The sequence below is a fragment of the Erythrobacter sp. genome, from assembly GCF_035194505.1.
Lineage (GTDB): Bacteria > Pseudomonadota > Alphaproteobacteria > Sphingomonadales > Sphingomonadaceae > Erythrobacter.
The window spans coordinates 1,641,024-2,088,938 of record NZ_CP136573.1 but is presented as its reverse complement, the minus strand read 5'-3'; the positions used below and the strand labels follow the sequence as shown (position 1 = coordinate 2,088,938).

Annotated in this window: 439 protein-coding genes, 2 tRNA genes and 3 pseudogenes (2 of these 444 running past the window's edge); 240 read left to right on the top strand and 204 right to left on the bottom strand. The window is 65.6% G+C overall.

The window, feature by feature from the left end:
- The 10 genes from RSE14_RS10380 to RSE14_RS10335 form a co-directional block, all read left to right on the top strand.
- Positions 1-12: the 3' end of a PAS domain-containing protein gene (locus tag RSE14_RS10380; protein WP_416379344.1), read on the top strand. 1,818 nt of this gene lie to the left of the window's left edge; 12 of the gene's 1,830 nt are visible here — the last part of the coding sequence; the start codon falls outside the window, past its left edge; its stop codon occupies positions 10-12.
- 74 nt (positions 13-86) lie between these two features.
- Complete coding sequence (locus RSE14_RS10375; protein ID WP_416379343.1) at positions 87-1,454, top strand: M48 family metalloprotease; 1,368 nt, start codon at positions 87-89, stop codon at positions 1,452-1,454.
- Positions 1,455-1,500: 46 nt separating this feature from the next.
- Positions 1,501-2,205, top strand: coding sequence for a DsbA family protein (locus RSE14_RS10370; RefSeq protein ID WP_324073414.1), 705 nt, complete (start codon positions 1,501-1,503; stop codon positions 2,203-2,205).
- Complete coding sequence (locus tag RSE14_RS10365; RefSeq protein ID WP_324073412.1) at positions 2,202-3,197, top strand: M48 family metalloprotease; 996 nt, start codon at positions 2,202-2,204, stop codon at positions 3,195-3,197. Before RSE14_RS10370 ends, RSE14_RS10365 begins: the two co-directional genes overlap by 4 nt.
- Positions 3,198-3,271: 74 nt before the next feature.
- Positions 3,272-4,513, top strand: a complete 1,242-nt coding sequence (locus RSE14_RS10360; RefSeq protein WP_324073410.1) for a sensor histidine kinase — start codon at positions 3,272-3,274, stop codon at positions 4,511-4,513.
- Entirely contained in the window at positions 4,510-5,316 is an 807-nt protein-coding gene (locus RSE14_RS10355; RefSeq protein WP_324073408.1) for a LytR/AlgR family response regulator transcription factor, read from the top strand. Before RSE14_RS10360 ends, RSE14_RS10355 begins: the two co-directional genes overlap by 4 nt.
- A 32-nt stretch (positions 5,317-5,348) precedes the next feature.
- Positions 5,349-5,615: a hypothetical protein gene (locus RSE14_RS10350; RefSeq protein WP_324073407.1), complete on the top strand. Its 267-nt coding sequence runs from the start codon at positions 5,349-5,351 to the stop codon at positions 5,613-5,615.
- 4 nt (positions 5,616-5,619) lie between these two features.
- A complete protein-coding gene (nadC, locus tag RSE14_RS10345) occupies positions 5,620-6,486 on the top strand; it encodes a carboxylating nicotinate-nucleotide diphosphorylase (RefSeq protein WP_324073404.1) in 867 nt (288 codons plus the stop codon).
- Positions 6,483-6,932 (top strand): hypothetical protein, encoded by a 450-nt coding sequence (locus RSE14_RS10340; protein WP_324073402.1) that lies wholly within the window; start codon positions 6,483-6,485, stop codon positions 6,930-6,932. The genes nadC and RSE14_RS10340 overlap by 4 nt, the downstream gene beginning before the upstream one ends.
- Positions 6,910-7,620, top strand: coding sequence for a ribonuclease T2 family protein (locus RSE14_RS10335; RefSeq protein ID WP_324073399.1), 711 nt, complete (start codon positions 6,910-6,912; stop codon positions 7,618-7,620). Before RSE14_RS10340 ends, RSE14_RS10335 begins: the two co-directional genes overlap by 23 nt.
- On the opposite strand, the gene RSE14_RS10330 is transcribed toward RSE14_RS10335, so the two are convergent.
- Complete coding sequence (locus RSE14_RS10330) at positions 7,615-7,845, bottom strand: ribbon-helix-helix domain-containing protein (protein WP_324076894.1); 231 nt, start codon at positions 7,843-7,845, stop codon at positions 7,615-7,617. The two genes, RSE14_RS10335 and RSE14_RS10330, sit on opposite strands and share 6 nt — an antisense overlap.
- Positions 7,846-7,931: 86 nt before the next feature.
- On the opposite strand from RSE14_RS10330, the gene RSE14_RS10325 reads away from it, so the two are divergent.
- A complete protein-coding gene (locus tag RSE14_RS10325; protein WP_324073397.1) occupies positions 7,932-8,690 on the top strand; it encodes a helix-turn-helix domain-containing protein in 759 nt (252 codons plus the stop codon).
- A gap of 12 nt (positions 8,691-8,702) precedes the next feature.
- Here RSE14_RS10325 and RSE14_RS10320 read toward each other — a convergent pair whose 3' ends face one another.
- From RSE14_RS10320 to RSE14_RS10310, 3 genes are all read right to left on the bottom strand, one after another.
- Positions 8,703-9,641, bottom strand: a complete 939-nt coding sequence (locus RSE14_RS10320) for a hypothetical protein (RefSeq protein ID WP_324073395.1) — start codon at positions 9,639-9,641, stop codon at positions 8,703-8,705.
- Between the two features lie 137 nt (positions 9,642-9,778).
- The gene (phbB, locus tag RSE14_RS10315; protein WP_324073393.1) at positions 9,779-10,501 is read right to left on the bottom strand and encodes an acetoacetyl-CoA reductase; all 723 of its coding nucleotides are present in this window, start codon (positions 10,499-10,501) and stop codon (positions 9,779-9,781) included.
- Positions 10,502-10,720: 219 nt separating this feature from the next.
- Positions 10,721-11,491, bottom strand: coding sequence for a hypothetical protein (locus RSE14_RS10310; protein ID WP_324073391.1), 771 nt, complete (start codon positions 11,489-11,491; stop codon positions 10,721-10,723).
- Positions 11,492-11,922: 431 nt separating this feature from the next.
- Here RSE14_RS10310 and RSE14_RS10305 point away from each other — a divergent pair, with 431 nt between their 5' ends.
- From RSE14_RS10305 to RSE14_RS10285, 5 genes are all read left to right on the top strand, one after another.
- On the top strand, positions 11,923-12,315 hold the full coding sequence (locus RSE14_RS10305) for a DUF3576 domain-containing protein (RefSeq protein ID WP_324076893.1): 393 nt from the start codon (positions 11,923-11,925) through the stop codon (positions 12,313-12,315).
- A 26-nt stretch (positions 12,316-12,341) separates the two neighbouring features.
- Positions 12,342-14,861: a leucine--tRNA ligase gene (gene leuS, locus RSE14_RS10300; RefSeq protein WP_324073389.1), complete on the top strand. Its 2,520-nt coding sequence runs from the start codon at positions 12,342-12,344 to the stop codon at positions 14,859-14,861.
- Entirely contained in the window at positions 14,861-15,361 is a 501-nt protein-coding gene (lptE, locus tag RSE14_RS10295) for an LPS assembly lipoprotein LptE (RefSeq protein ID WP_324073388.1), read from the top strand. Before leuS ends, lptE begins: the two co-directional genes overlap by 1 nt.
- The gene (gene holA / locus RSE14_RS10290; protein ID WP_324073386.1) at positions 15,358-16,422 is read left to right on the top strand and encodes a DNA polymerase III subunit delta; all 1,065 of its coding nucleotides are present in this window, start codon (positions 15,358-15,360) and stop codon (positions 16,420-16,422) included. The genes lptE and holA overlap by 4 nt, the downstream gene beginning before the upstream one ends.
- Positions 16,423-16,553: 131 nt before the next feature.
- Positions 16,554-17,948, top strand: coding sequence for an exopolysaccharide biosynthesis polyprenyl glycosylphosphotransferase (locus tag RSE14_RS10285; RefSeq protein WP_324073381.1), 1,395 nt, complete (start codon positions 16,554-16,556; stop codon positions 17,946-17,948).
- A 34-nt stretch (positions 17,949-17,982) separates the two neighbouring features.
- On the opposite strand, the gene RSE14_RS10280 is transcribed toward RSE14_RS10285, so the two are convergent.
- From RSE14_RS10280 to RSE14_RS10270, 3 genes are read right to left on the bottom strand one after another with little or no spacing between them, the layout of a single operon-like run.
- Complete coding sequence (locus tag RSE14_RS10280; RefSeq protein WP_324073379.1) at positions 17,983-18,558, bottom strand: LptA/OstA family protein; 576 nt, start codon at positions 18,556-18,558, stop codon at positions 17,983-17,985.
- Positions 18,558-19,226 (bottom strand): LPS export ABC transporter periplasmic protein LptC, encoded by a 669-nt coding sequence (lptC, locus tag RSE14_RS10275; RefSeq protein WP_324073377.1) that lies wholly within the window; start codon positions 19,224-19,226, stop codon positions 18,558-18,560. Before lptC ends, RSE14_RS10280 begins: the two co-directional genes overlap by 1 nt.
- Positions 19,227-19,241: 15 nt before the next feature.
- A complete protein-coding gene (locus RSE14_RS10270; protein ID WP_324073375.1) occupies positions 19,242-19,862 on the bottom strand; it encodes a ribonuclease D in 621 nt (206 codons plus the stop codon).
- Positions 19,863-19,942: 80 nt separating this feature from the next.
- On the opposite strand from RSE14_RS10270, the gene RSE14_RS10265 reads away from it, so the two are divergent.
- The 3 genes from RSE14_RS10265 to RSE14_RS10255 all read left to right on the top strand — a co-directional run bounded on the left by RSE14_RS10265 (position 19,943) and on the right by RSE14_RS10255 (position 22,020).
- Positions 19,943-20,629, top strand: a complete 687-nt coding sequence (locus tag RSE14_RS10265) for a uracil-DNA glycosylase (RefSeq protein WP_324073374.1) — start codon at positions 19,943-19,945, stop codon at positions 20,627-20,629.
- Between the two features lie 158 nt (positions 20,630-20,787).
- Positions 20,788-21,570 (top strand): enoyl-CoA hydratase, encoded by a 783-nt coding sequence (locus tag RSE14_RS10260; RefSeq protein ID WP_324073371.1) that lies wholly within the window; start codon positions 20,788-20,790, stop codon positions 21,568-21,570.
- Between the two features lie 75 nt (positions 21,571-21,645).
- Entirely contained in the window at positions 21,646-22,020 is a 375-nt protein-coding gene (locus RSE14_RS10255) for a SpoIIAA family protein (RefSeq protein WP_324073369.1), read from the top strand.
- Positions 22,021-22,028: 8 nt separating this feature from the next.
- Here RSE14_RS10255 and tadA read toward each other — a convergent pair whose 3' ends face one another.
- Positions 22,029-22,484, bottom strand: a complete 456-nt coding sequence (tadA, locus tag RSE14_RS10250; RefSeq protein ID WP_324073368.1) for a tRNA adenosine(34) deaminase TadA — start codon at positions 22,482-22,484, stop codon at positions 22,029-22,031.
- A 129-nt stretch (positions 22,485-22,613) separates the two neighbouring features.
- On the opposite strand from tadA, the gene rpmB reads away from it, so the two are divergent.
- Positions 22,614-22,901: a 50S ribosomal protein L28 gene (gene rpmB / locus RSE14_RS10245; protein ID WP_324073366.1), complete on the top strand. Its 288-nt coding sequence runs from the start codon at positions 22,614-22,616 to the stop codon at positions 22,899-22,901.
- A 199-nt stretch (positions 22,902-23,100) separates the two neighbouring features.
- Here the strand turns inward: rpmB and RSE14_RS10240 are convergent, their stop codons facing one another.
- From RSE14_RS10240 to xseA, 3 genes are read right to left on the bottom strand one after another with little or no spacing between them, the layout of a single operon-like run.
- Positions 23,101-24,087 (bottom strand): esterase-like activity of phytase family protein, encoded by a 987-nt coding sequence (locus RSE14_RS10240; RefSeq protein WP_324073364.1) that lies wholly within the window; start codon positions 24,085-24,087, stop codon positions 23,101-23,103.
- An 8-nt stretch (positions 24,088-24,095) separates the two neighbouring features.
- Positions 24,096-24,305 carry a DUF2093 domain-containing protein gene (locus tag RSE14_RS10235; RefSeq protein ID WP_324073362.1) on the bottom strand — a complete coding sequence of 70 codons (210 nt, stop codon included), beginning with the start codon at positions 24,303-24,305 and terminating at the stop codon, positions 24,096-24,098.
- 24 nt (positions 24,306-24,329) lie between these two features.
- Positions 24,330-25,814, bottom strand: a complete 1,485-nt coding sequence (gene xseA / locus RSE14_RS10230; protein ID WP_324073359.1) for an exodeoxyribonuclease VII large subunit — start codon at positions 25,812-25,814, stop codon at positions 24,330-24,332.
- On the opposite strand from xseA, the gene purD reads away from it, so the two are divergent.
- The 3 genes from purD (at position 25,813) to RSE14_RS10215 (ending at position 28,433) form a co-directional block, all read left to right on the top strand.
- Positions 25,813-27,105: a phosphoribosylamine--glycine ligase gene (gene purD, locus RSE14_RS10225; RefSeq protein ID WP_324073357.1), complete on the top strand. Its 1,293-nt coding sequence runs from the start codon at positions 25,813-25,815 to the stop codon at positions 27,103-27,105. The genes xseA and purD overlap by 2 nt on opposite strands.
- 44 nt (positions 27,106-27,149) lie before the next feature.
- Positions 27,150-27,533, top strand: coding sequence for a hypothetical protein (locus tag RSE14_RS10220; protein ID WP_324073355.1), 384 nt, complete (start codon positions 27,150-27,152; stop codon positions 27,531-27,533).
- A gap of 81 nt (positions 27,534-27,614) precedes the next feature.
- Positions 27,615-28,433 carry a hypothetical protein gene (locus RSE14_RS10215; RefSeq protein ID WP_324073354.1) on the top strand — a complete coding sequence of 273 codons (819 nt, stop codon included), beginning with the start codon at positions 27,615-27,617 and terminating at the stop codon, positions 28,431-28,433.
- Between the two features lie 129 nt (positions 28,434-28,562).
- Here RSE14_RS10215 and RSE14_RS10210 read toward each other — a convergent pair whose 3' ends face one another.
- A complete protein-coding gene (locus RSE14_RS10210; RefSeq protein WP_324073352.1) occupies positions 28,563-29,564 on the bottom strand; it encodes an adenosine kinase in 1,002 nt (333 codons plus the stop codon).
- A 104-nt stretch (positions 29,565-29,668) separates the two neighbouring features.
- Between RSE14_RS10210 and RSE14_RS10205 the strand changes: the two genes are divergently transcribed.
- The 4 genes from RSE14_RS10205 to RSE14_RS10190 all read left to right on the top strand — a co-directional run bounded on the left by RSE14_RS10205 (position 29,669) and on the right by RSE14_RS10190 (position 31,763).
- On the top strand, positions 29,669-30,361 hold the full coding sequence (locus tag RSE14_RS10205) for an EI24 domain-containing protein (RefSeq protein WP_324073350.1): 693 nt from the start codon (positions 29,669-29,671) through the stop codon (positions 30,359-30,361).
- Positions 30,361-30,759: a hypothetical protein gene (locus RSE14_RS10200; protein WP_324073348.1), complete on the top strand. Its 399-nt coding sequence runs from the start codon at positions 30,361-30,363 to the stop codon at positions 30,757-30,759. The genes RSE14_RS10205 and RSE14_RS10200 overlap by 1 nt, the downstream gene beginning before the upstream one ends.
- Before the next feature lie 61 nt (positions 30,760-30,820).
- Positions 30,821-31,354, top strand: a complete 534-nt coding sequence (locus RSE14_RS10195; RefSeq protein ID WP_324073346.1) for a hypothetical protein — start codon at positions 30,821-30,823, stop codon at positions 31,352-31,354.
- The gene (locus RSE14_RS10190) at positions 31,341-31,763 is read left to right on the top strand and encodes a hypothetical protein (RefSeq protein WP_324073344.1); all 423 of its coding nucleotides are present in this window, start codon (positions 31,341-31,343) and stop codon (positions 31,761-31,763) included. The genes RSE14_RS10195 and RSE14_RS10190 overlap by 14 nt, the downstream gene beginning before the upstream one ends.
- A 15-nt stretch (positions 31,764-31,778) precedes the next feature.
- Here RSE14_RS10190 and RSE14_RS10185 read toward each other — a convergent pair whose 3' ends face one another.
- The 13 genes from RSE14_RS10185 to RSE14_RS10125 all read right to left on the bottom strand — a co-directional run bounded on the left by RSE14_RS10185 (position 31,779) and on the right by RSE14_RS10125 (position 42,126).
- Positions 31,779-32,150: a HesB/IscA family protein gene (locus RSE14_RS10185; protein WP_324073342.1), complete on the bottom strand. Its 372-nt coding sequence runs from the start codon at positions 32,148-32,150 to the stop codon at positions 31,779-31,781.
- The gene (locus tag RSE14_RS10180) at positions 32,147-32,644 is read right to left on the bottom strand and encodes a GNAT family N-acetyltransferase (protein WP_324073340.1); all 498 of its coding nucleotides are present in this window, start codon (positions 32,642-32,644) and stop codon (positions 32,147-32,149) included. Before RSE14_RS10180 ends, RSE14_RS10185 begins: the two co-directional genes overlap by 4 nt.
- Positions 32,641-33,102: an SUF system Fe-S cluster assembly protein gene (locus RSE14_RS10175; RefSeq protein ID WP_324073338.1), complete on the bottom strand. Its 462-nt coding sequence runs from the start codon at positions 33,100-33,102 to the stop codon at positions 32,641-32,643. The genes RSE14_RS10180 and RSE14_RS10175 overlap by 4 nt, the downstream gene beginning before the upstream one ends.
- 5 nt (positions 33,103-33,107) lie before the next feature.
- Positions 33,108-34,283: a cysteine desulfurase gene (locus tag RSE14_RS10170; RefSeq protein WP_416379380.1), complete on the bottom strand. Its 1,176-nt coding sequence runs from the start codon at positions 34,281-34,283 to the stop codon at positions 33,108-33,110.
- A 113-nt stretch (positions 34,284-34,396) separates the two neighbouring features.
- The gene (locus RSE14_RS10165; RefSeq protein ID WP_324073335.1) at positions 34,397-35,152 is read right to left on the bottom strand and encodes a SufD family Fe-S cluster assembly protein; all 756 of its coding nucleotides are present in this window, start codon (positions 35,150-35,152) and stop codon (positions 34,397-34,399) included.
- Complete coding sequence (sufC, locus tag RSE14_RS10160; RefSeq protein WP_324073334.1) at positions 35,149-35,892, bottom strand: Fe-S cluster assembly ATPase SufC; 744 nt, start codon at positions 35,890-35,892, stop codon at positions 35,149-35,151. Before sufC ends, RSE14_RS10165 begins: the two co-directional genes overlap by 4 nt.
- The gene (locus tag RSE14_RS10155) at positions 35,892-36,416 is read right to left on the bottom strand and encodes an RNA-binding protein (protein ID WP_324073332.1); all 525 of its coding nucleotides are present in this window, start codon (positions 36,414-36,416) and stop codon (positions 35,892-35,894) included. The genes sufC and RSE14_RS10155 overlap by 1 nt, the downstream gene beginning before the upstream one ends.
- Entirely contained in the window at positions 36,413-36,994 is a 582-nt protein-coding gene (locus tag RSE14_RS10150; RefSeq protein ID WP_324073330.1) for a DUF559 domain-containing protein, read from the bottom strand. The genes RSE14_RS10155 and RSE14_RS10150 overlap by 4 nt, the downstream gene beginning before the upstream one ends.
- Complete coding sequence (locus tag RSE14_RS10145) at positions 36,991-37,338, bottom strand: hypothetical protein (protein WP_324073328.1); 348 nt, start codon at positions 37,336-37,338, stop codon at positions 36,991-36,993. The genes RSE14_RS10150 and RSE14_RS10145 overlap by 4 nt, the downstream gene beginning before the upstream one ends.
- Positions 37,335-38,816 (bottom strand): Fe-S cluster assembly protein SufB, encoded by a 1,482-nt coding sequence (gene sufB / locus RSE14_RS10140; protein ID WP_324073326.1) that lies wholly within the window; start codon positions 38,814-38,816, stop codon positions 37,335-37,337. Before sufB ends, RSE14_RS10145 begins: the two co-directional genes overlap by 4 nt.
- Complete coding sequence (locus RSE14_RS10135; RefSeq protein WP_324073324.1) at positions 38,813-39,247, bottom strand: SUF system Fe-S cluster assembly regulator; 435 nt, start codon at positions 39,245-39,247, stop codon at positions 38,813-38,815. Before RSE14_RS10135 ends, sufB begins: the two co-directional genes overlap by 4 nt.
- Positions 39,248-39,378: 131 nt before the next feature.
- Positions 39,379-40,242, bottom strand: coding sequence for a helix-turn-helix domain-containing protein (locus RSE14_RS10130; protein WP_324073322.1), 864 nt, complete (start codon positions 40,240-40,242; stop codon positions 39,379-39,381).
- Between the two features lie 48 nt (positions 40,243-40,290).
- Positions 40,291-42,126 (bottom strand): DUF885 domain-containing protein, encoded by a 1,836-nt coding sequence (locus RSE14_RS10125; RefSeq protein WP_324073321.1) that lies wholly within the window; start codon positions 42,124-42,126, stop codon positions 40,291-40,293.
- A gap of 328 nt (positions 42,127-42,454) precedes the next feature.
- Here RSE14_RS10125 and RSE14_RS10120 point away from each other — a divergent pair, with 328 nt between their 5' ends.
- The 3 genes from RSE14_RS10120 (at position 42,455) to RSE14_RS10110 (ending at position 47,213) form a co-directional block, all read left to right on the top strand.
- Complete coding sequence (locus RSE14_RS10120; protein ID WP_324073320.1) at positions 42,455-43,492, top strand: quinone-dependent dihydroorotate dehydrogenase; 1,038 nt, start codon at positions 42,455-42,457, stop codon at positions 43,490-43,492.
- A gap of 10 nt (positions 43,493-43,502) precedes the next feature.
- The gene (gene ggt / locus RSE14_RS10115; RefSeq protein ID WP_324073318.1) at positions 43,503-45,212 is read left to right on the top strand and encodes a gamma-glutamyltransferase; all 1,710 of its coding nucleotides are present in this window, start codon (positions 43,503-43,505) and stop codon (positions 45,210-45,212) included.
- 174 nt (positions 45,213-45,386) lie between these two features.
- A complete protein-coding gene (locus RSE14_RS10110; protein WP_324073316.1) occupies positions 45,387-47,213 on the top strand; it encodes an AMP-dependent synthetase/ligase in 1,827 nt (608 codons plus the stop codon).
- 23 nt (positions 47,214-47,236) lie between these two features.
- On the opposite strand, the gene RSE14_RS10105 is transcribed toward RSE14_RS10110, so the two are convergent.
- The 4 genes from RSE14_RS10105 to RSE14_RS10090 form a co-directional block, all read right to left on the bottom strand.
- Positions 47,237-47,782 carry a hypothetical protein gene (locus RSE14_RS10105; protein WP_324073315.1) on the bottom strand — a complete coding sequence of 182 codons (546 nt, stop codon included), beginning with the start codon at positions 47,780-47,782 and terminating at the stop codon, positions 47,237-47,239.
- A gap of 43 nt (positions 47,783-47,825) precedes the next feature.
- Complete coding sequence (locus RSE14_RS10100) at positions 47,826-48,338, bottom strand: hypothetical protein (protein ID WP_324073313.1); 513 nt, start codon at positions 48,336-48,338, stop codon at positions 47,826-47,828.
- A 70-nt stretch (positions 48,339-48,408) separates the two neighbouring features.
- Positions 48,409-49,386 (bottom strand): sulfur carrier protein ThiS, encoded by a 978-nt coding sequence (gene thiS / locus RSE14_RS10095; RefSeq protein ID WP_324073311.1) that lies wholly within the window; start codon positions 49,384-49,386, stop codon positions 48,409-48,411.
- A 58-nt stretch (positions 49,387-49,444) separates the two neighbouring features.
- Entirely contained in the window at positions 49,445-49,834 is a 390-nt protein-coding gene (locus RSE14_RS10090; protein WP_324073309.1) for a MerC domain-containing protein, read from the bottom strand.
- A gap of 170 nt (positions 49,835-50,004) precedes the next feature.
- On the opposite strand from RSE14_RS10090, the gene RSE14_RS10085 reads away from it, so the two are divergent.
- The 5 genes from RSE14_RS10085 (at position 50,005) to rpsI (ending at position 53,362) form a co-directional block, all read left to right on the top strand.
- Complete coding sequence (locus RSE14_RS10085) at positions 50,005-51,084, top strand: COX15/CtaA family protein (RefSeq protein WP_324073307.1); 1,080 nt, start codon at positions 50,005-50,007, stop codon at positions 51,082-51,084.
- Positions 51,084-51,425, top strand: a complete 342-nt coding sequence (gene cutA / locus RSE14_RS10080) for a divalent-cation tolerance protein CutA (RefSeq protein ID WP_324073305.1) — start codon at positions 51,084-51,086, stop codon at positions 51,423-51,425. The genes RSE14_RS10085 and cutA overlap by 1 nt, the downstream gene beginning before the upstream one ends.
- 35 nt (positions 51,426-51,460) lie before the next feature.
- Positions 51,461-52,192, top strand: a complete 732-nt coding sequence (locus RSE14_RS10075; protein ID WP_324073303.1) for a hypothetical protein — start codon at positions 51,461-51,463, stop codon at positions 52,190-52,192.
- Positions 52,193-52,367: 175 nt separating this feature from the next.
- Positions 52,368-52,847 carry a 50S ribosomal protein L13 gene (gene rplM / locus RSE14_RS10070; protein WP_324073302.1) on the top strand — a complete coding sequence of 160 codons (480 nt, stop codon included), beginning with the start codon at positions 52,368-52,370 and terminating at the stop codon, positions 52,845-52,847.
- Positions 52,847-53,362, top strand: coding sequence for a 30S ribosomal protein S9 (gene rpsI, locus RSE14_RS10065; protein ID WP_324073299.1), 516 nt, complete (start codon positions 52,847-52,849; stop codon positions 53,360-53,362). The genes rplM and rpsI overlap by 1 nt, the downstream gene beginning before the upstream one ends.
- Before the next feature lie 114 nt (positions 53,363-53,476).
- Here the strand turns inward: rpsI and RSE14_RS10060 are convergent, their stop codons facing one another.
- From RSE14_RS10060 to RSE14_RS10050, 3 genes are all read right to left on the bottom strand, one after another.
- A complete protein-coding gene (locus RSE14_RS10060) occupies positions 53,477-53,674 on the bottom strand; it encodes a hypothetical protein (protein ID WP_324073298.1) in 198 nt (65 codons plus the stop codon).
- 125 nt (positions 53,675-53,799) lie between these two features.
- The gene (locus RSE14_RS10055) at positions 53,800-54,555 is read right to left on the bottom strand and encodes a metallophosphoesterase family protein (protein ID WP_324073296.1); all 756 of its coding nucleotides are present in this window, start codon (positions 54,553-54,555) and stop codon (positions 53,800-53,802) included.
- Between the two features lie 7 nt (positions 54,556-54,562).
- Positions 54,563-54,835, bottom strand: a complete 273-nt coding sequence (locus RSE14_RS10050; protein ID WP_324073294.1) for a hypothetical protein — start codon at positions 54,833-54,835, stop codon at positions 54,563-54,565.
- A gap of 227 nt (positions 54,836-55,062) precedes the next feature.
- Between RSE14_RS10050 and RSE14_RS10045 the strand changes: the two genes are divergently transcribed.
- On the top strand, positions 55,063-55,374 hold the full coding sequence (locus RSE14_RS10045; RefSeq protein WP_324073292.1) for a UrcA family protein: 312 nt from the start codon (positions 55,063-55,065) through the stop codon (positions 55,372-55,374).
- 132 nt (positions 55,375-55,506) lie between these two features.
- Here the strand turns inward: RSE14_RS10045 and RSE14_RS10040 are convergent, their stop codons facing one another.
- The 3 genes from RSE14_RS10040 to fumC form a co-directional block, all read right to left on the bottom strand.
- Complete coding sequence (locus tag RSE14_RS10040; protein ID WP_324073289.1) at positions 55,507-56,262, bottom strand: LytR/AlgR family response regulator transcription factor; 756 nt, start codon at positions 56,260-56,262, stop codon at positions 55,507-55,509.
- Complete coding sequence (locus RSE14_RS10035; RefSeq protein ID WP_324073287.1) at positions 56,252-57,502, bottom strand: sensor histidine kinase; 1,251 nt, start codon at positions 57,500-57,502, stop codon at positions 56,252-56,254. The genes RSE14_RS10040 and RSE14_RS10035 overlap by 11 nt, the downstream gene beginning before the upstream one ends.
- Positions 57,503-57,758: 256 nt before the next feature.
- The gene (gene fumC / locus RSE14_RS10030; RefSeq protein ID WP_416379342.1) at positions 57,759-59,174 is read right to left on the bottom strand and encodes a class II fumarate hydratase; all 1,416 of its coding nucleotides are present in this window, start codon (positions 59,172-59,174) and stop codon (positions 57,759-57,761) included.
- A 206-nt stretch (positions 59,175-59,380) separates the two neighbouring features.
- On the opposite strand from fumC, the gene RSE14_RS10025 reads away from it, so the two are divergent.
- Genes RSE14_RS10025 through RSE14_RS10005 form a run of 5 tightly spaced genes read left to right on the top strand, consistent with a single transcriptional unit; the run spans position 59,381 to position 64,643 of the window.
- Positions 59,381-59,992: a protein-L-isoaspartate O-methyltransferase family protein gene (locus RSE14_RS10025; RefSeq protein WP_324073285.1), complete on the top strand. Its 612-nt coding sequence runs from the start codon at positions 59,381-59,383 to the stop codon at positions 59,990-59,992.
- Between the two features lie 2 nt (positions 59,993-59,994).
- Positions 59,995-61,458, top strand: a complete 1,464-nt coding sequence (locus tag RSE14_RS10020; protein WP_416379379.1) for a TolC family outer membrane protein — start codon at positions 59,995-59,997, stop codon at positions 61,456-61,458.
- Positions 61,459-61,517: 59 nt separating this feature from the next.
- Entirely contained in the window at positions 61,518-62,027 is a 510-nt protein-coding gene (locus RSE14_RS10015) for a DUF2497 domain-containing protein (protein WP_324073280.1), read from the top strand.
- Positions 62,028-62,079: 52 nt separating this feature from the next.
- Entirely contained in the window at positions 62,080-64,236 is a 2,157-nt protein-coding gene (locus RSE14_RS10010; protein ID WP_324073277.1) for a dipeptidyl-peptidase 5, read from the top strand.
- Positions 64,233-64,643: a (2Fe-2S) ferredoxin domain-containing protein gene (locus RSE14_RS10005; protein WP_324073276.1), complete on the top strand. Its 411-nt coding sequence runs from the start codon at positions 64,233-64,235 to the stop codon at positions 64,641-64,643. Before RSE14_RS10010 ends, RSE14_RS10005 begins: the two co-directional genes overlap by 4 nt.
- Here the strand turns inward: RSE14_RS10005 and RSE14_RS10000 are convergent.
- On the bottom strand, positions 64,640-64,951 hold the full coding sequence (locus tag RSE14_RS10000) for a hypothetical protein (protein WP_324073274.1): 312 nt from the start codon (positions 64,949-64,951) through the stop codon (positions 64,640-64,642). The two genes, RSE14_RS10005 and RSE14_RS10000, sit on opposite strands and share 4 nt — an antisense overlap.
- A 148-nt stretch (positions 64,952-65,099) precedes the next feature.
- Between RSE14_RS10000 and RSE14_RS09995 the strand changes: the two genes are divergently transcribed.
- Genes RSE14_RS09995 through xth form a run of 3 tightly spaced genes read left to right on the top strand, consistent with a single transcriptional unit; the run spans position 65,100 to position 66,736 of the window.
- Positions 65,100-65,531 (top strand): CBS domain-containing protein, encoded by a 432-nt coding sequence (locus RSE14_RS09995; RefSeq protein ID WP_324073273.1) that lies wholly within the window; start codon positions 65,100-65,102, stop codon positions 65,529-65,531.
- A gap of 39 nt (positions 65,532-65,570) precedes the next feature.
- On the top strand, positions 65,571-65,903 hold the full coding sequence (locus RSE14_RS09990; protein WP_324073272.1) for a HesB/IscA family protein: 333 nt from the start codon (positions 65,571-65,573) through the stop codon (positions 65,901-65,903).
- A gap of 38 nt (positions 65,904-65,941) precedes the next feature.
- On the top strand, positions 65,942-66,736 hold the full coding sequence (xth, locus tag RSE14_RS09985) for an exodeoxyribonuclease III (protein ID WP_324073271.1): 795 nt from the start codon (positions 65,942-65,944) through the stop codon (positions 66,734-66,736).
- Between the two features lie 114 nt (positions 66,737-66,850).
- Here xth and RSE14_RS09980 read toward each other — a convergent pair whose 3' ends face one another.
- From RSE14_RS09980 to RSE14_RS09935, 10 genes are all read right to left on the bottom strand, one after another.
- Positions 66,851-67,489, bottom strand: coding sequence for a cell wall hydrolase (locus RSE14_RS09980; RefSeq protein ID WP_324073270.1), 639 nt, complete (start codon positions 67,487-67,489; stop codon positions 66,851-66,853).
- Positions 67,490-67,679: 190 nt separating this feature from the next.
- Positions 67,680-68,021, bottom strand: a complete 342-nt coding sequence (locus RSE14_RS09975) for a DUF1491 family protein (RefSeq protein WP_324073269.1) — start codon at positions 68,019-68,021, stop codon at positions 67,680-67,682.
- Between the two features lies 1 nt (position 68,022).
- Positions 68,023-68,502, bottom strand: coding sequence for a PaaI family thioesterase (locus RSE14_RS09970; RefSeq protein WP_324073268.1), 480 nt, complete (start codon positions 68,500-68,502; stop codon positions 68,023-68,025).
- A 22-nt stretch (positions 68,503-68,524) separates the two neighbouring features.
- Positions 68,525-68,986 (bottom strand): PTS sugar transporter subunit IIA, encoded by a 462-nt coding sequence (locus tag RSE14_RS09965; protein ID WP_324073267.1) that lies wholly within the window; start codon positions 68,984-68,986, stop codon positions 68,525-68,527.
- Between the two features lie 159 nt (positions 68,987-69,145).
- Positions 69,146-69,712, bottom strand: coding sequence for a ribosome hibernation-promoting factor, HPF/YfiA family (gene hpf, locus RSE14_RS09960; RefSeq protein WP_324073265.1), 567 nt, complete (start codon positions 69,710-69,712; stop codon positions 69,146-69,148).
- Between the two features lie 77 nt (positions 69,713-69,789).
- Positions 69,790-70,485 (bottom strand): DNA polymerase III subunit epsilon, encoded by a 696-nt coding sequence (gene dnaQ, locus RSE14_RS09955; RefSeq protein ID WP_324073264.1) that lies wholly within the window; start codon positions 70,483-70,485, stop codon positions 69,790-69,792.
- Positions 70,486-70,534: 49 nt separating this feature from the next.
- On the bottom strand, positions 70,535-71,119 hold the full coding sequence (gene coaE, locus RSE14_RS09950; protein WP_324073262.1) for a dephospho-CoA kinase: 585 nt from the start codon (positions 71,117-71,119) through the stop codon (positions 70,535-70,537).
- A complete protein-coding gene (aroE, locus tag RSE14_RS09945; protein ID WP_324073260.1) occupies positions 71,116-71,973 on the bottom strand; it encodes a shikimate dehydrogenase in 858 nt (285 codons plus the stop codon). Before aroE ends, coaE begins: the two co-directional genes overlap by 4 nt.
- Positions 71,970-72,557 carry a Maf family protein gene (locus RSE14_RS09940; RefSeq protein ID WP_324073259.1) on the bottom strand — a complete coding sequence of 196 codons (588 nt, stop codon included), beginning with the start codon at positions 72,555-72,557 and terminating at the stop codon, positions 71,970-71,972. The genes aroE and RSE14_RS09940 overlap by 4 nt, the downstream gene beginning before the upstream one ends.
- The gene (locus tag RSE14_RS09935; RefSeq protein ID WP_324073258.1) at positions 72,554-73,399 is read right to left on the bottom strand and encodes a pyruvate, water dikinase regulatory protein; all 846 of its coding nucleotides are present in this window, start codon (positions 73,397-73,399) and stop codon (positions 72,554-72,556) included. The genes RSE14_RS09940 and RSE14_RS09935 overlap by 4 nt, the downstream gene beginning before the upstream one ends.
- A gap of 335 nt (positions 73,400-73,734) precedes the next feature.
- On the opposite strand from RSE14_RS09935, the gene hemE reads away from it, so the two are divergent.
- From hemE to RSE14_RS09910, 5 genes are all read left to right on the top strand, one after another.
- On the top strand, positions 73,735-74,751 hold the full coding sequence (gene hemE / locus RSE14_RS09930) for a uroporphyrinogen decarboxylase (protein ID WP_324073257.1): 1,017 nt from the start codon (positions 73,735-73,737) through the stop codon (positions 74,749-74,751).
- Between the two features lie 4 nt (positions 74,752-74,755).
- Positions 74,756-75,199 (top strand): CopD family protein, encoded by a 444-nt coding sequence (locus RSE14_RS09925; RefSeq protein WP_324073256.1) that lies wholly within the window; start codon positions 74,756-74,758, stop codon positions 75,197-75,199.
- A gap of 199 nt (positions 75,200-75,398) precedes the next feature.
- Entirely contained in the window at positions 75,399-76,664 is a 1,266-nt protein-coding gene (gene rho / locus RSE14_RS09920; RefSeq protein ID WP_324073254.1) for a transcription termination factor Rho, read from the top strand.
- A gap of 61 nt (positions 76,665-76,725) precedes the next feature.
- Entirely contained in the window at positions 76,726-77,118 is a 393-nt protein-coding gene (locus RSE14_RS09915; protein ID WP_324073252.1) for a BLUF domain-containing protein, read from the top strand.
- 88 nt (positions 77,119-77,206) lie between these two features.
- Positions 77,207-77,665, top strand: coding sequence for a BLUF domain-containing protein (locus tag RSE14_RS09910; protein WP_324073250.1), 459 nt, complete (start codon positions 77,207-77,209; stop codon positions 77,663-77,665).
- On the opposite strand, the gene RSE14_RS09905 is transcribed toward RSE14_RS09910, so the two are convergent.
- Together RSE14_RS09905 and RSE14_RS09900 are read right to left on the bottom strand one after the other, a co-directional pair.
- Entirely contained in the window at positions 77,613-78,014 is a 402-nt protein-coding gene (locus tag RSE14_RS09905; protein WP_324073248.1) for a nuclear transport factor 2 family protein, read from the bottom strand. The two genes, RSE14_RS09910 and RSE14_RS09905, sit on opposite strands and share 53 nt — an antisense overlap.
- Positions 78,011-78,709, bottom strand: coding sequence for a dienelactone hydrolase family protein (locus RSE14_RS09900; protein WP_324073246.1), 699 nt, complete (start codon positions 78,707-78,709; stop codon positions 78,011-78,013). The genes RSE14_RS09905 and RSE14_RS09900 overlap by 4 nt, the downstream gene beginning before the upstream one ends.
- Before the next feature lie 98 nt (positions 78,710-78,807).
- Here RSE14_RS09900 and RSE14_RS09895 point away from each other — a divergent pair, with 98 nt between their 5' ends.
- The 6 genes from RSE14_RS09895 (at position 78,808) to RSE14_RS09870 (ending at position 84,850) form a co-directional block, all read left to right on the top strand.
- Positions 78,808-79,059 (top strand): DUF6489 family protein, encoded by a 252-nt coding sequence (locus RSE14_RS09895; RefSeq protein WP_324073244.1) that lies wholly within the window; start codon positions 78,808-78,810, stop codon positions 79,057-79,059.
- Positions 79,060-79,065: 6 nt separating this feature from the next.
- Positions 79,066-80,352: a tRNA uridine-5-carboxymethylaminomethyl(34) synthesis GTPase MnmE gene (gene mnmE, locus RSE14_RS09890; protein ID WP_324073242.1), complete on the top strand. Its 1,287-nt coding sequence runs from the start codon at positions 79,066-79,068 to the stop codon at positions 80,350-80,352.
- A 211-nt stretch (positions 80,353-80,563) separates the two neighbouring features.
- Positions 80,564-82,429, top strand: coding sequence for a tRNA uridine-5-carboxymethylaminomethyl(34) synthesis enzyme MnmG (mnmG, locus tag RSE14_RS09885; RefSeq protein ID WP_324076887.1), 1,866 nt, complete (start codon positions 80,564-80,566; stop codon positions 82,427-82,429).
- On the top strand, positions 82,426-83,052 hold the full coding sequence (gene rsmG / locus RSE14_RS09880; RefSeq protein WP_324073240.1) for a 16S rRNA (guanine(527)-N(7))-methyltransferase RsmG: 627 nt from the start codon (positions 82,426-82,428) through the stop codon (positions 83,050-83,052). The genes mnmG and rsmG overlap by 4 nt, the downstream gene beginning before the upstream one ends.
- Before the next feature lie 56 nt (positions 83,053-83,108).
- Positions 83,109-83,885 carry a ParA family protein gene (locus RSE14_RS09875; RefSeq protein ID WP_324073237.1) on the top strand — a complete coding sequence of 259 codons (777 nt, stop codon included), beginning with the start codon at positions 83,109-83,111 and terminating at the stop codon, positions 83,883-83,885.
- Positions 83,882-84,850 carry a ParB/RepB/Spo0J family partition protein gene (locus RSE14_RS09870; protein WP_324073236.1) on the top strand — a complete coding sequence of 323 codons (969 nt, stop codon included), beginning with the start codon at positions 83,882-83,884 and terminating at the stop codon, positions 84,848-84,850. The genes RSE14_RS09875 and RSE14_RS09870 overlap by 4 nt, the downstream gene beginning before the upstream one ends.
- 85 nt (positions 84,851-84,935) lie before the next feature.
- Here the strand turns inward: RSE14_RS09870 and RSE14_RS09865 are convergent, their stop codons facing one another.
- Entirely contained in the window at positions 84,936-85,754 is an 819-nt protein-coding gene (locus RSE14_RS09865; RefSeq protein ID WP_324073232.1) for a hypothetical protein, read from the bottom strand.
- Positions 85,755-85,863: 109 nt separating this feature from the next.
- Positions 85,864-86,364, bottom strand: coding sequence for a free L-methionine (R)-S-oxide reductase MsrC (locus RSE14_RS09860; protein WP_324073230.1), 501 nt, complete (start codon positions 86,362-86,364; stop codon positions 85,864-85,866).
- Positions 86,365-86,428: 64 nt separating this feature from the next.
- Between RSE14_RS09860 and RSE14_RS09855 the strand changes: the two genes are divergently transcribed.
- Positions 86,429-87,907 (top strand): PQQ-dependent sugar dehydrogenase, encoded by a 1,479-nt coding sequence (locus tag RSE14_RS09855; RefSeq protein WP_324073228.1) that lies wholly within the window; start codon positions 86,429-86,431, stop codon positions 87,905-87,907.
- Positions 87,908-88,043: 136 nt separating this feature from the next.
- On the opposite strand, the gene RSE14_RS09850 is transcribed toward RSE14_RS09855, so the two are convergent.
- Both RSE14_RS09850 and RSE14_RS09845 read right to left on the bottom strand, forming a co-directional pair.
- Positions 88,044-88,862 (bottom strand): DUF815 domain-containing protein, encoded by an 819-nt coding sequence (locus RSE14_RS09850; protein WP_324073227.1) that lies wholly within the window; start codon positions 88,860-88,862, stop codon positions 88,044-88,046.
- A gap of 1 nt (position 88,863) precedes the next feature.
- Entirely contained in the window at positions 88,864-90,606 is a 1,743-nt protein-coding gene (locus RSE14_RS09845; protein ID WP_324073226.1) for an acyl-CoA dehydrogenase family protein, read from the bottom strand.
- A gap of 74 nt (positions 90,607-90,680) precedes the next feature.
- On the opposite strand from RSE14_RS09845, the gene RSE14_RS09840 reads away from it, so the two are divergent.
- Positions 90,681-91,598 (top strand): L-threonylcarbamoyladenylate synthase, encoded by a 918-nt coding sequence (locus RSE14_RS09840; RefSeq protein ID WP_324073225.1) that lies wholly within the window; start codon positions 90,681-90,683, stop codon positions 91,596-91,598.
- 120 nt (positions 91,599-91,718) lie between these two features.
- Here the strand turns inward: RSE14_RS09840 and RSE14_RS09835 are convergent, their stop codons facing one another.
- The 6 genes from RSE14_RS09835 to RSE14_RS09810 form a co-directional block, all read right to left on the bottom strand.
- Entirely contained in the window at positions 91,719-92,054 is a 336-nt protein-coding gene (locus tag RSE14_RS09835; RefSeq protein WP_324073224.1) for a hypothetical protein, read from the bottom strand.
- Between the two features lie 40 nt (positions 92,055-92,094).
- Positions 92,095-92,892 (bottom strand): GIN domain-containing protein, encoded by a 798-nt coding sequence (locus tag RSE14_RS09830; protein ID WP_324073223.1) that lies wholly within the window; start codon positions 92,890-92,892, stop codon positions 92,095-92,097.
- A gap of 124 nt (positions 92,893-93,016) precedes the next feature.
- A complete protein-coding gene (locus RSE14_RS09825) occupies positions 93,017-93,550 on the bottom strand; it encodes a CarD family transcriptional regulator (protein ID WP_324073222.1) in 534 nt (177 codons plus the stop codon).
- Positions 93,551-93,825: 275 nt separating this feature from the next.
- Positions 93,826-94,164 carry a ferredoxin FdxA gene (gene fdxA, locus RSE14_RS09820; RefSeq protein ID WP_324073219.1) on the bottom strand — a complete coding sequence of 113 codons (339 nt, stop codon included), beginning with the start codon at positions 94,162-94,164 and terminating at the stop codon, positions 93,826-93,828.
- Positions 94,161-94,532: a S4 domain-containing protein gene (locus RSE14_RS09815; protein ID WP_324073215.1), complete on the bottom strand. Its 372-nt coding sequence runs from the start codon at positions 94,530-94,532 to the stop codon at positions 94,161-94,163. The genes fdxA and RSE14_RS09815 overlap by 4 nt, the downstream gene beginning before the upstream one ends.
- Positions 94,529-97,168 (bottom strand): helicase-related protein, encoded by a 2,640-nt coding sequence (locus RSE14_RS09810; RefSeq protein ID WP_324076885.1) that lies wholly within the window; start codon positions 97,166-97,168, stop codon positions 94,529-94,531. Before RSE14_RS09810 ends, RSE14_RS09815 begins: the two co-directional genes overlap by 4 nt.
- A gap of 275 nt (positions 97,169-97,443) precedes the next feature.
- Here RSE14_RS09810 and RSE14_RS09805 point away from each other — a divergent pair, with 275 nt between their 5' ends.
- The 5 genes from RSE14_RS09805 to RSE14_RS09785 are packed head-to-tail and all read left to right on the top strand — an operon-like array spanning position 97,444 to position 101,668.
- A complete protein-coding gene (locus tag RSE14_RS09805; RefSeq protein WP_324073213.1) occupies positions 97,444-99,225 on the top strand; it encodes a M23 family metallopeptidase in 1,782 nt (593 codons plus the stop codon).
- Positions 99,226-99,284: 59 nt separating this feature from the next.
- Positions 99,285-100,280 carry a porphobilinogen synthase gene (gene hemB, locus RSE14_RS09800; RefSeq protein WP_324073212.1) on the top strand — a complete coding sequence of 332 codons (996 nt, stop codon included), beginning with the start codon at positions 99,285-99,287 and terminating at the stop codon, positions 100,278-100,280.
- Complete coding sequence (locus RSE14_RS09795) at positions 100,273-100,821, top strand: GNAT family N-acetyltransferase (protein WP_324073209.1); 549 nt, start codon at positions 100,273-100,275, stop codon at positions 100,819-100,821. The genes hemB and RSE14_RS09795 overlap by 8 nt, the downstream gene beginning before the upstream one ends.
- Positions 100,818-101,387 carry a gamma carbonic anhydrase family protein gene (locus RSE14_RS09790; protein WP_324073207.1) on the top strand — a complete coding sequence of 190 codons (570 nt, stop codon included), beginning with the start codon at positions 100,818-100,820 and terminating at the stop codon, positions 101,385-101,387. The genes RSE14_RS09795 and RSE14_RS09790 overlap by 4 nt, the downstream gene beginning before the upstream one ends.
- A complete protein-coding gene (locus RSE14_RS09785) occupies positions 101,387-101,668 on the top strand; it encodes a DUF167 domain-containing protein (RefSeq protein WP_324073205.1) in 282 nt (93 codons plus the stop codon). The genes RSE14_RS09790 and RSE14_RS09785 overlap by 1 nt, the downstream gene beginning before the upstream one ends.
- On the opposite strand, the gene RSE14_RS09780 is transcribed toward RSE14_RS09785, so the two are convergent.
- The 3 genes from RSE14_RS09780 to RSE14_RS09770 are packed head-to-tail and all read right to left on the bottom strand — an operon-like array spanning position 101,665 to position 104,477.
- Positions 101,665-102,297, bottom strand: coding sequence for a YoaK family protein (locus RSE14_RS09780; protein ID WP_324073203.1), 633 nt, complete (start codon positions 102,295-102,297; stop codon positions 101,665-101,667). The genes RSE14_RS09785 and RSE14_RS09780 overlap by 4 nt on opposite strands.
- A gap of 11 nt (positions 102,298-102,308) precedes the next feature.
- Positions 102,309-102,824: a DUF1993 family protein gene (locus RSE14_RS09775; RefSeq protein WP_324073201.1), complete on the bottom strand. Its 516-nt coding sequence runs from the start codon at positions 102,822-102,824 to the stop codon at positions 102,309-102,311.
- Positions 102,825-102,863: 39 nt separating this feature from the next.
- The gene (locus RSE14_RS09770) at positions 102,864-104,477 is read right to left on the bottom strand and encodes a cisplatin damage response ATP-dependent DNA ligase (RefSeq protein ID WP_324073199.1); all 1,614 of its coding nucleotides are present in this window, start codon (positions 104,475-104,477) and stop codon (positions 102,864-102,866) included.
- A 98-nt stretch (positions 104,478-104,575) separates the two neighbouring features.
- Here RSE14_RS09770 and RSE14_RS09765 point away from each other — a divergent pair, with 98 nt between their 5' ends.
- On the top strand, positions 104,576-104,887 hold the full coding sequence (locus tag RSE14_RS09765) for a hypothetical protein (RefSeq protein ID WP_324073197.1): 312 nt from the start codon (positions 104,576-104,578) through the stop codon (positions 104,885-104,887).
- Positions 104,888-104,915: 28 nt separating this feature from the next.
- Here RSE14_RS09765 and RSE14_RS09760 read toward each other — a convergent pair whose 3' ends face one another.
- The 4 genes from RSE14_RS09760 to RSE14_RS09745 form a co-directional block, all read right to left on the bottom strand.
- Positions 104,916-105,923 (bottom strand): ligase-associated DNA damage response exonuclease, encoded by a 1,008-nt coding sequence (locus RSE14_RS09760; protein ID WP_324073195.1) that lies wholly within the window; start codon positions 105,921-105,923, stop codon positions 104,916-104,918.
- 41 nt (positions 105,924-105,964) lie between these two features.
- On the bottom strand, positions 105,965-106,477 hold the full coding sequence (locus RSE14_RS09755) for a hypothetical protein (protein ID WP_324073192.1): 513 nt from the start codon (positions 106,475-106,477) through the stop codon (positions 105,965-105,967).
- On the bottom strand, positions 106,477-108,837 hold the full coding sequence (gene clpA, locus RSE14_RS09750) for an ATP-dependent Clp protease ATP-binding subunit ClpA (RefSeq protein ID WP_324073190.1): 2,361 nt from the start codon (positions 108,835-108,837) through the stop codon (positions 106,477-106,479). Before clpA ends, RSE14_RS09755 begins: the two co-directional genes overlap by 1 nt.
- 133 nt (positions 108,838-108,970) lie before the next feature.
- Positions 108,971-109,174 (bottom strand): DUF1192 family protein, encoded by a 204-nt coding sequence (locus RSE14_RS09745; protein WP_324073189.1) that lies wholly within the window; start codon positions 109,172-109,174, stop codon positions 108,971-108,973.
- A gap of 98 nt (positions 109,175-109,272) precedes the next feature.
- Between RSE14_RS09745 and RSE14_RS09740 the strand changes: the two genes are divergently transcribed.
- The 6 genes from RSE14_RS09740 (at position 109,273) to RSE14_RS09715 (ending at position 115,856) form a co-directional block, all read left to right on the top strand.
- On the top strand, positions 109,273-110,295 hold the full coding sequence (locus RSE14_RS09740; protein WP_324073187.1) for an NAD(P)H-quinone oxidoreductase: 1,023 nt from the start codon (positions 109,273-109,275) through the stop codon (positions 110,293-110,295).
- Positions 110,288-110,917, top strand: coding sequence for a glutathione S-transferase family protein (locus RSE14_RS09735; RefSeq protein ID WP_324073185.1), 630 nt, complete (start codon positions 110,288-110,290; stop codon positions 110,915-110,917). Before RSE14_RS09740 ends, RSE14_RS09735 begins: the two co-directional genes overlap by 8 nt.
- A gap of 86 nt (positions 110,918-111,003) precedes the next feature.
- Positions 111,004-111,906, top strand: a complete 903-nt coding sequence (locus RSE14_RS09730) for a UDP-2,3-diacylglucosamine diphosphatase (RefSeq protein WP_324073184.1) — start codon at positions 111,004-111,006, stop codon at positions 111,904-111,906.
- Positions 111,903-112,979 carry a glycosyltransferase family 4 protein gene (locus RSE14_RS09725; RefSeq protein ID WP_324073182.1) on the top strand — a complete coding sequence of 359 codons (1,077 nt, stop codon included), beginning with the start codon at positions 111,903-111,905 and terminating at the stop codon, positions 112,977-112,979. Before RSE14_RS09730 ends, RSE14_RS09725 begins: the two co-directional genes overlap by 4 nt.
- A 233-nt stretch (positions 112,980-113,212) precedes the next feature.
- Positions 113,213-113,950, top strand: a complete 738-nt coding sequence (locus tag RSE14_RS09720; RefSeq protein ID WP_324073181.1) for a DUF1013 domain-containing protein — start codon at positions 113,213-113,215, stop codon at positions 113,948-113,950.
- Between the two features lie 244 nt (positions 113,951-114,194).
- The gene (locus RSE14_RS09715; RefSeq protein WP_324073179.1) at positions 114,195-115,856 is read left to right on the top strand and encodes an AMP-binding protein; all 1,662 of its coding nucleotides are present in this window, start codon (positions 114,195-114,197) and stop codon (positions 115,854-115,856) included.
- A 108-nt stretch (positions 115,857-115,964) separates the two neighbouring features.
- On the opposite strand, the gene RSE14_RS09710 is transcribed toward RSE14_RS09715, so the two are convergent.
- Positions 115,965-116,336, bottom strand: coding sequence for a bactofilin family protein (locus RSE14_RS09710; protein ID WP_324073177.1), 372 nt, complete (start codon positions 116,334-116,336; stop codon positions 115,965-115,967).
- A 7-nt stretch (positions 116,337-116,343) separates the two neighbouring features.
- Entirely contained in the window at positions 116,344-117,516 is a 1,173-nt protein-coding gene (locus RSE14_RS09705; RefSeq protein WP_324073175.1) for a M23 family metallopeptidase, read from the bottom strand.
- 257 nt (positions 117,517-117,773) lie between these two features.
- Here RSE14_RS09705 and RSE14_RS09700 point away from each other — a divergent pair, with 257 nt between their 5' ends.
- From RSE14_RS09700 to RSE14_RS09665, 8 genes are all read left to right on the top strand, one after another.
- On the top strand, positions 117,774-119,063 hold the full coding sequence (locus tag RSE14_RS09700) for a glutamate-5-semialdehyde dehydrogenase (RefSeq protein WP_324073173.1): 1,290 nt from the start codon (positions 117,774-117,776) through the stop codon (positions 119,061-119,063).
- Positions 119,064-119,070: 7 nt separating this feature from the next.
- A complete protein-coding gene (locus tag RSE14_RS09695; protein WP_324073171.1) occupies positions 119,071-119,751 on the top strand; it encodes a nicotinate-nucleotide adenylyltransferase in 681 nt (226 codons plus the stop codon).
- A gap of 174 nt (positions 119,752-119,925) precedes the next feature.
- Positions 119,926-120,279: a ribosome silencing factor gene (rsfS, locus tag RSE14_RS09690; protein ID WP_324076882.1), complete on the top strand. Its 354-nt coding sequence runs from the start codon at positions 119,926-119,928 to the stop codon at positions 120,277-120,279.
- Positions 120,280-120,461: 182 nt separating this feature from the next.
- Positions 120,462-120,887: a 23S rRNA (pseudouridine(1915)-N(3))-methyltransferase RlmH gene (locus RSE14_RS09685; protein ID WP_324076881.1), complete on the top strand. Its 426-nt coding sequence runs from the start codon at positions 120,462-120,464 to the stop codon at positions 120,885-120,887.
- Positions 120,888-120,891: 4 nt separating this feature from the next.
- The gene (locus RSE14_RS09680; RefSeq protein WP_324073168.1) at positions 120,892-122,118 is read left to right on the top strand and encodes a murein hydrolase activator EnvC family protein; all 1,227 of its coding nucleotides are present in this window, start codon (positions 120,892-120,894) and stop codon (positions 122,116-122,118) included.
- A 128-nt stretch (positions 122,119-122,246) separates the two neighbouring features.
- A complete protein-coding gene (locus tag RSE14_RS09675) occupies positions 122,247-123,596 on the top strand; it encodes a S41 family peptidase (RefSeq protein ID WP_324073166.1) in 1,350 nt (449 codons plus the stop codon).
- Positions 123,597-123,608: 12 nt separating this feature from the next.
- Positions 123,609-124,061 (top strand): disulfide bond formation protein B, encoded by a 453-nt coding sequence (locus tag RSE14_RS09670; RefSeq protein ID WP_324073165.1) that lies wholly within the window; start codon positions 123,609-123,611, stop codon positions 124,059-124,061.
- A 26-nt stretch (positions 124,062-124,087) separates the two neighbouring features.
- A complete protein-coding gene (locus RSE14_RS09665) occupies positions 124,088-124,609 on the top strand; it encodes a demethoxyubiquinone hydroxylase family protein (RefSeq protein WP_324073163.1) in 522 nt (173 codons plus the stop codon).
- A gap of 126 nt (positions 124,610-124,735) precedes the next feature.
- Here the strand turns inward: RSE14_RS09665 and RSE14_RS09660 are convergent, their stop codons facing one another.
- Positions 124,736-126,025 (bottom strand): nucleotide sugar dehydrogenase, encoded by a 1,290-nt coding sequence (locus RSE14_RS09660; protein ID WP_324073161.1) that lies wholly within the window; start codon positions 126,023-126,025, stop codon positions 124,736-124,738.
- Between the two features lie 157 nt (positions 126,026-126,182).
- Between RSE14_RS09660 and RSE14_RS09655 the strand changes: the two genes are divergently transcribed.
- Positions 126,183-126,728 (top strand): hypothetical protein, encoded by a 546-nt coding sequence (locus RSE14_RS09655; protein ID WP_324073159.1) that lies wholly within the window; start codon positions 126,183-126,185, stop codon positions 126,726-126,728.
- A 3-nt stretch (positions 126,729-126,731) separates the two neighbouring features.
- On the opposite strand, the gene RSE14_RS09650 is transcribed toward RSE14_RS09655, so the two are convergent.
- Positions 126,732-127,745, bottom strand: coding sequence for an NAD-dependent epimerase/dehydratase family protein (locus RSE14_RS09650; RefSeq protein WP_324073157.1), 1,014 nt, complete (start codon positions 127,743-127,745; stop codon positions 126,732-126,734).
- 235 nt (positions 127,746-127,980) lie between these two features.
- Between RSE14_RS09650 and RSE14_RS09645 the strand changes: the two genes are divergently transcribed.
- The 11 genes from RSE14_RS09645 (at position 127,981) to RSE14_RS09595 (ending at position 145,340) form a co-directional block, all read left to right on the top strand.
- A complete protein-coding gene (locus RSE14_RS09645) occupies positions 127,981-129,264 on the top strand; it encodes a TolC family protein (protein WP_324073155.1) in 1,284 nt (427 codons plus the stop codon).
- Between the two features lie 8 nt (positions 129,265-129,272).
- On the top strand, positions 129,273-131,381 hold the full coding sequence (locus tag RSE14_RS09640) for an ATP-binding cassette domain-containing protein (protein WP_324073153.1): 2,109 nt from the start codon (positions 129,273-129,275) through the stop codon (positions 131,379-131,381).
- Positions 131,378-132,532: a beta-barrel domain-containing protein gene (locus RSE14_RS09635; protein WP_324073151.1), complete on the top strand. Its 1,155-nt coding sequence runs from the start codon at positions 131,378-131,380 to the stop codon at positions 132,530-132,532. The genes RSE14_RS09640 and RSE14_RS09635 overlap by 4 nt, the downstream gene beginning before the upstream one ends.
- Before the next feature lie 97 nt (positions 132,533-132,629).
- On the top strand, positions 132,630-137,909 hold the full coding sequence (locus tag RSE14_RS09630) for a beta strand repeat-containing protein (RefSeq protein ID WP_324073150.1): 5,280 nt from the start codon (positions 132,630-132,632) through the stop codon (positions 137,907-137,909).
- Between the two features lie 173 nt (positions 137,910-138,082).
- Positions 138,083-139,267, top strand: coding sequence for a glycosyltransferase family 4 protein (locus RSE14_RS09625; RefSeq protein WP_324073147.1), 1,185 nt, complete (start codon positions 138,083-138,085; stop codon positions 139,265-139,267).
- Entirely contained in the window at positions 139,264-140,355 is a 1,092-nt protein-coding gene (locus RSE14_RS09620; protein ID WP_324073145.1) for a KpsE/RkpR family capsule polysaccharide export protein, read from the top strand. Before RSE14_RS09625 ends, RSE14_RS09620 begins: the two co-directional genes overlap by 4 nt.
- Positions 140,355-141,158 (top strand): ABC transporter permease, encoded by an 804-nt coding sequence (locus RSE14_RS09615; protein WP_324073142.1) that lies wholly within the window; start codon positions 140,355-140,357, stop codon positions 141,156-141,158. The genes RSE14_RS09620 and RSE14_RS09615 overlap by 1 nt, the downstream gene beginning before the upstream one ends.
- A complete protein-coding gene (locus tag RSE14_RS09610) occupies positions 141,155-141,853 on the top strand; it encodes an ABC transporter ATP-binding protein (protein WP_324073140.1) in 699 nt (232 codons plus the stop codon). The genes RSE14_RS09615 and RSE14_RS09610 overlap by 4 nt, the downstream gene beginning before the upstream one ends.
- A 14-nt stretch (positions 141,854-141,867) precedes the next feature.
- Positions 141,868-142,785 carry an SAM-dependent methyltransferase gene (locus RSE14_RS09605; protein WP_324073138.1) on the top strand — a complete coding sequence of 306 codons (918 nt, stop codon included), beginning with the start codon at positions 141,868-141,870 and terminating at the stop codon, positions 142,783-142,785.
- Between the two features lie 13 nt (positions 142,786-142,798).
- Positions 142,799-144,109: a glycosyltransferase family 4 protein gene (locus RSE14_RS09600; protein ID WP_324073136.1), complete on the top strand. Its 1,311-nt coding sequence runs from the start codon at positions 142,799-142,801 to the stop codon at positions 144,107-144,109.
- A gap of 25 nt (positions 144,110-144,134) precedes the next feature.
- Positions 144,135-145,340, top strand: a complete 1,206-nt coding sequence (locus RSE14_RS09595) for a polysaccharide biosynthesis/export family protein (RefSeq protein WP_324073134.1) — start codon at positions 144,135-144,137, stop codon at positions 145,338-145,340.
- Positions 145,341-145,362: 22 nt separating this feature from the next.
- On the opposite strand, the gene RSE14_RS09590 is transcribed toward RSE14_RS09595, so the two are convergent.
- Both RSE14_RS09590 and RSE14_RS09585 read right to left on the bottom strand, forming a co-directional pair.
- Positions 145,363-146,130, bottom strand: a complete 768-nt coding sequence (locus tag RSE14_RS09590; RefSeq protein WP_324073132.1) for a phosphocholine cytidylyltransferase family protein — start codon at positions 146,128-146,130, stop codon at positions 145,363-145,365.
- Positions 146,131-146,209: 79 nt separating this feature from the next.
- Positions 146,210-147,310 carry an inositol-3-phosphate synthase gene (locus RSE14_RS09585; protein WP_324073129.1) on the bottom strand — a complete coding sequence of 367 codons (1,101 nt, stop codon included), beginning with the start codon at positions 147,308-147,310 and terminating at the stop codon, positions 146,210-146,212.
- A 305-nt stretch (positions 147,311-147,615) separates the two neighbouring features.
- Here RSE14_RS09585 and RSE14_RS09580 point away from each other — a divergent pair, with 305 nt between their 5' ends.
- A complete protein-coding gene (locus tag RSE14_RS09580; RefSeq protein WP_324073127.1) occupies positions 147,616-148,770 on the top strand; it encodes a glycosyltransferase family 4 protein in 1,155 nt (384 codons plus the stop codon).
- Here the strand turns inward: RSE14_RS09580 and RSE14_RS09575 are convergent.
- Positions 148,740-149,633, bottom strand: a complete 894-nt coding sequence (locus RSE14_RS09575) for a CDP-alcohol phosphatidyltransferase family protein (protein ID WP_324073125.1) — start codon at positions 149,631-149,633, stop codon at positions 148,740-148,742. The two genes, RSE14_RS09580 and RSE14_RS09575, sit on opposite strands and share 31 nt — an antisense overlap.
- Positions 149,634-149,733: 100 nt before the next feature.
- Here RSE14_RS09575 and RSE14_RS09570 point away from each other — a divergent pair, with 100 nt between their 5' ends.
- Entirely contained in the window at positions 149,734-150,771 is a 1,038-nt protein-coding gene (locus RSE14_RS09570; protein WP_324073123.1) for a CDP-alcohol phosphatidyltransferase family protein, read from the top strand.
- Here the strand turns inward: RSE14_RS09570 and fabI are convergent.
- The 3 genes from fabI to RSE14_RS09555 are packed head-to-tail and all read right to left on the bottom strand — an operon-like array spanning position 150,768 to position 153,460.
- Positions 150,768-151,574 carry an enoyl-ACP reductase FabI gene (gene fabI / locus RSE14_RS09565; RefSeq protein WP_324073121.1) on the bottom strand — a complete coding sequence of 269 codons (807 nt, stop codon included), beginning with the start codon at positions 151,572-151,574 and terminating at the stop codon, positions 150,768-150,770. The genes RSE14_RS09570 and fabI overlap by 4 nt on opposite strands.
- Positions 151,571-152,449, bottom strand: coding sequence for a YihY/virulence factor BrkB family protein (locus tag RSE14_RS09560; RefSeq protein ID WP_324073119.1), 879 nt, complete (start codon positions 152,447-152,449; stop codon positions 151,571-151,573). Before RSE14_RS09560 ends, fabI begins: the two co-directional genes overlap by 4 nt.
- A 24-nt stretch (positions 152,450-152,473) precedes the next feature.
- Positions 152,474-153,460 (bottom strand): DnaJ C-terminal domain-containing protein, encoded by a 987-nt coding sequence (locus tag RSE14_RS09555; RefSeq protein WP_324073117.1) that lies wholly within the window; start codon positions 153,458-153,460, stop codon positions 152,474-152,476.
- Between the two features lie 138 nt (positions 153,461-153,598).
- On the opposite strand from RSE14_RS09555, the gene pdxH reads away from it, so the two are divergent.
- Positions 153,599-154,255 (top strand): pyridoxamine 5'-phosphate oxidase, encoded by a 657-nt coding sequence (gene pdxH, locus RSE14_RS09550; RefSeq protein WP_324073115.1) that lies wholly within the window; start codon positions 153,599-153,601, stop codon positions 154,253-154,255.
- A gap of 11 nt (positions 154,256-154,266) precedes the next feature.
- Positions 154,267-155,070 (top strand): PhzF family protein, encoded by an 804-nt coding sequence (locus RSE14_RS09545; RefSeq protein WP_324073113.1) that lies wholly within the window; start codon positions 154,267-154,269, stop codon positions 155,068-155,070.
- Between the two features lie 6 nt (positions 155,071-155,076).
- Here the strand turns inward: RSE14_RS09545 and RSE14_RS09540 are convergent, their stop codons facing one another.
- Together RSE14_RS09540 and RSE14_RS09535 are read right to left on the bottom strand one after the other, a co-directional pair.
- Positions 155,077-155,532 (bottom strand): hypothetical protein, encoded by a 456-nt coding sequence (locus tag RSE14_RS09540; RefSeq protein ID WP_324073112.1) that lies wholly within the window; start codon positions 155,530-155,532, stop codon positions 155,077-155,079.
- Between the two features lie 57 nt (positions 155,533-155,589).
- Positions 155,590-156,729, bottom strand: a complete 1,140-nt coding sequence (locus RSE14_RS09535; protein WP_324073108.1) for a serine hydrolase domain-containing protein — start codon at positions 156,727-156,729, stop codon at positions 155,590-155,592.
- Between the two features lie 35 nt (positions 156,730-156,764).
- Here RSE14_RS09535 and RSE14_RS09530 point away from each other — a divergent pair, with 35 nt between their 5' ends.
- Positions 156,765-157,115 carry a hypothetical protein gene (locus RSE14_RS09530; protein ID WP_324073106.1) on the top strand — a complete coding sequence of 117 codons (351 nt, stop codon included), beginning with the start codon at positions 156,765-156,767 and terminating at the stop codon, positions 157,113-157,115.
- A gap of 153 nt (positions 157,116-157,268) precedes the next feature.
- Here the strand turns inward: RSE14_RS09530 and mnmA are convergent, their stop codons facing one another.
- On the bottom strand, positions 157,269-158,438 hold the full coding sequence (gene mnmA, locus RSE14_RS09525) for a tRNA 2-thiouridine(34) synthase MnmA (protein ID WP_324073104.1): 1,170 nt from the start codon (positions 158,436-158,438) through the stop codon (positions 157,269-157,271).
- Between the two features lie 171 nt (positions 158,439-158,609).
- Here mnmA and RSE14_RS09520 point away from each other — a divergent pair, with 171 nt between their 5' ends.
- From RSE14_RS09520 to RSE14_RS09495, 6 genes are all read left to right on the top strand, one after another.
- Complete coding sequence (locus RSE14_RS09520; protein ID WP_324073102.1) at positions 158,610-159,065, top strand: hypothetical protein; 456 nt, start codon at positions 158,610-158,612, stop codon at positions 159,063-159,065.
- Complete coding sequence (locus RSE14_RS09515) at positions 159,062-159,361, top strand: CtrA inhibitor SciP (protein WP_324073100.1); 300 nt, start codon at positions 159,062-159,064, stop codon at positions 159,359-159,361. Before RSE14_RS09520 ends, RSE14_RS09515 begins: the two co-directional genes overlap by 4 nt.
- Before the next feature lie 114 nt (positions 159,362-159,475).
- On the top strand, positions 159,476-159,745 hold the full coding sequence (locus tag RSE14_RS09510; RefSeq protein WP_324073098.1) for a GlsB/YeaQ/YmgE family stress response membrane protein: 270 nt from the start codon (positions 159,476-159,478) through the stop codon (positions 159,743-159,745).
- Positions 159,746-159,938: 193 nt separating this feature from the next.
- Positions 159,939-161,129, top strand: coding sequence for an efflux RND transporter periplasmic adaptor subunit (locus tag RSE14_RS09505; protein WP_324073096.1), 1,191 nt, complete (start codon positions 159,939-159,941; stop codon positions 161,127-161,129).
- Positions 161,130-161,207: 78 nt separating this feature from the next.
- Complete coding sequence (locus RSE14_RS09500) at positions 161,208-164,798, top strand: efflux RND transporter permease subunit (protein WP_324073094.1); 3,591 nt, start codon at positions 161,208-161,210, stop codon at positions 164,796-164,798.
- Positions 164,799-164,851: 53 nt separating this feature from the next.
- Positions 164,852-166,156, top strand: a complete 1,305-nt coding sequence (locus tag RSE14_RS09495) for a DUF445 domain-containing protein (protein ID WP_416379378.1) — start codon at positions 164,852-164,854, stop codon at positions 166,154-166,156.
- Here RSE14_RS09495 and RSE14_RS09490 read toward each other — a convergent pair.
- From RSE14_RS09490 to RSE14_RS09480, 3 genes are all read right to left on the bottom strand, one after another.
- Positions 166,153-167,019, bottom strand: coding sequence for an energy transducer TonB (locus RSE14_RS09490; RefSeq protein ID WP_324073091.1), 867 nt, complete (start codon positions 167,017-167,019; stop codon positions 166,153-166,155). The genes RSE14_RS09495 and RSE14_RS09490 overlap by 4 nt on opposite strands.
- A gap of 73 nt (positions 167,020-167,092) precedes the next feature.
- Positions 167,093-168,022 carry an electron transfer flavoprotein subunit alpha/FixB family protein gene (locus RSE14_RS09485; RefSeq protein WP_324073088.1) on the bottom strand — a complete coding sequence of 310 codons (930 nt, stop codon included), beginning with the start codon at positions 168,020-168,022 and terminating at the stop codon, positions 167,093-167,095.
- A 36-nt stretch (positions 168,023-168,058) separates the two neighbouring features.
- Entirely contained in the window at positions 168,059-168,805 is a 747-nt protein-coding gene (locus RSE14_RS09480; RefSeq protein ID WP_324073085.1) for an electron transfer flavoprotein subunit beta/FixA family protein, read from the bottom strand.
- Between the two features lie 214 nt (positions 168,806-169,019).
- On the opposite strand from RSE14_RS09480, the gene RSE14_RS09475 reads away from it, so the two are divergent.
- Positions 169,020-169,541: a DUF6265 family protein gene (locus RSE14_RS09475; RefSeq protein ID WP_324073083.1), complete on the top strand. Its 522-nt coding sequence runs from the start codon at positions 169,020-169,022 to the stop codon at positions 169,539-169,541.
- Between the two features lie 12 nt (positions 169,542-169,553).
- On the opposite strand, the gene RSE14_RS09470 is transcribed toward RSE14_RS09475, so the two are convergent.
- Both RSE14_RS09470 and sucC read right to left on the bottom strand, forming a co-directional pair.
- Positions 169,554-170,255, bottom strand: a complete 702-nt coding sequence (locus RSE14_RS09470; protein ID WP_324073081.1) for a hypothetical protein — start codon at positions 170,253-170,255, stop codon at positions 169,554-169,556.
- Complete coding sequence (gene sucC, locus RSE14_RS09465; protein WP_324073079.1) at positions 170,252-171,451, bottom strand: ADP-forming succinate--CoA ligase subunit beta; 1,200 nt, start codon at positions 171,449-171,451, stop codon at positions 170,252-170,254. Before sucC ends, RSE14_RS09470 begins: the two co-directional genes overlap by 4 nt.
- A 114-nt stretch (positions 171,452-171,565) precedes the next feature.
- On the opposite strand from sucC, the gene RSE14_RS09460 reads away from it, so the two are divergent.
- Positions 171,566-172,342, top strand: coding sequence for a 3'(2'),5'-bisphosphate nucleotidase CysQ (locus RSE14_RS09460; protein ID WP_324073076.1), 777 nt, complete (start codon positions 171,566-171,568; stop codon positions 172,340-172,342).
- Positions 172,343-172,495: 153 nt separating this feature from the next.
- Here the strand turns inward: RSE14_RS09460 and RSE14_RS09455 are convergent, their stop codons facing one another.
- Positions 172,496-173,191: a YiaD family glycine zipper/OmpA-like lipoprotein gene (locus tag RSE14_RS09455; RefSeq protein ID WP_324073074.1), complete on the bottom strand. Its 696-nt coding sequence runs from the start codon at positions 173,189-173,191 to the stop codon at positions 172,496-172,498.
- A 179-nt stretch (positions 173,192-173,370) separates the two neighbouring features.
- On the opposite strand from RSE14_RS09455, the gene RSE14_RS09450 reads away from it, so the two are divergent.
- The gene (locus RSE14_RS09450) at positions 173,371-174,678 is read left to right on the top strand and encodes a hemolysin family protein (RefSeq protein WP_324073072.1); all 1,308 of its coding nucleotides are present in this window, start codon (positions 173,371-173,373) and stop codon (positions 174,676-174,678) included.
- Between the two features lie 153 nt (positions 174,679-174,831).
- Here RSE14_RS09450 and RSE14_RS09445 read toward each other — a convergent pair whose 3' ends face one another.
- The 9 genes from RSE14_RS09445 to RSE14_RS09405 are packed head-to-tail and all read right to left on the bottom strand — an operon-like array spanning position 174,832 to position 182,591.
- Positions 174,832-175,245 carry a DUF3035 domain-containing protein gene (locus tag RSE14_RS09445; RefSeq protein ID WP_324073070.1) on the bottom strand — a complete coding sequence of 138 codons (414 nt, stop codon included), beginning with the start codon at positions 175,243-175,245 and terminating at the stop codon, positions 174,832-174,834.
- A complete protein-coding gene (lspA, locus tag RSE14_RS09440) occupies positions 175,238-175,774 on the bottom strand; it encodes a signal peptidase II (protein ID WP_324073069.1) in 537 nt (178 codons plus the stop codon). The genes RSE14_RS09445 and lspA overlap by 8 nt, the downstream gene beginning before the upstream one ends.
- Positions 175,771-178,725, bottom strand: a complete 2,955-nt coding sequence (locus tag RSE14_RS09435) for an isoleucine--tRNA ligase (RefSeq protein WP_324073066.1) — start codon at positions 178,723-178,725, stop codon at positions 175,771-175,773. Before RSE14_RS09435 ends, lspA begins: the two co-directional genes overlap by 4 nt.
- Positions 178,718-179,659, bottom strand: a complete 942-nt coding sequence (locus RSE14_RS09430) for a bifunctional riboflavin kinase/FAD synthetase (RefSeq protein ID WP_324073064.1) — start codon at positions 179,657-179,659, stop codon at positions 178,718-178,720. Before RSE14_RS09430 ends, RSE14_RS09435 begins: the two co-directional genes overlap by 8 nt.
- Positions 179,659-180,156, bottom strand: coding sequence for a dihydrofolate reductase (locus RSE14_RS09425; RefSeq protein ID WP_324073061.1), 498 nt, complete (start codon positions 180,154-180,156; stop codon positions 179,659-179,661). The genes RSE14_RS09430 and RSE14_RS09425 overlap by 1 nt, the downstream gene beginning before the upstream one ends.
- An 8-nt stretch (positions 180,157-180,164) precedes the next feature.
- Entirely contained in the window at positions 180,165-181,232 is a 1,068-nt protein-coding gene (locus RSE14_RS09420; RefSeq protein ID WP_324073059.1) for a 5-(carboxyamino)imidazole ribonucleotide synthase, read from the bottom strand.
- The gene (gene purE, locus RSE14_RS09415; RefSeq protein WP_324076880.1) at positions 181,232-181,723 is read right to left on the bottom strand and encodes a 5-(carboxyamino)imidazole ribonucleotide mutase; all 492 of its coding nucleotides are present in this window, start codon (positions 181,721-181,723) and stop codon (positions 181,232-181,234) included. Before purE ends, RSE14_RS09420 begins: the two co-directional genes overlap by 1 nt.
- The gene (gpmA, locus tag RSE14_RS09410) at positions 181,723-182,409 is read right to left on the bottom strand and encodes a 2,3-diphosphoglycerate-dependent phosphoglycerate mutase (RefSeq protein ID WP_324073057.1); all 687 of its coding nucleotides are present in this window, start codon (positions 182,407-182,409) and stop codon (positions 181,723-181,725) included. The genes purE and gpmA overlap by 1 nt, the downstream gene beginning before the upstream one ends.
- 32 nt (positions 182,410-182,441) lie before the next feature.
- Positions 182,442-182,591, bottom strand: a complete 150-nt coding sequence (locus RSE14_RS09405; protein ID WP_324073055.1) for a hypothetical protein — start codon at positions 182,589-182,591, stop codon at positions 182,442-182,444.
- 123 nt (positions 182,592-182,714) lie between these two features.
- Between RSE14_RS09405 and RSE14_RS09400 the strand changes: the two genes are divergently transcribed.
- From RSE14_RS09400 to RSE14_RS09370, 7 genes are all read left to right on the top strand, one after another.
- Positions 182,715-182,789, top strand: a tRNA-Thr gene (locus RSE14_RS09400).
- Between the two features lie 465 nt (positions 182,790-183,254).
- The gene (locus RSE14_RS09395; RefSeq protein ID WP_324073053.1) at positions 183,255-186,023 is read left to right on the top strand and encodes a TonB-dependent receptor plug domain-containing protein; all 2,769 of its coding nucleotides are present in this window, start codon (positions 183,255-183,257) and stop codon (positions 186,021-186,023) included.
- Between the two features lie 185 nt (positions 186,024-186,208).
- A complete protein-coding gene (locus RSE14_RS09390; RefSeq protein WP_324073051.1) occupies positions 186,209-186,973 on the top strand; it encodes an SDR family NAD(P)-dependent oxidoreductase in 765 nt (254 codons plus the stop codon).
- Positions 186,974-187,002: 29 nt separating this feature from the next.
- Positions 187,003-187,971: a thiamine pyrophosphate-dependent dehydrogenase E1 component subunit alpha gene (locus RSE14_RS09385; protein WP_324073049.1), complete on the top strand. Its 969-nt coding sequence runs from the start codon at positions 187,003-187,005 to the stop codon at positions 187,969-187,971.
- Positions 187,971-188,957 carry an alpha-ketoacid dehydrogenase subunit beta gene (locus RSE14_RS09380; RefSeq protein WP_324073047.1) on the top strand — a complete coding sequence of 329 codons (987 nt, stop codon included), beginning with the start codon at positions 187,971-187,973 and terminating at the stop codon, positions 188,955-188,957. Before RSE14_RS09385 ends, RSE14_RS09380 begins: the two co-directional genes overlap by 1 nt.
- Positions 188,957-189,190 carry a biotin/lipoyl-containing protein gene (locus tag RSE14_RS09375; protein ID WP_017665057.1) on the top strand — a complete coding sequence of 78 codons (234 nt, stop codon included), beginning with the start codon at positions 188,957-188,959 and terminating at the stop codon, positions 189,188-189,190. Before RSE14_RS09380 ends, RSE14_RS09375 begins: the two co-directional genes overlap by 1 nt.
- Positions 189,187-189,573 (top strand): nuclear transport factor 2 family protein, encoded by a 387-nt coding sequence (locus tag RSE14_RS09370; protein ID WP_324073039.1) that lies wholly within the window; start codon positions 189,187-189,189, stop codon positions 189,571-189,573. Before RSE14_RS09375 ends, RSE14_RS09370 begins: the two co-directional genes overlap by 4 nt.
- A gap of 587 nt (positions 189,574-190,160) precedes the next feature.
- Here the strand turns inward: RSE14_RS09370 and RSE14_RS09365 are convergent.
- The 12 genes from RSE14_RS09365 to RSE14_RS09310 all read right to left on the bottom strand — a co-directional run bounded on the left by RSE14_RS09365 (position 190,161) and on the right by RSE14_RS09310 (position 202,467).
- Positions 190,161-191,075 carry an SDR family oxidoreductase gene (locus RSE14_RS09365; protein WP_324073038.1) on the bottom strand — a complete coding sequence of 305 codons (915 nt, stop codon included), beginning with the start codon at positions 191,073-191,075 and terminating at the stop codon, positions 190,161-190,163.
- Between the two features lie 156 nt (positions 191,076-191,231).
- Positions 191,232-192,440, bottom strand: a complete 1,209-nt coding sequence (locus RSE14_RS09360; protein WP_324073036.1) for an acyl-CoA dehydrogenase family protein — start codon at positions 192,438-192,440, stop codon at positions 191,232-191,234.
- Positions 192,441-192,492: 52 nt separating this feature from the next.
- Positions 192,493-193,248: a ThuA domain-containing protein gene (locus RSE14_RS09355; protein ID WP_324073034.1), complete on the bottom strand. Its 756-nt coding sequence runs from the start codon at positions 193,246-193,248 to the stop codon at positions 192,493-192,495.
- Between the two features lies 1 nt (position 193,249).
- Positions 193,250-194,020, bottom strand: coding sequence for an SDR family NAD(P)-dependent oxidoreductase (locus tag RSE14_RS09350; RefSeq protein WP_324073032.1), 771 nt, complete (start codon positions 194,018-194,020; stop codon positions 193,250-193,252).
- A complete protein-coding gene (locus RSE14_RS09345) occupies positions 194,017-195,183 on the bottom strand; it encodes a thiolase family protein (protein ID WP_324073030.1) in 1,167 nt (388 codons plus the stop codon). The genes RSE14_RS09350 and RSE14_RS09345 overlap by 4 nt, the downstream gene beginning before the upstream one ends.
- Complete coding sequence (locus RSE14_RS09340; protein WP_324073028.1) at positions 195,180-195,605, bottom strand: Zn-ribbon domain-containing OB-fold protein; 426 nt, start codon at positions 195,603-195,605, stop codon at positions 195,180-195,182. Before RSE14_RS09340 ends, RSE14_RS09345 begins: the two co-directional genes overlap by 4 nt.
- Before the next feature lie 26 nt (positions 195,606-195,631).
- A complete protein-coding gene (locus tag RSE14_RS09335; protein ID WP_324073026.1) occupies positions 195,632-196,714 on the bottom strand; it encodes an acyl-CoA dehydrogenase family protein in 1,083 nt (360 codons plus the stop codon).
- A 5-nt stretch (positions 196,715-196,719) separates the two neighbouring features.
- Positions 196,720-197,961 carry a cytochrome P450 gene (locus RSE14_RS09330; RefSeq protein ID WP_324073024.1) on the bottom strand — a complete coding sequence of 414 codons (1,242 nt, stop codon included), beginning with the start codon at positions 197,959-197,961 and terminating at the stop codon, positions 196,720-196,722.
- 100 nt (positions 197,962-198,061) lie between these two features.
- A complete protein-coding gene (locus RSE14_RS09325) occupies positions 198,062-198,439 on the bottom strand; it encodes a limonene-1,2-epoxide hydrolase family protein (protein ID WP_324073022.1) in 378 nt (125 codons plus the stop codon).
- On the bottom strand, positions 198,436-199,203 hold the full coding sequence (locus RSE14_RS09320) for a ThuA domain-containing protein (RefSeq protein ID WP_324073021.1): 768 nt from the start codon (positions 199,201-199,203) through the stop codon (positions 198,436-198,438). Before RSE14_RS09320 ends, RSE14_RS09325 begins: the two co-directional genes overlap by 4 nt.
- Positions 199,203-200,213, bottom strand: coding sequence for an NADP-dependent oxidoreductase (locus tag RSE14_RS09315; protein ID WP_324073018.1), 1,011 nt, complete (start codon positions 200,211-200,213; stop codon positions 199,203-199,205). The genes RSE14_RS09320 and RSE14_RS09315 overlap by 1 nt, the downstream gene beginning before the upstream one ends.
- Positions 200,214-200,328: 115 nt before the next feature.
- Positions 200,329-202,467 (bottom strand): molybdopterin-containing oxidoreductase family protein, encoded by a 2,139-nt coding sequence (locus RSE14_RS09310; RefSeq protein WP_324073017.1) that lies wholly within the window; start codon positions 202,465-202,467, stop codon positions 200,329-200,331.
- 121 nt (positions 202,468-202,588) lie between these two features.
- On the opposite strand from RSE14_RS09310, the gene RSE14_RS09305 reads away from it, so the two are divergent.
- Positions 202,589-203,593, top strand: coding sequence for an NADP-dependent oxidoreductase (locus RSE14_RS09305; protein WP_324073015.1), 1,005 nt, complete (start codon positions 202,589-202,591; stop codon positions 203,591-203,593).
- A gap of 4 nt (positions 203,594-203,597) precedes the next feature.
- Here RSE14_RS09305 and mobA read toward each other — a convergent pair whose 3' ends face one another.
- From mobA to RSE14_RS09290, 3 genes are read right to left on the bottom strand one after another with little or no spacing between them, the layout of a single operon-like run.
- Positions 203,598-204,110 carry a molybdenum cofactor guanylyltransferase gene (gene mobA, locus RSE14_RS09300; RefSeq protein WP_324073014.1) on the bottom strand — a complete coding sequence of 171 codons (513 nt, stop codon included), beginning with the start codon at positions 204,108-204,110 and terminating at the stop codon, positions 203,598-203,600.
- 10 nt (positions 204,111-204,120) lie between these two features.
- Positions 204,121-204,462: a putative quinol monooxygenase gene (locus tag RSE14_RS09295; RefSeq protein ID WP_166545875.1), complete on the bottom strand. Its 342-nt coding sequence runs from the start codon at positions 204,460-204,462 to the stop codon at positions 204,121-204,123.
- Positions 204,463-204,467: 5 nt separating this feature from the next.
- Positions 204,468-204,878: a nuclear transport factor 2 family protein gene (locus RSE14_RS09290; protein WP_324073011.1), complete on the bottom strand. Its 411-nt coding sequence runs from the start codon at positions 204,876-204,878 to the stop codon at positions 204,468-204,470.
- 126 nt (positions 204,879-205,004) lie between these two features.
- Between RSE14_RS09290 and RSE14_RS09285 the strand changes: the two genes are divergently transcribed.
- Positions 205,005-205,814: an SDR family NAD(P)-dependent oxidoreductase gene (locus RSE14_RS09285; protein WP_324073008.1), complete on the top strand. Its 810-nt coding sequence runs from the start codon at positions 205,005-205,007 to the stop codon at positions 205,812-205,814.
- 125 nt (positions 205,815-205,939) lie between these two features.
- On the opposite strand, the gene RSE14_RS09280 is transcribed toward RSE14_RS09285, so the two are convergent.
- Positions 205,940-206,716: an SDR family NAD(P)-dependent oxidoreductase gene (locus tag RSE14_RS09280; protein WP_324073006.1), complete on the bottom strand. Its 777-nt coding sequence runs from the start codon at positions 206,714-206,716 to the stop codon at positions 205,940-205,942.
- Between the two features lie 102 nt (positions 206,717-206,818).
- Between RSE14_RS09280 and RSE14_RS09275 the strand changes: the two genes are divergently transcribed.
- Positions 206,819-208,438, top strand: coding sequence for an FAD-dependent oxidoreductase (locus RSE14_RS09275; protein ID WP_324073005.1), 1,620 nt, complete (start codon positions 206,819-206,821; stop codon positions 208,436-208,438).
- An 84-nt stretch (positions 208,439-208,522) separates the two neighbouring features.
- Here the strand turns inward: RSE14_RS09275 and RSE14_RS09270 are convergent, their stop codons facing one another.
- From RSE14_RS09270 to RSE14_RS09260, 3 genes are read right to left on the bottom strand one after another with little or no spacing between them, the layout of a single operon-like run.
- On the bottom strand, positions 208,523-209,854 hold the full coding sequence (locus RSE14_RS09270) for an aromatic ring-hydroxylating oxygenase subunit alpha (protein WP_324073002.1): 1,332 nt from the start codon (positions 209,852-209,854) through the stop codon (positions 208,523-208,525).
- A 1-nt stretch (position 209,855) separates the two neighbouring features.
- Positions 209,856-211,118, bottom strand: a complete 1,263-nt coding sequence (locus tag RSE14_RS09265; protein WP_324073000.1) for a cytochrome P450 — start codon at positions 211,116-211,118, stop codon at positions 209,856-209,858.
- A complete protein-coding gene (locus tag RSE14_RS09260) occupies positions 211,118-211,705 on the bottom strand; it encodes a carboxymuconolactone decarboxylase family protein (RefSeq protein WP_324072998.1) in 588 nt (195 codons plus the stop codon). Before RSE14_RS09260 ends, RSE14_RS09265 begins: the two co-directional genes overlap by 1 nt.
- 126 nt (positions 211,706-211,831) lie before the next feature.
- Here RSE14_RS09260 and RSE14_RS09255 point away from each other — a divergent pair, with 126 nt between their 5' ends.
- The 3 genes from RSE14_RS09255 to RSE14_RS09245 are packed head-to-tail and all read left to right on the top strand — an operon-like array spanning position 211,832 to position 214,072.
- Complete coding sequence (locus RSE14_RS09255; protein ID WP_324072996.1) at positions 211,832-213,142, top strand: cytochrome P450; 1,311 nt, start codon at positions 211,832-211,834, stop codon at positions 213,140-213,142.
- A 13-nt stretch (positions 213,143-213,155) separates the two neighbouring features.
- Positions 213,156-213,557, top strand: coding sequence for a putative quinol monooxygenase (locus tag RSE14_RS09250; protein WP_324072994.1), 402 nt, complete (start codon positions 213,156-213,158; stop codon positions 213,555-213,557).
- Positions 213,554-214,072: a nuclear transport factor 2 family protein gene (locus RSE14_RS09245; protein WP_324072991.1), complete on the top strand. Its 519-nt coding sequence runs from the start codon at positions 213,554-213,556 to the stop codon at positions 214,070-214,072. The genes RSE14_RS09250 and RSE14_RS09245 overlap by 4 nt, the downstream gene beginning before the upstream one ends.
- 151 nt (positions 214,073-214,223) lie before the next feature.
- Here the strand turns inward: RSE14_RS09245 and RSE14_RS09240 are convergent, their stop codons facing one another.
- A complete protein-coding gene (locus RSE14_RS09240; protein ID WP_324072990.1) occupies positions 214,224-214,577 on the bottom strand; it encodes a nuclear transport factor 2 family protein in 354 nt (117 codons plus the stop codon).
- Positions 214,578-214,702: 125 nt separating this feature from the next.
- Here RSE14_RS09240 and RSE14_RS09235 point away from each other — a divergent pair, with 125 nt between their 5' ends.
- Both RSE14_RS09235 and RSE14_RS09230 read left to right on the top strand, forming a co-directional pair.
- Entirely contained in the window at positions 214,703-215,236 is a 534-nt protein-coding gene (locus RSE14_RS09235) for a carboxymuconolactone decarboxylase family protein (protein ID WP_324072988.1), read from the top strand.
- Positions 215,233-215,601 (top strand): carboxymuconolactone decarboxylase family protein, encoded by a 369-nt coding sequence (locus RSE14_RS09230; protein ID WP_324072986.1) that lies wholly within the window; start codon positions 215,233-215,235, stop codon positions 215,599-215,601. Before RSE14_RS09235 ends, RSE14_RS09230 begins: the two co-directional genes overlap by 4 nt.
- On the opposite strand, the gene RSE14_RS09225 is transcribed toward RSE14_RS09230, so the two are convergent.
- Positions 215,598-216,086, bottom strand: a complete 489-nt coding sequence (locus tag RSE14_RS09225) for a VOC family protein (RefSeq protein ID WP_324072985.1) — start codon at positions 216,084-216,086, stop codon at positions 215,598-215,600. The genes RSE14_RS09230 and RSE14_RS09225 overlap by 4 nt on opposite strands.
- 43 nt (positions 216,087-216,129) lie before the next feature.
- Positions 216,130-217,722, bottom strand: a complete 1,593-nt coding sequence (locus RSE14_RS09220) for a fatty acid--CoA ligase (RefSeq protein ID WP_324072984.1) — start codon at positions 217,720-217,722, stop codon at positions 216,130-216,132.
- An 86-nt stretch (positions 217,723-217,808) separates the two neighbouring features.
- Here RSE14_RS09220 and RSE14_RS09215 point away from each other — a divergent pair, with 86 nt between their 5' ends.
- Complete coding sequence (locus RSE14_RS09215; protein ID WP_324072982.1) at positions 217,809-218,216, top strand: PaaI family thioesterase; 408 nt, start codon at positions 217,809-217,811, stop codon at positions 218,214-218,216.
- Between the two features lie 16 nt (positions 218,217-218,232).
- Here the strand turns inward: RSE14_RS09215 and RSE14_RS09210 are convergent, their stop codons facing one another.
- Together RSE14_RS09210 and RSE14_RS09205 are read right to left on the bottom strand one after the other, a co-directional pair.
- Positions 218,233-218,772 (bottom strand): nuclear transport factor 2 family protein, encoded by a 540-nt coding sequence (locus RSE14_RS09210; RefSeq protein WP_324072980.1) that lies wholly within the window; start codon positions 218,770-218,772, stop codon positions 218,233-218,235.
- Positions 218,769-219,782: an NADP-dependent oxidoreductase gene (locus RSE14_RS09205; protein WP_324072978.1), complete on the bottom strand. Its 1,014-nt coding sequence runs from the start codon at positions 219,780-219,782 to the stop codon at positions 218,769-218,771. Before RSE14_RS09205 ends, RSE14_RS09210 begins: the two co-directional genes overlap by 4 nt.
- A gap of 147 nt (positions 219,783-219,929) precedes the next feature.
- Here RSE14_RS09205 and RSE14_RS09200 point away from each other — a divergent pair, with 147 nt between their 5' ends.
- Together RSE14_RS09200 and RSE14_RS09195 are read left to right on the top strand one after the other, a co-directional pair.
- Positions 219,930-220,877: an SDR family oxidoreductase gene (locus tag RSE14_RS09200; protein ID WP_324072977.1), complete on the top strand. Its 948-nt coding sequence runs from the start codon at positions 219,930-219,932 to the stop codon at positions 220,875-220,877.
- A gap of 4 nt (positions 220,878-220,881) precedes the next feature.
- Complete coding sequence (locus RSE14_RS09195; protein WP_324072975.1) at positions 220,882-221,346, top strand: nuclear transport factor 2 family protein; 465 nt, start codon at positions 220,882-220,884, stop codon at positions 221,344-221,346.
- A 36-nt stretch (positions 221,347-221,382) separates the two neighbouring features.
- On the opposite strand, the gene RSE14_RS09190 is transcribed toward RSE14_RS09195, so the two are convergent.
- The 3 genes from RSE14_RS09190 to RSE14_RS09180 all read right to left on the bottom strand — a co-directional run bounded on the left by RSE14_RS09190 (position 221,383) and on the right by RSE14_RS09180 (position 226,834).
- Positions 221,383-222,612 (bottom strand): aromatic ring-hydroxylating oxygenase subunit alpha, encoded by a 1,230-nt coding sequence (locus RSE14_RS09190; RefSeq protein ID WP_324072973.1) that lies wholly within the window; start codon positions 222,610-222,612, stop codon positions 221,383-221,385.
- 206 nt (positions 222,613-222,818) lie between these two features.
- Positions 222,819-225,332 (bottom strand): TonB-dependent receptor, encoded by a 2,514-nt coding sequence (locus RSE14_RS09185; RefSeq protein WP_324072971.1) that lies wholly within the window; start codon positions 225,330-225,332, stop codon positions 222,819-222,821.
- A 197-nt stretch (positions 225,333-225,529) separates the two neighbouring features.
- On the bottom strand, positions 225,530-226,834 hold the full coding sequence (locus RSE14_RS09180) for an aromatic ring-hydroxylating oxygenase subunit alpha (protein WP_324072969.1): 1,305 nt from the start codon (positions 226,832-226,834) through the stop codon (positions 225,530-225,532).
- A 131-nt stretch (positions 226,835-226,965) separates the two neighbouring features.
- On the opposite strand from RSE14_RS09180, the gene RSE14_RS09175 reads away from it, so the two are divergent.
- Positions 226,966-227,745: an SDR family NAD(P)-dependent oxidoreductase gene (locus RSE14_RS09175; protein WP_324072967.1), complete on the top strand. Its 780-nt coding sequence runs from the start codon at positions 226,966-226,968 to the stop codon at positions 227,743-227,745.
- Entirely contained in the window at positions 227,717-229,030 is a 1,314-nt protein-coding gene (locus RSE14_RS09170) for a spinster family MFS transporter (RefSeq protein WP_324072965.1), read from the top strand. Before RSE14_RS09175 ends, RSE14_RS09170 begins: the two co-directional genes overlap by 29 nt.
- A gap of 88 nt (positions 229,031-229,118) precedes the next feature.
- Here RSE14_RS09170 and RSE14_RS09165 read toward each other — a convergent pair whose 3' ends face one another.
- Together RSE14_RS09165 and RSE14_RS09160 are read right to left on the bottom strand one after the other, a co-directional pair.
- Complete coding sequence (locus RSE14_RS09165; protein ID WP_324072962.1) at positions 229,119-229,898, bottom strand: SDR family NAD(P)-dependent oxidoreductase; 780 nt, start codon at positions 229,896-229,898, stop codon at positions 229,119-229,121.
- Entirely contained in the window at positions 229,898-230,545 is a 648-nt protein-coding gene (locus RSE14_RS09160) for a glutathione S-transferase family protein (protein ID WP_324072961.1), read from the bottom strand. Before RSE14_RS09160 ends, RSE14_RS09165 begins: the two co-directional genes overlap by 1 nt.
- Positions 230,546-230,678: 133 nt before the next feature.
- On the opposite strand from RSE14_RS09160, the gene RSE14_RS09155 reads away from it, so the two are divergent.
- Both RSE14_RS09155 and RSE14_RS09150 read left to right on the top strand, forming a co-directional pair.
- On the top strand, positions 230,679-231,203 hold the full coding sequence (locus tag RSE14_RS09155; RefSeq protein ID WP_324072958.1) for a PH domain-containing protein: 525 nt from the start codon (positions 230,679-230,681) through the stop codon (positions 231,201-231,203).
- On the top strand, positions 231,200-232,780 hold the full coding sequence (locus RSE14_RS09150; RefSeq protein WP_324072956.1) for a PH domain-containing protein: 1,581 nt from the start codon (positions 231,200-231,202) through the stop codon (positions 232,778-232,780). Before RSE14_RS09155 ends, RSE14_RS09150 begins: the two co-directional genes overlap by 4 nt.
- Here the strand turns inward: RSE14_RS09150 and RSE14_RS09145 are convergent.
- Positions 232,726-233,043, bottom strand: coding sequence for a GNAT family N-acetyltransferase (locus tag RSE14_RS09145; protein WP_324072954.1), 318 nt, complete (start codon positions 233,041-233,043; stop codon positions 232,726-232,728). The genes RSE14_RS09150 and RSE14_RS09145 overlap by 55 nt on opposite strands.
- Before the next feature lie 65 nt (positions 233,044-233,108).
- Between RSE14_RS09145 and RSE14_RS09140 the strand changes: the two genes are divergently transcribed.
- Together RSE14_RS09140 and RSE14_RS09135 are read left to right on the top strand one after the other, a co-directional pair.
- On the top strand, positions 233,109-234,128 hold the full coding sequence (locus tag RSE14_RS09140; protein WP_324072952.1) for a threonine aldolase family protein: 1,020 nt from the start codon (positions 233,109-233,111) through the stop codon (positions 234,126-234,128).
- Complete coding sequence (locus RSE14_RS09135) at positions 234,125-235,036, top strand: DMT family transporter (RefSeq protein WP_324072950.1); 912 nt, start codon at positions 234,125-234,127, stop codon at positions 235,034-235,036. Before RSE14_RS09140 ends, RSE14_RS09135 begins: the two co-directional genes overlap by 4 nt.
- A 21-nt stretch (positions 235,037-235,057) precedes the next feature.
- On the opposite strand, the gene RSE14_RS09130 is transcribed toward RSE14_RS09135, so the two are convergent.
- Entirely contained in the window at positions 235,058-235,870 is an 813-nt protein-coding gene (locus RSE14_RS09130; protein ID WP_324072948.1) for a Rossmann-fold NAD(P)-binding domain-containing protein, read from the bottom strand.
- A 92-nt stretch (positions 235,871-235,962) separates the two neighbouring features.
- On the opposite strand from RSE14_RS09130, the gene pepN reads away from it, so the two are divergent.
- The 14 genes from pepN to RSE14_RS09060 all read left to right on the top strand — a co-directional run bounded on the left by pepN (position 235,963) and on the right by RSE14_RS09060 (position 251,537).
- The gene (gene pepN / locus RSE14_RS09125; protein ID WP_324072946.1) at positions 235,963-238,638 is read left to right on the top strand and encodes an aminopeptidase N; all 2,676 of its coding nucleotides are present in this window, start codon (positions 235,963-235,965) and stop codon (positions 238,636-238,638) included.
- Position 238,639: 1 nt separating this feature from the next.
- On the top strand, positions 238,640-239,392 hold the full coding sequence (locus RSE14_RS09120) for a purine nucleoside phosphorylase YfiH/LACC1 family protein (protein ID WP_324072943.1): 753 nt from the start codon (positions 238,640-238,642) through the stop codon (positions 239,390-239,392).
- Positions 239,393-239,624: 232 nt separating this feature from the next.
- Positions 239,625-240,188 carry a ubiquinol-cytochrome c reductase iron-sulfur subunit gene (gene petA, locus RSE14_RS09115; RefSeq protein ID WP_324072942.1) on the top strand — a complete coding sequence of 188 codons (564 nt, stop codon included), beginning with the start codon at positions 239,625-239,627 and terminating at the stop codon, positions 240,186-240,188.
- 66 nt (positions 240,189-240,254) lie between these two features.
- On the top strand, positions 240,255-241,613 hold the full coding sequence (locus tag RSE14_RS09110; protein ID WP_324072940.1) for a cytochrome b: 1,359 nt from the start codon (positions 240,255-240,257) through the stop codon (positions 241,611-241,613).
- 51 nt (positions 241,614-241,664) lie between these two features.
- A complete protein-coding gene (locus RSE14_RS09105) occupies positions 241,665-242,522 on the top strand; it encodes a cytochrome c1 (protein ID WP_324072938.1) in 858 nt (285 codons plus the stop codon).
- Positions 242,523-242,616: 94 nt separating this feature from the next.
- The gene (locus RSE14_RS09100; protein ID WP_324072936.1) at positions 242,617-243,168 is read left to right on the top strand and encodes an adenine phosphoribosyltransferase; all 552 of its coding nucleotides are present in this window, start codon (positions 242,617-242,619) and stop codon (positions 243,166-243,168) included.
- A gap of 114 nt (positions 243,169-243,282) precedes the next feature.
- Positions 243,283-246,147 carry a monovalent cation/H+ antiporter subunit A gene (locus RSE14_RS09095; protein WP_324072934.1) on the top strand — a complete coding sequence of 955 codons (2,865 nt, stop codon included), beginning with the start codon at positions 243,283-243,285 and terminating at the stop codon, positions 246,145-246,147.
- Positions 246,144-246,506: a Na+/H+ antiporter subunit C gene (locus RSE14_RS09090; protein ID WP_324072932.1), complete on the top strand. Its 363-nt coding sequence runs from the start codon at positions 246,144-246,146 to the stop codon at positions 246,504-246,506. Before RSE14_RS09095 ends, RSE14_RS09090 begins: the two co-directional genes overlap by 4 nt.
- Positions 246,503-248,023 carry a monovalent cation/H+ antiporter subunit D gene (locus RSE14_RS09085; RefSeq protein WP_324072930.1) on the top strand — a complete coding sequence of 507 codons (1,521 nt, stop codon included), beginning with the start codon at positions 246,503-246,505 and terminating at the stop codon, positions 248,021-248,023. The genes RSE14_RS09090 and RSE14_RS09085 overlap by 4 nt, the downstream gene beginning before the upstream one ends.
- On the top strand, positions 248,020-248,505 hold the full coding sequence (locus RSE14_RS09080) for a Na+/H+ antiporter subunit E (protein WP_324072928.1): 486 nt from the start codon (positions 248,020-248,022) through the stop codon (positions 248,503-248,505). The genes RSE14_RS09085 and RSE14_RS09080 overlap by 4 nt, the downstream gene beginning before the upstream one ends.
- Positions 248,502-248,771 (top strand): K+/H+ antiporter subunit F, encoded by a 270-nt coding sequence (locus tag RSE14_RS09075; protein WP_324072926.1) that lies wholly within the window; start codon positions 248,502-248,504, stop codon positions 248,769-248,771. The genes RSE14_RS09080 and RSE14_RS09075 overlap by 4 nt, the downstream gene beginning before the upstream one ends.
- A complete protein-coding gene (locus tag RSE14_RS09070) occupies positions 248,768-249,181 on the top strand; it encodes a Na+/H+ antiporter subunit G (protein ID WP_324072924.1) in 414 nt (137 codons plus the stop codon). The genes RSE14_RS09075 and RSE14_RS09070 overlap by 4 nt, the downstream gene beginning before the upstream one ends.
- A 68-nt stretch (positions 249,182-249,249) precedes the next feature.
- Complete coding sequence (locus RSE14_RS09065; RefSeq protein ID WP_324072923.1) at positions 249,250-251,244, top strand: TIR domain-containing protein; 1,995 nt, start codon at positions 249,250-249,252, stop codon at positions 251,242-251,244.
- A gap of 44 nt (positions 251,245-251,288) precedes the next feature.
- Entirely contained in the window at positions 251,289-251,537 is a 249-nt protein-coding gene (locus RSE14_RS09060) for a hypothetical protein (protein ID WP_324072921.1), read from the top strand.
- A 45-nt stretch (positions 251,538-251,582) separates the two neighbouring features.
- Here the strand turns inward: RSE14_RS09060 and RSE14_RS09055 are convergent, their stop codons facing one another.
- On the bottom strand, positions 251,583-253,904 hold the full coding sequence (locus RSE14_RS09055; protein WP_324072919.1) for a trypsin-like serine protease: 2,322 nt from the start codon (positions 253,902-253,904) through the stop codon (positions 251,583-251,585).
- Positions 253,905-253,923: 19 nt separating this feature from the next.
- Entirely contained in the window at positions 253,924-256,227 is a 2,304-nt protein-coding gene (locus RSE14_RS09050) for a trypsin-like serine protease (RefSeq protein ID WP_324072917.1), read from the bottom strand.
- Between the two features lie 154 nt (positions 256,228-256,381).
- Here RSE14_RS09050 and RSE14_RS09045 point away from each other — a divergent pair, with 154 nt between their 5' ends.
- From RSE14_RS09045 to RSE14_RS09030, 4 genes are all read left to right on the top strand, one after another.
- Entirely contained in the window at positions 256,382-258,373 is a 1,992-nt protein-coding gene (locus RSE14_RS09045; RefSeq protein ID WP_324072915.1) for a hypothetical protein, read from the top strand.
- Positions 258,374-258,504: 131 nt separating this feature from the next.
- Positions 258,505-260,343, top strand: coding sequence for a DUF1800 domain-containing protein (locus tag RSE14_RS09040; protein ID WP_324072913.1), 1,839 nt, complete (start codon positions 258,505-258,507; stop codon positions 260,341-260,343).
- Between the two features lie 18 nt (positions 260,344-260,361).
- Positions 260,362-261,819: a DUF1501 domain-containing protein gene (locus RSE14_RS09035; RefSeq protein ID WP_324072911.1), complete on the top strand. Its 1,458-nt coding sequence runs from the start codon at positions 260,362-260,364 to the stop codon at positions 261,817-261,819.
- Between the two features lie 68 nt (positions 261,820-261,887).
- Positions 261,888-262,523 (top strand): hypothetical protein, encoded by a 636-nt coding sequence (locus tag RSE14_RS09030; RefSeq protein WP_324072910.1) that lies wholly within the window; start codon positions 261,888-261,890, stop codon positions 262,521-262,523.
- On the opposite strand, the gene RSE14_RS09025 is transcribed toward RSE14_RS09030, so the two are convergent.
- Complete coding sequence (locus RSE14_RS09025) at positions 262,493-263,941, bottom strand: carotenoid oxygenase family protein (RefSeq protein WP_324072909.1); 1,449 nt, start codon at positions 263,939-263,941, stop codon at positions 262,493-262,495. The genes RSE14_RS09030 and RSE14_RS09025 overlap by 31 nt on opposite strands.
- Before the next feature lie 75 nt (positions 263,942-264,016).
- On the bottom strand, positions 264,017-265,510 hold the full coding sequence (locus RSE14_RS09020; RefSeq protein ID WP_324072908.1) for a carotenoid oxygenase family protein: 1,494 nt from the start codon (positions 265,508-265,510) through the stop codon (positions 264,017-264,019).
- A gap of 283 nt (positions 265,511-265,793) precedes the next feature.
- Here RSE14_RS09020 and RSE14_RS09015 point away from each other — a divergent pair, with 283 nt between their 5' ends.
- Positions 265,794-268,160 (top strand): TonB-dependent receptor, encoded by a 2,367-nt coding sequence (locus tag RSE14_RS09015; RefSeq protein ID WP_324072906.1) that lies wholly within the window; start codon positions 265,794-265,796, stop codon positions 268,158-268,160.
- A gap of 49 nt (positions 268,161-268,209) precedes the next feature.
- Here RSE14_RS09015 and RSE14_RS09010 read toward each other — a convergent pair whose 3' ends face one another.
- On the bottom strand, positions 268,210-269,664 hold the full coding sequence (locus tag RSE14_RS09010) for an NAD-dependent succinate-semialdehyde dehydrogenase (protein WP_416379341.1): 1,455 nt from the start codon (positions 269,662-269,664) through the stop codon (positions 268,210-268,212).
- 123 nt (positions 269,665-269,787) lie between these two features.
- Here RSE14_RS09010 and RSE14_RS09005 point away from each other — a divergent pair, with 123 nt between their 5' ends.
- The 3 genes from RSE14_RS09005 to RSE14_RS08995 all read left to right on the top strand — a co-directional run bounded on the left by RSE14_RS09005 (position 269,788) and on the right by RSE14_RS08995 (position 276,477).
- The gene (locus RSE14_RS09005) at positions 269,788-270,738 is read left to right on the top strand and encodes an alpha/beta hydrolase (RefSeq protein WP_324072904.1); all 951 of its coding nucleotides are present in this window, start codon (positions 269,788-269,790) and stop codon (positions 270,736-270,738) included.
- A gap of 607 nt (positions 270,739-271,345) precedes the next feature.
- On the top strand, positions 271,346-275,794 hold the full coding sequence (locus tag RSE14_RS09000; RefSeq protein ID WP_324072901.1) for an autotransporter domain-containing protein: 4,449 nt from the start codon (positions 271,346-271,348) through the stop codon (positions 275,792-275,794).
- Between the two features lie 104 nt (positions 275,795-275,898).
- A complete protein-coding gene (locus RSE14_RS08995; RefSeq protein ID WP_324072899.1) occupies positions 275,899-276,477 on the top strand; it encodes a CC0125/CC1285 family lipoprotein in 579 nt (192 codons plus the stop codon).
- Between the two features lie 532 nt (positions 276,478-277,009).
- On the opposite strand, the gene RSE14_RS08990 is transcribed toward RSE14_RS08995, so the two are convergent.
- The 7 genes and pseudogenes from RSE14_RS08990 to RSE14_RS08960 form a co-directional block, all read right to left on the bottom strand.
- Positions 277,010-277,210, bottom strand: a complete 201-nt coding sequence (locus RSE14_RS08990) for a hypothetical protein (RefSeq protein WP_324072897.1) — start codon at positions 277,208-277,210, stop codon at positions 277,010-277,012.
- A 26-nt stretch (positions 277,211-277,236) separates the two neighbouring features.
- Positions 277,237-277,476: pseudogene (locus RSE14_RS08985) on the bottom strand (single-stranded DNA-binding protein); the annotation flags it as partial.
- A 20-nt stretch (positions 277,477-277,496) separates the two neighbouring features.
- Positions 277,497-279,029 (bottom strand): DHA2 family efflux MFS transporter permease subunit, encoded by a 1,533-nt coding sequence (locus RSE14_RS08980; RefSeq protein WP_324072895.1) that lies wholly within the window; start codon positions 279,027-279,029, stop codon positions 277,497-277,499.
- Between the two features lie 2 nt (positions 279,030-279,031).
- The gene (locus tag RSE14_RS08975; protein ID WP_324072893.1) at positions 279,032-280,177 is read right to left on the bottom strand and encodes an EmrA/EmrK family multidrug efflux transporter periplasmic adaptor subunit; all 1,146 of its coding nucleotides are present in this window, start codon (positions 280,175-280,177) and stop codon (positions 279,032-279,034) included.
- The gene (locus RSE14_RS08970) at positions 280,174-281,625 is read right to left on the bottom strand and encodes an efflux transporter outer membrane subunit (protein ID WP_324072890.1); all 1,452 of its coding nucleotides are present in this window, start codon (positions 281,623-281,625) and stop codon (positions 280,174-280,176) included. The genes RSE14_RS08975 and RSE14_RS08970 overlap by 4 nt, the downstream gene beginning before the upstream one ends.
- On the bottom strand, positions 281,615-282,028 hold the full coding sequence (locus RSE14_RS08965; protein ID WP_324072888.1) for a hotdog fold thioesterase: 414 nt from the start codon (positions 282,026-282,028) through the stop codon (positions 281,615-281,617). The genes RSE14_RS08970 and RSE14_RS08965 overlap by 11 nt, the downstream gene beginning before the upstream one ends.
- Entirely contained in the window at positions 282,025-282,909 is an 885-nt protein-coding gene (locus RSE14_RS08960) for an alpha/beta fold hydrolase (RefSeq protein WP_324072886.1), read from the bottom strand. The genes RSE14_RS08965 and RSE14_RS08960 overlap by 4 nt, the downstream gene beginning before the upstream one ends.
- 75 nt (positions 282,910-282,984) lie before the next feature.
- Between RSE14_RS08960 and RSE14_RS08955 the strand changes: the two genes are divergently transcribed.
- Entirely contained in the window at positions 282,985-283,437 is a 453-nt protein-coding gene (locus RSE14_RS08955) for a MarR family winged helix-turn-helix transcriptional regulator (RefSeq protein ID WP_324072884.1), read from the top strand.
- Positions 283,438-283,691: 254 nt separating this feature from the next.
- Here the strand turns inward: RSE14_RS08955 and RSE14_RS08950 are convergent, their stop codons facing one another.
- The 4 genes from RSE14_RS08950 to RSE14_RS08935 are packed head-to-tail and all read right to left on the bottom strand — an operon-like array spanning position 283,692 to position 286,854.
- Entirely contained in the window at positions 283,692-284,009 is a 318-nt protein-coding gene (locus tag RSE14_RS08950; RefSeq protein WP_324076878.1) for a type II toxin-antitoxin system RelB family anti-toxin transcriptional regulator, read from the bottom strand.
- A complete protein-coding gene (locus RSE14_RS08945; RefSeq protein ID WP_324072883.1) occupies positions 283,993-284,415 on the bottom strand; it encodes a type II toxin-antitoxin system RelE/ParE family toxin in 423 nt (140 codons plus the stop codon). Before RSE14_RS08945 ends, RSE14_RS08950 begins: the two co-directional genes overlap by 17 nt.
- On the bottom strand, positions 284,384-285,625 hold the full coding sequence (locus RSE14_RS08940; protein WP_324072881.1) for a tyrosine-type recombinase/integrase: 1,242 nt from the start codon (positions 285,623-285,625) through the stop codon (positions 284,384-284,386). Before RSE14_RS08940 ends, RSE14_RS08945 begins: the two co-directional genes overlap by 32 nt.
- Positions 285,622-286,854 carry a tyrosine-type recombinase/integrase gene (locus tag RSE14_RS08935; protein WP_084758344.1) on the bottom strand — a complete coding sequence of 411 codons (1,233 nt, stop codon included), beginning with the start codon at positions 286,852-286,854 and terminating at the stop codon, positions 285,622-285,624. Before RSE14_RS08935 ends, RSE14_RS08940 begins: the two co-directional genes overlap by 4 nt.
- Before the next feature lie 419 nt (positions 286,855-287,273).
- On the opposite strand from RSE14_RS08935, the gene RSE14_RS08930 reads away from it, so the two are divergent.
- The 5 genes from RSE14_RS08930 to RSE14_RS08910 all read left to right on the top strand — a co-directional run bounded on the left by RSE14_RS08930 (position 287,274) and on the right by RSE14_RS08910 (position 292,183).
- Positions 287,274-287,714 carry an RrF2 family transcriptional regulator gene (locus RSE14_RS08930; RefSeq protein ID WP_324072877.1) on the top strand — a complete coding sequence of 147 codons (441 nt, stop codon included), beginning with the start codon at positions 287,274-287,276 and terminating at the stop codon, positions 287,712-287,714.
- A 141-nt stretch (positions 287,715-287,855) separates the two neighbouring features.
- Entirely contained in the window at positions 287,856-288,023 is a 168-nt protein-coding gene (locus RSE14_RS08925) for a YezD family protein (protein WP_324072874.1), read from the top strand.
- 87 nt (positions 288,024-288,110) lie between these two features.
- Positions 288,111-290,549, top strand: a complete 2,439-nt coding sequence (locus tag RSE14_RS08920; RefSeq protein WP_324072873.1) for a TonB-dependent receptor — start codon at positions 288,111-288,113, stop codon at positions 290,547-290,549.
- A 29-nt stretch (positions 290,550-290,578) separates the two neighbouring features.
- Positions 290,579-291,352: a sulfite exporter TauE/SafE family protein gene (locus tag RSE14_RS08915; RefSeq protein ID WP_324072871.1), complete on the top strand. Its 774-nt coding sequence runs from the start codon at positions 290,579-290,581 to the stop codon at positions 291,350-291,352.
- Positions 291,353-291,379: 27 nt separating this feature from the next.
- Positions 291,380-292,183, top strand: a complete 804-nt coding sequence (locus RSE14_RS08910) for a lipid II flippase Amj family protein (protein ID WP_324072869.1) — start codon at positions 291,380-291,382, stop codon at positions 292,181-292,183.
- Here the strand turns inward: RSE14_RS08910 and chrA are convergent.
- The gene (gene chrA / locus RSE14_RS08905) at positions 292,180-293,499 is read right to left on the bottom strand and encodes a chromate efflux transporter (protein WP_324072866.1); all 1,320 of its coding nucleotides are present in this window, start codon (positions 293,497-293,499) and stop codon (positions 292,180-292,182) included. The genes RSE14_RS08910 and chrA overlap by 4 nt on opposite strands.
- Before the next feature lie 388 nt (positions 293,500-293,887).
- On the bottom strand, positions 293,888-294,019 hold the full coding sequence (locus RSE14_RS08900) for a hypothetical protein (protein ID WP_324072864.1): 132 nt from the start codon (positions 294,017-294,019) through the stop codon (positions 293,888-293,890).
- A 499-nt stretch (positions 294,020-294,518) separates the two neighbouring features.
- Here RSE14_RS08900 and RSE14_RS08895 point away from each other — a divergent pair, with 499 nt between their 5' ends.
- Together RSE14_RS08895 and RSE14_RS08890 are read left to right on the top strand one after the other, a co-directional pair.
- A complete protein-coding gene (locus tag RSE14_RS08895; RefSeq protein ID WP_324072862.1) occupies positions 294,519-295,007 on the top strand; it encodes a hypothetical protein in 489 nt (162 codons plus the stop codon).
- A 221-nt stretch (positions 295,008-295,228) separates the two neighbouring features.
- On the top strand, positions 295,229-295,642 hold the full coding sequence (locus RSE14_RS08890) for a hypothetical protein (protein ID WP_324072861.1): 414 nt from the start codon (positions 295,229-295,231) through the stop codon (positions 295,640-295,642).
- 327 nt (positions 295,643-295,969) lie between these two features.
- Here RSE14_RS08890 and RSE14_RS08885 read toward each other — a convergent pair whose 3' ends face one another.
- The 3 genes and pseudogenes from RSE14_RS08885 to RSE14_RS08875 all read right to left on the bottom strand — a co-directional run bounded on the left by RSE14_RS08885 (position 295,970) and on the right by RSE14_RS08875 (position 300,722).
- Positions 295,970-299,527, bottom strand: a complete 3,558-nt coding sequence (locus tag RSE14_RS08885) for a CHAT domain-containing tetratricopeptide repeat protein (protein ID WP_324072859.1) — start codon at positions 299,525-299,527, stop codon at positions 295,970-295,972.
- Between the two features lie 244 nt (positions 299,528-299,771).
- A pseudogene (locus tag RSE14_RS08880) lies at positions 299,772-299,961 on the bottom strand (IS3 family transposase); the annotation flags it as partial.
- 104 nt (positions 299,962-300,065) lie between these two features.
- Positions 300,066-300,722, bottom strand: a complete 657-nt coding sequence (locus RSE14_RS08875) for a TetR/AcrR family transcriptional regulator (RefSeq protein WP_324072857.1) — start codon at positions 300,720-300,722, stop codon at positions 300,066-300,068.
- A gap of 77 nt (positions 300,723-300,799) precedes the next feature.
- On the opposite strand from RSE14_RS08875, the gene RSE14_RS08870 reads away from it, so the two are divergent.
- From RSE14_RS08870 to RSE14_RS08845, 6 genes are all read left to right on the top strand, one after another.
- Positions 300,800-302,008, top strand: a complete 1,209-nt coding sequence (locus tag RSE14_RS08870) for a cytochrome P450 (protein WP_324072854.1) — start codon at positions 300,800-300,802, stop codon at positions 302,006-302,008.
- Positions 302,009-302,010: 2 nt separating this feature from the next.
- Positions 302,011-302,763 (top strand): SDR family NAD(P)-dependent oxidoreductase, encoded by a 753-nt coding sequence (locus tag RSE14_RS08865; protein ID WP_324072852.1) that lies wholly within the window; start codon positions 302,011-302,013, stop codon positions 302,761-302,763.
- A complete protein-coding gene (locus tag RSE14_RS08860; protein WP_324072850.1) occupies positions 302,760-303,764 on the top strand; it encodes an NADP-dependent oxidoreductase in 1,005 nt (334 codons plus the stop codon). Before RSE14_RS08865 ends, RSE14_RS08860 begins: the two co-directional genes overlap by 4 nt.
- Positions 303,764-304,246 carry a nuclear transport factor 2 family protein gene (locus RSE14_RS08855; RefSeq protein ID WP_324072849.1) on the top strand — a complete coding sequence of 161 codons (483 nt, stop codon included), beginning with the start codon at positions 303,764-303,766 and terminating at the stop codon, positions 304,244-304,246. Before RSE14_RS08860 ends, RSE14_RS08855 begins: the two co-directional genes overlap by 1 nt.
- A 1-nt stretch (position 304,247) precedes the next feature.
- On the top strand, positions 304,248-306,212 hold the full coding sequence (locus RSE14_RS08850) for an FAD-dependent oxidoreductase (RefSeq protein WP_324072847.1): 1,965 nt from the start codon (positions 304,248-304,250) through the stop codon (positions 306,210-306,212).
- A 190-nt stretch (positions 306,213-306,402) separates the two neighbouring features.
- Positions 306,403-307,035 (top strand): tyrosine-type recombinase/integrase, encoded by a 633-nt coding sequence (locus RSE14_RS08845; protein ID WP_324072845.1) that lies wholly within the window; start codon positions 306,403-306,405, stop codon positions 307,033-307,035.
- Positions 307,036-307,254: 219 nt separating this feature from the next.
- Here RSE14_RS08845 and RSE14_RS08840 read toward each other — a convergent pair whose 3' ends face one another.
- A complete protein-coding gene (locus RSE14_RS08840) occupies positions 307,255-308,652 on the bottom strand; it encodes a TetR/AcrR family transcriptional regulator (RefSeq protein WP_324072842.1) in 1,398 nt (465 codons plus the stop codon).
- Positions 308,653-308,687: 35 nt separating this feature from the next.
- Here RSE14_RS08840 and RSE14_RS08835 point away from each other — a divergent pair, with 35 nt between their 5' ends.
- From RSE14_RS08835 to RSE14_RS08820, 4 genes are all read left to right on the top strand, one after another.
- Positions 308,688-309,233 carry a TonB-dependent receptor plug domain-containing protein gene (locus RSE14_RS08835; protein ID WP_324072841.1) on the top strand — a complete coding sequence of 182 codons (546 nt, stop codon included), beginning with the start codon at positions 308,688-308,690 and terminating at the stop codon, positions 309,231-309,233.
- On the top strand, positions 309,230-310,948 hold the full coding sequence (locus tag RSE14_RS08830; protein WP_324072839.1) for a TonB-dependent receptor: 1,719 nt from the start codon (positions 309,230-309,232) through the stop codon (positions 310,946-310,948). Before RSE14_RS08835 ends, RSE14_RS08830 begins: the two co-directional genes overlap by 4 nt.
- Positions 310,949-310,952: 4 nt before the next feature.
- A complete protein-coding gene (locus RSE14_RS08825; protein WP_324072836.1) occupies positions 310,953-312,092 on the top strand; it encodes a serine hydrolase domain-containing protein in 1,140 nt (379 codons plus the stop codon).
- A gap of 267 nt (positions 312,093-312,359) precedes the next feature.
- A complete protein-coding gene (locus tag RSE14_RS08820; RefSeq protein WP_324072834.1) occupies positions 312,360-313,589 on the top strand; it encodes a pyridoxal phosphate-dependent decarboxylase family protein in 1,230 nt (409 codons plus the stop codon).
- Positions 313,590-314,153: 564 nt separating this feature from the next.
- Here RSE14_RS08820 and RSE14_RS08815 read toward each other — a convergent pair.
- From RSE14_RS08815 to panC, 3 genes are all read right to left on the bottom strand, one after another.
- Entirely contained in the window at positions 314,154-315,383 is a 1,230-nt protein-coding gene (locus RSE14_RS08815; RefSeq protein ID WP_324072832.1) for a tyrosine-type recombinase/integrase, read from the bottom strand.
- A gap of 201 nt (positions 315,384-315,584) precedes the next feature.
- Positions 315,585-315,658: transfer RNA gene (locus RSE14_RS08810), tRNA-Gly, on the bottom strand.
- 50 nt (positions 315,659-315,708) lie between these two features.
- Positions 315,709-316,569 carry a pantoate--beta-alanine ligase gene (gene panC, locus RSE14_RS08805; protein ID WP_324072831.1) on the bottom strand — a complete coding sequence of 287 codons (861 nt, stop codon included), beginning with the start codon at positions 316,567-316,569 and terminating at the stop codon, positions 315,709-315,711.
- A gap of 114 nt (positions 316,570-316,683) precedes the next feature.
- Between panC and RSE14_RS08800 the strand changes: the two genes are divergently transcribed.
- The 4 genes from RSE14_RS08800 to RSE14_RS08785 all read left to right on the top strand — a co-directional run bounded on the left by RSE14_RS08800 (position 316,684) and on the right by RSE14_RS08785 (position 321,911).
- Positions 316,684-317,520 carry a division plane positioning ATPase MipZ gene (locus tag RSE14_RS08800; RefSeq protein WP_324072828.1) on the top strand — a complete coding sequence of 279 codons (837 nt, stop codon included), beginning with the start codon at positions 316,684-316,686 and terminating at the stop codon, positions 317,518-317,520.
- On the top strand, positions 317,517-317,816 hold the full coding sequence (locus RSE14_RS08795) for a J domain-containing protein (protein ID WP_324072825.1): 300 nt from the start codon (positions 317,517-317,519) through the stop codon (positions 317,814-317,816). Before RSE14_RS08800 ends, RSE14_RS08795 begins: the two co-directional genes overlap by 4 nt.
- Before the next feature lie 191 nt (positions 317,817-318,007).
- Positions 318,008-319,423: a phosphoglucomutase/phosphomannomutase PgmG gene (gene pgmG / locus RSE14_RS08790; RefSeq protein ID WP_324076877.1), complete on the top strand. Its 1,416-nt coding sequence runs from the start codon at positions 318,008-318,010 to the stop codon at positions 319,421-319,423.
- On the top strand, positions 319,371-321,911 hold the full coding sequence (locus tag RSE14_RS08785; RefSeq protein ID WP_416379340.1) for a ligase-associated DNA damage response DEXH box helicase: 2,541 nt from the start codon (positions 319,371-319,373) through the stop codon (positions 321,909-321,911). The genes pgmG and RSE14_RS08785 overlap by 53 nt, the downstream gene beginning before the upstream one ends.
- Positions 321,912-322,179: 268 nt before the next feature.
- Here RSE14_RS08785 and RSE14_RS08780 read toward each other — a convergent pair whose 3' ends face one another.
- The 4 genes from RSE14_RS08780 to RSE14_RS08765 all read right to left on the bottom strand — a co-directional run bounded on the left by RSE14_RS08780 (position 322,180) and on the right by RSE14_RS08765 (position 324,831).
- Positions 322,180-322,611: an ExbD/TolR family protein gene (locus RSE14_RS08780; protein ID WP_324072819.1), complete on the bottom strand. Its 432-nt coding sequence runs from the start codon at positions 322,609-322,611 to the stop codon at positions 322,180-322,182.
- Positions 322,612-322,635: 24 nt separating this feature from the next.
- Positions 322,636-323,166, bottom strand: a complete 531-nt coding sequence (locus tag RSE14_RS08775) for an ExbD/TolR family protein (RefSeq protein WP_324072817.1) — start codon at positions 323,164-323,166, stop codon at positions 322,636-322,638.
- Positions 323,167-323,318: 152 nt separating this feature from the next.
- On the bottom strand, positions 323,319-324,086 hold the full coding sequence (locus tag RSE14_RS08770) for a MotA/TolQ/ExbB proton channel family protein (protein WP_324072815.1): 768 nt from the start codon (positions 324,084-324,086) through the stop codon (positions 323,319-323,321).
- A 73-nt stretch (positions 324,087-324,159) separates the two neighbouring features.
- Complete coding sequence (locus RSE14_RS08765; protein ID WP_324072814.1) at positions 324,160-324,831, bottom strand: energy transducer TonB; 672 nt, start codon at positions 324,829-324,831, stop codon at positions 324,160-324,162.
- Positions 324,832-325,219: 388 nt separating this feature from the next.
- Between RSE14_RS08765 and RSE14_RS08760 the strand changes: the two genes are divergently transcribed.
- Together RSE14_RS08760 and RSE14_RS08755 are read left to right on the top strand one after the other, a co-directional pair.
- Positions 325,220-326,122: a hypothetical protein gene (locus tag RSE14_RS08760; RefSeq protein ID WP_324072812.1), complete on the top strand. Its 903-nt coding sequence runs from the start codon at positions 325,220-325,222 to the stop codon at positions 326,120-326,122.
- 60 nt (positions 326,123-326,182) lie between these two features.
- Positions 326,183-327,502, top strand: a complete 1,320-nt coding sequence (locus RSE14_RS08755) for a homoserine dehydrogenase (RefSeq protein WP_324072809.1) — start codon at positions 326,183-326,185, stop codon at positions 327,500-327,502.
- 137 nt (positions 327,503-327,639) lie between these two features.
- Here RSE14_RS08755 and RSE14_RS08750 read toward each other — a convergent pair whose 3' ends face one another.
- Together RSE14_RS08750 and RSE14_RS08745 are read right to left on the bottom strand one after the other, a co-directional pair.
- Positions 327,640-328,326, bottom strand: a complete 687-nt coding sequence (locus tag RSE14_RS08750; protein WP_324072807.1) for a hypothetical protein — start codon at positions 328,324-328,326, stop codon at positions 327,640-327,642.
- 14 nt (positions 328,327-328,340) lie between these two features.
- On the bottom strand, positions 328,341-328,940 hold the full coding sequence (locus RSE14_RS08745; protein WP_324072804.1) for a hypothetical protein: 600 nt from the start codon (positions 328,938-328,940) through the stop codon (positions 328,341-328,343).
- A 101-nt stretch (positions 328,941-329,041) separates the two neighbouring features.
- Here RSE14_RS08745 and glpX point away from each other — a divergent pair, with 101 nt between their 5' ends.
- The 23 genes from glpX to RSE14_RS08630 all read left to right on the top strand — a co-directional run bounded on the left by glpX (position 329,042) and on the right by RSE14_RS08630 (position 351,742).
- Positions 329,042-330,058, top strand: coding sequence for a class II fructose-bisphosphatase (gene glpX, locus RSE14_RS08740; protein WP_324072802.1), 1,017 nt, complete (start codon positions 329,042-329,044; stop codon positions 330,056-330,058).
- 278 nt (positions 330,059-330,336) lie between these two features.
- Complete coding sequence (locus RSE14_RS08735) at positions 330,337-331,533, top strand: acyl-CoA dehydrogenase family protein (RefSeq protein ID WP_324072800.1); 1,197 nt, start codon at positions 330,337-330,339, stop codon at positions 331,531-331,533.
- 22 nt (positions 331,534-331,555) lie between these two features.
- Complete coding sequence (locus RSE14_RS08730) at positions 331,556-332,686, top strand: acyl-CoA dehydrogenase family protein (protein ID WP_324072798.1); 1,131 nt, start codon at positions 331,556-331,558, stop codon at positions 332,684-332,686.
- A 21-nt stretch (positions 332,687-332,707) separates the two neighbouring features.
- Positions 332,708-333,598, top strand: a complete 891-nt coding sequence (locus tag RSE14_RS08725) for a DUF1295 domain-containing protein (RefSeq protein ID WP_324072796.1) — start codon at positions 332,708-332,710, stop codon at positions 333,596-333,598.
- A gap of 98 nt (positions 333,599-333,696) precedes the next feature.
- Complete coding sequence (locus tag RSE14_RS08720) at positions 333,697-334,632, top strand: ribose-phosphate pyrophosphokinase (protein WP_324072794.1); 936 nt, start codon at positions 333,697-333,699, stop codon at positions 334,630-334,632.
- A 90-nt stretch (positions 334,633-334,722) separates the two neighbouring features.
- On the top strand, positions 334,723-335,493 hold the full coding sequence (gene hisN, locus RSE14_RS08715; protein WP_324072793.1) for a histidinol-phosphatase: 771 nt from the start codon (positions 334,723-334,725) through the stop codon (positions 335,491-335,493).
- A 53-nt stretch (positions 335,494-335,546) separates the two neighbouring features.
- On the top strand, positions 335,547-336,596 hold the full coding sequence (locus tag RSE14_RS08710; RefSeq protein ID WP_324072791.1) for a phosphotransferase: 1,050 nt from the start codon (positions 335,547-335,549) through the stop codon (positions 336,594-336,596).
- A gap of 4 nt (positions 336,597-336,600) precedes the next feature.
- On the top strand, positions 336,601-337,671 hold the full coding sequence (locus RSE14_RS08705; protein WP_324072789.1) for an Rv3169 family protein: 1,071 nt from the start codon (positions 336,601-336,603) through the stop codon (positions 337,669-337,671).
- A 209-nt stretch (positions 337,672-337,880) separates the two neighbouring features.
- Positions 337,881-338,231: an ArsR/SmtB family transcription factor gene (locus tag RSE14_RS08700; protein WP_324072787.1), complete on the top strand. Its 351-nt coding sequence runs from the start codon at positions 337,881-337,883 to the stop codon at positions 338,229-338,231.
- Between the two features lie 8 nt (positions 338,232-338,239).
- Entirely contained in the window at positions 338,240-338,746 is a 507-nt protein-coding gene (locus RSE14_RS08695) for an arsenate reductase ArsC (RefSeq protein ID WP_324072785.1), read from the top strand.
- Positions 338,746-339,504 carry an arsenical resistance protein ArsH gene (gene arsH / locus RSE14_RS08690; protein ID WP_324072782.1) on the top strand — a complete coding sequence of 253 codons (759 nt, stop codon included), beginning with the start codon at positions 338,746-338,748 and terminating at the stop codon, positions 339,502-339,504. Before RSE14_RS08695 ends, arsH begins: the two co-directional genes overlap by 1 nt.
- Positions 339,505-339,656: 152 nt before the next feature.
- Positions 339,657-339,860 (top strand): 50S ribosomal protein L35, encoded by a 204-nt coding sequence (gene rpmI / locus RSE14_RS08685; RefSeq protein ID WP_068865903.1) that lies wholly within the window; start codon positions 339,657-339,659, stop codon positions 339,858-339,860.
- Between the two features lie 49 nt (positions 339,861-339,909).
- Positions 339,910-340,269, top strand: coding sequence for a 50S ribosomal protein L20 (rplT, locus tag RSE14_RS08680; protein WP_324072779.1), 360 nt, complete (start codon positions 339,910-339,912; stop codon positions 340,267-340,269).
- 148 nt (positions 340,270-340,417) lie between these two features.
- Complete coding sequence (locus tag RSE14_RS08675; protein WP_324072777.1) at positions 340,418-341,365, top strand: helix-turn-helix domain-containing protein; 948 nt, start codon at positions 340,418-340,420, stop codon at positions 341,363-341,365.
- Positions 341,366-341,541: 176 nt separating this feature from the next.
- Positions 341,542-342,432, top strand: coding sequence for an AraC family transcriptional regulator (locus tag RSE14_RS08670; protein WP_324072775.1), 891 nt, complete (start codon positions 341,542-341,544; stop codon positions 342,430-342,432).
- A gap of 85 nt (positions 342,433-342,517) precedes the next feature.
- Positions 342,518-343,618: a phenylalanine--tRNA ligase subunit alpha gene (gene pheS / locus RSE14_RS08665; protein ID WP_324072773.1), complete on the top strand. Its 1,101-nt coding sequence runs from the start codon at positions 342,518-342,520 to the stop codon at positions 343,616-343,618.
- The gene (pheT, locus tag RSE14_RS08660; protein ID WP_324072771.1) at positions 343,615-346,005 is read left to right on the top strand and encodes a phenylalanine--tRNA ligase subunit beta; all 2,391 of its coding nucleotides are present in this window, start codon (positions 343,615-343,617) and stop codon (positions 346,003-346,005) included. Before pheS ends, pheT begins: the two co-directional genes overlap by 4 nt.
- Positions 346,002-346,745 carry an SDR family NAD(P)-dependent oxidoreductase gene (locus tag RSE14_RS08655; RefSeq protein WP_324072769.1) on the top strand — a complete coding sequence of 248 codons (744 nt, stop codon included), beginning with the start codon at positions 346,002-346,004 and terminating at the stop codon, positions 346,743-346,745. Before pheT ends, RSE14_RS08655 begins: the two co-directional genes overlap by 4 nt.
- Positions 346,745-348,265 carry a peptide chain release factor 3 gene (locus tag RSE14_RS08650; protein ID WP_324072767.1) on the top strand — a complete coding sequence of 507 codons (1,521 nt, stop codon included), beginning with the start codon at positions 346,745-346,747 and terminating at the stop codon, positions 348,263-348,265. The genes RSE14_RS08655 and RSE14_RS08650 overlap by 1 nt, the downstream gene beginning before the upstream one ends.
- Before the next feature lie 38 nt (positions 348,266-348,303).
- Positions 348,304-349,173: an alpha/beta fold hydrolase gene (locus RSE14_RS08645; protein ID WP_324072765.1), complete on the top strand. Its 870-nt coding sequence runs from the start codon at positions 348,304-348,306 to the stop codon at positions 349,171-349,173.
- A 16-nt stretch (positions 349,174-349,189) separates the two neighbouring features.
- Entirely contained in the window at positions 349,190-349,753 is a 564-nt protein-coding gene (locus tag RSE14_RS08640; protein WP_324072763.1) for a pyridoxamine 5'-phosphate oxidase family protein, read from the top strand.
- A 191-nt stretch (positions 349,754-349,944) separates the two neighbouring features.
- Complete coding sequence (locus RSE14_RS08635; protein ID WP_324072761.1) at positions 349,945-350,283, top strand: P-II family nitrogen regulator; 339 nt, start codon at positions 349,945-349,947, stop codon at positions 350,281-350,283.
- Positions 350,284-350,296: 13 nt separating this feature from the next.
- Positions 350,297-351,742: an ammonium transporter gene (locus tag RSE14_RS08630; protein ID WP_324072760.1), complete on the top strand. Its 1,446-nt coding sequence runs from the start codon at positions 350,297-350,299 to the stop codon at positions 351,740-351,742.
- A 511-nt stretch (positions 351,743-352,253) separates the two neighbouring features.
- Here RSE14_RS08630 and RSE14_RS08625 read toward each other — a convergent pair.
- From RSE14_RS08625 to RSE14_RS08610, 4 genes are read right to left on the bottom strand one after another with little or no spacing between them, the layout of a single operon-like run.
- Complete coding sequence (locus tag RSE14_RS08625; RefSeq protein ID WP_324072757.1) at positions 352,254-353,843, bottom strand: GMC family oxidoreductase; 1,590 nt, start codon at positions 353,841-353,843, stop codon at positions 352,254-352,256.
- Positions 353,844-353,867: 24 nt separating this feature from the next.
- Positions 353,868-354,830: a sterol desaturase family protein gene (locus tag RSE14_RS08620; RefSeq protein WP_324072756.1), complete on the bottom strand. Its 963-nt coding sequence runs from the start codon at positions 354,828-354,830 to the stop codon at positions 353,868-353,870.
- Positions 354,823-355,251: a hypothetical protein gene (locus RSE14_RS08615; protein ID WP_324072755.1), complete on the bottom strand. Its 429-nt coding sequence runs from the start codon at positions 355,249-355,251 to the stop codon at positions 354,823-354,825. Before RSE14_RS08615 ends, RSE14_RS08620 begins: the two co-directional genes overlap by 8 nt.
- An 11-nt stretch (positions 355,252-355,262) precedes the next feature.
- Positions 355,263-355,694, bottom strand: a complete 432-nt coding sequence (locus tag RSE14_RS08610) for a protein tyrosine phosphatase family protein (protein WP_324072754.1) — start codon at positions 355,692-355,694, stop codon at positions 355,263-355,265.
- Between the two features lie 273 nt (positions 355,695-355,967).
- On the opposite strand from RSE14_RS08610, the gene RSE14_RS08605 reads away from it, so the two are divergent.
- The 7 genes from RSE14_RS08605 (at position 355,968) to RSE14_RS08575 (ending at position 362,828) form a co-directional block, all read left to right on the top strand.
- On the top strand, positions 355,968-356,747 hold the full coding sequence (locus RSE14_RS08605) for a cold-shock protein (RefSeq protein ID WP_324072752.1): 780 nt from the start codon (positions 355,968-355,970) through the stop codon (positions 356,745-356,747).
- A 133-nt stretch (positions 356,748-356,880) separates the two neighbouring features.
- Positions 356,881-358,080 carry an aspartate aminotransferase family protein gene (locus RSE14_RS08600; protein WP_324072751.1) on the top strand — a complete coding sequence of 400 codons (1,200 nt, stop codon included), beginning with the start codon at positions 356,881-356,883 and terminating at the stop codon, positions 358,078-358,080.
- Positions 358,077-359,006, top strand: coding sequence for an ornithine carbamoyltransferase (gene argF, locus RSE14_RS08595; RefSeq protein ID WP_324072749.1), 930 nt, complete (start codon positions 358,077-358,079; stop codon positions 359,004-359,006). Before RSE14_RS08600 ends, argF begins: the two co-directional genes overlap by 4 nt.
- Before the next feature lie 67 nt (positions 359,007-359,073).
- A complete protein-coding gene (locus RSE14_RS08590) occupies positions 359,074-359,964 on the top strand; it encodes an Hsp33 family molecular chaperone HslO (RefSeq protein WP_324072747.1) in 891 nt (296 codons plus the stop codon).
- A gap of 86 nt (positions 359,965-360,050) precedes the next feature.
- Entirely contained in the window at positions 360,051-360,470 is a 420-nt protein-coding gene (locus RSE14_RS08585; protein WP_324072745.1) for a hypothetical protein, read from the top strand.
- A 44-nt stretch (positions 360,471-360,514) separates the two neighbouring features.
- Complete coding sequence (gene queC, locus RSE14_RS08580) at positions 360,515-361,213, top strand: 7-cyano-7-deazaguanine synthase QueC (protein WP_324072742.1); 699 nt, start codon at positions 360,515-360,517, stop codon at positions 361,211-361,213.
- 52 nt (positions 361,214-361,265) lie between these two features.
- Positions 361,266-362,828, top strand: a complete 1,563-nt coding sequence (locus RSE14_RS08575) for a spinster family MFS transporter (RefSeq protein ID WP_324072740.1) — start codon at positions 361,266-361,268, stop codon at positions 362,826-362,828.
- 296 nt (positions 362,829-363,124) lie between these two features.
- On the opposite strand, the gene RSE14_RS08570 is transcribed toward RSE14_RS08575, so the two are convergent.
- The 6 genes from RSE14_RS08570 to RSE14_RS08545 form a co-directional block, all read right to left on the bottom strand.
- A complete protein-coding gene (locus RSE14_RS08570) occupies positions 363,125-364,264 on the bottom strand; it encodes an OmpA family protein (RefSeq protein WP_324072738.1) in 1,140 nt (379 codons plus the stop codon).
- A gap of 183 nt (positions 364,265-364,447) precedes the next feature.
- Positions 364,448-364,858 (bottom strand): DUF2793 domain-containing protein, encoded by a 411-nt coding sequence (locus RSE14_RS08565; protein WP_324072735.1) that lies wholly within the window; start codon positions 364,856-364,858, stop codon positions 364,448-364,450.
- Positions 364,800-365,252, bottom strand: a complete 453-nt coding sequence (locus tag RSE14_RS08560) for a terminase large subunit domain-containing protein (RefSeq protein WP_416379339.1) — start codon at positions 365,250-365,252, stop codon at positions 364,800-364,802. Before RSE14_RS08560 ends, RSE14_RS08565 begins: the two co-directional genes overlap by 59 nt.
- Before the next feature lie 47 nt (positions 365,253-365,299).
- Positions 365,300-365,758 (bottom strand): hypothetical protein, encoded by a 459-nt coding sequence (locus tag RSE14_RS08555; RefSeq protein ID WP_324072733.1) that lies wholly within the window; start codon positions 365,756-365,758, stop codon positions 365,300-365,302.
- 247 nt (positions 365,759-366,005) lie between these two features.
- Positions 366,006-367,232: a serine palmitoyltransferase gene (gene spt / locus RSE14_RS08550; RefSeq protein ID WP_324072731.1), complete on the bottom strand. Its 1,227-nt coding sequence runs from the start codon at positions 367,230-367,232 to the stop codon at positions 366,006-366,008.
- A 14-nt stretch (positions 367,233-367,246) separates the two neighbouring features.
- Positions 367,247-367,489 (bottom strand): acyl carrier protein, encoded by a 243-nt coding sequence (locus RSE14_RS08545; protein ID WP_324072730.1) that lies wholly within the window; start codon positions 367,487-367,489, stop codon positions 367,247-367,249.
- A 137-nt stretch (positions 367,490-367,626) separates the two neighbouring features.
- Here RSE14_RS08545 and RSE14_RS08540 point away from each other — a divergent pair, with 137 nt between their 5' ends.
- Complete coding sequence (locus RSE14_RS08540; protein WP_324072728.1) at positions 367,627-368,202, top strand: Pycsar system effector family protein; 576 nt, start codon at positions 367,627-367,629, stop codon at positions 368,200-368,202.
- Between the two features lie 3 nt (positions 368,203-368,205).
- Here RSE14_RS08540 and RSE14_RS08535 read toward each other — a convergent pair whose 3' ends face one another.
- Together RSE14_RS08535 and RSE14_RS08530 are read right to left on the bottom strand one after the other, a co-directional pair.
- On the bottom strand, positions 368,206-369,126 hold the full coding sequence (locus RSE14_RS08535; protein ID WP_324072727.1) for a hypothetical protein: 921 nt from the start codon (positions 369,124-369,126) through the stop codon (positions 368,206-368,208).
- 79 nt (positions 369,127-369,205) lie between these two features.
- Positions 369,206-369,568 carry a response regulator gene (locus RSE14_RS08530; RefSeq protein ID WP_324072725.1) on the bottom strand — a complete coding sequence of 121 codons (363 nt, stop codon included), beginning with the start codon at positions 369,566-369,568 and terminating at the stop codon, positions 369,206-369,208.
- A 107-nt stretch (positions 369,569-369,675) separates the two neighbouring features.
- Here RSE14_RS08530 and RSE14_RS08525 point away from each other — a divergent pair, with 107 nt between their 5' ends.
- Genes RSE14_RS08525 through RSE14_RS08505 form a run of 5 tightly spaced genes read left to right on the top strand, consistent with a single transcriptional unit; the run spans position 369,676 to position 372,845 of the window.
- Entirely contained in the window at positions 369,676-369,912 is a 237-nt protein-coding gene (locus RSE14_RS08525; protein ID WP_324072723.1) for a DUF3572 family protein, read from the top strand.
- On the top strand, positions 369,909-370,529 hold the full coding sequence (locus RSE14_RS08520) for an HAD family hydrolase (protein ID WP_324072721.1): 621 nt from the start codon (positions 369,909-369,911) through the stop codon (positions 370,527-370,529). Before RSE14_RS08525 ends, RSE14_RS08520 begins: the two co-directional genes overlap by 4 nt.
- 2 nt (positions 370,530-370,531) lie before the next feature.
- Positions 370,532-370,987 (top strand): RidA family protein, encoded by a 456-nt coding sequence (locus RSE14_RS08515; protein ID WP_324072719.1) that lies wholly within the window; start codon positions 370,532-370,534, stop codon positions 370,985-370,987.
- On the top strand, positions 370,984-371,712 hold the full coding sequence (locus RSE14_RS08510) for a glycerophosphodiester phosphodiesterase family protein (protein WP_324072718.1): 729 nt from the start codon (positions 370,984-370,986) through the stop codon (positions 371,710-371,712). Before RSE14_RS08515 ends, RSE14_RS08510 begins: the two co-directional genes overlap by 4 nt.
- On the top strand, positions 371,709-372,845 hold the full coding sequence (locus RSE14_RS08505) for a GNAT family N-acetyltransferase (RefSeq protein WP_324072717.1): 1,137 nt from the start codon (positions 371,709-371,711) through the stop codon (positions 372,843-372,845). The genes RSE14_RS08510 and RSE14_RS08505 overlap by 4 nt, the downstream gene beginning before the upstream one ends.
- Here the strand turns inward: RSE14_RS08505 and RSE14_RS08500 are convergent.
- Positions 372,842-373,171: an SEL1-like repeat protein gene (locus RSE14_RS08500; RefSeq protein ID WP_324072716.1), complete on the bottom strand. Its 330-nt coding sequence runs from the start codon at positions 373,169-373,171 to the stop codon at positions 372,842-372,844. The genes RSE14_RS08505 and RSE14_RS08500 overlap by 4 nt on opposite strands.
- A 292-nt stretch (positions 373,172-373,463) precedes the next feature.
- On the opposite strand from RSE14_RS08500, the gene dksA reads away from it, so the two are divergent.
- The 6 genes from dksA to kynU all read left to right on the top strand — a co-directional run bounded on the left by dksA (position 373,464) and on the right by kynU (position 378,532).
- A complete protein-coding gene (dksA, locus tag RSE14_RS08495) occupies positions 373,464-373,922 on the top strand; it encodes an RNA polymerase-binding protein DksA (protein WP_324072715.1) in 459 nt (152 codons plus the stop codon).
- Positions 373,923-374,093: 171 nt separating this feature from the next.
- Positions 374,094-374,471: a PilZ domain-containing protein gene (locus tag RSE14_RS08490; RefSeq protein WP_324072713.1), complete on the top strand. Its 378-nt coding sequence runs from the start codon at positions 374,094-374,096 to the stop codon at positions 374,469-374,471.
- Between the two features lie 112 nt (positions 374,472-374,583).
- Positions 374,584-376,050, top strand: a complete 1,467-nt coding sequence (locus RSE14_RS08485; protein WP_324072711.1) for an ABC transporter substrate-binding protein — start codon at positions 374,584-374,586, stop codon at positions 376,048-376,050.
- Positions 376,051-376,094: 44 nt separating this feature from the next.
- The gene (locus RSE14_RS08480; RefSeq protein WP_324076876.1) at positions 376,095-376,484 is read left to right on the top strand and encodes a DUF4112 domain-containing protein; all 390 of its coding nucleotides are present in this window, start codon (positions 376,095-376,097) and stop codon (positions 376,482-376,484) included.
- Positions 376,485-376,520: 36 nt separating this feature from the next.
- Positions 376,521-377,312, top strand: a complete 792-nt coding sequence (locus RSE14_RS08475) for a tryptophan 2,3-dioxygenase (protein WP_324072709.1) — start codon at positions 376,521-376,523, stop codon at positions 377,310-377,312.
- Positions 377,309-378,532 (top strand): kynureninase, encoded by a 1,224-nt coding sequence (gene kynU / locus RSE14_RS08470; protein WP_324072707.1) that lies wholly within the window; start codon positions 377,309-377,311, stop codon positions 378,530-378,532. The genes RSE14_RS08475 and kynU overlap by 4 nt, the downstream gene beginning before the upstream one ends.
- 5 nt (positions 378,533-378,537) lie before the next feature.
- Here kynU and RSE14_RS08465 read toward each other — a convergent pair whose 3' ends face one another.
- Positions 378,538-380,835, bottom strand: a complete 2,298-nt coding sequence (locus tag RSE14_RS08465) for a DUF305 domain-containing protein (protein ID WP_324072706.1) — start codon at positions 380,833-380,835, stop codon at positions 378,538-378,540.
- A gap of 250 nt (positions 380,836-381,085) precedes the next feature.
- On the opposite strand from RSE14_RS08465, the gene RSE14_RS08460 reads away from it, so the two are divergent.
- Positions 381,086-382,117, top strand: coding sequence for a serine hydrolase (locus tag RSE14_RS08460; RefSeq protein ID WP_324072704.1), 1,032 nt, complete (start codon positions 381,086-381,088; stop codon positions 382,115-382,117).
- A gap of 85 nt (positions 382,118-382,202) precedes the next feature.
- On the opposite strand, the gene RSE14_RS08455 is transcribed toward RSE14_RS08460, so the two are convergent.
- The gene (locus RSE14_RS08455; RefSeq protein ID WP_324072702.1) at positions 382,203-382,490 is read right to left on the bottom strand and encodes a hypothetical protein; all 288 of its coding nucleotides are present in this window, start codon (positions 382,488-382,490) and stop codon (positions 382,203-382,205) included.
- A gap of 251 nt (positions 382,491-382,741) precedes the next feature.
- On the opposite strand from RSE14_RS08455, the gene polA reads away from it, so the two are divergent.
- On the top strand, positions 382,742-385,609 hold the full coding sequence (polA, locus tag RSE14_RS08450; RefSeq protein WP_324072700.1) for a DNA polymerase I: 2,868 nt from the start codon (positions 382,742-382,744) through the stop codon (positions 385,607-385,609).
- 135 nt (positions 385,610-385,744) lie between these two features.
- On the opposite strand, the gene RSE14_RS08445 is transcribed toward polA, so the two are convergent.
- Positions 385,745-388,051, bottom strand: coding sequence for a CDC48 family AAA ATPase (locus RSE14_RS08445; RefSeq protein WP_324072698.1), 2,307 nt, complete (start codon positions 388,049-388,051; stop codon positions 385,745-385,747).
- A 510-nt stretch (positions 388,052-388,561) separates the two neighbouring features.
- Here RSE14_RS08445 and RSE14_RS08440 point away from each other — a divergent pair.
- Genes RSE14_RS08440 through RSE14_RS08420 form a run of 5 tightly spaced genes read left to right on the top strand, consistent with a single transcriptional unit; the run spans position 388,562 to position 393,343 of the window.
- The gene (locus RSE14_RS08440; protein ID WP_324072696.1) at positions 388,562-389,284 is read left to right on the top strand and encodes a CoA transferase subunit A; all 723 of its coding nucleotides are present in this window, start codon (positions 388,562-388,564) and stop codon (positions 389,282-389,284) included.
- Positions 389,281-390,654, top strand: a complete 1,374-nt coding sequence (locus tag RSE14_RS08435) for a hypothetical protein (RefSeq protein WP_324072694.1) — start codon at positions 389,281-389,283, stop codon at positions 390,652-390,654. Before RSE14_RS08440 ends, RSE14_RS08435 begins: the two co-directional genes overlap by 4 nt.
- Positions 390,651-391,301 (top strand): 3-oxoacid CoA-transferase subunit B, encoded by a 651-nt coding sequence (locus RSE14_RS08430; protein WP_324072692.1) that lies wholly within the window; start codon positions 390,651-390,653, stop codon positions 391,299-391,301. Before RSE14_RS08435 ends, RSE14_RS08430 begins: the two co-directional genes overlap by 4 nt.
- Positions 391,302-391,354: 53 nt before the next feature.
- Positions 391,355-392,188 (top strand): alpha/beta hydrolase, encoded by an 834-nt coding sequence (locus RSE14_RS08425; RefSeq protein ID WP_324072689.1) that lies wholly within the window; start codon positions 391,355-391,357, stop codon positions 392,186-392,188.
- A 3-nt stretch (positions 392,189-392,191) separates the two neighbouring features.
- Positions 392,192-393,343, top strand: coding sequence for a CaiB/BaiF CoA transferase family protein (locus tag RSE14_RS08420; RefSeq protein ID WP_324072687.1), 1,152 nt, complete (start codon positions 392,192-392,194; stop codon positions 393,341-393,343).
- Here RSE14_RS08420 and RSE14_RS08415 read toward each other — a convergent pair.
- The 7 genes from RSE14_RS08415 to hisS all read right to left on the bottom strand — a co-directional run bounded on the left by RSE14_RS08415 (position 393,340) and on the right by hisS (position 402,002).
- A complete protein-coding gene (locus tag RSE14_RS08415; protein WP_324072685.1) occupies positions 393,340-394,533 on the bottom strand; it encodes a DUF418 domain-containing protein in 1,194 nt (397 codons plus the stop codon). The two genes, RSE14_RS08420 and RSE14_RS08415, sit on opposite strands and share 4 nt — an antisense overlap.
- A gap of 26 nt (positions 394,534-394,559) precedes the next feature.
- Positions 394,560-395,789 carry a methionine adenosyltransferase gene (gene metK / locus RSE14_RS08410; protein ID WP_324072683.1) on the bottom strand — a complete coding sequence of 410 codons (1,230 nt, stop codon included), beginning with the start codon at positions 395,787-395,789 and terminating at the stop codon, positions 394,560-394,562.
- 96 nt (positions 395,790-395,885) lie between these two features.
- Positions 395,886-397,499, bottom strand: a complete 1,614-nt coding sequence (gene lnt, locus RSE14_RS08405; protein WP_324072680.1) for an apolipoprotein N-acyltransferase — start codon at positions 397,497-397,499, stop codon at positions 395,886-395,888.
- Positions 397,500-397,505: 6 nt separating this feature from the next.
- On the bottom strand, positions 397,506-398,216 hold the full coding sequence (locus RSE14_RS08400; RefSeq protein ID WP_416379338.1) for a DUF4167 domain-containing protein: 711 nt from the start codon (positions 398,214-398,216) through the stop codon (positions 397,506-397,508).
- 517 nt (positions 398,217-398,733) lie between these two features.
- Positions 398,734-399,567 carry a peptide chain release factor N(5)-glutamine methyltransferase gene (gene prmC / locus RSE14_RS08395; RefSeq protein ID WP_324072677.1) on the bottom strand — a complete coding sequence of 278 codons (834 nt, stop codon included), beginning with the start codon at positions 399,565-399,567 and terminating at the stop codon, positions 398,734-398,736.
- The gene (prfA, locus tag RSE14_RS08390) at positions 399,567-400,634 is read right to left on the bottom strand and encodes a peptide chain release factor 1 (protein ID WP_324072675.1); all 1,068 of its coding nucleotides are present in this window, start codon (positions 400,632-400,634) and stop codon (positions 399,567-399,569) included. The genes prmC and prfA overlap by 1 nt, the downstream gene beginning before the upstream one ends.
- Before the next feature lie 12 nt (positions 400,635-400,646).
- The gene (gene hisS / locus RSE14_RS08385) at positions 400,647-402,002 is read right to left on the bottom strand and encodes a histidine--tRNA ligase (protein WP_324072673.1); all 1,356 of its coding nucleotides are present in this window, start codon (positions 402,000-402,002) and stop codon (positions 400,647-400,649) included.
- 104 nt (positions 402,003-402,106) lie between these two features.
- Here hisS and ppa point away from each other — a divergent pair, with 104 nt between their 5' ends.
- Positions 402,107-402,637 (top strand): inorganic diphosphatase, encoded by a 531-nt coding sequence (ppa, locus tag RSE14_RS08380; RefSeq protein ID WP_324072671.1) that lies wholly within the window; start codon positions 402,107-402,109, stop codon positions 402,635-402,637.
- Between the two features lie 240 nt (positions 402,638-402,877).
- On the opposite strand, the gene RSE14_RS08375 is transcribed toward ppa, so the two are convergent.
- Positions 402,878-403,255, bottom strand: coding sequence for a hypothetical protein (locus RSE14_RS08375; protein WP_324072669.1), 378 nt, complete (start codon positions 403,253-403,255; stop codon positions 402,878-402,880).
- A 247-nt stretch (positions 403,256-403,502) separates the two neighbouring features.
- On the opposite strand from RSE14_RS08375, the gene lptB reads away from it, so the two are divergent.
- From lptB to ctrA, 7 genes are all read left to right on the top strand, one after another.
- Positions 403,503-404,285, top strand: a complete 783-nt coding sequence (gene lptB, locus RSE14_RS08370) for an LPS export ABC transporter ATP-binding protein (RefSeq protein ID WP_324072667.1) — start codon at positions 403,503-403,505, stop codon at positions 404,283-404,285.
- A 9-nt stretch (positions 404,286-404,294) separates the two neighbouring features.
- Complete coding sequence (gene rpoN, locus RSE14_RS08365; RefSeq protein ID WP_324072665.1) at positions 404,295-405,788, top strand: RNA polymerase factor sigma-54; 1,494 nt, start codon at positions 404,295-404,297, stop codon at positions 405,786-405,788.
- Between the two features lie 62 nt (positions 405,789-405,850).
- Positions 405,851-406,453, top strand: a complete 603-nt coding sequence (locus RSE14_RS08360) for a hypothetical protein (protein WP_324072663.1) — start codon at positions 405,851-405,853, stop codon at positions 406,451-406,453.
- A gap of 37 nt (positions 406,454-406,490) precedes the next feature.
- Positions 406,491-407,048 carry a hypothetical protein gene (locus RSE14_RS08355; protein ID WP_324072661.1) on the top strand — a complete coding sequence of 186 codons (558 nt, stop codon included), beginning with the start codon at positions 406,491-406,493 and terminating at the stop codon, positions 407,046-407,048.
- Positions 406,985-407,931 (top strand): IS630 family transposase gene (locus RSE14_RS08350; RefSeq protein WP_324072659.1). Its coding sequence is split into 2 segments (ribosomal slippage): positions 406,985-407,321 and positions 407,321-407,931, totalling 948 coding nucleotides; the frame shifts between segments, so codons are not numbered across the junction. The genes RSE14_RS08355 and RSE14_RS08350 overlap by 64 nt, the downstream gene beginning before the upstream one ends.
- Positions 407,932-408,852: a hypothetical protein gene (locus tag RSE14_RS08345; protein WP_324072656.1), complete on the top strand. Its 921-nt coding sequence runs from the start codon at positions 407,932-407,934 to the stop codon at positions 408,850-408,852.
- A gap of 289 nt (positions 408,853-409,141) precedes the next feature.
- A complete protein-coding gene (gene ctrA / locus RSE14_RS08340; protein ID WP_324072654.1) occupies positions 409,142-409,837 on the top strand; it encodes a response regulator transcription factor CtrA in 696 nt (231 codons plus the stop codon).
- 159 nt (positions 409,838-409,996) lie between these two features.
- On the opposite strand, the gene RSE14_RS08335 is transcribed toward ctrA, so the two are convergent.
- Positions 409,997-410,824, bottom strand: a complete 828-nt coding sequence (locus RSE14_RS08335; protein ID WP_324072652.1) for a helix-turn-helix domain-containing protein — start codon at positions 410,822-410,824, stop codon at positions 409,997-409,999.
- A 130-nt stretch (positions 410,825-410,954) separates the two neighbouring features.
- Between RSE14_RS08335 and trmB the strand changes: the two genes are divergently transcribed.
- Positions 410,955-411,656, top strand: coding sequence for a tRNA (guanine(46)-N(7))-methyltransferase TrmB (gene trmB, locus RSE14_RS08330; protein ID WP_324072650.1), 702 nt, complete (start codon positions 410,955-410,957; stop codon positions 411,654-411,656).
- Positions 411,657-411,775: 119 nt separating this feature from the next.
- Here the strand turns inward: trmB and RSE14_RS08325 are convergent, their stop codons facing one another.
- Positions 411,776-412,165 carry a hypothetical protein gene (locus RSE14_RS08325; RefSeq protein ID WP_324072648.1) on the bottom strand — a complete coding sequence of 130 codons (390 nt, stop codon included), beginning with the start codon at positions 412,163-412,165 and terminating at the stop codon, positions 411,776-411,778.
- Positions 412,162-414,435: an NADP-dependent malic enzyme gene (locus RSE14_RS08320; protein WP_324072644.1), complete on the bottom strand. Its 2,274-nt coding sequence runs from the start codon at positions 414,433-414,435 to the stop codon at positions 412,162-412,164. Before RSE14_RS08320 ends, RSE14_RS08325 begins: the two co-directional genes overlap by 4 nt.
- 187 nt (positions 414,436-414,622) lie before the next feature.
- Here RSE14_RS08320 and mutS point away from each other — a divergent pair, with 187 nt between their 5' ends.
- Positions 414,623-417,232, top strand: a complete 2,610-nt coding sequence (mutS, locus tag RSE14_RS08315) for a DNA mismatch repair protein MutS (protein WP_416379377.1) — start codon at positions 414,623-414,625, stop codon at positions 417,230-417,232.
- Between the two features lie 102 nt (positions 417,233-417,334).
- Positions 417,335-417,769: a hypothetical protein gene (locus tag RSE14_RS08310; protein ID WP_324072638.1), complete on the top strand. Its 435-nt coding sequence runs from the start codon at positions 417,335-417,337 to the stop codon at positions 417,767-417,769.
- A gap of 5 nt (positions 417,770-417,774) precedes the next feature.
- On the opposite strand, the gene RSE14_RS08305 is transcribed toward RSE14_RS08310, so the two are convergent.
- The 4 genes from RSE14_RS08305 to gluQRS form a co-directional block, all read right to left on the bottom strand.
- Positions 417,775-418,644: a 3-hydroxyacyl-CoA dehydrogenase NAD-binding domain-containing protein gene (locus RSE14_RS08305; RefSeq protein WP_324072636.1), complete on the bottom strand. Its 870-nt coding sequence runs from the start codon at positions 418,642-418,644 to the stop codon at positions 417,775-417,777.
- 76 nt (positions 418,645-418,720) lie between these two features.
- Positions 418,721-419,296, bottom strand: coding sequence for a cob(I)yrinic acid a,c-diamide adenosyltransferase (locus RSE14_RS08300; RefSeq protein ID WP_324072634.1), 576 nt, complete (start codon positions 419,294-419,296; stop codon positions 418,721-418,723).
- A gap of 12 nt (positions 419,297-419,308) precedes the next feature.
- Entirely contained in the window at positions 419,309-419,539 is a 231-nt protein-coding gene (locus RSE14_RS08295; RefSeq protein ID WP_324072632.1) for a hypothetical protein, read from the bottom strand.
- A 25-nt stretch (positions 419,540-419,564) separates the two neighbouring features.
- A complete protein-coding gene (gene gluQRS / locus RSE14_RS08290) occupies positions 419,565-420,395 on the bottom strand; it encodes a tRNA glutamyl-Q(34) synthetase GluQRS (RefSeq protein WP_324072631.1) in 831 nt (276 codons plus the stop codon).
- 137 nt (positions 420,396-420,532) lie between these two features.
- Between gluQRS and RSE14_RS08285 the strand changes: the two genes are divergently transcribed.
- A complete protein-coding gene (locus RSE14_RS08285) occupies positions 420,533-421,141 on the top strand; it encodes an HNH endonuclease (protein WP_324072629.1) in 609 nt (202 codons plus the stop codon).
- Here the strand turns inward: RSE14_RS08285 and RSE14_RS08280 are convergent.
- The 4 genes from RSE14_RS08280 to groES form a co-directional block, all read right to left on the bottom strand.
- Complete coding sequence (locus RSE14_RS08280) at positions 421,138-421,728, bottom strand: twin-arginine translocation pathway signal protein (protein WP_324072627.1); 591 nt, start codon at positions 421,726-421,728, stop codon at positions 421,138-421,140. The two genes, RSE14_RS08285 and RSE14_RS08280, sit on opposite strands and share 4 nt — an antisense overlap.
- Positions 421,729-421,774: 46 nt before the next feature.
- Positions 421,775-423,187, bottom strand: coding sequence for an FAD-binding protein (locus RSE14_RS08275; RefSeq protein WP_324072625.1), 1,413 nt, complete (start codon positions 423,185-423,187; stop codon positions 421,775-421,777).
- A gap of 214 nt (positions 423,188-423,401) precedes the next feature.
- Positions 423,402-425,033, bottom strand: a complete 1,632-nt coding sequence (groL, locus tag RSE14_RS08270; protein WP_324072623.1) for a chaperonin GroEL — start codon at positions 425,031-425,033, stop codon at positions 423,402-423,404.
- A 53-nt stretch (positions 425,034-425,086) separates the two neighbouring features.
- Complete coding sequence (gene groES / locus RSE14_RS08265; protein ID WP_324072621.1) at positions 425,087-425,374, bottom strand: co-chaperone GroES; 288 nt, start codon at positions 425,372-425,374, stop codon at positions 425,087-425,089.
- A 210-nt stretch (positions 425,375-425,584) separates the two neighbouring features.
- On the opposite strand from groES, the gene RSE14_RS08260 reads away from it, so the two are divergent.
- A complete protein-coding gene (locus tag RSE14_RS08260; RefSeq protein ID WP_324072618.1) occupies positions 425,585-426,448 on the top strand; it encodes a mechanosensitive ion channel family protein in 864 nt (287 codons plus the stop codon).
- Here the strand turns inward: RSE14_RS08260 and RSE14_RS08255 are convergent.
- The 7 genes and pseudogenes from RSE14_RS08255 to RSE14_RS08230 all read right to left on the bottom strand — a co-directional run bounded on the left by RSE14_RS08255 (position 426,445) and on the right by RSE14_RS08230 (position 430,594).
- Positions 426,445-427,839: an MATE family efflux transporter gene (locus RSE14_RS08255; protein ID WP_324072617.1), complete on the bottom strand. Its 1,395-nt coding sequence runs from the start codon at positions 427,837-427,839 to the stop codon at positions 426,445-426,447. The two genes, RSE14_RS08260 and RSE14_RS08255, sit on opposite strands and share 4 nt — an antisense overlap.
- A gap of 79 nt (positions 427,840-427,918) precedes the next feature.
- A pseudogene (locus RSE14_RS14850) lies at positions 427,919-428,110 on the bottom strand (hypothetical protein); the annotation flags it as partial.
- A gap of 263 nt (positions 428,111-428,373) precedes the next feature.
- Complete coding sequence (rplL, locus tag RSE14_RS08250) at positions 428,374-428,745, bottom strand: 50S ribosomal protein L7/L12 (protein WP_324072614.1); 372 nt, start codon at positions 428,743-428,745, stop codon at positions 428,374-428,376.
- A gap of 68 nt (positions 428,746-428,813) precedes the next feature.
- The gene (gene rplJ / locus RSE14_RS08245) at positions 428,814-429,326 is read right to left on the bottom strand and encodes a 50S ribosomal protein L10 (protein ID WP_324072612.1); all 513 of its coding nucleotides are present in this window, start codon (positions 429,324-429,326) and stop codon (positions 428,814-428,816) included.
- A 314-nt stretch (positions 429,327-429,640) separates the two neighbouring features.
- On the bottom strand, positions 429,641-429,883 hold the full coding sequence (locus tag RSE14_RS08240) for a helix-turn-helix domain-containing protein (protein WP_324072610.1): 243 nt from the start codon (positions 429,881-429,883) through the stop codon (positions 429,641-429,643).
- The gene (locus RSE14_RS08235; RefSeq protein ID WP_324072608.1) at positions 429,883-430,437 is read right to left on the bottom strand and encodes a DUF2975 domain-containing protein; all 555 of its coding nucleotides are present in this window, start codon (positions 430,435-430,437) and stop codon (positions 429,883-429,885) included. Before RSE14_RS08235 ends, RSE14_RS08240 begins: the two co-directional genes overlap by 1 nt.
- Before the next feature lie 19 nt (positions 430,438-430,456).
- On the bottom strand, positions 430,457-430,594 hold the full coding sequence (locus RSE14_RS08230; RefSeq protein ID WP_324072606.1) for a hypothetical protein: 138 nt from the start codon (positions 430,592-430,594) through the stop codon (positions 430,457-430,459).
- Between the two features lie 425 nt (positions 430,595-431,019).
- Here RSE14_RS08230 and rpoB point away from each other — a divergent pair, with 425 nt between their 5' ends.
- The 5 genes from rpoB (at position 431,020) to gltX (ending at position 441,931) form a co-directional block, all read left to right on the top strand.
- Entirely contained in the window at positions 431,020-435,210 is a 4,191-nt protein-coding gene (gene rpoB / locus RSE14_RS08225; protein ID WP_324072604.1) for a DNA-directed RNA polymerase subunit beta, read from the top strand.
- Complete coding sequence (locus tag RSE14_RS08220) at positions 435,207-435,608, top strand: hypothetical protein (RefSeq protein WP_324072602.1); 402 nt, start codon at positions 435,207-435,209, stop codon at positions 435,606-435,608. The genes rpoB and RSE14_RS08220 overlap by 4 nt, the downstream gene beginning before the upstream one ends.
- Complete coding sequence (gene rpoC, locus RSE14_RS08215; protein ID WP_324072600.1) at positions 435,608-439,915, top strand: DNA-directed RNA polymerase subunit beta'; 4,308 nt, start codon at positions 435,608-435,610, stop codon at positions 439,913-439,915. The genes RSE14_RS08220 and rpoC overlap by 1 nt, the downstream gene beginning before the upstream one ends.
- Before the next feature lie 162 nt (positions 439,916-440,077).
- Positions 440,078-440,536 carry a DNA-directed RNA polymerase subunit beta' gene (locus RSE14_RS08210; RefSeq protein WP_324072598.1) on the top strand — a complete coding sequence of 153 codons (459 nt, stop codon included), beginning with the start codon at positions 440,078-440,080 and terminating at the stop codon, positions 440,534-440,536.
- 42 nt (positions 440,537-440,578) lie between these two features.
- Positions 440,579-441,931 carry a glutamate--tRNA ligase gene (gene gltX, locus RSE14_RS08205; protein WP_324072596.1) on the top strand — a complete coding sequence of 451 codons (1,353 nt, stop codon included), beginning with the start codon at positions 440,579-440,581 and terminating at the stop codon, positions 441,929-441,931.
- Here gltX and RSE14_RS08200 read toward each other — a convergent pair.
- From RSE14_RS08200 to RSE14_RS08170, 7 genes are all read right to left on the bottom strand, one after another.
- Positions 441,928-442,263: a cytochrome c gene (locus tag RSE14_RS08200; protein ID WP_324072594.1), complete on the bottom strand. Its 336-nt coding sequence runs from the start codon at positions 442,261-442,263 to the stop codon at positions 441,928-441,930. The two genes, gltX and RSE14_RS08200, sit on opposite strands and share 4 nt — an antisense overlap.
- Positions 442,260-443,468: a molybdopterin-dependent oxidoreductase gene (locus RSE14_RS08195; RefSeq protein WP_324072592.1), complete on the bottom strand. Its 1,209-nt coding sequence runs from the start codon at positions 443,466-443,468 to the stop codon at positions 442,260-442,262. The genes RSE14_RS08200 and RSE14_RS08195 overlap by 4 nt, the downstream gene beginning before the upstream one ends.
- A 2-nt stretch (positions 443,469-443,470) precedes the next feature.
- Positions 443,471-444,088: a 3,4-dihydroxy-2-butanone-4-phosphate synthase gene (locus RSE14_RS08190; protein WP_324072590.1), complete on the bottom strand. Its 618-nt coding sequence runs from the start codon at positions 444,086-444,088 to the stop codon at positions 443,471-443,473.
- Positions 444,085-444,657 carry an NADPH-dependent FMN reductase gene (locus RSE14_RS08185; protein ID WP_324072588.1) on the bottom strand — a complete coding sequence of 191 codons (573 nt, stop codon included), beginning with the start codon at positions 444,655-444,657 and terminating at the stop codon, positions 444,085-444,087. The genes RSE14_RS08190 and RSE14_RS08185 overlap by 4 nt, the downstream gene beginning before the upstream one ends.
- Positions 444,654-446,144: a glycerol-3-phosphate dehydrogenase gene (locus tag RSE14_RS08180; RefSeq protein WP_324072585.1), complete on the bottom strand. Its 1,491-nt coding sequence runs from the start codon at positions 446,142-446,144 to the stop codon at positions 444,654-444,656. Before RSE14_RS08180 ends, RSE14_RS08185 begins: the two co-directional genes overlap by 4 nt.
- Entirely contained in the window at positions 446,141-447,226 is a 1,086-nt protein-coding gene (locus RSE14_RS08175) for a YeiH family protein (RefSeq protein ID WP_324072582.1), read from the bottom strand. Before RSE14_RS08175 ends, RSE14_RS08180 begins: the two co-directional genes overlap by 4 nt.
- 124 nt (positions 447,227-447,350) lie before the next feature.
- Positions 447,351-447,915: the final stretch of an MFS transporter gene (locus tag RSE14_RS08170; protein ID WP_324072580.1), read on the bottom strand. The gene runs 698 nt beyond the window's last position; only the last 565 of its 1,263 coding nucleotides appear in the window; the start codon falls outside the window, past its right edge — the gene reads right to left on this strand; the stop codon is at positions 447,351-447,353.

Sequence of the window (447,915 nt, the reverse complement as noted above, 5' to 3'; positions counted from 1 at the left end):
CTGGTGGGGTAATTGGGCGGGGGGCATACGCCTTCCCCCCTTCCCTTCAGTTTGCGTTCAGCCGCGAGTCCGGTAGGAAGTGCGCGATGCGCGCTGCCCGTTCCCTGTTTGCCCGAGGCCTGGCCCTGCTGGCCGGAACGCTGATGGTCGTCCAGCCGGTCGCGGCGCAATCGGTGTTGCGCGATGCCGAAACCGAAGCGCTGCTGAACGATCTGACCAATCCGCTGATCGAGGCGAGCGAGCTGGAGCCCGGCAATGTCGAGCTGGTGCTGATCAATGATGGCTCGATCAACGCCTTCGTCGCGGGCGGGCAGGCGATTTACGTGCACGCCGGACTGATCAACGCCGCCGACACCGCCAACGAGGTGCAGGGCGTGCTCGCTCACGAGTTGGGCCACATCACCGCCGGCCATGTCATCCGCTTCGAAGAGCGCACCAAGGCCTCTACGGGCATCACCATCCTCTCGCTGCTGCTGGGCGTCGGCGCGGCGCTGGCGGGAGCGGGCGATGCGGCGATGGGCGCGCTGATGGCGGGTCAGCAGGCCGCGCTCGCCAGCTTCCTGTCCTACAACCGCGATCAGGAAGCGGCCACCGACCTTGCCGGTGCACGCTATCTCGCGGGCGCAGGCATTTCCGGCCGCGGCATGATCACCTTCTTCGAGAAGCTGCGCAATTATGAGATCCGCCGCGGTTACAGCCAGTCGGACGATAGCGCCTATATGCGCACCCACCCGCTCTCCGGTGACCGCATCCAGACGCTGCGCAATCTGCTTGCCGAAAGCCCGGCGTGGAACGCGCCCGATGATCCCGCGCTGCAGGAACGCTTCCTGCGCGCCAAGGCCAAGCTTTATGGCTATCTCGCCGAGCCGCGCCGCACGTTCGCCTTCTTCCCGGCGAGCGATACCAGCATCCCCGCGCGCTATGCCCGCGCCTATGCCTATCACAAGGAAGCGCGGATGGATCTCGCTCTGGCCGAGACCGACGCGCTGCTCGCGGCCGAGCCGGACAATCCCTATTTCCTCGAATTGAAGGGCCAGGTGCTGCTCGAATCCGGGCGGCCCAAGGAAGCGCTCGATCCGCTGCGCCGCGCGACCGAGCTCTCGCGCGCCCATCCGCTGATCGCCGGCCTGTTCGGCCATGCCCTGATCGCGACCGAGAACACCGCCAACTACCCCGAGGCCGAGCGCGTGCTGCGTGCCGCCGTGTCGAAGGATCGCTACAATCCCTTCGCGTGGTATCAGCTCGGCGTGGTCTATGCCGCCAACGGCGATATTCCCCGCGCGCGCCTTGCCAGCGCCGAACAGCTGGTGATGAACCGCCGCTATCCCGAGGCGCTCCAGAACGCGCAGGCCGCCGAGGCGAACCTGCCCTATGGCTCGGCCGACTGGATCCGCGCGCAGGATGTCGCACTTGAAGCGCGGGCCGAACTGGAACGCATGCGCGACAAGAAATAGACTCGCGGCCCTGCTGCCGATTGCCACGGAAACCACCGAAGCCCTTATGTCATCCTCCGATCAGACCCCGCCGCTCCGCCACACCATCATGACCGCGCTCACCGCGCTGGTGTTCGGCTTTCTGGGGGCAGCGATCTGGTCCTATGCCGGCCTTGCCGACAACCGCACCCGCACCTTCCTGCTCGACAATCCCGACATGCTGCCCAAGATGGTCGAGGCCTACGAGGCGCAGGAGGCCGAAAAGCGGCTGGCGGATATGGGGAACGAGGTCTTCACCCCCTTCCCCGGCGTGGTGCTGGGCAACCCCAAGGGCAAGACCGTGCTGGTCGAGTTCACCGATTATAACTGCCCCTATTGCGAGGCGAGCCTGAAGGACGTGAACCGGCTGGTGGCGGAGAACCCCGATCTGAAGGTGGTGATCCGCGAATGGCCGATCTTCGAGGGCAGCGACGAAGCGTCGCGCATGGCGCTCGCGGCGGGCATGCAGGGCAAGTATGCCGCCTTCCACGAAGCCATGTTCCGGCTCGGCGATGCGCGGGCGGCAGCGGCCGAAGCCGGGCTCGACATGGCGCGGGCCGAGGCGGATGCGGCATCGGACGCGGTCACCGCCGAGATCGCCAGCAATCTCGAACTCGCCCGGGCGCTGGGCTTTACCGGCACCCCGGCATGGATCGCGGGCCGCAAGCCGATTGGCGGCGCGGTCGGCTATGACAAGCTCAAGGCTGCGCTCGCCGGAGACGAGGCGGGATGATCCGCGCCGGATTGGCGGGGGCTGCGATGCTGTGTCTGGCAGCGCCCCTCGCCGCGCAAGCCAGCATCGATTACACCGCCGAGCGCGCCGCCATCGGCCGCTATCAGGACGCCGACCAGCGGCTCCAGAATGTCGGCTGGCGGCTGGCGCGGGGCAATCTCAGCTTCTGCCCCAAGGTCGTGCCCTCGATCGGGCTGCAATTGCAGGACATGGCGAGCTACGGCGCGCCCGATGTCGCCCGCAAGGCGCTGGGCCTGACCCGCGATTTCGCGGTGCAGACCGCCGCCGCAGGATCGCCCGCCGCGCTCTCGGGCACCTTTGTCCGCAACCGCGAGGTCACCGCGCTCGACAAGCTCGACCCCAATGGCTGGCCGGCCAAGCCCGCGATGGACTGGACCCGGCTGGTCTGGGCGCATGATCACGTCGAGGCGCTGCTGGCCGAGCATGGCGGCATCGCGGTCACCTTTGCCGATGGCGAGACGGTGCGGGTGCAGCCGGTGGAGGTCTGCGCCAGCCGGTTCGAACTGATGGGCGAAGGCGGCAAGGCGGTGGCCGATGGCAAGCGGGTGGTGATCGGGATCGATTTCCCCGCCTTCGATTATGGCGAGCCCGAATTCGCCGCGCTGGTGGCGCATGAATTCGCGCATAATGTGCTGGGCCATGATGCCTGGCTCGATCGCAATGGCCGCAGCCGCCGCCACGTGCGCCGCACCGAGCGCGAGGCCGACCGGCTGATGCCGTGGCTTCTCGCCAATGCCGGCTATGATCCGGCCGCCGCCGCGCGGTTCTGGCGGCAGTGGGGAAAGAAGCACGATTCCCAGCTGCTGATGGTGCGCGAGCATGACGGCTGGGACGAGCGCGAGGAATTCGTCGCCGCCGAAGTGCCGATCATCACCCCCTTGATGGCGCGCGAAGGACGGGCCGACTGGCGCGTGCATTTCCGCCGCGAGATCGATCCCGAAGGCGGCCTCGTCCCGCAATCCAAGCGATGATCCGTGCCTGCGACGCGGCGGGGGCAGCAAATTGCCGTGCCGTTTGCGAGGAAATGGGTTAGACCCTTCAGCCTATGTCAGTGCTCCAGATCCAGCCGGCACCGTTCTTCGCCAGCAAGAACCGCGCATTCTGGAACCTCCAGCTGGCGGGCTGGGGCGCGGCCTTCATGCTGCGCGCGGTCTCGGCGCTGGCCAACCAGCAGCCCTTCGATCTGCTCGCGCTGATCCTTGTCACCACCATCACCGGCTTTTCGATCAGCCTGATTCTCTCGGTGATCTATCGCAAGCTGATCCACCAGCAGCCGCTCATCACCTGGGGGGTGACCGCGCTGGTGCTGTTCTTTGCGGTGCTGCTCCACGCCTCGATCGATGCCTGGGTGCAGGGCGTCTATTACGGCGCCGCGCGCGAGACGAGCTTTGCCCAGCGCGTGATCGGCCTGCTCTATCTGCCGCTCACCCTGCTCGGCGGGTGGAGCGCGCTGTATTACGCGATCAACTTCTTCCTGACAGTAGAGCGGCAGGCCGACCGGCTGGAGCGTCTGGAAGCCCAGGCCACCGCCGCGCAGCTCGCCATGCTGCGCTACCAGCTCAATCCGCACTTCCTGTTCAACACCCTGAATTCGATCTCCACGCTGGTGCTGCTCAAACAGACCGAGCCTGCCAACGCCATGCTCACGCGGCTTTCGGGCTTTCTGCGCCACACCCTGATTGCCGAACCCGGCAGCCAGGTGACGCTCGCGCAGGAGATCGAGACGCTCCAGCTCTATCTCGATATCGAACGAATGCGCTTCGAAGAGCGCCTGCGCACCCATTTCGAGATCGAGGACGCCGCGATGGACGCGCAACTGCCCTCGATGCTGCTCCAGCCGCTGGTGGAGAACGCGATCAAATATGCTGTCAGCCCGCAGGAAGAAGGCGCGCGCATCTCGCTCACCGCACGGGTGATCGGCGGGCGGCTGCGGCTGATGGTGGAGGACACCGGCCCGGGCGCAGACGAGCCGCTGCTGTTCGACCGGCTCGATGCCATCGCCGCCCGCGCCGAAATGCGCGCCGGTCACACGCCCGGCCAGCCGGTCTCGACCGGGGTCGGCCTTGCCAATATCCGCAACCGTCTGGCGCAGGCTTACGGCGATACCCATATCTTCGAGACCCGCTCGGAACCGGGCGGCGGCTTTACCGTGCTGATCGAGATCCCCTTCACCAGCGCTGCCGAGCCTGAATTGCATCCCGCGCCCGCCCCTGCCCCCACCCCTTCGGGCAGCGCGGCGGTGATCCCCCTCAATCCCCCGCAACGCACTGCCGGAGGCTCCGCATGACCATCAGAACCATCCTTGTCGATGACGAGAAACTCGCGATCCAGGGCCTGCAACTGCGGCTCCAGCCGTTCGAGGATGTCGAGATCATCGACACCTGCGCCAACGGCCGCGAGGCGATCCGCAAGATCAAGACCGAGAAGCCCGATCTGGTGTTCCTCGACATCCAGATGCCGGGGTTTGACGGCTTTTCGGTGGTCAAGGGCGTGATGGACATCGAACCGCCACTGTTCGTCTTCGTCACCGCTTACGAGGAACACGCGATCCGCGCCTTCGAGGCGAACGCCGTCAACTACCTGATGAAGCCGGTCGACGAACAGAAGCTCGCCGACACCATCAAGCGCGTGCGCCAGCGCCTCGCCGAGAAAAAGTCGTCCGAGGATGCCGGGCAGCTGCTCGAAGTGCTCTCGGAAATCGCTCCCGAGCGCGCGGCGGACTTCGTGGAAACCGCCACGCCCGCAGCCGAAAGTGCCGACCGCTTCGAGAAGCTCATCAACGTCAAGGACCGCGGCCAGATCTTCCGCGTCGAGGTCGACACCGTCGAGCACATCGAGGCCGCGGGCGATTACATGATCATCTCGACCGGCGACAATTCACTGGTGCTGCGCGAGACGATGAAGGACCTCGAGCGACGCCTCGACCCGCGCAAGTTCCAGCGCGTCCACCGGAGCACGATCGTCAACCTCGATCTGGTGCGGCAGGTGAAACCCCACACCAACGGCGAATGCTTCCTGGTGCTGGACAGCGGCGCCGAGGTGAAGGTTTCGCGCTCGTACCGCGACGTGGTGGCGCGCTTCGTGCATTGATTGTGCTGCACAACCTCGGGTAGCGCTGCGCCATGAAGAAAGGTCACGGCCTCAAGCGCGCGCTACCAGTTGTTGCGCGGTCAGAGTTGGAGTTACTTCCAACGGGCGCTCTGCTTGCCCGGCTGAAGCGCTTGCGCTGGTGTGAGGACGGGCCCGAATGCTCCGATCTTCTTCCGCAAGAAATTGCATCGGTGGACAGCCAAATTCTCTTCAAATGTGATCCGCGCTGGCAGACAGCCTATTCGGACGTCAAGGAGGTTCTCGCCACCCGCGACCATGTCGAAAGAAAGATAGGCTAAAAGCGTGACCTTCACCCTCCCCGGCTTCGACCTTGCCGCATTCATCCGCGCAACGCTGGCGGAGGACTTGGGTGAAGGCCTCCCCGGCGGCGGGCGGGATGTGACGTCGGAAAGCGTCATCCCCGCCGATGCGCGCTTTGCCGGGGTGATGGACAGCCGCGATGCCATCGTGGTCGCGGGGCTGCCGCTGGCCGAGGCCTTCTTCCGGCACCTCGATCCCGACTGCCGCATCGAACCGCTGGTGGCGGACGGCGATCAAGTCCCGGCGGGCACCGATCTCATGCGCATCGAGGGCAAGGCGCGCGCGCTGCTCACCGCCGAGCGCAGCGCCTTGAACATCGTCCAGCACCTCTCGGGCATCGCCACGATGACCCGCGCCTATGTCGACGCCATGCGTGAGGGCAGCACCACCTGCACGCTTCTGGATACCCGCAAGACCATCCCCGGCCTCCGCTTCCTCGAGAAATACGCCACCCGCCAGGGCGGCGCGCAGAACCACCGCATGGGGCTGTGGGACGCGGCGATGATCAAGGACAACCACGTCGCAGTCGCCGGCAGCGTTGGTGAGGCGGTGCGCCGCGCGCGCGAGGCGGGGGTCGAAAAAATCATCTGCGAGGTCGACCGCCTCGACCAGATCGAACCCGCATTGCAGGCGGGCGCGCACCACCTGCTGCTCGACAACATGGACCCCGCCACGCTGGCAGAGGCCGTGCGGATCGTCGCAGGCCGGGTGCCGACCGAGGCGAGCGGCGGCGTCAATCTCCAGACCATCGCCGCCAAGGCCGCGAGCGGGGTGGACTTCATCTCGGTCGGCCGCCTCACCCAGAGTGCGCCGGCCGCCGACATCGGGCTGGATTTCAAGCCGCTATGATCGCGCTCTCGCGGCGCAGGCCGGTCAGCATCACACTGTTTGCGGTGCTGTTTTTCGCCGGCGCGCTGATCTCTTTTGCGGAAGGGATGCTGAGCCTTGCAGACCAGCAGATCGGGCTCCAGCAGGCCTATCCGGCGTTCACATGGACGCGCGATGCGGTGATCGTGTGGCAAAGCGCATGGCTCTCGATCGCGCTCATTCCGATTGGGATGGTGTGGCTTTCGGCGGTGCGCTTTGCCCGCTGGATGGTGACGATCATGGCGGTGCCCAAGCTGCTGGGACTCGCGACGCTGGCCGCGCAGGGTTGGGCGGTGATTGCATCGGTCAGTCCCTTATGGCTCACCGCCTCGCTGCTCGGCCCGCTCGCCGTTGCACTGCTGTTCACCCCCGCCAGCCACCGCTGGTTCGCGCACAGGGGAGAGGATGATCCTGCGGTCTTCGCCTAGCCTGCTTGCAGCCCTCGCGCTCGCTGCACCCGCCGCTGCGAGCGCGCAGGCCTATCAGTGCCGCGCGCCGCAGGTGGCGAGCGTGCCGAAGGTCGCCCCCGATGGCCCGCGCCGCACCCTGCCTGTCACCGGCTACACCCTCGCGCTGAGCTGGAGCCCGGAGTTCTGCAAGGGCCGCGCAGCCAAGGGCGCCAACGCGCTGCAATGCGCGGGCACCAATGGCAGCTTCGGCCTCGTCGTCCACGGCTTGTGGCCCGAAAGCAGGGAGAGCTGGCCGCAATGGTGCGCTCCGCAAGCCGCGCTCACCCCCGCCGATATTCGCGGGGCCATGTGCATGATGCCGTCCGACTATCTGGTGGCGCGCAGCTGGGCCAAGCACGGCACCTGCATGGTGAAGCGCCCCGCGAGCTACCTCAAGGTCACGCGCATCCTGTGGCAATCGCTGCGCATCCCCGATTATGATCGCATCGCGCGCGAGGAGGGGCTCACCGCGGGACGCATCCGCGCTGCCTTTGCCGATGCCAATCCCTCGGTTCCCGCAAGCGCGATAGGAGTGAAGCTCAATGCCCGCGGTTGGCTGGAGGAGGTGCGGCTGTGCTACGCCAAGACCTTCCGCCCGGTGCGCTGCACGCCCTCGCGCTTCGGAGCGAAGGACAGCGCCCAGGCGAAAATCTGGCGGGGCTTATAGGCGGTTCGCCACCAGCCACAGCCGCACCGCGCTGGCAAGGCCGGGCGGGGTGGGCGACTTGATCCGCTCGGCATCGATCCGCGCCACCAGCGCCGCCACCGCCAGCCCCTCAGCCTGTGCAGCGGCGCGCAGCATCTCCCAGAACAGCGGTTCGAGGCTGATCGAGGTCTGGTGTCCCGCAATCGAAAGCGAGCGTTTGACCGGCGGGTGATAGGGCGTCGTCACAAGCCCGCGATAGCCGATCACGCGCCTCGGCGGATACGAAAAATTCGGGGTGGAGGGGCGCGCGCCCTCTGCCTAGAACCGCGTTGATGAGCCCGAGCGCCGCCCTCACCGAGAAGGAAAAGCAGACCCTGCGCCTGATCCTGCGCGGGCATGACGCCAAATCGGCGGCGCGCGAGCTTGGCCTCTCGGTGCACACCATCAATGAACGGCTGCGCGATGCGCGGCGCAAGCTCGGCGTCACCAGCAGCCGCGAGGCAGCGCGGCGGCTCTTGGCGGAGGAGGGCCAGAGCCTTGAGGCACCCCCTGAAACCTTGGGGGACAAGGCTTTGGGGGATGCGCTGTCCGGGGTTCCGGCGGCAGGAATTGCGGCATCCGCCACCCGGCGGCCGCTTGTCCTTGCCACCATCGGAGTGCTTGCCATGTCGCTTGTCCTTGCCGCCCTGTTCCTGCCCGCATCACCCCTGTCGCTGCTGGCCCCGGCCCCCGCGATCAGCGCCACCGCTGCCGCCGAGAGTGAGGCCGCCGGAGCCGCCCGCGCGGCGGAAGATTTCCTCGAACTGATCGACGATGGCCGCTGGGCCGAGAGCTATGCCGCCACGGGCGCGGAGTTCCACCGGCTCAACACGCTGGAGCGCTGGAGCGCAGTCTCCGCGCGCCTGCGCCCGCCGCTCGGCAAGCTGGTGACCCGCGATCTGGTCGGCAACGAATGGGTCCCCGCCCCGCCCGCCGGATACCGGTTGATCAAGTTCCGCTCGGCCTATGCGGGCGGAGTGACGCAGACCGAGAGCATCAGCCTCGCGTGGGAGGACGGCGCGTGGAAGGTGGCGGGGATCACGTTTGAGTGAGGGGGGAGGGGGCTACTGCACCTCTGCCGCAGCTTCGATCTCCACGCCCTCGGCCTCGGGATTGGGGTCGGCCATCGGGTCGGCAGTCTCCGCTTCCGCCTCGTCCTCCGCCTGCTGGCGGTCCCATTCGGCGCGCGGCAAGCGGGTGACGGTCTGGCGGGCGCGGGTGGTGCCGTTGGACAGCGAAGCGCCGGCGAGCGTGATTTCCGAGCGATCCTCGCGCCGCCACACCAGCCCTGCCGCGTCAATCTCGAAAGTGACGGTCAGCGTGCCGGAAGCGGTAATCCCGGCGGCCTTGGCTTTCGCATCCTCAAGGGTCAGCGTCTTGCGGGTGATTTCGGCCATCACCAGCGCAGCCCGCGCATCCTTTTCGCGGACGAAGGCGGGATCGACCGGGCCTCTGCCGGTCAACACGGTCCTTCCTTCATGCTCGCCGCTGCGGACGAGCACCACAGGGCCAAGCGCACCTTCGAGCGCGAAGGGCTGGCCCTCGGCGATCCGGCCGGGCTGCATCCCGTTCATTTCGACCGCCTCGATCGCGGCCTCGGGATCGCAGCGGACCTGATAGGCCGTCCAGCTGAACCCCGAGCGCGAGCACACGTCGCGGGTCCACTTTGCCTCGGCCAGCCAGACGGCGTTGCGGGCGAGGATTTCTTCGGTGTTGAGGATGGTCTTGGCGCCATCGGGCGCGATCAGCATGCGCGCGGGGAACATCCAGCGTTCGTTGCCGCGGATCTCCTCGGGATCGAAGGGGAGTGAGTATTCGACCTCGGTGCCTTCGGGCGTGACGGAAATGACCCTTTCGGCCATCGCCTGCCGCCCGCTGGCAGAGCTGGTGGACCCGTCTTCGTCGCCCTTCGTGTCGGTCTCGTATTCGAGCTGGAGGACATAGTCCTGTGCGGCGGCGGGGGCTGCAAGCAGAAGGGCGGTGATGGCGAGGGTGAGGCGCATGGGCCTGAAATAGCAGGGAAAGGGCCTGCGGCAAAGCCGCCGGCAGCCGTCAGACGGGTTCGGCGGGCGGTTGCCCGCCGCCCCGCTGGCCGCGCGGCGCGCTGCCGCCTCGTAGCTGCGCTACTCGGCTGCGCGCCTCAATACATATGTTGCCCACCGTTGATGCTCATGGTCGAACCGGTCATGAAGCCGCCGTTCTCGCTCGTGAGGAACGCCACCCCGCGGGCGATTTCCTCGGCCATGCCGAGCCTTCCGATGGGGATCTTGGCGACGATCTTTTCGAGCACCGGGGCGGGCACGGCGGCGACCATGTCGGTGTCGATATAGCCCGGCGCAATCGCGTTCACCGTCACCCCGAATTTCGCGCCTTCCTGCGCCAAGGCCTTGGTAAAGCCGTGAATTCCGCTCTTGGCCGCAGCGTAGTTGACCTGCCCGTATTGCCCCGCCTGGCCGTTGATCGAGCCGATATTGACGATCCGCCCCCAGCCCCGCTCGCGCATCCCGGGGAAGGTCGCCTTGGCCATGTTGAAGCACCCGCCAAGGTTGATGCGCAGCACCTCGTTCCAGTCCTCGAAGCTCATCTTGTGGAGCGTGCCGTCGCGGGTGATGCCGGCGTTGTTGACCACGATGTCGACGGGGCCGAATTCCGCCTCCACCGCCGCGCATCCGGCGAGGCAGGCCTCGTGATCGCCCACGTCCCAGCGCCTTGCGGGGATGCCGGTTGCGGCGGTGAAGGCCGCGGCCTTCTCGTCGTTTCCGGCGTAGTTGGCGATGACCATGTGGCCCTGTCGCTGGAGCCGCTTGCAGATCGCCTCCCCGATCCCGCGCGTTCCTCCGGTGACGATCGCAACCCGGCCCATGGCAGTCCCTCCCCTTGATGCGTCCAGCAATTGCGCCAACCTAGCGGCGGGGCAGAAACAGGGGAAGGTCGGAATAGCTATGCCGCCCTTAACGCCCGCCAGACGCAGGTCATCGAGGGGCTATTGCGGGGTCAACTCGGGGTCATCAGGGGGTCAAATCGGGGCTAAACCACCCCTGATTTTCGACGAAATCCCGATATTTCAGGGATTTAGCACAAATCAGAACTTGATTTGCGTGCCCACATAGACGGCCTGGCTGTCCTTGACCGAATTGGTCAGCGGATCGAGGCGGTCACGCTCCTTGGAGTAGCGCACGCCGGCCATCACGTTGAGGTTGGGCGAAAGCCGGTAGCTGCCGCCGACGCCCACCGTCTGCTGCCCGATCGAATCGAGCGTATTGGGCGAACGGCCGGCGATCTCGCGATCTTCCAGCTCGATCCGCGGTTGCAGGCGGCTCGGCTTGTCGTCGGCCTGCGGGTTCGACGGCTTGAACTGCGCCAGATCGGGCAGCGCCATGCGCCGCACCTCTGCCGGAAGCTCGAACGGACGGGCAAAGCTCTTGTAACCGCGCGCCGAGCCAAGCTGGAAGCGGCTCGCCTCGGCCCCGCCGATGCCCATGCCGCGACCGGCTGCCGCGTCGATCGCCTTGCGCACCGAAATCGCGCGCGCCGTGTCATTATCGACCCGCACCGCGACCGTCACCGTGCGCTCTCCCGCCACCGGCGTAGCGCCAGCGGGCGTGAAGCGGATGCCGCGTGCCCGCGCCTTGTCAGCCACGCGGGCCGCCAGCGCGGGATCAACCGAAGCGGGGGTGAAAACATCGAGGCCCATCGCGGTGAAGGAGGCCGCCGGCGAAGGCAGGCTCTTGCCGACCAGCGCCATCCCGGCGCTCGGCAAGCCAATCGCCACCGCACCGCACGCGAGCACGTTCAGCGCCAGAAGCGCCAGCTTGCGCTGACCCCGTCCCGTGCTGTCGGCCTTGCGTGCCATGGTTGCCTTCAATCCTTTTCTTCACCCGATCTGGCTGCTGCCAGACCACAAACGACATTAACCGCAGCTGAGTCGTTTGGATAACAGTATCATGTGATAGGGGCCGAAGTCCCCCATGCAATCCTGCGGGATTATACGTAGGCGGATTCGCCCGCCACCTGTGGCTTCCATCACACAGAATCGCACAACCCCGAACCGCAAAACCCGGTTCAGGCACCGGAAAGCCCGCCTGTCCGAAGGCCCGCAGCAGGCCGCCTTCACCCGTGCCGTCCCCCGCTGGCTTGCATCCGTGCTTGCCGCGCGGGGCATGAGGGTTATAGAGCGAGGGCAAGACAGACGATGAGGATTTTCCGGCAGTGACACGCGCCAACTCCGCTCCCTTCCGCCCGGCCCTGAAGCGGGCTGTCACACTGGCCCTCACCGGCGCCGCGATGACGGCACTGGCCGCCTGCGGCGGTTCGGAGCGTCCGCGCACGGAACTGGCCGCCGCCCAGCTCAACACGATCGGCGTCAACGCCTATCTCTGGCGCGCCGCGCTCGACACCGTGGCCTTTGCCCCGCTGCTTCAGGCCGACAGCAATGGCGGCGTGATCGTGACCGACTGGTATGCCAACCCCGCCAACCCCAACGAGCGCGTCAAGCTGACCGTGACGATCCTCGATCAGGATCTGCGCGCCGATGCCCTGCGCGTTGCGGCGAGCCGTCAGGTGGCCGAGGGCGGCAACTGGGTGGAAGCGCCGGTGCAGGCCGCCACGGTGCAGAAGCTTGAGGACATCATCCTCACCAAGGCGCGCGATCTGCGCCGCCAGGCTCTGGCTTCGTAAACACCGCCTCTCACGGATAGGCTTTCATGACTGAAACCCGTTTCGATCCGTCTGTCGCCGACGGACGCTGGCAACGCGCATGGGAAGAAGCGGGCACCTTCACCGCCGATTCCGACAGCCCCAAGCCCAAGAGCTACATCCTCGAGATGTTCCCCTATCCTTCGGGGCGCATCCACATGGGCCATGTGCGCAACTACACGATGGGCGATGTGCTGGCGCGCTACCAGAAGATGCGCGGGTTCGAAGTGCTGCACCCGATGGGCTGGGATGCCTTCGGGATGCCCGCCGAAAACGCCGCGATGGAAAAGGGCGTGCACCCGGGCGGCTGGACGCGGGCCAACATCGCGCAGATGAAAGCGCAGTTGCAGCGCATCGGCTTCGCGCTCGACTGGACGCGCGAGTTCGCCACCTGCGATCCCGAATACTACGGCCACGAACAGGCGCTGTTCGCAGACCTCTACGAGGCGGGGCTGGTCTACCGCAAGGAATCGACCGTCAACTGGGATCCGGTCGACATGACCGTGCTCGCCAACGAGCAGGTGATCGACGGCAAGGGCTGGCGCTCGGGCGCCGAGGTCGAGAAGCGCAAGCTGAACCAGTGGTTCCTCAAGATCACCGACTTTGCCGATGATCTGCTGGCAGGGCTGGGGAGCCTTGAAGACTGGCCCGAGAAGGTGCGCCTGATGCAGGAGAACTGGATCGGGAAGTCGCAGGGGCTGGAATTCAGCTTCGACCTGTCTGACGGCGGCAAGCTGGCGGTTTACTCGACCCGCCCCGACACGATCTTCGGCGCGAGCTTCTGCGCGATTGCCGCCGATCACCCGATTGCCCAGGGGCTGGCGGGTGATCCGGAGGTCGCGGCGTTTATCGACCAGTGCAAGAAGGGCGCGACCACGGCCGCAGCGCTCGAAACGGCGGAAAAGCTGGGCTATCGCACGCCCGTAACCGCCACGCACCCGTTCACCGGGGCGGCGCTGCCGGTCTTCATCGCCAACTTCGTGCTGATGGAATATGGCACGGGCGCGGTGATGGGCGTGCCGGGCCATGACCAGCGCGACTTCGAATTCGCAACCAAATACGCGCTCCCGATCCTGCGCGTGGTCGCCAGCGATCCGGCCCGCGCGGACGAGTCCTTCAAGGGCGAGGCGGAAGCCGGCGACGGGGTGATCGTCAACTCCGATTTCCTCGACGGCATGAGCGTCGAGGATGCCAAGCAGGCGGTGATTTCCCGCGCCGAGGCCGGCGGTTGGGGAGAAGGGCGCACTGTGTGGCGCCTGCGCGACTGGGGTGTGAGCCGCCAGCGTTACTGGGGCACGCCGATCCCCTTCATCCATTGCGATAGCTGCGGCGTGGTGCCGGTGCCCAAGGACCAGCTGCCCGTCACCCTGCCCGAGGATGTCAGCTTCGACATTCCCGGCAATCCGCTGGAACGCCACCCGACGTGGAAGCACGTCGATTGCCCCAAGTGCGGCAAAGCGGCGCGGCGCGAGACCGATACGCTCGACACCTTCGTCGATTCCTCGTGGTATTTCCTGCGCTTTGCGAGCCAGCCCGCCGACCGTCCCTTCGACCCGGAGGAGGTCGCCAAGTGGATGCCGGTGCAGCACTATATCGGCGGGATTGAGCACGCGATTTTGCACCTGCTCTACGCGCGCTTCTGGACGCGGGCACTGGCGCATATCGGCAAGATCGACGTGCGCGAGCCGTTCGCCGCGCTGTTCACGCAAGGGATGGTGACGCACGAGACCTATAGCCGCATCGATGCGAGCCGAGGCGTGCCGGTATTCTTCGGCCCCGAGGATGTGAACCGCACCTCGGATGGCGCGACGCTGCTGGCCGATGGCGGGGCGGTGGAAGTCGGCCGTGTCATCAAGATGTCGAAGTCGAAGAAGAACGTCGTCGACCCGGATGCGATCATCGCCCGCCACGGCGCAGACGCAGTACGCTGGTTCATGCTTTCCGACAGCCCGCCCGAGCGCGATCTGCCGTGGTCGGACGCCGGGATCGAAGGCTGCGCGCGCTTCGTGCAGCGGCTGTGGCGCTTGTTTGCGGCCTATGACGCAGGCGCTGAGGGCGAGGACAAGAGCTTTGATCGCAAGACCCACCAGACCATTGCAGCCGTCGCCTCGGACATCGAAGCGCTGGGCTTCAACAAGGCCGTGGCGCGCATTTACGAACTGACCGGCGCGGTGGAGAAGGCCGCGCCTTCGGCCAGCCGTTCGGCAGCAATCCGCGCGCTGGTGCACCTCGCTGCGCCCATGATGCCGCACCTCGCCGAAGAGGCCTGGCAGGCGATGGGTGAAGGCCTGATCGCTGATGCGCCGTGGCCCGCAGTCGATCCCGCCCTGCTGGTCGATGACGAGGTCACCATCGCCATCCAGCACATGGGCAAGCTGCGCGACACCGTCACCGCGCCCAAGGGTGCCCCCAAGGAGGCGCTGGAGGCACTGGCGCTGGCTTCAGCCAACCTGCAGCGCTCGCTTGATGGCGCGGCGGTGCGCAAGATCATTGTCGTGCCCGACCGATTGGTGAATATCGTCACCTGATGCGCCACGCTCTCGCCCTTGCAGCGCTCATCGCGCTTTCCGCTTGCGGCCTCTCGCCGATGTATGCGGGCGGGAGCAGTGCGACGGTGGCGCAGGGGCTGGCGGCGGTCGATATTCCGGCGATCCAGGGGCAGAGCGGGTGGCTGGTGCGCAATGCGCTGCAGGACCGGCTCGGCGCGGCGGGCAAGACGACACCGGTCTATCGGCTTGACGTTCGGCTGGACGATTCGCTTGAGGCGCTGGGCGTGCTCAATGACGACACGATCAGCCGCGAACGCCGGATTCTGCGCGCGCGCTACCAGCTGATCGAGCTGGCGACGGGCAAGGTCATTCTCGATGCCACCGCCGGATCGGACGCGGGGATCGATGTGGTCTCCAGCGAATATGCCACCATCGCGGCGGAGCAGAAGGCGCTCGAGAACCTTGCGCTGAAGCTCGCCGAACAGATGGCAACCCAGGTCTCGCTGGCGCTGCGGACCCGCGCCGCCGCGGCGCAATGAAGGCGACCCAGAAGGAATTCGCCCGCGGCATTCCGGCAGGGGCCGAACGGCTGGCGATGTTCTTCTTCTGCGGACCGGACGAGGCCGGGGCCACCGCTGCTGCCAATCGCCTTGTCGCAGCCCTCTCTTCGCCCGGCGAACGCGTCGAGCTGACCGGCGCCGAACTGCGCGCCGATCCCGCCAGGCTCGGCGACGAGGCGCGCTCCACCTCGCTGTTCGGCGACACCCGCCACATCTGGGTGCGCGCCAGCGGCGACGAGGCGCATGACGCGCTCCAGATCCTGATCGAGACCGCCGAGGCCGGCTCGGGCGCTGCGGCCCCAGTGATCGTCGTCGCCACCTCCGCCACCGACAAGTCGCGCACCGCCAAGCTGCTCGAAAAGCGCAAGGACGCGCTGGTGGCGATGTTCCACCCGCCCGATCTCTCCCACGTCGCCAGCGCCGTGCGCGGCATGGCCGATGCCGCGGGCCTCAGGCTCGGCGGCGACCTTGCCGAACGCATCGCGCGCGCCGCCGGGCTCGACGTGCGCCTCGCCCAGTCCGAGGTCACCAAGCTCGCGCTCTATTGCGATGCCGATCCGCAGGCCCCCAAATCCGCCACCCCCGACGATCACGCCGCCATCGGCGCGGCGACCGAGGAGGACGGCTTTGCCCCGCTGGTCAACGCGGTGCTGGGCGGGGAGCTGGGCAAGGTCGGCGGCGAGATCCGGCGGATGCGCGAGCTTGGCCTCAATCCCGTCGGCCTCGCGCTGGCGCTGGAACGGCGCGCAGCGCAGCTTGCCAACATCACCGCGCATCTTGGCCCGCGCGGGCAGTTCGACAGCATCGACAAGGGCACGGAAATGCGGCTCGGCATCTTCTTCAAGGAGAAGCGCGACATCCGCCAGCAATATGAGCGCTGGCGCCAGCCCGCCCAGCGCGGCACCAGCGCAACCCGGCTCGATCGCCTGATCCCGCGCCTCGCCCAGCTCCACCGCACCCTGCTCGCCAACAGCCAGGCGGCCGAATTGCTGCTGGCCCAGGAACTCGCGGAAATCGCCCGCTACGCGGCCAAGCGGTAAGAAGTGGGCCCAACGGGTCTCTAAATGTGACAGGCCGCATTTCGCAGTCGCACAAAAGCCGCTTCCCTATGTAAAGTGACATAGGTAGTAAGCACCGGGTTGGTGCTGGGGACACTCTGAACATGAACCGCATGATGCCGAGACTTCTCGAATCGGCCAAACTCGCAAACGTCGAAACGAAAATGGTGCCTTCGCTCGAGCGGCGGCGCCTGCGGACCTATGCCCTCATCCTGCTGCTCGACGGATTTCTGTTCAATCTCGCTTTTGCCCTGGCCGGGCTGATCTGGGAAGGCTTCTGGGCCGAGCAGCGGGCGATGCTCGCCGCGCAGGTGATGCTGCCCGCCTTCTACACGATCGCGCTCTACAACAATTCCTACGGGCTGACCGCGCTCACCGACTGGATGTTCGCCGTGCGCAAGGCGATGGTGGCGCTGCTGGTTTCGGCGGGCCTCGTCAACTTCATCGCCTTCTACACCAAGTCGAACGACGAATTCTCGCGCGCCGGTGTCACCATCGGGCTGGCGCTGACCGCGATCATGATTATCGCGCTGCGCCGCATCATGGCAGCCGTGATCGCCCGCCGCTGGGGCGGCCGCGTCGCCAACCGGCTGGTGATCGCCGATGGCGGATCGACCTTCCCTTATCCCGACGCGGTGTCGGTCTCGGCCGCGGAATACGGGCTTGATCCGGGTAGCCACGATCCCTTCATGCTCGATCGGCTGGGCAAGCTGCTGCGCAATCAGGATCACGTGGTGGTAAGCTGCCCGCGTGACCGGCGCGAGGACTGGGCCTTCCTGCTCAAATCGGCGGGCGTCTATGGCGAGATCGTGAGCGAGCCGGCGCACAGCCTCGGCGCGATCGGCGTGCATCGTTACGACGACCTTGATCGCACCACGCTGGTGGTCTCCACCGGCCCGCTGCGGCTGCGCTCGCGCATCATCAAGCGCAGTTTCGATACGGTGTTGGCAAGCGCGGCGCTGCTGGCGCTCTCCCCGATCCTGATCGCGACGGCAATTGCGATCAAGCTGGAGGACCGCGGCCCGGTGCTGTTCGTCCAGCGGCGCCTCGGGCGCGGCAACCAGTTTTTCGACATGCTCAAGTTCCGCTCGATGCGGCACGAGAAGCTCGATCACGACGGTGCGCGTTCGACCGCGCGCGACGATGACCGCGTGACCCGCATCGGCGCCTTCATCCGCCGCACCAGCATCGACGAGCTGCCGCAGCTCATCAACGTGCTGAAGGGCGAGATGTCGGTGGTCGGCCCGCGTCCGCACGCGATCGGCAGTCAGGCGAACAACAAGTTCTTCTGGGAAGTCGACCGGATGTACTGGCAGCGCCACTGCCTCAAGCCGGGCCTCACGGGCCTTGCGCAGGTGCGCGGCCATCGCGGCGCGACCGAGCGCGAGGAAGACCTGACCGACCGGCTCCAGTCGGATCTAGAATATATCAACGACTGGTCGCTGCTGCGCGATATCGAGATCGTGCTGCGCACCGCGATGGTGCTGATCCACCACAAGGCTTACTAGCGCGCCGCTCTGCGCGGGGGGCTTGCTTAGGCGCTTACTTCTTGTCGCGCTGGGGGACGACGAAGCTGCCGGTCACCCGACCCTTGCCCGAAGATCCCGACACCCCCGGCGCACCGCCCGCCGCGCTGCCGTCAACGCTCGACAACCCGCTTTGAAGGTCGATCACCAGCCGCCCGCCATTGAGCGTATCGCTGCCGCGCCGCAGCCGGACATTGCCGGCCATGGTGATGATCCGGCGATCGAAATCATAGATCGCATTGTCGCCGCTGGCGCGTTCATCGCCGCGCGTGACCTCGACCCCGCCGGTGGCGGTGATGCGCTGGATGCTGAGCGAGCCCGTATCCTCGAAATTGACCAGCGTGCGGGCCGAGCGCACCGTCAGGCCGGCCTGCTCGATCACGACATTGCCCGACAGGATCACGCGGTTCTCGCGGTCCTGCAGCTCGATCCGGTCGGCCGCGTAGTTCACCGGCGCGCTGGAATCGTGGCTGCTGATACCCTGCGCATTGAGCGTCATCCCGCCCGCCAGCGCACAGGTCAGCGCAAAGCCGCCAAGGCCCCAGACGAGAGCGGTGCGGCGCAATCCGCGCGAAGGGGTGGGATTTGTCATCACGGCATCCTCAGCTTGCCAGGGATCATGGTGAGCCGCGCCGCGCCGTCAAGCGTCAGCGTGCGCGCGGACAGATCGGCGCGGATCGCATTGGCCGAGAAGGTGCCGGCCGGGACTTCGCCCGAGACGCCATTGTCCCCGCGCATCAGCCGCGCCTTCAGATCAACCGAAACGCCGTCCGCCACCATGGTGTAGCCATCGCTGGCGGTGAGGCGCACCGGGCCGTCGACCGCGACAGTTTCTGCGTCGATATCATAGGTGCCGCCGCCGGCACTGAGGCGGGCGGGGCCATCGGTCAGCACCATCTGCGCCACCAGATCGCGCATCCGCACCAGTCCCTCGATGCTCGAGCGCTGGACCGCCTCGCCCGCCAGCAGCGAGAAGGGGCGGCCCCGGTTGTCGCGCCCGCGATACATGGCGTTCTCGACCGAGAGGCGCTCGTCGATCAGCGCTACCTTGTTGCGATCGAGCAGGAAGCTCACTTCGCCGCGCGGGCTCAGGGGCGTGATCACCATCAGTGCGGCGACAATCCCCACCAGCATCGGCAACCCGCGTGCGAGAAAGCCGACCAGCTTGTCATGCGAACCGCCCGGCACCGCGAAATGCTGGCGCCGGCTGCGCAGGGCGCGGGCCTCGCTGGTCTCCATCTCGGGGTGGGTGCTGACCATCCTTTGCGCGGCGCCCTATGCGTGGGCGAAGATATCGGTTTCGGGCCAGCCGGCGAGGTCCAGCGCGGCGCGGGTGGGCAAGAAGTCGAAACACGCCTGCGCGATGGCGGTGCGCCCCTCGCGCTCCAGCCGCACGGTGAGTTCGGCCATCAGGCGGTGGAGATAGCGCACATCGCTCGCGGCATAGTCGCGCTGGGCATCGCTCAGCACCGGTCCGCCCCAGTCGCTCGACTGCTGCTGCTTCGACAGGCTCTCGCCCAGCAATTCCTCGACGAGGTTCTTGAGGCCGTGGCGATCGGTGTAGGTGCGGGTCAGGCGGCTGGCGATCTTGGTGCAGAACACCGGTGCTGCCACCACGCCGAGATAGTGCTGGATCGCGGCGAGATCGAAGCGGGCGAAGTGATAGAGCTTGATCCGCGAAGTGTCGGCCAGCAGCGCCTTCAGATTGGGCGCGTCATAGGTGCTGTTCGGGCCGAAGCGCACCAGATGCTCGTTTCCCGAACCATCGGAGAGTTGCACCACGCACAGCCGGTCACGCGCGGTGATCAGCCCCATGGTCTCGGTATCAACCGCAATCGCGCCAGTCCCTGCGAGCACGCCCGCGGGCAGGTCTTCCTCGTGAAAATGTACAGCCATGGGCCACGCCCTACGCCGATTGGGGAAAGAGGGAAAGGGCAGAGTGGCGCGGGGGCGGGAGCGCGGGTAGCCATGGCGGCATGGCAGGCGATACCATTCCCGATAGCTGGCGCAGCGTCCTGGAGCCCGCGCTGGCGAGCGCAGAAGCGCGCAAGCTCGGCGGGTGGCTCAAGGCCGAGGAGGCTGCGGGCAAGCAGGTCTATCCCCCGCGCGGGACACGGCTGGCCGCGCTCGCGCTGACCCCGCTCGATGAGGTGCGCTGCGTGATCCTCGGGCAGGATCCCTATCACGGGCCGGGACAGGCGCATGGCCTTGCCTTTTCGGTGCAGGCAGGCGTGCGGGTGCCGCCGAGCCTCGTGAACATCTACAAGGAGCTGGAGGCGGACCTCGGCCTGCCCCGCGCCGCCAGCGGCGATCTGTCGCGCTGGGCGCGGCAGGGCGTGCTGCTGCTCAACAACACGCTGACAGTCGAGGCAGGCCAGGCGGGCAGCCATGCCGGGCGCGGATGGGATGCGATCACCGATGCCGCCGTCGCCGCCGTTGCGGAGCGCGATGTGCCGACGGTGTTCATCCTGTGGGGCAGCCACGCCAAGAAGAAGGCGAGCCGCATCCCGGCCCTCACCCGAAACACCGCGCATCTGGTGCTGACCTCGGCCCACCCCAGCCCGCTTTCGGCCCATAACGGCTTTTTCGGCTCGCGCCCCTTCAGCCAGACCAATGCCTTCCTTGAGGCCAACGGGCGAGGCGCAATTGATTGGGCGTTATGATTGGCCACCTCCGGTGGCGCAGACCGCCCACCCCGCCTCCCCACCCGGCCACCATAACATAGTGGTACTATTGGTGGCCGGGTGGGGAGGCGGGGTGGCCAAAGGAATGGGAGGTCTGCCGTTCGCGCCAGCGAACGCGCGAAACAAAGGAGTTTGTGATGGAAGACGTGATCCTGCTTGAAGTCGCGGATGGTGTCGCCACCGTTACCCTCAACCGTCCGCAGGCGATGAACGCATTGAACCGCGCCCTCAGGAAGCGCCTTGCCGAGGTGATGCGCGCGGTTGATGCCGACGCAAGCGTGCGCGCCGTCATCCTCACCGGCGCGGGCGAGCGGGCCTTCACCGCGGGCCTCGACCTCAAGGAACTTGGCAGCGAGGAGGGCGCGCTGGGCAGCGCCAACGCCACCGATCCGGCCGACAATCCGGTGAAGGCCATCGAGCTTTGCCGCAAGCCCGTGATCGGCGCGATCAATGGCGTGGCGATCACGGGCGGGTTCGAAGTCGCGCTCGCCTGCGATGTGCTGATCGCCAGCACCAATGCCCGCTTTGCCGATACCCACGCGCGGGTCGGCATCGTGCCGGGCTGGGGCCTGTCGCAGAAACTCTCCCGCATGATAGGCATCAGCCGCGCGAAGGAACTCGCCTTCACTGGCAACTTCCTCGACGCCGCCACCGCGCACAGCTGGGGGCTGGTGAACCACGTTGTTGCAGCCGACGAGCTGCTCCCGCTTGCGCGCAAGCTGGCGGGCGACATGGCGAGTATCGATCCGGCCTTCCTCGGCCTCTACAAGCGGCTGATCGACGATGGCTACGCCCAAAGCTTCGGCGAGGGCCTCGCGCTGGAGGCCGCCCGCTCCAGCGCCGCCAATTCCGCCGTCGCCCCCGATGAGGTCGAAGCCCGCCGCGCCGCCGTGCAGGAGCGTGGCCGCACGCAAGGCTAGCCCGCGTCCGCCCACAGTGGCGCTTGCCTTGAAGGAGGGGTATGCTGGTGCCGCCGGGGGGCAGGAGGACCAGCCATGATCGATATCGAACGCATTGCTCCCGACGCCCACCAGTTCCTCGTCTATGGCGAGATCTCGCGGGACGACATCGCCGCCTTCATCGCCTTCGCCAAGGCGCAGGTCGAGACGGGGGAGCGCAGCCATGCGCTGTTCGACCTCACGTCGCTGGCCGGCACGCCCCCGCTCTCGGCCATCACCCTCGAACTGGCCAACATGGGGACGCTGATGAAGTGGGTCTACCGGCTCGATCGCATCGCGGTGATCTCCGACGAGGCCTGGCTGCGCGCCGCTTCAAGAATCGAAAGCGCGCTACTGCCGGGTGTGAGCTACGCGGTCTATGATGCCGACGCGGCCGACAAGGCGCGCGCCTGGGTGCTGGGCAAGGGCTAGGCCGCCGCCTACCGCCGCTCGCGGAAGAACCCCTTGAGCATCGCCGCCGCCTCGGCCTCGCCGATGCCGGAATAGACTTCGGGGCGGTGGAGGGTCTGGGGCTGTTCGAACACCCTTGCGCCGTGTTCCACTGCGCCGCCCTTGGGGTCGCTGGCGGCGTAATAGAGCCGGGCGATACGGGCGTGGGCAATCGCGCCTGCACACATGGCGCAGGGCTCCAGCGTCACCCACAGCTCGCAGTCGGTCAGGCGTTCATCGCCCAATGCCTGCGCCGCGCGGCGAATCGCCATGATTTCGGCGTGGGCGGTGGGATCATGATCCGTGCGCGGGCTGTTATGCGCCTCGGCAATCACCACCCCGTCCTTGACGATCACCGCGCCAATCGGCACTTCGCCGGCCTCGGCCGCCGCCTGCGCCGCCGCGAGCGCGCGTTGCATCGGCAGGGGGAGCGGCCAGTGGGTCATGTGCGCCGGGCTAGCCGGGGCGGGGCGCACGCGCAACTTGCTTGACGATTCGGCATCGCGCCGTTAAGCGCGCCACTTTCCCTGTCTGGGCCCCTGCCCGGACCGATCTTTTACGAGAAGAGACACACCATGTCGCGCATCTGCGAACTGACCGGCAAGGGCCGCCAGGTCGGCCACAATGTGAGCCACGCCAACAACAAGACCAAGCGCGTCTTTCTGCCCAACCTGCAGAACGTGACGCTGCTGAGCGAGACCCTCGATCGCGGCTTCAAGTTCCGCGTGTCGACCCACGGCCTGCGCTCGGTGGAGCACAATGGCGGTCTCGACAACTGGCTGCTCAAGACCAACGACGAAAAGCTTTCGGCCAACGCGCTGAAGGTGAAGCGCGAGCTGGTGAAGGCCCGCGCCGCCGCATAATTCCCGCCGGTCCTTCGGGGCAGAGGCGAATCGATCAAGCGTCCGGATTTCCGGGCGCTTTTTCGTTTATGCTTTCGTGTCGGGCTGACGCCCGACGCAGACCCCCCGCCCCGCCTCCCCACCCGGCCACCATAGCCTGATGGTATCATTGGTGGCCGGGTGGGGAGGCGGGGCGGGGGGTCTGACAGCGCAAAGCGCGTCACCCCTCCCAATCAAACCGCAGCAGCACGCTCTTCTGGAACACCGAGAAGTTGTCGTCCGCGATCACCCAGATCGCGCCGCGTAAGGGGTGGGCCGCGTCCGGCACAAAGGCGATGCCCTCGAAATTGTCGGCAAACACCCCGCCCGTCATGCGCTGGATCACTTCGCCCTGCCATTCTCCGTCCGGCCGGATCAGACGCGGATCGGCGATTGCGATGGCGGTGTCGAAAGTCGCAGCGGGCAGGGTGTAACGCACCCGCCGCAGCAGGATCAGCACGCGCCCGTCCGGCACCTCAGTCATATCGACCGGATCGTAATTCGCCGGGGCACGGAAGCGGAACCGCTGCGCTGCCACCGGCTCGGCCGGATCGCTCGGGAACAGCAGGCCCTCGTGGACCGTGTCGCTGCCATCCAGCGGCCCTTCGGCAATCATGATGAAGCGCCCGTCCGCAAGCCGCGCCATTGTCTCGGGGCCGCTATTCTCGCTCCAGCGGTCGATTTCGGGGGGCGGGCGGATGGTGCGCGTGCCATCACCCGCCCAGCGGAAGACGACATTCTCGCGCTCGAACCCGCCCCACAGCGTGCCGCTGGCAGGTTCGCGGGCGAGCGATTCGAGATCAAGCACCTCCTCGCGCCCCTGCAAGCGTTCGCCGACGAAGCGGAAACTGCCCGGCACGGCGCGGGGGGTGGGGCCGGTGAGATCGAGATCGAGCAGCCAGCCGCGATCGCTGCCCGCAATCAGATGCCGAGGCCCCGCCGCCGCCAGTGCGGAGAAGCCGCCGAACCAGCCATGGGGCGAGGACAGCTCCCATACGCCCGAAAGGCTGAGCTTGCCCGCCACGCCCGCCCGCTCGGCCAGCGGGGTGACGCGCACCACGGCCACATCCTCGCGCAGGCCGGTGGGGGTGCGCCAGACGAGCCCCGGGGCCAGCCCCAGCGCCACCGCGAACAGCAGCGCGATGCGCCAGAGGTTGGCGCGGCTCACGCGGGAAATCAGGCGGGATCGAGGCCCAGCAGGCGCCGCGTCGCGATCTCGCACGAGGCATAGGCCTCCTGCCGCTCCGCGCTCCAGTAGCGCAGTTCCGCAAGCGGGATCGCTTCGCTCGTCACCGCGCACAGCACATGGGTGCCCGGGCGCAGCACCCGGAAGCTGGAGGGGCCGTAATAGAGCCGGGCGGGATTGTCGGCGGAAGACATCAGCATGGCGGCCCAGATAGCACCGCTGGCCTAACCGAACAAATCATCTTGTTGAACGCCGGACGAAGGGCGTTTGGGGGCGGGGGCGGGGGCGGGGCGCGGTTTGGCCGGAACAGGGGCAGGGGCGCTGCCGGCGGGGACGGCATCCATCGTCCCGTCGCGCCATTGCAGCACCAGCGCCGCCTCGCCCGCCGCCTCGGCGCGGGTAGTGAGCGCCTTGCCCTCGGCCGTGCGGATGATCGCATAGCCGCGTTCCAGCGGCTTTTCGGGGTGTAGCTGGCTCATCACGCGGGTCAGCGCGGCGAGCCGGTCTGCCCCATGCCGCAAGGGCCGTTCGACCAGCGCCGGACTGAGGCGCGCGCGGTCCAGCCGCCGCTGCGCCTCGGCGGCCGAGCGCGTCAGCAACGCGGGCGAGAGCCGGGCCGCCGCACCCGCCAGCCGCTCGCGCCCCTTGGCAGAACGATCGCCGAGAGCACGGCGCAGGCGTTCGCCCAGATCGTCCAGGCGCTGGGTCTGGGGGGCGAGCAGGTTCTCCGGACGCGGCATCAGCCGCACCCGCGCCGCCAGCCGTTCCCGCCCGAGTTCCAGCGGGCGGTAGACCGCACGGCGCTGGCGGGCGGCGAGATCGGACAGGGTAAAGGCCCGATCGGCGCGCACCGGCACCGCCATCTCCGCCGCCGCCGTGGGCGTGGGCGCACGGCGGTCGGCCGCGAAATCGGCGAGCGTGGTGTCGGTCTCGTGGCCCACCGCGCTGATCACGGGGATCGAGCACTCGGCGATGGCGCGCACCACGACTTCCTCGTTGAAGCTCCACAGGTCCTCGATCGAGCCGCCCCCGCGCGCGACGATCACCACATCGGGGCGCGGCACCGGTCCGCCCGGTGCAATCGCGGAGAAACCGCGGACCGCTGCTGCCACCTGCTCTGCCGCGCCCTGCCCCTGCACCAGCACTGGCCAGACGAGCACATGCGAAGGGAAGCGGTCAGCGAGGCGGTGGAGAATGTCGCGGATCACCGCGCCGGTAGGCGAAGTCACCACGCCGATCACCTGCGGCAGGAATGGCAGGCGGCGCTTGCGGCGCTCGTCGAACAACCCCTCGGCCGCCAGCCTAGCGCGGGTCTTCTCCAGCAGCGCCAGCAGCGCGCCCTCGCCCGCCAGCTCCATGGAATCGATCACGATCTGGTACTTGGATCGGCCCGGATAGGTGGTGAGCTTGCCGGTGGCGATCACCTCCAACCCGTCTTCGGCGCGGAAATTGAGGCGCTGGGCATTGCCCTTCCACATCACCCCGTCGATCAGCGCGCCCTCATCCTTCAGCGCGCAGTAGAAATGGCCCGAAGCGGCGCGTTTCACCCCCGAGAGTTCACCCCGCAGCCGCACGAAGCCGAAGCGATCCTCGACCGTGCGTTTGAGCAGCGCGGATATTTCGCTGATGGTGAGGGGCTGCGCATTGTCGCCCTGCCGCTCACGCGCTACCAGCCCGGCATCATTATCGGTGTTGGGCGGAGTAGCCATGAATATCCTGCTTCTGGGTTCGGGAGGCCGCGAACATGCGCTGGCATGGAAGCTGGCGCAATCCCCTGCCTGCACACGCCTTTACGCCGCCCCCGGAAATCCCGGCATTGCCGAGGAGGCGGAATGCGTGGCGCTGGACGTGACGGATCATGCGGCGGTGAGCGCCTTTTGCGCCGAGAAGGACATCGACCTCGTGGTGGTCGGCCCCGAAGCGCCGCTGGTGGACGGGCTGTCGGATGCCTTGCGCGCGGCGGGCGTGCCGGTGTTCGGCCCCTCGCAGGCCGCCGCCCAGCTCGAAGGATCCAAGGGCTTCACCAAGGACCTCTGCGCCCGCGCGGGCATCCCCACCGCTGGCTATGTGCGCACCTCCAGCCTTGAGGAGGCCCGCGCCGCCCTCGCCCGCTTTGCCGCGCCTTACGTGCTCAAGGCCGATGGGCTCGCGGCCGGCAAGGGCGTGGTGATCGCCGAGACCCTCGCTGATGCCGAGGCAACCCTCGCCGACATGTTCGGCGGCGGCTTTGGCGGGGCAGGCGCGCAGGTGGTGATCGAGGAGTTCATGGAAGGCGAGGAGGCAAGCTTCTTCGCCCTCACCGATGGCACCGCGATTGTCCCCTTCGGCTCTGCGCAGGATCACAAGCGCGTGGGCGACGGCGACACCGGCCCCAACACCGGCGGCATGGGCGCCTATTCCCCCGCCCCGGTGCTCACGGCGGAATTGCAGGCCCGCGTGATGGCCGAGATCATCGAGCCCACGGTGCGCACCATGCGCGAAGAGGGGAACCCCTATCAGGGTGTGCTCTTCGCCGGGCTGATGCTGACGGCGCAAGGCCCCAAGTTGATCGAATACAACGCCCGCTTCGGCGATCCTGAATGCCAGGTGCTGATGATGCGATTGGAGAGCGATCTGGTGAGCATCATGCTCGCCTGCGCGACCGGAACGCTGGAAGGCACCGCAGTCGCCCTGCGCGAGGAGACTGCGCTCACCGTGGTAATGGCGGCCAAGGGCTACCCCGGCACGCCGGAAAAGGGCGGCGCGATTGATCTGTCCGGCGTGGCAGCGGGCGCAGCCAAGATCTTCCACGCCGGAACCGCACTGAAGGACGGCGCGCTGGTGGCGAATGGCGGCCGCGTGCTCGCCGTCACCGCGACCGGCGCCAGCGTCACCGAGGCGCAGGCCAAGGCCTATGCCGCGGTCGGCGCGATCCGCTTCCCCTCGGGCTTCTGCCGCCGCGACATCGGCCATAGGGAAATAGCGCGCGAAGTCGCGCGGGAAGCCCAAGCACAAATTTGATCCCGATCAAGGAATGCGGGGCGGATAGAGAGGATAAGACCAGCATGACCCACCGCCTCAAGCTCCTCGCCCCGCTCGCCCTCATGGCGCTTGCCGCCTGCCAGACCGCTGCGCCTGCTGACGCCCCGCCGATGGTGGGCAAGCCGACCTCGCTCTCGGCTGACACCCGTGCGCCCGCCTTTGTCGAGGCGGCCTGCGGGGGGTGCCATGCGGTCGAGCCGCCGTTCCTCTCGCCCAATCCGGCCGTGCCCAGCTTCGCCGCGATCGCCAACCGGCGCGGCCTGTCGGAGAAGTCGCTCGCCGACTGGCTGGCCGAGGCGCACAACTATCCCGAGGACATGGACTTCACCCTGACCCGCCCACAGATCGACCAGATCGCGGCCTATATGGTGACCTTGCGCAAGGCCGGATACGTCCCCGAGCCCTGAGGCGCGCCCCACGCCGATTTGCCGGAGCGCGGCATGGCGTGCTACGCCTGCTCCCGGTCGCATGCGAGAGGGGGGTTCTCGATGCCATATCGTCAGGCACCATATTGGGTGGGCTTCGTGCTGCTGGTCATCATGGCCGGCTTCTGGGCGACCTATTTCGGCGCGAGCGGCCCCGTTCCGCTGGCCTTCCACGTTCACGCGATCTCGTCGATGACGTGGCTGGTGCTGCTGATCGTCCAGCAGGTGACGATCCAGCGCCGCGCCAACGAGCTGCACCGCTGGCTCGGACGGGCGAGCTTCGTGCTGTTCCCCTTCCTGATCTTCGGCTTCGTGATGATCATCAACATCACCGCCGAAAGCTACACGGCGGGCGGCAATCCGGTGGCTAGCCAGATCGGCCCGTCCTTCGGGATCGGCATGGGGATCGCCATCGCGGCCTATCTCACGCTGTTCTATCTGGCGCTGAAGCACCGCCGCAATGTGAGGCTCCACGCGGGCTACATGCTGGCGACGCCGCTGATCCTGTTCGAAAGCCCGTTCAGCCGGGTGATGGACATGTATCTGCCGTGGATGAACGTGATCGGGAGCGAATTTCCCCAAGCGATCCTCGATACGATCACGATCAGCGATGGGATGGTGGCGGTTTTCGCGCTGTGGCTGTGGTCGCGCAATCGCAAGCACGGCGCACCATGGCTGATCGCGGCGGGCTTTGCGGCGCTTCAGGGCGTGGTGATGTGGTTTGCGCCCTTCATCCCCGCGATCACCGCAGGCTTTGCCGCCTATGCGGCCACCCCGCCGGGGGTGACGCTGGCGCTGGGCATCGTCGCCGGCGGCGCGGCAGCATGGTTCGGCTGGCAGGCGGGCAAGCCGGAGCGCAGGGCAGCTGCGCAGCCTGCCTAGTTTGCTTTTCGCTCGCCCCTCCGGGCGAGCGTCCTCGGCGCTGTTTCAAGCCCTGCGGGCTTGAGCACCTGCGGCTCGCGCGCGTGCGCTCGCGGCCCCTGTGGGGCCGAAGACTACCCTCGCAACCGCTTACAACCTCTCTTCCATCAGCTTCAGCATATCGGCTTCAGGACGCGGGCCGTAGTGCGAGATCACTTCCGAGGCGCAGATCGCGCCGCGCTTCAAGCAGCGGGTCAGGGGCTCGCCCTTGACGTAGCCGGACAGGAAGCCGGCGGCGAACTGGTCGCCCGCGCCGGTGGTGTCGACCACCTTGATGACCGGCACGGCGGCGACTTCGGCGCGCTCGCCGTGGGCAATCGCAACCGCGCCCTTCTCGCTGCGGGTGGCGACCAGCACCGGCACCTTGCCTGCCACAGCTGCGAGGCCCGCTTCGAAGTCATCCTCGCCCGTCAGCGTGGCGAGTTCGCTTTCGTTGACGAACAGGATGTCGATCACGCCGTCTTCGATCATGGCGCGGAAATCCTCGCCGTGGCGATCGATCACGAAGCTTTCGGACGCGGTGAAGGCGATCTTGCGACCGGCATCGCGCGCCACTTCGATGGCGCGGCGCATGGCGCGGCGGGGCTCTTCCGGGTCCCACAGATAGCCTTCGAGATAGAGGATCGCGCCGCTCGCGATCAGGCTTTCGTCGAGCGCGGCGGCGGGGAGGAACTGGCCCGCGCCAAGGAAGGTGTTCATCGTGCGCTCGCCATCGGGGGTGACGAAGATCAGCACGCGGCCGGTGGCGGGTTCGCCCTCGCGTCCGGGCGTGTCGAAATCGATGCCGGTGGCGCGCATGTCGTGGCGGAACACCTTGCCGAGCTGGTCTTCGGCGACCTGCCCGATGAAGGCGCATTGCAGGCCCAGCGTGGCCAGCCCCGCCAGCGTGTTCGCCGCCGAACCGCCCGAAAGCTCGCGCGCGGGCGGCATGGCTTCGTAAAGCTCCTCAGCGCGCGCCTCATCGATCAGGGTCATCCCGCCGCGATTGAGCCCCAGCTCCTCGATCAGCTCCTCCTCGCAGGAGGCAATCACGTCGACCACGGCATTACCGATGGCGATCACGTCGTAACGGGGCGGGGTGGTGGCGGTCACGGGAGCAGTTCCTTGGATAATGTTCGCGCGCCGCCTAGCCGCCTGTGTGCAGCGCAGCAAGCCCGCGTTGACTTCGTAGCGGCTGGCCCGCATCGCCTGAGGCCATGTCTGCCGTTCTGCCTGCACTCCTGAAGGCCCTTGGCCAGCTGGGTGACCGCCGCATCCTTGCGGTGGTGGCCAAGAGCGTCGTGCTGACCCTGGCGGTGTTCGTGGTGGCAGGCGCGGGCCTGTTCCTGCTGCTTGAGGAAGCGCGCCAGTGGATCGGCTGGGCACCGATCCACGGGGCGACGGTGATCCTCACCGCGCTGGTGACCCTGCTGGCGGCTTGGCTCTTGTTCCGCGTGGTGGCCATGGCGGTGCTGCAATTCTTCGCCGACGAGGTGGTCGCCGCAGTTGAGGTGCGGCACTATCCGGCGCTTGCCGCCAGCGCGCAGCGCTTGCCGCTGCGCCGCGAGATCGCGATTGCGCTGCGGGGCTTGGTGCGGGCGCTGGGCTATAATCTTCTTGCTGTGCCGGTGGCGGCGGTGACAGCCTTCACCGGCATCGGCCCGGCGCTGGTGTTCCTCGCCGTCAACGCGGTGTTGCTGGGGCGCGAGCTCACTGACATGGCGTGGCTGCGCCATTGCCGGGGGACGGAGCAGGCAACGCCGGTGGGTGCGGGCGAGCGGTTTCTGATGGGTGCCGCGATTGCCGGACTGATGCTGGTGCCGGTCATCGGCCTCATCGCCCCCGTGCTGGGCGCGGCGGCAGGGTCACATCTGGTGCTGCGGCGGATCGAAGCGGAAGGACAGGCGTGATGGGACGGGGGGTTCTGGTGGCGAGCGTGCTGGCGAGCCTGCTGGCGGGCTGCGTAGGCAGCGGCGGAGGCGGCACATCTGCGCCCGCGCGTCCGGCCACGCCTTCGCGCAGCACCATCGTGCGCCTACCCGAGGTGATGGCGCCGCAGGGACTCGAAGGCGTGATCGGCACCGATGCCGCCGCGCTCACCCGCCGCTTCGGCGCCCCGCGCATCGATCTGGCCGAAGGCGACGCGCGCAAGCTGCAATTCACCGGCGCGACCTGCGTGATCGACATCTACCTCTACCCCCAGCGCCCGGGCACCGAACCGCTCGCCGCCCATGTCGTCGCGCGCCAGCGGCAGGGCGGGGCAGAAGTCGATCGCGGCGCCTGCATCCGCGAGGTCGAGAGGCGGTAACCCCGTCTTAAGCCTGTTCGTGCCATGCCCGATCCCGAAACCGGAAGGATTTGAACGGGCCATGACCACGCATTTCATCGAAATCGCCCAGCGCGCGGCCGCCGACGGGCATATCGCAGCGGACGAGCTGCTGGCGCTCCGTCGTCAGGGCTGGGGCGATGGCATCATCACTCGCGCCGAGGCCGAAGCCCTGTTCGCGCTCAACAGCTCGCTCAAGGAGCGCAGCGAGGAGTGGTGCGACTTCTTCGTCGAGGCGGTCGGCGAATTCGTGCTCAACGGCACCGAGCCGCGCCTGCAATGCAATGACGAGGAAGCCCAGTGGCTGATCGACCAGATCGACGCTGACGGCGCGGTCGAAAGCATGGTCGAACTCGAAGCCATGGTGCGCATCATCGAACGCGCCGAAAACACCCCCCGACCGACTCAAGGACTATGTGCTGGCCGCAGTCGAACGCGAAGTGCTGACCGGCACCGGCCCTACGCGCTGCGGCGGCGATCTTTCCGCGACCCACATCACGGCGGCCGAATGCCGGATCGTGCGCCGCGTGATCTTTGCCAGCGGCGGCCATGGCCCGGCAGCCGTGACGCGCTATGATGCCGAGCTGTTGTTCCGCCTCAAGGACGAGACCCTCGCCGAGGAAAACGCGCCCGAGTGGGATGATCTGTTCATCGATGGCGTCGCCAATTTCCTCAAGGGCTTCGTCCTGCCGCACGCGCAGGTGAGCCACGCACGCAAGCGCGAGCTGGAAGCCTTCGTCGCCGACAACAAGGCCAATGTCGGCCGCTTCATGGGCCAGGTCGCCAAGGAAATGCCGCAGGTGCTCAACCACTTCGGCAAGGCTTTCGGCAAGCGCAAGCCCGGCACCGATTTCGCGGCGCTCGCCGCGGCGGGCGAGGAAGTCACGGATTACGAGAACGACTGGCTGGAAGGCATGATCGATGCCGACGGCGAAGTCGACGGGCTCGAAAGCCGTCTGATCGCTCGGCTCGCGTCGGAAGTTTAAGCGGCCGCGTGCCGCTTAGACCATAAAGCTTTCGCCGCAGCCGCAGGCGCCCTTGGCGTTCGGGTTTTCGAACACGAAGCCGGCGGTGAAGTCGTCCTCGCGCCAGTCCATCACGCTGCCCACGAGGTAGAGCACGCTCGCCCCGTCGATGTAGAAGGTGCCGCCGGGCGTTTCGATCTTCTCGTCGAACTTGGCTTCGGTGGTGACGTAGTCGACCGAATAGGCGAGGCCCGAACAGCCGCGCCGCGGGGTCGACAGCTTCACGCCGATCGCGCCTTCGGGGGCCTTGCTCATCAGTTCGGCAATACGCGCCTCGGCAGACGGCGTCAGGATGACGGCGGCCTTGGGGGCGGGCCGAGCAGGCTTGGTGGTGGTCGTCTCGGTCATGTCAGCCTCTTCTGCCAGAACAGCGCCTGTCCGGCCTGCGGATCAAGCTGGTAATCGCCATAGCCATTGGCCGCATAGAGCCGCCGCGCCGGGTGATTGCCGCTCAGCACTTCCAATGTGACCTTCGTTGCCCCGCGCTTCAAGGCCTCGGCCTCGACTGCGGCGAGCAGCGCGCGGCCTATGCCTGCGCTGCGGCGGCCCGCGATCACTGCGAAATCGTGGATGTTGACGAGCGGCGCGGCGGCGAAGGTGGAATAGCCCATGAAGCAATTGGCCAGCCCCACCGACTCGCCATCGAGCCGCGCCAGCAGCGAGAAGGCATGGGGATTGGCCGCCAGATCCTCGGGCAGCCGCGCCTTCACATCCTCGGTCAGCGGAGCGCCGCCGCCCATCGGATCGCGGGCATAGGCATCGAGCAGCGCGACCACATCGGCCGCATGGCGCGGATCGCTGTAATCGGCGACCACGATCTCGAGGGCGTTTGCGAGCGTCACAGCATCCCCAGTTCGAGCCGCGCCTCGTCGCTCATCTTGTGCGGACCCCAGGGCGGATCCCACACGAGGTTCACTTCAGCATCGCGGATCCCCGGCACCGAGGTGACGCGCATTTCGACTTCGCCGGGCATCGATTCGGCCACCGGACAATGCGGGGTGGTGAGAGTCATCGTGACAGTCGCATCGGCGTTCTCGTCAACCTCGACCCCGTAGATCAAGCCGAGATCGTAGATATTGACCGGAATTTCAGGATCATAGATTTCGCGCAGCGCTTCGATCACCGCGGCCTGAAGATCGCTCCCGTCACCGCCCACGGCATCGGCAGCCGGCTTGGCGGCGAGGAACCCGTCGAGATAGTCGCGGGTGCGCGGGCCATCCGGCGCCGCATCGGGATCGATCGCATCGTCCACGCGGGCGCGCGGCGGCTTGTTGGCACTGGTGTCGGTCGAGCTGTCCATGGCTCTCATCCTTTTCCAAAAATCCGGCGGGTGCGGGCGATCCCGGCGATCAACGCATCGACATCGGCCTCGGTCGAGTAGAGGCCGAAACTGGCGCGGGCGGTGGCGGGAACGCCGAGGAAATCCATCAGCGGCTGGGCGCAGTGATGCCCGGCGCGGATCGCGACATTCGCTTCATCAAGAATGGTGCCGAGATCGTGCGGGTGGATGTCGTCCATGGCGAAGCTGACGATGCCGGCGCTGTCGGCCGGGCCAAACAGGGTCACATCATTCATCGCGCCAAGTTCGCGGCGGAGTTTCGCCACCAGCGCGGCCTCGTGGGCATGGATGCGGTCGGTCCCGATGGCGCTGACGTAGTCCACGGCAGCGGCCAGCGCGATCGCTTCGGTGATGGCGGGCGTTCCCGCCTCGAAGCGCTGGGGCGCGGGGGCATAGGTGGTGCGCTCAAAGGTGACGCGGTCGATCATCGCGCCGCCGCCTTGCCACGGAGGCATGGCATCAAGGATTTCGGCGCGCGCCCACAAGGCTCCGATGCCGGTCGGGCCATAGAGCTTGTGCGCGGAAAAGACGTAGAAATCGCAGGCCAGCGCGGCAACATCGACGCCCATGTGCGGCGCGGACTGGCACCCGTCGAGCAGCAGCTTCGCGCCCACGCGGTGGGCTAGCACGGCAGCGCGGGCCGCATCGAGCACCGCGCCCGTCACGTTCGAGACATGGGCGAAGGCGACCAGCTTGTGCGCTTCGGTCAGCATCGCCTCGGCGGCATCGAGATCGATCCGCAGGTCGCTCGTGAGCGGGCAGACATCGATCACCGCACCGGTATCGGCAGCGATCATCTGCCACGGCACGATGTTCGAATGGTGTTCGGCCTGCGAGAGAAGGATGCGGTCGCCCGCCTTGAGGTTCGCGCGGCCCCAGGTCTGGGCGACAAGGTTGATCGCCTCGGTCGCCCCGCGAGTGAAGACCACCTCGTCCTCGTGTCCGCCGATGAAGCCCGCGACTGTGCGCCGCGCTGCCTCGTAGGCGAGCGTCATCTCGGCCGAGCGGGCATAGACCCCGCGGTGGACGGTGGCGTAATCCTCGCCCAGTGCGCGTGCCATGGCGTCAATCACCGCGCGCGGTTTCTGCGCGGTGGCGGCGGTATCGAGATAGTGCCACGGCTTGCCCTCATGCGTGACCATGCCGGGGAAATCGTCTTTGAGCACAACCCCGTTCGCCTCGAGCGCAGTCGAGAGGCCTGTCACACGTGTCTCGACTTCGCTCGACACGAACGGAGGGGTGTTGGTGGGAGCGTTCACAGTCTCGCCCCCTCCAACGCGGCGAGCGCCGCATCGAGCAGGGTCTCGCGTTCGCCCTCGTCCTCCAGCGCGACGAAGGCATCGCCGATGAAGGCCTGCACCAGCAAGCGCTGCGCCGTGGCCGGATCGACCCCGCGCGCCATCATGTAGAAGCGCGCGGCCTCGTCCAGCTCGCCGACGGTGGCGCCGTGGGCGCACTTCACATCGTCGGCGAAGATTTCGAGCTGCGGGACGGCATTGGCGCTGGCGCCTGCCTCCAGCAGCAAGCCCTTGAAATCCTGCGCCGCATCGGTCTTCTGCGCATGGCGCGCGACCTTGATTTCGCCGAGGAAATTGCCCGTCGCCCCGGCCCAGTGGACCGCGCGGACCGTCTGGTTGGAGGTCGCCTCGGGCTCTGCGTGAATGACCTGCGTCACGAATTCACGGGTCACGCCCGCTCCGCCGATGGTGACGCCGCCGAATTCGAAATGCGCACCCCGCGCGAGCCGCACTTCCACTTCGACGCGGGTGTAATCGCTCCCCGCATTGGTGACGAAGAAGGCGGCAGTCGCCCCTTCGCCCAGCGTGACGCGGAAGCGGTGCAATTCGGGCGCGTCCGAGCCGACGACGAGACAGCGCGTGAGGCTTGTCCCGGCGGCAACGTCAATCACCTGCCACTGGTCAAGCGCCGCCACGCCGAGCCGCGCGAGCGCGTCCATATCGGCATAGCGCCATGCCTCGTCACGGCGGGTAGGAAGGGTGGCTGTCGTCACGCCATCACCGCGTCATAGCCCTCGGCCTCGAGCCGCAGCGCGAGTTCCGGCCCGCCGGTCTCGACGATGCGGCCACCGGCGAGGATGCTCACCTTGTCGGGTGCGACGACATCGAGCAGGCGCTGGTAGTGGGTGATGAGCAGCACCGCCTTGTCGGGCGCGCGCATGATCGCGTTGATGCCTGCGCCGACGATCCGCAGCGCGTCGATATCGAGGCCGCTATCGGTCTCGTCCAGCACCGCGAAGGACGGATCGAGAATGCCCATCTGCACCATCTCGGCGCGCTTCTTCTCGCCGCCGGAGAAGCCGACATTGACCTGCCGCTTGAGCATTTCCATGTCCATCTTGAGCAGGCCCGCCTTCTCCTTGGCGAGCTTGAGGAAATCACCGCCCGACAGCGGTTCCTCCCCGCGCGCCTTGCGCTGGGCGTTCAGCGCCTCGCGCAGGAACTGGACGTTGGAGACGCCGGGGATTTCGACCGGATACTGGAAGCCCAGAAACAGGCCCTTGGCGGCGCGCTCATGGGGTTCGAGCGCCAGCAGATCCTCGCCGTTGAAGGTCACGCTGCCGCCGGTCACCTCGTAGCCGGGCTTGCCGCCGAGCACGTTGGAAAGCGTCGACTTGCCCGCGCCGTTGGGGCCCATGATCGCGTGCACCTCGCCCGCAGGCACGTGCAGGCTGAGGCCCTTGAGGATCGGCTTGTCGCCAACCGAGGCGTGGAGATCGGTGATGGTGAGCATTATTCGGGATCCTTTTCCTGTGCAGCAGCGGCAGCGGCCGCGCTCGCATCGGTGCGCGCCTTGACGACGCTGGCATCATGCAGTTCGATCACCAGCCCCTTGGGCCGGTTCGCTTCATAGGCCTGACTGGCAGCTTCTGCCCCGGCGACGCGGGCGTTGAACTGCTTGTCGAGATCGGCGCCGCGCGCGATGTGGATGCGGCCGACATTGGTGAAGAGCTGTTCGACTTCCTCGGGCGTCATCGCGGTCTTGGCGCCCGCCAGCGCGGCGTTGGAATCCGCGACGGCCTTGGCGCGGCGTTCGGCACAGCGCGGCAGATCGGCGGCGTGCTGGGCTTCGAAATCGGCGACACCGGCGATGCGGCGATTGGTGACCGCGAGGCAGCGGCGGTAATCCTGCACGAAGGGCTGGATCAGGCGCGGATATTCGACGCTCCAGGTCTCCGGATTGTCGTTCTTGATCGCGACCGCGGTGGAAGGCGCGCCCTGAAGCGCGAGGAGGGGGGCGAAGATGGCAGCGATCACGGCTTGCGGCTCCGGGGTCTTGCGGTGGAATTGCGGTCGTCGCGCTCGCCATCGCGGCCAGAGCCGGGGGATTTCGGGCGCGAATAGGTCTGCTTGGGATTGGCCGCCTTGTGCGCGCGGGCGGCGGCTTTGCGCTCTTCGATCCGCTCGCGCATGACGAGGGTGAGCTGCTTCAGCACCTCGTCGAGGTTTTCGAGGATGTCCTTCGCCGCGATGCGCATCAGCTTGATGCCGACGCTCTCAAGGCTCTTGTCGCGGCGCTTGGCGAGGGCATCGTTCTGCCCCTCCTCGTCAATCGCCAGCGCGAGGCCGAGGTTGTGGCAGTTGAAATCGACAATCGCCGAGCCGACCACGGCGTGGCGCTTGAAGGTGTAGCGACCCATGTCGGCGGCGGCGAACTTGGCGGCGAGCGCCTTGTGCGCCTCGGACGAATGGCGGCGCAGTTCACGCGCCTGTTCGTGCAGCGCATCGAGCCGCTTGTCCGAAATCTCCCACCCGCGGCCCTTCTTCTTGAGAGCGGGGGCTTCGGCGGTGGAGGCAGCCTCAGGGTTGAGGGCGAGGGTTTTGCGGGTGGTCATTGATGAACGTCGCCCTTCGAGCGGAAGAAATAAAGCGCACCGCCTGCCAAAGCGGCATACAGCAATCCGGTCCACGCTACTGTCGGCTCGTCCTTCAGGTTTCCGCCAAAATGCAGGAGCCCAAGAACAAGCAGTGACCACGCGACAGTTCTCGACCTCTGCGGGCCAGGCACGTTGCTGAAGGGAACACGAAGAAGACATGTGGCGAAGGTGGTAATGAGCGCAATGCCAAAGGCCTCCGCGATGAGAAGGCTATCGTACGGCACATACATCAGAAGCATCGAATAGGCCGCCAAGCCAGTTACAAGCCAAGCTATGCTGAAGGTTTTGAGGAATTCTATCACCCCACGCTCCCCTCGAGCGAAATCGCCAGCAGCTTCTGCGCTTCGACCGCAAACTCCATCGGCAGCTCTTTCAGCACGTCCTTGGCAAAGCCGTTGACGATCAGCGCCACGGCTTCCTCTTCGCCGAGCCCGCGCTGCATTGCGTAGAACAGCTGTTCGTCACTGATCTTGCTGGTGGTCGCCTCGTGCTCGATCTGGGCGCTGGGGTTCTTCACCTCGATATAGGGCACGGTGTGCGCGCCGCATTGATCGCCCAGCAGCAGGCTGTCGCACTGGGTGAAGTTGCGCACGCCGCTCGCGGTCGGGCCGACGCGGACGAGACCGCGATAGGTGTTGTTCGACTTGCCTGCCGAAATCCCCTTGGAGATGATCGTCGAGCGGCTGTTCTTGCCGTTGTGGATCATCTTGGTGCCGGTGTCGGCCTGCTGGTAATTGTTGGTGACCGCGACCGAGTAGAACTCGCCCACGCTATCCTCGCCGTTGAGCACGCAGGAGGGATATTTCCACGTCACCGCAGAGCCGGTTTCGACCTGCGTCCAGCTGACCTTGCTCCGGTCCCCCTGGCACAGGGCGCGCTTGGTGACGAAGTTGTAGATCCCGCCCTTGCCCTCGGCATTGCCGGGGTACCAGTTCTGCACGGTCGAATATTTGATCTCGGCATCGTCCAATGCGACCAGTTCCACCACCGCGGCGTGGAGCTGGTTCTCGTCGCGCATCGGCGCGGTGCAGCCTTCGAGGTAGCTGACATAGGCGCCCTTGTCGGCGATGATCAGCGTGCGTTCGAACTGGCCGGTGTTTTCGGCATTGATGCGGAAATAGGTCGAAAGCTCCATCGGGCAGCGCACGCCTTCGGGCACGTAGACGAAGGTGCCGTCGGAGAAGACCGCGCAGTTCAAGGCCGCGAAGTAGTTGTCGCGCACCGGCACGACGCGCCCCAACCACTGCTTCACCAGCTCGGGATATTCGCGGATCGCCTCGGAGATCGAGAGGAAGATCACGCCCGCGCGCAGCAATTCCTCGCGGAAGCTGGTGGCGACGCTGACAGAATCGAACACCGCATCCACGGCAACCTTCTTCGCGCCCTTCACCCCGGCGAGCACCTCCTGCTCTCCCAGCGGAATGCCGAGCCTGTCGTAGACGCGCTTGATCTCGGGATCGAGCTCGTCGAGCGAATCCAGTTCGATCTTCTTCTTGGGTGCGGCGTAGTAATAGGCGTCCTGATAGTCGATCTTGGGATAGCCGACCTTGGCCCAATCGGGCTCTTCCATCGTCTGCCACAGGCGGAAGGCCTTCAGCCGCCATTCGAGCATCCATTCGGGCTCGTTCTTTTTGGCGCTGATGAAGCGGACGGTGTCTTCGTTCAGGCCCTTGGGCGCGAACTCGGTGTCGATATCGGCCGACCAGCCGTGCTCGTAATCGGCGACCTTGGCCGCGGCCTCGCGCGCCTCGCGGTCTTGAATGTCGATGTCTTCGCTCATGCCAGATGGTCCTCAGAGGTCGCCATATGGGCGACAGGGCCGCGCAGTTGGGCAAGGGTGATCCCCGCCAGCGCCCCGCGCAGCGCGTTGTTGATGATCGGCCAGTGCGGCTTCATGTTGCACCCGCTCTCGAAATCGCAAGGGATGTGATCGACGCAGGCGGTGAGCGCGATGCGGCCCTCGATCGCCTCGACAATGTCCGCCACGGTGATCGCCGCCGCCGGTCGGCCAAGCTGCAAGCCGCCATGCGCGCCGCGCACTGACCGCAGCAGACCCGCCGCCGTCAGTTTCGAGACCAGCTTCTGCACCGTCGGCACCGGCAGGCCGGTCTCGGTCGCCAGTTCAGCCGCGCTCACCCTGCCATTGCCGCAGTGAAGCGCAGCCTGGCACATCGTGATGACGGCATAATCAGCGAGGTTGGACAGGCGCATTGCGAGCGGTTCTCAATTCGGACAGAATCGTTCCGAATTGGCAATTAGGACCACTTTGCTCGCAATTCAATCACAATCGCCCGCACTGGCGCCCGCACCGGCGCCCGCATCGGCGCCCGCAGGCGTGCGGGTCAGCCCGCGTCGGGGCGCATCCGCTCGGCCGCTTCGCCGTGGCCGCTGGGATCGAGCAGCCCGCTGGACAGCGAGCGCGCCCGCAGCTGCGTCGGCGTGCGGCCGGTGTAGCGTCGGATATCGTGGATCAGGTGCGCCTGATCGAAGAAGCTCGCCATCATCTCGTCGCGGAAGGCATCGGGCAGGGCCGGATTGGCCAGCACCATCGCGGCGCGGATTGCCCGGAAGCGCTTGAGCAGCTGCGCGGGCGGCACCCCGAAATAGCGGCGCGACAGCCGCTGCAACTGGCGCGGCGAGATGTCGACCATCTCATGCAGGGCCTCGAGTGGCGGATCGAAGGCACTGCCGAGCCAGCGCATCATCGCCTCGATGACTGCGACATGATCGGCGCGCGGGCTGTGCGGTGCGGCGGCAACCACCCCCGCCATCGCGGCGCTGAGATCGGCCATGCTCTTGCGGCCCTCGGCACATTCGGCAGCGGCGCGCTGGAGCGTGGCGATCTGCACCTCGGAGAAAATTGCCTGCGCCGGCAACACGGTGTCATGCACCTTGTCGGCCGGACGATTGGCCAGCGCCTGCCAGCCGATCTGGGTGAGCGAAGCGCCGAGCAGCAGCGCCGGGCCTTCGAGCAGGCAGGGCGAGGAGCGCATCTGCGGCGCGTTCACCACCACCGATCCGGAGGGCTGCGGCGCATCGGGCGAATGATCCAGCGACAGCCGCCCGCGCACCATCACCACCAGCTGCGCCGAATAGGCCGGAACGATTTCCTCGATCCGGTCCTCTTCGGTCTCGATCACGTAAAACGTGTTGATCCGGCTAGCCAGCTCCGGCGGCGGAGCAATGATTTCAAACCTGAACTGCACTTCGGTTATGTCCGCTTGCGCGGTCCCCCTGCACTTGGGCGCGACCCCTTATTGCTGGCGGCGGGCAGCGATCCACTGCCCGACATTCTCCTCCAAAATCGACAACGGCACAGGGCCGGACGTCAGGATCGTGTCATGAAATGCGCGGATGTCAAACCCGGTTCCCAGCTCTGCCTTGGCCTTTTCGCGCAGCTCCATGATCTTGAGCTTACCGATCATGTAGGCAGTCGCCTGGCCCGGATAGACGACATAGCGTTCGATCGCCTTTTCGATGTCGCCCGGCGGGTTGGGGGTGTTTTCGGTGAGCCAGGCGATCGCCTGCTCGCGGCTCCAGCGCTTGTGGTGGATGCCGGTGTCGACCACCAGCCGCCCGGCGCGCCACAGCTCCATGCCGAGCCGCCCGAAATCGGAGTAGGGATCGGTGTAGAAGCCCATATCCTTGCCCAGTTCCTCGGTATAGAGGCCCCAGCCCTCGGTGTAGGCGGTGACCCCGCCGAACCGGCGGAAGGGCGGCAGATCGCCAAGCTGGGTCTGGATCGATCGTTGCAGGTGATGCCCGGGCAGGCCTTCGTGATAGGCCAGCGCCTCGAGCTCGTTCTTGCTCATGTCGCGCAGATTGTAGAGGTTGACGTAATAGGTGCCCGGGCGCGAGCCATCGGGAGCAGGGCTCTGGTAGAAGGCCTTGCCTGCGCTCTTTTCGCGGAAAGCTTCGACCGGCTTGATCACCAGCGGATCGGGCGGCAGCGTGGCGAAGAATTCGGGCAGCTTGGCGGTCATGCGCGCGAGATGGCCCTCGGCCTCGGCCAGATAGGCCTCGCGGCTGGTGTGGAAGAAGCGCGGATCATCGCGGGTGTAGGCGAAGAATTCCTGCAAGGTGCCGCCAAAGCCGACCTTGGCCATGATCGCGCGCATCTCGCCGTGGATGCGGGCGGTTTCCTTGAGGCCGAGCGCGTGGATTTCATCCGCCGTCAGATCGGTGGTGGTGTAGTTCTTGAGCAGCGCGGCGTAGTACTTGTCGCCATCGGCAAAGCGCCAGATGCCGTCCTCGGTGGGGGCAATCGCCTGCTGGCGCTGCATTTCGGCAAGCAGGCGCTGATAGGCGGGCCGCGCCGACATGATCCATGCACCGATCCCGTCGGCCAGGAGGAAGAGCTGGTCGGCCGTTTCGATCCCGGCCTTGGGGTCTTCGAGCTTCTTGCCGAGATCCTCGTTGATCGGGTTCTTGCCGGGCGCGCCGAGCAGGTTCTCGATGTCCGAGATGACATAGGGATAGACCCATTTGGGCGGCATCACGCCCTTGTCCGCCCGTTCGCGCGATTGCGCGGTGAGCGCGTCGATCAGCCGGCCCATCCCGGCGATCCGCGCGACATAGGCCTCGGCCTCGGACTTGCTGGCGATGCGGTGGGTGTTGATCAGGAAAGCCGGCAATTCGCTCTGCGCGCCGTTCATCTGGTCGAAGACATAGCCATAGTCGCGATAGGGCCGCAGGGACACACGGCGTTCGGCAAGCTGTTCGAACAGGCGGTAGGACAGCGCCTGCTGCGGCGGCAGGCTGGCCGAGGCAAAGCGCGCGCGCATCGCCGCGAGTGTTTCGTCGAGCAGCGCGTCCTCGGCCGCCTCGGCAGCGTCGGAAGGATCGTTCCACTTGCCGTAATCGGCATCGCGCACGCCGCGATAGGTCTTGCCCTGCGGCGACATGGCAAGCCCGGCGGCATCATAGGCGGCGAACAGATCGTCGATCGAAGCCTCTGCCGGAAGCGCGGCGGGTGCAGTGACCGGAGCCACAGCAGCAGGCGCGGTCTCCTGCGCAGCCAGCGGCGTGGCAAGCGCGGCGGCCAGCGCCAGTGCGGAAACCGGAGCGGCGAGCAGGCGGATGAATGTCATGCGGGTCCCTTTATCTGTCGCGCGAGCTTAGCCACGGCGCGGCGCGTGCTGCAAGCGCACGACAGACAAAAAAAGGGGCGGCACTCCCGCAGGGAGCACCGCCCATCTGAGTTGAGGAACTCTAAGCATTGCTGCTCCGAGCCCTTCGGGTTGCAAACCGGCGTATAAAGAGCGAATCGCTGGATTGATTGTATGCAAGCGACAAGCAGTATCCCTTAGTGCATCTGGATAGCAAATATCTGATATTCATGCTGAATTACTTGAACGCAAAGGTTTGCATAACCTGCGCGCTCGACAGCGGAGCCTGGCTGCCATAGGCGCACAGACCATGATCTTCCGCCTGCTCAAGCCCGCCCTGTTCGCACTCGATTCGGAGACCGGACACCGTCTCGCCATCAATGGGCTGAAGGCGCTGCCCCTGCGCGGGCCCATGCCGCAACCGGGCAGGCTGGCGACGCAAGTGGCAGGCCTTGCTTTCCCCAATCCCGTCGGCGTCGCGGCCGGTTTCGACAAGGATGCCGAGGTGCCCGACGCACTGCTGGGCCTTGGTTTCGGCTTTACCGAGGTCGGCTCGATCACGCCGCTCCCGCAGGCAGGCAACCCCAAACCGCGCCTGTTCCGGCTGGTCGAGGATGAGGCTGTCATCAACCGCATGGGGTTCAACAATGGCGGGGCCGAGGTCGCGCTGGCCCGCCTCAAGGCGCGCGTGGGCCGCCCGGGGATTGTCGGGGTGAATATCGGCGCGAACAAGGATTCGGCCGATCGCATCGCCGATTACGCGGTGATGGCGAAGATCATGGCCCCCGTTGCCAGCTACCTGTGCGTCAATGTCTCCAGCCCCAACACCCCGGGCCTGCGGGCATTGCAGGACGAAGGCGCACTGACCGCCCTGATCGACGCGGTGATTGCCGCGCGCGATGAAGCGGGCAGCGTCGCGCCGATCTTTCTCAAGGTCGCCCCCGATCTAGAACCCGCCGATATTGACGCGATCGCCCGGATTGCGCTGGACAAGCAGCTGGGCGCGCTAGTCGTCTCCAACACCACCATCAGCCGCCCGGCGCTGCGCTCGCATCACGCGGGCGAGACCGGCGGGCTGTCGGGCGCGCCCTTGCGGCAGCTTGCCACCCAGCGCCTGCGCGATTTCCGCAAGGCGACCGGCGGCGCGGTGCCGCTGGTGGGCGTCGGCGGGATCGCCAGCGCCGAACACGCGTGGGAGCGCATCCGCGCGGGCGCTTCGCTGGTCCAGCTCTACTCCGCGATGGTCTATGATGGCCCGGGCCTCGGCGCGAAGATCGTGCGCGGGCTCGATGCGCTGATGCAGCGCGACGGGTTCGCCAGCATTGCCGAAGCGGTGGGAAGCGAATAGCACCCCACACATGCGCTTCTCTCTTGCCCTGATCGCCCCGTTGACGCTCGCCCTTGGGGCCTGCGCCGACAATCCCGCCCCCAAGCTTGCCGCACCCGTCACCGCAGGCGCGGTGAGCAGCGCCGATCCGCGCGCCACCGCGGCGGGCGAGGCGATCCTCGCGCAGGGCGGATCGGCCACCGATGCCGCGATTGCCGTGATGCTGGCGCTGACCGTGGTCGAACCGCAGAGCTCCGGCATCGGCGGGGGTGGATTTCTGGTGCGGGCCGACGGCAAGAGCGGCGCGCTGACCACCATCGACGGCCGCGAAACCGCGCCCGCCGCCGCCACGCCGACGCGCTTTCTCGATGCGCAGGGCAAGTTGCTGGGCCGCGATGCCCGCGTGTTCTCGGGCCTCAGCGTCGGAGTGCCGGGCAATGTCGCGCTGGCGGCCAAGGCCCATGCGAAGGACGGCAAGCTGCCTTGGGCGGCGCTGTTCCAGCCGGCGATTGCGCTCGCGCGCGACGGCTTTGTGATGAACCGGCGGCTCTACGAATCGCTCGCCGGCAACAAGGGCCGCGCCGACAAGTCCGCAGGCGCGCGCGGCGTGTTCTTCGGTCCTGATGGCGAGCCCCTGCCGGTTGGCGCGACAGTGAAGGTTCCCGCCCTCGCCGCTACGTTCGAAGCGCTGGCCAAGGATGGGCCGGGAGCGATCTACGGCACCGATCCCGCCGCAGCGCTCGCCACCTATGTCGCCGCCGAAACCCCGCAGGACGGGCGCATGACCGCGGGCGATGTAACGACCTATGTCGCCAAGGACCGCGCCGCTGTCTGCGCGCCCTACCGCGCCTACCGCATCTGCGGGATGGGTCCGCCGTCATCGGGCGGGATCGCGGTGGCACAGATGCTCGGCCAGCTTGAACGATTCGATCTCGCCGCGCTCGGGCCGAACAGCCCGACCTTCTGGCACCTCTTCGTCGAGAGCCAGCGCCTCGCCTATGCCGACCGCGAGCTCTATTCGGGCGATGCCGATTTCGTCAGCGTTCCGGTCAAGGGGATGGTAGACAAGGCCTACCTTTCGAGCCGCTCCGCGCTGATTTCCGCCGAGACAACCATCGCCAAACCCGAAGCAGGCGTGCCCCCCGGCGCGCCGCTCGCGCGCGGCGACGGGCCGGAGGAGCCGGAGAACGGCACCACCCATTTCTCCGTGGTGGACGCATCGGGCAATGCCGTCAGCTACACCTCGACCATCGAGGGCGCTTTCGGATCGGGGCTGCACTGGGGCGGATTCTATCTCAACAACGAGCTGACCGATTTCACTCTCACCCCGGAAGCTGACGGCAAACCGGTCGCCAACCGCGTCGAAGGCGGCAAGCGTCCGCGTTCTTCGATGGCACCGACCATCGTCTTTGATGGACAAGGAAAGGTGGTGCTGGTGATCGGCGCGGCGGGCGGCCCGACCATTCCGGTCACTGTTGCTCGCGCGATCATCGGCGTGCTCGATTTCGGAATGGGCGCGCAGGACGCGCTCGCCATGCCCTTCGCCATGGCTTTCGGCGACAGCCTGCTGATCGAAGACGGCAGCGCGCTGGTGGGGATGAAGGGCGCTCTGGAAGCGCTCGGCCACAAGAGCATCCGCACAGGCCCCGCACCGATCAAGGCCAATGCCCTCGGCCGGCGCGCGGACGGGACATGGGAAGTGGCGACCGAGCCGCGCCTCGTCAGCGTCGTCACGCCCTGAGCGGCAAGCGGGGAACGCGTGCTCCCCGCTTGCCGCTACGGCCCGGAGCCTTTAATCAGGATCGCACACGCGGGTCGCACCTGAACCCGCGAAGGATAAGCTCGAAGGGATCAGGAGCCTTTGCCAGTGCATTCCCCCACTTTGCCCCCCCAAGAAACGAAATGGGCTGCCCGCGTGACCATCAATCCCGCGGATGATCCGCTTCTGCAGGACATCGACGGCGCGCAGAACCTCGTCGAACTGTTCCTGAAGCGCGCCGACGAAAAGGGCGACGCGCCCTTCCTTGGCCACAAGACCGGCGGGCAATGGGTGACGCAGTCCTGGCGTTCGGCCGCCGAGCATGTGTGCCTGCTGGCCGAAAGCCTGCGCCGCATGGGTCTGGAAGATGGCGACCGGGTCGCGCTGGTTGCGGAAAACCGCCCGGAATGGTGCATCGCGGACCTCGCCATCATGGCTGCGGGCTGCATCACCGTGCCGACCTACACCACCAACACCCGCCGCGATCACGCGCATATCCTCGACAATTCGGGCGCGCGTGCGGTGATCGTCTCAACCGAGAAGCTGCTGGCGCCGGTGGTCGGTGCGATCGGGCAGACCGGGATGGTCGAGCATGTCATCGGGATCGACGACTTGAAGCGCCAGCAATCGGGCAGCTTCGAATATCACGATTGGAGCGCGCTGGTGACCGGCGATGCCGCAGCGGCGCGGGCGGCGGTGAATGACCGGATTTCGCGGATCGAACGCTCCGAAACCGCCTGCCTCATCTACACCAGCGGCACCGGCGGCGCCCCGCGCGGGGTGATGCAGCACCACGGCGCGATCTTGTGCAATGTCGCGGGCGCAGCCGAAGTGCTGATCGAGGATTTCGGCATCGCCGACGAACGCTTCCTCTCGTTCCTGCCGCTCTCCCACGCCTATGAACACTCGGGGGGGCAATATCTGCCGATCGGCGTGGGCGCGGAGATCTTCTATTCCGAAGGCCTCGAAAAGCTCGCCTCGAACATCGAGGAAACCCGCCCGACCATCATGGTCGTGGTGCCGCGCCTGTTCGAAGTGCTGCGCACCCGCATCATGAAGCAGATCGAAAAGCAGGGCAAAGTCGCTAACTTCATGATGGACGCGGCGCTGCGCATTTCCGAGCACAGCAAGGAGGGCAAGACCCGCCTGCGCGACAAGCCGCTCGATTTCCTCGTCGAGAAGACCCTTCGTCCGAAGATCCGCGCCAAGTTCGGCGGGCGGATCAAGGCGATGGTCTCGGGCGGCGCGCCGCTCAATCCGGAAGTCGGCAATTTCTTCGACGCGATGGGCCTCACCATGCTGCAAGGCTATGGCCAGACCGAAGCCGGCCCGGTGATCAGCTGCAACCGCCCCAAGGTCGGGCTCAAGATGGACACGGTCGGCCCGGCGCTGCGCGGGGTCGAAGTGAAAATCGCCGAGGATGGCGAGATCCTGGTGCGCGGCGAGCTGGTGATGCACGGCTACTGGCGCAACGACGCCGAAACCGCGCGCACGCTGAAAGACGGCTGGCTGCACACGGGCGACATCGGGCACCTGGATAGCAAGGGCCGGATCGTCATCACCGATCGCAAGAAGGACATGATCGTCAACGACAAGGGCGACAATATCGCGCCCCAGAAGGTTGAAGGCATGCTCACGCTCCAGCCCGAAATCGCGCAGGCGATGGTGAGCGGGGACAAGCGGCCTTACGTGGTCGGCCTGATCGTGCCCGACGCCGAATGGGCGCTGGAATGGGCGCGCGCGAACGGCGAGAAGTTCGACCTCGCGGCGCTCCAGCAGCTGCCCGCCTTCAAGAACGCGGTGCGCGCGGCGGTCGACCGGACCAACACCGATCTCTCGGTGATCGAAAAGGTCCGCCAGTTCGCCTTCGCGGACGAGGCCTTCACCATCGAGAACGAGGAAATGACGCCCTCGATGAAGATCCGCCGCCACAAGATCCGCGAGCGGTATCAGGAGCGGATCGACGGGCTGTATCGGGGCTAGGGCGCAACCGCCCTACCTCGCCCTTACGTCACCCCGGACTTGCCTGCCCCGGCGCAGGCCGGGGATCCGGGGTCGGGCTTCTTCAGCTCCGCCATCGCCACGCTATCCAGCAGAAGATTTCGGATCTGATCTGAGATCGAGCGACCATCATTGCTTGCGACCCGCAGCAGCTCGCGACATTCGGCTTCGGTCCAGAGCTTGTCGGGCGTGACGTCGTAACGATCCAACGGCAGATGGCGCGTGAGGATGAAGCGGTTGCCCGCACTGTCGCGCACAACCATGATCGAGGCATGAGCAAGCAAATGGCGGAGCGGGCGGAGTGAACGCCAGCGCTCGATCCGCTTGAGCAACGTCTGACAGCGCTTGTTGCTGTTGCGCTCCAACCGGTGACACAGATTTTGCAGATTGGAGAGCGGGCCTTTTTCGACCGGCAGCTCCAACGCGAGGCACAGTTGCCCGATAGCACGCTCGGCCGTGGCGAAATTGGCAAGCACGCGGCCAAGCCAGTCGAACGGCTCGATCGGCATAGGCTCCGCCACGGCGGCTGTTACGGTAAGCTGTTCGGTCACAAGTCCCTTATTAGAGACAAAGCTTTAAGCCTTCGTCACTGCCTCACGCCGCCTCGAAATCATCGACATATTCGGGGTAGAACGCCGGCTCGCGTTCCGACCAGCCGGGCGCGGTGGCGGCGGCTTCGCTCAAGGATTGCAGCAGGGTCTTGCGGCGCTCCGGGCGGATCGCGGGGAGGGCGCTGGCGGCACAGAATGCGGCCGGAAGATAGGGCCGCACCGCCGCACCCAGCAGGCGTTCATAGAGGAAGCGGAAGGCCGAGAAGCTCGCGATCCGCTCCTGCTCAAGGTCGAACACGGCGAGGCGCACCAGCTTGCCGAGGAAGCGCTCGATCTCGTTGGGGTTGCCTTCTTCGGGGATCAACGCGCGCAGGGCCTTCAGGTCCTGATAGGCGACATACTGGCGGCGGATCGCGGTGTTTTCGCCCTCGCTGCGGCCCCAGCGCCGGAAGGCGTCGGTGCGGGCGAGGCCGATATCGAGGCTGCGCTTGATGTAGCGCTGCTCAGCAGCGGCGAACCCGGCAAATTCCCGCATCTCGGCAATCGGCATCATCATGGCGCTCGTCTCCTTCAGACAGGGAGAACGTCGCAGCACATGGTTAATTTAGGGTTATGTGGTTTTAACCCTAGATCAGTCCGGCGAGCGGGCTGCTCGGATCGGCATACATCCGGCGCGCCATACGTCCGGCAAGATAAGCCTCGCGCCCGGCTTCTACCGCCAGCTTCATCGCGCGGGCCATGCGGATCGGGTCTTTCGCTTCGGCAATCGCGGTGTTCATCAAGATGCCGTCGCAGCCCAGCTCCATGCCGACCGCCGCATCCGACGCCGTGCCGACGCCCGCATCGACCAGCACCGGCACCTTCGCGCCTTCGACGATCAGACGGATGGTCACGCGGTTCTGGATACCGAGCCCCGAGCCGATCGGCGCGCCCAGCGGCATGATCGCCACCGCGCCCGCATCCTCCAGCTGCTTGGCCGCGATCGGATCATCGGCGCAATAGACCATCGGGAGAAAGCCTTCCTTGGCCAGCACCTCGGTCGCCTTCAACGTCTCGCGCATGTCGGGATAGAGCGTGCGCGCCTCGCCCAGCACTTCGAGCTTCACGAGGTCCCAGCCCCCCGCCTCACGCGCCAGCCGCAGCGTGCGCACAGCCTCGTCTCCGGTGAAGCACCCGGCGGTGTTGGGGAGGTAGGTGATTTTCTTGGGGTCGATGTAATCGGTCAGCATCGGCGCCTTGGGGTCGCTGACATTCACCCGCCGCACCGCCACGGTGACGATCTCCGCCCCGCTCGCGGCAACGGCAGCCGCATTCTGCTCGAAGCTCTTGTACTTGCCGGTGCCCACGATCAGCCGCGAGGTGAAGGTGCGGCCCGCGACGGTCCAGGTGTCAGGCGTATGATCGCCCCCGCCTACGAAGTGCACGATCTCCAGCGTGTCGCCGTCGGCCAGCGGAGCCTCGGTGAGGGTCGAGCGGGGCACGATTTCGCCATTGCGCTCGACCGCGACCTTTTCGGGCACGAGGTCAAGCTCGCGCACCAGATCAGCAATCGTGGTGGCTTCACTGCGATGGGGGGCGCCGTTCAGGGTGATCATCTTGGTCATGGCGCGAGACATAGGCGCTCGCCCACAAGGTGCAACAGCGAGATTGAGAGGAGGGCGCTCAGCGCGCCGCGCGCAGATTGAGGAAATGCGCGAGCGAGACGATCGTGACGCCCAGCAAGGTCAGCAGGAATTCGTTCGCCCCGTGCGGCACCAGCAGCGCCCAGCCCATGAAGCCGAGCCCGGTGCTGGCAATCGCGAAGGGCAGGATGCGGCGATGGCGCAGCATGCCCCAGCCGATGGCGACCGCTGCCACCACCAGCGCGAGGAAAAGGCCGATGCGGTGGATGTTTTCCTGCAAGAGGAAATGCCCGCCCAGGCCCAGCGCCGAAACCAGCACCAGCGTTGCCAGGCAATGCACCGCGCACAGTCCGGCCAGTCCGATCCCCACGTGATCGAGACGGCGGCGCAGCGAAGGCCGACTCGTGGGCGGAAGGGCGTTTTGCGGCATGACGTTCCGGCACATATGTAATGTTGTTACATTCTTCAAGCGATGATGCATCCGATTGCGATGGGTCGCGCGGCACCGGCGTCTTGCGGTCCGGCTTGCATGGGTCGCACGGCCGATTGCGGCAAACGGGCTTGCGCATCGCGCGTGTCGGCGACATGGAAAGCCCCGTCATGGCCACGTCCGCCTCCGTTTCGCGCCTGTTCGAAGTTGCCCCGCGCGGCACATCGCGTCCGCTGGCGATTGCCCGCTGGCTCGAGATCGTTGCGCTTATGGTGATCGGCATCGTCGTGGTCGGCGGGATCACCCGGCTGACCGAGAGCGGGCTGTCGATCACCGAGTGGAACGTCGTCTCGGGCATCCTGCCGCCGCTCACCGAAGCCGCATGGCAGGCCGAATTCGCCAAGTATCAGGCGACCCCCGAATACCGGCTCGAAGCCGCGCTGTCGGGCATGACGCTGGCGGATTTCAAGTTCATCTTCTTCTGGGAATGGGTCCACCGGCTGATCGCGCGGGTGATCGGCATGGTCTATGCTCTGCCGCTGGCGTGGTTCTGGCTGCGCGGGGCGATCCCGCAGGGCTTCAAGCCGCGCCTCCTCGGCCTGCTGGCGCTGGGCGGCTTGCAGGGCCTGTTCGGGTGGTTGATGGTGCAGTCGGGCCTGACCGGCGACATGACCGATGTGAGCCACTTCCGCCTCTCGCTCCACCTGCTCACCGCGCTGACGCTGTTGGCGGGGCTGGTGTGGACCGCGCGCGACATGCGGATGCTGGTGAAGGAGCCGGAGAGCCGTGCCGCCCCGCTCACCGCAGGCGCGGCGATGGTGGCGGGCGTGCTGTTCGTCCAGCTGCTGCTGGGGGCCTGGGTCGCGGGTCTCAATGCCGGGCACGCCGCCTATGACTGGCCGCTGATGAACGGGCGTTTCTTCCCCGAAGCCGACTGGTCGAAGGGGGTGCTGTGGGCGCTCACCCATGATCCCTTCCTGCTGCAATTCATGCACCGCTGGTGGGCGTGGGTGGCTGTGGCCGCGCTGGTGTGGCTTGCGCGCCGCATCCGCAAATCCGATCGTTTCGCCTCGCTCGCGGTCCACACCGCCTTCGGCACCATGGTGCTGCTCGGCATTGCCACAGTGATGAGCGAGGTTTCCCTGTGGATTGCCGCCGCGCACCAGCTGGTCGGCGCACTGACAGTCGCCGCCACCGCCCGCGCGATGCACAGCGACGGACTGGCGCGGCGGAGCGCGAAGGCGGCGTAATGGCTGAGGCTGAGGCGGAAAGCGCGGCGCTCATCTGGTGCCCCTTCCCCGATCGTGACACGGCCCGCAGCGTTATCACGGCGCTGCTCGACGCAAGGCTGGTCGCCTGCGCCAATATCATCGGCGAAGTCGAATCCCATTTCCTGTGGCAAGGGGCGCAAGACCGGGCAACGGAAACCGGCGTGCTGTTCAAGACCACCGCCGCACGGCTCGATGCGGCGGTCGCCCATTTGGGCAAGCTGCACCCATATGATACACCCGCGATTGTCGGATGGGCCGCGGATGCCGCCCTTCCGGAGACAATCGCATGGCTGGCGTCGGTGACCCAGCCGGTCAGGTGAGGCGCACATTGCGCTTCGACGGGGGAAGGGATCAGATGTTCGGGACGACCCGCAGGAGGCTGTTGGCCGGACTGGTCGCCGCAGGGGGTGCAGGGCTTTTCGCTCCGCCGCTGCGGGCCATGTTGGCGGCAGGCGGTCTGGTACTGCCCGAGGGCCCGATGCGGCTCGGGCGGGAGCTGGTGCGCGGGCTTGGCGGCGATGCGGCGATCACCGTGCGGCGCGGGTGGGAGATCGGCTTTGCCCGGCAGGCCCGCGGCATCGTGATCGCCGGCCGGCAGACCAGCGTGGAGGTCGAAGCCCCGCCCAGCCTCGCCGAACTGGCGCGGATCGAGGAACAGCGCTCGACCGACGCGATGTTCCCGATCATGTTGTCGGAAGAAGGGCTGGTGCTGGCCAGCGGCACCGCGCCCACAGCTCCGGCCGACATGGCCGCCGCGCTGCGCGCCGCCGAGGCGATGATCGCGTCCCGTCCTCAAAGTGCAGCCGCGCGGGACAACATGCGTCGCTATCTCGCCGAGATCCACCGCGCCGGATCAGGCCAGTTCGATGCCCTACCCGCCGACCTGTTCTTCCCCAGCGGCACGCCGCAACGCCAGGTCGAGACTGTGAACCTGCCCGAGGGCCTCACCGGGACCTTCGAGCTTTCGTGGGAAACCCGCGCCGCACCCGGCACCGGCTGGCTGGTCGAGGCGCGGCGCGCGATCGTCACCCGCATTGCAGAGCTCGAACGGCGCTCGGTCGAGGTCTGGACGCTGGGGCCGGTCTGAAGCCGCAAATGGCATAGGGTATTATTTTACCCTATCGCGAAACCGCGCTTTTGCTTGACTTTCACGCCCCCGAACGACATTTGCGCCGCCACTTGCCCGTCCGGTCGGCTGATCGGAGGGTGATTCTTCCGGGCCCCGCCCGGACAGCCCGCTAAAACCTAAGGACACCACAGCCATGAAGGCTCTCAGCAAGCAGACCCGGTCGATCAAGCCGGCCGAGGTCGAAAAGAACTGGCACATCATCGATGCCGATGGGCTGGTCGTCGGCCGTCTCGCCGCGATCGTCGCCAACATCCTGCGCGGCAAGCACAAGCCGAGCTTCACCCCGCACGTAGATTGCGGCGATCACGTCGTCATCATCAACGTCGAGAAGGTGAAGTTCACCGGCAACAAGATGGGCGACAAGGTCTATTACAAGCACACCGGCCACCCCGGCGGCATCAAGGAAACCACCCCGGCCAAGGTGCTCGGCGGCCGCTTCCCCGAGCGCGTGCTTGAAAAGGCCGTGGAACGCATGATTCCGCGCGGCCCGCTCGGCCGTCAGCAGATGAAGGCGCTGCACCTCTACACCGGCACCGAACACCCGCATGACGGCCAGAAGCCGCAGGTGCTCGACGTTGCTTCCATGAACCGCAAGAACAAGGTCACCGCATAATGACCGATGAGACCACCACCGTGTCCGATCTCGCCGATCTGAAGGACATCGCCGGCAACGCCCCGCAGGGTGATGCTGCCGAAATCGCCCGCGTCTCGGCGCCGCTGCGTCAGCAGGAGCTCGACAAGCAGGGCCGCGCCTATGCCACCGGTCGCCGCAAGGATGCGGTTGCCCGCGTGTGGGTCAAGCCCGGCACAGGCAAGATCACGATCAACGGCCGCGATCAGGAAGTGTACTTCGCACGTCCGACCCTGCGTCTCGTGATCAACCAGCCCTTCGGCATCACCGATCGCACTGGCCAGTATGACGTGATCGCCACCGTTCGCGGCGGCGGCCTGTCGGGTCAGGCCGGCGCGGTGAAGCACGGCGTTGCCCAGGCCCTGTCGAAGTACGAGCCCGAGTTGCGCGGCGTCGTCAAGGCAGCCGGCTTCCTCACCCGCGACAGCCGCGTGGTCGAGCGCAAGAAGTACGGCAAGGCCAAGGCCCGCCGCAGCTTCCAGTTCTCGAAGCGCTAATCGCGCTTCTGGGGGCAGTTCTCGAAGCGCCAAGCTCCAAGAATTTTCCTCCTGGAAACATCAAGGGCGGCCCCGCAAGGGTGCCGCCCTTTTTGTTTTGCGACGCGAATGCTTTCAGCGCTGAAGCAGCATCAGCGCCCATGACAGGCCGGTGCCCGACAGGAATACCGGCCAGGACCAGTAAACCTGCGCCTCCGCCAGCGAGACCAGCTCGATCGCCAGCGGCCCTGCACTGGTGCCCTGCGACCCGATCACCAGACCGATGGTGGCCGAAAGAATCGCGCCCAGTATGGATGCCTTCAACAATTCCATCCTCGTTCCTCCGGACCAAGTAGAGTGACGAAAAGGGGGCAGAACCGGCCAGCCGGTCTGCGGTCCAAGTTTCACCAATAAAGTCTTAACGCGCCTGCTAGGGAAAAGGTTAAGGCAGCGGGGCCTCAGGTTACCGCCGCCGCGCCTGCGGTGCGCAGTTCGGTGGCAATCACCCCGCCCCGCTCGACAGTGATCACGCGCCACGAAGGCGGCGCCCCGTGCCGCAGCCGGGTCGAGAGCGTGCCTGCGCCGATCATCCGCGCAGAGTGGCCGCCGCGGCTGCGCACCTCGTCGAACGGCACATGGACATGGCCCGACATGATTGCGTGCGCCCCCGCCTCGGCCAGCGCGGCAAAGGCAGCATCGCCGCCGATGGTGGGATTGGGCCCGGTGTCGTCCTTTCCGAGCACCGGGTGATGCGCGGTGACGATGATCGTGCGCGGATCGCCGTCCAGTGCGGCCAGCTGTGCCAGCGTCGCCGCCAGCGCGGGCGGCCTGATCACCCCGTCCGACCACGGAAAGCGGGTCTGCGCGCTCACGGTCGTCAGCAGCGGCACCAGCACCACATCCTCCGACACGAACCCGCCCGGCACTGTCTGCCGCAACCGGTTGTAGCGGCGGAAGGGATCGGTGAAGCGCTCCCACGGGTTGTAATAGGGCATGTCGTGATTGCCCGGCTCGAGCACCACCGGCACGCCGAGCGCGGCAAACCATTCCGCCGCCGCCGCATATTCGGAATGCTTGGCGCGCTGGGTGAGATCGCCGGTACAGACCACCGCATCGGGCCGCTCCTCGGCCACGGCACGCGCTACTTCGGCCAGTGCGGCGCGGTTCTCTACCCCGAAATGCACGTCGCTGATGTGGAACAGGCGGGTGGTCATCGCGGGATCAGATCCTGCGGGCCAGCAGCAGCCATGCGGCCACCGCGTTGAATGCCGAATAGCCGACATAGGCCCAGACGAAATCGGGCCAGCCATTGCTCGCCAGCATCAGCGCGAAGAACAGCACCGCGAATTCGGTCACCAGCGCGGCCCCGCTGCCGAGCTTGCGACTCACCAGCGGCAGCCGTGCGAACAGCGGGTGCCGGCTGTCGAATACGGCGCGATTGAGCGCGAAATTCGCGATGCCCAGAACAAAGATCACGGTGGTCTGCCATGCCATTGGCGCCACTATGGCCTCGCGCCGGTCGATTGGAAACCGCCATTTGTCCGGCACTTCATGCCGTCCGTCCCAGTGCCGCCGCGCCGGTCGAGCGGCGGGCGCGGGTTGATCGACCTGTGGCTGAAGCCCCTTGGAAAGCGGTTTATTTCTGAACTCGGCAGAGCGCCTGGCAACCCCCGGATCGGCACCGCCGCCCGATCACAGGCCACCTGCCGATGGAGATGACCATGAAGACTTTTGCACTCGCCACTGCGGCGCTCGGCCTTGTCTGTTCCGCCGCGACCCCGGTTCTGGCCGAACCGGTCGAAAAGATGAGCATCGAAGTGAAGCTCGATGACATCAATCTTGCGAGCCCCTCGGGCCAGAAGCTGCTCGACCAGCGGATCGAACGCGCGGTGCGCGTCGTGTGCCGCACCGACGAGGTGACCACCGGCTCGCACATCCTGACGCAGGAGCGCCGCGAATGCGTCACCAAGGCCCGCGCCGACGCCCGTCAGCAGGTCGCGGCCATCACCGGAGATCGCCAGCGCGGCGGCTGAACCGCGCAGATGCTTCACGGCAGGCACCAACCCCGCGGTGCCGCCGTCATGGCCCGAACCCTTCCAGTCCCTGGGGTTCGGGCCGTTTTTTTGGGAAGCGGGAGGTCTGCGCCACCGATAGGTGGCCGCAAATCAACGTCCGGCCATCGCCTTGACGCGGGCGAGATAGGTGCGGCCGATGCGCAGCGCCTCGCCGTTCTGCAGCTCCACGGACCATACACCCAGCCCGTCGTGCCTGAGCCCGCGGATATTGTCGCGGCGCAGGATGGTGGAGCGGTGGATGCGGATGAACTGTTCGGGGTCGAGCCGGGATTCGAGGCCCGCGATGGTCTGGAGCAGCAGGTAGAAGCGCGGCGCATCCTCGCCGCCCACGTGCAGCCGCACATAATCGCGCTCGGCATCGATCTGGTGGACCTCGCTCACCGCGATGCGCAGCAGTTCGGAGCGGTGCGGCACCCACAATTCGTCGAGGAAACGGCTGGTCTTCTGGCGGCGCGTTCCGCGGCGGGCGAGCGCACGCTCGATCGCGCGTTCGAGCCGGTCGGCGGCGACGGGCTTCAGGACATAGTCGACCGCGTCACAATCGAAGGCCTCGACCGCGAAGTGATCATGCGCGGTGACGAAGATCACCACCGGCGCCTGTTCCTGCCCGGCGAGATGCCGCGCCACACCCAGCCCGTCGAGCTCGGGCATGGTCATGTCGAGCAGCACCAGATCGGGTTCGAGCTTTTCCGCCAGCCGCAGGGCTGCCGCGCCGTCGCTGGCGGTGCCGACCACCTGCACGCTCGGGATTTCGGCGCAAATGACCTGCACCCGCTCGACCGCGAGCGGTTCGTCATCGACGATCAGGGTGCGAAGGGCGGTGGTTTCGATCTCGCTATCCATCATGGCGGCTCGTCGATCTGGTGAGGGGAATGCGGATTTCGGTGCGGTAGCCGTCCGGAACGGGGGCCGAGGTGAAGCCGATATCGGGGCCGAAACGCGCCTCCAGCCGGTCGCGCACATTGGCAAGCCCGATGCCGAAGCCGTGATGCGCGCCCTGCGGCACGCCCGGCCCATCATCGCTGACGGTGATCACCAGCCGGTCAAACTCCTCGCGTGCGGCAATCGTGATGGTGACCGGACGGGCCACCGCCGAGATCGCGTATTTGACCGAATTCTCGACCAGCGGTTGCAGGATCATGCCGGGCACGCGCGCGTCTTCCAGCCCGGCGGGCAGATCGAACACGCACACCAGTCGTTCGGGGAAACGCACGGCCTCGATATCGAGATAGAGCCGCTGGAGATCGAATTCGTCGCTCAGCGAAACATCCGCCGTCGGCTCGTTGGCGAGCGAATGGCGGTAGAAACGGCTGATCGTCTGGATCATCTTCTCGGCCCTGTCAGCCTTGCCGATCATCACCAGCGCGGAAAGCGAATTGAGGGTGTTGAACAGGAAATGCGGGTTCACCTGATAGCGCAGGGAGCGCAGCTCGGCGGCCTTGGCGGCGGAGCGGAATTGCTGCTCGCGCCGCTCGGCACTGCGTGCCTGCACACCCGCGAGCAGCGCGAAATAGGTCGAAGCCCAGGCCAGGAGCAGGAAGTAGCGCCCGAGCGCGACGTCGAGCAGGCGGCGCCAGAAATCGGCCTGGGTTTCGGCCGGCTCGATAATCACCGACTGGGTCGCCCCCGGTGCACCCTGCCCTGCGGCATCCTTCTGCGCGATCGGCACATCGATCAGCAGGTTGCCGCTTTCGTCGCGGCGCAGATTGAGGTTGTTCTTTTCGGCATAGGCCTGCTCCATCACGGGGGCCATGTCCTTGAAGACGAGATAATTGACCTGCCCGATTGCCAGCGCAGCCGGCATCGCCAGCGCGATCGCGGCGGAGATCTTGAGCCATAGCGGGCGGTTGTCGAACAGCCGCAGCAGCAGCCACATCACGAGCGTGAGCGCGACACCCGCCGCCGTCACCAGCAGACGCCGCCAGCCGAGCTCGAACTGGAGCCCGAAATCCATCACCATCGAGCGCATCGTGGTGAGCGCGAAATAGGTCGCCCACAGCACGATCATCGAAAACAGCACCGTGCGGAACGGCACGGTCGCATCGGACGCGGTCGCGGTCGGTTCAGAGTTTGAAAGTGTCGCCATTATGCCGATCAGCGATACCGCGCCCGCCGGTGGATGACCACCAGGGCGGGCGCGTGTCGTCGGGCAGTGACTCGCATTGGTCGAATGATGAACGGCCGTTCAGCATCGACGAGCGTTGTTTCTGCGTGCCACCTGTGGTGGCACAGACCCCCCGCCCCACCTCCCCGCCCGGCCACCAATGATACCATCAGACTATGGTGGCCGGGCGGGGGGGTGGGGCGGGAGGTCCGCTCGCTTATCAGAACACCAACAACACTTAATCTCTCGGCTTGATCATGTCCGCCGGCACAACCCACTGGGCGAATTGCTCTTCGGTGAGCAGGCCGAGCGCCAGCGCCGATTCCTTCAGCGTCGTGCCTTCGGCATGGGCCTTCTTGGCGATCTTGGCCGCGTTGTCGTAGCCGATGTGGGGGTTCAGCGCCGTCACCAGCATCAAGCTTTCGTTGAGCAGCTGGGTGATGCGGGTGGTGTTGGCCTCGATCCCGACCACGCAATTGTCGGTGAAGGCGTGGCTCGCATCGCCGATCAGCTTGATCGACTGGAGCACGTTGTAGATGATCACCGGCTTGAACACGTTGAGTTCGAGGTGGCCGTGCGATCCCGCCACACTCACCGCCATGTTGTTGCCCATCACCTGCGCGCAGACCATCGTCATCGCCTCGCACTGGGTCGGATTGACCTTGCCCGGCATGATCGAGGAGCCCGGTTCGTTGGCGGGCAGGCTGAGTTCGCCGAGACCCGAGCGCGGGCCGGAGCCGAGCAGGCGGATGTCGTTGGCGATCTTCATCAGGCTGACGGCGAGCACATTGAGCGCGCCCGAAATCTCGACCATCGCATCATGCGCGGCGAGCGCCTCGAACTTGTTCGGCGCAGTGACGAAGGCGTGGCCGGTTTCGGCGGCGACTTCGGCGGCGAAGGCGGTGTCGAAACCGACCTTGGCGTTGATCCCGGTGCCGACGGCGGTGCCGCCCTGCGCCAGCTCCAGCACCCGCGGCAGCGCGGCTTCGACGCGGGCGATGCCGTATTCGATCTGCTTGGCGTAGCCCGAGAACTCCTGCCCCAGCGTCATCGGGGTCGCATCCTGCAGGTGGGTGCGGCCGATCTTGACGAGGTGGGCGAATTCCTGCGCCTTGGCGTCCAGTGCGCCGTGCAGCTTTGTCAGCGCCGGGATCAGGTGATCGCTCGCTTCCACGGCCGCAGCGATGTGCATCGCGGTGGGGAAAGTGTCGTTCGACGACTGGCCCATGTTGCAATGGTCATTGGGGTGGACGGGCGACTTGCCGCCCTTGTTGCCGGTGAGGATTTCGTTTGCGCGGCTCGCGATCACCTCGTTGGCGTTCATGTTGGACTGGGTGCCCGAGCCGGTCTGCCACACCACCAGCGGGAACTGGTCGGCCAGCGTGCCGTCGATCACTTCGCGCGCGGCCTGGACGATCGCCTCGCCGATTCCGGCATCGAGCACGCCGAGCTTCATGTTGGCCTTGGCCGCCGAAAGCTTCTGGATGCCGAGCGCACGCACCAGCGCGGGCGGCATCTTTTCGCCGCCGATCGGGAAGTTCACGATGCTGCGCTGCGTCTGCGCGCCCCAGTGCATGTTGGCCGGAACCGCCACTTCGCCCAGCGAATCGGTCTCGATCCGCACCTCGCCGTCGGCCTTCGTCATGTCACTCATCGAACCCATCCCTGCTTGTATCGAAAAGAAGCCCTTGCGGGCGATGCCTTCCCTAAGCACCGGCTGCGGGCGAGGTCAAAGCCCGAAATTGCGAGCCGGTGGCGGCGCGGTCCAATGGCGCAAAGACCTTGGAACACAGGCCCGCCTTCGTCTAAGGAAGAGTTGACGGGCTGTATTATGCACTTAATACAGCCCTTGGAGCAAGCATGACCGACCTGACCATGACCCGTGAACGCCCGAATGACACCAGCATCGCCCGCCGGGCGATGATCGACAGCCAGCTGCGCACCAGCGGTGTGAACGAGGAATATGTCCTCGCCCGCATGATCGCCGTGCTGCGCGAGGATTTCCTTCCGCAAGACAAGGCCCCGCTCGCCTATATCGACCGTGCGGTGAGTCTTGGCGATGCCGGCCATCTCGCCAGCCCGCTGTTCTACGGCAAGCTGCTGCTCGAAGCCCAGCCCGCCAAGGATGACCGCGTCCTCGTGGTAGAAGGCGGCACCGGCTACCTCGCCGAACTGCTGCGTCCGCTGGTGGCAGAGCTTGCCACCGTCAGCGCCGCCGAGGCTGCGGGTATGACGGGCGAGGGCAATTACACGCTGATCGTGATCGACGGCGCAATCGAGCAACTGCCCGAAGGCCTTGCCGCACAGCTGGCCGAGAACGGGCGGATCGTATCGGGGCTGGTGCTGCGGCAGGTGACGCGGCTTGCCGCGGGCCGCAAGGTGCTCGGCCAGGTGGCGCTCCAGCCGGTCGAGGATATCGGCATCCCGGTGCTCCACGCCTTCGACGCGCCCAAACGCTGGACCTTCGCGTGAGCATTTCCCGTCCTGCCTTTCGTCTTGCCGCTTCGGCAAGCCTGCTGGCGCTCGCCGCGCCGGCGGCGGCCGACAATCTGCGCGAGGCGCTGGCAGAGGCCTATAACACCAACCCGACGCTCCAGTCCGCCCGTGCAAACCAGCGCGCGACCGATGAAGGCGTGGCGATCCAGCGGGCAGCGGGCCTGCCCGATCTCAACCTCACGGCAACCCACACCGAATTCATCCGCCAGTCCGCGAACGCCTTTACCGCGCCCCAGCGCAACCTGGGGGTGGTCGCGCAGTTTCTGGTGCCGGTCTATTCGGGCGGCGCGGTGCGCAATGGTGTCGCCGCCGCACGTGGCCGGGTGGAGGCGGGTCAGGCCGATCTGCGCAACGCCGAAAGCGCGGTCTTCAGCCAGGTCGTCGCCGCCTATATGGACGTGCTGCGCACCGAGGCGCTGGCAACGCTGGCGGCCAACAATGTCGCGGTGCTCAAGACCAACCTTGAAGCCACCAGCGATCGGTTCCAGATCGGCGATCTGACCATCACCGATGTTGCCCAGTCGCGCTCGCGCCTCGCGGTGGCGGAAGGCGATCTGCAACAGGCACAAGCAAGCCTGATCGCCGCGCGCGAGACCTATATCCGCCTTGTCGGACAGGCGCCGGGCCAGCTCGAAGCCCCGCCGCCGCTGCCGGGCCTGCCCGAAAACGTGGGCGAGGCGATTGTCGCGGCGCTCGAAAACAATCCGAACCTCGTTGCCGCCAAGGAGCGTGCGCAGGCTGCGGGCTTCGACACCAAGGTGGCTGGCGCAGGCCGCCTGCCGACCGTCGGCCTGTTCGTCAACGGCCAGTACAGCGACTTCTTCGGCACGCTGGGCGGGCCGATTGCAGCCAATTTCGTGCAGGCGGAAACCACCGCCAATGCCGGCGTGCGAGTCACCATCCCGCTGTTCCAGGGCGGCGATCCGGCAGCCCGCCAGCGGCAGGCAGGCGCGCGCGAAAGCGCTGCGCTGGAAGATGTGATCGCCTCGGAACGCAGCGTGATTGCCGAAACCCGCTCGACCTACACCAACTGGCAGGCCGCCAATGCCGTGATCAAGAGCGCGCAGGCGGCCGTCGAAGCCGCGGAACTCAGCCTTGAAGGCGTGCGTGCGGAGAACTCGATCGGCAACCGCCAGATCCTCGACGTGCTCAATGCCGAGCAGGAACTGCTGCAGGCCCGCGCCCAGCTCGTGACCGCGCGGCGCAATGCCTATGTCGCCGGATTTTCGCTGCTGGCGCTCATGGGCCGGGCCGAAGCGCGCGATCTCAACCTCGATGATGGCGTCGTGATCTATGATCCGGCGGTCAATTTCGAGCGCGTGCATGATCGCATTTTCGACTGGGACCGCGATCCCAAGGCCGAAGCCAAATCCACCAGAACCGTTGACATTCCGGCACCTGACGCAACAATCGGCCCGCAACTGCTGCCTGGCGAAAAGTGACGTCCCGATTCGGGACAGGAAAAAGCGCGGATCGTCCGGCAGCCCGGAAAGGGCGGAAAATGGGACACGAGGGCGAAGCTTCGGTCGAGGAAATCCTCGAATCGATCAAGAAAGTGATTGCGCGCGACAACCGCGCCGTCGCGCTTGAAGCACGTCGTCGCCGCGAGGATGCGCCCTTGCCGCCGGTCGAGATCACCCCGCTGCCGATGCCCGATCACCCGCGTGCACATCAGGTGCGCGACGAGAAAGGGATCCTCGATCTGGCGGACATGGAATTCGCGCCCGAGGGCGTAACCAGCGCCCTGCCGCTGGCCGCGTCGCAGGAAGAATCGCCGCTGATCGCCGATCAGGTGCTGGGTGCGATGCAGGAAAACCTCGCCGCGCTTGCCATGCTGGCGGAGCCGCCCGCGCGTCCGCAGATCGTGCGTTCGGGCGAAACCTCGCTCGAAGGTCTGACCCGCGAACTGCTGCGCCCGATGCTCGCCGAATGGCTCGAAGCGAACCTGCCCGCAATGGTCGAACAGATGGTGCAGGCCGAAATCGCCCGGATCGTCGGCAAGCGCCCCTGAGATTGCCCTCGCATCTGGCGCGAGGGCGCGCGGCAGGCTAATCCTGCCGCCCATGTATCGCACCATCGCTTCGGGCGCTCTCGTCGCCGCCGTCACCCTTCTCGCCGCGCCGCTGGCCGCCGAGAATCCCGCCTCCATCCCCGGCCTCACCGCCCCGCCAATGAGCGCGAAGGATCTGGTCACCCTGCCGCGCCTCGGTGCGCCGGTGGTGAACAGGGAAGGCACGCTGGCGGTCTATCCCGTCACCACCACCGATCCCGAAACCCTCAAGCGCACGCCGACGCATTACATGCTCGATCTGACCACCCCGGGCGCGAAGCCGGTGGCGGTCACCTTCCCGATCCGCGCTTCTTCCCCCGCTTTCGGCGCGGACGGGCAGCTTTATTTCCTCTCCAGCGAACATCCGCAGGGTGACGGGGTGGAGCCGCGCGGGCGGGTGTGGCGCGTGACGCTGGCGAAGGACGGCACCACAAGCATGCCGCAGCTCGTCGCAGGCTATCCCGATGCCGATCTCGCAGGCTTCAAGCTTGCTCCGGGTGACAAGGCCATCGCCCTGTGGGCCGAAGTGCCGCGTGATTGCCAGAAGCTCGGCTGCGGCGCGGCCCAGCCGCAGCACCTGCCCGGCCCCGGCACCGGCAAGCTCTATGACGGCGCGGACGGGTTCTACCGCCACTGGGACCGCTGGGCGACCCCGGGCCGCCCCAACCGCGTCTTCGTCTTCCCGCTCGCAGGCGGGCAAGCGCAGGGCGATGGCGTTCCGGTTGACGGTCGCGATCCCGCCACCGGCATCACTGCCGATACGCCGACCATGCCCTTCGGCGGCGGCGAGGACATCGCCTTTTCGCCCGATGGCAGCCGCGCCTACTTCGTCGCGCGCCTGTCGGACGGGAACGAGCCGGGCTCGACCAATCTCGATATCTACGCCTCCGACCTGTCAGGCGCCGCGCCGACCCTGCTGACCGGCAGCAACGCCGCCACCGATACCGCCCCCACCCCTTCGCCCGATGGCAGGTATCTCGCGTGGCTGGCGATGGACCGGCCGACCTACGAGGCCGATCGCCTCTCGGTGCGGCTGATGGATTTGAAGACCGGTCAGGTGCGCAATCTCACCGAGACGATCGACCTCAGCTTCGGCAGCATCACATGGGACGCCGACGGCAAGGGCCTGATCGCCACGGCTGAACAGGTGCTCGATACGCCCGCGTTCCGCATCGATGTGGCCAGCGGGAAGGTCGAACGGCTCGATCTGATGGCCGGGAACGAGGCGCATATCGCCAATGTCACGCCCATGCCGGGCGGCCGCCTGCTGTTCACCCGCGATTCGCTTGGCAATCCGTCCGAACTCTATCTGTCCGATGCGATGGGGCAGGCCCGTCCGCTGACCGATGTGGCCACCACCCGCATGGGCACCCTCGCCAGCATCGTCACCCGCCGCTTCAGCTTTGCCGGAGCCAATGGCGAGACCGTGTGGGGCCAGATCACCCGCCTTGCCGATCAGACCGGGCCGATCCCGGCGCTGCTCTATATCCACGGCGGGCCCCAAGGCTCCTTCAACGACAGCTGGTCAAACCGCTGGAACCCGCGCGTCACTGCCTCGCAGGGCTATGCGGTGATCTCGGTCGATTTCCACGGGAGCACCGGATACGGGCAGGCCTTTACCGATGCCATCAACCAGAACTGGGGCGGATGGCCGCTCGAAGATTTGCAGAAGGGCCTTGAGGCCGCATTGGGGCTCGACCCCCAGATCGACGGCAGCCGCGCTTGCGCGATGGGGGCGAGCTACGGCGGCTACATGGTCAACTGGATCGCGGGCAACTGGCCTGAGCGGTTCAAGTGCATCGTTCAGCACGACGGCATCTTCGATATGCGCTCGATGTATTATTCGACCGAGGAACTGTGGTTCCCGCGCTGGGACTTCGGTGGTTCGTACGAGCAGGCGAAGGACGTCTACGAGAAGTGGAACCCGGCAAACCACGTGAGCAAGTGGCAGACGCCGATGCTGGTGGTGACCGGCCAGCTCGATTACCGCGTGCCCTATAGCCAGGGACTGATGAGCTTCACCGCCCTGCAGGAACGCGGCATCCCTTCGCAATTGCTGGTCTTCCCGGACGAGAACCACTGGGTGCTGGGCGCGAAGAACTCGCTGCAATGGCACAACACCGTGTTCGCGTGGCTCGACCGCTGGCTGAAGCAGGACAAGCCGAAGTGAGCCGACAGGAGCTGCTCTCGGCGCAGACCGCGCTCGCCAAGCATTACGGCGATGCGGGCAAGGGAAGCGCGATTGCCCGGCACATCATGCTGTGCGCGGTGTCGGAGAAACAGAAATGCTGCTCGCGCGAGGCGGGGATGGAGAGCTGGCAGTTCCTCAAGGAACGGCTGAAGGAGCTCGGCCTGGTCGGCCCGCAGCGTGACGCGGACAGCCCGCGCGGAGCCGGCGGCGGGGTGCAGCGCACCAAGGCGGACTGCTTCCAGGTCTGCGCCGCAGGGCCGATCGCGGTCGTGTGGCCGGACGGGGTTTGGTATCATTCGTGCAGCCCGCAGGTGCTCGAACGGATCATCCAGGAGCATCTGGTGGGCGGGGCGCCGGTGGAGGAATACCGCCTTACCCCCCCTTAATCCTCCGGCGGGCTCCAGAACTCGTCGCGGCTCGGCATCTGGTTGTCGACCGATTCGTCGTGGCCCGTGCCGTTGGAGAGGAAGACGAGACCCATCAAGCCGCCGCCGAGCAGCATTGTCAAGCTGATCCCCAGCGCCACCGCGATGTAGAAATGCACGGAAATCATGCCATTATAGGCAAACAGCAGCCCCATCGCCACCGCCACGACCAGCACCGTGGCGGCCAGCAGCAGCTTCATGATCTGGCGATAGCGCGCCCAGGCGTAAGCAGCGTTCACGGGATCATCGAGCGGGGACTTGCGCGTCATGGGCCTGCCATGGCGTGCGCCCACGCGCTTGGCAACGCGAGAAAGATGCAAGCGACGGTTCGTCCGGTGCAAGCTCGCCCTTGCAGGCCGGATTCGCCTTTTCCCGCGAAAGATGGCATTTTTCGCAGGTGGAGAGAGGGAGTCTGCCATGACCATAGCCAGAATCATCGCCCAACGCGGCCCGTCGGACATCATCGCCTGTGATGTCAGCACGTTGGTCTCCGAAGCCGTCAGCATCCTTGCGACCAAGCGCATCGGCGCCCTGCCGGTGCTGCGTGGCGGCAAGGTGGCCGGCATCGTGTCCGAGCGTGACGTGATCTACCGCCTTGCCGATCAAGGCGGCGCGTGCCTTGATCTGCCGGTCGAAGAGATCATGACCTCGCCCGCGATCACAGTCGAACCCGGCACCCTGATCGATGATGCGCTGGCGATGATGACCCGCCGCCGGTTTCGCCATTTTCCGGTGGTTGAGAATGGCGAGCTGATCGGCTTCATCTCGATCGGCGACCTCGTGAAATACAAGATGGATGAGGTCCAGCACGAGGCCGAAGCGCTGCGCAGCTATATCCAGGCCGGTTGAAGGCTTGAGGATCGCGTCCACGCGCCCTAGATTGGGGTCATGAGCGCAGAGCCCCTGATCCTCACCCCTGCCGCCGCCAAGCGGGTAGCCTTCATCGCCAGCAAGCAGGCGCGTCCGGCGATCCTGCGCCTTGCAGTCGAGGGCGGGGGGTGCTCGGGCTTCCAGTACAAGTTCGATCTGGCCGATGCGCCGGATAGCGACGACAGCATCAGCGAGACCGACGGGGTCAAGCTGGTGGTCGACCCCATGAGCCTCGATCTGATCGCGGGCAGCACGGTCGATTTCGTCGAATCGCTCGGCGGGGCGGCCTTCAAGGTCGAAAATCCGCAGGCCGCGGCCGGCTGTGGCTGCGGAGCGAGCTTCGGGATTTAGGTTAGACCCGCGCAAGGCTTTCGGGCATCAGGGCGCGCATGAAAATCGCCACCTTCAACATCAACGGCATCAAGGCGCGCGGCCCGCGTCTGCTAGAATGGCTCGCCGAAACGCGGCCTGCGGTCGCCTGCCTGCAGGAAATCAAGACGCAGGACGATGGCTTTCCCGCCGCCGATTTCGAAGCGCTGGGATACAGCGCGATCTGGCACGGGCAGAAGAGCTTCAACGGAGTGGCGATCCTCGTCGACACACAGGCCGGCTACACCCTCACCGAAGTGCGGCGCGGGCTCGGCATTCCCGGCCCGAATGAGGGTGACGAGGAACAGGCGCGCTATCTCGAAGCCGATGTCTCGGGCGTGCGGATCGCCTGTCTGTACCTGCCCAACGGCAATCCCCATCCGGGGCCGAAATTCACCTACAAGCTGGCGTGGATGGAAAAACTGCGCGCGCGCATGGGGGAAATCTGGGCCGAGGAAGTGCCGGCCGTGGTGCTCGGCGATTTCAACGTCATCCCTGAAGATGATGACGTCTGGTCGGTGAAGGCCATGGCCGACGATGCACTGATGCAGCCGGAAAGCCGCGCGGCCTTTTCCCGCCTGCTGGCCGATGGCTGGGTGGACGCGGTGCGCACCCACAATCCGCGCGGCGGGGTGTGGACCTATTGGGACTATCAGGCCGGTGCCTGGCAGCGCGATCACGGCTTCCGCATCGATCACATCCTGCTCTCGCCCGAATGTGCCGACCGGCTAGAAGCCGTGGGTGTCGACAAGACCTATCGCGGACGCGAAAAGGCCAGCGACCACACGCCTGTTTGGGTCAGGCTTTCGACCTAACCGAACTCGGTGAGCGCCGCCGCAAGGGCGACAGTCCTCAAGTAGCGAAGCGATAGGACCAAAAAGCGCCGCCCGCAGCGGCGTGGGGGCTTGCCCCCACATTACCCGCGAGGATTATCTATAGAAAATATGCGTGTCGATCTGGGCGAGGCGCGTCTTGCGATGGCTCCAGCCCGGGCTGACGTGGCGGGCGTGGAAGAAGGTCGCATCGCCGGCTTCGCTCTCCCACAGGCCCTGATGGGCGATCTGGGCAATCGCCACCGCGCGGTCCCATGCGGCCGAGCCGGCGGGAGCCTTCGGCATGGCGTTGCCGCGCATGAAGGAAAACTGGCCCTTCTGACGCACCACGCCGCAATAGGACTTGGGGAAACGGCCGTCCTCGGTGCGGTTGATAATGACCTGTGCGACCGCCAGCTGGCCATCGAGTGCCTCGCCGCGCGCTTCGAAATAGACCGCACCGGCAAGGCAGTGCAGCTCTGCATCGAGCGGGGTGTCGGTATCGACCATGCCCACCAGCTCGGCAAGCGAGCCTGCTTCGGTCAGCACCGGCGCGCCGTCGTCAGCCGGCAGCGGCTGCACCACGGGGTTCGAAATGAATTCGGGGGTCTGGGGAACCAGCTCGGCCACATCGGTCTCGATCAGCTGGTCATTGGCAACCTGGGCCAGAGCCGCGGCGCCATCGACGCCGGGGACTGTCACGCTTGCCATCGTCATCGCGGCAATCGCGACAAGGGAGAAAGTCTTGCGACTCATTCACTCTACAAAACGGGCGGTGAGCGGGCTCTGGCGCAGGTGGAACGCCTGTATCCGTTGCCGGATACGTGGGGCATTCAAGAGAGGACCTGCCGGCCGCCCCCCGTCTGCGTGTTGATCAAGGGGCCGGATTGCCGCCTGTCAGCCTGCGCTGGGAAGTGGGGCGCCCCTACGCGGCAGGGGCCGAAGGTCAAGTTAACGCGTCGATTTGCGCGACGAAGCGTTCGGAATTGGCGATATCCACCTCGATCAGCCAGATATCGGGGTCCTGACGGCGGCGGCGCGCTAGATATTCGGAAAAATCTGCCGGATTTTCAGGATTTTCCGCCTTTGTCGCAACAAAAGAACGCGATCCGTCGAGCGCAGGCATCCTTTCGTAAAGCCGCGAGGGCTCGTCACGATAGACGGTTACCAGCAGGATTGTGCCAGCGTCCCGCTCGCCCTTGGCCAGCACCGTCGCAAAGCCGCCCTGCGATTCGGCGAGGCGCAGGATCGCGCTCACCTCGAGACGCGCAGGCAGCCGGTCGCGCAACTCAGCCCGCCGCTGCCGCGTAGCCGGGCAGGCTGGAGAGCGCGATGCGCGAGCGCATGAAGGTGCCGGTGCCCCGGCCGATTTCCTCGCCCTCCTCGTCCACCAGCCGCGCCTCGGCCACGAACACGCGTCGCCGCCCGCTGACCCAGCGGCCCTCGGCCGTGACGGTGCCGGCGCGCACCGGCTTGGTGAAGTGGAGGTTGAAGCTGGTGGTCAGCAGGAAGCGGTCCGTCGCCAGGGTGTTGGCCGCGTAGAAGGCGGCATCGTCGAGCATCTTGAAATAGATCGTCCCATGCGCCGCGCCTGCCGCGTGATAATCCTCGCGCGTGACAGTGAAGGTCAGCCGCGAGACGCCTTCGCGCGGGATATGCAGCGAGGAGGCGAACTTGCGGTTGATCGGCGCGGAGGCATAGAGCCGCTCCAGCGCGCGGTAATGTCCCTCGGCCCCGGTGATCGGGACGGCATGATCGGAAAGACTCATGGCCGGGTGCGTAGCAGGGCCGTCAGGCGGCGTCCCGCTCGAACTGGTGGGTCAGCAGCGCATAGGCCGCCTCGGTCGTCGGTGCATCGGCGAGCATCTGGAGCTTCGCCTCGTCCCGCGTCAGCCGCGAGATCGCGGCGAGTGCGTGGAGGTGGGTCGCCCCGGCGTTCTCGGGCGAAACCAGCCCGCACACCAGCGCAACAGGGCGCGAGTCTGCGGCGGCGAAATCGATCGGCTGTTCAAGCCGGATCAGCGCGAGGCTGGGGCGGCGCACATCCTTGCTGCGGCAATGCGGGATCGCCACCCCGCGCCCGAACCCGGTGCTGCCCAGCGCTTCCCGCGCTTCGAGGTTTTCGAGCACCTCGATCCGGTCGAGCCCGTAGGCACCGGCCAGCAGATCGGCGAGTGCGGCCAGCACCTTCGGCTTGCTGTCGATACGATCGAACAGAATCGCCTGCGGGGAGACTGCGAGGTTGACGTCCATCTTGCGAAAATCCCGAAATAAAAGCCCGCGTACAGAGCAGATCCGGAAAGTCAGGGTCTGATGAAAGACCCTGCCAACCGGGGCGTTGCGCCCCTCCTGCTGCTGCCGCGTGAGCCCGTTGCCTGCATGAAATCCCACCCGATAAGGCAGGCGCGGGCTCTATCGCGGTTCGACCCATCCAATCGAACCATCGGCGCGTCTGTAGACCATATTATGGCTTCCGGTGCCAGCATTTTTGAAAAACAGCGCCGTGGTGTTCCTGAGGTCGAGCATCATCACCGCGTCCGCGACGGTCGCGGTCGGAATGTCCACCCGGGTCTCGGCGATCACCAACGGAGCATCGGCGGTGACCACTTCCTCTTCCTCGTCCTCGACTGCGAAGATGGTGTAGGCCGCCTCTTCCTCGCCGCGCGCGTGATCGGCCTGTTCGTGGCGATCGGTCAGGCGGCGCTTGTAGCGGCGCAGCTGCTTGTCGATCTTCTCGACCGCATTGTCGAAGGCGAGGTGAACGTCATGGGCGCTGCCCTGCGCCTTGAGGATCAGGCCCTGCATGACATGGGTGACGATGTCGCAGGTGAATGCTCCTGCGGGAGCCTTGCCGAAGGTTACGTGAGAGGACAGCGCCCGGTCGAAATACTTGTCGACGATTGCGCCGAGGCGGTCAGCGGCATGTTCCTGCAAAGCCGCGCCAGTGGCCATCTGATGGCCCGAAATGCGAATATCCATAAGTTGTCAGCCCTCCCGTCAAAGATGCCGATCCCGGTTGGTAGTCCGTGTGGCGTTGTGCCTTTCGCGCGTCCTCCTCAGCGTGCCCAGATGGCGTTTTCGATTCCGGCGATGAACGCAGCGTGGCGTTCAAGCTCCTCTTCGCTGGCCGCGTGCGGCCGGGCGGCGCGGGCGGGGCGATCGGCCCGCGCTGCCCCGATGGTGGTGATATTGGTCTGGACCTCGACAGTCACTTCTTCGGCAACCAGGCCAAGCCCGATCTGGCGGCCACCGGTCAGCTCGACATAGACCTGCGCGAGCAATTCGGCATCGAGCAGCGCGCCGTGCTTCACGCGGTGGCTCCGGTCGATCCCGTAGCGGGTGCAAAGCGCATCGAGGCTGAGCTTGGAGCCGGGGTGCTTCTTGCGCGCGAGCTGCACCGTATCGACCATCCGGTCCATGCTGATCGGCGCGCGGCCGATCTTCTCGAGCTCGTTGTTGAGGAAGCCGAAGTCGAACCCGGCATTATGCGCCACCAGCGGAGCATCGCCGAGAAATTCGAGCAGCTCGTCCGCCGTATCGGCAAAGCGCGGCTTGGTGGCGAGGAAGGCGGCGCTGAGGCCATGGACCCGCTCCGCCTCGATCGGCATGTCACGATCGGGATTGAAATAGGCGTGGAAGGTGCGGCCGGTTTCAACCCGGCCGATCATTTCGACGCAGCCGATTTCCACCATGCGGTCCCCGGTCTTGGGATCGAGCCCGGTGGTTTCGGTGTCGAAAATGACCTCACGCATTTGCAGGACTATCTGCCCATGCGGTGAGTCTTGCAAGCGGTCCTTGCAATCAAAATGAAGCAATCAGCGCTGCCACCTGTGCGCGGGTTTCTTCAAGGCTGGTTCCGGTGTCGATCACGTGATGGGCGCGGGCGCGTTTTTCCGAATCGTGCAGTTGCAGCCCGTAGATGTGCTCGAACTTCTCCACCGTCATGCCACTGCGGGCGAGCACGCGGGCGCGCTGCACCGCCTCGGGCGCGGAGACGACCACGATCATGTCGACGGCCTCGTGCCCGCCGCGTTCGAACAAGAGTGGAATGTCGAACACCACGGCGGGCTTGGCGGCATTGGCTTCAAGGAAAGCGGCGCGCTTGGCGGCGACGGCGGGGTGGACGATGGCCTCGAGTCGCGCCAGCGCGGATTTGTCGGCGAAGACCTGATGGCCCAGCCGGTCGCGGTCGACGCCCTCGGGGCCGGTCGATCCGGGGAAGGCAGCTTCGATGGCGGGGACAAGCGCGCCGCCGGGGCCCTGCATCGCGCGCACTTCGGTGTCGGCGCAGAACACCGGGATTCCGGCATCGGCAAACATGCCTGCGACAGTCGACTTGCCCATGCCGATGGAGCCGGTGAGGCCGATGATTTTGGGACGGGTCATTGGGTCAGAATCTCGCGCAATTCGGCGTCATGCTGGCGCGGGGCGGGCTGGCCGAAGAATTTTGCGAAGGCGACTGCCGCCTGCCCGATCAGCATGGAAAGCCCGTCGATGGTGCGATGCCCCTTGGCACGCGCTTCTTGAAGGAAGGTGGTGTCCAGCGGCGCGGTGACAATGTCATAGGCGACGGCGCCCGGCGGCGCGTGGCTCCAGTCGAAGGTGAGCGGCGACTGGCCGGTCATGCCGAGGCTCGAGGCGTTGATGACGAGATCGCAGCAGCCTTCGCGGTCGTCGAAGGGAAAGTCGGTCGCATCGGCAAAATGCGCAAGGTCAATCGCGTGATGTTCACCCTTGGGTGCGAGTTCATCGAGCAACGCGTGGGCCTTGGCCGGATCGCGTCCGGCGACCACCAGCGTGAAGCCTTGGCCCGCAAGCGCAGCAATGATCGCCCGCGCCGCGCCGCCGGTGCCGAGGATGCGGGCCATGCGGAAATAATGGGTGCGGGCGAGGTCTTTCGCCAGCGGTTCGAGGAAGCCGGCGGCATCGGTGTTGGTGCCGGCCAGCCGCCCGTCCCCCAGCGGCAGGATTGTGTTGACCGCACCGATGGCATCCGCGGGCGGGTCGATCCGGTCCAGCTGCGGCATCACCGCCTGCTTGTGCGGCATGGTGACATTGCACCCGCGCCAGTCGGGGTCCGCGCGGCGAGCGGCGAGGTAGTCAGCCAGTTCGTCAGGGCGGACATGGCAAGCGCGATATTCGGCATCGATCCCCAGCTTTCCGAGCCAGAAATTGTGAATCGCGGGTGACTTGGACTGCGCGATCGGATCGCCGATCACCTCGGCATAGCGACGCGTCATGCCAGCAGCACCCCTTCCTCGCGCAGCGCGCCGAGCAAGGGCAGAAGCGGCATGCCGAGCACGGTGAACTGGTCGCCCTCTATCTCCGAGAACAGCTGCACCCCCGGCCCTTCAATGCGGAAAGCGCCGACCGTGTGGCTGATCGCGGGCCATTCGAGCGCGAGATAATGGGCGATGAAATCCTCGGAGAGCTCTCGCACATGGAGGCGCGCGATGCTGGCGTGGCTCCATTCGCACCCGCTATCGCGCACCAGCGCGGCAGCGGAGTGCAATTCCATCACCTTGCCGGAGAAAAATCGCAGATGCTCGGCCGCTTCCTCTGCCGAGCGCGGCTTGTCGAAGCGGCGGCCGGCGCACACCACCAGCGAATCCGAACCCAGCACCAACGCCCCCGGGTAGAGCGCGGCGACAGCGGCAGCCTTCGCCACCGCCAGTGCCTCGGCGATGTCAGGCGGGACGGCACCGGCCAGCCCGGCTTCCACCGCGCGCTCGTCGATATCGGCGGGGATGCTTGTGTAAGCCACGCCCGCCGCATCGAGCATCGCCCGGCGCGAGGCGCTTTTGCTGGCGAGGATGAATGTCATATCGGCTGGCCCACGCCGCCTTCGCCCGCCGGCTTGCGCCCGCGTTCCTGCGCGAGGCGGATGATCGCGGCGGCGGTCTCCTCGATCGAGCGGCGGGTGACGTCGATCACCGGCCAGCCATTGTCGCCGAACATCCTGCGCGCGAATTGCAGCTCGGCCTTCACGCGGTCATTGTCGACATAGGCGGTCTCGGTCGCCTCGTTCAGCGACAGCAGGCGGTTGCGGCGGATCTGCACCAGCCGTTCGGGCGAGGTGGTGAGGCCGACGATCAGTGGATGGCGCAGCCCGAACAGCGCGGAGGGCGGGGGGCTTTCCACCACCAGCGGGATATTCGCGGTCTTGAACCCGCGGTTGGCGAGATAGATGCTGGTGGGTGTCTTGGACGAGCGCGACACGCCGACCAGCACGATGTCGGCTTCCTCCCAATCCTCGTAAGCAATGCCGTCATCATGGGCGATGGTGTACTGGATCGCCTCGACCCGCTTGAAATAGTCCTCGTCCATCGTGTGCTGGCGGCCCGGACGGCCATGCGCTTCCTGCCCCAACTGGGCTTCCAGGGAGGCCGTTACCTGATCGAGCACCGCGACGGCGGGCAGGCCCAAGTGGCGGCAATGCTCCTCCAGCCGCTTGCGGGTGTCGGGATTGACGAGGGTGTAGAGCACCAGGCCCGGATGCGCGGCGAGATCGGGCACGATCCGGTCGAGATGCTGAAGCGAGCGCACCATCGGCCAGAAATGGCGGCTGACATCGGGATTGTCGAACTGCGCGAGCGCCGCCTTGGCGATCATTTCCAGCGTCTCGCCGGTCGAATCCGATACAAGATGCAGGTTCAGTCGACTCATCGTGCTGCTTCGCTCGTTCGGCCGCCCGGGGGCTGTGGACAGATCGCCGCATAAACCACGGGAGGCAGTTGCGGACAAGCTGGGGAGCAATTTTCATGCCCGCTACCGGGCTTTTCCTCGGGGGATTTGCCCACACGGGACAAGTTTTGTCGACAGGCTGGGAATAGTGGGGATAAAGCTGGCTTGACGTCCAATCCGTGCGGATTCGCTGGGGGGTGATTGGCCGGTGGCAGCTTGGGGATGATCCGGCAGAGTCCGGTAATTCCCGCTTTCCACAGGGCCAACAGACTCCATCAATCCTTTTATAATTTGAATTGTTTTGTCTAAGGAACCCTATGCCCGGTCCGCTTCTCGATACGCTCAAAGGTGTCCGCCAACCTGTTCCTCCGGTCTGGCTCATGCGTCAGGCCGGGCGCTATCTGCCGGAATATCGCGAATTGCGGGCCGAGAAGGGCGGATTCCTCGAGCTGGTCTATGACAGCGAGGCCGCGGCCGAGATCACCGTGCAGCCGCTGCGGCGCTTCGGGTTCGACGGCGCGATCCTGTTTTCCGACATCCTGATCGTCCCCCACGCGATGGGGCAGGGCTTGCAGTTCCTCGCCGGAGAAGGGCCGCACCTCTCGCCCACGCTGCTGGAAGTGGGACTCGACAGCTTCACCCCCGCCTTCGAGCGGTTCGAGCCGGTTTACGAGACCGTGCGCCGCACCCGCGCGATGATCGGCCCCGAAGTGACGATGCTCGGCTTTGCGGGGAGCCCCTGGACGGTCGCGACCTACATGATCGCGGGCGAGGGTTCCAAGGATCAGGGCCCGGCGCGTCTGCTGGCCTATCGCGATCCGGCCCATCTTCAGGCGATCATCGACGCGATTGTCGATGTCTCGGTCACCTATCTGCGCGGCCAGATTGATGCCGGCGCGGAAGCGGTCCAGCTGTTCGACAGCTGGGCGGGGAGCCTTGCGCCCGATCAGTTCGAAAAGTGGGTGGTGGCGCCCAATGCCGCGATCACCGCGAAGCTCAAGGAAACGCATCCCGATACGCCGATCATCGGCTTTCCCAAGGGCGCCGGCGCAAAGCTGCCGGCCTATGCGCGCGAGACGGGTGTGGACGCTGTCGGCCTCGACGAAACGCTCGATCCCGCCTGGGCCCATGCCAGCCTGCCGCAGGGCATGCCGGTGCAGGGCAATTTTGATCCCCTGCTGCTCGAAGCAGGCGGGCCGGCGGTCGCGGCGCGGGCGAAAACCATTATCGCCGCCTTCGAGGATCGCCCGCATGTCTTCAATCTCGGCCACGGGATCGGTCAGCACACCCCGATTTCCCATGTCGAGGATCTGCTGGCGGCGCTGAGAGGCTGAAGTCATGCAGGAGACGCTGGCGTCGATTTATCTCTTCCTCAAATCGGGGCACGTGATCTTCATGGTGTTCTGGATGGCAGGGCTGTTCATGCTGCCGCGCCAGTGCATCTACATGCTCGATCATGCACCGGGATCGGAGGGCGAGGCCAAGTGGGCCACCCGCATGGGCAAGCTGCGCAAAATCATCCTTACCCCCAGCCTGATCATTGTCTGGTTGCTGGGGCTGAGCATGGCCTATGCGATGGGCTTTTTCACCGAGGGCTGGTTCCACGCCAAGCTCACCTTCGTCCTTGCGATGACGGGCTTCCATGGCTGGCTGGTGGCGCAGACGAAGAAGATGGCGCGGGGCGAACGGCCGCTCACTGAAAAGCAGCTGCGCATGATCGGCGAATTGCCGGGTCTGCTGCTCGTGCTGATCGTCACGCTGGTCTATCTGAAGCCCTTCTGAGGATCACCCCCGGCGGGTTTTCGCGTTGACCGCAAGGGCGCGCGCTTCTATCGCTGCAATCACCTATCCGGTGCCGGGAGCGCGAATGGCTCCTCGCAGGTCTGCTTTCTCCAAGCCCTGCCCCGCTCTTTCGGGGCGCTGCCTTTTCGCAAGGCGGTACTGACCATCCGGCCACTCCTGCTGTTCTGGATTACACGAAATGCACCTCAAAGACTTGAAGCGACAGACCCCGGCCGAGCTGGTGGCGATGGCGGAAGAGCTGGGCGTCGAAGGCGCCTCGACCATGCGGCGGCAGGATCTGCTGTTCAGCATTCTGCGCGAACTCGCCGAGGACGAGGAATACGAAGAAAAGATCATGGGTATCGGCACCATCGAGGTGCTGCAGGATGGCTTCGGCTTCCTGCGCTCGCCCGAAGCGAACTATCTCGCCGGGCCGGACGATATCTATGTCTCGCCCAACCAGGTGCGCCGCTGGGGCCTGCGTACGGGTGACACCGTGGAAGGCGAAATCCGCGCCCCGCGCGATGGTGAGCGCTATTTTGCGCTGACGACGCTCTCCAAGGTCAATTTCGACGATCCCGACGCGGTCCGCCTGCGTACCAATTTCGACAACCTCACACCGCTCTATCCGGATTCGAAGCTCACGCTCGACAGCCTTGATCCGACCGTGAAGGACAAGAGCGCGCGGGTGATCGACATCATCGCACCGCAGGGCAAGGGCCAGCGCGCGCTGATCGTGGCGCCGCCGCGCACCGGTAAGACGGTGCTGCTCCAGAACATCGCCAAGGCGATCACCGACAATCACCCCGAGGTGTTCCTGATCGTGCTGCTCGTGGACGAGCGGCCCGAGGAAGTCACCGACATGCAGCGCAGTGTGAAGGGCGAGGTTGTCTCCTCGACTTTCGACGAGCCGGCGCAGCGCCACGTGCAGGTTGCCGAAATGGTGATCGAGAAGGCCAAGCGCCTCGTCGAGCACAAGCATGACGTGGTGATCCTGCTCGATTCGATCACGCGCCTCGGCCGTGCCTACAACACCGTGGTTCCGTCCTCGGGCAAGGTGCTGACCGGCGGTGTGGATGCCAACGCATTGCAGCGCCCGAAGCGCTTCTTCGGCGCGGCGCGTAACATCGAGGAAGGCGGCAGCCTCTCGATCATCGCTACCGCGCTGATAGATACCGGCAGCCGTATGGACGAAGTGATCTTCGAAGAATTCAAGGGCACGGGTAACAGCGAAATCGTGCTCGATCGCAAGGTCGCCGACAAGCGCATCTTCCCCGCGCTGGATGTCGGCAAGTCCGGCACCCGCAAGGAAGAGCTGCTGGTGGCCAAGGACAACCTCTCCAAGATGTGGGTCCTGCGCCGCATCCTGATGCAGATGGGCACCGTAGATGCGATGGAGTTCCTGCTCGACAAGATGAAGGATTCCAAGACCAATGAAGACTTCTTCAACACGATGAATCAATAGCTTGGTTGATCCTCCGGGCCATGGGGTCGGCCCGGAAAAGACAGACGCAAGGGACGGGAACGTGCTTAGCCAGTATCTCTACATCAGCACCGCACCGACCTTGCCGCGCGAGGAAGTCGACGCGATTCTGGCCACCAGCGCGCGCAACAATCCGGCCCGCGGGATCACCGGGCTGCTCTTGTTCAACGGGCGCAATTTCCTCCAGTTGCTCGAAGGTGATGAGGCGGAGGTCGCGGACCTGATGGACAAGATCACGGCCGATCCGCGTCACGCCGGCGTCTCGGTTCTCGACAAGCGGGCGATTGCGATGCGCGCCTGCCCCGACTGGGCAATGAAGCGGGTCCTCATCGCCGAGAGTATCGCCAGCCGCCGCGAGATGCTGGAGCGTGATCTGCCGCAGGGGCTCGACCCTGAAGTGCGCAAGATGATCGTCAATTTCGCGGTGCTGAACTAGGCATTTAAGGGAAATCCCTAGTGCGCGCGAAACCCTGTTTCAGCGCCGCTGACCCCATGTCCTGCCCCGCGAATAACGGGGACACGCGATGCGCCGCATCATCTATTACAGCATGGCCGCGCCCGGGCTTGATCGGGCGGAGATGTTTCATCTGCTCTATCAGGCGCGTGTGGCCAATGAAGCGCGGGGTCTTAGCGGCATCCTGCTGCGCGCCGAGGATCACTTGCTTCAGGTGCTGGAGGGGCCGACCTGGAAGCTGTGTGCGGCCTTCGATGCGATCCGCCGCGATGTTCGCCACACCGGGGTAACGGTGATCGAGGAGCGGGCAATTGCCGAGCAGACCTTCCCGGCCTGGCCGATGCGCTATTTCGACGATCGCGATTTCGGCAAGGCGCTGCGCACCATGAGCGCGGAGTTGGGCGGCGATGTGCCTGCGGCGATCGATCAGGCTGTGCGCGACTTCTTCGTGCAGGCCTTTGCGGCCCACACGAGCGTCACCCCTTCGCCTTCGCCAACTGCGCGCCCATCATCTCCCACACTGTGTTGATCGCCTTCAAGGGGCGCACCATCACCTTGAAATCATGTATCTTCCCGTCGTCGCCGAAGCGGATGATGTCGATCCCGTTGACGCTGATCCCGTTCAGTTCGGTGACGAATTCGAGCATCATCTCGTCCCCGTCCACCAGCTCGCGGACATAGTGGAAGCTGTCATTGCCCAGCACTTCGGCTGCGGCGAGGAGGTAGGCCATGACGATCGGCTTGCCCGATTGCGGCGTGTGGACCACGGGCGAGTGGAACACGCAATCATCGGCAATCAGCGCGGAGAGGAGGGCCGGATCGCCCTCGCTCTCCATATAGGCGTGCCAGCGCGCGAGTCCGTAGTGCCCGGCGCTCATGCAAGGGCGTCCGCAAAGAAGGCGGCGGTGCGGCTGTCGGCGAGGGTGGCGGCTTCCTCGTGACGGCGCAGTCCGGTTTCTGTGGCAAAGCCGTGATCGAGCCCCTCGTAATCATGCAGGGTCACCCTGGGGTGATCGTCGAGCGCGGTATGCATCGCGGCCTGGGTCTCGGGCGGGACAAAGCCGTCGGCGGTGGGAATGTGCAGCATCAGCGGATGGGCGATCGCGTGCTTCTCGCCTAGCAGTCCGTCAATGCCGACCCCGTAATAGCCGACAGAGGCGTCGATATCGGTGCGCGCGGCGGTCATGAAGGCGAGCCGCCCGCCGAGGCAGTAGCCGACGCAGCCGACCTTGGCGACGCCGAGGGTGCGGCGGATGTAGTGGATCGTCGCCTCAATATCGCGGATGCCCGTGTCCTGTTCAAATTGTCCCATCCAATCAAGTGCTTGAGTGAACTCAGCCTGGACATCGGGATCCAGCTCGATCCCCGGCTGCAAGCGCCAGAACAGATCGGGTGCGACCGCCAGCCAGCCCTCGGCGGCGAGCTTGTCGCACTTCTGGCGGATCCCGGGATTCACGCCGAAGATCTCCTGGATGACGATGATCGCACCGCGTGCAGATCCGGCAGGTTGCGCGACATAGGCGCCGAAGCTGGCATCACCGTCCAGCGTGGGGATCGTGGCATTGAGGCTCATGGGTCTCTCCTGAAGGGGTTGATGCTTGGTCTATCCCTTGCCTTGCGGCCCTGCCAAGCGCAAATGAGAGGGGTGACAGGGAGAGGAGACCGGCGCTCATGAAGATCACCATCGAAGTGGATTGCACGCCCGAAGAGGCCCGCAGCTTTCTCGGGCTGCCCGATGTCAGCGCGGCCAATGATCTCTATGTCGAGAACATCACCAAGGCGATGCGCGGGGTCTCCAATCCGGTGCAGTTGCAGGAATATGCCTCGGCGCTGGCGCCGATGGGGCAGGTGGGGCTGAAGATGTTCCAGAGCTTTGTCGAAAGCGGGATGAAGGCGGCGACGGGCAAGAAAAGCGCCGACTGACCACGGATGAGCGAGACCCCGACGATCTTCGCGCTATCGAGCGGCGCACCGCCGGCTGGCATCGGGGTTATCCGTATCTCCGGCCCGCAGGCAGGCGCTGCGCTGGTGGCGCTGGCCGGTCGGGTGCCGGAGCCGCGCAGGGCCTCGCTGGCGCGTTTGCGCGATGCTTCGGGGGCGCTGCTCGACGAGGCGCTGGCACTGTGGTTTCCCGGGCCCAACACCGCGACGGGCGAGGATCTGGCCGAACTCCATTGCCACGGGGGAAGGGCGGTGATCGCGGCCATCGAGGGCGCGCTCGCAGCGCTCCCGGGTCTGCGCAAGGCCGAGCCGGGTGAATTCACCCGCCGCGCCTTTGCCAATGGCCGGATCGATCTGGCCGAGGCCGAAGGGCTGGCCGATCTCCTCTCCGCTGAGACCGAGCTGCAACGGGCGGCGGCGCTGGCCAACGCGGGCGGGGCGCTGTCGCGGCAGGTAGAGGCGTGGCGCGAGACCGTGCTGGGGCTTTCGGCGGAGGTCGAAGGCGTGCTCGATTTCTCGGACGAGGAAGACTCCGCCGATCTTCCGGAATGTTTCACGTGGAACATTGGCGCATTGGGGCAGGAGATTGCTGACTGGCTTTCCCGCCCGCGTTCGGAACGGCTGGGCGAGGGCTATCGCGTGGTCCTTGCCGGGCCGCCCAATGCGGGAAAGTCGACCTTGTTCAACGCCCTCATCGAAAGCGAGGCGGCGATCACCTCCCCGATTGCGGGGACGACGCGTGATGTGATCGAGCGCTCGGTTGCGATTGGCGGGGTGCCCTTCACTTTCGTCGATACGGCGGGCCTGCGTGACGGGGCACTGGCGGATGAAATCGAAGCCATCGGGATCGACCGTGCTCTGGGCGAACTTGACCGCGCCGATCTGGTGCTGTGGCTCGGACCGGAAGGAGAGGGGCCGCAGGGTGCCTGGGAGATTGCGGCCCAGGCGGATCGCGAGGGCTTTGCGCCCAAGGCTGCGGCGCGATTTACAGTGTCGGCGGCGACGGGTGAGGGGCTTGTTGCGCTCAAGACCGCGCTGGTGGATGACGCCCGCATGGCGCTGCCAAAGCCGGGTCAAGCGGCGCTCAACGCGCGCCAGCACGCGCGGCTTGGTGAGGCCGCAGAAGCACTGGGCGGAGCGCGTGGCCTGTCAGACCCGCTGTTGGTGGCCGAGGAACTGCGCCGCGCACGCCTCGCCTTCGACCGGCTGATCGGCCGCGCCACCACCGAAGACATGCTCGACACCCTTTTCGGACGCTTCTGCATCGGCAAGTGAGCCGCATTTTGCGCGCAATGTTTCACGTGAAACATTGCCTGCAAAAATGTCCGCGAATGTTTCACGTGAAACATTGCCCGCAAATTTGGTCTCAAATGTTCCACGTGGAAGCGCAGCTGGGCGCAGCACAAACATTTCGAATGAGCCGCGCAGGGTAACCCCCAAGGAATCCGCTTTGACTGTCCGCCCCGCGGGGCCTATCTGCGCGCCCATGCACCAGTACGATGTCATCGTCATCGGCGGCGGGCACGCCGGGGTCGAAGCCGCTTGCGCTTCGGCGCGGATGGGTGCGCGCACGGCGCTGGTCTCCTTCGATCTCGACGCCATCGGCGCGATGAGCTGCAATCCTGCGATCGGGGGCCTCGGCAAGGGGCATCTGGTGCGGGAAGTCGATGCGCTCGACGGCGTGCTCGGCCGCGCAGCCGATGCAGGTGCGATCCACTATCGGATGCTCAACCGTTCCAAGGGCAGCGCCGTGTGGGGCCCGCGGGTGCAGGCTGACCGGGTGCGCTTCAAGGCGGCAGTGCAGGCCATCGTGCGCGAGCAGGCCTATCTGACGCTGGTTCAGGGCGAAGCCGCCGCGCTGATGCTCGAAGGCGGGCACGTTGCCGGACTTGAACTGGCGGACGGCACCATCCTCGAAGCCTCGCGCGTGGTGCTGTGCACCGGCACCTTCCTCGGCGGCGTGCTGTTCCGTGGCGAAGAGCGCTTCGAGGGCGGGCGTATCGGGGAGAATGCTGCCAAGCGGCTCGCCCAGCAGTTGCGCGGGGCCGATCTACCCATGGCGCGCCTCAAGACCGGTACACCCCCGCGCCTAGACGGGCGGACGATCAACTGGGCGGTGCTCGAAGAACAGCCCTCTGACGGCGAGCGTTGGACCATGTCCGACCTTACCCCCGCCCGCGTCAATCCGCAGGTCTTCTGTGCGATTACCCGCACCACCCAGGCGGGGCACGAGGCAATCCGCGCCAATCTCCACCGCTCCCCACTGTTCTCCGGCGCGATTGCGGCGGCGGGGCCGCGCTATTGTCCCTCGATCGAGGACAAGATCCACCGCTTCGGCGATCGCGAAGGCCATCAGGTCTTCCTTGAGCCTGAGGGGCTGGACACCCACCTCGTCTATCCCAACGGCATCAGCACTTCGCTGCCGACCGATGTACAGGAGACCGTGGTGCGCGCCATGCCGGGGTGCGAACGGGCGGTGATCGTGCAGCCGGGTTATGCCGTGGAGTATGACCATATCGATCCGCGCGCGCTGACGCCGGATTTGCAGGTCCGCGCCATCCCCGGGCTCTATTGCGCGGGGCAGATCAACGGCACCACGGGATACGAGGAAGCCGCCGCGCAGGGCCTTGTGGCGGGACTGGAAGCCGCTGCCGCGGCGCTCGGAAAGGCCGCGCCCGCGCTTGATCGCGCCAATGCCTATATCGCGGTGATGGTCGATGATCTTACCCTTCAGGGCGTAACAGAGCCTTACCGGATGCTCACCGCCCGCGCCGAGTACCGCCTGCGCCTGCGCGCCAATAATGCCGCTACCCGCCTGACGGGGCTGGGCATTGAAGCGGGCTGCATTGGCGAAGAGCGCCGCGCATGGTGGGAACGGCGCGAAGAATTGCGCGCAATGTTTCACGTGAAACATTCTGAGCGGATCCACGCCCGCGAACTCGCCGATCTCGGCCTGCCCGTGCGGCGCGATCATGGGGAGAAGCCTATCTCGGAATGGCTGCGGCATGACGGGGTGAACCCCGAGGCCCTGTCTCCGTGGCTGGCGGAGGTCACCGCGCTCGATCCCCTGCTTGCCGAGGAAATGGCCGAGGATGCCGCCTATGCGCCCTATCTGGCGCGGCAGGATGCGGAGCTGCGTGATCTGCGGGCGAGCGAGGCGCTGCCGCTGGCCGCAGACTTCCCCTATGGCGAGGTGCCGGGTCTCTCCAACGAGATGGTCGAGCGTCTCTCCAAGGCTGCACCCGGTACGCTGGCAGCGGCTGGGCGGGTTCCCGGGGTGACCCCTGCGGCGCTCTCGGCCCTGCTGGTCCATGCCCGCCGCCGTATTGCTGACGGGCAGCGCGCCGCATGATTACCACGGAAGACGAAGCCCGCGCCTATGTTGCCGGGCTCACCGACGCGGCGGGAATGGCACGTCTGGAACGCTTTGGCGCTCTGGTGCTGGAGGAGAACCAGCGCCAGAACCTCATCGCCAAAGCCACCGAGCCGCATATCTGGCAGCGCCACATTGCTGATTCGGCCCAGCTCATCGAAAATGTTTCACGTGAAACATTGGGCGCAAATGCGGGTGGGCCGTGGCTCGATCTCGGCAGCGGCCCCGGCTTTCCCGGCCTCGTGATCGCCGCCCTGTGCCCGAACATGCCCGTGGTGCTGGTCGAATCGCGTGCGCGGCGGGTGGAATTCCTTGAATCGGCCATCGCCGCGCTGGGTTTGCACAAGTGCAGGGTCGAGGGGCAGCGTCTCGAACGGGTTACTCCCTTTGCCGCCCGCGCCATTTCGGCACGCGCCTTTGCTCCTTTGCCCAAACTTCTCGAGCTATCCGCACCCTTCTCCACAAGGCACACCGCCTATGTCTTGCCCAAGGGACGATCGGCGGCGCAGGAATTGGAGGCATTGAAGCCTTCGATTCGGGCAATGTTTCACGTGAAACATTCCTTGACCGATTCCGACGCCGGGATCATCGTGAAGGCCTGACACGCGCATTGCGCTGCGGATTCAACCGGAATCCCGCGCGCGGGAGGACGGATAGCATGCTGACCATCGCGATCGCCAACCAGAAGGGCGGGGTGGGCAAGACCACCACCGCGATCAATATCGCTACGGCGATGGCGGCGACGGGCTGGCGCACGCTGCTGGTGGACCTCGATCCGCAGGGCAATGCCTCGACCGGGCTGGGTGTGCACGCTGCTTCACGTGAAATCTCCAGCTATGATCTGCTGGTCGATGAAGTCGCGCTCGACAGCGCCATCGTGCCCACCACGATCCCGCGGCTCGATATCGTGCCGGCAACGGTCGATCTTTCGGGCGCCGAGGTCGAGCTGGTGTCGGTGGAGGATCGCACCTCGCGGCTGCGCCAGGCGCTGGAGAGCCACAAGGGCCACGAGATCTGCTTCATCGACTGCCCGCCCTCCCTCGGCCTGCTGACGCTCAACGCCCTGTGCGCGGCCGATACGCTGCTGGTGCCGCTACAGTGCGAGTTCTTCGCGCTCGAAGGCCTCAGCCAGCTGCTCCAGACGGTGGATCAGGTGCAGCAGCGCTTCAATCCGCGGCTCGGCATCATCGGCGTGGCGCTGACCATGTTCGATCGCCGCAACCGCCTGACCGATCAGGTGTCCGACGATGTGCGCGATTGTCTCGGCGGGCTGGTGTTCGATACGGTGATTCCGCGCAACGTCCGCCTCTCCGAAGCGCCGAGCCACGGGCTCCCCGCACTCATCTATGACCAGCATTGCACCGGTAGCCGCGCCTATATGTCGCTGGCGCGCGAGCTGATTGGTCGGTTTCCCGCAGAAAGACAGGCCGCATGAGCGACGATACCACACAACCCGTTGATTTGTCTGTCAATTCCCGTCCTTCGGCGGAGAAGCCGCGGCGGCTTGGCAAGGGGCTGGGGGCGCTTCTCGGCGAGACCCGGCGCGAAGAACCGCTGGTGCGGCGCGAGGAGCCGGCCGAGCCGGTGGCGACCGCCTCGGGCGCATCGCTGCGGATGATTGCGCTGGCGAATATCAAGCCGCTGCCCGGCAACCCGCGCAAGCATTTCGACGAGAATGCCCTGAACGAGCTTGCCGCCTCGATCGCCACGCGCGGGGTGATCCAGCCGATCATCGTCCGCCCGCACCCCGAAGGCACGGGTTACCAGCTGGTCGCCGGTGAACGTCGCTGGCGCGCGGCGCAGAAGGCGCGGCTGCACGAGATTCCGGCGCTCGTCCGCCTGCTGACCGAGCGCGAGGTGATGGCGCTGGCGCTGATCGAGAACCTCCAGCGCGAGGATCTCAACCCGGTCGAGGAAGCGCGCGCCTATCACCGCCTCTCCGAGGAGGAGGGGATGATCCAGGTCGACATCGCCAAGATGGTCGAAAAGTCGCGCAGCCACGTCGCCAACATGATGCGGCTGATGACCCTGCCGGATCGCGTGCTCGACTGGGTGGAGGAGGGCAAGCTCACCACCGGCCATGTGCGCGCGCTGATCGGCCGTCCGGATGCGCTGCATCTGGCCGAGATCGCGGTGACCGAAGGCCTCTCGGTGCGCGACATGGAGGGTCTGACCCGCAAGGCGAACCGCGAGGCGGCCAAGCACAAGGCCCAACCCACCCTGCCGTTGAACGAGAACGCCGATATTCTCGCGGTGCAGCAACATCTTGAGGAATTTCTGGGCCTTGGCGTAAAGATCAAGCCCGAGGTGGACCCGCGCAAGGGGACGATCACGATCCGCTACACCACGCTCGATCAGCTCGATCTGGTGTGTCAGCGCCTCACCGGCGGCGAGTTCTGATCACTCCAACCGGCTGACAGACACAGAAAAGCCCCGCAAAGTCGTATCGCGCGACTTTGCGGGGCTTTTTGATTGAGCGAAGCGCTCAGTCGTCGCTGCGCAGGAGCTTGCCCTTGGGGCGCGGCGCGGGAATGATGCGGGTGGCGCCGGGGACGGTGTAGCGCTCCTCGCGCACAGTCTCGCGCACCACCACCTGCTGCGGCGTATCGCGGCGCACCTGCACCATCACCATCTGCGGCGGTGGGGCGTAATAGCCGTAAGCCATCGGGTAGCCGTAGCTCATCGGATAAGGCGCATAGGGGATCTCGCGCGCAGCGATGTGGGTGCCGGGCGTGCCGTAGGCCGACAGATAGGTATCGAGCGCTGCCTCGCAGTCGTAGCGGTCCTCGTCATCATCGCCGTCGAACAGGCTGCCGAGCAACCCGCCGATCAGCCCGCCGCCACCGACGCCGAGCACGGTGCCGAGCACGCGGTCACCCACGCCGGCGATTTCGTATCCGGCAAAGCCCCCGGCAATCGCCCCGAGCAATCCGCCGATGATCGCGCCGGTATCGTCCTTGTCCTGCCCCTTGGTGCGGCGGCGGCATTCGTCGAGCCACTGCTGCCGCTCGAACACCACGGGGGCATAGGCGGGAGGCGCATAATTCGCCGCTGCCGGTGCCGCGGGCGCAGCGATGTAGCGGGTGCGGGTGATGGTCTCGACCCCGTCAACGATCGTCGTCGTCTCGGTCACCTTCATCGGAGCAGGAGCGGGCGCGGTGCGATATTCGGGCGGAAGCTGGCGCACTTCCACCTCTGCCATCGGGGCGAGCGGCGGCAATCCGGTGTAATCCTGCGCCTGCACCGCGGCCGGAAGGGCCAGCGCGATAGCGGCGAGCGGAAGAGTCGAGATCAGCTTGGGCATGGGCAATTCCCCCTGAGTCAGCCGGACGCGGCTGATGGTTAGCAAAAGCTTACCATCGACTCGGGCGTGCCCCCAAAGGCCTTGTGCGATGTGTCCCGTTTCGGGCCGCTCAGACGCGGTCTGAGAGCAATGCCGCCAGCGCGGTCACCCCTTCGGCGTCGGCCTCAGTGAAGCGCGCCGGGGTGGGGCTGTCCAGATCGATCACCGCGATCACCGCGCCATCCCTCAGCACCGGCACCACCAGCTCGCTCGCGCTCGCCGAATCGCAGGCGATATGCCCGGGGAAGGCGTGCACATCCTCCACAAGTTGCGCGGCGCGACTTTCCGCGGCCGTCCCGCACACGCCCTTGCCGAAGGGAATGCGGATGCAGGCCGGGCGGCCCACAAACGGACCGAGCACCAGCTCGTCCGCGCCGCCGTCCTTGGCCGGGCCAACGCGGTAGAACCCCGCCCAGTTCAGATCGGGCAGAAACTCCCACAGCAGCGCCGCGACATTGGCCATGTTGGCGACCGCATCGGGCTCGCCCGCCGTCAGCGCATCGGCGGCCGCGCACAGATCGCGGTAGACTTCGCCAAGATCGGCATCGGCGGCGGGCTTGAAATCATACATCGGAAGAGGTGCCTTCACAGCTTGCGTGTTGCCGCGCGCGCAGGGCGGCTCTATCTCCCCCCACATGGCAATCTTCCGCAAAATCGCAATCGCCCTTGGCATCATTTGTCTTCTCGCCGGTGGAGCCTTCTGGTTCCTCAGCCGCGGAGACACCGCAGACCTCTCGGTCGACGCTGTCGCCGGGACCGAACCGGTGTTGCAGGAAGGCGATCCGCAAAACTTCCCGACGGTGCAGATCGCCAAGCCCGTGGGTTGGAAGGCGGACGAGGCGCCGGTGGCAGCCAAGGGCCTCGAAGTCGTGCGCTTTGCCGAGGGGCTGGAGCATCCGCGAATCCTCTATGCCCTGCCCAATGGCGATGTGCTGGCCACGCTCACCCGCGCGCCCAAGGCTGGCGGCGGCGGCGGTTTTCTGGACGCGATCAAGGCCTGGATTGCCGACAAGCTGCTGAGCGAAGCCGGGGCGACCGGAGACAGCCCCAACCAGATCGTGCTGCTGCGCGATGCCGATGGCAATGGCTCGGCCGAGGTCAAGGCGGTGCTGCTGGAAGAGGGTCTCGATTCGCCCTCCGGCATGAGCTGGAAGGACGGCACGCTCTATGTCGCCAATCACAATGCCCTGCTGGCGGTGCCCTATACGCTTGGCGACACCAAGATCACCGGCACCCTTGCCGAGCTGATGGACCTGCCCGGCGGCGGCGGCCACTGGATGCGCAATGTCGAGATTTCGCCCGATGGCAAGGTCCTGTTCGTCGCGGTCGGATCGGTCAGCAATATCGGCGAGGCCGGCATGGAGGTCGAAGAAGGCCGCGCCATGATCTGGGAGTATAATCTCGAGACCAAGCGCCAGCGCAAATATGCCGTCGGCCTGCGCAATCCCAACGGGATGGACTTCAATCCCTGGACTGGCGAGCTGTGGACCACCGTGAACGAGCGCGACATGCTCGGCTCGGATCTGGTGCCCGATTATCTCACCAACGTGCCGGTGGGCGCGCAGTACGGCTGGCCGTGGATCTACTACAAGAACAACTTCGATCGCCGGGTCGAAGCGCCGATGCCCAAGTTCCTGCAGGAATATACCCGCAATCCGCAATATGCGCTGGGGCCCCATGTGGCCGCGCTGGGGCTGGTGTTCGTGAAGGAAGGCCATGTGATGGGCGATGGTTTCGCCAGCGGGGCCTTCATCGCGCGGCATGGTTCGTGGAACCGCAAGCCGCCCTCGGGCTATGACGTGGTCTATGTCGCCTTCGACAAGTTCGGCAATCCGACGGGCAAGCCGGTGCCGGTGCTGACCGGCTTCCTCAAGGACGATGGCACCACCCGCGGCCGTCCGACCTGGGTGGAATGGGCGAGCGACGGCGCGCTGCTGGTGTCGGACGATACAGCGGGGATCATCTGGCGCGTGCGTTCGCCCTCGGCCACGCCCGCCGCGGCGATTGCGCGTCTGAAGAGCGAGAAGCTCCCCGCGCTGAAGGGGCTGAAGGACCCGCGCGCGGCCTTCGAGGAAGATTACCTGCGCCAGCAGGCGGGTCAGAAGGTGAATTGAAGGCTTTTTGTTTGCGGCCACCTTTGGTGGCGCAGACGCTCCTTCCCTCTGGCCGCCCCGCCTCCCCGCCCGGCCACCAATAGTACCACTATGTTATGGTGGCCGGGCGGGGAGGCGGGGTCGGGGGTCTGAAACCCTAAAGCCTCTTTCCGGCGCGCCCGGCGATCTCTGTCGCGAATTGCAGCGCGGTGCGGCCCGAGCGGTTGCCGCGCTGGATTGCGAAGGCCATCGCCTCCTCCGCATCGAAGCCGAGGCCAAGCGGGGCGAGATAGCCCGCCAGGATCGCGAGATAGGTGTCCTTGTCCGCCGGGTGGAAGCCCAGCGTCAGCCCGAAGCGGTCTGCCAGTGCCAGCGCATCGTCGCGCTCGTCGCGTTCGTGGATGGCGGTGCTGGTATCCTCGCGCTCGACAATCGCGCGGCGATTGGCAGTCACCACGATCCTGATATGTGCCGGACGCGGGGCGATGCCGCCGTCGAGCAGGCTTCTGAGGGCGAGCATTTCCGCCCGCCCGTCCTCGCCAAAGCCGAGATCGTCGATGAATAGGAGAAACGCGCGGGGTTGGCCCGCGAGCTGCGCGATAAGCGCGGGGAAGCTGGCAAGGCTGCCGGGCGCGATCTGCACCAGCGCCAGCGCGCCGCCGCTCTCGCGATGCACATCGGCCACAGCCGCGCGCACCAGCGCCGATTTGCCCATCCCGCGCGCGCCCCAGAGCAAGGTGTCATGCGCCGCCGCGCCGGTCGCCAGACGCGCGCAATTGGCGTGCACCGTGGCTTTCTGCGCGTCGATCCCGTGAAGCGCATCCAGCGGCAGGGCATCAAGCGCGGGAACGGCCTGCACCGTGCCGTTCGCCCAGAGATAGGCGGGATGGGCGAGCCAGTCAGTCGGCGGCAGGGCAGGGGGCGCGAGCCGCTCCAGCGCGGCAGCGATCCGGGCCAGCTCTCCCCCCGCGTCCATCTCAGCCGACCAGCGCTTCGGCGGGCAGGGCGTAGAGCAGATCGGCCCCGGCCGTGGCGGAGGCTTCGAGCCCGGCCGCTTCGGGGACGATGCGATCAAAGAAGAAGCGCGCGGTCACCGGCTTGATCGATGCGAGTTCGGGTGCTGCCCCCGCTGCCACGGCTTCGACCTGCTTCATCAGCTGCCAACCCGCCACCGCGACGGCGGCCATGGTGCAGAATGGAACGCTTCCGGCCAGCCGATCATCAAGGCTGGCCTCGTCCTGCATCCACAGCGCCACGCGGGCGCAGTCGCGGGCCAAGGCGCACAGGGCCGGCTCCTCGCTGGTTTCGCGCGCGATGGTGTCGAACAGGCCCAGGATCGCCTCCCCGCCATCGAGCCCGAGCTTGCGGGTCACGAGATCGGCGGCCTGAATGCCGTTGGTGCCTTCATAGATCGGGGCGATGCGCGAATCGCGCCAGTGCTGGGCGGCGCCGGTTTCCTCGACAAAGCCCATGCCGCCGTGGATCTGGATGCCGAGGCCCGAAACCTCGACGCCGACATCCGTGCCCCACGCCTTGATCAGCGGGACGACGATCTCGGCGCGCGCCTTCGCGGCTTCGTCACCCAGATTGCCGCGATCGACCTGCCCGGCGCAGTAATAGAGCAGCGCGCGCACGCCTTCGGTCAGGGCCTTCATGCGCAGGATCATGCGGCGAACGTCGGGATGTTCGATAATCGCCACCGGGTTCTTGTCGGGCGAACCGGCGCGGGCGGACTGCACCCGGTCCCGCGCATAGGCGAGCGCCTGCTGGGTCGCCCGCTCGGCAATCTGCGCGCCCTGATTGCCGACATTGATGCGCGCATTGTTCATCATCGTGAACATCGCCGCGAGCCCCTTGTTGGGCTGGCCGACCAGCTCGCCGATGCATTCGCCATTATCGCCGTAGCTCATCACGCAGGTGGGCGAGGCGTTGATGCCGAGCTTGTGTTCAAGGCTGACGCAGCGAAGATCGTTCTTCGGACCGAGGCTGCCGTCGGCGTTCACGTGATACTTGGGCACCACGAACAGCGAAATGCCGCGCGAGCCCTCCGGCGCACCCGGCAGGCGGGCCAGCACCAGATGGATGATGTTCCTGGCGAGGTCATGCTCGCCCCAGGTGATGTAGATCTTCTGTCCGGTGATTGTGTACTTGCCCGCGTGGGGGCCGGTCTCGATCGGCTCGGCGGTGCTGCGCAGCGCGCCGACATCGCTCCCCGCGGCAGGCTCGGTCAGGTTCATCGTGCCCGACCATTCGCCGCTCACCAGCTTGGGCAGATACATCGCCTGCTGGGCGGGCGAGCCGTGGTGCTCCAGCGCCTCGATCGCGCCGACGCTGAGCATGGGGAGCAAGGTGAAGGCCATGTTGGCGGCGCCGAGGTTCTCCAGCACATTGCAGGCGAGCGTGAAGGGCAGGCCTTGCCCGCCATGCGCGGCCGGCGATGCAATCGCGTTCCAGCCCTGCTCGACATAGGCGTGATAGGCGGCCTCGAACCCTTCGGGCAGGCGCACGACGCCGTTTTCGAGCTTCGCGCCCTCCAGATCGCCCTTGCGATTGAGCGGTGCGAATTCTCCGGCGGCGAACTGGCCGACACCGGCGACAATCGCTTCGACCAGATCGGATTCGGCATGGGCGAAACGTTCAGTCTGCGCGAGCTCGTCGATCCCGGCATTGACGCGGATGGCGAGCAACTGGTCGGCGGTCGGCGGGGTAAAGGGGGTCACTTCGGGGGCGTCCTTCGGATTTGGAAAGGCCCCGCGCACTTGGCAGGGCGGGCAAACGAATATAGCGCCGCAGCATGAGCGGCAAGAACGTTACGGAAGTGCGGCTGGCAGATGCCGACGGGATCGCAAAAGCGGCGCAGATCCTCGAATCAGGCGGGCTGGTCGCCGTGCCGACCGAGACGGTCTACGGCCTCGCCGCCCGCGCCGATTGCCCTGAAGCGGTCGCAAGGATCTACGCCGCCAAGGGCCGTCCGGACTTCAATCCGCTAATCGTCCATGTGGCGGGGGCGGAACAGGCGCAGCGCTTTGCCGACTTCTCCGATACGGCGCTGGCGCTGGCCGAGGCCCATTGGCCCGGGCCGCTGACGCTGGTTCTGCCGCGCCGGGCCGATGCCGGGCTGGCGGCCGCGGTCACAGCTGGTCTGCCGACGGTGGCGCTGCGCGCTCCGGCCCATCCGGCGATGCGGGCGTTGCTTGAGCTGCTCGATTTCCCGCTCGCCGCGCCGTCTGCCAACCGCAGCGGCTTCATCAGCCCGACCTGCGCCGATCACGTCCTCGCCTCGCTGGATGGGCGGATCGCAATGGTGCTCGATGGCGGGCCGACCACGGCGGGGGTGGAATCGACCATCGTCGCGGTGCGCGCCGACGGGAGCGTGGAGGAATTGCGCCCTGGGCCGCTGCAACTGGGCGTGAAGGGCGCGGGAAGCGGCATCGAAGCTCCGGGTCAGCTCGCCAGCCACTATGCGCCCGGAAAGCCTGTTCGCCTGAACGCGACCGAGGCCGCGCCGGATGAGTTCCTGATCGGTTTCGGCGCGGTGGCAGGTGACTGCACGCTGTCGGCGGGTGGTGACGTCAATGAGGCAGCATCGCGGCTCTATGCCTGCCTGCACGAGGCGGCGCGCGCTCCGCAATCGCGCATTGCCATCGCTCCGGTGTCGGAACAGGGCGTTGGTCGTGCGATCAATGATCGGCTGCGGCGCGCAGCGGCGTGATGAGCGTCTAACCGCCCGCCCCGCCTCCCCGCCCGGCCACCATAACATAGTGGCACTATTGGTGGCCGGGCGGGGAGGCGGGGCGGGCGGTCAGCATCGCGCAACAGCGCGATCACAAAATCAATCGTCCCGCTCCTCCGGCCCGGCCTCCAGCAGCGCCTTCTGTTCGGCCTTGAGGCTTTGCGCGCGGTCGCAGGCCTCGTCGTCGCCGTCGCCGCAGCGCTCCATGGCTCGCGCATAGTCGCGCTCGATCTCGCCGATGCGTTCCTCGCGCTTGCGGATGGCGCGGCCGCGCTTTTCGTCCGCTTCGGACTGGCTGGTGGTGGCCGCATCCACCCCGGCGCTGACGGCGCGCACCGGCAAGGTCACCACATCCACCGCCGCACGGGCAATGCAGCCCTGCAAGGTGACGGCGACAAGGGCGAGCGCAGCAAGGCGCAGGGTGTGCATGGTCATGGGCGCATTATCTCGCCCGCGCCTTGCCGGAATGCAAATCCTATTCGGCGGGTTTTGCCGGAGCCGCCGGTGCCGCAGGCGCCGCAGGGATCGCCGCGCTCGCCCCGCTGCCGGTCGGCGTGCAGGTGAGCGTGCCCGAGCCCATCGCGTTGACGGTGCACTTGGCAGTCCCCGAGACCTTCACATCGCCTGCCCCGCCGATATTGGCCTCGACCGTGCCGTCCGACGCGAAGGTCACATCGCCGCGCCCGCCGATGGTGATATCGGCCTGATCCGCCTTGAGGCCCGGCATGATGATGTCGCCGCTACCGCCGATCAGGATGTCGAGCTCCTCAGTGGTGCCGGCCCCCTTCACTGTGCCGCTGCCGCCGATGTTGATCGCCAGGGTGGTGCCGGAGAACTTGGCGAATTCCACCGTGCCGCTGCCGCCGATATTGATCTGCGCCTCGCTGGCGAGCGACGGGGTGGTGACCGTGCCGCTGCCGCCGATGATCACTTCCTTGGGCGCGGGCATGGTGATGCGGATGGTGGCCTTGTTGTCACCGTTCCACCCGTCCTCGCGGGTGATGCCGATCAGCTCCGCATCGCGCACGAAGCGCAAGGACGCGGTGTCGCTGCCCTCGACCTTGATCGCGAAGGTCTCGCCCTCGGTGACGATGACATTGTCGCCCGAAGCCAGGAACACCTTTTCCGGCGGAGCACCGGCGATTTCGATTTCCGAGAGGGGCACGCCCTTCTGGCCGTTGATTTCGACATCCGCGCCGTCACACCCCGCCAGCGCGATGGCGGATGCGGCGGCGAACAGGGCGATGATTTTCTTGGGCAACAGTGCGGACATGCGGGTCTCTCCCCTTGCTGGGTATAGCGTATTGCTCGCCTAATACACCTAGCGATTATCCAGCGCAAACAAAAAGGGCCGCCCCATGGGGCAGCCCTTGATGTCGTGTCCGGACGAAGGCGTCTTACGCTTCTTCGGCGGTATCGTAATATTGCGGCGCGTGTTCACGCAACACGTCGAGGATCTTGCCGAGTGCGGTCGGCTCGTCGGTCTCTTCCATGGCCGCGAGTTCGCGGGCGAGACGGCTGGAGGCCGCTTCGAAGATCTGGCGTTCCGAATAGGACTGCTCGGGCTGGTCTTCCGGACGGAACAGATCGCGGGTCACTTCGGCGATCGACACGAGGTCGCCCGAGTTGATCTTCGCTTCGTATTCCTGCGCGCGGCGCGACCACATGGTGCGCTTCACCTTGGGCTTGCCCTTGAGGGTTTCCATCGCCTGCTTGAGCGTCTTGTCCGACGACAGCTTGCGCATCCCGATCGATTCGACCTTGTTGACCGGCACGCGGAGCGTCATGCGCTCCTTTTCAAAGCGCAGCACATAGAGTTCGAGCTGCATCCCGGCGATTTCCTCGCTCTGGAGCTCGATCACGCGGCCCACGCCGTGCTTCGGGTAAACAACATAATCGCCGACGGTGAATGCGTTTGCGGTGCTTGCCATGCAAGTTCCTTTCTGTGGGCCATCCAGCAAGGGGAGAGGGACAATCTTCCCGGCGGCGCGACCCTGCCTCGGGGGTGAGGCAAAAGCACCGGGTTCGATCATCCTGAGGGGGGTTGCTGGTGGGCGGCCTTCCTGGTTTCAACGCCTGCGCCGCGCCCCGGCAAGAGCCCGGGCCGACACGGTCGCGGATTATATAGCACACCCGCAACAAAATTGCGAGTCGGCGATTGCACGCATCCGCCAATCTTCGCAGATTGGCAGACAGCCTAGCAATATCAGTCGCCTTCGCCCGGCGCTTCGCTGAAAAACTTCTCGAATTTGTCCTTCTCGCCCTTGTGCGCATCGGCATCTTCGGGCGGGGACTTCTGGCTGGTGATGTTGGGCCACACCGCCGAATACTTGGTGTTGAGTTCGAGCCACTTCTCCAGCCCGTCCTCGGTATCGGGCAGAATCGCCTCGGCCGGGCATTCCGGCTCGCACACGCCGCAATCGATGCATTCGCTGGGGTTGATCACCAGCATGTTCTCGCCTTCGTAGAAGCAATCGACCGGGCACACTTCCACACAGTCGGTGTACTTGCACTTGATGCAGTCTTCGGTGACGACGTAAGTCATTGCGGCTCTTTCAGATGATCAACTTCGGAATCAGCGGCTGGCACACCAACCGCAAGAGGCGATGCTGCTATGGTCATTTGCCCTTTAGGGTCAAGCCCGTCAGCGTCAACCTCGCGATAATGGGAACAGGCCAGCGCCGGAGATTCGCGCCGGTCGGGCAGGGAGGTGATGGTGATGACCCGCACCCCGCCGCCGATCGCCAGTGTCAGCACATCGCCGACGCGTACGGGTTCGGCACCGCGCAGCACGTGGGCGCGGTTGCGGCGCACCGCGTGGGCGTCGATCATCGCGGCAGCGGCGGAGCGCGTGCGGGCGAAGCGCAGGTAGACGAGCAGCCGGTCGATCCTGATCGACGCTGCTGCGCTCATCCCTTGAGCAGGTCCGCGAGCTTGTCGAAGGCTCCGCCGGCGCGGGCCGGGCCGGTATCCACCTTGGGCGCAGGGCGCTGATCGCGGCGCTGGCTCACGCCGGGCTTGCCCTGCTGCGGACGGCGGTCCTGGCGCTTGTCGGGCTGCTTGCCCTCGGGCCGAGGCTTGCGCTCACCCTCGGGCCGCGACTTCGAGCGCTCGCCATGCCGACGCTCGCCGCGCCGGTCCTGAGTCTCGCCCGGACGGCGCGGACGCCAGTACCAGCGATCAGGCGCGGGCGCGCCGTGGGCCCCTTCGGGCAGCGCGCGCGCGCGTTCACAGCGGAAGCCCGCGCTGCCGAGCAGGCGGCGGGCATTCTCCGGCTCCAGTCCGATCGACACGGCGAGCGACAGGTCGAGCCGGAACGGCAGGTTGCGCTCCTTGGGGTGGGCGGTGGTCACCACGGCGCGGGCATCGAAGGCGGCGCGCAGTATCTTCTCGGCCAGATCGACGCGGATCGCCTGGCTTCCGGCATAGCGGTATCCGGCGGGAAGGCGGCCCTTGGCCCAGCTCCCTTCGGCCAGCACCGGCAGCATCGATTCCTGCACCGCGCGCTTGTCCAGCCCCAGCGCATGGAGCAGGCGGCGCGGGGCGGGCTTCAGCAGCGGTGCATCGAAAATGTCGAGCGCGCCGAAGGTGACGCCAAGCTTGCGCAGATAGGGGCGCATTTCCTTGGGCAGGTTCTCAAGCCCTGCATCCTCGCGGCTGATCACCCCGCGCGCTTCGATGAGCGTGATCACCAGCGCCCGCGCTTGCGAGCCGGCCTCGGGATCGCGCGCGGCATCAGCCAGTTTGCGCAAGGGGGCGAGCGGTTCGAGCTCCTTGTCGAGCCACGCGGCAAGGCCTGCTTCGAGCTTGGCCTTGGCGGCATCGGGAAGCAGCGCGACATCGCGCGTCAACACGAGGCGCGGCGTGCCGAAATGGCCTGCGCCCGGCTGGCCGGGGAAGGTGATCTCGGCGAGCGCGCGGTCCTGCCAACGGATCGCACCGCCGGAAATGGCCAGCTCGCCAAGGCCCTGCGTCAGCAGCCACTCGGCACGTTCCGCCAGCAGCGCAGGCAGCGCCTTCTCGCCCGCGGCGAGCAGCATCCGCCGGTCGGCCACGCCCGCGTTCGGGTCGACATGGAAACGGAAGCCTTCGAGCCGTCCGATGCTCTCGCCCTCCACGGTGAGGTGGCCATCGGGTTCGAGCGTGACGGGCAGAGCGCCCGCGTCCTGCCCCAGCGATTTCATCAAGAGTGTCGTCCTCCGGTTGACGAAGCGCTCGGTCAGCCGCGCGTGCAGCGCATCCGAAAGCTTCGCCTCGACCGCGCGTGCGCGTGCGGCCATTTCGTCGCGTGCCAGCACCCAATCGGGCCGCTGGCAGATGTAAGCCCAGCTGCGAATCGCGGCGATCCGCCCTTGCAGCGTGTCGATGTCGCCCTGCATCCGGTCAAGCTCGGCGATGCGCGCGGCGACGAAATCGGCGCCGAGATAGCCGCCTGAGAGGTCATCCCACAAGCGCGCAACGAAGCGCGCGTGCTGTTCGATGCCGAGGCTGCGGAAATCGGGGAGCGAGCAGGCCTCCCAGAACCGCCGCACCGCGCCTGCCCCGCGCACCGAAGCCGCCAGCGGTTCGCCCGCCAGACGGCGCAGCACGGCGAGGTCGATCGCTTCGGGCGCGGCTTTCAGCACCGGCTTGTCGGGCCGCGCCTCGAGATCGGCGATCAGCGCGGGCAGGCTGTCGAACTGGGGATCTGCATCGCGCCAGAACAGGTGGGTGAGCGGCGCGAAGCGGTGTTCCTCGATCGCGTAGACTTCCTCGTCGGTCAAGGCGAGCGGCTCTCCGTCACCCTTGCCCGTCCCAGCCAGCGTTCCGAAGGTGCCGTCGCGCTGGTGCCGCCCGGCGCGTCCCGCGATCTGCGCCATTTCCGAAGGCGTGAGGCGACGCTTGCGCCGCCCGTCGAACTTGCTGAGCGAGGCGAAGGCGACATGATCGAGATCGAGGTTCAGCCCCATGCCGATGGCGTCGGTGGCGACGATGTAATCGACCTCGCCCGCCTGGAACATCGCGACCTGTTTGTTGCGCGTCTCGGGCGAAAGCGCGCCCATCACCACCGCTGCCCCGCCGCGGAAACGCCGCAAGGCTTCGGCCATGGCGTAGACCTGCTCAATCGAGAAGGCGACCACCGCGCTGCGTTTGGGCAGGCGCGAGAGTTTGCACACGCCCGCATGGCTCAGGGTTGAAAAGCGCGGGCGGCTGGTGATCTCCGCCTTGGGGATCAGCGCCTTCACCATCGGTTCCAATGTGGCACTGCCGAGGATCATCGTCTCCTCGCGCCCGCGTGCGTGGAGCAGACGATCGGTGAAGATGTGCCCGCGTTCCGGGTCCGCGCCCAATTGCGCCTCGTCGAGCGCGACGAAGGCGTGTTCGCCGCGCGTCCTCGGCATGGCTTCGGCGGTGCAGAGGAAATAGCGCGCCTGCGGCGGCTCGATCCGCTCCTCGCCAGTGATCAGCGCGACCTGATTGTCGCCCTTGATTGCGCGCACCCGGTCATAGACCTCGCGTGCCAGCAGCCGCAGCGGAAAGCCCATCATCCCGGAGGAGTGGCCGCACATCCGCTCGATCGCGAGGTGCGTCTTGCCGGTGTTGGTCGGCCCCAGCACGGCGCGCACGCGGGCGTCTTCGGCCGGGCGGGGAGGGTTGGGCAATGTCACGACCGCGCGGTTCTTGCAGGCTTGGTGCAGCGGGGCAAGGTGGACGGGGCAGCCACCTAGGGACAACGCCTTATCGCACCCGGGACACATTTGATCGCTGGTTAACGCCGGATTTACTTTGATCGGGCAGAGAAATGGGACAAGGCACAGCCGGGCGCGTCCGCACGGGATGCGCGGTGCCCGGGGCAGGACTGTTGGATCACGCGCGCAATCTCGAGGATCTGCCCGAGGGCGAGGACGGCTCCGGCGAGGGTGCTGGCCCGCGCGGCGCCGTGCCCCCGATGCTGCCTGCCCCCCTGCCGGCTGGCCCCGTGATCGATCCCGAAACCGCGCGCGAATTGCTGCCCTATCTGCGCAATTCCCGCAAGCTCGCCCCGCCGAGCGCGGCCCAGAAGGCCAAGACCCGCCTGCGCGCGCAGCTGGGCGGACTGGGCGAGGGCTACGAGGCGTGGCGCGAGGCGGCCTCGGCGTGGTTCGACAAGCTCGATCTCGCGCCTGATCTGGCCGAGAATGTCGGCAGCCGCCGCTGGTTTCGCGGGCTCGGCACGATGGTCGGCCTCGGTGCGCTCGCGCTCGCTTTCTGGCCCGATCTCACCCCGCTCGAAGCGCGCCCCTCCATGCCGCAGGACGAGGAGGTGCACAGCGAGCTGCGCAGCCAGATGATCCTGCCGCTGGCGCTGGGCGCGGATTCGGGTCGCCGCATGGGGCCGACCGCGCAGGTCGTGCCGCTGAAGAGCGCGCCGGAGCGGCCGCAGATCCAGCTGGTCGTGACGCTCGCGCCGGGCGACAGCTTTGCCTCGATGCTGCGCCGTGCGGGCGTTTCCTCGGGCGATGTGGACCGCGCCGCCGCTCTGGTGGGCGGAGCCGTGCCGCTGGGCGAGATTACCCCCGGCACGCAAATGGATGTGCTGCTCGGCCGCCGCCCTGCCCCCGGCGAGCCGCGCCCGCTCGATAGCCTCGCCTTCCGGGCGCGCTTCGATCTCGAGCTGGAGCTGACCCGTCCGGGCGTGGGCGAGACCCTGCCGGATGGCACGCCGGTGATGCCCAATGGCCCGCTGGCGCTGAAGCGCAATGTCATCCGCGTCGATGCCACCCCGCTGCGGGTGCGCGGCTCGATCGGCAGCAGCCTTTACCGCTCGATGCGCCAGGCAGGCGTTCCGGCGAGCGCGGTGCAGGAATATCTCAAGACGCTCGACGCGCAGATGGACATGGACCGCGAGCTGCGCCCGAGCGACGAATTCGACGTGATCGTCGAGTATCGCCGTGCCGCGACCGGCGAACGGCAGGCGGGCAAGCTGCTCTATGCCGGGGTCGATCGCGGCGGCAAGCCGCGCACCCAGCTGATGCGCTGGGGCAGCGACGGGCGCTTCTACGAGGCCTCGGGCGTTGGCGAACAGCGCCGCGGACTGCTGGCGCCGGTGCCGGGGCCGATCACTTCGGGCTTCGGGATGCGCCGTCACCCGATCCTCGGCTACACCCGGATGCACGCCGGGATCGATTTCAAGGCGCGCTGGGGCACGCCGATCGTCGCGGCTTCGGACGGGCGGGTGACCTCGGCCGGTCGTTCGGGCGGCTGCGGCATCGCGGTGCGGCTGGAGCATGGCGGCGGGCTGTCGACGCGCTATTGCCACATGAGCGCGATGGCAGTGCGTGCCGGGATGCAGGTGCGCCGCGGCCAGGTGATCGGCTATGTCGGCTCCTCCGGCCTCTCGACCGGCCCGCACCTCCATTACGAGATGTATCGCGGCGGGCGCGTGATCAATCCCTCCAGCGTCGCCTTCGTCACCCGCGCCGAGCTGTCCGGCACCGAACTGATCGATTTCCGCCGCCAGCTGATGCTGCTGAAGGAGATCGAGGCGGGCAAGGCGCTCGAGGAGCTCGCCCCGCAGGCGGGCGAGGCGCAGGAACCCGATCGCGAGATCGAAAAGGTCGACGTGGCCCGCAAGGGCAAGCTCTAGGCCGCGCACTGTAACGAGAGCTTGTCGTCCAGCCGATTATCGGCGTAAGTCTTGCGCCCATGACTGGAAGCTATCCCAACACCCGCCTGCGTCGCACCCGTGCCCATGGGTGGAGCCGCGCGCTGCACCGCGAAACCGTGCTGACCCCCGGCGATCTGATCTGGCCGCTGTTCGTGACGTCCGGAAAGGGCGTCGAGGAGCCGATCGCGACCCTGCCGGGCGTATCCCGCTGGTCGGTCGACGGGATTGTCGCGCGCGCCAAAGAGGCGGTCGATCTCGGCATCCCCGTGGTCGCGCTGTTCCCCAACACCCCGCGCGAACTGCGCTCCGATGACGGGGCCGAGGCGCATAATCCCGACAACCTGATGTGCCAGGCGATCCGCGCGATCAAGGACGCCTGCGGCGATGCCATCGGCGTGCTGACCGACGTCGCGCTCGATCCCTATACCAGCCACGGGCAGGACGGGCTGGTCAATGATGCAGGCTATGTCATCAATGACGAGACGGTTGCCGTGCTGGTCGATCAGGCGGTCAATCAGGCCAATGCGGGTGCGGATATCATCGCCCCGTCGGACATGATGGACGGCCGCATCCACGCGATCCGCATGGCGCTGGAGATGAACGGGCATCCCAATGTCCAGATCATGAGCTACGCCGCCAAATATGCCAGCGCCTTCTATGGCCCGTTCCGCGATGCGGTGGGCAGCGGCGGGCTGCTGAAGGGCGACAAGAAGGCCTACCAGATGGACCCCGCCAATGCCGACGAGGCGATGCGCGAAGTTGCGCTCGATATCGCGGAGGGCGCGGATTCGGTGATGGTGAAGCCGGGCCTTGCCTATCTCGACATCATCTACCGCGTGAAGCAGCGCTTCGACGTGCCGGTCTTCGCCTATCAGGTCTCCGGCGAATACGCGATGATCGAAGCCGCGCAGGCCGCCGGGATCGGAGACCGCGATGCGCTGGTGCTGGAAAAGCTCATCGCCTTCAAGCGCGCGGGATGCAGCGGGGTGCTCACCTATCACGCAGCGCACGTCGCCCGCCTGCTGAATGGGTGACGCGGTTCTCGTAACCGAGCGGCTTGAACTGCGGCAGATCGCACCCGGCGATATCGACCTGCAGCTGCGCCATCTCAACACGCCCGCGGTGATGCGGCACCTCGGCGGGGTGAAGACCCGCGAGGCGATCGCCGAAAAGCACGCCCGCACGCAGGCGCTGTGGGAATCCGACGGGTTCGGCTTCATGATGATGTGGGAGCGCGAGACCGGCGAGTTCGTCGGCCATTGCGGGATGAAGCGGGTCGACCATCCGCTCGCGCCCAATCCCGGCGATGCCGAGATCGGCTGGCTGGTGCGCGAGGACCGCTGGCGGCGGGGCTATGCCCATGAAGCGATGCGCGCGGTGGTGGACAGGGGCTTTTCCGCCCACGCCGCGCCGCGAATTGTCGCCCTGACCTGCGAGGCCAACGTTGGTAGCTGGCGGCTGATGGAGAAGCTTGGCATGCTGCGACGCGCGGACCTCGACTTTACCGATCCGGCCGATCCGGAACCGTTCATCCAATACGCCATCACCCGAGAGCAATGGGAGAACCAGCCATGACCACGCGCCCCGGTGTCAACATCATCCCGATCCACGGCAAGACGCCAAGGATCCACGAAAGCGCCTTCATCGCACCCGGCTGCACCATCATCGGTGATGTCGAGATCGGGGCGGGTTCGTCGATCTGGTACAATTGCGTGCTGCGTGCCGACGTCTTCTCGATCCGCATCGGGGAGCGCACCAATGTCCAGGACGGGAGCGTGCTCCACTGCGATCCGCCGCGTCCGGGCGATCCCGATGGCTGTCCGCTGGTGATTGGCGACGATGTGCTGATCGGCCACATGGCGATGGTGCACGGCTGCACGATCCATGATCGCGGTTTCGTGGGTCTCGGCGCCATCGTGATGAACAAGGCGGTGATCGGCTCGGACGCGATGCTCGGCGCGGGCGCGATGCTGACCGAGCGCAAGGTGATGGGTGAGCGCGAGCTGTGGGCGGGGCGTCCGGCGGTGAAGATGCGCGATCTGCCCGAACCTGCGATTGCCGGCATGCGCATCGGCGTGGCGCATTATGCCGAGAACGCCAGGCACCATGCCGAGGCTGTGGCGGCGGCGCTCGGGCAATAATGGCGCGTCCCCCGGCGCTTTTGCCGGATGCAGATGCGCTGCGGGCGCGGATTGATGCGCGGGGCCGTCTCGCCGTCAGGGTCACCCCCGGCGCGCGCGAGGAGAGCGTGACCCTCACCCCCGAGGCCGTGCTGGTGAAGGTGCGCGCCCCAGCCGACAAGGGTGCGGCCAATCAGGCGGTGCTGGAGGTGATGGCGCGGGCGCTCGGGCTGGCGCCCTCGCGGGTGGTGCTGGAGCGTGGCGGAACCGCGCGTCAGAAGGTGCTGGCAGTAACGCTCTAGCGCTCGACCCTGAAGGCGAACCCCCACAAGACCAGCGCAGAACAGACGGCGAGGCCTGCCGCGAGCAGCGGCGCGGCCACACACAAGGCCCCGCCCGCCGCCGCGCCGGTCGCCAGCGCGCTCCACAACAGGCCATAACCGCGCGTTGACGTCAGCGGCTCGCCTGCCAGTCTGGCGGCAATGCCCTGCCCGAAGCGCACCAGCGCGCCGGTCATGTAGGTCACGCCGACAGTCACCTCCCCGTCGCGCACGAAGACATTATTGGCGCAGCCCATCGCCATCGCCGACAGCGCGAGGAACGGCAGCGGCAGGCCCGCCGCCAGCAATCCCGCGCCTGCGCCCAGCATGATGGCGACCAGTCCGAGCAGCACCCGCTTGTGCCGCCCGCGAACCCGCTTGCCGACCATGGCACCGCCAATCACGCCTGCCAGAAAGCACCCGATCAGCCCCAGCGGCGCCAGCGCCAGCGCGGGACGCTCCACCAGCTCCACCCCCATGCGGGTGGTGTTGCCCGACATAAAGGAGGTGAAATAGCCCCCCGCCACCACGAACCCGGTCGCATCCACCAGCCCCGCCAGCCCGGCAAGGCCGAGTGCGAGGCGTTGGCGGGCGGGATCGTAGCGGTGCATGGGGGGTGACCTCAGGCTCCTGCGGGCTGCTTCAGATATTTCATCATGTAGGGCACGTAGTCGGCCTTGCCGATCGGCACGCCCTCGGCGCGCAGGATCGCGTAGACGCTCATCAGGTGGAAATAGAACTGCGCGGTCGCCCAGTCGCGGCAATATTCGTGTGCCTGCATCGTGAAGGCCATGCCATTGGGCAGATCGAATTCCACGGTATCGCCCGCGGAGGGCCAGGTGGCGGGATCGGTCGCAATCACCAGATCGCGCGCCGCGGCTATCCGCGCGCGGGCATCGGGGAAGCTGGTGATCTCGCTCTCGTCGAGAGTGAGGCCGAGATTGCCCAACCGGTCGAGCGCGATCAGCACCTGCGCGATGGTGAAGCGGATCTGGGTGTGGAGCGGGAACATGTCCTCGGCCAGCCGCGCCTGCAGCAGCGCGGCGCCCTTTTCATGCGCGCTCGCCTTGACGACGAGGTTGTCGAGCGTGCCGAGCATATTGGCATAGGTGGCCAGCGCAGCGGTGGCATAGGACATGGAACTCTCCCTTTGGTGTGAGGGTGAGTTACGCCGCGCTCAGTCCTTTATCAACGCCCTCAACCCCTCGATCCGGTCCGCCTCATGCGCGGGCTTGTCCCAGCGGATGCGGTGGATGCGGGGGAAGCGCATGGCGAGGCCGCTCTTGTGGCGCTTGCTGGTGTGGACCGAATCGAATGCCACCTCGAACACCAGCGCCCGCGTCACCTCGCGCACGGGGCCGAACTTGGCGATGGTGTTCTGCCGGATGAAGCGGTCGAGCTGCTTCAGCTCGGCATCGGTGAAGCCCGAATAGGCCTTGCCCACGGGGAGCAGCTCGGCTCCGGCATCAGGGTCGCCCGCCCAGCAGCCGAAGGTGTAATCGGAATAGAAGCTGCTGCGCTTGCCGCTGCCGCGCTGGGCATACATCAGCACGCAGTCGATCAGCAGCGGATCGCGCTTCCATTTGAACCACTGTCCGGCGCGGCGTCCGGCGACATAGGCGCTCTCCCGGTGCTTGAGCATCAGGCCTTCGATCGCCTCGTCGCGCGCGGTGTCGCGGATGCGGGCGAGGTGGGCGAAATCCTCCGCCTCGACCAGCGCGGACAGATCGAAATGGCTCTCCGGCAGCCGCGCCATCAGCCCCTCCAAAGTTGCGCGGCGCAACTTCCACGGGTGCTCGCGCCAATCCGTGCCGTCGGCGAGCATGACGTCATAGAGGCGCACGAAGGCGGGGTAGTCGCGCAGCATCCTGGTCGAGACGCTCTTGCGCCCCAACCGCTGCTGGAGCGCGTTGAAACTCGCCGCACCCCCCGCTTCGCCGCCTTGTGCGCGTCCCAGTTGGGTATTGGCCCGCACCAGCAATTCCCCGTCGAGCACCGCGTCGAAGGGCAGCACATCGAGCAATTCGGGGAACGTCGCGGAGATATCGTCGCCCGAGCGCGAATAGACCCGCGTTTCCCCGCCTGCTTTGACCAGCTGCACGCGGATCCCGTCCCACTTCCACTCGGCGGCATAGTCGGCGAGATCGACTTCAGCGTCCTCCAGCGGGTGGGCGAGCATGAAGGGCCGGAAGCGCGGCACATTGGCGAGATCGGGCGGGGGCGCGCCGCTTGCCGCCCAATCGAAAAGTTCGGTGTAGGGGGCGCTGAGGGCGTGCCAATATTCCTCCACCTCCTCGACTGCGACATCGAAGGCCTGTGCGAAACCCGTCTTGGCCAGGCGTGCCGAGACGCCCATGCGCATCCCGCCGGTGGCGAGCTTGATCAGGGCAAAGCGCCCGCGCGCATCGAGCCGGTCGAACAGCGCGGGGAGTTCCTTGGGGGCGGTGGTGCGGGTGAGGCCGGAAAGCCGCTCCACCACTTCGGCGAGCGAAAGATCGCCTTGCGGTGCGGCCCCATCGGGCGCGGGCCAGAGCAGGCTCGCGGTTTCGGCCGTATCGCCGACGAAATCCCGGCTGAGCGTCCAAAGCACCGGATCGATCCGTTCCATCATCAGATTGCGGATGGTCGAGGATTTGACGCTCGGAAAATCGAGCCCGCCGGTCAGCCCCGCCAGCGCCCAGCCGCGGTCGGGATCGGGCGCGGTGCGCAGGTATGCCGCGATCAGCGCCAGCTTGCGATTGCGGCTGGTGGTGTAGACCAGCGCGTCGAGCAGGGCGGCGAATGCCTCCATCAGGATTGCGCCTGTGGTTCATTGCGCAGCCATGCAAATCCGCTAGAGCGCGATGCGGACATTCGTCCGCTCCGTGTCGCCATCAAGGAATCGCCTCTATGAAGTTCGCTCCGCTTGCCGCTCTGTGCCTTGCCACTGCTGCTGTGACCGCGCCCGTTGCCGCGCTGGCCCAGAACGATGCCCCGGCTGCTCCGGCTGCCGCTTTCACCGTCGACACCCCGATCGAAGCGCTCGTCGCCGATGCGCGCGCCAAGGCCGTGCTCGACAAGTATCTCGCCGGTATCGACCAGCACCCGGCCTACGAGCAGTTCAAGAGCCTCAGCCTCAAGGCGCTGGCCCCGTTCTCGCAGGGCATGATCAGCGACGAGCTGCTGGGCAAGATCGGCACCGATCTGGCTGCGATCAAGTAAGTCTGCCTTTGTTGCGAGGGCGAGGGGCTCAGTCATCCTCGTCCTCGTAACCAACCAGCGCCAGCGCACGGGCGCGGCGCTGGTTCAGCGCGCACCAGCGTAGCAGGGCCTCCTCGCGGCCATGGGTGATCCAGGTTTCCTGCGGGTTCACCTCGGCGATGGTCTGCGTCAATTCGCCCCAGTCGGCATGATCGGAAATCACCAGCGGCAGCTCGACCCCGCGCTGCCGCGCGCGGCCGCGCACCCGCATCCAGCCGCTCGCCATGGCGGTGACCGGATCGGGCAGGCGGCGGCTCCAGCGATCATTGAGCGCGGCAGGCGGGGCGAGGATGATGTGGCCGCGCAGCGCCTCCTTCGAGGGCGCATCGCTTACCAACCGCAGATCGCCCAGCGCCACGCCGAGCTCCTCGTAAAGCCGGCACATGGCCTCCATCGCGCCGTGCAGCCAGATGACGTCATGATGTCCCGCGGCACGCAATTCAGCGATCACCCGTTGCGCCTTGCCCAGCGCATAGGCGCCGACGAGGACGCAGCTTTCCGGCTCACCCTCCAGCGATTTCAATAGCTTGGCGATTTCATCACGGATCGGCGGATGCGCGAAGACCGGCAGGCCGAATGTCGCTTCGGTGATGAAGATATCGCAGGGGGTGACGGCGAAGGCCTCGCAGGTCGGATCGGGGGCACGCTTGTAATCGCCGGTGATGATGACCCGCTCGCCCGCGTGTTCGAGCAGGATTTGCGCGCTCCCGAGCACGTGGCCTGCGGGAACGAAGGTCGCGGTCACACCGCCGCCAAGGCTCACGCGCTCGCCATAGGCCGCCGGAACCGCGCCCTCGCGGGTGTTGTAGCGCAGCTCCATGATCGCCAGCGTCGCCGGGGTGGCGATGGTCTGCCCGTGCCCGCCGCGTGCGTGATCGGCGTGACCATGGGTGACGAGCGCGCGCGGCACGGGACGCGAGGGATCGATCCACACATCGGCGGGTGCGATGTAGATGCCCTGTGGCTCGGGCCGGATCCATGAGAAGGGCGCGGTCATGCAATCATAACCCGCAGGGCGGGCGAGGTGTTCCGAGGGGATCAGCCCTTGGGCAGAGGAACCAGCGAGCCCCAGCAGCTCTCGTTGCTGACATAGCGCACAGGTTTTCCGTCGGGCCCCTCGATCGTCGCGGGCGGCGCACAAGTCAGGGCAACGCCGCTGTTGAAGAACATCAGCACCAGGCCCGATTCCTCTCGGGGAAATTCCGCCGGGTCGCTTCTGCCGCCCATGCAATCGGGTTGGCCATTGGTGGTGAGCGAGGTGGTGTAGAGCCAGCGGTCGCCATCGCTTGTCGCGGTTCGCCAGCGCTTGGTGACGCGCTCGTCGCCGCTTTCGATGATGGCGGTGCCATCTGCGTTGAAGCGCCACACTTCGGCGCAGACCGGCTTGCCCTTGCTATCCCGATCACGGGTTTCGAAGCGCCAGCTGCCGATATCGGCGAGATGGGTTGCCATCGCCTCGGGCGTGACATCGGACGGCTGGGCAAATGCGGGAGCGGCGGGGGCGCCGATCAGCACCCCCGCCGCCGCCAGTGTCGTCAGAGCAGCGCGCATCAGCCCTCGTCGGTTTCCGTCGCGGGCTTCTTGGCGGCGGGCTTTTTCGCGGCCTTCTTCTTCGCGGGCTTCACCTTGGGCGGGGCCGGAGTCATTTCGAAGGCGGGCTTGCCGTCCTTGATGCTGACATGGACCTCGCCGCCGTCCGACAGCTTGCCGAACAGCAGTTCCTCGGCGAGCGGCTGCTTGATCTTGTCCTGGATCAGGCGGGCCATCGGACGCGCGCCGTAGAGCTTGTCATAGCCCTTGTCGCCGAGCCAGGTGCGGGCATCGCTGTCGAACTGGATGTGGACGTTCTGCTCGGCCAGCTGCAATTCGAGCTGGAGGATGAACTTGTCGACCACGCGCGCGACGATGCTCTTGCCCAGATAGGCGAAGGGCACGATCGCATCGAGGCGGTTGCGGAATTCCGGTGTGAACATCTTGTTCACCGCCTCGGTCCCGGCATCGGCCTTCGACACATCGCCAAAGCCGATCCCGCTGCGCGCCATGTCGGACGCGCCGGCATTGGTCGTCATGATCAGCACGACATTGCGGAAATCGACCGTCTTGCCGTGGTGATCGGTCAGGCGGCCATTATCCATCACCTGCAACAGGATGTTGAACAGATCCGGATGCGCCTTCTCGATTTCGTCGAGCAGCAGCACGCAATGCGGGTTCTGGTCGACCGCATCGGTAAGCAGACCGCCCTGATCATAGCCGACATAGCCCGGAGGCGCGCCGATCAGGCGGCTGACCGAGTGCCGCTCCATATATTCCGACATGTCGAAGCGCTTCAGCTCGATGCCCATGATGCTGGCGAGCTGGCGGGCGACTTCGGTCTTGCCGACGCCGGTGGGGCCGGAGAACAGGAAGGAGCCGATCGGCTTGTCCGGATCGCGCAGGCCTGCACGGCTGAGCTTCATGGCGGTGGCGAGGCGGGTGATCGCCTCGTCCTGCCCGAACACCACGTGCTTCAGATCGCGTTCGAGGTTTTCGAGCGCCTTCTTGTCGTCCTTCGACACGGACTTGGGCGGGATGCGCGCCATCGTCGCGATCACCTGTTCGATCTCGCGCGCGGTGATGGTCTTCTTGCGGCGGCTGGGCGGCACCAGCATCTGCATCGCGCCGACTTCGTCGATCACGTCGATCGCCTTGTCGGGCAGCTTGCGATCATTGATGTAGCGCGCCGACAGCTCGACCGCGGTCTTGATCGCATCGGAAGTGTACTTGACCTTGTGGTGTTCCTCGAAGGCAGACCGCAGCCCCTTGAGGATCGCGATGGTGTCCTCGATGGTCGGCTCGTTCACGTCGATCTTCTGGAACCGGCGCAGCAGGGCGCGGTCCTTTTCGAAGTGGTTGCGGAATTCCTTGTAGGTGGTCGAGCCGATGCAGCGGATCGCCCCGCTGGAGAGCGCGGGCTTCAGCAGGTTCGAGGCGTCCATCGCCCCGCCGCTGGTTGCGCCCGCGCCGATCACGGTGTGGATCTCGTCGATGAACAGCACCGCGTGAGGCATCTGCTCAAGCTCGGAGACCACCTGCTTCAGCCGCTCTTCAAAATCGCCGCGATAGCGCGTGCCGGCCAGCAACGCGCCCATGTCGAGCGAGTAGATCACCGCTTCGCGCAGCACTTCGGGCACATCGCCTTCGACGATCTTGCGCGCGAGACCTTCGGCAATCGCGGTCTTCCCGACGCCGGGATCGCCGACATAGAGCGGGTTGTTCTTGGACCGGCGGCACAGGATCTGGATCGTCCGGTCCACCTCGGGCCCGCGCCCGATCAGCGGATCGATCTTGCCGTTTTCCGCCTTGGCATTGAGGTTCACCGTGAACTGGTCGAGCGCGGTTTCCTTCTTGTTGCCGCCGGCTTCCTTGCTGGTCTGCGCGGTGTCCTCGGCCTTGTCGGTGCCTTGCGGGGTGCCCTTGCTCTCGATCTGGCGGCCGCCCTTGCCGATGCCGTGGCTGATGTAGCTCACCGCATCCAGACGGCTCATGTCCTGCTGCTGGAGGAAATAGACCGCGTAGGAATCGCGCTCGGAAAACAGCGCGACCAGCACGTTGGCGCCGGTCACCGTATCCTTGCCCGAAGACTGCACATGCAGGATCGCGCGCTGGATCACCCGCTGGAAGCCTGCGGTGGGCTGCGGATCTGCGCCGTCCTCGGTCTTGAGGGACTGGTATTCCTGATCGAGATACTGCTTCACCACCTCGCCCAGTTCGGCAAGGTCGACCCCGCAGGCGGCCATCACCTGGGCCGCGTCCTCATCATCGATCAGCGCCAGCAACAGGTGCTCGAGCGTCGCATATTCATGCTTGCGCTCAGATGCGTTGCCGAGCGCATTGTGCAGGGTCCGTTCGAGGTTCTGTGCGAAGCTGGGCATGAGAGAGGTCTCTACATTGGGGAGAGGGGTGCTCCGGAGAGGGGAGCGGCGAGAGGATGCGTCAGACTATATGGGCGCTTGCCCGGAAATTGCGAATCCGATTGCGTGCGTGCGCGAGGAAAATTTCCGCGCCTCACCCGCTGCCTTTCCCGAACAGGGCGTCGGCAGCGGCGCGATGGGCGGCGGCTTTGCTCTTGTGCGCGGCAACCCGGGCGATTTCCGCTTCGAGCAGGGCAATCCGCTCGTCCAGTTCGGCTTGCGAATAGGGGCCGAGATCCTCGGCTGCGAGGCGGCTCGCCGCGTCCCCTCTGGGTCTCGGGAGATCGGGTTCTTCCATTGCCCGCCAGCATCGCAAGCCAAACGGCTTGCTGTCAATCGGCAAGGCGGTTATTCGCCCCTCTCAAGTGGTTAATAGGGCGCTTCGGGGGAACGCAAATGGGCGACGCGGCACGATACGAGCTTCCGGGCACCATGACCGCGATCGGGTTCGACGCGCCCGGCGGGCCGGATGTGCTGCGGACCGAGGTGGTGGAGCTGCCGCGCCTGCGCCCCGATGATGTGCTGATCCGCGTCGCCTATGCCGGGGTAAACCGCCCCGATTGCTTGCAGCGCGCCGGTGCCTATCCCCCGCCGCCGGGCGCTTCGCCGCTGCTGGGGCTGGAGGTATCGGGCGAGATCGTGGCGGTGGGCAACGAAGTCCCGCGCGAGATGATCGGCCAATATGTGGCCGCCCTCACGCCCGGCGGAGGCTATGCGGAATATTGCGCGGCGCATTGGCAGCACTGCCTGCCCGTGCCCGAAGGGATGCTGCTGGCCGAAGCCGCCGCTCTGCCCGAGACCCTGTTCACCGTGTGGCACAACCTGTTCGAGCGCGGCCTTGCGCGCGACGGGGAGAGCGTGCTGATCCACGGCGGCACCAGCGGGATCGGCACGATGGCGATCATGCTCGGCAAGGCGTTCGGGATGCAGGTGATCGTGACCTGCGGCGACAAACCCAAGTGCGACGCCGCCACCCGCATCGGCGCCGACCTTGCGATCAATTACCGCGAGGCCGACTATGTCGAGGCGGTGCTGGCGGCGACCGGCGGCAAGGGCGTCAATGTGGTGCTCGACATGGTCTCGGGCGATTATGTCGCGCGCAATTTGCGCTGCATGGCCGAGGATGGCTGCCACGTCACCATCGCGGTGCTCGGCGGCGCGAAGGCCGACATCAATATGGCGGTGGTGATGATGCGCCGCCTGACCCTCACCGGATCGACCCTGCGCCCGCGCTCTGACGCGTTCAAATCCGCGCTGGCGGACGAAATCGCCGCCAACGCCTGGCCGTTGTTCGTCGATGGCGAACTCTCGCCGGTGATGGACATGACCTTCCCCCTCGCCGAAGCGGCCGCCGCCCATGCGCGGATGGAAGCGGGCGAACATGTCGGCAAGATCGTGCTGGAAGTCGCCGGTGGCTGAGGCGCTGACCCTCCACGAGGATCCGCGCAGCGGCAATTGCTACAAGATCAAGCTCACCGCCGCGCTTCTCGGCCTGCCGCTGGCGACACGGGCCTATGACATCATGCAGGGCGAAACCCGCACGCCCGAGTTTCTCGCGACAGTGAATGCCAATGGCCGCATCCCCGTGCTCCAGATCGACGCGAGCGAGGGTGCGCGCTTCCTGCCTGAAAGCAATGCCGCCTGCTGGTATCTCGCCCATCGCTCCGCGCTGGTGCCGCAGGAGCGTTTTGCTCAGGCCGACATGCTGCGCTGGATGTTTTTCGAGCAGTACAACCACGAACCCAATGTCGCGACGCTGCGGTTCTGGCGGCACTTTGTGGGCGAGGCGAACCTGTCCGAGCAGCAGCGCGGGCAGATCACCGCCAAGCATCTGGCCGGTTGCGCCGCGCTCGATCTGATGAACCGCCACCTTGCGCAGAGCGCCTTCTTCTGCGGCGATACGCTCAGCCTCGCGGATATTGCACTGTTCGCCTATACCCATGTGGCGGACGAAGGCGGCTTTGCGCTGGGGGATCATCCGCACATTCTTGCGTGGATCGCGCGGGTACAGGCGGCGCCCGGATTCGTCCCTATGCAATGACTTGAAACCGTCACGGCTCTGTGAGTCGCGTGTAACATTTGCCTGCCAATGGGAGGCCCAGCGCGACACGAACGCAAGGGCCTGCCATGACGAGTGCTGACCTCACCGACATCCTCGGCGACAACATCGCCAGCTTCCCGCTTACTGCCCCTCGCGTGCCCGAGCCCGAGGGCAACGCCCGGCGTTCCTATCGCACGATCTGGATCAGCGACGTCCACCTCGGCACGCGCGGCTGCAATGCCGAGCTGCTGATCGACTTCCTCGACCATGTCGACAGCGAGACCATGTACCTCGTGGGCGACATCATCGACGGCTGGCGCCTGAAGAAGAAGTTCTACTGGCCCGCCGCGCACAATGACATCGTCTGGCGCATCATGAAGCGCGCCCGGCGCGGCACGCGGGTGGTCTATATCCCGGGCAATCACGACGAGATGTTCCGCCAGTTCACCGGGCTCAATTTCGGCGGGATCGAGATCCGCCGCGCCGCCTTTCACGACACCGCCGATGGCCGCCGCCTGATGGTGCTGCACGGCGACGAGTTCGACGCGGTGATGCTCTCGCACCGCTGGCTCGCCTTCGTGGGGGACCATGCCTACCACCTGATGATGCGCCTCAACCTGGTGGTGAACCGGGTGCGCGGCTGGCTGGGCAAGCCCTATTGGTCGCTGTCCAAGGCGGCCAAGCACAAGGTCAAGAACGCCGTCGAATTCATCGGCAAGTACGAGGAAGTCGTCGCCCGTGCGGCAGGCGAGCGCGGCGTGGACGGGGTGGTGTGCGGCCACATCCACACCGCCGAGTTCCGCCAGTTCGAACACCACGGCCGCCCGATCGAATACTGGAACGATGGCGACTGGGTGGAAGGCTGCAACGCGCTGGTCGAACATCACGACGGGCGGATGGAGATCCTCCACTGGCCTGAGGAAATGAAGCGCCGCGTCGCCGGGGAGATCGCCCCCGAACCGGCCGAAACCGCGCGCGAGGCGGCGTGAACGCGCTCGCCCATTTCGCACCCGAGGCTCCGCTCCCCGCCTCCATCGCTATCGTCACCGATGCCTGGCACCCGCAGACCAATGGCGTGGTGCGCACGCTCTCGACCACGGCAGAGATGCTGCGCCGATGGGGCCATCAGGTCACGGTCATCTCGCCCGAGACCTATCCCTCCCTCCCTGCGCCGACCTATCCCGAGATCCGCCTTGCGCTGACGGCGCCCGGTGCGGTCGGGCGGCGGCTGGCCAAAATCGCGCCCGATGCGGTGCACATCGCCACCGAAGGCCCGCTGGGCCTTGCCGCGCGTGCCTATTGCCTTAGGCGCAAGGTGCCCTTCACCACCGCCTATCACACCCAGTTCCCCGATTACCTCGCGCGCCGCACCGGGCTGCCGGCGAGCGTCTTCTGGCCCTATATCCGCTGGTTCCACCGCCCCGCGCAGGCGATCATGGTGGCGACCGAGACGATCCGCGCGTGCTTGCGCGAACAGGGCCTCACCCATCTCAGCCACTGGAGCCGCGGGGTCGATCTCGCCTGCTTCACCCCGCAAGCCGCCCCGCCGCCCGAATATGCGCAGGCGGAAGGGCCGATCCTGCTCTATGTCGGGCGGGTCGCGGTGGAGAAGAACATCGAGGCCTTTCTCGCCTGCCCCTATCCCGGCACGAAGGTGGTGGTGGGCGACGGCCCGGCCCGCGCGGCGCTGGAAGCGCAGTTTCCCGACGCGCTGTTCCTCGGCAAGCAGACCGGGGCGGCGCTGGCGGGCTGCTATGCCGGGGCGGACGTGTTTGTCTTCCCGAGCCGCACCGACACCTTCGGCCTGGTGATGATCGAGGCGCTGGCCTGCGGCACGCCGGTCGCCGCCTTTCCTGTGCCGGGTCCGCTCGACATTCTGAATGACAGCGTCGGCGCGATGGCCGAAGACCTCGCCCGCGCCATCGACGCCGCCCGCTATTGCGACCCTGCCGCCTGCATCGCCCATGCTGCCAGCTACAGTTGGGAAGCGGCGACGCGGCAATTCCTCTCCGGTCTCGCGGCGCTCAAGGAAGAGGAAGTCGGCGCGCTTGCTTTTGCTTAGTGGCAGACCCCCCGCCCCGCCCTTTTGCTTTTTGGCCCAACCCGGCCACCATAACATAGTGGTACTATTGGTGGCTGGGCGGGGAGGCGGGGTGGGGGGTCTGCGCCACCGATAGGTGGCAAGCAAACAAGGACTCTCCCTTTTCCTTGCCGTTTCGCGCTGTTTCGCTTATCGGGGCGCGCAAGGCGGCCGCTCCGAAAGGGGCGGCCCTTCTATTTTGAACGGAGATTCCCATGGCTACCAAGGATCAGCCCAAGCCGCTGATGCCGCACGCCACCGCGACGTGGCTGGTGGACAATACCGCCCTGTCGTTCGAGCAGATTGCCGAATTCTGCGGGCTGCATATCCTCGAAGTGCAGGCGATGGCCGATGATCTTGCGGGCAGCAAGTACACGGGCCGCGATCCGGTGCACTCGGGCGAGCTGACCCAGGGCGAAATCGAGCTGGGCCAGAACGATCCGGCCTATGTGCTCAAGATGCACAAGGCTCCGGTCGAAGTGACCCGCACCAAGGGCCCGCGCTACACCCCCGTGTCGAAGCGTCAGGACAAGCCCGACGGCATCGCCTGGATCCTGCGCAACCACCCCGAGGTGTCGGACGCGCAGATCGGCAAGCTGATCGGCACCACCCGCAACACCATCGGCGCGATTCGCGATCGTTCGCACTGGAACATCCAGAACATCCAGCCCAAGGATCCGGTGACCCTCGGCCTGTGTTCGCAGCGCGAGCTCGATGCGATGGTGGCCAAGGCGGCCAAGCGCGCCGGCGTGAGCGAGGATGCCGATGCGCCGGTTAAGGCCGAGCGCAATGATCGCGAGAAGCTGATCGAGGAACTGCGCGCCGAACGCGAAGCGAGCCACAAGGCCGCCAACGAAGCTGCGCAGGAAGCCGAAGCCGAAGCATGGCTCGCCCGCAAGCGCGAAGCCGAAGCGGCCGAAGAGAAGATCGACCCCGAGAGCGGGTTTATCTGATTCTATCGTGTGCGTGCCCGCCTCCGCGGGCACATCCTCGGTGCTGTTCCTTCGCTACGCTACGGGCACCTGCGGGTCGCGCACTTGCGCTCGCGGCCCGTCCGTTGGCGGGCCGCAGCCACCCTACCTTCGATCGCCAAGCCCCGGATCACGTCCGGGGCGACGATGCGTTTGGGCAAGGGAAATCCCGCTTTTCCCGCAGTTTCGCTTGTGCGGGCCGCGATTGTGAGCCAAGATTACTGACATGATTGTCAGTAATCCGGCCTACCACCACCCTGTTCCGTCCGACACCCGCTTCGAGGCGATGAGCCTTCCGGCGATGCTGGAGCGCACGTTCCGCGCCAATCCGCAGGCGCCGTTCCTGTATTTCCTCGGCCGGACCTACACTTACGCCCATATCCATGCATCCGCGCAGGCCTTTGCCGCCGGGCTTCAAGCCGCCGGCATCGCCAAGGGCGACCGCGTCGGCCTGTTCCTGCCCAACGTGCCGATCTACGCCGCCGCCTATTACGGGGCGATGATGGCGGGCGCGGTGGTGGTCAATTTCTCGCCGCTTTATTCGGTCGAGGAGCTCGCCTGGCAGGTGGGCGATTCCGGCACGCGGTTGCTGGTGACGGTGGATGTGCCAGAGCTCTACAAGACCGCGAAGAAGGTGCTCGAAGCCTCGGCGCTGGAAACGCTGGTGGTGGGATCGCTGGCCGAGATGCTGCCGTGGTACAAGGGGCTGGCGTTGAAGCTCTTGAAGCGCAGCCAGATTGCCGATGTCGCCTATGGGCCGAGCGTCAAGAGCTGGGCCGGGATGACCCCGGCCAAGGCCCCTGCTCCGGTCGAAGTCACGCCCGCCGATCTCGCGCTCCTCCAATATACCGGCGGCACCACCGGTCGGCCCAAGGGCGCGATGCTGGGGCATGACCAGCTTTCGGTGAACGCCCAGCAGGTCGCCGCGATCAACCCCTTCGGCAATGCGGCGGGCGAGGTGTTCATGGGGGCGCTGCCGTTCTTCCATGTCTTCGCCAACACCGCTCTGCTCAATCACGCGATGGTGACGGGCGCGTCGATCGCGATGGTGCCGCGGTTCGAGACCAAGCAGGTGCTCGAGACCATCCAGCGCTATCGCTGCACCGGCTTTCCCGGCGTGCCGACGATGTTTCAGGCGATCCTCGATCACCCCGATCTCGCCAAGACCGATCTCTCCACACTCAAGGTCTGCATTTCCGGCGGTGCGCTGATGCCCGGCCCTGTCCATGTGCGCTTCGAGGAGGCGACCGGGGTGCGGCTGGTCGAAGGATACGGCCTCACCGAAAGCTCGGGCGTGGTCTCGGTCAACCCTTACGAAGGCACCCGCAAGCGCGGCACCATCGGCCAGCTGGTGCCGGGGACGGGCGCGATCCTGCTCGACAAGGAAGACCCGAGCCAGCTTGCCCCCGATGGCGAGCCGGGCGAGATGGCTGTGTGCGGCCCGCAGGTGATGCGCGGTTACTGGAACCGGCCCGAGACCGATGCCGACAGCTTTGTCGAGCGTGACGGCAAGCGTTACCTGCGCACCGGCGACGTCGCACGGCTGGATGCCGAGGGGTTCTACGAGATCGTCGACCGCATCAAGGACATGATCGCGGTGGGCGGCTTCAAGGTCTTCCCGAGCGTGGTGGAGGACGTGATCCTCGAACATCCGGCGGTGAAGGAAGCGTTGGTCATCGGCGTTCCGGAAGAATATCGCGGCGAGGTGCCGCGCGCCTATGTGACGCTGGGTGAAGGCGCGACCATCACAGGCGAGGAGCTGGCCAGCTGGCTCAACGCGAAGATCGGCAAGCACGAGCGGGTCGATCAGGTGGTGGTGCGCGAAGCCCTGCCCAAGACCATGATCGGCAAGCTCGACCGCAAGACCCTGCGCGCCGAGGTGCTCTGAATCCAGACCCTGTTTGACCCCCAGTTAGGTCGGGTTTGACCCCTCCATGAGGCGCGCGGGCGAATGTTTCACGTGAAACATTCGGGCCTTGGAAGGGGGTAAATCGGCCTATTCCGCCGCTTCGATGCTGGCCGAGGGAACGGCCTTGACCGGCTGGCGGGCATTGGGGGCGAAGCGGCCATCGACCTGCGCGCCCTGCTCGATCGTCAGCGCGTCATAATGGACGTCGCCTTCGATCCGGGCGGTCTTGAGGATCACCAGTTCGCGCGCGGTGATCGACCCTGCAACCCGGCCCGCCAGACGCGCGCTTTCGGCCAGCACCGCGCCATGGATGCTGCTCGCTTCGCCCTGCACGAGGCTGGCGCACTTGATGTCGCCCTCGATCGTGCCGTCGACATGCAGATCGGCGGTGGCGGCGATGTCGCCCTTGATCACCACGTCGGCACCGATCACCGAAAAGGTCGAACCCGAACCCATCATGCTGCTCCTATTGACCGGCCTTGGCGGCGGGGGCGCGGCCGGATCGGCTGCGGCGGACTTCTTTGAGAACATCAGGAGCAGTCTCCAGAAAGGGGCGCGGATTGACCGCGCGATCATTGATGCGGACCTCGAAATGGAGGTGCGGGCCGGTCGAACGGCCGGTGCTGCCGAGCCCGCCCAGCGTGGCGCCGGCGGCGACCATCTGCCCCACCTTCACGTCGATGCGCGAGAGGTGGGCATAGCGGGTCATCAGGCCGTTGGCATGGGTGACTTCCACCGCCTTGCCATAGCCGCCGCGCCATCCGGCATAGGTGACACGCCCTTCGGCGGCGGCGAAGATCGGCGAGCCGACCGCGCCCTTGAAGTCGATGCCCGAATGCATGGCCGCGTGGCCGTTGAAGGGGTCACGCCGGTAACCGAAGCCCGAGGTGATGCTGCGCACGCTGGCGGGCACCACCGAGGGGATGCCGTCCAAGGCGCGCTCCAGCACCGCCATGCGGGCAAGGCTGAGACCAAGCCGCTCGAAGCGCGGATCGATCTCGTCGCCACCGGCAAAGGCTTCGAACGGACCACCCATCCCGGCACGCGCCTGACGGCTGAGGGTGCCGGGATCGAGATTGAGCTTGCGGATCGCGGCCTCGGCGCGGCGGGCGCGGGCATCTGCGAAACGGGTGAGGCGTTCGACCACGGCCAGCTGGCGGGCTTCGATCTCGGCCAGGCCCTTGGCTTGCGGGATATACTGGCTGACCTTCTTGACCGTCTTGGCGGTCTCGGCGGTGGAATCGGTGACCGTGCCCTTGGCGCCCTCGGCCACGATATCCTCGGGCAGCATGCGTGCCATTTCCTCGAGGAATTCCTGGCGCTGCTGGAGATCGTCCACCACCTTGTCGAGGCTGCCGCCATAGGCTTCGAGCCGTTCTTCGGACTTGGCGATGCGGGCCTTTTCGTTGGCAAAGGCGGCCAGATCGGCCTCGGCGCGATACTGGCCCCAGGCCATCACCGCGAGGCTGACGAGCCACACCAGCGCAATCGCAACCACCGCCGCAGCGGCGCGGATCTGCAGCTTCGAGGAGATCTTGATGAAGCGCACTTGCCCGTCGGCACGCATGAAGAATTCGCGGTCGGGGAACCACAGGCGTAGCTGTTCGCCCCACTTGCGCGCTGAAAATCTGTCAGACAATTGCGGCCCCGATTATATTATCTATGCCCCACGCATGGCCCGCTATCAGGGCATTCCCTGAGGGTCGAATCGTCGGGCCCGCGCAAGAGTTGAATCGAAGCGGATTCGCGCCGAACGGTGACGGCAGAAGGAATCCCGGGCGCAATGCCGCCCGCCCTTGCGGAAATCGTCGGTGGGAAAGCCCTCGTTCCCGATTCGTCCCGTCGGCTTGGCGGGCGGGACTGACAGGCCGCGATGGGCCTGCTAAGGGCCGTGGCATGAGCGAACCCGCAATCCGGACAATTCCCGCTGAAACGGGTGATGCGCAGGCCCTGATCACCGCCCTGGCGCAAGCCGCACGGGTGGCCCAGCGCCAGCTTGCCGCCCTGCCGAGCGCGGCCCGCGCCGCCGCGCTGCACCGCGCCGCCGAGGCCTTGCGCGCCGCGACTCCGGCGGTGCTCGAAGCCAATCGACGCGACCTTGCCGCAGGCCGCGCAGCGGGGCTCAGCGCGGCGATGCTTGACCGTCTGGCGCTCGACGAAGGCCGCATCGCAGGGATCGCCGATGCGGTGATCGCGGTGGCCGGTCTGCCCGATCCGGTGGGGCAGGTGATCGACACCAGCGAACCGCCCAATGGCCTGAAGTTCCAGCGGATTCGTGTGCCGATCGGCACCATCGGGATCATCTACGAAAGCCGCCCCAACGTCACTGCCGATGCCGCCGCGCTGTGCGTGCGTTCAGGCAATGCGGCGCTGCTGCGCGGGGGGAGCGAGGCGGTCCATTCCAACCGCGCGATCCACGCGGCGCTGGTGGAAGGGCTGGTGGCGGGCGGGGTGCCGGCAGAGGCCGTGCAGCTTGTCCCCTCGCAGGACCGGGCCTGTGTCGGCGCAATGCTCACTGCCAATGGCCTGATCGACATGATCGTGCCGCGCGGGGGCAAGAGCCTTGTCGCCCGTGTGCAGGCCGATGCCCGCGTGCCGGTGCTCGCCCATCTCGACGGGATCAACCATACCTACATCCACGCTGCGGCGGATCCCGCCATGGCCGAGGCCATCGCCGTCAACGCCAAGCTGCGCCGGACCGGCATCTGCGGTTCGATGGAGACGCTGCTGATCGATTCGCTCTACCCGCAAGCCGCCGCGCTGGTGGCCGCGCTGATCGAGGCGGGGTGCGAAGTGCGCGGCGACGGGCGCGCACAGGCGCTCGATCCCCGCGTGATCCCCGCCAGCGCCAATGACTGGGACACCGAATATCTCGACGCGATCCTCTCGGTGGCCTGTGTCGACGGGCTGGACGACGCACTCGCCCATATCGCCCGCCATTCCTCGGCCCATACCGATGTGATCGTCACCGCTGACACGGATGCCGCCGAGCGCTTCCTTGCCGAGGTCGACAGCGCGATCGTGATGCACAATGCCTCCTCGCAATTTGCCGACGGGGGCGAGTTCGGCCTTGGCGCCGAGATCGGCATTGCCACGGGACGGCTGCACGCGCGCGGGCCGGTCGCGCTGGAAGGGCTCACCACCTACAAGTGGCAGGTGCGCGGGAGCGGCCAGATCCGGCCCTGAGCCCCGCATGAGCGCGCAACCCGTCCTCACCGGGCTCCTCGGGGGCAGCTTCAATCCCGCGCATGGCGGGCACCGGCGCATCACGCTCTTTGCGATGCAGGCGCTGGGGCTGGAGGAGACGTGGTGGCTGGTCTCCCCCGGCAATCCCCTGAAGCCGCAGGCCGGGATGGCGCCGCTGGAGGCACGGCTGCTGTCGGCCCGCCAGCAAGCCCGCCGCGCGCGGATCGTGCCTACCACCATCGAGCGCGAGCTCGGCACCCGCTACACCGTCGACACCCTCGCAAAACTGGTCCGGCGCTATCCCAAGCGGCGCTTCGTGTGGCTGATGGGGGCCGATAATCTCAGCCAGTTCCATCGCTGGAAGGACTGGCGACGGATCGCACGGACAATGCCGATTGCGGTCATCGCCCGCCCCGGCTATGATGGGCCCGCCATGACGAGCCCCGCCATGGCCTGGCTCAGGCGCCATATCGTGCCTGCCGCCGGTTTTCGGAAACGGGGGCAATGGAGCGCACCGGCCCTGGTGTTATTGCGTTTCGATCCTGATCACCGCTCGGCCACGGCCATTCGCCGTGCCCATGCCGGGTGGGCCGAGGACACCCTCGGCAAGGATCGCGACAAGGATTGCAGGGCATTGGTGCGTGATCGGCTGACATTCCGCAAGCTCAGCTCACGGGAACAGGCATGAGGCGCGAACCACGCGCCCCGGCCTGCTTGTGGGCTGGAATGCGTTCTGTCCGCCTCCCTTGTCCTACACTCTGGAGATACCCGATTGCCAACCACCCAGGCCTTTGTCGCCTCGATTCCGCTCGGCCCGACGCAAGCCGCCGCTTCCGTGGCCAAGTCGCTGGCGCGCTCTGAGATGGGCGCCGATGCACTGCACCAGCTGGTGCTCACGCAGCTTGACGATGATCAGGCGCAGGAAATCGTCTCGATCCCGCTGGAGGGCAAGAGCTCGATTGCCGATCACATGGTGATCGCCAGCGGCCGTTCGACCCGTCAGGTCGCCTCGATGGCGCAGAAGCTGGCCGAGAAGATCAAGCAGGCCGGTTTCGGCAACGCCCGGGTCGAAGGCCTGCCGGCCGCCGACTGGGTGCTGATCGATGCGGGCGACGTGGTGATCCACCTGTTCCGCCCCGAAGTGCGCAGCTTCTACAACCTTGAGCGCATGTGGTCGTTCGAGGGTTCGGAAGCGTCGATGATGGGCCGCAACTAGCGGTCCATTGTTTGCGTGCCAGCCTCCGCGGGCACGTCCTCGGCCACTCTTTGTGTTCCGCAGCCCATCCGGGCTGCGAAATCCTCGCTCACCCGGCCTGAAGGCCGCATCGCTGCGGGCGGCCGTTCGGCCTTGCGGCGGCTCCGCCGCCGTTATCGCGCTGCTTCTCGGGGGTCGTTTCTATCCTTCTTCACATCATCGCGCGCGGGAAAATCGGGCGCTCGCCGGAGGGCGAGCTGGTGGAGCGTTATGCCAAGCGCCTGACCTGGCCGGTGAAGCTCACCGAATGGCCCGATACGGGCGCCGGCAAGGCGGCCGATCCGGTGACCCCGCTTCGCACCGTGCTGCTCGATGAACGTGGGCGTGCGATGTCGTCGGAAGCCTTCGCCGCGCTGCTCGGCAAGTGGCGCGACGAGGGCGTGCGCGAGACCCGCTTTATGATCGGCGCGGCAGACGGCCACTCCGATGCCGAGCGCGCCTCGGCCGATCTGCTGCTCGCCTTCGGCCCCGCCACCTGGCCGCACATGATGGCCCGCGCGATGCTGATGGAGCAGCTCTACCGCGCCACCACGATCCTTGCAGGCCATCCCTATCATCGGGCAGGATAGAGCGATGCGTCGCCCCGCGTTCCTGTCCGTGCTTGCTCTGGTTGCGCTTGGCGCAGCGCTGACCGCTGCCGTGCCGCAGACCAGCGCTGCGCCCTCGGCCCTGCTGCTGGAGCCGCGCGAGGCCGAAGCCCAGCTCGCCCGCGCCACGCGCGAAGGCCGGCTGGCGCAGGGCCGCGCAGCGCGCCTTACCCGCGAAGCCGAAGCCGCGACCGAGGCTGCCACCCGCACCGCGCGCGAAGCCGCGGCGCTCGCCGCCCGGATCCAGCAGGCTGAAGCCGATATCGAAGTCGCCCGCGCGCGGCTCTCGCTCACCCGCGCGGCACGGGCTGTTCTGACGGCGAGGCTCGCCGAAAAGCAGGAGCCGACCGCGCGCCTTGCCGCCGCGCTCCAGACCGCTGCCCGCCGCCCGCTGGCGCTTTCGGCCTTGCAGCCGGGATCGCTCAAGGAGGTGGTCTATGTCCGCGCCGTGCTCGACAGCGCGGTGCCGCAGATCCGCCGCCGAACGGCTGGCCTGCGCGCCGATCTCGAAAAGGGGCGCGCGCTGGAGGCCGATGCGGCCCGCGCTCTTGCTGCGCAGCGCGATGGCGAGCAGAGCCTGCGCCAGCGCCGTGCCGATCTCGCCGCGCTCGAGAACACCCAGCGCCTCGCCTCGCGTGCGGCGCGCGGACAGGCCCTGCGCGAGGCCGAGCGTGCGCTCGCGCTGGCCGAGGAAGCGCGCGATCTCGACGGCCTCGTCGCGCGACTCGATGACATTGCCGCCCTGCGGCGCGATCTCGCTGCGTTGCCCGGGCCGGTCCTGCGTCCGGCCGATCTTGCCGCCGCGCTCCCCGCGCAGCCCGTGCCAACGCCCGCCGCCAGCGCGCCGCCGCCGCGTGATGTCCAGCTGCCGGTGGACGGGCGCACGCTCTTGGGCTTCGGCGCCAAACGCGATAGCGGCTTGCCGAGCACCGGCCTGTTGCTGGCCCCGGTGGCCGGCGCGCAGGTGGTCGCCCCTGCCAGCGGGCGCGTGGCCTTTGCCGGCCCCTATCGCGGCTTCGGGCGAATCATCATCATCGAGCATGACGGCGGCTGGACCAGCCTCGTCACCGGCCTTGCGCAGGTGAATGTCACGGTCGGCGACAATGTGATCGGTGGGAGCCCAGTGGGCCTTGCAGGCGGGCGCGATGCCCCTGTCACCTTCGAGCTGCGGCGCGATGGAACGCCGGTCAACCCCTTGCAATTCCTGCGCTAGGCCCTGCGCACCGTCACCTGTCGGGGGTCATCTGTCCCTCGTCGATACGCAAGCCTGCAGTCTGCGCCTCTCATCTGGCGTTCAGCCGTGCAAGCCTATACACTCCGGCCTGAAGGAGCTTCTGCCTCATGAATATCGCCGCTCTCCTGCGCAGCGCCGCACTTGTCACTGCGGTCGCGCTGATCCCCGCCACCACTGCCACCATGGCCCAGGTCGATGGCCGTGCCGGCCCCGAATTCGCCAAGCTGTTCGCGGTCTTCCAGCGGGTGAAGTCGAGCTATGTCGAGCCGGTCGAGGACGATGTGCTGATCCGCGGCGCGATTGACGGGATGCTTGCGGCGCTGGATCCCCATTCGGCCTATCTTGATGGCGGCGATCTCCAGCGGCTGGAGACCATGATCGACGGCAATTATTCGGGTCTCGGCCTGTCGGTCGTTCTCGAGGACGGCGCGGTCAAGGTGGTCTCGCCGTTCCGCGGCAGCCCGGCCGACAGCGCTGGCATCAAGGCGGGCGATTTCATCACACACCTTGATGGCAAGCTGATCTATGGTGGCAGCCTTGATGATGCCGTGGCCCAGATGCGCGGGCCTTCGGGCACCTCGATCCGGCTGACGATCTTCCGTCCGGGCCGCGAGGAGCCGCTCGAAGTCGATGTGACGCGCGGCGTGATCGAGCTCGAACCGGTGACCCACGCGATGGAGCCGGGCAATATCGGGGTCATCACCGTCAACGAATTCTCCGCCGATGTCGGCGCTGACGTGTTTGCCGCTTGGCAGGCGATCCAGAAGAAGGCGCCGGGCGGCCGCGTGAGCGGTCTGGTGCTCGATCTGCGCAACAATCCGGGCGGCAGCCTCGACGAATCCGTCGCTCTGGCCGACCTGTTCCTGACCGACGGACGGATCGTCAGCCAGCGCGGCCGTGCGCGGGGCGAAACGATGCTTTATGATGCCGAGACGGTCTATCGCGGCGACATGGCCGACGGCGTGCCGATGATCGTGCTGATCAATGCCGGTTCCGCCTCGGCCTCCGAGATTGTCGCAGGCGCACTGCAGGATCACCGCCGCGCGCTGATCATGGGCGAACGCAGCTTCGGCAAGGGTTCGGTGCAGTCGCTGCTGCCGCTCGGCCCGGATGCCGCGCTGAAGCTCACCACCGCGCGCTATTTCACGCCGTCGGGCAAGTCCGTGCAGGAAGGCGGGATCAAGCCCGACATCGCCGTGCCGCAGCTGTCCGACCCGGATCTGGCGCTGCGGGTGAAGTATCAGACCCGCGAAAGCGATCTGCGCGGCCACCTGATCAACGAGCTTGGCATCAAGGACGAGGAGATGGAGGCGGACAAGGCCCCCGATCCGCGCTTCCAGCTGACCGCTGCGCAGCTCGAACAGCAGGGAGTGAAGGACTTCCAGCTGCATTACGCGATGGAGACCCTGCGCCGCACCACCCGCAGCACGGTCGCCCTGCGTCCGGCACGCAAGTAGAGTTCGCCCGACATGGACCGGATTGCCAAGGCGCGGCTGCTGGCCGTACTGGTGCCTGCCGCGCTGCTCGGCGGGGCCTATACTGCCCAGCTGGGTTTCGGACTTGCCCCTTGCGAGATGTGCTGGTGGCAGCGCTACCCGCATTTCGCCGCGCTGGGGCTGGGGCTGCTCGCCTTTGTCGCCCCGCCGGCGCGGGTGTGGACCATGCTCGCAGGCGTCGCGATCATCGCCTCTGGCCTGATCGGCGGGTTTCATGCGGGCGTGGAATATGACTGGTGGGAGGGCATCACGCCCTGCACCGCGCCGGCCAGCGCGCTGGATGTGCTCAACACCGCCGCTGCCCCGCATGTGCGCTGCGATGTGGCCCCGTGGGACCTCTTCGGCATCTCGCTTGCGGGCTTCAATTTCCTGATTTCCTGCACCATGGGTGCAGCCGTTCTGGCGCTGGCCGCGTATCGCAAGTAAGGCTGGCGCTCTGAAGGGAAGCGAACATGGACAAGACCGAACTCCACCGCATGATCCGGGTCGACCAGGCCGGGGAATTCGGCGCGACCCGCATCTATGAAGGCCAGCTTGCGGTGATGGGCGATCGCGGCCCCCACTCCGCCGAAATCCGCCACATGGCCGAGCAAGAGCGGGAGCACCGCGCCAAGTTCGACGCGCTGCTGGTGCGGCGCGGGGTGCGGCCGACAGCGCTGCATCCCTTCTGGTCGGCGGCAGGTTATGTGCTGGGCGCAGGCACGGCGTTGCTCGGGCCGGAAGCGGCGATGGCCTGCACGGCGGCAGTCGAGACCGAGATCGACAAGCATTACAGCGACCAGCTCGACAAGCTGGCCGAGAGCGGCGCCGATCCCGAGCTTGCCGAAATGATCGAGGCGTTCCGCGAGGACGAACGCGAACACCGCGACGCGGCGCTGGCCAATGGTGCCGAACGTGCGCCCGCCTACCCCCTGCTCGCGGGTGCGATCCGTCTGGGATGCCGCATCGCGATCAAGGTGAGCGAGCGCCTTTAGGCTTCGCACCCGCCTTGCGCGGGTGCGTCCTCGGCGCTGTTCCTTCGCTTCGCTACGGGCGCCTGCGGGCGGGCAGTCGCCCTTGCGGTCGAGTTCCGTGACCGGGGGGCTCTACCTCACGCTCTTTCACAAACTCCAGTATACCAGTTCTTCGGGCAGCACCGCGCGATCCAGCGCGCTCTTCACATCCACCAGCACGCCTCCTGACCGCACGCGGGCGACCAGCGCCTGCGGATCGGCCAGATATTGCGCGTGGTTCACCGCCAGCACCAGCGCATCAAGCTCCTGCAAATCCTCCGGCGGGCGCAAGGCTATGCCGTATTCATGCAAGGCCGCGGCCGGCTCTGCCAGCGGGTCGCTCACGAGCGCGTCGATGCCGTATTCGCGCAGTTCGGCGAGGATATCGGGCACTTTGGAATTGCGGATGTCGGGCACGTCCTGCTTGAAGGTCAGCCCCATCACCCCGACCTTCGCGCGGCAGGGGGAGACCCCGCCCGCGATCAGCAGCTTCACCACCTTCTGCGCGATCTCGCGTCCCATCGCGTCATTGATGCGCCGTCCTGCGAGGATCACCTCGGGCCGGTAGCCGAGCTTTTCCGCCGCTGCGGTGAGGTAGAAGGGATCGACCCCGATGCAATGCCCGCCGACGAGGCCGGGGGTGAAGGGCAGGAAGTTCCACTTCGTCCCGGCCGCCGCCAGCACATCGCGGGTGGCGATACCCATGCGGTCGAAGATCAGGGCGATTTCGTTCATCAGGGCGATGTTGAGATCGCGCTGGGTGTTCTCGATCACCTTTGCCGCTTCGGCGACCTTGATCGAGGGCGCCTCGTGCAGCCCCGCATCGACAATCGCGCCATAGACCGCGCGCATCCGGGCGAGAGCCTCGGGGCTGTCGGCCGCGATGATCTTGGTGATGGTCTCGAGCCGATGGACGTGATCGCCCGGGTTGATGCGCTCCGGGCTGTAGCCGAGCGTGAAATCCGCGCCCTGCATCAGGCCCGAATGGTGCGCCAGCCAGGGTCCGCAGATCTCCTCGGTCACGCCGGGAAAGACAGTCGATTCGAACACCACCAGCGCGCCCGGCTTGAGGCGCGGACCGATGGTCTCGCAGGCGCGCCCCAGTGGGGAGAGATCGGGGCGGCGTTCCTCGGTGATCGGGGTCGGCACCGTGACGATCACCATGTCGGCGCCTTCCAGCACGGCGGGACTATCCGAAACCGCCAGCCCGCAGGCCGCCAGCCGCGCCGGATCGATTTCGCGCGTGGTGTCGGTGCCATCGTGCAGTTCGCGCACACGGCGCGCAGAAATGTCGAAGCCGCGCACGCTCGCACCGCGCGGCCCCAGCCTTTCGGCGAGCGCCACCGCGACCGGCAGGCCGACATAGCCAAGCCCCACGACTGCAATGGTTTTGTCCATGCCCCCGCATATCTGCGCAGGCTTCAAGATTTCACTAATCGCGCAAGGCCTCCGGGCCTTCAGCCGCGGTTCAGCGCAAGCGGGCTAGACAAAGACCCTCGCGCGCAGGCATTGCTGCGTCTGCACCTTTGCGCACCGACACGAGGATCCACGCTCCATGAAGCACCTGCTTGTCCCCGCCGCGCTTGCCGCTGTTGCCGCAGCCGCGCCCGCATCGGCGCAAAGCGCCAGCGAGAAGATCAACATGGTGATCGCCTACAGCGCGGACGAATGCCCCGTCGCCCAGCCGGGCGAAGTGGTGGTGTGCGAGATCCTCGTCGAAGAGGAGCGTTATCGCATCCCCTCCAACCTGCGTTACAGCACCAATCCCGCCAACCAGTCGCTCGCGCGGCAGGTCGACCAGATCAAGTATGTCGGCGATTTCGGCGCGATGAGCTGCAATCCGGCGGGCGCGGGCGGCTTTACCGGCTGCACCCAGAAGTTCATCGAAGCCGCCTACAAGGACAAGGCCGAGGCAGAAGGCGTGCGCTTTGGCCAGCTGATCGAAAAGGCGCGGGCGGAGCGACTTTCCACCATCGACACCGAAGCCGCCGCCGAGCAGGAGCGGGTGGAGATGATCGAGCGCGAATATATGCAGCGGCTCGAACGCGAGCGTGCCGCCGAAGTGCCGGGCGAAGGCGCGCCGCCCCCGCCGCCGAAGTAACCCTCAGACCCCGTAATAGTCGCGGTACCACGCGACGAACTTCGCCACGCCCTCGCGGAACGGGGTTTGCGGGGCATAGCCGGTGAGCGATTTGAGCAGGCTCGCATCGGCCCAGGTTGCGGGCACGTCGCCGGGCTGGATCGGCAGGTAGTTGCGGATCGCCGCGCGTCCGCATTCCGCCTCGATCGCCTCGACGAAATCGAGCAGGCGCACCTTGTCGCCATTGCCGATGTTCACCACCCGGAACGGTGCGACCGGGGAAAGACTATCGCCCGGGGCAATATCCTCGGGGCTGTCGGGTCGCACCGGGGCGGCATCGATCAGCAGGCGGATGCCGCGCACCAGATCGCTGACATAGGTGAAGTCGCGGTACATCTCGCCATCATTGTAGATGTCGATCGGTGTGCCTTCGAGGATTCCGCGGGTGAACTTGAACAGCGCCATGTCGGGCCGCCCCCACGGGCCATAGACGGTGAAAAAGCGGAACATCGTTACCGGCAGGTCCCATAGATGGGCATAGGAATGCGCCATCGTCTCGTTCGCCTTCTTGGTCGCGGCGTAGAGGGTGAGGGGGGTGTCGACCTTCTGCCCCTCATCGAACGGCATGTCGGTGTTGGCCCCGTAGACCGACGAGGTCGACGCCATCAGCAGGTGATCCACGCCCAGTTCGCGCGCGCATTCCATCACGTTGAAGGTGCCGACGAGGTTCGCATTCACATAGGCGCGCGGGTTTTCGAGGCTGTAGCGCACCCCAGCCTGCGCGGCGAGGTGGACGATCACATCCGGCTTCTCCGCCAAAGCCAGCGCGTGGAGCTTGTCGAAATCCTCCAGCATCCCTTCGGTGCAGGTGAAGTTCGGATGCTGGAGCAGCATCTGGTGCCGCCGCTGCTTGATCCGCACGTCGTAATAGTCGGTCATCCCGTCATAACCGACCACACGGAAGCCCTCTTCCAGCAGTAATTGCGAGAGGTGAAAGCCGATGAACCCGGCCGAGCCAGTGACGAGAACGTTGCGCATGGCTCTCCTATTGCGGTCCTTCCCTGCGCGATGCAATCGCCTTGGTGGGGGTGGCCTGACCGGCTGCGGCCACTTTTTGCTTGTCTGCGCAAGGTTCTGCGCCGATTGCAGAGGTCAAGAGACACAAGCGGCGGGGGGACCGGCAATCGCGCCGCCGACGGCAACAGGCATGGCTATTCCGGCACCTTCATACAGCATCACGGCAACATCGCCCCGCCGCGCATCGCGCTGGCGGATGGCTCTGCCTGTGTTGGCCGCCGCTTTGGTGCCGGCGGGCGCTGCCTCGCAAGAAGCGGCCTATGGCCCCGAGGCTGTTCCGGCGACCAGCGAGCCTGCGCGCGAAGTGCCTGCCGGCCTGCCGCCCGCGATGGCGCTGCTGGCCGACCGCGCCTTGTCCGACAATCCGCAGGTGATCGCCAGCCGCGCCGCGCTCGCCGTGTCGCAGGCCGATCTCGATGCCGCCCGCTGGCTGCGCTACCCCAGCCTCTCGGCCGAGGCGCTGGCGGCGACCGGCGGGTCCAATGCGGCGGATATTGACGGGTTCGCCGTCAACCTTGCGCTCGAACAGCCCTTGTGGGCGGGCGGCACCATCGACAGCCGGATCGAGGCTGCTCGCTCGCTGCGCGATGCCGGGGCCGAGGGGCTGCGCGAGGCGCGCTTCGGTATTCTCATGGGGATCATAGACGCCTGGTTCGGCGTGGTCCGCGCCGATCAGCGCGCGCTGGCGCTGGAGGCGGGGATTGCCGAGCATCGCTCGCTGGTTGGCTCGATCGAGCGGCGGGTGGACGCCGAGGTCTCGCCGCAGGCCGACCTTACGCTCGCCCGTTCGCGCACCACCCAGCTGGAGATTGAACTGGCATCGGTGCGCGAGGCGGGGGACAATGCGCTGGTGCGGCTGGGCGAGCTGACCGGCGCGGTGACCGAGCGGCCCGACCTTCCGGGCTCCGACATCTTCACCGGCGTGCCGCCCGAACTGATCGCCTTTGACGAGATGATCGCCTGCACCCCCTCGCTCGCGCGGCTGCGGGGCGAGATTGCCGCCGCACAGGCCGAAGTGCGCGGGGCCAAGGGCGCGCTGCTGCCGCAATTGCTGCTGCAACTTTCGCAGAACGAGCTGACCGGCGCGCGCGCCGCGCTGGTGCTGCGGGCGCAGACCGGCAATGGCCTGTCGCGCTTTTCCGCGATTGACCGGGCCGAAGCGCGGGTCGACCAGTCCATGGCGCAGCTTGGCGCGGTCGACCGCGAGATCCGTGCGCGGCTCTCCAGCGAGTTCGTCGCGCTGCGTTCCAATCGCGCCCAGGCCGATGCTGGAACCGATGCGACGCTTGCAGCGGCCGATCTTCAGGCGAGCTACCAGCGCCAGTTTGTCGCGGGACGGCGGAGCTGGCTTGATGTGATGAACGCGGCGCGCGAAGTTATCTCGGCGCGGATCGGCGAGAGCGATGCGCGGGTCAATGCGGCGGCCAATGCCACCCGCGTTCTTGCAATGTCGTGCCGTTGGCGTCCGGCTGGGCTATAGGGATGGACATGGGGCTGCTTGCTGCAATCGAACGCTATGGCGATGCTGCTGGTCAGCCGTTGCCGCCCGGCTGGGCGCGCGACGTGGCGGTGGACGCCTTGCCGGAAGGGGCAGCGGCGCTCGAAGGGCTTGCCGCCGCGCTCGGCTGGGATGCGCCGCAAGCCATTGCCGGCCGTCCGCGCCCGGATGAATTCCCGCTCCTGCTGCATGATGCCGCGCGCGGCTGGTTGGTCGCACGGCAATGGATCGGCGAGGATGATCTGGCACTGACCGACGGCAGCGTTATCGCCTTCGCCGAGGACACCCAGACCTTTGTCCGCCTGGCATTGGCCGACCCGTTGGGCGACGAGCAGGTGACCGCTTTCCAGATTGTCGCTCGCGCTGTCGCCCGCCGCAGCCGCGCTCTGGTGCTGGCGGGGCTGGCGACGATCTTTGCCAACATCCTCACGCTCGCGACCTCGCTCTATGCAATGCAGCTGTACGACCGCGTCATCCCGCTCGCGAGTTTCGACACGCTGGTGGTGCTCACCGCCGGGGTGATGTTCGCGCTGCTGCTCGATCTTGCACTGCGCTCCTTGCGCGGCGTGCTGATCGAGGCCGAGGCGCAGGGCATCGACCGCGAGGTGGCGGAATTCTTCTTTGCCCGCGCGCAGGCGATCCGGCTTGATGCGCGGCCCGGCGGGATCGGGACAATGGCCGCGCAGATCCAGGGGCAGGAGCAGATCCGGCAGGTGATGTCGGCCAGTTCGCTGTTTGTGATCACCGATCTGCCCTTTGCGGTGCTGTTCATTGTCGTGGTGCTGGGCATTGGCGGCCCGCTCGCGCTGGTGCCGCTGGTGAGCTTCCCGATCGCAATCGGCATGGCGCTGCTGTTCGCCCGCATCATCCGCAAGAGCGCCGAGCGGGCGCAGGTCACCGGCAACCGCAAGAACGGGATGCTGGTGGAGATGCTCGATGCCTCCGAGACACTGAAGGCGAACCTTGGCGGTTGGCACATGCTGGCGCGCTGGAACCGGCTGATCGGCGAGATTCAGCATTATGATTACCCCGTGAAGCGCGCCTCGGCGGTGTCGGGCGCGCTGTTTTCGACCATGCAGCAGGTCACCTACACCGCCGTCCTGTGCTTCGGCGCCTATCTCGCCGCGACCGGAGAGATCACCACCGGCGCGCTGCTCGCCTGTTCGATCATCGTCGGGCGCATCAACGGCCCGCTGATTGCGCAATTGCCGGGGCTGATCGTGCAGTGGGGCTATGCGCGCTCGTCGCTGCGCGGGCTCGACATGCTGCTCAAGTACCCGGTCGAGAAGACCGCCTCGCAAGGCGGCCTCAGACCGGGCAAGCTCGCCGGGTCGCTGGTGGTGAACGAGGCGCGCTTTGCCTATCGCGGCGGGCCCGAGGTGCTGGCGGTGCAGGGGCTTGTGATCCAGCCGGGCGAGAAGGTGGCGGTGCTGGGTGGCATCGGGGCGGGCAAATCGACCCTGCTGAAGCTGCTCGCGGGCCTCTACACCCCCAATGCCGGAGCGATCACGCTGGGCGGGCTCGATCTGTCGCAGATCGCCGAGGAGACCCTGCGGCGCAATATCGGCTATCTGTCGCAAAGCGCGCGGCTGGTGCGCGGCTCCTTGCGCGACAGTCTGACGATGGGCCTGCCCGCTGTGAGCGATGATGCGCTGATCGAGGTGGCACGGGCGACCGGGCTTGACGGGCTGTTTGCAGGCGGAAGCCGCGGGCTCGATGCCGAGGTGCAGGAGGGCGGCGCCGGGCTTTCCGGTGGACAGCGCGCGCTGGTCTCCATCAACCGCCTGATCCATGCCGCGCCCCGCGTGTGGCTGCTCGACGAGCCGACCGCCGCGCTCGATGCCGCTTCGGAGAAGGCCGTGCTCGATGCGGTGCAGGCGCGGCTCGGGCCGGACAGCATCATGGTGATGGCGACCCACAAGCTGCCGCTGGTCGAGCGGTTTGACCGGGTGGTGGTGATGGCGCGCGGACAGATCATCAGCAGCGAGCCTGTCGACGCCTTCCTGCGCAAGCTGCGCGACCTGTCCGGACCCGGTCCGCGCCCGGCCAGCACCGAGGGGCTGGTCAGCACCCGGATCAACAAGGGAGGCAATGCGTGAACGGCTTGCTGCGGCCTGCGGGGCTGATCATCATTGCGATTTCCGCCGCGATCCTGGGCTTCATCGGCTGGTCGTTATGGGCCGAGCTCGATCAGGTCGCGCGTGCGCCCGGGCGGGTGGTGCCCTTCGCACGCGTGCAGGTGGTGCAGAGCGAGCAGGACGGCGCGATTGCGACCATTGCCGTGCGCGAAGGGGCGCGGGTCAAGGCGGGCGACCTGCTGATCGCGCTCGACACGGTGCAGCTCGAAGCCGGTGTGCGCGAGGCGCGGCTCAAGGTGGCGGGGCTTGAAAGCCGCATGGCGCGGATCACGGCCGAGCTCTACCAGAAGCCGCTGGTGTTTCCCGCCAGCCTCAAGGACTTCCCCGAATTCACCGCCAACCAGCGCCAGCTCTACACCCAGCGCCGCGCCAGTCAGGATGCGGAGATTGCCACCTTGCGCAACCTTGCGCGGCTTCAGCAGCAGGAGCTCGATCTCAACCAGCCCCTGCTCGCCACCGGCGATGTCGCGCGCACCGAGATCATTGCCATGCGCCAGCGCGTGGTCGAGACCGAAGGCCGCATCTCCGCCGTGCGCGCGCAATATCTGCGCGAATTGCAGAGCGAGTTCACCGCCACCGAGGAAGAGCTCGCCGCCGCGCGGGAGCAACTGGCGCGGATCGAGGACAGCCTCGCCAACGCCGCGCTCAAGGCGCCGACCGACGGGATCGTCAAGAATGTGCGCTTCACCACCATCGGCGGTGTGGTGCGCGCGGGCGAGGAGGTGCTGCAGATCGTGCCTGCGGGCCAGACCCTGATCGTCGAGAGCCGCGTCGCCCCGCGTGACATTGCCTTCGTCAAGCTCGGCCAGACAGCGCGGGTCAATTTCGATGCCTATGACAATGCGGTCTACGGCTCGGCGACGGGCAAGGTGGTGTTCGTCAGCCCCGACACAATCGTCGAGACCGCGCCCGACGGTTCGAGCCAGGCCTATTACCGCGTCAATCTGGAGGTCGACATTGCCACGATGCGGCAGGATGGCGGCAGCGTGCGGGTGGATCTGCAACCCGGCATGACCACGACAGCGGAAATCCTGACTGGCAAGACCACCGTTTGGAACTACCTCACCAAGCCGATCTTCAAGACCGTGTCGCAATCGATGCAGGAACAGTAGGCGAGCGCCTTTTTCAGCTTCAACAAGCTGCTGAAAGCCCTTAGAAGTCCTTGCAAACCTGTCGGCTGTCGCGCCGCGCAGGGCAGGAGATTTTGCAATGCCCTCCATCACTGGCACCACCGGCAATGATGTGATCAACGGCACCCAGGCCGACGATACGATCAACGGCGGCGGCGGCAATGACACCATCGTTGATCGCTGGGGCGATGATATCATCGATGGCGGCGACGGCGATGACGTGATCATCGACGAGGCGGGCAGCAACACCATCCGCGGCGGGGCCGGCAATGACCGCATCACCATCAGCGATCGCTATTCGGGGCTCGGCAGCGTCCTCGGCAATCCGCGCCGGACCAATGTGATCGAGGGCGGTGCGGGCAACGACTTCGTCACCATCGGCCAGATACCGATCGGCACGCTGTCTGTTGATCTGGGTGACGGCGACGATGTGCTGCGGATCGATGGCCGGGTCTTCGCGGACACCACCTATCGTCTGGGCAGCGGGCGCGACACGGTTGTGCTGACCTTCCGCTATGGCGACGGCATCCGCGCGAGCCTTTCAGCACTGACGATCGCCGATTTCACCGCGGGTGAGGGCGGCGACATCCTCAATCTGGGCGAGGCGGTGCGTGGGGTGTTCAACAACCCCTCCGCCTTCGCTGCGTTCAGCGGGGGCAATCCCTTTGCCAACGGCGTCCTGCGACTGGTGCAATCGGGTGCGGATACGCTGGTGCAGTTCGATTATGACGGGTCCAAGGGCACCGCGATCCGTCCGTTCACGCTTGTGCGCCTCCAGAATGTCACGGCCACATCGCTGACGGCTGCCAACTTTGCCGGGCTCGATCCGGCAGGCGGCTCGCCGCTTCTGCTGGCAGTCAACGGGACGGAAGGTGCCGATCTGATCTTCGCTCCCTCCTCGGGCGGCAACATCACTGCGGGTGGCGGCAATGACGAGATCATCGGCGGCTTCCGGGCCGACATCATCGATGGCGGGGCAGGCAACGACATCATCGATGGCGGCGCAGGCGACGATACCCTGCGCGGCGGCGACGGGGACGACACCATCACCGATGAATGGGGCAATGACACCATCGAAGGCGGTGGCGGCAATGACCGGATCGACATCTACCGCCCGCCGCTTTCCGATGGCGGCCTGTCCCTGCCGCAAACCGTCACCATCAATGCAGGCGACGGCAATGATGCGGTGAGCTTCCGCATCGGCGGCGATCGCAACCTCAATTTCTCCGATCGCGACATCACCCTGATCGCCCATCTCGGCGCGGGCGATGACGTCATCACGCTTACGGCGGTTGAGACGAATGCCGATCTGCCGACCACGACGCTGACCATGGGCAGCGGGCGCGACCGGCTGGTGCTGGACAATCGCACCTTCCTCTACGGCCTCTTCATCACCATCACCGATTTCGCGGCCGGCAACAGCGGCGACATTCTCGATCTCGCCCGCGCGATCCAGATCGGGCAGGGGTGGAACCGGGTCGCCAACCCCTTCGCCACCGGCCACCTGCTGCTTGTGCAGTCAGGTGCCGACACGCTGGTGCGCTTCGATTTCGACGGCGCGGGCGGTGGAAGCGGCGAGGGTACTGTCTTCACGCTTGTCAGACTGGTTGGTGTCACCGCGTCGAGCCTCACGGCGGCAAACTTTAACGGCTATAACCCCACGGGTGCGGCCTCCAGCTTCCAGATCCGGGCGGGGACCTCGGGCAATGACGTGCTCACCGGTTCCTATGACAATGACGTCATCGATGGTGGCGACGGGGATGACGTCATCACCGAGGTCTTCGGCGGATCGGACACGCTGGACGGGGGCAATGGCAACGACATCATCCGCGTCGACACGGGCTACTCGCCCACCAGCGATACGGTGACGATCAGGGCCGGGGCGGGGAATGATCTTGTCGAGGTGTTCATCAACACCTCATCCGGCCAGACCTACACCTCGGACATCGATCTGGGATCGGGCGATGATCGCCTGCTGCTGCGGATATTGCCGAGCGGCGGGACGACGCTGACGCTGGGCGCCGGGCGCGATGTGATCGTGATTTCGGAAGAGGTTGCCTCCCAGACGCTGGGCGCCTTCACGATCACCGATTTCCAGACCGGAGCGGGCGGGGACCTGTTCGACTGGAACCTGTTTGTGACCGCCGAGCTGGCCAGCAGCGATCCGTCCTTCGAGCCGTTCATCAGCGAATTCGTGCGGCTCGAGCAGGTCGGCAACGACACGCACCTGCAGCTGTCGCTCGGCGGCTACAGCCAGGGCTACGTCACCTTCGCGGTGTTCCAGAACACGGTGGCGACGAGCTTCACCGCCGAAAACCTCGGCTTCGATCCCAACCATGCGACCCACATCGGCACCGGTTCGGACGAGACGCTGGATGGCACCGGCAATCTCGATGTCATCTGGGCCGGTGCCGGCAATGACACCGTCAACGGGCTCGCCGGTGACGACCGGCTCTATGGCCAGTCCGGCGATGACATCATCAACGGCGGCGACGGCAACGACTTCATCCGCGGCGGCGAGGGCGTTGACACGCTGCGCGGCGATGGCGGCAATGACACCATCGACGGCTGGCGCGGACGCGATGCGATCTTCGGGGGCGATGGCGATGACATCATCACCGACACCTTCGGCACCGACGCGATCGAAGGTGGCGTGGGCAACGACACCATCAATGTCTCGTACGATTTCATCACGCTGATCACCAATGGCGAGGCCGCCGGCACCATCCTGGCGGGTGACGGCAATGACACGGTCAACATCACTAACGCATGGCTCTCCCAGTATACGCTCGCCAATCCCGGGCAGACGACGACGCCATTTATCTCGGTCAATCTCGGCGCGGGCGACGATACGCTGGTCTCCGACGGGATGATCGATCAGGTCACGCTGGGCAGCGGGCGGGATGTGATCCGCTTCGTCGAGGGGGTCGACAGCGCCGGCATGGTGGTGACCGACTTCCAGACCGGCGCCAATGGCGACCGGATCGATTTCGGCGGGTTCCTCTACGGGCTCAGCCCCTATGATATCTCGATTGCCCTGCAACTGCGGCTCGGCGCTGATCCTTTCGCGCTCGGTGTGCTCCAGCTGCGTCAGGCCGGTGCCGACGTGCAGGTGATCTTCATCCCCTCGGTCAGCGGTGACTACGTCGAGGAATTGGTGATGACCTTCCAGAACACGCAGGTCGCCAATTTCACCTCGGAGAACTTCTCCGGCTTCAACCCGCTCGCGACCCCGACCCTGCCGCGTTACGTGACCGCGGACACCACCATCGCGGCGGGCCAGACGGTGACGGCCAGCAACGTGGTTCCCGATGGTCTCGCTGTTTTCGGCGGCAATGCCGGTTACACCTATCGCGCGGGGGGCAGTGTCAGCTTCACCAACAACGGGACGGTCGAGACGATCACCAACCAGCCCGGCTTCGGCACGCCAATCGGCTTTGCGGTGAGCCGCAGCTCTGGCCCCGGCGCAGATGCGTGGTTCGTCAATTCCGCGACGGGGCGCTTCATCGTCGCGGCTGACAATGATGACGGCTCGGGCGTGATTTCGGAAGCGGCGACCGAGGCCTACGGATTCTATGCCCCGCAGCAGGCGCTCCACTTCCGCAATGACGGCTATTTCGAAGTCACCTCGGTGATGGGCTCGGCCACCGGGGTGCTGACCGGGTTCGATGTGAACGCCACGCGGGAGGTCATCAACAACGGCACGATCATCGCCGATGGCGGCTATGGCGGCTTCGGCGTGGTGATGGGCTTTGCGGCCAGCTTCCGCAACACCGGCACGATTGCGGCCTACGGCCTGATCGAGGCCGTGGGCGTGCGCTGGCGGCAATATGCCGGCGGTAGCTTCGTCAACACCGGCACGATCTTCGCGATTAACAGCCCCGACTCGCCATTTTTCAGCGTCGGCGTGCTGCTGATCGAGATCCCGACCGCGGGGAATTCCGTTTCGGAGCCGCGGGTGATCGATAACAGCGGGGTCATCTCGGCCGATATCGCGATCCTCTCGGCTGACGGCAGCCCGCCGGGATCGGTGACTAACCACGTCCGCAACACCGGCCAGATCGAAGGCGCGATCCTGCTCGGCTTCGGCAATGATTCGGTATTCAACAATGGCGGCGGCGTGATCCGCGGCGTGGTGCTGCTTGAACAGGGCAACGATCTCTACGACGGGATCGGCGGGACGCTGAACGGCTCCGTGCGCGGCGGGCTGGGTGACGACACCTACCGCATCGACAATGCCGCGACCGAGATCATCGAGGAAGCGGGCGAAGGCACCGACACGGTCGAGATCAACCGCGACTACACCCTGCGCGACAATTTCGAGAACCTGCGCCTTCTGGGCGGGGATGCGCTGTCGGGCACTGGCAATGCGCTGGCCAACCGGATTGTCGGCAATGGCGGGGGCAACCGCCTGACCGGTGGGCTGGGCGATGACATCATCGACGGCGGCGGCAATGTCGACACGGCAATCGTGCGCGGCACGCGCTCGCAATACACTGTGACCCAGACCTCGACCGGCGTGTTCCAGGTGGTTGGCCCGGATGGGACGGACACCCTCACCGCGATCGAGTTCCTCCAGTTCGACGACCAGATCCTGCGCCTGCGCCCCGGCACCGGCGTCACCGTCAACTTCAACACCGCCGACCGCAGCGTCTACCAGACCGCGATGAACGACATCCGCGACTTTGACGGGAACGCGCTGGGCGGCAATGGCGGTTGGCTGCGGATCGGGCAAGCCGACGTCAACGGCGATGGCGACATCGACCAGATCCTCGTCAACCGCAGCATCGGGCGCTTCGCGACGGTGGGTACAGCACCTGACGGCCTGGTCTATTTCAATGACCACGGCTGGGCCGGCGAGACCCGCGTCGCCGGGATTTACATCGACCCTCTGGTGGAGGCCGGCATCGTCGCCCCCGGCAGCGATCAGGACAGCCAGCGCCGCTTCCAAAACGATCTCCAGATCGAGAACATCAACCGCGTGCTGGGCGCCAACGACTACAACCGCGACGGGATTCAGGAGGTCTATTTCGCGCTGACCGACGGCACGGCCTACCTGCGCGCCCTGATGCATGCCGATGGAAACATCCGCTACGCCAACTACCAGAGCCAGCAGGAGGTGATCGACTACCTCACCGCCAACGGCTTCGGGCCGGACACCTGGGCGGGGTGGTTCCCGAACACCAGCGGCGGTGTGCAGGGCCTTACCGATGAAACTGTCGCGGTGTCGGAGAGCAACAATCTCGGCCGCGCCGTGCTCACAGGGATGGGCGGCGATGATGCTCCCACGCCGGGCATGATCGACATGGCCAGCCTCGCCTTTGTCGCACCGATGATCGCGCCGGAGTTCTACGGCTAGGCGCATAGCGGGGATACCCCCGAAGCGGGGGCATATTTGCTTGAGACGGAGGGGGCAGACCTGTCACAAGCCCTTCCTGACTCGCTGCCGCCTGCTTGTGGAAGCCCGCCCTATGTTGTCCGCGCCTGACAATCGATGCCTCGCCGGTCGCCTGTGCGCCGAGAGCGGCAGCCGTGGATAGTGGCGCGCCCGTGCTGCTTGACGTCACGCGGCTGGTCGCGCTCGGGTGGAGCGGGCGCCAGCCGACCGGGATCGATCGCGTATGCCGCGCCTATCTGCGCCACTTCCGCCCCCGCGCGCAGGCAGTGGTGCAGCATCGCGGAGTGATTCGCGTGCTGGAGCCGGTGCCATCGGCCGCGCTGTTCGATGTGCTGGAGCATCCCGCACCGGGAATGCGCCGGCGGATCGCACGACAGCTTTCCGCGGCGCTGATTGCCCGCCCGGCGCGGGAGCGGATCGCGGGACGCGCCTATCTCAATATCGGGCACACCGATTTCGATCTGCCCGTGCACCACGGCTGGGCGCGGCAGCACCGGCTGCGCCCGTTCTATTTCCTCCATGATCTGATCCCGGTGGTGCATCCGGAATTCTCCCGCCCGCACGCCGTGCGCCGGCACCTCGGGCGGGTGGAAAGTGCGCTGGAAAGTGCCGAGGGGATCATCCTCGGATCACACGCCGTCGCCGATGAACTCGCCGCCTTTGCAGCGGCGCGTGGGTTGCCGCTGCCGCCGTTCGCGGTCGCGCATCTGGCAGGGGAAACCCTGCCGCCCGCCGCGTCTCAGCCGCCCGCAGAGAACCGTCCCTTTTTCCTCTGCGTTGCCACGATCGAGCCGCGCAAGAACCACCGTCTGCTGCTGGATCTTTGGGCGCGCCTTGCCACTCGTCTCGGAGACGATACGCCCAGACTGGTGCTTGTCGGGCAGACCGGGCCATTGACGGGCGATATTCTGGCGCCTTTGGCGGCCAACCCTGCGCTACAGGCCCATGTCACCCACCATGCCGCCTGCTGCGACGCCGAACTCGCGCGCCTGATGCATCACGCAAGGGCGCTGCTCATGCCCACGCTTGCGGAGGGATTCGGCCTGCCTTTCGTTGAGGCACTCGCGGCCGGAACGCCCGTTATCGCGAGCGACCTTCCGGTGCTGCGCGAAATCGGGCAGGGTGCAGCCTGCCTGATCGATCCGGCCTGCCTTGATGGCTGGGAACAGGCGGTGCTTGCCGCGCTCGAACAGCCGGCCCAGCGTGCGAAGGGCTTTGTCCCGAGGCGCTGGGATGGCCATTTCGAGGTGGTGGAGCGTTTCATTGCTGACCCGGCGGCATTCCGCCGCCCTTCAAGCGAAAGAGTCCTTGCTGCGTGATAGCCCGACTGAAATCCCTCGTCAGCCCGGCGCTGCTGGTCGTGACCATCCCGACGCTGATCGCGATCCTCTATTACGGGTTGCTGGCCGAGGACGTGTACATCTCCGAATCACGCATCGTCGTGCGCCAGCCCACCCAGGCGAGCCGCTCGGCGCTTGATGCCGCGCTCGACAAGACCGGGTTCGGCGCAGCGAACGAGGGCAACAACACCGTCATCGCCTATCTGCAATCACGCGCCGCGCTGGATGAGGCGGATCGTGATGGCGGCCTCAAGAAAGCTTACTCCGATCCGGAGCTTTTCTGGTTCGACCGCTTCGGCCTGTTCGGCGAAAGCGACGAGGAATTCTACCGCTATTTCCAGAAACAGCTCGATGTGCAGGAGGGGTCGACGACCCAGGTTCTCACCATCCGCGTCCGCGCCTTCGATCCGAAGAAGGCGCAGGCGATCAACGCCCGGCTGGTCGAACAGTCGGAGGCGCTGGTCAACAGCCTGTCCGAGCGTTCGCAGTCCGATCTGATCAAGGTCGCGGAAGGCGAGGTCGAGGAAGCGGCGGCCAAGGCACGCACAGCAGCGGTCGAACTGGCGAAGTATCGCAACGCCAGCGGTATCGTCGATCCGGTGCAGGAATCGGAAGTCGGCCTGCAGATGATCTCGAAATTGCAGGACGAGCTGATCGCCGCACAGACCCGCCTGCGCCAGTTGCAGACCTACACTCCCGATGCCTCGCAGATCCCCTTCCTGAAGACGCAGGTGCGCGATCTGGAGCGCGAAATCGCCGAGGCGCGCGGCAGCCTGACGGGCGGGCGCGCCTCCCTGTCGACGACGCTGACCCGTTTTCAGGAGCTTCAGGTCGACGCCGAATTTGCCGAAAAGCAGCTCGCCGCCACCCGCGCCTCCTTGCAGGAAGCCCGGGCCGAGGCGCGGCGCAAGCAGGCCTACCTTGAAAAGATCGCCGCGCCGAGCCTGCCCGACTATCCGGTCGAGCCGCGCCGGATCCGTTCGATGCTGGCCGCACTCGTGCTCGGCCTCTTGGCCTGGGGCGTGTTGTCGATGCTTGCGATCGGGGTGCGCGAGCACCGCGACTGATGGCGAGCGCGCCCTCCCCCCATCCGCCCCTGTGGCAATCCTTGCGCATTCAGGCGCGGGTGATCGACGCGCTGCTGCGGCGCGAGATGCTGACCCGCTATGGCCGCCACAATATCGGCTTCCTGTGGCTGTTCGTGGAGCCGATGATCTTCACCATCGGGGTGACGATCCTGTGGACCGCAACCAAATCGGTCCACGGCAGCGATCTGCCGATCTCGTCCTTCGCGCTGACCGGCTATTCCTCCGTGCTGCTGTGGCGCAACATGCCCGGGCGCTGCATCGGCGCGCTGCAGAACAATCTGGCGCTGATGTATCACCGCAACATCAAGGTCGGCGATATCTACGCCGCAAGGTTGCTGATCGAGTTCGGCGGGGCGACGATTTCCTTCTTCACGCTTGGCGTGTTGTTCATCGCGGTCGAATGGATGAACCCGCCCGAGGATTTCCTCAAGGTCGCCGCCGGGTGGATGCTGATCGCATGGTTCGGCTGTGCGCTGGCGATCCTGATGGGGGCGCTGTCGCATCTGAGCGAGCTGGTCGACAAGCTGTGGCACCCCTTTTCCTACCTGCTGTTCCCGCTTTCGGGCGCGGCTTTCATCGTCGCCGCCCTGCCGTCCTTCGCGCAGGAGATCGTGCTCTATATACCCACCGTCCACGGCATCGAATTCGTGCGCGAGGGCTTTTTCGGCAGCCGCGCGCGGGCAACCTATGATCTGGCCTATCTCGTCCCGTTCAATCTGGTGCTGACCTTGGTTGCGCTGATTGCGCTGCGCTATGTCTCGCGGCGGGTGGTGCCGGGATGATCCGGGTGCGTGATCTCAAAAAGGTCTACAAGACCCGCTTTGGCGAAAATCTGGTGTTCGAGGGACTAAGCTTCGATCTCGCCATGGGGGAGCGGCTCGGGATTCTCGGCCGCAACGGGGCGGGCAAATCGACTTTGGTGCGCCTTGTCAGCGGGGCCGAGCGCCCGACCGCCGGCACGATCGAAAGCGATATCTCTATTTCCTGGCCGCTGGCCTTTGCCGGCGCCTTCCAGCACCAGCTGACAGGCATCGACAATGTCCGCTTCATCAGCCGCATCTATAATCAGGATGCCGAGGCCAATATCGCCTTCGTCGAGGAGTTCGCCGAGCTTGGCCCATATCTGCGCGAGCCGGTGATCACCTATTCCTCGGGGATGCGCGCCAGGCTCGCCTTCGCGATTTCGATGATCATCGAATTCGACTGCTTCCTGATCGACGAGATCAGCGCAGTGGGCGATGCGCGCTTTCACGATCGCTGCAATTTCGAACTGTTCGAGAAGCGGGCAGACCGGGCGATGATCATCATTTCGCATGATGCCGCCTATGTCCGCGATCACTGCAACCGCTGGGGCGTGCTGCATGACGGCAAGCTGGTCCAGTATGACGACTTCGAGGTCGCCTATGCCGACTTCAAGGAACTGATCGGGTGGAAGCCGCCGCCGGGCTGGCCGCAGATCCCGGTCGCAACTGCGTAAACAGGGTCGACTTCATGCTCAAATCTCTCTTCTGGAAGCTTCGATACGGCACGCCGTCGCTCCCCGTGGCGCCGGCACCCTCCCCCGAGGCTTCACCCGCCCACGCTCCTGCCTCCGATGCGGACGACATGCCCGAGCCGACCTTGTGGGGCGCGGTCTCGCAGGCCTGCACCCAGGCACAGTTCGAGGAGATGCACTATGCCTATTGGTGCAAGGAAATCCGCGAAGAGCCCCGGACGCACCGCAAGCAGTGGGAATTCTGCTACATCCTGCAGGCGCTCAAGAACCACGACATGCTGATGCCCGGCCGCCGGGGCCTGGGCTTTGGCGTCGGGCTCGAGCCGCTCGCTGCGGTGTTTGCCGATCGCGGGGCCGAGGTGCTGGGCACCGATCTGGAACCGGATCACGCCCATGATGCAGGCTGGGTCGCAACTGCCCAGCACGCCCACAACAAAGCGGCTATGAATGAGCGCGGCATCTGCGATCCCGAGACGTTCGACCGCCTCGTCGATTTCCGCTTCATGGACATGAACGCGATCGAACCAGACTGCCACGGCCAGTTCGATTTCGTCTGGTCGGCCTGCGCCTTCGAGCATCTCGGCTCGATCCTCAACGGGCTCGAATTCGTGGTCAATTCGGTCAAGTGTCTGAAGCCCGGCGGGGTGGCGGTGCACACCACCGAATTCAACTGCTCCTCGGATGACGAAACGCTCGACAACGCCGGCACGGTGCTGTTCCGCAAGCGCGACTTCCTGCTGCTCGAACGGCGATTGAAGCAGATGGGGGCGGTGATGGAGTTCAACTTCAACCTTGGCCAGCAGCCGCTCGATCTGCACATCGACACGCCGCCCTACTCGGTTGACGAGCATCTCAAGCTTCAGATCCAGCGCTGGGCGGTGACGTCCTTCGGCCTGATCATCCGCAAGACATAAGGCCCCGCGCCACATGAGCAGGATCCTGATCGACGGGTATAATCTCGGCCTCGAAAAGGGGACCGGCGTGGCAACCTATGCCCGCAACCTCAGCTACGAGATCGCCAATCTCGGGCACGAGGTCGATGTGCTCTACGGCAATCAGGCGAGCGCGACGCGCAACGAATTGCTGCGCGAGATCTACTTCTTCGATTCCTCGGTCGATGAACGGCTCAAATGGCTCGAGGCCGTGGATCGCGCCTATCAGGCGCTGCAAGGGCCGCTGGCGGCTGCGGCCCGGCCGATCCCGGTGACGGGCAAGGTCATCACCCGCACTTTTCAGTCGCGTCTGCCGAAGTTCGATCAGCTCTACAATTCGCCCGATGTGTTTTCGCGGGCGCAGGGGGTCTACCGCCTTTGGAAGCTCCTGCTTGCCATCAGGATGCCGGAAAAGCCGGATCTGGCCCACTGGACCTACCCGCTGCCGATCAAGGTGAGCGGTCGGCCAAACATCTATACGCTGCACGATGTGGTGCCCTTGCGCCTGCCCTATACGACGCTCGACCAGAAGCGGCATTACTTCCGGCTGCTCAAGAAGCTGGGCAAGAGCGCGGCACATATCGTCACCGTCTCGGAATGTTCGAAGCGCGATCTGGTCGAGCTGGTCGGCATCCCGGAAGAGCGGATCACCAACACCTATCAGTCGGTCAGCATCCCGGACAAATACCGCTTCAAGCCCGAGGACGAGGTCGCGCGCGAGGTCGAGGGGCTGACGGGGTTCGATTACAAGGGCTATTTCCTGTTCTGGGGCTCGCTGGAGCCCAAGAAGAACATCGGCCGGTTGATCGAGGCCTATCTGTCCTCGCAGGTCGAAACCCCGCTGGTGATCGTCGGCGCACAGGCGTGGAAGTCCGAGCAGGAGTTGAAGCTGCTGGGCGAGACGGGCACGGTCTATGGCAGCCTCGAACGCCGCCGGGGCGCGCGCAAGCGCATCATCCAGATGCCCTATGCGCCCTTTCCGCTCCTCGTCAGCCTGATCCGCGGGGCCAAGGCGGCGCTGTTCCCCTCGCTCTATGAAGGCTTCGGCCTGCCGGTGCTCGAAGCCATGCTGCTCGGCACGCCGGTGATCTGTTCCAACACCTCGTCCCTGCCCGAAGTGGCGGGCGATGCGGCCTTGATGGTCGATCCCTATGATACCCAGGCGATCACCCGCGCGATCCGCGCGATGGATGCCGATGCCGATCTGCGCGAGCATTACATCGCGCTCGGACACAGCCAGGCCGCGCGCTACAGTCCCGAAATCTATCGCGAACGCCTCAAAGCCGTCTATGACCGGCATCTGTAACGCCTTGCCCCGCAGGAACATTGCCATGCCCGCCACATTGAAGCCCCGTCTGCGTCCGGTCACTCAGGCTGCCGCGCTGGCGCTGTGCCTTGGAGCGTTGGCGGGGTGCAACACGCTCGGCGGCGCGGGCCCCTCGACCGGGGCGATCCGCGATGCTCAGGTGGACGGCGCAACCTATGCGCAAGGCGCGATTCAGGTGCTGCCGCTTGGCACGGACGTGATCGCCGGTCTCGCCAGCCATGAACGCGCGGCCAGCTTTGCCGAACTGTTCGGGGAAAGCGGCGTGTCGGCAACCGTGCTGGCGCCGGGCGATCAGGTCGACATCGCGATCTGGGAGGCGCCGCCGGCGGTGCTGTTCGGCGCGGTGCCGGGTGACCAGCAATTGGGCGGCAATAATGATGTCGCCGCCAACACCCCGATCCCGCGCCAGCAGGTGGACGAGGAAGGGATGGTTGCGATCCCCTTTGTCGGGCGCATCCGGGTGCAGGGAATGCGGCCCGAACAGGTCGAATCCCTGATTGTCGGCCGCTTGCGCCGTCGCGCCAATGATCCCCAGGCCGTCGTCCGGCTGGTGCAGAACGAGACCCGCACCGCCACGATTCTGGGCGAAGTTTCCGCAAGTCGCCAGATCGGGCTGTCTGCCCGGGGTGAGCGGCTGCTCGATGCGCTGGCTGTCGCTGGCGGAGCCAAGCAGCCGATTGAGCAATCGACCGTGCAACTCGCCCGGGGCGAGCGGCGCGCTGTCATGCCGCTCGGTCAGGTCATCAACGACCCGCGCCAGAACGTGCGCCTGCGCCCCGGCGATGTGGTGACGGTGCAGCACCAGCCGTTCAGTTTCGTCGCTCTGGGTGCGGTGGCGCGCAATGCCGAGGTTCCGTTTGAAGGCAACGGCATCACGCTGGCAGAGGCATTGGGCCGCGCGGGTGGGCTGAATGATCGCCGCGCCGACGTGAAGGGCGTGTTCGTGTTCCGGCTGGAGGATCGCGCTGCGCTTCCGGCGCTGGCTGGAGCTGATGTGCGCACGACCAGCGATGGCCGCGTGCCGGTGGTCTACACCTTGCGGATGACCGATGCGGCGAGCCTGTTCGTGATGCAGGACTTCCGGATGCGCGATGGTGACGTGCTCTACATCTCCACCGCTCCGGGCGTGGAGCTGGAGCGCTTCCTGACCACGATTTCCAGCACGGCCTTCTCGATCGTCGCCACCGGCAACGCGCTCAACACGCAATAGCGCGCGCGGCGCGTTCGGGGCGCTAGGCGGCGACCGGGCGGATAACCAGCGGCTGCGGTTGCGGCTTGCCGCCAAGGTGATGGGGGACACCTGCCTCGGCGGTCATGCGCATGTGCGGATCGTCTACATCGATCCACCAATGGCCGGTGACATCGACCGTATCGGCCATCCGGTGATCGGCCAGACGCTGCATTCCCTGCGACAGGCTGCCCGCCTCACCTTCTTCAATCGCTTCGCGGAGGGCGATGGCGAGATCAGGCGTGGCGATAAAGGCCCCGCAATCGACCGCGTCGAAACGGGTCAGGTGCTTGCCGATCAGCGCGATCTGGCCATTGGCGCGGCGGCGCACCCAGGTGGCGTCATCGGGATCGATGGTCGGCCCCATCACATCACGGTCAATCGCCAGCGAGGCTCCGTATTCGCGGCCCATATCCTGCATCAGCGTCGAAAGCAGCCCGGTGGTGAACAGGTGATCGGCCATCATCAGCAGGTAATTGCCGTCAATCCGCTCCGCTCCTGCCAGCACTGAATGGCCATTGGGGCGAGACCAGTCCGCCACCTGCACCGGTTCAAGGCTCACGCCGGTGCGGAAGGCAATACCCGGCAGCCGCGCTTCGATCTCGGAGGCCTGGTGTCCCGTCACCACCACGGCATGGCGGATGCCGACAGCGGCGGCCTGCCGCACCGACCATTCAAGCAGCGCCACGCCAGCAACCGGCACCAACGGCTTGGGCGCGGACAGGGCGGCGATACGGCTGCCATAGCCGGCAGCAAGGATGAGAGCGTTCATAGGTGGCGTCGACCGGAGAGGTGGAGAGGGAGAGGGCGGGGCAGTCCGGGGTAGGCGATATTCCTGTTATCGTGCGGGGTTATTCAGCGGCATCGAGTTCGGGCATGGCCCGCGCATCGAGCAGGGCGAGCGCAGCGTCCTCTGCCATCTGTTGTGGCGGGTGCTTGCAGTAGAAGGCGCTTTCGGCAGCCAGCGTCCCGCCTTCGCCGCGATCACGCGCAAGCTTGCAGAACCGGATCGCGTCCATCACGCAGGCGGCGGCATTGGGGCTGTCCTCGACCGAGAGGCGCAGCTCCAGATGCATCGGAACGCCGCCCCACTGGGTGCCTTCCAGCCGAAGGAAACAGATCTTGTTGTCCTTCTGCCACGGCACATATTCGGACGGGCCGATGCGGATATTCTCGTCATCCAGCCGTTCGGCCAGCGCCGCCTGTACCGCTTCTGTCTTGGACAGCTTCTTGTGGGTCAACCGGTCCCGATCGAGCATGTTCATGAAGTCGGTATTGCCGCCGGTGTTGAGCTGGTAGGTCCGCTCCACCGTGACGCCGCGATGGGCGAACAGGCTGGACAGGGTGCGGTGGATGATCGTCGCACCGACCTGTGCCTTGATGTCATCGCCCACGATCGGCAGGCCGCGCTGGCGGAAGCGGGCTTCCCATGCCGGGTTGCTGGCGATGAAGACCGGGATCGCATTGACCACGCCCACGCCCGCTTCCAGCGCGCAGTCCATGTAGAACTCGCTTGCCTCCTGCGAGCCGACGGGGAGGAAGTTGACGAGCACGTCCACCCGCTCCTGCCGCAAGGCGTCAATGATGTACTGCCGGTCCGGCTCGGGGCCGTCGGCCGGCTGGAACCCGCGCTCCCCCGCTTCGGTCATGTGCGGGGCCACGCCGTCGAGGATGCGGCCCATGATCACCTGCGCCGGCGATTGCGGCAGATCGCGTTCGAACGCCTGGGTGTTGTTGGGTGCGGCGAAGATCGCCTCGGTGAGCGGCAGGCCGACCTTGCGCCGATCGATATCGATGCCGAGCACGAAATCGACATCGCTGGCGCGGTAGGGGCCTATGGCGGGGTGGATCAGGCCGAGGGTGTCGCCGGTGCGGCGGTAGTAGGCGGCGCCCTGCACCAGAGAGCTGGCGCAATTCCCGATGCCGACAATCGCAACCCGTGCCCGGCCCATACGCTGCTTCCCTAAGTTACCCGCAGTCCATCACTGCAAACCATACGCCTGTCAACCCGAACGAATTTGCCTCCGAAAGCCTTTGGATGCCCGTTTTTTTGGCTCCAATATCAATGCAGTGCCGGGGAAATGCTTAGGATTTGCTGCCGCAAGACCCTCGGAATTCTGCGTGTTGCGCGGGTAGGGCCCGGATTGATACCTATGTGTCTGCGCGGAGGTTTCCGAAGCCCTGACGCGGGGGCTGCAACTGCGGCGGAGTGCTTGATTTTCCGGACGAACCGAAGCCCTTCGGCGGGCCCCGCAAGATGATTGGCGCGCCCCCGAGCCTGCCGGCGCGGATTGCGATCGATTGCCGCTACCTCGGCCCACGCCCGAGCGGCATCGGCGAAGTGGTCGCGGCCCTCGTGCGGCACCTGCCAGAACTTGCTCCTGACTGCGAATTCACGCTTCTGCGCAATGCCTTGCGCCGCGAGCCCCTGAGCCGCGCGCCGAATGTCCGCGAGCTGGTGGTCGGCAGTCCGGCCAATGGTCCGGTCACCTTGCTTCACCTGCCGCTGGCAGTCGATCTGACGGGCATCGACCTGTTCCATGCCCCGGCCAACATCCTCCCGGGCGGGCTCGCCATGCCGTCGATTACGACGGTTCACGACGTGATGTGGCTGACGCATCCGGAATGGTGCAATCCCCGCCCCTGGGGCCTGATCGAGCATCACTTCTATCGCCACGGCATCACCCGCGCACTCGCCCGCTCGGCGTTGGTCGCCACGGTGAGCGAGGCGAGTCGCGGGGAGATCATCCGGATTGCTCCCGAGGCTGCGGCGCGGGTGGTGGTGACACGATCGGGTGTGGACCGCGAATTTGCTCCGGTGGCGCGGGATGCGGCGGTGCTCGCGCGGATTGGCGTGCCGCTTGGCAAGCGTTACTGCCTCGTCGTCGGCCAGGGCGCGCCTTACAAGAATCACGAGGGGGCATTGAGAGCCTTCGCCCATGCCTTTGGCCGGGTGCCTGACATGGATTGTGTCATGGTGCGGCGGCGCGGCGGCAGCGGCGCGGCTCTCGAACAGCTGGCAGCGAGCCTTGGTCTGGCGGGGCGGGTGCATCTGCTCGATGCCATCGAGCGGCCCGATCTGGTGCAGCTCTATTCCGGGGCCGAGGCGCTGATCCACCCCTCGCTGTGCGAAGGCTTCGGCAATCCGGTGGCCGAGGCAATGGCCTGCGGCTGTCCGGTGGTGACGAGCAATGTCTCGGCGATGCCCGAAGTCGCGGGCGGCGCTGCATTGCTGGCCGATCCGCGCGATCCGGCAGAGATTGCGGCGCAGCTGCGGAGGGTGGTCGAGGATCGCAGCCTTGCAGCCGATCTGCGTCGTCGCGGGCTCGAACGCGCAGCCGAACTCGACTGGCGCGCCTTTGCGGCTGCCAATCTCGCACTTTACCGCCGGGTGCTCGCCTCCGAGACGTGATCGAGCACCGCACCCAGCACGCGCCGCACCCGCGCGAGGGAGGCGAGCAACACGCCGCCAAGCACGACAATCTCGAACAGGAAGTACCACTGCGGCCGGCCCGCCAGCATTGCAGCGCCGACAGCCAGCGTGCGGTAGTTGGCGCTGAGCAGGCTCATGCGGCCCAGCAGTTCGACGCCCCGATCACGCATCTCCTCGCGCAGCAGTTCCCGACGCTGAGGGTCCGCCACGCTCGCGGCAAAGGCGGCGCTGTACGGAACGATCCAGCCGGTGAGCCACAGGTAGTAGGCCACAAAGGGATGCCGCCGCCCGTCCCGCCCGGGGGGTGGCGGAGCGCTGGCCATCCACGGGGTGCCGTAGACCGCCAGCTGGTATTGCCGCCGCGCGCCCTCGTAATGCGCGGCCTGCACCACGCGGCTCGCGCCGGCCATCCACATCAGCGCCCAGCCCATCGGGCCGATCTGCTGCGCGGCGAAATAGCCCAGCGTGACATAGAGCACGATATGGCCCGCATAATCGCAGATACCGTCCACAAGCTCGCCATGCGGGGAGCTGCGCTCTGTCAGCCGAGCAAGATCGCCATCGGCCCCGTCGAGCACGTGCCAGCCCATGTGCAGGGCAAGGCCTAGCGCCACGCCCCACGGCCATGCCAGCATGCCATAGGCTGCCGCTGCCAGCATGATCGCCGCCGCGCCCGCGGCCGAGACCATGTTGGGCGTGATTCGCGTCTGCGTCAGCCGCCTGGCCAACCGCCATGCCAGCGGGTGGTAGATCCGGCCGTTGAGCCAATCCTCCAGCTCCGCCGGGCGAGGCGGGCGTGCCGGCGGGGCCGTTGCGGCAGGCGGGGAGGCGGGTTCGGTCACGCATCGGCCTTGAGGGACAGGACGGAGTTGCCCTGCCTTGGGTCAGCCCTGCATAAGGGCGCCTGATTTGCGCTGCAATTCCGCGCCGCTACGAGGACGCATGACAAGCACGCCCGCTTTCAACTTCACCTCGGCCCGCAGCGCCTGCCGGCTGGTAGCCGGCGTGCCGGCGGCCGCGCGGCTGGCGCGCAGCTTTGCCGAGGCGGGTGTCGGCGAGCAGCTGGAGTTGGTGCTGGCCGACGGGGGGAGCCTTGACCCGCTGACCCGCGCCGAGATCGCGCGGCTTGCTCCGGGCGTTTCCTGCGTGGTTGCGGGCGAGGCGCGCGGGCCGATGATCGCGGGCGAGAGCCTGCCCGGACCTGCGCAGATCGCCGCCTTCTGGAAGGGTGCTGCTTCGCCGCCTGCGCTGCCTGCCGATCCCAATGCTGCTTTGGCTGCGGCTTCGCGCGCGATCCTGCGGGCAACGGCAAAGCCGGGGGACGGGATTGTCTCGCGCCATCTCAACCGCCCGGTCTCGCAGACCTGTTCGGCGCTGTTGCTGCGGCTTGCATGGGTGCGGCCCGGCCATGCCACGGTGCTGACGGCCCTGTGCGCCCTTGCGATGGTCGCCTGCCTGCTGACCGGCACATCGGCGGGGCTGATCGCGGGCGCGGTGCTGTTCCAGCTCGCCTCAATTGTCGACGGGATCGACGGCGAGATCGCCCGCGCCACCTTCCGCACCTCGCCCGAGGGCGCCGCGTGGGACAGCGGTGTCGATGCGGCGACCAATCTCGGCTTTCTTGCCGGCGCGATCGCCAACTTATGGCTGCGCGGCGAAGTCGCCCCGGCGCTGATCGGTCTGGCCGGTCTGGGCATTCTGGCGCTGGGCATGGGCCTGCTTGGCCTCAACGCCCGCGCGCGGGGCGAGCCGCTTCATTTCGACGGGGCCAAGCGGATCCTCGGCGAGCGGGAGAGCGCTGTCACGCGCTGGCTGCGCTACCTCACCATGCGCGATTTCTACTGCCTGTTCCTCGCGCTGATGATCGCGGCGGGACAGGTCAGCGCGGCGCTGGCGATCTTTGCGCTGGCAGCGGCGGGCTGGCTGGTGACGGTGATTGCGCTGCTGTGGCGCGCCCGCGCGTCAGCCCAACGCCGCTAGGACAGCGCGATATCCGGCGCGTCTTCCTGCTTCATGCCGACCACGTGGTAGCCGGCATCGACATGGTGGGTCTCGCCCGTCACGCCCGAGGCAAGGTCTGACAGGAGATAGAGGCCCGCGCCGCCGACATCCTCGATGGTGACATTGCGGCGCAGCGGCGCGTTGTATTCGTTCCACTTCAGGATGTAGCGGAAGTCGCCGATGCCGCTCGCCGCGAGGGTCTTGATCGGCCCGGCGCTGATCGCGTTGACGCGGATGTTCTTCGGCCCGAGGTCATTGGCGAGGTACTTCACGCTGGTTTCCAGCGCCGCCTTGGCCACGCCCATCACGTTGTAATGCGGCACCACCTTTTCCGCGCCGTAATAGCTCAGCGTCAGGATCGAGCCGCCGCTTTCGGGCATCATCCGCGCGGCGCGCTGGCTGATCGCGACCAGCGAATAGGCCGAGATGTTCATGGTGTTCAGGAAGTTTTCGAGGCTGGTGTCGACATAGTGCCCGCGCAGCTCGTTCTTGTCGGAATAGCCGATGGCGTGGACCACGAAGTCGAGGCTGTCCCAGCGGCTCTTGAGGGCCGCGAAGGCGGCATCGAGCGAGTCCATGCTCGAAACGTCGCATTCGAAGGTGAAGTCGCTGCCCAGTTCGGCCGCCAGCGGAATGACGCGCTTGGCCAGCGCTTCGCCCTGATAGGAAAAGGCGAGCTCCGCCCCGTGCTCGGCCAGCTTCTTGGCGATGCCCCAGGCCAGCGACTTGTCGTTGGCGAGCCCCATGATCAGCCCGCGCTTGCCTGCCATCAATCCGTTCATTGTGTCTTCTCCTCGCTGGCCTCGTCCAAAGGCGCGATTCGCCCTTCAAGCGCCAGCGCCGCATTCAGTTCCGCGCCGATAACGAGGCCGAGCCCGACGAGCCAGAAAAACAACAGCGTCACCATGCTGCCCGCAAGGCTGCCGTAAGTGAGATCATAGGTGAAGAAATACCGCAGCACCACCGGCAGCGCCACGGCGACCGCGATCCACCACAGGGTCGTGAATAATGCGCCCGGCCAGCGCGGAGCCCCCGCCTTGCGATATTTGGGCGGGGTGAGGGTCACGAACAGGACCCATAGCGACGCCGCCACACCGAGCGCAGGGACGATGCGCGCACCGCTCAGGGTGGCGATCAGCTCGCCCAGCTGCGGCACAGCGGCAAGGATCACTTCCTGTACCGCGCCGATCACCATTTGCGCGAACAGCGAGAGCATCAGCACCACCACCGCGGCGAGGATGAGCCCGGCGGAAAACAGCCGGGTCATCCAGAAGGCCTGCACCATTGGCGCTTTGTAGGCTCGGCGCAGGATGTCGCGGATGGTCTCGATCAGGCTCGATACGGTCCACAACCCGATCCCTGCGCCGAGCCACAGCAGCATCCCCGAACGCGCGAAGATGACGGTTTCGGCCACCGGTGCGATCACGGCGGCGACCGTGGGCGGCATGGCGCGCATCACCGCCCCCACCATCGCCACCGCATTCTCGCGCCCGCCGATCAGATCGAACAGCGCCGCGCCGAGGATGAAGAAGGGGAAGATCGCCAGCATCGCCAGATAGGCAAGGTTGCCCGCATGGATGAAGCCGTCGTTGAAGGTGCCGATCGCGACGCGGCGGATGATGGCGACAGCTTGTCTCAAGGAAGCGGTCTTGCTCACCGGCCCGTCCGCGCGCCCGGCCCGTCAGAGGCCGAACTTCTCCCGCGGGCGCGCGATATCGACCCAGCCTTCGAGCCGTTCCTCAAGTGCCGCCAGATCGGCCGGCAGCTGGATTTCGAGCGTGACCAGCTGGTCCCCGCGCTCGGGCTTGCCATCGACGGTCTTGCCCGCCTTCTTGGTCCAGCCCTTTCCGCCCAGACGCAGCACCGTGCCGCCGCCCGATCCCGGCTTGATTGTCAGCATCACCGGGCCATCGACCGTGGGGCATTTGACCTTGGCCCCGCGCACCGCCTCGTCGAGCGTGATCGGCAGGTCCATGCGGATATTGTCGCCCTCGCGCCGGAAGAAGGGATGGGTGCCGACATCGACCAGCACGATCCCGTCACCATGACCGCCCGGGCCGGGGTGGCCCTTGTCCTTGAGGCGCATCATCGTGCCGTCCTCGACCCCGGCGGGGAGCTTCAGATTGATCGCCTTGCCATCGGCCAGCGTGATGCGCTGGTCGCGCCCCGCGGCGGCATCGACGAAGGGCACGGCGAGCCGGTACTGGATGTCCGCGCCGCGCTTGGGCGGCGGCGGCGGTTGCTTGCCGAAGGGGCGGCGCGGCGGGGGCTGCTGCTGGCGGGCGCGGCCGCCGAACAGGCCTTCGAACAGATCGCCCAGATCGACGTCATCTGGGCCAAAGCCGCCGAAATCGCCCGCACCTGGCCCTGCTCCGGGCCCGGCGCCATAGGTGCCCCCGCGCGAATAGCCGCCGCGCGCGCCCATGCCGGCGAAGGGATTGGCGGGATTGCCCTCGCCATCGATTTCCCCGCGATCATATTGCGCGCGCTTGGCCTTGTCCGACAGCAGATCATAGGCGCGGGTCGCATCGGAGAACTTCTCCGCCGCCTTGGGATTGTCCTTGTTGCGATCGGGGTGCAGCTCCTTGGCGAGCTTGCGATAGGCGCTCTTGATCTCCGCTTCGGAAGCGGTGCGGGGAACGCCAAGAGTGCTGTAGGGATCGCGCATAGCGTGTTAGCTAGGTGAGACAGTCGTCATGCGCAAGCGTGGAGCCACCAACGCGAACAGGCGATATTCACCATCTGCGCCTTTCGCCGGGCGGCGTCCGTATCTATGTGCGTCCCGCAACCACACCGAAAGACCGCCATGAGCAACGCCGCCCCTCTCGATGATGCCCAGCTGGCTGACAGCGTGCTGCCCGCCGGCGCTGATCCTTTCGCGCTGTTCGATGAATGGCTGGCGGCGGCCCAGACGAGCGAGCTTAATGATCACAACGCCATGGCGCTGGCCACTGCCGCGCCCGACGCTGCGCCCTCGGTGCGGATGGTGCTGCTGAAGGGCCATGGCACGGCAGAGATCGCAGGCGGCGGGTTCACCTTCTTCACCAATGCCGAGAGCCGCAAGGGCGGACAGATCCGCGCCAACATGCAGGCCGCCTTGCTGTTCCACTGGAAAAGCCTGCGCCGCCAGATCCGCATCGAAGGCCCGCTCACCGAGGTCTCGCCCGAGCGTGCGGATGCCTATTTCCACTCGCGCCCGTTCAATAGCCAGGTCGGCAGCGCCGCCTCCGATCAGTCGCGCCCGCTGCCCGGGCGGCAGACCTATCTGGATCGCGTGCAGGCCTTGTGGGCCGAGCACGAGGAAGAGGGCAAGGTGCCGCGCCCGGCGCACTGGACAGGATTTACTTTGAGCCCGCGAAGAATCGAATTCTGGATCGACCGCGACAACCGGCTGCATGACCGCCGCGAATTTACCCGGCTCGCGCCCGATGCGCCGTGGTCCGATACGCTGCTTTACCCCTGAGGAACTGCTCAATGCCCCAGACCATCCCCTACTGGCACGTCGATGCCTTCTCCGCCCGTCCGTTCGGCGGCAATCAGGCGGCAGTGATGGTGCTGGATGAATGGCTGCCCGATGATGTGCTGGTGGCTATCGGGGGCGAAAACCTCTTCGCCGAGACCGCCTTTGTCGTGCGCGATCCCACCGGTGCGGCCGATTGGGAGCTGCGCTGGTGCACCCCGACCTACGAGATCGCGCTGTGCGGCCATGCGACGCTGGCGAGCGGGCACATCCTGCTGACTCGTGACGGCGGCGAGCGGATCACCTTCCGGACCCGCAAATCGGGCATTCTCGAGGTGGTGAAGGCGGGTGAGGGTTACGAACTCGCGCTTCCGGCGATTGCGACCCAGCCCGACACGCGGGAGAATCAGGCCGAAGCGATCCGTCTGCTCGGGGTCGAGCCGCTGGAGGTCTACCGCTCGCAGCTGGGCTACAACATCTACCTGTTCGAGAATGAAGCCGCCGTCCGCGCGCTGACACCCGACATCCGCGGCCTCGAAAAGCTCGGGCAAGACCAGTTCATCGTCACCGCCCCCGGCGACAAGACCGACATCGTCAGCCGCGTCTTCGTGCCGGGCGGCGGGGTGGACGAGGACAGCGTCACCGGCTCCGCCCATGCGGTGCTGACGCCCTATTGGGCCAAGCGGCTGGGGCGCGAAAGCTTCACAGCGCATCAGGCGAGCACGCGTGGCGGCGATCTGACGCTGCGGCTGGATAACGAAAGGGCGTGGCTCGGCGGGCCGTGCGTGACGGTGGTCGAGGGTGCGTTCTACCTTTGACAGGTATCAGCAGCGGCGCGCGTCAATTTCGGCGCTGGCAAAACCCAATGCGGTGATGGCATCAAACTGGTCGAGCGTCAGCGCGCCAGACCAGCTTTGCTGTCGCCAGTCGTGACAGGCCATCGCAAACCCCGGCGCGGGAACCGATACGAGCACACTGCCTCCGCCCTTGAGCTGGAGGATAGCCTTCCCGTCGCGCTCCAATCGCCAGGGGCCGATTTTGGTCTCCACCGAGCATGTCCAGGTACCCGCAAAGCCGCCGTTCTCGCGCTTCATTTCGAGCAGCAACGTCCAATTCCGGATACGGCCGAGCAAGCCGCGATTGTCGATCGCCTGCTCGGTCGCCGCGAAAAAGGAACGCGTGCGTTGCTGTTCCCAACTCGCCCAACCACCGGCATCTCGTGCGCCGCCATCGGCGGGAAACTCCAGCGCCAACTCAACCAGTTCGGCATCGTTTTCCATGTTGATTTCCCCCGTTTGAAATAGGCCCCGTTCGCACGACCTATCAGTGATTTGGTTTTACCGCACCGGATAAAGCGCCAGCACATCAGCGGCCTGTTGCAGCATCGCCTTGCGCTCCTCGGTCTGCGAATGGCCGAGGCGCACCATCGTCACGCGCTGTTCGGGCGAGACGAGCACATATTGCCCGACATGGCCGATCAGCGAGAACAGGCTCTTGGGTGCGCGATCGGGGAACAGGGGCTGCTCCTCGCCTTCGGGAAGTTCGCGGTTGAGCCAGATCTGGAAGCCGTAATTGGCGCGCGCGGGGCTGGGCATCACCATCGCCTCGACCCAACGCTGCGGCACCAGCTGTTCGCCGCGCGGGCCACGGCCCTTGAGGCGGAGGAATTCGCCGAGCTTGGCCCAGTCGCGCGCCGTGGCATGCATCAGGCTGCCGCCGATCAGGGTCCCGCTGGCGTCGAATTCGGGCACCATGCTGGTCATCCCGAGCGGGCCGAACAGGCGCTGCTGGAGGTAATCCGCCACCGCCTTGCGCCGGTCTTCGGGCTTGCTGCTCGCGGTCAGCGCGCGGGCGGCGATATCGGCGAGGATGACGCTGGTGTTCGAGGAATATTCGAACTGCTTGCCCGGCTCCGCCTCGAGCGGCTGCTCCTCGGCCCAGCGCGCCATATTGTCGCGGCCGTCGAGGAAGATCATCCTGACCTCGGAGGATTCGTAGGGCGGCTGGCCGCTTTCGGTGTGGCGCAACCCGCTGCGCATCTGGAGCAGGTGGCGCAGGGTGATCCCGGCACGCGGATCGCCCGGGCGCTGCCATTGCGGCACCGGTGCCGGCCCGTCGAGCGCCAGCAGGCCGTCCGACACCAGCATCCCGATCAGCACGCCGGTGACGGTCTTTGCCATCGACCAGCTGACGAAGCGGGTGTCCTTGGAATAGCCCGGGCCATAGCGTTCAGCGGCGAGCTTGCCGTTCGCCATGATCACCACCGCGCGGGTTTCTCCCACGTTTTCAGCGGCAAACACGTCGTCGAGCTCGCGCGCGAGCTGGTCTTTCGGCGCGCCGGCATCGTCGGTGACAGCGGCCAGCGCCTCTTCGGACAGCGGTGTTTCGGGAGCAGGCGCGGCGCCGCATCCGGCCAGCGCAAGCAGGGCTGGCGCGAGCAAAAGGGCGCGGTTATGGAGGCAGGGTGCAGCGTTCATCGCGCCTTCAATTCCCGATGCAAGAGAGCTTGGCAATGGCGAAATCACCCACCTCTGCGGCGAGCCGCCGACCGCGCTACGGCCTGTGGCTGCTGGCGATCATCGCGCTCGGGCTGGGCGGGGCGGCCTGGGCCTTTCGCGAGCCGATCCAGGGCTATGGCAGCATCGGTTCGGCCTATGCCGCGCGGGTGGGGTGCTCGTGCCGCTTCGTTGCCGGGCGCTCTCTGGAGGATTGCGCCAAGGACAAATTGCCCGGCATGGAGGCGGTCACGCTGGTCGATGATCCGCAGGCCAAGAGCGTCACTGCCCGCTTCCCGCTGGTGGCCGAAGCGACCGCGACCTACCGCGAAGGCTATGGATGCGTGATGGAGAAATGGCCGGAATAGGCCCTGCTTACCCCCCTCGCGGGCCGCAATGTTTCACGTGAAACATTGCGCATCAGGGGGTCAAAGCGAGGCTAGGGCCGATCATCGGGGGATCAAAAACCCCCAACTTTTGGCGGTTCTTCGCGAAGTTAGCGCGCAGGGGGCAAAACCGCCCTATCCGGCCACTTTCTCGGTCGCGCCGATCCATCCGCCGCCGATCACCCGCTCGCCCGCATAGATCACCGCTGCCTGACCGGGCGCAACGCCGAATTCGGGCTCGGCGAAGCGGATCGTGACCGCAGCGCCATCCCCCAGTGCGCCTTCCAGCACCACCGGCACGGGCTTGGCGAGGCTCCTCACCTTTGCCGTGAGCGGCACATCCGGCACCGGACCGATGCGGTTGGTCTCGGTCAGCTGTGCGGCGCTGACGGCCAGCATCCGCTTGGGGCCGACCCGCACTTCGCGGCTCGGCGCATCAAGCCCGATCACATAGAGCGGTTCGGGCTGGCCGCCGATTTCGAGACCCTTGCGCTGGCCGACGGTGAAGTGGACGATGCCCTTGTGCTCGCCCAGCACCGCGCCGGTCGCGGCGTGGACGATCTGGCCGGGAGCCGCGCCCTCGGGCCGCACCTTGGTGACGATCTTGGCGTAATTCCCGTCCGGCACGAAGCAGATGTCCTGCGAATCCGGCTTGGCCGCGTTCCTGAGCCCCGCCGCTTCAGCCAGCTCGCGCACCTGCGGCTTGGGCATCCCGCCCAAGGGAAAGCGCAGGTAATCGAGCTGGGCTTCGGTGGTGCCGTAGAGAAAATAGGACTGGTCGCGCGCCGGATCGAAGGCGCGGTGCAGCTGCGGGCCATCGGCACTCATCACCCGGCGCACATAATGTCCGGTCGCAAGGCAATCCGCACCCAGTTCGCGCGCCATGCGGAACAGATCGGTGAATTTCGGCCCCATGTTGCAGCGGATGCAGGGCACCGGCGTGCGTCCGGCGAGATATTCGTCAGCGAACTGCTCGACCACTTCCTCGCGGAAGGCGGTTTCATGATCGAACACGTAATGCGCAATGCCGAGCCGGTCGGCCACGGCGCGCGCATCAAGGATATCGTCGCCCGCGCAGCACGCGCCCTTGCGGCCTGTGGCAGCGCCATAATCATAAAGCTGGAGCGTGATGCCGATCACTTCCGCGCCGCTGGCGGCGGCGAGCGCGGCGACCACCGAGGAATCGACCCCGCCGCTCATCGCCACGACAATCCGGCACTCGGCCGCAGGGCGCGGCAGATCGAACAGGGCGGCGGCATCAGGCCCGGCAATCGGGGCGGCCTTCAGGGCGGTTGGCGTATCCATGGGAATGCGGGCGCCTATAGCGATGCAGGGGCGCTTTCGCCAGTGCCGCCGCATCAAGCTTTGGGCCCCGCGTTCGTTTACCAATCTTTCCGCCGCGACCGGACTAATCCTAAGGCGGGGTAAATGGCGGTTTTACCCGATCTTGACGCACTGGCCCTATGACAGGCTCCCATGTTCGAGAAAGCCGACCCCGTTTCTGCCGCCTTCCGGCCCCCGCTCCAGCGGCGGACCGAGGAGGCTGCGCGCCTTCGCCTCGGTGGCGGCGGCGTGTCTGGGGAGCGATTCGAGCCGCGGTCCACCCGCCGCGCAGGCGATGCGCTGCGGGCGGTGGAATGGAGCGAGATCACCGCAAGGCTCAATGCCGCGCGCGATCTGCGGCTGCTGCTGCGGAGCGAATCGGCAGGCCGGATCGAAGCTGTCGCAGGCAGTTTCGGCGATGCCGCCGCAAGCTACTTCGCGATGATCGATGATAACGAACCCGATGTTAACCTCGAAGCTTTAGACTGTTCTAAAGTGGAGGATGGCATGGAGTGCACACGCACGGCGTTCGGCAAGGCTGGCGTATCGCTTGGCGATGCGACCGGTGATGCAGGGCAGCCCTTTGGCGATGCAAGAGACAGGCAATGATTGAAAACCAGGACATCCGCCCCGCACAGGTTATCGGCCCGCTTGGCGAGCCGCTGACGCTTGCCGATCTGCCCTCGCCCGATACCAAGCGATGGGTCGTGCGGCGCAAGGCCGAGGTTGTCGCTGCCGTCAGTGGCGGCCTGCTCACGCTCGACGAGGCGCTGGCCCGCTATGGCCTGACGCTCGAAGAGTTCGCCTCGTGGCAGCGTGCGGTGGATCGCTCGGGCATGCATGGCCTGCGCGTCACCAAGATCCAGCACTACCGCGATCTCTACCAGCGCCAGCTGAAGTACTGATCCGGCGGCGCGCAGCCGTGCGCGCCCCGCAACCTGTGGCCTTACCGCAGCAAACCCGTTAAATCCTTCCCCGCAAACGCGGCCCGCACCGGCCGCGTCACGGGGAGGGATGCCATGCTCGGGTGGATTATCGCATTGATCGTCGGTGGCGTGGCGGGCTGGCTTGCCAGCCTGCTGATGAAGCGTGACGCTTCGATGGGCATTGTCGCCAATATCGTCGTCGGCTGCGTCGGCTCGGTGATCGGCAATGCGATCGCCGGCCCGTTGATGGGCGTGAGCGGCTCCGTCCAGGAATTTTCGCCGAGCGGCCTTGGCATCGCGGTCCTCGGGGCCAGCGTGCTGCTGGGCATCGTCAACCTCATCAAGCGTGGCCGTCTGCGCTGAACCGGACGGGATTTGCGTTCCCGTCGGGAACCGGCGGCTGCGCTCTTCGTCTGGCGAGCAAGTCACCGGTCGATGCAGGCATTGCCCGCAAGGGTGCTGCCGCCTATCAGGTTGCGCCCGGTGACTTATCGGGATAATACACTTTCGAAGACGGATGACCGTTATGTCGCACGGCTCCGGCGAGGGAATGACAATGAATTACGAGACCACCATCCGGGCTGAGGCCGCTGACGGCGTGACCACCGAATATGCCGGTGCGCGCACGCTTGCCATGCCCGCCGTGCCGCGCTGGCTGATCGTCGGCGGTCTGGGCCTGTTCGGGCTGCTGCTGGCGATCGGGGTCTATTTCGCGCTGGCAGGCGGCGAGCCTGTGGCGGTGGGCGATGACAGGTCGTCCGCCCCCTCGGTGACAGTCATCACCCCCGGCACCACCACGGTGGCCGGCGTGATCGAAGCCCCCGGCACGCTGGCCGCTCGCCGTCCGATGCCGGTCGGTGTGGTCGGCGAAGGCGGACAGGTGGTGCGCGTCAATGTCGATGCCGGCGACTGGGTCGAGGCAGGGCAAGTGCTCGCGGTGATCGACCGTTCGGTGCAGATCCAGCAGGCCGCAGCGCAGGCTGCGCAGACCGATGTCGCCCGCGCCGACGCCAATCTCGCGCAGGCCAATCTCGATCGTGCGCTCCAGCTGGTCGAGCGCGGCTTTGTCTCCAAGGCCGATATCGACCGGCTGACCGCGACCCGCAATGCGGCCGCGGCGCGGGTCAAGGTGGCCGAGGCGCAGCTGCGCGAACAGCGCGCGCGCAATGAACGGCTCAATATCTATGCGCCGGCCTCGGGCTATGTGCTCCAGCGCAATGTCGAGCGCGGCCAGACGGTTGGCGGCGGCACCGGCCCGCTGTTCACCATCGCCAGCGGCGGCGAGATGGAAATGCTCGCGCAGGTGAGCGAGGACCAGCTCGCCGGGCTGACGGTCGGCGCTGTGGCGACGGTCATCCCGACCGGATCGAAGCGCGAATTCAAGGGTCAGGTCTGGCAGCTGTCGCCGGTGATCGAACAGAACACCCGTCAGGGCACGGCGCGCATCGCGCTCAGCTTTGCGCCCGAACTGCGCCCCGGCGGCTTTGCCACCGCGCGGCTCGGCAGCGGCACCTTCACCGCCACCGTGCTCCCCGAAAGCGCGGTGCTGGCCGATGCCAAGGGCAGCTTCGTCTATGTCGTGGGCAAGGACAACAAGGCCGAGCGCCGCGCTGTGACAACCGGTGAAGTGACCAAGCAGGGGATCGCTATCACCGAGGGGCTTTCGGGCACCGAACAGGTGGTGCTGCGGGCAGGGGGCTTCCTCAATCCGGGCGAGTCCATTAATCCCCAGCCGTTGAAGAAGTAGGGTTTTCATCCCTCCGGGGATTTAGGGCGTATCTCCACGGGCTCACAGCCGGGCCCGCGAAGCACAGGCAGGACAATTATGGCTCTCCGCGACATTTCGGCCTGGTCGATCCGCAATCCGGTGATTCCGCTGGTGTTCTTCGTTGGCCTGCTGTTCGCCGGCATCGTCAGCTTCGGGCGGATGGATGTGACCAACAATCCGGACGTGGAATTCCCGCTGGTGCGTGTCTCCATCGCCCAGCCCGGCGCCTCCCCGACCGAGATCGAGAACCAGATCACCCAGCGGGTGGAAAGCGCGCTGAGTTCGATTGCCGGGGTCAATTCGATCCAGTCGACCGCGCGCGAGGGCAACTCGCTGACGCTGGTCGAATTCGAGATCGGCACCGATCTGATCGAGGCGGTCAACGAGGTCGAGACCGCGGTTGACGGCGTGCGCGGGTCCTTGCCCGACGGCATCCTCGAACCGCAGGTCGGCAAGGTCAACGCGGTGGGCGAGCCGATCGGCTATGTCGCGGTCGAAGCCAATGACATGACGATCGAACAGCTCAGCTGGTTCATCGACGATACGGTCGCCAAGCGCCTGCTGCGGGTGCCCGGCATGGCCGAGGTCAACCGCTTCGGCGGGGTGGACCGCGAAATCGAGGTGATCCTCGATCCGGTCAAGATGCAGTCCTTCGGCGTCACCGCCTCGCAGATCAACGTGGTCCTGCGGCAGGTCAATGTCGATGCGGCGGGCGGCCTTGCGGAGATCGGCGGCACGCGCCAGTCGCTGCGCGTGCTGGGCAATTCCGACGATGCCTATGCCCTCTCGCAGATGCAGATCCAGCTGGGCGGCGGGCGCACCGTTCGCCTCGCCGACGTCGCCACGGTGCGCGACGGCTTCTCCGAGCGTACCTCGATCAGCGAAGTGAACGGCAAGGAAGTCGTCAACTTCGCGATGAGCCGTGCGCGCGGGGCTTCGGACCTTGCCGTCTATGACGCCGCGCTCGCGGAAATGGACAAGATCGAGGCCGAGACCGAGGGCGTGAAGTTCATCAAGCTCTCGACCACCACCACCTACACCCGCAGCCAGTACGAAAGCTCGATCTGGGCGCTGGTCGAGGGTGCGGTGCTGGCCGTGGTCGTGGTGTTCATGTTCCTGCGCGACTGGCGTGCGACCTTCATCTCCGCCGTGGCGATCCCGCTCTCCGCGATCCCGACCTTCTGGTTCATGGATCTGCTCGGGTTCAACCTCAACTTCCTCTCGCTGCTGGCACTGGCGCTGGTGGCGGGCGTGCTGGTCGACGATGCGATCGTGGAGATCGAGAACATCGTGCGCCATATGCGCATGGGCAAGACCGCCTATCAGGCCTCGATCGACGCGGCGGACGAGATCGGCCTGCCGGTGGTGGCGACCAGCTTCTGCATTGTCGCGGTGTTCCTGCCGGTCGGCCTGATGCCGGGCATTGCGGGCCAGTTCTTCCAGAACTTCGGGATCACCGTGGTGGTCGCGGTGCTGATGAGCCTCGCGGTGGCGCGCATGATCACGCCGCTGATGGCCGCCTACTTCCTCAAGGCCAAGGGCATGGCCGAGCATGGCGGCGGCCCGATGATCGACGCCTATATGCGCGTGCTGGCATGGACGCTCGACACCCGCAGGATGGCGCTGCGCCGGGCCGGGCTTGCCGCTCCGCGCCGCAAGCTGCTCTACGTCCCGTCCCTGCTGCTGATGGTGCTGGCGCTGTTGCTGGTCACCGCCCTCGCCCTGTTCGAAAGCTTCACCGGCTCGGTCTCGGGCGCGATCCTGACCGGGGCAGGCATTGCCCCGGTGTGGAATGGCATTGCCGGCCTGGAGATTCCCAAAGCGGTTGCTCAGGCGATCTCGAGCGATCCCACCTCCTTCATCTTCAAGCTGGTCTCCAAGATCTTCGAGATCGTGCAGGTGCTGCTGGTCTCGGGCATCGCGTTCTTCGCGGGTCTGATGACCTTCCGCCTGTTCGAACTGCCCGGAAACGGCAGCGGACGGCTGGCAGAGGGCACGCGCTGGCTGACCGCGCGGTTCTATGACCACCGCCTGTGGATGCTGTCGATCGGCTGGTTCTCGTTCCTGATGACGATCATGCTGTTCGGCCAGATCCCCGCGCAGTTCCAGCCGAGCATCGACAGCGAGAACAGCCGCGTCGAGATCGAGACCGTGCCCGGCACCTCGCTCGCCCAGAACCGCCGCATCGTGAACTCCGTTGCCGAGCGTCTGAAGCAGGAGCCCGAGGTCGAGCGCCTGCTCCAACGCACCCGTCTGGGCGAAAGCTCGGCAATCTTCGTCAAGCTCTACGAGGACCGCGCCCGCTCCTCGATCGAATTCGAGCGCGATCTCGCCCCGGTTCTGGCCCAGATTCCCGATGCCCGCGTCCGCTTCCAGTCGCAGCGCGCCGGGTTCGGCTCGGGCCGCGACATGACCGTGATGCTGGCGGGGTCTGACCCTGTAAAGCTGGAGCAGACCGCAGCCCGGCTGGTCGAGGAAATGAAGGGCCTGAAGACGCTGGTTGCCCCGCGTATCAGCGCCGATCTCAACCGCCCGGAAATCATCATCACCCCGCGCGCAAAACTGGCCGCCGAGCTCGGCGTCACCACGGCGGCGCTGTCGCAGACCATCCGCATCGCGACGCTGGGCGAGATCGAGCAGAACGCCGCACGCTTCTCCCTCACCGATCGCCAGATCCCGATCAAGGTGCGCCTGTCGCAGGAAGCGCGCAGCGACTTCAACACCATCGGCAACCTGCCGGTGCCCACCAATAATGGCGGTTCGGTGCCGCTGAGCCGCGTGGCCGACATCACCTTCGGTTCCGGCCCGACCGCGATCCAGCGCTATAACCAGAACCGCCGCGTGCTGGTGGGGGCGGATCTGGCCGCGGGCGTATTGAAGGGCGAGGCGCAGAAGCAGATCGACGCGCTGCCGGTGCTCCAGAACCTGCCGCTCGGGGTGATCCGCGATGTGGTGGGCGAAGAGCAGTGGCAGGCCGAACTCGTCACCAACCTCATCATCGCGATCATTGCCGGCGTGCTGCTGGTGTTTGCGGTGCTGGTGCTGCTCTACAAGCGGTTGATGAGCCCGCTGGTCAACATGACCTCGCTGGCGCTCGCGCCGCTGGGCGGGGTGCTGATCATCTGGCTGCTGGGCCAGGCGCAGTCCATGCCGGTCTATATCGGCATCCTGCTGCTGCTCGGCATCGTGTCGAAGAACTCGATCCTGCTGATCGACTTCGCGATCGAGGAAATGGCCAAGGGCGTGCCCAAGCTCGAAGCGATCATGGACGCGGGTCACAAGCGCGCCCAGCCGATCGTGATGACCACCATCGCGATGACCGCAGGCATGGTGCCGGTGGTGCTCAACGGCTATTTCGGCGGTGGCGACGGCGCGTGGCGTGAACCGATGGGCTGGGTGGTGATCGGGGGCCTGATCCTCTCGACCCTGCTGACGCTGCTGATCGTGCCGGCCGGTTTCAGCCTTGCCGATGGCGTTGAAAAGCGCGTCGGGCCGTGGCTGCGGGCGCGGATGCTGACCTACAAGCCGGGCGACGACACCCGGCCGCTGGGCGACGTGGTGCCGGATCTGCCCTTCCCGGGCCTGCCCGGCGGCGCCAAGCCGATCCCCGCGCGGCGCCTGCCGCCGGGGGGCGAGCCGGCCGAGTGAGCGACAAAAGCGTGACGCGGCCGCCCTTGGCGGGCTAGAGTGCCAGCATGGCGATGCGTCACTCCGTGCCTCTTACCTTTGGCGGCCAGCCGCTGACCGTTGATCGCGCCCGCCGGATGCGCTGGACCGCCACCGGCATGCTGGTGGCGATGGCGGTGGTGTTCGTCAGCACCACCGGTCTGGTCGGAGCGCACCCGGCGTGGGGCTATATCAACGCCTTTGCCGAAGCGGCGATGGTGGGCGGCCTTGCCGACTGGTTCGCGGTGACGGCGCTGTTCCGCCATCCGCTCGGCCTGCCGATCCCGCACACGGCGATCATCCCGGAAAACAAGGACCGCATCGCCGACACCATGGCGCAGTTCCTGCGCGAGAACTTCCTCACCCCTGCCGTGGTGGCTCGGCGCATGTCGGGAATGAATGTCGCGAAGGCTGCGGGAGAGTTCCTCGCCGCCCCCTCGGGAAATGGGCCCGAACGCGGGGCCGACGGCAGCATCGACGAGCGTTCGCGCATCACCAGCGGTGCGGCGGAACTGCTGGCCGAAGTGCTCGAATCGCTCGATCCTGACCGGCTCGGCAATCAGGTGCGCGCGGGCCTTGCCGGCCAGCTCGGCAAACTCGACATCGCGCCGCTCGCGGGCCGGATGATCGAAACGACCATGGCCGACAAGCGTCACCAGCCGCTGATCGACGGTTTCGTGCGCTGGGCCGGTCTGACGCTCGAGGACAACGAGGAAACCATCCGCGACATCATCCACCAGCGCGTGGCAGGCGTGCTGCGCTGGGCGGGGATCGACAAGACCATCTCTTCGAGCGTGCTTGACGGGCTCTACAAGCTGCTCGCCGAGGTGCTGGTGAACCCCGATCACCCCCTGCGCGGCAAGATCGAGGAGGGGCTGGCGAAGCTCGGGCAGGACTTGCAGCACGATCCCGAAACCCGCGCGCGGGTGGAGGAAATGAAGCGCGATCTGATCGCCAACCCGGCCGTTGCCGTGTGGTGGACGGGGGTGTGGGAGCGGATGCGCCAGTCGCTGATCCGCCGCGCGCGCGATCCCGAAAGCGGGATGGGCGAGGAAATGCGCAACATGCTGGCAGAGCTTGGCGCGGCATTGCAGGCGGACGAGCGTCTGCAACTCCAGATCAACCGCTTCGCCCGCCGCACCATGGTGGGCGTGGCCACCCGCTATGGAGACCAGATCGTGCGGCTGGTGTCAGAGACGGTCAAGCGCTGGGACGCGACCACGATCACCGCCCGCGTCGAAGGCGCGGTGGGCCGCGACCTCCAGTTCATCCGCATCAACGGCACGCTGGTGGGCGGGCTGGTGGGGATGGTGCTGCACGCGCTGAGCGAAGTGCTCTAGATCACGTAGATAATGGTTTCCGCGAAGTAGGACCGCATCGGCTTGCCATTGGCATCCAGCGCCGGTTCGAACCGGGCACCCTGCATCGCCTTGCACGCCGGGCTTTCCAGCTGCTCCGTCGTGGTCGCCTTGATGATGGTGCAGTCCTCGACCATGCCTTGCTCGCTGACGGTGACGCGCATCCGCATAATGCCTTGCTCGCCGCTGTTGAGCGCCTCGCGCGGATAGACCGCCACGATCCGCTTCACGACGACATCCTTGTTGATCCAGCGCGGCAGGCGGGTGGCTGTGCGGTGCTGCGCAACGTCGAGGCCCCACGTGCCGATCAGATCGAGTGCGCAATTGTCGAGCACGGCGAAAGCCTCGTCGAGCGGGCCGGAGAGCAGGCGGATCTCGTCGCCGCGCTGCCGCATCGAGACGAATTCGGCCTGCCGGGCGGTGTCCTTGTCGAGCTGCGGCACGCGGGCAGGGGCGGCGTCCTCTGCGGTCTCCCGCGCTTCGTCCTTGGCGAGGCTGAGTGTCGAATAGATCACTCCGCTGCCATATTCGCCGACGGTGCCGGTGAAGGGCCGTGTCTCGAACGGCTTCTGGGCCTCGGAGAAGCGGATGTCGGTGCGGATGCCGCTCTGGAAGCGTTTGTAGGACGGCCCCGCAACGGTCATGCCGAAGCGTTCGCCCGGCCAGTATTGCTCGAAGAACAGCAGGTGGCGGTTTTCGCCCTCGCCGAAGAAACGGGCGAGGCGGCATTTGTCCGCGCCGAAGTCGACGTTCCACGGGCTGCTGGGCGCAATGTCGACAGGCTTGGCCTGCGCAGGGGCGGCAAGCGGCAGGGCGGCGGCAAGAGCAAGAACGGCGTGACGCATAAGAAAACCCCCGACAAGCACGCAGCTTGCCGGAGGTTCTTTGCAATCTCAAGTCTTTAGAGCAGCAGGTGGCTTACAGCGCGCCGGTCAGCTCCGGCACGGCGGCGTAGAGATCTGCGACGAGGCCGATATCCGCGACCTGGAAGATCGGGGCGTCTTCGTCCTTGTTGATGGCGATGATGACCTTCGAGTCCTTCATCCCCGCAAGGTGCTGGATCGCGCCCGAGATGCCGACCGCGATATAGACTTCTGGCGCGACGATCTTGCCGGTCTGGCCGACCTGATAGTCGTTGGGGACATAGCCCGCATCGACCGCCGCACGGCTCGCACCGATCGCGGCGCCGAGCTTGTCGGCGAGCGGGGTGATGGTCGCTTCGAAGGTTTCCGCGTCCTTCAGCGCACGGCCGCCCGAGACGATGATCTTCGCGCTGGTCAGTTCCGGACGCTCGCTCTTGGCGATTTCCGAGCTGACGAAGCTCGACGTGCCGGCATCACCCGAACCGCTCACGGCTTCGACAGCGGCCGAACCGCCTTCGGTCGCGGCCTTTTCGAAGGCGGTGCCGCGCACGGTGATCACCAGCTTGGCATCGGTCGATTCGACCGTGGCGATGGCATTGCCGGCGTAGATCGGGCGGGTGAAGGTCTTGGGGCCTTCGACCGACAGGATCTCGCTGACCTGCATCACATCGAGGTGTGCGGCAACGCGCGGGGCGACGTTCTTGCCCTGCGTGGTGGCAGCGGCGAGGAAGGCATCGTAGCCCGCCATCAGGCCGGCAGCCAGCGGGGCCACGTTTTCCGCGAGGCCGTTGGCGTAGGCGGCATCATCGGCCACCAGCACCTTGGCCACGCCGGCGATCTTGGCCGCCGCATCGGCAACCGCGCCGCAGCCATGGCCGGCAACCAGCAGGTGGACTTCGCCAAGCTTGGCGGCAGCGGTGACGACCGCGAGGGTCGCGTCATTCACCTTGGTGTTGTCATGTTCGACGAGAACGAGCGTGTTCATCTGACAATCCTTCTAATTGGGAACGGCGGGGCGCGCTTACGCGATGCCCAGCGCCTTGACCTTCTCGACCAGCGCGGCCACGTCGGCGACCTTTTCGCCCGCCTGACGCACCGGCGGCTCGGCGACCTTGAGGGTCTTGAGACGCGGGGTCAGATCGACGCCGTAATCGGCAGCGGTCTTGGTCGCGAGCGGCTTCTGCTTGGCCTTCATGATGTTCGGCAGCGAGGCATAGCGCGGCTCGTTGAGGCGAAGGTCGGTGGTGACGATCGCGGGGAGCGCGAGCTTCACGGTCTGAAGACCGCCATCGACTTCGCGCTTCACCACCACGCTGTCGCCTTCGACGGCGACGGTGTTGGCGAAGGTGCCCTGCGGACGGCCCATCAGGGCTGCGAGCATCTGGCCGGTCTGGTTCGAATCGTCCGAAATCGACTGCTTGCCGAGGATCACGAGGCCCGGCTGCTCTTCGTCAGCAATGGCCTTGAGGATCTTGGCGACGGCCAGCGGCTCGACCTCTTCTTCGGTCTCGATCAGGATCGCACGGTCAGCACCCATGGCGAGCGCGGTGCGGAGCGTTTCCTGCGCCTTGGCCGGGCCGACGGAGACAGCGACGATCTCGGTAGCCGCGCCCTTTTCCTTGAGGCGGATGGCTTCCTCGACCGCGATCTCGTCGAACGGGTTCATGCTCATCTTGACGTTGGCAAGGTCAACGCCCGTGCCATCGGCCTTGACCCGCGGCTTGACGTTGTAATCGATCACCCGCTTCACGGGGACGAGGATCTTCATGGGGCTTGTCCTTCCTCTCAAAGAATCACGTGACGCCTGACGACGCCTTGGTCGCCCGCCTAGCTAGCGTTTACGTAAACGTCAAGCAGCCGACGCGCGGTGGGTTTGTCGTTTTCCCTTGCTTTGCACCACTCGCAGGTCAAGCCTTCAATTCGTGAGTGCCGGGGCGCGGGGCCCGGCGAAGATACGGCGTATATCGGGGAGGGATGCGGCGATGATGGCAAAGGTTTGGATAGCGGCGCTGGCGCTGGTCGCGGCGGGGCCGCTGGCGGCGCAGGAAACCAGCCTGTCCGAGGAGGGCAAGCCTCCACCTGCCGCCACGATTGCGCAGGCCGAATGGCTGGTCGGCGCGTGGAGCGGGAGCGGCATCAATGGCGCCGAGGCGCACGAAAGCTGGCTTGCCGCCTCGGGCGACACGATGGTCGGCAGCTTCGTGCAGGAAACCGCCGCGGGCGGCATCATGTTCACCGAGCACATGTATCTGATGGAGCAGGACGGCAGCCTCGTGGTGAAGCTCAAGCACTTCAACCCCGATCTCACCGGGTGGGAGGACAAGGACGGGATGGTCACCTTCCGCCTCGTCCATGCCGAGCCTTGCGCGCTCTATTTCAACGCGCTGACCTATCGCTGCGCCGAGGATGGCGGCATGGTGGTGGCGGTGCGGATGAAGAGCCCCAAGCCCGAGCCGCAGGAACTGGTGTTCCGGTTCCGCCGGGTCTCTGCCCCCGCCAAATGACGGGCGGCGCGCCTATTTGGCGCGCTTCGCGGCGACCGTTTCGGCAAAGATCGCAAGGTTCGCGTCAGCCGAATCCTTCACCGCCGCCGCCATCTCTGCCGATGCAGGGCGGACGTGCGGCAGGGGCGTGTCGTTCTTGCGGCGGAAGACTTGCGGCTTGCCCTTGATGGCGGGCCATTGCTGGAGCCAGAAGTCCATCACCAACCGGTCTCCTCCGGCAATCGCCGAGGCGATCAGCCCGCCGCCGATGCCATATTGCTCGTAAGGCGCGTTGGGATTGGGGAAAATCGCATACATGTTGGCCAGCACCAGATCGCCGTAGCACGCGCCGGTGCCGGGCGTGAGGCGCGTGGTGATCGACTTGATCGGGGTTTTGTCCATGTCGATCACCTCCGAATGGCGGGTGATCGTGACGCTGGCGGCGCCCGGGAACAGTGCCTTGAGCGGCTCATCGCCCAGCGCTTCGACGCGCTTCACGGGGGTGAAGATATTCACCGTCGAAGTGGGGTCGGCCAGCTGCTCGGGCGTGGGCGGCGTGTAGCGCACCATCATGTTCGACTTGGGCACGAAATTGGGCCGGCCGAGCGCCCAGACGTGCAGTTCGCAGGCCATCCCTGCGAAAGCGGGGGTCGCCGCAGGGGCTTGCGCGGCTGCGGGCACGGATAGACCGATGCCCGCCGCCAGCGCCGCCAGTGCGCCGACCCGCCGGATCACGCGGCCTTCTTCACTTCCGCGACAATCTTCTGCGCCGCATCGCCGAGGTTGTCGGCTGGCACGATCGCGAGGCCCGAATTGGCGAGGATTGCCTTGCCTTCGGCCACGTTGGTGCCTTCAAGACGCACGACCAGCGGAACCTGAAGGTTCACGTCCTTGGCCGCCTGGACGATGCCGTTGGCGATCACGTCGCACTTCATGATTCCGCCGAAGATGTTGACGAGGATGCCCTCGACCGCCGGGTCCTTGAGGATGATCTTGAAGGCCGCGGTCACCTTCTCGGTGGTGGCGCCGCCGCCCACGTCGAGGAAGTTCGCGGGGAAGGCGCCGTTGAGCTTGATGATGTCCATCGTCGCCATGGCGAGGCCTGCGCCATTGACCATGCAGCCGATGTTGCCGTCGAGCTTGATGTAGGCGAGGTCATATTCGGACGCTTCGACTTCCGCCGGGTCTTCCTCGGTCTCGTCGCGCAGGGCTTCGATGTCGGGGTGGCGATAGAGCGCGTTGCCGTCGAAGCTCATCTTGGCGTCGAGCACCAGCAGCTTGCCGTCTTCGCTTTCCACCAGCGGGTTGATTTCGAGCATCTCGCAATCGGTGGCGAGGAAGGCGTCATAAAGCTGCTTGGCGAGCTTCTGCGCCTGCTTGTTGAGATCGCCCGTCAGCTTCAGCGCGAAGGCCACGGCGCGGCCGTGGTGCGGCTGGAAGCCCTGTGCGGGATCGACGCTGAAGGTGGTGATCAGTTCGGGCGTGTCATGCGCCACGGTCTCGATGTCCATCCCGCCCTCGGTCGAGACGACAAAGGCCACGCGGCCCGTCGCGCGGTCAACCAGCAGCGAGAGGTAGTATTCCTTGGCGATGTCGACGCCGTCGGTGATGTAGAGGCGGTTCACCTGCTTGCCCGCATCCCCCGTCTGGATGGTGACCAGCGTGTTGCCGAGCATTTCCTTGGCGTGGGCTTCCACTTCCTCAAGGCTCTTGGCGAGGCGCACGCCGCCCTTGGCGTCGGGGCCGAGTTCCTTGAACTTGCCCTTGCCGCGGCCACCGGCGTGGATCTGGGCCTTCACCACATAGAGCGGCCCGGGGAGCTTCTTGGCGGCTTCCACCGCTTCTTCGACGCTCAGCGCGGCATGGCCCGCCGGAACCGCGATCCCGTGCTTCGCGAGAAGTTCCTTGGCCTGATATTCATGGACATTCATGGCGTATCGATCCCTTTAATACGTATCCCTGGGGAGAGGTCGTCTCGCAGGCGGCCTAAGCACGGATCGTCCCTCTTGAAAAGTGGTCTGTGCAAGGCCAACACGGCTCCTCACATGATTGACAGGTCGCGTCTTGAAGCAATCGTCCGCGAGGCGGGCCGCATCGCGCACTCGCGCTGGCCGGGGGCGGGCCATGCGCTGACGAGCTGGGACAAGACCCCCGGCAATCCGGTAAGCGAGGCCGATCTCGAGGTCGACCGATTCCTCAAGCGCGAGCTGGGCGCGCTGCTGCCCTCGGCGGGCTGGCTGTCGGAGGAAACCGCCGACGACAAGGGGCGCACCACCAGCGATCTGATCTGGCTGGTCGATCCGATCGACGGCACCCGCGACTTCGTGGGCGGGCGCAGCGGATGGGCGGTTTCGGTCGCACTGGTGAGCGCCAACAAGCCGCTGATCGGGATGCTGGCGGCGCCTGCACGCGGCGAGGAATGGCTGGCAGTGGCGGGCCAGGGCGCCAGCCTCAACGGCCAGCCGATCCGCGCCAGCACCCGCGCCGAGTTTGCCGGCGCGCGCGTGCCGACCCACACCTTGCCCCGCGACGATCTCGATCTGGTCGCGGTCGAGCAGCCCAATTCGATTGCGCTCAGGATCGCGATGGTGGCCGATGACCGCGCCGATCTGGTGGCGACCTTGCGCTGGGGATACGAGTGGGACATCGCGGCGGCCACGCTGATCGCGCGCGAGGCCGGGGCGGAAGTCACCGATGCCTTCGGCGAGCCGCTGGCCTACAACAAGCACGATCCGCGCGACTTCGGGGTGCTGGTGTGCTCTCCCGCGATTCACGCCGCTGCCGTCGAACGGCTGGCCGAGCGCGCCAAGGCCCTGCGCTGAAACGCAAACGGGCCACCCCGCTGGGTGGCCCGCAAGGCCGAACGGCCGCCCGCAGCGACGCTGGCGCAGCCAGCATCAGCGAGGATTTCGCAGCCCGGATGGGCTGCGGAACACAAAAACGCGCAGCCCGCCGCTTGCCGTTCAGAACGGAACTTATCTCCCGCGCGCCTGGCTCACATCGTCCTGGCTCACCGGAATGATCTTGATCTCGACCCGGCGGTTGAGCGGTTCGTTCACGCCGTCGGCGGTCTTGACCCGGAGGTGATCATAGCTTTCGCCGAAGCCCTGCGTGGCGATGCGTGCCCGCGCCACACCGCGCGCGGCAAGGTAGTCGGCCACGGCCTGGGCGCGCTGTTCGGACAGGCGCTGGTTGGTGGCGGGCGAGCCGGTGGTATCGGTGAAGCCGTAAACGTCGATCAGGCTGTTGGGATACTTGATCAGGGTCTCGGCCACGCTGTTGAGCGTGTCGTAGAAGCCCGGGTTGATCGCAGCCGAACCGGTCGAGAAGGTCACGCCGTCGGGCAGGCGCACGAGGATCGCGTCCTGATCGCCGACTTCCTCGACATCGACGCCGCTGCCGGCGGTCTGTTCCTTCAGCTCGCGGATCTGGTCGTCATACTGCTTGCCGAGGATGGCGCCTGCCGAGCCGCCGATCCCTGCGCCGATGATGCGCCCGGTATCGCCTCCGATTGCGCCGCCGAGCAGGTAGCCCAGCGTGCCGCCGAGGCCCGTACCGATCGCGGTGCGCGAAATCTTCTTCTCGCCGGTGTTGGGGTCGGTGACGCAGGCGGTGGTTCCGAGCAGCGCCAGTGCAGCTGTGCCCGAGAGCAGAATACGTGAAAAAGCCATGATTTTTGCCTCCCTCAATCTCGTCCGGACAATGCCATACGCCGGGGGTGGCGACAAGAAAGCGTGTCCGCTTGGGAGGTGGCATTGGACCCTGCTTGATGACCCTGAGTTGAACAGTTTGCCCCCGGCACGAAAACGCGCGGCTGGCAGGGCCACGCTTTTGTGCTAGCGAACGGGACGTGACACCTTTTCCCTGGACCGACCTTGCGATCATCATCGCGCTGATCGTGCTCAACGGCGTCTTCGCCATGTCCGAGCTTGCGATCGTTTCTGCCAAGACCAGCGCTCTGGAAGCGCGGGCCGAAGCCGGATCGGCTGGCGCGCGCACGGCGATTGAACTCGCGGCGGACCCGGGCAAGTTCCTCTCGACCGTGCAGATCGGCATCACCCTGATCGGCATCATCGCCGGTGCCTATTCGGGCGCGAGCCTTGGCGGGCCGGTGGGAGAGCGGCTGGAGGTGCTGGGCCTGCCGGCGAAATATGCCGACGAAACCGGCTTTGCGGTGGTGATCGCCTTTACGACCTATTTCAGCCTGATCGTCGGTGAGCTGGTACCCAAGCAGCTGGCCCTGCGCGCCGCTGTGCCGGTGTCGCTGGTGATGGCCCGCCCGATGGCCTTCATGGCCCGCGCCGCCGCGCCGCTGGTGTGGTTGCTCGACAACAGCTCGGCGACGCTCATCGCATTGTTCGGCCTGCGCGAGCGGGGCGAGCATTCGGTCACGGCCGAGGAATTGCAGATGATCTTCGCCGAGGCGACGCGCTCGGGCGTGATCGAGGCCGATCAGCGCCAGCTGCTCACCGGCGTGGTGCGCCTTGCCGAACGTCCGGTGCGCGAGATGATGACCCCGCGCACCGAGGTCGACTGGATCGAGGCCGATGCCGACACCGCCGAAATCCGCCAGACGATCGAGGACAGCGTCCATTCGCTAATGCCCGTCGCCGACGGCTCGCCCGATACGATCCTCGGCGTTGTCAAGGTGCGCGAGGTGCTCGCCGCGATGGTCGCGGGCGAGACCGTGTCGATCCGCGCGATGATGCGCCGCGTCGAAGTGGTGCCCGATCAGCTCGACGCGATGGACGCGCTGCGGGTGCTGCAATCCTCCGAAGTCGCGATGGCGCTGGTGCATGACGAATATGGCCACTTCGAAGGGCTGGTCACCCCGGTCGATCTGCTCACCGCGATTGTCGGCACCTTCGTCAGCGATCAGGAAGAGGGCGATCTGCCGCAGGTGGTGGAGCGCGAGGACGGCTCGCTGCTGGTGGCAGGCTCGCTCTCGGCCGATGCGCTGGCAGACCGGCTGGGGCTCGACTACGGCGAGGACCGCGAATTCGGCACGGCTGCGGGTTACGTCCTGTCGGTGCTCAAGAAGCTGCCCGCCGAGGGCGAGCACTTCCACGCGCAGGGCTGGCGGTTCGAGGTGGTCGACATGGACGGCCGCCGGATCGACAAGCTGATCGTCAGCCGCGAGGAACAGGGCGGGGAGTAGTTTCCGCTATCGTTAGGGCACTGGAACCGGTCGCGAAGCGACCGCAAGCGCGAACGCGCGCCCGAGCTTATGCGAGGAAAGCCGAAGCGAAGCTGAACGAGCGAAGCGAGGACAACCGGACGGACGTCCGCCGCCCGGCGTTTGAGGGTCAAATCAAGAAGGTATAACGGTCGTGGCCGACTGGCCGTCGCCTTCCGGCGCGGCGATGATGTCGCGGGTGACGCGGCCCTTGGCGACGGTGTTGGTGCCGGTGTCGCCCACGGTGCTGCGGATGCTCGGCGCGGCGCTGCCGGCGCGGTCGATCACGCTCGCTTCGATCCGGCTGCGCTGCGCGGGGCCGCCGAACAGGGCTTCAAGCGCCTGATCCGAGGCGGTGCCTTCGGTCGGGCGCGGGGCACCCGGAGCGGGCGGGGTGAGCGTGAAATCGGGCGGCACCACCAGCGGAGCCTGACGCTGCACAGCGAACTCGTCCGGCCGGTCACGATTGAAAACACCGCCGGAGCCGCCGCACGCAGCCAGCATCACCGAGGTGCCGGCCAGCAGGATCACGGGTGCAAGTTTACGCATTGTCAGTCTCTCCACGGGACGCATCCCCGGTTTCGGTTTCTTCCTTGTCGCGCACGAACAGGCTGCGGGCAAGGATTATGACGACACCGATGGTAATCGCGGCATCGGCAATGTTGAAGATCAGGAAGGGACGGAATGTCCCGATGTGGAAGTCGGCATAGTCGATGACATAGCCCAGATCATAGCGATCACGGATATTGCCCACAGCCCCGCCAAGGATCAGCGCCAGGCCGAGGATTTCGCCCATCGCCTTCTCGCGCATCATCCACACCGCCACGACCAGCGCGATCACCGCCGTCATCGCCACCAGCAGCCAGCGGGTCTCCATGTCGGTCGCCTGCAGCATGCCGTGCGAGATGCCGCGGTTCTCGGTGTAGGTGAGATCGAAGAAGGGCAAAAGATCAATGTGCCCGACCTGACGCAGAGCCAAAGGCCCGATCACCCACCACTTCACCAGCTGGTCGATGCCGGCGATGACGGCCGCAAAGGCGAGCCCGATCAGGCGGTTGCGGGTGAACAGCTCGCTCATTCCGCGGCATCCAGCTGGGCGACGGCATCATCGCAGCGGCCACACAGCGAAGCCTCGTCTGCCACATCGGGCAGATGGCGCCAGCAGCGCGAGCACTTGTGGTGGGCGGTCTTGGTGACGATCACGCCATCGCCCTGCCCGCGCGTGACTGTCGCGGTGATGAACAGTTCGGCGAGCTGCTCGTCCGACACGCCTTCGGGCACCATGGCGGCGGGGACGACGACTTCAGCTTCGAGGCTGGAGCGGATGGTCTTGTCGCGCCGCAGCGGCTCGATCGCCTCGTTGACCGCATCGCGAAGCGCGCGCAGCTGCGTCCACCTGGCATTGTCGACGCGCACGCCCGGCACGCTCGGCCATTCGAGCAGGTGGACGCTCCCGCGCTGGCCGTCCTCGTCCTCTTCGCCATCCTCGGGATAGCGGCTCATCCACACTTCCTCGGCCGTGAACACCAGCACCGGTGCAGCATAGCGCACGAGGGCATGGAACAGCAGGTCGAGCACGGTGCGATAGGCGTTGCGCGTGACAGAGTCCGGCCCGTCGCAATAGAGCGCGTCCTTGCGGATATCGAAGAAGAAGGCCGAGAGGTCTTCGTTGCAGAAATCGACCAGCAGGCGGGTGTAGGCGTTGAAGTCGTAGGCTTCGGCGGCCGCCTTCAGCTTGCCGTCCAGCTCCGAAAGCAGCGCGAGGATATAAACCTCGAGCTCGGGCAGTTCGCCCGCATCGCTCATGTCGCCCACGAACCCGTCGAGCGCGCCGAGCAGGTAGCGGAAGGTGTTGCGCAGCTTGCGATACTGGTCGCCCACGCCCTTCAGGATCTCGTCGCCGATGCGGTGATCCTCGGTGAAGTCGACGCTCAATGCCCACAGCCGGATGATGTCCGCGCCGTAGGTCTCCATGACCTTGAGCGGATCGACCGTGTTGCCGAGGCTCTTCGACATCTTCTTGCCCTTGGCATCCATCGTGAAGCCGTGGGTGAGAACCTGATCATAAGGCGCGCGGCCACGGGTGGCGGCCGATTGCAGCAGCGAGGACTGGAACCAGCCGCGATGCTGGTCCGAGCCTTCGAGGTAGAGGTTGGCGGGCCATTGCAGGTCCGGCCAGCGCCCGCTTTCGAGCACGAAGGCATGTGTGCAGCCCGAATCGAACCACACGTCGAGAATGTCGGTGACCATCTCGAACTCTTGCGCGTCGTAGTCCGGGCCGAGGAACGCGGCCTTGTTGGCGCTGTTCCACGCGTCCATGCCTTCCGCATTCACCGCCGCCACGATGCGGGCGTTGACGGCAGGGTCCTGCAGGTAGGAGCCGTCAGGCCGGACGAACAAGGTGATCGGCACGCCCCAGGCGCGCTGGCGGCTCAGCACCCAGTCGGGCCGTCCTTCGACCATCGCGCCGATGCGGTTGCGGCCCTTTTCGGGGATGAACTGGACGCGGGCGATTTCGGCGATGGCCGTGTCGCGCAGCGTGGTGCCATCATCCAGCGCCCTATCCATCGGCACGAACCACTGCGGGGTGCAGCGGAAGATCACCTTGGCCTTGGAGCGCCACGAGTGGGGGTAGGAGTGCGCGTAATCGGCACTCGCGGCGAGCAGCGCGCCGGCTTCGCGCAGGTCCGAGCAGATCGGGCCATCGGGCGCGTTGAACTTGGGGTTGATGACACTCATGCGCCGCTCGTCCGCGCCGCCGAGCCAGCCCCAGTCGTCGCGGTATCGCCCGTCGTCCATCACCGCAAAGACGGGGTTGATGCCGTTGGCCTTGCAGAGGTCAAAGTCGTCCTCGCCGTGGTCGGGTGCCATGTGGACGAGGCCGGTGCCGCTGTCGGTGGTGACGAAGTCGCCGGGAAGCAGCGGGCGCGGGGTTGCGTAGAACCCGCCGAGATGGTGCATCGGGTGGCGGGCAAGGGTGCCGGCGAGGTCTGCGCCTTTGAAGCGGGACTCTACGACCAGTTCAAACTTCGCATCAGGCGAACCGTACCGACCCAAATCGAGTTGGTTCAGCATTCCGTTCACTCGAGCGACGAAGCTGCTGACCAATTCTGAAGCAATCAGCACCGGGCGGACAAAGAACTCATTGAATGTGGTTGACGTGACAATGCTCCGCATCGCCTCATCGGACACGTTCACGAATTCCGGCATGCCGAGAACGTATTCGATCGTAGGCCCGTAAGCGATCGCCTGATTGACCGGAATTGTCCACGGTGTCGTTGTCCAGATAACGGCAAAGGCACCGACCAGTGCCTCAACAGGACTCTCATCGATTTGGAACGCCACGTCGATCTGGGTCGAGGTGATGTCCTCGTATTCGACCTCCGCCTCGGCCAGCGCGGTCTGTTCGACCGGGGACCACATCACCGGCTTCGAGCCGCGATAGAGGTTCCCCGCCTCGGCCAGCTTCAAAAGCTCGGCGACGATCACCGCCTCGCTCTCCTTCTGCATGGTGAGGTAGGGGTGGTCCCAATCGCCCATGATGCCGAGGCGCTTCAGCTGCCCGCGCTGCGCATCGACCCACTTCTGGGCATAGGTGCGGCACTCGTCGCGGAAGGCCTTGACCGCCGCCTCGTCACGCCCCGCGCCGGTGAGGACGGGCTTGGCCTTCTTGTCCTTGCGATACTGCTCTTCGACCTTCCATTCGATGGGGAGGCCGTGGCAGTCCCAGCCGGGAACGTAAGGCGCATCGCGGCCCAGGAGGTTCTGGGTGCGGCAGACCATGTCCTTGAGGATGTGGTTCAACGCATGGCCGATATGCATGTCGCCATTGGCGTAGGGCGGGCCATCGTGGAGGATGAACTTCTCGCGCCCCCGGCGTGCCTTGCGCAGGGCATCGTAGAGGCCGATCGCTTCCCAGCGCGCGGCAATACCCGGCTCCTTCTGCGGAAGGCCGGCCTTCATGGGGAAATCGGTCTTCGGCAGGAAGACGGTGTCCCTGTAATCGCGCTGTGTCGTCTCTTCAGTCATCGGAGGAGGCGCTTAGAAGGCGCCGCGCCTCGGCGCAATCCTTGTCCATCTGTTCGATCAGCGCCTCGAGCGAATCGAACTTCGCCTCGCCGCGCAGGAAGTGGTGGAAGGCGACTTCGATTTCCTGCCCGTAGAGATCGCCGGAGAAGTCGAAGAAGTAGGGCTCGAGCAGCTCCTTGGGCGGTTCGAACTGCGGGCGGATGCCGATATTGGCCGCGCCGTGGAGCACCTGTCCGGTCGCGAGCAAGCGGCCGGTGACGGCGTAGATGCCGTATTTGGGGCGCAGGTAGTTGTCGATCGTGACGTTGGCGGTGGGATAGCCGATGGTGCGCCCGCGCTTGTCGCCATGTTCGACGATGCCGCGAATCGCGAAGGGCCGGGTGAGCAGGCGCGCGGCCAGCTGCGGATCGCCGTCGCGCAGCGCCTGCCGGATGCGGCTGGAGGAGACGACCTCCTCGCCCGCCGTCACCGCCTCGACCACGCGCGATTGCAGGCCCCGCTCGCCGCCGAAGGTGCGCAGCAGATCGACATTTCCTCGCGCGCCCTTGCCGAAGGTGAAATCGCCGCCGGTCACCACGCCATGCGCGCCGAAGCGGTCGATCAGGATGGATTGGATGAAGTCCTCGGCGCTGGTTCCGGCCAGCTCGGCGTCGAAGTGGAACACCAGCATCGCGGTCGCGCCAGCCGCCAGATAGAGCTCCTGCCGCTGTTCGAGCGTCGTCAGCCGGAAGGGCGGCACATCGGGCTTGAAGAAGCGCACCGGATGCGGATCGAATGTGGCGATGATCGAAGGGCGGCCTTCTGCCTTGGCCCAGGCGATTGCCTCGCCCGCAACGGCCTGATGCCCGCGATGGAACCCGTCGAAATTGCCGAGCGCGATCACCGCGCCGCGCAGCGCTTCGGGGATCGGACGGCGGTGATCGAGCCAGCGCATCAGGCGGCGGCCTTGCGGTAAGTGATGAAGGAGAAGGCGGGCGTGTCGCCAGTCGCCGCGTGATCTTCCCGCGCCGTTTCGGCCCAGCCTTCGTCCGGTGCGGGCATGAAGGTGTCGCCTTCGTAATCCGCGTGGATCTGGGTCAGCTCGATGCGGTGGGCGAGCGGCCAGAACAGGCCGTAGATCGCCGCCCCGCCGATCACCGCGATTTCGCCGCTGTCGTTCGCCGCGCTCGCCAGCGCCAGCGCTTCCGCGATGGATCCGGCAGGCTCGGCCCCTTCGCCCAGTCCCTCGCCCCGCGTCAGCACGATATGGCGACGGCCCGGCAAGAGGCCCGGCAGGCTGTCGAAGGTCTTGCGGCCCATGATCATCGGCTTGCCAAGCGTCAGAGCCTTGAAGTGCCGGAGATCGGCGGGCAGCCGCCATGGCAGATCGCCCTCGCGCCCGATCGCACCATTGGCGGCACGGGCATAGATCAGGACGATTTCCGGCGTCATTTCGGCGCTCACTTCAGCGCGGGGCCGACGCGGGTCACGTGGCCCATCTTGCGCCCTTCACGCGCCTCGCGCTTGCCGTAGAGGTGCAGGTGCGGCTCGCCCGGTTCGGCGAGGATCGTGTGCGCGGTCAGCGCATCCGCGCCGACGATGTTGCGCATGTCGATGCTGGCAAAGCGCGTCGCCGTGGCGCCGAGCGGCAGGCCGGTGATGGCGCGGATGTGGTTTTCGAACTGGCTGGTGGCCGCGCCCTCGATGGTCCAGTGGCCCGAATTGTGGACGCGCGGCGCCATTTCGTTGAACACTGGCCCGTCCTTGGTCGCGAAGAATTCGAGCGTCAGCACCCCGACATAGCCGAGCGCAGCAGCGGTCTTCGCGGCAAGCTCGCGCGCGGCGGGCACCTGCTCTTCGATCAGCGCACCGGCGGGCAGCACCGATTGGGCGAGCATTCCGCCTTCGTGGTGGTTGGCAGTCGAATCCCAGAACCGCACCTCGCCGCTCGCCGAGCGCACGAGGATCACCGAGAACTCGGTCTCGAATTCGACGAGGCCCTCATAGATGCAGGTGCGCCCCGGAAAGCGCAGGCCGTGGGCTTCGTGGGCCGAGGGGATGCGCCACTGGCCCTTGCCGTCATAGCCGTCGCGCGCGGTCTTGAGGATGCCCGGCGTGCCGACCGCATCGAAGGCGCGGGCGAAATCGTCCTCGCTCTCGACCCGCGCAAACGGGGCCGATGTGCCGCCAAGTTCAGCGATGAAGCGCTTTTCGCCCAGCCGGTCCTGCGCCACTTCGAGCGCGCGGGCAGGGCAGGCGAGCAGTGTCTGCGGGATCGCGGCGACCGTGCTCAGCGGCACGTTCTCGAATTCCCAGGTGACCACATCGCACTTGGTGGCAAAGGCGGTCAGCGCAGCGCGATCACCCCAGCCGTTCTCGAAGAAATCGGCGCAGGCATCGGCGGCGACATTGTCGCCCGGCGGGGCATAGGCGATGCAGCGATAGCCGAGCTGCATGGCGGCCATGGCCATCATCCGGCCCAGCTGGCCGCCGCCCAGAATGCCGATGGTGGAGCCGGGCGCGAGCATCAGTCTTGCGGCGTTTCGGTTACGGCCGCGCTCTTGGCGGCGCGCCAGTCCTGCAGGCGTTCGGACAGGTCCTTGTCGCCGAGGGCGAGGATCGACGCGGCGAGCAAGCCGGCATTCTTCGCCCCCGCCTCGCCGATCGCCAGTGTGCCGACGGGAATGCCGCCGGGCATCTGCACGATCGAGAGCAGGCTATCCATGCCCGACAGCGCCTTGGACTGCACCGGCACGCCGAGCACCGGCAGGTGGGTCATGCTGGCAATCATGCCGGGCAGATGCGCTGCGCCGCCAGCGCCCGCAATGATGACATCGAAGCCTTCGCCTTCCGCGCCCTTGGCGAAAGCGACCATCCGGTCGGGCGTGCGATGGGCCGAGACGATCCGCGCCTCATAGGGCACTTCCAGCTCGTCGAGCACCTCGGCGGCGGCCTTCATGGTCGGCCAGTCGGACTGGCTGCCCATCACGATCGCGACGCGTCCCCCGGTCACTTCCATCATGCGTCCTTCAGGTAATAGCGGGCCCCTGTCACCGCGCTGCCGTCAAAGTCATAGATGATCGGCTGGCCGGTGGGAATCTCGAGGTCGGTGATGTCCGCGTCGGAAATGCCCGAGAGGTGCTTCACCAGCGCGCGCAGGGAATTGCCGTGAGCGGCGATGATCACGGTCTCGCCGCTGGCCAGCACGGGAAGGATGGTGCTTTCCCAATAGGGCAGCACGCGCTCAATGGTGAGCTTGAGGCTCTCGGTGTTGGGGATCGCGATCCCGGCGTAGCGCGGGTCCGAAGCAAGATCGAACTCGCTCCCGGCCTCAAGCACCGGGGGCGGAATGTCGAAGCTGCGGCGCCAGATCTTGACCTGGTCGTCGCCGTGCCGGGCCGCGGTCTCGGCCTTGTCGAGCCCGGTGAGCCCGCCATAGTGCCGCTCGTTGAGACGCCAGTCCTTGGTTTCCGGGATCCAAAGGCGGCCCGCAGCCTCCAGCGCCAGATGCAGCGTCTTGATCGCGCGGGTCTGGAGCGAAGTGAAGGCATAGGTCGGCAGCACGCCCTTGGCCTTGAGCAACTCGCCCGCAGCGGTGGCCTCGGCCACGCCTTGCGCGGTCAGGTCGACATCCCACCAGCCGGTGAAGCGGTTTTCGAGATTCCACTGGCTCTGGCCGTGGCGGACGAGGATGAGCTTGGGCATTGTGGCTCCGTCACTGTCGGGAGCGGCGTTCGTTAGCTATCGTCAGCGCGATTGGGAAGCGATTCCGTCGCCTCCGAATCACCGAGCGCCCGTGCCTGCGCCTTCCGCCGACGCAGGTTCTCGCGCAGCTTTGCCGCGAGCCGCTCTTCTCGTGACATATTCTTGCGAAGGTCTTCACGCATGCGAAACGCCTTGCAGATATAGCGCCCCCTCATCAAGCCTTGCGCTCATGTAGCGAAGCGATAGCGCAACAAGAGCGTTGACATTGCCCCAAGGCGCGACAATAGGGCGCGCCTGTTTCCGGCGCTGCTGTAGCTCAGTGGTAGAGCGCACCCTTGGTAAGGGTGAGGTCGGGAGTTCAATCCTCCCCAGCAGCACCAGAGCCCATAGAGGGCCAAAGATCGCGCCGCAGCGCGTCCATCGCACCGCCGGAACACCATTCTCCATTCAGCCCGCCCGCGCCCGTCCGATCGTGGCTTGCCCAGCCATGCATTGGCAGACCCTGTCCCTGCAGCACTGTGGCAGATTGACGACAGCCTCGCGAATTGTTGCCCGAATTGCGGGGTAGCAAGCGTTTCGGCGTTGACCGGGGGGCGTTCTCGGGTAACTTTGTTACCAGCACGCAAGGCGCACCGGGATCGCGCCATGCCGCAAATAAGCGCGATGTGCGGGCGGGATTTTGCCCCCGACAACATCGAGACACCATTCCAGGAGGGGGAATCGCAGTGTCCATTGCCGCAGAGGCGGCGGCGGGCACTTGCAAATCCTGCGCCCAGTGCGTCTCGCCACACTCGGCGGGGTTGCAGGGCGCGGGCATCGTTGAGTCCATCAGGGGAAAGCAAAAAATGCGAAAGATCTATCACGTCCTCCACTCCGGCTCGCCCGTTGCCACCGCTGCCGTGCTTATGGCTGCGTCGCTGGCCGCGGCACCGGCACAGGCCGCTGAAGCTGCTGGCGAGGGCGATGCCGACGCCGCCAACGTCGCCGTGACCAGCATCGCGCCGCTCGCGATGCTGCAGCAGGCCGCCGCCGAAGCGGCCGAAGACAGCGACAATGTGCTGATCGTCACCGGCACCCGCGCTGCCAACCGCACCGTGGCCGAAAGCCCGGTTCCGATCGACGTGATCTCGGCCGAGCAGCTGCGCCAGTCGGGCCTCACCGAAACGGCGCGCCTGCTGCGTGACCTCGTGCCCTCGCTGAACTTCCCGCAGCCCTCGATCACCGATGGCACCGACGCGATCCGCCCGGCAACCTTGCGCGGCCTCGGCCCGGACCAGACGCTGGTCCTGATCAATGGCAAGCGGCGTCACGGTGCGGCGCTGCTCAACCTCAACGGCTCGGTCGGGCGTGGCAGCACGGCAGTCGATATCAACCAGATTCCCGCATCCTCGGTCGGCCGGATCGAAGTGCTGCGTGACGGCGCGGCGGCCCAGTACGGTTCGGACGCCATCGCCGGTGTCATCAACTTCCAGCTCAACAACGCCCGCAGCGGGGGCCGCCTTTTCGTCAATTACGGCGGGTTCAACACCCGCATTGCCGGCGTCAAGGAAGTGACCGGGGTCAACGGGACTGCCGGAGCGGTGCCGACCCTCACCCCCGATGGCGTGCTCCAGCTCAACAACACCGGCCGCGATCTCAAGGTGACCGATGGCGAGGTGCTGACCGTTTCGGGCAACATCGGCCTGCCGCTCGGGCCCGAAGGCTTCATCAACATCACGGCCGAATATCGCGACCGCAACGACACCAATCGTGGCGGCTACGATCCGCGCCGCAACTATTCGCAGAGCGGCGCGCTTGATCCGCGCGAACTGACGCTCGATCGCCGCTACCACCGCTATGGCGATCCCAAGACCGAGGACCTCAACATCGTCGTCAACATGGGCATGCCGCTCGACGATCAGGTCTCGTTCTACGCCTTCGGCAGCTTCGGCACCCGCGAGGCGGAATCCGCCGGCTTCTATCGCCGCGCGGCCGACAACCGCAACGTGCTGGCGATCTATCCCGACGGCTTCCTGCCGCTGATCAACACCGACACGCAGGATTTCTCCATCGTCGGCGGGCTCGAGGGCGACTTCGGCGGCTGGAAGTGGGACCTTTCGATGTCCTATGGTGACAACGAGACGGAGTTCTTCATCACCGACACGCTCAATGCGTCGCTCGGCGCTGCGAGCAAGACCGAATTCGACGCCGGTGCGATCGCCTACAGCCAGCTGATGGCCAACCTCGATATCAGCCGCGAAATCGAAATCAGCGGCATTGACCGCCTCACGCTTTCGCTCGGGACCGAGTGGCGGCGCGAGGAATATCAGCTCACCGAAGGCGAGCCCGACAGCTATCGTGCCGGGCCGGTGCGGGTGGGCACCAACAACTCCTTCATCACCGGGGCGGGCGCCACGGCCTTTGCCGCCCCCGGCAGCCAGGTGTTCCCGGGCTTCCAGCCCTCCATCGGCGGGGTCGATGTCACCTTGCCGAACTCGCGCGAGAACGTCTCGCTCTATGCCGAACTCGATGCCGACATCACCTCGGGCTGGAACATCCAGGCGGCCGGCCGCTTCGAGGACTATTCGGACTTCGGTTCGACCATCAACGGCAAGATCGCCAGCCGGCTCGAGCTGGTCGACGGGCTTGCCCTGCGCGGCGCGGTGTCGACCGGTTTCCGTGCGCCCTCGCTCCAGCAGCAGTTCTTCGCCGCTGCGGCCACCAACAATATCGGCGGCGTGCTGGTCGATGCGGTGACCTTGCCGGTGAATAACCCGGTGGCGATTGCCCTGGGCGCGACCCCGCTCAAGGCCGAAAAGTCCGTGTCGTGGTCGGCGGGTGCCGTGTTCAATCGGGTGGCGGGCCTCAATATCACCTTCGATTACTACCAGATCGACATCGATGACCGCATCGTGCTGACCGATAACCTCTCGGCCTCCCGCGATGCGGCGGGCGTGCCGAACGGCAGCAATCCGGGCCTGGGGATCGCGCAGATCCTGAATGCCGCGGGCTTCACCAACATCTCGGCCGCGCGGTTCTTCTTCAACGGCATCGATACCCGCACCAAGGGCTTCGATGCGATTGCGACCTACCGCACCGGGCTTGGCGATTTCGGCTCGCTGTCGCTGATGGCCGGCTACAACTGGAACGACATCGATATCACCGGCCGCCGCACCAACCCGGGCAACCTTGCCCAGGTGCCGGGGATCGATCTGTTCGGCCGTCTCGAATCGCTGCGGATCGAGCGTGGCCAGCCGCGTGACCGCATCAATCTGGGCGCCGACTGGGAGTGGAACTGGCTGAGCACGACCCTGCGCACCAACCGCTTCGGCGAGGTGTTCTCGGCCGGTGCGACGCCGATCAACGACGTGTTGCTCGCGCCGCGCTGGATCACCGATCTCGAATTCCGCATCCGCCCGCAGGAAGGCTTTGCCAACCAGCTGGAGCTTGCCTTCGGGGCCAACAACCTGTTCGATCAGTATCCCTCGGTAAACCCGGTCGGGCGGACGATCGATCCGGTGACCGGCAATCCGGCCAACCTTTCGGTCAACAACTACTTCCTGCCGTTCTCGTCCTTCTCGCCTTTCGGCTTCAACGGACGCTTCTTCTACGGCCGGGTCAGCTTCATTTTCTGAGGCTTCCGACCTGAACCAATCGCGCGGGCGGTGCGGGGTGGCTTCGGCTACCGCGTGCCGCCCGCGGCATTTCAGGGCTGCCGATGCCGCAACCAAACGCCAACCCCGTCAAAATTGACGATACGCCCCGCTCCCCCACTCGGCTATCCCCTCGGGTCTGCACGAACAAGCCGGGGAGAGGCGCTATGGATCTGGGATTGAAGGGCAAGAAGGTCATCATGAACGGCGGGGCCCATGGCCTTGGCCTGCAATCGCTCAAGCTGTTCGCGGCCGAGGGCGCTGACGTCGCCTTCTTCAGCCGCAAGGAAGACAAGATCGCCGCTGCCGTCGCCGAAATCGACGCTGCCGGGCCGGGCAAGGTGTTCGCCGAAGTCTTCGACATGGCGAGCGGCACCGAGGCCTATCAGGCGTGGCTGGAGAAAGCCGTCAAGGAACTGGGCGGCTGCGACATCTTCGTCCACACCGCGAGCGCATCGGGCACCGGCGGTGCGGGCGACTGGCAGGCCTGCCTCGACATGGATCTGAAGGGCGCGGCCTTCGCGGTCGAGACGCTCACGCCCTACCTCGAAGCTTCGGGCACCGGCTCGATCGTGATGCTCTCGTCCACCGCGGCGCTGGAAACCTTCATCGCGCCCAACCCCTTCAACGCGATCAAGGCCGCGCTGATCACCTATGCCTCGCAGCTCAGCCAGGCCTATGCCGCCAAGGGCATCCGCGTGAACACCGTGTCGCCCGGCGCAATCTACTACAAGGGCGGCAACTGGGAGATCATCGAGGAGCACATGAAGCCGCTCTATGATGCGACCCTCGCCAAGATGCCGATGGGCCGCTTTGGCGAGCCGGTGGAAGTGGCCAAGGCGATCGTCTTCGTCGCCAGCCCCGCGGTGCCCTACATGACCGGCACGAACGTTGTCGTCGATGGCGGGTTCACCCAGCGGGTGCAGTTCTAAGTCCTCCCTTCTCCAAAAGGTTGAAACACATGGCGCAAATCGACCGCGACAAGCTGCTCGACATCTACACCCGCACGATGAAGGTGAACCGCACCGACGAGAAGTTCCGCGAACTGCTCATGGGCGGCAAGGTCGCGGTGATGTATTACTGCGTGCGCGGGCAGGAGCTGGTCTCGGCGGCGGCCATGGCGGCGCTGGAGAAGGACGATTACGTCGTCTGCACCTATCGCGGGCAGGGCGAGCAGACCGCCAAGGGCATCCCGATGGAGAAGTGGTGGGGCGAATGCCTCGGCAAGGCGACCGGCACCTGCAAGGGCAAGGGCGGCACCATGCACATCACCGACCCGGAGACCGGGATCATGGTCACCACCGGCGTGGTCGGCTCCGGCCTGCCGATTGCCAACGGCCTTGCCATGGCGAGCCAGAACAATGGCGACGGGCGCGTCACCCTCGTGAGCTTCGGTGACGGGGCGGCCAATATCGGCGGCTTCCACGAAGCGATGAACATGGCCCAGCTCTACAAGCTGCCGGTCATCTTCCTGTGCCAGAACAACCGCTATGGCGAGCACACCGCCTATGCCGATCATACCGACAGCCCCAACATCGCCAGCCGCGCGGCGGGTTACGGGATGCCGGGCGTGACGGTTGACGGCAATGACGTCCACCAGATCTATCCCGCGATGCAGGAAGCCGTCGCCCGCGCCCGTGCTGGTGAGGGGCCGACGCTGGTGGAAGCCATGTGCTACCGCATGATGGGCCACTTCTTCGGTTCGGACTTCAGCTACATGCCGCCCGAGCACATCGCCGAAATGAAGGCCGAGGATCCGCTGCCCAAGCTCAGGCAGGTGATGCTCGACTACCAATTCACCGAGGAGGAGCTCGACGCGATCGTTGCCGACATCGACGCGCAGATCAACGCTGCGGTCGAACACGCGCTCGCCGCGCCGCTGCCGGATACCGACGAAATCTACAAGGACGTGCTGGAGGAGACCGCCTGATGGCCCAGATCACCATGACCCAGGCGCTGAACCTCGCAATCGACGAGGCGATGGCCGAAGATCCGGGCGTGTTCTGCCTTGGCGAAGACGTTTCCGCCAAGCAGGGCGGCGGGGTGTTCAAGGTCACTTCCGGCCTGACCGAGAAGTATGGCGAACACCGCATCCGCGCGACGCCGATCTCGGAAACCGCGATCATCGGCGCGGCGGTGGGCGCCGCGCTCGCTGGCCAGCGCCCGATTGCCGAGATCATGCTGATGAACTTCGTCGGCGTGTGCATGGACCAGATCGTCAACCACGCGGCCAAGCTGCGCTTCATGTCGGGCGGGCAGACCCCGTGCCCGATGGTGATCCGCACCACCACCGGCGTTGGCGTCGGCTTTGGCGGCCAGCACTCGGACATGCTCGAAGCGTGGTTCGCCCACGTCGCGGGCATCCATGTCGTCACCCCGTCGAACCCGGCTGATGCGCGCGGGCTGATGCGCGCCTCGATCGACGCGAACGACCCGGTGATCTTCATCGAGAACATCCTGTGCTACGGCCTCAAGGCCGAGGATCCGGGCCCGGGCTACCGCGTCCCGCTCGGCAAGGCGGCCATCGCCCGCGAAGGCACTGACATCTCGATCATCACCTATGGCCGCACCGTGCTCGATGCGCTGGACGTGGCCGAGACCCTCGCCAAGGAAGGCATCAGCGTCGAGGTCGTCGATCTGCGCACCATCGCTCCCTACGACGAGGCGACGGTGCTGGCATCGGTCCGCAAGACCGGCCGCGCGCTGACCCTGCACGAAGCCGTGCGCCCCTTCGGCACCGGCGCGGAAATCGCCGCCAACATCCAGGAAAAGTGCTGGGACGTGCTGAAAGGCCCCGTCCGGCGCGTGGGCGGTACCTTCTCCGCCGTGCCCTTCGCTTCGCACCTCGAACAGGCGTGGATCCCGAACAAGGGCCAGATCATCGAGCAGATCAAAGCAAGCATGGGCAAGCTCTAATGGCATCCGAAATCCGCATCCCCAAGCTCGGCATGAGCGCTGTTGAAATGACCCTCGTCGAATGGATGTTCGGCGATGGCGAGCGCGTGGAGAAGGGCGACATCATCTACACTGTCGAGACCGACAAGAGCACCACCGAGATCGAGGCCCAGGCCAGCGGGATCATCCATCCCACCGGCGAGGAAGGCGCGGTCTACAAGGTCGGCGATCTCATTGGCACCATTGAGGAATGAGCGCACCTAGGGAAATGCTGGCGCGGGTTTATGCCACCGCCGGCACGCGCGACTGGGCGGCGGTTGAGGCGCTGATCCACCCCGACTTCGTGCTCTACGAGGCGAATTCGCTCCCCTTTGCGGGCGAGTGGCGGGGCAAGGACGCGCTGCAACGCTGCGCGGCGGCGATGTACGGCACCTGGGCCGACACCAAGCTCGAAATCCTCGATTGCACCGGGGGCGATACCCACGCGGTGATGGTGATCCGGCTGACGATGCATCCCAAGGACGGCAGCGAGCCCTTCACCCAGACGATCTGCGAAGCCGCCACGTTCGAGGACGGGCTCTTGCGGACCTTGCGCATCCACTATTTCGACGCAGCGGAGATCGCGGCGCGGGCGTGAGCCCGAACGTGAGGGGCCGCTTTCGGGCAACTCTGGCGGGCCGGTGAATGACAGAAATTGGGTGGAAAGCTGCCGCTCAATCAACAGGCAGGTAATGGCTTCCCAGCCTCGAATTCAGCCCACCCACGATGTCCGCCATCTGAGATTCTGAGAGAATAACGAACGCCCTCCGATAACGGCTTAGGAGGCTGCGGCACCTCCCACCCCGAAATCTGCTGGCCATAAGCGATGATTTTTCGAGGTGTCCTCTTGTCGAAGTCGTCATACGTAAGGCCCGTCGCCCACACCACCGCCTCTTCGTAGGATCGGCTGTCAGCAACCCTGACATAGAGTTCGTCGGGACGAGGTTGATAGTCGCGAAGCCAACCGTCGATTGGAACTATCTTAAAGCCAATGGTGTCGCCGAGTTGGCAAGCTCCGACCTCGAAGCTCTCAATCGTGCAACTGCTCAGCGACGCAGCCGCGAGCAATGGAAGCAACGCAGAAGATAAGCGGACCACCCCGCTATCTTACAAAGAAGCTGCACTTCCGCAATGGGGTCGCTAGCCGAATGGCAGGTTCTGGCCCGAAACCGCTGATAGCGGACCTTAGCCCGTGGTCCGCTCCGCCTTGTCCTTGCTGTTGGTGCCCTTGATCATCGCGCGCATCTGATCCCACTCGGCATCGCCCAGCGCGTGGAGCAGCGGGTAGAAGGTGCCGCCATTGGCCTGGAAGCCCGCGCCGTCGATCGCGATGGTCTGGCCGTTCACATATTCCGCGCCCGGCCCCATCAGGAACACCGCGAGGTTGGCGAGTTCGTGCATCTCGCCCGCGCGGCCCATCGGGTTGAGGTCGTTCTTCGAATTGCCGCCCTGCCCGCCGGGTGAGAGGCGCGCGCTCATGCCCTTGGTCGGGAAGAGGCCCGGGGCGATGGCGTTGAAGCGCAGGCCGTAGCGGCCCCATTCGGTCGCCAGGCTCTGGGTCATGGCGTTGATTGCGGTCTTGCTCATGGCGCTCGGCACCACGAAGGCGCTGCCCGACCACACCCAGGTGGTGAGGATCGAAAGGAAGCTCGCGCGCTTCTTCTCGGCGATCAGGCGCTTGCCGATGTCGAGCGTGACGTAGAAGGTGCCGCGCATCACGATGTCGGCGATGGCGTTGAAGCCGTTCACCGAAAGGTCTTCGGTGCGGCTGATGAAGTTGCCCGCGGCATTGTTGACCACGCCGGTCAGCGCCCCGCCATCGGCCCAGATCGCATCCACCATGGCGTGGATCGCGTCCGCGTCGCGGATGTCGCAGGCCATCCCGACAATCTTGCCGCCCGAAGCCTCTGAATGCAGCGCCGTCAGTTCGGCGGCGGTTTCATCCAGCTTGTTCTGCCGCCGGCCGCAGATGTAGACTGTCGCGCCGAGCTTGAGGAAGGCCTCGGCCATCTCGCGCCCGAGGCCAGTGCCGCCACCGGTGACAAGGATCCGCTCGCCCGCCATCAGGCCGTCGCGGAACATCAGCTTGGATACGTCCATTTCTTGCGTCCTCTTTGCGCGTCATTGCGAGCCTAGCGGAAGTGCAGCTGGCCGGAGGCCTACCAATCCATGGACTGCCGTTTCGCCGACTCGTAAAGTCAGTTCATGGATTGCCGCGCCGCCTGCGGCGGCTCGCAATGACGAAGTGCCGGGGTTTCAGAGCCCCAGCACGGTCTTGGCGATGATGTTCTTCTGGACCTCGTCCGAGCCGCCGAAAATCGTCGAGGCGCGGTTGTTGAGGTACTTGCCCATCGCGGTCTGGGCATATTCGCTGCCCACCGGCTCAGGCGCTTCATTGCCGTAGAGCGGGCGTTCGAGCGGCAGTTGCAGGGCATCCGGGCCGAGCAGCTCCAGACGCAGCACATCGACCTGCTGGCCGATATTCGAGCCGAGCAGCTTGACCAACGAGGTCTGCGGGCCGGGCGCGCGGCCCTTGGCGAGTTCGGCAAGGATGCGCAGTTCGGTCACTTCCAACGCCTCGGCCTCCAGCCGCACTCGGGCAAGCCGGTCACGGAAGCGCGCATCATGCGCAATCGCGCCGTTGACGCCCGAAGGCTGGGTCTGCGCGAGCTGTTCGAGCCGGTCGATCGACTGGAGCAGACGCGGGGCATAGCACGATCCGCCGCGCTCGTTTTCGAGCAGGAACTTGGCGATGGTCCAGCCTGCGCCTTCATCACCGATGCGGTTCTCGACGGAAGTGCGGGCATCGGTGAAGAACACCGCGTTGACCTCGTGATCGCCCGACATCGAATAGATCGGGGTCACTTCCACGCCCGGCTGATCCATCGGCACGAGGAGGAAGCTGATCCCCTGCTGCTTCTTGACGGTCGCATCGGTGCGCACCAGCGCGAAGATCCAGTCCGCGTGGTGGGCGTGGGTGGTCCAGATCTTGGAGCCGTTGATGATGTACTCGTCACCCTCAAGCCGCGCGGCCGTTTTCAGGCTGGCGAGGTCGGAGCCCGAACCGGGCTCGGAATAGCCCTGGCACCAGTAATCATCGCCCGAAAGGATGCCGGGCAGGAAGCGCGCCTTCTGCTCCGGAGTGCCGAAGTGGCAGATCACCGGACCGACCAGCCGCAACCCGAGGATCGCGAGCGCGGGCGCGCCGGCGAGCGCACATTCCTTTTCGAAGATGAACTTCTGCGTCGGGGTCCAGCCGGTACCGCCGTCTTCCTTGGGCCAGTGCGGCGCGACCCAGCCCTGACGATAGAGGATGCGGTGCCATTCCATCCCGATATCGGGCTCGACGAACACGCCCGGCGTGCGGCGCGCACCATCGCGCAGCCGATCGGGAAGATTGTCCTTGAGGAAGGCCCGCACCTCTTCGCGGAAGGCCAGATCCTCTGGGGAGAAGTCCATATCCATGTCGTATCGATCCCGTTCGTCGCAGTCAGTCCGTGGCCTCAGGCCCAGTTTCTCAGGCGCCGTCTCTCATGGCCCAGCGGATGGTGCGCCGCAGCAGGTCATAATAAACGTCGTAGTTCCACGCGCAGTTTTCCCTGTGCGGGTAGAAATCGGTCATGCCGGGCAGGTCATAATGCCCGCGGCAATGGCCCAATGCGTTGTATACGATCTGACCCGCGCCGATATCCCTCGTATAAACGATAGGAACCGTAGTCTTGTCCCACTGGCTGTGGGTGAAGCCGGTCGCCTCGCCTTCGAAAGTGGTCTGCATCAGTGTGTCGATCGGGGCGGTGGTCTTGGAGAGGTAAAGCTCGTCCACCACTTCGAAGTCTTCGATGCCGCGAGTGAGTTCGTGGTCCTTGTTCACCACTTCGACCGGGAACTTGCCGATCGGTGGGTGGGCGACGAACTGCGTGCCGAGCATCTCCATCACGTCGGGGCGATCATCGGGCGCATCGACGAGGCCCTCGGCGGTGAAGACGAGGATCGAGTTGGTGCCGTGCAGCGCCATCCACTTGCCGCCCTTGGCGACCCATGCCTTCAATTGCGCGGCCTGTTCCTCGGTCGGCATCAGATCGCAGGTATAGGTGATGAGGAAGCGGCACTGGTCGAGCCGCTCCAGCCCCGAATAATCCGCCGCCACGGTGGTGCGGATATGCGGGTGTTCGGCCAGCAGCTTGAGGATCTCGAGCCGCGGAAAGTCGATATCGTGATACTTGCCCGCGGCGATGAAATGCGCGTCGATCCGGGTGGCGGGTTGCTGGCTCATGTTAGCTCCTGATGCTGCCGCCGCCATCGACGGTCAAATCGCAGCCGGTGGTAAAGCTCGCCTCGTCGCTGGCGAGGAACACTACCGCGCGGGCGACTTCCTCGGGCTCGCCGATGCGGTTCATCGGGTGGGTGGCGGCGAAATTGGTTTCGATGTTCTCGGGCGTATCGGCGCCAGAGAACTTGTAGCGGTTGTACATCGGCGTGCGGATCGCGCCGGGGTGCACCATGTTGACCCGGATCGGCAGGCCGCGTTCGGCCAGATCGAGCGCGACCGATTGCGTGAGGCCGCGAAGGCCTGTCTTTGACGCGCTGTAGGCCGCCACGAAGGATGCGGGGCGCAGCGCGATCATCGAGCCGATGTTGACGATGGCGCAGGGCTCGCCGCTCGCCTCCATCGCCGGGATTGCCGCGCGCATCCCGTAGAAGGGGCCATGAAGGTTGATGTCGATGGTGCGTTCCCACACATCGAGCGCGCCATCGGGGACGTTGCCCGGCTCGGAGATGCCGGCAATGTTGCACAGCACGGTCAGCTTGCCGAAGTGCCCGCGTGTGGCGGAGACGGCAGCTTCCCATTGCCTCAGATCACGCACGTCGAGCTGACAGGCCGCAGCCCGCTCGCCCAGTTCGGCGGCGAGTTCCTGCGCCTTTTCCAGCTGCACATCGCCCAGCATCACGCTGCCGCCTTCGGCCACGATCAGCCGCGCGACCGCCGCACCAATCCCCTCCGCGCCGCCCGAGACCAGCGCGACCTTGCCCTGCATCCTGCTCATTCGCGCTCCAGGATCGCGACTGCCGAGAGGCCCGGCGCGCCGTAGACGTGGCTGTAGCCGAGGCGCGGACCCTTGCCGTTCTTGCCCGGCACCTGCCGCTCGCCGCCGCGCTGGCGCAGCTGCTGGACGTTTTCGTAGACCTGCCGCAGGCCCGATGCGCCGACCGGCTCGCCGCAGGCAAGGCAGCCGCCATCGGTGTTGACCGGCAACTTGCCGCCGCCGATCTCGGTCCAGCCATTGGCCAGCCATTCTTCCTGATCGCCATCCTTGCAGAAGCCGTTTTCGGCCATGTGCATGATTTCCGCGCCACTCTCGGTGTCCTGCAATTGCGCGACCGAGATGTCCTCCGGCCCCACACCTGCCTTCTCGAAGGCGGCCTGACTGGCGAGCACGGTTGGCTTGCCACCTTCCTCGATGCTGATGCCGGCCTGGAACACCTCGAAGGAGTTGGGCGGGCGGGTCTTCACGGCGACGCTGCGGATCTTCACGCCGTCAGCGCCGAGTTCCTTCATCTTCTTTTCGGATGCGAGGATCAGCGCCACCGCGCCCTCGGCCGGCGAGCAGAACATGTACTTGGTGAGCGGATCATTGATCATCGGCGCGTTCATGATCGTGTCGAGATCGACCGGGCTGCGCCGCCATGCGTGGGGCGTGATCGTGCCGTTGCGGAAGGCCTTTTCCGCCACGCGGCCCAGCGTCGTGCGGCTGATGCCGTGCAATTGCATGTAGCGCTGGATCTTCAGGGCGAAGAACTGCGTGGTCAGCATCATGCCGGTCTGGCCGTACCATTCGGGCAGGCCGTAATCGGCAGGCTTGGCGTTGAAGGCGCCGCGCGGGTGCTTGTCGAAGCCCACCGCGAGCGCGAGGTCATACATCCCGCTCGCGATGGCCTGCTGCGAGGCGGCGAGCGCACTGCCGCCGGTGGCGCAGCCATTGGCGACATTGGTGAAGGGGAGCGAGGTCAGCCCCAGCTCGTTGACCATGATGTCGGCATTGCCTGCCGCTGCCGAGCCGCCATAGGCGCATTCGATATCGGGCCATTCCAGCCCCGCATCGCTCAAGGCCTCGCGCACGGCATAGACGCCCTGTTCGCGGCCCGAACGGCTATCGGTGCGGCCAAACGGGTGAATCCCCGCGCCGATGATGTAGACATTCTCGCTCATGCGGCTTTGCTCTCTTGTGCAGCGACGGGGCGGAAGGCGAAGGTGTCGTGCGTCATGTTGAAGGGCACGATGCAGAATTCGAGCTCCATGCCGAGGTGCAGATCCTCGAGCCGAGCATCGACGATGCGGCTCTCGACGATCACCTCGCCGGGCAGTTCGACATAGCCGAGCAGATAGGGCTGGAAGTCGGGCGGGCCTTCGCCGGGGCCGGAACCGGGGCCCTCATAGGGCTCCTTGGGGAGGAAGCCCTGGCTGGTCCACGACCACAGCTTGCCGCGACGCGACAGCTTGTGAGGTGTGACGCCCTCGGCCGCATCGCCCGCCGGCATCGGGAAGACGATCTCGCCCGAAGGCAGCCGCCCGCCCATCAGGTGCGGCTCGGCCCCGTCGCTCCACAGATTGGGGTCGATCTTTTCGCCCATTGTTTCAGTCCCCTCCAGCCTGCGGATCACGCCGCAAGCGCATATTCCGCCAGCACCGTATCGACATCGCCGAACAGCCGCGCGAGCAGCAGCACGCGCTTCAGGGCGTGGCCGATGGCGAGTTCGTCGGTGATCCCCATGCCGCCATGCATCTGCACCGCCTCGCGGGCGATGGCGTCGACATTCTCGCCGATGAAGGCCTTGGCCCCCGCCGCAGCCCGCTGCCACGCTGCGGTATCGCCGCGATCGCTGAGCGCGGCGCGATAGAGCATCGAGCGCGCCTGTTCCTCGCGCGCATAGCAATCGACCAGCCGGTGCTGGAGTGCCTGAAAGCTGCCGATGGCGACGCCGAACTGCTGGCGCTCCTTCACATAGGCGAGCGTATCGTCGAGCAGGCGCTGGCCGAGACCGACCATTTCGGCCGCTGCGAGCAGGCGCACTTCGGCAACGATCCCGTCGAGCGCCGCCGCATTGAGCGTCAGCCGCGCGGCAGCGGGCGTGCGGGTCAGCTTCAGTTCGCCCGCGATGCTGCCATCGGCAAGGCGATAGGCCCGCACTTCGAGGCCCGGTGCATCCTTCGGCACGAGGAAGCAGGCGATCTCCCCGCCGATATCGGCGGTGACGATGAACAGATCGCCGATCAGCGCGCCCATCACCATGGTCTTTTCGCCCGAGAGCACGAAGCCGTCTCCGGTGCTTTCCGCCTTCATGCCCTTGGCCCTGAGGCTGTAGCGCTGGCCGCGTTCGGTCCAGGCGAAAGTGGCGATGGTCGTGCCCGCCAGCACGCCTTCGAGCGCTTCGTGCGCCTGCCCGCGTTCGAGCAGCAGGGTGGGCAGCACGCCATGTTCGATCAGCGGATCGGGGGCATTGGCCTTGCCGATCGCTTCGGCCACCAGCGCCAGATCGAGCGGCGAGCCGCCCATGCCGCCTGCATCCTCGCTCGCGGCGAGCGCGATCAGGCCCATTTCGGCAAGGCTCTGCCAGCGCGCCCGGTCATAGCCGGTGGGCGAGAGCCGCAGCCGCCGCCGCGCTTCGACATCGATCGGCGCGGCGAAGCGCTCGACCGAGGTCACGAACATCTGCTGTTCTTCGGACAGATCGAAATTCATGGGCCTCAGGCTTTCCGCGTGAAGGTGATCGGCAGATGCGTGACACCGCGCAGCAGGATGTTGGGCAGGATGCGGATGGCGTTCTCGTCGGCCACCGCGAAGTTATCGAGCCGTTCGAGCAGCTCGTCGAAGGCGACCAGCATTTCCTTGCGGCTGAGCATGTTGCCCACGCACATATGCGGCCCCTTGCCGAAGCTGAGGTGTGTGCGGGCGTTGGCGCGATCGATGTCGAACTTATCCGGATCGGGGAACTTCTTCGGATCGCGATTGGCCGCGGCGTAGCGCAGCTGCACCACCGCGCCGTTGGGGATTTTCATGCCGCCCAGCTCGGTATCGGCCTTGACCACGCGCCACATGCCCGCCGTGGGGGTTTCGTAGCGCAGCGCCTCCTCGACGAGGTTCATGATCACCTTGGGATCGCGTCCGCCAGCCGCAGCCTTGGCCTTGGCCATCTGGTCCGGGTTGCGGATCAGCTGGAGCAGGCCGCCTGCCAGCGTCGAGGTGGTGGTCTCGTTCCCCGCCACCATGAACTGCTGCATCAGCGACATGATTTCGGGGTCGATGAGCGGGGTTTCCCCCTCGACCCGCGCCTCGACCAGATCGGTCAGCAGATCATTGCCGCCGTTCGCGCGGCGATCATCGATCAGGCCCTTCATGTAGTGCTGGAATTCGACCAGACTGCGCGCACATTCGAGCTTGCGCTCGTGATCGACCATCTGGCTGAAGCGGTCGACAGCGGCGTCAGACCAGCGCTTCACCCGCTTGGGATCATCGTCGAGCCCGATCTGCCCCGCGATCATCGCCACCGGCAGCGGCACGCCGAATTCCTCGACGAATTCGCATTCGCCCTTGTCGGCAAAGGCTTCGATCAGCTCGATCGACTTGGTCCGCATGTCGGCTTCGATCGCGTTCACACGCGGGGCCGAGAAGGCGAGGTTCACCAGTTTGCGGTTGCGGGTGTGGACCGGGTGATCGGCGGTCAGCAGGGTCGGAAGATCGGGCCAGCCTTCCGCGAGGATCGCCTGGATTTCCTCGTCCGATTCCCGGCCCATCAGCGCGGTGAAATCGTTGGAGAAGATCTCCGGTTTGGCCGCCGCCTCGCTACACAGATCATAGGAATAGACGACATAGGTGCCCATCCCTTCGATCAGTTCGATCTCCACCCCCGCCTCGTGCATGGCGCGGTAGTAATCGAAGGGATCCAGCAGCGTTTCGGGGGCAAAGACATTGCCTTCAGGCTTGTTCATGGCAGGCGGGCTCCAACCCTTGCAAATTAAGGGTCAAGCCTAGCCATGAGTGCCGCCCCGATGCGATGCGCGTTTGTGTTAGGGAGCGCGCAGGCGCGGCTCAGCCCCCGGCAAATTCGCGCTGGAACTCGGCCATGTCGAAATAGTCGCGCCAGCCGGTGATCAGGCCGTTTTCATCGAGATCGAAGGTGCCCATCACGCGGATCGCGGCGCGGCGCCCGTCCTTGAAGATGAAGCCGTCGGTGCGCTCGGTCAGCACGGTGTTGCCATTGGCGGCGATGGCGTGAGTCTGCCATTCGCAGGCGGAGATATTCGCGAGAAAGCCTTCGACCATCGCACGCATCGCGGTGGTGCCGGTGATCGGCTCCATCGGGATATTGTGATAGACGATGCCGTCCGCACACAGGGCGAGCATCGCGTCCACATCGCAGGCGTTCCAGTGGCCGATGAAGGCTTCGACAGTTTGCTGGGGCGTCATCCGGTGGTTCCTCCTGAGGTGTAATCGAGTGCCTGGGCCAGCATCTGGCGCACATTCGGGTTGGTATAGGTCGCCGGGCCATCGCCGCATTGCAGATAGACGAGCGGGGCGGGGCAGGTGCGGCTTTCCCAGGCGATGCAGTTGCTGCCCGGCGGATGCTCCCAGCCGTCATTGCTGAACATCGCGCCTGCGACGGCCTGTGCGGCGGAGTAGAAATTGTCGCGATTGAAGGCGAAGCCCTCGGCCCGCACGAGGGGTGTGAGGGCGGTCTCGTCAATCGGGCAGAGGTAAAGCTCGTCGGTCACCGGAAAGCTGGCGGGTAGACCGCGTGTGACCGGATGATCGGCCACCACATGCGCCTCGTAGGCGACATCGTGGCGATAGCCCGAATCCTGCCCATGGGCGCCGGGTTGATAGTGGAACTGTCCGCCCAGCCAGTCGTGCCATTCGGGCCACAGCGCCCATCCTGCGAGCGCATGGTGCATCGCGACCGCGCCCCTGCCGCTGGCAAAGCGCGCCGCGACGGCCTGCCGGAAGGCAGACGAAGGCGGGCGCATTGTCACTGCGCCATCGCCAAAGCTGTAGCCCGCCATGTCGTAGAACAGCAGCCCATCTGCCGCCGCGATGGCGTCCGCCGCATCGGCCTCCCCGCCTTCGGGGTGGATGAGGTGGGTGATGTCCCAACCGCCCAGTGCGCCCAACAGCTCGCCAAAGGGCCCGGCCTCGTAGGGGTGCCCGCCCGACAAGACCAGCAAGGAGCGCATCAGGCGATCTTGAGGATCATCTTGCCGTCATTGGTGCCCGCAAACAGCCGCATGAAGCTGTCGAAGGCGTGCTCCAGCCCCTCGTCGATATGCTCGTCGATGGCGAGCTTGCCCTGCGCTGCCCACACGCCCATCGCCTGCGCACCCTCGCCGAAGCGGGGGACGTAATCGGCCACCAGCAGCCCGCGGATATGGGCGCGCTTGACGATCAGCTGCCACAGGTTGCGGATGCCGCGCGGTTCGGTGTTGTATTCGCTTATGAGGCCGCACAGTCCGACGCGCGAGTGCAGGTTCAGGTTCATCAGCCCAGCATCGAGGATGATCCCGCCGACATTCTCGAAGATCACATCGACGCCGTCAGGGCAGGCTTCGGCAATCGCCTTGGTGAGGGCTGCTTCATCCTTGCCGCGGTAGTCAATGGCCGCATCGAAGCCGTATTTCTCGGTGAGGCGCTCGCACTTGGCAGGCCCGCCCGCAATGCCGACCGCGCGGCAGCCGTGGATCTTGGCGAGCTGGCCGACAAGGCTACCGACTGCGCCCGCAGCGCCCGTCACCAGCACGGTCTCGCCCGCCTTGGGCTGGCACACCTCGAGGAAGCCGAAATAGGCCGTCATCCCGACTGCGCCGAAGATCGACAGGTAGTTGGTGACGCTCGGCACGAGGCTCGGGTCGATCGGCTGGGTGAAGCCGCCCGCGACGCCGATCGAGTAATCCTCCAGCGCGTTCAAACCCATCACCCACTGGCCGGGCGCAAAGCCTTCCGCGCGGCTTTCCTCGACCACCCCGATGGTGCTGGCGCGCACCGGATCGCCCAAGGGGATCGGCGGCATGTAGTTGCCTTCCGCATCCATCCACCCGCGCATCGCCGGATCGAGCGATGCGTAGTGGTTGCGGATCAGGAACTGGCCTTCTTCCAGCGCCGGCGTGGGCTCGGTGACAAGCGCGAAGTCATCGGGCACCGGCGTGCCATCGGGGCGGCGCTGAAGCAGGAAGCGGCGGTTCTGGGGCATTCGGATACTCTCCATTCCCGTTCGCCCTGAGCCTGTCGAAGGGCCGCACTTCTCTTCGGAAGAAAAGGACGGGGCTTCGACAAGCTCAGCCCGAACGGATTCAGGGGTTTGAGTTCTAAGCGGGCTCCAGCTTCACCGGAATGGCGCTTTGCAGGGATTGTCCGGTAATCGGATCATAGTCGACCACCTCGCTCACCAGCCGGTTGGTCGAGGAGCCGCGCTCGCGCACATCGTCCTTGGTCGCATCGGCATCGCCATAGGCGTGCGCCATCGACACGATCCCGCGCCGCACCTTGTCGCTCGCTTTCACGACGCCGTGAATGGTGGCGTGAGACGAAGTGATCGCGACCAGACCGCCTTCCTCCAGGCCCAGCGCGGAGATATCATCCGGGTGGATATAGGCCGGGTTGGTGGTGGTCTTGGCCTGCAATTTCTTGAGCGGATGGCCGATCGAGTTGAAGCGCGTTTTCGAGCGGCGGCTGATCAGGCGGAAGTCGAAACCTTCGCGTGTCGCCGGATTTTCGGCATATTTCCCGATCTCCGCAGGCATTGCGCCCACCGCCAGATCGAAGCGGTGGAAGTCGCTCTCGTCCACCGGTTCCACCTTGGGGTGCTGTTCCGGATAGAACACCGCCGCCCCGCCATTGGCTGCGCAATCCGCGCGCACCTTGCTGGGCGGCACGAGGCAGCCAGTGACGGCGAGATCGAGGAATTCCTGCTTGGTCGGCTTCCTGTCCATCGGCAGCGGGCCGCCATTGAGGTTCATCTGAATCCCCAGGTGGTGGGCGAGCGTCCAGAACATCTCGTATTCGTCGATCACATCGCCGGGAGGCGCCACCACCGCCTCTGTGTAGCGGGCATAGGGCTCCTCGTGCCACCATTCGGAAAGGCTGGTGATGTCCTCGCGCTCAAGGCATTGCGAGGGCGCAAGCACCACGTCGGCACGCTTGGCGCTGGCGCTCATCCACGGATCGATCTGCACGAAGAGCTCGAGATCATCCAGCGCGCGGACCATCTTGGCCTGATCGGGGAAGCCCACCACCGGATTGCCGCCGACCGAGATCAGCGCGCGCACCTGGCCTTCGCCGGGGGTGAGGATTTCGTCCGCCAGCACGTTGCACGGCATTTCCCAGCCCAGATGCCCGAGCCCGCGGAAGCGCGATTTGGGCATGCCTTCCGCGCCGAACATCGGCACCGGCGCGCCGACCTGTGCGCGCCGCGCGTTCTGGTAGGGGCTGAACACGCCCGGGATGGCGGCCTTCTCGCCCTCCTGCTTGAAGCGCGCGCAGATGGTGTTGAGGCACACCACGAGATATTCGGTGAGCGTGCCATGGCCTGCCATTTCCGGCCCCGTGCCGGTGGTGGCGCAGCCCTTGGTGCCACCCGCGAACATCCGTGCAGCCGCAATCAGCTGGTCCTTGTCGAGCCCTGCGCGCTCCGCGGCGACTTCGGGCGGGAAGGCCTTCACCGCCTCGGCCAACTCGTCGAACCCGTCCACGTTCGCCGCGACGAAATTGCGATCATAGAGCCCTTCGGAAATGATCACGTTGAGCATGCCCGCCAGCATCGCGGGATCCTCGCCCGGCTTCACCGGCAGGTAGATATCCGCCAGCCGCGCCACATCGCTCTCGCGCGGGTCAGCGACGATCAGCTTGAGGCCTTCCGCCTTCTTGTCGCGGATGCGGCGCGAGGGGCTGAAGGGCGGCACCCCGCCAACGGGGGCATAGTGCGAGACAATCGGATTGTTCCCGATGAAGAAGGCCACATCGCTTTCGCTGAAGGTGTTCGGCCCCGCCATCCACTTGCCGTAGCGCGCGGTGGTGAAGACCTTGGCCGGCTGATCGAGCGTCACCGAGGTGTAGAAATTGCGGCTGCCCACGGCATTGGCGAAAGACAGCGAGGCGGCCATCGCGGCCGAGTTCTGGAACCCGCCCGAGCCCATGAACACCGCCACCGAATGGGGGCCATAGGTATCGATGATGCGGCGCAGTTCGCTCGCCACATGGGCCAGCGTCTCGTCCATCGGGGTCGAGACGAATTCGCCCGCTTCGTTACGGACAAGGCTGTGGTGCAGGCGGTTTTCCGAATTGTGCGAATCCGGCAGCTCGCGCCCCTTCATGCAGGTGTAGCCGCCATAGGCCGGATCATCCGGATCGCCGCGCACTTCGACGACCTTGCCGTCCTCGACATCGACTTCCATCGCGCAATTGGCATGGCAGAAGCGGCAGAAGGTCTTGTGAGTCTGTACGCCCATCGTCTCTCTCCTTGGAATGCGCAAACTACCACAGGCGGCAGGCGGCTCGACTGACACTTTTGGCCGTGGAGAGGCGGGCGGCGCGCTCGCAATAGGGCAGGCAAACCAAGGAGACAGTTCCATGCCCACCACCACCCGCCAATGGCTCTTGAACGGACACCCGCGCGGTCGCGGCATCGAGATCGAGAACGACTTCAAGATGGCGACGGTCGAACTGCCCGATCCCGGCCCGGGAGAGATGCTGCTGAAGACGCACTATCTGGGCTTTGATCCGGCGCAGAAGGGCTGGATGGAGAACATCGCCGATTACGTCGCGCCGATGGCGATCGGCGACGTGATGCGCGGCAGTGGCATCGCCGAAGTCGTGGCGTCCAACGGCGGGCGGTTTGCGGTGGGTGACCTCGTGTTCGGTACCACCGGCTGGGCCGAATATCTCGTCACCGATGGCAAGGAACTGACCAAGGTCGAGACCGAAATTTCGCCCACCGCCGTGCTCTCGGTGCTGGGGACCACGGGCCTCACCGCTTATTGCGGGCTGTTCAAGGTGGGCAAGCCCGTGGCGGGCGACACCGTGCTGGTGAGCGGCGCTGCCGGGGCAACGGGGAGCATCGTCGGCCAGCTCGCCAAGATCGCCGGGTGCCGCGTGGTCGGCATTGCGGGCGGGCAGGACAAGTGCGACTGGCTGGTGCGCGAGGCGGGCTATGACGCCGCGATCGATTACAAGGCGGGCAACGTGAAGGCGCAGATCCGCGAGCTCTGCCCGCGCGGCGTCGACGTGATCTACGACAATGTCGGCGGCAAGATCCTGAACGACATGCTCGCCTGCATCGCCACCAATGCCCGCGTGGTGATCTGCGGCGGGATCAGCCGTTACGAGACGGGAAGCCTGCCTGCCGGGCCGGAGAACTACTTCAACCTCGTGTTCCGGCGCGGCACCATGGCGGGCTTCATCGTGCTCGACTGGGCGAGCGAATTCCCCGGCATCCGCAAGCGGCTGGAAGGCTTCGTCAAGGACGGCAGCCTCAAGTATCAGGAAGACATCCAGCACGGCTTCGAGAACGCGCCGCAGACTTTGCAGCGCCTGTTCAGCGGGCTCAATCGCGGCAAGCAGATGCTGAAGCTCTAACGCCTCAGGCCGGGGGCAGGTCCTCCGGCCGGTTGACGTTCATCAGCGGGCGGGCGAGGTCCACCCGCCTTGCGGCGATGTGATCGGCAAAGCGGTAGAGCGAGCGGCCTCCGCCCGCGAGGAAGGCCTCCAGCATCGGCGCGGCCGAGGCTGGCCACAGGCCGACCACCGGCTGGCTTTCGACGATTGCCGCGCCTTCGCCCGCCAGCGCGCGGGCAAGATCATGCGGCAGATCGGGCGCATCCACCCCGGCCGACAGCACGCCTGCAAAGCCGTTCTCGTCCGCGTGGCGCAGGGCGGCGGCAAGCCCGCCGAGCGGGCCGAGGCCGGGCTCGGGCCAATCGGGGATGCAGCGGAAACCCGGCTCCTCGCGCCCGCACACCACCAGCGCGCCGGACTGTGCGACCATAGCGGCGGCGACCCGATCGATCAGCCGCGCGCCTCCATAGAGCGCCTGCGCCTTGTCGCTGCCGAACCGCCGCGCCTGTCCGCCGGCGAGGATCGCGCCGAGCAGCACGGACCTGATCTCAGTCGAATGCCTCGGTTGCATTGCCCTCGGCGTTGTAGACCGGGCCTTCGGCGTCGACCCGATACTTGGCGCTGACCGCCCCGGTGATGCCGAACTGGCCGATGTGATCGCGCATGCCGGTATAGGCCGGATCCTTGAAGTGCGCAGCGAGGGCTTCCTCGCTCTCCCACTCCTCGAACACGTTGACGCGCGCGGGGTTCATCGAACAGGCGCTCCAGTCGTAGTGGATGCAGCCCTTCTCCGCGAGCGCCGCTTCGATATGCGGGCGGGCGGTGCGCAGCGCCTCTTCGCGCTGGGCGGGATCGAGGTCGATCTGGGCGGAAATCAGGATTTTTGCCATGAGAATCAGCCCTCCACACCGAATTCGGCGATGATCTTGAAGGTGCGGCTGGTGAAGCGCCACTGGCCATCGATCTTCTTCAATTCGTCCTCGTAGAGCCCGCCGACATGGCGGGCCTTGGCGTCCTTGGGCTTGAGGATTTCCTGCGTCTGCACCCGTGCCTTGGCGGTATCTCCGGTGACTTCGATCATGCAGGGCACGCAGTGGAAGCTGACCGCCTCCAGCCCGCTCATCGCGCCGTTCCAGAAGGCGACGATCGCGTCCTTGCCGTGGGTCTTGTGGCCCATCAGATCCCAGTCGGCATCATCGGCCCAGACGCTCGCCCAGGTGACAGGATCGATCCGCACCACGCCATCGGCATAGGTGCCATTCAATTCATTGATCGCCACGCGATCCTCCAGCGGTCCGGTAAACATGGCTCGGCTCTCCCTTTATCGTGGCCTCGCTATCAGGTGCGGGGGGGCTGCGAACAATGGACACTTTTGGGAAGGGTGGGGGCGGGGCGGGGCGTGTTACTCGCAAGGGCAGAGAGGAGACACGAGATGGGACAATTGCAAGGCAAGACCGCGGTCATTCTGGGGGCGGCGTCGGAAGGCAACATGGGCCAGACCATCGCCCGCCTGTTTGCCAAGGAGGGCGCAAAGGTGATGGTGGCGGGCCGCAAGGAAGCGCCGCTCGCCGCGCTCGCCAAGGAGCTCGGCGGCGAATATGCCCTGTGCGACATTGCCAAGAAGGCCGAGGTCAATGCCATGGCCGACAAGGCGGTCGCCGCCTTCGGCCGGGTCGATATCGCGATCAACACCACCGGCTGGGGGCTTCTGGCGAGCCTGGAGGAAATCACCGACGAGCAGCTCGACCAGATCGTCGACCTGCAGTTCAAGGGCGTGCACCACTTCCTGCAGGCCTTCGTGCGGGTTATGAGTGCGCAAGCCCCCACTGGCGGTTCGCTGATCAGCCTGTCCTCGGCCACCACCAAGGCGATCATCACCAACCACGCCGCCTATATCGGCACCAAGCGCGGCTCCGAGGCGCTGATCGAGTGTGTTGCCAATGATTACGGGCACTTGGGGATCAAGGCCAACACGGTCTCGCCCGCCTTCACCGACAGTCCGATGACCCATGCGAGCTTCCAGGTGCCGGGTCTGACCGACGCCTTCCTGCCGCGCTATCCGATGGGCCGGCTCAACACCGTGGACGATGTCGCCCATGCCTGCCTGTGGCTCAGCACCGATCAGGCCTATGTGACGGGGGCCAATATCCAGCCCAATGGCGGGTTGATCATGCGCGGCAATCCGCAGGCGGGCGATGTCGCCGCAGCGGTGGGCGCAGCGATGGCAAAACTGCAAGGCTAGAGGGGGTGAAGGGGGCAAATGTTTCACGTGAAACATTGCCCCCGCGCCTGCCATCCGGGTGCCAACTGCGTGCTATCAGGGGGTCAAACCGACCCTGAAATTCGCGCCTCAGGCCGATTTGTGGCCTAGTACTGCGCCGTCCCGCCATCTACGCTGATCTGCTGGCCGGTGATCCCGGCACCCGCCTCGCTCGCGAGCAGCACCGCGACCGCGGCCACTTCCTCGACCGTGTTCGGCCGCTTGATCGCCGAATCCGCCGCGAACATCGCGATCATCTCGTCCAGCTCCATCCCCATCGCCTTGGCGGTGGCGGGGCCGTTGTTCTTGATGATGTCGGTGATGACGATGCCCGGGCAGATCGCATTGACCGTCACCCCTGCCGCGCCGACTTCGCGCGCGAGGCTCTTGGTCATGCCGTTCACCGCGTGCTTGGCGGCCGAGTATGCCGTCAGCACCGCCTTGCCGTGCTTGCCCTCCATCGAGGAGATGTTGATCACCCGGCCATCGCCCTTTTCCAGCATGGTCGGCAGCGCGCGGCGCGTGGCCCAGAAGGTGGAATAGACGTTCCACTTCATCGCCTCGTCGAAGGCGTGATCGGAGAGGTTCACCAGCGGCTGCAGATCGCCCGCGCCGCCGGCATTGTTCACCAGAATGTCGAGCGTGCCGAAATGGGCGATGACCTTGTCGACGAAGCCTTCGAGATCGCCCTGCTCCATCACGTCGCCCGCGATGAAGATCGCGCGGTCACCGGCACCAAGCTCTTCCAGCACCTTCGCGCCCTTTTCGGCGTTGCGCGCGAACAGCGCCACGCTCGCGCCCTCGGCCAGAAATGCCTCGGCAATCCCGCGTCCCATGCCTGCCGTGCCCCCGGTGATCGCGGCGATCTTTCCTGCCAGTTTCATAGCTCTCTCCTTTGCTTGCGCTGGGTAGCCGCCCGCGTCCCCTCGCGCACCTTGCCAAAATGACGGGTTGCCGCCTGCACTCTCAGGCGCGCTTATGGCGGCATGAGCGATTTCGACGTCATCATCCTCGGAACGGGCGCGGCCGGCATGGCGGCGGCGCTTGCGGCACATGAAGCAGGCGCGAGGGTTGCCCTCGTCGAGCGGTGGGAGCGGATCGGCGGCACCTCTGCCATATCGGGCGGGGTGATCTGGGTGGCGGACAACCCCCGGATGCGCGAAGCCGGTATGGCCGACAGCCGCGCGGATGCGCTCGCCTATTTCCGCAGCCTCGATCACGGCGATCTGGTGGACGAGACGCTGGAGGCCTTCGTCGACAAGGGGCCGGAAGCGCTGGCCTTTCTGGAAAGCATCGAAGCGCTCTCTGTCTCGGTGCTGCCGGGCTATCCCGACTATTACCTCGATCGTCCGGGCGCCAAGCCGCAAGGCTCGCGCGCGCTCGACCATGATCTGTTTGCGCTGGGGGAGCTCGGTGAATGGGCTTCGCGCATCTACGCCATCGAAGAGCCCAAGCCGCTGATGCTGCGCGAAACTCCGCTGGGCGGCGCGACCGCGATGCCGCCGCTGGAGGTGCTGGGTGAGCGCATGGCCGCGCGCCAATGCGGCTTCGGGCAGGCGATGGTGGCGCGGCTTTTGAAGGCCTGTCTTGCGCGCGGGATCGAACCGATCCTCGGGGTCGAGACGCACCGGCTGGTGCGTGATGGCGAGCGCATCACCGGGATCGAGGGCACCAGGGACGGCGCGCCCTTCGCCCTTTCCGCCAGTCGCGGCGTGATCATCACCACCGGCGGCTTCGAGTGGGACACCGAACTGCGCCAGACCTTCCTGCGCGGCCCCGTCACCGCACCGGCCAGCCCGCCCACCGGCACCGGCGGCGGGTTGAAGCTGGCGATGTCGGCGGGCGCGAAGCTCGGCAATATGACCAGCGCATGGTGGGCGCCCACCCTCGTCACCCCGGATGCGCCCTGGGCCAGCGGCGAGCAACGCGCGCAGATCATCCTGATCGAGCGCACCGTGCCGCACTCCATCATGGTCAACCGCAAGGCCGAGCGCTTCTGCAACGAGGCGGCGAATTATTCCTCATTGGGCGGCGTGTTCCACCAGTTCGATCCGCGGAGCTATGATTACCTCAATCTGCCCGCCTACCTCATCTTCGACGCGCAATATGCCGCGCGCTATCCGCTGGGCACGCGCCAGCCGGGCCAGCCGATGCCCGACTGGGTGATGCGCGCCGATACGCTCGAAGGATTGGCCGCGCAGATCGGACTCGATGCCGCTGCGCTGACCGAGACGGTGGCGCGCTTCAATGTCCATGCCGATGAAGGCCATGATCCCGATTTCGGGCGCGGCACCAGCGCCTATGACCACTTCTATGGCGATCGCAGTCGGGAGGGCACGGCGGTGACGCTCGGCGCTATCCGCGAGGCGCCGTTCTATGCGGTGGAGATTTCCTCCGGCCTGCTCGGCACCAATGGCGGGCCGAGGACGGACGGACAGGCGCGTATTCTGGGCCATGATGGCGCGCCGATCCCCGGCCTGCTGGGCGCGGGCAATGCCATCGCCTGCCCGACAGGCGGGATTTACGCGGGTGCTGGCGGGACGCTCGGCCCGGCGCTGACCTATGGCTATATCGCGGGGCGCACGGCGGCTTTGGCGAACCTCTAGATCCGTTCGTGTCGAGCGCAGTCGAGACACCGATGACTGCGGGCAGCGCATCTCGACTTCGCTCGATGCGAACGGAGGTTGTTCCTAATCCCCCAGCCAGCGATCGATCGTGTCGTGGAAGAAGCGCACCCGCGCTTCCTGCCCCGCCAGATGCCCGCCCTTGTAGCCGCGCGAGCGCAGGCCCTTTTGCTGTTCGCTCCAGATGCTGACGTCCTGATCGATCCCGGGGCCGCAGGACAGCTCGCCCACTACGCCGCGCTTGTGCGGGACGGGGGTGGAGCGATCGACCTCCTCGCCCATCGAGTAGGAATAGTAGCGGTCCTTCCCCTCGGGGAACCACGTGAAATACCACATGTCGAAATAGCACCGCTCGGGATCGGTCGGGTGCGGATCGGCGCGCAGCCAGATGCAGCCGTCGGGCTTGAGGCTGAAGCTGATATTGGGGAAGATCGTGTAGTGGAAGTGATCGGTCAGCTGCGCATCGTGGAAGTGACTGAAATCATAGCCCATATCCGCCCCGCGCTCGCGCTTGGCCGCTTGTAGCGCCTCGCGGGTGCGCAGAGGATCATCGCGGAAGTCCTCGGGATCGAGACCCCAATAGGTCAGTTCCTTCGCCATCATTTCGAGCACGGTGTCGGTATGGCCACGAAGGCTGCGCGCCGGGCGTGATCCCGGCATGAACATCCGCGCATGGCCTTGCGGCGCATAGAGATCGAACTGGCAGTCCTTGTAGCTCTGCTCCATCACGAAGCGGGTCTGCGGGTGGACGAAGGGCAGGTGATAGCTCTCGTTGAAATTGTCCTGCACGCACTTCCAGTTCCACATCCCCTCCAGCGTGACCCAGTGGGTGCGGTGCATCTGCTCCATGCGGTAGCCCGCGATCTGGTGCGCGACAGGGCCGAGATGGTCGGCGAGCGGGGTCGCGTGCGGATCGAGATTGACCCAGACGAAGCTGGCGAAGACCTCGCATTTGACCTCTTCCAGCCGCACCTTGCCGCAGGGCGAGCCGCCTTCGAAATCCTCGGGGCAGGGGACGAAGTTCAATTCGCCATCGGCCGAGAAACGCCAGCCGTGATAGGAACAGGCGAGGCGCTTGGAATGGCCCTCCTCCTCCATCACCAGCCGTTTTCCGCGGTGCGGGCAGACGTTGTAGAACGCCCGGATGCGTCCGTCCTCACCGTGGGTGACGAGAATGCTTTCGCGCCCGATCTCGTAGGTGAAGAAATCGCCCGGCTTGGCGACTTGGGCCGCAAGGCCGCCGATCAGCCACGCCTTGGTCCAGATGCCGTCCCACTCGCGGGCCATGAAGTCATGGCTCCAGTAGCGGCTGCCATCGATCGGGCGGCCTGACAGGGCGGGCATGGGCAGCGGGGTGACATCGATCCGCTGCGGCGCGGGTTTCAGCAGGGTAGCCATGTCAGCGCTTCCTCGGAATGAAGGTGATGTTGAGCTGCTTCAGACTGCGCAGCAGGAAGTGCGGGTGATAGGTGAAGTCGTTCTCGCCGGGGGCGAAGTCCATGTCCTCGAACCGGTCAACCACGGCCTGGAAGCCCCACGTCAGCTCGCGCCGGGCGAGCGGGGCGCCGAGGCAGTGGTGCGTGCCTGACCCGAAGGCCATGTGTGCGCCCGCCTTGGGCCGATCGAGATCGAGCTTTTCCGGGCATTCGAAGAAGCGCTCGTCGCGGTTCGCCGCGCCGTAACGGACATTGACGACGGAGCCTGCCGGGATCGTCACTCCGTCCAGTTCCACATCCTTGTGGGTGAAGCGCATCAGGCTCTGCACCGGGCTTTCGAGACGCAGCACCTCCTCGACGAAATTGCGCATATATTTGTCGGGATCGGACTTCAGCTTGGCCCACACATCCTTGTTCTCGATCAGCAGCTTCATACCCGCCGCGAGCGCATTGGTGGTGGTTTCCGAGCCGCCCACGAAGGTGTCGGCCATCATCTCGGCGTGGAGTTCGTTGTCGTTCAGCGGCCGGTCCCAGCCCTCGATCACGGTGTTGACCAGCACCGAGATGAGGCTGCCATCGGGATGTTCGCGCAGGCGTTCGAAGATCGGCTGGAAATAGTGCTGCGCCTCGATCTCGCGGTCGACCATTTCGAGGTGCTTGTCCTCGGGCAGCATCAGCGAGATGCGGTGGAAGAAGGCGTCGGTCCAGCCCTTGATCTTCCACATGTCCTCGCGCTTGGCGCCCATCTGCTCGCCGATGATGAACAGCGGCAGCGGCACGCAGAACTGGCGCACCCAGTCGCAGCGGCCATCAGCGATGAATTCGTCGATCAGCTCGTAAGCGAGGGTTTCGACGCGCGGGTCGATGTCCTTGATGCGGCTGGGCTTGAACGCCTCGTTGAACATCGCGCGCATCTGCTTGTGGTTGGGGTCATCGCGCCCCGCCAGCGTCGGCGCGGGCAGCCAGCCATTTGCCTTGAAGCGCTCGGCCACCTTGCGCCCGCGCTCCATATCGGTGGGGCTGGCGCGCATCAGCTCGTTTGCCGCCGTAGAGGGGAAGCGCGCCGGATCCATCAGCACCTCGCGCACGTGGTCATAACGGCTGACCACATAGATCTGCGTGCCGGGGATGTTGTAGACCGGCGCCTCGTCGCGCAGGGTCTTGTAGGCCTCGTAGGGGCACTGCTGCAGCGCGGGATCGAACAGGTTGATGGTTGGCGTGTTCATCAGCGCACCTGGATCTTTTCTGCGCCCCAAGGCGCGATTTTCTCGGCCTTGCGGAACGCCTCGGGCAGTTCCTCGACCATGTGATACGTCGCGGCGAGCCGCCCGAAACCGACGAAGAAGGCGACTGTCATGCCCAGTTCCACGATCTGCGCTTCGGTGAAGTGCTGGCGCAGTTCCTCGTACATCGCATCATCGATCGCGAGGTGATCGGTCGCCATCAGCTCGCCGTAACGGATCGCGGCTTTCTCGGCGGCGGAGAGGTCAGCTGCTTCCTGCGGGCGTTCCAGCGAGCAGACGAGCCCCTCGGTCACCCCGTCGGCGACCGCATCGGTGTAGCGGATCGCCATGCACGAACGGCACTGGTTGAAGAAGGCGACCCTGAGCCGCACCAGTTCCACCAGCCGTTCGGGCAGCGAACGGTTCATCTTCAGCGCCCCGCCGAAAGCCATCAGCCCCAGCGCCTGTTCCGGGCAATGCGCGAAATAGCGCGTCAGCCCCTGTTCGAGATCGGTCAGGTTTTCCGGCCGGATCGCGCGGACAAGGCGCTGATCCCATTGCTCTGGCGCCAGTTTGGTGATGCGGCTCACGTCTCTCTCCCGAGGGGCCTCACAAAATAGCCCGTTTCCGTAAGGGAGAGGCTGCGGGACAAGCTGTGCATCAGCAATTGGCGGATTCGCTAAGCAGGCGAGCCGCCCCGCAGGGGAGAGGCGGATTTGCGAGGCGATATCGAGGGCGCGCCGCGCTCGCTGGACGAGGTCGATCTGTTCGCCCCCGGTGCGCAGGAGCACTGGTACGATGCCTACGCGATCCTGCATGCCGAAGCGCCGGTGCAGCGCCTTGCGGGCGAGGGGCTGACGCCCGGCAGCGACGCCTTCGTGCTCACCAAATACGAAGATGTCCGCCGCGTGGTGATGGACTGGGACCGCTTCCCGCCCACGCTCTCGCTGCTGGTCGCGCATATCCAGCAATCGGGCGAGATGCCGACGCATATTCCCGATATCGACGCGATGGTCGCCTCGATCGTCTCGCTGCGGCCCGATCCCGAAATGTGGCGCGCGCATCGCAAGGAATTGACCGATCCGTGGGTCGGCCCCGGCTGCACGCGGCACGCGGCGATGATCACCGGTCATGTCGATGATCTGATCGCCGGGATGCTGGAGCAGGCGCAGCGGGGGGAACCGGTGGACTTCGTCGCCGATTTCGCCCGCCCTCTGCCGCAGCGGGTGATGGCGAGCGTATTGGGCTTCCCGCTCGCGGATATCCCGCGTCTCGAACAATGGGGCAATGCGCAGGTCATGTCCTATGTGATCGGGACGACCCACAAGAACATCCTCACCCCCGAACAAGCGTCCGAGAAGTTTCGCCTGCTTGCCGGGATGAAGGAATATGTCGCGCAGCAAACCCGCGAGAAGCGCGCGAACCCGCAGGACGACATGGTGAGCTTCCTCACGCAGGTGGAATATGCCGCGCTGGGGCGCAAGCTCACCGACGACGAGATCAACGGCGTGGTCTACGCCATGGTGATCGGCGGGCTGGAGACGACGCAATATGCGCTGGCCGAACAGGCGCAATTGCTGTGCGAGCGGCCGGGGATGTTCGGCACATTGCGCGGGGATCGAGCCGCAATCCGCACTTTCATCGAAGAAGGGATGCGGCTGCGTTCGCCCACGCAGGGGCTTTCGACCCGCATCTGCGCCCATGACGAGGTGTTTCAGGGCGTGGCGGTGCCTGCCGGATCAATGCTCCACCTGCGCTGGGCGGCGGCCAATATCGATGCCGAGGAATTCGAAGACCCGCTCGACCTCAAGCTCGACCGCAAGGCGGCCACGCGCCACCTCGCCTTCAGTCAGGGGCCGCGCTCATGCCCCGGCTCCAACATCTCGCGCCTCGAACAGATGATCGCATGGGATCGCCTCGCCGATGCCTTCGCCGATCTCGCCTACGCGCCCGGCAATGATTTCCGCCATCAGGGTGGGATCATGCTCGGCATCTTCCGACTGTTTCTGAACCTCACACCCGCCTGAAGGGAGCCCGCACATGGCCACATTGCTTGCGCACATCACCATCCAGCCCGGCAAGGAGGAGAAGTGGGAGGCGATCATGCGCGACATGGTCCACCACACCTTCGCCACCGAAGAAGGCGTGATCCGCTACGAATACTGGAAGGGGCAGGAGCCGCTGTCCTATTACTGCCTGCTGAGCTTCAAGGACAAATGGGCCTTCTACCATCACCAGATGTCGGACCATCACGAAGGCCATGACTTCGCCGACGTGCTGGCGGGGATCAAACTCGAATATATCGACCCCGTGGAAGGCGCGGGCGGGGGCCTCCCGCACACCGCTGATCCGGCGCTGCCCGCCGATGCCTCGGAGAACATGACAATCGCGCAGGAACGCTTCCCGTTGTCGATCCCGGCCTGGTGGAGTGCGCGCGCATGAACGTGGAAGCTGTGCTGCAAGAGCTGCTCGACAAGCAGGCGATCCAGGAACTCATCGCGCGTTATTCGCGCACCCTCGATTGGCTCGACGACGAGGGACAGGCGGGGTGCTACTGGCCCGATGCCGCGATCGACTACGGCTTCTTCAAGGGAACGGCGGCGGAGTTTGTGCCGGTGGTGATGGCGGTGGAACGCTCGACCGGGCGGCGCTGGCACCTGCTTGCGCCGCTATCGGTCAAGCTAACCTCGGCCACCACCGCGGAGGGCGAATGCTACGGCGTGGCGCTTGGTTTCCGCCGCGAGGGCGAGGAGCCCTACAAGGGCAACATGTATGGCGGGCGCTATCTCGATACCTACGAGAAGCGAGAGGGCGAGTGGCGGATTTCGAGCCGCCGCTACATCATGGACTGGACCATGGCGATGCCCGATCAGCCCGATGCCAGCCCCAACGCCGCCTTCCCGCTGCCGATGCTCGATCTGCGGGAAAGCGGCCATCCGGATTACCGGCGGATGTGATGTGAAAGTCCCTCCCCGCTCGCGCAGCGAATGGGGAGGTGGCAGACGCCAAAGGCGGCTGACGGAGGGTTTCCGCCGTGCCGCCTTACCCCTCCGTCACCGCTCCGCGGCGACACCTCCCCATCCCTTCGGGACGGGGAGGGACTGATTGCTACTCGCCCGCCGGGTCCATGTAGTCGCGGTAATAGGTCATCTTGCCGCCTTCGACCTTGTAGATGCCCACGCCGCCGCGCGGTTCGTGGCCGTCCATGTGCATCGTCCAGCGTGCCCAGACGGCGTGGTCATCGCCGCAGATCTCGTCGACGGTGAAGTGGACTTTGCGTGTCCCCATTTCCTTGACCATCGTGGTCATGAACCCGAGGATCGCATCGCGCCCGCGATACTGGCCCCAGATCGGGTCTTCGAGGAAGGCGTCCTCGGCGAAGAGATCGACCAGTTTGGTGTAGTCGCCATCATCCTGGATGCGCCAGAATTCCTCGATCACGCGCTGTGCTTCGCCGGGCATGTGCTCACTCCCTCGGTTGGTTTCTTGTTCTTTTGCCATGCGTGCGGCGGCCTTCCCCCCTGCGAAAATGGCGAGGGTAACGCAGCTGCACCGCCTGTTATCTTTGCGGGCAAAGGAGACACCACATGTCGACCACACCCCGCGTATCCTCGGCCATTGCGGGAGAGCCTGCGCATTTCGGTTCGGTGCTGGCGCACCAGCCAGCGATCGCGGAAAGTTTCTTCGCGCTCTATGGCCGGTTCTGGGGCTCGGATGTGCTCGCGGCGCGGATCAAGGAAGTGGCGCGGATGCGCAATGCGCGGGTCACCGAATGTGGCTTCTGCCGCAATGTCCGTTTCGACAAGGCCGTGGCGCAGGGCCTTGGCGAGGAGGTGCTGGACGACATCACCGATGGTTACGAGACCAGCGCCAAGCTCACCGACACCGAAAAGGCGGTGCTGAAGTTCACCGATGCGCTGATCCATGATCCCGAACTGCTGAACGGCGATGCGCGAGCGGCCTTGCAGCGCCACCTCACGCCGGCGCAGATCGCCGAGCTGGGGCTGGGCGTGACGCTGTTCCTTGCGCTTGCCAAGGCGCTGATCACGATGGGGCTGGAGCCGGAGGCGATGGACCGCACAGTGCTGCCCACGCCCGCGGTGCTGGAGGCAGCAGAATGAGCGCCGTCTGCGCCGCGCTGGCGAGCGATCCGGTGCTGGCCGAGCACTACGCCACCTTCCGCAACCGCTCCGAGGGCGCGCTCGATCCGGCGCTGGTCGCGCTCGTCAAGCAGGCGGTCGCCACGGTCCACGGCATCGATGCCGCGCCGATCGACGAGAGCGCCCTCGACGAGGGCACGCGCGCGGCAATCGCCTATGCCCGCCGGATGCCGTTCGAGCATACCGCGATCACCGATGAAGAGGCCGCCGCCGTGGTCGCCCATCTGGGCGAGCCGGGGTTTGTCGCCTTTTCGGTGGTGACAGCGCTGGCCGACGCCGAATGCCGCGCGGCGCTGGTCGATCTGCCGGGGTTGGCTGGGGCCTAACCCAACTCGCGGATCAGATCCGTCCCGTCCCAGCCCTGCGCGGCGGCGGCGACGAAATCGTAGAACCCGGTCAGCTGCGGCGTCGGCTCGTAGAGTTCGAGCATATGGCCGAGGGTTTCGCGCGTATCGATAAAGGCGAAGGCCGTACCGGTCTGCGTGACCGACAATTGTGCGAGCGGCGCTCCTGCGGCTGCGAACCGCGCAATCTCCGCCTCCAGATCATCGACGAACAGCGCCGCGTGATGCAGCCCCTCGCGGCCCGAGCCATGGGGAAACATCTCGTGCAGGGCGGATGGCTCGGCATTGTGCTGGACAACCAGCTCCACCATCACGCTGCCCCATTGGCCATAGGCGCTGGAATGATCGAAGGGTCGCGGCGTCCCGCGATGGTGCGAGGAGGAAAGCGCCACATGGTGCAGCACGAAGAACGGGCCTGAGCCAAACTGCCGGTGGTGCGCCGCTGCTGCTGCCTCAAGGTCGTTCACCTTGTAGGCGAGTTGCCTGACCGCCAACCCGACCGCCAGCACTTCAGTTCACCGCCCGGTCCTTGCCGACCCAATAAGGCGCGCGCAGCTCGCGGCGCAGGATCTTGCCCGAGGGGTTGCGGGGCAGGGCCTCGATGAAATCGACCGACTTGGGGCACTTGTAGCCCGCAATCAGCGTGCGCGCGTGGGCGATCAGGTCTGCCTCGGTCAGGGTCTCGCCCTTCTTGACGACCACGCAGGCCTTCACCGCCTCGCCCCATTTGGCATCGGGAATGCCGATCACCGCGACATCGGCCACTTTCGGGTGCGAATAGAGCGCGTTTTCGACCTCGGCCGGGTAGACGTTCTCGCCGCCCGAGATGATCATGTCCTTCACCCGGTCGTGGATGTAGAGATAGCCGTCTTCGTCGAGATAGCCCGCATCGCCCGTGCGCAGCCAGCCATCCGCGTCGATGGTGGAGGCGGTGGCATCGGGGTTGTTCCAGTAGCCGCGCATGTTCTTGCTGGAGCGCGTGGCGATTTCGCCCACGGTGCCCACCGGCACGGGGTTGCCCGCCTCGTCGATGATCTTGATCTCGACGCCGGCCAGCGGCTTGCCGACCGAGCGCATCCGGGGACTGCCTTCGGGCACGTGATCTTCGGGATCGAGCGCTACGATGGTGCCGCTGGTCTCGGTCATCCCGTACATCTGCACGAAGCCGCAGCCGATCACCCGCATCGCCTCGCGCATGAGTTCGAGCGGGATGGGGGAGGCGCCATAGGTGATATATTTGAGGCGGCTGAAATCGACCTCGTTCACGCGCGGGTGATTGAGCAGGATCTGGATTGCGGCGGGGACAAGGAAGATCTTCGAGATGTTGAAATTTGCGATCAGGTCCAGCGCCTTGGTCGGATCATATTCGGGCAGGACGATGGAATTGGTTCCGGCCACCATCGTGCCGATGCCGGTGCCGGTGCCGGAAATGTGGAAGCACGGCATGGCCAGCAGCGTCACATCGCCCGGAATCGGTTCTTGCCAGCCGCGCATCTCGTCTGCCGCCGCCAGTGCGTCGCGGCTGGAGAGGATCGAGCCATGGGTCATCACCGCGCCCTTGGGCTTGCCGGTGGTGCCCGAGGTGTAGAGCTGAAGCGCGTCGTCCTCGCTCTTCACCACATGCTTGGGCGGGGTGGCGGGGAAGCCATCGCGCCAGCTGCGGTAATCAAGGCCGTCATGCTCGGGCGCGTCGATGCCGATGATGTGCTGCACATGCGGAACCGCCTCGCGCACGCCTTCGATCATCGCGGCAAAGCCTTCCGCGACGAAGACGACATTGGCCCCGCAATTGTCGAGGATATAGGCGACTTCGGGCGGGGCGAGCCGCCAGTTGACGGGCGTCATCACCGCGCCGATCCGCGCAGCGCCCACGAAGGCCTCGAAATAGAGCGGGTGGTTCTTGCCGAGGAAGGCGACCCGGTCCCCCGGCTTCACCCCCAGCGCGATCAGGCCGTTGGCGGTGCGGTTCGCGCCCGCGTCGAGCGCGGCGAAGCTGAACTCCTCCTCGCCATAGGTGAAGGCGATCACATCCCCCTGATTGCGGGCGTGATCCGCCACGATGTCACAGAAGGATGATGCCGCGATTGCTGCCGTGTCTGCCATGCCCTCGGAGATAGCCCGCGTGCGGGGGCGCTGTCATTGGCACAATTCATAGCGGCACGCGCGCGCGGCTGCGTTAGGGTGCGGGAATGGACGCACCTTCTGGCTTTGAGCCCGCCGGTTTCACCCCGGGCTTTCTCGATCACGGCGGACCCTATTATCTCGGCGCGCCGGTGGACGGCGTTCGGGTGGTGGGCCTGCGCATCGTTCCGCACCACATCAATTATCAGGACGCTGCTCACGGCGGCGTGATCTCGACCTTTGCCGATGTTGCCCTCAGCCATGCGGTCTATGATGCCGAACGCCCGCGGCTTGCCCCGTCTACCGTGACGCTGACGGTGAATTATCTGCTGGGCGCGAAGCTGGGCGACTGGCTGGAGGCGCGCGTCAGGATCGACCGGTTGGGCGGGCGCACCGCCTATACCTCGGGCGGGATCTGGCGCGGGGACGAGCAGATCGCGACGATGAGCGGCGTGTTCGCCTTCAAGCGGCCCTAGTCTAGCCTAGCCTAGCCTAGCCGAGCCAGTGCCGCACGGCCGCGGACGAAGGATCGCGTTCGTCGTGATAGCCCGCCGCGCCCTCGGGCGTGTTCGACAGGTCCACGCCCTCCACCACCCGGAATTCGCGCCAGTCGTAAAGGCCGGTGCGTTGGGCGATACGCCACTCACCCGCCCGTTTCTCGAAGCGATCGACATAGCGGCCCGCGACGATGGCCGAGTAGATCACGCCCTTGTCCGGGAAGGCCGCCACCAATGGGTAGCCGGGCGGGATGGTGTGCATCGCGGTCATGTAGGTTTCGGTGTGGCACACCGTGTCGCCCTCGAACCCGAAGATCGTCTGGCCGAGCTGGTGCTGGGTCGCAAGGCAAGGGTCGATCACGCCGCGGGCCTGTTCGACAAACCCGCGCCAGTCGCCTTCGATCACCCCGAACTTGAAGACGGCATCATAATGGAACAGGCGCTCCATCATCTGCCAGCGCCGCCGGTCAATCGCATGGGCGTAGGCTGCGAGAATATCGCGGATGGCTTCGCGGTCTTCGAGGGTTCCCATCATGCATCCAGCTCCACTATCACCTTGCCGATATTGCCGCCGGTGAAGAGTTTTGCATAGGCGGCGAGCGTGTTTTCAAGCCCGCGCGTCACGTCATAGGGCATGACGAGCGCGCCGCTCTCGGTCCAATCGCGCAGGCGCCGCGTAAGGCCGGGGCCTTCGTGCATGAAATCGGGCGAGAAGAAGCCCTCGATCCGCAGCCGCCGCATCAGCACCTGATCGAATTCCTGCGGGGCGGTGCGCGTGCCGGCGGTGTAATCGGCCAGCAGTCCGCACACCGCGATCCGGCCATAGTGGTTCATGCGGGTGAGCACCTGATCCAGCAGCGGCCCCCCGACATTGTCGAAATAGACGTCGAAGCCGGAGCCATTGGCACAGGCTGCGTCGAGCTGCGCGGCGAGATCGGCTGCCTTGTAATCAATCGCCCCCGCAATGCCGAGATCATTGGTGAGGTAAGCGCATTTGGCCGCGCCGCCCGCGATGCCCCAGGCCTCGCAGCCGAGCAGCTTGGCGATCTGCACCGCGAGGATGCCGGTCGCTCCGGCGGCGGCGGAGACCAGCACCTTTTCGCCTCGCCTCGCCGCGCCGGTGGTCTCGATGCCCCACAATGCGGTCCAGCCGTTCATGCCGAGCGGGCCGAACCATGCGCGGCGGTCCGCCACCGAAGGATCGAGCAGGATCGCGCCCGACATCACCGCATCGACGGTGCTGATATCGCTCCACTGGCCGAAGGCGCGCACCAGATCGCCGGGGGCGAATCCATCTGCACGGCTTTCGATCACCTCGCCCAGCACGAGGCCCGTCATCGGCCCGCCCACGGGGAGCGGCGGCTGGTAGCCGTCCTCGCGGTCCGACAGCCACATCCGGGTGCCGGCATCCATCGACAGTTGCGAATTGCGGATGCTGATTTCGCCCTCGGCCAGCGGGGCGAGCGGGGCCTCCACGAGCTCCAGCGCGGCGGCGAAATCTGTCCCTTCGGGGCGGCGGGCGATGCGCCAGGCACGGTTCTGCATGGGGAGCACTGTCCGCAGCCTGCGCCGCTACGACAACCCCGTCTTTTCGCTAGGGGCTTCACCCGCGCGGCTATCACTTTGGCGCGGTGCGCAGCTTCCGAGCGCTTCCTAGTCTCTTGCCCATAAACACTTAGGGGAGAGACATTCATGGCACTCATCACAGTGATCGGCGCGAGCGGAAGGCAGGGCCTTGCGCAGATCCGTCAGGCGCTTGCTGCCGGCTACGACGTGCGCGCCATCTCGCGCCGTCCGGATGCGCTGGAGGGCGCGCCGATCGACGGGGTCGACAAGGTCGAGATCCGGCCGATGGACCTCTACGACACATCGACCTTCAAGGACGCGCTCGAAGGCTCGGACTACATCTTCTACACCCATCCGCTGCAGGCCCGCGCAGACCGCGCCTATCTGGTCGGCGAAGTGGGCAAGGTCGCTGCGCATCTCGATGTGAAGCGCGTGGTGTGGAACACCTCGAGCTGGATCCCGGACAAGCCCGGCGATGCCTTCACCTATGCCGGCAACACGGCGGGCATCAACGCGCTGTGGCGCTCGGGTGCGCCGGGTACGGTGTTCGGCTCGGTGCTGTTCATGGACAACCTGCTGACCGGCTGGGCGCGGCCCTTCATCGTCAACGAGAACCGCTACGTCTATCCGCACAACCCCACGCTGGAAGCCAACTGGATCAGCCTCGACGATGTCGCGCGCTTCATGCTCGCCAGCATTGAGCGCCCCGACATGGAAGGCGCGTGGCTCAATATTGGCGGTCCGGAGCGGCTGGTGGGCAAGCAGGTGACGCAGTGCCTCGCCGAAGCGCTGGGCAAGGACATCAAGTATGATCCCTGCACCCCGGAAGAATTCGGTCGCCTGCTGGTGAACGCGGCCGGGGATTCGATGCCCGCCGAAGCGCGCGAGGAGTTCGCCAAGGGCATCCAGGCCTTCTACGAATACAACAACACCGCGCCGACCAAGCCCTTCGCGGTCGACATGGACCACGTCTACGAACGCTTCCCCGAGCTGGAAGGCAAGCTGGAGACGATGGGCGAATGGACCAAGAAGCAGGACTGGGGCGAGAGCAATTATCGCCCTGCCTTCGGGTAAGAGCATGAGCGATCTGCGCGCGGCCAATATCGCGGTCGCCACGCGGTTCTACGAAGCACTGGCGGCGGGCGACTTCGATGCGCTCGCCGCTTTGCATTCGGACGACATCGTGTTCAATCTGGTCGGCACCACGCCGGTTTCGGGCCGGTGGGAGGGCAAGGACGTGTGCTTCGGACCCGTAGTGGCCGATGGCGTGATCGGCAAACTGGTGCCCGAGACGATCCGCTTCTCGCGCGAGTGGCGGATCATGAGCGCGGACGAGAATTGCGTTGTCGGCCTGATGCGCGGCGGCGGCACGGCCACCAACGGCCACGAATATCTCCAGACCTACTGCCAGATCATGACGATCCGGGACGGGCTGATCGTGGAGCTGCACGAATTCTTCGACACCGCGCTGGTGGAACTGGCGCTCAACAGCAACCCGACGCAAAAAGGGCCGAGCGTTCCGGCCCGGCCCTTTGCGTTCTGACAGTTTTGCGGAGGGCGCATCTGCGCCCTCGCACAATCATTCCGCCGCCTGACGCTGCTCCGCTGCGAAGAATGCCACCAGATCATCGTCGCTGGCATTGACCAGCCGCTCGACCCAGCCGTGGAAGACCTGTCCGCCCTTCTCGTTGCGGCCGAACAGCACGTCCTTCATCAGCCCCGATTGCAGCGCCTGATGCTGGCGCTTGCCGGTGGCATAATCCTCGTCGCGCACCACGATTTCGAGGAAGTTGAACTGGTCATGCGCGGCCTGGACCTGTTCGGGCGTCTCGGGCTGGTTTTCCATGACATAGAACTGGGTGGTGTAGCTCTCTCCTACGGTCGCACCGGGGAACAGCTGGCTGATCATCGCCCCGCGCTGGCCGCCGCCGTAGAAGCTGGCGATCGAGATGTGCGGGAAGATCGTCCACACGCCCTGCACCAGCACTTCCTGCGGCAGTTCCTCGTCGCTCATCGCTTCCAGATCGATCTGCTCGCCGTCATCGCTCTGCACCTTGATCGCGAACTTTGACGGGGTCGAAAGGCGCTGGTGCGGGCCATAGGCGAAGTAGTTGGCGCGGTTGTAGAAATCCGCCCCGAAGGTGTTCGCGTGGAGCACCGGCAGGTGGTAGAAATCGAGATAGCCGTCATAGGCGGTCTTCCAGTTCGGCCCCGCCAGCGTGCGCTGCGAGAACAGCGTCCAGCCTTCGAATTCGAAGGCCTTGAGCAGATCGTCGAAGCCGCACAGGTAATCGGCGATGCTGAGCTTCGATTCCGGATCGAGCGTCACCCAGATGAGGCCGGCGTTCTCGTAGACCGGGAACTTGACGAGGCAGTGCTGGCTCTTGTCGATCGCGCCGAAATCCTTCGGGGATGCGACCCCGATCAGATCGCCATCCGCCTTGAAGGTCCAGCCGTGATAGCCGCAGGTGAAGCGGCTGGCATTGCCGCAGCCGCTCGCGAGCGGGTTGCCGCGGTGGGTGCACATGTTGAGGAAGGCGCCCATGCTGCCGTCCTTCTGGCGGGAGAGCAGCAGCGGCACGCCGCAGATGTCCATCGCCTTGAAGTCGCCGATGTTCGGCAGCTCGCAAGACGGCGCGACCATCAGCGGCAGGCGGCGGAAGATCTGCTTCTTTTCCAGCTCGAACACCGCTTCGTCGGTGTAGGCGCTGGCGGGAATGCGCACGACCTCGTCGGCATATTCCATCGTATCGGCCGCGCCATGCGCTACCAGACTGCGCGTCATGGAGATCAGTTCTTCGCGTGACATGGTTTCCTCCCAGAAGCCGCGATTTTCGTGGCGAGCATCTGCCTTCGCGTGGGCAGCGGCAATGCTCACTTTTGGCGGGAAGCGGCGCCCTTTCGCCTTGATCCAAAGCAAATGGGCGAAAAGCAAAGGGGCCAAAAGCAAAGGGGCCAAAAGCAAAGGGGCGAGCCATTGCTGGCCCGCCCCTCGCATTTCCCCTGTTGGCGTTATCAGAAGCGGAAGCTCATTTCCGCGAACACCTGACGACCGCGGTTCTGGGTCATCACGAAGTCGTCGCCCACGCCCGCCTGCAGGAACGGACGCCCGCCGGTGGTGATGGTGAAGATCTCGTCGGTGAGGTTCTGTGCGACCAGCGCCAGCTTCCAGTTGCCGTCCGGATGGCCGATCGAGACGTTGGCGTCGAGCAGCCAGAAGCTCGGCTGGACATAGTCGTTCAGCGTCGCTTCGTCGGTGATGTAGCCATCATTATAGGCCGCGTTGCCCGACAGGAACAGCTCGAGGCTGTCCGACAGCGGGATGTTCCAATCGACCGCAAGGTTTCCGGACCATTCCGGCGCCTGGCTGCCACGGCGACCATTGAGGTCGACGGTGCTGATGCCGAGCGGCTGGATGAAGGTGTCAGTGTACTGCGCGTCGAGGTAGGACAGGTTGGCCGACAGGCTCAGGCCGTCAATCGGCGTGATCCAGCGGGATTCGATGTCGACACCCTTGGTGGTGAGCTCGCCAGCGTTGCTGGTCGCGAACTGCACGCTCACCGCGTTGAAGTTCTGCACCTGAAGATCGGTGAAGACGTAGTAGTACGCGGTGGCGTTGAGGGTGAAGCTGCGGCCAGCCCACTGCGACTTGAAGCCTACTTCACCGCCCTCGGCCTCTTCCGACTGGAAGATCAGCGCGCTGAAGTCACCCGTAGCGGCGGCCTGGCTGAGGCTGTTCGACGGCAGCGCCGAGTTGTCGATCCCGCCCGACTTGAAGCCGGTCTTGTACGAGGCGAAGAAGTTGAGATCGTCGTTCGCCTGGTAACGCAGAGTGACTTCCGGCGAGATGTTGTCGTCGGCAAAGTTGATCGGGCCCGAGAAGAACCCGCTCTGCAAGAACGCCGGGCTCGGGCGGAACAGACCGCCGCCAGCCGAGACATAGGCCAGCGAGTTGTGGACGTAGGGCACCGAGATCGTCTGGACCTTCTTTTCATCGGTCCAGCGGATACCGCCCGAGAGTTCGAGCTTGTCGGTGATCTCCCACATCACGCTACCGAAGAACGAGAGCGCTTCGGTCTTGGTGATGTGGGTCTTGTCCCAGTCATAGGTGAAGCCCGTGCCCGGAGCGGTCCCGCCGCCGACCAGCGGACGCGCGGTGCTGGGGCCGAAGAACGAGATGTTCACGCCCTGCTGGGCGGTGTCGAAGGTAAAGGTGCGGTCTTCGTAGAACGCGCCGAGCATGAAGTTGAAGCCGCCATCGAAGTCCGAGGCCAGACGCAGTTCCTGCGTGTACTGTTCGAGCCTGTTGATCGGGTCAGATGAACCGGCACCACCCGGCAGGATGGTTCCGTTGGGGCCGGCAAAGACGCCGCCATAGGAGTAGGGGTCGAAATCGATCGCATCCATGTTGAGCAGGCCGGTGACCGAGGTCAGGGTCAGCGTGTCAGACAGGTCGAGATCGAACTGCAGGCGACCGAACCAGATCTCGGTTTCGCCGAAAGGCACGCCATTGCGGCCCGCTGCCGGCGAGTTGCCCGGAACACCCCCGGCAAGCTGCGCCGCAGCATCGGGCAGGAAGTAACGCTGGTCGTTGGTGTCGCAGTTGTAGCCAGCCGGGATCTGCACCGCGCCGCTCAGCAGGAACACCGAGTCGGCCCGGCCGTTGGCGCCGCAGTTGATTTCTGCGGTACCGATGGCGCCGTCGTTCTCGTTCTTGGTGTATTGCAGCTTGAAGTTGGCCTTGAACCGGTCAGACGGGTTCCAGTCGAGGGTCATGCGGCCGATGAAATCGGTCAGCCCGCGCTCCTGGTTGACCGCGGGCGTGCCGGGCTGGAGCAGCTGGAATTCGTCGATATCGTTGAACTGGGCGGCCACGCGGATGCCCAGCGTGTCGCTGATCGGACCCGAGATGTAGCCCGAGAGCAGGTAGCCCTTTTCCTCGAATTCATAGGAACCGCGCATCCCGACTTCCCAGTTGGCGGTCGGGTTGGCGGAACGCAGCGAGAGCACGCCGGCGGTGGCCGACTTGCCGAAGAACAGCGATTGCGGGCCGCGCAGCACGTCGATCTGCTCGACGTCGAAGAAGCCGGCCTGCACCATGCGCATGGTCGAGACGACAACGCCGTCATACTCGAAGGCCACCGCCGAATCGAACGCCGCCGAGATGTTCGACGAGCCGACGCCGCGCAAGCTGAGCTGGCCGCCCGAGCCCGAACCACCGACCTGCACGTTGAGGGTCGGCACGCGGCTGGTCACGTCGGCGACCTGGTCGATGCTGTAGCGCTGGAGCGTCTCGCCGCCGATCGCGGTGACGGTGACGGGCACTTCCTGCAGGGTTTCGTTCTGGCGGCGGGCCTGAACGATGATCACCCGCTCTTCCGGAGCGGCATCTGCGCTGGCATCGGCGTCCTGGGCGTAAGCGACGCTCGGCACGGCGGCGAGGCCGCCAAAGGCTGCACCGCACATCAGCGCGGTCCGCATCCCGCGGCCGCGGGCTCCGGATGCAATTCGGGCACGAAGTGTGTTCATGATGCTCTCTCCCCTGAAGGCGGCCGTCATGGCGCACCTTTGGATTCCCCAAACCGTGACACGTTTCCCCGCGTCTATCGGTATGGGTGGAAGGTGTATGTCAGGCAGGGGAACGCGCTATCAGCAAAAGCGATAGTAAGGCGGGCAATGTGCGACAAAAACGTCACAACTCCCTGCGAAAGCGGCATTCCGTAGCGTTATTCCGCCGCTTGCGCCTGCTCGCGCTCCATCTGCGCGACGCGCGGGTCGTTGGGCCACACCCAGTCCGCGCCGATCACCTGCTCGACCCGCAGCCGCTCGGGCACGTTAGCGATCCCGATCATCCGGTCGAGGCTCTGGTGGAAGGAATAGATCCGCGCCTCCTGATAGGACAGCGGCACGGAGCGGAAGGCCGAGCCCTGCACGGAATGCTGGATCGCTTCGCCGAACTGGGTGTCTTCAAGGATGATCGGGCTCATTTGCCGCCCGTTCGGCTGGCTGGCATCGGGCACGGTCCACAAGTCCGGCGCGGGCGCATCCCCCCAGTCCAGCGCCATGGTCACCAGCTCCAGCCGCGTGGTGGTCAGCGAGGTCGGCCAGAACACCAGCGGCGGCACGAAGTAGTTGGAGAGCGGGCTGACCCAGTTGGGAAACAGCGTGTAGCTCTGGGTGCAGGTGCGGCCCAATTCGCCCACGCTCTCGATCTGCTGCCATCCGGACGGCGAGTCGATCGCGCGCACGTGTTCGCGGTCGGTCGTGTGCGGCGGGGGCGCCAGCATCCGCGCATGGCCGTTGGGGTAGATGGTGTTGAGATTGCGCGTGCTGTCGACCAGCGGGGCGACGGTGTTGGGGTGGATGAAGGGCACATGGTAGACCTCCATGTTGGCCTCCATCGCGATCTTCCAGTTGCACTTCAGATCGAACGAATGCCGCGCGGCGAGCTTGATGCGATCAAAGGCGAACTCCTCCCACTCGCGCGCAATCGGCCCGAGCCAGTCGATCAGCGGCATCGCCTCCATGTCGAAATTGACGAAGATCACCTTGCCGAACATCTCGCAGCGCACCGGCAGAAGGCCGCGGCAGCTCATGTCGAAATCGGCCGGAAAGTCGCGCTTCTCGGGCACGCCCACCAGGCTGCCGTCGGTTTTGTAGGTCCAGTTGTGATAACCGCACATCAGGCGGCTGGACTTGCCGCGATCCTCGGTCACCACCGGCGCGCCGCGGTGACGACAGGTGTTGTGGAAGGCGCGCACCACCCCGTCCATGCCGTGCACGATGACGATCGGATCGCCGGCATTGTGCCAGCGCATGTAGCACCCCGGCTCGGGGATCTCGTCGAGGTGGCCGGCGAACAGCCAGCTCTTGCGGAAGATGTGCTGCTGTTCGAGCGCGAAGTATTCCGCGCTGGTGTAGCGGCCGGCGGGCATGTCGGGCAGGGCGGGAAAGCCCTGCGGCGGGGCGCGGCGCTTGCCTTCCCACTCCATCAGCGCCTTCAGCTGCGCGACTTCGGCTTGGTCCATCATTGCGCCTCTCCCTTTCGGCCTCGCGAGAATACATCGCTGCGGCCCGCCCGCGCCCTCGCGCTTTCGACAGTGGCTTGCGCCCGCCCGCCCGATAGGCTGGGCTCAAGAAAAAGCTTTTGGGAGAGAGCGAAATGGCGGGAAGGGTAGCGGGCAAGGTTGCGCTCGTGACAGGCGGGGCAATGGGGCTGGGCAAGGCCGATTGCGAGGCGTTGGCGCGCGAAGGCGCGACGGTGATCGTCACCGACCGCGAGGTGGAACTGGCGCACAAGGTGGCCGACTCCATCGGCGGCGATGCCATGGCACTGGATGTCACCAGCGAAGAGCAGTGGATCGAAGTGATGCGCGCGGTCGAGGAACGCCACGGCGGGCTCGACATCCTCGTCAACAATGCCGGCAACGTGATCTTCGAGAGCATCGAGGATTGCAGCCTCGCGCATTTCAAGCTGCACCTTGATATCCACGTGGTGGGCACTTTCCTCGGCTGCAAATATGCCGCGCCGCTGATGAAGCACCGCCACGAGAAGGTGGGCGGGGGCGGCTCGTCGATCATCAACATGGCCTCCACCGCGGCGCTGATGGGCTATGGCAACATCCCCGCCTATGCCGCGTGCAAGGCCGGGATCGCGGGGATGACCCGCAGTCTGGCGATCGATTTCCAGGATCGCGGCTACGGCATCCGCGTCAATGCGCTGGCACCCGGCGGGATCGAGACCCCGATGGTGATGGGCATTTCCGGGCGCGGCGGCGAAAAGCCGATGGATATCCCCGAAGGCCCGCTGGCGATGGATGCGCTGGGCCACCCGCGGGATGTGGCAGGTTGCGTGCTGTTCCTCGCTTCGGACGAGGCGCGGTTTCTGAATGGCCTGACGATCCCGGTGGACAATGGCCTCTACGCCAGACCGCACCACTGAGGACGGCGAGGCCGACAAGCCCGGCCTGCACCGTTGGTACGTCCTCTCGCTGCTGACGCTGACGAGCGCCTTCAGCGTTGCCGACCGGCTGGTGTTCGGCATCCTCGTCGAGGACATCAAGTCCGCGTTCCAGCTGTCGGACTTCCAGCTTGGCCTGCTGGGCGGGGCGGCGTTCAGTCTCGTCTATGTGCTGGCCGGCTTTCCCGCGGCGCGGCTGGCGGATCGTTCGGTCCGCAAGAACATCGTTGCCGCCGCGATCAGCTTCTGGAGCCTGATGACCGCCGCCTGCGGCATGGCGACGGGCTTCTGGACCCTGTTCATGGCGCGCACCGGCGTGGGCGTGGGCGAGGGCTGTTCCGGCCCCTCCTCGCAAAGCCTCGTCGCGGATTTCTTTGCGCGGCATGAACTGGCCAAGGCGATGGGCTTTCTCACGCTCGGATCGACAGTCGGCACGGCCACAGGGCTGATCGTGGGCGGGCAGCTGGCCGAATGGTTCGACTGGCGCTGGGCCTTCGTCCTGATGGGTCTCCCGGGCCTGCTGCTCGGCGGGGTGCTGTTTCTCACCGTGCGCGAGCCGCCGCGCGGGCGCTATGCCCCCAAGGGCACCGACATGACGCAGTTGCCATTGGGGCGCACGATCATGAGCCTTGTCACCAATCGCGTGTTCATGGGACTGGCGCTGGGCTGGGCGGTGCAGATCATGATCGGCTATGCGCTGGCCTTCTGGATGGCGGCGGTGATGCTGCGCCAGTTCCCGATCTCCACCGGCGACGTCGGCCTCTATCTCGGCTTCACCTTCTTCCTCGGCGGGATCCCGGGGCCGATCCTCGGCGGATACCTGACCCATTGGCTGACCTTGCGCGACGAGCGCTGGCGGGCGTGGCTGCCGGGGCTGGTGAGCCTAGGCTGCGTGGTGCCGCTGGCGCTGAGCCTTTCGTCGAGCGGGTTTGCGGCCTTTCTCGGCTGGTTTGGGCTGGCCTATGCGATCTATGTCGCCAGTCAGGCCGGCATCCTGTCGGGTATCCAGACGGCGGTGGAACCGGCCAGCCGGGGCTTTGCCGTGGCCTTCGCGCTGTTCTTCAACAACCTCGTCGGCCAGGCGCTGGGCCTTGCGGTGATCGGCGCGGCGAGCGACGCGCTGACGCCTGCCTATGGCGCGAGCGCGCTGGCGCTGGCGGTGTTCGGCGTATGCCTCGCCTCGGGCCTCGCGAGCCTTGCGATCTTCGTCTGGACCGCCGCGCAGATGGGGCCGAGCGGTTATCTGGAGAAGATGCGCGGGGGTTAGCCAGAACCTCCAAACCCTTTCGCCTCGAGCGTAGTCGAGAGGCCGTGCGCAGGTGTCTCGACTGCGCTCGACACGAACGGAACTTGCTTCAGAACCCCGGATGGATCGCCAGTGCGGCGCCATCGACCAGCATTTCCGCGCCAGTCATGAACGGGCACTCGTCGCTGGCCAAGAAGGCAATGGCCGCCGCCGTTTCCGAAGGATCGGCGAGGCGGTTCAAGGGCGAGGTTGCAGCCACGGCCGCGATCAATCCCGGCATGCGCTGTTCGGCATCGGCGATCATGCCGGTCTGCGTCGCACCGGGGATCACGGTGTTGCAGCGGATGGCGAGCCCCGCCTTTGCGCACCACGTGGCGACGGACTTGGACAGCACCCGCACCGCGCCCTTGCTCGCCGAATAGCCGACATCGGTGGGAAGCGGCGCGATCGCGGTGGTCGAGGCGATGTTGATGATCGCGCCCTTGGCGCCGCCCTGATTATCGCGCATCGCGGCAATCGCAGCGCGGCAGCCGGCCATGGTGCCGGTGAGATTGACGGCCAGCACCTTGTCCCACGCGGCGAACATGGCGTCATCGTCGAGATCGCCGATCCCCGCGCCCGAGACCATCCCGGCGTTGTTGACGAGGATATCGAGCCGCCCGAAGGTCTGGACCGCGCGGGCCACGATCTGCGGCCATGCCGCGCGGTCGGATACGTCCTGCACCGCGAACAGCGCGCCGGTTTCGGCACAGAGCGCCGCGCCCTTGACGGCGTCGAGATCGGTGCCGAGCACCTCGGCTCCGTCCGCCCGCAGCCGCCGCACCGTCGCCGCGCCGATCCCGCTCGCGCAGCCGGTGACGATCGCGACCTTGCCCGCCAGCCGCGCCATTATTCGGACTGCTGCCACACGCCCGCGCAGGGGCGCTGGTTATGCGTGTCGATGAAGCGGGCGAGATTGTCGGTGCCTTCAGGCAGCTTCCAGCCGATGGTGAAGCCGAAATTGGCGAAGGCGAAGATGATCAGATCGGCAAAGGTGAAGCGGCCCAGCGCGATGTGGTTGCTGCCGCCCAGAATGGCGTCGAACATCCGCCACTTGGCATCGGCCATCGCGGTCAGTTCGGCGCCCGCCTCCACCGTGACCACGCTCATGCGCGGCTCGAACATCGGGCGTCCCGCGCCGGCGCGGAAGCCCATCGTCATCGGCACCACCACTTCCTGATCGAACAGCCGCACCCACTTGCGCACCTCGGCGCGTTCGAGCGGAGTTTCGCCGAACATGTTGTGCTCCGGGTGCATCTCCTCGACATATTCGCAGATCGGCCAGCTTTCGGTGAGGCAGGTGCCGTCATCGAGTTCGAGCGTCGGTGTGGTGCCCTGCGGGTTCTTGCCCATGTAGGCGGCATCCTGCCGGTTTTGGCCGGTGATGATGTCGTAATGCACGCGGGTGAAATCGCGCCCTTCCTCAAGTCCCTTTTCGATCATGAACATCCGCACGAGGCGGGGATTGGGCCCGAGGCTGGAGTGAAGAATGGTCATTGCGGTCTCTCCGACAAGATTTTGCCGAGGGTTCTAGGGGCCTTGGCGCGGCCCGTCGCCCTCATAAATGCGCTAGGGTTTGCGGCAAAATCGCTTGCACACAGGCGCTGTATTGCGCCACTAAGGCACCACCATGGATCATCTCCCCGCCTCCGTTCCTGCCTCCGTGCCCGCGCCGCTCGACGATGATGGCGAGCTGACGAAGCTCCATCCCAGCTATGCTCACGCCTTGCGATTGCAGACGGCACTGACCGCGATCCCCTTCCTGATTGGGTCGCTGGTGCTGGAGTCGGCATTCCGCGGCGAGGGCCTGTTTCCGAGTGGCCTCATCGCCGGGCCGGTGCTGCTGATCGCGCTGGCCCTGATCATCCGCGTCCCGGCCCGCCGCTACGGCTCGCGCGGCTACCAGATCAGCGCTGACCGCCTGCGGGTGGTGCGCGGCCTTCTGTTCCGGTCCGACACGGTGGTGCCGTTCGGCCGGGTGCAGCATATCGATGTGAATCAGGGCCCGCTCGACCGGTTCTTCGGCCTTGCCACGCTCACGCTTCACACCGCCGGCAATCACAATGCCAGCGTGTCGCTGCCCGGCCTCGGCGAGGAGCTGGCGCGCGAGATGCGCGAGGACATCCGCGCCCATATCCGCCGCGAGACGCTGTGAGCGACCTTCCCGAGGACACCGTCCAACGCACCGCTCCGCTCGGCATGGCGGTGGGCGCGCTGGCGAATATCCGCAGCGCGATCATCCCCGCCATCGCGATTGCCTTTTCGGGGATCGGCGGGAGCGGGCGGCTGCTGGTGGCGCTCGGGGTTGGCCTTGCAGCGGTAGTGATCGGCGGGCTGTTCACCTATCTCGGCTGGCGCCGCACCACCTATATCATCGGCGAAACCGACATCCGGCTCGAAAGCGGGCTTCTGAGCCGCTCGGCGCGTTCCGTCCCCTACGAGCGGATCCAGGACGTCAGCCTCGAAGCCAAGCCCCTGCCGCGCCTGCTCGGGCTGGTGGCGGTGAAGTTCGAGACCGGCGCGGGGGCGGGCGAGGATATCGCGCTCGAATATCTCACCAATGCCCAAGGCGAGGCGCTGCGCCAGCTGGTGCGCGAGCGCCGCGACGAGGAAGCGCAGGCCGGCCCAGCCGCCTCGCCCGAGGATGCCGCCGCTGCCCCTTCGCCCGATCCCGAAGGTGAAGTGCTGTTCGCCATGTCGCCCCGGCGGCTGGTCACTTTCGGTTTGTTCGAATTCAGCCTCGCGGTTTTCGCGGTGCTCGGCGGCGCGTTGCAATATGTCGACAATGTCACCAGCATCGACGTGTGGGACGTCGATATCTGGTACGGCTGGCTGAAGGAGCAGGGGCCGGCGCTCGCCAGCCTTGGCCCGCTGGTGCAGGCGGCGAGCGCGATCGCGGGGCTGATCGCGCTGGTGATCCTCGGGTTCGGCACCGGCGTGGTGCGCACGGCCTTGCGCGACTGGGGCTTCACGCTCACCCGCAGCGCCCGCGGGTTCCGCCGCCAGCGCGGCCTCTTGACCCGCACCGATGTGGTGATGCCCGCCCACCGCGTGCAGGCGATGGTGATCGGCACCGGGCTGCTGCGCTATCGCTTCGGCTGGCAATCGCTGAGCTTCGTCAGCCTGGCGCAGGATGATGGCGGGGAAAGCCATGTGGTTGCGCCCTTTGCCAAGCGCGCCGAGATCGCCCCGATCGTGGCGGCGGCGGGCTTCCACCTGCCCGATGCGGCGACGCAGTGGCACCGCGCCAGCACGCAATACCGCACCGACACCGCGCTTGTCCCGGCAGCGCTGATTGCGGCGGCGGCGATCCCGGTGGCGATTTTCGCCTCGCCCTGGCTCGCCCCGATTCCGTTCGTGGTGGCCGGCGCGGTGCTCGCCGCCAGGCTCTATGCCTGGCAGTTCCATCGCTATGCGCTCGACGCGACCCAGATTTTTTCCAGCAGAGGCTTCCTGTCGCCCACCAACACCATTGCGACCCGGCTGAAGCTCCATTCGATCGAGATCGCACAGGGCCCGCTGGCGCGGCTGCGCGGCTATGCGACGGTACATTTGGGGCTAGCGGGCGGCACTCTGGCCGTGACCGGCGTGCCGCTGGCCGAGGCACGCAAGCTGCGGGCCAGCGTCATCGAAACCATCGCCGCGACCGATTATTCGCGGCTCGATGCGCCTGCCGTTCAGGCCCTGAGCGGCGCCCAGTCCGGGTTTTCGGTGAACTTGCGCGCGACATAGGAGCAATCGGGACGGATCACGAAGCCGCAGCGCTGCGCGTCCTCCACCAGCCGCTGCACCAGCGCCGCCGCGACCCCGCGCCCGCCGATCGCGCGCGGCACGATGGTATGGGCGGCAACGCGGATTTCACGCCCTTCGCGCATTCCGCCTGCTTCCCATTCGAGATAGCCCTGTTCGGCGCTGTCAGCGAGGGTAGCGACATAGCGCCCGCCCGTGCCAGCCACGTGGTGGGTGATGGTAAGCCCGGTGGCTGCGTCGGCCATGTTTCGTCCTCCCGCTGGCGCCAATCGCTTGCAACCCGCGTAGGGCGCGATAGAGGCGGATTGCGATGACCCTCTCCAAGCCCTTTCTCTCCGACAATGCCGCCGCCGTCCACCCCCGCTTGTGGGAGGCGATGCGCGCGGCGGATCATCCGGACAATCCCTATGACGGGGATGCGCTCTCGGCCGAGCTCGACGCGCGCTTCTCCGCGCTGTTCGGGCGTGAGTGCGCTGCCTTGTGGGTGGCGACGGGCACGGCGGCCAATTGTCTGGCGCTGGCGACGATGTGCGCCCCCCACGGCGGGGTCGTGTGTCACCGCGAGGCGCATATCGAAGTGGACGAGGGCGGCGCGCCGGGCTTTTTTCTGCATGGCGCCAAGTTGATGCTTGCAGAGGGCGAGGGCGCGAAGCTGACGCCCGCCGATATCGCTGCGCTGATCGATCCGATCCGCAATGATGTGCATCAGGTGCAGCCCCACGCCATCGCGATCACGCAGGCTTCCGAATATGGCCGCACCTATCGCCCGGAAGAGCTCGCGGCATTGGGCGCTTTCGCCAAGGAGCGCAGGCTGGGCCTGCACATGGACGGGGCGCGGTTCGGAAATGCGGCGGCTTTCCTTGGCGGTTCGCCCGAGGAAGCGGCGCGCGCGGCAAGCGGCCCGGTCGACAGCCTCGCCTTCGGGTTCATCAAGAACGGCGGGATGGGCGCGGAAGCGGTGATCCTCTTCGATCCCGAAGCCGCGCATCAGGTGCGCTATCGCCGCAAGCGGGCCGGCCACCTGCAATGCAAGGGCCGCTATCTCGCAGCGCAGATCCTCGCGATGCTGGAAGACGGGCTGTGGCTGGCCAATGCCGCCCACGCCAATGCCGCCGCGCGCGAAGTGGCGGCTGGCTGCGCTGATCGCCTGCTCCACCCGGTCGAGGCGAACGAGCTGTTCGTGCGCCTCACCGAGGCCGAGCGCGCGGCGCTGCGGGCGCAGGATTTCGCCTTCTATGACTGGGGCGCGGACAGTGCCCGCTTCGTCACCGCGTGGAACACCCGTCCCGAGGATGCCGCCGCGCTCGGCAAGGCGATTGCCGCCCTATGAGCGAGGCTTCCGCGCCGTCGATGCTCAGCCCGAAGGTGCTGATCCCCTTCATGCTGACCGGCACGATCTGGGGCTCGACCTGGTTCGTCATCACCGGGCAGATTTCGGATGTGCCCGCCGCCTGGGGCGTGTTCTACCGCTTCATGCTCGCGACCCCGGCGCTGTTCGTGCTGGCGGCGGTGATGGGGCAGCGGCTGCGGCTGAACCGGCCCGAGCACCTGCTGGCGCTGGGCGTCGGCATCGCGCAGTTTTCGGGCAATTTCCTGTTCGTCTATCATTCCGAACAGCACATCACCTCCGGCATCGTCGCGGTGATGTTTGCGCTGCTGATGGTGCCAAATGCGGTGTTCGCGCGGGTGTTCATCGGCGAGCGGGTGGCGGGCGGCTTTGTCGGCGGGAGTCTGGTGGCGATTGCCGGGGTGGCGATGCTGCTGGTGCACGAGTGGAACGCCTCGCCGCTCGGAGGCAATATTGCGTTGGGAATTGTGCTGGCGGTGGGCGGGATGCTGGCGGCCTCGATCGCCAATGTGGTGCAGGCCAACCCGACGGGGCGCGGGGTGCCGATGGTGAGCTTCCTCGCCTGGGCGGCGCTTTATGGAACGATCTTCGATCTCGGCTATGCCTTTGTCACGGCTGGCCCGGCGCAGGTGCCGGGCGCATGGCAGTTCTGGGCAGGGACGGCCTATCTTGCCATCATCGGTTCGGTGGTGACCTTCCCGCTGCACTATAATCTGGTGCGCGAGATCGGCGCGGGGCGCACGGCCTATAACGGCATCGTCACCGTGTGCGTCGCCATGCTTCTTTCGACCCTGTTTGAAGGGTTCGTGTGGGATGCGCTTTCGGCAGGAGGCATGGCGCTGGCGCTCATCGGCATGGGGCTGGCGCTTAAGTCCAAGCAGAAGCGCTGAACCTGCCCTCGGGCTACGGCTCTATACCAGTCCCTCCAAACCCTCGACATAGGTCGGATAGTTCGGCTCCCACCCCAGCACCCGCTTGGCCTTGCCGTTGGCGACGCGGCGGTTCTCCATGTAGAAACCGCGCGCCATTTCGGAGAGATTGGCCTCCTCCAGCGTCTCCAGCGGCGGCAAGGGCAGGCCGAGCAACCGGCAGGCGTGCTCGGTCACTTCATTGCCGCTGCACGGGAAGTCATCGCCGAGGTTGTAGGCCCCTGCAGGCGCATTCTGCTCCAGAGCGGCGATCACTCCGCTGGCGATATCATCGACATGGACGCGGCTGAACACCTGCCCGGGCAAGTCGATCCGCCGCGCCTGTCCGGCCCGCACGCGGTCCAGCGCAGAGCGGCCCGGGCCATAGATCCCCGGCAGGCGGAACACCCGCGCGCCGAGGCGCAGCCATGCGAGGTCGGCTTCGGCCCGCGCGTTGCGGCGGCCTGCTCCGGTCTCGGCGATGGTCGGGGTCGCCTCGTCCACCCATGCGCCTGCCTGATCGCCATAGACGCCGGTGGAGGAGAGGTAGCCGATCCACGTGCCCTTGCGCGCCGCTGCCTCCAGCGCCCCGCCATAGGTCAGCAGCACATCATCCCCGCCTGTCACTCGCTCGGGCGGCACCGAGGAGAGGATCGCATCGCAGGTGCCGATGATGCTGCGGATGGCCTCGAAGTCGGCGTCGAAGGCAAGATTGCCTGCGCGGCCCGTGGCATCCACCCGCCAGCCCTTCGCCTCCAGCGCGGCCTTGATGCGCGCGGCCGTGTAACCCAGTCCAAAGATCAAAAGATGTGACATGGCCTGCATAGTGCCGTTCGTGTCGAGCGAAGTCGAGACACTGCCGACACTGCCTCTCGACTTCGCTCGAGGCGAACGGGTAAGAGACCCGCATGGATATTGCGACCACCCCGACGAACCCCGAAGGCAACCCCGAACTCGCCGATGCCGCGCACTCGCCTCACGCGCCGCAGGTGATCCTGCGCGAGGATTATCGTCCTTTCGGCTGGCTGGTGCCAAGCGTCGCGCTCGATTTCGATCTCGGTATCGAGGCGACGCGGGTGCGCGCCACGCTTGACCTCACCCGCAATCCCAAGGCCGACCGCGAGGCGGCGATCCAGCTCAACGGCGATGATCTGAAGCCCCTGTCGGTGACGGTCGATGGCGCCCTTGTGACGGACTGGCGGATGGACGGTGCCGATCTGATCGTCCCGCTCTCGGGCGACACCCACGTCCTGACCATCGAAACCGCGATCAATCCGGGCGCCAACACCCAGCTGATGGGCCTCTATGCCTCGAACGGCATGCTCTGCACCCAATGCGAGGCCGAGGGCTTCCGCCGCATCACCTTCTTCCCGGATCGGCCCGATGTGCTCTCGGTCTATTCGGTGCGGATGGCCGGTAGCAAGGCCGCCTTCCCGATCCTGCTGTGCAACGGCAACCGCACCGCGGCGGGAGAGGGTGCTGATGGCACCCACTGGGCCGAATGGCACGATCCCTGGCCCAAGCCGTCCTATCTCTTCGCGCTGGTGGCGGGCGATCTGGTGGCGAACTCCAAGCCTTTCACCACTGGTTCGGGCCGCGTGGTGGAGTGCAATGTCTGGGTGCGTGCGGAGGATATCGAACGCACCGATCACGCACTCGAATCGCTCCACCGCTCGATGCGCTGGGACGAAGACGTGTTCGGCCGCGAATATGACCTCGATCTCTACAACATCGTCGCCGTCAGCGATTTCAACATGGGGGCGATGGAGAACAAGGGGCTCAACGTCTTCAACACGAAGTATGTGCTGGCCGATCCCGACACTGCTACCGATGCCGATTTCGACGCGGTGGAAGGCGTGATCGCGCACGAATATTTCCACAATTGGTCGGGCAACCGCATCACCTGCCGCGACTGGTTCCAGCTGAGCCTCAAGGAAGGCTTCACCGTGCTGCGCGACCAGCTGTTCTCGCAGGACATGCGGGGCGAGGCGGTCAAGCGGATCGAGGATGTGCGGATCCTGCGCGCGGCGCAGTTCCCCGAGGATGCAGGCCCGCTCGCCCACCCGATCCGTCCGGATTCCTACAGCGAAATCAACAACTTCTACACCGCGACTGTCTATAACAAGGGCGCCGAGGTGATCCGCATGATGCGCGCCATGGTGGGCGAGGCGCGGTTCCGCGCCGGCACCGATCTCTATTTCGACCGCCACGACGGCGAGGCCGCGACCTGCGAGGATTTCGTCAAGGCGATCGAGGATGGTGCGGGGATCGACCTTGCGCAGTTCCGCCGCTGGTATTCGCAGGCGGGCACGCCGCGCGTCGCGGTGTCGCAATCGGTTGCGGGTGACACGCTGACCCTCACCCTCTCGCAGACAGTGCCTGCCACCCCCGGCCAGCCCGAAAAGCTGCCGGTGCCGATCCCGCTCCGGCTCGCTGTGCATTCACGCAGCGGCGTGCTGGGTGCGGAGCAGCTGGTGGTGCTGGAGGGCGAGACGCAGAGCTTCGATCTGCCGCTTGCAGGCCCGGACCCCGTGGTCTCGATCAACCGCGGCTTCACCGCGCCGGTCGTGATCGAACGCAGCCTTGCGCGCGAAGACCTCGTGTTCCTCGCCGCGCAGGACAATGATCCCTTTGCCCGCTCGGAAGCCTTGCAGGAGCTGGCGGTCGCCCACCTCGTCGGCGTGGCCAGCGGCGCGCTGGCGGTCGGGGAGCAGGCTGCGGGCGAGGCAGCGATCATCGGCGCATTCCGTGCGAGCCTTGCCGACGAGCGCCTTGATGATGCGATGCGCGGCGAGCTGATGATGCTGCCGAGCGAGACCTATCTGTTCGAAGCGATGGCAGGTTCGGGGGCGACAGGCGGGCGACTGGCCGATCCGGGCGCGATCCATGCGGCGCGTGAAGGGCTGAAGGCGGCGATCGGCACCGCGCTGGCGGGCGAGCTCGAAGCACTTCACGCACGCGCTTCGGCCATTGCGCTCGACGATCCCGCAGGGCGCGGGGCGCGCAAGGTCAAGACGCAAGGACTGGTGTTCCTCGCCGCCGCCGATCCTGCCCGCGCCGCCCGGCTGGCCGCGCAGCAATATGATGCGGCCGACAACATGACCGACCGGCAGGGCGCGCTGATGGTGCTGTGCAGTCTCGCCGGCCCCGAGCGCGAGGCACGGCTGGCGGCCTTCTATGATCGCTATCGTGACAATGCGCTGGTGATCGACAAGTGGTTCACCTTGCAGGCGCTCTCGCTCAATCCCGATGTGATTGCCGAGGTCCGCAAGCTCGCCGAACATCCCGATTTCACGCTCAGGAACCCCAACCGCGTGCGCTCGCTGCACATGGCCTTTGCCGGCAATCCGCAGGGCTTTCATGCGGCGAGCGGCGAAGGTTACCGGATGATCGCCGACGTGATTCTCGCGCTTGATCCGATCAACCCGCAGACGGCTGCCAAGTTCGTGCCCGCGCTCGGGCGCTGGCGGCGGATCGAGCCGGGCCGCGCTGCGCTGATGAAGGCGGAGCTGGAGCGGATCATGGCCGCGCCCAGCCTGTCGCGCGATACCTTCGAACAGGCCAGCCGCAGTCTGGACGGCTAAGGTGACGGAGTTCCAGATCGAGCGCAGCCCGCTGCTTGACGGGGTGCCGCACGGCTTCTTCGGCAGCGCGGGGGGCTGGCACCAGTTCGGCTTTGGCGGGCCGGGCGATCCGGCCGATGTGCAGGCCCTGCGCGCGGCAGCGGCAAAGGCGATCCGGCCCGGCGGCGTGCTGGCCGCGCCGCATCAGGTGCATTGCCCCGATGTCGTGACGGTCACCGCCGCGTGGGACGATGCCGCCGAAGGCCGCCCGGTCGGCGATGCGGTGGTTACGGCGACAAGCGGCGTGGTGCTCGGCATCGTCACCGCCGATTGCGGGCCGATCCTGTTTGCCGACACGCAGGCAGGCGTGGTCGGCGCGGCCCATGCCGGGTGGCGCGGTGCGGTTGACGGCGTGCTCGAAAACACCATCGCCGCGATGGAGGCGCTGGGAGCAGACCGCAGGAATATCGCCGCGGTGCTCGGGCCAACGATTGCGCAGCCGAGCTACGAGGTCGATGCGCCCTTCCGTGCGCGTTTTGCGCCTGAAGATGCGCGCTTTTTCGCGCCCGCGCCTGCGCGCGACGGGGTCGACCGGTGGCAGTTCGATCTGCCGGGCTACATCATGGCGCGGCTGGCTACGGCTGACCTCGGGAAAATTGCTGATCTCGGGCGGGATACATTCTCACATCTCGCGCGTTACCATTCTCACCGCAGGTCCACGCAGGCGGGCGAGGCGAATTATGGCAGACAGATCAGTATGATCGCCCTGCCTTAGACGCCTCTTGCACAAGCGCGAACGGGCCTTGCTTAAAACACGGTTGGATTCTCGCAGGATTGCCGTTAATTGCCCCCGCGAGTTTCGGGTGAGGTGCGTGGACAAACACCGCATCTTGCGCCGGAGCGGGGATCAATCGACGTCAATTGTCGTGGGGCTCACGCCCCGCATTTCGAACACCACGCCGCGCAGGCCGTTTTCCGGCGCGGCAAGACGAGCAGGGTAAGACGACATGGCTTCTGACACGGCCGTAACCAGCGAAACGGGCTCTGAAGAGGGCGTCCGCCGCCGCGACTGGATTCACATTGCGGCGCTCAGCACGGCCGGGGTTGGCGGTGCGTCCGTCCTGTTCCCGCTGGTGAGCCAGATGGCCCCTTCGGCTGACGTGCTCGCAGCGAGCACCACCGAAGTCGATGTCAGCGCGATCCAGCCGGGCCAGAGCATCAAGGCCGTGTTCCGCAAGCAGCCGCTGTTCGTGAAGCGTCTCACCGCCGAAGAAATCGCCGCCGCCAAGAAGGATGACGCTGCATCGCTGCGTGATCCCCAGACCGTGGCCGAGCGCACCAAGGAAGGCCACGAGGACGTGCTGGTCACCATGGGCGTCTGCACCCACCTTGGCTGCGTGCCGCTGGGCGCTGCCGAAGGCGAGAACAAGGGCGAGTTCGGCGGTTACTTCTGCCCCTGCCACGGCTCGCACTATGATGTCGTGGGCCGCATCCGGAAGGGCCCTGCGCCCAAGAACCTGATGGTGCCTGAGTACGAGTTTACGTCCGATGCGGTCATCCGCGTGGGCTAAGCCTGCGTAACTGACCGACACCGAACCCTTTTCGACCATTCCCTTCGATAAAGCCGAGAGAACGCCATGAGTTTCGCCTGGGCCAAGCAATACGAACCGAAGACCGCTCTGACCAAGTGGCTTGACGAGAAGCTGCCGCTTCCGCGTCTCGTCTACAACGCGGTCGGGGCCGGTTATCCGGTGCCGCGCAACCTCAACTACATGTGGAACTTCGGCGTGCTCGCCGGCTTCTGCCTGATGATCCAGATCGTCACCGGCGTCGTGCTGGCGATGCATTATGCTGCCAACGGCCTCGTCGCATTTGCGACGGTCGAGCACATCATGCGCGATGTCAATTACGGCTGGCTGCTGCGCTACGCCCACGCCAACGGGGCAAGCTTCTTCTTCATCGTGATCTACCTGCACATCTTCCGCGGGTTCTTCTATTCGTCCTACAAGGCCCCGCGCGAGATGATCTGGCTGCTGGGTGTGGTGATCTTCCTGCTGATGATGGCGACCGCCTTCATGGGCTACGTGCTGCCGTGGGGCCAGATGAGCTTCTGGGGGGCGCAGGTCATCACCGGCCTGTTCTCGGCGATTCCGCTGGTGGGCGAGCCGCTGCAGGTGTGGCTGCTGGGCGGTTTCGCGCCGGACAACGCCGCGCTGAACCGCTTCTTCTCGCTGCACTTCCTGCTGCCCTTCGTGATCGCGGGCGTTGTGATCCTGCACATCTGGGCGCTGCACATCCCGGGCTCGTCGAACCCGACCGGCGTGGAAGTGAAGCAGGAATCGGACACTGTGCCGTTCCACCCCTATTACACCGCCAAGGACGGCTTCGGCCTCGGCGTGTTCCTGGTGCTGTTCGCTGCGGTGGTGTTCTTCCTGCCGAACGCGCTGGGCCACCCGGACAACTATATCGAGGCGAACCCGCTCTCGACCCCGGCCCACATCGTGCCCGAATGGTACTTCCTGCCGTTCTATGCGATCCTGCGCGCCTTCACCGGTGACCTTTCCATTCCCTTCATGGGCATCACTCTGGTTCCGGCGAAGCTGCTCGGCGTGATCGCGATGTTCGGTTCGATCCTCGTGTGGTTCATCCTGCCCTGGCTGGACAAGAGCCCGGTGCGTTCGGGCCACTTCCGTCCGCTGTTCCGGAAGTTCTTCTGGGTGCTGGTGCTCGATATGGCGGTGCTGACCTATTGCGGCGGCGCTCCGGCAGAGGAACCCTACGTGGTGATCAGCCAGATCGCGACGGCGTACTACTTCCTGCACTTCCTGGTGATCCTGCCGATCGTCAGCCAGATCGAAGTACCCAAGGCGCTGCCCTTCTCGATCACCGAAGCGGTGATCGGCAAGGACACCGGCGCCGCCGAGCCGCGCACCGGCACTGCCGATGCAGGCGATACCGGCGCCGCGCCCGATGGTTCGCTGCAACCTGCCGAGTGATCGGCAGGCCGCAGTTCACAATCTGACCCGATAACGAGAAAGAGTTCGGTCATGACTATTCGTCTCGGAGGCATCATCTTCGGCCTGGCCATCACTGCGGTGCTGGTGCTGTGGTCGCTGATTCCCGGTGTCTACAACCTCGCTTTCGGCCCGGCGCCGGAACAGCAGCCCTCCTATGCCTTCTACGAGCATGGCGAAGGCCCCAAGGGCGGCTTCTCGTTCGACGGTCCGTTCGGCAAGTGGGACACGGCCCAGCTGCAGCGCGGCTACCAGGTCTACAAGGAAGTCTGCTCGGCCTGCCACAGCCTGAAGTTCGTTGCCTTCCGCAACCTCCAGCAGCTCGGTTACACCGAAGCCGAGGTCGACGCCGAAGCTGCGAGCTGGACGGTTCCGGGCATCGATCCGGCCACCGGCGAGACCACCACCCGTCCGGGCGAGCCGACCGACGCTTTCCCCAGCCCCTATCCCAATGCGATTGCAGCGGCTGCGGCGAACAACAACGCCATCCCGCCTGATCTTTCGCTGATGGCCAAGGCGCGTCACGACGGTTCGAACTACATCCATGACCTGCTGGTCGGTTATGTCGAGCCCGACGCGGAGAAGGCGGCCAAGGTCGGCTTTGAAACCCCGGCTGGTCTCTACTTCAACAAGCACTTCCCCAACGTGAACATCGCGATGCCCCCGCCGCTCGCGATCGACGGGCAGGTGACCTATGCCGACGGCACCAACGCCACCATCCCGCAGATGGCGACTGACGTTGCGGCCTTCCTGACTTGGACGGCGGAACCCTCGCTGGTGACCCGCAAGCAGACCGGCTGGTTCGTGATCGGCTTCCTGCTGTTCGCCACCACTCTGGCCTTCCTCAGCTACAAGCAGATCTGGGCCGGGATGAAGCCGAAGAAGAAGTAAGCTTCTTTCGCCTCGGGCAAGCATTTGCGCCCCGTCATCCCTTGCGGATGGCGGGGCGCTCTGCTTTGAAAGGCACGAAAGGGGCTACTTCGACATGACGCCGCCGCAACTCTCGCTGCCCGAGCTCAAGGCGCTGGTGCGCACCGTGCCGGACTTTCCGCATCCGGGCATCCAGTTCCGCGACATCACCACGCTGATCGGGCACCATCAGGGGATGGCGGCGAGCGTGCATCACCTCGCAGCAGTGGCGAGCGAAGCGGGGGCGCACAAGATCGCCGGGATGGAAGCACGCGGCTTCATCTTCGGTGCGGCGGTGGCGGTGCAGCTTGGGGTCGGCTTCGTTCCGGTCCGCAAGCCGGGCAAGCTCCCGATCGCAACCATCGGCATCGATTATGCGCTCGAATACGGCACTGACCGGCTGGAGATGGATCCGAGCGCGGTTGTGCCCGGGCAAAAGGTCGTGATCGTCGACGATCTGATCGCGACCGGCGGCACCGCGCTCGCCTCGGCTGAGCTGCTGCGCCGGGCTGGCGCGGAGGTCACGCACGCGTTGTTCGTCATCGATCTGCCCGATCTCGGCGGCGCGGACCGGCTGCGCGAAGCGGGCATCGAAGTGCGCGCGCTGATGGAATTCGAAGGCGATTGATCCCGCCCGCTTTGGCTTGTCCTTTGGCATGACCCTCGGCTAGGGTCAGCCAGGCCACTGCAACTGGCTGTAACGCCACGCCCACTTGGCCGGAGGAGCTGATCGGACCCGTCCATGGCTGATGGCTTGATGCTCACCACGCTGGCGGCCTTGCCCTTTCTCGCCGCACTGGCAATCGCGCTAGCGGCCGGAGGATCGCGCGCGGTTCATTCCGGCATTGCGGGCTTCGCGAGCGCCGTAGCGTTGGCCATCCTCGCCAGATTTGCAGCGCCGGTCATCGGCGGAGACGTGCCGTCTGTCACGATCAGCTGGGTGCCCGCGCTGGGCCTTGATCTGACGCTGATGATCGATCCGCTGGGTCTCATGTTTGCCGGTCTCATCCTCGGCATCGGATTGCTGGTGGTGATCTTCGCCCATGCCTACCTTGCGCAAGGTGAGGCGAGCGCTCGGTTCTTTGCCAGTCTTATGCTGTTTCAAGGCGCGATGCTGGGGATCGTGATCGCGGGCAATGTCCTGCTGTTGCTGGTGTTCTGGGAGCTCACCAGCCTTGCCTCCTTCCTCCTCATCGGTTTCTGGCAGCACAAGCCGGAAGGGCGGCAGGGTGCGCGCATGGCGCTGGCGGTGACGGGCGGCGGGGGTCTCGCACTGATCGGGGGAATGCTGCTGCTGGGGCAGGTCACGGGATCCTATGACCTCGCGACGATCCTCGCGCAGGGTGACGCGGTGCGCGCATCGCCGCTCTATCCGGTGATCCTCGGCCTGATCCTGATCGGCTGCTTCACCAAGTCCGCGCAGTTCCCGTTCCACTTCTGGCTTCCCCACGCCATGGCCGCGCCGACGCCGGTGAGCGCCTATCTCCATTCGGCGACCATGGTGAAGGCCGGGATCTTCCTGCTCGCGCGGCTGTGGCCGGTGCTGGCAGAGACCGAGGCCTATACGGCGATTGTCAGTAGCGTGGGCCTTGTCACGATGGTGTTCGGCGCAGGCGTCGCGCTGTTCCGGCATGATCTGAAAAGCATCCTTGCCTATTCGACCATCTCGCAGCTCGGGATGATCGTGATGCTGCTCGGCTTTTCGCAAGCCGCCGCGGTGGTGGCAGCGATGCTGCACATCCTCAACCATGCCGCCTTCAAGGCCGCACTGTTCATGAGCGCGGGGATCGTCGAACACGAGACCGGCACGCGCGACATCCGCCGCCTTGGCGGGCTGGCCAAGGCGATGCCGGTCACTGCGCTGGTCGCTACGCTCGCGGCGGCCTCCATGGCAGGGCTGCCACCGCTGGGCGGGTTCATCTCGAAGGAGCTGATGCTCGAACAGACCATCGAACTGCCCTTTGCCGATCCCGCGTGGGTGGTGCCGTTGCTGGCCACAATCGGCGCGGGGTTTTCGGTCACCTATTCGCTGCGCCTTGCCGTGCACCTGTTCTTCGGCACACCGCACGAGGCGGAGCCCTTTGCCCGCGCGCATGATCCTGATGCTGCAATGTGGGCGTCCCCGGCGCTGCTGACGGCGCTGGCGGTGCTGCTCGGGCTTGCCCCTGTTGAGCTGGCCGCCCCATTGGTGGGCGCCGTGACGGAAGTCGTGGTCGGCAATGCGCCGCCTCCTCTCGACTTCGCCCTGTGGCACGGCTTCAATCTGGCGCTGATGCTGAGCCTTGTTGCCGTTTTCGCGGGCACGGTGCTGCTGTGGCGACACGGGTCGTTTCTTGCCGTGTGGGAGCGCCTTGCTCTGCCCGACGCCAAGCGCCTGTTCGAAGCCACCATCGCCTTTGCCGATCGCTGGACCCGCAAGGCGATGGTCGCGGTGCACACCCCCTCGCTCCAGCGGATGATTTTCGCCCTTTTAGCCGTGGTCTGCGCGCTGGTGATCGAGGGCGCGGTGACAGGCGGCGGGGCCATCACGGGCACGCGGCCCGGCCTTCCGGCTCCGCCCGCTGCACTGGCCGCATGGGCGCTGCTTATCGCGGCCACGGCGGCGGTGATCAATGATGCGCGCCACAGGCTCCGGGTGCTGATCTTCATCAGCGTCATCGGGCTGATCGTCACGCTCGCGTTCGTGCAGTTCTCCGCCCCCGATCTGGCGCTGACGCAGATTTCGGTCGAGGTGGTGACTGTGCTGCTGTTGCTGCTCGCGCTCAATCTCCTGCCCAAGCAACCACCGCAGCTTTCCTCGCCTGCGAGGCTGTGGCGGGACGGGGGGCTGGCGGTCACCGGCGGGGTACTGGTGGGCGGGCTTGCCTGGGCCATGCTGACCCGCGATGCGGGCGCGTCGATCGCGGCGTTCCACATCGCCAATGCCAAGCCCGGCGGCGGCGGGACCAATATCGTCAACGTCATCCTCGTCGACTTCCGCGCCTATGATACGCTGGGCGAGATCATCGTGCTGGGGATTGCGGGCCTCGCGATCTTCGCTCTGCTCGATACCGCCGCAACCGGGAGCGCGGGCGCAAGGCTGGCGCGCTGGCGCAAGGATTCGGTTCACTCGCCCGAGCGGCACCCGATGATGCTGGTGATGGCCAGCCGCCTTGCCCTGCCGCTGTCGTTGACGGCCGGCATCTATCTGTTCCTGCGCGGGCATAACCAGCCGGGCGGCGGGTTTATCGCGGCGCTGGTGGTGGCGATCGCCTTCCTGCTGCAATATCTCGCCGCCGGACACGCATGGTCTGACAAGCGCCGCGCCTTTGACGAGCACCCGATGATTGCGGGTGGCGTGCTGGTGGCGATGGCGACGGGGCTGGGTGCGGTGGTGCTTGGCGCGCCCTTCCTGACCTCGTGGTTCGACTACTTTTCGCTCCCGCTGATCGGCAAGTTCGAACTGGCGAGCGCGATGCTGTTCGATACCGGCGTGTTCCTGACGGTGCTGGGCGCGGTGATGCTGGCGCTCGAAAAGCTCGGCAACATCGCCCAGCGCGCCGCGCGGGCCGACGCGGTGCAGGCGCAGGCGCAGGCGCAGGCACAGGGCGAGGAGCGCGGGGCATGACCTACGAATTCCTCGTGGCGAGCAGCATCGGCGTGCTGGTGGCGGGCGGCATCTATCTCGCCCTGCGCGCGCGCACCTTTCAGGTGGTGCTGGGCCTGACGCTCATTTCCTATGCGGTGAACCTGTTCCTGTTCGCGAGCGGCAGGCTGGTGCTGAACCGCCCGCCGATCTGGGACAAGGCGGCCGCCGGCTACACCGAACCGCTGCCGCAGGCGCTGGTGCTGACCGCAATCGTCATCACCTTCGGCATGACCGCGCTGGTGGTGATCCTAGCGCTGCGCAGCTTCCTCGAAACGGGCAGCGATCATGTCGATGGCGCGGCGGTGCCGGACGATGATGGCGAGGAGGGCGGCGCATGACGCTGGCTCAGCACCTCCCGATCCTTCCCGTGGCGATCCCAGCGCTGGCTGCACCGTTGATCCTGCTGGTGATCCGCCGTTACCGGGTGCTGGGGCTGGCGCTCGGCTTTGGTTCCTGCGCGGCGATGCTGGCGGCTGCGCTGGCGCTGATGGGTGCAGGCAGCAGCGGCGCGATTGCGGTCTATGCGCTGGGCGGATGGGCCGCGCCTTTCGGCATCGTGCTGGTGGCAGACCGGCTGGCTGCGATCATGCTGGTGCTGACCGCCTGTCTCGCGCTCGTCGCGCTGCTCCATGCGGTGCTGACGGGGAGTGATCGCAAGGGCGCGCATTTCCACGCCCTGTTCCAGTTCCAGCTGATGGGATTGAACGGCGCGTTCCTGACCGGCGATCTGTTCAATCTCTTCGTGTTCTTTGAGGTGCTGCTGATCGCCTCCTACGGCCTGATGTTGCACGGGCAGGGGCCGGCGCGGCTCAAGGCCGGGGTGCAATATGTGGTGGTGAACCTGGTCGGCTCGGCGCTGTTCCTGATTGCGCTCGGTTTGCTCTATGCGCTCACCGGCACGCTCAACATGGCGGATATGGGCCTGCGGGTTGCGGCAATTGCGCCGGCCGATCAGGGCCTCTTGCGGATCGCGGCGCTGCTGCTGGCGAGCGTCTTCCTTCTCAAGGCGGCGGTGGTGCCGCTCCACCTGTGGCTGGTGCGGACCTACGAGACGGCGACCCCGGCGGTGGCGGGCCTGTTCGCGATCCTCACCAAGGTTGGCGTCTATTCGCTGATCCGGGTGGTTCCGCAGGTGTTCGGCGAGGGCGCGGGGGCGGCCGCATGGGTGCCTTCACCCTACCTCTGGCCCGCCGCGCTGGTGACGGCGGGGATCGGCTTTGCGGGCGTGTTCACCGCGCGCAATCTGTCGCAGCAGGCAGCCTATGCGATTATCGGGTCGACCGGCACGCTGCTGATCGCGGTTGCCGGGTGGCAGGCAGAAATGCTGGGCGCGGCGCTCTATTACCTTGTCCATTCGACCATCGCGGGGGCGGCGCTGTTTCTGGTGGCCGACGTGGTCGCAAGGGCCCGCGGCGCAGCGGGCAATGCCACTGCCCCCGGCCCCGACTTCGCCGGTCGCCAGACCATCGGGCTTCTGTTCATGGCCACCGCAATTGCGGTGTGCGGTCTGCCGCCGCTGTCGGGCTTCATCGGCAAGCTACTGATCCTCGGGTCCGTCACCGCTCTGCCCGAATGGGGCTGGGCCTGGGGCGTGATCCTCGGCACTACGCTGATCGGGGTGATCGGCTTTGCCCGCGCGGGGAGCGCGATCTTCTGGAAGGCGGGCGCGCCTGCCGCTTCGCTGACCCGGCCGATGGCGCGCGCCGATTGCGCAGCGCCGGTGATCGCCTTGCTGTTGCTGGCTGCGCTCACGATCTGGGCCGGGCCAGCCAGCGCCTATGCCGAGGCCGCCGCCGCGCAAGTCCTCGATCCCGCTGCCAGCGCGCGCGCGGTGCTGGGGGAGGCCGGATCATGAGCCGCCTCATCCCCCATCCCGGCCTCAGCGTGCTGCTCGTCATCGTTTGGATGGCGCTGGCGGGCGAGGCCAGTTTCGGCGCGCTGTTTCTCGGGCTGTTGGCGGGCCTTGTCGTCCCGCTGTTCACCGCACCATGGTGGCCAGGCCGGCCGCGCCTGCGCTTTCTTCCCGGCCTTTCCTATGCCCTGCTGGTGATCGGCGACATCATCATCGCCAATTTCGAGGTTGCCGCGATCATACTGTTCAAGCCCGCCCGCGAGCTCAAACCGGCATGGCTGACGATCCCGCTCGATCTTGCCAGCCCCGAGGCGATCACGGTGTTTGCCGGCACCATCAGCCTGACGCCGGGCACGGTCTCGGCCGATATCTCGGCCTGCGGCAAATATCTGTTGGTCCACGCGCTCCACGCCCCCGATCCCGCTGCCGAGGTGGCCAAGGTCAAGGCGCGTTACGAAGCCCGGCTGGGGAGGATTTTCCTGTGATCGGCTATGCGCTCGCCTTCGGCTTCGCGGCATTGGGCCTCGCCCTCGTCCTCAACCTGTGGCGCCTGCTCAAGGGGCCGGGGGAGGCCGACCGCATCCTCGCGCTCGACACGATGGTGATCAACGCGATCGGGCTGATCGTGCTCGGCGGGATCGCTCGCGGCAGCGGCACCTCGTTCGAGGCGGCGTTGCTGCTCGCCATGGTCGGCTTTGTCGGCACGGTGGCCTACGCGAAGTTCCTCCTGCGCGGAGACATCATCGAATGAGCGGCGCGGTATCTCTCGGCGAAGGGCTGGCGAGCGCGCTGATCGTGCTGGGCGCCGGATTTGCGCTGGTGGGCAGTTGGGGGCTGGTGCGCCTGCCTTCGCTGATGGAGCGGTTGCACGGTCCGACCAAGGCCTCGACCCTGGGCCTCGGGGCAATGCTGGCGGGTTCGATTCTCTGGTTCCGGCTGGCGCAGGGGGTATGGAGCCTGCATGAATTGCTGGTGACGCTGTTCCTGTTCGTCACCGCGCCGATCACCGCCAACATGATCGCCAAGGTGCACCTCCACCGCCTGCGGCAGGGCGAGGCGCCCGGTCCGGCAGGCGCGCCCGCAGCCCCCGGAGAGGCGGGTGACTGGGCAACCTACGAAGCCCCGCACAAGGGCAGCCCGGGACATTTCGACGAAGAATAGTGCCTTGTCGGCCCTGGCGGTGACGCGATGGCTTTGCGGGACGGGGCGTTTCGATGTAGCAAGGCAATATGGATAAACACGCAGGCGCAGTGGCAGGTGATGGCGGGGATGCTGCGCCCGTGTCTGCGCCGTCCGTTTTCCTGAGCTATTCGCGCACCGATCTGGAGCGCGCCCGCCCGGTGATCGCGCTGCTGGAAGGCGCGGGCTTCGATGTGTGGTGGGATGGCCGGCTGGAGGGCGGGGAGAATTACCTCGCCACCACCGAAAACGCGCTCGAAGCCGCCGATTGCGTGGCTGTGCTGTGGTCGCAGACCTCGGTCGCATCGCACTGGGTGCGTGACGAGGCGCAGCGCGGACGCGAGCGCGGGTGCCTGGTGCCGCTGTCGCTCGACGGGACGATGGCGCCGCTCGGCTTCCGGCAGTTCCAGCTGCTCGATATTGCGGGGTGGAGCGGCGATCCGGCCGATGCGCTGGCGGCACGCATTCTTGTGGCGGTGCGCACCCGTGCGGGGCAAAGCGCGGCCGCTGGCGAGGCGCCTGCCGTTACAGCGCCTGCACCGCCTGCCGCCACACCGGGCCTTGCGGTTTCGCGCCGTGCGCTGATGATCGGCGGTGCGGGGCTTGTCGGCACGGCCGCGCTGTTCGGGGTGTGGAAGTCTGGCCTTCTGTCCGGCGGCGGATCGCAAGCGATTTCGATGGTGGTGCTGCCCTTCGCCAATCTCACTGGCGATGTCAGCAAGGCGTGGTTCTCCAACGGCCTTTCGAACGAGTTGCGCGCCGTGCTGGTGCGCAATCCGCGCCTTCGGGTGGCGGCTCCGACTTCCTCGGTCGCGCTCGATGGCGAGGACGAATTCGCGATCGGCCGCAAGCTCGGGGTCGAACACATCCTCCGCGGCTCGGTGCAGCGCGATGATACCCGCATGCGCGTTTCGGCCGAACTGGTGCAGATCGAGGGCGGTACGGTGCGCTGGGCCGAAACCTATGATCGCCCGCTGTCCGATGTTTTCGCGCTCCAGACCGAGATCGCCGAGACAGTCGCGCTCTCGCTGGTCGCCCAGACTGTCGGCGAGAGCGAGGCGCGCAGCAGCCTCGAAGCGCAGCAGGCGGTGGGGGGCACGCAGGATATTGCGGCCTACGAGGCCTTCCTGCGCGGCCATGCCCTGTATGATCTGTCAGCCGGGGCCCAGACAGACCGCGCCGCGCTCGAGCAGTTCGATACGGCCATCGCCAAAGACCCCGGCTATGCTGCCGCCCACGCCATGCGCTCGACCATGCTGGCAGCGATCGCGAACACGGCGAACACGGCGGAGGAGGCGCGCGGGCTCTTTGTGCAGGCGATTGCCGCTGCCGAGCGGGCCATCGCACTCGAAGACCGCTTGGCGCAGGGCCATCTCGCGCTGGGCTTTGCGCTCAACAACGGTCAGCTCAAGCGGGCCAAGGCGATGGTGCATTACCGGAAGGCCGAAAAGCTTGCGCCCGGCGATGCTGACGCGCTGCGGCAGGTGGCGACCTTCTATTCCTTCGGGACAGAGATCGATCTTGCGCAGCAGATGATCAAGCGCGTGATCGATCTCGATCCGCTCAACGCGCGGACGTTCCGCTCGGCCGGCTTCGTCAATCTGTTTGCGCGCGACTATGCTGGCGCGATCGCCCAGATGCAGCGCGCGTTGCAGATCAACCAGAGCCTTGCCAGTGCCCATTTCGTGATTGCCAATGCGCGGCTGATGCAGGGCGACGCGGTGGGCGCGCTGGCGGCTGCGAAAGCCGAACCGGTCGCGCAATTCGCGCTCACCATGACCGCCATCGCCGCGCACAAGCTGGGCGATACCGCCAAGGCCGATGCCGAATATGCCAAGCTCCTCGCCGATTACGGCGACGCCGCGCTCTATCAGCAGGCGCAGGTTCTGGCGCAGCGCGGCGAGGGCAGCGGGGCGGTCGCACGCCTTCAGGCCGCTTATGCCGCAGGCGATTCCGGGATGCTGCTGGCCCGCAATGATCCGATGCTCGATCCGATCCGCAGTGACCCGAAGCTTGGGGAATTGCTTTCCAAGCTCGGCTCGTGATACCTCCGCTGCGCCCATGGAGGGCGTAATGAGGGGAAATGGACATGAAGAAGATTGTGACCTTCGGGTTTGTCGCAGCCACCGCGCTGACGCTGGCCGCTTGCGGCGGCAAGACCGAGGAAGCACCGGCTGCCGAGCCGACCGCCGAAGCCACCGAAGCCGCACCTGACGCGATGGCGTCCGAAGATGCCGCTGCTCTCGAAGCGGCTGCCGCTGCTGCGGAAGGCACCGACACCAACAGCAACCCGGTTCCGCCGGCTGCCGCAGGCGCAGAAGCCGCTCCGGCCGAGTAATCGAACTGCAAGGACGCAGCCCGGCGACCGTGCCGGGCTGTGTCCCTATCTGCCGCGCGGTGCCCGCGTGGTTGTTCCGGGGCGTGGCCCCATGGTCTTGTCGAGCCAGTCGCGCACCTTGGCCACCCGCGTATAGCGGCTCGGGACCCCGGTCGTCCCGCATTCCTCGCCCGCACTCACCACCCCGATCACTGTCGGAATCCGGTCAGCATCGCCATAGGTGATCAGCGGTCCACCGCTGTCCCCGTTGCAGACCTGCGAGCGATCCGGCGCGCTGGCGCATAGCAATCCGCCTTGCAGCAGCGGGGCGGTAAACCTGTTGCGCTTGGCACAGGCATCCGGGTCCTCCAGACTGAGCTTAACTCCCTTGAGGTAATCGCTCGCCTGGCCGCGCACCGAAGTCAGGCCCCAGCCATAGGAGTAGACGGTCATCCCGCCTTTCACGGGGCGCGCATCGAGCGGTTGCGGATCGAGCCGGATGGTCGCGATCTGCTGCACCGTCTTTTCCTTCACGCCCCTCACCGGATCGAGCTGGATGAGGGCGATGTCAAAGGCGCGGCTGGCTTCGTGATACATCGGGTGCGGGATCGCGCGCAGGATCGGATAGCTGATGCCTTCCGCCGCGCCCGGGGTGGTCAGCCCCAACCGGATGCGGTGTTCGGGGGTGAGCAGCGGCTTCTTCTTGGCATCGACAATGCAATGCGCTGCCGTCAGCACCCAGCCATGGCGGATCAATGCGCCACCGCATTCGACACGCAGCCGGGCGTTGAGCGTTTGGCCGTTCAAGACCTCCGGCCGCCACAGCAGCGCCTGCCAGGGCGCGGCACCGGGCTGGACGCGGAAGCCGCCGATCGCGGCCGGGGGCTCCTCGCAGATCGTATCGGTGTAGGCTGCACCGCGAAACAGCACATCGGTGGCAGTGCAGAACAGCGCGCGCCGCTCCTGATATTCGGCCTCTTCCTTGGCGGCGCTTTCGGCATAGAAAGCCGCCTCTTCCTCGGGGCTCATGGGCGGCATGAAGCTCGCGTCGGCCAGCTGCGCAGGACTATCTGGCTGATCTGCCCCCTTGAAGGCCATCAGAGAGCAGGAAGCGGCATCATCGTTGTCGCAGGCGGCGCTCATCAGTTCCAGCCCGCGGGCCCGGTCTTTGGGCAGGTAAGTGCCATCGACCATCCACAGGCCCAGGGTGCCGCATGCGCTGAACCGGCCCGCATCGCAGGCGCGGTTCAGCCAGCCTGCGGCTGCCGCGAGGCTTTGCGGATCATGCCGCTCGAGGACATAGGCCACCAGTGTGACCGGTGTTTCGCAGGCTTCGACGGTTCCCGCATCGCAAGCCCGTCCCAGCAGCCGCAGCGCTTCTTCTGGGGCGTAGAGGAGCGATGTGTCATCCGCATAGAGTTCTCCGAGCGCGGCGCAATCGGCCTGCACATCACGCGCGCAAGCTTCGGCGAGCCCGGGGGCTGCGCGAATGGCCTTGGCCTCCCCGCATGCACTCTTGCCGATGGTGCAGGCCCGCTCGAGCAGGGCGAGGGCCTCTACCCGCTGGGCCGGTGGGCCGCTGCCATCGGCAAAGATCATACGGCCGAGATAGGCACAATAGAGCGCATCGCCGGCACGGCAGGCCCAATCGAGAACCTCGCGCGCATAGGGCGATGACACGGGCTTGTCGTTTTCATCCCACTCGACGAAGCGCAAGGCCAGCGCAGTGCAGGACTGGCCATCGCCATCGCGGCAAAAGCTCTCGAGCGTGGCCTTGCCTTCGGCTTGCACGGCGGGCGAACCCTCCGCGTCGACCGCCTGCTCGGCAAGTTTGCGGCAGGCCTCGCGGCTGCCCTTTGCGCAAGTTTCGCGGCGCAGGCGCAAGGCTTCGACGCTCCGGTCGATCTCGGGCGATACCAATGCGGCATTGGTTTCGTAGTAATCGGCGAGCCCGTCGCAGGCATCGCGCGAGCCCAGTTCGCAGCCCTTTGCGTAAAATCCGGCCACGGCATCGAACAGGGCAAAGTCACGTACACTGAACAGCAGGCCGCCCAATTCGAAGCAGGCATCGGCAGCGTTTGCAGCGCAGGCTTCGCGCAGCAGCAATTCGGCCACCGGGCGGTTCTGCGGCTTGCCTTCGCCAAACTTGTAAGCCCGTCCAAGCCTTGCGCAGCCCGCCGGGTTGCCCGCGGTGCAGGCGGCTTCGGCGGCCGCGGCGCTGGCTTCTTCGCGCGCGCGTACCTCGGCCGGCTTGGCCGGATCGGCGCGCTCGATCAGGGATTGCTCCGAATAGACCAGCGGCGCGGGCGGCTCCTGCGACGCTGCCGGTGCGGAAGTGGCTGCCGCAGCCAATCCCAGCGCGATCCAGAATGCTCTCACCTGTACCATTCTTCCCCCGTCTTGCCCGTCATCGCCTTGCCGGCGGCGCGACCGGGCGCTCGACCCCGCGCAGCACCCGCGCGATCCAGTCGGTCATCTTGCCCACCCGCGTGTAGCGGCTGGCGACCCCGGTCTCGCCGCAATTCGTGCCTGCGCTGACCACGCCGATGACCACCGGGCTGCGCATCCCCCCCTGTTCATAGCGCACCAGCGGCCCGCCGCTATCGCCGTCGCAGGCCTGCGATCTGTCGTCGGCCTTGGCGCAGATCAGCGCCGACTTGAGAAAGCCCTGATCGGTCTTGGTGCGCTTCTCGCAGTCGCTCGCGGCCTCGGTCTTGAGTTCGGCAGCCTTCAGGATGTTGCTCGAGGTTCCCTCGAAGGCGGTCAGCCCCCAGCCATAGACGAACACCGGGATCCCGGCGCGGATGACGCGCTGCTCCACCGGGGTATCGTCGAAGGGGATGGTCCGGATCTCGCCGACTGTGCCGCGCCGGATGCGGCGCGAGGTGTTCAATCGCACCAGCGCGATGTCGAACACCCGCGCTCCTTCATGGTAGTCGGGATGCACGAAGACCTGGCTGATGTCGTAGCTCTCGCCCTGCAATGCCTGCGCCTCGTAGACGCCGAGCCGCACTGTGTGTCCGGGGGTGAGCGTCAGCCGCTTCTTCTTGTCCACCACGCAGTGCGCGGCTGTCAGCACCCAGCCTTCGCGCACCAGCGCGCCGCCGCATTCGACCTGCTGTGCGCGGGTCAACTGGCGGCCATCGGGGAGCCGCTCGGGCCGCCAGAACAGCGCCTGCCAAGGTGCTTCGCCGCGGCGCGCTGCACGGCCCTCTACCATCGCCACTACGCGCCCCTGACAGAGCCGGTCCAGCCATACAGATCCGCGATAGCTGACCTCGGTGACGGTGCAGCGTGCCGCTTCCTCGCGCGCTTCCTCTTCGTCCTTCAGCCTCCGTGCCTCGGCTACCTCCTCGGGAGTCAGTGGCGGCCGGAAGCGCCAGTCGACCGAAAGGATCGGCGCATCGGGATCGGTGAAGGCGCGCCTGTCGAGATCCGCGCAGGTCCTTTCCTCACCGCGTCCGCAGGCCAGTTGCAGCAGCGCATAGCCGCGCTCGCGTTGCTCGGGCGTCGGGTCGCCATCGAGCAGTTCCTTGCCGAGCCTGTCGCAATCGGCATCCTGTCCGTCCTGACATCCCAGATCCAGCCAGAACGCCCTGCGCGCCGCTTCCTCGGGCGTTTCGGGGATGTCGTCATTGGCCACCACCCGGGCTGCATCGCCGCAGGCTTCGGCGAGCCCGGCTTCGCAGGCCGCGCCCAGCAATTGCACCGCCTCGGCAGGGGAATAGAGCAGTGAACTGCTGCTGGCGTAGATCCGCCCGAGCGCAAGGCAATCGGTCTGCACCTCGCGCGCGCAGCTTTCCGCCAGCACCGGACGGCTGCGGATGATTGTGGGGGTGTAGCAATACCCGTCTGACAGGGCGCAGGCGCGATCGAAGGCAGCCAGCGCCGCGACGCGCTGTTCCGGCGGCCCGCTGGCCTCGGCAAAGCGAAGTTCGCCAAGCTCGCGGCACAGATTGGCAGCTCCCGCCTCGCAGCCCTTCTCGGTCATCTCCCGCACAAGGGCGGTGGGCACCGGCGTCTGCCGCTGGAGGGGGTAGATGATCCAGTTGCAGGCACCAGAGTCACCGCTGAGGCACTGGCGTTCGAGCAGGCGGAGGCCCTCGTCGCGGCGCTCAGGATCATCGCTCCCCGCAAGTTCGGAGCCGAGCCAGCGGCAGGCGCTGATGCCGCCTTTGTCGCAGGCCGCGCGGCGCATGGCTTCGGCCTTTTCCTTGTCGCCATCGCGGCCGTCCGTGCCATAGGACACTGCGGCCGCCTCTTCGTTGCAGGCCTCGGGATTGCCGAGCCGGCAGGCGCGCCCGAGCACCAGCGTGCCCTCCATCCGGAGAGCGGCCTCTTCGATCGAGCGCAGCAGCAGTCCGAGATCGCGGCAGCCTGCCGCCTCGGCTGCATCACAGGCCGGACGCAGCAGCAGTTCGGCCACCGGACGGTTCTGCGGGCGCCCCTCGCCATGCAGGAAGGCATGACCCAGCGCTGCACAGCCCGCGCTATCACCGGCATTGCAGCGTGCCTCGGCGGCATCGGCAGCGGATTGTTCGGCCGCGATCTGCGCAGCGGGCTTGTTGCGCGGGGCGAGCTTCAGACCATCGCCAAGACGCTCGTCATAGATGTAGGGCACCGGCGCCGGCATCTGGGCACTCGCCGGGGCGGCGATCCCTGCCGCCAGCATTGCCGCCAGCCATGAAACGAACAGCAAGCCTACCCGCATCGCTCCCCTCCCGCGCTCTGGGTATTGCCTTGGCATAATGCGCTTTTCGCGGGGCAGGGTCAAACCGCTGTCTCGGGCCTTGTAAGCAGGCACTTGGCCGCGTTACAGACGGCCATAAGCCTGCGCGCCTGACCGGCAAGGAGACCATCTGCCAATGCCCTTGCTGCCTTCCGTGTCCCCGGCGGCGTGGCATCGCCCCGACAGCTGGCAGCCGCACCTGGCGCTGGGCATCACCGGACATCGCGCCAGCAACCCCTCTTTCGGAGCCCATGCTGCCGGGATCGCCGATGCCCTCGCCGCGCTGTTCGCCCGGATCGAGGAGACGGCAGCCGCTCTGCCGGGCACGCGCGGCGCGCTGCGCCTGCACAGCCTGCTGGTGGACGGGACCGACCAGATTGCCGCCGATCTGGCGCTTGAGCGCGGCTGGGAGCTGGTGGTGCCGCTGCCTTTCGGGGCCGATCTCAATCTGGCGATCAATGCCCATCCCTTAGCGCCCGCAGATGCCGCCGCACTGTGCCGCGGCGGGCCGGCCGCTGATCCCGCTGTCGAAGCCCGCGCCGCCGCGATCCGCGCGATCACCGCGCGCGCGCATCTGTTCGAACTGGCGGACCGCGATGCCGAGGTCGAGGCCTTGTGGCTCGCCAGTCTCGCCGCACCGGAAGATCGCGTGGCTGCCCGCGCCTTCGAGGCGCTGGCATCGGACAATGTCGCGCTCGCAGGCCGGGTGATGATCGAGCGCACCGATCTCGTGATCGCGGTGTGGGACGGCAAGATCGCCAATCTGCCGGGCGGCACCGGCCATACGGTCACCACCGCGCTGGCGATGGGCACGCCGGTGCTGCTGATCGATCCCGCAACGCCCGAGAGCTGGTCGATCCTGACCCGTCCCGAGGAACTCGCGCAAGCCCGCGACAACGCGCCCGATCACGCGCGGCTCGAAGCGATTATCCGCGCCGCCGTGGTGGCCGAGGGCTGGAGCCCGCAGCTGCTCGACCGCGAGACATGGCGTGGCAGCAGCAGCCGCGCTTTCGGCTTTTACCGCAGGATCGAACGGGTGTTCGGCGGCGGGCCGGGCGCGCTGGCTTCGCTCAAGATCGATTACGAGGCGCCTCAGGCGATTGCGAGCGGGAGCGCGGCAAGCCTGCTGGCGGCGGCCGATGCCATGCCCGGCGGCGATGCCGGCGTGGCCGGGCGGCTGCGCGGCGAGGTCTTGCCGATGTTCGCCTGGGCTGACGGGATCGCGAGCCACCTCGCCGATGCCTATCGCAGCGGAATGTGCGTCAACTTCGTGCTGGCAGCGCTGGCGGTGATGATCGGCATCCTGTTCCTTCCGGCGCGGATGGCCGACTTCAAGTGGATCTTTGCCGGCGTCGAACTGCTGGTGCTGGTCGGGATTGTCGTCATGACGGCAGCCGGATCGCGGCGCGGCTGGCACCGCCGCTGGTTCGAACTGCGGCGCGTCGCCGAATATCTGCGCCACGCGCCCGGGCTGCTGCTGCTGGGGGTTTCGCGGCCCACCGGTCGCTGGCCGCGCACAGGCGGCGGAGGGGGCGGCGGGGCAGGCGGCGAATGGCCCGAACATTTCGCCCGCCACGCGCTGCGCTCGGTCGGCCTGCCGCGCGTCCGCGTCACCCGCGACTATCTGCGCGCAGGGCTCGCGGGCGTGGCCTTGCCCCATGTCAGCGCCCAGCGCGCCTATCACGAGGCCAAGGCGCACCGGCTGGAGACCGTCCACCACCGGATCGACCGTGTGGCAGAAACCTGTTTCGCGCTCGCGGTCGCCTCGGTCTCGACCTATCTGGTGCTGAAGCTGGGCACGGTTGCAGGCGTAGTGCCCAAAGCCCTGCCTGATGACATCTCGCCGGTCCTGACCTTCTTCGGCGTCGCCTTCCCGACGTTGGGCGCCAACCTTTCCGGCATCCGCTATTTCGGCGATTTCGAACGCTTCGGGGCGATCTCGCGGGTGGCGGCGGAAAAGCTGGGCGAGATCGAGGCGCGCATCTCCCTGCTGCTGTCGGGCGCGGAAAGCGCGCTGACCTATGCCGCCGCCGCGGATCTGATCCACGCGCTCGACGAGGCGGTGGTGGACGAGATCGAGAGCTGGCAGTCGGTGTTCGGCGCCAAGCATCTCTCGCTGCCAGCGTGATTTTGACCGCCACATAATCAGGGGAAATCCGGCTTGCTTTCACGGCAGCAAAGCCCTGATAAGATTTCCGCACCAACGCGCGAAGGGTTGAGGGGCTCTCGCACGTTGGCCGGCTGAAAGAAGGGGGATGTATGTATCGTCCAGGCGGTGAGCCCGAAGCCACTTTGAACGACGCGGAGGCGCTCCAGCCGCTGCCGCAGCACGAGCCCTCCCCAGGGCCTTCCCCCGCGCCTGCGGCACCGCTTCCAGCCAAAGCCGCTGCTGTCAGCACGCTCGCGCTGGCCGTTGCCGCTTGCGGCGGCGGCGGTTCGGGCACCAGCACGGGCGGCGGCACCCCCCCGCCGGTTTCGACCGTGCGCAAGCCGCAGTCCGATGCCGAGGCGGCTCGCTTCCTGCTTCAGGCCTCGCTGTCCGCCTCCACCGGCGCGATCACCGATCTGCGCAGCGAGGGTTACGAGCCCTGGCTCGATCGCCAGATGGGCATCGCCAATGACCAGAGCGGCCGCGAATTCCTTGCTGCGCGCGGGTTCGACAGGGTCGATGCCAACCGCTTCTATGATGGCCTGATCACCGGCGATTACATGGTCTGGTCGCAGCTGCTTTCGGGCGGCAACGGCGTGCGCAAGCGGGTGGCCTTCGCGCTTTCGGAATTCTTCGTGGTCGGGCTCGGCGGGATCGCGATGACGTGGCGCGGACCGGCGATCGCGGAATATTGGGACATCCTCAACCGCCGCGCCTTCGGCAATTTCCGCGATCTGTTGCAGGACATCACCCTGAACCCGGCGATGGGCGTGTTCCTCAACACCCGCGGCAACCGCCGCGCGGACGCCAGCGGGCGGGTGCCGGACGAAAACTACGCGCGCGAGGTGATGCAGCTCTTCACCATCGGCCTGTTCGAGCTCAATCCCGATGGCTCCCAGAAGCTTTCGGGCGGCAATTCGATCGAGACCTATACCAGCGCCGATGTGTCCGGGCTGGCGCGGGTGTTCACGGGGTATGACTTCGATTTCTTCGGGCTGACCGCGACGACGGAAGTCGGCGGGACGCGGCAGATTCCCGATCCGGAATATGCCCGCCGCCCGATGACCAGCAATCCCGCCCGCTGGCAGCCCCCGCGCGCCAACGGGTTCCACTCGACCGAGGCCAAGACCTTCCTCGGCCTGACGATCCCGGCTGGCACCGATGCGACCGAGAGCCTGCGGCTCGCGCTCGATCATCTGTTCAACCACCCCAATGTCGGCCCGTTCTTTGCCAAGCAGATGATCCAGCGGCTGGTGACGAGCAACCCGTCAGCTGCCTATGTCGGGCGGGTCGCGGCGGTGTTCAACAATAACGGAGCGGGCCGCCGGGGCGATCTGGCGGCGGTGTTCAAGGCGATCCTCACGGATAACGAAGCGCTCGATTCGGCGGGCCTGACCAACGCCAATTTCGGCAAGCTGCGCGAGCCGGTGCTGCGGCTGGCGCAGCTGGCGCGCACCTTTGGCGGACGGTCGAACAACGGCAACTGGCAGATCGGCGATCTCACCGATCCGGCGACTGCGCTCGGCCAGAGCCCGCTGCGATCGCCATCGGTGTTCAACTTCTTCCGCCCCGCCTACTTCCCGGCCAACACCGAAATCGCCAATCGCGGCCTGCTGGCGCCCGAGTTCCAGCTGGTCAACGAGACCTCGGTGGCGGGCTATATCAACTTCCTCGAACGCGCGGTGCAGGGCCAGCGTGCGCCGGTAGCCGATCTGGTGCTCGACTATTCGAACGAGATCGCGATCGCGCAGGACGCCGCCCAGCTGCTCGACCGGCTCGATCTGCTGCTCACCGGGCGGCAGCTCAGCACCAGCGTCCGCGATGCCGTGCGCACGGCGATGGAGAGCGTGACGGTGACGGCGACATCAAGCAACGAAGTCAAGCTGCAACGGGTGCGGATCGGGGTGATGCTGATCCTCGCTTCCACCGATTACCTCATCCAGAAATAGACGGCAGAGGACGCGGGCATGTTTATCGGCAAGGGTAACGAGATCGCACGGCGCGCTTTCCTGCAGCGCACCGGCCAGCTGGCAATGATGGGGACGGCCTCGTCCTATGCGCTGGGCCTTGCAGGGCTGAGCGAGGCGGCGGCCTTCAGCAATGCCGGGGGCTACAAGGCGCTGGTCTGCGTGTTTCTCTATGGCGGGAATGATCACGCCAACACGCTGATCCCCTTCGATGCCACCAATTACGCGCGCTATCAGACGATCCGCGGCACGGCGGGATCGGAAGCCGCCAACGGGATCGCGCTTGCGCGGGCCTCGCTCGCCAACACGGTGCTGATGCCGCCCTCGGGCCAGACGCTGACCGACGACATCACCTATGCCATCGCGCCGACCATGCCGCGCCTGAAGGCGCTCTATGATCAGGGCGTGATGGCCCCGCTGCTCAATGTCGGCCCGCTGCTCGCGCCGCTGACCCGCGCGCAATATGATGCCGGCGTGGTGCCGCGCCCGGCCAAGCTGTTCTCGCATAATGACCAGCAATCGACCTGGCAGAGCTCGCAGCCCGAAGGCTCGCGCACAGGCTGGGGCGGGCGCATCGGCGATCTGGCGCTGACGTCGAACACCAATTCGATGTTCACCGCGATCAATGCCACCGGCAATGCGGTGTTCCTGAGCGGCCAGAACGCGATCCCCTATCAGGTCTCGCCTTCTGGAGCGACGCTGTTCGCGCCGGTTCAGGCCGGACAGGTGTTCGGTTCGGCGACCGCCGCGCAGACCCTGTCGAGCCTGCTGCGCACCGGTACCGGCAATGTCCTCGCCGCCGATTATGCGCGCTTCAACGATCGCTCGCTGCAGTTCGGCACCTTCGTCAACAGCGCGCTTGCAGGCGTCACACTCAACACCAGCTTCGGCACCGGCAACCGGCTGGCCGACCAGCTGCGGGTTGTCGCCCGGATGATTGCGGCGCGCGGCAGTCTGGGCGTGACGCGGCAGGTGTTCCTCGTCTCGCTCGGCGGGTTCGACAATCACGACGGGCTGATCGGCACGCATGACGCGCTGCTCGGGCAGGTCGATTTCGCGATGGACGCGTTTTACAAGGCGACCGTCGAGCTGGGGGTGGCCGGCAATGTCACCACCTTCACCGCGTCCGATTTCGGGCGCACGCTGTCCTCCAACGGCGATGGCTCGGATCACGGCTGGGGCGCGCATCACTTCATTGTCGGCGGTAACGTGCAGGGTGGGCGGTTCTATGGCCGCGCGCCGCGGGTCTCGCTGACGAGCGATGATCAGGTCGGGCAAGGGCGCCTGTTGCCCGCGGTGTCGGTCGACGAATTCTCGGCCACGCTCGCGACATGGTTCGGGGTATCGTCAACCGAGCTGCCGCTGATCGCGCCCAACATCGCGCGCTTTGCCTCGCCTAATCTCGGCTTCATGCGTGCCCCTGCGACACAGGCCGCGCGCAAGGGCGGCATGATCTGACACAGCACACGAACGCGGAGAAGACTGCCCCCGCGGCGTGGCTGAGCGCGGCGCTGGCGGGGTGTGTTGTGCCCGCTTGCGCCCTGCTGCTGCTGCCGGGAACCCCTCCCGTCGCCCCGCTGGTGGCGGTTGGCATGATGGGCGCGGGGATGATCGGGGCAGCGGCGGCAGGCCGGCTGACGATCGGGGTTGTTCTTGCCCTGGTCCCCGCGGCAGCATTCGTTGCGCTCGCGCACATGCAGGGCAAGGCGGCACTGCCGCACCCTGCATCGCTCGCCCTTGCGCTGCTCATCGCCGCCATCAGCTTTGCCGCGCGCGGCGCGCTGTTTGCTCGCAGCGCACAGGCGCGCGGCTGGTGGATCGCGCTGGCGGTGGTCGGCGGGGAGGGGGCGATGCTGTTTGTCGCTGCGGCCCAGCCCGGCGCGCTGCCCGACTGGCTGCTGGCGCTCCTGCCGGCGCAATGGGCGAGCGCGGCGATCCGCACCGCGCTGAGCGGGACGGGCGCTTCGCTTGCGGGATCGGAACTTGCCGCGCTGGCCGGAACGGCAGCGGCCACCCTGCTCGTCGCCAAGCTATGGCCGCGCCGCTGGCCCTACCTCATCATGTTCACCGCATGGCTCGGGCTCTCGGCGCTGGTGTTACACCACCCGAGCCTGCCCGAGTCCGCCGTGGCTCAGGCAGCGCCCCCTGCCGCCGCCAGATAGAACGGGTTGTCCGCCGAGTAGTAGTTGCAGTGGAAGCCCGAAGGCACGCGGAACGGGATCCGCACCGTGGCAATCGGGCCGGCGGCAATATCGGTGGCAGCGAAGATTGCCAGTTCGCTGGTGGGCGAATTGGCGCGGTGCACCAGCGACATGGCATAGCCATCGGCCTCGTGGGTCGCCCCTACGCGTGGGGCAAACACCAGCTCGCCCGCGGCCGAACCCGGACCGAAGTGGTAGAAATCTTCCTTCCCGCTCTGCGTGTCGAAGCGCAGCACCGCGTCCATCCCGTCGACCCGCCCGTCGACCGAGTTGAGGTTCATGTTGCCATAGGCCTGGCGGGTCTTGCGGGTCATCAGCCGGTCATCGGGGCGCGGGAACTGGATGTCGCGATCATTCAGCGTTTCCTCGCGCATGCTGGCTTCGGCGAGATCAATCGTCCAGCGGCGCAGCGAGAGCGTGGTTTCCGCGTGGGTCAGCCAGTTGCCGTCCTGATCGGGGAACAGCGCGGTGCCGTTGGCCGCGGCAACATCGGCGATGATCTTGCCGTCCTCTTCCCAGGCGTTGCATTCGTGGAACATGTGGCGCGGATCGAATTCGAACCAGCGCACGTCGGCAGCCGTGCCCTCGCGCGGCAGGAGCGCAAGCTTGGTCGGGCGTCCGGTGTTCCACGCGGTCATCGGGCCGCCGCGCATGGCGCGCTGGAGATCGGAATCGAGCGGTATCACCGGTATCACCACCCAGTTTTCGGTGAGCAGGAAGGTGTGGATCAGCGCCATGTGCGGGATCGGGATCACCGCCGCATGGCGCACCACGCCTTCGGCCGTCGTGATGGTATATTGCAGCTCGGCCGCGCCGGTGAAGCCGTTGATGTTGGCACCGATATTCACCAGTTCGCCGGTGGCGTAGTCGATCTTCGGGTGGGCCGAGAAGGTCGAGGCGATGGTGCCGTCATAGTCGTGCACGCCCAGCGTCGACAGCTCGAAGGGGTCCATCGCGACCGGCTGCGAGCCTTCCATCAGCGCCAGAAGCTTGCCGCCGTGCAGGATGATGTTGGTGTTGCCGGTGTTGTAATGCTTGCCCTGCACCGAGGGATCGGCGGTCATGGGATTGCCGAACATTCCGAACAGACGGCGGCCCGCGGCCTTTTCCAGCTCGAACTTCTCGGTCCGCACCCAGCGGTTGCGAAGCGACACCCGGCCGTTTTCGAAGTGCATGGCGTAGACCATGCCGTCCCCGTCGAACCAGTGATAATCCCCCTCGCGGGTGGGATAGAGCGGCTCCGGCCCGTTGCGGTAGAACACGCCGGCCAGGTCCTCCGGCAGATCGCCGTCAACGATGAGATCGGGCGCGGTCGCCTCGAACCGCACCGGCTCGTGGTGGCCTGACAGGTAGGGATGGTTGAAGAACGGCTGGGTCATGGTGCGTTGCTCTCCGGTTTGGGCGGAAGCTGCCACAGGGCGGGCGGCGCTTCTGCTAGCAATATGAGGGGCCTGTCAGCTCGCGATCAGAGCGTCGGTCGCTGCGCGGTCAAGCCACAGGGCATGAACCCCGAACGGCACGGGCTGCGGGAGCGGGATGCGGCAGCGTTCCTGCATGGTGGCGGCATCGGCCACGATCAGCACCGCGCGTGTGCCATCGGCGAGCAGATCGACGATCCATCCGTCACCCTCTGCGGTGCCATCAGTGCGCGGCACGAACACCGGCTCGCCGCCGAGCAGGCCGCCATAGTCGACGTATCCGGCCTCGCGCTCCTCGAAGAGATCATATTTGAGCACGCCCTTGCCCATCACCCCGCCGCTTTCATCCAGCAGCCAGGTGTAGCGGGTCGGCTGGCCATGGCGGCTCCAGTCGATGCCGGGGCGTTCATAGTGGTGATCAAGCAGCACCCGCTCGCTCACCGCGCCGCTGCCTAGATCGAGCCGCCAGTGGACGAATTGCGAATGGGGTTCGGCCGGAGTGTGGATCGGCATGAACGGCGGGTAGTCGCGGAACACCGGGGCATAGACATGGAGCGCGCCGTCTGCCTCCCAGCCATTGGCGATGTGCCAGATGTGGCCCGGCAGGGCGGTCTCGAACCAGCGCACCGGATCTCCTGTCGCATGATCGCGCGCGATCATCCCGAAGCGGAGCGGCCGGTCGGCGTCGAAACTGGCAACGCTTGCGTCCGGCCCGGCGAGCCCGGCGGGGTTGAAGCGCAGCGAGCTGTCGGGGAAGATGATGTGCGTATCGGTCAGGATGTAGTCATGGATGAAGAAGGCGGCCGGCTTGCCTTCCATCACCGTGCTCGTCGCGATCGTGCCGCCCCGGCCGAGCCGCGTCAGGTGGGTGGTGCCCGCGGTGAAATCCTGCCCGATCGAAAACACCGTGCCGGAGGCCTCGTCGGTCTTGGGGTGGGCGCTGAAGGGGCAGTCGAGCTGGCCGCCGAATGTCTCGTTGCGCCCGCGCCCGTCCAGTGTCAGCCAGCCCTGCGCATCGCGCGCCACATCGAGCAGGAAGGGCAGGGCGGTTTCCTGCAGGCAATAGAGCCGATCGTCATGGTGCAGCACCGCCGTGCCGTTGCTGCCGGCCTCGATCGCGCTCATCCGGGGCAGCAGGCCGAAGCGCGTCTTGAGCCGCTCCAGCATCAGGCCGGCGAGCGCGCCCTTGCCGCCGCTGGTGAGGTCGGCGATGCCCAAGAAAGGATTGCGTCCGGCGGCCTCGATCCATGCTGTGCGCGGAGTACGCACATAGGTGTTGGAATAGCGCGCTTCGCCTCCTCGCAACTCGATCATGTGGAGCATGGCCTCGCCATCGAACATGTGGCGGCGGCGGCGCGGTGCGAACCGCGCATTGGTGCCGTTGCGCAGGAACACTCCGTCCAGTTCGGCCGGCAGATCGCCCTCGATCGCCAGCGGCACGCCGCGCAGTTCTTCATGCACCGGATCAAAGCCGGGATGGCCATAGGGATCGCCCCCTTGCGGCGGAACAATCTTGCCGGGTGCATTCATGGCGCGGCTCTTCCTTTCTGCGATGCGGCGAGCGGATTGATTGCAGTTATAGCAAGCTGGCGATGACGGACTGCCCCCAGAAGTGTCAGGCGCTGGCGCCCCGGAAAATCACAAAGCGCCTTTGTGCCGTAACGGCATGATCGCAGGCGATGTTCTCCGCTCATTTTGGACAGTTGTGGGCGGCGCGGAAAAACAGTTCACTTATTGCAATAATGGCACTTGCTGCGCGAGCCGGGCAGCAGGGGGAAAGCCCGATAATTCCGGCTCATCAGGGGAGAGAGCGATGACGTTTTTCAAGAGCGCGCGCGTGGCGCTTTACCGGGCAGCCCTGCTGGGCACGGCCCTCACCGCCACCACGGCTTTCGCACAGTCCAATGATGCTGCGGCGCAGGATGCGGAGGCCAGCGACGGCTCGCTCAAGGAAATTGTTGTCACCGCACGCTTCCGTACGGAAACCCTGCAGGATACTCCGATCGCGATCAGCGCGGTTCCTGCCAAGACGATCGAGAGTGTCGTCATCACCGACGTCAACAGCTTGCAGCGCCTGCTGCCCAACGTGCAGCTGTCCCGGATCAACTTCAGCGGTCAGGCACTGGGTGCCTCGATCCGCGGGATCAGCTTTGCCGATCTTGAAAAGACCTTCGATCCGGCCATCGGCGTGGTGATCGACGGGGTGTTCCTCGGCACCAACACCGGCGCCAATATCGACTTCGACGATCTGGAATCGATCGAAGTGCTGCGCGGGCCGCAGGGCACGCTGTTTGGCCGCAACACCATCGGCGGCACCATCAGCGTGCGCCACACACGGCCCACGGGCGAGCTCGGCGGCAAGTTCAAGGCACGCTATGGCAGCTTCAATTCGCTCGATCTGGAAGGCGTGCTCAACCTGCCCAAGATCGGCGACGCCTTGTCGGTCAAGCTGGCGGGCCTGCGCCGCACTTCGGATTCGCCGACCATCAACCGCTACACCGGCAAGCGCGAAAATGGCCGCGACATCTACAACCTCAGCCTTACCGCGCTGCTCGAAGTCGACAATTTCACCGCGTTGGCGACGGTCGGCTACAACAAGGACCGCTCGCAGTTCCCCACCGCGATCAACCTGACCCGCGCCTCTGGCCTGCCTTTCGGTGCCGGTGGGAACATCTGCGATTACACGCGCGCGATCGGGCTCGGTGATCTGGGCTGCGACACGCAGGGCGCGGTGCGGCAGGCGACGGAGAATTTCCGCCTCGCCAACACCAGCATTCCGTTCAAGAGCTTCTTTGAAGGCTGGAATGCCTCGCTGGAGATGAACACGACGCTCGGCGGTCTCAACCTCACCTCGATCACGGGCTTCCGCAAATCGAATGACCAGCTGACCGAGGAAAACACCGGAACGCCGCCGGTGTCCTATACCGGGGTGCCGGGGGCAGGCGTGCCGCTGTTCGTCGCCGCGCGCGATCAGGATTACCAGCAGTTCAGCCAGGAAATCAGGGTCGCGGGCGATATCACTGACTGGATGGATATCGTTGCCGGCGTCTATTACCTCGACACCAGCTATTCGATCCAGCCGGGCATCTTCAACGGCGGCCGGGGCGGGCTGGCCTATCTCGCCTTGCCGCTGTTCCCGCCGCAGGTGCCCGCGCCGACCGCGATCAACGTCCCGATCCAGAGCGCGACCGCCTCGCAAGACCTGCAATCCTTCGCGGTGTTTGCCGAAAGCATCTTCAAGCTGAGCGACGATGTGCGGCTTACCGCAGGCGGGCGCTACACCATCGAAACCAAGGAGTTCGAGCTCAACCAGACCCTCGCCGTGCCGTTCGCCGCGCAGGGCAAGGAGACCTGGCGCGATCCGACCTGGCGCGTCATCCTCGACTGGAAGCCCGATGACGATACGCTGCTCTACGGCAGCTGGTCACGCGGGTTCCGCTCGGGTGGCTGGAACGGCCGCGCCACCACGGCGGCCGCGATCGGCCCCTACGAGCCGGAAACCGTCGACAGCTTCGAAGTCGGCGCGAAGACCGCCTTTGCCGATGGCAGGGTGCAGTTCAATCTGGCGGCCTTCATCGTCAACTACGACGACAAGCAGGAAGAGATCATCCGTCCGGCCGTGGGCGGCGGGACCGAAACCATCGTCGACAACGCCGCCAGCGCGCGGACCAAGGGTGTCGAACTGGAAGTGATCGCCCGACCCACGCCCGAGCTGACCCTGCGTGCGTCAGGGGCCTATCTCTCGGCCAAGTACAAGGACTTCCTGATCCCCGATCTCGCCAATCCGGGGCGGTTTGTCGACATCACCGGGATCGCGAATTTCCGCCGTGCGCCGGAATGGACCGCCAACGTCGGGCTCGATTACGATCGGCCGCTGGATGATCGCAACAGCATCAACTTTAACACAAACCTTGCCTATCTCGATGAATTCTTCACCTCGCCGCGACGCGATACGACGGGCCGCAACCGCGACATCATCGCCGCGCACACCACGCTCGATGCCTCGCTCGCCTTCATCCATACGGGCGACACCTTCAAGCGCATGCGGCTCGCGGTCTATGGCCGCGATCTGCTGAACAAGGGCAACCGCATCACCAACACGCTGGATGCGGGCGTGTTCTACTTCGGTGTGGTGAGCGCCAACCGCGAAGGCGGGGTGGAGTTCAGCATCGAGTTCTGATGCCGTCCTGGCCTGATAGCCGTGTCCGCCCCGAAGGGCGGCGCGGCCTTCAGGCCTGGTGGATTGCCTTGGTCACCATGTAGCTGTCGAGCCCTTCCGGTCCGCCTTCGCTGCCGAAGCCGGATTCCTTGACCCCGCCAAACGGCGCGTCCGCCACCGAGATGGCGAAGCTGTTGATCCCGACCATGCCCGCTTCGATCGCATCGCCGACCAGATTGGCGGTGCGCAGATCATTGGTGAAGGCGAAGGCGGCAAGGCCGAAGGGCAGACGATTGGCCTCCGCAATCGCCTCGTCCAGCGTGGCAAAGGGCCGGGTCACGGCGACGGGGCCGAAAGGCTCGGTGTTCATGATCGCCGCATCGTTCGGCACATCGGCGATGAGGGTCGGCTGGAAGAAGAAGCCTTCGCCATAGGCGCTGCCGCCTGCCAGCAGCCGCCCGCCTTGCGCGGTGGCATCACCGATCAGACCGGTGAGCGCCTCAGGACGGCGCGGATTGGCGAGCGGGCCCATCTGCACCCCGGCATCCAGCCCGTTGCCGACCTTCAAGGCTGCGGTCCGCTCGGCAAAACCCGCAAGGAAGGCTTCGTAAATCCCCTCCTGCACATAGAAGCGCGTCGGCGCGACGCAGACCTGCCCTGCATTGCGGAACTTCTGGTCCACCAGCATGTCGAGCACCTTGGCGAGATCGACATCATCGAACACCAGCACCGGCGCATGGCCGCCAAGTTCCATGGTGATCCGCTTCACCCCGTCCGCCGCCAGCCGCATCAGGTGCTTGCCGACTGCGGTCGATCCGGTGAAGCTGACCTTGCGGATCACCGGCGAGGCAATCAGCGTGCGGCTGATCGTGTCGGGTACGCCGTAGACCATCTGGGCGACATTGGCGGGAACGCCCGCATCGGCCAGACAGCGCATCATCGCCGAGGTCGAGGCGGGGCACTCCTCGGCAGGCTTGGCAATCACCGAGCACCCGGCGGCAAGCGCGGGCGCGAGTTTCTTGGCCAGCATGTAGACGGGGAAGTTCCACGGCGTGAACACCGCCACCGGCCCGACCGGCTGCTTGATCACCAGCGCGCGCTGGCCGGTGGGGCGCACCAGCACCCGACCATAGGCACGCCGCGCTTCCTCGGCGTAGAAATCGAAGAACGAGGCCGCCCCTATGATCTCGCCCAGCGCTTCGGGTTTGGGCTTGCCCTGTTCGGTGGTGAGCAGCACCGCGATCATCTCCGCCCGCTCGCGCAGCAGAGCGGCAGCCTTGCGCAGGATCGCAGCCCGCGTGTCGACATCGACCGCGCGCCAAGCCCGGAAGCCCTGCTCGGCTGCGGCCAGCGCTTCCTCGAGATCGGCGGGCGTCGCCACCGGCAGATCAGCGATGCCAGCGCCCGAGGCCGGATTGCGCACAACCAGAGTCTCGCGCCCCTCGCCGCTGCGCCAGCTGCCATTAATGAAGAGCGCAAGTTCGGAGGTGTATTGCTGGGTCATCGCCATTCTTTCTGCCTGCATCTTGCCCCCCTGCCTAGCCGATGCCCGCTGGCGGGAGACCTGTGCTTTTTGCAGGAGGCGCACCGCTTGCGCGCCCGGCGCCCGCGCGTCTACGATGGCGCAATCACGGGCGGGGGGGGATCGATGACGACCAGCAACACAGGTGATGGCCCGGCGCACAGTTCCGCCAACCCGCCGGCTATGGCGCCCGAACTTGCCGCACTCGACAAGCGGCTCGGCAAGCTGGTGGTGAACCGCTTTACCTACCGGCTCCTGCGTCTGCTCGGGCGCTATGTCCGTCCGCCCTTCGATCCTGCCGGGGTGAGCCTTGGCTGGGACATGGCGGGCGGCCAGCGCATGGCGATCATCACCCCGGACCAGCGCAAGGGCGATGGCGCGCTGATCCTGTTTCACGGCGGCGGCTTTTTGTTCGGACGGCCGGAAGATATCTTTCCCAAGGCTGCGCTGTTCGCCAAGGCGCTGGGCGTGCCGGTGATCTGCCCCGCCTACCGGCTGGCCCCGCAGGAGCCCTTTCCTGCCGCTCTGGATGATGGCCATGCCGCATGGCACCGCGTGCTTGCCCGGGCCGGAGAGCTGGGGATCAACTCTGCGAAGCTCGTGATCGGCGGCTTCAGCGCGGGCGGCGGGCTTGCCGCAAACCTCGTGCACCGCCTGCATGATGAAGGCGGCACGCAGCCTGCCGGGCAGCTACTGGTCTACCCCATGCTGGATGATCGCACCGCCGGACGGCGCGAGCTTGACGCGATCAATCACAGCATCTGGCGCAACACCAGCAACCGCTTTGCCTGGCCGGCCTATCTCGGTGCGGGCCGCGATGCTGCCGCAATGCCTTACGCCGTCGCGGCGCGGCGCACCGATCTTGCGGGCCTGCCGCCGACATGGATCGGGGTGGGCACCTGCGATCTCTTCCTCGACGAGGTGCGCGCCTATGCCCGCCGGCTGGAGGAGGCCGGGGTTGCGGTGTCCTATGACGAGGTGGCCGGCGCAATCCACGCCTTCGACATGGACGACAACCCGCTCGCCCACGCCTTCACCGCACTGCAGACGGAGTTCGTCCGGCGGCATGTGGGGTGACCTTGCCAGCACTCTGGCATCTGCGCCGGTTCTAGGCCGCCTTGCGCCGATATAGGCCTGCGCGGGCGGATTGCAGAAGGCAAAGCCATCGATCGGGCTTTGCGAGACCGTGCTGTTCGAGGTCATTGCCTGCGCTGTGCCGTCGGAGTTGTTGAAGCCGGTATAGCCGCCGCCGACCTGCAGTTAGATCGAACGCGGTCCCGCGGTGATCATTATGACATAGGCCTGCGCCGCCCGGTCAATCGAACCCGCGCATGTCTCGGGGTGGAAGGGGCTGCGTGCTTATGGCGCGATCGCCCCATGCTCGCTTTGCGCACCCTTCTCCGTAGAGCCGAATAAGCGGACGGACCTTCCAGCCACGAGTCCTTCATCCGCTGCGCGCTTTTGCTTATCCGATCGGGGCGCCAAGAAAATCGGACTAAAAAGCTCACAATTTCTTGTGAACGTTACCAATTAAAAGGCAAAAAATTACAAGTTCGTGCGAGCGATAATCAAAATCATACAAAAAATCGATCACCATTTAAAACTATGGAGAATTTATTTTCCATATTTGATCTGCCTCAAATAGCCAACCTTGAAGCTCATCCTATTGATCAATAGGTTCCAAATGGGATCAATGAAAAGTCTTCTTGATTTATCAATGAGACAAATATGGGAGCAAATCATGGGATTTTATTCAAAGCGCACCACACTTGTCTTGAGCGCATCCGTCGTGGCGATGGGGCTGGCCATGCCGGCGCTCGCGCAGCAGGTTTCGGACACGGTTCCGGGCGTGAGCTTGCCGAAGGTTGCGACCATTCCGGGAGCAACGCCGATCAATAGCGGTGTAACCAGCACCGGCACACCGGCCGCCACCGCCAATGTCGACAGTGTCGCGACCGGTACGATCGAACAGGTGGTCGCCGGCGAAGAGGGCGGCGCGACGTCGGATTCGGCTTCGCTGACCAATAATGGCAGCACCACCGTCACCGCCCGCGCGACCGCGACCAACACCGACGGGCAGGCGATCGCCAACGCCTCGATCACCGATGCGATCAACCAGAACATCGCCGGACCCTACACAAGCGTCTCGGCGGCCTTCGTCAACAGCGGTTCGCTGACGATAGGATCGGTGGCGAGCGCCACCGGCACCACCAGCCCGGGCGAAGGCGATGCCTTCGGGGCGCGGGCCTTCTCCTCGGCCATCGGCGGGGTGCACCAGGAAGCAGTGATCGAAGGCAACAAGACCGGCACCACCACCGTCACCCACACCAATAGCGGCACCTTCAACTTCACCTCCACCGCAACTGCGGCGGCGACGGATTCGGCCATCGCCACGTCGGAGATGGAAGAAGCCGTGTTCATGCGTGCGCAGGGCAACGGCAGCGGCAACGTGACGGCCACAACCACGTTGACCAACAACGGCACGATGCTGGCCGCATCGAGTGCGACGGCGACCTCGTCGGCGGGCGATGCTGCCGCGACCGCCGGGGCCGGGGGCGGCGAGCACGGGCTGATCCACATCCGCAGCGCCGTCAACGGCACGGGCGTGGACGTGGGCAGTGCCAGCCTCGTCAACAATGCCGGGCGCACCATCACCATCACCGGCTCCTCCAACGCCACCGGCTTCGGCACTGCGACGGCGACCACGCTGGGCGGCGACGGCTTCTCGAGCGAAGAGGACAGCAAGGGCTCGGTGATCCTCGTGCAGGCACAGGCCAGCGGCTCCGATGAAGGCACCGCCAACTCGACCATTACCAACGCCGGGACGATCACCGCGACCTTCACCTCGCGCGCGACCCAGACCGGCACGGTGTCGACCGGTGCCAACGCGACCACGATCTCGAACGGCACAATCCGCCAGATCGTCGAAGCCGGCGGGCCCGAAACCTTCGTCGGCCGGATCGGCACGGCGACGCTGACCAATGCGGCTGGCGGGACGATTTCGGTCCAGCTTTCGTCCATCGCCAACGGCGTCGGCCCTTCGGGCGCGACCTCGTCGCTCGGCGCGGCGGTGCTCCAGAACGGCGAGATCATCGGTGTCTCGAACGTCACATTCAACAATGCCGGAACCTTCACTGCAGGCTCGACCGCCACGGCGACCGGCTCGCAAGCCGGAGCCGATGCACTGGCCGAGGGCGTGCGGCAGGCGGGCATTTCCGTCGGCGGCTTCAACGCCTCCCTGTCGAACAGCGGCAGTTTCACCGTCGCGGCGACAGCCAATGCCACCTCGACCCCGGCCGGTTCGGCCCAGTCGATCGCTGATGCGACCGGCTATCGCATCATCAGCGAGCCGCTCACCCTCAATGTATCGAACAGCGGCACCTTCACCGTCAATTCCACCGCCACCAGCAACGGCACTGCCGAAGCGACCGCGCGGGGCATGGTGATCCTCGCCAACATCGATCCGACCACTCTGCCGCCCGAGGAAGGCGGTGGCGGCAATGGCAGCGGCGGCGGCAGCGGCGGCCATGGCGGCGGAGAGGGTGAGGCCCAGGCCCCGCTTGCCTTTGCCGACACCCCGCCGGCCGAGGAGGAACCCGAGGATCCGTGGGAAGGCTGGACCAACCGCATCAGCGGCTCCATCGCCAACAGCGGCACGTTGTCGGTCAACGCCACGGCGACCGGCGCTGCCGGCTCGGGCAACACCCAAGCCAGTGCCACCGGCGTGACCTTCGAATCCGCGGTCAACACCGCGACCTTCACCAACTCGGGCACGATCCGCGCCACCGCCATCACCAATGGTGGCAGCGCCGACGCGACCGGCATTCTGGTGCGGGACTTCGCCATCTCGCCGGTTGTTCCGGGATCGACCGACCGCATGACGATCGTCAACGCTGGCGGCACGATCATCGCCCGCACCAGCACCAATGGCGGCACCACCTTCCGGCGCGGCATGGCGATCAACACCCGCTTCGCGCCGAACCCGGTCGACATCCGGTTCACCGGTGCCAGCAGCGTCTATGGCAACATCCTGCTGAGCGATGCTGACACCGTGACGATTGCCAGCGGGGTCACCACGTTCGACGGGATCGTCAATCCCGCCGTGGCTGTGATGACAGGCGACATGGCGACCGGAAACGGCGTGATCCCGACCAACTTCGGTGCCTTCACGGTGGCGAACGGGGCGACGCTCTATCTGGTCGACAATGCGCTCGGCAATGCCAGCTATGACGGGGCGGCGCGGGTCAACGTGAACACCTTCACGCTGGCGAGCGGCAGCACCTTGCGGCTCCAGATGCCGAGCCTGCTGGTGGATTCGGCGCAGGCCTCCTACCCGCGGATCACCGCCAACACCGCGACGCTGACAGGTGCCAACCTGGTGCTGCAGCTGAACACCCCGAACGGGCTCTACGCCAACCAGTACACGTTCAACGACGTGATCGACGCGCAGACCCGCATCGGCCAGTTCGGCAGTGTCACCACCAATACGCGCTCGGTGCTGCTCACTCCGGTTGCGGTCTATGATGCCAATGCCAATGTCGACATCACGCTCACCCGCGTGGCGTTCGATGCGGTGGCTGGGCTCACGCCCAATCAGGCTGCGGTCGGGGGTGCGCTGCAGGCGGTCTACAGCCCGACCCAGGCCGCGGACTACGGCAAGCTGCTCGCCAACCTGTTCCTGATCAGTGACGCCGCCACCTATGGCGATGCCATGAACCAGCTGAGCGGCGCGCAATATGCCGGACATATGCAGGCGCTGCGCAACAACGCTCTGCAAGTGAGCACGCTGGTGGCCGACCAGGTCGACTGCGCGGTCAACTATGGCGGGATCAAGGAGTGCCAGGATAACGCCGGCGGCTTGAGGTTGTGGGCCTTGGGCGCGATCAACGATGCCCGCGTGCAGAGCGATGGCAACGGCATCGGGCACCGCAGCGACGGCGCGCATGCGCTGCTCGGGGTCGATTACACCGTCAGCAACTTCACCTTCGGTGCCTTCGGCGGTTACCGCGAGGTGCAGTCGGAGTTCGATCTCTACGGCGGCGAGGTGAATACCGACGGCTTCCAGATCGGCCTGCTGGCCGGTTACGACAGCGGTGATTTCTACCTGCGGGCCAACGCGAGCTACTCCAAGCTCAACGGTGACGCGACCCGTACCATCGGGGTGCTGACCACCGCCGGTACCATCACCAGCGAACCGGACTTCCGCGTAACCTCGTTCTACGCCGAGGCCGGTGGACGTTTGCCGGTGGGTCAGACCTGGGTGACCCCGTTCGTCGGCCTTGAATACACCAAGGTGAAGATGAACGCCTTCACCGAGACCGGCGTCAGCGGCGCCAACCTTGCCTTCGGCAACCAGAGCGAAAACGACACCGCGTTCCTTGCCGGGGTGAAGTGGGCCGGGAAGCTGGGGATCGTCGTGCCCGAGGCCAAGATCGCCTATCGCCACGATAGCAACGCCGCCTTCGGTACCGTGCAACGCTTCAGTGATGCACCGGGCAATGCGCTGTTCAGCACGGTCTCGCCGCAGTCGGACAAGGACACGGTGATGGCCGGCCTCAGCCTTGCAGCCTTGTTCAGCGAGAAGGTGACCGGGCGGATTGGCTATCAGGGCCGTTTCGGATCGGATCTCAAGGACAATGCCTTCTACGGCAGCCTGGTGATCAGCTTCGGCGGCGGAAAAGCTCCGCCGCCTCCGCCTCCTCCGTCGCCCCCGCCTCCGCCGCCCCCGCCGCCGCCTCCGCCGCCGCCGCCTCCGCCGCCGCCCGCGCCGCCAAAGGCGCCGTGCAACACCGGCCCGTACATCGTGTTCTTCGACTTCGATAAGTCGGATATCACAGCCGAAGCGGCGACCATCCTGAACAACGCGGTCACGGCCTATGGCAACTGCGGCAGTGCGCGGGTGATGCTGGCCGGTCACACTGACCGTGCGGGCAGCGTGACGTACAACGTCGCTCTCGCCGAACGTCGTAACGCATCGGTGCGCAGCTACCTGACCGGTCGCGGCATCCCCGATGGTGGCCTCAGCGGTGAAGCCTTCGGCGAATCGCAACCGCGCGTTCCGACTGCTGACGGTGTGCGTGAAGCGCAGAACCGCCGCGTCGAAGTGACCTACGGCCCGGGCTCGGGCATGTAAGTCACTCCCACCAGGAAATAAGGAGGGGCCGGAGCGATCCGGCCCCTGCCTATCCGGACTGCATTTCAGTCTGGCGTTTCTTGAGTTTTATCTGGGAGGTACCAATGGTTGGAGTGAAACGATTGGCCGGAGCCGCTGCTCTGGCATTGCTCGCCGTCGGATGTGCGGGCAAACCCACACCCTATCAGCCGATTTCCTCGTCAAGCCGGGTTGCAGGCGGATATTCGGAAACCCGGCTCGCCGCCGATCACTTCCGGGTGACTTTCATCGGCAACAGCTTCACGTCGCGCGAGCGGGTCGAGGCTTCGCTATTGTACCGCGCGGCCGAACTGACATTGGCTGAAGGTTACGACTGGTTCGTGATCGAAGATCGCGAGGTCGAGCATCAGGTCGAACGCGATTTGCGCCCCGATCCGCTTTACCGTCCCTGGTTCTACGACAACTACGGCTATTGGCGGCCCTATTGGCGTTACTTCGGCCCGCGCACGGGCTGGCGCACATGGGACCCCTATTTCGGCGACCCCTTCTGGGCTGACCGGATCGACACGCGGACCATTGAACGTTTCGAGGTCTCGGCCGAGATTCGGATGAACCGCGGCGCGCTGCAGCCGAGCAATCGCAAGACATTTGATGCGCGCGATGTGATCGCCCGGATCGGGCCACAGATTCGCGACCCTCGCTGAATATGCGTACACAGGGCTGGCAGGTCCGGCCCTGTGATATGCTATGGGGGATCAGGCACGCATGCCGCATCCGGATGGGCGGTTTTCTGCGGCTGTGGCGGAAGTGGAGCGGTAGCGGGAAGCCAAATTTTAGCTTAATTAATCGATATTAAAGGCAAAATTCTGACTATCAAATCTCTCTGGCCCCCAACCGGCACCCCAAATTTGCTGGATGCATGTGGAAAACTTGGGACAGTCCGGTTCGGATTCGAAGTTAGGAATCGTCAATCAGATTGGGATGACTGAGCTTTGCAGAGTTGTGTGGCTTTTTCAGACACATAGTGTCCAAATTATCGAATCCGATTGGCTAGTCGGATTTGATTGAGAAGCTGCCATATGCATTTTGCGCCTTTTTCATAAACAAATTCAAGGCAATAGAGCAGAGACTGGTCGCGTACGGTGTGCCTGAATTTGTTCCCAATTTGTGCGTGTTGTGTTCGAGATTTTGCAGTGCCTGCTTTTGATGGATATGGCCCACAATCCCGCAGGAAACCTAGCCGATCTGGCGCCTGAGGGAAAGCGAAAGCGTCGAGCGCAAATTGTGGATGTTCCACGCTACGGAAGCAAATAGCCATTTTGGAAGCTCGGCCTCGGGATGGCCCGAGGTCCCAATATCGCGGTCGGGAATTAACTTTGGAATGCCGAACGAGCACGCGCAAACCCCGCCCTGGCAGATGTCCAGAACGGGGTTCATTCAGGGTTTCGATGTGGGCAGCGCTGCTAATTCACGCGCCGCTTCTTGGGTTTGTCCTTGCTGGCTTCCTTGGCTTTGGCGAGGAAATCGACCTGCTCGGCGATGATCTCACAGCCATAACGAGTCTGGCCTTCACTGTCGGTCCAGCGGGAGTAGTGGATCCGACCGGTGACCATGACCATAGCGCCCTTGGTGACGTGCTCGGCGACGCATTTGCCAACGCCGTTGAAGCAAGTGATACGGTGCCATTCAGTCTCGGCTTGACGGGTACCCCAAGCGCCTGCGCTCAATGCCCTATCGGCATGCCGCCACTCCGCTTGGGGCGCGGCGAAAGCCAGATCAGGGCCGCGGCGATCAGCAGGATTGCCGAGGTCGTCCAGAATACATGGAGCACGGCGAGGGTGGTGGCTTCAAGCTCGGCCATATTGCCCAGCATTTGAAGCGCCGCTTCGGGTGAGAAGCCCAGTCCGGCAATCGCGCCGCCTTCAGCGTCCGGTTGCAGAACGCCCGCTATGTCGTTGCGCGCGGCGCGCTGGGTGTCGCCCCAGTAGGTCAGTGAAACCGAAGTGGCGAATGCCGTCGCAATCGTGCGCATGAAACTTTGCAAGCCTGCGGCAGACGCAACCTCATGCTCATCGACGGTATTGAGCGTAAGGTTGATGATCGGCAGCATGAACAATGTCATGCCAAGGCCTTGCAGGAATTGGGGCGCGCTAAGCGTCCAGAAATCGCTGTCGGTGGTCCAGAATGTCCGGGTCAACCCGATCAGTGCCAGCCAGACAATGCCCGCCGAAACCAGCAGACGGGGGTCGAACCGCGGCATTAGTATCACGACGATAGGAGCCGTCAGCAATCCGGCGATGGCGGTAAATGACGACGAATAGCCAGCTTGGGTCGCAGTGAAGCCAAGCCACGCCTGTTGCCATTGGGGGACAATGACAAAGCTGGCGAAATAGGCTCCAAAGCTGATGGCGAGGACAGCAAGAGCAACGCTTAGCCCCCGGTGCCGCAGAACACGCAGATCGACGACCGGATGGTCTTCGGTAAGTTCCCAGACGACGAAGATCAGGAATGCGATAGCCGACGTGATGGCGAGCACGACGATCAGCGGGTCGCCAAACCAATCGCGGTTGCGGCCAATATCGAGGATGATTTGCAGGCAACCGACCCAGACCACCAGCAGCACGAGGCCGATATAGTCGATCGGCAACACCTTGCGTTCGGTTTCGATCGGGCGAAGAAGGGCCGCACTGCCGAAAATGGCAAAAACAGCGACTGGCACGTTGATGAGAAATATCCAGTGCCATGACCAGTTGTCGGTCAGCCACCCCCCGATGATCGGGCCGAGTGCAGGCCCCAGCAACAAGGTCATCGCCCACATGCCCATGGCAATATTCTGCTGCTCGGGCGGGAACACGCGCAAAAGCAGGGTTTGCGACATGGGCATCAGAAAGGCCCCGAAAATGCCCTGTCCGATGCGGCACATAACGAGCATTTCGATTGAAACCGAAAGCCCGCAGAGCATCGAGAATAAGCCGAACCCCAACATGCTGAACAGGAAGGTGCGAACCGAGCCGAACCGGAACGCGATCCACGCCGTCAGCGGCACGCAGATCGCCTCGGCAATCGCATAGGAGGTGATGACCCACGCGCCTTGTTCGAGCGTGATGCCGAGGCTGCCTGCAATATGGGGGATCGAGACATTGGCAATCGTCAGGTCGAGGATCACCATGAAGTTTGCAAAGGCCAGGGTCAGGCCCGCGATCAGTCGCAGCGAGGGCGGGATGCCCGTCGAAGCCGTCGCGGTGCCATCGGCCATAGTCAGTCGCCCGACACGTCGATTTCGACTTCCATCGAAAGCCCGACCCGCAGCGGGTGGCGTTTCAGCTCGGCAGGATCGAGTTCGATCCGCACCGGCAGGCGCTGGACGACCTTGATCCAGTTGCCGGTTGCATTCTGGGCCGGGATCACGGCCATCGACGCGCCAGTCCCGCCCGAAAAACCGACCACCTTGCCGCGATAGGTCACGCTCGAACCATAGAGGTCAGCCGTCAGCTCGGCAGGCATGCCGATCCGCACCCGCCGCAACTGGTTTTCCTTGAAGTTGGCTTCGACATAGACATTGGCCAGCGGGACAACCGCCATGACAATTTGGCCGGGATTGAGCCGCTGCCCGATCTGGACCTGAAGCTTGCTGACGACACCGTCGATGGGCGCGCGGATTTCGGTGCGGTCGAGATCGAGCTGTGCCGCGTCGCGCCGCGCCATCGCGGCAAGTACGGCGGGATCGGTATTCTCGCTCAGCCCGCTTACCAGCGCGGTGTTCGCGGCAAGCTGGCCTTGTGCCGCGCGCCGCGACGAACTGGCCTCATCGATCGCGCCGCGCGCTGCATCGAGTGCAGCGAGGGTGGTGGCAAAAGCCTTGCGCGCTTGGGTGAGTTCCTCGCCCGAAACCGCCCCGCTAGCGGCGACGTTTTCTCGGCGTTGCAGGTCGATCCGGGCCTTGTCATGCTCGGCCTGCGCCGTGCGATAGCGTGCCTGGGCTTGGGTAAGGCCTGCGCCTGAGCTGTCCACCTGTGCCGCCAAGGCAGAATTGTTGGCGACCGTCTGGCGGAACCGCCGACGCGCTGCGGCCAAATCGGCTTCTGCCTGAGCCAGCGCAATCTTTGCGTCGGCCTGATCGAGCCGGACTAGCACGTCTCCCGCCTTGACCTGCTGGGTGTCGCGCACCAGCACTTCGGTTGCCGACCCCGCAACCAGCGGCGTGACCTGCGCTGTCTGCGCGTTGACATAGGCATTGTCCGTGCTCACGAAATTGCGGGCGACCAGCACATACCAGACCCCCCAGGCAAGTCCGATCATTGCGAGGATGACGGCAAGGCGCACAAGCCATCGCTTCCGCGCCGCCTTGCGCGATTGGGTGAGCGCCGGATCGACGGCGGGGGTTTCGGGCGAAGTGTCGGTCATGGGTTGGTCGGTTCCGGTGAAGGTTGAGCGTCGGCAACAAATCCGCCGCCGAGCGCGCGGATCAGGGCAAGCGTCGCGCCGCGCTCGAAGGTTTCCAGCCCGATCACGGCGAGCCGCAGTTCGTGAACACTCTTTTCGCTGGTCAGAACATCCAGCCGGCTGGCCAATCCTGCCGTGTAGCGATTGCGCACCAGAGTCAGCGCATCTTCGCTCGCGTTCAGGGCTGACCGGGCTGCCGCAAGGCGCTTATCCGCCGACTCGCGCTGCGTCACCGCGTCGGCGACTTGCTGGAACGCGGAAATGACCGTCTGGTTGTAGCTCGCAACAGCCTCATCATAGTCGGCACCGGCGCGGCCATATTGCGCCCGAAGCGCGCCGCCCTGAAAGATCGGCAGGCTGATCGCCGGGCCGACGGTCCCGAACTGCGAGCGGGACTCGATCAGGTTGCCGAGGCCAAGCGCCTGCAGGCCGATCAAGGCGCTCAGATTGACCGATGGAAAGAATCCGGCGCGCGCCACCTTGATGCGGCTAGCCGCAGCCTCGACCCGCTCGCGGGCAGCCACAATATCCGGACGCCTGCCCAGCAGGTCCGTTGTCAGCCCTGGCGGAAGGCTCAATGGGGTTGAAGGCGAAAGGGGCGGCCTGGTGACGGCAATGCCACGATCCGGCCCGGCTCCTACCAGTGCGGCCAACTGGTTTCGGCGCAGACCAATGCTTTCATCGACCGCAGCCAAATCCTGCTCGGCACCAGCCAGCTCTGCTTCGGCACGGCGCACACTTATCCGATTGTCGAGGCCGTTGCGCTCACGCTCGGCAACAAGGGCCAGCGTGGCGCGGCGATTGGCCAGCACGGCGTCGGCATTGTCGCGTTCGCGATAGTGCCTGCCGAGTTCGGCATAGGCAGCGGTGATCGCAATCGAGAGCACCAGCCGCGCCTGGGCGGCATCGACCACCGCTGCGCGCGCGTCAGAAGTCGCGGCGGCATGGGCGGCGCGGTTGCGGCCCCAAAGGTCAAGGTCGAAGCCGAATGATAGCGAAGCCTGGCCATAGTCCCGCCAGCTATCGGGGAGGAATTGCGCAGGAATGCCGGTGTTGCCGCTCTGGCGGCGCAATCCGCCTTCCGCCCCGCCCGTGACGGTCGGGAGCCGCGACGCGCCCACGCGCTGTGCCTCTGCTTCCGCGCGCCTGATCCTGGCCAGGGCAATCGCCACTTGCGGCGAGTTGGCGAGACCTTCCTCGATCAGCAAAGTCAGCTGCGGATCGCCCGCAAGCCGCCACCACTGGTCTGGCAACCAACCTGTATTGCCGCGAGGAGCGAGCGTCTGCGTAGCGTCGATGGTCTCGGCAGTCAGAATGGCGGGCCTGTCCCCGCGTTCCGGGATTGATGCGCACGCCGACAGCGCAAGCGCCGCGCCAACAACCGGGAATAGCCTCAGGTCAGCTAACATAGGCCCCCCTGCCACTCGCGAGCAGTCGCTGCGCAGAATCCTCGATTCTGGTTTCCGCGACGCTCAACTGCTTGCCCAGTTTGACCACACTGCCAATCGCGCGCAACGGCCCGGAGGTTGCAGGACGGTGAAAATCGACGCGAAGGTCGGCGGTCGCCCGCGCGGTGCCGCCCAGCGCGTTGACGGTGTAAAGTCCGGTCAGGTCGATCAATGCCGACAAGATGCCGCCATGCGCCGACCCGATCATCGGGTTGGAGACGATCTCGTCCCGCCACGGCATTTCGAGGATCAGTTTGCGCTCGGTCAGATCGACAATATCGAGGCCGAGCCAGCGGTGAAACGGCGCGATGTGGAGCATCTTGCGCAGTTCAGCGAGTTCGGGCCGTTCGGTGCCGCTGCTCATCGTGCGTCGCTCGCGGCACGAGTGCGGACCAGGAAATCGACGATCGCGGTTCCGAAGACGTCGTTCTGGTCGCCGACCACCATGTGCGTGGCATCGGCAATGTCGCTGTAGGCCGCATGCGGGACCAGGTTGCGGAAATGCGCCACGGCTTCCGGCGAGACGAGATCGCTCGAACCGCCCCTGACCAGATGCACCGGCAGCGAGAGGTTCATCGCGGCTTTGCTGAGTTCGCTCCGCCCGTGATCGCCCAGATCGCCGTTCTGCGCGTGGCGACGCATGATTCCGTCGATAAAGGCCGGATCCCAGTGCCAGTAATAGCGCCCGTCGGGCTTTTGGCGGAGGTAGTGGGCAAGGCCCGCCGATGCCTTGCGGCTTGGGCGATGCGGCAAATATTCGGAAATGATGCGCGCGGCTTCGTCCGGGGAGGCAAAGCCCTCGCGCGCATGGGCGGCCATGAAGCCGACAACCCGGGCAACGCCGGTTGCTTCCATCTGCGGGGTAATGTCGACGAGCGTAAGCGAGGCAAATCCGCCCGGCGCAAGCTGCCCTTCGGAGACAATCCCGGCGAGACCGCCCAGCGACGCGCCGATCAGCGCGGGCTTGCGGTCCAGCCCGGCGGCTATGGCGACAAGGTCGCTGGCGAAGTCGGCAATGTCATAGGCCCCGTCGCTGGCCCAATCGCTGTCGCCATGTCCGCGCAGATCGATGGCGATGGCGCGGAAGCCATGACCGGCGAGCAGGGTCGAAATCTTCTTCCAGGCCCGCCGGGTCTGCCCGCCGCCGTGCGCGAGAATGACCGGCATTCCATCGCCTGCGCCTTCGATGGTGGCGGCAATGGCATGGCCGGACTGTCCGGCCAGCTTGATAGACTCAATGCACATTCAGTCTTCTTACTGTAAGATGTCTTACAGTAAAGTCTTTTCAATCGACCGATCGGCGACTATGGCACTTGCCCTATGCCAATGGAAATCGACCAAGACAGCTACGTCACTGAAACCGACGAGATCGTTTTTCTCGTCGAGGAAGTCCCGCGCAAGCTGCGCAAGCTGTTCGATGCATCAACCGCCAAATTCGGCCTTTCCCGCACCCAATGGCGCGCGCTTGCCTACATCTTTCGCTCGCCGGGACTGACCCAGACCGAACTCGCCAAATGCCTCGAACTTGAACGCGCCAGCGTCGGGCATGTGATAGATCAGTTGGAAAAGGCCGAGTATGTCGAGCGGCGCTCGGTCGAGGGCAACCGCCGCGTCTGGACACTACATCTGCTGCCACGGGCAATCGAGATTTTGCCCTCGTTGCGGTCGGAGGCAGATGCCATCTACGCCCGTTTGCTGTCGGGAATTTCCAAAGCCGAGTTTGCCGCAGTCAAGACGTTGCTTGCAACGATGTCGAGGAATCTTGAGGATTAACTGAGGCGCGCCCTGGGCGATTTGGGAAGCGCACTGCGCGGTTGCGCATCCAGCCTGATTTCGGTCGGCGCAACTATGCAGCGTGGCTCGCGATCTGAACTGCTCGTGCAATCCGAAGGACGTGTTCGGACGCGGAGCTTGAAGGCAGTACGCGATTCAGCCGCGAATCTAACTAACCACCCAGTGCTCCGACTGGCTGCTTTTCGCTTAGCTCATATTGCTTTCTGCCGTTCCAGATTGTCCGACGAAGCTGCCTAAGAGATAGCGTCCAATCCCTTGCGCTGAACAATCGAAAGCAACCTCAACGCTGGGCCTCCAGGCCGCTTCTTCCCCCGTTCCCAATCGGACACGAGGTTCTTCGACACATTGAGATAGCGCGCGAACACCGGCTGCGAAACGTGCTCAGCCTCACGGATCGCCTTGATTTCATCGGGTTGCAGCGGTGTCGCCGGAACAAGGCACGCTTCATCAAATTCGCGCAGCGTGCGCTTGTCGATCGCACCACCTACGTGGAGCCCTTCGATCATCTCGTGGACGGCGGCGAGCGCCTCGCTCTTATAGGTCCTGGGCATCGTCATTCACCTCGAACAGTCTTTCTTCGCGTACTTCGGCATCGATTTGCGCCTGCGTTAGCGCGAGCACGATCTTCGCGGCCTTCTTGTAAACCTTCAGCTCGTTCGCGCTGAGGTTGGCCTTGTCGCTCTTGGCAAAGCCAAAGGCGAATATGGCCCGCTCCTCGTGGCGGAAGAAGACCAGCGTGCGGTATCCGCCGGACTTGCCTCCGCCTTCACGCGCGACGCGCTGCTTGATCAGGCCGCCGCCAAGATCGGCATCGATCAGGCCGCGATTGGCCTGCTCGGTGGCCGCAACAAGTGTCGCATCGCTGATCCCTTCCCGGCTTGCGAACTTCGCGAACCAGCGGTTCTTGTAGATTCGGGTTCGCGGCTTACCGGTCTTGATTCGCCACTCCGATATCACACATAGTATTATGATTCAATGAACGATCCTCGCCCATCGCTTCAGCGATCAGAGCACCGATCCGTTCAGCCGCTTCCAATACTGGCCCGTCGTCGAGGTGTGCGTAGCGCGACGTGGTTTGCAGCCGGGAGTGGCCCAGTAGCTTGCCGATCATCGGCAGGGTTTCGGATCGCGCTGCGGCATGGCTGGCAAAGCTGTGGCGAAGATCGTGCAAGCGTACGCCCGGCAAATTGGCTTCGGCCCTCACCTCCGCCCAGAATCCGTGCATTTCCGCAACAGGCCGCCGAGTCTGCTTGTTCCAGAACACCCGGTCTGAACTGCCGCGCCGTTCGAGTGATGCAAGCAGCATCTGCGCCTCATCGCCCAGCCAGACGGTGCGCGGACCGGTCTTGCTGTCGTGCAGGAGCAGCCGCCCGCCCCTCACCTCGCTCCAGGTCAGGTCCTTGATCTCTGAGACACGGCATCCAGTCAGCAGAAGCAGATGGACGATTGTGCTATGGAGCGGGTGGGTACGAAGCCTGCGCCGCAGGACTTCGCCCAGACGGGCGATTTCCTGATTGGACAGGAAGCGCTCGCATTTGCGGCGCTTGTTTGGCCGAATGTAAGTGCACGGATTGCTGCCTTCGGGGCGCATCCCCCAGCGCTCGGCATGGTTGAACATCGATCGCAGGATCTCGAAACAGCGATTGCCCGATCCCGGCCCGCCGTTGACCGAGACCTTGTTGAACCAGTTCAGCACGTGCGACTGCTCGATTTCGTCGATAAACATGCCGGAAAAGGCATGGTCGAGATGAAGCCGGCGATAGCAATCGTGGGTGTAGCACGTGCTCGGCTTCCACTTGGCCGCAGCCTGCTTCCAGTAGATCGCCAGGAAGTCGTCATAGGTCGGGACCTTGCGAACCTCCTTGCGCCTGGTCGCCGGGTCCTCCCCGACCTGTGCGCGCAGCAAAATGCGCCGCGCGCAATTGAGCGCCTGGCTCTTGCTGAGGACATTGGCATTGCCCAGCGTGATCGTCCGCGTCACGCCGTTCATCCGCGACTGGACGATGTAGGTGCTGCGCCCCGAGCCATAATAGCGGATGCCAAAGCCCGGCAGCTTCTCCGACCATTCCACCCGGCGTGCTTTGCCGGTCGGGCGTCTGCCCGGATCGAAGCGGCGCAGGGTCGCGAGCTCATCCGCAATGATGCGAGCGAGGGAGACCCGGGTCATGCCGCGAGCCCCAAGTGCCGGGCGAGCGAACCCGAGATGCGTTTGGCGGCGTCGGCAATCGCTTCGTCCGCGAGGTGCGCATAGCGCTCGGTGGTTTCGGCAAGTGCGTGGCCGAGGAGCTTGCCGATCACGACAAGCGAAATCCCATCGGCAATGGCGATCGATGCGAAGCTGTGGCGCAGGTCGTGAAGCCGGACATCGGGCAAGGCCGCGTGCCGTCTGATTTCATGCCAGATCGGGCTTAGCGCGATCGGCTTGTCCCCGCGCAGCGAGGAAAAGACCAATCCGGTATCCGCCTTGTTCGGCATGGCATCGAGAACCGCCTGCGCTTGCCGGTTGAGATAGACGATCTTTGCACCGGTCTTGCTGTCGGGCAGCATGAGGCGCGGCGGCTGCACCCATTCCCAGCGAAGCCCAACCACTTCGCCGTGGCGCGCGCCGGTGTAGATCAGCAGGCGGATCGCCTGGACCGCGATCGGGTTGCTTTCCTCGAAGTTGCGCAAGCTCCCAGCGAGCCGATTGAACTCGCGGGCGCTCAGAAATCTATCGACTAGCTTGCGCTTGTACCGCGGCGTTCCCCGGCACGGGTTCGAGCCGCGCGGGCGCATGCCCAATTGCTCGGCATAGCCCATCATCACCGACATGATCGGGATCGTCCGGTTGAACGCGCCCGAGCGATCTGCCCAGCTATCGCGCCAGCGCAGCACATCGGCCTTGCGGATCGCATCGACCCGCAGGTGGCCGAAGATGTCGGTCAGGTCCTTGAAGATGCGGGCGCGATTGCCCTTGCGGGTCGAGGGCTTCCAATGCCGCGAATAGTCCGCCCAGAAGCGCAGCGCGAAATCACGAAACAGCGTCGCACCTGGATTATCCCGCCTCGCCTTCTGCGACACCGGCAGCCCATCGAGCATGACCTTGGCAAGCTGTGCGCGCGCCAGAGTGCGCGCCTCCTCCGCGCGAACCTCCGGCGGGCGGCCGAGCGTGATCCGCATCTGTTTGCCGCGCTGGCGAAACTGGACGAACCAGCTGCGCGATCCGCCGGCAAAGACCCTCAGGCCGAAGCCCGGCAGCTCGGTGTCCCACCAGAAGAACTCTCTGCCCCTGATCTTGCGCCGGGCGATGTTGCCGTCGAGCCTGACTTTCTCGCTGGTTCGATTGCTTTGGTAGTGCCGAGTCGTCTTGAGAATTTCGACCGGATTTGGCGTTACCACAGGGCCATTCGTTGACATCGATCTTGCTCCTTCATAGAAGGAACTAATTCACGGCAATCCAATGGTTTATTTTCTATTGCTGCGACAAGGTCGCGTACGGTGTGCCTATGTTTCGGGCTTTTCAGCTAGAGCCCAGCCCCCAACTCGACCAGGAAATCGAAGTTTGAAAACGTTGACCCTGAGATCGCCCCGCGCAGGGGACCAGCGGGTCTCAATTGCCGGTTCTGGGACATTGCGGTCAGTCCGAACGCTATGCCGAATGACTGATATTGCCAAAAGTGGATACTACCATGCGCAGGAGCGCAGACGGCTGCTGTTCGGGGTTGGCTTTCTGGAATCCGGGAGTCCGTAATCGGAACCAAAGCCGCCATCTAGTTCAACACCTGAATGCCAGATGGCTTGACCTCATTGCCTACCTGGCAGATAGACAATTCGCCATGCTGTCCCAGAAGACCCGCTACGCGATCAGAGCGATGCAGCACCTCGCCGATCATTATGGCGAAGGTCCGGTGCAGCTGGCGGCGATTGCCGAGGCGCAGAACATCCCGGCCAAGTTCCTGACCGTCATCCTGTCCGAGCTTACCCGCGCAGGGCTTGTCGAATCCCAGCGCGGGCGTGACGGGGGTTACTGGCTTGCGATCCCGCCGATCGACATCACCTATGGCGATCTCATCCGCCACATGCGCGGTTCCCTGGCGCTGGTGCCGTGCGCCAGCCGCTATGCACACGAGACGTGCAAGAACTGCCTCGATGAAGGCGAGTGCAGGACGCGCGCGCTGTTGCTCGACGTGCGCGACCGGACGGCGCAGATCCTCGATGGCATCCGACTGTCCGATCCGATCGCTCCGGTGCCGGCGTTTACCGCCGAGGACTTCTGACGGCCTCCGCCTCGACTCGGCGCACAAACCTAACCTTTCATCGGTGCACAGAAAATCTGTCTGCCTTGCCTATTGTCAATCAAATCGCTTGAGATTAGTTTCTTCGTTGCGGACCGAATCCGTGTAACGAAAGGCCCATTCATGGACCGTAACGAGCAACAATCTGGCGCAGGCGGGATTCTGCCTGACGCTCTGGCGCTGGTCAGCGAGGCGCTTGGCCGCCTGCGCTACGGCGCGATCCAGCTGACCGTGCACGACGGCAAGGTCATGCAGATCGACGTGACCGAAAGGAAGCGGCTGACCGATTGATCGGCACCGTGATCCAGCATCACCACACATCAACAGGGACTGGCAGACCGGACCACCGGATGCATGCCCGCTTGCAAAGGCGAGACCATGTATTCGATTTCCATCCGCAGCGCCCTGCTGCTCGGCGCAGGGCTGACCGCTCTGCTTTCCACCCCCGCCCATGCGCAGGACGAGATACCTGCCGACCCGACCCCCACCGTCGAGGAAGAGCAGGACAGCAATGACATCATCGTCACCGCCCGCCGCCGCTCCGAAAGCGCGCAGGACATTCCTCTAGCGGTGTCGGTGCTGGGGGCTCAGCAGCTGGACGAGACCGGGGCGTTCAACGTGAACCGCCTCCAGCAGCTCGCACCGACCTTGCAGTTCTATTCCTCCAACCCGCGCAACACCGCGGTCAACATCCGCGGCCTTGGCGTGCCCTTCGGGCTCACCAGTGACGGGTTCGAGCAGGGTGTCGGCATCTATGTGGACGATGTCTATTACTCGCGAGTCGCCTCGGCCACGTTCGATTTCCTCGATGTGGCGCAGATCGAAGTGCTGCGCGGGCCGCAGGGGACGCTCTACGGCAAGAATACCACCGCAGGCGCGATCAACATCCAGACCAACCAGCCGACCTTCGACTTCGAGGGCCGCGCCGAGGTGAGTGTCGGCAACTACAACTTCCAGCAGGCGCGGCTTGCCGTCTCCGGGCCGCTGTCGGAGACGGTTGCGGCGCGGGTCGCGTTCTCGGGAACCAGCCGCAACGGCACGATCCGCAATGTCACCACTGGCGAGAACATCCAGAGCCTCGACAATATCGGCCTTCGCGCCCAGCTTTTGTGGGAGCCGACGAGCGATCTCAAGATCAAGCTGGTGGGCGATTACAACAAGCAGGATGCGGTGTGCTGCGGTTCGGTGTTCGTGCGCACCGGCGCGACCCAGCGGCCATTGAACCGCCAGTTTGCCGCGCTGGCCGCAGCGCAGAACTACGCGCCGCCGTCCACCAATCCGTTTGACCGGCTGACCGATCTCGACAGCAATCTCAACGCGGGCAACGTCATCGCCGGCGCGGCGCTGAAGATCACGTGGGACGTGGGACCGGGCACCTTCACCTCGGTCAGCGCCTGGCGATACTGGGACTGGAAGCCGGAAAACGACCGCGACTTTACCGGACTTTCGATCGTCGCCCTGTCGCAGAACCCCTCGCAACAGGATCAGTTCACGCAGGAAGTCCGCTACGCCTATACCGGCGACACGTTCGACTTCGTGCTCGGGGCCTTCGCTTTCAACCAGCGGATTGACACGCAGGGGACCGAACAGCACGGCATCAATTCCAGCCGCTGGACGATTGCCCCCAATAACGTGCTGTCGAACGATCCGAGCGTTCTGAACGGCCTCACCGCGCGCAACACGCAGTTTCTCAAGAGCACCAGCGCGGCGTTGTTCGGGCAGCTGAGCTGGAAGGTGACCGATGCCTTCACCATCCAGCCGGGCGCGCGTCTGAACTATGACAAGAAGTCGGGCTTCTACCAGCGCCGGGTGTTCACCGGCACCGGCGTGGAGCTGACCGGCGCGGAAACCGATGCACGTTCCCGTGCACAGCTGGGGGTGTTCACGCCCCAGACCAGCGCGCCTGCGGATACCGACTGGAACCTCACCTACGATCTGACGCTCAGCTATGAAGTCGTCCCCGATGTGCTGGCCTATGGCACCTATGCCAAGAGCTTCAAGACCATCGGGATCAACCAGAACGGGTTGCCGACCGACGCCAATGGCCAGCCGATCGCAGCAGCAGGCACGATCCGGCCTGAACAGGTCGATCACTTCGAGATCGGCCTCAAGAGCCAATTCTGGAACCGCAAGGCGACGCTCAATCTCGCCGCCTTCCGCACCGACATCCGCGATTATCAGGCAACCGTGAACAACGGCCAGTTCGGCGTGCTGCGCGGGTTTCTTGCCAATGCGGGCAAGGTGCGATCACAGGGGATCGAAGCCGATTTCAGCATCCGCCCGAGCCAGCGCCTCAATGCCTATGCGAACGCGGCCTATACCGACGCCAAGTATGTGCGCTTTGTCGATGCGCCCTGCCCGCCCGAATTGTCGGGCGGCACAACCGCCGCGCCGGGGCAAACGCCGTCCGCTCCCGGCACACCCGGCGGCATCAGTCCGCCCAATTGCGACATTTCCGGCCAGCGCCTGCCGGGCGTGTCGAAATGGGCTTTCTCTTTCGGGGCGGAGGCAAATGAGCCCGCTACCTTCCTCGGCAAGCCGGGCGAGGTCTATCTCGGCTATGACGGATCTTACCGCTCGAGCTTCTCTTCCAACCCCTCGCCTTCGATCTACACCTTGGTCGATGGCTACAGTCTGTCCAATTTCCGCCTCGGTTTCCGTGCAGATGACGGACTGAATCTGTTTGCCTGGGTGAGGAACGCGTTTGACGAGGATTATTTCGAACAGCTCTTCGTCGGTCCGGGCAACACCGGGCTGATCGCTGGGCTTCCCGGAGATCCACGCACCTGGGGCGCGACAGCCTCGATCACCTTCTAGCCCTGCCAGCACGCAAAGAGGACCACCTCATGCCTGATTTTCTCCCCCTCCTGATCGAAATCGCGCCCTTCATCGCCATCGGCATGGCGGCGCAGATGATCGACGGGGCGCTGGGCATGGCCTTCGGGGTCATCACCCAGACCCTGCTGGTGAGCGCGCTCGGCGTGCCGCCAGCGACCGCCTCGGCGAGCGTGCACCTTGTGGAGCTGTTCACCACCGGTGCCTCGGGCGCGAGCCATATCTGGCACCGCAATGTCGATTGGGGGCTGTTCAAGCGGCTGGTCCCCTTCGGCGTGCTGGGCGGGGTGACGGGCGCTTATCTGCTGTCGAGCATCGATGCTTCGGCGGCGCGGCCTTTCGTGATGCTCTACCTGACGGGTATCGGCTTCTATCTGCTGTGGCGCGGCATCCGGCTGTCGACGCCCAAGTTCGAGGACCCGCGCTACACTCGCCCGCTGGCGGCGGCAGGCGGTTTTCTCGACGCGGCGGGCGGGGGCGGCTGGGGGCCCGTGGTGACATCGAACCTGCTGGTGCAGGGCGGCGATCCGCGCAAGGTTATCGGGACAGTCAATTCGGCCGAGTTCCTGCTGACCCTGTCCATCTCGATCGCCTTCATTGCCACGCTCGGCTTTGCCGCCTTCACGCTGATCACCGTGGGGCTCATCATCGGCGGGGTGATCGCCGCGCCGTTCGGGGCGCTGCTGGCCAGCCGTGTCCAGCCGCGCGTCCTTTTGCTGGTAGTTGCCGTGGTGCTGATCGTCACCAGCAGCTACAGCATCTACAAGGCGTGGCTCGCAGTCTAGCGCCCAACACCGAAACAAGGCCAGTCCGTGGATACCGAACTACTATTGATCTGCGCGCTGACCGTGGTGATCAACCTGATCGGCGCGCTCGCCTATGCGGCACGGATTGCCGGGGTGCGCACCGGGCGGATCGCGCTTAGCTTTGCGCTGTTCAACATCCTGCTGTTGGTCTCGCGCACCTCGAACGGGTTCCTCGGGCCTTTCCTAGCCAAGCGGATCGAGACCGCGCTGGCGAGCGGCGGGGCCGAGGCGCTGCTGTGGGATCTCAGGCTGGTGCTGTTCTCGGCCGCGGCGGCGGTCGCGCTCGGTATCGTGCTGGTGCCGACCGGCCAGCGGCTGTTTGCTGCCGCGATCACCTTCTTTCAGGCGCGGCGCTCGACCACCCGGCTGATCCTTGCCAGCATGACCCCGGCGGGCCTTGCTACGCTGCGCGATTCCATCGCCATTCCCTCGGGCGAGACGTTGCGGTCGCTGTCCAAGCCGCGCGGGGTGAGCTGGACTGTGCTCGCCGCCAACGCTGCGGCGCAGGGGCTACTGGCGGTGGGGGTGCTGGCCTCGCTCTATGCGGGCTTTCTCGTCCCTGAATTTCGCGTCACCGCCTCGCAGATGACCGCGATCGTCAACGGCTTTGCCACGATATTGCTGTTCGCGCTGATCGACCCGCAGATCTCGGCGCTGACCGACGACGTGGTCGATGGCAGCGTGAGCGAAGCGACCTTCCGGCGGGCGATGATCTGGGTGTCATTGAGCCGCCTTGTCGGCACGCTGATGGCGCAGGCGTTGCTGGTGCCTGCTGCCGTGGTCATCGCGTGGACGGCCGGGTGGCTCTAAACCAGGTGACCTAACGCCAGCCCCCCGGCGGCGCAGACGCCAAGTATGCGCAGCACCGACCAATTGAGCCCGAAGGCCATGATGCCGGCTAACACGGCGAGCGCAGCCGCGCGCCAGTCAAAACTCGTCCAATCGGGCACGTGTAGTCGCAGCGGGCCAAATCGCGTCTCGCCCACCGTTGCAAACAGCACGTGCAGGGCAAACCATGCGGTCAGGTTGCCAATGACGCCAACCACTGCTGCCGTGACGGCGGCCAGCCCGCCCTTGATCCGCACCGCATTGCCCAACCGATCGATCCACGGCGCGAATGCGAAGATCCACATAAAGCACGGTGCGAAGGTGACCCAGGTGGTGATGGCAGCGCCCAGCACGCCGGCCACCAGCGGCGAGAACGGCTCGGGTGCGCGGAACGCAGCAAGGTAGCCGACGAATTGCGTGACGAGGATCAGCGGTCCCGGCGTCGTCTCGGCGAGCCCCAGCCCGTCGGCCATCTCCCCCGCTCGCAACCAGCCGAAGCCCTGCACCGCCTCCTGCGCCATGTAGGCAAGCACGGCATAGGCGCCGCCGAAGGTGACGATTGCGAGCTGCGAGAAAAACGCGCCGATCTGCCACAGCACATGGCCTTGCCCCAGCGTCAGTGCGATCAGTGCCATCGGAGCAGCCCAGACGGCACCCCACAGAATGATTGCGCTGATCGTGCTGCGCCATGGACGGGCAGGCAGGTCGGGGCTTCCCTTGCCTTGCTTGAGCGCAAGCCATTCGGGCCGCGTCGCTGCCACCGCCATGCCGATCGCCCCTGCCCCCAGCACAATCAGCGGAAAGGGCAAGTCGAGCAGGAACAGCCCGATGAAAGCCGCCACCGCCAGCGCGCGCTTTACGCCTGTATCGAGTGCGCGTCCGGCGATCCGCAACAATGCCTGCACGACAATCGCCAGCACCGCGGCCTTCACGCCGAGAAAGAGGGCAGCGACCCAGCCGAGGTTGGCGGCGATGGCATAGAGCATTGACAGGGCAAGGATGATCGCCGCCCCCGGGATGACGAACAGCAGCCCCGCTGCCAGACCGCCGCGCCAGCCATGCAACCGCCAGCCGATCCACGTCGCAAGTTGCTGGGCTTCCGGGCCGGGCAGAAGGTGGCAGAAATTGAGCGCGTGGAGAAAATCGTCCTCGCCGATCCAGGCGCGCTCCTCAACCAGCTCGCGGTGCATCAGCGCGATCTGTCCGGCCGGACCGCCGAAACTCAGCAGACCGATGCGGGAAAACGCCCGCAGCAGATCGGTGAAGCGGATATTCGGGACGATGTCAGGGTGGGGCACGACTACCTCGCAAAAAGCAGCCTGCCGAACCCGGCAGGCTTACGAGGCAACGCTTGGGCTTTTCTCGGCCTGAACGGGAGGTTGCTTCGCCCCGTTGCCCTGACGGTTATCGATGTGGCTGCATCGAATCAAGCGGGTTTGAATTGGTCTCACAACCACCCGGTTCCAGTCATGAGAACGGTCGCTCCGCGATCCCGGAGGTGAGGTGTCAGCTTCTCTAGAAACCAGACTTTCAATTTGGCGGAAGTGAAAGACCGGGTATGGGTCGACAGCTGCCGTCTTCGACGGGCTGATCGGGCAACTGCTTTTCGCCCCTGTTCGCCGAAACACTCATTCGGCAAACGGCCAGTATATGACGCCCCGCAGTGGCGGGAACATCGCAGCCCTGCTACCAATACTGCATCAGCCCCTCTTCCCAAGCGTCGTAGATGTCAGCTGCTTTCATCCAGCGCCGCCATTGCTGCTCGCGAGTGGGCATGCGTGCGTATTTGGACATCTTCTGCCCCTCGATCTTGCGCATTGTCCGCACAGCTCTGCTGACCTTGCGCTCTCGGGTTGAGGAGTAAGGCACGCCCCAGCCGCGCACCGAGGCGAAGAGCGTCTCTCCGGGTGGCAAGATGAGTACGGTGCAGCGCTGGCCATTGAGAGGACAGATGGCATAGAAGCGCTCACCACCCAGCGGCTGGGGTTGCGCGACTAATGCCTCGACGAGACATTGTTGATTTCGCTGGCCTTTGGCCGGTTCTGCCTAGTCGCCTAGCGGTGCGATTGCAACACGGTCAGGCCACACTCGATACTGGGTGGGAAGACCCCAGCCGAGATCGCCGGCCACCGTGTCTGGGGGCATGCCCCCAGATACGTTGCCATCCCATCAAACGACCATCATGAAGGAGCCAGACTCTATTTTTGACTGGTAGCAATCAAGGGAGCACGTCACTTGATAGAGGCCGTCTTCGAGATGTTTCCACGATGCGCTTGCGGCTGCGGCGACCGAGCCTAGCGCCATTCAGGGGTGCCACATGAAGCTAGATCTGAAAACTTTTCTCGCGTTCGCCGTCGCGGCGATATCGGCCGATACCTTTGCTCTGCCTCCACCCCCGCCGATCAACATTGTAGTGCTGTCGCGCGATCCGGACGCGCGCGCCCTGCTCCTCGCCTATCTTACATACCTAGAACAGAAGGGCGAATTTCGCTGGGAGGCCAACCAACTGAACGCCGCTGACTTCGCTGACTGCCTCGCGAACGAAACATACGACAGCGCCTGTGTTAAGCGGGTCCTGAAGCACGCGCAGTTCCCCGGCGCAGGCGTGGCGATTATGGTTGAGGGGGCTGCCGGATTGCAGCGCTGGCGCTGCGCCGGCAGGGGTGTTGACTGGCGCAGCGAGGCGAACCAGCAGATCAACGTCGATCTGCGCGCGGCGCTTTTCGCCAAGGGGGAGGAAAGGTTGGCGGCACGCAATGCCGCCTACGGCTGCCTGATTTCCGCTGCTGCGGAAAGTGGATGGTAGTGGCACTGGACGCCAGTATAAGTACGTAATCGACCTGAAGGAATTTGACTAAGCCTTTGAAGCATATCGAGAGTTCCAGAGGCGGGTTCATCGAGGTCCTGCGACCATATCGAGGGTGTCTCGGGCTGCCTGGTACTTTCAATATCCTACCCCTCGCAATAGCGATAATCGGATTCCTGGGTTCGATATCGTATTGGTTACCGAGTAACTTCGGGGAAACTATGCAAAAGTTCGTAGTAATTCTTTTTGGTGTCGTTGCACTCGCTCTATTCACGTTTGGGGGTAGTGGGGCGACCACACCGTCGGCAGCTGCCGCAGTCTCGCCGGTCGCTGTCGCCGCAACCGCGCAGGCCTGTAACGATGGCCAGGACCGTAGCGTGACTATAATCAACGAAACCGGCGTCACCATGTTGGCATTCTTCGCCTCACCGCCGGACGTCAACGATTGGGAAGATGACATTCTTGGAGACGAAGTGATCCAGAGCTATAGCTCGTTCGTGGTCAACTTCGATGATGGGCGCTGTCGCTGCATCTATGATTTCAGGGCGGTGTTCGCCAATGAGTTCGCCGATGACGATGTCGTGATCCGCAATAAGATCAATGTCTGCGAGATTTCGACTTATCGCTATGACTGATAACGACCTACGGCAGGTGGCGCCGTAAGCCGCCCTGGCCACTCCTCAATCGAAGCCGCAAGGCAACGCAAATAGCCCCACCCCTTCCCGACCGCTGACCGCGGAAGTTTGCACGACACAATGGAATTGCCGTCGTCTTCGTGACACTACGCCGCCATCATGGGTGGCGGGCCCGATACCTTTGCCCCACGGTCTATCACGTGTGATTTGAATTCGCGCTAAACTGTTCGCGGCAGCAGGGGGGCAGGTCATTCGCTTGAACCAAGCCTCTCAGCCACACCCTATGAAATCTCGGCTTCGCTCTTATCGTCCGGCTCAAGCGCGATTTCAGCTTCCGCTTTCGATCAAGCTGAAGGGTGCCCAGGCCCAGGGGTCGGCCCAACTCGGCTCCCATCCGGGGATGGCATCGCCCAGCACTGAGGTTCCACTTCGGATGCCACGCAGCGCCAGCTGCAGCGCCTCGGCGCGGGACAGGTCGGGATGGGCCGCCTTTATGCGGAAGGTCTCGCTGGTGATCGCGGCGCCAACCGTGTCGAGCACCGGCCAGTGGCTCACCAGCAGCGAACGGGCGCCGGCGAAAAAGAACGCCCGCGCCAGACCGGAGAGGCTTTCGTTGCTACCGCCATCGGCCGGGCCGGCGGTGTTGCAGGCCGAGAGCACGACCCAGTCGGCGTTGAGCTTAAGCGCGGCCGCCTCGCTCGCGGTCAGGTAGCCGTCATCGCCAATGCTGGCTTCGTAGGGCGGGGTCATGACAAGGCCGGGCTCGGCGTTCCCCTCGATCTGCCCGGGCAGCATCGCATGGGTAGCGAAGACGATGATGCCGGCATTGGCGAGCAGCGCGGGGGACTTCACCCGGCCCTCGGTCGCGGCCTCGGCAAGCAGCAGGCTGTCTTCCGGACTGCCGAGCGTGCGCGCGATGGCGAGCAATTCGCGCCTTGTACCGGGCAGCGAGCTCAATTTCATTAGCGCGGCGGGCTCGGCGAGGTCATCGCTGCCGCGGACATTGGCGGTGGTGGCGCTCGAACTGCCCCGCGAAATCTCCTGCGCCGGGCCGAGGACGGGATCGCCAATCCCGACGAACCCCGGCGCGCCCGCCTCGCCGCCCTCGGCCGCGGCATAGGCGCGCAGGCTGGATACCGACGGCAAGGTCGCCAGCGCATAGCGGTCGCTCAGCCACTGGGTGCCCGCCAGCGCGGCGAGTTCTGCCTGCTCGTCGAAGCTTTGCCGCGGCGGCTCGCCCACCACCAGAATGCCCAGCGGAATGCTCCCTAGGCTCCCCCCGGTCACCGGGTAGAGCGTCCCGGCATCGCCGAGGCCCGACACAACCGGCGCGACGAGCTGCTGGTAGAGTGCCGCCGCCGCCTTGCCCTCGAACAGATATTCGCCCGGCAGGTTCAGCGTGCAACTACCCGGATCGATCCGGCAGCGCACCGATGCGACCAGCCGGTCCATCTCAGCCCTGCTGATGTCAGCCTTGTGCCAGGCCTGACTGTCGGCCGAAATGGCGAAGCTGTAGACCGCATCGCCGATCGGCTGGATCATCAGCACGGCCTCGCCCGCGCGTAACCTTGACCGGGTTTGCGCGATCGACAGGCCGAAGGGGCGCGAGGTGTTGGCATAGGCGGGATAGCGCTGCCTGAGTTCCTCGGTCAGCTCCGCCAGCGCCCGGCGATCGCCTTCGAGCGACGCATCGCCGGCTACAGCGCCGGCTCTGTTTGCCAACGCGGCCTGATCGGAAGCATAGATCTTCGCCGCCAGCGCTGCCTGCCGGTCGATCAGCGCACCGAGTTCGGGATCACTGACCGCCGCCCTCGCCGCCGCTTCCAGCAGCGATGCCGCCGCCCTGCTCTGTGCGAAATCCTGGGCTGCACGAAACGCCTCGTCCATCCCCTGCGAGGTGATGGTGCTCGACCCGAGCCGCACCTGCTTGCCTTCATAGGCCCAGTTGAGCGTGATCAGCGTCGAGAACGCCACCGCCAGCGGATCGGCGCCCGTGCCTGCCGAAGCCGTGCGGAAACCGAGGGGCTTGCCGGATGAATCACGGGCCGGCGTATAGCGCCGCTCGCGCGCATAGAAGGCGGCATTCCGCGCCGCGAAAAAGGCAGCATCATAATAGTCGGGGTTCTTCAGCAAGGCGAGCGCAAGGCGCGCTTCCAGCCGGGCGAGATTGGAATCGTGGAACGCGATTCCGTCGCTCACGCTTTCGAAGCTCAATTGCTGGTAGATCGCCGCTGCTTCCTTCCACTTGCCCTCGCAGGCCAGCAGGATCGCATGGGCTTCATCCGAAGGTCGCCTGAAATCGCCCACCAGCGCATAGGTCTCCGCTGCGACGAGCTCCTCGACCTCCGCGCGCTTGGTGTCGTTGCAGCGCCCCTGATAATGCGCGTTGAATACCTGTCCGGCGAGGATATCGATGGCGAGCCGCAGCGACTGCTTTGGCCCCTTCTCGAACGCGGCGGCGGCCATTTGCCACTGGGCGGCTGCCTGCTGGTGTTGGCCCAGCGTATCCAGCCGGCGGGCGTTGAAGCTGTGGGCCTGCGCGGGCAGCACGGCGGCGGCGCGTCTGGCGAGCGCCTCGGCCTCCTGGCTACGTCCCATGGCGGAGAGCGTCTGTGCATAAAGTAGCATCGCCCGCGCAGTGGCGGGGTGGGCGAGGCCATTGACCTTCTCGCGGGCGGCCACCAACCCGCGCGCTTCTTCCAGCGCAGGCTCTGCATCGCCCATCCGGTCAATCACCTCGACCAGTCGCTCCCGCACTTCCAGCGTCGCCGGGGCGTCCGGACCATGGCCGCCGGCGAGAAAATCGCGGATCTTTTCGAGGCAGGCCCTCTGGTCCTCTCCGCGAAAATCCGTGGCGGCTCTGGACAGCCGCAATTCAGCCCCGGACAGGCTGTCCGGTGCGCCGTCGCATTGCCCGAGGTCGAAAGCGATCGGCAGACCGTCGGACACGATGCTGGTGGCGACCATCGGCGAGCGGCCCAGTGCCTCGACCAGAGCCAGCCGCGCCCGTGCGGTGGCCTGCAGCGTGTTCGGCGCGTCATAGCCCTCGATATCGAGCAGCAGTTTGGCGGCCTCGGTGTAATGCTGCTGGGTTTCGAACATGCGGCCGGCTTCCCCGTCCGCCTCGGCGAGGGCAAAAAGCAGGCGCGCCCGGCCGACATCCTTTTTTTCATACCCTTCCAGCAGCGACCGGACCAGCGTGGTCGCCTCGTCGATCCGGCCGAGCCCGGTGAGCGACCGCGCGAGCGACGCGCAGGCCACGGCAACCGAGACCGGCTCCGGCGCGGGGGCTGCGCGTTCGGCATCGCAGGCCAGCCGCGCCAGCCCTTCGGCTTCGGCAAAGCGGCCCTGCATTCGCCGCGCATAGGCGATATCGAGCCCTAGTCGCGCCTTTGCCAGCGGATCGAGCCCCGGCTGCCGGGCGATGACCTGCGCATTTTCCTCGAACAGGGCGACTGCTTCTGCCAGCCGGCCCAGCTGGACGAGATTGCGGGCGCGATCCTGCCGCGCGAGATAGGTCCAGCTTTTGTCCGGGCCGAGGCGCCGTTCAAGCGCCGCAACATTCGTCGCCAGCGCCGCCTCTGCCTCCTGATGCTTGCCGATCCGCGACAGGCTGCCCGCCCGCAGCGTGTCGAGCCGCAGCGCGAGCGGATGGTCCGGCCCGTAGGTCTCGTCGACCAGCGGCTTGATCTTGTCGATTGCCGAGATCGTGTTGGCCGGAAAGGCCGATGCTTCGTGGAATCCGATCGTCTGCCAACCAGTATCGAGCTGCCGTGCTTCCTTCTCGGTGGGCTGACGCAGATCGGGCGCAATAGAGTCCGAGGCTGATTGCGGCTGAGCAAAAATTGCAACGGGCGCTGTTAACCAGACTGTCAAACAGATCATGGCCAGCCATCTCATGTTCCTGAGACTAACAACCAGTGGGAATGGTGCAAGCCTGCTTTCGCGCATTTGCGGATCACGCTCTACGTCCTAGCTGGGGCGGTGTGAGGTAGTCATTGCAGGGGCGCTAACTCCACGGCGGCAGGTGTGCGCCTGTGCGCCAGAGACAACAACCCAAGCCTGCCCCGTTGCGCTCCAGTCCAAGAGCATCCCGTCGACCAGCTAGCGCCTCCAATCCGGCCTTGGAGCTTTCGATTGATGACATCCTGAAGCATCTCACGGTCCGGCGTCAGGTCAGCGACGATCTTCTAGAGTCGGCTGTTCTCGTCCTCCAGCTAACGCTGCCGCCGCATCTCTGATGGCAGCAGCCCCGCGCACCTCTTCTTCCGGTTGTAGTAGCTTGGCTGGCTAATCCACCCCTTACGCAAGATCTCAGCACCCGGCGTTCACTGCTCGATCAGCCAAAGATGTCTAAAGCGGAAACCTCTACCGGCGAATGGGCCAGTTTTCAGGCGGCAGAGCAGTCAAGGTGCGCAACCTGCTACCGCAGGCGGGGACGCAGCTGAAGCTTCTCGGCCCAGCTGCCCTCCAGCCAGACGAACAGATGTTGCAGCAAGGCCCGCTGCATGCTCCGTTCGAGCGCTTCCTCGCTGACGAGCCCCTTTGCCCAGTGGGCTACCGCTGCGTATTGGGCGCGGGTAATCTCATCTGCTAGCTCCGCAATGTCAGTGTCACCCCGCAGTGCGCCCAGCTCGTGAAGTTCCAGTAACCCCTTGCGCAGCTCGCTGGCCGGGTAGTCGTGAAGAGCTTCGGCAAGCCCGGCGTTCTCGTCGGAGGCGGCACCGAAATAGCAGGCGGCCATTGTGCGTGCGAACGGTGGACGCCGCCGGATCTCCGCGACCGCCGAGGCAATCCTCTCCATCATCCGGTCGATCACGTCTTCATTGGCAGTCTGTTCCCAAGGCACCACGCGGTTGCGGAAGACGTCGATCACCGCTTCCAGCGCTACCCGCTCTTTGCTGCCGAAGCGATTGTAGATCGTCCCGAGCGCCACACCGCTGCGCTCGGCCAACTCGCGCATGCGGATGGTGCCGTCGCCTTCGGTCAGCATCTCCCGCGCGGCCGCAAGGATCTCCTCCTGCCTGCGGCCCATGCGATCGCTGGCGTAGCGGCGGTTGGGCGAGCCTGGTTCGTTCATAAGCATCGCCTAGCGAAAAGTAGAACTTGTTTCAATTTGTGAGTCGCCATAGCTTCGTGGTCGGGAGAGAAACCGACATGGTCACTGACTTCGACTTCTACGACGAGAAGTTCCAGAATTTCCCGCATCAGACCTACCGCACCATGCAGGACACCTGCCCTGTGCACAACAATACCGAGGTCGGCTGGTATGCGGTGTTCCGCCATGCCGGCATCATGGCCATCGTGCGGGACAACGAGATGTTTTCGGTGCGGCATGGGCCAGGCACCAACTACGCGGACGAGCATTCTGTGCCGGTTCTCGTCGGCGCTGATCCGCCGCTCCACACCAAGCAAAAGAAGGCCATCGCGCCCGCATTCAACCCCAAGATCATTGCCGCGCTTGAAGAGCCGATCCGTGCCTTCGTGCAGCAGCGTATGGAGGCGCTGGCCGAGCTGGTAGAGTGCGACCTGATGGCCGAACTTGCCGACCAGGTGCCGATGTTCGTCATCAGCGAGTTGCTCGATGTGCCATTCGCCGACTATCCGATGCTGCGCGATTGGGTAGACGTGATGGCGGGCTCCACCCTCCAGAAGGCGCAAACCATGGAGGCCGACCGGCTCGACAAGCTGCGTAAGATCGCGGACTATTTCCTCCCGCGAGTGGAGGCCAAGATCGCACTTGACGAAGCTGGTGAAGATCCCGGCGACGACATGGTGTCGCTGCTGGTCAAGGGCCGCATCGATGGTGAACGCATCCCGACCCCGCAGATCCTGGGGTTCGCGCAGTTCCTGCTGGTGGCAGGTGCGGCGACGACCACGGTCTTCATCGGCAGCTTCTTCAACCTGATGATGGATCACCCTGACCAGTGGGCAAAGCTCAAGGCCGATCCCTCGCTGCTTGATCAAGCTCTGGAAGAGACATTGCGGATCGAGAGCCCGGTCCATGGGTTGTTCCGCACCAACAACGAGCCGATCACCCTCGGCGGGCATGACATCCCCGCCGACACCAAGATCGGGTTGATGTGGTTCTCGGGCAACCTCGACCCGGAGGTGTTCGACGATCCGCTTCGGTTCGACATCGCGCGCGAGCCCAAGGTGCTGCGCAAGCACCTCTCCTTCGGCCATGGCCTCCACACCTGCATTGGCGGCCCACTGGCGCGCATGGAAGCGCGAGTGGTGGTCGAAGAGTTCATGAAGCGCTTCGACGGGCTGAAGCGAGCAGGGCCACTGGTGCCCTATCCGTTCCCGACCCTCAACGGTCCCTACAAGCTGCCGGTGCGGCTGATCCCGCGCAAGGAGAACTGAGTATGGAAATTGCCGGAACCGTCGCCATCATCTCGGGCTCCGCTGCCGGGATCGGACGTGCCACGGCTGTCGCTCTCGCAGAAGCCGGTGTCCGCGGTATCGTGCTGGCGGATCTCGATGAGGTCGGCAATGGCGAAACCGCGCGGGTGGTAGCCGAGGCGGGCGCGGAGCCTATGGCATTGAGGATCGATGTCACCGACACTGCCGATCTGGAGCAAATGTATGCCGAGGCGGACGCGCGCTGGGGCCGCATCGACATCGTCTTCAACAATGCCGGTATCGTCTCAGGGCCGCCGCCCTATCCCGACAGCAGCCTCGCAACGATCCGCAAGGTTATCGAGATCGACCTCATCGCCGTAATCCAGTCGAGCACGCTGGCGATCCGCTACATGCGCGAGCGCGGCGGCGGGGTGATCGTCAACACCGCTTCTACCGGAGCGCTGAACCCTCTTCCGAGCGATGCGCAATATGCCGCTGCCAAGGCGGGCGTCGTGCATTTCGGCACGTCATGCAGTGTCTTTGCCGAACAGTTCGGTGTGCGGGTCAATTCGGTTTGCCCCGGTGTCACCGAGACGGCGATCCTCGACAAAACCGGCGGCGGTGTCCGGCCTGACTGGCTAGCGCCGATCCTTGAGCAGATCGAGATCCTCACCCCCCAAGACATCGCGGCAGTTGTGCTCGAAATCGTCCGCGACGACAGCAAGGCGGGAGAGCATGTCGTCGTTCATAACCGCATCAAGGATGCGGCGGCGTGACGGCGTCCGCCCTTCAGGTCGTGCTCGCCCGGCGCCCCCAAGGCTCGCCAACCCCGCAGGACTTCACCATTCGCAATGTGTCGCTATCGGCTCCCGCCGAAGGCGAAGTGCTGGTGCGCAACCTGTGGCTCTCGATCGATCCATACATGCGTCTGTTCATGGGTGACCAGGGCGGCGTGCACGGCTCCGTCCCCCTGGGCGAGCCGATGCCGGGCGGGGCTGTCGGCGAGGTGATCGAAAGCAGGAGCGCGGCCTTGCCGGTGGGTAGCCATGTCGTCTCGATGGCGCATGGCTGGCGCGACCATTACGTAGCGCCCGCCGAGCAGCTTCAGCCGGTAAGCGCTTCGGCGGGGCCGCTCCACCGCTTCCTCGGCCTCTACGGCCTTACCGGGGTCACCGCGTGGGGTGGTATCCACGGCGTTCTGAAGCCGCAGCCTGGCGAGACCATGTTCATCAACGGGGCTGCTGGCGCGGTCGGCTCGGTTGCCGTGCAGCTCGCCCGTCGAGCGGGTGCGCGGGTCATCGCTTGCGCCGGCTCCGATGAGAAGGGAGCCTGGCTCACCGGCGCACTTGGGGCCGAAAGCTTCATCAACTATCGCAGCGAAGATGTTCGCGCGCGCCTCGCCGAGCATGCTCCGGAGGGGCTCGACATGATGTTCGACAATGTCGGCGGCGAGCAGCTTGAGATCGCCATCGACGCCATGAAACCCAAGGGCCGCATCGCCCTATGCGGGGCGATCGCGCTTTACGACGGCGACAACTACCGCGCCGGCCCCCGTAATCTCTTCGCGATCATCGAAAAGCACGTCAGCATGACCGGGTTCAACGCAGGTTTCTACTTCGCCGAAGCACCGAGGATCATTGCCGAGTTCGCCGTGGCCGAGGCCGCGGGCGGACTGATCGACGAGGTGACATTCGTGGAGGGGCTCAACGCCATGCCAGATGCATTCGTTGCCATGCTGGGCGGTACGAGCCGCGGCAAGGTGCTGGTGAAGCTGTGATGATGGATCTGGATGACGTCCTGACCGAACTGTCGATCCGCCGCGCGATCTATCGCTATTGCCGCGGGGTCGATCGCGGGGACGTCCATATGATCGCCAGCGCCTATCACGAACAATCAGACGAGAACCATGGCCCCTTCCAAGGCACAGGCCGCGAGTTCGCGGAATACCTCGTTCCGCTGATGGACGGCTCGCCCACGACCGGCGGCCACCATGTCACCAACATCCTGATCGATCGCACCGGCGATGAGGCGCGGGTGGAGAGCTACTTCATCGCCTTCCATGGCCAGCCGGACGGCAGCCGTGCCTTCGTGACCGGCCGCTATCTCGATAGATTCGCTTTGCGCGGCGGGGAGTGGCGCATCGCGCAGCGCGAGGTCGTGATCGACAGCGACACGCCGCCGACCGGCACTATCGACCTCAGTGGATATCCCCGCGGCGCGCGGCGGGACGCCGACCCTTCGCACGGATGGTTTGACTGACATGAGCCTCACCAAAGTCTTCGAGCCGATCACGATTGCCGGATGCACCGTCCCCAACCGTGTGGTGCGCACCGCACATGCCACCGGCATTGGCGGCGGCACGATGAGCGATGACCTCATCGCCTATCACGAGCGCCGCGCGCGCGGCGGTTGCGGGCTGACCATCCTCGAGATCCTCGGGGTTCATCCGACCAGCCTCGCGCCGCTCAACATGATCGATCCGACGCTGGACGAGGGCTACGCCAAGCTGATGAAGGCGGTCTCGCCCCACGGCATGGTCGTCTTCCAGCAAATCTGGCACGCGGGACACAACGGATCGACACTCGACGGCGGACCGCCCTGGGGACCTTCCGCAGTGCCGAACCCGCTGGGTGCCGACGTGCCGATTCCCATGACCAAGGGAATGATCGACGAAATCGTCGGCTGCTTCGCGGCGGCCGCGAAGCGCTGCGAAGCAGCGGGGCTCCACGGCGTCGAGGTGCATGGCGCCCACGGCTATCTGATCCAGCAGTTCCTCTCGCCCAACATCAACAAGCGCACCGACGACTACGGTGGCAGTTTCGAGAACCGCATGAGGTTCATGCTGGAAGTGATGCGCGCCTGCCGCGATGCCACCAGCAGGGACTTCGCGGTGGGCATTCGCCTGGCGCCGGACCTCACCGAGGGCGGCGTCGGAGTCGAGGACCACATCCGTGCCGCCCAGATGCTGGAAGCCGAGGGACTGGTCGATTTCGTCAATGTCAGTCTCGGCAACTACAACAGTTTTCCGAAGATGATCGGCGGTATGCATGAGCCGACCGGCTATGAGGTCCCTACCTCCGCACCGATTACCGCGCGCATCGTGGTGCCAACCATCATCACCGGCCGCTTCCGCACGCTCGAGGAGGTGGATCAGGCGCTTCGCAACGGGGATGCGGACCTGATCGGCATGACCCGCGCGCACATCGCCGATCCCGACATCGTGCGGAAGACCCAAGCCGGGAAGGCCAGCGAAGTCCGCCCCTGTATCGCCTGCAACCAGGGTTGCGTGGGCGGCTTGTTTGACAAGGGGAGGCTGGGCTGCGCCGTCAATGTCGAAACCGGCAACGAACTGCGCCTCGATCAGGACAAGGTTGGCACGGCCGAAACGCCAGGCAAGGTCGTCGTGGTTGGCGGCGGTCTTGCAGGGATGGAGGCGGCCCGCGTCGCCGCTTTGCGAGGACATACGGTGGTGCTGTTTGAAGCCTCACCAAGGCTCGGCGGCGCGCTCAACCTCGCAGCACTGCTCCCCAAGCGCCATGGTATCGCCGACATAGCGGCTTGGCTCGAACAGGAGATCTACCGTCTCGGCGTCGATGTGCGGCTCGCGACATATGCCGAGGCTCGGGAGATCCTGGCTGAAGCACCCGGCGCCGTGATCGTCGCGACCGGATCGCAGCCGCGCATGGACGGTATCCAGCACTCTAACCCCGGCGAGCCGATCACGGGGCACGACGCACCGCATGTGCTTTCGAGCCAAGACCTGCTGATGGCCGGACGCAACTGGCAGACCCGCAACGCGGTGGTCGTGGATGACAGCGGCCACTACGAGGCGCTCGGTGTCGCCGAACAGCTGGTCAGCGAGGGCGCCGATGTCACATTCGTCACCCCGTTCAAGCAGATCGGCTTCAAGGTCGAGAGCGCGCTCATGGTCGAGCCGGTGCTGGAGCGGATCGCCGCCGCCGCTGGACGTATAACGGTCCTCACCCGTCACCGGGTGCGCGCCGTGCATTCAGACACGGTCGAGATCGCACCGACCTATGCCGGCCCTAGCCGTGCGCAGCAATGCGACACGGTGGTAATGGTAACGCCCAATGCACCCATGCGCGATCTCTACGACGAGCTTGCTGGACAGGTGCAAACCCTCGCCATCGTTGGAGATGCCAACAGCCCCCGCAATCTTCAGAAGGCTGTTTACGAGGGTCATGTGGCAGCCCGGTGCATCTAGCGCCGCGCCGGCCTTAAGCCTCTCAACCTAAACGTGGCTCGAGAGTGTCACCGACGGCTTTTGGCGAAAGCAAACATTTAATCGGGCAATCGCGAACGATCGTTTCTGGGTCGGATGGCGCCCCGGCATTATCAGTATTTAAGCCGACGGACATTCTTTGGGTGACCATTGTGGTCACTGGAGAATGCTCATGGAGACGCCTGAAACAGAAATGCATGCCGCCAAGCGACCGGTCTGGAACGCCGGGCGAAGCGTGGGCGCGAAGCGCGCACTAAAGCCGAAACAGATTTGGGAGATCCGCTTTTTTCTCAATGAACGACGCCGCGTGCGTGATCGCGCGTTGTTCGACCTGGCGATCGACAGCAAGCTGCGTGGCTGCGACCTTGTTCGAATGAAGATCGGCGACATCGTCAATGGTGGTCAGGTCAAGACGCGCGCGATTGTGATGCAGCAAAAAACAAGCCGCCCTGTGCAGTTCGAGCTCCTGCCAGATGCTCGAGCCAGTCTGCTGGCATGGCTTGAACGCCGTGGCGGGACGGTAGACGATTATGTCTTCCCAAGCCGCGTTGATCGCAACGGCCACATCAGCACCCGGCAATATGCCAGACTCGTCGATGAATGGGTGACCGGGATTGGCTTGATTCGATCCGAATATGGCACCCACTCTCTTCGGCGAACCAAGGCATCGATCATCTACAGGGCGACCGGCAATCTACGTGCGGTCCAGATCCTTCTCGGTCATAGCAAGATCGAGAATACCGTGCGCTATCTCGGGATCGACGTCGAAGACGCGCTTGCCCTTGCCGAGAACACGGAGATTTGAACAATCGGCTCCTCGCTGCCTGCGAGGAGCCGATCTAACACCACTGGGACTTAGAAGACATGGCCGCGGGATTTATTGAACGACTGGTTTCGCCAAAAGCAGACAGGCAGCGTTCATGCGATCAGCGCAGGCATAGCAATAGAAATCAGGGTGGCTGATGACGCAAGGCGCATAAGCAGCGTCAAAGATGCGAACTAAGGTCGCTTACGACCCGCGGGTTCAAGGGAGCCCCGCTTCCTTGCTCACAATTCCTTGAGCAAAGAAATCGGCAATCGATGCAGCAACTCTCTTTGGATCGCAGGTGCCAATCTGGTAAATCCATTTCGGAATCCACATGAAGGCCCCCGCTGTGATCGTGGCAATCATGCGGTGATCGCAGTCGCGGCAGCTACCATCTGCAACTCCCGATCGCAGCATTCCGTCCGAAAGTTCCCACAGGCGCTGCGAGCGTTCAATAAAATGGGCGCGGGGGGCCTCAGGGAGGGAAAACAGGCCCGCTTGCAGGATCAGCGGCGGTTCTTCACCCGCCTGAGCCTCGCTGTTGAGGTGCATGACGGTGAGCGAGCGCTCCAGTCCTGATATCGCAAGGCCGCTCGCCGTGTCGAGAATGCGCTCGTATAAATCGAAAGCCATGCCGTAGCAGCGCAGCACAAGGTCGGTCTTGTCGTCGAAATAGTGATAGACCGCGCCCTTGGTCGCCCCGAGGCTGGCGCCGATCTCGTCAAGCGAGGCACCGTCCAGCCCCTTGCGGTTGAACAGCCGAGCGGCGGCGATGGCAACCTGCGCGGCCTTTTCCTGCGTAGCTTCGGCGCGGTCGAAGGCGTTGAAGGAGCGGGCGGTGAGCATGGATAGCTCGATCGGGCACACGAAATCGCGCGCCGGGTTAGTGGCGAGACCGTTGAAAAGGATGTCGATGATCGCTGCCGCGGCGCGCGCGCGGACTTTCGCGGTATCGTGATATCCCAGCCAGGCCGCCGAAAGCTGCGCCCAGTTGAGCATCCCCACGAGGCATTGGGCAACGATCGCGTGATCGACTGCCCGGAAACGGCCTTCGCTGGCCCCGGCGTTGAGCAGAGTCTGAATGGCTTCGGTGTTCCTGCGGCTGAGGTCTGCGATGGTTTCGCGCTGGCTATCGGGCAGGAAGTCGATGTCCGTCAGGATCGCAGGCGGCGGGCGGCGGTTGCACAATACCCGTTCGATGTAGAGCCGCAGGCTTTCGACCGAATCGTGCCCTTCCTCGAAAGCGATCGCAAGGTCATCGGCGGTGGTCTCGCAGGCGCGCAGATAGGCGCGAAACACCAGATCGCTTCGATCGGTGACGTAGTAATAGAGCGCGTTGCGCGACAGACCGAGCCGGTCGGCCAGCGCGTTGAGGCTGACCGCCGCCGCGCCGCGCAGGTTTATCTCTTCGGCCGCAGCATCGAGTAGCGCCTCGCGCACACGGGCGCGCTGCTTGGGGCGTCCTCTGCTTTTCGGAGCATCGCCTGTCATGGTCATGGATGCCGGAATAAGCGCAAGCACATCGTCGCGCCAACTGTAAATCGGGTTTAGGTGCATACTTTGATGTCGAAAAAGCCTTGCCGTGTATTTCGAAGATAGTGTAGGTGAGCATACCATAGCGTCGAAAAACGATGCATGGGGAGGATCACAGGATGATAAAGGCAGTGGCAGCGCGCTTGCTTGCGCGCACAGGGCTGGCGGGGATCATGGTAGCGGGCGCCGCCACGGGATTGCACGCGCAGGACATGAGCGATCCGTCTGCGGCGCCGGCGGAAGAGGACAATGTCATCCTCGTCACCGCGCAGAAGCGGTCACAGAACGTGCTCGATGTCGGCATCAGCATTTCGGTCGTTGATGCCGAGGCGATCGCTGCCCGGCGGATCGAGTCCGCCACCGAAATCGTCGCCTTCACCCCCAACGTGTCGGTCAAGGAGAACGTGCCGGGCCTGGTGCCGGTGATCACCATCCGCGGCGTCGGGCTCAACGATTTCAGCGCCACCAACAATCCCAGCGCCGGGGTCTATGTGGACGAAGTCTCCCTCAGTTCGCTCGCCCTGATGAATTTCGACCTGTTCGATCTGGAGCGGATGGAGGTGCTCAAGGGGCCGCAGGGCACGCTCTATGGCCGCAACACCACGGCAGGCGCGCTCAATGTGGTCAGCGCGCGGCCCGATATCCGGGCGGTGGGGGGCGGGTGAGCGCGAGCCTTGCCAATTATGACACCAAGGATTTCGAGGCGATGGTCAACCTGCCGCTGTCGGATAACGCGGCACTGCGGCTGGCGGGCAAGGCCATCATTCAGGATGAGGGCTTCTACTTCAACGATGCCACCAATCGTGACATTGGACGTAGGGAAGTGTTCCTCGGCCGCGCGCAGCTGCTGATCGAGCCAACGGACAGCATCACGGCGCTGTTCAAGGCCGAGATCCAGCGAGGCCGGTCGGAGATCGGGCAGCCGGAATTCTTCGGCCTTGCGCCGCCGGTGCCGGCGGAACCTGGCCTTGTCTGTCCCGGCTCGCCAAGTTGCACCGACTTCTTCGGCTATCGCGACACAAATGGCGATCCGTTCCGCGGTAGCTGGTCGGTCGATCCGACATACGACGTCAACCAGCTGAACCTGACGGCCCGGATCTCCGCGGACCTCGGCTTTGCCGAGCTGACGTCCGTGACCGGCTACATCGACTTCGACCGCGTGTGGGGCATTGATGTCGATGCCACCCCGCTGCGTCAGACCGATTTCGTCACTGCCGACGATGTCAAACAGTTCTCACAGGAGTTGCGCCTTGCAGGCGAGACCGACGGCGTGAACTGGCTTATCGGCGGGTTCTATTCGTGGGACCGGGTGCAATCGACCTATGATGGCGACCTACGCGATCTGTTCAATACGACCACCTTCACCTCCTCCGATCAGGAAACCGAAACCGCCGCCGCCTTCGTCAACGGGGAATGGCGCCTGACCGACAATCTCGATCTCATCACCGGCGTCCGCTACACTTGGGAACAGCGCAGCAATGTCGGCGGCACGCGCGACCTCGTCTCGGAAGCCCCCGGAAGCGCATTGACAGGCGCGCCCTTCGGCACACCGCCTATCCCGCTCGCGGTGGTTAACGATACCATCTCCGACCGCAACTGGTCCTACAAGCTTGGCCTCAACTGGAACATCGACGGCGATACGCTCGCCTATGCCAGTATCTCGCAAGGGGTTAAGAGCGGCGGCTTCTTTGCCGGCGTCGCCACCAATTCGGGCCAACTCATTCCCTATGAGCCGGAGCGACTAGTGTCCTACGAAGCGGGTGTAAAGGGCCGACTGGACGCACTCGATGCGGTCTATGCCTTCAGCGCCTTCTACTACGATTACAACAACGTCCAGACCTTCATTCGCGACACGGTAGGCAATCTACCGATCCAGCGTCTAGGCAATGTCGACAAGGCAAAGATCTACGGGCTCGACGGGGAGCTGACCTTTCGGCCCTCGTTCCTGCCCGGACTGGACTGGGCGGTGGGCTTCGGCCTGCTCGACAGCGAGCTGGGCGCGTTCACGTCATCGGGCGGGGCGGTGCCAGCCGGCAACCGGCTTCCCGACGCGCCGACGTTCAGCTTTAACACGCTGCTAGGCTATGAGTTAGATCTGAGCAGCGATTTCTCGATGCGTTTTTCCATCGATGGGCGCTATCAGGGGCTGACCTTCAAGGACGGGCTCAACGATCCGCTGATCGCAGCCGATGCCTTCTGGGTCTGGAACGGGCGTATCTCATTAATGCGGACGGGTGGATGGGACTTGTCGGTGTGGGGCAAGAACATCGCTGACGAGCGCTACGTGACCCAGGGCATCAACCAGCTCGCGCTGGGCACTGGCAACCGCGTCTACGGCGCGCCGCGCACGTTTGGCGTCAGCCTTACCAAGACGTTCTGAGGTCATGAGCGGCGTGACGATGAAGGGCACCTGCGCCCCGGGCTTCGAGCCTTTGGCGCAGGCCTTCGACGACAATTTCGCCGAACGCGGCGAGGTGGGCGCGGCGCTATGCGTGGTGCAGCACGGCGAGGCCGTGGTCGACCTCTGGGGAGGAATGGCCGATCCTGCGCGCGGCACCGCTTGGCAGCATGACACCCTTGTCAACGTCTGGTCGACCACCAAGGGACTGACCGCAATCGCGCTTGCGCTGCTGGTCGATCGCGGACAGGCGGATTACGACGACCGGGTTGCGGACATCTGGCCGGAGTTCGCCGCGCACGGCAAGGGCGATGTCACCATCGGCCAGCTGATTTCACATCAGGCCGGGCTGACCGGCTTCCGCGAGGCGGTGGACATCACCGCCTTCTACGACATCGAACAGGCGGCCGACCGGCTGGCCCGGGCCGCGCCCTTCTGGGTGCCTGGAACCGAAGCGGGCTATCATGCAATTGCTGTCGGTTTTCTCGCCGATGGACTGTTCCGACGGATCGATGGACGATCCATCAGGCAGTTCTTCGCCCAAGAATTCGCCGCGTACGATATCCATCTGGGCCTGTCCGAGGCGGAGCGCCATCGCCATGCGCCAGTGATCGCACCGCCCACCATGTCGTCCGAGGCGCTAGCGCATGAACTGACGCCGGCGCAGATTGCCGCCCTCGTAAACCCGCCGCTCGATCCGCTTATTGCCAATGACCCGGCGTGGCAGGCGGCGCAAATCCCCTCTGCCAACGGCTTTGCCTCGGCACGAGGGATCGCCGCGCTTTATGAAAGCTTTCTCGCCGCACGCTACGATCCGGCGCGCGCTCTGGTGAGCGGCGCAACGCTCGCGGCGGCGACTGCTGTACGCTTCGAGGGCTCCGACAGTGTGCTAGGCCAACCGGCCCGCTGGGCCGCCGGGTTCCTGCGCAATTCCAGCGGCGCATATGGCCCGAACGAGGCTGCGTTCGGCCATTCGGGATGGGGCGGCTCCTTTGCCTTTGCCGATCCCGAGCGTGGCTGGGCTGTCGCCTACACCATGAACCGGATGGGGGACGACCTCATCGGCGACCCGCGCAACCTTGCGCTTATGGACGTCCTTTACAAGGTCCCAGACGGTACGATGTAGCGCGTTTCCCAGCCAAACGCGCCTTGCTTTCCGCCAAGATCGGCGCGCTGAAATGGCAACTTTTGCCAACTTCGGACGATTGCTCATGCAATAGCGAACGACCGCCTCTGGGTCGACAGCCGACGGGCCCCAACTCGGGCCGCGAATGACGGCAATTGCGGTTTCTTTTCCCAAGAGCCGACATTCTGCAATCGACCCCTTTCCGGTCGGATTGCTGACCACAAGGATTCATATGGCGGAATGTGCCCGCCGCGCTAATAGGTCTCCATGGCCGACCCCGATTTCGCCTTTGATCGCGAAGCCCTTAGCTGGGCACTTGAACTCATGGGCGGGCAAAGTGAGGGCAGTGAGGGCTTGCTTTCCTTGCCTGCCGAAATGCCGGAGTTGGGCCTCGGCGGGCGTGCCACGTTGGATTTTCTCGCGCCCGCAGTTCTCGGCAAAGCCAGCGCGCTGGGCGATGCGACCGCATTTGCCCATATGGATCCGCCCACACCGTGGATCACCTGGGCGACTACCCTATGGAATGCATCGCTCAACCAGAACCTGCTTCATCCGGCAACCGCCCCGGCAGCGCGTGAGATCGAACACAGGGTCATCGGCTGGCTCTCGCCATTTTTCGGAATGAGCGGCGGGCACATGGTGCCCGGATCGACAATCGCCAATCTCACTGCGCTGTGGGCGGCGCGGGAATGTGCGGGGGTCAAAGAGGTGGTCTATGGAGAGTCCGCCCATTTGTCCGTGGGTAAGGCGGCCCACATTCTCGGCCTCGCCGCACGTCCGCTCCCCTGCGGGCCATCGGGCGCGCTGGTGCCGGAGGCGGTGCCTGAGGACCTGCGGCACACGGCTCTGGTGCTGACCGCAGGCACGACTAGCACGGGCGCGGTCGATGATCTGTCCCTGTGCGGACGCGCCGCCTGGACCCATGTCGATGCGGCTTGGGCTGGGCCCTTGCGGCTCAGCGAGGCCCACGCGCATGTGCTCGGCAGCATCGAGAACGCGAATTCGGTCGCGGTATCGGCGCACAAGTGGCTGTTCCAGCCCAAGGAGTCCGCCTTGGTGCTGTTTCGCGATGCGGCCCCTGCGCATGACGCGATTTCCTTTGGCGGGGCCTATCTTGCCGCGCCGAATGTCGGGGTTCTGGGCTCCCACGGGGCGACCGCTGTTCCGCTGCTTGCCACCTTGCTGGCGTGGGGGCGGCAAGGGACGGCTGCCCGGATCGACGCGCTGATGGAGGCGGCGGGCGACCTTGCATCGCTGATATCGTCCCACGACCAGCTCGAACTTCTGGCTATGCCGCAGACCGGGGTGGTGGTCTGGCGGCCGAAGAGAACGGGCCTCACCGAGCCACTGTTTGCCGCAATGCCGCCGGGATCATGTTCGGTCACCAACCTGGGCGGCGAACGCTGGCTGCGCAATGTCGCGGCTAACCCGAACTTCGAGTTGGACGCCTTCGCCACCGCCATGAAAGTGGCGCTGCGTGGCTTGGGCATCCTATAAGCCGCCATACGCGTTCCCACCCAGCTGCGGTCATAGACGCTGCCGATGCTCGACTCGAAATCGGAAAGGCAGCTGTTGGCGGAAGCCGACGCTCAATCGGGCGATCGCGAACGACTGAGGCTGGGTCGGCAGCTGCCGTCTTCGGCTAGCTGATAGGGCTGCTGTTTTGGGCTCCTGTTCGCCGAAACAATTCATTCGGCAAACGGCCAATGGCCGACATCTTGAATGCCTTTTAACCGCCAAAACCCGATCCCGGCTTTGCAGCCCAGCCTGCCGGAGGCTCCGTTCTGGGCGGATGTCTAAGAGCGCCAAGCTGAAAGCGTCAGAGGCATTGAATCCGAACCGCGCAATTGGGGAACAGTGAGCACACCCTACCCCGCGAATTCGGGTTGCATATCTCTTATATTTCGATGGAAACACGGTTTGTGCACAAATGATCCGCCTGCGAGTTATGGGGGTTTGCGGCGAGTTGTGGGCAACTCGCTTAGTCATAACAAGTTGAATAGATGTCGAAATTCGTCGATTTCATGCGGGTCGCAGACGAGTTGCGGCGTTAATCGCCGGTCACCGCTTCCCCGTCTTGATCGGCACAATCTCGGCCCCCTTCCGCAGCCGGTCTAGGTGGTCGCTCCACCATTGCGCCATGGCCACGCGCTCCTTCCAGTGTGCGCCCCGGTGGTAAGCGGCGCGGACCCTGTCGCTGTCGCCGTGGGCTAGGGCGCGCTCAATTGCATCCGGGTTCCATTTCCCGCTTTCGTTGAGCAAGGTTGAGGCCATGGCCCTGAAGCCGTGGGCGGTCATTTCATCGGTGGAGTAGCCCAAGCGGCGCAGGCCTGCGTTGATCGTGTTGTCGCTCATCGGGCGCTTGCGGGAGCGGATCGAGGGAAAGACGAAGCCGTCGGGACCGGTCAGGGCATGGAGGTCTTCTAGGATCGCAATCGATTGGCGTGAGAGTGGGACGAGGTGATCCTTGCGCATCTTGGTTTTGCCTGCCGGGATCGTCCACAGCGCGCCATCGAGATCGAATTCGTTCCATTCGGCGTGGCGCAACTCGCCCGGGCGGACGAAGACATGCGGGGCCAATTGCATCGCCAGCTTGGTGATCGGCTGACCTTCGTAGCCGTCGATGGCGCGCAGCAGCTCGCCCACACGCGCTGGGTCGATGATTGCGCCGTAGTGGGTGACGGTCGGCGCGGTCAGAGCGCCGCGCAGGTCGCGGGTGGGGTCCGACGAAAGGCGGGCGGTCGCTACAGCATAGCGGAACACCGCGCCGGCAAGCTGCAGGGTGCGGCGGGCGCTTTCCAGCTGGCCTTTGCGCTCGATCTTGCGGACGGCAATCAACACGTCGGCAGGCTCGATATCGGTGATGGGAAGCTTGCCGATCGATCCCTTGAGCAGCGACAGCAGATACTCGCTGCGCGTGGCCGTGCTCACCGCCCAGGCCTTTTGACCATCGCGCCGCCGCTTCTGGCAGAACTCGGCGGCGATGGCGTCAAAGCTTGTCTCGGCCTGAATGCGCGACCGCACCTTCTCGCGTTGCTTTTCGCGGCCCGGATCCTTGCCAGCGGCCACCAACTCGCGGGCAGCGTCTCGCCTGCGTCGTGCCTCGGCCAAGCCGACTTGAGGGTAGATGCCGATCGCTAACTTCTTCTCCTTGCCGTCGATGCGATATTTGACCCGCCACAGCTTACCGCCCGACGGCTGCACCAGCAGGAACAGGCCGAGAGTGTCGCCCACCTTATAAGGCTTATCGCGCGGTTTGGCGTTCCGGATCGCAACATCTGTCAGCGGCATGGCTCTCGGTCCTTTCCCAGCTCGTGGCCCCCACGTGGGGGCCAGTCCAATTGCCCGAAATGCTTTGGTCCCGTGATGTGGCCCCCAAGGGCCCCGGATGCAGCGGGAAGAATAGGGACATTCTCGGACGACCGAAGGCCTAAATCCCTCGGATTTCCAAGGGTTTTATAGACTTTCTGGGGCTGTTTGGGAAGGCAGGGCTGGAGCGGGTAGCGGGAATCGAACCCGCATAGCCAGCTTGGAAGGCTGGAGCTTTACCACTAAGCTATACCCGCCCGCTCGGCTGCGCCAATGCCACTATGCGGGGGCAATCGTCAATATGGGGTTAGGCCCCCACCGCCATGTTGTCGATCAGCCGCGTGCCCCCGATCCGCGCGGCGACGAGCACGCGGGCGGGGCCGGTGCCAAGCGCCGTCAGCGGAGCGAGGCTCGCTGCGTCCGCCAGATCGGCGTAATCGACGCTGGAAAAGCCCGCAGCGATCACCTCGGCCTCCAGTGCGGCGAGCGCGCCTGCCACATCGCCTCCGCCCTCGATCGCGGCAATCGTGCGGCGCATCGCCTGCGGTAGCGCGGCGGCGGCGGCGCGCTGCTCGGGCGAGAGATATCGGTTGCGGCTCGACATCGCGAGCCCGTCAGCCTCGCGCACGGTCGGCACGCCGATGATGTTGCGGGCCTCGGGCAAGGCCAGATCGCAGTCGCGCGCCATGCTGCGGATCACCGCGAGTTGCTGGTAGTCCTTCTCCCCGAACAGCGCGATATCGGGCTGCACCTGGTTGAACAGCTTGAGCACCACGGTTGCCACGCCGTCGAAATGGCCGGGGCGCGCCGCCCCGCACAGCCGGTCGCTCACGCCGGCGACGCTGACATTGGTGGCAAAGCCGGAGGGGTACATCTCGGCGACCGTTGGCGCCCATAGCAGCGCGACGCCTTCGCCCTCCAGCAGCCGCGCATCCTCGGCGAGCTGGCGCGGATAGGCGTCCAAGTCCTCGTTCGGGCCGAACTGCTTGGGGTTCACGAAGATCGAGGCGACCACATGATCGGCCAGCTCGCGCGCGCGGCGCACCAGCGTGAGGTGCCCTTCGTGGAGCGCGCCCATCGTCGGCACCAGCGCGATCCGCCCGTCGCCTGCCTGCCGCAGTCCGGCAACCGCATTTCTCAACACATCGCGGGTCGTTGCAATTTGCACGGGGCTTCCCCTGCCACTAGAACCGGCCGCACCCCTAGCCGCGCCCTCACGCTTTTGAAAGCATGGCGCCTGCGCGGCGGGGCAAAAGCGTGAAACAAGAGGTTTTCGATCATCATGGCCAGCACTGCCCCGGCGCGGCGCATCCCCGGCAAGGCCCATCGCATCGTTTTCGCCAACGAGAAGGGCGGCACCGGCAAATCGACCACGGCGGTGCACGTGGCGGTCGCGCTGGCCTATCTCGGCGCGCGGGTGGCCTGCCTCGATCTCGACCCGCGCCAGCGCACCACCCACCGCTATATCGAAAACCGCCTCGGCACGCTGGAGAAGCGCCGCCTGACCTTGCCCACGCCCGAGTGCGAGGTGTTCCGTGGCACCACGCCCGAGGAACTGATCACCATGATCACCCGGCTTGAGGCGACCTGCGATTTCCTCATCATCGACAATCCGGGGCGCGACGATCCCTTCGCCCGCATCGCGGTGGAGCACGCCGATACGCTGGTGACGCCGATGAACGACAGTTTCGTCGATTTCGATCTCATCGGGCAGGTCGATGCCGAGACCTTCAAGGTCAAGAAGCTGTCCTTCTTTGCCGAGCTGATCTGGGAAGCGCGGCTGAAGCGCAGCCGGATGACGATCGAGGAACAGCGGCCCGAGATGGACTGGATCGTGGTGCGCAACCGCACCGGCCATGTCGAGGCGCGCAACCAGGCGCGTCTGCACAATGCCCTCACCGAAATGGCCAAGCGCGTCGGCTTCCGGGTGACGCAGGGGCTGTCAGAGCGCGTGATCTACCGCGAGCTGTTCCCTTCGGGGCTGACCCTGCTCGACAAGGGCCATCTGGGTGAACTCGGCACCAGTCACCTTGTGGCGCGGCAGGAATTGCGCAGTCTGGTGAAGGCGCTGAACCTGCCCGAATTCGCCCGTCCGCAAATCGAGTTGGAGCTGGCATGAGATACCTGCTGCTGCTTGCCGCCCTGTGCGTCTTCTGCCGCTGGGCGCTGGGCAAGTGGCCGTGGGAATATCTGCGCCCCGCCTCCACCCGCAGCCAGGCGCTGTTCCGGGCGCGCAAGCTGCTCGGGGTCGAGGCAGGTGCGGGGCGCGATGAGATCATCGCCGCGCACCGCCGGCTGACGGCGCTGGTGCACCCCGATATCGGCGGCACCAATGCAGCCATGCAGGAAGCCAATGCGGCGCGCGATCTGCTGCTCGCCGAACTGCCCGGACTGCGTGGATCGGACCAAAGTTAGGCCGTCAGGGCTGAATGTCGGGTCCAGCCTAGGCAGGATCGCGGACTTGACACAGGCGCGTAGCAGGCGTTTGGCATGGGGAACGGCGGATAGGGTGAATTGTCAGCGCCTTGCCGTCATTTGACAGGGCGTTGCTCAACCGGCTCCCGCCCGATGTCCGCAAGCCATTGCCACAAGGAGGTGCCTTCGTGATGCAACACCAGTTCCACCCCACCGTTCTGCGCGAATATGATATTCGCGGGATTATTGGCGAGACGCTGGGTGCGGAGGATGCGCGCGCAATCGGCCGTGCCTTCGGCACGCTGCTGCGCGAGGCGGGCGGCAGGACTGTCGCGGTGGGATATGACGGGCGGGTCAGCTCGCCGATGCTGGAGCACGCGTTGGTCGAAGGGCTCACCGCAAGCGGGTGCGATGTGGTGCGGATCGGCCTGGGGCCGACCCCGATGCTCTATTACGCCGAGGCTTCAGCCGAACAGGTGGATGGCGGCATTCAGATAACTGGCAGCCACAATCCCCCCAATTACAATGGCTTCAAGATGGTATTTCTGGGGCGCCCGTTCTTCGGCGCCGATATCCAGAAGCTCGGGAAACTGGCAGCAGACGGGGCGTTCGCGACCGGCAATGGCGAAGTCACCACGCGCGACATCATGGGCGAGTATGTCGAGCGCCTCCTCCAGGGTCTGGCCGGGTGCGAGACCAAGTCGCTCGAACAGCTGCGGGTTGGCTGGGACGCTGGCAACGGCGCTGCTGGCCCCGCGCTCGAAGCGCTGGCGGCCCGTCTGCCCGGGGAACATCATCTGCTGTTTACCGAAGTCGATGGACATTTTCCAAACCACCATCCTGATCCAACCGTGGAGGCCAATCTCGCCGATTTGCGGGCCCTCGTCGCGGAGAAGCAGCTCGATTTCGGAGTGGCTTTTGACGGGGATGGTGACCGGATCGGCGCGATCGACGGCACGGGCCGGGTGATCTGGGGCGATCAGCTGCTGATGATCTATGCCGAGGATCTGCTCAAAACCCGTCCGAATGCGACGATCATCGCCGATGTGAAGGCCAGCCGCGCGCTGTTTGACCGCGTCGCCGAGCTCGGCGGGCAGCCCCTGATGTGGAAGACCGGCCATTCGCTGATCAAATCCAAAATGAAGGAAACCGGCGCGCCGCTGGCTGGCGAGATGAGCGGCCACGTGTTCTTTGCCGATGACTATTACGGCTTCGACGACGCGCTCTATGCCGGGGTCCGGCTGCTGGCGGCGACGGCGCGGCTGGGCAAGTCGGTGACCGAGCTGCGCTCCGCGATCCCGCCGATGCTCAACACGCCCGAGCTGCGCTTTCAGGTCGACGAGGCGCGCAAATTCGCCGCCATGGCGGAAATCGCCGAGCGTCTCACCACCAGCCCGGGGCCGGAGGTCGAGAGCGTCAACGCCACAGACGGCGTGCGGGTGAACACGGCGGACGGCTGGTGGCTGCTGCGCGCCTCGAACACGCAGGACGTGCTGGTCGCCCGTGCGGAGAGCGACAGCGAAGCGGGGCTCGAACGCCTGCTCGCCCAGATCGATGCCCAGCTCGCGGCATCGGGGCTCGAACGCGGGGAAAGCGTCGGGCATTGATGTCGGGCGCGCGGCGCGCCATGTCGCAAGGGTGACCGCGCCGCCCGACCAGCTCCCGCCTTCAATTGCCGCGTGGTTCGCGCAGCGCGGGTGGCGGGTGCGGCGGCACCAGTTCGAAATGCTGGAGAAGGCGCGCGAGGGCCGTCATGCGCTGCTGGTGGCCGATACCGGGGCGGGCAAGACGCTCGCCGGGTTCTTGCCGACGCTGTGCGACTTTGCCGGAGGCGCCTCGCCGCCGGACGGCCTCCACACCCTCTACGTCTCGCCGCTGAAGGCGCTGGCGCAGGATGTGAAGCGCAACCTGCTTGCGCCCATCGAGGAGATTGGCCTCGCCATCCGGGTCGAGACCCGCAGTGGTGATACCCCGTCCGACCGCAAGAAGCGCCAGCGCGAACGGCCGCCGCATATCCTGCTGACGACGCCCGAGAGCCTGTCGCTTCTCCTGTCCTATCCCGAAAGCGCCGATCTCTTCGCGGGCCTCAAACGCATCGTGATCGACGAGGTCCACGCCTTCGCCACCGACAAGCGCGGCGACTTGCTGGCGCTGTCGCTGGCGCGGCTGAACGCGCTGGCCCCCGATGCGCAGCGGGTGGCGCTCTCGGCGACGCTTGCCAACACCCGCGACTTTCAGGAATGGCTCGCGCCGCAATCGGGCGGGACGGGCGAGATCCATGCTGCCGATCTGGTGGTCGGCGAGGAGGGGGCCGAGCCGGAGGTCGAAATCCTTCTGCCGCAGGAGGAGCGGGTGCCATGGGGCGGGCACGCCGGGCGCTGGGCGATCCCGCAGCTTTACGAGGCGATCAAGGCCAATCGCACCACGCTGGTCTTCACCAACACGCGGTTTCTGGCCGAGTTCATCTTCCAGTGCCTGTGGGAGGAAAACGCCGATCACCTGCCCATCGGCATCCACCATGGCAGCCTCTCCACCGAGGCGCGCCGCAAGGTGGAGGAGGCGATGGCGCGGGGGGAGTTGCGCGCGCTGGTGTGTACCGCGAGCCTCGATCTCGGGATCGACTGGGGCGATATTGATCTGGTGGTGCAGATGGGCGCGCCCAAGGGGAGCTCGCGCCTGCTCCAGCGGATCGGGCGGGCCGGGCACCGCCTCGATGTGCCGAGCCGTGCGGTGCTGGTGCCGGGCAACCGCTTCGAATTTCTCGAAGCCATGGCGGCCAAGGATGCGGTCGACGAAGGGCAGCGCGATGGCGAGGCTTTCCGGCCCGGGGGGCTCGATGTGCTGGCCCAGCACATCATGGCCTGCGCCTGTGCGGGGCCGTTCCACGAGGACGCGCTGCTGGCCGAGGTGAGGAGCGCGCTGGCCTATAGCTGGGTCGATGCAGAGACCTTCGCGCGGGTGCTGGGGTTCGTCTCGAACGGCGGTTATGCGCTCAAGGCCTATGAACGGTTCCAGCGGATTGTCCGCGATAAATCAGGCGTTTGGCGGCTCACCCATCCCAATCAGGCGCAGCGGCACCGGATGAATGCCGGGATCATCGTCGATTCCGAAATGCTCACCGTGCGCTTCAAGAACGGCCGCAGCCTCGGCAAGGTCGAGGAGCGTTTCGCCGCCCAGCTATCGCCGGGGGACACCTTCTTCTTTGCGGGCATGAGCCTTGAGGTGGAGGGCGTGAAGGACATGGACGTGGTGGTGCGCGCCGCGAAGAAGAGCGCTACCATCCCCTCCTATGGCGGCCTCAGACTGCCGCTCACCACGCATCTTTCCACCCGCGTGCAAGCGATGCTGGCCGACCGTGCAGGCTGGGGGCGCTTTCCCGATGATGTGCGCGAATGGCTGGAGATGCAGGACTACCGTTCGCGCCTGCCTGCGCCGGGCGAACTGCTGGTCGAGAGCTTCCCGCACGGGGGCAAGCACTACACCGCCTATTACACCTTCGAGGGGTGGAACGCGAACCAGTCGCTCGGGATGCTGATCACCCGGCGGATGGAGGATCGCGGGCTGCTGCCCGGCGGGTTCGTGGCGAACGATTACTGCCTCGCGGTGTGGGGCTTGAAGCCGGTGGCGGACCCCAAGGTGCTGCTATCGCCTGATATTCTGACGGACGAGTTCGTGGAGTGGGTCACCGAAAGCCACCTGCTGCGCCGCGCTTTCCGCGAGGTGGCGGTGATCTCCGGCCTCGTCGAGCGCCAGCATCCGGGGCAGAAGAAGACCGGCAAGCAGGTCACTTTCTCGACCGATCTGATCTACGACGTGCTGCGCAAATACGAGCCCGATCACGTGCTGATCGAGGCCGCCTGGGCCGATGCGCGGGCGCGGATGACGGACGTGGGCCGGCTCGCGGATCTTCTGGGGCGGTCGCAGAGCGAGCTGGTGCATGTGGAGCTCCAACGGGTCTCGCCGTTGGCCGTGCCGGTCATGACGATGATCGGGCGCGAGGCTGTGCCGCAGGGGGCGGTGGACGACGAATTGCTGATCGAAGCCGAGGGTCTGATCGCTGCGGCGATGCGGCCGGATGTGCCGTTCGACGACTGAGAATGTTTCACGTGGAAGCGTAGCTGTGCCGCAGGCACAAACATTGCCGGGGATGGAGAATGTTTCACGTGAAACATTGCTCCACACCCCCTAAATCGCCCGCCAAACCGCCTCAACTGCCCATCATCACGACGTCAAACCGGGGCTAGCGGGGGTCTTGCGCTCATCATCCGAGAGGCAGCGCAACATAGCAAAAGGGCGCCGCGATTGCTCGCAGCGCCCTTTCATGAACACCCTATGTGGCACCCAAGCGGGTACCAAAGGCAGCTTACTTGGCGAAGCTGCGGTAGCGTTCGTTGCCGACGAAACCGAACTTGGTCACGCCCGAGCTCTTGATGATCTGCAGCACCTTGGCCGCAATATCATAGCTCGCGAGCGCTTCCGGCTCGAACTGCAGTTCCGGTTCCACCGACATGCGGGTGGTTTCCGCAAGCAGAGTGACCAGCTGGCCCGAGTCCACCGGGGTGCCGTTCCACAGGATCTGGTCGGCCTGGGTCAGAACCAGCTTGTTCTTGACCGGATCGACCACAATGTCCTGCGGCGGCGGGTTGCCCTGCGGAAGATCGATGTCGACCGAGTGGGTCGCCACCGGGATGGTGATGATGAACATGATCAGCAGAACGAGCAAAACGTCGATCAGCGGCGTCATGTTCATGTCCATCATAGGTTCGCCGTCGAGTTTTCCTCCGGACATACCCATGTCAGTTACTCCTCTTCCTCAGGCTCAGATGCCGGGCTCGACCGGGTTCGAGATGAACCCGACGGTCGGATAGCCGGCGGCCTGAACGTTGTAGATCGTACCCGCAACGCAGCGCCACGGGGCCTGCACGTCGGCACGGATGTGCACCTGCGGGATCTTCTCGGGATCGGCCATGATCGCTTCAACGCCGCCGGCAGCCTTCACGATATTGTCGAGGCGGGTGAACGCCTGATCGTAAAGTTCTTCCGAGCTCACCGGAGTGATGTTGTTGAAGTAGACCCGGCATTCCCCGCTACGCGATGCGCCTTCGAAGCCCGGTTCCCCGGCGCTCCGACCGGCGGCATCGGTGGTGCTGACGGTCAGCTGGAGGTTTTCCACCTTGTTCTTCGATTCAACCGATACGAACACGGGGATCTTCAGCTTTTCGATCGTCTGGATCGCCACCGGGACCGCGATGAGGAAGATGATCAGGAGCACCAGCATCACGTCCACCAGCGGCGTGGTGTTGATGTCGGACATAGGGGTATCTGCCCCGCCTCCCGTCGAAATCGCCATTGTGAATTCCTACCTTGTCAAAGCAATGACTGCGTGTGTTCGCCCTTGGGGGGCGACCCCCCGGCTGGTGGCCCTGCCGAGGCAGGGCTTGGGCCGGGAAGCGGCGGGAGTGCCGGTGAGGGCAGGCTCCCGCCGTCTTGCGGTATTGGCGATCAGGCCTTGGTGGCCGGAGCGTTCGCCGGCTTTGCAGCAGGCTTGGCCGGAGCGGCAGCAACCGGAGTCGGCTTCACGGCGCCGTTCGAGTTGATGTAGGCGAGGATGTCGGTCGAGAAGCCCGAGAGCAGCTCGTTGATGCGACGGTTGCGCGACTGCAGCCAGTTGAACGCAAGCACCGCAGGCACAGCGACGAGCAGACCGATGGCGGTCATGATCAGCGCTTCACCGACCGGGCCGGCGACCTTGTCGATCGAGGCCGAACCTTCGATGCCGATGTTGATCAGCGCGCGGTAGATCCCGATCACGGTGCCGAGCAGACCGACGAACGGCGAGGTCGCACCGACGGTCGCGAGGAACGGCAGGCCGCCTGCGAGCACCGAGTTGATCGAATCTTCCGAACGCTGGAGCGAACCGTGCATGTAGTCATGCGATTCGAGCGCGTCGGTCATCTTGCCGTGGTCTTCCTGGGCCTTGACAGCGTCGTCGGCCAGCTGGCGCCATGCGCCGTCCTTCTCGAGCTTGGCAGCGCCTTCCTTGAGGCTCGCCGCGCGCCAGAAGCTGGTCTGCACGGTCTTGTACTGCTTCATGATCTTGTTCTGCTCGAAGATCTTCGTGAACATGATGTAGAAGGTGCCGACCGACATGATGATCATGACGGTAAGGATCGACCAGGCAACCGGGCCGCCTTCCTTCATGGCTTCCATGAAGCCGAACTGGTTCTTGGGCGCTTCGCCGGCAACGGCGGCAAGGGTGTAAAGGTTCATTGCGAGTAGTCCTCTTGAAAGAAAGTTCCTGGGGGCTCCGGCCTTCCCACAAGGCCGGGGCCGGATTGATCCGTCAGTTCAAACGATAGGTGATGCGCGTCGAGTAGCTGCCGTTGGTCGGGTTACCGGCCGCGTCAAGCGCCGGATCGAACCGGGCGTAACGCTCCATACCCTGACATGCGGCCGCATCGAGGATGTCCGAGCCGCTCGAAGCGGTAACCGAACAATTCGCTGCCCGGCCATCGGGGGTAACGGTGACGCGAAGGCCAACCGTGCCTTCGATTTCTTCGCGCAGGGCGCGGGCCGGATAGTTTTCCTGAATGCGGGTCGCCCAGCTGCGCTCGTTCTTGGTGCGTGCACCACGGGCCTGCGACGGCGCCGGGGGAGCCGGCGGCGGGCCGACCGGAGCCGGCGGCGGAATCCGCAGAGCCGGCGGAGACGGCGGCGGAATCGTCGGCTGGGTCTGGATCGGCGGCGGAGCCGGCGCGATGCTGATCGGCGGCGGAGGCGCGACCGGCGGCGGCGGAGCCGTGTTTTCCTGCGGTGGCGGCGGCTCGTCCGGTTCCTCGGGCGGCGGCGGCTCTTCGATGTCGACGGTGGTAACCCGCTCGATCTCTTTCTTGATGGCGTTGATCGCAAGGCCGATGACCATCACCGCCCCGATGCCACCGACGATCGCAAGCGCGATGATCAATGCAACGAGCTTGGTGCCGGTCAATCCTTGTTGTTGGCTAGCGTAGGACATCCAGCGCTTTCTCTCCAATTGCGAGCCGGACAGCGTTACCCATCCGGCACAATTCCTGCCCGTCGACCAAGCACGTCGGCGGACAGATCCCTAGAATTTCGGTCCTCCCACGCCGGGAAAACGGACTGCAGGTGCATGCACCTTGCGCAAGTGTCCATCCCCGACTGGCACGCCCTGAACATGATTCGCAAAAGCGCCAATCCGTACAGAGCACAACCTCGCTGACCGCACGGGCAGTGTCCCCAGCCCCAAGCGGTCAGTCCTCGGGGCTTTAACGGGCAACCCCTACCCAATCAAACGCTTTATCGGTTCATCACGGATTCACTGCGCGCAATGTGCAATCACGCCTGCTAGAGAATGCGCAACAATCGGTCAGACGAGGCCCCACGTGAAGCAACAGGTTAACGGCAATTTAAAACCTTTTTTCAAGCGACTGGCGCTGCTGCCGGTGGTGATGGCGGGGGCTGCGCTGGCCCCTGTGGCGGGTGCGGCGCAAGCACCTGCCGTACCTGTGCAAACCTCTGCAACCGGGCCAACTTATGCCGATCTGGCAAGCCTTTCGGACGCTGCGGCGCTGGTGATCCGTGCGCAGATTCGCAAGACGACCACGCTCCCGCCCGAGCGTGCGCCGGGCCTCGCACCCGGATTCGCGCGGCTTTATGTCGAGGCCAACACGGTGGCGCTGATCGCCGGGCGCGGCACGCTGGGCGCGGGCTTTGCCTATCTGGTCGACGTGCCGCTGGATGCGAAGGGCAAGGTGCCCAAGCTCAAGCAGCGCGAATTCGTGCTGTTTGCCGATCCGGTGCAGGGGCGTCCGGGCGAGGTGTGGCTGGTCGCGCCCAAGGCGCAGGTCGATTACACCCCCGCGCTCGAAGCGCGGCTGCGCCCGATTCTGACCGAGCTCTACGGGGCCGACGTGCCGCCGCGGATCACCGGGATCAGCGATGCGCTGGCGGTACCGGGCACGCTGGCGGGCGAATCGGAGACGCAGATCTTCGTGGCGACCGAAGACCGCTCGCCCGTCTCCCTCACCATCCTGCGCCGACCGGGCCAGCAGGTGCAATGGGGTGTTTCGTGGGGCGAGATCATGGATTCGGCCGCCCGCCCGCCCGCGCCTGAAACGCTGCGCTGGTTCCGCCTCGCCTGCTTTCTGCCCGCGCAATTGCCGAGCACTGCCAACCTCGCGCGCGATCCGGCGGCGCGGCGGCTGGCGGCGGGGGACTATGCCTTCGTCAAGCAGTCGCTGGGCGCGTGCGAGCGGCGGATCACCGAGGCTGCGCCCGCATCCTGACGGCTTGACCGGACAGGCAGGGCGGGTAAGCGCCTGTCGCGAAACCTTGAGGAGGGCCGCTTGACCACCACTGCATCTGCACCGCTGCGCATTGCTATCGCCGGGCTCGGCACGGTGGGGGCGGGAGTCATCCGGCTGCTCGATACCAACCGGGCGCTGATCGCCGCGCGCGCCGGTCGCCCGATCGAGGTGGTGGCGGTCTCGGCGCGGGATCGCGGCAAGGATCGCGGGGTCGATATCGCCCGCTTTGCGTGGGAGGACGACATGACCGCGCTCGCCCGTCGCGACGATGTGGACGTGGTGGTGGAACTGGTCGGTGGGTCGGACGGCCCGGCGCTGGCCCTGTCGCGCGCGGCGCTGGGGGCGGACAAGGGCCTTGTCACTGCCAACAAGGCGATGATAGCGCATCACGGGCTGGAACTCGCGGAAACCGCCGAGGCGCATAATGCCGCCCTGAAGTTCGAGGCGGCGGTGGCGGGCGGGATTCCGGTGATCAAAGGCCTGCGCGAAGGCACCAGCGCCAACGCGCTCACCAAGGTCTACGGCATCCTCAACGGCACCTGCAATTACATCCTCTCCACCATGGAGCGCACCGGCGCGGACTTTGCCGATGTGCTGGCCGAGGCCCAGCGCCTGGGCTTTGCCGAGGCTGACCCCGCTTTCGACATCGAGGGCGTGGACGCGGCGCACAAGCTCGCGATTCTGGCGGCGATCGGGTTCGGCACGCGGGTCGATTTCAAAGGCGTGCGCGTCTCCGGCATCACCCAGGTGCGCGCAGCCGACATTGCCCAGGCCGATGCGCTGGGTTTTGTCATCCGGCTGATCGGCGAGGCAGACGTGGAAGAGACCCCCGCCGGCCCCCGCCTGCTCCAGCGCGTCCGGCCCTGCCTTGTCGCCAAGGGCCACCCGCTGAGCGCGGTTGACGGCCCCACCAATGCGGTGGTCGCCGAGGGCAATTTCTCGGGCCGCCTGCTGTTCCAGGGCGCGGGCGCAGGCGACGGGCCGACCGCGAGCGCCGTCGCCGCCGATCTCATCGACATTGCCCGCGACGAGGTGGGCGCGCCTTTCTCGATCCCCAGCGCGCAACTGGCCGCGCTCCCGCCCGCCGAACCCGGCCACCGCACCGAGCGCACCTATATCCGCTTCATGGTCAAGGACCGCCCCGGCGTGCTTGCCGAAATCACCGCCGCGATGCGCGACGGTGCGGTCTCGATCGAAAGCCTGATCCAGCAGGGCCGCGGCGCGGATGCGGGCAAGGTAATGGTGGCGATGGTGACCCACGAAGGCCCCGAATCGGGCGTCGCGGCGGCGCTGGCGCTGCTGGAGGGTTCCGAAAGCCTGACCGGCGCGCCGCTGGTGCTTCCGATCCTGCCGCTCTAACCGTAACATCCGTTCGCCCTGAGCCTGTCGAAGGGCCGCACTTTCTTGGAGCTTGGCGCAAGCTGAAGAAGAAGAACGGCCGTTGCCCCTGCGGGTCAGCTTCGCTTCCGACAAGCTCAGGGCGAGCGGGTCTTAGGCTATTCCTCCGTCGCCACCTTCGGCTTTTCCGGCAACCCCAGTTCCGCCTCCACCCGGCGGCGCGAATCGTCTGACAGCGGGGCATCATCGCCTTCAACCGGCGCGAGGCCCTTGGCCACGCGTTCCGCGTCCGATCCCTCGGGGGCGGCGGGAATCGCGGCAACGTCGACGATCACCGCCGGGTCTTTCGGGCAGGGCGGGATGAAGCACAGCCCGCTGACAGTCGCCGGACCGCGGAAGATCCCCGGCCCCGCAACATCGGGCGGGGGCAGGGTGCCCGCGTTCTGTGTGCGCGCGGCATAGTCCTTCAGCCACGCCTCGTGACTGCCGCTGTAAATCTGCGAGGTGTCCGCCGGAACTTCGCGGCACACCACGATCTCGCCCTGCACCACGCCGCGCTCGGTCTGGTCGGCGCATTCCTTCTGCTCGATCGCATCGGCGGCATCGGAGGTCTGCGGGGGTGCGAGAATGTCTATCTGCTGCGGCGGTTCGGCCATCGGCGCATCCGGGCCGAGGTCGATCGGCACGCGCGGGCGTTCGGGCTCGGCGGGCTTCGCCTTTGTGCCGGGCGCGGCGCGCGGCGGCAGGCGCAGGGTCTGCTGGGGCGGCACCTGCGGGCCGATCCGCACCTGCGGTTCGGTCGCCACCTGGGCGGCGAGCGCGGAAACAAACAGGGGAAGGAGCACGGCCTCGCGTGCTCCTATCCGCCCTTCCGCTTCTTGGAGCCTGCGCGCGGCGGCACGACCGTCTTGATCCCGGCTGCCTCGCGCCGCGCCTTTTCTTCCTCTTCGGAGAGGTTGGTATTCTCGTTGAGCGGCGGCAAGCCGCGGGCGATCCGGTCCGCATCGGAACCGGCGGGGGCCTTGGGCAGGGCGGCCACATCGATCATCAGCGCGGGCGGCGGCGCACCGCCGAAGCCGATGCCCTTGCCGTTATCGGCAATCCCGAAAGCCTCCGGCGCGCGCGGGGCACCCTTGAAGGCGGTTTCCTGCGCGTAACGCTTCTGCGAGGCGGCGCGGTCTCCGGTGAGGGCGGAGGTATCACTCCCGACTTCGCGGCAGACCACGATCTCGCCGCTGATCGCGCCCGCATCGGCGCGGTCGACACATTCCTTGGCCTGTGCCTGATTGACCTCGCCGCGCGGGACGGTGACCATCAGGTTGACGCGGGGGCGCACCGGGACCTCGGTTGTCGCAGGCACCGGAGTCGCGGCCTGAGTCGCTGCGGTGTCATCCTGCGCGGCCACAGGAGCCGCCAGCACCAGCGCGGCGGCCGTCAGGACAGTGTGAAAACCCGACACGACGGGTATGGCATTGCTCGACAAACCCGTCTCCATCCGCTTATGCGCCGGGGCGATACATGGTCTGGATGTGACCAGAGCGATAAAAGGCTGAATTGCGCATGAACTCCTCGACCGATACCGATGCAGACACCGCCAAGCAAGCCGCTGCGGACAATGCGATCCAGCGCGTGCTGGTGCTGGAAATGGTGCGCGTCACCGAAGCGGCGGCGATTGCTGCTGCGCAGCTGATCGGTCGCGGGGATGAAAAGGCCGCCGATGCCGCCGCCGTGGAAGCCATGCGCCGCGCCTTCGACAACCTCTATATCGACGGCACCGTGGTGATCGGCGAGGGCGAGCGTGACGAGGCCCCGATGCTGTTCATCGGCGAAAAGGTCGGCATGGGCAAAGGTCCGAAGATCGACATTGCCTTGGACCCGCTCGAAGGCACCACCATCACCGCCAAGGCCGGGCCCAATGCGCTCGCAGTGCTGGCGGCGGCGGAAGAAGGCTGCCTGCTGAACGCGCCCGACACCTATATGGACAAGCTGGCGGTCGGCCCGGGCTATCCCGAAGGCATCATCGATCTCGCCAAATCGCCGACCGAGAATGTGCTGGCTGTGGCGGCGGCCAAGGGCGTCGATCCGGCGCAGATCAATGTCTGCGTGCTTGATCGTCCGCGCCATGCCGCGCTGATCGCCGAGCTTCGCGCGCTGGGCTGCGGCGTGGTGCTGATCGGCGATGGCGACGTGGCGGGCGTGATCGCGGTGACCGACGAGGAAACCACGGTCGACATGTATATGGGCCAGGGCGGCGCCCCCGAAGGCGTGCTCGCGGCAGCCGCGCTGCGCTGCGTCGGCGGGCAGTTCAACGGCCGTCTGGTGTTCCGCAACGAGGACGAGAAGGCCCGCGCCCGCAAATGGGGCATCACCGACCTTGACCGCATCTACAAGCTCGAAGACCTCGCCAAGGGCGACTGCATCTTCGCGGCGACCGGCGTGACGAGCGGCTCGCTGCTCGACGGGGTGAAGCGCAAGCGCAAGCCGACCGGCGAGACCATCCTCACCACCGAAAGCGTGGTCATGCGCGCCTCCTCAGGAACGGTGCGCTGGATCAGAGGCGAACACCGCATTCCCTGATCCGATGACACGAGCCGCCGTCACCGCAAGCGCGGCGGTGCCCCGCACCAAAAACCGGGACTCCGGGTGGATTCGCGGGGAACACCGCATTCCCTGATCGTCCGGGTGTCGGCTCGCCCGACGCTACGGCATTCTCGCCTTGCTGCCGCTCGTGATTGCACGCCATGCAATCGCGGCGGCGCGCGCGCACATTTCGCAACAGATTGCCCCTTTTCGCGGGCAAAATCCCGTGACAAGAGGCATGGCAAAGCAAGAGCTATTGACGGAGAGCGAGACCCATGAACCTCGAATTCACCCCCGAAGAGCAGGCCTTCCGCGACGAAGTGCGCGCCTTCATTGCCGAGAACCATCCCAAGGAACTGGGCGATTTCGGCATGCGCGAGGACATGACCCGCGAGGAAATGGTCGCGTGGCACAAGATCCTCGGCCGCAAGGGCTGGTCGGTTCCCGCATGGCCGGTGGAGTACGGCGGCACCGGCTGGACCCCGACCCAGCGCTACATCTGGTCGGAAGAAAACGCCCGCGCCAACACCTTCATGCCGCTGCCCTTCGGCGTCTCGATGGTCGGACCCGTCATCTACACCTTCGGTTCGGAAGAGCAGAAGGCCAGGCACCTGCCGGGCATCCGCAGCGGCGAAGTGTGGTGGTGCCAGGGCTATTCCGAGCCGGGCGCGGGTTCCGACCTTGCGAGCCTCAAGACCACCGCGGTGCGTGACGGCGATCACTATGTCATCAACGGCCAGAAGACCTGGACGACGCTCGCCCAGCACGCCGACTGGGGCTTCTTCCTGTGCCGCACCGATTCGACTGCCAAGCAGCAGGAAGGCATCAGCTTCATCCTCGTCGACATGAAGACGCCCGGTGTGGAAGTGAAGCCGATCAAGCTGCTCGACGGCGGCTACGAGGTCAACGAGACCTGGCTCACCGATGTGCGCGTGCCGGTCGAGAACCTCGTCGGCGTGGAGAACAAGGGCTGGACCTATGCCAAGTTCCTGCTCGCGCATGAACGTTCTGGCATCGCCGGTGTCGCGCGTTCGAAGCGCGGGATCGAGAAGCTGCGCGAGATCGCCGCGAACGAGACCGCCTATGGCGAGCCGCTGATCAAGGATTTCGACTTCGCCAAGAAGGTCAGCCAGCTCGAGATCGATCTCGCCGCGCTGGAAATCACCGAACTGCGCACGCTCGCGGGCGAGCAGGCGGGCAAGGGCCCGGGGCCGGAAAGCTCGATCCTCAAGATCAAGGGCACCGAAATCCAGCAACGCCTCACCGAACTGACGCTGGAAGCGGTCGGCACCTATGGTGCGCCTTTCTATGGCGAGATCGCCAATGACACGGGGACCAACGAATTCCCCGTCGGCCCCGCCCACGCGCAGCACGCCGCGGCGACCTATTTCAACATGCGCAAGACCTCGATCTATGGCGGATCGAACGAAATCCAGCGCAACATCATCACCAAGATGATCCTCGGCCTCTAAGGCACGGGACGGGAGAGAACACGTGGACTTCAACTTCACCGAAGAACAGGACATGGTGCGCGACGGCCTGTCGCGGCTGGTGCGCGAGCAGTATGACTGGGAAACCCGGCGCAAGGCGATCGCCAGCGCAGCCGGCTGGCGGCCGGAAGTGTGGGCGCAGCTGGCTGAACTCGGCATCCTCGGCATGCCCTTCTCCGAGGCCGATGGCGGCTTTGGCGGCGGTGCGGTCGATGCGATGGTGATCTGCCAGGAATTCGGCAAGGGCCTGGTGGTCGAGCCGTTTGTCCCGACCGTGGTCTGTGCGGGCGGCTTCCTCAAGCACGCCGGCACCGCTGCCCAGAAGGAAGAGCATATCGGCGGCATCGTGGCGGGCAGCGCCGTGTTTGCCTTCGCCTATGCCGAACCGCGCGGGCGCTATGACTATGCCGATCTTGAAACCACCGCGACCAAGGACGGCGCAGGCTATGTGCTGAACGGCCACAAGGCGGTCGTGATCGGCGCGCCCTGGGCGAGCCATCTCGTCGTCACCGCCCGCACCGGCGGCGCACGGCGCGACCGCGAGGGCGTGTCGGTGTTCGTGGTCGCCAAGGACGCGGCCGGGATCACCACCCGCGATTACGTGACGGTCGATGGCCGCCGCGCTTCGGAAGTCTATTTCGAGAACGTCGCGATTGGCGCCGATGCGCTGATCGGCGAGGAAGGCGCAGGCCTTGCCCTGATCGAGCTCGTCACCGACGAAGCCATCGCCGCCCTGTGCGCCGAGGCCTGCGGGGCGATGAAGGTCGCACATAGCATGACGGTGGAATACAGCCGCCAGCGCAAGCAGTTCGGCGTGCCGATCGGCACCTTCCAGGTGCTCCAGCACCGCATGGTCGACATGTACACGGCCTACGAAACCGCCGTCTCGCTGACCTATCTCGCCACCCTGCGTTTGGGTTCGGACGAACGCACCCGCAAGCAGGCGGTCTCGGCGGCGAAGGTCGGCGTGGGCCAGTCGGCGCGGCTGATCGGGCAGGAAGCGGTGCAGATCCACGGCGGCAACGGCGTGACCGACGAATATGCCATCGGCCACTACTTCAAGCGCCTGACGATCTTCGACAGCGAATTCGGCAACGTCGATCATCATCTCAAGCGCCACGTCGCGCTGGCGTAAGCGGGCGCGGGGGCGGTAGCCATGTCGTTCCAGCATGCCGCGCGCAGTCTGGTGGTGGTGCTGGTGGCCAGCATCCTCGGCCTTGCCTTCGCGTGGTTTGCGGGGAGCGGCTCGCTGCCCTTCGCAGGCCTTCCGGCGGTATTCGTCTGTGCGCTGATCGCCTTCGGGGTGAACTGGCTCGCCTTTATCCCCGCCGCGCTGTTCCAGTCGGACCGCTACTACGACACCACCGGGGCGCTCACCTATCTGAGCGTTACGGCCACGGCCTGCTTCGCCACTTACGAGTTGCGCGGTGCGCTGGAGCTGCAGGCTCTGGCGGTCGCGGGGATGGTGGGCATCTGGACGGTGCGCCTTGGCTCCTTCCTGTTCACCCGCATCCACGCTGCGGGCGGCACGGATGTGCGGTTCGAGAAGATCAAGGTGAACCCGCCGCGCTTTCTGGTGGCGTGGACCTTGCAGGCCTGCTGGGTGATCTTCACCGCCTCGGCTGCGCTGGTGATCATCACATCGCCCGAGCCGCGCCAGCTTGATGCCTTCTTCTGGGCAGGGACGGCGCTGTGGGTGATTGGGTTCGCCTTCGAGGTGATCGCCGATGATCAGAAGCGCCGCTTCCGCGCTGATCCCGCCAATCACGGCACATTCATCACCTCCGGCCTGTGGGCATGGTCGCAGCATCCCAACTATTTCGGCGAGATCACGCTGTGGGCAGGCATCCTCGTGATTGCCCTGCCGCAGCTGTCGGGCACGGGCTGGCTGGTGGTGTTCTCGCCGGTGTTTGTGGCGCTGCTGCTGACGCGGGTGAGCGGGATCAACCTGCTCGATGCCATTGCGAAAAAGCGCTGGGGCGATGATCCGGCATGGCAGGCCTATGTCGCGCGCACGCCGGTGCTGTTCCCGCGCCCGCCGCGCTGACCGCCTGCGCAGCTGACGACAACCGCCGCTCGGTTGTTGCAATCCCGTGACCAAAGGCTAGGCGGTGGGCTCCACCAGCCCTCGGGGATTCGCGCGCCATGAAGATCATGTCCGGCAATTCGAACCTGCCGCTCGCCCGGGCCATTGCGGCCTATCTCGAAATCCCGCTGACCGATGCGAGCGTGCGGCGCTTTGCCGACGAGGAAGTCTTCGTCGAAATCCACGAGAACGTGCGCGGCGAGGACGTGTTCGTGGTCCAGCCGACGAGCTTCCCGGCCAACGACAACCTGATGGAACTGCTGATCTGCATCGATGCGCTGCGCCGCGCTTCGGCCAAGCGGATCACGGCGGTGGTGCCCTATTTCGGCTACGCCCGGCAGGACCGCAAGCCCGGCCCGCGCACGCCGATCTCGGCCAAGCTGGTCGCCAATCTGATCACCCAGGCCGGCGCTGACCGCGTGCTCGCGGTCGATCTCCACGCCGGGCAGATCCAGGGCTTCTTCGATATCCCGACCGACAATCTCTACGCCGCCCCCGTGATGGCCGCCGATATTCAGGCGCGTTACGGCGATCAGGCGCTGATGGTGGTCTCGCCCGACGTCGGCGGCGTGGTGCGCGCCCGCGCGCTCGCCAAGCGGCTCGACAATGCCCCGCTCGCGATCGTCGACAAGCGCCGTGATCGCCCGGGCGAATCCGAAGTGATGAACATCATCGGTGACGTTTCGGGCCGCCACTGCATCCTGATCGACGACATCATCGATTCGGGCGGCACCCTGTGCAACGCGGCCGAAGCGCTGCTGGCGGGCGGGGCCAAGTCGGTCGCGGCCTATATCACCCACGGCGTTCTGTCGGGCGGTGCGGTGGCGCGCATCAACGGCTCGGCGCTGAAGGAACTGGTGATCACCGATTCGATCCGCCCGACCGAAGCCACCGATGCCTCCGACCGCATCCGCGTGCTCACCATCGCGCCGCTGATCGGTGAAGCGATCCGCCGGATTGCGGATGAAAGCTCGGTTTCGAGCCTCTTCGATTGATCTGATCCCGTTCGTGTCGAGCGAAGTCGAGACACGCCAGACCTGCGCTATCGCCTCTCGACGCCGCTCGAGGCGAACGGAAGCTTGAGCATGACCGATAAAGACCTCGCCCTTGCTCTGCGCCTTGCCGATGCGGCGGGGGCTGCGATCCGTCCGCTGTTTCGCGGGCAATGGAGCCATGAGCGCAAGGCCGACCGGAGCTTCGTCACCGAGGCGGACCGCGCTGCCGAGGCCGCGATGCGCGCTCTCATCGAAACCACCTTCCCTGCCGACGGCATCATCGGCGAGGAATATGGCACCCGCAACGAAGGCGCTGGCCGCCAGTGGGTGCTCGATCCGATCGACGGCACCACCAGCTTCATCGCCGGCCGCCCGATCTTCGGCACGCTGATCGCCTTGTTGCAGGACGGCTGGCCGGTGCTCGGCATCATAGACCAGCCGATCGCGGGCGAGCGTTGGGTGGGGGCCATCGGTCAGCCGACCCTGTTCAACGGCAAGCCTGCCGCCACCAAGCCTCTGAAGGAGCTCTCCGACGCGGTGCTTGCCACCACCAGCCCGCACCTCTTCACCAATGAAGAGGCCGACGCCTTCATGTCGGTCGCCAAGACAGTGGCCGAAAAGAAGATCGTGTTCGGCGGGGACTGCTACAATTACGGCCTCGTCGCGTCGGGCCATATCGACGTGGTGATCGAGGCGGGCCTCAAGCTCTACGACTACGCCGCGCTGGTGCCGGTGGTGGAGGGCGCGGGCGGGATGATGGCCGATTGGCAGGGCAATCCGCTCGATGCCGGCTCCGACGGCACGGTCATCGCCCTGGGCGATCCCGCGCGGCTTGAGGATGTGCTTGAAGCCATGGGTTAGGGGGCTAGGCCCCGCGTCGCTCGGCTGCTACCCCGGTGTCGGGAGAGGGCAGAATGAGCGGATTTCCGGCGCATCCGGACGATATCACCGATGATTGGTGGGGCGCGGTGCTGGGCCGTGTGCCGGAGCGCTGGCGCTGGGAGCCCATCGGCACCGGTCAGGTGGGCGATTCGGTGCGCTTCACGCTCGATTTTGGCGATGGCGCGGGGCCGCAGACGATCGCGGGCAAGTTCGCCGCCGCCGATCCCACCAGTCGCGGCACGGCAGCAATGCTCGGCCTCTACACCAAGGAAGTGCGCTTCTACCGCGATCTTGCCCCGCAATTGCCGGTGCGCACGCCCAAGGCCCTGTTTGCCGAGATTGCCGATGACGGGGCGAGCTTCTGCCTGCTGTTTGAAGACCTCGCGCCCGCGCGCGGGGGCAACCAGATTGCGGGCTGCTCCATCGCCGATGCCCGCGCCGGGATTGTGCAGGCCGCCGCGCTCCACGCGCCGAGCTGGCACAACCGGGCGATCCTCGATGCCGACTGGCTCCAGCCCGATCCCGAAGCAGCCGCCAAGGTCAAGGCGCTCTACCCCCAGGCGCAGGCGATCTTCCGCGAACGCTATGCGGGTGTGCTCGAACCGGAATACATGGCGCTGTGCGAGGCGCTGGCCGAACACACCGCCACCACCGACCGGGTGAGCGAGGCCATCAGCCTCGTCCATGGCGACTTCCGGCTCGACAACCTGCTGTTCGACATCAAGGGCGGGGCGGAAGCCATTGCGGTGCTCGACTGGCAGACCCTCACCATCGGCAACGGGCTCACCGATATCGGCTATTTCCTCGGCTGCGGCATTGGCGATGCCTTGCGCCGTGCGCACGAGGGCGAACTACTCGATCTCTACTGCGCCGAGATGACCGCGCGCGGCGTGCCTATGAGCCGCGATGCGATCTGGCGCGACTATGTCGTGGGCGCGCTCCACGGGGTCTCGACCGCCGTGTTCAGCGCCGCCTTCGTGGTGCGCACCGAGCGCGGCGATGCCAATTTTCTGTCGATGGCGCGCGGCGCCTGCGCGCTGTGCCTTGAGCACGGCAGCCTCGACCTGATGCAGAAAGGATGACGCGATGGTTCTGAGCCGGGGGGATGATTACCCGATCCACCAGACGCCCGATCCGGTGGCCTTCGCAGGCACCGACCGCAATTTCTACGACCGCTATTTCTTCAACGGCTATGCGCCGGACGGCAGCAGCTTCTTTGCCGCGGCCTTCGGCATCTACCCGCATCTCGACGTGGCCGATGCGCATTTCTGCATCGTCAGGAACGGCGTGCAGCACTGCCTTCATGCCAGTCGCAAGCTGGGCATGGAGCGGATGGAGCTGGCCTGCGGGCCGATCCGGATCGAGGTGGTGGAGCCGCTGCAATCGCTGCGGGTGATCGTCGATGGGGAGGGGGTCGCCGCCGACATCACCTTTACAGGCCGCGCCTTTCCGATTGCGGAGCCGCGCTTTACCTGGCGGGTCGGCCCGCGCACGGTGATGGACTACACCCGCCTCACCCAGAACGGGCATTACACCGGCTGGATCGAAGTCGATGGCGTGCGCGAGGCGCTGGCGGCGGGCAGCATGGGCACGCGCGATCGCAGCTGGGGCGTGCGCCCCATCGGTGCCGCCGATCCCCAGTTCGCCGGGCGCGCCGTGCCGCAGTTCTTCTGGCAATGGACGCCGGTGAACCTGCCCGCGCGCAGCCTGTTCTTCCACCTCAACGCCCATGCCGATGGCACCCCGTGGAACACCCGCGCGGTGATCGCGCCCGATGGCGCCGGGGCGGACGGCTTTACCGAGAGCCACACGCCGCAAATTGAAACACAGCTCGCCCCCGGCACCCGCTGGCCTGACGCAAGCACACTGGCGGTGGGGGAGGAGAGCTTCCGCCTGACCCCCGTGGCCCGCTTCCAGATGCGCGGCCTCGGCTATACCTCGCCCAAGTGGGGCCACGGGCTCGATCACGGGCCGCTTGAGGTCGAGCGCGAGGATATCGTGCTGGCCGAGATCGATCCGGCCCGCCCCGATAACCTCCACGTCCAGATGCTCTGCCAGGTCGAAGGGCCGGGGGGCGAGACGGGCATGGGCGTGTTCGAGCAACTGGCGATCGGCGATTATGCGCCGCTGGGCTTGCAGGGGCTTGCTGGCCGCTGAGGGGATGAGGGGCGCGGCCGCTATCGGCTGATGCTTGCCCAAAGTTGCCGTTCTGGAAGCGAGCCCGAAGTGGTCGCGGTGGTTGCCGATCAGTATTCGCAGGCCTTCGAAGTGCAGCAATGGACATCAAAAATTTCGATAATTCTCGAATTATGGCTTGATCCCGTTGCGTCAGGCAGTATTTCGATAATTCTCGAAAGGTGATGCCTATGGATGATATCAACACACAGGCCTGGGCAGTCGATGCGCTTGGAGCGCTGGCCCATGAAACCCGGCTGCGAGTCTTCCGGTTGCTGGTCAGGGCCGGCCATGACGGCATGATCGCGGGGGCAATTGCGGAACATTGCGGTGTGCCGCCCTCGACCATGTCGCATCACCTCGCCACGTTGGAGCGCGCCGGTCTGGTCCAGTCCGAGCGTGAAAGCCGCCTGATCCATTACCGCACCGACTTTGCCGGTATGCGCTCCCTGCTGACCTTCCTGATGCAGGATTGCTGTCAGGGGATGCCCGAAATGTGCTCCGACCTGATCGCAGGGCTGGCCTGCGAGCCCCTGAACTGAGGCCTTTCATGAACGACAAGCCCTTCACGGTTCTGGTGCTGTGCACCGGCAATTCCGCCCGCTCCATCCTTGGCGAGGCGTTGTTCAATCTTTTGGGCGAAGGCCATGTGCAGGCCTTCAGCGCCGGCAGCAAACCCAAGGGCGTGCCGCATCCGGGCGCGCTGCGGTTGCTGGCGCGGCGCGGGATCGACACGGCGGCGTTCCGTTCCAAGAGCTGGAGCGAGTTCACAGACCCCGCTGCGCCGCCAATCGACCTTGCGATCACCGTCTGCGGCAACGCCGCAGGCGAGGCCTGCCCGGTGTTCCTTGGCAGCCCGCTGAAAGCCCATTGGGGCCTGCCCGATCCCGCTGATGCCAGCGGCAGCGACGCCGAGGTCGATGCCGCGTTCGAGGAAACTTGGCGGCTGCTGGAAATGCGCGTTAAGGCCTTCCTCGCGCTCGACCGCGCAGCGCTGGACGCGCGGGCCTTGCAGGCCGCCCTTGCCGACATCGGCGCGATGGAAGGGGCTGCCTGATGAGCGACGCCGTCTCCCCGATCCGCCTGCGTGCGCTGCCCGATCCGGCGCATATGCCTGCGCTGAAGCCGGAATATGTCCATGCCCGCCCGGCGCTGGGCCTTGGGTCGCTCGACCCGCCGCCGCGCGTGCTGCTGCTTTACGGTTCGCTCAGGGAGCGCTCGTTCTCGCGCCTTGCGGTGGAGGAGGCAGCGCGGCTGCTGCAATTCTTCGGTTGCGAGACGCGCATCTTCGATCCCTCCGACCTGCCGCTGCCCGATCAATGCGCGGGCGACGATCACCCCGCCGTGCACGAATTGCGCGAACATTCGCTGTGGTCCGAAGCGCAGGTGTGGTGCAGCCCGGAGCGGCACGGCACCATCACCGGCATCATGAAAGCGCAGATCGATCACCTGCCGCTCGCCTATAAGGGCTTGCGCCCGACGCAGGGCCGCACCCTCGCCGTGATGCAGGTCAACGCCGGTTCGCAGAGCTTCAACACCGTCAACACGCTGCGTATCCTCGGACGCTGGATGCGGATGTTCACCATCCCCAACCAGTCGTCCATCCCCAAGGCCTATGAGGAGTTCGACGAAGCCGGGCGGATGAAGCCGTCGAGCTACTACGACCGGATCGTCGATGTCATGGAGGAACTGGTGCGCTTCACAGTGTTGCTGCGACCGCACGCCGACAGCCTCGTCGATCGCTATTCCGAGCGGGTCGACCGCGATCTGCCGGTCGAGACGCCAGCGGACAAGGCCGGGATTGCCTCGGCGTGATGATCTGACAGGCACTTCCCCGCCCCCAAAACCCTTGCCTTTCGTGCCCCTCCCGCCTAAGCGCGCGCACTTCACTGACACGAATCAATCAGCCAGCCTGGCGACAAGGGCTGCCATGGCCGGTTCCGACGTGTCTCGACAAGGAGATGAAAATGCCCAAGCTGAAGACCAAGAGCGGTGTGAAGAAGCGCTTCAAGATCACCGCCACCGGCAAGGTCAAGCACGGCGTCGCTGGCAAGCGTCACCGCCTGATCAGCCACAACGCGAAGTATATCCGCACCAACCGCGGCACCTCGGTCCTGTCGGAAAACGACACGCCGACCATCAAGCGCTGGGCGCCTTACGGCCTCGATTGATGCGAGCGGCCTGACGGCCCACGCGTCCTCAAGATAAGGATATACTGATATGTCACGCATCAAACGCGGTGTTACCACCCGCGCCAAGCACAAGCGGATTCTGGAGCAGGCCAAGGGCTATCGCGGCCGCCGCAAGAACACCATCCGCATCGCTCGTCAGGCGGTCGAAAAGGCCGGCCAGTACGCCTACCGCGACCGCAAGGTGAAGAAGCGGACCTTCCGCGCCCTGTGGATCCAGCGCATCAACGCGGCTGTCCGCGTGGAAGGTCTGACGTATTCGCAGTTCATGCACGGCATCAAGCTTGCCGGCATCGAGCTCGATCGCAAGGCGATGGCCGATCTCGCCATGAACGAAGGCGGCGCCTTCAAGGCCGTGATCGCTCAGGCGAAGGCAGCTTTGCCGGCGTAAGCCACTTCTCAGGGCTCACCCCGGGCACGAAATCAGGGCGGGCTCCTTTGCGGGAGACCCGCCCTTTTTCGTGGCATCCGTGCCACGCCTGCCGGCAAGCCTTCGCAGGAGCACATCCCCGGCCTTGTAGAATTGCGCCAGCTGCGGCATGTCCGCGCGCATGGGGGAAGAACGACACATCGCCGTGCCGGGTGTGCGATCCGCCCCCGCGCCCTATCGGCTGACAGCCGAATTCCGTGAACCGCCCGCGCGGTTCGAGGGGTGCTTCACCACCTTCTATCACCTCACGCTTGAGCGCACGGACGACATCGCCGCGCCCGCCGAGCGCGTGACCGACTACCTCCAGCCCGAATGGGGCAATATCCGTTTCTTCTGCGGCGAGGGGCCGAGCGCCGCGATCGGCGGGCACCGGGTCGATGGCGCTCGGTTCGTCGGCACCGGGCCAAGCTCGCTGCCGTGCCGCTTTGATCTCGGGCCGGTGCGGATGTGGGGCGTGGGCTTCCTGCCGCTGGGCTGGGCGCGGTTCATCGATGCCGAGGCGAGCGACTGCGCCAATCTCGTGTGTGATGGCGCTGTTCACCCGGCCTTTGCGCGCTTCAGGGGCCTCGACAAGGTGCTGTGCGATCCCGAGGCGAGCCATGAAGACCAGTTCGCCGCCATCGTCGCCGCGATGGACGCGGCCATGCGCCCGGCCCGCGACGATGCCCGCATCCGCCGCATCCATTCCGAACTGGTCGAGGGCGAGCACGAAACGGTCACCGATCTGGCCGATGCCTGCGCCATGAGCATCCGCACGCTGGAGCGCATCTGCCAGCGCTCCTTCGGCTTTGCGCCCAAGCTGCTGATGCGCCGCCAGCGGTTCATGCGCAGCCTCACCAGCTTCATGCTCCAGCGCCCCGGTCGCTGGACCGAGGCGATGGATGCGATGTATCACGACCAGGCGCAGTTCACCCGCGAGTTCCGCGAGTTCATGACCATGAACCCGAGCGAATATGCCGCGCTCGATCACCCGATCCTGACCTCCTTCATGGAGGCCCGCGCGCGGATATGGAAAAGCGCCGCGCAAACGCTCGATCCGCCTTCGGACGCGGGCTAGAGCGCCAACCCGTTCATATCTAACGCGTTCAATATGAACGGCCCTTTTGGGCCAGCCCCCTGCATGGTGTATTTCATCAACTAACCCCCCGTCCGCTTGACGTAGGGGATTGCAAGGATTGCGCCGCTGGCTGCATGACGGATGCGGGGATTTCAGGGCAGGGAGGTCCAGCCATCATGCATGCGGCAAGCGGCAGTTCGGTAAAGTTGCGGTTCGCCCTGCCTTCGGCTGCGCTCGCGCCCTATGTCACCACCTTCTACTGCACCGAGGCCGTGTGTTCGCCCCGCACGCCGTGGATGGAGGACTATCTCCATCCCGAATGGGCGAACTTGCGCTTTCTGTCCGGGGCCGAGACCCATTCGATGATCGGCCCGGGCGAGCCGCAGCCGTGTCCGGATTTCACGGTCACCGGCCCGACCAGCCGGGCGATGCGCTTCCGCATGCGGTCGGGGCGGTGCTGGGGGATCGGGCTGATGCCGGCGGGCTGGGCGGCGCTGTTCGCTGCACAGGCCGATGACTATGCGGATCGCTTTGTCGATGGGGCGGTCGATCCGGTGTTTGCCGGTTTCGTCCCGCTCGCCCGCGCGCTGGCGGCCAGCGACGGCGATTATGCCGAGGAGCTGGCGCTGATCGAGCACCATGTCGCAGCGCTGCTGGCAGGCGTTGCCCCCCCCGATCCGGCAGTGACCGCGCTGAGCCACGCGCTGCTCGATCCCGAACTGGTCGCCGTAACCCAGCTGGCCGAGCGCATGGGCATGACCATCCGTTCGATCGAGCGCCTGTCGCGCCGCGCTTTCGGCTTTCCGCCCAAGCTGCTGCTGCGCCGCCAGCGCTTCCTGCGCAGCCTCGCGCGCTTCATGCTCGATCCCTCGCTGGGGTGGATCGGCTCGCTCGATTGCCACTATCACGACCAGTCCCATTTCGTGCGGGACTTCCGGCGTTTCATGGGGATGAGCCCCTCTGCCTATGCCAAGCTCGACAAGCCGATCCTCGCTGCGGCGGCGCGCGGGCGGGTGGCGATTGCGGGCCAGCCGGTGCAGGGCCTGCACGGCGGGGCAGCGGACTAGCGCCGCTCAGCACGCGCGCTTTGCAAATCGCGTCATTTGTCGCTAGCGGACGCGCGCATCATTCCGCTCGCAGACACCACAGGCCATGACCGACATCACCACCCAGAAACTGGCCGCGCTGGCTGCGATTGCCGAGGCCGCCACGCTTGACGCGCTGGAGGAGCAGCGACTGGACGCGCTCGGCAAGAAGGGCTGGGTCAGCCTTGCCCTGAAGACGCTGGGCGGCATGAGCCCGGACGAACGCACCGCCGCCGCGCCCGCGATCCAGTCGGCCCGTGCCGAAATCGCCGAGGCGCTCGACGCGAAGAAGGTCGCGCTCGAAGCGGCCGAGCTTGATGCACGGCTGGCGCGCGAGACGATCGACCTGACCCTGCCGGCTGCACCAGCGCCCAAGGGTTCGGTCCACCCTGTCAGCCAGGTGATGGACGAGCTGGCTGAAATCTTCGCCGACCTCGGCTTTGCTGTCGCCACCGGGCCGGAGATCGAGGACGACTGGCACAACTTCACCGCGCTCAACATGGACGAGACGCACCCCGCGCGGGCGATGCACGACACGTTCTATTTCCCGGACAAAACTTCCGATGGAAAGGACGTGCTGCTGCGCACCCACACCTCGCCGGTGCAGATCCGTTCGATGCTGGATCAGGGCGCGCCGATCCGCATCATCGCTCCGGGCCGGGTCTACCGCTCGGACAGCGATGCCACCCACACGCCGATGTTCCATCAGGTCGAAGGTCTGGTGATCGACAAGGACATTCACTTGGGCCACCTCAAGTGGACGCTGGAGACCTTCTTCAAAGCCTTCTTCGAGCGCGAGGATATCGTGCTGCGTCTGCGCCCCTCCTACTTCCCCTTCACCGAACCCAGCGTCGAAGTCGATGTCGGCTATTCGACCGAGGGCGGGCGCCGCGTCGTCGGCGGGCACGGCGATGCGCCGGGCCATGCGTGGATGGAAATCGGCGGCAGCGGGATGGTGAATGTGCGGGTGCTCGAATTCGCCGGGGTTGATCCGGCCCAATATCAGGGCTTCGCCTTCGGCCTCGGGATCGATCGCATCGCCATGCTCAAATACGGGATGAACGACCTGCGCGCCTTCTTCGATGGCGATCCGCGCTGGCTGGCGCATTACGGCTTCTCGCCGTTTGACCAGCCGACCCTTTCCGCTGGCGTGGGAGCAAAGGCATGAAGTTCTCGCTGACCTGGCTCAAGGATTACCTTGAAACCGACGCCACCGTCGCGGAAATCTGCGACGCGCTCAATGCCATCGGGCTTGAGGTCGAGGGCGTGGAAGATCCGGCTGACAAGCTCGCCGGTTTCCGCATCGCCCATGTGCTGACTGCCGCGCGTCACCCTGACGCCGACAAGCTGCAAGTGCTGACCGTCGATACGGGTGACGGCCAGCCGTTGCAGGTCGTGTGCGGCGCGCCCAATGCGCGGGCCGGCATGAAGGGCGTGCTCGGCCTGCCCGGCGCGGTTGTCCCGGCCAATGGCATGGTGCTGCGCAAGAGCGCGATCCGGGGCGTCGAATCGAACGGCATGATGTGCTCCACCCGCGAGCTGGAGCTGGGCGATGATCACGATGGGATCATCGAACTGCCCGATGATGCGCCGGTCGGCACGGCTTTTGCGGATTATCACGGTGCCGATCCGGTGATCGAGGTGGCTGTCACCCCCAACCGCCCCGACTGCATGGGCGTCTACGGCATCGCCCGCGATCTCGCGGCCAAGGGGCTGGGGACGCTGAAGCCGATTGCCATGCCGGCCTTCACCGCCGGCGGCGCGTGCCCGGTCGAAATCCGCACCGATGATGCCGAGGGCTGCCCGGCCTTCTATGGCCGCGTGGTCAAGGGCGTGACCAACGGCCCCTCGCCCGACTGGCTGCAGGCACGGCTAAAGAGCGCGGGCCAGCGTCCGATCTCGCTGCTGGTGGATCTCACCAACTATCTGATGCTCGGCTTCGGCCGCCCGGCCCACGCCTATGACCTTGCCAAGCTTTCGGGCGCTGTCGTTGCCCGCCGCGCGAAGGACGGCGAAGAGGTGCTGGCGCTCAACGAGAAGACCTACACGCTCGACAGCGAAATGGTGGTGATTGCCGACGACGTTCAGGTGCACGACATCGCGGGCATCATGGGCGGCGAGCATTCGGGCGTGTCCGAGAGCACGACCGACGTGCTGCTCGAAATCGCCTATTTCGATCCTGCCCGCATCGGCGCGACGGGGCGCAAGCTGGGGCTTTCGTCCGACGCGCGCACGCGGTTCGAGCGCGGGGTCGATCCGGCGTTTCTGGACGAGGGCCTTGATCTGCTCACGGGCCTGATTGTGGAGCTGGCAGGCGGAAGCCCAAGCGAGGTGGTGCGCGCCGGTTCGCCGCCTTCTGCTGCGAAGGTGATCGCCTTTGATCCCGGCCTGACGCTGCGCCTCGGCGGGGTGGACGTGACCGAGGGCGAACAGCAGCGCATCCTCGAAAGCCTCGGTTTCAGCGTCGGCGCCGATTGGCAGGTTGCCTGCCCGCTACGCCGCCATGACATCGAAGGCCCCGCCGATCTGGTGGAGGAAGTCGTGCGCATCCACGGGCTCGACAAGGTGGCGAGCGTTGCGCTCCCCCGTGCCGAGGGCGTTGCCCGCCCCACCGCCACCGCGCAGCAAAAGCTGGAGCGCGGCCTGCGCCGTGCGGCGGCTGCGAGCGGCCTCAACGAGGCGGTGACCTGGAGCTTCCTCCCCGAATGGGCGGCGGACCACTTTGCCGAGGGTAATGGCGGGCTTTGGGTGCTGTCCAATCCGATCAGCGAGGATCTGAAGGCGATGCGCCCTGCGCTGCTGCCCGGCCTCCTCATGGCGGCCAAGCGCAACGCTGATCGCGGAGCGGCATCGTCACGCCTGTTCGAGATCGGGCGGCGCTATTTCCGGGGCGCGAACGGCCTCAGCGACGAGAAGCCGACGCTCGGCATCGTGCTGGCGGGCGAGAAGACCCCGCGCGGCTGGCAGAGCGGCAAGACCAAGCCGTTCGATGCCTATGACGCCAAGGCGCTGGCGATGGAGCTGCTCGAAGCTGCGGGCGCTCCGGTTGGCAATCTGATGGTGATGGGCGAGGCAGGGGCGCAGTTCCACCCCGGCCAGTCGGCCACGCTGCGGCTCGGCCCCAAGGTGGTGCTGGCGCGCTTCGGGATGGTGCACCCCGCCACGCTCAAGGCCTTCGACATGGACGGGCCGGTCGCGGCGGTGGAACTGTTCCTCGACGCGATCCCGGCTAAGAAGGGCGCGGCGTTTGCCCGCCCCGGCTTTACCCCGCCTGCGCTTCAGGCTGTGACCCGCGACTTCGCCTTCCTCGTCCCCGCCGCGCTGGCGGCGGGCGATCTGGTGCGCGCTGTGCAGGGTGCGGACAAGGCGGCGATCACCGGCGTGCGCGTGTTCGACGTCTTTGCCGGGCAGGGCGTGCCGGAGGGTCACAAGTCCATCGCGCTCGAAGTCACGCTCCAGCCGGGCGAGGCCAGCTTCAAGGATGCCGAGTTGAAGGCGATTGCCGAAAAGATCGTCGCGGCGGCCGCCAAGGTCGGCGGGGAGCTGCGCGGATGAAAACGGCATTTGTCACTGGCGCCACCGCCGGGATCGGCCTCGCCACCGTCCGCCGTCTCGTCGCGGACGGCTGGCGCTGCGTCGCCACCGGACGGCGGCAGGACCGGCTTGACGCGCTGGTGGCGGAGCTGGGTGCGGACAAGGTGCTGCCGCTGTGCTTCGATGTGCGCGATACCGCCGCGCTCGATGCTGCGCTTGCGGGCCTGCCGCAAGACTTCTGCGAGATCGATCTGCTGGTGAACAATGCCGGCCTCGCACAGGGGCTGTCGGCGGCGCAGAACGCCAATCTCGACGATTGGCAGACCATGATCGACACCAACATCACCGCGATGGTGGTGCTGACCCGCAAGCTGTTGCCGAAGCTGATCGAACGCAAGGGCGCAATCATCGCCATCGGTTCGGTTGCGGGGAGCTACATCTACCCGGGAGGCAACGTCTATGCCGGGTCCAAGGCCTTCGCGAACCACTTCACGCTCGCCCTGCGCGCCGATCTGCACGGCACCGGCGTACGGGTGACCAGCATCGAGCCGGGTATGGTCGAGACCGAATTCACCCTCGTGCGCACCGGCAGCCAGCAGGCCTCGGACGATCTCTATCGCGGCGTGAACCCGATGACCGGCGAGGACATTGCCGACACCATCGGCTGGATCGCCGGCCTGCCGCCGCATCTCAACATCAACCGGATCGAACTGATGCCGGTCAACCAGGACTTCGCGGGCTTCCGCGTCGCGCGCGACTAATGTCCAACCGCCGCACTTTCGCGATCATCTCGCACCCTGACGCGGGGAAGACCACGCTCACCGAAAAGCTGCTGCTGCAAGGCGGGGCGATCCACCTGGCCGGCGAGGTCAAGGCGCGCGGGGCTGCGCGGCGGGCGCGTTCGGACTGGATGAAGATCGAGCAGCAGCGCGGGATCTCGGTCACGTCGAGCGTGATGACCTTCCAGAAGGATGGGATCACCTTCAACCTGCTCGACACGCCGGGCCACGAGGATTTCTCGGAAGACACCTATCGCACGCTGACGGCGGTGGATTCGGCGGTGATGGTGATCGACGCGGCCAAGGGCATCGAGCCGCAGACCCGCAAGCTGTTTGAGGTCTGCCGTTTGCGCTCGGTGCCGATCATCACCTTCGTCAACAAGGTCGACCGCGAAGGCCGCGATCCCTTCGAGACGCTCGACGAAGTGGCCGATATGCTCGCGCTCGACGTCAGCCCGCAGATGTGGCCGATCGGCATGGGCGGCGAGTTCGAGGGCATCCTCGACTTCCGAACCGGCGAGGTCAGCCGCCCGGAAGGCCCGTCCAAGGAATTCCTCGGCACGCGCGAGGCGGGCGCCCACATCCCCGAACGCTTTGCCGACGAGATCGAGCTGGCGCGCGGCGGCTATCCCGAGTTCGACATCGAGGCCTATCGCCACGGCGATCTGACGCCGGTCTATTTCGGATCGGCGCTCAAGAACTTCGGCGTGACCGAGCTGATCGACGCGATCGCCCGCTATGCTCCGCCGCCCCGGCCCCAGCCCGCAGGCGCAGAGCAGATCAGCCCCGAGCGTGACGAGGTGACCGGCTTCATCTTCAAGGTGCAGGCCAACATGGACCCCAACCACCGCGACCGCATCGCCTTCATGCGGCAGGTTTCGGGCACCTTCAAACGCGGGATGAAGCTGACCCCTAGCGGCCTCGGCAAGCCCATCGCCGTCCACTCGCCGATCCTGTTCTTCGCGCAGGACCGCGAGCTGGCTGACACGGCGGAAGCGGGCGACATCATCGGCATCCCCAACCACGGCACCCTGCGCGTGGGCGATACCCTGTCCGAGCGCAATCAGGTGCGCTTCACCGGCCTGCCCAACTTCGCGCCGGAAATCCTGCGCCGCGTGCAATTGCGCGATCCGACCAAGACCAAGCAATTGCGCAAGGCCCTCGACGACCTCAGCGAAGAGGGCGTCATTCAGGTGTTCTACCCCGAGATCGGCTCGGCCCATATCGTCGGCGTGGTCGGCCAGCTTCAGCTCGAAGTGCTGATTTCGCGGCTGGAGGCGGAATACAAGGTCGAAGCCGTGCTCGAACCCTCGCCCTTTGCCACCGCGCGCTGGATCAAGGGTGACGCCAAGGCATTGGACGAATTCGCGAGCTTCAATCGCGCGAACCTCGCCAAGGACCGCGATGGCGATCTGGTGTTCATGGCCAAGAGCCCGTGGGACGTCAGTTATCAGGTCGAGAAGAACCCGCAGCTGACCTTCTCGGCCACGAAGGAACGCTAGGCTTGCGAGCGAGCGGGCTTCGCGGCATGGCATAGGCCATGCACGACACCGGCCCGACATCGCAAACCTTCATCTCGCAGCGCCTGCGGCTCCACTATCTCGACTGGGGTGGCCGAGGAAAGCCGCCGCTGGTGCTGGTCCATGGCGGTCGCGATCATGCGCGCAGCTGGGATTGGACCGCCGAGGCGCTGCGCGAGGATTACCATGTCATCGCCATGGATCACCGTGGCCACGGCGATAGCGACTGGGTGTCGGACGGGGTCTATTCGGCTGCCGACATGGTCTATGATCTGGCGCAGCTGATCCACCAATTGGGCGTCGGCCCGGTGCGAATGGTGGCGCACTCGATGGGCGGCAATGTCGCGCTGCGCTACGCGGGCGCTCTGCCCGACATGGTGACGAAGCTGGTGGCGATCGAGGGCCTCGGCCCTTCGCCCGAATATCGCGCCAAGCAGCGCAGCCAGCCCTATCCCGAGCGGCTCGCCGAATGGATCGAGAAGAAGCGCAAGGCCGCCGGGCGCTCTCCGCGCAAGTACGAGAGCATCGAGGCCGCCTTCGCCCGCATGATCGAGGAGAACGCCTACCTCACAGAGGAGCAGGCGCGCCATCTCACCGTCCACGGGGTCAACCGCAACGAGGATGGCACCTATAGCTGGAAGTTCGATCCCCACCTCAATGTCTGGCCGACGGAGGATATCGGGGACGAGTTCGTCGAGGCCTTGTGGGGGGCAATCACCTGCCCGACGCTGCTGCTCTACGGGGCGGATTCCTGGGCCTCGAACCCCGAGAAGGACGGGCGCATCTCCCATTTCAAGACAGCCGAAGTGATCGAGTTCGAGAAAGCGGGCCACTGGCTCCACCACGATCAGTTCGACCGCTTCATCGCCACCTTGCGCGCGTTTCTCTGACCCTCAGGAGCCGGACATGGCGGAATTCACCGATGCGCTGAGCGAGAAGCACATCGCGATGATCACCGCCCAGCCGGTGTTCTTCGTCGCGACGGCGGCGGCGGAGGGGCGGATCAATTTGAGCCCAAAGGGCTATGATGCCTTCCGCGTGCTCTCGCCCACGCGGGTCGCCTATCTCGATCTCGGCGGCTCGGGGAACGAGACCCATGCGCATCTGGCGGCGGATGGCCGGATCACGGTGATGTTCTGCAATTTCCAGCAGCCTGCGCTGATCCTGCGGATCTACGGGCGCGGGCGGGCGGTGTTGCCGCAGGATGCGGAATGGGGGGCGCTCGCAAGCCATTTCACCCTGCTGCCCGGTACGCGGCAGATCTTCGATATCGCGGTGGAAAGCGTGCAGACTAGCTGCGGATATGGCGTGCCGTTGATGCAGCTCGATAGCGAGCGCGAAACGCTGGTGAAGTATCACCGTCTGGCCGATCCTGCCGCGTGGGAGGCCAAGACCGCGGGGCGCACGCGCAGCATCGACGGTCTGCCGACCCGGGCCACCGATCGCTACATCGCCGGCGAGGACGCCTGACCCGCGACCAATAGCGGTTTCGGCGCAAGGCCTGCCTAAAATATAACCAGATGATTAAAGCCTAGGCAGAGATTCTCCCGCAGGTGCGAGAAAACCTGCGGAATCCCTTGTTGCGACTGCGTTACGCCAATGTGGCACGCTTGTTGCAAAGCCTCTGATGCCGGACTGATCCGGTGCAACAGGGGGCTTCGATGAAGTTCATCATCGCCATCATCAAACCGTTCAAGCTCGATGAGGTTCGTCAGGCGCTCAGCAATATGGGCATCGCCGGGATGACCGTCACCGAGGTCAAGGGCTTTGGCCGCCAGAAGGGCCAGACCGAAATCTACCGCGGGGCCGAATACTCCACCAACATGCTCCCCAAGGTGAAACTCGAGATCGCCGCGAGCGATGATATCGCCGCGCAGGTCGTCGAAACCATCCAGCAGACCGCCAACACGGGCGCCATCGGCGACGGCAAGATCTTCGTGCTCGATCTCGCCTCCGCCACCCGCATCCGCACCGGCGAGTCCGGTGAAACCGCGCTGTAAGGGGACTGATCCAATGAAGCGTATTCTCTCCAATGCAGCGGCGCTGGTGACCGGGGCGGTCTTCCTCGCCGCGCCCGCCTTTGCCGCTCCGGTGGCCGAAGCTGCCGAGGCTGCGGCCGCTGCCGCGCCTGCCGTGTTCACGCCCACTGCCGAGATGGTCAACAAGGGCGATGTCGCCTGGATGATGGTCTCGACTGCGCTGGTGCTGATGATGAGCGTTCCGGCTCTCGCTCTGTTCTACGGCGGCCTTGTGCGCGCCAAGAACATGCTCTCGGTGCTGATGCAGGTGCTCACCATCGTCTGTGTCGCCGCACTGGTGTGGTTCGGCTGGGGCTATTCGATGGCCTTCACCTCGACCGGCACGCCCTTCCCGGCGCTGTTCGGCGGGCTCGACAAGGCCTTCCTCAAGGGCGTTTCGGTCACCTCGCTGGCCGCGACCTTCTCCAACGGGGTCTACCTGCCCGAGCTGGTCTTCGTGATGTTCCAGATGACCTTCGCCTGCATCACGCCCGCGCTGATCGTCGGCGCCTTTGCCGAGCGCGTGAAGTTCACCCCGCTGATCATCTTCGTGGTCGCGTGGATGACGCTCGCCTATTTCCCGATCGCACACATGGTGTGGTACTGGGCCGGCCCGGACTTCCTCCACACCGCGCCGACCGACATGGGTCTGCTGTGGGGCTGGGGCGCGCTCGACTTCGCTGGCGGCACCGTGGTGCACATCAATGCGGGCATTGCCGGTCTCGTCGGCTGCCTCGTGATCGGCCCGCGCATCGGCTACAAGAAGGAGCCCATGCCCCCGCACAGCCTGGTGATGACCATGATCGGCGCCAGCCTGCTGTGGATCGGCTGGTTCGGGTTCAACGCCGGCTCGGCGCTCGAATCCAACGCCTTCGCCGCCCTCGCCTTCGTCAACACCTTCGTCGCCACCGCAGCAGCGGGTGCAGCCTGGGCCATGATCGAGCAGGTCGCCCACAAGAAGCCCTCGCTTCTCGGCGGTGTCTCGGGTGTGGTTGCCGGTCTGGTTGCGATCACTCCGGCGGCGGGCTTTGCCCACCCCGGCACCGCGATCATCCTCGGCGCGGTCGCATCGGTGATCTGCTACTTCTTCGTCACCACGGTGAAGAACAAGCTGAACTATGACGACAGCCTTGATGTCTTCGGCATCCACGCTGTTGGCGGGATCGTCGGCGCAATCGGGACCGGCATTGTCGCCGACCCGGCGCTCGGCGGCCAGGGCTGGATCGACTACACCGCACCGGTGGCCAAGGCGGGCGCGTTCGACCTCGTCGGCCAGGTGACCACCCAGATCTACGCGGTCGGCGTGACCGTCGCCTGGACCGGGGTCGTCTCGGCGGTGCTGTTCCTTGCCCTCAAGTACACCATCGGGCTCCGCCCCGACGCCGAAGCCGAAACCAACGGCCTCGACATCTCCGAACACGGCGAGCGCGCCTACAACTAAGCGCTCACCTACCAAGCTTGGCGGGGGGAGACCTCTCTCTCCCTCTCCTCTCCCCCCGCCTCACCTTGTTCCTCCTGCGAACGAACAAACTGATACAGGCCGGAGCCGCCATGAGCGTCTCCGGCCTTTTTTTGTTTGCGCCTCAAGCGCCGGCGCGCGCGTCCGCGCGCTTGGCTGTCCTCCGGGGACCCGACCCTGCGGGCCACCCCTCCGGGCGCGCGATCGCGCTTGCGGCCCGTCCGCTGGCGGGCCGGATTTCTGGTTGTGCGACCCCGCCTCCGCGGGGCCGTCCTCGGTGCGTTTTGTGCTGCGCACGAGCACCTGCGGCTCGCGCGCGTGCGCTCGCGGCCCGTCCTGCGGCGGGCCGGTTGTTTGTCTTTCGCTCGCCCCTCCGGGCGCGCGTCCTCGGCGCTGTTCCCTTCGCTTCGCTACGGGGCGCCTGCGGCTCGGCCGCGTGGCCTCGCGGCCCGTCCGTTGTCGGGCCGAACCTGCGCTCTACGGCTTGCTGGGTTTAAACCCGCTCGGCTTCCATCACGAAATCGGCGCAGCGTTCGCCGATCATGATGCTGGGCGCGTTGGTGTTGCCGCTGACGATCTTGGGCATCACGCTCGCATCGGCCACCCACAGGCCTTCGAGCCCGTTCAGGCGCAGCTTCGGGTCGACCACGGCGTCTGCATCCGCGCCCATGCGGCAGGTGCCGACGGGGTGGTAGACTGTGTCCGCGCGATTGCGGATCATCGCGTCCAATGCGGCATCGTCATCGAGATCGACCGGGTGGCGGTCGCTCGGGCCGAAGGCTTGCAGCGCGGGGGCTTCGGCGATCCTGTGCGACAGGCGTACGCCCGCACGCAGCACCGCCATGTCGCGCTCGTCACTGAGGAAGTTGGGATCGATCACCGGCGCGGCGGCTGCATCGGCCGACCCCAGCCGCACCGTGCCGCGGCTCTCCGGACGTAGCACGCAGGCATGGAGCGAGAAGCCGTGGACCTTCACCTTCTCGCGGCCGTGATCTTCGAGCACGGCGGGGACAAAGTGCCATTGCACGTCGGGCGCGGGGGCGTCGGGCATGACGCTCCAGAAGCCGCCGGCCTCGGCATAGCAGGTGGTCATCACCCCGGTGCGCTTGCGGCGATGTTCCACGATCGCGGCGGCCATGCGCAGCGTGCCCTTGATCGTGCCGCCGATGGGAACGTCGCTCTGCGTCTCCCAGCCGGACACATAGTCGATGTGGTCCTGAAGATTGCCGCCGACACCTGCGCGATCGAGCACCACCTCGATCCCGTGCGCCTTCAAGTGCTCGGCCGGGCCGATGCCGGACAGCATCAGGATCTGCGGGCTGTTGAAAGCGCCCGCCGAAAGCACCACGCCGCGCCGGGCATGCAGGGATTCCGATTTTCCGCCGCGGCGGATCTGCACGCCGGTCACGCGCCCGCTCTCGATCACCAGCTTTTCGACCATGGTGTCGGTGCGCACGGCGAAGTTGCCCTGCTCGCGGATCGGCTCGACATAGGCGCGCGCGGCGGACCAGCGTTCGCCCTTGCGCTGGGTGACCTGATAGAGACCGAAGCCGTCCTGTCGCTCGCCGTTGAAATCGGCATTGGTGCGCAGCTGGAGCGCCGCGGCGGCTTCGACGAAGGCGTGGGATGCGGGGTTGGCGGCGGTCTGGTCAGACACGAACAGCGGCCCGCCATCGCCGTGCCAGCTGTCGCTGCCGCGCTCGTTGGCCTCGGCGTGGCGGAAGTAGGGGAGCACGTCGTCATAGGCCCAGCCGGTGCAGCCCTCGGCCGCCCAGTTGTCGTAATCCCAGCGATTGCCGCGGATATAGACCATCGCGTTGATCGCCGAGGAACCGCCGAGCCCGCGTCCGCGCGGCTGGTATCCGGTGCGCCCGTTCAGGCCCTTCTGGGGGACGGTTTCGTATTTGTAGTTCGACTTTTCCGGAATGAAGGGCATGAAGCCCGGCGTCTTGATCCAGACATTGTCGTTGCGCCCGCCCGCTTCGAGCAGGCACACGCGGCGCGTGCCGTCCACAGCCAGACGCCCGGCAACCGCACTGCCGGCGCTGCCACCGCCGATGACGATGTAGTCGAAACTTTCCATGATCTCTCCCTTTGGCGGGGGAGATTAAGCAGCTTCGTGCGCGCCTGCAATCGGGTTTCGATCCGCTACTGAAGTTGCGAGTGGTGCAACCCCTTGCTGCGTGCGTGCGCGCCAGCTGTCGCGGATCATGTCGGAGGTTTCGCGGCTGCCGTCATGGCTCCAGCCGGGCTCGCGCAGCAGGTAGGAAAGCTTGTGCCGCCACGGCGCGCGGAGGATGTCGGCGATCATCCCGATCCACTCGTGGAACACCGCCCAGAGTAGGTTGAAGCTGCCGAGCTGCTTGACGATGCCGTAGCGGATCGGTTCGTCATCCACTTCCGGCTCGAAGGTGCCGAACATCCGGTCCCAGATGATGAACACGCCGGCATAATTGCGGTCGAGATAGCGCGGGTTGGTGGCGTGGTGGACGCGGTGGTGGCTGGGGGTGTTCATCACCGCCTCGAACCAGCGCGGCATCCGCCCGATCGCCTCGGTGTGGATCCAGAACTGGTAGATGAGGTTGAACCCGCCGCAGATCGCGATCATCGCCGGATGGAAACCCAGCAGCACCAGCGGCACCGCGAACAGGAAGCCGAAGGTCAGCGCGCCCGTCCAGCTCTGCCGCAGCGCGGTGGAGAGGTTGTAGTGCTGCGAGGAGTGGTGGTTCACATGTGACGCCCACATCCAGCGGATGCGGTGTCCGGCGCGGTGCACCCAGTAGTACTTGAGGTCATCGAGCACGAAGCACACCGGCCACGCCCACCACACCGACCACCATTCGGGGCCGAAATCGAAGAGCCGGTAGTCGTAGGTCTTGATGAAGACTGCGAGCGCGAAACCGCCCAGCAGCGCGCCTGCCACTGTCGAGCCAAGGCCGAAGGCGAGGCTGACCAGCGTGTCCTTTGGTTCATAGGCCTCTGGCGCGCGCAGCTTTGCCCAGATCATCTCGGCCAGCACCGCCACAACGAACAGCGGCACGGCATATTGGGTGGGGTTGAGGTCAGGCATCGCGCGGCCCGTTTACCCGATTGATCGCCTCGGCCCAAGTCTGGGCGTCGGGCAGATCGAGAAACACCTTGCCGAACCGCGCCTCGCCGCAATCGACTTCAAGCGCGGTCTTGCCCTGATCGCGCCACAGGTTTGCGGCGGCATCGGGGCCGAGGATGCGCCCGGCAAAGCGGTTGCCGTGCCGCTTGATCACCATGATGCGCCCGGCACCATCGCGGGCGAGCGCGGCGCGGCCAGCGGAATCACGGCTTTCGGCGACGGGGGTAAAGCCATCCGCAACCTCGCCCGCGGCGCGGCGCACATCATCGCTGGTGGTGAGTGTTGGCGATCCGCCCAGCTTCAGCCACCAGGCAAGCCCCGCCAGCGCGATAATCGCCACCAGCGAACCGGCGGTCTGGATCACCAGCGGGGGCAGTTCCATCGCTGTGCGCCTCAGCGCGCGGCCAGCATGTCGATCAGCGTGCGGACCGGGCTGACGTCATAGCCTGCCTGCATCGCGGTGCGCGCGATCATGTCGGGATCCATGCCCTGCTTGGCCTGCGCCAGCGCCCACAGCAGGGTCGAGCGCGTGCCCGAACGGCAATAGGCGAGAATCGGGCCTTCGGCCTGCTCCAGCGCGGCAATCATCGCATCGACCTGCGGTTCGCTGAAGCCGGAATGGCCGACCGGAATGGCCACATAGTTGAGCCCGGCGGCGGCAGCGGCGGCCTCGATCGCGTCGCCCTGCGGCGCGTCAGGCTCTTCCCCGTCGGGCCGGTTGTTGATGATCATCACCACGCCCTCGGCCGCGGCAGCCGCCACGTCTTCGAGCGCAAGTTGCGGGCTGACCAACACATTTTCTGTAAGCTTGCGAAATCCGCTCATATCCCGATCCTGCACTTGCGCACCCGTAAGCCGCTTTCATGCCCAAGACCGGCGCGCCGCACAAGCGCTGCCGAGCGGGCCTTGCAGCCGCAGGTCGGGGGCTCCGGCCCCGCTTCGGTAAAATCGTTCGCAAAGCAACTCGTTGTGCGCTATGAGTCGAAGCATAAGTGCGCTCCGGTCAAGACTTTCGGCGCGCCTGTGTCCGGTGCGGTTCACTGTCCCCGCCATCGGCGCAATGGAGGACGGACGGTGAGCGAAGGTACGTTCTGATATATGGGTTACGATAGGGGACGCCGGCGCGGCCGCGACAAGCGCGACGGTTTCGGTGAAGATGGCTTCGATCCGTTTGGCGGCGGGAATGATGGTTTCCCGCCCGCGCGCGATTTCGGCGGCGGCGACCGGTTTGGCGGTGGTGACCGCTTCGGTGGCGGCGGCGACAGGTTCGGCGGCGGTGGCGGTGGTGACCGCTTCGGCGGTGGCGGCCCGCGCGGCGGCGGTGGCCCTCGTGGTCCCGGTGGCCCGGGCGGCGGCGGTGGCGGTGGCGGCGGTTTCAGCCGCATGCCCGCCCAGGTTGTCGGCACCGGCAAAGGCATCGTGAAGTTCTTCAATTCCCAGAAGGGCTTCGGCTTCATCCAGCAGGAAGGTGGCGGCGAAGACGTCTTCGTCCACATCAGCGCGGTGGAGCGTGCCGGCCTTGAAGGCCTCGCCGAAGGGCAGGAGCTCCAGTACAACCTCGTGGATCGCGGCGGCAAGGTGTCGGCGCAGGATCTGCAGGTGGTCGGTGATGTGATCGCCGTGGCAGCCAAGCCGGCTGCACCGCAGCGCGAGCTGACCGGCGAGCGCGCCAAGGGCACCGTCAAGTTCTTCAACGCGATGAAGGGCTTCGGCTTCCTCGTTCGCGATGATGGCCAGCCGGACGCCTTCGTTCATATCAGTGCGGTCGAGCGTTCGGGGCTTTCCGCCCTCAACGAAGGCGAGCGCTACGAGTTCGATCTCGAAGTCGATCGACGCGGAAAGTATTCCGCCGTCAATCTGGCACCGATCGAAGGCTGAACCCGGCCGAAACCGCTCCCTGCGGTTTGACGCAGGGCCAGCGGAAGATTAACGGAATGCAGATGGCGGCTCTGGTTCAGGGCCGCCATTTGCGTTTCATCCCCCCAAGCTTTTTCAATTCAGGATTCTGCCCATGTCGATTTCCCCGCTCATGCCCGTCTATCCGCGTTGCGGCGTACGGCCGGTGCGCGGCGAGCACTGCCATCTGATCGACGAGGACGGCACGCGCTATCTCGATTTCGCCAGCGGCATCGCGGTCAATCTGCTGGGCCATTCCCACGAAGGGCTGATCGGCGCGATCCAGCAGCAGGCAGCGACCCTGATGCACGTGTCGAACCTTTATGGCAGTCCGCAGGGCGAACGCCTCGCCCAGATGCTGGTCGACAACACCTTTGCCGATACGGTGTTCTTCACCAATTCGGGGGCCGAGGCAGTGGAGTGCGCGATCAAGACCGCGCGCGCCTATCACCAGAACGCCGGCGATGCGGGCGATGCTGGCCGCTATGAGCTGATCACGTTCCACAACGCCTTCCACGGGCGGACGATGGCAACCATCAGCGCCTCGAACCAGACCAAGATGCACCACGGCTTCTCGCCGCTGCTCGACGGGTTCAAATATGCGCCCTTCGACGATCTCGAAGCGGCCAAGGCGCTGATCGGGCCGAAGACCGCAGGCTTCCTGGTGGAGCCGATCCAGGGCGAGGGCGGCATCCGTCCGGCCTCGCAGGAATTCATGGCTGGCCTGCGCGCGCTGGCGGACGAGCATGATCTGATGCTGGTGCTGGATGAAGTGCAGTGCGGCGTGGCGCGCACCGGCACGCTCTACGCCTACGAGCAATACGGGATCGTCCCCGATATCGTCGCGACCGCCAAGGGCATTGGCGGCGGCTTCCCGCTCGGCGCCTGTCTCGCCACGGAAAAGGCCGCGCGCGGCATGACCTTCGGCACCCATGGCTCGACCTATGGCGGCAATCCGCTCGCCATGGCGGCCGGGACAGCGGTGATGGAGGCGGTCGCCAACGAGGCGTTCCTTGCCTCGGTGCGCGAGAAGGGCGAGCGGCTGCGGACGCGGCTCGAACAGTTCATCGGCAACTATCCAGAGTTGTTCGAACTGGTGCGCGGAAAGGGCCTGATGCTGGGCCTCAAGATGAAGATGGAAAGCCGCCCCTTCTACGTCCACCTGCGCGATCATCACCAGCTGCTGACCGTGGCGGCGGGCGACAACACCATCCGCATCATCCCGCCGCTGGTGATCGGTGATGCCGAGATCGAAGAGTTCTTCGACAAGCTTTCCGCCGGCGCGGCGAGCTTCAAGGTGCCCGAAGCGGCATGACGCACTTCCTCGACCTCGGCGATGCCGGCGCGGACGCCATCGCGGCGATGATCAATGACGCGATCGACCGCAAGGCGGCGCGTGAGCATCTGCCCAAGGGTGCGCCCGATGCCGATGCCCCGCTGGCCGGCCGCGTGCTGGCGCTGGTGTTCGAGAAGAACTCGACCCGCACCCGCGTCAGCTTCGACATCGCCATGCGTCAGCTCGGCGGGAGCGTGCTGATCCTCGATTCGGGTTCAAGCCAGCTCGGGCGCGGGGAGAGCATTGCCGACACTGCACGGGTGCTGAGCCGGATGGTCGACGGGATCATGCTGCGCACCGATGATCACGCCAAGATCGAGGAAATGGCGCGCCATGCCAGCGTGCCGGTGATCAACGGGCTGACCGACCAGTCGCATCCCTGCCAGATCGTCGCCGATCTGCTCACCGTGATCGAGCATGGCAAGGCGCTGCCCGGGCTGGAGCTGGCGTGGTTCGGGGATGGCAACAATGTGCTGCACTCGATCCTCGAGGCGGCGGGGCTGTTCAAGTTCAACGTCCGCGTGGCGACGCCTGCGGGATATGAACCCGATCCGGCCTTCGTCGAACTGGCGCGTGCCGGCGGGGCCACGGTCACGCTGACGCGCGACGCAAAGGCCGCGGCGACGGGCGCGGATGTGATTGTCACCGACACCTGGATCTCGATGGGTCAGGCCCATGCCGAGGCCAAGCTGGCGGCGATGGCGCCCTATCAGGTCAATGCCGATCTGATGGCGCTGGCCAAGCCCGATGCGGTCTTCCTCCACTGCCTGCCCGCGCACGTGGGCGAGGAAGTGAGCGAAGAGGTGTTCGAAGGCCCGCAATCGGTGGTGTTCGACGAGGCCGAGAACCGCATCCACGCGCAGAAATCGGTGCTGCTGTGGAGCTTCGGACTGCTTGGCAACTGAGCCCTTCCGGCGATCTTGATCGCCGGGGGGCTTTCCCCTTCTGCCAACAATCCCCATATGGCCGGCCATGGCTGATATGACCGAAACCTTCTCCGACCAGATCATGGGCTTCACCCTGCCCGGGCGCAATGCGCGCGGGCGCGCGGTGCGGCTCGAAGGCGTGCTGGATGAAGTGCTGTCGGCGCATGATTATCCCGCTCCGATCACGCATCTGCTGAGCGAGGCGCTGGTGCTCGGTGCGCTGATGGGTGGGCTGCTCAAGGGCGAGCACGCGCAGATGACGATGCAGGCGCAGACCAATGGCGGGATCGTCAGCTTGCTGGTGTGCGATTATCGTGCAGGCGCAGTGCGCGGCTATTGCGATTTCGATACCGAACGCCTGGCACGGCTCGGCGCCAATCCGTCACTCTCGGCGCTGTTCGGGGAGGGGTATCTCGCGATCACCTTCGAAACCGAAGGGCAGCAGCGTTACCAGGGCATCGTGCCGCTGGAAGGCGACAGTCTGGCGGAGGCCTGCGAGGTCTATTTCAGCCAGTCGGAGCAGATCCCGACGCTGATCCGGGTCGCCAGCCGCGCCGGGGCCAAGGGCCGCGCGGCAGCGGGCCTGCTGGTGCAGCATCTTCCCGATGGCGAGGAGGGGCGCGAGCGGCTGCATGTCCGGATGGACCACCCCGATTGGGAGCACGTGGCGATCATGGCGGGTTCGATCAGCCATGATGAACTGCTCGACACAGGCCTGTCGCTGGAAGCGATCGCCTGGCGCTTGTTCCATGAGGAAGAGGAAGTGCGGGTGCAGTCCGGTGCCGGGCTCACGCGCGGCTGCCGCTGTAGTGCGGAGCACTATGCCACGATCATCGCGCGCTTTCCGCCCGAAGAGCAGGCAGCGATGCGCAATGAAGACGGCGTTGTCGTGGTCGATTGCGCCTTCTGTTCGAAGTTGTTCGAGCTTGCGCTCTAGCGCTTCGTCGAAAAGCGCAGGGCCAGGCCTGATGTCTGACCAGAATATGCAAGCCAGCCTGCCCAAAAGCGGGCAAGAGTGAGGCCATGAACAGGCTTTCCAACCGTCAATTCCGGCTGCTGGGACTTTGCGCTCTTGCTGCGACTGCTGCTCTGGGCGTTGCCATCCCGGCAGTGGCGCAAGGCAATGGGCTCGCGATGCTCGCGACGCTGGCCAAGGGCGAATGGACGATCAAGTTCCGGGACGGCAGCCCTGATCGCAAGATCTGCCTGCGCAGCGGGCAGGAACTGATCCAGCTTCGCCACCGCGAGGCCGGATGCAACCAGTTCGTGGTCGAGGACGGCGTGGCCAAGGTCACCGTGCAATATACCTGTCAGGGCAACGGCTACGCCCGTACCAGCATCCGGCGCGAGACACCGGCACTGGTGCAGCTTGAAAGCCAGGGGATTCAGGGCGGGATGCCGTTCCAACTGCTCGCCGAGGGGCGCCGCACCGGCCCGTGCTGAGGCGGACCGATTGCCTTTGACGGCCAGCGTGATAGGGGCGCGGTATGTCTTCCGACGCGCCCGCCCAGACAGCCCCCATCGCAGTCGTCCTCCTGTCCGGAGGGCTGGATTCGATGGTGACGGCTGCACTTGCGAAAGAGCAGGGCTTTGCTGTCCATGCCTTGAGCGTCGACTATGGGCAGCGCCATCGGCTCGAACTCGAGTCCGCGCAGCGGATCGCCGCAAGGCTGGGGCTGGCGCGCCATACGGTGATCGCGCTCGATCTGCGGGCCTTTGGCGGATCGGCGCTGACCGATGCGATCGAAGTTCCGAAATCGGGTGTGGGTGACGATATCCCCGTCACCTATGTTCCCGCGCGCAATCTCGTTTTCCTTGCGCTGACGACGGCCTGCGCCGAGGCTGCGGGCGCAAGGGATGTCTTCATCGGAGTGAATGCGCTGGACTACTCCGGCTATCCCGACTGCCGTCCGGAATTCATCGCGAGTTTCGCGGAAACGGCGCGGCTGGGGACCAAGGCCGGCGTCGAAGGCGCGCCCTTCACGATCCACGCGCCGCTTCAGCACATGACGAAGGCCGATATCGCGCGGGAATGCGCGCGGCTGGGTCTGGACCCGGCATGGAGCTGGTCGTGCTACGATCCGACAGCTGACGGGATGGCCTGCGGGCTGTGCGATTCCTGCCGCTTGCGGAAAAAGGGATTTGCCGAAGCCGGAATTGTCGATAGCACCGCCTACAAGGCCTGAGCGTCGCTCTTACCGCGCTGACGGGCCGGATATCCGAAAGAGGGGATCTTTCTTGAGCGATGAAGCGACGGCGGCGCAAGGCCGCAGCGATCAGAGCGCGTCGGCTTACAGCTGGTATGCCCTTGGTGTTCTGGTTGTGGTTTACATCCTCAACTTCATCGACCGGCAAATCCTCTCGATCCTCGCGGTCGACATCAAGCGCGATCTCGGGCTGACCGACGGCCAACTGGGCTTCCTCGGCGGTGCGGCATTTGCGGTCTTCTACGCCTTGTTCGGCGTGCCGTTGGGCCGGCTGGCGGACCGCTGGCATCGTGTACGCCTGCTCACGATCGGTCTGGTTCTCTGGTCGACCATGACGGCATTTTCCGGATTGGCACGCAACTACCTCACCCTGTCGCTCGCGCGGATGGGGGTGGGTGTCGGTGAGGCAACGGCCAGCCCGACGGCCTATTCGCTGATCTCGGATTACTTTCCGGCGCGCCAACGAGGGACCGCTTTGGCGATCTATTCCTCGGGCCTCTATATCGGCGGCGGGGTTTCGCTCCTGATCGGCGCCAAGATATCGAAGGTCTGGGATGCAGCCTACCCGGCAGGCGGGCTCGGCGGGCTGGTAGGATGGCAGGCTGCGTTTCTCGCGGTTGGCTTGCCCGGAGTATTGCTGGCGGCCTGGGTCGCGTCCCTGCGTGAACCTGAAAGACTGCCCGATCGGGAAGCGGGCCAGCACCATCCGCTGCGCGACTTCTTTGTCGATCTGTCGATGCTGTTGCCGCCCTTCACCCTGCTCCATGCGATGAAGCGGGGGGCTATGGCGGTGATGATCAACCTGGCCATGGCGGCAGCGATGATCGCTCTGGCACTGGTCATGATCCGGCTGACCGGCAATGTGCCGCAGTGGTCGGCAATGACCTTCGGCTACTATGCCGTGTTTTCGTGGGCGGCGACGCTCCGGCGACATGATCCGGCGACCTTTCAGCTGATCTGGGGCACGCCTGCCTTCATCTGCACGGCTCTGGGCTATGGGCTTGTCTCGCTCGGAGCCTATGCGCTGGCGTTCTGGTCCGCCCCATATGCGGAGACGGTCCTCAAATTGCCGAAGGACGAGCTCGCATTCGTGCTTGGCGGAAGCGGCGCTTTGTCAGGCTTTTTGGGCGTTATCTTTGGCGGGCGGATGTCCGACTGGCTCAGAGGGCGTAATCCGTCCGGCCGGATCCTTGTCGTGATGTTCGGCATTCTTGCCCCGATCATTCCGATCTGGGTCGGCTTCACGACCGATAGCCCGGCCTTGTTCTACGCGATGAACTTCCTCGCGGGCATGTTCGCGGCGACGGCGCTGGGAGCGGCTGCGGCGACGACGCAGGATCTGGTACTACCGCGCATGCGCGGCACCGCGACTGCTTCGTTTTTCCTTGCCACTACATTGGTCGGCTTGGCGATCGGCCCCTATATGGTGGGCCAGATTTCCGATCTGACGGGAAGCATGCGGATCGGCGTGCTGTCGCTGATCGGTGTCGCACCGATCTCCCTCGCTCTGCTGATCTATGCCTATCGCGCCCTTCCCAAAGCCGAGTCAACGATCGCCGAGCGAGCCCGCATTGCAGCGGGCACTGCTGCTTGATCCTCTATAGTTGAGGGAAGTTGCTCTACCGGCTGCGCTCGGCATGAGGCGGTTCCTGACAGGGCTGCGGGGCAGGTCAGACCAACGTGGTGAGCCATTGGCCCGTCGAGGCGCGCGTCAGGGTTTCGTGGGCGCTTTGACTGAACCAGAGCCTGATTCTCTGGCGGATTGATAGCCGCAGCGCTCGCGCGGGCTGACAGGCTGGACCAGCCAACTGGCCATTCTTGAGCATCTGATGGGCAACAAAAAAGGGGCCGGATTGCTCCGGCCCCTTCATGTTCCCTTGGAAGGGTGACTTACATGCCCGAACCCGGACCGTAGGTCACTTCAACGCGACGGTTCTGCGCTTCACGCACGCCGTCCGCAGTCGGGACGCGCGGCTGCGATTCGCCGAAGCCCTGGCTGCTGATGCGACCATCGGGGATACCGCGACCGCTCAGGTAGCTGCGCACCGAAGAGTTACGACGCTCGGCAAGGCCGACGTTGTACTTCACGGTGCCGGCGCGGTCGGTGTGACCGGCAAGCATCACGCTGGCAGCGCCGCAGTTGGCGTAAGCCGTGACGGCGTTGTTGAGAATGGTCGCAGCTTCCGCAGTGATGTCCGACTTATCGAAGTCGAAGAACACAATGTACGGACCCGTGTTGCACGGCGCCTTCGGCGGCGGCGGGGGCGGGGGAGGCGGCGGCGGCGGCGGCGGCGGCGGCGGGGGAGGCGGCGGCGGCGGCGGCGGCGGCGGCGGCGGAGCTTCTTCACCACCGAAGTTGTAGGTGATGGAGCCCAGCAGCGAGTGGCTGCTCATCTTGGTGTCGAGCGTACGACCGCGCGGATCGACCAGGTTGATGTCCGGCGCGTTGAAGTAACGATACTTAAGGCCGACGTCCCACGAATCGCTGAGCGGAGCGCGAAGACCAGCAAGCAGCTGCCATGCAATACCGGTGTCGGAATCGTTCCACACGCCCGGGCCGCTCAGCACGGCGGTGCCGTCAATATCCACGCGGGCAACACCGATACCGCCGCCGGCAAATGCCTGCAGGCCGTCATCGGGGCCGAAATCGAACAGACCGTTGAGCATGAAGCTCAGAGCGCTGATTTCACCCGCTCCGGGAAGTGTCATAGAACGGAAGAACGAGTTAGTGGGGGCACCAGCGGCAAGACCTTGGCCGCCAGCGGTCACAGTGTCGAGATCGGCAACACGGTAGCTTGCTTCGGATTCCAGACGGAAAGCGCCGAAGTCATAACCAACGGCTGCGCCGAAGTCGTATCCGTTATCGTAATCGGCGCCGGCATCGCCCGCAACACCGTTTACATCAAGGCTCTGGTCTTCAACGATCATCACGCCGCCATCACCCTGAATGTACCACTGGCCTTCACGAGCCAGGGCGGGCGTGGAGAGCGCGGTCGAAGCCATCGCCATGCCAATGACGAGTTTGCGCATTCAAATTTCCCCTTTGTTATCGACTTGAGGCACCCATGGTCTCTATCTTTTCCCCAATGAAGAAGCAAGCGGTCAATAGCAAACATGTGTTGCAAGAATGTCTCTATGCCTTGTCTAATGAAAAGAGATGGCAAGAAGGTTAATCTGCAACGCGGTTGAAGACGTTTTGCAGGGCCTGCATGACTAACTTATTAGCGGCGCGACAAGTCCGATCGATCGCAGTCCGGCAAGCAGCTGGGCAAGTAGGGCCCGCGCCTCGACGTCGATGACAGTGCCGCCGGTAGGGGCCGACAGCGCCGGGGCACTTTCCCATGCGGATCGGAAGCATAGCCAGACGCCCGCGGCGCGGTCGAAAAGCAGCATGCCCTGCGCGGGGGCGACGAAGTGCCAGCTGTCCGCGATCCGTATCGCGATCTGATCGGCATGCCCGCTCCATTCGCCGGACGCAGGCGCGGTAATTCTGTAGCAGCCCCCTTCGCCTGCATCCGCAGGCGGTTGCGGCAGCGACGACACGACCGCCTGCTGCGCCAGCCCATCAAGGATCGTAAGCGCCTGATTGACGTAGAACTCCTTCTGCGCCTGACCGGCAGGCATGGCTGTGCTGCGGCCCGCGCAGGGTCTCTGGTTCGGCGGCCGAGAACAGCTGAGCCATTGCGCCATTGGCGAAACGGACCCGGTGCAGCGAGGGCTCGAACACCGGGCGCTCGTCCGGCGGGAACACTGCCAGCAAGCCGCTCTCGCCCTCGACCATCACCGCGCGGGCTTCTGCCAGCGAGGCGGACACCAGCGCGATGCGTGCCTCGGGGTTGCCATCGGCCACCATCCGCACCCATTCCGCACCGGCCCGGGTCTTGCCGAAGCCGCGCCCGGCCATCACCATCCAGATCCGCCAGTCGCCCGGTGGGGGCAGCTGCTCTTCACGGGCGCGGTATTCCCATACGAATTCGTGCTTGTTCCGCTCGCCGCTGTTCATGGCGGCGATGACCATTGCCCGAACCTTTGGCGATGCTGCGAGGAACCATTGATAGGCGCCGATCACGGGACTTGCGGCTCGTCGGGGCGGTCATGGGTCAGACGCCGCCGGATATCCTCGATCTTGCGGTCGATCGAGGCGCGCACCTCTGCCGCGCTGACTTCGCGGATGCGGCTCTGCGGCCCGGCAGCCATGTCGCGGTGGGCCACAAGCAGGCGGATCGCGTTGGCAAAATCATAGCGCTCGGTCTCGCTGGCCTTGAAGTCGCCCTGGCGCAGCCGCCGCAGAACCTCCATTTCGAGGTGGAGATATCCCTCCGCCAATGCGCCGAGCCACTGGCGGGCGAAATCGGGCTCCTCCCGCCGGGTGCGGCAGGCGCGGGCCACCGACACGCCGGCATGGGCTGCTGCCGCTGCGACGCTCGATGTCTCGGCCAGGCGTTCGAGAAAGCGGGTGCGCCAATGTCGCTTGGCCGGAGGTTCACTGGCTTCGACGTGGAGCAGATAGCCGGACATTTCCATCGGCACTCTCCCTGCGCGAAAACGAACAGGCGCCGAACCCCTGGGGGCCGGCGTCCGGACGAATCACTATTTCTCGATGATGCCCTTTTCTAACCAAAGAGCGTCACGATGTCAAGGAAAATAACCAATATGGTTTGTCACGGACAGCATACGCACCATCGGGCGCGCCTCAGCCAGCGGCCCAGCCGACATGCGGGCCGCCGATGGCGAGATAGCGGTGCGATGAGGCCGGGCGCAGGCCCGACGATCAGATGATCCCGATCGCCTTGCCGGCGCGCTCGAACATGCCGAGGATGGTCTGCACCTGTTCGGCCGAGTGTTCCGCACACAGCGAGCAGCGCAGCAGCGTCATGCCTGCCGGGGTCGCCGGGGGCCGCGCGAGGTTCACGTAGAGGCCTTCCTTCAGGAGCGCCTCCCACATCATCGCGCCGCGTTCGAGATCGGGCATGATCACCGCGATGATCGCGCTCTGGGGTTCGTCCGTGCCCAGCTTGAAGCCGAGATCGCGCAGGCCCTTGTGCAGCGTGCGGCTGTTCTCCCACAGGTGCGCGCGCTTGTTGCCGCCGTGCATGAGCTTGCGGATCGATGCCGCCGAGCTCGCCATCACCGACGGCGGGAGCGCCGCGGTGAAGACGTAAGGGCGGCACACCAGCCGCAGCACTTCGAACTTGGGATGGTTCGACACGCAGAAGCCGCCGACCGTGCCGACGCTCTTGGAGAAGGTGCCGATGATGAAATCGACATCATCAAGCACGCCCTGCTCCTCGGCAACGCCGCGGCCGTGTTCGCCGATGAAGCCCATCGAGTGCGCTTCGTCGACCAGCACCATCGCGCCGTTTTCCTTGGCGATGCGGACCATCTCCTTCAGCGGCGCGACATCGCCCATCATCGAATAGACACCTTCGAGCACCACCAGCTTGCCCGCGCCTTCGGGAATGCGCTTGAGGCGCTTTTCCAAGGCCTCGACGTCGTTGTGCTTGAACGGCACGACTTCGGCGCGGCCCATCGCGCAGCCATCATAGATCGAGGCGTGGCTGTCGATGTCGAGGATGATGTAGTCACCCTTGCCCGCCAGCGTGGAGATGATCCCGAGGTTGGCCTGATAGCCGGTCGAGAACACCATGGCGTGATCCATGGCGTAAAACTCGCGCAGCGCGGCCTCGACATCGCGGTGATCGCGGAAGGTGCCGTTGAGCACGCGGCTGCCGGTGGTGCCGGCACCGAAATCCTGCATCGCTGCCTGGCCCGCCGCAATCACGTCGGGGTCGAAGGTCATGCCCATGTAGTTGTATGTGCCGAGCAGGATCGTGTCGCGCCCATTGCACACCGCGCGGGTCGGCGAGAGCACCTGCTCCATCACGAGGTTGAACGGATCCTCCACCCCGGCGGCTAGCAGTTGCTCGCGGGTCTGGATGATCGGATCGAACTTCGCGAGCAGATCGACGGGTTCGGCTGCGATGGTCGTTTCGGTCATGGCGGTTGCCATTATCAGCTATCCTGCAACTTGTGGACTGCGGCGACGAGCTGACCCCAGTTTTCGATCTCGGCCTGTTGGTTCATCGAGATGATGATGTCGAACTCGTCCTCGATCGCGGCGACGAAATCCATCACGGTGAGGCTGTCGAATTCGAGATCACCGGCAAAGGTCGTCGCGTCTTCGATGGCGATGCCCTTCTTGTTGAAGGGTTCGACCAGGGCGCGGATGGACACATCGACTTCGGCGGGGGTCATGGGCAGCGGTGCTTTCATAGGATCGGTTGTCGCGCGGCGTATGCCACGATAATACGTCTGCAAAGCGGCGGTTGATGCAGCTTGTCAAGTTTTCGCCGCCTCCAAGCGGCGCTGTGCGGCCAATCCGGGGGGAAATCATGGCTGAAAACACCACGCAGGACGATCAGCCCAAGGCGGCGCCATCCGTGCCGTCGCCCTCGGGCTTTTCCAACCACGCGATCCATCTGGTGCGCACCAGCCAGCAGATCAATCTGATGCTGAGCCAGATGGCCGATGCCAAAGCCTCGATCCTGATGGGAGCGACCTTCCTCGTCTTCACCATCTCGGTCGGGCAGGCGAAGGACGGCTCGCTGCCGGTCTCGCTCGCCGTGCTGGCGCTGTTCGCCTTCGTCTCGGCGATGTGCGCGGTGTTTGCGGTGCTGCCTTCGATCAGCAGTCCGACCTCGGCCAAGCTCAACGACGGCAAGGTGAACAAGCTGTTCTTCGGCTACTTCACCCACATGGACGAGGACGAGTGGACCGAGAGCATCCTCGGCGAACTGCGCGCGGACGAGACGATCTTCCGCACCATGCTGCACGACATCTACCAGAACGGGCAGGTGCTCCAGCGCAAGAAGTACAAATACCTCGCCTATGCCTACAAGACCTTCATGGCCGGGCTGACGATCACCGCCATCACCTTCGCGATCGAATACGGCCTGAAGTATCTTTGACGTTCAGTTTTCCAGCTGGATGCGGCATTCGCTCTTCTGGGCTTCGCATTGGTCGGCATAGGCTGCGACCACGGCGCGCGGCACCCGAGACTGGAACGCGCCGGGGCCGAGGCCGTAGAGCCCCTTGAGATAGGCCCGGTCGAAATCTGTCAGCGACCGGGCTGCCATGTCCGGCCCCTCAGCGAACATGCTCAGCAACGAGGGCAGATCGACATTGCTGAAATCGATCTGCCGGCGCGGCATCCCGAAGATGTGCAGTGCGGCGTTATCGGCGATCTGTTCGAGTGTGGCGCCGCCCAGCTTTCGGGCATCATACATCACCACGGTCAGCACCTTGGGGCGATAGGTGGCGGCCGAGGTGCGTGACGCCGCGGGGTTCTGCGAGACCACAAGGCCGAGGTCGTTGAAGGTCACGCCTTGCGCGTTGGCGGTACCAAGCACGCTCCACCACACCACCGGCTCCCGGGCGCGCAACGCGTTCTCGATCCGACGGGTGTGCACGTCGCGGAACGGGAGCACCCCGACCAGATCGAGCCGCTTGCTCACCAGCCGCTTGTACATCCGCCCGGGATCATCGACCACGATCACCACCGCATTGGCGCGGCATCCGGCCCGCGGCTCTCCGAGGCCGACCTCGCGCGAGGTGGCAAGGATGCGCTCGGCCACCAACTTCCCCTGATCCGCCGCGAGCCCGGCAACCTCAAGGCACAGTGGCTGGAAGAAGCGCGGCATGGATTCGAACACGCTGAGGCGCTCGGTCATGTCCCGCAGATTGTCCTTGAACAGCTGCCTTGCGATCTCGCGCTGGCCGAGAACTTCGATCTCGCTCGGGTAATCATCCCCGGGCGGCTGGGCGCGGAGCCCTGCAGGCCATGCCAGAATTGCCGAAACCAAGGCGAACACCAGTGCGACCCGGCTACGCATAGAGCCTCCGTTTAACCCGCTGCTTTCTATGCAGGTTTTCGAATCCCCGCCATGAATGGACGGTTAACGCGAGGCTGCGCTACACCAGCGCCTTCACTGCATTCATGAACGGCCCGATCGACACCGGCTTCGACAGGTAGCCTTCCGCGCCGGCGGCACGGATGCGTTCCTCGTCACCCTTGGCCGCAAAGGCGGTGACGGCCAGCACCGGAATGGCCGACAGCCGCCGGTCGCGCTTGGCGGCCTCGATCAGATCAACGCCCGAAATGCCGCCCAGCTGGATGTCCATGATGATGAGATCGGGCGCGATCGCCCGCGCGGTATCGAGCACGAGGTTGCCATCGGCCACCGGCTCCACCTCGAAGCCATTGGCGCGCAGCACATCGCAGAACAATTTCCGGTTGAGGTCATTGTCCTCGACAACCATTATCCGTTTTGTCACTGCACGCCCCGCATCCGATACCGCCCGTCGATTACCCCCCCTGAGAGGACAGGACAATCCCGCATCCCGCCGACCCCGCGAATGATGGCCCCTCCGCCAGCCCGCAGATGCTGGCGCTGGCGGCGCTCGGCTGGGTGCTGGAAAGCGAGGAGCGGGCCGCGCGCTATCTTGAACTGACGGGGCTCGATCCCGATAGTCTGCGCGCGGGGCTGGGCGATCCCATGATCCTTGCCAGCGCACTCGAATTTCTCGCCAATGACGAACCCGATCTGATCCGCGCCGCCGAGGCACTGGCTGTCACGCCCGAGGAGCTGGTCGCCGCCAAGGATCTTTTGCTAGCATGACCCGCCCCCTGATCATCTCCGATTGCGACGAAGTGCTGCTGCACATGGTCGCCCCGTTCAAGGACTGGCTGGAGGCGAGCCAGGGTGTCAGCTTCCATCTCGAAGGCCACAATTTTGCAGAAGCCCTTCGCTGGAAGGAAAGCGGCGAGCTGCTCGCCCCGCCCGATATCTGGAAGATGCTGGGCAAGTTCTTCGACAACGAGATGGACTCGCAAATGCCGATTGCCGGCGCGGTGGAGGGGATCAACACCCTTGCCGAGAAGGCCGATGTGGTGATCCTGACGAACCTCGTCGATGGCCACCGCGATGCCCGCGCCCAGCAGCTCGCCAAGGTCGGGATCAATGCGCGGGTGTTCACCAATCAGGGGCCCAAGGGCCCGGCGCTGAAGGCGATCATCGATGAATATGCGCCGACCCGCGCGGTCTTCATCGACGATCTCGCCCAGCACCACGCATCCGTGGCCGAGATCACCCCGCACGTCACCCGCCTGCACCTGTGTGGCGAGCCGATGATCGCCCATGCTATTGATTGCGCCCACAAGGCCGGCCACGCCGAAGCCCGGATTGACCGCTGGGATGAAGCCCTGCCGTGGCTGCTCGAACGACTGGAGAATTGATCATGACGATTGCTGCCAAACTCGCCGAACTCGGCATCACTCTGCCCAAGGCCGCCGCGCCGGTCGCCAGCTATGTTCCGGTGGTGGTTCATGGCGGCTTTGCCCATGTCTCGGGCCAGCTGCCCTTCGTCGACGGGCAGGTGGTCAAGGGCCGGCTGGGTGACGATGTGAGCGTTGCCGAAGGGCAGGCCGCAGCGCGCGCCTGCGCCCTGATGATCGTCGCCCAGCTTCAGGCCGCCGGGCTGCTTGAACAGGTCGAGCGGATCGTTAAGCTCGGCGCCTTCATCAACTGCACCGCCGACTTCACCGATCAGCCCGAAGTCGCCAATGGCGCGTCCGATCTGATGGAGCAGGTGTTCGGCGGAGCAGGGCAGCACGCCCGCGCCGCAGTTGGCGTGCCCGCTCTGCCGCGCGGCGCGGCGGTGGAAGTCGATGCGGTGGTCGCATTGCGGGCATGACCGCTCGCAGTGCCCCCGATTGGCTGACGCGGTGGGAATATGCCCATCGCGGTTTGCACCATGAGGGCGTGCCCGAGAATTCGCGCGCCGCTGCCGAGGGCGCGATTGCGGCCGGCATGGGGATCGAATGCGATATCCAGATGAGCCGCGACAATGTGCCGCTCGTCTTCCACGACTGGGAGCTTGACCGGCTCACCGGGGAACGCGGCAAGGTGGCCGCCCGCAGCGCCGATGATCTGTGCCGCATCCCGCTGTTGGAGACGCAGCAGACGATCTGGCGGCTGACCGAGCTGCTCGATCTGGTCGCCGGGCGGGTGCCACTGCTGGTGGAGGTGAAGGCGCAGCCGCACCTTTCGCTGGCTGAACCATGCATCGCGATTGCGAAAGCGCTGGCTGGTTATTCCGGGCCGGTTGCGGTGATGAGCTTCGATCTCAGGATGGGCGAATGGTTCGCCAAAAACGCGCCTGAAATGGTGCGCGGCCTCGTCATCACCGACACGCTCGATCACGGCTACAGGAGCGCGTGGCGCGCGCGCCATGCGCTGGAGCGCGCGGCGCCCGATTTCCTCGCCAGCGACGTGCGCGACATTCCCAATGCGCTGACAGGCCTGTGGCGCGAGAGCGGTCGCCCGCTGCTGACGTGGACAGTGCGCTCGCCCGAGACCCGCGCGCGCGGGCAGGCCCATGCCGATGCGATCATTGCCGAAGGGGCAGGGCTGGCGTGAGCGCGCCCGAATTGACCGTCCGCATCGCGCCTTCCGTGGGCAGCTTCGAGCGCGACGCATGGAACGCGCTGGGCGGCAAGTACAACCCCTTCGTCTCCCACGAATTCCTGACCGCGATGGAAGATTCCGGCAGCGTCGGCCCCGGCACCGGCTGGGAGCCTGCGCCGATTGTCATCACCGATGATGCAGGCAAGCTGCTCGCCGCCCTGCCGTCCTATGCCAAGGGGCACAGCAAGGGCGAATATGTGTTCGATCACAGCTGGGCCGATGCATGGCATCGTGCGGGCGGACGCTATTACCCCAAGCTCCAGATCGCCGCGCCCTTTACGCCTGCCACCGGCCCGCGCCTGCTGCTCTCCGACCCGAGCCTTGCGCCGCATCTGCTCAAAGGGGCCGAGGCGGTGTGTGTGCAGAACACCATGTCGAGCGCCCACGCGACCTTCATCGAACCTGCGCAATTGCCCCTGTTCGAAGCGGCTGGCTGGCTGCTGCGCTCGGATATCCAGTTCCACTGGTTCAACCGCGATTACGGCAGCTTCGAGGATTTTCTCGGTGCGCTGTCCTCTAGGAAGCGCAAGGATCTGCGCAAGGAACGTGCGGCGGCGGTCGAGGGCCTCACCATCCGCCATCTCACCGGCAGCGAGATACGAGAGGAACACTGGGACGCTTTCTGGGTGTTCTATCAGGATACCGGCGCGCGCAAATGGGGCCATCCCTATCTGACGCGCGAGGCCTTCAGCCTGCTGGGCGAGCGGATGGGGGAGCGGATCGTGCTGATGCTCGCCTATGATGGCGACGAAGCAATCGCGGGCGCGCTGAACTTTGTCGGCAAGGATGCGCTCTACGGGCGCTATTGGGGCTGCACCCGCGAGGTGCGCTTCCTGCATTTCGAGCTGTGCTATTATCAGGCCATCGACGCAGCGATCGCACGGGGCCTCGCGCGGGTCGAGGCGGGAGCGCAAGGCGGGCACAAGCTCGCCCGCGGATATGAGCCGGTGCAGACCTGGTCGGCCCACTGGATCGCCGATCCCGGCTTCCGCGCCGCTGTCGCCGATTTCCTCGAGCGCGAGCGGGCGGGGGTGGCGAGCGACCAGCTTTATCTGGGTGGACGCACGCCGTTCAAAAAGGCTTAGGCGGCGCGCAGGCGCTCTTCGGCGAGCCACTGGCGCGCACGGCGCTGGGCTTCGGCGATTTCGCGGGCGGTCATCTCGTCGGAGATATCGGCGCGGCAGTGGGCAGCCTCTTCATGACCGCGCGATGCGGCGAGGTTGAACCACTTGTGGGCCTCGATGAGATCGCATTCCACGCCGTTGCTGCCGGTCGAGTAAGCGACGCCCAGATCGAAGCAGGCCCCCGTATCGCCTTCGCTCGCCGCCGCCAGCCAGCGTGCAAGCCCGAGATCGGTCACTGTTTCACGTGAAACACGCTTTTCCGAAGCGGTGATCGTGATCAGCTGCATGGTTTAGTCCCCGTTAGTCTTCGAGCCGCCCCCTGCGGCCCTCCGTCCCCTGAGAAGTCGGCTAACATGGTCAATAATTGGTTAACGCCATCGCAGCTTTGTGCGGTCGCCAGAGCGCGGGAGCGGCACCTACGTCGTTTCGCCAAGGCGCATGTCAAAGCCGCTTGTGCGGTTACGGGGCCTTGCCTATAGCGCGCCCATAGCTTTTCTTGCGGGACCAAGTGAGCCATGAAAAAATTCAGGCGTCAGGACGCTAAAGCCCGCAAAAGCGATCTTTGGGATTGAGAGCCACATGGCATCTGCCGCGTCTGACGAAATCGATATCCTTGAAAAGGCCAAGCGCCTGATCGCCGAGGACTACGTCCCGAGCGAAGACGAGGAATACATGAATGATCGCCAGCAGGCCTATTTCCGGATGCTGCTGATCGAATGGAAGCGCTCGATCCATTCCGCTGCCGGCCAGACCCTGCAATCCCTTGCTGACGGCCCGATCCGCGAAGCCGACCTCACCGACCGCGCATCGAGCGAAACCGACTGGGGTATCGAACTGCGCACGCGTGATCGCCAGCGCAAGCTGGTCGCCAAGATCGACTCCGCCCTGCGCCGTCTCGACGAGGGCGAGTACGGTTATTGCGAGAAGACGGGCGATCCGATCGGCCTGCGCCGGTTGATCGCGCGCCCGGTCGCGACCATGACGGTCGAGGCGCAGGAAGCCCACGAGCGCCGCGAAAAGATCTCGCGCGACGACTGATCGCCCGGGCCTTTCGCGCATCATGTGCCGCGATGGGACAGAGTTATCGCTACACCCCGCCGGGACTGTGGATTTTACGACCCGTTAACTGCGCTTGCCTAGCGCAAGATGGTGTCTGCGCGGCCCTTGCCGTAAGCTGCAGGCAGCGATGGAGATGGAGGCGATCCTGCGATGACTGGGGTTGAGACACGGAGCGTGGCCCGCGACAGCCTGTTCCTGTTGGCCGATATTCGTATCGAACAAGGGGCGGAAGCCAACCGCGTTCGCGTGCGCAATCTCTCCGATGGCGGAATGATGGCCGAGGGCAACCTCAAGGTGAAGCGCGGCCACCGCGTCGATGTCGAACTGCGCAATATCGGCAGCGTCCCCGGGACGGTCGCATGGGTGCAGGATGATCGCTTCGGCATCGCTTTCGACGAGGAAATCGATTCCCAGAAGGCCCGCCGTCCGCTCGGTGCCGCCGAGGTTGCGAGCTTGGCGGCGGCTGAACTTTCAAGGGCGCACCGCGCTCCGCCGCCGCCCGAGACTGCCAAACTCCGCAAGCTCTGATCGCGGGCGCGCCGGCCCGCCCTCCCGCAAATTGCCGGAAGGCCCGTCTTGGCGGGGCAATACCGGTGCTGGCAAGCTGACCGCGGCGTTTCAAGCTGCTAGTCAGGACGCAATGCGACTCTGGCTTGCCCTTCTGTGCCTCGCGCTGCTTGGTTCCTGCGGGCCGTCCAATGGCGGTGGTCCGGTCGGCATTGCAGTGATCGGCACATCCGACAGCCTGTTCCAGCAAGGCGTACGCCTCTCCCCCGCAGCCCAGCACCTGCGCGCGGCAACCGCCGAGGGGCTGGTGACGCTCGATGCCGGCGGACAGGTGGTCCCGGCGCTGGCCGAGCGCTGGATCGTCACCGATGACGGGCTCAGCTACATCTTCCGCCTGCGTGACGGGAACTGGCCCGGCGGCGGCGAGATCACCGCGCCTGAAGTTCGCAGCCTGTTGCGCGGATCGATTGCGCGGCTGCGCGGCACGTCGCTCGGCATTGATCTCGACAAGATCTCCGATATCCGCGCCATGACCGGCCGCGTCATCGAAGTGCGCCTGTCCGGGCCGATGCCCGATTTCCTGCGATTGCTGGCCCAGCCTGAGCTCGGTTTCGTCAAGAGCGGTCGCGGCGGCGGCCCGATGGTGATGTCGCGCAAGGACAAGGCGGGCGCTGCGCGTCTGTCGGCCCTGCCGCCCGAGACACGCGGGCTTCCGGCGCGCGAGGACTGGGAGGCGATTGCGCGCCCGCTGCAGATCGAAGCACTGCCCGCGAAGAAGGCGGTCGAGGCCTTTTCGCGGGGGGATGTCGATCTGGTGCTGGGCGGCACCATTGCGGATTTTCCGCTGGCCGAGGCCGGACCGCTCTCGCGCGGGACCATTCAGGTCGATCCGGCCTTCGGGCTGCTGGGCCTGGTGGTCCGCTCGGATCGCGGGGTGCTGGCCGATCCGGCCCGGCGCGAGGCGCTGTCGATGGCGATTGATCGCGGCGCCCTGATCCAGCCTTTCGGCCTCGGCGGCTGGCAGGCCAGCACCTGGATCGTGCCGCCCGGCCTCTATGTCGAGCCACCCTATCCGGCCGAGCGCTGGCAGGACATGTCGCTCGAACAGCGGCGCCAGACGGCCGCCGCGCGCATCCGGGCATGGAGCGCGGGATCGGGACGCGAGGCGAAGGTGCGCCTTGGTCTGCCGGCGGGGCCGGGCAGCGATCTGCTTTACCGAGAACTGGCCCGGGCCTGGGGGGCGATCGGCGTGACTGTCCAGCGTGTCGCTCCGGGGCGCAATGCCGATCTTGAACTGCGGGACACGGTGGCGCGCTATTTCTCGCCGCGCTGGTATCTCAACCAGTTCAACTGCGCGCTCGGTGCCGGCCTGTGCTCGCCCGAGGCCGATGCACTGGTGCGGCGCTCGTTGACCGAACGCGACCTTGCCGCGCGCCACAAGATCCTTGCCGAGGCCCACGCCGCGCTGATGAAGCGCGAGGTCTACATTCCGCTCGGCGCGCCGGTGCGCTGGTCGCTGGTGCGCGGTTCGGTCAGCAATTACCTCGCCAACCAGTGGGGCCTCCACCCCTTGTTCCCGCTCTCCCAGCCCACCACATAGGGGGCGAAAGGATTGCGCCAGTGAACGATCCCCGCCCGCAACAGATGAGCTTTTCCCTCCCCACCGGCACCGATCCCGCATCGGTGCGGGCGCGAGTGGGAATGCTCGAACGCCTGCTTGAACGCAGCTTCACCGTGCCGGGCGTGAACATGCCGGTCGGGCTCGACGCGATAATCGGGCTGGTGCCGGTGCTCGGCGACCTGCTGACCACGGCGATGGGTGCCTATGTCGTGTGGGAAGCGCGCAATCTCGGCCTGCCCAAATGGAAGCTCGCGCGAATGGGCGCCAATGTGCTGTTCGACACCGCGATCGGCGCGATCCCGGTGGTGGGCGACACGGCGGACTTCGTGTTCCGCTCCAACAGCCGCAACCTCAGGATCATCCGCAGGCATCTCGACAAGCACCATCCGCAGACCCGCGTGATCGAGGGGTAGTTTCCTCTCCCGTCGCCCCGCGCTAAGGCGCAGGCCATGGCCGACAACGTCACCTATTCGAGCTACCTCGATCTCGACCGCATTCTTGCCGCCCAGCATCCTGCCTCGGACGCGCATGACGAGCTCCTGTTCATCATCGTCCATCAGGCGAGCGAGCTGTGGCTCAAGCTGTGCCTGCACGAGCTGACCGCCGCGCGCGAAGCGATCGAGAGCGACCGGCTGCGTCCCGCTTTCAAGATGCTGGCGCGGGTGGCGCGGGCGCAGCAGCAGCTGATCCAGAGCTGGGACGTGCTCTCGACCATGACTCCGCACGACTATTCGGCGATCCGCCCGCATCTGGGTGCGTCGAGCGGGTTCCAGTCGCCGCAGTACCGGATGATGGAATTCATGCTCGGCGGGCGGGATGCCAAGCACGTGCGGCTCCACAAGGACAATGCCGACTGGGCTGACCGGCTGGAGAGCGAGCGCGGGCGCGCGAGCCTCTATGATGCGGCGATCCGGCTGCTGGCGCGGCGCGGCTTTGCCCTGGATGATGCGGCGCTGGCCCGCGATCTTTCGGGGCCATACGCGCACAACCCCAGCCTCGAGGCGGCGTGGGCGGCGATCTACCGAGAGCCGGAGGATCACTGGGATCTCTACGAACTTGCCGAAAAGCTGGTCGATCTCGAATATCACTTCCAGCGCTGGCGCTTCGGGCATTTGAAGACCGTCGAGCGGATCATCGGTTTCAAGCGCGGCACCGGCGGCACGCCGGGCGTGCCCTATCTCGAAGGGGTGCTGAAGCAGGCCTTCTTCCCCGAACTGCTGAGCGTCAGGACCGCGATATGACCCCCGAGACCCGCGCCGCCGAATTCGACGCCGCCGATCCGCTCAGCTCTTTCCGGGAGTGTTTCACCCTGCCCGAAGGCGTGATCTACCTCGACGGCAATTCGCTGGGCGCGCTGCCCAGGGCGACCCCCGGGGTCATGGCCCGCGTGGTCGAACAGGAATGGGGCGAGGGGCTGATCCGTTCGTGGAACAGCGCCCATTGGTTCGAGGCTGCGGGCCGGATCGGGAGCAAGATCGCACCCCTGATCGGCGCGGCAGCGGGCGAGGTGGTCGCCTGCGATTCTACCAGCGTGAACCTGTTCAAACTGATCGCGGCGGCGCTCGCCATGCGCCCGGGCCGCAAGGTGATCCTGTCCGAACCGGGCAATTTCCCGACCGATCTCTACATGATCGCAGGCCTTGAAGCGCAGGGGCTTGCCGAGCGGCGGCTGGCCCCGCGCGAGGCGCTCGCTGAGGCGCTGGACGACGAAGTCGCGCTGCTGATGCTCACCCATGTCCATTACAAGACCGGCGCGATGCACGACATGGCCGCGCTCACCCGCGCCGCGCACGAGGCTGGCGCGCTGGTGCTGTGGGACCTGTCGCATTCGACCGGGGCGCTACCGGTCGATCTGAACGGGGCCGGGGCCGACTTCGCGGTCGGGTGCGGATACAAGTACCTGTGCGGCGGGCCGGGGGCACCGGCCTTTGCCTATGTCGCCGCGCGCCACCATGCCCATCTCGCCCAGCCGCTGACCGGCTGGTTCGGCCACGCCGCGCCCTTCGCTTTCTCCGACGACTATGCCCCTGCGCCGGGGATCGAGCAGCTTTTGTGCGGCACCTCGCCGGTGCTCGGGTTGGCCGCCCTGGAAGTCGGGGTGGAGCTGATTGCCGAGATCGGCGTCGCGCGGCTTTACGCCAAATCGCAGGCGCTTTCGGAATTCCTGCTCGCCTGCCTTGCCGATCTGGGCGTGAACCTTGAACTGGCCAGCCCGGCGACCAGCGACGCGCGCGGGAGCCAGCTCTCGTTCCGTGCGCCCCACGCCTATGCGATCTGTCAGGCACTGATCGCGCGCGGGGTGATCGGCGACTTCCGCGATCCCGATGTGCTGCGGCTGGGCTTTGCCCCGGCATACCTGCGCTTTGCCGACATGGCCGCTGCCGCGCGCCACATCGCCGAGGTGCTGGGCAGCGGGGAGTGGCAGCGCGCGGAGTTCAATCAGCGCGCTGCCGTTACCTAGGTTCGTTAGCCGCCCTTGCGGCTGTCCTCGGCTGCCTTGATCGCCGCCGCATCCCACGTCACCTGCGTCTGGGTCTGCGGGTTGAACCGGCCGCCCTGATAGACCGCCGCCTTGGCCGCCGCGATTTCCGCCTCGGTCATCTCGGCACTCGGCGCGAGGGAGAAGACGTCGATCCCGCGGGTGATCTCGGTGCCGTAGATGTGGCCCTTGTACCAGTAGACCGACCAGTAGCCGCCGAGCACCATTTGCTTCGCGTCGATCGGCCCGCGATCGAAATAGGCGATTTCCTTCGGGTTGGCGCTGTCGGTGAAGTCCATCACCGAGATGCCGCCCTGATACCACGCCTGGGCGAACAGATCGCGGCCCGGCACCGGAACGATCGAGCCGTTGTGGGCGACGCAGTTCTCCTTGTCGCTCTGCGGTGCGGGCATCTTGTAGTGCGCGCGGAACACGAGCTTGCCATCGACGATGTCGTAGATCGCGTTGGCACCCCAGGTCTTGGGGTCGGACGCCTTGCAGCGCGGACGCCCGCCGCCGCCCCATTCATCGGTGAACACCACCTTGGTGCCGTCATTGTTGAAGGTGGCCGAGTGCCAATAGGCAAAGGTGGTGTCGGTCGCCACGTCGATGCGCTTCGGGTTCAGCGGATCGCGGATGTCGAACAGGATGCCGTTGCCCGAACAGGCACCGGCCGCGATGTTCTTCGACGGGAAGACGGTGATGTCGTGGCACTGGTCAGTCGGCGCGGTGGCTTGCGTGCCCTCGCCATGGTCGCCGCCGGTCCACAGCCCTGCAATGGTACCGGTGGTCTCGTCGGCGAAGACGCGCGGGCTCTTGACGATGCGCGCCTGTGACGGATCGGCCAGCGGGATCTCGATCACATCGATCGAGAACAGCGCGGTGCGGGTATCGCCCGGGATCTCGCCGATGCAGCCCGCCAGTTCTTCGGTCTCGCGGATGCCCGCCGTGCCCGAATTGTAGACGATGATGCGCTTGTCATCCGCGCTCACCACCGAATGGGTGTGGCTGCCGCGGCAAGTCTGCACCCCGCCCACCTGACGCGGGCTGCTGAGATCGGAAATGTCGAAGATGCGCAGGCCGCGGAAGCGGTCTTCATTGACCTTGCCCGGCGCGCCTTCGAGCCCGCAGTCGACGCGGCCGCGGGTCTGCTCGACGCTCATCACGAGGATCTTGCCGACCACCGAGACATCGCCTTGCCCGCCCGGGCAGACGACCGAGCTCATCAGCTGCGGCACGCCGTCGGTGCCCAGCTTGTAGATGTTGAACCCGTGGTAGGAGCCTGCGATCATGATGTCGTCGAAGAATGCCATGTCGGTGTTGGCGAAATCGAGCAGGGGTGAGCGTTCGGCGAATTCGGTGAGGTCTTCCTCCTCGCGCTCGGGGGTCGCGGCGCTGGTCGCAGTCGCTGCGGCGGCAACGGCAGCGTCAGTAGCGGTTTCGACTGCTGCGGCGGCTTCGGTCTTGTCCTTGTCTTCCTCGCCCTTTTTGGGTGCGGCAGGGGGGCGCAGATCGGCCGGGTTGGCCGGATTGAAGAAGCCCGCAGGCTTGCCGAGGCTGGCAACCTTGGTGAGGTTCAGGATCGCCTCTCCGGCATTATCGAAGCCGGCGGCAAGGCCCGAGCGCGGGTCTTCGGACAGGCGCGCGAGCACCTTGTCCATCCGCTTGATCTCGCCGGTCTGCTCGTTCTCGACGTCGCTGACAAAGCGGTAGAGCACCGGATCAGCCGCGGTGCCTTCTTCGTCGAACAGCTTCTCGACCATGTCCACCGCGCCTTCGTGATGCGCGATCATCAGGGTCAGGAACTGGCGGTCGAATTCGGTGCCCTTTGCGGCGGCGAGCGCCTTCATCGCTTCGGGCGAGGCCATGCCCTTCATCATGTGGTGGAGGTGTTCGCCATGGCCCTTCATCGCCGGGTCTTCCACCGGCTCGCCGCGCTCCTTCAGCCAGGTCTTCATGAAAGCGATTTCATCGGCCTGGCTGCCTTCGATGCGGCCCGCGATGGAGACGAGGTCTTCGGTGTTGGTGCGGTCCTTCACCAGCACCGCCATGTCGAGCGCCTGCTGATGGTGGACGATCATGTGCTGCATGAAGGCGACGTCGGAGGCGGTGTAGCTCGACTGTGCCAGCTTGGTGGCTTCCTCGGCGGTCAGCTTCTTGCTCGCCTGACCCGGCGCGCCGGGCTGCACGATCGGCACGCTCTGGGCATAGGCAACGCCCGAAGCGGAAAGCAGCAAGGCGGAAAAAAGCGCGCCGGAAGCGCGCAGGCTGGATGCGTTGATCATGATGCCCCTTCAAATCGGATGGTCGGGCCGCAGAGTGCCGCCATCCGCCGGGCAGTCAAGGGGAGGAATGACGGTGCAAGGGTGCTTTCGACGAACCGGCATCATCGCCCGAGCAGGAGCGTGTCGCAGGCCTGTCGTGCCAGCCGCACCTTTCGTCGCACCCCATGAAATGAAAACTTGCGGGCGGGAATCGCGCATGCCTAGTGTAGGTATTAAGCCGAGGGAAACCCTGAGGGAGTAGCTTTTGAGCATGGCACGCACCCGCTTTTCCGTCTTTGCGATCGGCATCGCCGCCAGTCTGGCGACCATCGCCGCGCCGGCGGTCGCACAGGCGGACGAGCTCCAGTCGAGCTTCGACCGCGCCTTTGGCACCGAGCTGCGCACCCCGCAGAGCTTTGAGGCGATCTATGCCTCCAGCTTCGAGCAGCGGATTGCCGAACTCGCCAATCCATCGCAGGGCCGCATCGGCGTTGCCGCAATCGACCTTGCCACCGGCGAGGAAGTGGCGGTGCTGGGCGACCAGCTCTTCCCGATGGCCTCGACCAGCAAGGTGGCGGTCGCTGCGACCTTCCTCGAGATGGTCGAGCAGGGCCGGTTTGCCCTGACATCGGAATTTCCGCTGATGATGCCCGAGCGCTCGGCGCGCTTCTCCTCAGCCAAGGCGCCGGTGCGGCCCGGGCAGTATATGCCCGCGATCGATCTGATCGAGATCATGATCACCCGTTCGAGCAACCCGGCAACCGACGCCTTGCTGGCAGCCGTGGGCGGCCCCTCGGTGGTGAATGACTGGGCGCGCCGTCAGGGCATCCGTGAGTTCAGCATCAACCGCGATATCGCCACGCTGGTGCGCGACGACGGCGAATTCGACCCCGCGCGCCACATCGACAAGCGCGATGCGGCCACCCCGCGCGCCATGGCGCGGCTGCTGGCGGGGCTCTACCGCGGCGAATATCTCTCGGCCGAAAGCCGCCGGGTGCTACTCGGCGCGATGAGCCGCACGGTGACCGGCAAGCGCCGCATTCCGGCGCACATCCCATTGGAAGCGCGGGTGAGCCACAAGACCGGCTCGCTCAGCAACACCTCCAGCGATGTCGGCCTGATCGAGTGTCCCGACGGGCGCACCATCGCGGTGGCGATCTATGTCACCGGGCAGGGCACGCGGGCGGCGCGGGAAGAGCGGATCGCGGCGATTGCGCGGGCGCTTTACGACGGCTTTGCCTTCCGCGCCCAGCAGAACCCGGTGCGCAACTGGACCTCGGCCCCCTACAACACCGGCGGTTGAAGACCGGAAACGCGAAAGGGCGGCGCCTTGCGGCACCGCCCTTCGCTGTGATCATCCCCGCACGCGGCGGAGTGATCAAATCCGATTACTCGGCAGCCTTCTCGGCTTCGGCAGCCACGTCAGCAGCAGCGTCGGCAGCGGCATCGGCGGTCGCTTCAGCGCCTTCGGCGGCAGCGTCGGCAGCGGCGTCAACGCCTTCGGCGGCTTCGTCGACAGCACCTTCGGCGCCTTCGAGAGCAGCATCGGCGCTCGCGGCAGCATCGGTCGCCATGGCGTCGGCGGCTTCTTCGGTTTCGGTCGCGGTGTTGTCGCTGCAAGCGGCGAGGCCCAGAGCCGAGGTGGCGATGGCGGCGGCAAGAATGATCTTACGCATAGGTGGAAATCCCTCTCTGCAATTGTCGCAAGCTCCCCGTCGGAGCGTGTCGAAACCGGTTTTGACCTCCGGTTCGGTGCATAAATAGGGACAAGCCTGGGGCGGTGCAAGGCAATTGCGGCAAGCTCGCCTCAATTTGGCCATGATTTCGCCACAATCCGTCGCGCCCGAATGAAGACCGGCGCGCGATGCCGGGCGGAAAACGCTCTGAACCGGCTACCCCACGCCGCCGCCGGATGCTAGCAGACCGCATGGCCGACCCCCAAGCTCCCAGCAAGCAGCACCTCTATCTCGTCGATGGCTCGTCCTACATCTTCCGGGCCTATCACCGGCTGCCCCCGCTGACCGATCCCGAAGGCACGCCGGTCGGCGCGGTCTATGGCTACACGACGATGCTCTGGAAGCTCGCCGCCGATCTCGACGAGGCCGACGGGCCGACCCACCTTGCCGTGATCCTCGACGCCAGCGGGGTCAGCTTCCGCAACGACATCTACGAGCATTACAAGGCCAACCGGCCCGAGCCGCCCGAGGACCTCGTCCCGCAATTCCCGCTGATCCGCGATGCCACCCGCGCTTTCAGCCTGCCCTGCATCGAAGTGCCGGGGCTGGAGGCGGACGATCTGATCGCCACCTATGCGCGGCGCGCGCAGGAAATGGGCTGGGACGTCACCATCGTCTCCTCCGACAAGGATCTGATGCAGCTGGTCGGCGAGGTCGATACCCCCCACGGGCCGGCGCGGATCGACATGCTCGACACCATGAAGAACCAGCGCATCTGGCTCGAAGAGGTAGAGGAGAAGTTCGGCGTCCCGCCCGCGCTGGTTGGCGATGTGCTGGCGCTGATGGGCGATGCGGTGGACAATGTGCCGGGCATCTACGGCATCGGCCCCAAGACCGCCTCGAAGCTGATCGCCGAGCACGGCTCGCTCACCGCCGCACTCGATTCCGCGCATGACATGAAGCCCTCCAAGCTGAAGGAACGCCTGATCGAAGGGCGCGGCGATGCCGAACTCAGCAAGGTGCTTGTGACGCTGAAAGAGGACTGCGATCTGCCGCAGCCGATTGCCGAGATGAAGCTTGGCCCTGTGCCGCCCGAACCGCTCGCCGCTTTCCTCGAAAAGCACGGCTTCACCTCACTGCTGAAGCGGCTTGAAGCGGGCACCGGCAGCCCTTCGCGCAAGACCGATCTCAACCCGCCCAAGCCGACCACGGCCGGCGCTGCTCCGGCGGACACAGGCGATGCCAACCGCCAGCCTTTGCCGGACATGCCGCGCATCGATCATGCCGCCTATGTGACGGTGCAGGACATGGCGACGCTGGAGCAATGGATCGCCCGGGCAACAGCGGCGCGGCTGGTCGCGGTCGATACCGAAACCACGTCGCTTGATCCGATGCGCGCCGAACTGGTGGGCGTCAGTCTCGCGATCGGCCCCAATGATGCATGCTACATTCCCCTCGCGCACGGCGGGGACGACATGTTCGCGCAGAAACCGCAGATGGTGCCGATGGCTGATGCGCTGGCTGCGCTGAAGCCGCTGCTGGAGGACGAGGCTGTCCTCAAGGTGTTCCAGAACGGCAAGTATGATCTCAACGTGCTCGCCCGTCAGGGGCTCGCGGTGTCGCCCATCGACGATACGATGGTGATCAGCTTCGCGCTGGATGCCGGGCGCGGCGAGGAAGGCATGGGGGGCGGCCACGGGATGGACGAGCTGTCCCAGCGCCACCTCGGCCACACCCCGATCCCGTTCAAGGATCTGTGCGGCACCGGCAAGAAGGCGATCCTGTTCAGCGAGGTGCCGCTGGACCGCGCCACCGCCTATGCCGCCGAGGATGCCGATGTGACCCTGCGGCTCCACCGCAATCTCAAGCCCCGGCTCGCCAGCGAGGGCGGCACCCGCATTTACGAGCGGGTTGATCGCCCGCTGATCACGGTGGTTGCCGCGATGGAGCGTGAAGGCATCCGCGTCGACCGCGCGCGCCTTGCGAAGCTGTCGGAGGAATTCGCTATCGAGATCGGGCGGCTCGAAGGCGAGATCCATGGCGTGGCCGGGCAGGAATTCACCGTCGGCAGTCCCAAGCAACTGGGCGATATTCTGTTCGACAAGCTCGGCTACAAGGGCGGCAAGAAGGGCAAGAGCGGGCAGTATACCACCGACGTTTCGGTGCTCGAAAAGCTCGCGGCCGAAGGCGCGCCGATAGCGCGGCTGGTGCTGGAATGGCGCCAGCTCTCCAAGCTCAAATCGACCTATACCGACGCCCTGCAGGCCGCGATCAATCCAGCCACGGGCCGCGTCCACACCAGCTACAGCCTTGTCGGCGCGCAGACCGGGCGGCTCTCGTCGACCGATCCCAACTTGCAGAATATTCCGGTGCGCACCGCCATCGGCCGCCAGATCCGCGAGGCCTTCGTGCCGGAAGCGGGCAATGTCCTGCTCGCCGCCGACTATTCGCAGATCGAATTGCGCCTCGCCGCGCATATGGCCGGGGTCGATACCCTCAAGGACGCTTTCGCGCAGGGCGAGGATATCCACGCCCGTACTGCGCGCGAGATGTTCGGAGAGGTTACCCGCGACACCCGTGCGCGGGCGAAAACCATCAACTTCGCAATACTTTACGGGATTTCGCGCTGGGGTCTGGCGGCGCGGCTGGAAGTGCCGCCAGAAGAAGCACAGGCGATGATCGACACCTATTTCCAGCGCTTCCCCGGCATCCAGCGCTACATCCTCGAAACGCTCGAAAGCGTGCGGGACAAGGGCTATTCGGAGACGCTGTTCGGACGCAAGACGTGGTTCCCGCGGATCAATTCCAAGAACCAGGCCGAACGGCAGGGGTCAGAGCGTGCCGCGATCAACGCGCCGATCCAGGGCACCAGCGCCGACATCATCAAGCGCGCGATGGCGCGGATGCTCCCGGCGCTGGCCGAGGCGGGCCTCCATGATGTGCGGATGCTGCTGCAGGTGCACGACGAATTGGTGTTCGAACTGCCGGAAGGGCGCGTGGAAGCCGCCACGCCGATCATCCGGCAGGTGATGGCCGAGGCCGCGCTGCCAGCCGTCGAACTCAGCGTGCCATTGGGGGTCGATATCGGCACCGGCGCAAGCTGGGATGCGGCACACTGACACTGAAAATGTTTCACGTGAAACATTCGTGGAACATCAGCAACCGCCACCCAAGGCCGTGCTAACTGGCACCCAAAGCGGGCCTGGATCTTGCCTCTTCGCGCCTGATTTCGTCCAAAATCGCCGGTCAGCCCCTCAATCGTGCTTCTTTTCCCGCGTCGGCTTGAGCAATTCGGGCGCGAAGAACCCGATCAGCTGCACCGCTGCGGCGCGCTTTTTGAGCTCGCCGCGCATCTTGAGGTATTCCTCCTCCATCTCGGCCGTCACAGTCGCCCGCGAGTCTGCCAACGCTGCCTCGAAATCGCGCCCCTCGACCGCGCTGACCTCGCCGCCCACACGCCGCAGCGCGCCTAGCCCCGCGCGGCGCACCAGATCTTCGAGATCGGCGCCGGTAAAGCGCTCGGTCTTGCTGGCCAGCATCGCCAGATCGACGTCATCGCCCAGCGGCATCTTCGCGGTATGGATGCCGAGAATATGTTCGCGGCCCGCCTTGTCGGGGGTGCCGACGTAAACCAGCTCGTCAAAGCGGCCCGGACGCAGCAGCGCCGGATCGACCAATGCCGGGCGGTTCGTGGCCCCGATCACGACGACCGATTGCAGTTCTTCCAGCCCGTCCATTTCGGCAAGGATGGTGTTGACCACGCGGCCCGTCACTTGCGGCTCGCCCTGACCGCTGCCGCGCGCGGGGACGAGGCTGTCAATCTCGTCGATGAAGATGACGCAAGGAGCCACCGCGCGGGCGCGGGCGAACAGTTTTGCGATCTGCTGCTCGCTCTCGCCATACCACTTCGACAGGAGATCGGAGCTCTTCATCGAGATGAAGTTCGCCTCCGCCTCCTTGGCGACCGCCTTGGCCAGCAGGGTCTTGCCGGTGCCGGGCGGGCCATAGAGTAGAAAACCCTTGGCCGGACGGATGCCGAGGCGGCGGAAGGCATCGGGGTTCTTGAGCGGTAGCTCGATTCCCTCGCGCAGCTTGTCCATCGCCTCGCCCGCGCCGCCAATATCGTCCCAGCCGATATTCGGCACCTGCACCATCACCTCGCGCATGGCCGAGGGCTGGACGCGCTTGAGGGCGGCGAGGAAATCGTCGCGGGTGACGCACAGGTCTTCGAGCACGTCCTGCGGGATGGTGCGCTCGTCGAGATCGAGCCGCGGCATGATCCGCCGCACGGCCTCGATCGCGGCTTCGCGGGTGAGGGCGGCAAGGTCTGCCCCGACAAAGCCATGGGTGACGCGGGCGAGTTCGTCGAGATCGACCGCGCCTTCGAGCGGCATCCCGCGGGTATGGATCGCGATGATTTCGCGCCGCCCGCGCTGGTCGGGCACGCCGATCACGATCTCGCGGTCGAAACGGCCCGGACGACGCAGCGCTTCGTCGATCGCATCGGGCCGGTTGGTGGCGGCGATGACGACAAGGTTGGCGCGCTTCTCCAGCCCGTCCATCAGGGTAAGGAGCTGGGCGACTAGCCGCTTTTCCGCCTCGCCCGGCACCTGCGTGCGCTTGGGCGCGATCGAATCGATCTCGTCGATGAAGATGATTGCGGGCGCGGCGCGGCTGGCCTCTTCAAAGACTTCGCGAAGCCGCTTTTCGCTCTCGCCATAGCCAGAGCCCATGATTTCCGGCCCGTTGATGGTGAAGAATTCCGCATCGCTTTCATTGGCGACGGCCTGCGCCAGGCGGGTCTTGCCGGTGCCCGGCGGGCCGTGGAGTAGCACGCCCTTGGGCGGTTCGACGCCGAGGCGGATGAACAGCTCGGGATAGCGCAGCGGCAGCTCGACCATTTCGCGCAGCGCCCGGATGGTGTCCTCCATCCCGCCGACATCGTCATAGTTCACTGCGGCACGCCCGTCGCGCGGTTCCTCGAATTCGGCGCGCAGCTCGACTTCGGTGTTCTCGTCGATATGGACGATGCCCTTGGGGCTGGTCGTGGCGACGGTGAGGCGGATCTGGGTGAGGGCGTAGGCTGGCGCGCGCAGCAGCTGGCGAACGTCGGAGGGCATGTTCTGCACCGGCTGCTGGCCGGTGGTCGCCACCAGATCGCCGGCCATCAGCGGGCGGCGGAAGAAATTGCGCTTGAGCGCCTGGGTCGGCCCCTGCAGGCGCATTTCGCGCTGGGCGGGGGCGAAGACCACGCGGGTCGCGGGGCGCGACTGGCCCTTGGCGATCTCGACATGCTCGCCCGATCCGGCTTCGGCATTGCCGCGCTGGAGCCCGTCCAGGCGGACAACGTCGAGCGCGTCATCCTCCGGATAGGCTGCCATGGCGATTGCTGCCGTGGTGCGCTTGCCGACGATCTCGACGACATCGCTCTCGGTGATCCCGAGCTTCTGGAACGCGGTGCGCGGCATCCGCGCGATGCCCTGGCCGGATTCCTCCTGCCGCGCGGGTGCGACCTGAAGCCGCACAGTGCGGGCGTTCGCGGCGGTTTCTGCTTCGGCCATGGGGTTTCCTGCGCTTGCCTGTTGGTCTTGGTCCTTGCTGGATTAGCTAGGAACGGGGCAGGGCGATTGCAATCAAGCAGGAATGCGGTCTCCGGCCACACGGACGCCGGGCAAAAAAATGCCCGGCACGAAGGCCGGGCTGAAAAGTTTGGGAGAGGATGCCTGAAAGGCACTTCGCATTTGCAGCAGATTCGCCCGATGCGCAATTGCGTAAACCACGTATTTGAGTGCAAAGATTGCAACTAAAGGCGGGAACCATTTCGTTTTATGCAAAAATTTGCAGAATCTCTGCCTTGAAAATCAGCATACGCTCAAAAATTGAGCAGATTTTGCGGCTTCAAAGATTTTGCAATGCAACATGAAAGGTGATTCGACTCGGGCTGCGCGCGGGCGTGACAGCGGCGCTCGAACGCACTAATCATACCCGGGAGAACCCGTAAGAGACCGGCCGTAAGGGATCGGCTCCTTTCGGGCCGCGACGCCAACCTGCAACCGAGGCAATCACGCCCGATGACCAAGCTCTACCCCGACGCCGCCAGCGCGCTCGCCGGTGTCCTCAAGAACGACATGCTGATCGCCGCAGGAGGTTTCGGCCTTTGCGGCATCCCCGAAAGGCTGCTGGACGCGATTCGTGACAGCGGCGTGACGGGGCTCACCTTTGCCAGCAACAATGCCGGGATCGACAACGAGGGTATCGGCAAGCTGCTGCGCACGCGGCAGGTGAAAAAGATGATCAGTTCCTACGTCGGCGAGAACAAGGAGTTCGAGCGGCAATATCTCTCGGGCGAGCTTGAAGTCGAATTCTGTCCGCAGGGCACCCTCGCAGAACGGATGCGCGCCGGCGGAGCGGGCATCCCCGGCTTCTACACCCGCACCGGCGTCGGCACCGAGGTCGCCAAGGGCAAGGAGCACAAGCAGTTCCCCGATCGCGACGGGGTGATGCAGACCTACATCCTCGAACACGGCATCTTCGCCGACCTTTCGATCATCAAGGCGTGGAAAGCCGATGAAACCGGCAACCTCGTGTTCCGCAAGACCGCGCGCAATTTCAATCTGCCGGCGGCGACCTGCGGGAAAATCTGCGTCGCCGAAGTCGAGGAAGTGGTGCCGGCCGGAAGCCTCGAGCCCGATCAGATTCACCTTGCCGGGGTGTTCGTAAACCGGATCGTGCTAGGCGCGCCATATGACAAGAAAATCGAATTCCGTACGGTTCGGGAGAGGGAGACCGCATGATGGATCGTAGAATCGCAATGCTGCCGCTGCTGGCGTTGGCAGGAACCTCTCTTTCGGGCTGCGTCGCCGCCGCCATTCCGGCCATCGCCGGGAGCGCGATCTTCCGCACACAGACCGATGGCAAGGATGCCAAGGAGACCCCGAAGCAAGCCGAGAGCCGTCCCGCACCGGCTGTGGCCGCAGTGACCCCGCGTCCGGCTCCGACCCAGAATCCGAGCGTGACGGTGATGCCGTCATCGGCCCAGCCGCCAGCCGCGATATCCGCGCCTGCACCCGTGCCTGCGCCCGCTCCTGCACCGGTCGCAGTCGCGGTGCCAAGGCCTGCAGCGCCGCCGCCTGCCACTGCACCGCGTCCGATCATGCCGCTCCCCTCGGTGACGTCTGCACCCGCGCAAGTCGCAGTTGCTGCGCCGAGGCCCGCGCCAGCAGCGCCTCCTCCGGCCCCGGCTGTTGCACCCAAGCCCGTCGCTCCGCCGCCTGCCGCCGTATCGACCCCGGCGGTTCGGCCGGCTCCGGCGATTGCGGCTGCGCCGGTCATTGCCGCTGTGCCCAAGCCGGCGACCTCGCCTGCCGCAGCCAGGCCGGCTCCCGCTCCGACTCCGGCTCCGGTCGTCCCCGCAGCGCCGCGCGTCGCCATGCCCGCGCCCGCGCCGCAGCCTGTTACTCCGCCAGCGGCGGCGCCCGCAGCTGCGCCCGCTCCGGCGCCGGTGATTGCAGCGGCTCCGACAATCCGCACCGTGCCCGGCGCGCCGGCGTCTTCCTATCCCGATCCCTCCAGCCCCCTGCCGCCCGAGCAGAACAACTTCGCGCGCTTTGTGCGCTACGGGCAGGCTTCTGCGCGCGGGGTAACGGGCGGAGCCGATCTGGCTTCGGCAATGCTGAGCGATCCGATCGCGCTTGATGGCAAGCGCCGTCGCTGCACCACCGGCGAGCAGCTGGTGGCGCTGATCGATCTCGACCCCGCCGGCGGCGTCTTCGAGCCGCCCGCCAATCCCGGTAAGCAGTCCAGCCTTGCGCTCGGTCTCGCCGTGCTGCGGCAGGCGGGCGTGGAGATCGCGTGGCTGTCCGATCTGCCGGTGAACCAGTCGGGCCTCGTGCGTTCCGCGCTGGAGAAGGCCGGGCTCGATCCGCGCGGGCAGGACATCATCTCGCTGCGCCGTGACGAGAACGACAACAAGCAGCAGCGCAAGGAAAACCTCGCCGGGATCACCTGCATCGTCGCCATCGCTGGAGACGAGCGCGCCGACTTCGACGAGCGCTTCAAGTATCTGCGCAACCCCGAGGCCGGGGCCGGGCTGGAGCCGGTTATCGGTGACGGCTGGTTCCTGATTACCTCGCTGTTCGCCGAGGCACAGAGCGCTGGCCAATGACGACGCTTCCCCAAGGCTGGACCCGCGACCAGATGGCCGCCCGCGCCGCGCGCGAGCTGAAGGACGGCTATTACGTCAACCTCGGCATCGGCATCCCGACGCTCGTTGCCAACCACATCCCCGAGGGTATGCTGGTGACGCTCCAGAGCGAGAACGGGATGCTCGGCATCGGGCCTTTCCCCTATAACGACGAGGTCGATGCCGACCTGATCAACGCCGGCAAGCAGACCATCAGCGAGTTGCCGCACAGCGCCTATTTCGATTCGGCGACCAGCTTTGCGATGATCCGCGGCGGGCATATCGACCTCACCGTGCTGGGCGCGATGGAGGTGGCCGAAAACGGCGACATCGCCAACTGGATGATCCCGGGCAAGATGATCAAGGGCATGGGCGGGGCGATGGACCTTGTCGCGGGCGTCAAGAAGATCATCGTGGTGATGGACCACACCTCAAAGGACGGCGCGCCCAAGTTCATTCCGGCCTGCACCCTGCCGCTGACCGGCGCGGGCGTGGTGGACATGGTGATCACCAACCTCGCGGTCTTCGCGCGGCCCGATCACGCCTCGCCCTTCCGCCTGATCGAGATGGCACCGGGCGTCACCGAGGCCGATATCGCGGCGACCACCACCGCACATTACGTGGTGTGATGCTGCGTGCGTTGGGGCTTGGCGTTGTTGCACTGCTCGCGGTAGCTGGAGGGATGTTCGCTTTCGTCTCCCCGCCGCGGCTGCTGTCGCATTATGACCGGCTGGCCGGCGGGCGCGAGGGGTCCTACCCCGCGGCCGAAGGCGTGCCTTTCGGGAGCCACGGGCAGCGGCTCGATATCTGGGCACCCAATGCCATGCCCGCAACCGGCAAGCTGCCAGTGGTGATCTTCTGGTACGGCGGCGGCTGGGCCAAGGGTGATCGCGCCTCCTATGCCTTTGCCGGACGGGCACTGGCCAAGGCCGGCTTCCTGGTGGTGATCCCCGATTATCGGAAGGTGCCGCAGGTCCACTTCCCCGCCTTCCTCGATGACGGAGCCGAAGCAGTCGCGTGGACGCAGAAAAACATCGCCCAGTATCAGGGCGATCCGGCGCGCGTGGCGGTGATGGGCCATTCGGCAGGGGCCTATCAGGCGGTGATGCTGGCGCTGGATGCCGAGCGACTGGCGGCTGCGGGTGTCAGCCCGGGATTCATCAAGGCGGGCGTCGGCCTGTCAGGGCCTTACGACTTTTACCCCTTCACCTCGGACCGGGCGATCGCGGCGTTCAGCGAGTGGCCGCGTCCTGAAGAGACCCAGCCGATCACCTTCGCGCGGGCTGACGCGCCGGCGCTGCTGCTGGTCACCTCCGACGGCGACGAGACTGTGCGGCCGAAGAACGCCAACAATCTCGGCGCGAAGCTGAAGTCGCTCGGCGCGCCGGTCGAAGTGAAGAACTATGGCCCGCTCGATCACGAAGAGGTGGTGATGGCGCTTTCCGTGCCGTTCCGCAGCAAAGGCCCGGTGCTGGCCGACAGCGTCGCTTTCCTCAAGGCGCAGCTGGGCGACTAGACGATGTGGCTCGATCAACCTCGCAACGCGGACGCCCCGCTGGCCGGCCTCAAGGTGGTCGAGCTTGCCCGCGTGCTCGCCGGGCCCTTCTGCGGGCAGATTCTGGCGGACCTCGGCGCGGATGTGATCAAGGTCGAAAGCCCGGAAGGGGACGGCACACGGCTGTGGGGGCCGCCATGGGTCGAGCGCACCGACGCAAACGGCAAGGTGCACCGCGAGGCGGCCTATTACCACGCCTGCAACCGCGGCAAGCGTTCGATCATTGCCGACTTTGCCGATGCTGATGATCTGGCGCGGGTGAAGGCTCTGTGCGGCGAAGCCGATGTGGTGATCGAGAACTTCAAGACCGGCAGCCTCGCCAAATTCGGGCTCGATTACGCCAGCCTTGCCGCCGCCAATCCGGGGCTCGTCTATTGCTCGATCACCGGCTTCGGCCAGACCGGCCCGCGCGCGCATGAGGCGGGCTACGACTTCGTGGTGCAGGGGATGAGCGGCTTCATGTCGCTGACCGGCGAGCCGGAGGCCCATCCGGTCAAGATGGGGATCTCGATCTCCGACCTTTCAACCGGCGTCTGGGCGGCGAACGGCATTCAGGCGGCGCTCTTGATGCGGGCGCGCACGGGCAGGGGTCAGCAGGTCGATATCAGCCTGATGGACAGCTCGGTCGCGCTGCTCGCCAATCAGGCGAGTTACTATTTTACCACCGGCCATAACCCGCCCCGCATGGGCAATGCCCACGCGCAGGTTGCGCCCTATGGCGTGTTTGCGGTGAGCGACGGGCACGTGATCCTTGCGCCCGCCAATGACGGGCTGTTCCACAAGCTGATGGCGGTGCTGGGGCGCAGCAAGTTGTGCAACGATCCGCGCTTTGTCGCGAACGCCGACCGCACCGCCAATGCCAGGGCGCTCGATGCCGAAATCGCGGCGGCAACGGCTGGCTGGACCAAGCAGGGCCTGCTCGATGCCTGCCATGCGGCGGGCGTTCCCGCAGGGCCGATCAACCGGCTGGACGAGGTCTTTGCCGACCCTCAAGTGATCGCGCGCGGCCTTCGGGTGGAACTGGGCGGGATGTCTGGCGTGCGCAGTCCCTTCGTCTTTTCGGACGCCGAGCTGGCGCTTGACCGGCCCTCGCCGATCCATGGGCAGGACGGCTAGGACAGCGCCTTTGCGGCCTTGCGCCACAGGCGCTCCAAGGGGCCTTGGCCAAGCTTTGCTACCCATAGCGGCGAGAATACCAGCACCGCGATGATCGGCACAAAGGCGAGCGCAAAGGCCCCTGCGCGGGTCACCTCGCCGAACAGGCCTAAGCCCCATGGCGCGAAGATGCATCCGAGGATCATGTTGGTCATCACCGTGTTCGTCAGCGACAATCGCCCGACCGCTGCGAGGGTGCGGGTCACCCGTGTTCCACGTGAAACAAAGGCCATCGCCAGCGCGGCATAGCTCACCGCCAGCAGTAGATCGAAGGGGGCCGAGAACACCAGTGCCACCGGGCCGACGAGAGCTGCGGGAAAGCCTGTCGAGACCAGCCAGCCTGCCAGCGCGAACAGCGCGGGAAGCGCCAGCAGGGCGGCCAGCCCAGCGAGGCGCTGCAAGTGGAAGGTGCGCCATTCGCCCTTGAACATCCCTGCGCGGTGCAGGCCCATGCCGAGTGCAAACCCCGCCAGATCGAGCGGCAAGGCGGCGATCAGCGCCCCGAATTGCGAGGGGACTGCGCCCAATTGCCGGATGATCCGCTCGGCCAGCCCGGCGCGTCCCTGCTCCAGCAAAAGCGCGATGGTGGCCGGGTCATGGCCGAACTGGCGCTCTGCCAAAAGCAGGGCTTCGGTGCCCGAATGTTTCACGTGAAACACGATGAAAGCGGCGCCAAGCGCGCTCATACCCATGGCAAACTGTGCGATAACCAGACCAAATGACACCGCAATGAGCGCTCTGGCGGACAATCCGGCGAGCAGGGGCAGGGCAAGGCCGGCCAGAGCAAGGCCCCGCAGCACGTCATGATCGGCCAGCAGCACCCAATGCGCGAAGCCGATAGCGAAGAGCACGGTCATGCGCGCGTAGTGCGCCCGCCAAGGGTTTGCATCGCCGCGTTCCAGCAGGATCATGCATCCCGCGCCCAGCAGCATCGCGAAGATCGCGCGCAGCTTGTCTTCGAGGAACACGAAGCTCGCCAGCCACACGCGGATATCCGCCGGACTTGTCGCACCATAGGCGGTGGGGTTGATCGCCGCGGGGCCCGGCAGCGCGAAGCCATGGACCACCATCAGCGCCATGCCCAACACGGCCGCGCCGCGCAGCGCGTCGGGCGCAAGGGGGCGTTCGGGAAGTGTGGCGGCGGGTGCCATCAGCGACGACACCCGCCCCGCGCAAATCAGGCCAGTGCGGCCTTCAGATCGTCAACCAGATCGAGCCGCTCCCACGGGAACAGATCGCCTTCCGGCTTGCGGCCGAAATGGCCATAGGCCGCAGTCGGCTGGTAGATCGGCTTGTTGAGGCCGAGATGCGTGCGGATCGAACGCGGGGTCAGCCCGCCGAGCTTGGCAATGCCGAGGATCGCCTGTTCGATCTTGTCGTCGCCCACGGTGCCGGTGTCGTGAGTATCGACATAGAGCGAGAGCGGCTTCGACACACCGATCGCATAGGCGATCTGGATGGTGCAGCGCGTGGCAAGGCCCGCGGCGACCACGTTCTTGGCGAGGTAGCGGGTGATGTAGGCCGCCGAGCGGTCCACCTTGGTCGGGTCCTTGCCGCTGAACGCGCCGCCGCCATGCGGAGCCGCGCCGCCATAGGTGTCGACGATGATCTTGCGGCCGGTGAGGCCTGCGTCACCATCCGGCCCGCCGATCACGAAGCTGCCGGTCGGGTTGATGAAGTATTCGGTCTCGCGCAGCAGCACCGGCGGGATCACTTCCGAGACAACGCGCTTCACATAGGCGTGGAGCTCGGCTTCCTTCTCGCCCTCGTCATAGCCTTCGGCGTGCTGGGTCGAGACCACCACAGCGGTCGCGGCGACCGGCAGCGAGCCTTCGTAGCGCAGGGTCACCTGGCTCTTGGCATCGGGCTCGAGGAAGGGGGCCGCGCCCGAGTGGCGATCGGCAGCCATGCGCTCGAGGATCTTGTGGCTGTAGTAGAGCGTCGCCGGCATCAGATCGGGGGTCTCGTCGGTCGCGTAACCGAACATGATGCCCTGATCGCCCGCGCCTTCATCCTTGTTCGCGCCCGCGTCCACACCCTGCGCAATGTGCGCCGACTGGCCGTGCAGGCGGTTGATGAATTCGAACTTGTCCCAGTGGAAGCCGTCCTGCTCGTAACCGATGCGCTTCACCGTGGCGCGGACGACCTTTGCGATCTCTTCCTTGGCGCCGGGCGCCCAGTAGCCGTTATCCTTCCACGCCTCGTTGTCCGCCTCATACACGCCCTTGCAGCGGATTTCGCCTGCCAGCACCACCAGCTGGGTGGTGGTCAGGGTCTCGCAGGCGATGCGCGCTTCGGGGTCCTTCGACAGGAACAGATCGACGATTGCGTCGGAAATCTGGTCGGCAACCTTGTCCGGGTGGCCTTCGGAAACGCTTTCGGACGTGAAGAGATATTCGGTGCGCATGGTTCCCCCGGGGGCTGAGAGTGCGGTTCCTGCCGGTTATGGAGACCTTATAGAGATATAAGGAAACCTTTATATCCGGCTTCTTGCGCGGCCGCTCTAGCCGCGCCGACGGGTGAGCGCAAGCACTCTCGGCAAGCCGAGGCCGAGGATAAGGAACACTGCGGCCCAGCCCAGCGTCAAAGCGTGTCCCCACTGCGCGAACAGCGTCGGCGGCTTCGCCTTGGGCACAAAGCCTGTAATCGCCTCGGCCTTGCCCATGCCGATGCTGTCGCGCACCACGCCGTTCGCGTCGATCACCGCAGAAATCCCGGTGGTGGTGGAGCGCAGCACCGGCAGCCCCTCCTCGATCGCGCGCATCCGCGCCTGTGCCAGATGCTGCGGCGGACCCCACCAGCCGAACCAGCCGTCATTCGAGGGGTTGAAGATGTAGTCGGGGCGGTTCTTGCGATCCACGACATGGCCCGAGAAGACGATCTCGTAGCAGATCTGGATGCCTGCCTTGCCGTGCTTGCCAAGATCCATCGTGCGCGGCCCCGGCCCCGCCTTGTAGTCGATGCTGCCCGCCACCAGCCGCGACAGGCCGAGCGGCTCCAGCAGCGGGCGCATCGGCAGATATTCGCCGTAAGGCACCAGATGCGCCTTGGCATAGGAGTGGGTGATCTGCCCTGCGCCATTCATCGCGATCACCGAATTGCGCGCGCTCACCGCACCCCTTGTGCCGTCTTCGCGCTTGCCGATGTCGAGGTTGACGACGCCGGTCAGCAAGGTCGATTGCGGGCCTATGATCCCGCCGATGCGCCGCCGCGCAAAATCGGGGTCGGCTGCGGCGGTCATCTGGAGATAGTAGCGCTCCGGATAGCCGTCCTCGAGGTAATCGGGGATCGCGCTTTCGGGCCACAGCACGATGCGCTGCTCCTTGCGCCCGGGATTGGTGAGCGCGGCGATGCGCTGGAACTGCTCCTCGAACTTGCTCGCGTCGTTGATTTCGGACTGCGGAATGTAGGGCTGGACGAGGGTGTAGCGGAGGCCCGCGATCTGGGGCTTGATAGGGGCATGTCCCGGGATCAACATTGCCGCCGCAATGGCCAGAGCGCCCGAGCCAGCGACAACCCAACGCCGTGCCAGCAGCGCACCCAGCATCAGACTCGCTATCACCACGGCGACGCCCGAAAGCGCATAAGTGCCGGTCCAGCGCAGCAATTCCGCCAAGCCCGGAGTGTTCCACGGCCCCAGCAGCATCAGGCCCAGCGGAGGCCAAGGGTAGCCGGTGAAGACCCAACCGCGCAGCCACTCGGTGATGATCCAAGCCCCGGCCAACACTAGCCCGAAGGCCCAAAGCGGGCGCTTCTTCGTCAGCAGATGCGCGACCAGCGCGGCGAAGGCGGGATACCATGCGAGGTAGATGCACAGCAGCGGCACCGCAGCCCAGCCCAGCACCTCGGGCATCTTGGCCTGATGGGTAAAGGCTGTGGCGATCCAGTTATTGGCGAGCGTCAGGTGGGCCCAACCGAAAACCCAGCCGCGCCATAATGCGCCGCGCCACGTTTCAGCCGAATGGATCAGCCACACGAAGCCCGCCAGCGCGGCAAGGCCGAGCGGCCAGAGGTGCAGTGGCGGGTAGGCGCAGGCGGCGACCAGTCCCAGCACGATGGCGGCCAGCGCCGGAAAACGCTGCGCCAGCGCAGGAACCGCCGCCAGCCGTTCAATCATCGCGGATCAGTCGACCGTTTCGAGCGCGCCGCCGCTTTCGCCTGACCCGCTGTCATCCCCGCGGATCGACGGCGGGAGGATCGAGCTGTCGATCCCGGCACGGTCTTCGCCGCCCGACTTGCGGGGCTTGCGCCGCCGCTGCTCGGACTTCTCGCCACGCTCTGCCGCAGGCGCATCCTCGCGCTGGCGGCGCGGCTGCTGCTGGCGCCGACGCGATTCGCTCCTCGGCTCGGGGCGGAAATCGAAGTCGCTGTCGGTATCGCTGTCGGAGGCGGTTTCGCCCTCGTCACCGGTGAGGAAGGGCTCGCCCTCCTGGCCGTAATCGCCTTCCTCGATCCCGCGCGGTTCGAGCTCGCGATCGTCGCGGCGCTGGCGCTGGCCGCGGTCATTGCGGCGGCCGGAGCCGAAATCCGTGTCCTCGTCGCCGAAATCCTCGGTCTGATCGCGCTCGTCATTGCGGCGCGGTCCACGCTGCTCGTCCTGACGGGCCTTGTTGTCGGCAATCACGCGGAAATAGTGATCGGCGAACTGCAGGTAATATTCCATCTGCACGCGATCGCCATTGTGGTGGGCGTCCTGCGCGAGCTTCTTGTACTTTTCGAGCAGCTGCGGGGCATTGCCGCGCGCGCGGCTGTCGATCCGGTTGAGCTGGTTGCCGTTGCCGCCCTGAGAGCGATTACCGCGCCCGCGGCGACGGTTATTCCGATTGTTATTCAAGGAAATTGTTCCTTAATCAGCGACCGGCTGCAAAAAATGCCTGCCTGCGCGGTCAACAGACCCCTTGCCCTTGCGCCGCACCGATGGGCCTTGCCAACCTGTGTTGCGCGCTCCGCGCTGATGTGGCCGGGGGCATGCCCTGACGGCCGGTTCAGCTGAGTTTTGGAGCTTGGCCCAGCGATTTGCGCCCTTCGCAGATCGTCTGGCCTATGCCGACACGTAGCGAGACGAAACCGGTTTGCCAAGCCCTGCGGCGCAATTCCTCACGGAGGGTCAGGACCACTTAACCACGCCGTCGAGGCGACGGAATGGCGAACAGATCGGGTCGTTTCGCGCGCCGGGAAGGCTGGTGGCCTTTCCAAGCGCGAGGCGGACCGAGATGGAAGCCATTCCGCCGTCCCGCAGGGATTTGGCCAAAAGGGCCCATCGCCACGTCGGTTCGGTTTGAAATATCGACATATTTCTGCACCTCACCTCCTTGCGCTGGGCCCTTTTGACTCAAACCTCGAAGGCGCGGTTAAGTGGTCCTGACCCTAAGCACCAGCGCCCTTGCGCGCCCGGCCAGATCGCGGCGCAGCTCGGTGCTGAAGCCCGCAGCATCGGCGAGGGCGGCGACCGCATCAGCCTGATTCGCGCCGATTTCGAGGATTGCCCCGGCGCCCGGGTTCATCAGCGCGCGCAGCTGAGGGATGAGCACGCGATAATCGTCGAGCCCCTCGGGCCCGGCGAACAGCGCGCTGGCGGGCTCGAAGGCCTGCACTTGGCGGTCGAGCGCGGCATCGGCCTCGACATAGGGCGGATTGCACAGGACGAGGTCGAAGGTGCCCAGATCATCGGCCCATCCGGCCGCGTGCCAGTCCCCCGTCTCGAACCGCGCCTGCGGACGCAGCCCAAGCGATTCCGCATTGCTGCGGGCGACATCGAGCGCGGCCTCGCTGCGGTCCAGCCCCACGCCTTGCGCCGCGCCGCAATGGGCCAGCACCGCCAGCAGCAGCGCGCCCGAACCCGTGCCCAGATCGAGCACCCGGAGCGCATCGGGCTTCAGCGCCAGCGCCGCTTCGACCAGCGTCTCGCTATCCCCGCGCGGGATCAGGGTGGCGGGGGTGACGCGCAAGGGCAGGCCGCAGAACTCCTGCCGCCCGGTGATGTAGGCGACCGGCTCGTGCGTCATCCGCCGTTCGACCAGTGCGGCAAAGCCCGGCGGGGCAGGCTCGCGCAGGCGATAGAGCAGCAATTCGGAGCGCGACACGCCCTCCAGATGCGCCATCAGCAATTCGGCATCGAGCCGCGCGGTATCGCTGGTCGCGGCAAGCCGCTCGGCAGCCGCGCGGATCGCCTCGCCGATGGTCATTATTCGCTGAGCGCCGCCAGCCGCTTGCCCTCGTCCTCGGCGATCAGCGCGCCGACCAGTTCGGCAAGGCCCGGCCCGGCGAGCACTTCCTCCAGCTTGTGCAGGGTCAGCCCGATGCGGTGATCGGTGACGCGGCCTTGGGGGAAGTTGTAGGTGCGGATGCGTTCCGAGCGATCGCCGCTGCCGACCATCGCCTTCCTTGCTTCGGCCTCGGCGCCCTGGGTGGCCTCGCGCTGCGCATCATAGAGGCGCGTGCGCAGCACCTGCATCGCCTTTTCCTTGTTCTTGTGCTGGCTGCGCCCGTCCTGACAGGTGACGACAGTGCCGGTGGGCAGGTGGGTGATGCGCACCGCCGAATCGGTGGTGTTGACGTGCTGGCCGCCCGCTCCGCTCGCGCGGTAGACGTCGATCTTGAGGTCCTTGTCCTCGATGCTGACATCCACCTCGTCCGGCTCGGGCAGCACCGCCACAGTCGCCGCCGAGGTATGGATGCGCCCGCCGCTCTCCGTCACGGGCACGCGCTGCACGCGGTGGACGCCGCTTTCGAACTTCAGCTTGGCGAAGACGCCTGCGCCGGTGACATTGGCGATCACTTCCTTGTAGCCGCCGATGTCGCTCGCGTTGACGCTGACGGGCTCGACGCGCCAGCCCTGCTCGGCGGCATAGCGTTCATACATCCGGTAGAGATCGGCCGCGAACAACGCGGCTTCATCGCCTCCGGTGCCAGCGCGGATTTCGAGCATGGCGGATTTGGAGTCGGCAGAATCGCGCGGCAGCAGGGCGATGGCGAGGCGGCGCTCCATATCGGGGAGAGTGGCCTTGAGCGCGGCGAGCTCTTCCTCGGCCATGGCCTTCATCTCGGGATCGGCGAGCATCTCGGTGAGCCCGTCCATCTCCTCGCGCGCGGCTTTCACTTCGGCTGCGATCTTCGCGACCGGCTCGAGTTCGGCATAGTCGCGGGAGGCACGGACGAAGGCGTCACCCTCCAGCGTGCCCGACGCCATGCGCGCTTCCAGCTCCGCAAAGCGGTGCGCGATCTGCTCCAGGCGTTCGGGGGGGATTTGCATATCTCTTCCGACTCAGACCGAGTCTTTCGGCCAGCTGAACTGCAAGTCGAAGCCGCGATCACGTCCAATCTGCGCAGGAACAACTACACCGAATTTGCTCATGTAGTCAGCCGCACGCGCCTCAGTTTCATGCGGCGAGACCTGGCCTGCACCTCTGCCGCGCTTTATCTCGATTAACATGTCACAATCGAATTCGCCTTCGGGTGGGATTACCAGCACGACAATCTGAGGGCGAAGTGATTGAGCCTTGTCGTAGCGCTTTCTTCTGCTTCCGGTAGAGATTGCCTCTACGCTGACGTTTGTTCGCCTGAACGCCGCAGCTAGTCTCCACACATCGCGCAAACAGTCATCATGCTCTGAAGTGATGACGACCACCGGAAGGTCCTCCTCCCGCGACCCCACCAGCATTGCCAGCCGCTCGATCCCCGCAGCCCAGCCCACAGCAGGCGTCGGCGCGCCGCCGAGCGATTCCATCAGCCCGTCATAGCGTCCGCCGCCCAGCACCGTGCTCTGGCTCCCCAAAGCTTCGGCCGAGGCGCTGCCCTCGTCGGGGATGAATTCAAACGCGGTGTGGCGATAGTAATCGAGCCCGCGCACGAGGGTTCCAGAACGCAGATACTTTACCCCTGCATCATCAAGGCCTCGTTGAACCTCCATGAAGAATTTATACGCTTTGTCAGACAAAAAGCTGTCAATTTGAGGGCCGCCCCTAATCAACATCTGATCCTTGGGATCCTTGCTGTCTAGTATGCGGAGTGGGTTTTTATCCAACCGCTCTTGTGATTCATGGGACAGCTCACTTCGAATATTAGAAAAATATACGATTAACTGAGCCCGCCATCTCTCGCGGCTCTCCGCATCGCCCAGCGTGTTGAGGTGGAGGGTGACATCATGGATGCCCAGCTCGCGCAGCAGTTGATCCGCCATCGCGAGCAGCTCGACATCGGCCTGCGGCTCGCCCGCGCCGATCACCTCGGCGTCGATCTGGTGGAACTGGCGGTAGCGGCCCTTTTGCGGGCGCTCGTAACGGAACAGCGGGCCGTGGGTGGCGACCTTCAGCGGCGCATATTGCTGCCAGCCATTGGTGAGGAAGGCGCGTGCGATGCCCGCCGTAAACTCCGGGCGCAGCGTCAGCGATTCGCCGCCGCGATCCTCGAAGGAATACATTTCCTTCGACACCACATCGGTCGTCTCGCCCAAGGACCGCGCGAACACCTCGGTCTTTTCGAACACCGGCATTTCCACCCGGCGGAAGCGATAGAGGCGGCGCACGCGCTCGAAGGTTTCGACCACGAAGGCGAAAGCCTCGGCCTCGGTGCCGAAAATGTCCTGCGTCCCGCGGATCGCTTGGGGAGTGTTCTTGCCCATAGTCCCGCGCGATTAGGGCCACGCGGCCCCTTTCGCAATCCTGTGGCACGGATTAAAGGCCCGCGCGTTACCTCTCCTGCCAAACAACACAAAAGAGAACATCCATGCGCATCGACAAGATTCCCACCGGCAAGAACCCGCCGAACGATCTCAACGTCATCATCGAAGTGCCGACCGGCGGGGAGCCGGTGAAGTACGAGTTCGACAAGGAGAGCGGCGCGCTGTTCGTGGACCGGATTCTGCACACGCCGATGCGCTATCCGGCCAATTACGGCTTCGTGCCGCACACCCTTTCGCCCGATGGCGATCCGCTTGATGCGCTGGTGATCTCGCGCTCGCCCTTCATTCCGGGTTGCGTGGTGCGTGCGCGCCCGATCGGCGTGCTGAACCTCGAAGACGAGCAGGGCGGCGATGAAAAGTTGGTCTGCGTGCCGGTGAACGAGACCTTCCCCTATTACGCCGATGTGGTGGAAACCGGCGATCTGCCCGACATCATCTGCCAGCAGATCGAGCACTTCTTCACCCACTACAAGGATCTCGAAACCGAAAAGTGGGTGCGCGTGGGCAAGTGGGGTGATGCCGCCGAAGCGCGCAAGGTCACCATCGAGGCGATCGAGCGGTACGCTGCCAAGTAGTGAACCCGCCTCCGCGGGTTCATCCTCGGTGCTATTCCCGTGGCCAAGGCCACGGGGCAACTGCGGCTCGCGCGCGTGCGCTCGCGGGCGCAGGGCGCCCGAGGCCAGTGCCAACCCATCGGTGAAGTGCTGATTGCGGTCGCGCTAGCGACCGCAAGGCCGAATGGCCGCCCGCAGCGACGGGGCCGTCAGGCCGCGTGAGGGAGGATTTCGCATCGCGGAGGCGATGCGAAATACAAATCAGACAATACTCAAAACCGCCTTGCACAGGGCGGTGAGGAAGAACGGCAGGCCGACAGCCAGCAGCCACAGCGCGGTGATGTCGCGCTTGAAGGCTGGGGCATAGGCTTCATCGGCCGCCTCTGCGTCATCGAGGCCGGACCAGCGCCGTTCGAACCAGCGCAGCGCCGGAATGATCCCCGCTACCAGTACGATCAGGGCAAGATAGGGCAACACGCCGGAGGTGCCTTCGCTCAGCGCTTTGACGGTCACGAAGATCTGCAAGCCGGTGTAGACCAGCAGGCCGTAAGCGACATGATCGCTCATCGATCGGCGCCAGTCGCGCGCCCGCGTCTTGGCGGTCGCCTGTGCTTCGTGCTGCCCCGATGCTTTCCCCATGTCGTCGCTCCCCGACGTTTTTGTGCTGGGGGAGTATCGCAAAGCGCGGCGGAAGTTGCAACACGGGGTGCAAATTCCTCGCTTTGTTGCGCGGTGCGCAAGTGAGCCGCAGCAAGCGGCGGAAATGGCGCGGAGTTTGTCCCGCGCGCGCCGCTGTCCCGTGCGCGCAACAGCGACTAAGCAAAAATCCTGCCAAACGCGTGCGAAGTCTTTCCTAGGGCTTCAGGGCTGCTAAAGACCAGCGGTGATGACCGAGTCCACTCTCACCGAACCGGCGGCGGAAGCCTCCGCCACCAGCCAGCCGCTGGGAAGCGGGCTTGAGGTGATCTCGATCGCCAAGAGCTACGACAAGCGCGCGGTGCTGACCGATATCTCGCTGACCGTGGCCAAGGGCGAAGTGCTCGGCCTGCTCGGCCCCAACGGCGCGGGCAAGACCACCTGTTTCTATTCGATCATGGGGCTGGTGAAGCCGGATTCGGGCCGCATCCTGATGGATGGCGAGGATGTGACCAAGCTGCCGATGTATCGCCGCGCGATCCTCGGCCTTGGCTATCTGCCGCAGGAAACCAGCATCTTCCGCGGCATGACGGTGGAGCAGAACATCACCTGCGTGCTCGAACTGGTCGAGCCCGATGCCGCCACCCGCGCGGGCGAGCTGGAGCGGCTGCTCGACGAATTCGGTCTCACCCGCCTGCGCGAAAGCCCGGCGATGGCGCTGTCCGGTGGCGAGCGGCGGCGCTGCGAGATTGCCCGGGCGCTGGCGGCCAAGCCTTCGATCATGCTGCTCGACGAGCCTTTTGCGGGCATCGACCCGCTGTCGATCAGCGATATCCGCGAGTTGGTGCGCGATCTCAAGGCGCGCGGCATCGGCGTGCTGATCACCGATCACAACGTGCGCGAAACGCTCGATATCGTCGACCGCGCCTGCATCATCTATGGCGGGCAGGTGCTGTTTGCCGGGAGCCCGCAGGAGCTGGTCGCGGACGAGAACGTGCGCCGGCTCTATCTGGGCGAGAGCTTCACGCTTTAGCGTTTCGCGATGGCATTAGGCCCGCGCCTCGATCTCAGGCAGACGCAATCGCTGGTGATGACGCCGCAATTGCAGCAGGCGATCAAGCTGCTGGCGGCCTCCAACCTCGAAATCGAAACCTTCATTGCCGAGGCGATGGAGGCCAATCCCCTTCTGGACACCGCCACGCCTGCGCCCGACGAACCGGAACGCGGCGAGATCGCGGCTCCGGCGGGCGAGGATGCAACCGCCGATCAGCTGATGCTGGCAGGCGGCGGCGAGGGCGATGCGCCGCTCGATCTGTCTTCCGTGGACCGCGACTGGGACACCGGCGATGGCGAGGCGCGCTCGGCCCGCGATGCCGAATGGGGCGCGGCCTCCGCCAGCGGAGGAGACTTCGACGAGCTGCCCGACTGGGAACAGCTCCACGCCGCCGAACTGACGCTCGCCGAGCATCTCGAAGCTCAGATCGGCGCGGCCACCTCCGATCCGCAGGCCGCTTTCATTGCCCGCCACGTCATCGGCCTGCTCGACGAGGCAGGCTATCTTCTCACTCCGCTGGACGAAGTGGCCGACGATCTCGGGGTCGATATCTTCGATGCCAAGGCCGCGCTGCGGCTGGTGCAGACGCTCGACCCGTCCGGCGTGGGGGCGCGCAACCTCGCTGAATGCATCGCCATCCAGGCGCGCGAGGCGGACCGCTATGATCCTTGCATGAAGGCGCTGATCGACAATCTCGAACTGGTCGCGCGCGGTGAAGTCGAGCGGCTCAAACGCCTGTGCCGCGTGGATGACGAGGACTTTGCCGACATGCTGCGCGAACTGCGCAGCTACAATCCGCGCCCCGGGCTTGCCTTTGCGCCCTCTGCCACCAGCACGGTGGTGCCCGATATCCTGCTCACCGCCAATGCGAGCGGGGGGTGGGAGATTGCGCTCAACGAAGACACCTTGCCCAAGCTGATCGTCAACCGCAGCTACTACGTCGAACTCAATGCCGGGCCGAGCAACCGCGAATCGCAGGTTTGGCTCAAGGAAAAGCTGGCGGATGCGCATTGGCTGATCCGCGCGCTGGACCAGCGCCAGAAGACCATCCTCAAGACCGCCGCCGAAATCGTGCGCCAGCAGGACGGATTCTTCCGCCGCGGCGTTGCCGAACTGCGCCCGCTCACCTTGCGCGAGGTGGCCGAGAAGATCGAGATGCACGAAAGCACCGTCAGCCGGGTCACCAGCAACAAGTACCTGTGGTGCGAGCGCGGCACTTTCGAGCTGAAATACTTCTTCACCAGCGGGGTGGCGTCAGCCGATGGCGAGGGGGCCTCCTCCGAAGCGATCAAGGCGCGGATCAAGGCGCTGATTGATGCCGAAACGATCAAGGACATCCTGTCCGATCAGCAACTGGCCGAGATGCTCCAGAAGGAAGGCTTCGATCTCGCCCGCCGCACCGTGGCCAAATATCGCGAGGCAATCGGTCTGGGGTCGAGCGCGGAGCGGCGGCGCGCCAAGAAGCTGGCGGGCGCGCGTTGATCCCGGGGAAAAAGTTAACTGATAACAGCAAGAAATCTTGCAAAATTAGGGCTTCCTGCGCATTGAGCGCTGCGTTCATTGGAGAATCGACTGTGTCGGAGCCTTCGTCCGCATCATCCTCCCCACCTGTAAAAGTTGGCGCTGCACTTGCGAGCATCTGGCAGGAACTCGGCGGTTTGAGCACACGCCGAGTGGATGTTGATCAATTTGTTGATGACCTCTCGAAAGGGAATGGCAAGTTTGGCTGGCTCCTGTCCGATGATCAAAAGAAGCAAATTATCGAAGCAACTTCTGCTATCGACAGCAATCCTTGGCATCTGGAAAATCGCAAGCGTTTGCTGAAGGCGGCGCTTTTGGGCCGCGCCATGGTAAAAGTGGTGACAGCCAAATGTGAGGCGGCTGGAGACTCTGTCGATAATTTTGCTGGCAATCCGGATCGCGCATGCAAGGCCATGAGCCAGATAGACAGGCTAGAAGCCGCGCCAGACTCCACGCTTGGCGCGATGATTTTAATCCCGGACAGCGAATACAAGGAAGTCGAAGAGAAATTTGACGGCGACAAGCATATGATCGCTGCTCATTTTGAAGTGCCAGTAGAAGCTGTTTTGTTGTGGCAAAAATGGGCTGACGTGCCGCTTGAATTCGAGCCGCTTGAAGGGGCCTGAAGCTTGATTGTGGGTTCTGAGGTTGAAGGGGGCGGGTTTGAGTCTCGAAAGTGCCGATCGCTCAGGTGTTCACGAAGGTGATGATGCCTTTCTGCGGAGATGCTTTCAGGAAGCGCTCTCCCCTAAACTGAAGCTCTTTTTGAGCGCCGATATAGTTGGTTCGACCCAATTCAAGCAGCCACTTATTGCGCAGAATGCGAGCGGTCGGGATTGGTCCCGATACATCAAACAATTCTATGATCGCATGCAAGAAGGCTTCTTTGCCCACTGGAAAGAAGCAATTGATCTCATTGATCAACACAGCAAAAATTCGCATAGATTATTCTCGATCTACGCAGGGGCACGACCTTGCCGTTGGAAGACGGTTGGCGATGAAATTCTGTTCTGGAAGGTGCTCGGCCATGAAAACCAGATATGGCTCACGCTCGACGCCTGGCTAGAGCGGTTTCCACACGATCTGATTCGTCAGGGATTCCCTTCGCGGCGCCGTTGTGATTCAGACTTCCTGCTGGTGGCAGGAGGCCAGCACGGATGGCACGAACGCTTTCACAGGATCTTCGGGACAGGGTCGTTGCAGCGATTGATGGCGGCCTGAGCTGCCACGCGGCGGCGGCGCGCTTTGGGGTCAGCGTGTCGAGCGCGATCCGCTGGCGGCGAAGAGCGCTTGAGCATGGCCGGGCCGTTGCCAAGCCGCGCGGCGGTGACCGGCATTCAGGCAAGATCGAAGCGCACGGCGGCTTCATTCGGGAGCTGATCGCCGAGCAAGGCGACATGACCCTGGTCGAGGTTCAGGCGCGGCTGATCGAGCGTGGGGCCCTGGTCGGTATCGGCACGGTGCATCGCTTCTTCGTGCGTCACGGGATCACGCGCAAAAAAAGACCGGCCACGCGATCGAGCAGGACCGTCCCGACGTCCTGAGGCAACGGCAGCATTGGTTCGACGGCCAGATCGATCTCGAACCCGAACGCCTCGTCTTCATCGACGAGACGTGGACCGCCACCAACATGACCCGCAGCCATGGCCGCTGCCCGAAGGGCGAGCGGCTGCGGATGGGCTTCCCGCACGGCCACCGCAAGACCACCACGCTGGTCGCGGGACTGCGAATGACCGGCATGGTCGCGCCGATGGTGCTGGACGGGCCGATCAACGGCGACTGGTTCGAAGCCTATGTGGCGCAGGTTCTGGTGCCCGAGTTGCAACCCGGTGACGTGGTCATCATGGACAACCTCTCGAGCCACAAACGGGCGGCAGTGAAGGAAAGGATCGAAGCGGCCGGTGCAACGCTGCGCTTCCTCCCGCCATACAGCCCGGACTTCAACCCTATCGAGAAGGCATTCTCCCGGCTCAAAGCCATGCTCCGCAAGGCGGGTGAGCGAACCGTCAGCGGGTTGTGGGACTTGATCGGCCGGCTCGTCGACATCTTCCAGCCTGCCGAATGCGCCAATTACTTCAAATCTTGCGGATATGAGCCGGAATGAATGGAAACCGCTCTAAAGACCGTGCGGGACATGCGGAACTGGTTCAAAGAGGGCAATACTGGCCTTGATGTAAAGTGCACCGCATGGATAGCTGGATTTCCAGTGCGAAATCGTGCAATTGTTGGGAAGGAGAGTGAGGAGGAAATTACAGAAATCGGCAAAATGAGTCGAGCAATGACGTTAGAGGACTTCAAGAGAGCTGCTAATCTCTGGTCCAGTTCTGAATATCCGTTTCTAAAAAATACGGCAATTATCGAAAAATTTTACCGCGAAGCAGATTGGGATGCCCCTGTTGATTTCATCGGTCCTGGCATTGATCGAGGTTTCCGGATCCAGAATTTTGCGACGACAGCACGAATGCCGGTTAGCCTGGACCTTGCATATCTGATGGCACTGTCCGCTTTGCCATTCCGAGACTCGGATAACCAATGGGCAATGGAAGGACATGGGCTCGACAACCGATTTGTCAGCCATAAGTCTGTCCTCGACCATTTGAGCAAACGAGGGGATATCGGGAATCCTCACGCGCCCAAGCTCTTCGAAGGAGCACAAAGTGTTGATCACTCCCCAGCGATCACCCGCGGTTTGGGAGTGTTTTATGCCGGGGATGCCTTGTTGAAGGGCGTGATCGGCGGCGCACCCTACCCAAATCTCTGGATTGACACCCAAACACCCAAATCCCTTGATAGCCGGAAAGAAGCATTGCTTGGCGGCAAGCGGGAGCCGATCGTTTGGGAGACGCTGCTCGGGTTCTGCGAGTCCTTCCTTGATGATCGGTCAGACTACATGTTTGCACCATTCATATTGAACGAGGCCGGTTCAAAAACGAAGCTGCCTAAGCACGACAGCTATGACTTCAACAAATACCTTGAAGACTACAGGCTCAGCATGGTCGGCAGCTCAAGCGATAGCTCGATCTGATGCGCGCAGATGCAATTAGCGATGTTTGGACTCATATCCGCCAGCGCCGAACGCTGCCGCGCCAAGAAGCTGGCGGGGGCGCGTTAGGACTTTTCCCTGACTGGCGGTGCGGGCGGTAAGCCCTATCACGGGGGCGGAAGGGGGCTTTTCGGGGTGTGACTCGAAAGACTCACTTCGAAACGTTAACGCCTTAAACCTCTTATTAACCTTTTTTGGTGAGAAGCGTCGTGGTTAATTCACGGAAACCTCTCCTAAGCGGGGGTTACCAGGGGCAAACAGGGGACCAGCCATGCGCGTGCTGCTGATCGAAGACGAACCGACCACTGCCAAGGCAATCGAGCTCATGCTCACCACCGAAGGCTTCAACGTCTACTCGACCGACCTCGGCGAAGAAGGCTTGGATCTCGGCAAGCTGTATGATTACGACATCATCCTGCTCGATCTGAACCTGCCTGACATGCATGGCTATGACGTGCTCAAGAAGCTGCGCGTCGCCAAGGTGCAGACCCCGGTGCTGATCCTTTCGGGCATCAGCGAAATGGATTCCAAGGTGCGCAGCTTCGGCTTCGGCGCTGACGATTACGTGACCAAGCCGTTCCACCGCGAAGAACTCGTTGCCCGCATTCACGCTGTAGTGCGCCGCTCGAAGGGCCACTCGCAGTCGGTCATCCGCACCGGCAAGCTCGCCGTGAACCTCGACGCCAAGACGGTCGAAGTCGATGGCGCCCGCGTGCACCTCACCGGCAAGGAATATGCGATGCTGGAGCTTCTCTCGCTCCGCAAGGGCACCACGCTGACCAAGGAAATGTTCCTCAACCACCTCTATGGCGGGATGGACGAGCCCGAACTCAAGATCATCGACGTGTTCATCTGCAAGCTGCGCAAGAAGCTGTCGCTGGCTTGTGGCGGCGAGAACTACATCGAGACCGTGTGGGGCCGCGGATACGTGCTGCGCGACCCGAACGAGGAAATGGAAGCGGCGTAACTCGTTGCGAGGGCGCCTCCGCGCCCTCGTCCTCGCTGCGGTTCGCGCTTCGCGCGAGCAGCTGCGGGCGGCCGGTTGGCCTTGCGGCCTCTGCGGGCCGTGTCAGCGCTCTTCAGTAAATTCGGACGCCCGGGGTGGAAACACTCCGGGCGTTCTGTTTCAGCCGATGCGATTGAAGGTCGTCGTAACGATGTCGGGCATGCCATCTGCAGCCCAGACGATCGTCTCGGTCATGCTCTTGCCGCCATCCGCCACGGTGTAGACGCGGGTGGAGACCCGCTGTCCCGCCTTGCCCAGCGTCATCACCAGCGTATCGGGCTCGGGCTGGCGCAATGATACCGAATCGATCCCGGCCATTGACCCTTCTACCGGCACGGCGACCCCATCGAGCCCCGCGGTCGATTCCGCCTTGCGAAGCGTGCCGTCTGGGGTCTCCACCGACACCACGGTGTGCCAGCGACCGTCTGCTGCGGGGGTGAAGGCAATCGTGACGGCACGGGGCCGCTCGTCTGCGGGAATTTTCTCGACATCGAGGGACCATCGCCCGGCGAGCTGCGATGTCGCGGCGGCGGTCGCCGCAGCAGGGCCGGGGTTCTCGCCGAGCTCAAGGGGGTTCGTTGCAGTGAGCAGCAGTCCTGCGGCTGCGAGCGGAATTGCGATCAGCATCATCATCTGTCCTTTCGACCAGCGGCCGCGTTCAGGCGGCGGCGCGGCTTGGGTCTCGGACAACAATGCCGCGCCGGGTAGATCGATTTTCCTGTCCCAGATTTTCTGGGCATCGAGCCGCCGCGCAAGTTCCCGGCTGCTGCCGACTCCGGTCTTGCGCCGCGCCTCGCGCAGCCGCTCGTTGATCGAGGCTTCCGAGCGATCCAGTCCGACTGCGATTGACTTCACGGTATGCCCCGCCGCCAGCAGGCGCAGAACTTCAAGCTCCTTGTCGTTGAGCGCATCAAGCGGGATTGCTGGCGTTGAGGGCGAGGGTGACATGGTCGTTGCTCACCACAGGCCTGTCAGAGCGTCCAGCACGATTTTTTTGGGCAAGGGCGCAGGTGGCAGGCGCGCCACCGCAACACGTGCCGGTTGACCCCTGACAGACCGGATGCCAACGCCTGCGCCCATGACAGCGTTCAAGGAAGGCGATCCGACCACCATTGCGCGGCTCTATGGCCGCAGCGTCGGGAAGAAATTGCGCAAGCACCAGCAGGGACTGGTCGATAACCTGTTGCCGAAGATCAGCGTGCCGGCGGAAGGCCCGGTCACGTCCGAGGTGCTGTTCGGCGATAACCGCCCGCTGCATTTCGAGATCGGTTTCGGCGGGGGCGAGCATCTCGCCTATCGCGCCGATCTCCTGCCCGATCACGGGCTCATCGGCGCGGAACCCTTCGTCAACGGCGTAGCCCAGGCGCTCACCCATATCGAGGACCAGCGCCTCGCTAATGTCCGGCTCCATCATGGCGACGCGCTGGAGGTGCTCCAGCGCATTCCCGACGGGGCGCTGACGATGCTCTATCTGCTCCACCCCGATCCCTGGCCCAAGGCGCGCCATGCCAAGCGGCGGATGATGAACGACGGGCCGGTGCGGCTGTTTGCGAGCAAGCTCAAGCCTGGGGCCGAGTTCCGTTTCGGCACCGATCATGCCGTCTACCTGCGCCATGCATTGATGGTGATGCAGCGCCACACGGATCTGTTCGAGTGGGTGGTCGAAAAGCCCGCCGACTGGCAGGTGCGCCCTTCAGGCTGGCCCGAGACCCGCTACGAGCACAAGGCCCGCACGGTCTATGGGCACGAGGTGTGGTACTTCCGGTTCCGGCGAAAATAGGGCCGCAAAGGGGGCAAATGTTTCACGTGAAACATTGCCCCGACCGGCCCATCGCGAGGTCATCCCGGGGTCAAACGGAGGCTAGAGGGGGTCTGGAATCGAGCCCTTTGCGCCCCCCTTCACGCCTTCTGCACCCGCCACCATGGCATCAGCGCAAAGACGATCTGCCCCGCAAGCCCGAGCAGCGCGTGCGGCTGGCGCAAACCAGCGAGCCATTGCGCCGGGCTCTGACCCGTCAATGTGACGGCCAGTGTGCATTCGGCCAGCATAAGCAGCGCGAAAGCGAGCAGCCCCATCGCCAGCGCCGCGCCGCGGTTCCTTATGGCAAAGCGCCGCAGCAGCCAGCCGCTCGCCAGCCAGCTCGCTCCCAGCATCAACGGCAATTCCAGCGCGGTCGCCGGGATCAGCCCGACAAGCGGTGCCAGCCACAGCACCCGGATGGTGCCCAGCAAAAACCCCAGCGCGAAGACCACCGCCCAATAGGCGAGCCCCGCGCTGGCGATCCTCACCCCACCACGCCCGCGCTTGCGAGAACGGCCAGCGTCAGCACATCGGGCACGCTCGCGGTCATCGGGACGATCTGCACCGGCTTTTCCATCCCGATCAGCATCGGACCGATGGTCGCGTTGCTGCCCAGTTCGCGCAGCAGCTTGGCCGAGAGGTTGGCCGATTGCAGCCCCGGCATCACCAGCACATTGGCCGGACCCGACAGGCGGCTGAAGGGATAGAGCGCCATCACCTTGGGATTGAGCGCGGCATCCGGCGCCATTTCGCCTTCATATTCGAAGCCCGGCTCCTCGCGGTCGAGGATCGCCACCGCATCGCGGATCGAATCGAGCCATTGGCCCGAAGGATTGCCGAAGGTCGAATAGGAGAGGAAGGCAACGCGCGGTTCGTGGCCCATGCGGCGGGCGACCGCAGCGGTCTCCTTGGCGATATGGGCCAGCGCCACGGCGTCGGGGCGTTCGTTGATGGTGGTGTCGGCAAGGAACGTCGTGTGGTTCTTGCCGATCATCATGTGGATGCCGAAGGGCAGCGCGTCCTGCTTGTGATCGAGCACAAGGTTCACCTCGCGCACGGTCTGCGCGAAGGTGCGGGTCATGCCGGTGATCATCCCGTCGCCGTGGCCCAGCGCCACCAGCAGCGAGGCAAACACGTTGCGATCCTGATTGACCATGCGCCGCACATCACGCTGGGTGAAGCCGCGCCGCTGCAAACGCTTGTAGAGATAGTCGACCATCGCGGGCACATGCTCGCTGTCGGCCGAGTTCTGGATTTCGAAGCTGCCCGGATCGCTCACCGAAAGCTGGTGCAGCTTGTCGATCACCGCCTTGGTGCGGCCCACCAGAATGGGCGTGCCATAGCCGAAATCGCGGAACTGGATCGCGGCGCGCAGCACAACTTCTTCTTCCGCTTCGGCAAACACCATGCGCTTCGGGTTCGCCTTCGCGCTTTCATAGACGCCGGTCAGCACCGAAGTGGTCGGGTTGAGGCGGCTGCGCAGTGCGACGCGGTAGGCGTCGAAATCCTCGATCCGGGTCTTCGCCACGCCCGAATCCATTGCCGCCTTGGCGACGGCCGAGGAGACGACTTCGATCAGGCGCGGATCGAACGGGGCAGGGATTATGTAGTCGGTGCCAAACTTGTGGTTCTTGCCATAGGCCGAGGCGACTTCTTCGGGCACCTGCTCGCGCGCGAGTTCGGCGATGGCCTTGGCTGCGGCGACCTTCATTTCCTCGTTGATCGTGGTCGCCTGCACATCCAGCGCGCCGCGGAAGATGAAGGGGAAGCCGAGGACATTGTTGACCTGGTTGGGGAAATCGCTGCGGCCGGTGGCGACGATGGCGTCGGGGCGCACCGCCTTGGCTTCATCGGGCATGATTTCCGGCGTCGGGTTGGCCATCGCGAAGATGATCGGCTTGTCGGCCATCTTCTTGACCCACTCGGGCTTCAGCGCGCCTGCCGCCGACAGGCCGAGGAAGATGTCCGCGCCCACCAGCGCCTCTTCGAGACTGGTGGCCGAAGTGGCGACCGCGTGCGCGCTCTTCCACTGGTCCACGCCTTCGCGATCGGGGGTGATCGGGCCCGAACGGTCGCACATGATGACATTGGCGTGGCGCACGCCCATCGCCTTGATCAGCGCGGTGCAGGCAATCGCCGCTGCGCCCGCGCCGTTCACCACCACCTTCACGTCCTTGAAATCGCGCCCCGTGATATGACAGGCGTTGAGCAGGCCGGCGGCGGTGATGATCGCGGTGCCGTGCTGGTCATCATGCATCACCGGAATCTTCATCCGCTCGCGCAGGGCGGCTTCGATGATGAAGCATTCGGGCGCCTTGATATCCTCAAGGTTGATGCCGCCGAAGGTCGGTTCCATCAGCGCGACGGCGTTGATGAAGGCTTCCGGGTCTTCGGTGGCGAGTTCGATGTCGATCGAGTCCACGTCGGCGAAGCGCTTGAACAGCACCGCCTTGCCTTCCATCACCGGCTTCGATGCCAGCGCACCAAGATTGCCAAGGCCGAGGATCGCGGTGCCGTTGGAAATCACGGCCACAAGGTTGCCCTTGGCGGTGTAGCGCGCGGCGAGCGCGGGATCGGCGGCAATCGCTTCCACCGGCACGGCCACGCCGGGCGAGTAGGCGAGGGAGAGGTCGCGCTGCGAGGTCATCGGCTTGGTCGCGACGATCTCCAGCTTACCCGGCCGGATCGTCTCGTGATAGAACAGCGCCTCGCGCGCGGTGAAACCGCCCTTGTTCTGGGTGGTGTTTTCGTCGGCCATGGTGCCTGATCCCCCTGTTGTGTCAGCTCCGGTCGTCCAGCCAGCGTCTTAACCGCGTGATGGCCCTAGCGATAGGCCTGAAATCGCGCCGCTGCGGGGGAAAGCACCCCCGGCAGACATTCCGTTAAGCGAGCCGCAGGGCTAGGCCTGTTCCATGACAGCCGCAGCCGATTCCAGACCCACCCCGATGATGGCGCAATATCTTGCGCTGAGGGAAGAGGCAGGTGACGCGCTGCTGTTCTACCGCATGGGCGATTTCTTCGAACTGTTCTTCGAGGATGCGAAGACGGCAGCGGCGATCCTCGACATCGCGCTCACCACGCGCGGCGAGCACAATGGCGCGCCGATCCCGATGTGCGGCGTGCCGGTGCATTCCTCGGAGAGTTACCTCGCGCGGCTGATCAAGGCGGGCTGCCGGGTCGCGATTGCCGAGCAGGTGGAGACGCCCGACGAGGCCAAGGCACGGGCCAAGCGCGAAGGCACGCCCTCGTCCAAGGTGCTGGTGGGCCGCGCGATCGTGCGGCTGGTGACGGCGGGCACGCTGACCGAGGAAGCCCTGCTCGAACCGCGCCGTGCGAATGTCCTGGCGGCCATCACCGAATTGCGAGGCACCATCGGGATTGCCGCCTGCGACGTCTCGACCGGCGCGATGGTGCTGGAGGAATGCGAGCCCGCGATGCTCGGCGCAGTGCTGGCCCGCATCGGCCCGAGCGAGGTGGTGGTGCCCGAGGACTGGGAGGAGGCCCCTGCCGCCGCGATCCCCCGTCCGCGCAGCACCTTTGCCAGCGATGCCGGAACCGAGCGATTGCGGACGGTGCACGGCGTGGCGACGCTCGATGCCTTTGGCGATTTCAGCCGCGCGATGCTGGCGGCGGCCGGAGGGCTGATCGCCTATCTCGATCATGTCGGGCGCGGGCGTCTGCCGCTGCTGCTGCCGCCGGTGATGCGCACGGCCGCCGCCGGCATGGCGATGGACGAGGCGACGCGGGCGAGCCTCGAAATTCTCGAAAGCACCACCGGCGGCCGGGCCGGAAGCCTTATCGGCGCGGTGGATCGCTGTGTGACGGGGGCAGGCTCGCGGCTGCTGGCAGAGGATCTTTCGGCTCCGCTGCTCGATGTCGATCAGATCGAAGCCCGGCTGGCGCTGGTGCAGTTCTGGCGCGACCGTCCGATCGAGCGCACGCACCTGCGCGAGGCCCTGCGCGCGATCCCCGATCTCGGCCGCGCGCTCGGGCGGGTGGTGGCAGGGCGGGGGAGTCCACGCGATCTCGGCCAGCTGCGCGACGGCCTCAGCGAAGCGGCGCGGCTGCACCACTGGCTCTCGGGCGCGCCGGATCGCCCCGCGCTGCTCGATCAGCTGGTGGCGCGGCTGGCCGGGCATGGCGCGCTGACCGACTGGCTGGCGCGGGCGCTGGTGCCCTCGCCGCCGACCGAGCGCAGCAATGGCGGCTTCATCGCTGACGGCTATGATGCCGCGCTTGACGAGCTGCGCGCCACATCCGGCGATGCGCGCCGTGCGATTGCGGCGATGGAGGCGCGCTACCGCGACGAGACCGGCATCGCCGCACTCAAGATCCGGCACAACGGCGTGCTCGGCTATTTCATCGAGGTGCCCGCGCGCCATGGCGATGCGCTGATGGCGCCGGACAGCGGCTTCACCCATCGCCAGACGATGGCCGGGGCGGTGCGCTTCAATTCGCTCAAGCTGCATGAGGAGGCGGCGCGGATTGCCGAGGCGGGCGGCCATGCGCTGGCAGCCGAAGAGGCCCATTTCGAGGAGCTGGTCGACGCGGTGGTCGCTGCGCGCGAGGCAATTGCGCTGACGGCTGCCGCGCTCGCCCGGATCGATGTCGCCGCCGGAAATGCCGAACGCGCGGCCGAGGGTGACTGGTGCCGTCCGGAGATTGCCGCGGACACGGGGCTTGCGATCACCGGCGGACGGCATCCGGTCGTCGAAGCCGCGCTCGCCAAGGCTGGGGAGCGGTTCGTCGCCAATGACTGCGTGCTCGGCGGCGATGATCGGCTGTGGCTGATCGGCGGGCCGAACATGGGCGGCAAGTCGACCTTCCTGCGCCAGAACGCGCTTGTTGTGCTGCTGGCGCAGGCGGGCTGCTTCGTGCCTGCCAATGCGGCGCGGATCGGGCTGGTCGACCGGCTGTTCAGCCGCGTCGGCGCGGCGGACAATCTGGCGCGGGGCCGCTCGACATTCATGGTCGAAATGGTCGAGACCGCCGCCATTCTGGCGCAGGCCACCGAGGCCAGCTTCGTGATCCTCGACGAAGTCGGGCGCGGGACATCGACCTATGACGGCCTTGCGCTGGCCTGGGCCGTGGCCGAGGCGGTGCACAGCCAGATCCGCTGCCGCTGCCTGTTCGCCACCCATTACCACGAGCTCGCCCGGCTTGCTGATACCTGCGACGCGCTCTCGCTCCATCACGTCCGCGCGCGTGAGTGGCAGGGCGATCTGGTGCTGCTGCACGAACTCGCCGAAGGGCCGGCGGATCGCTCCTATGGCCTCGCGGTGGCGCGGCTCGCCGGGGTGCCCGCGCCGGTGGTGGCCCGCGCCAAGGCGGTGCTCGCCAAGCTGGAGGCGACCCGCGCGGCGACCGGCGGGATTGCCGCAGGGCTGGGCGATCTGCCGCTCTTCGCCGCGATGGCTGCCGAGCCCGAGCCAGCCTCGCCCGAGCAGCAGCTGGCCGAAAGCCTGCGCAACGCCGATCTGGATGCCCTGACCCCGCGCGAGGCGCTCGATCTGCTCTATGAATGGAGGCGCGGGTTACCGACGGTTAAGGGTTAAATTCGACCGAAATTTAACCATTTCCGAGTCATAACCCGATCTATGGCAAGGATTTTGTTCGAAGATAGGCGGACCGCGCTGCTCTTTGCAGGGTCGACGATTGTGCTCACGATGGCCCTGATCGGCCCGCGCGATGGCGGCGGGCTTGACGCCACGGTCGAGCAGATCAGCCAGAACCGCGCCGCAGCATCCGCATCGCAGCAGCAACAGCAGCAGCCGATGGACTTTGCCGAAGACCCCGTCCAGATTGCCCAGCAGCTTGAGCGCGAAAGCTACCTCGAGCCGCAGGATGAGGCCATTTTCGGGGATTATGGCGCAAGCGATCCCGCTCCGCAGCCAGCCGAAGCGCCTGCGCCCACGCCGCCGCGCATGCTGGCTCAGGCCCAGCCCTTCCGTCCGGGCGGGCCGATCGGTGGCCCGGTGAAGGCTGATGGCCCCGGCATTGCCGTGCCCCACAGCGATGACGCCCGCGAGGCGGCGGCTTCTAGCCAGATCCCCGTCGCGGTGGTCAGGACCCCCAAGTCCTCTCCGCAATAGCCGCCTCAGCGGGTCGGAACCGGCACCTCGCCCGAATAGTCGTAGAACCCGCGCCCGGTCTTGCGGCCGAGCCAGCCGGCCTCGACATATTTCACCAGCAGCGGCGCGGCGCGATACTTGCTGTCGCGCGTGGTGGTGTAGAGCACGTTGATGATGTCGAGGCAGGTGTCGAGCCCGACGAAATCGGCCAGCTGCAACGGCCCCATCGGGTGGTTGAGGCCAAGCCGGCAGCCCTTGTCGATATCCTCGATACCCGCCGTAGACTGACCGAGCACGAACACCGCCTCGTTGATCATCGGCAGCAGGATGCGGTTGACGACGAAACCGGGCTCGTCCTGCGAAAGCACCACTTCCTTGCCGAGGCTCCGCGCGAAGGCGGTGATGCTGTCGGTGGTCTCCTGCGCGGTGGCAAGGCCGGGGATCACCTCGATCAGGCCCATCACCGGCACCGGATTGAAGAAGTGGAGGCCGATGAAGCGCGCCGGATCGGGCGAGTGGTTGGCCATGCGGGTGATCGGGATCGACGAGGTGTTCGACGCCATGATCGCGCCCGCGCCGAGCACCTTGCCGGCTGCATCGAAGATCGCGTTCTTGATCTCCTCGCGTTCGGTAGCGGCCTCGATGATGAGATCGGCCTCGGCGAAGGGCGCATAATCGGCCACCGGCGTGATGCGGGCGAGCAGGCTTTCGGCCTCATGCGCCTCGATCTTGCCGCGCCCCATGAGCTTGGCCAGCGCCTTTTCGATATTGGCCTTGCCCGCTTCGGCCCGGGCCAGATCGACATCGGTCAGCATGACTTTCATGCCGTGGGCGGCAACCGTCTGGGCAATGCCGGTCCCCATCTGGCCGGCGCCGATGACAGCGATGTTGCGCATATTCTATTCCTTCGCAGGTGCAGCAATAGCCCGCGCTGGTAGCGAGGGCCTTTTGCAAAAGCCAGCGATTAGCGCGCTATCTGTTTTGCCCGGGCACCCATTTCACGTCCGAGCGGCCATCATCATTGGTGACACGGGCGAGCACGAAGAGCAGATCGGACAGGCGGTTGATATAGGCGAGCGCCGCCGGGTTCACCGGGACCTCTGCGGCCAACTGCACCATTGCGCGTTCGGCTGCGCGGGTGGTGGCGCGGGCGACATGCACGCGGGCCGCCGCCTCGCTCCCGCCGGGCAGGACGAAGCTGGTAAGCGGCTCCAGCCGCTCGTTGAGCACATCGATCTGCGCCTCGATCCACTCCGGCTGCGAGGCCACGATCCGCAGCACCATCTCGGACGGGGTGAAGTCGTCATTCTCGGCAGGGGTCGCAAGATCCGCGCCGAGATCGAACAGATCGTTCTGTACCCGCGTCAGCAGCGCGCGCTGGCTGTCATCGGCAATCGCGCAGATGGCAAGGCCGATGGCGCTGTTCGCCTCGTCCACCAGCCCCATCGCATTGATGCGGGCCGAGTGCTTGGGGCAGCGCGAGCCATCGACGAGGCCCGTCGTCCCGTCATCCCCGGTGCGGGTGTAGATGCGGTTCAGCTTGACCATCGGTTGGCAGGCTTAGCGCGAGACCGCGAGAATGATTGCCACCACCACGATCGCCAGCGCCTGATACTTGATGCGCGCGAACATCGCCTTGTTCTGGAGCAGCTGCATATCGGTTGCGGTGGAGCCTTCGCCGGTTTCCAGATCGATCTTGGTCGTCTTGAGGAAGGCGACGATCCCCTTGATCAGCGAAAAGGCCACCAGTCCCATCAGGACGAGCAATACGGGCACGAGGACATAGTTCATGCGGGCTACAATGGACGCGACTGGCTCAGGTTCCAAGTGACAAATGTTGCACACGCAGTGCATCGGCGAGCCTCTGCCCGTCCTCGCCCGCCAGCCGCCGCTCGGCCAGCGCGGGCGAGCCGCGGCGCTTGGCGAGCTTCTGCCCGTCCTCGCCCAGCAGCAGGCCGTGGTGATGCCAGCGCGGAACAGGCAGGCCGAGCAGGGCTTGCAGCGTGCGGTGCACGTGGCTCGCCGCGAACAGATCGGCCCCGCGCGTTACCAGCGTCACCCCGTCCGCCGCATCGTCGAGCGTGACGGCGAGGTGATAGCTGGCGGGCAGGTCCTTGCGCACCAGCACCACATCGCCGAGGCGGGCAAGATCGACGCTCTGCGGGCCAGCCAGCGCATCCTCCCACGTCAGCGGTCCGGTCTCGGCGAGGGCCTTGGCCGCATCGAGCCGCCATGCGGCGGGACGCGCGGGATCGGGCGGGCGATGCTTGCAGGTGCCGGGGTAAATGAGGCCATCAGAGCCTTCGACTGCGCCCGCTGCCTCGATCTCGCTGCGGGTGCAGGTGCAGGGGAAGATGAGGCCGCGCGCCTTGAGCACCTCGGCGGCAGCGGCATAGGTCGCAAGCCGGGTCGATTGCGCGGGCACCTCCTCCCACTCCAGCCCAAGCCATTCCAGATCGCGGCGGAATTCCCGGGCGAGTTCGGGGCGGGAACGCGGCCCGTCGATATCCTCGATCCGCAGCAGGAACCGCCCACCGCTCTCCCGCGCCAGATCATGCGCGACAATCGCGGAGAGCGCGTGGCCGAGATGCAGCGGACCATTGGGACTTGGCGCGAAACGGGTCACAAGGGGGGCGGTGACAGGCATTCGCGCACCATACGACAGATTGTTGCGCTATCCACAGGCTCTCCACAGCTTGCGCCTGTGGATACCCACCCTGTCACGGGTTTGACTCTTCGCCGTGCCACGGCAGGATGCGACGCAATCAGGGAGGAACGCGCACAGTGTTCAATGCCGAACTGATCGAGAAAGCAGCCCGGTTCCGCGGCGTCGATGAAGACCCGACGCGCAACCTTTCGGCCTGTCCGGCGCTGGTGCTCAACGCCGATTACACCCCGCTGTCCTATTACCCGCTGAGCCTGTGGCCGTGGCAGACCGCGATCAAGGCGGTGTTCCTTGACCGGGTGGACATCGTCGCGAGCTATGACCGCGAGGTGCATTCGCCCAGCCTCGACATGAAGATCCCGAGCGTCATCGCGCTCCGGCAATATGTGAAGCAGAGCGAGTTTCCCGCCTTCACCCGCTTCAACGTGTTCCTGCGCGATCGCTTCCAGTGCCAGTATTGCGGCAGCCACGAGCAGCTGACCTTCGATCATGTAACCCCGCGCCGGCTGGGCGGGCGCACGACGTGGGAGAACATCATCACCGCCTGTGCGCCGTGCAACATGAAGAAGGGCGGACGCACGCCCAAGCAGGCGGCAATGCCGGTCTATCAGGCGCCGATCCGCCCCACGAGCTGGCAGCTGCAACAGGCCGGAAAGCTGTTTCCGCCCGGTTATCTCCACGAAACCTGGCGCGACTGGCTGTATTGGGATGTGGAGCTGGAAGCCTAGGGCTTGGGCTTGGCAGCCACCAGCGCGTCCCACGTCTCCCACGCAATGGCGCGGCCGGGATAGGCGACATTGCGGAACGGCCAGTCCTTCGCGATCCAGCCTTTCGTCCAGGCGTAAAGCTCCGCATCGAAGCCCGCGTCATATTCGGCCTTGGTGACCCACAGGCGGACGATGGCATCATGGCCGCCCACACCGCCGGGGTAGACATAGACGCAGCCGCGCTCGCGCGCGCCGTCAGGTGTCAGCACGGCATAGGCAAAGGATTCGCGGGCGGCAAAGCGCCCCGCCTCGGTCTCCATGTCGAGCATGGCCTCGGCGGCGGTAATGTCTGCGCGCGGCCAGCCGGTGCTGCGGGTGAAGGTCTGCTGCAAATGCGCGATCGAGGACATGTAGGCGGCAAAGTCGATCTGCGCCAAGGCCGGGCCGAGCGGGACGAGCACGAAGCCCGGCCCTTCGATCCGGGTCGGCACGGCAAAATCGGGCGCGACGAAATTGGCGGCGGGAGGAGGCGCGCTGGCCGTCTGGGCGAGCGCCGGACTGGCCGTCAGCGCGAGCGCCAGAGCGGTGATGACATGCCTGCGGTTCATGCGCGGTTCTCCTCTGCTGTCTTTCTAGCAAGCAGCCGAGCCTGCGTCAGTGGGGCGTATGGCCCAGATCGAACAGCTTGCGCACCGCCGCGTTCGGCGTGAGCGTGCCGGGCGGATAGTGGCCAAGGTGCAGCGCGCGCATCCGCGCGATGTGCGCCTCGCCCAGTGCGGGGGCGAAATCCTCGGTGATCATGCTCTTGCCCCAATGCGGGCGCACCCCGGGGAAGTTGGCGATCACCATGGCTTGCAGCCGTTCGAGCCAGGCGTAGTCGCGGACATCGGAAAACAGGTCGATCGCGGAGACCGGCTCGCCGAAATTGCCCGCAAAGGGCAGATCGCTGGCGTCGGCAAGCTCGCGGATCGAGATCATGCTCTTCAGCACGAAGCCCTTCTCGCGAAGCTTTTGCGCCTCGCGCATGATGAAGCGCACCACCTCGTCGGTCCGGGCAATCGGCACGAAGAAGGCGAGGTTGTAGGCGGTGAAGGTGGTCGAGAAGAACCCGGTCAAGAGGTCGGGCGGGCGCTGGCTTTTGAGGCCGGGATCGGGATCATAGAGGTAGTCGAGGTCTTCCGGATCGGTGATGATCCGCTTGTGGTTGCGGATGTCGAGCCTGTCCGCCGCGCGCTGGAGATAGTAGCGGAAGGCAGGAAAGGTGCGGTCGAACGCCCAGAGCCGCTTCAGTAGGGCCTCCAGCAGGCGCTTGGGCGAATAGAGCGGCGCATTGGTCTCACGCGGGCCCTTGCCGGGCGTCGCGGGGCGCAGCGTGTGGAGCATGATCAGCGGGTCATCGGGGTTGCTGTAGGGCACGTAGGCCGCCGTCACCGCAATCGCGCCGCGCGAAAGTGCCGCCTTCTTGGAGAGGCGCGTAATCCACGCATCCGACCGGTAGCTTTCCAGCGGCGCGGTGCGCAGGGTGACGCTGATGATCGGGCCGATGGTGCCGAAGGACAGGGCAGCATAGGGGAAGTCCGCGTCGCCCACCTTCAGCGTCACCGGCTCGCCCTTGCCGTCGAGGAAGGTCAGCGCGGTCACGCTCTGCGCCACCACCCCTTGCGCGCCATAGCCGTGGGTGCCGCTGGTGAGCGCGCCGATCACGGTCTGCTCCATGTAATTGCCGCTGTTGAGCATCTTGCGGCGGTGCTTGAGCAATTCCTGCTTCAGTTCGACGATCTTGAGCGACGGGCCGCAGGTGGCGGTCTCGCTCACCGGATCATAGGTGCAAGCCTTGAGCGCCGAATTGCCCATGTCGAGCGCGGTGATGCCGGGGATGACCTGGATGCCGTTGTAGCTGTGCCTCTGACCGAGGCAGCTATAGGCGCCCCCCGCCAAGGCATCGCGCAGCTGCGCCTCGCTGGCGACCGGAGTGACATGGGCATAGCCGAAAAACACGCCCATCCAGGATTCGACCAGCGACTTGCCCTCGACGGTCTTTGGCCGCTTGGACCCGAACAATCCCATGAAAACACCCTGTTTGCCCGGCGCATTCATTCAATGCCTTGCGCGCCAAGGCAAATGAAAAACCCCGGCGGGATGAACCGCCGGGGTTTTCTTTTTCGGTGCCTGAGACGACTCCGGCGAAGCCGGAGTCGTCAGACGGGGCGCGGGCGCCCCGCTGGCCGGCCTTTGGCGAGTGCGGAGCCAGCCTTGGCTGGCTCGCGCCCGCCCTAGCGGCTTAGAAGCCCATGCCGCCCATGTCGGGCATGGCGGGGGCGGCCGGCTTGTCGTCCGGACGTTCCACGATCGCCGCTTCGGTGGTGATCAGCAGGCCGGCGACCGAGGCCGCATCCTGCAGCGCGGTGCGAACGACCTTGGTCGGGTCGATCACGCCGGCCTTCACCAGGTTCTCGTAGGTGTCGGTGGCAGCGTTGAAGCCCTGCGTTTCGTCATTCTCGCGCAGCAGGTTGCCCGCAACCACCGCGCCATCGTGGCCGGCGTTCTGGGCGATCTGCTTGATCGGGGCGGTGATCGCCTTGCGGATGATGTCGATGCCGCGGGTCTGGTCTTCGTTCGCGCCCTTCAGGCCGTCGAGAGCCTTGGTGGCGTAGAGCAGCGCAGTGCCGCCGCCCGGAACGATGCCTTCTTCAACGGCAGCACGGGTTGCGTGGAGAGCGTCATCGACGCGGTCCTTGCGCTCCTTCACTTCGACTTCGGTCGCACCGCCAACCTTGATCACGGCCACACCGCCGGCGAGCTTGGCGAGACGCTCCTGGAGCTTCTCGCGGTCGTAATCGCTCGAGGTGTTGTCGATCTGGGTGCGGATCTCGGCGACGCGCGCCTTGATGTCGTCAGCTGACCCTGCGCCATCGACGATGGTAGTGTTGTCCTTGTCGATCGAGACCTTCTTGGCCTGGCCGAGCATGCCGACGGTGACGTTCTCGAGCTTGATGCCGAGGTCTTCCGAAATCATCTCGCCCTTGGTGAGGATCGCGATGTCCTGCAGCATCGCCTTGCGACGATCGCCGAAGCCCGGAGCCTTCACCGCTGCAACCTTGAGGCCGCCGCGCAGCTTGTTGACCACGAGGGTCGCCAGCGCTTCGCCTTCGATGTCTTCAGCGATGATGAGGAGCGGACGGCCCGACTGCACCACGGCTTCGAGGATCGGCAGCATCGACTGCAGGTTCGACAGCTTCTTCTCGTGGATCAGGATGTAGGGGTTATCCAGTTCCACGGTCATCTTGTCGGGGTTGGTGATGAAGTAGGGCGACAGGTAGCCGCGGTCGAACTGCATGCCTTCGACGACATCGAGTTCGAACTCGAGGCCCTTGGCTTCCTCGACGGTGATCACGCCTTCCTTGCCGACCTTTTCCATCGCCTGGGCGATCTTCTCGCCCACTTCGACGTCGCCGTTAGCCGAGATGATGCCGACCTGCGCGATTTCCGAGCTGTCCGACACGTCCTTCGAACGCGACTTCAGGTTCTCGACGACGGCGATCACGGCCTGATCGATGCCGCGCTTCAGGTCCATCGGGTTCATGCCGGCGGCGACCGACTTCATGCCTTCGGTGACGATCGCCTGGGCGAGCACGGTGGCGGTGGTGGTGCCGTCACCGGCAGCGTCATTCGCCTTCGAGGCCACTTCGCGCAGCATCTGCGCACCCATGTTCTCGTACTTGTCCTTGAGCTCGATTTCCTTGGCGACGCTCACACCGTCCTTGGTGATGCGCGGCGCGCCGAAGCTCTTGTCGATGACGACGTTGCGGCCCTTGGGTCCGAGGGTCACCTTGACGGCGTTGGCGAGGATATCGACGCCGCGCAGAATGCCTTCGCGGGCTTCGCGGCCGAACTTTACGTCCTTGGCTGCCATGATTGTTTCTCCTGAGATTGGGTTGGTATTGAAAAGCTAGGGGTTCGTTCGGCTCAGCCGACGATACCCATGATGTCGCTTTCCTTCATGATCAGCAGGTCTTCGCCTGCGATCTTGACTTCGGTGCCCGACCACTTGCCGAACAGCACGCGGTCACCGACCTTCACGTCGAGCGCGATGCGGTTGCCGCTGTCGTCACGGTTGCCTTCGCCGACGGCGATGACTTCGCCTTCGCTCGGCTTTTCCTGGGCGCTGTCGGGGATGATGATGCCGCCAGCGGTCTTCTGGTCGGCTTCGATACGACGGACCACGACGCGGTCGTGGAGCGGACGAAATGCCATGTGTATGACCTTTCCTGTGAGTGGATGAGTTGGCTTGGCACTCTCCTCTCGAGAGTGCCAACGCGCCGCATTTGGTCGTGGGGACGAAATGAATCAACCCCCGCGCGCGCAAAAAATTTTCGGCCCGGGCAGCGCGCGGCGGGGCGGGGTGGTCAGCCCCGGCGCGAGCGGGTATCCAGCCTCCCGCACATGCAAGGAGCCAAGTGCCTGATGTCTGCCCCCAAACTGCCGCCGAAAGTTCCCGCGCACCTCAATGACGAGATCAACTTCGCCGCCGAGGCCTGGGTGTGGCTGAAGGTCAACCTCGCCTTCCTGACCGGCGCGATTGCGGTGACAGTGATCGGCGTGGTGCTGGCCCGGCTGCTGTCGCGCTGGGCCGACCGCGCGCTGACCAGTTCCGACCGGATCGAGCCGACCGTCGCCAAGTTCCTCAGCAACATCATCAAGTATGCGCTGTGGGTGGTGGTGGCGATCACCGTGCTGACCCAGTTCGGGGTGCAGACCACCAGCATCATCGCGGCGCTGGGCGGGTTGGCGCTGGCGGTCGGCCTCGCCTTGCAGGGCACGCTCAGCAATGTCGCGGCGGGCGTGATGATCCTGATCCAGCGCCCGTTCCGGGTCGGCGAATACATCACCGCAGGCACCGTGGCAGGTTCGGTGCAGGCGATCGGCCTGTTCACCACCGAGATCCTCCAGCTCGACGGGCTTTACGTGATGGTTCCCAATAACGAGCTGTGGAACAAGCCGGTGGTCAACCATTCGCGCATGCCCACCCGGCGTTTCGAGCTGCTGGTGAACATCGGCTACGAGGATGATCTCAAGGCTGCGCGCGCGGCGATACTGGAACTGGCGAAGGCCGATCCGCGGGTGCTCGCCGATCCCGCACCGGTCGCCTTTGTCGCGGCGCTGGCGGAAAACTCCGTGCGGGTCGGCCTCAGGGTATGGTGCAAGACTGGCGATTATCTCGCGCTATCATGGGCATTGAATGAAGCGGTGAAGCTGAAGTTCGACACCCTCGGGATCACCATCCCGACCGGCGTGGCCGCCCCTCCTGGAGCCGCCGCGCCGCGTTAGGCCGGCAGTGCAGCCGTCAGCCCCAGCCGGTCGCGCCGCGCCCAGCGCCACAGCAATCCGCCTGCGGCAAAGAACAATCCGGTCGCAAGGCCGATCCACACGCCCGTGCCTTCGAGCGGGGTGAAGAAGCCCAATCCGATGGCAAGGCCGAAGCCGGGCACCCAGTAGCTGAAGATCGCGATCCACATCGGCACCTGCGTGTCCTGAAGCCCGCGCAGTGCCCCCGCGCCGACCGCCTGCACCCCGTCCGCCAGCTGGAAGATCGCGGCGAGGGTGAGATATTGCACCGCAAAGCCCACCAGCGCGGCATTGGCGGGCAGGGCGGGGTCGACATAGATTTGCAGCAACGCACTCGGCACCAGCATCATCGCCAGCGCGGTCGTGCTCATGAAACCGGTGCCGATCACCAGCGCCACCCAGCCTGCGCGGCCCGCTGCCTGCGCGTCGCCTGCGCCCATGTGATAGCCGACCCGGATGGTCGCCGCTTGCGCCGTTCCGAAAGGGATCTGGAAGGCGAGCGCCGCAAGATTTAGCGCGAGCGTATGGGCGGCCAGTTCTGTTTCGCCGATCCGCCCCATCAGCAGCGCCGCGCCGCTGAACAGTCCGGCCTCGGCCAGCACGGTCAGCGAAATCGGCGTGCCGATCACCATGATCTGCTTCAGGCGGTTCCATTCCGGCCGCCACCAGCGCCCGAAGATGCGATAGCGCCGCAGCTGGCGGTCGCTTCCGATCACCACCACATAGGCGACCAGCATCGCGATGGCCGTGATCACGCTCGACAGGGCCGAGCCCATCAGGCCGAGCGCAGGCAGGCCCAGATTGCCGAACACCAGCGTCCAGTTGCCGAGGATATTGGTGCAGAGCGCCAGCAGGGTGATCGCGGTCGCATAGCCGGGCTTGCCGAGCGCGGCGACGAAGATGCGGAACACGCCGGCAAGGATCATCGGGATCATCGCGAAGGCCAGCACGGCGAGGAATTCGCCCGCCATGGCCGCTATGGCCGCGTCCTGACCGCTCGCCAGCAGCAGCGCTTCGCCCGCGAAGGCCACGCCCATGCCGACGAGGCCGAACCCGACCGACACCCACATCCCCATCCGCACCGTGCGGCGGATATCGCGCACCGAATGGAGCCGCCGCCCGCGCTCGGCCGCGATCAGCGGGGCGCAGGCGCCGACAAGTCCGGTCATCGCCCACACCGTCAGACCGAAGATCGCAATCGCGAGGCTGGAGGCGGCCAGCGGCTCGTCACCCAGCCGGGCGATGAAGATCACGTCGACCGCATGGATCAGCATCTGCAGCAGATTGGTCGCCGCCAGCGGCACCGCGAGCGCGAGTGTCGCGCGGATTTCATGGCCCCAGCCGGGCGTCGATAGAGGGGTTGCGTGCTGCATGGTCGGATCCTGCCCGCCAGCGGCGAGCCGCCCGCCATAGGGGCAGGCAGGGGCAAGGGGAAGGGGGTGATCTGCCCCATTAGGGTGGTCCACCGGCTAAGTTAGAGTTCCGGCGGTTGTGGTCGCCCTGCTGGGCGGCCTGAAGCGGAGCGTAAGGCAGGCTAGCAGGGCGAGGCAAGATCGTTTGTGGGGCCGGCGGCTGGTATCCGAGCGATGAGTGCGGTCGGATGGCGTTGTACGTACGTTCCATCAAGACCAAAATCCGGGTTTCGCACCCCGTGCCGACTCTCCCGAAAGAGACTCGGCGACTCGGTCTTCAGAGCGACGGATGTTAGGCGTTATTGCCTAGGTGTAAAGCAACTTCGCAGTCAGATTTGGGGCTGTGTCCGTTTCATACAACGTTGCAAACCACGCATTAATCATGAACGGAGCGGCCATCCGGGCGGCTCGCGCTGCGGCATGGCGGACAGCAAAAAGGCGGCACCATCGCTGGCGCCGCCTTCTGTGTTTCGTCCGGTTGTCCGGGCGAGAAGCTTACTTGAGTTCGACGGTGCCGCCGGCTTCTTCGAGCTTCTTCTTGATGTCTTCGGCTTCGGCCTTGTTGACACCTTCCTTGACAGCCTTCGGGGCGCCTTCGACGAGGGCCTTGGCTTCGGTCAGGCCCAGGCCGGTGATGGCGCGGACTTCCTTGATGACCTGGATCTTCTTGCCGCCGTCGCCGGTCAGGATGACGTCGAATTCGGTCTGCTCTTCGACAGCTTCGGCAACAGCAGCCGGGCCGGCTGCAACCGCAACCGCAGCAGCGGCGCTGACGCCCCATGCTTCTTCGAGGGCCTTGGCGAGTTCAGCCGCCTCGAGGACGGTCAGCTTCGAAAGTTCTTCAACAAGCTTGGCAATATCGGCCATGATGGTTCACTCCAAATTGTGGCGGGGCAAATACGCCCCAGATAGTTTCGTCTGGCGAAAAACGTCTCTTAGGCTGCCTTGTCCGCGTAAGCGGCGAACACACGGGCGACCTTCGCAGCGGGTGCAGTAACGACCTGGGCGATCTTGGTCGCCGGGGCGTTGACCAGCCCGATGAGCTTGGCGCGCAGTTCGTCGAGGCTCGGCATCGAGGCAAGTGCCCGGACCCCGGCTTCGTCGAGAACGACCGAACCCATCGACCCGCCGACGATTTCGAGCTTGTCGTTCGTCTTGGCGAATTCGACAGCAGCCTTGGCGGCTGCGACCGGGTCAGTCGACCAGGCCAGCCCGACCGGGCCAGTGAGCATGTCACTGAGCCCGACATAGTCGGTGTTTTCGAGGGCGAGATTGGCGAGACGGTTCTTCGCAACCTTGTAGGTGGCGCCAGCATCGCGCATCTTTCCGCGCAGGGCGGTGGACTGGGCCACCGTCATGCCGAGGTTGCGGGTGACGACCACCACGCTGACCTCGCTGAAGACCGCATTGAGCTGGGCAACCGTGTCGGCTTTCTGCGAACGATCCATGCCATACTCCTTCACATATGATCGCGCGGGAAATGGCTCCCCCGGGCGACCGGCTACATTTGTCCATGCCGAGGCCGAAGCTCCGAACACGGGCGAGTCCGTCGAAAGGGAAGGAGGGTGTGCCTGTCAGCACGGCCGCGGCTGCCATGCATGATGGCGGCCGGGTTAAATCTCGTTTCCCCGTCTAGGCTGGAGATTAAGACCGGCATATTCCGGTCACCAACTGTCTCGGACGGATGGCCGACAAAGCACGAGGCCCGCCGGTCGGGGCGGGCCTCTAGGCGATCAGGCACAAGAGTCAAGCAATTTGGGGGTCAGGCTTGCTCGGTCCGGTAGGCCAGCAGATCGCCCGGCTGGCAGTCCAGTTCGCGGCAGATCGCCGCGAGGGTGGAGAAGCGGATCGCCTTGGCCTTGCCTGTCTTGAGGATCGACAGGTTGGCAAGCGTCAGCCCCACCCGGTCGGCCAGTTCGGTCAGCGTCATGCGGCGGGCGTAGAGCAGGTCGTCGAGCTTGACCATGATGCGGGCTCCTTCGAGGTCGTCGTTGATGGGGGGCATCACACGGTTCCTTCCAGATCTTCGCGCATCTCGGCGCCATGGCGGAACACCCGGGCGAGGATGAACAGGATGATGACGAGCAGGATGCCGCTGAGGTCGAACCCGCTGTCGATGGCGATGTTGGCATCTTCGCCGACGCGTTCTGCAAACCGGGCCAGCTCGATCGCGAAAGGCGCGGCAGCAAGCGCCAGACCATGCACGCCGAGGATCAGCCACGCCATCAGGCTCAACCTTTCGGCATTGGCCGGAACGAAAGGATCGCCCTCGCCGACGGTGTTGATGATCGCACGCAGCCGCCCGAAGAAGATAAACAGCGCCGTGACGATCCCGAAGCCGATCAGCATCACACTGAAGATCGGGAACAGCGGCAGCACGACATCGGCATAGGCCTTGTCGGCCAGCAATTCGGCCTGGATGCTGTCGTGTCCGACGGCAAGGCCCACGGCGGCGATCAGCAGCGCAATCGCGCCGAGCGCCATGGCGCCCTGCATGAAGATCGCGATGACCTTGCCTGCGAGCAGAAGCAAGTCGGTGGTTCTGTCGGGTCTGGACATGTCGAGGTTCCCTTTGGTGTCAGGCGAGCGAGGGCAGGCCGAGTGCGGTCGGCGTGGCGGCTTGGGCCAGCGGCACGGTCACGATTGCGCCGATCGATGCGAAGGTCAGCACCAGCGCGGCGCAGGCGGCAAGAGCGGTGTTGGTAAGGCTGGTCATATCGTTTTCCTTTCGGCGACACATCGTGATTCGATAAAACCTCTCTAATCCGATTCGCGGCTTATCGTCAATCAATAATATTGAAAAACGATATTGCCCGCGTTGTTTTGCGGTAAGTGGCCCTGCCTCTCCGGTGCGGCTGCTTGCGCGGCGTTGACAGCCTGTGGTGGGGAACCTATCAGCGCCGCTCTCGCTCGCTTCGAGCAAGGCTGATTCTGCGCGGGAACCGGCCTAGGAATGGAAGCGGCGACAAGCCAATTTCGCGACGCATGATGTGATGCTGCTGCCAGCACCGCCCTGAGGGCGCTGTGGGCACGCGGCATTTGTGCGTTCGATCCGGCTGATTTTTCTCGCGTGACGCATGCGATATTTTTCCGTCCGCGCGAGCCAACCCGCGCGGCCCAATTGAAGAGGCCCGATCTTCCATGGCAACCAAGGCGAAGCCGCCCGTCACCCGCAGCCGCAAGGCGCAAGGGACCGCGAAGAAGCGCATCCGCAAGATCTTCGGTGACATTCACGAAGTCGTGCAGATGCCGAACCTGATCGAGGTTCAGCGCGAAAGCTACGAGCAGTTCCTGCGTTCGGACAAGGCCACGGGCTATGTCTCGGGCCTCGAAAAGACCCTGCGCTCGGTCTTCCCGATCCGCGATTTCGCCGGCACGGCCGAGCTCGATTTCGTCCATTACGAACTCGAAGAGCCCAAGTACGACACCACCGAGTGCCGTCAGCGCGGCATCACCTATGCCGCTCCGATGAAGGTGACGCTGCGCCTCATCGTGTTCGAGGTCGACACCGAGACTGAAACCCGCTCCGTGCTCGATATCAAGGAGCAGGACGTGTACATGGGCGACATGCCGCTCATGACCGAGAACGGCACCTTCATCATCAACGGCACCGAGCGTGTGATCGTCTCGCAGATGCACCGTTCGCCGGGCGTTCTGTTCGATCATGACCGCGGCAAGACCCATTCGTCGGGCAAGCTGCTGTTCGCTGCGCGCGTCATTCCCTACCGCGGTTCGTGGCTCGATTTCGAATTCGACGCGAAGGACATTGTCAACGTCCGTATCGACCGCAAGCGCAAGCTGCCGGTCACCGCGCTGCTCTATTCGCTCGGCCTCGATGCCGAGGACATCCTCCACCACTTCTACAACACCGTGGTGTGGGAACGCGCCAAGGACGGCTGGAAGATCCCGTTCGTGGCCGAGCAATGGCGCGGCGCCAAGCCGACCTTCGCTCTGGTCGATGCTGCCACCGGCGAGGAAGTCTTCCCGGCCGGCACCAAGATTTCCCCGCGCGCTGCCAACAAGGCCGCCAAGGACGGCCTGGCTGAACTGCTGCTGCCGACCGAGGAAGTCGTCAGCCGCTATGCCGCCGCCGACATGATCGACGAGAGCACGGGCCGCATCTACATCGAAGCCGGTGACGAGTTGACGGTTGAGCACATCGAAACGCTCGACAAGGCCGGGATCGACCGCCTGCCGCTGCTCGACATCGACGAGATCAACACCGGTCCGTGGATCCGCAACACCCTCAAGGCCGACAAGGCCGAGAACCGCGACGAGGGTCTGGAAGCGATCTACAAGGTCATGCGTCCGGGCGAACCGCCGACGAAGGAAACCGCCGAGGCGCTGTTCGAAGGCCTGTTCTTCGATGCCGAACGCTATGACCTCTCGGCCGTGGGCCGCGTGAAGCTCAACATGCGTCTGGGCCTCGAGTGCGAAGACACCATCACCACGCTGCGCAAGGAAGACATCCTCGCGGTGGTGAAGGAGCTCGTCAGCCTCAAGGACGGCAAGGGCGAAGTCGACGACATCGACAACCTCGGCAACCGCCGCGTGCGTTCGGTGGGCGAGCTGCTGGAAAACCAGTACCGCGTCGGCCTGCTGCGCATGGAGCGCGCCGTGAAGGAGCGCATGAGCTCGGTCGACGTCAGCACGGTGATGCCGAACGACCTCATCAACGCCAAGCCTGCTGTGGCCGCGGTGCGCGAGTTCTTCGGCTCCTCGCAGCTCTCGCAGTTCATGGACCAGACCAATCCGCTCTCGGAAGTCACCCACAAGCGCCGCGTCTCGGCGCTCGGGCCGGGCGGTCTCACCCGTGAGCGCGCCGGCTTCGAAGTCCGCGACGTTCACCCGACGCACTATGGCCGCATCTGCCCGATCGAAACGCCGGAAGGCCCGAACATCGGTCTGATCAACAGCCTCGCGTCGTTCAGCCGCGTCAACAAGTACGGCTTCATCGAAACCCCGTACCGCAAGGTCATCGACGGCAAGGTCACCGGCGACGTGATCTACCTGTCGGCGATGGAAGAGCAGAAGCACACCGTCGCGCAGGCTTCGGCCGAGCTGACGGAAGACGGCTCCTTCGTGGAAGAACTGGTGTCGGCGCGTCACAACGGCGACAACCTGATGGCGCCGCGTGAACAGATCACGCTGATGGACGTCAGCCCCAAGCAGCTCGTCTCAGTTGCGGCCTCGCTCATTCCGTTCCTGGAAAACGACGACGCCAACCGCGCGCTGATGGGCTCGAACATGCAGCGTCAGGCCGTGCCGCTCGTGAAGGCGGAAGCACCCTGGGTCGGCACTGGCATGGAAGAAACCGTGGCGCGCGATTCGGGCGCTGCGATCGCGGCCAAGCGCGGCGGGATCGTCGATCAGGTCGATGCGACCCGTATCGTGATCCGTGCGATCGGCGATGTCGAACCCGGCCAGTCGGGCGTCGACATCTACACGCTGCAGAAGTTCCAGCGTTCGAACCAGAACACCTGCATCAACCAGCGTCCGCTGGTGAAGGTGGGCGACGTGATCGAACAGGGCGACATCATCGCTGACGGCCCCTCGACCGATCTGGGCGAGCTGGCGCTGGGCAAGAACAGCCTCGTCGCGTTCATGCCGTGGAATGGCTACAACTACGAAGACTCGATCCTGATCAGCGAACGCATCGTGAAGGACGACGTCTTCACCTCGATCCACATCGAGGAGTTCGAAGTCATGGCCCGCGACACCAAGCTCGGGCCGGAAGACATCACCCGCGACATCCCGAACGTCGGCGAGGAAGCCCTGCGCAACCTCGACGAGGCGGGCATCGTCTATATCGGTGCCGAAGTGCACCCGGGCGACATTCTGGTCGGCAAGATCACCCCCAAGGGTGAATCGCCGATGACGCCTGAAGAAAAGCTGCTGCGCGCCATCTTCGGCGAAAAGGCGAGCGACGTGCGTGACACCTCGCTGCGTCTGCCCCCGGGCGTGGCCGGCACCATCGTCGAGGTCCGGGTGTTCAACCGCCACGGGATCGAGATCGATGACCGTACCCGTGCGATCCAGAACGAGGAAATCGAACGCCTCCGCAAGGACGCCGCGGACGAGCGCAACATCCTCAACCGTGCGACCTACAACCGCCTCAAGGACATGCTGATCGGCCAGACCGCTTCGGCTGCGCCCAAGGGGCTGAAGAAGGGCATCGAGATCACCGAGGAAATCCTCGATGAAGTCGATCGCCACGAATGGTTCAAGTTCGCGGTCGCCGATGATGGCCGTCAGGCCCAGATCGAAGCGGTGAAGTCGCAGTACGACGAAGCCGTCGGTCTGATCGATGCCAAGTTCCATGACCGCAAGGAAAAGCTCGAGCGCGGTGACGAACTCGCCCCGGGCGTGCTCAAGATGGTCAAGGTCTTCGTCGCGGTGAAGCGCAAGCTGCAGCCGGGCGACAAGATGGCCGGCCGTCACGGGAACAAGGGTGTCATCAGCCGCATTCTGCCGGCCGAAGACATGCCGTTCCTTGAAGACGGGACCCCGGTTGACCTCGTGCTCAACCCGCTGGGCGTGCCTTCGCGCATGAACGTCGGTCAGATCTTCGAAACGCACCTCGGCTTTGCCGCCCGTGCGCTTGGTCACGAGATCAAGCACAAGCTGGAGGAGTGGCGCGCTGCCAATCCGAATGCTGCCGAAGATTTCGCCGGTATCCAGCCGCCCGCCGCGGTGATCGAGCGTCTGAAGGACGTCTATGGCGAGCAGTACCACGAAGACATCGACAGCCGCTCGACGGTCGAGATCGTGGAACTGGCCGGCAACCTTTCGGCTGGCGTGCCGATGGGGACCCCGGTGTTCGACGGCGCGCGTGAAGCCGATGTGTCGGACATGCTGATCAAGGCGGGGATCGACTCTTCGGGTCAGTCCACGCTCTATGACGGCCGCACCGGCGAGGCGTTCGACCGCAAGGTGACCGTGGGCATCATCTACATGCTGAAGCTCCACCACTTGGTCGACGACAAGATCCACGCGCGTTCGATCGGCCCCTACTCGCTCGTCACCCAGCAGCCGCTGGGCGGCAAGGCGCAGTTCGGCGGCCAGCGCTTCGGGGAAATGGAAGTCTGGGCGCTCCAGGCCTACGGTGCCGCCTATACCTTGCAGGAAATGCTGACGGTGAAGTCCGACGACGTTGTCGGCCGCACCAAGGTCTACGAAGCGATCGTCAAGGGCGACGACACCTTCGAAGCCGGCATTCCGGAGAGCTTCAACGTGCTCGTCAAGGAAATGCGCAGCCTCGGCCTCAACGTCGAATTGAAGTCGCTGAGCGATGAAGATGACGACGGGGAGATGCTGGAGGCAGCCGAATGATGCGCAAGGCGCTGATGGCCGCCGGGTTCACGGGGATGGCGCTGGTCGCCACCCCGTCGAGCGCTGCGGATAAGGGCGTCGAGACGGTTTATCGCAGTGCCCTGGAATGCCGGGTTGCTGCGGACAGCGTGTTGATGACCCTGACCCGTCAGGAAGCGACGAATGAAGAACAAGCCAAGGCGATCGAGACCGTCAAAGGGACCGAGAGCTTTTATCGCAGGCTGACCCTGATGTCGGGCCGCCAGCTGGGCAAGCGTGATCCCATGATCGGCATGGACTACGCGCAACTCCAGCTTGCAGTGGCCCAGTCCATCCTGACCAAGCCCAATGCGATGGCTGACATGGTGAGCAGGACCAAGACCTGCGGCGATGCAATTTCCGAGGCGGAGAAAGCCTAATGAACGACCTGACCAAATTCACCAACCAGCTGGCGAAGCCCGAAACCTTCGACCAGATCCAGATCGGCATCGCCAGCCCCGAGCGCATCCGCTCGTGGTCCTATGGCGAGATCAAGAAGCCCGAGACGATCAACTACCGCACGTTCAAGCCCGAGCGTGACGGCCTGTTCTGCGCACGCATCTTCGGCCCGGTGAAGGACTACGAGTGCCTGTGCGGCAAGTACAAGCGCATGAAGTACAAGGGCGTCGTCTGCGAAAAGTGCGGCGTCGAAGTCACCGTGACCAAGGTCCGTCGCGAGCGCATGGGCCACATCGAACTGGCCGCGCCGGTCGCGCACATCTGGTTCCTGAAGTCGCTGCCCTCGCGCATCGGCCTGCTGCTCGACATGCAGCTGAAGCAGCTCGAGCGCATCCTCTACTTTGAAAGCTACGTGGTGATCGAGCCGGGCCTGACCCCGCTCGAGAAGTACCAGCTGCTGACCGAAGACGAGCTCCTCGAAGCGCAGGACGAATATGGCGAAGACGCCTTCACCGCCAATATCGGCGCTGAAGCCGTGCAGGTGATGCTCGCCGAACTCGATCTCGAAGCCGAGCGCGATGCGCTGATGGACGAGCTCGCCACCACCAAGTCGGCATTGAAGCCCAAGAAGATCATCAAGCGCCTCAAGGTCGTCGAGAGCTTCATCGAATCCGGCAACCGCCCGGAGTGGATGATCCTCGAAGTGATCCCGGTCATCCCGCCCGAACTGCGCCCGCTGGTGCCGCTCGATGGTGGCCGTTTCGCGACCTCGGATCTCAACGATCTCTACCGCCGCGTCATCAACCGCAACAACCGCCTGAAGCGCCTCATTGAACTGCGCGCGCCGGACATTATCGTGCGCAACGAAAAGCGCATGCTGCAGGAAGCGGTTGACGCCCTGTTCGACAACGGCCGCCGTGGCCGCGTCATCACCGGCGCCAACAAGCGTCCGCTGAAGTCGCTGTCCGACATGCTCAAGGGCAAGCAGGGTCGCTTCCGCCAGAACCTGCTCGGCAAGCGCGTCGACTATTCGGGCCGTTCCGTGATCGTGACCGGTCCGGAACTGAAGCTGCACCAGTGCGGCCTGCCCAAGAAGATGGCGCTCGAACTGTTCAAGCCGTTCATCTACGCCCGCCTCGACGCCAAGGGTCTCTCGATGACCCTTAAGCAGGCCAAGAAGTGGGTCGAGAAGGAACGCAAGGAAGTCTGGGACATCCTTGACGAGGTGATCCGCGAGCACCCGGTTCTGCTGAACCGCGCGCCGACGCTGCACCGTCTCGGCATCCAGGCATTCGAGCCTGTGCTGATCGAAGGCAAGGCGATCCAGCTTCACCCGCTGGTCTGCTCGGCCTTCAACGCCGACTTCGACGGTGACCAGATGGCGGTCCACGTGCCGCTGTCGCTCGAAGCGCAGCTCGAAGCGCGCGTGCTGATGATGTCGACCAACAACATCCTCTCGCCCGCCAACGGCAAGCCGATCATCGTGCCCTCGCAGGACATGGTTCTGGGGATCTACTACCTCTCGATGGAGCGGCAGGAGAAGCACCCCGAGTTCATCGAGGAAGCCGACGGCACCAAGATCGAGAAGCTGCCGCGCTTTGCCGACATGGCCGAAGTGCACCAGGCGATCGAAACCAAGGCGGTCACGCTCCACACCCGCATCATCGCCCGCGTCCCGCAGGCCGATGAAGAGGGCAAGGTGGTGATGAAGCGCTTTGTCACGACCCCGGGCCGCATGCTGATCGGCGAATGTCTGCCGAAGAACCACAAGGTTCCCTTCGACATCATCAACCGCCTGCTCACCAAGCGCGAAATCGGTGACGTGATCGATCAGGTCTATCGCCACACCGGCCAGAAGGACACCGTGCTGTTCGCCGACGCCATCATGGCGCTTGGCTTCCGTCACGCGTTCAAGGCCGGCATCAGCTTCGGCAAGGATGACATGATCATCCCCGATGCCAAGGTGAAGCTGGTTGACGAGACCAAGGAACTGGTTGCCGGTTACGAGCAGCAGTACCAGGACGGTCTCATCACCCAGCAGGAAAAGTACAACAAGGTGATCGACGCTTGGTCGAAGTGCGGTGACATGGTCGCCGACGCGATGATGGCCGAGATTAAGGCGCAGCCGATCGATGCCGAGACGGGCAAGGAAGCCCAGATCAACTCGATCTACATGATGAGCCACTCGGGTGCCCGTGGTAGCCCGGCGCAGATGAAGCAGCTCGCCGGGATGCGCGGCCTGATGGCCAAGCCTTCGGGCGAGATCATCGAGACCCCGATCATTTCGAACTTCAAGGAAGGTCTGACCGTTCTTGAATACTTCAACTCGACCCACGGCGCCCGCAAGGGCCTCGCGGACACCGCGCTGAAGACCGCGAACTCGGGTTACCTGACCCGCCGTCTGGTCGACGTGTCGCAGGACTGCGTCATCGTCGAGGAAGATTGCGGCACCCAGAACGCGCTCGAAATGCGCGCGATCGTGCAGGGTGGTTCGGTGATTGCCTCGCTCGGCGAGCGCATTCTCGGCCGCACCGTGGCCGAGGACATCATCAACGCCGCCACCGGCGAAGTGATCGTCCCCTCGGGCACGCTGCTCGACGAGGCGATGGTGAAGGAAATCGAGGCGGCTGAAGTGCAGTCGGCCAAGATCCGTTCGCCGCTGATCTGCGAGGCCGAACAGGGCGTCTGCGCGACCTGCTACGGCCGCGATCTCGCCCGCGGGACTCCGGTCAACATCGGTGAAGCTGTCGGCGTCATCGCCGCGCAGTCGATCGGTGAGCCCGGCACCCAGCTGACGATGCGGACCTTCCACATCGGCGGCGCGGCGCAGCTCAACGAAACCTCGCACCTCGAAGCGATTTCGGAAGGCCGCATCGAATATCGCGAGATGCAGACCATCTCCGACAAGATGGGCCGCATCCTCAGCCTGTCGCGCAGCGGCGAGCTGGCGGTGATCGACGCCGAAGGGCGCGAGCGCGAAATGCACAAGGTGCCCTATGGTACGGTGATCAAGTTCAAGGACGGCGATCACGTGAAGATCGGCGATCGTCTGGCCGAGTGGGATCCGTTCACTCTGCCGATCATCACCGAACAGTCGGGTGTGGTGAAGTATCAGGATCTGATCGAGGGCATCACGCTCGAAGAGCAGATGGATGATGCCACCGGTATCGCCCAGCGTGTGGTTACCGAGAACCGCGCCACCGGCCGCAAGAAGAAGGAAGATCTGCGTCCGCGCCTCACCCTGCTGGGTGAAGCGGGCGGGGAAACCGAAGCGGCGCGCTACATGCTCGCTGCCGGCACCACCCTGTCGGTGACGGATGGGCAGACGGTTGAAGCGGGCGACATTCTTGCCCGTGCGAGCCGTGAAGCCGCCAAGACCCGCGACATCACCGGCGGTCTGCCGCGCGTGGCCGAATTGTTCGAGGCGCGTCTGCCGAAGGACAATGCGATCATCGCCAAGATCTCCGGCCGGATCGAATTCGTTCGCGAATACAAGGCCAAGCGCAAGATCGCGATCATCCCCGAGGAGGGTGAAGCCGTCGAGTACCTGATCCCCAAGACCAAGGTGATCGACGTGCAGGAAGGCGACTACGTGAAGAAGGGTGACACCCTGATTTCCGGCTCGCCCAACCCGCACGACATCCTCGAGGTGATGGGCGTCGAAGCGCTGGCCGAATATCTCGTCAACGAGATCCAGGAAGTCTACCGCTTGCAGGGCGTGAAGATCAACGACAAGCACATCGAGGTGATCGTTCGCCAGATGCTGCAGAAGGTCGAGATCACCGACGGCGGGGACACCACCCTGCTGCCGGGCGAGCAGGTCGATCTGGCCGAGATGCTGGAGATCAACGGCAAGCTGGCCAAGGGCAAGCAGCCCGCGGAAGGCAAGCCGGTGCTGCTCGGCATCACCAAGGCGTCGCTGCAGACCCGCAGCTTCATCTCGGCGGCTTCGTTCCAGGAAACCACCCGCGTGCTGACGCAGGCGGCGGTTGAAGGGAAGAAGGACACCCTGATCGGTCTCAAGGAGAACGTGATCGTCGGCCGTCTCATCCCTGCCGGTACCGGTGCGGGCATGAACCGTCTGCGCGTCACCGCCAACAGCCGCGATGCGGCGCTGAAGGCGGCCTGGAAGAAGCAGCAGGAAACCCTCTCGGCGACCGGCCAGCGCGAAGTCGAACCGGCCGCAGATGCGATCGGCTCGGAAGAAGCGATGAAGGCCGCGATGGCTGCCATGGCCGCTTCGGCGCCTGCCGCTGATGTCGAGATCGAGGACGACGGCGAGGAATAAGCCCCGCGCCTTCGCACTCGTGCGAAACATCGAAAGCCCCGCCGGAGTTCGCGCTCCGGCGGGGTTTTTCTTTGGGTAGGCCGTAAGGAACGCTATTGCAAATCACTCGCAATAATGGCAGAGAGAGATCGTCATTCCGGCTCTCCCGATTTGCGAGGTTCCATGTCCCAGCGTCCCCAGCCCACCTCCGCCACCGCCGCCACCGCCGCCGCCGCGCAGGTCATTGCCGCGCTTGCCGCGCCGCCGCGGATCGACACGCTCGGGCCGGTGGCGGCGCGCTTTGTCCACGCCCTGCGGCTGATCGCGCTGCACGAGAAGGTGGGACGCGATCCGGTGCCGGAGCTTTCGGTGCGCCTCGGCGGGGTGGAGCTTGCTGCCAAGGCGCTGATCCTCTCCCATGCGATTGCCGCAAGCTGGCCCGAAAACATCCATGTCTCGCGCTTCTGCTGCCGCCTGCTCAGCCATGACGAGGCCACGATCGGCGCCTTTGTCGATGCGGCGGCGCGGAGCGACCGCAGCGGCTTTGAAGCGGCCCTCGCGGGGCTTGTCCGGCCCGAGCGGATGCACCGGCTGTGGGAGGGCGCGCTGGCACTGGTCGCTGCCGAACTGCGCGCGGTGTGAGGCGCTTGCGGGCGGGCGCGGAGGCCTCTACCGCTCGCCACCATGACCAAGATCACCCGCTTCGCCCCTTCGCCGACCGGCCGGCTGCATGTCGGCAATATCCGCACCGCGCTCCACAACTGGATGCTGGCGCGGCAAAGCGGCGGGCGCTTCATCCTGCGCATCGACGACACTGACGCCGAGCGCAGCCGCGAGGAATATGTCGACGCGATCCGCAGCGATCTCACCTGGCTCGGCCTTGGCTGGAACGCCGAGGAGCGCCAGTCGCACCGCCTTGCGCGCTACGAGGCGGCCTTTGATGCGCTGAAGGCAGCGGGGCGGATCTATCCCTGCTATGAAACCGCGCAGGAACTGGAAGTGAAGCGCAAGATCGCTTTGGGGCGCGGTCTGCCGCCGATCTATGATCGTGCCGCTCTCAAGCTGAGCGATGCTGACCACGCCGCCAAGCAGGCCGAGGGCATTGCGCCGCATTGGCGCTTCCTGCTCGATCATGCCGAGCCGATCACCTGGGAAGACGGCATTCGCGGAACCCAGAAGTTCGACGCCGCCCAGCTGTCCGATCCTGTCATCCGCCGGGCGGACGGCTCGTGGCTTTACATGATGCCGAGCGCGGTCGACGATATCGACATGGGCATCACACAAGTGCTGCGCGGCGAGGACCACGTTTCCAACACTGCCGTTCAAATTCAAATCTTTACCGCACTTTTTGCTGCGGACTTTGCTGCAGCAAAATCGCTCCCCGCCTTCGCGCATGAAGCACTGCTGGTGGGCCGTGAGGGCAAGCTTTCCAAGCGCCTGGGATCGCTCGGCTGCGATGCTTTCCGCGAGCGCGGGATCGAGCCCGAAGCGATTGTCGCGCTGCTGGCGCGGCTCGGCACCTCGCAGCCCGTCGAGCCGATTGCCGACCGCCCGGCGCTGGTCGCAAGCTTCGATCTCGGCACCTTTGGACGCGCTCCGGCGAAGTTCGATGACGAGGATCTCGACCGGCTCAATGCCGCGATTGTCCACCAACTGCCCTTCGAGGCGGTGCAGGCGCGCCTGCCGGAAGGAATGGACGCGGCCGGATGGCATGCGATCCGCCCGAACCTTGCCCATATCGGCGAAGCGGCAGAATGGTGGCGGCTGGTGACGGGGCCGATTACCCAGCCGGACTTCACCGATGAAGACCGCGCTTTTCTCGCCGATGCCGCCGCACATCTCGTCTGGGGCGATAATCCCTGGGGCATGCTCACGACGGCGCTCAAGGATGCCACGGGCCGCAAGGGGCGCGCACTGTTCCTGCCGCTGCGGCAGGCGCTCACCGGCATGGACCACGGCCCCGACATGGGCGAATTGCTGCCCCTGATCGGCGAGGCAGAAGCCCGCGCACGATTGGAGCGGGCAGCGAACGCCTAGGGCGCAGTCTCTTCGTTGCGCGCAGCCTGCATCGCCACCATGTAATCGACGATCTCAGGGATCGCCGCTTCATCCACCGGTGCCTTGTAGAGCGTGATCATCTTGCCCACGATCGATTCCCACTTTGCGCGCGGGACCGTGGGCTGTTGCAGCATCGTCGAAGGCGAATGGCAGGCGGTGCAATTGGCAAGCACCGCATCGCGACCAGGGCCTTCGGGCAGATCGACCGGATCGGTGGGCAGGGTGATCGACGCGTCAGCGAAAGTCACTTCCGGCGCGCGCTCGCAGCCGCTTAGCAGCAGCAGCGCGGGGATGATGGCGGCGGCTCTCATTGTGCCCTCAGGGTGATGCGTTCGATCACGTTGCGGGCATAGCCCGAAGGGTTCCAGACCAACGCGTCAGGCTGCACCGCGCCCTTCGCATTGGCAGCGCGCACGCCGATCTCCGTCAGATCGCCGGAGACCTGCGGCAGGCTCACCGACCAGAGGCGGAAGGCATAGGGGCCTTCATCGGGGCCAAGCTCGCAGGGGATAGACCAGCCTTGTCCGACCAGATCGACGCGCTCCAGCGCCGCGTCTCCCCCCATCGCGATGCCTTCCAGCACCAGCGGCTTGCCCTTTGCCACCACCGCGCCATCGGCATGGCTGGTGATGAAGGCGCGTGGGCCCATGGCTGTGATGGGAACGGTGGGGAAGTCCTTGGCTTCAGGCGTGATCGGCTGCGCGGGCATGCGGTAGGAATCGGCGACGTAATAGCTGTCGTCCTCGCCGCTCAGCACTTCGATGGTGGCGAGCATCTTCACCCAATAGGTGGAGAACCACCCCGGCACGACAATCCGCAGCGGGAAGCCGTGGAGGATCGAGAGCGGCTCGTCATTCATGGCCCAGGCTACCAGCACATCATCGCGCATGGCGATGTCCATCGGCACTGACTTGATGAATTGCGGCGCGCCGTCCGTCATCGGCACATCGAGCCCGGCAAAGCGCACCCGCTTTGCGCCTTGCGCGGTGCCGCCCGCGAGCGCGAGCACATCCTTGAGGCGCACGCCGGTCCACTTCGCGCAGCCCATCGCCCCGTTGCCCCACTGGGTGCCGGTGACACGGGGTTCGCTGAGGCCGCGGCCATTGCCCGCGCACTGGTTGATCGCGACGACCGAGACAGTCTCGCCCGCCGCCGCGATCTGGTCGAGCGTCAGGGAGACCGCCTTCTTGACCGCCCCGCCGATGGCAACGCGGTGATCGGCCGCCTTCACTTCGCTCGGCATCTCCCAGTTCCAGCGCACGAAGAAGCGATCATTGGGCGTGATCACGCCTTCGCGGAACACCTCCATCGGGGTTTCCAGCAAGGGCGGACGGATGCGCTGGACGATCATCGGCCCCTTGCCGGGGAAGGCGGGGTCCATCGGTCTGAGGCTCGGCCCGCCGGGCAGGCCCAGATCAACCAGCTTTTGCGCAAGCAGCGGTGCAGCCAGGGCGGCGCCGCCTGCCCCTGCGATCATCGCGCGGCGGCTCAGCCTGCCCTTTGCGCCTTCGCTCATGTTCAGGCCCTTTCCATCTGCCGCCGCTCGGTCAGCGCGCCGATATCCGCGATGGCGAGGCCATGGGTCTGCACCAGATCGCCGATATCGTCGAGCCGCGCCATTTCGCCATCATCGCGCATGATCGAACAGATCACCGCTGCATCGCCTGCGCCTGCCAGCCGGACCAGATCGATCGAGGCCTCGCAGGCCGAGGGGCGGGCCAGTACGCCATTGTCCTGCGCAATCAGCGGGAAGACATGGCCGGGCGAATGGATGTCGGCCGCGCTCGCACCCGGCGCAATCGCGACCTGCACCGTATGGGCGCGGTCGGCTGCCGAGATGCCGGTCGACACGCCGCTGGCCGCTTCGATGGAGCGGGCAAAGGGCCGACCGGTCTGGCGCTCGGTGCCCGGATTGACGAGGCTGAGGCCGAGTTGATCCGCGCGCGCCTGGGGAATCGCAAGGCAGATCAGTCCGCGGCCATGGGTTGCCATGAAGTTGATCGCCTCGGGCGTCACGCGGCTTGCAGCGATCATGAAATCAATATCGCCGCCGCGCAGCCGGTCCCCCGAAATCACCACGATCCGGCCAGCGGCAACCGCGGCCAGCGCGGAGTCGAGATCGGCCGCGCTGCTCACGCCAACCCCCTTCCTGCGGCAAAGCTCTTGGCGCCCAGCACCACCTGCTTGCCGACCAGTTCGAGCTGCCCGCGCGCGCGCTCGTCAAGACATTCGCCATCGGGCGAGAACAGCCCGCGATAAGTGCGAATCGTCGCCCCCATCGGGGTCGGCCAGCCGCGCAGGGCATGGGTGATGGCGCGCATCGTCAGCAGAGTCGACATCGAGGCCTGATCGCCGAACGCGGTGGCAATCAGCCCGACCGCGCGGCCATCGAGATAGGGGCGCTCATCGCGCGCGAGGTCTTCGAGATAGTCGAGCGCGTTCTTGACGACGCCCGAGATCGTGCCGTGGTAGCCGGGGGCGGCGATCAGCAGGCCATCGGCCTCGCGCACTGCCGCGATCATTTCCGCGCCCATCGAGGCATCGTGCCCCGGGCCGAGGTAATGCGGCAGACCGGTGAGATATTCGCCGCCGAACACCGTCACCTCGGCGCCGTCGGCCTCGGCAATGCTGGCGGCGAGGCGCAAGGCCTGCTCGGTCGAGCTGCCGGGATTGACCGTGCCGCCGAGGGCTACGATTCGGGTCATGCGGGGATTGTCCTTTCCAAGAGAAAAGCTTGAAGGCGCAGCGCCTGTTCGGGGGTGAAGTGCAGGCCCAGCTTGGTGCGCCGCCACAGGATGTCGTCGGCACTGCGCGCCCATTCGGCCTGCACGAGGTAATCGACTTCGGCTGCGGTGAGGCCATGGCCGAATTGCTCGCCCAGTTCGGCAAGGCTCCCAGCATCGCCGAGCATGGCGAAAGCACGGGTGCCATAAAGCCGGATCAGGCGGTGCGCCTCGCGCGGGGGCAGGAAGGGGTAGCGGGCCGCAAGCTGCGCCACCTTCGCCTCCGCCTCCGTCATCCCGAAGTCGCCGCCGGGCAGAGCTGCCTTGCCGGTCCAGTCGCCGCCTTTGAGGCTGGGGAGGAAGGGCGCGAGCTGCTCGACGGCTTCGGCGGCAAGGTGCCGGTAGGTGGTGATCTTGCCGCCGAACACGGACAGGAGCGGGGCTTCGTCCGGCCCGCCGTCGATTTCGAAGCGATAGCCGCGCGTCGCCGCCTCGGGCTTGCCCGATCCGTCATCCACCAGCGGGCGCACGCCGGAATAGGTCCACACCACGTCAGTCGGCGTCACGGGTGTGCGGAAATATTCCGAGGCTCCGGCGCACAGATAGACGATCTCTTCCGCGCTCGCCTTCACTTCATCAAGGCCGGCGGTGTGATCGACATCGGTGGTGCCGATCAGGGTGAAGTCCTGCTCGTAGGGAATGGCAAAGAAGATGCGCCCGTCAGGCAGCTGGAAGAAATAGGCGAAGTCGTGATCGAACAGCTTCTTCACGACGATATGCGATCCGCGCACCAGCCGCATTTTCTGTGCCGACGGCTCGCCAGCGCGGCCCAGCAGATCGAGCACGCGCGGGCCAGCCGCATTGACGATCGCGCGCGCGGTGAAGGTCTCGCCGCCCGCCGCGATGCGCCAGTGATCGCCCTCGCGGGCGAGGGAGGTCACTTCGCAGCGGGTGCGCACCTCCGCCCCGCGATCGGCAGCATCGCGGGCGTTCAGAACCACCAGCCGCGCATCGTCCACCCAGCCATCGGAATAGGCGAAGGCGCGGGTGAACGCGGGCTTCAGCGGCGCGCCTGCCGGGTGGCTCGCCAGCGTCACGCTTTGGGCAGCGGGCAGATATTTGCGCCCGCCGATATGATCATAGAGGAACAGGCCGAGCCGCAGCAGCCAGCGCGGGCGCAGGCCGGGGCGGTGCGGCAGGATGAAGCGCAGCGGCCAGATGATGTGCGGGGCAATGCCCCACAGCACCTCGCGCTCGCTCAAGGCCTCGCGCACCAAAGCGAACTCGTAGTGCTCCAGATAGCGCAAGCCGCCGTGGATCAGCTTGGTGGAGTTGGACGAAGTGCCTTCCGCCAGATCGCCGCGTTCGAGCAGCAGCACTTTCGCCCCGCGTCCGGCAGCGTCACGCGCGATCCCCGCGCCGTTCACGCCGCCGCCGATCACGGCGAGATCGAACAGGTCCGCACTCATATCGCCCACCGCGCAAAGGCCAGCGCCACGCCGAGCGAGGCGATGGTCGCCGCGAGCACGGGCATGACCGAGCGCCAGCCCAGTTCCAGCAGCAGATCGGTGCGGGTGCGCATCGCGGTGGCGGTGACGGCGAGCAGCAGCAGCGTCTTGGACAGGGTCAATGCGTGTTCGGCAAATGCGGCGGGCAGGGTGACGAGCGAGTTCAACACCACCAGCCCGAGGAACACGAGGATGAAGCGGGGCAGTAGCGGCACCCGCCCTGCCGCATCGTCGGCTTCGACCGGCTGGACCTGCGCGATCCACAAGGCCGCCAGCGTCACCAGCGGCGCGAGCAGCGCCACCCGCGTCAGCTTGACGACAGTCGCCTGCGCGCCGGCAGCATCGGACACGGCAAAGCCCGCGCCGATGGCCTGCGCCACATCATGGATCGACGCGCCGACCAGAAAGCCGGCCTGCGCATCGCTGAAGCCGAGCATCTGGGTGAGCGGGGGATAGACCACCAGCGCAATCGCGCTCGCCGTGGCAAGGCTCACCAGCGTCAGCGTGAACTGCGCCTGCTCGATCCGCTCGCGTCCGATCACGCCGTAGAGCGCCAGCGCCGCCGAAGCGCCGCAGATCGCGGTCGACCCGCCCGCCAGCAGGCCTGCCGCAGGGCTCTGCCCGGTTACGCGGGCGGCCAGCAGCGCCGCCACCAGCGCCGCCGACATCACCAGTGCGAGGCCTGCAAAGGGCACCAGCCCCATTGCGGTAATCTCCATCACCGTCACCTGAAAGCCGAGCAGCATGATCCCTGCGCGCAATCCGTGGCGCGAGGTCGCATCGAGCCCCTCATGGGTGCGCGGGTCGCCAGCGGCAAAGCCCATCGCGAGGCCCAGCAGCAGCCCGGCCAGAATGATCGGCACCCCGTAATTCTGGGCCAGCCACGCGCCCGCCGCACTGGCAATGGCGCAGATCGCAAGGCCCGGGACAAAGCGCGATAGCGGCTTGCGTTCGGCCGGCGCAGGGGCCGGCTCTGCCAGCATCATCTCGCCGTAGAGATCGCCCGCATAGGCATCGAAATCGGGGCGTTTGGCGCGCTTCATCGGGGTTCTGCCTTGCCCATGGTGCTAGCGGTTTGTCCCTGTTGCGCGATGTCTGTCACGCGTTCTGTCTCCCGGTGTCACAAGCCTATCGCACCTGCCCCGTCAAGGCAACCGCCAGCATGGCTCAGACAGGCGCGCGCAGATCGCTTTCGTCGCGGCGGATGGTCGGGATCAGCCACTGAAACCACGCCAGCGCGACCAGATAGGAACTGGCGGCAAAGATGAACAGCGGCACGAAGCCCAGCCCCGCATCGAGCACGCGGCCGGTGATCAGGCTGATGCCCACCCCGCCCATATTGCCCATGAAGGCGCCGAACGCAGTCACCCGCCCGACCTTCGCGCCCGGCACGACATCGGTGATGGTCGAGAAGATCGAGAGCGAGAAGCCCTGATGCCCCGCCATCACCACGCCGATCATCACCGCGACCGGCCAGAAGGAGTTAAGCTGCAACACCAGCGGCAGCGGCGCGACCAGCAGGGCCGAGACCAGCATCACGCTCTTGCGCACGCGGTTGGGGCTCCATCCGGCTTCGAGCAACCGGGTCGAGGCCCAGCCCGCCAGCAGCGCGCCAAGGCCCGATCCCGCAAAGGCGATCGCCAGCGGCACCGCCAGCTCCAGCGTCGAAAGCCCGAATTCCTTGCGGTAATAATCGGCCAGCCAGAAATTGATGAACCACCAGGTCATGTCG

Coding starts and splice junctions, on each gene's coding strand:
- RSE14_RS10375 (WP_416379343.1), top strand. CDS start 87: ATGCGCGCTGCCCGTTCCCTGTTTGCCCGAGGCCTGGCCCTGCTGGCC.
- RSE14_RS10370 (WP_324073414.1), top strand. CDS start 1,501: ATGTCATCCTCCGATCAGACCCCGCCGCTCCGCCACACCATCATGACC.
- RSE14_RS10365 (WP_324073412.1), top strand. CDS start 2,202: ATGATCCGCGCCGGATTGGCGGGGGCTGCGATGCTGTGTCTGGCAGCG.
- RSE14_RS10360 (WP_324073410.1), top strand. CDS start 3,272: ATGTCAGTGCTCCAGATCCAGCCGGCACCGTTCTTCGCCAGCAAGAAC.
- RSE14_RS10355 (WP_324073408.1), top strand. CDS start 4,510: ATGACCATCAGAACCATCCTTGTCGATGACGAGAAACTCGCGATCCAG.
- RSE14_RS10350 (WP_324073407.1), top strand. CDS start 5,349: ATGAAGAAAGGTCACGGCCTCAAGCGCGCGCTACCAGTTGTTGCGCGG.
- RSE14_RS10340 (WP_324073402.1), top strand. CDS start 6,483: ATGATCGCGCTCTCGCGGCGCAGGCCGGTCAGCATCACACTGTTTGCG.
- RSE14_RS10335 (WP_324073399.1), top strand. CDS start 6,910: ATGATCCTGCGGTCTTCGCCTAGCCTGCTTGCAGCCCTCGCGCTCGCT.
- RSE14_RS10325 (WP_324073397.1), top strand. CDS start 7,932: ATGAGCCCGAGCGCCGCCCTCACCGAGAAGGAAAAGCAGACCCTGCGC.
- RSE14_RS10320 (WP_324073395.1), bottom strand. CDS start 9,641: ATGCGCCTCACCCTCGCCATCACCGCCCTTCTGCTTGCAGCCCCCGCC.
- phbB (WP_324073393.1), bottom strand. CDS start 10,501: ATGGGCCGGGTTGCGATCGTCACCGGAGGAACGCGCGGGATCGGGGAG.
- RSE14_RS10310 (WP_324073391.1), bottom strand. CDS start 11,491: ATGGCACGCAAGGCCGACAGCACGGGACGGGGTCAGCGCAAGCTGGCG.
- RSE14_RS10305 (WP_324076893.1), top strand. CDS start 11,923: ATGACGGCACTGGCCGCCTGCGGCGGTTCGGAGCGTCCGCGCACGGAA.
- leuS (WP_324073389.1), top strand. CDS start 12,342: ATGACTGAAACCCGTTTCGATCCGTCTGTCGCCGACGGACGCTGGCAA.
- lptE (WP_324073388.1), top strand. CDS start 14,861: ATGCGCCACGCTCTCGCCCTTGCAGCGCTCATCGCGCTTTCCGCTTGC.
- holA (WP_324073386.1), top strand. CDS start 15,358: ATGAAGGCGACCCAGAAGGAATTCGCCCGCGGCATTCCGGCAGGGGCC.
- RSE14_RS10285 (WP_324073381.1), top strand. CDS start 16,554: ATGATGCCGAGACTTCTCGAATCGGCCAAACTCGCAAACGTCGAAACG.
- RSE14_RS10280 (WP_324073379.1), bottom strand. CDS start 18,558: ATGACAAATCCCACCCCTTCGCGCGGATTGCGCCGCACCGCTCTCGTC.
- lptC (WP_324073377.1), bottom strand. CDS start 19,226: ATGGTCAGCACCCACCCCGAGATGGAGACCAGCGAGGCCCGCGCCCTG.
- RSE14_RS10270 (WP_324073375.1), bottom strand. CDS start 19,862: ATGGCTGTACATTTTCACGAGGAAGACCTGCCCGCGGGCGTGCTCGCA.
- RSE14_RS10265 (WP_324073374.1), top strand. CDS start 19,943: ATGGCAGGCGATACCATTCCCGATAGCTGGCGCAGCGTCCTGGAGCCC.
- RSE14_RS10260 (WP_324073371.1), top strand. CDS start 20,788: ATGGAAGACGTGATCCTGCTTGAAGTCGCGGATGGTGTCGCCACCGTT.
- RSE14_RS10255 (WP_324073369.1), top strand. CDS start 21,646: ATGATCGATATCGAACGCATTGCTCCCGACGCCCACCAGTTCCTCGTC.
- tadA (WP_324073368.1), bottom strand. CDS start 22,484: ATGACCCACTGGCCGCTCCCCCTGCCGATGCAACGCGCGCTCGCGGCG.
- rpmB (WP_324073366.1), top strand. CDS start 22,614: ATGTCGCGCATCTGCGAACTGACCGGCAAGGGCCGCCAGGTCGGCCAC.
- RSE14_RS10235 (WP_324073362.1), bottom strand. CDS start 24,305: ATGCTGATGTCTTCCGCCGACAATCCCGCCCGGCTCTATTACGGCCCC.
- purD (WP_324073357.1), top strand. CDS start 25,813: ATGAATATCCTGCTTCTGGGTTCGGGAGGCCGCGAACATGCGCTGGCA.
- xseA (WP_324073359.1), bottom strand. CDS start 25,814: ATGGCTACTCCGCCCAACACCGATAATGATGCCGGGCTGGTAGCGCGT.
- RSE14_RS10220 (WP_324073355.1), top strand. CDS start 27,150: ATGACCCACCGCCTCAAGCTCCTCGCCCCGCTCGCCCTCATGGCGCTT.
- RSE14_RS10215 (WP_324073354.1), top strand. CDS start 27,615: ATGCCATATCGTCAGGCACCATATTGGGTGGGCTTCGTGCTGCTGGTC.
- RSE14_RS10205 (WP_324073350.1), top strand. CDS start 29,669: ATGTCTGCCGTTCTGCCTGCACTCCTGAAGGCCCTTGGCCAGCTGGGT.
- RSE14_RS10200 (WP_324073348.1), top strand. CDS start 30,361: ATGGGACGGGGGGTTCTGGTGGCGAGCGTGCTGGCGAGCCTGCTGGCG.
- RSE14_RS10195 (WP_324073346.1), top strand. CDS start 30,821: ATGACCACGCATTTCATCGAAATCGCCCAGCGCGCGGCCGCCGACGGG.
- RSE14_RS10185 (WP_324073342.1), bottom strand. CDS start 32,150: ATGACCGAGACGACCACCACCAAGCCTGCTCGGCCCGCCCCCAAGGCC.
- RSE14_RS10175 (WP_324073338.1), bottom strand. CDS start 33,102: ATGGACAGCTCGACCGACACCAGTGCCAACAAGCCGCCGCGCGCCCGC.
- RSE14_RS10170 (WP_416379380.1), bottom strand. CDS start 34,283: ATGGTCACGCATGAGGGCAAGCCGTGGCACTATCTCGATACCGCCGCC.
- sufC (WP_324073334.1), bottom strand. CDS start 35,892: ATGCTCACCATCACCGATCTCCACGCCTCGGTTGGCGACAAGCCGATC.
- RSE14_RS10150 (WP_324073330.1), bottom strand. CDS start 36,994: ATGACCACCCGCAAAACCCTCGCCCTCAACCCTGAGGCTGCCTCCACC.
- sufB (WP_324073326.1), bottom strand. CDS start 38,816: ATGAGCGAAGACATCGACATTCAAGACCGCGAGGCGCGCGAGGCCGCG.
- RSE14_RS10135 (WP_324073324.1), bottom strand. CDS start 39,247: ATGCGCCTGTCCAACCTCGCTGATTATGCCGTCATCACGATGTGCCAG.
- RSE14_RS10125 (WP_324073321.1), bottom strand. CDS start 42,126: ATGACATTCATCCGCCTGCTCGCCGCTCCGGTTTCCGCACTGGCGCTG.
- RSE14_RS10120 (WP_324073320.1), top strand. CDS start 42,455: ATGATCTTCCGCCTGCTCAAGCCCGCCCTGTTCGCACTCGATTCGGAG.
- ggt (WP_324073318.1), top strand. CDS start 43,503: ATGCGCTTCTCTCTTGCCCTGATCGCCCCGTTGACGCTCGCCCTTGGG.
- RSE14_RS10100 (WP_324073313.1), bottom strand. CDS start 48,338: ATGATGATGCCGATTGCCGAGATGCGGGAATTTGCCGGGTTCGCCGCT.
- thiS (WP_324073311.1), bottom strand. CDS start 49,386: ATGACCAAGATGATCACCCTGAACGGCGCCCCCCATCGCAGTGAAGCC.
- RSE14_RS10090 (WP_324073309.1), bottom strand. CDS start 49,834: ATGCCGCAAAACGCCCTTCCGCCCACGAGTCGGCCTTCGCTGCGCCGC.
- RSE14_RS10085 (WP_324073307.1), top strand. CDS start 50,005: ATGGCCACGTCCGCCTCCGTTTCGCGCCTGTTCGAAGTTGCCCCGCGC.
- cutA (WP_324073305.1), top strand. CDS start 51,084: ATGGCTGAGGCTGAGGCGGAAAGCGCGGCGCTCATCTGGTGCCCCTTC.
- RSE14_RS10075 (WP_324073303.1), top strand. CDS start 51,461: ATGTTCGGGACGACCCGCAGGAGGCTGTTGGCCGGACTGGTCGCCGCA.
- rplM (WP_324073302.1), top strand. CDS start 52,368: ATGAAGGCTCTCAGCAAGCAGACCCGGTCGATCAAGCCGGCCGAGGTC.
- rpsI (WP_324073299.1), top strand. CDS start 52,847: ATGACCGATGAGACCACCACCGTGTCCGATCTCGCCGATCTGAAGGAC.
- RSE14_RS10060 (WP_324073298.1), bottom strand. CDS start 53,674: ATGGAATTGTTGAAGGCATCCATACTGGGCGCGATTCTTTCGGCCACC.
- RSE14_RS10055 (WP_324073296.1), bottom strand. CDS start 54,555: ATGACCACCCGCCTGTTCCACATCAGCGACGTGCATTTCGGGGTAGAG.
- RSE14_RS10050 (WP_324073294.1), bottom strand. CDS start 54,835: ATGGCATGGCAGACCACCGTGATCTTTGTTCTGGGCATCGCGAATTTC.
- RSE14_RS10045 (WP_324073292.1), top strand. CDS start 55,063: ATGAAGACTTTTGCACTCGCCACTGCGGCGCTCGGCCTTGTCTGTTCC.
- RSE14_RS10040 (WP_324073289.1), bottom strand. CDS start 56,262: ATGATGGATAGCGAGATCGAAACCACCGCCCTTCGCACCCTGATCGTC.
- RSE14_RS10035 (WP_324073287.1), bottom strand. CDS start 57,502: ATGGCGACACTTTCAAACTCTGAACCGACCGCGACCGCGTCCGATGCG.
- fumC (WP_416379342.1), bottom strand. CDS start 59,174: ATGAGTGACATGACGAAGGCCGACGGCGAGGTGCGGATCGAGACCGAT.
- RSE14_RS10025 (WP_324073285.1), top strand. CDS start 59,381: ATGACCGACCTGACCATGACCCGTGAACGCCCGAATGACACCAGCATC.
- RSE14_RS10015 (WP_324073280.1), top strand. CDS start 61,518: ATGGGACACGAGGGCGAAGCTTCGGTCGAGGAAATCCTCGAATCGATC.
- RSE14_RS10010 (WP_324073277.1), top strand. CDS start 62,080: ATGTATCGCACCATCGCTTCGGGCGCTCTCGTCGCCGCCGTCACCCTT.
- RSE14_RS10000 (WP_324073274.1), bottom strand. CDS start 64,951: ATGACGCGCAAGTCCCCGCTCGATGATCCCGTGAACGCTGCTTACGCC.
- RSE14_RS09995 (WP_324073273.1), top strand. CDS start 65,100: ATGACCATAGCCAGAATCATCGCCCAACGCGGCCCGTCGGACATCATC.
- RSE14_RS09990 (WP_324073272.1), top strand. CDS start 65,571: ATGAGCGCAGAGCCCCTGATCCTCACCCCTGCCGCCGCCAAGCGGGTA.
- xth (WP_324073271.1), top strand. CDS start 65,942: ATGAAAATCGCCACCTTCAACATCAACGGCATCAAGGCGCGCGGCCCG.
- RSE14_RS09980 (WP_324073270.1), bottom strand. CDS start 67,489: ATGAGTCGCAAGACTTTCTCCCTTGTCGCGATTGCCGCGATGACGATG.
- RSE14_RS09970 (WP_324073268.1), bottom strand. CDS start 68,502: ATGAGTCTTTCCGATCATGCCGTCCCGATCACCGGGGCCGAGGGACAT.
- RSE14_RS09965 (WP_324073267.1), bottom strand. CDS start 68,986: ATGGACGTCAACCTCGCAGTCTCCCCGCAGGCGATTCTGTTCGATCGT.
- hpf (WP_324073265.1), bottom strand. CDS start 69,712: ATGGATATTCGCATTTCGGGCCATCAGATGGCCACTGGCGCGGCTTTG.
- dnaQ (WP_324073264.1), bottom strand. CDS start 70,485: ATGCGTGAGGTCATTTTCGACACCGAAACCACCGGGCTCGATCCCAAG.
- coaE (WP_324073262.1), bottom strand. CDS start 71,119: ATGACCCGTCCCAAAATCATCGGCCTCACCGGCTCCATCGGCATGGGC.
- aroE (WP_324073260.1), bottom strand. CDS start 71,973: ATGACGCGTCGCTATGCCGAGGTGATCGGCGATCCGATCGCGCAGTCC.
- RSE14_RS09940 (WP_324073259.1), bottom strand. CDS start 72,557: ATGACATTCATCCTCGCCAGCAAAAGCGCCTCGCGCCGGGCGATGCTC.
- RSE14_RS09935 (WP_324073258.1), bottom strand. CDS start 73,399: ATGAGTCGACTGAACCTGCATCTTGTATCGGATTCGACCGGCGAGACG.
- hemE (WP_324073257.1), top strand. CDS start 73,735: ATGCCCGGTCCGCTTCTCGATACGCTCAAAGGTGTCCGCCAACCTGTT.
- RSE14_RS09925 (WP_324073256.1), top strand. CDS start 74,756: ATGCAGGAGACGCTGGCGTCGATTTATCTCTTCCTCAAATCGGGGCAC.
- rho (WP_324073254.1), top strand. CDS start 75,399: ATGCACCTCAAAGACTTGAAGCGACAGACCCCGGCCGAGCTGGTGGCG.
- RSE14_RS09910 (WP_324073250.1), top strand. CDS start 77,207: ATGCGCCGCATCATCTATTACAGCATGGCCGCGCCCGGGCTTGATCGG.
- RSE14_RS09905 (WP_324073248.1), bottom strand. CDS start 78,014: ATGAGCGCCGGGCACTACGGACTCGCGCGCTGGCACGCCTATATGGAG.
- RSE14_RS09900 (WP_324073246.1), bottom strand. CDS start 78,709: ATGAGCCTCAATGCCACGATCCCCACGCTGGACGGTGATGCCAGCTTC.
- RSE14_RS09895 (WP_324073244.1), top strand. CDS start 78,808: ATGAAGATCACCATCGAAGTGGATTGCACGCCCGAAGAGGCCCGCAGC.
- mnmE (WP_324073242.1), top strand. CDS start 79,066: ATGAGCGAGACCCCGACGATCTTCGCGCTATCGAGCGGCGCACCGCCG.
- mnmG (WP_324076887.1), top strand. CDS start 80,564: ATGCACCAGTACGATGTCATCGTCATCGGCGGCGGGCACGCCGGGGTC.
- rsmG (WP_324073240.1), top strand. CDS start 82,426: ATGATTACCACGGAAGACGAAGCCCGCGCCTATGTTGCCGGGCTCACC.
- RSE14_RS09875 (WP_324073237.1), top strand. CDS start 83,109: ATGCTGACCATCGCGATCGCCAACCAGAAGGGCGGGGTGGGCAAGACC.
- RSE14_RS09870 (WP_324073236.1), top strand. CDS start 83,882: ATGAGCGACGATACCACACAACCCGTTGATTTGTCTGTCAATTCCCGT.
- RSE14_RS09865 (WP_324073232.1), bottom strand. CDS start 85,754: ATGCCCAAGCTGATCTCGACTCTTCCGCTCGCCGCTATCGCGCTGGCC.
- RSE14_RS09860 (WP_324073230.1), bottom strand. CDS start 86,364: ATGTATGATTTCAAGCCCGCCGCCGATGCCGATCTTGGCGAAGTCTAC.
- RSE14_RS09855 (WP_324073228.1), top strand. CDS start 86,429: ATGGCAATCTTCCGCAAAATCGCAATCGCCCTTGGCATCATTTGTCTT.
- RSE14_RS09850 (WP_324073227.1), bottom strand. CDS start 88,862: ATGGACGCGGGGGGAGAGCTGGCCCGGATCGCTGCCGCGCTGGAGCGG.
- RSE14_RS09840 (WP_324073225.1), top strand. CDS start 90,681: ATGAGCGGCAAGAACGTTACGGAAGTGCGGCTGGCAGATGCCGACGGG.
- RSE14_RS09835 (WP_324073224.1), bottom strand. CDS start 92,054: ATGACCATGCACACCCTGCGCCTTGCTGCGCTCGCCCTTGTCGCCGTC.
- RSE14_RS09830 (WP_324073223.1), bottom strand. CDS start 92,892: ATGTCCGCACTGTTGCCCAAGAAAATCATCGCCCTGTTCGCCGCCGCA.
- RSE14_RS09825 (WP_324073222.1), bottom strand. CDS start 93,550: ATGGCAAGCACCGCAAACGCATTCACCGTCGGCGATTATGTTGTTTAC.
- fdxA (WP_324073219.1), bottom strand. CDS start 94,164: ATGACTTACGTCGTCACCGAAGACTGCATCAAGTGCAAGTACACCGAC.
- RSE14_RS09815 (WP_324073215.1), bottom strand. CDS start 94,532: ATGAGCGCAGCAGCGTCGATCAGGATCGACCGGCTGCTCGTCTACCTG.
- RSE14_RS09810 (WP_324076885.1), bottom strand. CDS start 97,168: ATGTGCGGCCACTCCTCCGGGATGATGGGCTTTCCGCTGCGGCTGCTG.
- hemB (WP_324073212.1), top strand. CDS start 99,285: ATGACTGGAAGCTATCCCAACACCCGCCTGCGTCGCACCCGTGCCCAT.
- RSE14_RS09795 (WP_324073209.1), top strand. CDS start 100,273: ATGGGTGACGCGGTTCTCGTAACCGAGCGGCTTGAACTGCGGCAGATC.
- RSE14_RS09790 (WP_324073207.1), top strand. CDS start 100,818: ATGACCACGCGCCCCGGTGTCAACATCATCCCGATCCACGGCAAGACG.
- RSE14_RS09785 (WP_324073205.1), top strand. CDS start 101,387: ATGGCGCGTCCCCCGGCGCTTTTGCCGGATGCAGATGCGCTGCGGGCG.
- RSE14_RS09780 (WP_324073203.1), bottom strand. CDS start 102,297: ATGCACCGCTACGATCCCGCCCGCCAACGCCTCGCACTCGGCCTTGCC.
- RSE14_RS09775 (WP_324073201.1), bottom strand. CDS start 102,824: ATGTCCTATGCCACCGCTGCGCTGGCCACCTATGCCAATATGCTCGGC.
- RSE14_RS09770 (WP_324073199.1), bottom strand. CDS start 104,477: ATGGAGGCATTCGCCGCCCTGCTCGACGCGCTGGTCTACACCACCAGC.
- RSE14_RS09765 (WP_324073197.1), top strand. CDS start 104,576: ATGAAGTTCGCTCCGCTTGCCGCTCTGTGCCTTGCCACTGCTGCTGTG.
- RSE14_RS09760 (WP_324073195.1), bottom strand. CDS start 105,923: ATGACCGCGCCCTTCTCATGGATCCGGCCCGAGCCACAGGGCATCTAC.
- RSE14_RS09755 (WP_324073192.1), bottom strand. CDS start 106,477: ATGCGCGCTGCTCTGACGACACTGGCGGCGGCGGGGGTGCTGATCGGC.
- clpA (WP_324073190.1), bottom strand. CDS start 108,837: ATGCCCAGCTTCGCACAGAACCTCGAACGGACCCTGCACAATGCGCTC.
- RSE14_RS09745 (WP_324073189.1), bottom strand. CDS start 109,174: ATGGAAGAACCCGATCTCCCGAGACCCAGAGGGGACGCGGCGAGCCGC.
- RSE14_RS09740 (WP_324073187.1), top strand. CDS start 109,273: ATGGGCGACGCGGCACGATACGAGCTTCCGGGCACCATGACCGCGATC.
- RSE14_RS09730 (WP_324073184.1), top strand. CDS start 111,004: ATGACGAGTGCTGACCTCACCGACATCCTCGGCGACAACATCGCCAGC.
- RSE14_RS09720 (WP_324073181.1), top strand. CDS start 113,213: ATGGCTACCAAGGATCAGCCCAAGCCGCTGATGCCGCACGCCACCGCG.
- RSE14_RS09715 (WP_324073179.1), top strand. CDS start 114,195: ATGATTGTCAGTAATCCGGCCTACCACCACCCTGTTCCGTCCGACACC.
- RSE14_RS09710 (WP_324073177.1), bottom strand. CDS start 116,336: ATGATGGGTTCGGGTTCGACCTTTTCGGTGATCGGTGCCGACGTGGTG.
- RSE14_RS09700 (WP_324073173.1), top strand. CDS start 117,774: ATGAGCGAACCCGCAATCCGGACAATTCCCGCTGAAACGGGTGATGCG.
- RSE14_RS09695 (WP_324073171.1), top strand. CDS start 119,071: ATGAGCGCGCAACCCGTCCTCACCGGGCTCCTCGGGGGCAGCTTCAAT.
- rsfS (WP_324076882.1), top strand. CDS start 119,926: ATGGGCGCCGATGCACTGCACCAGCTGGTGCTCACGCAGCTTGACGAT.
- RSE14_RS09680 (WP_324073168.1), top strand. CDS start 120,892: ATGCGTCGCCCCGCGTTCCTGTCCGTGCTTGCTCTGGTTGCGCTTGGC.
- RSE14_RS09675 (WP_324073166.1), top strand. CDS start 122,247: ATGAATATCGCCGCTCTCCTGCGCAGCGCCGCACTTGTCACTGCGGTC.
- RSE14_RS09670 (WP_324073165.1), top strand. CDS start 123,609: ATGGACCGGATTGCCAAGGCGCGGCTGCTGGCCGTACTGGTGCCTGCC.
- RSE14_RS09665 (WP_324073163.1), top strand. CDS start 124,088: ATGGACAAGACCGAACTCCACCGCATGATCCGGGTCGACCAGGCCGGG.
- RSE14_RS09660 (WP_324073161.1), bottom strand. CDS start 126,025: ATGGACAAAACCATTGCAGTCGTGGGGCTTGGCTATGTCGGCCTGCCG.
- RSE14_RS09655 (WP_324073159.1), top strand. CDS start 126,183: ATGAAGCACCTGCTTGTCCCCGCCGCGCTTGCCGCTGTTGCCGCAGCC.
- RSE14_RS09650 (WP_324073157.1), bottom strand. CDS start 127,745: ATGCGCAACGTTCTCGTCACTGGCTCGGCCGGGTTCATCGGCTTTCAC.
- RSE14_RS09645 (WP_324073155.1), top strand. CDS start 127,981: ATGGCTCTGCCTGTGTTGGCCGCCGCTTTGGTGCCGGCGGGCGCTGCC.
- RSE14_RS09640 (WP_324073153.1), top strand. CDS start 129,273: ATGGGGCTGCTTGCTGCAATCGAACGCTATGGCGATGCTGCTGGTCAG.
- RSE14_RS09630 (WP_324073150.1), top strand. CDS start 132,630: ATGCCCTCCATCACTGGCACCACCGGCAATGATGTGATCAACGGCACC.
- RSE14_RS09615 (WP_324073142.1), top strand. CDS start 140,355: ATGGCGAGCGCGCCCTCCCCCCATCCGCCCCTGTGGCAATCCTTGCGC.
- RSE14_RS09610 (WP_324073140.1), top strand. CDS start 141,155: ATGATCCGGGTGCGTGATCTCAAAAAGGTCTACAAGACCCGCTTTGGC.
- RSE14_RS09605 (WP_324073138.1), top strand. CDS start 141,868: ATGCTCAAATCTCTCTTCTGGAAGCTTCGATACGGCACGCCGTCGCTC.
- RSE14_RS09600 (WP_324073136.1), top strand. CDS start 142,799: ATGAGCAGGATCCTGATCGACGGGTATAATCTCGGCCTCGAAAAGGGG.
- RSE14_RS09595 (WP_324073134.1), top strand. CDS start 144,135: ATGCCCGCCACATTGAAGCCCCGTCTGCGTCCGGTCACTCAGGCTGCC.
- RSE14_RS09590 (WP_324073132.1), bottom strand. CDS start 146,130: ATGAACGCTCTCATCCTTGCTGCCGGCTATGGCAGCCGTATCGCCGCC.
- RSE14_RS09585 (WP_324073129.1), bottom strand. CDS start 147,310: ATGGGCCGGGCACGGGTTGCGATTGTCGGCATCGGGAATTGCGCCAGC.
- RSE14_RS09580 (WP_324073127.1), top strand. CDS start 147,616: ATGATTGGCGCGCCCCCGAGCCTGCCGGCGCGGATTGCGATCGATTGC.
- RSE14_RS09570 (WP_324073123.1), top strand. CDS start 149,734: ATGACAAGCACGCCCGCTTTCAACTTCACCTCGGCCCGCAGCGCCTGC.
- fabI (WP_324073121.1), bottom strand. CDS start 151,574: ATGAACGGATTGATGGCAGGCAAGCGCGGGCTGATCATGGGGCTCGCC.
- RSE14_RS09555 (WP_324073117.1), bottom strand. CDS start 153,460: ATGCGCGATCCCTACAGCACTCTTGGCGTTCCCCGCACCGCTTCCGAA.
- pdxH (WP_324073115.1), top strand. CDS start 153,599: ATGAGCAACGCCGCCCCTCTCGATGATGCCCAGCTGGCTGACAGCGTG.
- RSE14_RS09545 (WP_324073113.1), top strand. CDS start 154,267: ATGCCCCAGACCATCCCCTACTGGCACGTCGATGCCTTCTCCGCCCGT.
- RSE14_RS09540 (WP_324073112.1), bottom strand. CDS start 155,532: ATGGAAAACGATGCCGAACTGGTTGAGTTGGCGCTGGAGTTTCCCGCC.
- RSE14_RS09535 (WP_324073108.1), bottom strand. CDS start 156,729: ATGAACGCTGCACCCTGCCTCCATAACCGCGCCCTTTTGCTCGCGCCA.
- RSE14_RS09530 (WP_324073106.1), top strand. CDS start 156,765: ATGGCGAAATCACCCACCTCTGCGGCGAGCCGCCGACCGCGCTACGGC.
- mnmA (WP_324073104.1), bottom strand. CDS start 158,438: ATGGATACGCCAACCGCCCTGAAGGCCGCCCCGATTGCCGGGCCTGAT.
- RSE14_RS09520 (WP_324073102.1), top strand. CDS start 158,610: ATGTTCGAGAAAGCCGACCCCGTTTCTGCCGCCTTCCGGCCCCCGCTC.
- RSE14_RS09515 (WP_324073100.1), top strand. CDS start 159,062: ATGATTGAAAACCAGGACATCCGCCCCGCACAGGTTATCGGCCCGCTT.
- RSE14_RS09510 (WP_324073098.1), top strand. CDS start 159,476: ATGCTCGGGTGGATTATCGCATTGATCGTCGGTGGCGTGGCGGGCTGG.
- RSE14_RS09505 (WP_324073096.1), top strand. CDS start 159,939: ATGAATTACGAGACCACCATCCGGGCTGAGGCCGCTGACGGCGTGACC.
- RSE14_RS09500 (WP_324073094.1), top strand. CDS start 161,208: ATGGCTCTCCGCGACATTTCGGCCTGGTCGATCCGCAATCCGGTGATT.
- RSE14_RS09495 (WP_416379378.1), top strand. CDS start 164,852: ATGCGTCACTCCGTGCCTCTTACCTTTGGCGGCCAGCCGCTGACCGTT.
- RSE14_RS09490 (WP_324073091.1), bottom strand. CDS start 167,019: ATGCGTCACGCCGTTCTTGCTCTTGCCGCCGCCCTGCCGCTTGCCGCC.
- RSE14_RS09485 (WP_324073088.1), bottom strand. CDS start 168,022: ATGAACACGCTCGTTCTCGTCGAACATGACAACACCAAGGTGAATGAC.
- RSE14_RS09480 (WP_324073085.1), bottom strand. CDS start 168,805: ATGAAGATCCTCGTCCCCGTGAAGCGGGTGATCGATTACAACGTCAAG.
- RSE14_RS09475 (WP_324073083.1), top strand. CDS start 169,020: ATGATGGCAAAGGTTTGGATAGCGGCGCTGGCGCTGGTCGCGGCGGGG.
- sucC (WP_324073079.1), bottom strand. CDS start 171,451: ATGAATGTCCATGAATATCAGGCCAAGGAACTTCTCGCGAAGCACGGG.
- RSE14_RS09460 (WP_324073076.1), top strand. CDS start 171,566: ATGATTGACAGGTCGCGTCTTGAAGCAATCGTCCGCGAGGCGGGCCGC.
- RSE14_RS09455 (WP_324073074.1), bottom strand. CDS start 173,191: ATGGCTTTTTCACGTATTCTGCTCTCGGGCACAGCTGCACTGGCGCTG.
- RSE14_RS09445 (WP_324073070.1), bottom strand. CDS start 175,245: ATGCGTAAACTTGCACCCGTGATCCTGCTGGCCGGCACCTCGGTGATG.
- lspA (WP_324073069.1), bottom strand. CDS start 175,774: ATGAGCGAGCTGTTCACCCGCAACCGCCTGATCGGGCTCGCCTTTGCG.
- RSE14_RS09435 (WP_324073066.1), bottom strand. CDS start 178,725: ATGACTGAAGAGACGACACAGCGCGATTACAGGGACACCGTCTTCCTG.
- RSE14_RS09430 (WP_324073064.1), bottom strand. CDS start 179,659: ATGCGCTGGCTCGATCACCGCCGTCCGATCCCCGAAGCGCTGCGCGGC.
- RSE14_RS09425 (WP_324073061.1), bottom strand. CDS start 180,156: ATGACGCCGGAAATCGTCCTGATCTATGCCCGTGCCGCCAATGGTGCG.
- RSE14_RS09420 (WP_324073059.1), bottom strand. CDS start 181,232: ATGCTCGCGCCCGGCTCCACCATCGGCATTCTGGGCGGCGGCCAGCTG.
- purE (WP_324076880.1), bottom strand. CDS start 181,723: ATGGAAGTGACCGGGGGACGCGTCGCGATCGTGATGGGCAGCCAGTCC.
- gpmA (WP_324073057.1), bottom strand. CDS start 182,409: ATGCCCAAGCTCATCCTCGTCCGCCACGGCCAGAGCCAGTGGAATCTC.
- RSE14_RS09405 (WP_324073055.1), bottom strand. CDS start 182,591: ATGCGTGAAGACCTTCGCAAGAATATGTCACGAGAAGAGCGGCTCGCG.
- RSE14_RS09395 (WP_324073053.1), top strand. CDS start 183,255: ATGCGAAAGATCTATCACGTCCTCCACTCCGGCTCGCCCGTTGCCACC.
- RSE14_RS09390 (WP_324073051.1), top strand. CDS start 186,209: ATGGATCTGGGATTGAAGGGCAAGAAGGTCATCATGAACGGCGGGGCC.
- RSE14_RS09385 (WP_324073049.1), top strand. CDS start 187,003: ATGGCGCAAATCGACCGCGACAAGCTGCTCGACATCTACACCCGCACG.
- RSE14_RS09380 (WP_324073047.1), top strand. CDS start 187,971: ATGGCCCAGATCACCATGACCCAGGCGCTGAACCTCGCAATCGACGAG.
- RSE14_RS09375 (WP_017665057.1), top strand. CDS start 188,957: ATGGCATCCGAAATCCGCATCCCCAAGCTCGGCATGAGCGCTGTTGAA.
- RSE14_RS09370 (WP_324073039.1), top strand. CDS start 189,187: ATGAGCGCACCTAGGGAAATGCTGGCGCGGGTTTATGCCACCGCCGGC.
- RSE14_RS09365 (WP_324073038.1), bottom strand. CDS start 191,075: ATGGACGTATCCAAGCTGATGTTCCGCGACGGCCTGATGGCGGGCGAG.
- RSE14_RS09360 (WP_324073036.1), bottom strand. CDS start 192,440: ATGGATATGGACTTCTCCCCAGAGGATCTGGCCTTCCGCGAAGAGGTG.
- RSE14_RS09355 (WP_324073034.1), bottom strand. CDS start 193,248: ATGAGCCAGCAACCCGCCACCCGGATCGACGCGCATTTCATCGCCGCG.
- RSE14_RS09350 (WP_324073032.1), bottom strand. CDS start 194,020: ATGAGCAGGATGCAGGGCAAGGTCGCGCTGGTCTCGGGCGGCGCGGAG.
- RSE14_RS09345 (WP_324073030.1), bottom strand. CDS start 195,183: ATGAGCGAGAATGTCTACATCATCGGCGCGGGGATTCACCCGTTTGGC.
- RSE14_RS09340 (WP_324073028.1), bottom strand. CDS start 195,605: ATGGGCGAAAAGATCGACCCCAATCTGTGGAGCGACGGGGCCGAGCCG.
- RSE14_RS09335 (WP_324073026.1), bottom strand. CDS start 196,714: ATGAATTTCGATCTGTCCGAAGAACAGCAGATGTTCGTGACCTCGGTC.
- RSE14_RS09330 (WP_324073024.1), bottom strand. CDS start 197,961: ATGAACAAGCCTGAAGGCAATGTCTTTGCCCCCGAAACGCTGCTGGAT.
- RSE14_RS09325 (WP_324073022.1), bottom strand. CDS start 198,439: ATGACGCCCCAGCAAACTGTCGAAGCCTTCATCGGCCACTGGAACGCC.
- RSE14_RS09320 (WP_324073021.1), bottom strand. CDS start 199,203: ATGCGCTCCTTGCTGGTCTTGTCGGGCGGGCACCCCTACGAGGCCGGG.
- RSE14_RS09315 (WP_324073018.1), bottom strand. CDS start 200,213: ATGCCCCAGAACCGCCGCTTCCTGCTTCAGCGCCGCCCCGATGGCACG.
- RSE14_RS09310 (WP_324073017.1), bottom strand. CDS start 202,467: ATGGGCGTACAGACTCACAAGACCTTCTGCCGCTTCTGCCATGCCAAT.
- RSE14_RS09305 (WP_324073015.1), top strand. CDS start 202,589: ATGCCCACCACCACCCGCCAATGGCTCTTGAACGGACACCCGCGCGGT.
- RSE14_RS09295 (WP_166545875.1), bottom strand. CDS start 204,462: ATGGCAAAAATCCTGATTTCCGCCCAGATCGACCTCGATCCCGCCCAG.
- RSE14_RS09290 (WP_324073011.1), bottom strand. CDS start 204,878: ATGTTTACCGGACCGCTGGAGGATCGCGTGGCGATCAATGAATTGAAT.
- RSE14_RS09285 (WP_324073008.1), top strand. CDS start 205,005: ATGGGACAATTGCAAGGCAAGACCGCGGTCATTCTGGGGGCGGCGTCG.
- RSE14_RS09280 (WP_324073006.1), bottom strand. CDS start 206,716: ATGAAACTGGCAGGAAAGATCGCCGCGATCACCGGGGGCACGGCAGGC.
- RSE14_RS09275 (WP_324073005.1), top strand. CDS start 206,819: ATGAGCGATTTCGACGTCATCATCCTCGGAACGGGCGCGGCCGGCATG.
- RSE14_RS09270 (WP_324073002.1), bottom strand. CDS start 209,854: ATGGCTACCCTGCTGAAACCCGCGCCGCAGCGGATCGATGTCACCCCG.
- RSE14_RS09265 (WP_324073000.1), bottom strand. CDS start 211,118: ATGAACACGCCAACCATCAACCTGTTCGATCCCGCGCTGCAGCAGTGC.
- RSE14_RS09250 (WP_324072994.1), top strand. CDS start 213,156: ATGGCCACATTGCTTGCGCACATCACCATCCAGCCCGGCAAGGAGGAG.
- RSE14_RS09245 (WP_324072991.1), top strand. CDS start 213,554: ATGAACGTGGAAGCTGTGCTGCAAGAGCTGCTCGACAAGCAGGCGATC.
- RSE14_RS09240 (WP_324072990.1), bottom strand. CDS start 214,577: ATGCCCGGCGAAGCACAGCGCGTGATCGAGGAATTCTGGCGCATCCAG.
- RSE14_RS09235 (WP_324072988.1), top strand. CDS start 214,703: ATGTCGACCACACCCCGCGTATCCTCGGCCATTGCGGGAGAGCCTGCG.
- RSE14_RS09230 (WP_324072986.1), top strand. CDS start 215,233: ATGAGCGCCGTCTGCGCCGCGCTGGCGAGCGATCCGGTGCTGGCCGAG.
- RSE14_RS09220 (WP_324072984.1), bottom strand. CDS start 217,722: ATGGCAGACACGGCAGCAATCGCGGCATCATCCTTCTGTGACATCGTG.
- RSE14_RS09215 (WP_324072982.1), top strand. CDS start 217,809: ATGGACGCACCTTCTGGCTTTGAGCCCGCCGGTTTCACCCCGGGCTTT.
- RSE14_RS09210 (WP_324072980.1), bottom strand. CDS start 218,772: ATGATGGGAACCCTCGAAGACCGCGAAGCCATCCGCGATATTCTCGCA.
- RSE14_RS09205 (WP_324072978.1), bottom strand. CDS start 219,782: ATGCAGAACCGTGCCTGGCGCATCGCCCGCCGCCCCGAAGGGACAGAT.
- RSE14_RS09200 (WP_324072977.1), top strand. CDS start 219,930: ATGGCACTCATCACAGTGATCGGCGCGAGCGGAAGGCAGGGCCTTGCG.
- RSE14_RS09195 (WP_324072975.1), top strand. CDS start 220,882: ATGAGCGATCTGCGCGCGGCCAATATCGCGGTCGCCACGCGGTTCTAC.
- RSE14_RS09190 (WP_324072973.1), bottom strand. CDS start 222,612: ATGTCACGCGAAGAACTGATCTCCATGACGCGCAGTCTGGTAGCGCAT.
- RSE14_RS09185 (WP_324072971.1), bottom strand. CDS start 225,332: ATGAACACACTTCGTGCCCGAATTGCATCCGGAGCCCGCGGCCGCGGG.
- RSE14_RS09180 (WP_324072969.1), bottom strand. CDS start 226,834: ATGATGGACCAAGCCGAAGTCGCGCAGCTGAAGGCGCTGATGGAGTGG.
- RSE14_RS09175 (WP_324072967.1), top strand. CDS start 226,966: ATGGCGGGAAGGGTAGCGGGCAAGGTTGCGCTCGTGACAGGCGGGGCA.
- RSE14_RS09170 (WP_324072965.1), top strand. CDS start 227,717: ATGGCCTCTACGCCAGACCGCACCACTGAGGACGGCGAGGCCGACAAG.
- RSE14_RS09165 (WP_324072962.1), bottom strand. CDS start 229,898: ATGGCGCGGCTGGCGGGCAAGGTCGCGATCGTCACCGGCTGCGCGAGC.
- RSE14_RS09160 (WP_324072961.1), bottom strand. CDS start 230,545: ATGACCATTCTTCACTCCAGCCTCGGGCCCAATCCCCGCCTCGTGCGG.
- RSE14_RS09155 (WP_324072958.1), top strand. CDS start 230,679: ATGGATCATCTCCCCGCCTCCGTTCCTGCCTCCGTGCCCGCGCCGCTC.
- RSE14_RS09145 (WP_324072954.1), bottom strand. CDS start 233,043: ATGGCCGACGCAGCCACCGGGCTTACCATCACCCACCACGTGGCTGGC.
- RSE14_RS09140 (WP_324072952.1), top strand. CDS start 233,109: ATGACCCTCTCCAAGCCCTTTCTCTCCGACAATGCCGCCGCCGTCCAC.
- RSE14_RS09135 (WP_324072950.1), top strand. CDS start 234,125: ATGAGCGAGGCTTCCGCGCCGTCGATGCTCAGCCCGAAGGTGCTGATC.
- RSE14_RS09130 (WP_324072948.1), bottom strand. CDS start 235,870: ATGTCACATCTTTTGATCTTTGGACTGGGTTACACGGCCGCGCGCATC.
- pepN (WP_324072946.1), top strand. CDS start 235,963: ATGGATATTGCGACCACCCCGACGAACCCCGAAGGCAACCCCGAACTC.
- petA (WP_324072942.1), top strand. CDS start 239,625: ATGGCTTCTGACACGGCCGTAACCAGCGAAACGGGCTCTGAAGAGGGC.
- RSE14_RS09110 (WP_324072940.1), top strand. CDS start 240,255: ATGAGTTTCGCCTGGGCCAAGCAATACGAACCGAAGACCGCTCTGACC.
- RSE14_RS09105 (WP_324072938.1), top strand. CDS start 241,665: ATGACTATTCGTCTCGGAGGCATCATCTTCGGCCTGGCCATCACTGCG.
- RSE14_RS09100 (WP_324072936.1), top strand. CDS start 242,617: ATGACGCCGCCGCAACTCTCGCTGCCCGAGCTCAAGGCGCTGGTGCGC.
- RSE14_RS09095 (WP_324072934.1), top strand. CDS start 243,283: ATGGCTGATGGCTTGATGCTCACCACGCTGGCGGCCTTGCCCTTTCTC.
- RSE14_RS09090 (WP_324072932.1), top strand. CDS start 246,144: ATGACCTACGAATTCCTCGTGGCGAGCAGCATCGGCGTGCTGGTGGCG.
- RSE14_RS09085 (WP_324072930.1), top strand. CDS start 246,503: ATGACGCTGGCTCAGCACCTCCCGATCCTTCCCGTGGCGATCCCAGCG.
- RSE14_RS09080 (WP_324072928.1), top strand. CDS start 248,020: ATGAGCCGCCTCATCCCCCATCCCGGCCTCAGCGTGCTGCTCGTCATC.
- RSE14_RS09070 (WP_324072924.1), top strand. CDS start 248,768: ATGAGCGGCGCGGTATCTCTCGGCGAAGGGCTGGCGAGCGCGCTGATC.
- RSE14_RS09065 (WP_324072923.1), top strand. CDS start 249,250: ATGGATAAACACGCAGGCGCAGTGGCAGGTGATGGCGGGGATGCTGCG.
- RSE14_RS09060 (WP_324072921.1), top strand. CDS start 251,289: ATGAAGAAGATTGTGACCTTCGGGTTTGTCGCAGCCACCGCGCTGACG.
- RSE14_RS09055 (WP_324072919.1), bottom strand. CDS start 253,904: ATGGTACAGGTGAGAGCATTCTGGATCGCGCTGGGATTGGCTGCGGCA.
- RSE14_RS09050 (WP_324072917.1), bottom strand. CDS start 256,227: ATGCGGGTAGGCTTGCTGTTCGTTTCATGGCTGGCGGCAATGCTGGCG.
- RSE14_RS09045 (WP_324072915.1), top strand. CDS start 256,382: ATGCCCTTGCTGCCTTCCGTGTCCCCGGCGGCGTGGCATCGCCCCGAC.
- RSE14_RS09040 (WP_324072913.1), top strand. CDS start 258,505: ATGTATCGTCCAGGCGGTGAGCCCGAAGCCACTTTGAACGACGCGGAG.
- RSE14_RS09035 (WP_324072911.1), top strand. CDS start 260,362: ATGTTTATCGGCAAGGGTAACGAGATCGCACGGCGCGCTTTCCTGCAG.
- RSE14_RS09025 (WP_324072909.1), bottom strand. CDS start 263,941: ATGACCCAGCCGTTCTTCAACCATCCCTACCTGTCAGGCCACCACGAG.
- RSE14_RS09020 (WP_324072908.1), bottom strand. CDS start 265,510: ATGAATGCACCCGGCAAGATTGTTCCGCCGCAAGGGGGCGATCCCTAT.
- RSE14_RS09015 (WP_324072906.1), top strand. CDS start 265,794: ATGACGTTTTTCAAGAGCGCGCGCGTGGCGCTTTACCGGGCAGCCCTG.
- RSE14_RS09010 (WP_416379341.1), bottom strand. CDS start 269,664: ATGCAGGCAGAAAGAATGGCGATGACCCAGCAATACACCTCCGAACTT.
- RSE14_RS09005 (WP_324072904.1), top strand. CDS start 269,788: ATGACGACCAGCAACACAGGTGATGGCCCGGCGCACAGTTCCGCCAAC.
- RSE14_RS09000 (WP_324072901.1), top strand. CDS start 271,346: ATGGGATCAATGAAAAGTCTTCTTGATTTATCAATGAGACAAATATGG.
- RSE14_RS08995 (WP_324072899.1), top strand. CDS start 275,899: ATGGTTGGAGTGAAACGATTGGCCGGAGCCGCTGCTCTGGCATTGCTC.
- RSE14_RS08990 (WP_324072897.1), bottom strand. CDS start 277,210: ATGAACCCCGTTCTGGACATCTGCCAGGGCGGGGTTTGCGCGTGCTCG.
- RSE14_RS08980 (WP_324072895.1), bottom strand. CDS start 279,029: ATGGCCGATGGCACCGCGACGGCTTCGACGGGCATCCCGCCCTCGCTG.
- RSE14_RS08975 (WP_324072893.1), bottom strand. CDS start 280,177: ATGACCGACACTTCGCCCGAAACCCCCGCCGTCGATCCGGCGCTCACC.
- RSE14_RS08970 (WP_324072890.1), bottom strand. CDS start 281,625: ATGTTAGCTGACCTGAGGCTATTCCCGGTTGTTGGCGCGGCGCTTGCG.
- RSE14_RS08965 (WP_324072888.1), bottom strand. CDS start 282,028: ATGAGCAGCGGCACCGAACGGCCCGAACTCGCTGAACTGCGCAAGATG.
- RSE14_RS08960 (WP_324072886.1), bottom strand. CDS start 282,909: ATGTGCATTGAGTCTATCAAGCTGGCCGGACAGTCCGGCCATGCCATT.
- RSE14_RS08955 (WP_324072884.1), top strand. CDS start 282,985: ATGCCAATGGAAATCGACCAAGACAGCTACGTCACTGAAACCGACGAG.
- RSE14_RS08950 (WP_324076878.1), bottom strand. CDS start 284,009: ATGCCCAGGACCTATAAGAGCGAGGCGCTCGCCGCCGTCCACGAGATG.
- RSE14_RS08940 (WP_324072881.1), bottom strand. CDS start 285,625: ATGACCCGGGTCTCCCTCGCTCGCATCATTGCGGATGAGCTCGCGACC.
- RSE14_RS08935 (WP_084758344.1), bottom strand. CDS start 286,854: ATGTCAACGAATGGCCCTGTGGTAACGCCAAATCCGGTCGAAATTCTC.
- RSE14_RS08930 (WP_324072877.1), top strand. CDS start 287,274: ATGCTGTCCCAGAAGACCCGCTACGCGATCAGAGCGATGCAGCACCTC.
- RSE14_RS08925 (WP_324072874.1), top strand. CDS start 287,856: ATGGACCGTAACGAGCAACAATCTGGCGCAGGCGGGATTCTGCCTGAC.
- RSE14_RS08920 (WP_324072873.1), top strand. CDS start 288,111: ATGTATTCGATTTCCATCCGCAGCGCCCTGCTGCTCGGCGCAGGGCTG.
- RSE14_RS08915 (WP_324072871.1), top strand. CDS start 290,579: ATGCCTGATTTTCTCCCCCTCCTGATCGAAATCGCGCCCTTCATCGCC.
- RSE14_RS08900 (WP_324072864.1), bottom strand. CDS start 294,019: ATGCGCAAGATCGAGGGGCAGAAGATGTCCAAATACGCACGCATGCCC.
- RSE14_RS08895 (WP_324072862.1), top strand. CDS start 294,519: ATGAAGCTAGATCTGAAAACTTTTCTCGCGTTCGCCGTCGCGGCGATA.
- RSE14_RS08890 (WP_324072861.1), top strand. CDS start 295,229: ATGCAAAAGTTCGTAGTAATTCTTTTTGGTGTCGTTGCACTCGCTCTA.
- RSE14_RS08885 (WP_324072859.1), bottom strand. CDS start 299,527: ATGATCTGTTTGACAGTCTGGTTAACAGCGCCCGTTGCAATTTTTGCT.
- RSE14_RS08875 (WP_324072857.1), bottom strand. CDS start 300,722: ATGAACGAACCAGGCTCGCCCAACCGCCGCTACGCCAGCGATCGCATG.
- RSE14_RS08870 (WP_324072854.1), top strand. CDS start 300,800: ATGGTCACTGACTTCGACTTCTACGACGAGAAGTTCCAGAATTTCCCG.
- RSE14_RS08865 (WP_324072852.1), top strand. CDS start 302,011: ATGGAAATTGCCGGAACCGTCGCCATCATCTCGGGCTCCGCTGCCGGG.
- RSE14_RS08855 (WP_324072849.1), top strand. CDS start 303,764: ATGATGGATCTGGATGACGTCCTGACCGAACTGTCGATCCGCCGCGCG.
- RSE14_RS08850 (WP_324072847.1), top strand. CDS start 304,248: ATGAGCCTCACCAAAGTCTTCGAGCCGATCACGATTGCCGGATGCACC.
- RSE14_RS08845 (WP_324072845.1), top strand. CDS start 306,403: ATGGAGACGCCTGAAACAGAAATGCATGCCGCCAAGCGACCGGTCTGG.
- RSE14_RS08840 (WP_324072842.1), bottom strand. CDS start 308,652: ATGGTATGCTCACCTACACTATCTTCGAAATACACGGCAAGGCTTTTT.
- RSE14_RS08835 (WP_324072841.1), top strand. CDS start 308,688: ATGATAAAGGCAGTGGCAGCGCGCTTGCTTGCGCGCACAGGGCTGGCG.
- RSE14_RS08825 (WP_324072836.1), top strand. CDS start 310,953: ATGAGCGGCGTGACGATGAAGGGCACCTGCGCCCCGGGCTTCGAGCCT.
- RSE14_RS08820 (WP_324072834.1), top strand. CDS start 312,360: ATGGCCGACCCCGATTTCGCCTTTGATCGCGAAGCCCTTAGCTGGGCA.
- RSE14_RS08815 (WP_324072832.1), bottom strand. CDS start 315,383: ATGCCGCTGACAGATGTTGCGATCCGGAACGCCAAACCGCGCGATAAG.
- RSE14_RS08800 (WP_324072828.1), top strand. CDS start 316,684: ATGGCCAGCACTGCCCCGGCGCGGCGCATCCCCGGCAAGGCCCATCGC.
- RSE14_RS08795 (WP_324072825.1), top strand. CDS start 317,517: ATGAGATACCTGCTGCTGCTTGCCGCCCTGTGCGTCTTCTGCCGCTGG.
- pgmG (WP_324076877.1), top strand. CDS start 318,008: ATGCAACACCAGTTCCACCCCACCGTTCTGCGCGAATATGATATTCGC.
- RSE14_RS08785 (WP_416379340.1), top strand. CDS start 319,371: ATGCCCAGCTCGCGGCATCGGGGCTCGAACGCGGGGAAAGCGTCGGGC.
- RSE14_RS08780 (WP_324072819.1), bottom strand. CDS start 322,611: ATGGGTATGTCCGGAGGAAAACTCGACGGCGAACCTATGATGGACATG.
- RSE14_RS08775 (WP_324072817.1), bottom strand. CDS start 323,166: ATGGCGATTTCGACGGGAGGCGGGGCAGATACCCCTATGTCCGACATC.
- RSE14_RS08770 (WP_324072815.1), bottom strand. CDS start 324,086: ATGAACCTTTACACCCTTGCCGCCGTTGCCGGCGAAGCGCCCAAGAAC.
- RSE14_RS08765 (WP_324072814.1), bottom strand. CDS start 324,831: ATGTCCTACGCTAGCCAACAACAAGGATTGACCGGCACCAAGCTCGTT.
- glpX (WP_324072802.1), top strand. CDS start 329,042: ATGAACTCCTCGACCGATACCGATGCAGACACCGCCAAGCAAGCCGCT.
- RSE14_RS08735 (WP_324072800.1), top strand. CDS start 330,337: ATGAACCTCGAATTCACCCCCGAAGAGCAGGCCTTCCGCGACGAAGTG.
- RSE14_RS08725 (WP_324072796.1), top strand. CDS start 332,708: ATGTCGTTCCAGCATGCCGCGCGCAGTCTGGTGGTGGTGCTGGTGGCC.
- RSE14_RS08720 (WP_324072794.1), top strand. CDS start 333,697: ATGAAGATCATGTCCGGCAATTCGAACCTGCCGCTCGCCCGGGCCATT.
- hisN (WP_324072793.1), top strand. CDS start 334,723: ATGACCGATAAAGACCTCGCCCTTGCTCTGCGCCTTGCCGATGCGGCG.
- RSE14_RS08710 (WP_324072791.1), top strand. CDS start 335,547: ATGAGCGGATTTCCGGCGCATCCGGACGATATCACCGATGATTGGTGG.
- RSE14_RS08705 (WP_324072789.1), top strand. CDS start 336,601: ATGGTTCTGAGCCGGGGGGATGATTACCCGATCCACCAGACGCCCGAT.
- RSE14_RS08700 (WP_324072787.1), top strand. CDS start 337,881: ATGGATGATATCAACACACAGGCCTGGGCAGTCGATGCGCTTGGAGCG.
- RSE14_RS08695 (WP_324072785.1), top strand. CDS start 338,240: ATGAACGACAAGCCCTTCACGGTTCTGGTGCTGTGCACCGGCAATTCC.
- arsH (WP_324072782.1), top strand. CDS start 338,746: ATGAGCGACGCCGTCTCCCCGATCCGCCTGCGTGCGCTGCCCGATCCG.
- rpmI (WP_068865903.1), top strand. CDS start 339,657: ATGCCCAAGCTGAAGACCAAGAGCGGTGTGAAGAAGCGCTTCAAGATC.
- rplT (WP_324072779.1), top strand. CDS start 339,910: ATGTCACGCATCAAACGCGGTGTTACCACCCGCGCCAAGCACAAGCGG.
- RSE14_RS08675 (WP_324072777.1), top strand. CDS start 340,418: ATGTCCGCGCGCATGGGGGAAGAACGACACATCGCCGTGCCGGGTGTG.
- RSE14_RS08670 (WP_324072775.1), top strand. CDS start 341,542: ATGCATGCGGCAAGCGGCAGTTCGGTAAAGTTGCGGTTCGCCCTGCCT.
- pheS (WP_324072773.1), top strand. CDS start 342,518: ATGACCGACATCACCACCCAGAAACTGGCCGCGCTGGCTGCGATTGCC.
- pheT (WP_324072771.1), top strand. CDS start 343,615: ATGAAGTTCTCGCTGACCTGGCTCAAGGATTACCTTGAAACCGACGCC.
- RSE14_RS08655 (WP_324072769.1), top strand. CDS start 346,002: ATGAAAACGGCATTTGTCACTGGCGCCACCGCCGGGATCGGCCTCGCC.
- RSE14_RS08650 (WP_324072767.1), top strand. CDS start 346,745: ATGTCCAACCGCCGCACTTTCGCGATCATCTCGCACCCTGACGCGGGG.
- RSE14_RS08645 (WP_324072765.1), top strand. CDS start 348,304: ATGCACGACACCGGCCCGACATCGCAAACCTTCATCTCGCAGCGCCTG.
- RSE14_RS08640 (WP_324072763.1), top strand. CDS start 349,190: ATGGCGGAATTCACCGATGCGCTGAGCGAGAAGCACATCGCGATGATC.
- RSE14_RS08635 (WP_324072761.1), top strand. CDS start 349,945: ATGAAGTTCATCATCGCCATCATCAAACCGTTCAAGCTCGATGAGGTT.
- RSE14_RS08630 (WP_324072760.1), top strand. CDS start 350,297: ATGAAGCGTATTCTCTCCAATGCAGCGGCGCTGGTGACCGGGGCGGTC.
- RSE14_RS08625 (WP_324072757.1), bottom strand. CDS start 353,843: ATGGAAAGTTTCGACTACATCGTCATCGGCGGTGGCAGCGCCGGCAGT.
- RSE14_RS08620 (WP_324072756.1), bottom strand. CDS start 354,830: ATGCCTGACCTCAACCCCACCCAATATGCCGTGCCGCTGTTCGTTGTG.
- RSE14_RS08615 (WP_324072755.1), bottom strand. CDS start 355,251: ATGGAACTGCCCCCGCTGGTGATCCAGACCGCCGGTTCGCTGGTGGCG.
- RSE14_RS08610 (WP_324072754.1), bottom strand. CDS start 355,694: ATGAGCGGATTTCGCAAGCTTACAGAAAATGTGTTGGTCAGCCCGCAA.
- RSE14_RS08605 (WP_324072752.1), top strand. CDS start 355,968: ATGGGTTACGATAGGGGACGCCGGCGCGGCCGCGACAAGCGCGACGGT.
- RSE14_RS08600 (WP_324072751.1), top strand. CDS start 356,881: ATGTCGATTTCCCCGCTCATGCCCGTCTATCCGCGTTGCGGCGTACGG.
- argF (WP_324072749.1), top strand. CDS start 358,077: ATGACGCACTTCCTCGACCTCGGCGATGCCGGCGCGGACGCCATCGCG.
- RSE14_RS08590 (WP_324072747.1), top strand. CDS start 359,074: ATGGCTGATATGACCGAAACCTTCTCCGACCAGATCATGGGCTTCACC.
- RSE14_RS08585 (WP_324072745.1), top strand. CDS start 360,051: ATGAACAGGCTTTCCAACCGTCAATTCCGGCTGCTGGGACTTTGCGCT.
- queC (WP_324072742.1), top strand. CDS start 360,515: ATGTCTTCCGACGCGCCCGCCCAGACAGCCCCCATCGCAGTCGTCCTC.
- RSE14_RS08570 (WP_324072738.1), bottom strand. CDS start 364,264: ATGCGCAAACTCGTCATTGGCATGGCGATGGCTTCGACCGCGCTCTCC.
- RSE14_RS08565 (WP_324072735.1), bottom strand. CDS start 364,858: ATGCCTGCCGGTCAGGCGCAGAAGGAGTTCTACGTCAATCAGGCGCTT.
- RSE14_RS08560 (WP_416379339.1), bottom strand. CDS start 365,252: ATGGTCATCGCCGCCATGAACAGCGGCGAGCGGAACAAGCACGAATTC.
- RSE14_RS08555 (WP_324072733.1), bottom strand. CDS start 365,758: ATGGAAATGTCCGGCTATCTGCTCCACGTCGAAGCCAGTGAACCTCCG.
- spt (WP_324072731.1), bottom strand. CDS start 367,232: ATGACCGAAACGACCATCGCAGCCGAACCCGTCGATCTGCTCGCGAAG.
- RSE14_RS08545 (WP_324072730.1), bottom strand. CDS start 367,489: ATGACCCCCGCCGAAGTCGATGTGTCCATCCGCGCCCTGGTCGAACCC.
- RSE14_RS08540 (WP_324072728.1), top strand. CDS start 367,627: ATGGCTGAAAACACCACGCAGGACGATCAGCCCAAGGCGGCGCCATCC.
- RSE14_RS08535 (WP_324072727.1), bottom strand. CDS start 369,126: ATGCGTAGCCGGGTCGCACTGGTGTTCGCCTTGGTTTCGGCAATTCTG.
- RSE14_RS08525 (WP_324072723.1), top strand. CDS start 369,676: ATGCTGGCGCTGGCGGCGCTCGGCTGGGTGCTGGAAAGCGAGGAGCGG.
- RSE14_RS08520 (WP_324072721.1), top strand. CDS start 369,909: ATGACCCGCCCCCTGATCATCTCCGATTGCGACGAAGTGCTGCTGCAC.
- RSE14_RS08515 (WP_324072719.1), top strand. CDS start 370,532: ATGACGATTGCTGCCAAACTCGCCGAACTCGGCATCACTCTGCCCAAG.
- RSE14_RS08510 (WP_324072718.1), top strand. CDS start 370,984: ATGACCGCTCGCAGTGCCCCCGATTGGCTGACGCGGTGGGAATATGCC.
- RSE14_RS08500 (WP_324072716.1), bottom strand. CDS start 373,171: ATGCAGCTGATCACGATCACCGCTTCGGAAAAGCGTGTTTCACGTGAA.
- dksA (WP_324072715.1), top strand. CDS start 373,464: ATGGCATCTGCCGCGTCTGACGAAATCGATATCCTTGAAAAGGCCAAG.
- RSE14_RS08490 (WP_324072713.1), top strand. CDS start 374,094: ATGACTGGGGTTGAGACACGGAGCGTGGCCCGCGACAGCCTGTTCCTG.
- RSE14_RS08485 (WP_324072711.1), top strand. CDS start 374,584: ATGCGACTCTGGCTTGCCCTTCTGTGCCTCGCGCTGCTTGGTTCCTGC.
- RSE14_RS08480 (WP_324076876.1), top strand. CDS start 376,095: ATGAGCTTTTCCCTCCCCACCGGCACCGATCCCGCATCGGTGCGGGCG.
- RSE14_RS08475 (WP_324072709.1), top strand. CDS start 376,521: ATGGCCGACAACGTCACCTATTCGAGCTACCTCGATCTCGACCGCATT.
- kynU (WP_324072707.1), top strand. CDS start 377,309: ATGACCCCCGAGACCCGCGCCGCCGAATTCGACGCCGCCGATCCGCTC.
- RSE14_RS08465 (WP_324072706.1), bottom strand. CDS start 380,835: ATGATCAACGCATCCAGCCTGCGCGCTTCCGGCGCGCTTTTTTCCGCC.
- RSE14_RS08460 (WP_324072704.1), top strand. CDS start 381,086: ATGGCACGCACCCGCTTTTCCGTCTTTGCGATCGGCATCGCCGCCAGT.
- RSE14_RS08455 (WP_324072702.1), bottom strand. CDS start 382,490: ATGCGTAAGATCATTCTTGCCGCCGCCATCGCCACCTCGGCTCTGGGC.
- polA (WP_324072700.1), top strand. CDS start 382,742: ATGGCCGACCCCCAAGCTCCCAGCAAGCAGCACCTCTATCTCGTCGAT.
- RSE14_RS08445 (WP_324072698.1), bottom strand. CDS start 388,051: ATGGCCGAAGCAGAAACCGCCGCGAACGCCCGCACTGTGCGGCTTCAG.
- RSE14_RS08440 (WP_324072696.1), top strand. CDS start 388,562: ATGACCAAGCTCTACCCCGACGCCGCCAGCGCGCTCGCCGGTGTCCTC.
- RSE14_RS08435 (WP_324072694.1), top strand. CDS start 389,281: ATGATGGATCGTAGAATCGCAATGCTGCCGCTGCTGGCGTTGGCAGGA.
- RSE14_RS08430 (WP_324072692.1), top strand. CDS start 390,651: ATGACGACGCTTCCCCAAGGCTGGACCCGCGACCAGATGGCCGCCCGC.
- RSE14_RS08425 (WP_324072689.1), top strand. CDS start 391,355: ATGTTCGCTTTCGTCTCCCCGCCGCGGCTGCTGTCGCATTATGACCGG.
- RSE14_RS08420 (WP_324072687.1), top strand. CDS start 392,192: ATGTGGCTCGATCAACCTCGCAACGCGGACGCCCCGCTGGCCGGCCTC.
- RSE14_RS08415 (WP_324072685.1), bottom strand. CDS start 394,533: ATGGCACCCGCCGCCACACTTCCCGAACGCCCCCTTGCGCCCGACGCG.
- metK (WP_324072683.1), bottom strand. CDS start 395,789: ATGCGCACCGAATATCTCTTCACGTCCGAAAGCGTTTCCGAAGGCCAC.
- lnt (WP_324072680.1), bottom strand. CDS start 397,499: ATGATTGAACGGCTGGCGGCGGTTCCTGCGCTGGCGCAGCGTTTTCCG.
- prmC (WP_324072677.1), bottom strand. CDS start 399,567: ATGACCATCGGCGAGGCGATCCGCGCGGCTGCCGAGCGGCTTGCCGCG.
- prfA (WP_324072675.1), bottom strand. CDS start 400,634: ATGCAAATCCCCCCCGAACGCCTGGAGCAGATCGCGCACCGCTTTGCG.
- hisS (WP_324072673.1), bottom strand. CDS start 402,002: ATGGGCAAGAACACTCCCCAAGCGATCCGCGGGACGCAGGACATTTTC.
- ppa (WP_324072671.1), top strand. CDS start 402,107: ATGCGCATCGACAAGATTCCCACCGGCAAGAACCCGCCGAACGATCTC.
- RSE14_RS08375 (WP_324072669.1), bottom strand. CDS start 403,255: ATGGGGAAAGCATCGGGGCAGCACGAAGCACAGGCGACCGCCAAGACG.
- lptB (WP_324072667.1), top strand. CDS start 403,503: ATGACCGAGTCCACTCTCACCGAACCGGCGGCGGAAGCCTCCGCCACC.
- rpoN (WP_324072665.1), top strand. CDS start 404,295: ATGGCATTAGGCCCGCGCCTCGATCTCAGGCAGACGCAATCGCTGGTG.
- RSE14_RS08345 (WP_324072656.1), top strand. CDS start 407,932: ATGGAAACCGCTCTAAAGACCGTGCGGGACATGCGGAACTGGTTCAAA.
- ctrA (WP_324072654.1), top strand. CDS start 409,142: ATGCGCGTGCTGCTGATCGAAGACGAACCGACCACTGCCAAGGCAATC.
- RSE14_RS08335 (WP_324072652.1), bottom strand. CDS start 410,824: ATGTCACCCTCGCCCTCAACGCCAGCAATCCCGCTTGATGCGCTCAAC.
- trmB (WP_324072650.1), top strand. CDS start 410,955: ATGACAGCGTTCAAGGAAGGCGATCCGACCACCATTGCGCGGCTCTAT.
- RSE14_RS08320 (WP_324072644.1), bottom strand. CDS start 414,435: ATGGCCGACGAAAACACCACCCAGAACAAGGGCGGTTTCACCGCGCGC.
- mutS (WP_416379377.1), top strand. CDS start 414,623: ATGATGGCGCAATATCTTGCGCTGAGGGAAGAGGCAGGTGACGCGCTG.
- RSE14_RS08305 (WP_324072636.1), bottom strand. CDS start 418,644: ATGCGCAACATCGCTGTCATCGGCGCCGGCCAGATGGGGACCGGCATT.
- RSE14_RS08300 (WP_324072634.1), bottom strand. CDS start 419,296: ATGGTCAAGCTGAACCGCATCTACACCCGCACCGGGGATGACGGGACG.
- RSE14_RS08295 (WP_324072632.1), bottom strand. CDS start 419,539: ATGAACTATGTCCTCGTGCCCGTATTGCTCGTCCTGATGGGACTGGTG.
- gluQRS (WP_324072631.1), bottom strand. CDS start 420,395: ATGCCTGTCACCGCCCCCCTTGTGACCCGTTTCGCGCCAAGTCCCAAT.
- RSE14_RS08280 (WP_324072627.1), bottom strand. CDS start 421,728: ATGAACCGCAGGCATGTCATCACCGCTCTGGCGCTCGCGCTGACGGCC.
- RSE14_RS08275 (WP_324072625.1), bottom strand. CDS start 423,187: ATGGGATTGTTCGGGTCCAAGCGGCCAAAGACCGTCGAGGGCAAGTCG.
- groL (WP_324072623.1), bottom strand. CDS start 425,033: ATGGCAGCCAAGGACGTAAAGTTCGGCCGCGAAGCCCGCGAAGGCATT.
- groES (WP_324072621.1), bottom strand. CDS start 425,374: ATGGCATTTCGTCCGCTCCACGACCGCGTCGTGGTCCGTCGTATCGAA.
- RSE14_RS08260 (WP_324072618.1), top strand. CDS start 425,585: ATGTCTGCCCCCAAACTGCCGCCGAAAGTTCCCGCGCACCTCAATGAC.
- RSE14_RS08255 (WP_324072617.1), bottom strand. CDS start 427,839: ATGCAGCACGCAACCCCTCTATCGACGCCCGGCTGGGGCCATGAAATC.
- rplL (WP_324072614.1), bottom strand. CDS start 428,745: ATGGCCGATATTGCCAAGCTTGTTGAAGAACTTTCGAAGCTGACCGTC.
- rplJ (WP_324072612.1), bottom strand. CDS start 429,326: ATGGATCGTTCGCAGAAAGCCGACACGGTTGCCCAGCTCAATGCGGTC.
- RSE14_RS08240 (WP_324072610.1), bottom strand. CDS start 429,883: ATGCCCCCCATCAACGACGACCTCGAAGGAGCCCGCATCATGGTCAAG.
- RSE14_RS08235 (WP_324072608.1), bottom strand. CDS start 430,437: ATGTCCAGACCCGACAGAACCACCGACTTGCTTCTGCTCGCAGGCAAG.
- RSE14_RS08230 (WP_324072606.1), bottom strand. CDS start 430,594: ATGACCAGCCTTACCAACACCGCTCTTGCCGCCTGCGCCGCGCTGGTG.
- rpoB (WP_324072604.1), top strand. CDS start 431,020: ATGGCAACCAAGGCGAAGCCGCCCGTCACCCGCAGCCGCAAGGCGCAA.
- RSE14_RS08220 (WP_324072602.1), top strand. CDS start 435,207: ATGATGCGCAAGGCGCTGATGGCCGCCGGGTTCACGGGGATGGCGCTG.
- rpoC (WP_324072600.1), top strand. CDS start 435,608: ATGAACGACCTGACCAAATTCACCAACCAGCTGGCGAAGCCCGAAACC.
- RSE14_RS08210 (WP_324072598.1), top strand. CDS start 440,078: ATGTCCCAGCGTCCCCAGCCCACCTCCGCCACCGCCGCCACCGCCGCC.
- gltX (WP_324072596.1), top strand. CDS start 440,579: ATGACCAAGATCACCCGCTTCGCCCCTTCGCCGACCGGCCGGCTGCAT.
- RSE14_RS08200 (WP_324072594.1), bottom strand. CDS start 442,263: ATGAGAGCCGCCGCCATCATCCCCGCGCTGCTGCTGCTAAGCGGCTGC.
- RSE14_RS08195 (WP_324072592.1), bottom strand. CDS start 443,468: ATGAGCGAAGGCGCAAAGGGCAGGCTGAGCCGCCGCGCGATGATCGCA.
- RSE14_RS08185 (WP_324072588.1), bottom strand. CDS start 444,657: ATGACCCGAATCGTAGCCCTCGGCGGCACGGTCAATCCCGGCAGCTCG.
- RSE14_RS08180 (WP_324072585.1), bottom strand. CDS start 446,144: ATGAGTGCGGACCTGTTCGATCTCGCCGTGATCGGCGGCGGCGTGAAC.
- RSE14_RS08175 (WP_324072582.1), bottom strand. CDS start 447,226: ATGAAGCGCGCCAAACGCCCCGATTTCGATGCCTATGCGGGCGATCTC.